This window comes from Mesorhizobium sp. WSM4809 (assembly GCF_055811655.1).
Map to the genome: position 1 here is coordinate 57672 of NZ_JBVVQW010000001.1, position 457588 is coordinate 515259.

Annotated in this window: 410 protein-coding genes, 4 pseudogenes and 2 riboswitches (2 of these 416 only partly in view); of the genes and pseudogenes, 221 read left to right on the forward strand and 193 right to left on the reverse strand. The window is 63.0% G+C overall.

Going from position 1 to position 457588, the window contains the following annotated elements:
• From AC0L24_RS00220 to AC0L24_RS00295, 16 genes are all read left to right on the forward strand, one after another.
• Positions 1 to 758 carry the 3' portion of a LysR family transcriptional regulator gene (locus AC0L24_RS00220; protein ID WP_127811219.1) on the forward strand. Its footprint begins 211 nt before the window's first position, so only the last 758 of its 969 coding nucleotides appear in the window; the start codon falls outside the window, past its left edge; its stop codon occupies positions 756 to 758.
• A 497-nt stretch (positions 759 to 1255) separates the two neighbouring features.
• Positions 1256 to 2233 carry a cytochrome c oxidase subunit II gene (gene coxB / locus AC0L24_RS00225; protein WP_281040143.1) on the forward strand — a complete coding sequence of 326 codons (978 nt, stop codon included), beginning with the start codon at positions 1256 to 1258 and terminating at the stop codon, positions 2231 to 2233.
• On the forward strand, positions 2230 to 4758 hold the full coding sequence (gene ctaD, locus AC0L24_RS00230) for a cytochrome c oxidase subunit I (protein WP_127811218.1): 2529 nt from the start codon (positions 2230 to 2232) through the stop codon (positions 4756 to 4758). Before coxB (AC0L24_RS00225) ends, ctaD (AC0L24_RS00230) begins: the two co-directional genes overlap by 4 nt.
• A 7-nt stretch (positions 4759 to 4765) precedes the next feature.
• On the forward strand, positions 4766 to 5140 hold the full coding sequence (locus AC0L24_RS00235) for a hypothetical protein (RefSeq protein ID WP_127397622.1): 375 nt from the start codon (positions 4766 to 4768) through the stop codon (positions 5138 to 5140).
• Positions 5137 to 5757, forward strand: coding sequence for a cytochrome c oxidase assembly protein (locus tag AC0L24_RS00240; protein WP_473563306.1), 621 nt, complete (start codon positions 5137 to 5139; stop codon positions 5755 to 5757). The genes AC0L24_RS00235 and AC0L24_RS00240 overlap by 4 nt, the downstream gene beginning before the upstream one ends.
• A gap of 32 nt (positions 5758 to 5789) precedes the next feature.
• Positions 5790 to 6839 carry a c-type cytochrome gene (locus tag AC0L24_RS00245; RefSeq protein ID WP_473563307.1) on the forward strand — a complete coding sequence of 350 codons (1050 nt, stop codon included), beginning with the start codon at positions 5790 to 5792 and terminating at the stop codon, positions 6837 to 6839.
• Positions 6840 to 6877: 38 nt separating this feature from the next.
• Complete coding sequence (locus AC0L24_RS00250; RefSeq protein WP_292678536.1) at positions 6878 to 8212, forward strand: PQQ-dependent sugar dehydrogenase; 1335 nt, start codon at positions 6878 to 6880, stop codon at positions 8210 to 8212.
• Positions 8213 to 8438: 226 nt separating this feature from the next.
• Entirely contained in the window at positions 8439 to 9635 is a 1197-nt protein-coding gene (locus AC0L24_RS00255; protein ID WP_473563309.1) for an AraC-like ligand-binding domain-containing protein, read from the forward strand.
• A 103-nt stretch (positions 9636 to 9738) separates the two neighbouring features.
• Complete coding sequence (locus AC0L24_RS00260; RefSeq protein WP_127398407.1) at positions 9739 to 11766, forward strand: hydantoinase/oxoprolinase family protein; 2028 nt, start codon at positions 9739 to 9741, stop codon at positions 11764 to 11766.
• A gap of 3 nt (positions 11767 to 11769) precedes the next feature.
• Entirely contained in the window at positions 11770 to 13737 is a 1968-nt protein-coding gene (locus AC0L24_RS00265; RefSeq protein ID WP_127380462.1) for a hydantoinase B/oxoprolinase family protein, read from the forward strand.
• 162 nt (positions 13738 to 13899) lie between these two features.
• Positions 13900 to 14751 carry an FAD binding domain-containing protein gene (locus AC0L24_RS00270; protein WP_127811214.1) on the forward strand — a complete coding sequence of 284 codons (852 nt, stop codon included), beginning with the start codon at positions 13900 to 13902 and terminating at the stop codon, positions 14749 to 14751.
• Positions 14748 to 15245, forward strand: a complete 498-nt coding sequence (locus AC0L24_RS00275) for a (2Fe-2S)-binding protein (RefSeq protein WP_127811213.1) — start codon at positions 14748 to 14750, stop codon at positions 15243 to 15245. Before AC0L24_RS00270 ends, AC0L24_RS00275 begins: the two co-directional genes overlap by 4 nt.
• Positions 15238 to 17586 carry a xanthine dehydrogenase family protein molybdopterin-binding subunit gene (locus AC0L24_RS00280; RefSeq protein WP_127811212.1) on the forward strand — a complete coding sequence of 783 codons (2349 nt, stop codon included), beginning with the start codon at positions 15238 to 15240 and terminating at the stop codon, positions 17584 to 17586. The genes AC0L24_RS00275 and AC0L24_RS00280 overlap by 8 nt, the downstream gene beginning before the upstream one ends.
• Before the next feature lie 12 nt (positions 17587 to 17598).
• Entirely contained in the window at positions 17599 to 18330 is a 732-nt protein-coding gene (locus tag AC0L24_RS00285) for a LamB/YcsF family protein (protein ID WP_127317797.1), read from the forward strand.
• Positions 18331 to 18424: 94 nt separating this feature from the next.
• Complete coding sequence (locus AC0L24_RS00290; RefSeq protein ID WP_127396158.1) at positions 18425 to 19807, forward strand: aspartate aminotransferase family protein; 1383 nt, start codon at positions 18425 to 18427, stop codon at positions 19805 to 19807.
• Complete coding sequence (locus AC0L24_RS00295; RefSeq protein WP_127396157.1) at positions 19804 to 20472, forward strand: nuclear transport factor 2 family protein; 669 nt, start codon at positions 19804 to 19806, stop codon at positions 20470 to 20472. Before AC0L24_RS00290 ends, AC0L24_RS00295 begins: the two co-directional genes overlap by 4 nt.
• Before the next feature lie 156 nt (positions 20473 to 20628).
• Here AC0L24_RS00295 and AC0L24_RS00300 read toward each other — a convergent pair whose 3' ends face one another.
• From AC0L24_RS00300 to pxpA, 10 genes are all read right to left on the reverse strand, one after another.
• Positions 20629 to 21822 (reverse strand): ABC transporter substrate-binding protein, encoded by a 1194-nt coding sequence (locus AC0L24_RS00300; RefSeq protein ID WP_127317803.1) that lies wholly within the window; start codon positions 21820 to 21822, stop codon positions 20629 to 20631.
• 43 nt (positions 21823 to 21865) lie between these two features.
• Positions 21866 to 22957: a branched-chain amino acid ABC transporter permease gene (locus AC0L24_RS00305; RefSeq protein ID WP_127326909.1), complete on the reverse strand. Its 1092-nt coding sequence runs from the start codon at positions 22955 to 22957 to the stop codon at positions 21866 to 21868.
• Positions 22958 to 22961: 4 nt separating this feature from the next.
• Positions 22962 to 23867: a branched-chain amino acid ABC transporter permease gene (locus tag AC0L24_RS00310; protein WP_027036291.1), complete on the reverse strand. Its 906-nt coding sequence runs from the start codon at positions 23865 to 23867 to the stop codon at positions 22962 to 22964.
• 1 nt (position 23868) lies between these two features.
• A complete protein-coding gene (locus AC0L24_RS00315; RefSeq protein ID WP_027036290.1) occupies positions 23869 to 24603 on the reverse strand; it encodes an ABC transporter ATP-binding protein in 735 nt (244 codons plus the stop codon).
• The gene (locus AC0L24_RS00320) at positions 24600 to 25352 is read right to left on the reverse strand and encodes an ABC transporter ATP-binding protein (protein WP_027163992.1); all 753 of its coding nucleotides are present in this window, start codon (positions 25350 to 25352) and stop codon (positions 24600 to 24602) included. Before AC0L24_RS00320 ends, AC0L24_RS00315 begins: the two co-directional genes overlap by 4 nt.
• A 249-nt stretch (positions 25353 to 25601) precedes the next feature.
• Entirely contained in the window at positions 25602 to 26573 is a 972-nt protein-coding gene (locus tag AC0L24_RS00325; protein WP_127319973.1) for a 5-oxoprolinase subunit C family protein, read from the reverse strand.
• On the reverse strand, positions 26563 to 27438 hold the full coding sequence (locus AC0L24_RS00330; RefSeq protein WP_127811209.1) for a 5-oxoprolinase subunit B family protein: 876 nt from the start codon (positions 27436 to 27438) through the stop codon (positions 26563 to 26565). The genes AC0L24_RS00325 and AC0L24_RS00330 overlap by 11 nt, the downstream gene beginning before the upstream one ends.
• A 9-nt stretch (positions 27439 to 27447) precedes the next feature.
• A complete protein-coding gene (locus AC0L24_RS00335; RefSeq protein WP_127811208.1) occupies positions 27448 to 28812 on the reverse strand; it encodes an acetyl-CoA carboxylase biotin carboxylase subunit in 1365 nt (454 codons plus the stop codon).
• Entirely contained in the window at positions 28812 to 29045 is a 234-nt protein-coding gene (locus AC0L24_RS00340; protein WP_292699536.1) for an acetyl-CoA carboxylase, read from the reverse strand. The genes AC0L24_RS00335 and AC0L24_RS00340 overlap by 1 nt, the downstream gene beginning before the upstream one ends.
• Positions 29046 to 29110: 65 nt before the next feature.
• On the reverse strand, positions 29111 to 29833 hold the full coding sequence (gene pxpA / locus AC0L24_RS00345) for a 5-oxoprolinase subunit PxpA (RefSeq protein ID WP_128287401.1): 723 nt from the start codon (positions 29831 to 29833) through the stop codon (positions 29111 to 29113).
• 135 nt (positions 29834 to 29968) lie between these two features.
• On the opposite strand from pxpA, the gene AC0L24_RS00350 reads away from it, so the two are divergent.
• Positions 29969 to 30874, forward strand: a complete 906-nt coding sequence (locus tag AC0L24_RS00350; RefSeq protein WP_013533150.1) for a LysR family transcriptional regulator — start codon at positions 29969 to 29971, stop codon at positions 30872 to 30874.
• A 249-nt stretch (positions 30875 to 31123) separates the two neighbouring features.
• Here the strand turns inward: AC0L24_RS00350 and AC0L24_RS00355 are convergent, their stop codons facing one another.
• Positions 31124 to 31855: an NADPH-dependent F420 reductase gene (locus tag AC0L24_RS00355; protein ID WP_128362542.1), complete on the reverse strand. Its 732-nt coding sequence runs from the start codon at positions 31853 to 31855 to the stop codon at positions 31124 to 31126.
• 363 nt (positions 31856 to 32218) lie between these two features.
• Here AC0L24_RS00355 and AC0L24_RS00360 point away from each other — a divergent pair, with 363 nt between their 5' ends.
• The gene (locus tag AC0L24_RS00360) at positions 32219 to 32818 is read left to right on the forward strand and encodes a TetR/AcrR family transcriptional regulator (protein WP_128287400.1); all 600 of its coding nucleotides are present in this window, start codon (positions 32219 to 32221) and stop codon (positions 32816 to 32818) included.
• 192 nt (positions 32819 to 33010) lie between these two features.
• Here the strand turns inward: AC0L24_RS00360 and AC0L24_RS00365 are convergent, their stop codons facing one another.
• The 3 genes and pseudogenes from AC0L24_RS00365 to AC0L24_RS00375 all read right to left on the reverse strand — a co-directional run bounded on the left by AC0L24_RS00365 (position 33011) and on the right by AC0L24_RS00375 (position 36121).
• Positions 33011 to 34150 (reverse strand): alpha-hydroxy acid oxidase, encoded by a 1140-nt coding sequence (locus tag AC0L24_RS00365; RefSeq protein WP_473563310.1) that lies wholly within the window; start codon positions 34148 to 34150, stop codon positions 33011 to 33013.
• Positions 34151 to 34253: 103 nt separating this feature from the next.
• A pseudogene (locus AC0L24_RS00370) lies at positions 34254 to 35352 on the reverse strand (isocitrate/isopropylmalate dehydrogenase family protein).
• 25 nt (positions 35353 to 35377) lie between these two features.
• Positions 35378 to 36121, reverse strand: coding sequence for a glucose 1-dehydrogenase (locus AC0L24_RS00375; protein WP_128287398.1), 744 nt, complete (start codon positions 36119 to 36121; stop codon positions 35378 to 35380).
• Positions 36122 to 36262: 141 nt separating this feature from the next.
• Between AC0L24_RS00375 and AC0L24_RS00380 the strand changes: the two genes are divergently transcribed.
• A complete protein-coding gene (locus tag AC0L24_RS00380; protein ID WP_128287397.1) occupies positions 36263 to 37759 on the forward strand; it encodes an aldehyde dehydrogenase family protein in 1497 nt (498 codons plus the stop codon).
• 97 nt (positions 37760 to 37856) lie between these two features.
• On the opposite strand, the gene AC0L24_RS00385 is transcribed toward AC0L24_RS00380, so the two are convergent.
• The 9 genes from AC0L24_RS00385 to AC0L24_RS00425 form a co-directional block, all read right to left on the reverse strand.
• Entirely contained in the window at positions 37857 to 38753 is an 897-nt protein-coding gene (locus AC0L24_RS00385; protein WP_027036279.1) for a LysR family transcriptional regulator, read from the reverse strand.
• A gap of 125 nt (positions 38754 to 38878) precedes the next feature.
• On the reverse strand, positions 38879 to 40378 hold the full coding sequence (locus tag AC0L24_RS00390; RefSeq protein ID WP_127811201.1) for a sugar ABC transporter ATP-binding protein: 1500 nt from the start codon (positions 40376 to 40378) through the stop codon (positions 38879 to 38881).
• Positions 40379 to 40381: 3 nt separating this feature from the next.
• Positions 40382 to 41476: an NHL repeat-containing protein gene (locus AC0L24_RS00395; protein ID WP_127811200.1), complete on the reverse strand. Its 1095-nt coding sequence runs from the start codon at positions 41474 to 41476 to the stop codon at positions 40382 to 40384.
• Positions 41473 to 43590 (reverse strand): ABC transporter permease, encoded by a 2118-nt coding sequence (locus tag AC0L24_RS00400; protein ID WP_127811199.1) that lies wholly within the window; start codon positions 43588 to 43590, stop codon positions 41473 to 41475. Before AC0L24_RS00400 ends, AC0L24_RS00395 begins: the two co-directional genes overlap by 4 nt.
• Before the next feature lie 12 nt (positions 43591 to 43602).
• Positions 43603 to 44619, reverse strand: a complete 1017-nt coding sequence (locus AC0L24_RS00405; protein ID WP_127320431.1) for a sugar ABC transporter substrate-binding protein — start codon at positions 44617 to 44619, stop codon at positions 43603 to 43605.
• A 35-nt stretch (positions 44620 to 44654) separates the two neighbouring features.
• Positions 44655 to 45608 carry an ABC transporter permease gene (locus AC0L24_RS00410; protein WP_236383139.1) on the reverse strand — a complete coding sequence of 318 codons (954 nt, stop codon included), beginning with the start codon at positions 45606 to 45608 and terminating at the stop codon, positions 44655 to 44657.
• Positions 45609 to 46001: 393 nt separating this feature from the next.
• Positions 46002 to 46826 (reverse strand): alpha/beta hydrolase, encoded by an 825-nt coding sequence (locus AC0L24_RS00415; RefSeq protein WP_164874025.1) that lies wholly within the window; start codon positions 46824 to 46826, stop codon positions 46002 to 46004.
• Between the two features lie 10 nt (positions 46827 to 46836).
• On the reverse strand, positions 46837 to 48318 hold the full coding sequence (locus tag AC0L24_RS00420; protein WP_127811198.1) for an NAD-dependent succinate-semialdehyde dehydrogenase: 1482 nt from the start codon (positions 48316 to 48318) through the stop codon (positions 46837 to 46839).
• Positions 48319 to 48334: 16 nt separating this feature from the next.
• Positions 48335 to 49561, reverse strand: a complete 1227-nt coding sequence (locus AC0L24_RS00425) for an iron-containing alcohol dehydrogenase (RefSeq protein WP_127811197.1) — start codon at positions 49559 to 49561, stop codon at positions 48335 to 48337.
• Between the two features lie 176 nt (positions 49562 to 49737).
• Between AC0L24_RS00425 and AC0L24_RS00430 the strand changes: the two genes are divergently transcribed.
• The 10 genes from AC0L24_RS00430 (at position 49738) to AC0L24_RS00475 (ending at position 63581) form a co-directional block, all read left to right on the forward strand.
• Positions 49738 to 50439 (forward strand): GntR family transcriptional regulator, encoded by a 702-nt coding sequence (locus AC0L24_RS00430; protein ID WP_127267874.1) that lies wholly within the window; start codon positions 49738 to 49740, stop codon positions 50437 to 50439.
• Between the two features lie 11 nt (positions 50440 to 50450).
• Entirely contained in the window at positions 50451 to 52043 is a 1593-nt protein-coding gene (locus tag AC0L24_RS00435; RefSeq protein ID WP_127395958.1) for a sugar ABC transporter ATP-binding protein, read from the forward strand.
• A complete protein-coding gene (locus AC0L24_RS00440; protein ID WP_127395959.1) occupies positions 52031 to 53029 on the forward strand; it encodes an ABC transporter permease in 999 nt (332 codons plus the stop codon). The genes AC0L24_RS00435 and AC0L24_RS00440 overlap by 13 nt, the downstream gene beginning before the upstream one ends.
• A gap of 54 nt (positions 53030 to 53083) precedes the next feature.
• Positions 53084 to 54034, forward strand: a complete 951-nt coding sequence (locus tag AC0L24_RS00445; protein ID WP_023808960.1) for a substrate-binding domain-containing protein — start codon at positions 53084 to 53086, stop codon at positions 54032 to 54034.
• Positions 54035 to 54106: 72 nt separating this feature from the next.
• Positions 54107 to 54700 (forward strand): DJ-1/PfpI family protein, encoded by a 594-nt coding sequence (locus AC0L24_RS00450; RefSeq protein WP_013533129.1) that lies wholly within the window; start codon positions 54107 to 54109, stop codon positions 54698 to 54700.
• A gap of 1283 nt (positions 54701 to 55983) precedes the next feature.
• On the forward strand, positions 55984 to 58719 hold the full coding sequence (locus tag AC0L24_RS00455; protein WP_473563312.1) for an AMP-binding protein: 2736 nt from the start codon (positions 55984 to 55986) through the stop codon (positions 58717 to 58719).
• A complete protein-coding gene (gene nadE, locus AC0L24_RS00460) occupies positions 58716 to 59699 on the forward strand; it encodes an NAD(+) synthase (protein ID WP_281040166.1) in 984 nt (327 codons plus the stop codon). Before AC0L24_RS00455 ends, nadE begins: the two co-directional genes overlap by 4 nt.
• 3 nt (positions 59700 to 59702) lie before the next feature.
• On the forward strand, positions 59703 to 61724 hold the full coding sequence (gene asnB / locus AC0L24_RS00465; protein WP_127811195.1) for an asparagine synthase (glutamine-hydrolyzing): 2022 nt from the start codon (positions 59703 to 59705) through the stop codon (positions 61722 to 61724).
• Positions 61721 to 63274: a class I adenylate-forming enzyme family protein gene (locus AC0L24_RS00470; RefSeq protein WP_164873901.1), complete on the forward strand. Its 1554-nt coding sequence runs from the start codon at positions 61721 to 61723 to the stop codon at positions 63272 to 63274. The genes asnB (AC0L24_RS00465) and AC0L24_RS00470 overlap by 4 nt, the downstream gene beginning before the upstream one ends.
• A 40-nt stretch (positions 63275 to 63314) precedes the next feature.
• On the forward strand, positions 63315 to 63581 hold the full coding sequence (locus tag AC0L24_RS00475) for an acyl carrier protein (protein WP_127398978.1): 267 nt from the start codon (positions 63315 to 63317) through the stop codon (positions 63579 to 63581).
• Between the two features lie 58 nt (positions 63582 to 63639).
• On the opposite strand, the gene AC0L24_RS00480 is transcribed toward AC0L24_RS00475, so the two are convergent.
• From AC0L24_RS00480 to AC0L24_RS00510, 7 genes are all read right to left on the reverse strand, one after another.
• Positions 63640 to 64320, reverse strand: coding sequence for a N5-glutamine methyltransferase family protein (locus AC0L24_RS00480; protein ID WP_473563467.1), 681 nt, complete (start codon positions 64318 to 64320; stop codon positions 63640 to 63642).
• A gap of 126 nt (positions 64321 to 64446) precedes the next feature.
• Positions 64447 to 65658 carry a polysaccharide biosynthesis/export family protein gene (locus AC0L24_RS00485; protein WP_473563313.1) on the reverse strand — a complete coding sequence of 404 codons (1212 nt, stop codon included), beginning with the start codon at positions 65656 to 65658 and terminating at the stop codon, positions 64447 to 64449.
• A gap of 37 nt (positions 65659 to 65695) precedes the next feature.
• Positions 65696 to 66955 carry a hypothetical protein gene (locus AC0L24_RS00490; RefSeq protein WP_127811194.1) on the reverse strand — a complete coding sequence of 420 codons (1260 nt, stop codon included), beginning with the start codon at positions 66953 to 66955 and terminating at the stop codon, positions 65696 to 65698.
• The gene (locus tag AC0L24_RS00495) at positions 66952 to 67956 is read right to left on the reverse strand and encodes an SDR family NAD(P)-dependent oxidoreductase (RefSeq protein ID WP_127398900.1); all 1005 of its coding nucleotides are present in this window, start codon (positions 67954 to 67956) and stop codon (positions 66952 to 66954) included. The genes AC0L24_RS00490 and AC0L24_RS00495 overlap by 4 nt, the downstream gene beginning before the upstream one ends.
• Positions 67957 to 68042: 86 nt before the next feature.
• Entirely contained in the window at positions 68043 to 68717 is a 675-nt protein-coding gene (locus AC0L24_RS00500) for a sugar transferase (protein WP_127811193.1), read from the reverse strand.
• Positions 68714 to 69850 carry a DegT/DnrJ/EryC1/StrS family aminotransferase gene (locus AC0L24_RS00505; protein ID WP_127811192.1) on the reverse strand — a complete coding sequence of 379 codons (1137 nt, stop codon included), beginning with the start codon at positions 69848 to 69850 and terminating at the stop codon, positions 68714 to 68716. Before AC0L24_RS00505 ends, AC0L24_RS00500 begins: the two co-directional genes overlap by 4 nt.
• A gap of 39 nt (positions 69851 to 69889) precedes the next feature.
• A complete protein-coding gene (locus AC0L24_RS00510; protein ID WP_127396530.1) occupies positions 69890 to 70612 on the reverse strand; it encodes a nucleotidyltransferase family protein in 723 nt (240 codons plus the stop codon).
• A gap of 510 nt (positions 70613 to 71122) precedes the next feature.
• Between AC0L24_RS00510 and AC0L24_RS00515 the strand changes: the two genes are divergently transcribed.
• Positions 71123 to 71797, forward strand: coding sequence for a LuxR C-terminal-related transcriptional regulator (locus tag AC0L24_RS00515; protein WP_127811191.1), 675 nt, complete (start codon positions 71123 to 71125; stop codon positions 71795 to 71797).
• Here the strand turns inward: AC0L24_RS00515 and AC0L24_RS00520 are convergent.
• Entirely contained in the window at positions 71790 to 73532 is a 1743-nt protein-coding gene (locus tag AC0L24_RS00520) for a PAS domain-containing protein (RefSeq protein ID WP_127396529.1), read from the reverse strand. The genes AC0L24_RS00515 and AC0L24_RS00520 overlap by 8 nt on opposite strands.
• A 213-nt stretch (positions 73533 to 73745) precedes the next feature.
• Between AC0L24_RS00520 and AC0L24_RS00525 the strand changes: the two genes are divergently transcribed.
• Positions 73746 to 74453 (forward strand): helix-turn-helix transcriptional regulator, encoded by a 708-nt coding sequence (locus AC0L24_RS00525; RefSeq protein ID WP_127267495.1) that lies wholly within the window; start codon positions 73746 to 73748, stop codon positions 74451 to 74453.
• Positions 74454 to 74535: 82 nt separating this feature from the next.
• On the opposite strand, the gene AC0L24_RS00530 is transcribed toward AC0L24_RS00525, so the two are convergent.
• The 7 genes from AC0L24_RS00530 to AC0L24_RS00560 form a co-directional block, all read right to left on the reverse strand.
• Positions 74536 to 75576: a glycosyltransferase family 2 protein gene (locus tag AC0L24_RS00530; protein ID WP_127267494.1), complete on the reverse strand. Its 1041-nt coding sequence runs from the start codon at positions 75574 to 75576 to the stop codon at positions 74536 to 74538.
• Positions 75573 to 76940: an oligosaccharide flippase family protein gene (locus tag AC0L24_RS00535; protein ID WP_127811190.1), complete on the reverse strand. Its 1368-nt coding sequence runs from the start codon at positions 76938 to 76940 to the stop codon at positions 75573 to 75575. Before AC0L24_RS00535 ends, AC0L24_RS00530 begins: the two co-directional genes overlap by 4 nt.
• Positions 76941 to 77122: 182 nt before the next feature.
• Positions 77123 to 79354, reverse strand: coding sequence for a GumC family protein (locus AC0L24_RS00540; RefSeq protein ID WP_127396545.1), 2232 nt, complete (start codon positions 79352 to 79354; stop codon positions 77123 to 77125).
• A gap of 1 nt (position 79355) precedes the next feature.
• The gene (gene asnB, locus AC0L24_RS00545; protein ID WP_127396546.1) at positions 79356 to 81353 is read right to left on the reverse strand and encodes an asparagine synthase (glutamine-hydrolyzing); all 1998 of its coding nucleotides are present in this window, start codon (positions 81351 to 81353) and stop codon (positions 79356 to 79358) included.
• Positions 81353 to 82612 carry an O-antigen ligase family protein gene (locus AC0L24_RS00550; RefSeq protein ID WP_473563316.1) on the reverse strand — a complete coding sequence of 420 codons (1260 nt, stop codon included), beginning with the start codon at positions 82610 to 82612 and terminating at the stop codon, positions 81353 to 81355. The genes asnB (AC0L24_RS00545) and AC0L24_RS00550 overlap by 1 nt, the downstream gene beginning before the upstream one ends.
• Positions 82609 to 83817, reverse strand: a complete 1209-nt coding sequence (locus AC0L24_RS00555; RefSeq protein ID WP_127811188.1) for a glycosyltransferase family 4 protein — start codon at positions 83815 to 83817, stop codon at positions 82609 to 82611. Before AC0L24_RS00555 ends, AC0L24_RS00550 begins: the two co-directional genes overlap by 4 nt.
• A gap of 701 nt (positions 83818 to 84518) precedes the next feature.
• The gene (locus tag AC0L24_RS00560) at positions 84519 to 86282 is read right to left on the reverse strand and encodes a calcium-binding protein (protein WP_127397553.1); all 1764 of its coding nucleotides are present in this window, start codon (positions 86280 to 86282) and stop codon (positions 84519 to 84521) included.
• A gap of 455 nt (positions 86283 to 86737) precedes the next feature.
• Here AC0L24_RS00560 and AC0L24_RS00565 point away from each other — a divergent pair, with 455 nt between their 5' ends.
• A complete protein-coding gene (locus AC0L24_RS00565) occupies positions 86738 to 88489 on the forward strand; it encodes a type I secretion system permease/ATPase (RefSeq protein WP_164873899.1) in 1752 nt (583 codons plus the stop codon).
• Entirely contained in the window at positions 88482 to 89858 is a 1377-nt protein-coding gene (locus tag AC0L24_RS00570) for an HlyD family type I secretion periplasmic adaptor subunit (protein WP_127811186.1), read from the forward strand. Before AC0L24_RS00565 ends, AC0L24_RS00570 begins: the two co-directional genes overlap by 8 nt.
• Positions 89859 to 90032: 174 nt before the next feature.
• On the opposite strand, the gene AC0L24_RS00575 is transcribed toward AC0L24_RS00570, so the two are convergent.
• A complete protein-coding gene (locus AC0L24_RS00575; protein ID WP_023808937.1) occupies positions 90033 to 90983 on the reverse strand; it encodes a LysR family transcriptional regulator in 951 nt (316 codons plus the stop codon).
• Positions 90984 to 91076: 93 nt separating this feature from the next.
• Here AC0L24_RS00575 and AC0L24_RS00580 point away from each other — a divergent pair, with 93 nt between their 5' ends.
• From AC0L24_RS00580 to derI, 34 genes are all read left to right on the forward strand, one after another.
• A complete protein-coding gene (locus AC0L24_RS00580) occupies positions 91077 to 91982 on the forward strand; it encodes a dioxygenase family protein (RefSeq protein WP_127811185.1) in 906 nt (301 codons plus the stop codon).
• Between the two features lie 3 nt (positions 91983 to 91985).
• Positions 91986 to 92945 carry a VOC family protein gene (locus AC0L24_RS00585; RefSeq protein ID WP_127318892.1) on the forward strand — a complete coding sequence of 320 codons (960 nt, stop codon included), beginning with the start codon at positions 91986 to 91988 and terminating at the stop codon, positions 92943 to 92945.
• The gene (locus tag AC0L24_RS00590; protein WP_127811184.1) at positions 92942 to 93601 is read left to right on the forward strand and encodes an alpha/beta hydrolase; all 660 of its coding nucleotides are present in this window, start codon (positions 92942 to 92944) and stop codon (positions 93599 to 93601) included. Before AC0L24_RS00585 ends, AC0L24_RS00590 begins: the two co-directional genes overlap by 4 nt.
• Complete coding sequence (locus AC0L24_RS00595; protein WP_127811183.1) at positions 93598 to 94662, forward strand: maleylacetate reductase; 1065 nt, start codon at positions 93598 to 93600, stop codon at positions 94660 to 94662. Before AC0L24_RS00590 ends, AC0L24_RS00595 begins: the two co-directional genes overlap by 4 nt.
• 26 nt (positions 94663 to 94688) lie before the next feature.
• Complete coding sequence (locus tag AC0L24_RS00600) at positions 94689 to 95963, forward strand: ABC transporter substrate-binding protein (RefSeq protein ID WP_127266438.1); 1275 nt, start codon at positions 94689 to 94691, stop codon at positions 95961 to 95963.
• Between the two features lie 59 nt (positions 95964 to 96022).
• Positions 96023 to 96739: an ABC transporter ATP-binding protein gene (locus AC0L24_RS00605; RefSeq protein WP_127811182.1), complete on the forward strand. Its 717-nt coding sequence runs from the start codon at positions 96023 to 96025 to the stop codon at positions 96737 to 96739.
• Positions 96739 to 97440: an ABC transporter ATP-binding protein gene (locus tag AC0L24_RS00610; protein WP_127399096.1), complete on the forward strand. Its 702-nt coding sequence runs from the start codon at positions 96739 to 96741 to the stop codon at positions 97438 to 97440. The genes AC0L24_RS00605 and AC0L24_RS00610 overlap by 1 nt, the downstream gene beginning before the upstream one ends.
• Before the next feature lie 67 nt (positions 97441 to 97507).
• Positions 97508 to 98371 carry a branched-chain amino acid ABC transporter permease gene (locus AC0L24_RS00615; protein ID WP_127811181.1) on the forward strand — a complete coding sequence of 288 codons (864 nt, stop codon included), beginning with the start codon at positions 97508 to 97510 and terminating at the stop codon, positions 98369 to 98371.
• 8 nt (positions 98372 to 98379) lie between these two features.
• Positions 98380 to 99429, forward strand: coding sequence for a branched-chain amino acid ABC transporter permease (locus AC0L24_RS00620; RefSeq protein WP_127318880.1), 1050 nt, complete (start codon positions 98380 to 98382; stop codon positions 99427 to 99429).
• Positions 99429 to 101183 (forward strand): FAD-dependent oxidoreductase, encoded by a 1755-nt coding sequence (locus tag AC0L24_RS00625; protein WP_127811180.1) that lies wholly within the window; start codon positions 99429 to 99431, stop codon positions 101181 to 101183. The genes AC0L24_RS00620 and AC0L24_RS00625 overlap by 1 nt, the downstream gene beginning before the upstream one ends.
• A 10-nt stretch (positions 101184 to 101193) precedes the next feature.
• Positions 101194 to 102084, forward strand: coding sequence for an intradiol ring-cleavage dioxygenase (locus AC0L24_RS00630; RefSeq protein ID WP_127811179.1), 891 nt, complete (start codon positions 101194 to 101196; stop codon positions 102082 to 102084).
• On the forward strand, positions 102084 to 102902 hold the full coding sequence (locus AC0L24_RS00635) for an SDR family NAD(P)-dependent oxidoreductase (RefSeq protein ID WP_127396231.1): 819 nt from the start codon (positions 102084 to 102086) through the stop codon (positions 102900 to 102902). The genes AC0L24_RS00630 and AC0L24_RS00635 overlap by 1 nt, the downstream gene beginning before the upstream one ends.
• Positions 102903 to 102965: 63 nt before the next feature.
• On the forward strand, positions 102966 to 104273 hold the full coding sequence (locus AC0L24_RS00640) for an ABC transporter substrate-binding protein (RefSeq protein ID WP_127811178.1): 1308 nt from the start codon (positions 102966 to 102968) through the stop codon (positions 104271 to 104273).
• Positions 104274 to 104298: 25 nt separating this feature from the next.
• On the forward strand, positions 104299 to 105027 hold the full coding sequence (locus AC0L24_RS00645; protein WP_127396229.1) for an ABC transporter ATP-binding protein: 729 nt from the start codon (positions 104299 to 104301) through the stop codon (positions 105025 to 105027).
• Positions 105024 to 105752 (forward strand): ABC transporter ATP-binding protein, encoded by a 729-nt coding sequence (locus tag AC0L24_RS00650; RefSeq protein WP_127396228.1) that lies wholly within the window; start codon positions 105024 to 105026, stop codon positions 105750 to 105752. Before AC0L24_RS00645 ends, AC0L24_RS00650 begins: the two co-directional genes overlap by 4 nt.
• The gene (locus tag AC0L24_RS00655; RefSeq protein ID WP_127811177.1) at positions 105739 to 106602 is read left to right on the forward strand and encodes a branched-chain amino acid ABC transporter permease; all 864 of its coding nucleotides are present in this window, start codon (positions 105739 to 105741) and stop codon (positions 106600 to 106602) included. The genes AC0L24_RS00650 and AC0L24_RS00655 overlap by 14 nt, the downstream gene beginning before the upstream one ends.
• Positions 106599 to 107624, forward strand: a complete 1026-nt coding sequence (locus AC0L24_RS00660; RefSeq protein WP_127811176.1) for a branched-chain amino acid ABC transporter permease — start codon at positions 106599 to 106601, stop codon at positions 107622 to 107624. Before AC0L24_RS00655 ends, AC0L24_RS00660 begins: the two co-directional genes overlap by 4 nt.
• Positions 107625 to 107636: 12 nt before the next feature.
• On the forward strand, positions 107637 to 108653 hold the full coding sequence (locus tag AC0L24_RS00665) for a zinc-dependent alcohol dehydrogenase (protein WP_127811175.1): 1017 nt from the start codon (positions 107637 to 107639) through the stop codon (positions 108651 to 108653).
• 27 nt (positions 108654 to 108680) lie between these two features.
• Positions 108681 to 109469 (forward strand): alpha/beta fold hydrolase, encoded by a 789-nt coding sequence (locus AC0L24_RS00670; RefSeq protein ID WP_127811174.1) that lies wholly within the window; start codon positions 108681 to 108683, stop codon positions 109467 to 109469.
• A gap of 25 nt (positions 109470 to 109494) precedes the next feature.
• The gene (locus tag AC0L24_RS00675; RefSeq protein WP_127382048.1) at positions 109495 to 110715 is read left to right on the forward strand and encodes an acyl-CoA dehydrogenase family protein; all 1221 of its coding nucleotides are present in this window, start codon (positions 109495 to 109497) and stop codon (positions 110713 to 110715) included.
• 63 nt (positions 110716 to 110778) lie between these two features.
• A complete protein-coding gene (locus AC0L24_RS00680; RefSeq protein ID WP_127811173.1) occupies positions 110779 to 111327 on the forward strand; it encodes a flavin reductase family protein in 549 nt (182 codons plus the stop codon).
• 391 nt (positions 111328 to 111718) lie between these two features.
• A complete protein-coding gene (locus AC0L24_RS00685; RefSeq protein WP_127811172.1) occupies positions 111719 to 113254 on the forward strand; it encodes an FGGY-family carbohydrate kinase in 1536 nt (511 codons plus the stop codon).
• Complete coding sequence (locus AC0L24_RS00690) at positions 113251 to 114027, forward strand: DeoR/GlpR family DNA-binding transcription regulator (RefSeq protein WP_127269804.1); 777 nt, start codon at positions 113251 to 113253, stop codon at positions 114025 to 114027. Before AC0L24_RS00685 ends, AC0L24_RS00690 begins: the two co-directional genes overlap by 4 nt.
• Positions 114024 to 115736, forward strand: a complete 1713-nt coding sequence (locus tag AC0L24_RS00695) for a glycerol-3-phosphate dehydrogenase/oxidase (protein WP_473563319.1) — start codon at positions 114024 to 114026, stop codon at positions 115734 to 115736. Before AC0L24_RS00690 ends, AC0L24_RS00695 begins: the two co-directional genes overlap by 4 nt.
• 423 nt (positions 115737 to 116159) lie before the next feature.
• Entirely contained in the window at positions 116160 to 117170 is a 1011-nt protein-coding gene (locus AC0L24_RS00700) for a sugar-binding transcriptional regulator (RefSeq protein ID WP_127326964.1), read from the forward strand.
• A gap of 33 nt (positions 117171 to 117203) precedes the next feature.
• The gene (locus AC0L24_RS00705; protein WP_127269798.1) at positions 117204 to 117860 is read left to right on the forward strand and encodes a DUF2291 domain-containing protein; all 657 of its coding nucleotides are present in this window, start codon (positions 117204 to 117206) and stop codon (positions 117858 to 117860) included.
• Positions 117857 to 119398: a sugar ABC transporter ATP-binding protein gene (locus tag AC0L24_RS00710; RefSeq protein WP_127811169.1), complete on the forward strand. Its 1542-nt coding sequence runs from the start codon at positions 117857 to 117859 to the stop codon at positions 119396 to 119398. Before AC0L24_RS00705 ends, AC0L24_RS00710 begins: the two co-directional genes overlap by 4 nt.
• A gap of 26 nt (positions 119399 to 119424) precedes the next feature.
• Positions 119425 to 120555: an ABC transporter permease gene (locus AC0L24_RS00715; protein ID WP_127811168.1), complete on the forward strand. Its 1131-nt coding sequence runs from the start codon at positions 119425 to 119427 to the stop codon at positions 120553 to 120555.
• A gap of 38 nt (positions 120556 to 120593) precedes the next feature.
• The gene (locus tag AC0L24_RS00720) at positions 120594 to 121535 is read left to right on the forward strand and encodes a D-ribose ABC transporter substrate-binding protein (protein WP_013533072.1); all 942 of its coding nucleotides are present in this window, start codon (positions 120594 to 120596) and stop codon (positions 121533 to 121535) included.
• Between the two features lie 96 nt (positions 121536 to 121631).
• Positions 121632 to 123191 carry an FGGY-family carbohydrate kinase gene (locus AC0L24_RS00725; protein WP_127811167.1) on the forward strand — a complete coding sequence of 520 codons (1560 nt, stop codon included), beginning with the start codon at positions 121632 to 121634 and terminating at the stop codon, positions 123189 to 123191.
• Positions 123188 to 124705, forward strand: a complete 1518-nt coding sequence (locus AC0L24_RS00730) for a glycerol-3-phosphate dehydrogenase (RefSeq protein WP_127811166.1) — start codon at positions 123188 to 123190, stop codon at positions 124703 to 124705. The genes AC0L24_RS00725 and AC0L24_RS00730 overlap by 4 nt, the downstream gene beginning before the upstream one ends.
• Entirely contained in the window at positions 124705 to 125643 is a 939-nt protein-coding gene (locus tag AC0L24_RS00735; protein ID WP_127811165.1) for a sugar phosphate isomerase/epimerase family protein, read from the forward strand. Before AC0L24_RS00730 ends, AC0L24_RS00735 begins: the two co-directional genes overlap by 1 nt.
• A gap of 57 nt (positions 125644 to 125700) precedes the next feature.
• A complete protein-coding gene (locus AC0L24_RS00740; protein ID WP_127811164.1) occupies positions 125701 to 126468 on the forward strand; it encodes a triose-phosphate isomerase in 768 nt (255 codons plus the stop codon).
• 33 nt (positions 126469 to 126501) lie between these two features.
• Positions 126502 to 126939 carry a D-erythrulose-4-phosphate isomerase gene (derI, locus tag AC0L24_RS00745; RefSeq protein WP_013533067.1) on the forward strand — a complete coding sequence of 146 codons (438 nt, stop codon included), beginning with the start codon at positions 126502 to 126504 and terminating at the stop codon, positions 126937 to 126939.
• A gap of 25 nt (positions 126940 to 126964) precedes the next feature.
• Here derI and dhaL read toward each other — a convergent pair whose 3' ends face one another.
• The 4 genes from dhaL to oiaX form a co-directional block, all read right to left on the reverse strand.
• The gene (gene dhaL, locus AC0L24_RS00750) at positions 126965 to 127606 is read right to left on the reverse strand and encodes a dihydroxyacetone kinase subunit DhaL (RefSeq protein ID WP_127811163.1); all 642 of its coding nucleotides are present in this window, start codon (positions 127604 to 127606) and stop codon (positions 126965 to 126967) included.
• A gap of 27 nt (positions 127607 to 127633) precedes the next feature.
• On the reverse strand, positions 127634 to 128641 hold the full coding sequence (locus tag AC0L24_RS00755) for a dihydroxyacetone kinase subunit DhaK (protein WP_127395895.1): 1008 nt from the start codon (positions 128639 to 128641) through the stop codon (positions 127634 to 127636).
• A gap of 130 nt (positions 128642 to 128771) precedes the next feature.
• The gene (locus tag AC0L24_RS00760; RefSeq protein ID WP_473563320.1) at positions 128772 to 130106 is read right to left on the reverse strand and encodes a four-carbon acid sugar kinase family protein; all 1335 of its coding nucleotides are present in this window, start codon (positions 130104 to 130106) and stop codon (positions 128772 to 128774) included.
• 4 nt (positions 130107 to 130110) lie between these two features.
• Positions 130111 to 131361: a 3-oxo-isoapionate-4-phosphate decarboxylase OiaX gene (oiaX, locus tag AC0L24_RS00765; protein WP_292138341.1), complete on the reverse strand. Its 1251-nt coding sequence runs from the start codon at positions 131359 to 131361 to the stop codon at positions 130111 to 130113.
• A 174-nt stretch (positions 131362 to 131535) separates the two neighbouring features.
• Here oiaX and AC0L24_RS00770 point away from each other — a divergent pair, with 174 nt between their 5' ends.
• On the forward strand, positions 131536 to 132249 hold the full coding sequence (locus AC0L24_RS00770; RefSeq protein WP_023808899.1) for a transcriptional regulator NanR: 714 nt from the start codon (positions 131536 to 131538) through the stop codon (positions 132247 to 132249).
• 10 nt (positions 132250 to 132259) lie between these two features.
• On the opposite strand, the gene apnL is transcribed toward AC0L24_RS00770, so the two are convergent.
• From apnL to AC0L24_RS00810, 8 genes are all read right to left on the reverse strand, one after another.
• Complete coding sequence (gene apnL, locus AC0L24_RS00775) at positions 132260 to 134098, reverse strand: D-apionate lactonase (RefSeq protein WP_292138340.1); 1839 nt, start codon at positions 134096 to 134098, stop codon at positions 132260 to 132262.
• On the reverse strand, positions 134095 to 135129 hold the full coding sequence (locus AC0L24_RS00780; RefSeq protein ID WP_128362582.1) for a Gfo/Idh/MocA family protein: 1035 nt from the start codon (positions 135127 to 135129) through the stop codon (positions 134095 to 134097). The genes apnL and AC0L24_RS00780 overlap by 4 nt, the downstream gene beginning before the upstream one ends.
• A 2-nt stretch (positions 135130 to 135131) precedes the next feature.
• Positions 135132 to 136196 (reverse strand): ABC transporter permease, encoded by a 1065-nt coding sequence (locus tag AC0L24_RS00785; RefSeq protein WP_127811158.1) that lies wholly within the window; start codon positions 136194 to 136196, stop codon positions 135132 to 135134.
• Positions 136189 to 137745 carry a sugar ABC transporter ATP-binding protein gene (locus AC0L24_RS00790; RefSeq protein WP_127811157.1) on the reverse strand — a complete coding sequence of 519 codons (1557 nt, stop codon included), beginning with the start codon at positions 137743 to 137745 and terminating at the stop codon, positions 136189 to 136191. The genes AC0L24_RS00785 and AC0L24_RS00790 overlap by 8 nt, the downstream gene beginning before the upstream one ends.
• Entirely contained in the window at positions 137742 to 138386 is a 645-nt protein-coding gene (locus AC0L24_RS00795; RefSeq protein WP_127398397.1) for a DUF2291 family protein, read from the reverse strand. Before AC0L24_RS00795 ends, AC0L24_RS00790 begins: the two co-directional genes overlap by 4 nt.
• Positions 138387 to 138481: 95 nt before the next feature.
• Positions 138482 to 139423 (reverse strand): D-ribose ABC transporter substrate-binding protein, encoded by a 942-nt coding sequence (locus tag AC0L24_RS00800; RefSeq protein ID WP_127269049.1) that lies wholly within the window; start codon positions 139421 to 139423, stop codon positions 138482 to 138484.
• Positions 139424 to 139751: 328 nt separating this feature from the next.
• Positions 139752 to 140579, reverse strand: a complete 828-nt coding sequence (locus tag AC0L24_RS00805; protein WP_127269048.1) for a phosphogluconate dehydrogenase C-terminal domain-containing protein — start codon at positions 140577 to 140579, stop codon at positions 139752 to 139754.
• Between the two features lie 232 nt (positions 140580 to 140811).
• Complete coding sequence (locus tag AC0L24_RS00810; RefSeq protein WP_013533053.1) at positions 140812 to 141486, reverse strand: GntR family transcriptional regulator; 675 nt, start codon at positions 141484 to 141486, stop codon at positions 140812 to 140814.
• Between the two features lie 219 nt (positions 141487 to 141705).
• On the opposite strand from AC0L24_RS00810, the gene AC0L24_RS00815 reads away from it, so the two are divergent.
• The 7 genes from AC0L24_RS00815 to AC0L24_RS00845 all read left to right on the forward strand — a co-directional run bounded on the left by AC0L24_RS00815 (position 141706) and on the right by AC0L24_RS00845 (position 150189).
• The gene (locus AC0L24_RS00815) at positions 141706 to 142833 is read left to right on the forward strand and encodes a sugar ABC transporter substrate-binding protein (protein ID WP_473563321.1); all 1128 of its coding nucleotides are present in this window, start codon (positions 141706 to 141708) and stop codon (positions 142831 to 142833) included.
• Between the two features lie 79 nt (positions 142834 to 142912).
• A complete protein-coding gene (locus AC0L24_RS00820; protein WP_127811155.1) occupies positions 142913 to 144445 on the forward strand; it encodes a sugar ABC transporter ATP-binding protein in 1533 nt (510 codons plus the stop codon).
• On the forward strand, positions 144442 to 146526 hold the full coding sequence (locus AC0L24_RS00825) for an ABC transporter permease subunit (protein ID WP_127811154.1): 2085 nt from the start codon (positions 144442 to 144444) through the stop codon (positions 146524 to 146526). The genes AC0L24_RS00820 and AC0L24_RS00825 overlap by 4 nt, the downstream gene beginning before the upstream one ends.
• A gap of 13 nt (positions 146527 to 146539) precedes the next feature.
• Entirely contained in the window at positions 146540 to 147346 is an 807-nt protein-coding gene (locus tag AC0L24_RS00830; protein ID WP_127382824.1) for an SDR family oxidoreductase, read from the forward strand.
• 10 nt (positions 147347 to 147356) lie between these two features.
• Entirely contained in the window at positions 147357 to 148304 is a 948-nt protein-coding gene (locus AC0L24_RS00835; protein ID WP_127811153.1) for a 3-hydroxyacyl-CoA dehydrogenase, read from the forward strand.
• On the forward strand, positions 148301 to 149263 hold the full coding sequence (gene kce / locus AC0L24_RS00840; protein WP_128287365.1) for a 3,5-dioxohexanoate:acetyl-CoA acetone transferase: 963 nt from the start codon (positions 148301 to 148303) through the stop codon (positions 149261 to 149263). The genes AC0L24_RS00835 and kce overlap by 4 nt, the downstream gene beginning before the upstream one ends.
• Positions 149264 to 149310: 47 nt before the next feature.
• Entirely contained in the window at positions 149311 to 150189 is an 879-nt protein-coding gene (locus AC0L24_RS00845; RefSeq protein ID WP_128287364.1) for an SMP-30/gluconolactonase/LRE family protein, read from the forward strand.
• A 130-nt stretch (positions 150190 to 150319) separates the two neighbouring features.
• Here the strand turns inward: AC0L24_RS00845 and AC0L24_RS00850 are convergent, their stop codons facing one another.
• Positions 150320 to 151081, reverse strand: coding sequence for a GntR family transcriptional regulator (locus AC0L24_RS00850; protein ID WP_081738640.1), 762 nt, complete (start codon positions 151079 to 151081; stop codon positions 150320 to 150322).
• Positions 151082 to 151231: 150 nt separating this feature from the next.
• Here AC0L24_RS00850 and AC0L24_RS00855 point away from each other — a divergent pair, with 150 nt between their 5' ends.
• The 6 genes from AC0L24_RS00855 to AC0L24_RS00880 all read left to right on the forward strand — a co-directional run bounded on the left by AC0L24_RS00855 (position 151232) and on the right by AC0L24_RS00880 (position 157725).
• Complete coding sequence (locus AC0L24_RS00855) at positions 151232 to 152479, forward strand: enolase C-terminal domain-like protein (RefSeq protein WP_127811151.1); 1248 nt, start codon at positions 151232 to 151234, stop codon at positions 152477 to 152479.
• Between the two features lie 62 nt (positions 152480 to 152541).
• Positions 152542 to 153618 carry an ABC transporter substrate-binding protein gene (locus AC0L24_RS00860; RefSeq protein ID WP_128287363.1) on the forward strand — a complete coding sequence of 359 codons (1077 nt, stop codon included), beginning with the start codon at positions 152542 to 152544 and terminating at the stop codon, positions 153616 to 153618.
• 13 nt (positions 153619 to 153631) lie between these two features.
• A complete protein-coding gene (locus tag AC0L24_RS00865; protein WP_245481771.1) occupies positions 153632 to 155122 on the forward strand; it encodes a sugar ABC transporter ATP-binding protein in 1491 nt (496 codons plus the stop codon).
• 97 nt (positions 155123 to 155219) lie between these two features.
• On the forward strand, positions 155220 to 156089 hold the full coding sequence (locus AC0L24_RS00870; protein WP_473563468.1) for an ABC transporter permease: 870 nt from the start codon (positions 155220 to 155222) through the stop codon (positions 156087 to 156089).
• Positions 156086 to 157024 carry an ABC transporter permease gene (locus AC0L24_RS00875; RefSeq protein ID WP_127811148.1) on the forward strand — a complete coding sequence of 313 codons (939 nt, stop codon included), beginning with the start codon at positions 156086 to 156088 and terminating at the stop codon, positions 157022 to 157024. Before AC0L24_RS00870 ends, AC0L24_RS00875 begins: the two co-directional genes overlap by 4 nt.
• On the forward strand, positions 157021 to 157725 hold the full coding sequence (locus AC0L24_RS00880; protein ID WP_164873898.1) for a cyclase family protein: 705 nt from the start codon (positions 157021 to 157023) through the stop codon (positions 157723 to 157725). Before AC0L24_RS00875 ends, AC0L24_RS00880 begins: the two co-directional genes overlap by 4 nt.
• Positions 157726 to 157732: 7 nt before the next feature.
• Here AC0L24_RS00880 and AC0L24_RS00885 read toward each other — a convergent pair whose 3' ends face one another.
• Positions 157733 to 158749, reverse strand: coding sequence for a Zn-dependent oxidoreductase (locus AC0L24_RS00885; protein WP_127326990.1), 1017 nt, complete (start codon positions 158747 to 158749; stop codon positions 157733 to 157735).
• A 371-nt stretch (positions 158750 to 159120) separates the two neighbouring features.
• On the opposite strand from AC0L24_RS00885, the gene AC0L24_RS00890 reads away from it, so the two are divergent.
• The 4 genes from AC0L24_RS00890 (at position 159121) to AC0L24_RS00905 (ending at position 164751) form a co-directional block, all read left to right on the forward strand.
• Positions 159121 to 160563, forward strand: coding sequence for a DHA2 family efflux MFS transporter permease subunit (locus tag AC0L24_RS00890; protein ID WP_127811146.1), 1443 nt, complete (start codon positions 159121 to 159123; stop codon positions 160561 to 160563).
• A gap of 105 nt (positions 160564 to 160668) precedes the next feature.
• The gene (locus AC0L24_RS00895) at positions 160669 to 161325 is read left to right on the forward strand and encodes a GntR family transcriptional regulator (protein WP_127811145.1); all 657 of its coding nucleotides are present in this window, start codon (positions 160669 to 160671) and stop codon (positions 161323 to 161325) included.
• 80 nt (positions 161326 to 161405) lie between these two features.
• Entirely contained in the window at positions 161406 to 162194 is a 789-nt protein-coding gene (locus tag AC0L24_RS00900) for a DeoR/GlpR family DNA-binding transcription regulator (protein ID WP_127811144.1), read from the forward strand.
• 82 nt (positions 162195 to 162276) lie between these two features.
• On the forward strand, positions 162277 to 164751 hold the full coding sequence (locus AC0L24_RS00905) for a GcvT family protein (protein ID WP_127811143.1): 2475 nt from the start codon (positions 162277 to 162279) through the stop codon (positions 164749 to 164751).
• Here AC0L24_RS00905 and AC0L24_RS00910 read toward each other — a convergent pair.
• Positions 164748 to 165617: a LysR substrate-binding domain-containing protein gene (locus AC0L24_RS00910; RefSeq protein WP_013533042.1), complete on the reverse strand. Its 870-nt coding sequence runs from the start codon at positions 165615 to 165617 to the stop codon at positions 164748 to 164750. The genes AC0L24_RS00905 and AC0L24_RS00910 overlap by 4 nt on opposite strands.
• A 154-nt stretch (positions 165618 to 165771) precedes the next feature.
• Here AC0L24_RS00910 and AC0L24_RS00915 point away from each other — a divergent pair, with 154 nt between their 5' ends.
• The 8 genes from AC0L24_RS00915 (at position 165772) to AC0L24_RS00950 (ending at position 177885) form a co-directional block, all read left to right on the forward strand.
• Complete coding sequence (locus tag AC0L24_RS00915) at positions 165772 to 167472, forward strand: Na/Pi cotransporter family protein (RefSeq protein ID WP_127397263.1); 1701 nt, start codon at positions 165772 to 165774, stop codon at positions 167470 to 167472.
• Between the two features lie 139 nt (positions 167473 to 167611).
• A complete protein-coding gene (locus AC0L24_RS00920; RefSeq protein WP_127811142.1) occupies positions 167612 to 168811 on the forward strand; it encodes a 2-aminoethylphosphonate--pyruvate transaminase in 1200 nt (399 codons plus the stop codon).
• Positions 168812 to 168835: 24 nt separating this feature from the next.
• Positions 168836 to 170095: a phosphonoacetate hydrolase gene (gene phnA / locus AC0L24_RS00925; protein WP_127266988.1), complete on the forward strand. Its 1260-nt coding sequence runs from the start codon at positions 168836 to 168838 to the stop codon at positions 170093 to 170095.
• A gap of 224 nt (positions 170096 to 170319) precedes the next feature.
• Positions 170320 to 171777: a phosphonoacetaldehyde dehydrogenase gene (phnY, locus tag AC0L24_RS00930; protein WP_127811141.1), complete on the forward strand. Its 1458-nt coding sequence runs from the start codon at positions 170320 to 170322 to the stop codon at positions 171775 to 171777.
• A gap of 71 nt (positions 171778 to 171848) precedes the next feature.
• The gene (pbfA, locus tag AC0L24_RS00935; protein WP_127811140.1) at positions 171849 to 173207 is read left to right on the forward strand and encodes a (R)-1-hydroxy-2-aminoethylphosphonate ammonia-lyase; all 1359 of its coding nucleotides are present in this window, start codon (positions 171849 to 171851) and stop codon (positions 173205 to 173207) included.
• 400 nt (positions 173208 to 173607) lie between these two features.
• The gene (locus AC0L24_RS00940) at positions 173608 to 174633 is read left to right on the forward strand and encodes a putative 2-aminoethylphosphonate ABC transporter substrate-binding protein (RefSeq protein ID WP_127381958.1); all 1026 of its coding nucleotides are present in this window, start codon (positions 173608 to 173610) and stop codon (positions 174631 to 174633) included.
• 122 nt (positions 174634 to 174755) lie between these two features.
• The gene (locus AC0L24_RS00945) at positions 174756 to 175889 is read left to right on the forward strand and encodes a putative 2-aminoethylphosphonate ABC transporter ATP-binding protein (protein WP_127270136.1); all 1134 of its coding nucleotides are present in this window, start codon (positions 174756 to 174758) and stop codon (positions 175887 to 175889) included.
• A complete protein-coding gene (locus AC0L24_RS00950) occupies positions 175873 to 177885 on the forward strand; it encodes a putative 2-aminoethylphosphonate ABC transporter permease subunit (RefSeq protein ID WP_127811139.1) in 2013 nt (670 codons plus the stop codon). The genes AC0L24_RS00945 and AC0L24_RS00950 overlap by 17 nt, the downstream gene beginning before the upstream one ends.
• A 27-nt stretch (positions 177886 to 177912) precedes the next feature.
• Here the strand turns inward: AC0L24_RS00950 and AC0L24_RS00955 are convergent, their stop codons facing one another.
• The 8 genes from AC0L24_RS00955 to AC0L24_RS00990 all read right to left on the reverse strand — a co-directional run bounded on the left by AC0L24_RS00955 (position 177913) and on the right by AC0L24_RS00990 (position 185205).
• Positions 177913 to 178368, reverse strand: coding sequence for a MaoC/PaaZ C-terminal domain-containing protein (locus AC0L24_RS00955; protein ID WP_164781743.1), 456 nt, complete (start codon positions 178366 to 178368; stop codon positions 177913 to 177915).
• Complete coding sequence (locus AC0L24_RS00960; RefSeq protein WP_174800367.1) at positions 178365 to 179438, reverse strand: Gfo/Idh/MocA family protein; 1074 nt, start codon at positions 179436 to 179438, stop codon at positions 178365 to 178367. Before AC0L24_RS00960 ends, AC0L24_RS00955 begins: the two co-directional genes overlap by 4 nt.
• Complete coding sequence (locus AC0L24_RS00965; RefSeq protein ID WP_127811431.1) at positions 179434 to 179754, reverse strand: L-rhamnose mutarotase; 321 nt, start codon at positions 179752 to 179754, stop codon at positions 179434 to 179436. The genes AC0L24_RS00960 and AC0L24_RS00965 overlap by 5 nt, the downstream gene beginning before the upstream one ends.
• Before the next feature lie 12 nt (positions 179755 to 179766).
• Positions 179767 to 180879, reverse strand: a complete 1113-nt coding sequence (locus AC0L24_RS00970; RefSeq protein WP_128363008.1) for a mandelate racemase/muconate lactonizing enzyme family protein — start codon at positions 180877 to 180879, stop codon at positions 179767 to 179769.
• 5 nt (positions 180880 to 180884) lie between these two features.
• A complete protein-coding gene (locus AC0L24_RS00975; protein WP_127811136.1) occupies positions 180885 to 181982 on the reverse strand; it encodes an ABC transporter ATP-binding protein in 1098 nt (365 codons plus the stop codon).
• A 4-nt stretch (positions 181983 to 181986) separates the two neighbouring features.
• Positions 181987 to 182853 (reverse strand): carbohydrate ABC transporter permease, encoded by an 867-nt coding sequence (locus AC0L24_RS00980; protein ID WP_127267476.1) that lies wholly within the window; start codon positions 182851 to 182853, stop codon positions 181987 to 181989.
• 2 nt (positions 182854 to 182855) lie between these two features.
• Positions 182856 to 183752, reverse strand: coding sequence for a carbohydrate ABC transporter permease (locus AC0L24_RS00985; protein ID WP_023808865.1), 897 nt, complete (start codon positions 183750 to 183752; stop codon positions 182856 to 182858).
• A 133-nt stretch (positions 183753 to 183885) separates the two neighbouring features.
• The gene (locus AC0L24_RS00990; RefSeq protein WP_127811135.1) at positions 183886 to 185205 is read right to left on the reverse strand and encodes an ABC transporter substrate-binding protein; all 1320 of its coding nucleotides are present in this window, start codon (positions 185203 to 185205) and stop codon (positions 183886 to 183888) included.
• Between the two features lie 169 nt (positions 185206 to 185374).
• Here AC0L24_RS00990 and AC0L24_RS00995 point away from each other — a divergent pair, with 169 nt between their 5' ends.
• Together AC0L24_RS00995 and AC0L24_RS01000 are read left to right on the forward strand one after the other, a co-directional pair.
• Positions 185375 to 186160 (forward strand): IclR family transcriptional regulator, encoded by a 786-nt coding sequence (locus tag AC0L24_RS00995; protein ID WP_127267478.1) that lies wholly within the window; start codon positions 185375 to 185377, stop codon positions 186158 to 186160.
• 65 nt (positions 186161 to 186225) lie between these two features.
• A complete protein-coding gene (locus AC0L24_RS01000; protein WP_127811134.1) occupies positions 186226 to 187065 on the forward strand; it encodes an amidohydrolase family protein in 840 nt (279 codons plus the stop codon).
• A gap of 9 nt (positions 187066 to 187074) precedes the next feature.
• On the opposite strand, the gene AC0L24_RS01005 is transcribed toward AC0L24_RS01000, so the two are convergent.
• The 8 genes from AC0L24_RS01005 to AC0L24_RS01040 form a co-directional block, all read right to left on the reverse strand.
• Positions 187075 to 188043, reverse strand: coding sequence for an ABC transporter permease (locus tag AC0L24_RS01005; RefSeq protein ID WP_127811133.1), 969 nt, complete (start codon positions 188041 to 188043; stop codon positions 187075 to 187077).
• Position 188044: 1 nt separating this feature from the next.
• Positions 188045 to 188995, reverse strand: a complete 951-nt coding sequence (locus AC0L24_RS01010) for an ABC transporter permease (protein WP_127811132.1) — start codon at positions 188993 to 188995, stop codon at positions 188045 to 188047.
• Complete coding sequence (locus tag AC0L24_RS01015) at positions 188992 to 189750, reverse strand: ATP-binding cassette domain-containing protein (protein WP_127811131.1); 759 nt, start codon at positions 189748 to 189750, stop codon at positions 188992 to 188994. Before AC0L24_RS01015 ends, AC0L24_RS01010 begins: the two co-directional genes overlap by 4 nt.
• A complete protein-coding gene (locus AC0L24_RS01020) occupies positions 189743 to 190480 on the reverse strand; it encodes an ATP-binding cassette domain-containing protein (protein WP_127267483.1) in 738 nt (245 codons plus the stop codon). The genes AC0L24_RS01015 and AC0L24_RS01020 overlap by 8 nt, the downstream gene beginning before the upstream one ends.
• 71 nt (positions 190481 to 190551) lie before the next feature.
• Entirely contained in the window at positions 190552 to 191739 is a 1188-nt protein-coding gene (locus tag AC0L24_RS01025; protein WP_127811130.1) for an ABC transporter substrate-binding protein, read from the reverse strand.
• Positions 191740 to 191765: 26 nt separating this feature from the next.
• Positions 191766 to 192935: an extracellular solute-binding protein gene (locus tag AC0L24_RS01030; RefSeq protein ID WP_473563323.1), complete on the reverse strand. Its 1170-nt coding sequence runs from the start codon at positions 192933 to 192935 to the stop codon at positions 191766 to 191768.
• The gene (locus AC0L24_RS01035) at positions 192932 to 194092 is read right to left on the reverse strand and encodes a CaiB/BaiF CoA transferase family protein (protein ID WP_473563325.1); all 1161 of its coding nucleotides are present in this window, start codon (positions 194090 to 194092) and stop codon (positions 192932 to 192934) included. The genes AC0L24_RS01030 and AC0L24_RS01035 overlap by 4 nt, the downstream gene beginning before the upstream one ends.
• 2 nt (positions 194093 to 194094) lie before the next feature.
• The gene (locus AC0L24_RS01040; RefSeq protein ID WP_127270127.1) at positions 194095 to 194646 is read right to left on the reverse strand and encodes a MaoC family dehydratase; all 552 of its coding nucleotides are present in this window, start codon (positions 194644 to 194646) and stop codon (positions 194095 to 194097) included.
• A gap of 199 nt (positions 194647 to 194845) precedes the next feature.
• On the opposite strand from AC0L24_RS01040, the gene AC0L24_RS01045 reads away from it, so the two are divergent.
• Positions 194846 to 195943 carry a lactonase family protein gene (locus AC0L24_RS01045; protein WP_473563326.1) on the forward strand — a complete coding sequence of 366 codons (1098 nt, stop codon included), beginning with the start codon at positions 194846 to 194848 and terminating at the stop codon, positions 195941 to 195943.
• A gap of 43 nt (positions 195944 to 195986) precedes the next feature.
• Here AC0L24_RS01045 and AC0L24_RS01050 read toward each other — a convergent pair whose 3' ends face one another.
• The 3 genes from AC0L24_RS01050 to AC0L24_RS01060 form a co-directional block, all read right to left on the reverse strand.
• Positions 195987 to 196973, reverse strand: coding sequence for a Tim44 domain-containing protein (locus AC0L24_RS01050; RefSeq protein ID WP_473563327.1), 987 nt, complete (start codon positions 196971 to 196973; stop codon positions 195987 to 195989).
• 68 nt (positions 196974 to 197041) lie between these two features.
• Complete coding sequence (locus AC0L24_RS01055; protein WP_127397117.1) at positions 197042 to 197344, reverse strand: TFIIB-type zinc ribbon-containing protein; 303 nt, start codon at positions 197342 to 197344, stop codon at positions 197042 to 197044.
• 233 nt (positions 197345 to 197577) lie between these two features.
• Positions 197578 to 198567, reverse strand: coding sequence for a zinc-dependent alcohol dehydrogenase family protein (locus AC0L24_RS01060; protein ID WP_473563328.1), 990 nt, complete (start codon positions 198565 to 198567; stop codon positions 197578 to 197580).
• Positions 198568 to 198669: 102 nt separating this feature from the next.
• Between AC0L24_RS01060 and AC0L24_RS01065 the strand changes: the two genes are divergently transcribed.
• A complete protein-coding gene (locus AC0L24_RS01065) occupies positions 198670 to 199572 on the forward strand; it encodes a LysR family transcriptional regulator (protein WP_473563329.1) in 903 nt (300 codons plus the stop codon).
• Between the two features lie 20 nt (positions 199573 to 199592).
• On the opposite strand, the gene AC0L24_RS01070 is transcribed toward AC0L24_RS01065, so the two are convergent.
• From AC0L24_RS01070 to AC0L24_RS01105, 8 genes and pseudogenes are all read right to left on the reverse strand, one after another.
• Positions 199593 to 201620: a CocE/NonD family hydrolase gene (locus AC0L24_RS01070; RefSeq protein ID WP_473563330.1), complete on the reverse strand. Its 2028-nt coding sequence runs from the start codon at positions 201618 to 201620 to the stop codon at positions 199593 to 199595.
• Between the two features lie 47 nt (positions 201621 to 201667).
• Positions 201668 to 202645 carry an ABC transporter ATP-binding protein gene (locus AC0L24_RS01075; RefSeq protein ID WP_127811122.1) on the reverse strand — a complete coding sequence of 326 codons (978 nt, stop codon included), beginning with the start codon at positions 202643 to 202645 and terminating at the stop codon, positions 201668 to 201670.
• Positions 202642 to 203343 (reverse strand): ABC transporter ATP-binding protein, encoded by a 702-nt coding sequence (locus AC0L24_RS01080; protein ID WP_473563331.1) that lies wholly within the window; start codon positions 203341 to 203343, stop codon positions 202642 to 202644. Before AC0L24_RS01080 ends, AC0L24_RS01075 begins: the two co-directional genes overlap by 4 nt.
• A gap of 119 nt (positions 203344 to 203462) precedes the next feature.
• Positions 203463 to 203624, reverse strand: a pseudogene (locus tag AC0L24_RS01085) (ATP-binding cassette domain-containing protein); the annotation flags it as partial.
• Positions 203621 to 204460, reverse strand: coding sequence for an ABC transporter permease (locus AC0L24_RS01090; protein WP_127811120.1), 840 nt, complete (start codon positions 204458 to 204460; stop codon positions 203621 to 203623). The pseudogene AC0L24_RS01085 and the gene AC0L24_RS01090, both read right to left, overlap by 4 nt.
• A 28-nt stretch (positions 204461 to 204488) precedes the next feature.
• Complete coding sequence (locus AC0L24_RS01095; RefSeq protein WP_127265323.1) at positions 204489 to 205436, reverse strand: ABC transporter permease; 948 nt, start codon at positions 205434 to 205436, stop codon at positions 204489 to 204491.
• Between the two features lie 52 nt (positions 205437 to 205488).
• Positions 205489 to 207048, reverse strand: coding sequence for an ABC transporter substrate-binding protein (locus AC0L24_RS01100; RefSeq protein ID WP_127811118.1), 1560 nt, complete (start codon positions 207046 to 207048; stop codon positions 205489 to 205491).
• Positions 207049 to 207361: 313 nt separating this feature from the next.
• The gene (locus AC0L24_RS01105; protein ID WP_127811117.1) at positions 207362 to 208354 is read right to left on the reverse strand and encodes a dipeptidase; all 993 of its coding nucleotides are present in this window, start codon (positions 208352 to 208354) and stop codon (positions 207362 to 207364) included.
• 196 nt (positions 208355 to 208550) lie between these two features.
• Here AC0L24_RS01105 and AC0L24_RS01110 point away from each other — a divergent pair, with 196 nt between their 5' ends.
• The gene (locus AC0L24_RS01110) at positions 208551 to 209822 is read left to right on the forward strand and encodes an NAD(P)/FAD-dependent oxidoreductase (protein ID WP_127811116.1); all 1272 of its coding nucleotides are present in this window, start codon (positions 208551 to 208553) and stop codon (positions 209820 to 209822) included.
• Between the two features lie 4 nt (positions 209823 to 209826).
• On the opposite strand, the gene AC0L24_RS01115 is transcribed toward AC0L24_RS01110, so the two are convergent.
• Positions 209827 to 210735, reverse strand: coding sequence for a LysR family transcriptional regulator (locus AC0L24_RS01115; protein ID WP_164873897.1), 909 nt, complete (start codon positions 210733 to 210735; stop codon positions 209827 to 209829).
• Between the two features lie 113 nt (positions 210736 to 210848).
• Between AC0L24_RS01115 and AC0L24_RS01120 the strand changes: the two genes are divergently transcribed.
• Both AC0L24_RS01120 and AC0L24_RS01125 read left to right on the forward strand, forming a co-directional pair.
• On the forward strand, positions 210849 to 212186 hold the full coding sequence (locus tag AC0L24_RS01120; RefSeq protein ID WP_164873896.1) for an aromatic ring-hydroxylating oxygenase subunit alpha: 1338 nt from the start codon (positions 210849 to 210851) through the stop codon (positions 212184 to 212186).
• Positions 212187 to 212271: 85 nt separating this feature from the next.
• Positions 212272 to 213918 carry an acetolactate synthase large subunit gene (locus AC0L24_RS01125; RefSeq protein ID WP_473563332.1) on the forward strand — a complete coding sequence of 549 codons (1647 nt, stop codon included), beginning with the start codon at positions 212272 to 212274 and terminating at the stop codon, positions 213916 to 213918.
• Positions 213919 to 213961: 43 nt separating this feature from the next.
• On the opposite strand, the gene AC0L24_RS01130 is transcribed toward AC0L24_RS01125, so the two are convergent.
• From AC0L24_RS01130 to AC0L24_RS01165, 8 genes are all read right to left on the reverse strand, one after another.
• Complete coding sequence (locus tag AC0L24_RS01130; protein ID WP_127327020.1) at positions 213962 to 215131, reverse strand: substrate-binding protein; 1170 nt, start codon at positions 215129 to 215131, stop codon at positions 213962 to 213964.
• Positions 215132 to 215212: 81 nt separating this feature from the next.
• Positions 215213 to 215914, reverse strand: coding sequence for an ABC transporter ATP-binding protein (locus AC0L24_RS01135; RefSeq protein ID WP_127811113.1), 702 nt, complete (start codon positions 215912 to 215914; stop codon positions 215213 to 215215).
• Between the two features lie 2 nt (positions 215915 to 215916).
• Positions 215917 to 216621 carry an ATP-binding cassette domain-containing protein gene (locus AC0L24_RS01140; RefSeq protein ID WP_127327022.1) on the reverse strand — a complete coding sequence of 235 codons (705 nt, stop codon included), beginning with the start codon at positions 216619 to 216621 and terminating at the stop codon, positions 215917 to 215919.
• Positions 216618 to 217604, reverse strand: a complete 987-nt coding sequence (locus AC0L24_RS01145) for a branched-chain amino acid ABC transporter permease (protein WP_127811111.1) — start codon at positions 217602 to 217604, stop codon at positions 216618 to 216620. The genes AC0L24_RS01140 and AC0L24_RS01145 overlap by 4 nt, the downstream gene beginning before the upstream one ends.
• Positions 217601 to 218458 (reverse strand): urea ABC transporter permease subunit UrtB, encoded by an 858-nt coding sequence (urtB, locus tag AC0L24_RS01150; protein ID WP_127270111.1) that lies wholly within the window; start codon positions 218456 to 218458, stop codon positions 217601 to 217603. The genes AC0L24_RS01145 and urtB overlap by 4 nt, the downstream gene beginning before the upstream one ends.
• Positions 218459 to 218462: 4 nt before the next feature.
• The gene (locus tag AC0L24_RS01155; protein ID WP_127267844.1) at positions 218463 to 219584 is read right to left on the reverse strand and encodes a class II histone deacetylase; all 1122 of its coding nucleotides are present in this window, start codon (positions 219582 to 219584) and stop codon (positions 218463 to 218465) included.
• Between the two features lie 84 nt (positions 219585 to 219668).
• Positions 219669 to 222395, reverse strand: coding sequence for a winged helix-turn-helix domain-containing protein (locus AC0L24_RS01160; RefSeq protein ID WP_127811110.1), 2727 nt, complete (start codon positions 222393 to 222395; stop codon positions 219669 to 219671).
• Positions 222396 to 223094, reverse strand: a complete 699-nt coding sequence (locus tag AC0L24_RS01165; RefSeq protein WP_127811109.1) for a GNAT family N-acetyltransferase — start codon at positions 223092 to 223094, stop codon at positions 222396 to 222398.
• A gap of 169 nt (positions 223095 to 223263) precedes the next feature.
• Between AC0L24_RS01165 and AC0L24_RS01170 the strand changes: the two genes are divergently transcribed.
• Genes AC0L24_RS01170 through AC0L24_RS01185 form a run of 4 tightly spaced genes read left to right on the forward strand, consistent with a single transcriptional unit; the run spans position 223264 to position 227598 of the window.
• The gene (locus AC0L24_RS01170; RefSeq protein ID WP_164873894.1) at positions 223264 to 224559 is read left to right on the forward strand and encodes an ArgE/DapE family deacylase; all 1296 of its coding nucleotides are present in this window, start codon (positions 223264 to 223266) and stop codon (positions 224557 to 224559) included.
• Positions 224556 to 225614 carry a phosphotransferase gene (locus tag AC0L24_RS01175; protein ID WP_127811107.1) on the forward strand — a complete coding sequence of 353 codons (1059 nt, stop codon included), beginning with the start codon at positions 224556 to 224558 and terminating at the stop codon, positions 225612 to 225614. The genes AC0L24_RS01170 and AC0L24_RS01175 overlap by 4 nt, the downstream gene beginning before the upstream one ends.
• The gene (locus AC0L24_RS01180; RefSeq protein WP_164873893.1) at positions 225615 to 226922 is read left to right on the forward strand and encodes an aspartate aminotransferase family protein; all 1308 of its coding nucleotides are present in this window, start codon (positions 225615 to 225617) and stop codon (positions 226920 to 226922) included.
• 19 nt (positions 226923 to 226941) lie between these two features.
• The gene (locus tag AC0L24_RS01185) at positions 226942 to 227598 is read left to right on the forward strand and encodes a GntR family transcriptional regulator (RefSeq protein ID WP_127327028.1); all 657 of its coding nucleotides are present in this window, start codon (positions 226942 to 226944) and stop codon (positions 227596 to 227598) included.
• Between the two features lie 8 nt (positions 227599 to 227606).
• Here AC0L24_RS01185 and AC0L24_RS01190 read toward each other — a convergent pair whose 3' ends face one another.
• Genes AC0L24_RS01190 through AC0L24_RS01210 form a run of 5 tightly spaced genes read right to left on the reverse strand, consistent with a single transcriptional unit; the run spans position 227607 to position 232336 of the window.
• Positions 227607 to 228911 carry an NAD(P)/FAD-dependent oxidoreductase gene (locus AC0L24_RS01190; protein WP_127398651.1) on the reverse strand — a complete coding sequence of 435 codons (1305 nt, stop codon included), beginning with the start codon at positions 228909 to 228911 and terminating at the stop codon, positions 227607 to 227609.
• Positions 228908 to 229891, reverse strand: a complete 984-nt coding sequence (locus AC0L24_RS01195) for a branched-chain amino acid ABC transporter permease (protein WP_164874023.1) — start codon at positions 229889 to 229891, stop codon at positions 228908 to 228910. Before AC0L24_RS01195 ends, AC0L24_RS01190 begins: the two co-directional genes overlap by 4 nt.
• Positions 229888 to 230796 carry a branched-chain amino acid ABC transporter permease gene (locus AC0L24_RS01200; RefSeq protein ID WP_127327031.1) on the reverse strand — a complete coding sequence of 303 codons (909 nt, stop codon included), beginning with the start codon at positions 230794 to 230796 and terminating at the stop codon, positions 229888 to 229890. Before AC0L24_RS01200 ends, AC0L24_RS01195 begins: the two co-directional genes overlap by 4 nt.
• Positions 230793 to 231542, reverse strand: coding sequence for a branched-chain amino acid ABC transporter ATP-binding protein (locus AC0L24_RS01205; RefSeq protein ID WP_127381440.1), 750 nt, complete (start codon positions 231540 to 231542; stop codon positions 230793 to 230795). Before AC0L24_RS01205 ends, AC0L24_RS01200 begins: the two co-directional genes overlap by 4 nt.
• On the reverse strand, positions 231539 to 232336 hold the full coding sequence (locus AC0L24_RS01210; protein WP_127398307.1) for an ABC transporter ATP-binding protein: 798 nt from the start codon (positions 232334 to 232336) through the stop codon (positions 231539 to 231541). The genes AC0L24_RS01205 and AC0L24_RS01210 overlap by 4 nt, the downstream gene beginning before the upstream one ends.
• A gap of 126 nt (positions 232337 to 232462) precedes the next feature.
• On the opposite strand from AC0L24_RS01210, the gene AC0L24_RS01215 reads away from it, so the two are divergent.
• The 7 genes and pseudogenes from AC0L24_RS01215 to AC0L24_RS01245 all read left to right on the forward strand — a co-directional run.
• Entirely contained in the window at positions 232463 to 233197 is a 735-nt protein-coding gene (locus AC0L24_RS01215) for a GntR family transcriptional regulator (RefSeq protein ID WP_127811105.1), read from the forward strand.
• Positions 233194 to 233676 (forward strand): DUF3830 family protein, encoded by a 483-nt coding sequence (locus AC0L24_RS01220; protein ID WP_127270673.1) that lies wholly within the window; start codon positions 233194 to 233196, stop codon positions 233674 to 233676. Before AC0L24_RS01215 ends, AC0L24_RS01220 begins: the two co-directional genes overlap by 4 nt.
• Positions 233677 to 234030, forward strand: a complete 354-nt coding sequence (locus AC0L24_RS01225; RefSeq protein ID WP_127270671.1) for a TIGR04076 family protein — start codon at positions 233677 to 233679, stop codon at positions 234028 to 234030.
• Positions 234027 to 235082, forward strand: coding sequence for an aldo/keto reductase (locus tag AC0L24_RS01230; protein ID WP_127811104.1), 1056 nt, complete (start codon positions 234027 to 234029; stop codon positions 235080 to 235082). The genes AC0L24_RS01225 and AC0L24_RS01230 overlap by 4 nt, the downstream gene beginning before the upstream one ends.
• Positions 235079 to 235507, forward strand: coding sequence for a DUF4440 domain-containing protein (locus AC0L24_RS01235; RefSeq protein ID WP_127266587.1), 429 nt, complete (start codon positions 235079 to 235081; stop codon positions 235505 to 235507). Before AC0L24_RS01230 ends, AC0L24_RS01235 begins: the two co-directional genes overlap by 4 nt.
• Positions 235508 to 235555: 48 nt before the next feature.
• The gene (locus tag AC0L24_RS01240) at positions 235556 to 236815 is read left to right on the forward strand and encodes an ABC transporter substrate-binding protein (RefSeq protein ID WP_127396357.1); all 1260 of its coding nucleotides are present in this window, start codon (positions 235556 to 235558) and stop codon (positions 236813 to 236815) included.
• 117 nt (positions 236816 to 236932) lie between these two features.
• A pseudogene (locus AC0L24_RS01245) lies at positions 236933 to 237106 on the forward strand (FAD-linked oxidase C-terminal domain-containing protein); the annotation flags it as partial.
• Positions 237107 to 237128: 22 nt separating this feature from the next.
• Here AC0L24_RS01245 and pcaQ read toward each other — a convergent pair.
• On the reverse strand, positions 237129 to 238046 hold the full coding sequence (pcaQ, locus tag AC0L24_RS01250) for a pca operon transcription factor PcaQ (protein WP_127396356.1): 918 nt from the start codon (positions 238044 to 238046) through the stop codon (positions 237129 to 237131).
• A gap of 92 nt (positions 238047 to 238138) precedes the next feature.
• On the opposite strand from pcaQ, the gene pcaD reads away from it, so the two are divergent.
• The 6 genes from pcaD to pobA are packed head-to-tail and all read left to right on the forward strand — an operon-like array spanning position 238139 to position 242951.
• Positions 238139 to 238948 (forward strand): 3-oxoadipate enol-lactonase, encoded by an 810-nt coding sequence (gene pcaD, locus AC0L24_RS01255; protein ID WP_127811103.1) that lies wholly within the window; start codon positions 238139 to 238141, stop codon positions 238946 to 238948.
• Complete coding sequence (pcaC, locus tag AC0L24_RS01260; protein ID WP_127318459.1) at positions 238941 to 239348, forward strand: 4-carboxymuconolactone decarboxylase; 408 nt, start codon at positions 238941 to 238943, stop codon at positions 239346 to 239348. The genes pcaD and pcaC overlap by 8 nt, the downstream gene beginning before the upstream one ends.
• Positions 239338 to 240093: a protocatechuate 3,4-dioxygenase subunit beta gene (pcaH, locus tag AC0L24_RS01265; RefSeq protein WP_127318461.1), complete on the forward strand. Its 756-nt coding sequence runs from the start codon at positions 239338 to 239340 to the stop codon at positions 240091 to 240093. The genes pcaC and pcaH overlap by 11 nt, the downstream gene beginning before the upstream one ends.
• Complete coding sequence (gene pcaG, locus AC0L24_RS01270) at positions 240093 to 240707, forward strand: protocatechuate 3,4-dioxygenase subunit alpha (protein WP_127396354.1); 615 nt, start codon at positions 240093 to 240095, stop codon at positions 240705 to 240707. Before pcaH ends, pcaG begins: the two co-directional genes overlap by 1 nt.
• 19 nt (positions 240708 to 240726) lie before the next feature.
• Positions 240727 to 241779 (forward strand): 3-carboxy-cis,cis-muconate cycloisomerase, encoded by a 1053-nt coding sequence (locus AC0L24_RS01275; RefSeq protein WP_127811102.1) that lies wholly within the window; start codon positions 240727 to 240729, stop codon positions 241777 to 241779.
• Positions 241779 to 242951, forward strand: coding sequence for a 4-hydroxybenzoate 3-monooxygenase (pobA, locus tag AC0L24_RS01280; RefSeq protein WP_127811101.1), 1173 nt, complete (start codon positions 241779 to 241781; stop codon positions 242949 to 242951). The genes AC0L24_RS01275 and pobA overlap by 1 nt, the downstream gene beginning before the upstream one ends.
• 10 nt (positions 242952 to 242961) lie before the next feature.
• On the opposite strand, the gene AC0L24_RS01285 is transcribed toward pobA, so the two are convergent.
• Entirely contained in the window at positions 242962 to 243432 is a 471-nt protein-coding gene (locus AC0L24_RS01285) for an NUDIX hydrolase (protein WP_127397441.1), read from the reverse strand.
• A gap of 173 nt (positions 243433 to 243605) precedes the next feature.
• On the opposite strand from AC0L24_RS01285, the gene AC0L24_RS01290 reads away from it, so the two are divergent.
• Positions 243606 to 244139, forward strand: coding sequence for a sterol desaturase family protein (locus AC0L24_RS01290; protein WP_127811100.1), 534 nt, complete (start codon positions 243606 to 243608; stop codon positions 244137 to 244139).
• Between the two features lie 26 nt (positions 244140 to 244165).
• Here AC0L24_RS01290 and rsgA read toward each other — a convergent pair whose 3' ends face one another.
• Positions 244166 to 245176 (reverse strand): ribosome small subunit-dependent GTPase A, encoded by a 1011-nt coding sequence (gene rsgA / locus AC0L24_RS01295; RefSeq protein WP_473563336.1) that lies wholly within the window; start codon positions 245174 to 245176, stop codon positions 244166 to 244168.
• Positions 245177 to 245589: 413 nt separating this feature from the next.
• Here rsgA and AC0L24_RS01300 point away from each other — a divergent pair, with 413 nt between their 5' ends.
• Complete coding sequence (locus AC0L24_RS01300) at positions 245590 to 246624, forward strand: LacI family DNA-binding transcriptional regulator (RefSeq protein WP_127811099.1); 1035 nt, start codon at positions 245590 to 245592, stop codon at positions 246622 to 246624.
• A gap of 10 nt (positions 246625 to 246634) precedes the next feature.
• On the opposite strand, the gene AC0L24_RS01305 is transcribed toward AC0L24_RS01300, so the two are convergent.
• The 3 genes from AC0L24_RS01305 to AC0L24_RS01315 form a co-directional block, all read right to left on the reverse strand.
• A complete protein-coding gene (locus AC0L24_RS01305) occupies positions 246635 to 247576 on the reverse strand; it encodes an alpha/beta hydrolase (RefSeq protein WP_127811098.1) in 942 nt (313 codons plus the stop codon).
• A gap of 10 nt (positions 247577 to 247586) precedes the next feature.
• Positions 247587 to 248735, reverse strand: coding sequence for a Gfo/Idh/MocA family protein (locus AC0L24_RS01310; RefSeq protein WP_127811097.1), 1149 nt, complete (start codon positions 248733 to 248735; stop codon positions 247587 to 247589).
• Positions 248736 to 248995: 260 nt separating this feature from the next.
• The gene (locus AC0L24_RS01315; protein ID WP_473563337.1) at positions 248996 to 249757 is read right to left on the reverse strand and encodes a DeoR/GlpR family DNA-binding transcription regulator; all 762 of its coding nucleotides are present in this window, start codon (positions 249755 to 249757) and stop codon (positions 248996 to 248998) included.
• A gap of 162 nt (positions 249758 to 249919) precedes the next feature.
• On the opposite strand from AC0L24_RS01315, the gene AC0L24_RS01320 reads away from it, so the two are divergent.
• From AC0L24_RS01320 to AC0L24_RS01375, 12 genes are all read left to right on the forward strand, one after another.
• Positions 249920 to 250720: a beta/alpha barrel domain-containing protein gene (locus AC0L24_RS01320; RefSeq protein ID WP_127255183.1), complete on the forward strand. Its 801-nt coding sequence runs from the start codon at positions 249920 to 249922 to the stop codon at positions 250718 to 250720.
• Between the two features lie 3 nt (positions 250721 to 250723).
• A complete protein-coding gene (locus tag AC0L24_RS01325) occupies positions 250724 to 251674 on the forward strand; it encodes a PfkB family carbohydrate kinase (RefSeq protein WP_473563338.1) in 951 nt (316 codons plus the stop codon).
• 88 nt (positions 251675 to 251762) lie between these two features.
• Complete coding sequence (locus AC0L24_RS01330; RefSeq protein ID WP_473563339.1) at positions 251763 to 252908, forward strand: ABC transporter ATP-binding protein; 1146 nt, start codon at positions 251763 to 251765, stop codon at positions 252906 to 252908.
• Between the two features lie 108 nt (positions 252909 to 253016).
• Entirely contained in the window at positions 253017 to 254264 is a 1248-nt protein-coding gene (locus AC0L24_RS01335; protein ID WP_127266568.1) for an ABC transporter substrate-binding protein, read from the forward strand.
• A 137-nt stretch (positions 254265 to 254401) separates the two neighbouring features.
• Positions 254402 to 255298 carry a carbohydrate ABC transporter permease gene (locus AC0L24_RS01340; protein WP_473563341.1) on the forward strand — a complete coding sequence of 299 codons (897 nt, stop codon included), beginning with the start codon at positions 254402 to 254404 and terminating at the stop codon, positions 255296 to 255298.
• Positions 255299 to 255303: 5 nt separating this feature from the next.
• On the forward strand, positions 255304 to 256146 hold the full coding sequence (locus AC0L24_RS01345) for a carbohydrate ABC transporter permease (protein ID WP_473563342.1): 843 nt from the start codon (positions 255304 to 255306) through the stop codon (positions 256144 to 256146).
• Between the two features lie 63 nt (positions 256147 to 256209).
• On the forward strand, positions 256210 to 257031 hold the full coding sequence (locus AC0L24_RS01350) for a sugar phosphate isomerase/epimerase family protein (protein ID WP_473563344.1): 822 nt from the start codon (positions 256210 to 256212) through the stop codon (positions 257029 to 257031).
• A gap of 11 nt (positions 257032 to 257042) precedes the next feature.
• Positions 257043 to 258119 carry a Gfo/Idh/MocA family protein gene (locus tag AC0L24_RS01355; RefSeq protein WP_473563345.1) on the forward strand — a complete coding sequence of 359 codons (1077 nt, stop codon included), beginning with the start codon at positions 257043 to 257045 and terminating at the stop codon, positions 258117 to 258119.
• Positions 258119 to 258937 carry a sugar phosphate isomerase/epimerase family protein gene (locus tag AC0L24_RS01360; protein ID WP_473563347.1) on the forward strand — a complete coding sequence of 273 codons (819 nt, stop codon included), beginning with the start codon at positions 258119 to 258121 and terminating at the stop codon, positions 258935 to 258937. Before AC0L24_RS01355 ends, AC0L24_RS01360 begins: the two co-directional genes overlap by 1 nt.
• Positions 258937 to 259770 carry an alpha/beta fold hydrolase gene (locus tag AC0L24_RS01365; RefSeq protein WP_127811091.1) on the forward strand — a complete coding sequence of 278 codons (834 nt, stop codon included), beginning with the start codon at positions 258937 to 258939 and terminating at the stop codon, positions 259768 to 259770. The genes AC0L24_RS01360 and AC0L24_RS01365 overlap by 1 nt, the downstream gene beginning before the upstream one ends.
• Positions 259767 to 260489, forward strand: a complete 723-nt coding sequence (locus tag AC0L24_RS01370) for a ribulose-phosphate 3-epimerase (protein WP_292335774.1) — start codon at positions 259767 to 259769, stop codon at positions 260487 to 260489. Before AC0L24_RS01365 ends, AC0L24_RS01370 begins: the two co-directional genes overlap by 4 nt.
• Positions 260486 to 261514, forward strand: coding sequence for an ROK family protein (locus AC0L24_RS01375; RefSeq protein WP_127811089.1), 1029 nt, complete (start codon positions 260486 to 260488; stop codon positions 261512 to 261514). Before AC0L24_RS01370 ends, AC0L24_RS01375 begins: the two co-directional genes overlap by 4 nt.
• Positions 261515 to 261583: 69 nt before the next feature.
• Here AC0L24_RS01375 and AC0L24_RS01380 read toward each other — a convergent pair whose 3' ends face one another.
• Positions 261584 to 262912, reverse strand: a complete 1329-nt coding sequence (locus AC0L24_RS01380) for a dicarboxylate/amino acid:cation symporter (protein WP_127327056.1) — start codon at positions 262910 to 262912, stop codon at positions 261584 to 261586.
• 167 nt (positions 262913 to 263079) lie between these two features.
• Here AC0L24_RS01380 and AC0L24_RS01385 point away from each other — a divergent pair, with 167 nt between their 5' ends.
• Genes AC0L24_RS01385 through AC0L24_RS01395 form a run of 3 tightly spaced genes read left to right on the forward strand, consistent with a single transcriptional unit; the run spans position 263080 to position 266871 of the window.
• Positions 263080 to 265059: a sensor histidine kinase gene (locus AC0L24_RS01385; RefSeq protein WP_473563469.1), complete on the forward strand. Its 1980-nt coding sequence runs from the start codon at positions 263080 to 263082 to the stop codon at positions 265057 to 265059.
• A complete protein-coding gene (locus AC0L24_RS01390; RefSeq protein WP_127811087.1) occupies positions 265056 to 266459 on the forward strand; it encodes a sigma-54-dependent transcriptional regulator in 1404 nt (467 codons plus the stop codon). The genes AC0L24_RS01385 and AC0L24_RS01390 overlap by 4 nt, the downstream gene beginning before the upstream one ends.
• Positions 266443 to 266871, forward strand: coding sequence for a GNAT family N-acetyltransferase (locus tag AC0L24_RS01395; RefSeq protein ID WP_127811086.1), 429 nt, complete (start codon positions 266443 to 266445; stop codon positions 266869 to 266871). Before AC0L24_RS01390 ends, AC0L24_RS01395 begins: the two co-directional genes overlap by 17 nt.
• Positions 266872 to 266952: 81 nt before the next feature.
• Here the strand turns inward: AC0L24_RS01395 and AC0L24_RS01400 are convergent, their stop codons facing one another.
• The 3 genes from AC0L24_RS01400 to AC0L24_RS01410 form a co-directional block, all read right to left on the reverse strand.
• A complete protein-coding gene (locus AC0L24_RS01400) occupies positions 266953 to 268677 on the reverse strand; it encodes a Na/Pi cotransporter family protein (protein WP_127811085.1) in 1725 nt (574 codons plus the stop codon).
• 76 nt (positions 268678 to 268753) lie between these two features.
• Positions 268754 to 269758, reverse strand: coding sequence for a phosphate ABC transporter substrate-binding protein PstS (gene pstS, locus AC0L24_RS01405; RefSeq protein WP_473563348.1), 1005 nt, complete (start codon positions 269756 to 269758; stop codon positions 268754 to 268756).
• Between the two features lie 356 nt (positions 269759 to 270114).
• On the reverse strand, positions 270115 to 271230 hold the full coding sequence (locus tag AC0L24_RS01410) for an anhydro-N-acetylmuramic acid kinase (RefSeq protein WP_127811084.1): 1116 nt from the start codon (positions 271228 to 271230) through the stop codon (positions 270115 to 270117).
• A 369-nt stretch (positions 271231 to 271599) separates the two neighbouring features.
• Between AC0L24_RS01410 and AC0L24_RS01415 the strand changes: the two genes are divergently transcribed.
• From AC0L24_RS01415 to cuyB, 4 genes are all read left to right on the forward strand, one after another.
• On the forward strand, positions 271600 to 272292 hold the full coding sequence (locus AC0L24_RS01415; protein ID WP_127811083.1) for an SDR family NAD(P)-dependent oxidoreductase: 693 nt from the start codon (positions 271600 to 271602) through the stop codon (positions 272290 to 272292).
• 185 nt (positions 272293 to 272477) lie between these two features.
• The gene (locus tag AC0L24_RS01420; protein ID WP_164873890.1) at positions 272478 to 273317 is read left to right on the forward strand and encodes a substrate-binding periplasmic protein; all 840 of its coding nucleotides are present in this window, start codon (positions 272478 to 272480) and stop codon (positions 273315 to 273317) included.
• A gap of 1 nt (position 273318) precedes the next feature.
• Complete coding sequence (locus AC0L24_RS01425; RefSeq protein WP_127268227.1) at positions 273319 to 274680, forward strand: dicarboxylate/amino acid:cation symporter; 1362 nt, start codon at positions 273319 to 273321, stop codon at positions 274678 to 274680.
• Complete coding sequence (gene cuyB, locus AC0L24_RS01430) at positions 274677 to 275474, forward strand: cysteate racemase (protein WP_127811082.1); 798 nt, start codon at positions 274677 to 274679, stop codon at positions 275472 to 275474. The genes AC0L24_RS01425 and cuyB overlap by 4 nt, the downstream gene beginning before the upstream one ends.
• Before the next feature lie 36 nt (positions 275475 to 275510).
• On the opposite strand, the gene fhuB is transcribed toward cuyB, so the two are convergent.
• From fhuB to AC0L24_RS01455, 5 genes are all read right to left on the reverse strand, one after another.
• Positions 275511 to 277517 (reverse strand): Fe(3+)-hydroxamate ABC transporter permease FhuB, encoded by a 2007-nt coding sequence (fhuB, locus tag AC0L24_RS01435; protein WP_127811081.1) that lies wholly within the window; start codon positions 277515 to 277517, stop codon positions 275511 to 275513.
• Entirely contained in the window at positions 277510 to 278388 is an 879-nt protein-coding gene (locus tag AC0L24_RS01440) for an ABC transporter substrate-binding protein (protein ID WP_127811424.1), read from the reverse strand. The genes fhuB and AC0L24_RS01440 overlap by 8 nt, the downstream gene beginning before the upstream one ends.
• A gap of 34 nt (positions 278389 to 278422) precedes the next feature.
• The gene (locus AC0L24_RS01445; RefSeq protein WP_473563350.1) at positions 278423 to 280651 is read right to left on the reverse strand and encodes a TonB-dependent siderophore receptor; all 2229 of its coding nucleotides are present in this window, start codon (positions 280649 to 280651) and stop codon (positions 278423 to 278425) included.
• Positions 280652 to 280787: 136 nt separating this feature from the next.
• On the reverse strand, positions 280788 to 281672 hold the full coding sequence (locus tag AC0L24_RS01450) for a helix-turn-helix domain-containing protein (protein WP_164873889.1): 885 nt from the start codon (positions 281670 to 281672) through the stop codon (positions 280788 to 280790).
• 126 nt (positions 281673 to 281798) lie between these two features.
• Positions 281799 to 283154 (reverse strand): glutamine synthetase family protein, encoded by a 1356-nt coding sequence (locus tag AC0L24_RS01455; protein WP_127268594.1) that lies wholly within the window; start codon positions 283152 to 283154, stop codon positions 281799 to 281801.
• A gap of 211 nt (positions 283155 to 283365) precedes the next feature.
• Between AC0L24_RS01455 and AC0L24_RS01460 the strand changes: the two genes are divergently transcribed.
• Positions 283366 to 283872, forward strand: coding sequence for a hypothetical protein (locus tag AC0L24_RS01460; protein ID WP_127811080.1), 507 nt, complete (start codon positions 283366 to 283368; stop codon positions 283870 to 283872).
• 84 nt (positions 283873 to 283956) lie between these two features.
• On the opposite strand, the gene AC0L24_RS01465 is transcribed toward AC0L24_RS01460, so the two are convergent.
• A complete protein-coding gene (locus AC0L24_RS01465; protein WP_127811079.1) occupies positions 283957 to 284655 on the reverse strand; it encodes a GntR family transcriptional regulator in 699 nt (232 codons plus the stop codon).
• A gap of 385 nt (positions 284656 to 285040) precedes the next feature.
• On the opposite strand from AC0L24_RS01465, the gene ftsZ reads away from it, so the two are divergent.
• From ftsZ to AC0L24_RS01495, 6 genes are all read left to right on the forward strand, one after another.
• A complete protein-coding gene (ftsZ, locus tag AC0L24_RS01470) occupies positions 285041 to 286075 on the forward strand; it encodes a cell division protein FtsZ (protein WP_127270104.1) in 1035 nt (344 codons plus the stop codon).
• A 218-nt stretch (positions 286076 to 286293) separates the two neighbouring features.
• On the forward strand, positions 286294 to 287679 hold the full coding sequence (locus AC0L24_RS01475) for an SWIM zinc finger family protein (RefSeq protein ID WP_245482764.1): 1386 nt from the start codon (positions 286294 to 286296) through the stop codon (positions 287677 to 287679).
• Complete coding sequence (locus AC0L24_RS01480; RefSeq protein ID WP_127811077.1) at positions 287676 to 289115, forward strand: DUF5691 domain-containing protein; 1440 nt, start codon at positions 287676 to 287678, stop codon at positions 289113 to 289115. The genes AC0L24_RS01475 and AC0L24_RS01480 overlap by 4 nt, the downstream gene beginning before the upstream one ends.
• Before the next feature lie 19 nt (positions 289116 to 289134).
• Positions 289135 to 290214 carry an ATP-binding protein gene (locus tag AC0L24_RS01485; RefSeq protein WP_473563351.1) on the forward strand — a complete coding sequence of 360 codons (1080 nt, stop codon included), beginning with the start codon at positions 289135 to 289137 and terminating at the stop codon, positions 290212 to 290214.
• Positions 290215 to 290218: 4 nt separating this feature from the next.
• On the forward strand, positions 290219 to 292468 hold the full coding sequence (locus AC0L24_RS01490; RefSeq protein WP_127811076.1) for a DUF5682 family protein: 2250 nt from the start codon (positions 290219 to 290221) through the stop codon (positions 292466 to 292468).
• Positions 292461 to 293687, forward strand: a complete 1227-nt coding sequence (locus AC0L24_RS01495) for a VWA domain-containing protein (protein ID WP_473563352.1) — start codon at positions 292461 to 292463, stop codon at positions 293685 to 293687. The genes AC0L24_RS01490 and AC0L24_RS01495 overlap by 8 nt, the downstream gene beginning before the upstream one ends.
• A 60-nt stretch (positions 293688 to 293747) precedes the next feature.
• Here AC0L24_RS01495 and fba read toward each other — a convergent pair whose 3' ends face one another.
• The 3 genes from fba to AC0L24_RS01510 form a co-directional block, all read right to left on the reverse strand.
• Positions 293748 to 294812 carry a class II fructose-bisphosphate aldolase gene (gene fba / locus AC0L24_RS01500; protein WP_473563353.1) on the reverse strand — a complete coding sequence of 355 codons (1065 nt, stop codon included), beginning with the start codon at positions 294810 to 294812 and terminating at the stop codon, positions 293748 to 293750.
• A 162-nt stretch (positions 294813 to 294974) separates the two neighbouring features.
• Positions 294975 to 295448 carry a 6,7-dimethyl-8-ribityllumazine synthase gene (locus tag AC0L24_RS01505; RefSeq protein ID WP_127397370.1) on the reverse strand — a complete coding sequence of 158 codons (474 nt, stop codon included), beginning with the start codon at positions 295446 to 295448 and terminating at the stop codon, positions 294975 to 294977.
• 76 nt (positions 295449 to 295524) lie between these two features.
• A riboswitch (FMN riboswitch) is annotated at positions 295525 to 295672 on the reverse strand.
• Positions 295673 to 295738: 66 nt separating this feature from the next.
• The gene (locus AC0L24_RS01510; RefSeq protein ID WP_128288125.1) at positions 295739 to 296908 is read right to left on the reverse strand and encodes an MFS transporter; all 1170 of its coding nucleotides are present in this window, start codon (positions 296906 to 296908) and stop codon (positions 295739 to 295741) included.
• 49 nt (positions 296909 to 296957) lie between these two features.
• Between AC0L24_RS01510 and AC0L24_RS01515 the strand changes: the two genes are divergently transcribed.
• Positions 296958 to 297497, forward strand: a complete 540-nt coding sequence (locus tag AC0L24_RS01515; protein WP_127320961.1) for an Lrp/AsnC family transcriptional regulator — start codon at positions 296958 to 296960, stop codon at positions 297495 to 297497.
• 9 nt (positions 297498 to 297506) lie between these two features.
• Here the strand turns inward: AC0L24_RS01515 and mtnA are convergent, their stop codons facing one another.
• Together mtnA and mtnK are read right to left on the reverse strand one after the other, a co-directional pair.
• A complete protein-coding gene (mtnA, locus tag AC0L24_RS01520; protein ID WP_128362925.1) occupies positions 297507 to 298601 on the reverse strand; it encodes an S-methyl-5-thioribose-1-phosphate isomerase in 1095 nt (364 codons plus the stop codon).
• The gene (mtnK, locus tag AC0L24_RS01525; RefSeq protein ID WP_127398701.1) at positions 298598 to 299872 is read right to left on the reverse strand and encodes an S-methyl-5-thioribose kinase; all 1275 of its coding nucleotides are present in this window, start codon (positions 299870 to 299872) and stop codon (positions 298598 to 298600) included. The genes mtnA and mtnK overlap by 4 nt, the downstream gene beginning before the upstream one ends.
• Positions 299873 to 300007: 135 nt before the next feature.
• Between mtnK and AC0L24_RS01530 the strand changes: the two genes are divergently transcribed.
• From AC0L24_RS01530 to AC0L24_RS01545, 4 genes are all read left to right on the forward strand, one after another.
• Positions 300008 to 301519 (forward strand): sugar ABC transporter ATP-binding protein, encoded by a 1512-nt coding sequence (locus tag AC0L24_RS01530; RefSeq protein ID WP_292139405.1) that lies wholly within the window; start codon positions 300008 to 300010, stop codon positions 301517 to 301519.
• 79 nt (positions 301520 to 301598) lie between these two features.
• Positions 301599 to 302594 carry an ABC transporter permease gene (locus tag AC0L24_RS01535; protein WP_023808756.1) on the forward strand — a complete coding sequence of 332 codons (996 nt, stop codon included), beginning with the start codon at positions 301599 to 301601 and terminating at the stop codon, positions 302592 to 302594.
• Between the two features lie 49 nt (positions 302595 to 302643).
• On the forward strand, positions 302644 to 303696 hold the full coding sequence (locus AC0L24_RS01540; RefSeq protein WP_473563354.1) for a substrate-binding domain-containing protein: 1053 nt from the start codon (positions 302644 to 302646) through the stop codon (positions 303694 to 303696).
• A gap of 101 nt (positions 303697 to 303797) precedes the next feature.
• Positions 303798 to 304643: an acyl-CoA thioester hydrolase/BAAT C-terminal domain-containing protein gene (locus AC0L24_RS01545; protein ID WP_127811068.1), complete on the forward strand. Its 846-nt coding sequence runs from the start codon at positions 303798 to 303800 to the stop codon at positions 304641 to 304643.
• Here AC0L24_RS01545 and AC0L24_RS01550 read toward each other — a convergent pair.
• The 3 genes from AC0L24_RS01550 to AC0L24_RS01560 all read right to left on the reverse strand — a co-directional run bounded on the left by AC0L24_RS01550 (position 304629) and on the right by AC0L24_RS01560 (position 308743).
• Positions 304629 to 305495 (reverse strand): alpha/beta fold hydrolase, encoded by an 867-nt coding sequence (locus tag AC0L24_RS01550; RefSeq protein ID WP_127811067.1) that lies wholly within the window; start codon positions 305493 to 305495, stop codon positions 304629 to 304631. The two genes, AC0L24_RS01545 and AC0L24_RS01550, sit on opposite strands and share 15 nt — an antisense overlap.
• A gap of 137 nt (positions 305496 to 305632) precedes the next feature.
• Positions 305633 to 307687: a bifunctional aldolase/short-chain dehydrogenase gene (locus AC0L24_RS01555; RefSeq protein WP_127811066.1), complete on the reverse strand. Its 2055-nt coding sequence runs from the start codon at positions 307685 to 307687 to the stop codon at positions 305633 to 305635.
• A 90-nt stretch (positions 307688 to 307777) separates the two neighbouring features.
• Entirely contained in the window at positions 307778 to 308743 is a 966-nt protein-coding gene (locus AC0L24_RS01560) for a sugar-binding transcriptional regulator (RefSeq protein WP_127396099.1), read from the reverse strand.
• A 191-nt stretch (positions 308744 to 308934) separates the two neighbouring features.
• Between AC0L24_RS01560 and AC0L24_RS01565 the strand changes: the two genes are divergently transcribed.
• The 4 genes from AC0L24_RS01565 to AC0L24_RS01580 all read left to right on the forward strand — a co-directional run bounded on the left by AC0L24_RS01565 (position 308935) and on the right by AC0L24_RS01580 (position 315908).
• Positions 308935 to 310575 (forward strand): acyl-CoA synthetase, encoded by a 1641-nt coding sequence (locus tag AC0L24_RS01565; RefSeq protein WP_127811065.1) that lies wholly within the window; start codon positions 308935 to 308937, stop codon positions 310573 to 310575.
• A 187-nt stretch (positions 310576 to 310762) separates the two neighbouring features.
• The gene (locus AC0L24_RS01570; RefSeq protein ID WP_027036073.1) at positions 310763 to 311368 is read left to right on the forward strand and encodes a TetR/AcrR family transcriptional regulator; all 606 of its coding nucleotides are present in this window, start codon (positions 310763 to 310765) and stop codon (positions 311366 to 311368) included.
• A 51-nt stretch (positions 311369 to 311419) separates the two neighbouring features.
• Positions 311420 to 312562 (forward strand): efflux RND transporter periplasmic adaptor subunit, encoded by a 1143-nt coding sequence (locus tag AC0L24_RS01575; RefSeq protein WP_473563355.1) that lies wholly within the window; start codon positions 311420 to 311422, stop codon positions 312560 to 312562.
• A gap of 199 nt (positions 312563 to 312761) precedes the next feature.
• Positions 312762 to 315908, forward strand: a complete 3147-nt coding sequence (locus AC0L24_RS01580) for an efflux RND transporter permease subunit (protein WP_127328496.1) — start codon at positions 312762 to 312764, stop codon at positions 315906 to 315908.
• Between the two features lie 68 nt (positions 315909 to 315976).
• On the opposite strand, the gene AC0L24_RS01585 is transcribed toward AC0L24_RS01580, so the two are convergent.
• The 16 genes from AC0L24_RS01585 to AC0L24_RS01660 form a co-directional block, all read right to left on the reverse strand.
• On the reverse strand, positions 315977 to 317686 hold the full coding sequence (locus AC0L24_RS01585) for an APC family permease (protein ID WP_127811064.1): 1710 nt from the start codon (positions 317684 to 317686) through the stop codon (positions 315977 to 315979).
• Between the two features lie 385 nt (positions 317687 to 318071).
• Complete coding sequence (locus AC0L24_RS01590; protein WP_127811063.1) at positions 318072 to 320441, reverse strand: DUF1989 domain-containing protein; 2370 nt, start codon at positions 320439 to 320441, stop codon at positions 318072 to 318074.
• A 349-nt stretch (positions 320442 to 320790) separates the two neighbouring features.
• Positions 320791 to 321432 carry a sarcosine oxidase subunit gamma gene (locus tag AC0L24_RS01595; RefSeq protein ID WP_164874020.1) on the reverse strand — a complete coding sequence of 214 codons (642 nt, stop codon included), beginning with the start codon at positions 321430 to 321432 and terminating at the stop codon, positions 320791 to 320793.
• Positions 321410 to 324391, reverse strand: coding sequence for a sarcosine oxidase subunit alpha (locus AC0L24_RS01600; RefSeq protein WP_473563356.1), 2982 nt, complete (start codon positions 324389 to 324391; stop codon positions 321410 to 321412). Before AC0L24_RS01600 ends, AC0L24_RS01595 begins: the two co-directional genes overlap by 23 nt.
• A gap of 241 nt (positions 324392 to 324632) precedes the next feature.
• A complete protein-coding gene (locus tag AC0L24_RS01605; protein WP_127811059.1) occupies positions 324633 to 324908 on the reverse strand; it encodes a sarcosine oxidase subunit delta family protein in 276 nt (91 codons plus the stop codon).
• Between the two features lie 17 nt (positions 324909 to 324925).
• Positions 324926 to 326179, reverse strand: a complete 1254-nt coding sequence (locus AC0L24_RS01610; RefSeq protein WP_127811058.1) for a sarcosine oxidase subunit beta family protein — start codon at positions 326177 to 326179, stop codon at positions 324926 to 324928.
• Positions 326180 to 326215: 36 nt separating this feature from the next.
• Complete coding sequence (gene glnT, locus AC0L24_RS01615) at positions 326216 to 327523, reverse strand: type III glutamate--ammonia ligase (RefSeq protein WP_127811057.1); 1308 nt, start codon at positions 327521 to 327523, stop codon at positions 326216 to 326218.
• 61 nt (positions 327524 to 327584) lie between these two features.
• Complete coding sequence (locus AC0L24_RS01620; RefSeq protein WP_127255237.1) at positions 327585 to 328913, reverse strand: FMN-binding glutamate synthase family protein; 1329 nt, start codon at positions 328911 to 328913, stop codon at positions 327585 to 327587.
• A gap of 6 nt (positions 328914 to 328919) precedes the next feature.
• On the reverse strand, positions 328920 to 329645 hold the full coding sequence (locus tag AC0L24_RS01625) for a GltB/FmdC/FwdC-like GXGXG domain-containing protein (protein WP_127811056.1): 726 nt from the start codon (positions 329643 to 329645) through the stop codon (positions 328920 to 328922).
• A gap of 4 nt (positions 329646 to 329649) precedes the next feature.
• A complete protein-coding gene (locus AC0L24_RS01630; protein WP_127397720.1) occupies positions 329650 to 330546 on the reverse strand; it encodes a class II glutamine amidotransferase in 897 nt (298 codons plus the stop codon).
• A gap of 103 nt (positions 330547 to 330649) precedes the next feature.
• A complete protein-coding gene (locus AC0L24_RS01635) occupies positions 330650 to 330973 on the reverse strand; it encodes a hypothetical protein (RefSeq protein ID WP_127397719.1) in 324 nt (107 codons plus the stop codon).
• A complete protein-coding gene (locus AC0L24_RS01640) occupies positions 330970 to 331659 on the reverse strand; it encodes a hypothetical protein (protein ID WP_164873888.1) in 690 nt (229 codons plus the stop codon). The genes AC0L24_RS01635 and AC0L24_RS01640 overlap by 4 nt, the downstream gene beginning before the upstream one ends.
• Before the next feature lie 45 nt (positions 331660 to 331704).
• Positions 331705 to 333108, reverse strand: a complete 1404-nt coding sequence (locus AC0L24_RS01645; protein ID WP_023808735.1) for an APC family permease — start codon at positions 333106 to 333108, stop codon at positions 331705 to 331707.
• Positions 333109 to 333122: 14 nt separating this feature from the next.
• Positions 333123 to 333284 carry a hypothetical protein gene (locus AC0L24_RS01650; RefSeq protein ID WP_013532900.1) on the reverse strand — a complete coding sequence of 54 codons (162 nt, stop codon included), beginning with the start codon at positions 333282 to 333284 and terminating at the stop codon, positions 333123 to 333125.
• Positions 333285 to 333319: 35 nt separating this feature from the next.
• Complete coding sequence (locus AC0L24_RS01655) at positions 333320 to 333697, reverse strand: hypothetical protein (protein WP_013532899.1); 378 nt, start codon at positions 333695 to 333697, stop codon at positions 333320 to 333322.
• Positions 333698 to 333709: 12 nt separating this feature from the next.
• Positions 333710 to 333997 (reverse strand): hypothetical protein, encoded by a 288-nt coding sequence (locus AC0L24_RS01660; RefSeq protein ID WP_027036059.1) that lies wholly within the window; start codon positions 333995 to 333997, stop codon positions 333710 to 333712.
• Between the two features lie 285 nt (positions 333998 to 334282).
• Between AC0L24_RS01660 and AC0L24_RS01665 the strand changes: the two genes are divergently transcribed.
• From AC0L24_RS01665 to AC0L24_RS01680, 4 genes are all read left to right on the forward strand, one after another.
• Positions 334283 to 335416 (forward strand): aminomethyl transferase family protein, encoded by a 1134-nt coding sequence (locus tag AC0L24_RS01665; RefSeq protein WP_127320064.1) that lies wholly within the window; start codon positions 334283 to 334285, stop codon positions 335414 to 335416.
• Between the two features lie 41 nt (positions 335417 to 335457).
• Positions 335458 to 336054, forward strand: a complete 597-nt coding sequence (locus AC0L24_RS01670; RefSeq protein ID WP_127811055.1) for a dimethylamine monooxygenase subunit DmmA family protein — start codon at positions 335458 to 335460, stop codon at positions 336052 to 336054.
• Positions 336051 to 337016, forward strand: coding sequence for a PDR/VanB family oxidoreductase (locus tag AC0L24_RS01675; protein ID WP_127397043.1), 966 nt, complete (start codon positions 336051 to 336053; stop codon positions 337014 to 337016). Before AC0L24_RS01670 ends, AC0L24_RS01675 begins: the two co-directional genes overlap by 4 nt.
• A gap of 91 nt (positions 337017 to 337107) precedes the next feature.
• A complete protein-coding gene (locus AC0L24_RS01680; RefSeq protein ID WP_127811054.1) occupies positions 337108 to 338148 on the forward strand; it encodes a heme-dependent oxidative N-demethylase family protein in 1041 nt (346 codons plus the stop codon).
• 119 nt (positions 338149 to 338267) lie between these two features.
• On the opposite strand, the gene AC0L24_RS01685 is transcribed toward AC0L24_RS01680, so the two are convergent.
• Positions 338268 to 338639 (reverse strand): endonuclease domain-containing protein, encoded by a 372-nt coding sequence (locus AC0L24_RS01685; RefSeq protein ID WP_127320072.1) that lies wholly within the window; start codon positions 338637 to 338639, stop codon positions 338268 to 338270.
• Positions 338640 to 338789: 150 nt separating this feature from the next.
• Entirely contained in the window at positions 338790 to 339506 is a 717-nt protein-coding gene (locus AC0L24_RS01690; protein ID WP_127811053.1) for a helix-turn-helix domain-containing protein, read from the reverse strand.
• 318 nt (positions 339507 to 339824) lie between these two features.
• Here AC0L24_RS01690 and AC0L24_RS01695 point away from each other — a divergent pair, with 318 nt between their 5' ends.
• Positions 339825 to 341183: an NAD(P)-binding domain-containing protein gene (locus tag AC0L24_RS01695; RefSeq protein ID WP_127811052.1), complete on the forward strand. Its 1359-nt coding sequence runs from the start codon at positions 339825 to 339827 to the stop codon at positions 341181 to 341183.
• A gap of 11 nt (positions 341184 to 341194) precedes the next feature.
• Here AC0L24_RS01695 and AC0L24_RS01700 read toward each other — a convergent pair whose 3' ends face one another.
• The 6 genes from AC0L24_RS01700 to AC0L24_RS01725 form a co-directional block, all read right to left on the reverse strand.
• Positions 341195 to 343177, reverse strand: coding sequence for an ABC transporter permease (locus AC0L24_RS01700; protein WP_127811051.1), 1983 nt, complete (start codon positions 343175 to 343177; stop codon positions 341195 to 341197).
• Positions 343174 to 344259: a quaternary amine ABC transporter ATP-binding protein gene (locus AC0L24_RS01705; protein WP_127396302.1), complete on the reverse strand. Its 1086-nt coding sequence runs from the start codon at positions 344257 to 344259 to the stop codon at positions 343174 to 343176. Before AC0L24_RS01705 ends, AC0L24_RS01700 begins: the two co-directional genes overlap by 4 nt.
• Positions 344260 to 344334: 75 nt before the next feature.
• Complete coding sequence (locus tag AC0L24_RS01710; RefSeq protein WP_127328478.1) at positions 344335 to 345309, reverse strand: ABC transporter substrate-binding protein; 975 nt, start codon at positions 345307 to 345309, stop codon at positions 344335 to 344337.
• Positions 345310 to 345728: 419 nt separating this feature from the next.
• Positions 345729 to 346493 carry an SDR family oxidoreductase gene (locus AC0L24_RS01715; protein ID WP_127270269.1) on the reverse strand — a complete coding sequence of 255 codons (765 nt, stop codon included), beginning with the start codon at positions 346491 to 346493 and terminating at the stop codon, positions 345729 to 345731.
• 89 nt (positions 346494 to 346582) lie between these two features.
• Positions 346583 to 347452 carry a DUF427 domain-containing protein gene (locus tag AC0L24_RS01720; RefSeq protein ID WP_127397595.1) on the reverse strand — a complete coding sequence of 290 codons (870 nt, stop codon included), beginning with the start codon at positions 347450 to 347452 and terminating at the stop codon, positions 346583 to 346585.
• Between the two features lie 17 nt (positions 347453 to 347469).
• Positions 347470 to 349125, reverse strand: a complete 1656-nt coding sequence (locus AC0L24_RS01725) for an ABC transporter substrate-binding protein (protein WP_127811050.1) — start codon at positions 349123 to 349125, stop codon at positions 347470 to 347472.
• 114 nt (positions 349126 to 349239) lie between these two features.
• On the opposite strand from AC0L24_RS01725, the gene AC0L24_RS01730 reads away from it, so the two are divergent.
• Positions 349240 to 350142 (forward strand): LysR family transcriptional regulator, encoded by a 903-nt coding sequence (locus tag AC0L24_RS01730; protein ID WP_127811049.1) that lies wholly within the window; start codon positions 349240 to 349242, stop codon positions 350140 to 350142.
• A gap of 26 nt (positions 350143 to 350168) precedes the next feature.
• On the opposite strand, the gene AC0L24_RS01735 is transcribed toward AC0L24_RS01730, so the two are convergent.
• The 8 genes from AC0L24_RS01735 to AC0L24_RS01770 all read right to left on the reverse strand — a co-directional run bounded on the left by AC0L24_RS01735 (position 350169) and on the right by AC0L24_RS01770 (position 359841).
• Positions 350169 to 352199: a dipeptide ABC transporter ATP-binding protein gene (locus tag AC0L24_RS01735; protein WP_127811048.1), complete on the reverse strand. Its 2031-nt coding sequence runs from the start codon at positions 352197 to 352199 to the stop codon at positions 350169 to 350171.
• Complete coding sequence (locus tag AC0L24_RS01740; protein ID WP_127398729.1) at positions 352192 to 353070, reverse strand: ABC transporter permease; 879 nt, start codon at positions 353068 to 353070, stop codon at positions 352192 to 352194. The genes AC0L24_RS01735 and AC0L24_RS01740 overlap by 8 nt, the downstream gene beginning before the upstream one ends.
• Complete coding sequence (locus AC0L24_RS01745; protein WP_127811047.1) at positions 353067 to 354020, reverse strand: ABC transporter permease; 954 nt, start codon at positions 354018 to 354020, stop codon at positions 353067 to 353069. Before AC0L24_RS01745 ends, AC0L24_RS01740 begins: the two co-directional genes overlap by 4 nt.
• A gap of 70 nt (positions 354021 to 354090) precedes the next feature.
• Positions 354091 to 355755: an ABC transporter substrate-binding protein gene (locus tag AC0L24_RS01750; RefSeq protein ID WP_127811046.1), complete on the reverse strand. Its 1665-nt coding sequence runs from the start codon at positions 355753 to 355755 to the stop codon at positions 354091 to 354093.
• A gap of 169 nt (positions 355756 to 355924) precedes the next feature.
• The gene (locus AC0L24_RS01755) at positions 355925 to 357109 is read right to left on the reverse strand and encodes a mandelate racemase/muconate lactonizing enzyme family protein (RefSeq protein ID WP_473563359.1); all 1185 of its coding nucleotides are present in this window, start codon (positions 357107 to 357109) and stop codon (positions 355925 to 355927) included.
• 1 nt (position 357110) lies between these two features.
• Positions 357111 to 358217, reverse strand: a complete 1107-nt coding sequence (locus tag AC0L24_RS01760) for a mandelate racemase/muconate lactonizing enzyme family protein (protein ID WP_127811044.1) — start codon at positions 358215 to 358217, stop codon at positions 357111 to 357113.
• 36 nt (positions 358218 to 358253) lie between these two features.
• Positions 358254 to 358946: a GntR family transcriptional regulator gene (locus tag AC0L24_RS01765; RefSeq protein ID WP_023808713.1), complete on the reverse strand. Its 693-nt coding sequence runs from the start codon at positions 358944 to 358946 to the stop codon at positions 358254 to 358256.
• Between the two features lie 106 nt (positions 358947 to 359052).
• Positions 359053 to 359841, reverse strand: coding sequence for a HalD/BesD family halogenase (locus AC0L24_RS01770; protein WP_127811043.1), 789 nt, complete (start codon positions 359839 to 359841; stop codon positions 359053 to 359055).
• Between the two features lie 102 nt (positions 359842 to 359943).
• Here AC0L24_RS01770 and AC0L24_RS01775 point away from each other — a divergent pair, with 102 nt between their 5' ends.
• The gene (locus tag AC0L24_RS01775; protein ID WP_473563360.1) at positions 359944 to 360876 is read left to right on the forward strand and encodes a LysR substrate-binding domain-containing protein; all 933 of its coding nucleotides are present in this window, start codon (positions 359944 to 359946) and stop codon (positions 360874 to 360876) included.
• A 22-nt stretch (positions 360877 to 360898) separates the two neighbouring features.
• On the opposite strand, the gene AC0L24_RS01780 is transcribed toward AC0L24_RS01775, so the two are convergent.
• Genes AC0L24_RS01780 through AC0L24_RS01790 form a run of 3 tightly spaced genes read right to left on the reverse strand, consistent with a single transcriptional unit; the run spans position 360899 to position 365490 of the window.
• Positions 360899 to 362050, reverse strand: coding sequence for an efflux RND transporter periplasmic adaptor subunit (locus tag AC0L24_RS01780; protein WP_127320305.1), 1152 nt, complete (start codon positions 362048 to 362050; stop codon positions 360899 to 360901).
• A gap of 15 nt (positions 362051 to 362065) precedes the next feature.
• On the reverse strand, positions 362066 to 365242 hold the full coding sequence (locus AC0L24_RS01785; protein ID WP_127270244.1) for an efflux RND transporter permease subunit: 3177 nt from the start codon (positions 365240 to 365242) through the stop codon (positions 362066 to 362068).
• A complete protein-coding gene (locus AC0L24_RS01790; RefSeq protein WP_127270242.1) occupies positions 365236 to 365490 on the reverse strand; it encodes a hypothetical protein in 255 nt (84 codons plus the stop codon). The genes AC0L24_RS01785 and AC0L24_RS01790 overlap by 7 nt, the downstream gene beginning before the upstream one ends.
• Positions 365491 to 365732: 242 nt before the next feature.
• Between AC0L24_RS01790 and AC0L24_RS01795 the strand changes: the two genes are divergently transcribed.
• Positions 365733 to 366323, forward strand: coding sequence for a TetR/AcrR family transcriptional regulator (locus tag AC0L24_RS01795; protein WP_127270239.1), 591 nt, complete (start codon positions 365733 to 365735; stop codon positions 366321 to 366323).
• Between the two features lie 329 nt (positions 366324 to 366652).
• Here AC0L24_RS01795 and AC0L24_RS01800 read toward each other — a convergent pair whose 3' ends face one another.
• The 5 genes from AC0L24_RS01800 to AC0L24_RS01820 form a co-directional block, all read right to left on the reverse strand.
• Positions 366653 to 367675, reverse strand: coding sequence for a LacI family DNA-binding transcriptional regulator (locus AC0L24_RS01800; protein WP_473563362.1), 1023 nt, complete (start codon positions 367673 to 367675; stop codon positions 366653 to 366655).
• 136 nt (positions 367676 to 367811) lie between these two features.
• Complete coding sequence (locus tag AC0L24_RS01805) at positions 367812 to 368603, reverse strand: ATP-binding cassette domain-containing protein (protein WP_128363934.1); 792 nt, start codon at positions 368601 to 368603, stop codon at positions 367812 to 367814.
• Positions 368604 to 368606: 3 nt separating this feature from the next.
• Positions 368607 to 369593 carry an ABC transporter permease gene (locus tag AC0L24_RS01810; RefSeq protein ID WP_127269325.1) on the reverse strand — a complete coding sequence of 329 codons (987 nt, stop codon included), beginning with the start codon at positions 369591 to 369593 and terminating at the stop codon, positions 368607 to 368609.
• A 114-nt stretch (positions 369594 to 369707) separates the two neighbouring features.
• Entirely contained in the window at positions 369708 to 370643 is a 936-nt protein-coding gene (locus tag AC0L24_RS01815) for a substrate-binding domain-containing protein (protein WP_013532868.1), read from the reverse strand.
• Between the two features lie 344 nt (positions 370644 to 370987).
• Positions 370988 to 372145, reverse strand: a complete 1158-nt coding sequence (locus tag AC0L24_RS01820; protein ID WP_127396915.1) for a fumarylacetoacetate hydrolase family protein — start codon at positions 372143 to 372145, stop codon at positions 370988 to 370990.
• Positions 372146 to 372383: 238 nt separating this feature from the next.
• On the opposite strand from AC0L24_RS01820, the gene AC0L24_RS01825 reads away from it, so the two are divergent.
• The 7 genes from AC0L24_RS01825 (at position 372384) to AC0L24_RS01855 (ending at position 378995) form a co-directional block, all read left to right on the forward strand.
• Entirely contained in the window at positions 372384 to 373664 is a 1281-nt protein-coding gene (locus tag AC0L24_RS01825; RefSeq protein WP_127396841.1) for an NAD(P)/FAD-dependent oxidoreductase, read from the forward strand.
• Positions 373665 to 373767: 103 nt separating this feature from the next.
• On the forward strand, positions 373768 to 374652 hold the full coding sequence (locus AC0L24_RS01830; RefSeq protein ID WP_127396840.1) for an ABC transporter permease: 885 nt from the start codon (positions 373768 to 373770) through the stop codon (positions 374650 to 374652).
• Complete coding sequence (locus tag AC0L24_RS01835) at positions 374649 to 375518, forward strand: ABC transporter permease (protein WP_127396839.1); 870 nt, start codon at positions 374649 to 374651, stop codon at positions 375516 to 375518. The genes AC0L24_RS01830 and AC0L24_RS01835 overlap by 4 nt, the downstream gene beginning before the upstream one ends.
• Complete coding sequence (locus tag AC0L24_RS01840; protein WP_127396838.1) at positions 375503 to 376573, forward strand: ABC transporter substrate-binding protein; 1071 nt, start codon at positions 375503 to 375505, stop codon at positions 376571 to 376573. Before AC0L24_RS01835 ends, AC0L24_RS01840 begins: the two co-directional genes overlap by 16 nt.
• A 212-nt stretch (positions 376574 to 376785) precedes the next feature.
• Positions 376786 to 377394, forward strand: a complete 609-nt coding sequence (locus AC0L24_RS01845; RefSeq protein WP_127328457.1) for a cupin domain-containing protein — start codon at positions 376786 to 376788, stop codon at positions 377392 to 377394.
• A complete protein-coding gene (locus tag AC0L24_RS01850; RefSeq protein WP_127811038.1) occupies positions 377384 to 378469 on the forward strand; it encodes an ABC transporter ATP-binding protein in 1086 nt (361 codons plus the stop codon). The genes AC0L24_RS01845 and AC0L24_RS01850 overlap by 11 nt, the downstream gene beginning before the upstream one ends.
• Positions 378470 to 378680: 211 nt before the next feature.
• Entirely contained in the window at positions 378681 to 378995 is a 315-nt protein-coding gene (locus tag AC0L24_RS01855; protein ID WP_027036017.1) for a hypothetical protein, read from the forward strand.
• 29 nt (positions 378996 to 379024) lie between these two features.
• Here AC0L24_RS01855 and AC0L24_RS01860 read toward each other — a convergent pair whose 3' ends face one another.
• Positions 379025 to 379729 (reverse strand): SOS response-associated peptidase, encoded by a 705-nt coding sequence (locus AC0L24_RS01860; RefSeq protein ID WP_473563364.1) that lies wholly within the window; start codon positions 379727 to 379729, stop codon positions 379025 to 379027.
• Between the two features lie 166 nt (positions 379730 to 379895).
• On the opposite strand from AC0L24_RS01860, the gene AC0L24_RS01865 reads away from it, so the two are divergent.
• Positions 379896 to 380249: a nuclear transport factor 2 family protein gene (locus tag AC0L24_RS01865; RefSeq protein ID WP_127261632.1), complete on the forward strand. Its 354-nt coding sequence runs from the start codon at positions 379896 to 379898 to the stop codon at positions 380247 to 380249.
• 93 nt (positions 380250 to 380342) lie between these two features.
• On the opposite strand, the gene AC0L24_RS01870 is transcribed toward AC0L24_RS01865, so the two are convergent.
• Together AC0L24_RS01870 and AC0L24_RS01875 are read right to left on the reverse strand one after the other, a co-directional pair.
• Complete coding sequence (locus AC0L24_RS01870; protein ID WP_127397643.1) at positions 380343 to 380822, reverse strand: SRPBCC family protein; 480 nt, start codon at positions 380820 to 380822, stop codon at positions 380343 to 380345.
• Positions 380819 to 381175, reverse strand: a complete 357-nt coding sequence (locus tag AC0L24_RS01875) for an ArsR/SmtB family transcription factor (RefSeq protein ID WP_127397642.1) — start codon at positions 381173 to 381175, stop codon at positions 380819 to 380821. Before AC0L24_RS01875 ends, AC0L24_RS01870 begins: the two co-directional genes overlap by 4 nt.
• Positions 381176 to 381335: 160 nt before the next feature.
• Here AC0L24_RS01875 and AC0L24_RS01880 point away from each other — a divergent pair, with 160 nt between their 5' ends.
• A complete protein-coding gene (locus AC0L24_RS01880; protein WP_245481766.1) occupies positions 381336 to 381671 on the forward strand; it encodes an ArsC family reductase in 336 nt (111 codons plus the stop codon).
• 196 nt (positions 381672 to 381867) lie between these two features.
• Here the strand turns inward: AC0L24_RS01880 and AC0L24_RS01885 are convergent, their stop codons facing one another.
• From AC0L24_RS01885 to AC0L24_RS01895, 3 genes are read right to left on the reverse strand one after another with little or no spacing between them, the layout of a single operon-like run.
• The gene (locus AC0L24_RS01885; protein ID WP_127270292.1) at positions 381868 to 382230 is read right to left on the reverse strand and encodes a DUF488 domain-containing protein; all 363 of its coding nucleotides are present in this window, start codon (positions 382228 to 382230) and stop codon (positions 381868 to 381870) included.
• A 16-nt stretch (positions 382231 to 382246) separates the two neighbouring features.
• Positions 382247 to 383503, reverse strand: coding sequence for an aminopeptidase (locus AC0L24_RS01890; RefSeq protein ID WP_473563365.1), 1257 nt, complete (start codon positions 383501 to 383503; stop codon positions 382247 to 382249).
• A complete protein-coding gene (locus tag AC0L24_RS01895) occupies positions 383500 to 384492 on the reverse strand; it encodes a LysR substrate-binding domain-containing protein (protein WP_127398657.1) in 993 nt (330 codons plus the stop codon). Before AC0L24_RS01895 ends, AC0L24_RS01890 begins: the two co-directional genes overlap by 4 nt.
• A 94-nt stretch (positions 384493 to 384586) precedes the next feature.
• Here AC0L24_RS01895 and AC0L24_RS01900 point away from each other — a divergent pair, with 94 nt between their 5' ends.
• From AC0L24_RS01900 to sbmA, 3 genes are all read left to right on the forward strand, one after another.
• Positions 384587 to 384808, forward strand: a complete 222-nt coding sequence (locus AC0L24_RS01900; protein WP_473563366.1) for a hypothetical protein — start codon at positions 384587 to 384589, stop codon at positions 384806 to 384808.
• Between the two features lie 115 nt (positions 384809 to 384923).
• The gene (locus AC0L24_RS01905) at positions 384924 to 386084 is read left to right on the forward strand and encodes a YbfB/YjiJ family MFS transporter (protein ID WP_127811034.1); all 1161 of its coding nucleotides are present in this window, start codon (positions 384924 to 384926) and stop codon (positions 386082 to 386084) included.
• Between the two features lie 113 nt (positions 386085 to 386197).
• Positions 386198 to 387457, forward strand: a complete 1260-nt coding sequence (sbmA, locus tag AC0L24_RS01910; protein ID WP_127328446.1) for a peptide antibiotic transporter SbmA — start codon at positions 386198 to 386200, stop codon at positions 387455 to 387457.
• A 29-nt stretch (positions 387458 to 387486) separates the two neighbouring features.
• Here sbmA and AC0L24_RS01915 read toward each other — a convergent pair whose 3' ends face one another.
• Positions 387487 to 388485, reverse strand: coding sequence for a polysaccharide deacetylase family protein (locus AC0L24_RS01915; RefSeq protein WP_292140912.1), 999 nt, complete (start codon positions 388483 to 388485; stop codon positions 387487 to 387489).
• Between the two features lie 213 nt (positions 388486 to 388698).
• Here AC0L24_RS01915 and AC0L24_RS01920 point away from each other — a divergent pair, with 213 nt between their 5' ends.
• Both AC0L24_RS01920 and der read left to right on the forward strand, forming a co-directional pair.
• Positions 388699 to 389364, forward strand: coding sequence for a tetratricopeptide repeat protein (locus AC0L24_RS01920; protein ID WP_127811033.1), 666 nt, complete (start codon positions 388699 to 388701; stop codon positions 389362 to 389364).
• The gene (der, locus tag AC0L24_RS01925) at positions 389361 to 390794 is read left to right on the forward strand and encodes a ribosome biogenesis GTPase Der (RefSeq protein ID WP_473563367.1); all 1434 of its coding nucleotides are present in this window, start codon (positions 389361 to 389363) and stop codon (positions 390792 to 390794) included. The genes AC0L24_RS01920 and der overlap by 4 nt, the downstream gene beginning before the upstream one ends.
• A 249-nt stretch (positions 390795 to 391043) precedes the next feature.
• Here der and AC0L24_RS01930 read toward each other — a convergent pair whose 3' ends face one another.
• Positions 391044 to 391952 carry a LysR substrate-binding domain-containing protein gene (locus tag AC0L24_RS01930; RefSeq protein ID WP_027036003.1) on the reverse strand — a complete coding sequence of 303 codons (909 nt, stop codon included), beginning with the start codon at positions 391950 to 391952 and terminating at the stop codon, positions 391044 to 391046.
• Positions 391953 to 392071: 119 nt separating this feature from the next.
• Between AC0L24_RS01930 and AC0L24_RS01935 the strand changes: the two genes are divergently transcribed.
• The 7 genes from AC0L24_RS01935 (at position 392072) to AC0L24_RS01965 (ending at position 397641) form a co-directional block, all read left to right on the forward strand.
• Entirely contained in the window at positions 392072 to 393361 is a 1290-nt protein-coding gene (locus tag AC0L24_RS01935; protein WP_127811032.1) for an MFS transporter, read from the forward strand.
• Positions 393362 to 393504: 143 nt separating this feature from the next.
• Complete coding sequence (locus AC0L24_RS01940; RefSeq protein WP_127328440.1) at positions 393505 to 394686, forward strand: cell wall hydrolase; 1182 nt, start codon at positions 393505 to 393507, stop codon at positions 394684 to 394686.
• A gap of 254 nt (positions 394687 to 394940) precedes the next feature.
• Complete coding sequence (locus AC0L24_RS01945) at positions 394941 to 395348, forward strand: AtpZ/AtpI family protein (protein WP_127397544.1); 408 nt, start codon at positions 394941 to 394943, stop codon at positions 395346 to 395348.
• A gap of 59 nt (positions 395349 to 395407) precedes the next feature.
• The gene (locus AC0L24_RS01950) at positions 395408 to 396166 is read left to right on the forward strand and encodes a F0F1 ATP synthase subunit A (RefSeq protein WP_023808677.1); all 759 of its coding nucleotides are present in this window, start codon (positions 395408 to 395410) and stop codon (positions 396164 to 396166) included.
• Between the two features lie 85 nt (positions 396167 to 396251).
• On the forward strand, positions 396252 to 396476 hold the full coding sequence (locus tag AC0L24_RS01955; protein WP_006206606.1) for a F0F1 ATP synthase subunit C: 225 nt from the start codon (positions 396252 to 396254) through the stop codon (positions 396474 to 396476).
• A 63-nt stretch (positions 396477 to 396539) separates the two neighbouring features.
• On the forward strand, positions 396540 to 397139 hold the full coding sequence (locus AC0L24_RS01960; RefSeq protein WP_127272329.1) for a F0F1 ATP synthase subunit B: 600 nt from the start codon (positions 396540 to 396542) through the stop codon (positions 397137 to 397139).
• A gap of 10 nt (positions 397140 to 397149) precedes the next feature.
• On the forward strand, positions 397150 to 397641 hold the full coding sequence (locus AC0L24_RS01965) for a F0F1 ATP synthase subunit B (RefSeq protein ID WP_127270951.1): 492 nt from the start codon (positions 397150 to 397152) through the stop codon (positions 397639 to 397641).
• Positions 397642 to 397862: 221 nt separating this feature from the next.
• On the opposite strand, the gene AC0L24_RS01970 is transcribed toward AC0L24_RS01965, so the two are convergent.
• Together AC0L24_RS01970 and AC0L24_RS01975 are read right to left on the reverse strand one after the other, a co-directional pair.
• Entirely contained in the window at positions 397863 to 398561 is a 699-nt protein-coding gene (locus AC0L24_RS01970) for a ribonuclease HII (RefSeq protein ID WP_127811029.1), read from the reverse strand.
• Positions 398562 to 398712: 151 nt separating this feature from the next.
• Positions 398713 to 399867: a PA0069 family radical SAM protein gene (locus AC0L24_RS01975; protein ID WP_473563471.1), complete on the reverse strand. Its 1155-nt coding sequence runs from the start codon at positions 399865 to 399867 to the stop codon at positions 398713 to 398715.
• A gap of 150 nt (positions 399868 to 400017) precedes the next feature.
• On the opposite strand from AC0L24_RS01975, the gene AC0L24_RS01980 reads away from it, so the two are divergent.
• Complete coding sequence (locus AC0L24_RS01980) at positions 400018 to 400542, forward strand: glycosyltransferase (RefSeq protein WP_128289311.1); 525 nt, start codon at positions 400018 to 400020, stop codon at positions 400540 to 400542.
• A gap of 143 nt (positions 400543 to 400685) precedes the next feature.
• Positions 400686 to 401660: a hypothetical protein gene (locus AC0L24_RS01985; RefSeq protein WP_128309759.1), complete on the forward strand. Its 975-nt coding sequence runs from the start codon at positions 400686 to 400688 to the stop codon at positions 401658 to 401660.
• Positions 401661 to 401667: 7 nt separating this feature from the next.
• Here AC0L24_RS01985 and AC0L24_RS01990 read toward each other — a convergent pair whose 3' ends face one another.
• From AC0L24_RS01990 to AC0L24_RS02020, 7 genes are all read right to left on the reverse strand, one after another.
• Positions 401668 to 402090 carry a GFA family protein gene (locus tag AC0L24_RS01990; protein ID WP_127269627.1) on the reverse strand — a complete coding sequence of 141 codons (423 nt, stop codon included), beginning with the start codon at positions 402088 to 402090 and terminating at the stop codon, positions 401668 to 401670.
• Between the two features lie 141 nt (positions 402091 to 402231).
• Positions 402232 to 402786 carry a molybdenum cofactor biosynthesis protein B gene (gene moaB, locus AC0L24_RS01995; protein WP_127811027.1) on the reverse strand — a complete coding sequence of 185 codons (555 nt, stop codon included), beginning with the start codon at positions 402784 to 402786 and terminating at the stop codon, positions 402232 to 402234.
• The gene (locus AC0L24_RS02000; protein WP_127811026.1) at positions 402773 to 403672 is read right to left on the reverse strand and encodes a 4-(cytidine 5'-diphospho)-2-C-methyl-D-erythritol kinase; all 900 of its coding nucleotides are present in this window, start codon (positions 403670 to 403672) and stop codon (positions 402773 to 402775) included. The genes moaB and AC0L24_RS02000 overlap by 14 nt, the downstream gene beginning before the upstream one ends.
• A 20-nt stretch (positions 403673 to 403692) precedes the next feature.
• Positions 403693 to 403878 carry a hypothetical protein gene (locus AC0L24_RS02005; protein ID WP_127811025.1) on the reverse strand — a complete coding sequence of 62 codons (186 nt, stop codon included), beginning with the start codon at positions 403876 to 403878 and terminating at the stop codon, positions 403693 to 403695.
• A 127-nt stretch (positions 403879 to 404005) separates the two neighbouring features.
• A complete protein-coding gene (locus AC0L24_RS02010; protein ID WP_127811024.1) occupies positions 404006 to 404869 on the reverse strand; it encodes a S49 family peptidase in 864 nt (287 codons plus the stop codon).
• Positions 404870 to 404948: 79 nt separating this feature from the next.
• Entirely contained in the window at positions 404949 to 405749 is an 801-nt protein-coding gene (locus tag AC0L24_RS02015) for a tRNA1(Val) (adenine(37)-N6)-methyltransferase (RefSeq protein WP_127811023.1), read from the reverse strand.
• A complete protein-coding gene (locus tag AC0L24_RS02020; protein WP_063167652.1) occupies positions 405749 to 405973 on the reverse strand; it encodes a putative signal transducing protein in 225 nt (74 codons plus the stop codon). The genes AC0L24_RS02015 and AC0L24_RS02020 overlap by 1 nt, the downstream gene beginning before the upstream one ends.
• Positions 405974 to 406176: 203 nt before the next feature.
• Here AC0L24_RS02020 and AC0L24_RS02025 point away from each other — a divergent pair, with 203 nt between their 5' ends.
• Positions 406177 to 407193 (forward strand): polyprenyl synthetase family protein, encoded by a 1017-nt coding sequence (locus AC0L24_RS02025; RefSeq protein ID WP_127272280.1) that lies wholly within the window; start codon positions 406177 to 406179, stop codon positions 407191 to 407193.
• 6 nt (positions 407194 to 407199) lie between these two features.
• On the opposite strand, the gene AC0L24_RS02030 is transcribed toward AC0L24_RS02025, so the two are convergent.
• Positions 407200 to 408651 carry an MFS transporter gene (locus AC0L24_RS02030; protein WP_127811022.1) on the reverse strand — a complete coding sequence of 484 codons (1452 nt, stop codon included), beginning with the start codon at positions 408649 to 408651 and terminating at the stop codon, positions 407200 to 407202.
• A 100-nt stretch (positions 408652 to 408751) separates the two neighbouring features.
• On the opposite strand from AC0L24_RS02030, the gene AC0L24_RS02035 reads away from it, so the two are divergent.
• The 5 genes from AC0L24_RS02035 (at position 408752) to AC0L24_RS02055 (ending at position 413273) form a co-directional block, all read left to right on the forward strand.
• Positions 408752 to 409354, forward strand: a complete 603-nt coding sequence (locus AC0L24_RS02035; RefSeq protein ID WP_127268976.1) for a TetR/AcrR family transcriptional regulator — start codon at positions 408752 to 408754, stop codon at positions 409352 to 409354.
• A gap of 76 nt (positions 409355 to 409430) precedes the next feature.
• On the forward strand, positions 409431 to 410099 hold the full coding sequence (locus AC0L24_RS02040) for a GntR family transcriptional regulator (protein WP_127811021.1): 669 nt from the start codon (positions 409431 to 409433) through the stop codon (positions 410097 to 410099).
• Positions 410100 to 410206: 107 nt separating this feature from the next.
• Positions 410207 to 410800: a biotin transporter BioY gene (locus AC0L24_RS02045; RefSeq protein ID WP_127328424.1), complete on the forward strand. Its 594-nt coding sequence runs from the start codon at positions 410207 to 410209 to the stop codon at positions 410798 to 410800.
• Complete coding sequence (locus AC0L24_RS02050) at positions 410797 to 411240, forward strand: DUF1284 domain-containing protein (protein WP_127398920.1); 444 nt, start codon at positions 410797 to 410799, stop codon at positions 411238 to 411240. Before AC0L24_RS02045 ends, AC0L24_RS02050 begins: the two co-directional genes overlap by 4 nt.
• 257 nt (positions 411241 to 411497) lie before the next feature.
• Positions 411498 to 413273, forward strand: a complete 1776-nt coding sequence (locus tag AC0L24_RS02055) for a tetratricopeptide repeat protein (RefSeq protein WP_127328420.1) — start codon at positions 411498 to 411500, stop codon at positions 413271 to 413273.
• 79 nt (positions 413274 to 413352) lie between these two features.
• Here AC0L24_RS02055 and AC0L24_RS02060 read toward each other — a convergent pair whose 3' ends face one another.
• Complete coding sequence (locus AC0L24_RS02060; protein ID WP_023808656.1) at positions 413353 to 413814, reverse strand: GNAT family N-acetyltransferase; 462 nt, start codon at positions 413812 to 413814, stop codon at positions 413353 to 413355.
• Positions 413815 to 414031: 217 nt separating this feature from the next.
• On the opposite strand from AC0L24_RS02060, the gene AC0L24_RS02065 reads away from it, so the two are divergent.
• A complete protein-coding gene (locus tag AC0L24_RS02065; RefSeq protein WP_174800366.1) occupies positions 414032 to 414952 on the forward strand; it encodes a glycine--tRNA ligase subunit alpha in 921 nt (306 codons plus the stop codon).
• 3 nt (positions 414953 to 414955) lie between these two features.
• Here AC0L24_RS02065 and AC0L24_RS02070 read toward each other — a convergent pair whose 3' ends face one another.
• Positions 414956 to 415270: a hypothetical protein gene (locus AC0L24_RS02070; RefSeq protein WP_292679049.1), complete on the reverse strand. Its 315-nt coding sequence runs from the start codon at positions 415268 to 415270 to the stop codon at positions 414956 to 414958.
• Between the two features lie 88 nt (positions 415271 to 415358).
• Here AC0L24_RS02070 and glyS point away from each other — a divergent pair, with 88 nt between their 5' ends.
• Both glyS and AC0L24_RS02080 read left to right on the forward strand, forming a co-directional pair.
• On the forward strand, positions 415359 to 417887 hold the full coding sequence (glyS, locus tag AC0L24_RS02075; protein ID WP_292679046.1) for a glycine--tRNA ligase subunit beta: 2529 nt from the start codon (positions 415359 to 415361) through the stop codon (positions 417885 to 417887).
• 109 nt (positions 417888 to 417996) lie between these two features.
• A complete protein-coding gene (locus AC0L24_RS02080) occupies positions 417997 to 418230 on the forward strand; it encodes an ATPase (protein ID WP_292679043.1) in 234 nt (77 codons plus the stop codon).
• Between the two features lie 103 nt (positions 418231 to 418333).
• Here the strand turns inward: AC0L24_RS02080 and AC0L24_RS02085 are convergent, their stop codons facing one another.
• On the reverse strand, positions 418334 to 418723 hold the full coding sequence (locus AC0L24_RS02085; protein WP_127271781.1) for a hypothetical protein: 390 nt from the start codon (positions 418721 to 418723) through the stop codon (positions 418334 to 418336).
• 137 nt (positions 418724 to 418860) lie between these two features.
• The gene (locus tag AC0L24_RS02090; protein WP_127398982.1) at positions 418861 to 419346 is read right to left on the reverse strand and encodes a hypothetical protein; all 486 of its coding nucleotides are present in this window, start codon (positions 419344 to 419346) and stop codon (positions 418861 to 418863) included.
• Positions 419347 to 419537: 191 nt separating this feature from the next.
• Here AC0L24_RS02090 and AC0L24_RS02095 point away from each other — a divergent pair, with 191 nt between their 5' ends.
• The 3 genes from AC0L24_RS02095 to AC0L24_RS02105 all read left to right on the forward strand — a co-directional run bounded on the left by AC0L24_RS02095 (position 419538) and on the right by AC0L24_RS02105 (position 422705).
• On the forward strand, positions 419538 to 420512 hold the full coding sequence (locus tag AC0L24_RS02095) for an L-threonylcarbamoyladenylate synthase (protein ID WP_127811016.1): 975 nt from the start codon (positions 419538 to 419540) through the stop codon (positions 420510 to 420512).
• A gap of 9 nt (positions 420513 to 420521) precedes the next feature.
• Positions 420522 to 421952, forward strand: coding sequence for an FAD-binding oxidoreductase (locus tag AC0L24_RS02100; RefSeq protein ID WP_127811015.1), 1431 nt, complete (start codon positions 420522 to 420524; stop codon positions 421950 to 421952).
• Between the two features lie 186 nt (positions 421953 to 422138).
• Positions 422139 to 422705, forward strand: a complete 567-nt coding sequence (locus tag AC0L24_RS02105) for a DUF6101 family protein (protein WP_127328402.1) — start codon at positions 422139 to 422141, stop codon at positions 422703 to 422705.
• A 207-nt stretch (positions 422706 to 422912) separates the two neighbouring features.
• On the opposite strand, the gene ubiA is transcribed toward AC0L24_RS02105, so the two are convergent.
• Together ubiA and AC0L24_RS02115 are read right to left on the reverse strand one after the other, a co-directional pair.
• A complete protein-coding gene (ubiA, locus tag AC0L24_RS02110) occupies positions 422913 to 423896 on the reverse strand; it encodes a 4-hydroxybenzoate octaprenyltransferase (RefSeq protein ID WP_292679118.1) in 984 nt (327 codons plus the stop codon).
• 68 nt (positions 423897 to 423964) lie between these two features.
• Positions 423965 to 424876: a LysR family transcriptional regulator gene (locus tag AC0L24_RS02115; protein ID WP_292335856.1), complete on the reverse strand. Its 912-nt coding sequence runs from the start codon at positions 424874 to 424876 to the stop codon at positions 423965 to 423967.
• Positions 424877 to 424964: 88 nt separating this feature from the next.
• Here AC0L24_RS02115 and AC0L24_RS02120 point away from each other — a divergent pair, with 88 nt between their 5' ends.
• Both AC0L24_RS02120 and purD read left to right on the forward strand, forming a co-directional pair.
• Complete coding sequence (locus tag AC0L24_RS02120; RefSeq protein WP_292679028.1) at positions 424965 to 425780, forward strand: phytanoyl-CoA dioxygenase family protein; 816 nt, start codon at positions 424965 to 424967, stop codon at positions 425778 to 425780.
• Positions 425781 to 425937: 157 nt separating this feature from the next.
• On the forward strand, positions 425938 to 427215 hold the full coding sequence (purD, locus tag AC0L24_RS02125) for a phosphoribosylamine--glycine ligase (RefSeq protein ID WP_292679025.1): 1278 nt from the start codon (positions 425938 to 425940) through the stop codon (positions 427213 to 427215).
• A gap of 14 nt (positions 427216 to 427229) precedes the next feature.
• Here purD and AC0L24_RS02130 read toward each other — a convergent pair whose 3' ends face one another.
• Positions 427230 to 428339: a glycoside hydrolase family 25 protein gene (locus tag AC0L24_RS02130; RefSeq protein ID WP_164761764.1), complete on the reverse strand. Its 1110-nt coding sequence runs from the start codon at positions 428337 to 428339 to the stop codon at positions 427230 to 427232.
• A 247-nt stretch (positions 428340 to 428586) separates the two neighbouring features.
• A complete protein-coding gene (locus AC0L24_RS02135) occupies positions 428587 to 428805 on the reverse strand; it encodes a hypothetical protein (protein WP_013532811.1) in 219 nt (72 codons plus the stop codon).
• A gap of 215 nt (positions 428806 to 429020) precedes the next feature.
• Between AC0L24_RS02135 and AC0L24_RS02140 the strand changes: the two genes are divergently transcribed.
• Together AC0L24_RS02140 and AC0L24_RS02145 are read left to right on the forward strand one after the other, a co-directional pair.
• Complete coding sequence (locus tag AC0L24_RS02140) at positions 429021 to 430790, forward strand: acyl-CoA dehydrogenase (RefSeq protein WP_127397667.1); 1770 nt, start codon at positions 429021 to 429023, stop codon at positions 430788 to 430790.
• Positions 430791 to 430810: 20 nt separating this feature from the next.
• Positions 430811 to 431563 carry a crotonase/enoyl-CoA hydratase family protein gene (locus tag AC0L24_RS02145; RefSeq protein WP_127397666.1) on the forward strand — a complete coding sequence of 251 codons (753 nt, stop codon included), beginning with the start codon at positions 430811 to 430813 and terminating at the stop codon, positions 431561 to 431563.
• Between the two features lie 43 nt (positions 431564 to 431606).
• Here the strand turns inward: AC0L24_RS02145 and pdxH are convergent, their stop codons facing one another.
• A complete protein-coding gene (gene pdxH / locus AC0L24_RS02150) occupies positions 431607 to 432224 on the reverse strand; it encodes a pyridoxamine 5'-phosphate oxidase (RefSeq protein WP_127270335.1) in 618 nt (205 codons plus the stop codon).
• A 77-nt stretch (positions 432225 to 432301) separates the two neighbouring features.
• On the opposite strand from pdxH, the gene AC0L24_RS02155 reads away from it, so the two are divergent.
• The 4 genes from AC0L24_RS02155 (at position 432302) to AC0L24_RS02170 (ending at position 435352) form a co-directional block, all read left to right on the forward strand.
• Positions 432302 to 432763, forward strand: coding sequence for an RT0821/Lpp0805 family surface protein (locus tag AC0L24_RS02155; protein ID WP_473563370.1), 462 nt, complete (start codon positions 432302 to 432304; stop codon positions 432761 to 432763).
• Positions 432764 to 432863: 100 nt separating this feature from the next.
• Complete coding sequence (locus AC0L24_RS02160; RefSeq protein ID WP_473563371.1) at positions 432864 to 433793, forward strand: DnaJ C-terminal domain-containing protein; 930 nt, start codon at positions 432864 to 432866, stop codon at positions 433791 to 433793.
• A gap of 106 nt (positions 433794 to 433899) precedes the next feature.
• Positions 433900 to 434718, forward strand: a complete 819-nt coding sequence (fabI, locus tag AC0L24_RS02165) for an enoyl-ACP reductase FabI (RefSeq protein WP_023808634.1) — start codon at positions 433900 to 433902, stop codon at positions 434716 to 434718.
• A 46-nt stretch (positions 434719 to 434764) separates the two neighbouring features.
• A complete protein-coding gene (locus tag AC0L24_RS02170) occupies positions 434765 to 435352 on the forward strand; it encodes a histidine phosphatase family protein (protein ID WP_127328382.1) in 588 nt (195 codons plus the stop codon).
• A 167-nt stretch (positions 435353 to 435519) separates the two neighbouring features.
• On the opposite strand, the gene AC0L24_RS02175 is transcribed toward AC0L24_RS02170, so the two are convergent.
• Positions 435520 to 435780: a DUF1344 domain-containing protein gene (locus AC0L24_RS02175; RefSeq protein ID WP_027035965.1), complete on the reverse strand. Its 261-nt coding sequence runs from the start codon at positions 435778 to 435780 to the stop codon at positions 435520 to 435522.
• A 280-nt stretch (positions 435781 to 436060) separates the two neighbouring features.
• On the opposite strand from AC0L24_RS02175, the gene aroC reads away from it, so the two are divergent.
• Together aroC and ribB are read left to right on the forward strand one after the other, a co-directional pair.
• On the forward strand, positions 436061 to 437161 hold the full coding sequence (gene aroC / locus AC0L24_RS02180; protein ID WP_473563372.1) for a chorismate synthase: 1101 nt from the start codon (positions 436061 to 436063) through the stop codon (positions 437159 to 437161).
• Positions 437162 to 437287: 126 nt separating this feature from the next.
• Positions 437288 to 438388: a 3,4-dihydroxy-2-butanone-4-phosphate synthase gene (gene ribB, locus AC0L24_RS02185; protein ID WP_127811011.1), complete on the forward strand. Its 1101-nt coding sequence runs from the start codon at positions 437288 to 437290 to the stop codon at positions 438386 to 438388.
• A gap of 149 nt (positions 438389 to 438537) precedes the next feature.
• Here the strand turns inward: ribB and AC0L24_RS02190 are convergent, their stop codons facing one another.
• Positions 438538 to 439761 carry an MFS transporter gene (locus AC0L24_RS02190; RefSeq protein ID WP_128288841.1) on the reverse strand — a complete coding sequence of 408 codons (1224 nt, stop codon included), beginning with the start codon at positions 439759 to 439761 and terminating at the stop codon, positions 438538 to 438540.
• Between the two features lie 121 nt (positions 439762 to 439882).
• Between AC0L24_RS02190 and AC0L24_RS02195 the strand changes: the two genes are divergently transcribed.
• A complete protein-coding gene (locus AC0L24_RS02195; protein ID WP_128288842.1) occupies positions 439883 to 440491 on the forward strand; it encodes a TetR/AcrR family transcriptional regulator in 609 nt (202 codons plus the stop codon).
• A gap of 287 nt (positions 440492 to 440778) precedes the next feature.
• Positions 440779 to 441762, forward strand: a complete 984-nt coding sequence (locus tag AC0L24_RS02200; protein WP_245486666.1) for a hypothetical protein — start codon at positions 440779 to 440781, stop codon at positions 441760 to 441762.
• 122 nt (positions 441763 to 441884) lie between these two features.
• Here AC0L24_RS02200 and bluB read toward each other — a convergent pair.
• A pseudogene (gene bluB / locus AC0L24_RS02205) lies at positions 441885 to 442610 on the reverse strand (5,6-dimethylbenzimidazole synthase); the annotation flags it as partial.
• A gap of 3 nt (positions 442611 to 442613) precedes the next feature.
• A riboswitch (cobalamin riboswitch) is annotated at positions 442614 to 442793 on the reverse strand.
• A gap of 119 nt (positions 442794 to 442912) precedes the next feature.
• Between bluB and AC0L24_RS02210 the strand changes: the two are divergent.
• From AC0L24_RS02210 to AC0L24_RS02235, 6 genes are all read left to right on the forward strand, one after another.
• On the forward strand, positions 442913 to 443839 hold the full coding sequence (locus AC0L24_RS02210) for a histone deacetylase family protein (protein ID WP_127398621.1): 927 nt from the start codon (positions 442913 to 442915) through the stop codon (positions 443837 to 443839).
• Between the two features lie 3 nt (positions 443840 to 443842).
• Positions 443843 to 444094, forward strand: a complete 252-nt coding sequence (locus tag AC0L24_RS02215; RefSeq protein ID WP_023808624.1) for an exodeoxyribonuclease VII small subunit — start codon at positions 443843 to 443845, stop codon at positions 444092 to 444094.
• Positions 444095 to 444204: 110 nt separating this feature from the next.
• Complete coding sequence (locus AC0L24_RS02220; protein ID WP_027035955.1) at positions 444205 to 444471, forward strand: DUF2277 domain-containing protein; 267 nt, start codon at positions 444205 to 444207, stop codon at positions 444469 to 444471.
• A 39-nt stretch (positions 444472 to 444510) separates the two neighbouring features.
• Entirely contained in the window at positions 444511 to 445431 is a 921-nt protein-coding gene (locus AC0L24_RS02225) for a pirin family protein (protein WP_128288844.1), read from the forward strand.
• A gap of 128 nt (positions 445432 to 445559) precedes the next feature.
• Positions 445560 to 447473, forward strand: a complete 1914-nt coding sequence (gene dxs, locus AC0L24_RS02230; RefSeq protein WP_128288845.1) for a 1-deoxy-D-xylulose-5-phosphate synthase — start codon at positions 445560 to 445562, stop codon at positions 447471 to 447473.
• Positions 447474 to 447635: 162 nt separating this feature from the next.
• Positions 447636 to 447929 (forward strand): hypothetical protein, encoded by a 294-nt coding sequence (locus AC0L24_RS02235; RefSeq protein ID WP_473563374.1) that lies wholly within the window; start codon positions 447636 to 447638, stop codon positions 447927 to 447929.
• An 83-nt stretch (positions 447930 to 448012) separates the two neighbouring features.
• Here AC0L24_RS02235 and AC0L24_RS02240 read toward each other — a convergent pair whose 3' ends face one another.
• Together AC0L24_RS02240 and AC0L24_RS02245 are read right to left on the reverse strand one after the other, a co-directional pair.
• On the reverse strand, positions 448013 to 448894 hold the full coding sequence (locus tag AC0L24_RS02240) for a GNAT family N-acetyltransferase (RefSeq protein ID WP_245481764.1): 882 nt from the start codon (positions 448892 to 448894) through the stop codon (positions 448013 to 448015).
• 266 nt (positions 448895 to 449160) lie between these two features.
• Positions 449161 to 450156 (reverse strand): sterol desaturase family protein, encoded by a 996-nt coding sequence (locus tag AC0L24_RS02245; protein ID WP_473563473.1) that lies wholly within the window; start codon positions 450154 to 450156, stop codon positions 449161 to 449163.
• 326 nt (positions 450157 to 450482) lie between these two features.
• Between AC0L24_RS02245 and AC0L24_RS02250 the strand changes: the two genes are divergently transcribed.
• From AC0L24_RS02250 to AC0L24_RS02265, 4 genes are all read left to right on the forward strand, one after another.
• Positions 450483 to 451247 (forward strand): TlyA family RNA methyltransferase, encoded by a 765-nt coding sequence (locus tag AC0L24_RS02250; protein WP_473563375.1) that lies wholly within the window; start codon positions 450483 to 450485, stop codon positions 451245 to 451247.
• The gene (locus AC0L24_RS02255) at positions 451244 to 452485 is read left to right on the forward strand and encodes a class I SAM-dependent RNA methyltransferase (RefSeq protein WP_127811003.1); all 1242 of its coding nucleotides are present in this window, start codon (positions 451244 to 451246) and stop codon (positions 452483 to 452485) included. Before AC0L24_RS02250 ends, AC0L24_RS02255 begins: the two co-directional genes overlap by 4 nt.
• 76 nt (positions 452486 to 452561) lie before the next feature.
• Positions 452562 to 452933, forward strand: a complete 372-nt coding sequence (locus tag AC0L24_RS02260; protein WP_127270326.1) for an antitoxin Xre/MbcA/ParS toxin-binding domain-containing protein — start codon at positions 452562 to 452564, stop codon at positions 452931 to 452933.
• The gene (locus AC0L24_RS02265) at positions 452926 to 453432 is read left to right on the forward strand and encodes an RES family NAD+ phosphorylase (RefSeq protein WP_127270325.1); all 507 of its coding nucleotides are present in this window, start codon (positions 452926 to 452928) and stop codon (positions 453430 to 453432) included. Before AC0L24_RS02260 ends, AC0L24_RS02265 begins: the two co-directional genes overlap by 8 nt.
• 40 nt (positions 453433 to 453472) lie before the next feature.
• Here the strand turns inward: AC0L24_RS02265 and tldD are convergent, their stop codons facing one another.
• Both tldD and AC0L24_RS02275 read right to left on the reverse strand, forming a co-directional pair.
• Positions 453473 to 454885 carry a metalloprotease TldD gene (tldD, locus tag AC0L24_RS02270; RefSeq protein ID WP_128288850.1) on the reverse strand — a complete coding sequence of 471 codons (1413 nt, stop codon included), beginning with the start codon at positions 454883 to 454885 and terminating at the stop codon, positions 453473 to 453475.
• Between the two features lie 154 nt (positions 454886 to 455039).
• The gene (locus AC0L24_RS02275; RefSeq protein ID WP_127380620.1) at positions 455040 to 455597 is read right to left on the reverse strand and encodes an invasion associated locus B family protein; all 558 of its coding nucleotides are present in this window, start codon (positions 455595 to 455597) and stop codon (positions 455040 to 455042) included.
• A 376-nt stretch (positions 455598 to 455973) separates the two neighbouring features.
• Here AC0L24_RS02275 and coxB (AC0L24_RS02280) point away from each other — a divergent pair, with 376 nt between their 5' ends.
• Both coxB (AC0L24_RS02280) and ctaD (AC0L24_RS02285) read left to right on the forward strand, forming a co-directional pair.
• Positions 455974 to 456873 (forward strand): cytochrome c oxidase subunit II, encoded by a 900-nt coding sequence (gene coxB, locus AC0L24_RS02280; protein ID WP_473563376.1) that lies wholly within the window; start codon positions 455974 to 455976, stop codon positions 456871 to 456873.
• Positions 456874 to 456911: 38 nt separating this feature from the next.
• On the forward strand, positions 456912 to 457588 hold the start of the coding sequence (gene ctaD, locus AC0L24_RS02285; protein ID WP_023808611.1) for a cytochrome c oxidase subunit I. The gene runs 976 nt beyond the window's last position; 677 of the gene's 1653 nt are visible here — the first part of the coding sequence; it begins with the start codon at positions 456912 to 456914; its stop codon lies beyond the right edge, outside the window.

Below are 457588 nucleotides of genomic sequence, written 5' to 3' on the forward strand. Positions count from 1 at the left end.
CCCGCATCATGCTGGCGGCGGAGACGGAGTTCAACCGGTCGATCGGAGACCTCAACGGGCGCGTGCCGAAGGTCCTGCGCATCGGCTGCTTCGAGCCGTTCGGCGCGCTGTTCATGCCGGAGATGCTGCGCAGCTACCTCGACAGCGTCGGCGATGTCGAGATCGACCTTGTCGAGGCCGACCAGGTCCAGTTGCAGGAACGGCTTGTCGCTGGCCAGATCGATCTGGCCATTCTCTACGACATCGGTCCAATCGGTATCGACAGCGTCACCCGCATCTGCAAGGTACCGGCGCATGCCGTGCTCAATGCAGACGATCCCCTTGCCGCGCGCGACGGCATCTGGCTGGCGGAACTGGCGGCACGGCCGCTGGTGCTGCTCGACCTGCCGCACACGGCGACCTATCTCCTGACCCTGTTCGACGTGCTGGCGAAACGACCGGAGGTGCGCTTTCGCACGCGCTCTTACGAAACGGTGCGCTCGGCCGTCGCATCCGGCTTCGGCATGGCCGTCCTCAACATGCGGCCGATCGGTCGCGCCACCGCCGATGGCGAGGAGATCGTTCGAAGACCAATCCTCGATGAACTGCCGCCACCCACGCTGATCGTCGCCGACATGTACGGTTCGGCAAAGCCACTCTTCGTGCGTGTCTTCATCGACATGTTCCATCGCTTTTTCAGCGCGGTGGGCCCTTCGGGCTTTTCGGTGACGACGCCGGAGCGCGAACCTTTTCTACTGGTCGCCAGGGACGATGGCTGAGCCGCCCCCCTGGCGTTGCGGACATTTACAGGACCGGCATTGCAACCGCGCCGGAGGCGCGGGTTCCTGATCGAGATGTTCGAGATCGGCGGGCGGCTCGGCGACAACTCTTCGGTGCGCGCCCACGTTTCACCAACACCAATGCTCGGTCGCCTGCTCGCAGGTTGGAACGGAGGGTACTTTTCGAGACGGCTTGGGCACGCCGTCGAACGCCGCAAAGTGCAAGAAATCGCCCGATTGGTCCCGATAGTTGGTGAAACCTTAAAATCGATGGCTGCCTGCTGAGACGTACAAAGGATCGCCGGAATCGAAGCCTACCGGCGCGACAAATGACGAAACCGGCGCATAGATTGCATGAGCACTGGCCATTGCCGCTAAACTGAAATTTCGGCGCAACCACTCGGTTGCGGGCGCGTTTGTGAGCAAGGGCATCGATCGGAGGGATAGATTCGTCAACAGTTCCAAGCACAAGCGCCCGGATTACGAAACTCGCTGCGGTGCGCTGGCTCGCGCTGTGGTTATGCTTGGGAACCTGTTCCAGCTGCTCGGGAGCCCAGTCGGCGCTTGATCCGGCCGGAGAGGAAGCGCGCCAGATCGCTGACCTTTTCTGGCTCATGGCCATTGCTGGCGGTTTTATCTGGCTGACGGTCATCGGTCTTCTGGTCCACGCGACACGTCATGAGCGCACTCCCATAGACGAGCGTATTGCAAGCCGGCTGATTTTCTGGGGCGGGGCAGCCATTCCTTCGCTACTCCTCTTTCTCTTGCTAGGCTATGCGCTTTGGTTGATGCCTGGACTGAGACCTTTCGCACGAGCCGGCGAAGCCAATGGTCTCAGGATCGAAGTGACTGGTGAGCAATTCTGGTGGCGGGTCGCCTACCACCCGGCTGACGGCGGAGTTCCTATTCTTTCCGCCAACGAGATCAGGCTGCCGGTTGGCGAGCGCGTCGAGTTCTTGCTGAAAAGCACCGACGTCATCCATTCCTTCTGGATTCCCGCGCTCGGTGGCAAGATGGACATGATCCCGGGTCGCGTGAATCGGCTCTCGTTGCTGGCGACCAAACCTGGCACCTACCGCGGCCCTTGCGCGGAATATTGCGGGACCTCGCACGCGCTGATGACCTTCACGGCCGTCGCCATGCAGCCCGCTGCCTTCCGGGAATGGCTGGCTGTGCGGGCGAACCCTTCGCCCGGCGCATCCTTGCCCGGACGCGACATATTCCTTCGCAACGGCTGCGGCGCGTGCCACCGCGTTGCGGGCACACAAGCTGAGGGTGGTGTCGGCCCGGATCTCTCGCATATGAGTTCGCGGGGAACGATTGGTGCCGGCGTTTTGCCCACCGACGATGAGGCCGTTCGTAGCTTCATCGCCCATCCGCATTTGATCAAGCCGGGTTCGAAGATGCCCGACTTCAACATGCTGCCCCAACAGGACATCGCCGAAATCGCCTCCTGGCTGAAGGGGCTCGAATGACAACCCTCAAAGCCCGCATCAAGCGAAACGCCTTGCCCTCCGCAGAGAAGATCGAGGAAGAACAGCTGCGCCTCGTCTGGAAGACGCCGATCGGCTGGCGTTACTGGACTTCGGTCAACAATACGCAGGTTGGCCTCTGGTACGGGGGTGCGGCCTTTGCCTTCATGCTGTTTGGCGGCGTTCTGGCGCTTCTTGTGCGTACGCAACTCGCGGTTCCGGGAAACAATTTCCTCTCTGCCGACTTCTATAACCAGGCCTTTACGCTGCATGGCACCGTGATGATGTTCCTGTTTGCCGTGCCTATCTTCGAGGCCGTCGCGATCTTTCTGCTGCCGCCAATGCTCGGTGCGCGTGAACTGCCATTTCCCCGTCTCGGCGCCTTCGGCTTCTGGAGCTTTCTGATCGGCGGTGTCTTCGTTTGCGGTTCGATCTTCTTCGACGCCGCTCCCTCTTCAGGCTGGTTCATGTATCCGCCTCTTGCCACTGACAAGGCATATTCCGGCATTGGTGCCGACATCTGGCTGCTGGGCCTCTCCTTTATCGAAGTCGCCTCCATTGCTGCGGCGGTCGAACTGATCGTCGGCATCATGAAGTGCCGTGCGCCGGGCATGCGCATCAACCTAATGCCACTGTTCGCCTGGTACCTGCTGATCGTCGCGGGCATGATCCTCTTCGCTTTTCCGCCGCTGATCGCCGGCGACATCCTGTTTGAGATGCAACGCATGTTCGACTGGCCGTTCTTCGACCCGACGCGGGGCGGCGACCCACTGCTGTGGCAACACCTGTTCTGGATCTTCGGGCACCCCGAGGTCTACATCATCTTCTTGCCCGCCATCGCGCTGATGGCGATGATCGTGCCAACCTTTTCGCAACGTCCGATCGTCGGCTACTCCTGGATCGTGCTTGCCGCTGTCGGCACCGGCTTCCTATCGTTCGGCCTCTGGGTCCACCACATGTTCGCTACCGGCCTGCCGCAGATCTCGCTGGCATTCTTCTCGGCCGCCTCGGAAGCGGTCGCGATTCCAACCGGCGTGCAGATCTTCGTCTTCATCGCCACCATGCTGGCCGGACGTGTCATCTTCTCGGTGCCGATGCTGTTCGGCGCCGGCGGGCTCGCTATCTTCGTCATCGGCGGGCTGACCGGCGTGATGGTCGCGCTCGTGCCGTTCGACTGGCAGGCGCACGATACCTATTTTATCGTCGCACATCTGCATTACGTGCTGATCGGTGGAATGCTGTTCCCGCTGGTCGCCGGCGTTTACTATTATTACCCGCTGATCAATGCGCGGATGCTCTCGCCCCGTCTCGGGCGCACCGCCTTCTGGCTGATGTTTGCCGGCTTCAACGTCGCGTTCTTTCCGATGCATCTCAGCGGCCTGCGCGGGATGCCGCGCCGCGTCTTCACCTACCCCGAGGGGATCGGTTGGGACTGGCTGAATCTCATCTCCACGATCGGCGCCTATGTTTTCGCGGCAGGGGTGCTGGTGGTTGTCTTCGATGTTGTACGGCCGAAGCATCGCGAACCCCGCAGCGAGCAGAATCCGTGGAAGGCGGGCACGCTCGAATGGCTGAACGAGCCCGAGGAGAACTGGGGCGTTCGATCCATTCCGATCATCGAGAGCCGGTATCCGCTTTGGGACCAGGCGGATCTGATGCAAAAGGTCAATGAGGGCGCCTATTATCTTCGCAGTGCCAAGGAGAATCGCCGCGAGACGCTCATCACCTCGGTGCTCGACGCCCATCCGCTACAGTGCCAGCGCGTGGCGACATCAACCACGATCACAATAATCTCGGCCGCATTGCTCGGCGGGGTCTTCGTCGCGCTCACCTTCGAACTCTGGATCCTCGCCCTATTGTCGGGCATCGGCACGCTCTCTGCCGTTCTGTGGTGGCTCTGGACCGGCACCGGCGAAACCCCGGAAAGGAAGACCAAGGATGTCGGCCTTGGATTGCGCTTGCCGCTCTATGCCTCCGGTCCGGATTCTGTTGGCTGGTGGGCGATGTTCATTACAATGGTTGGCGACGGAACTGCCTTCGCCAGCCTCATCTTCGGCTATTTTTTCTACTGGACCATCCATCCCGACTTCACTCTGGGGCAGCCGGGTCCCGGTATGCGGTGGCCGATGATCGCGCTGTCTCTCTTCGTCGCCGCATGGGTCGCGATGCTTGGTGCGCGCCGACTGAACGCAAGCGGGTGGATCGACGGCGCACGCGTTGCCCTTGTTGCTGCGTTTCTGCTGACGCTTGCTGCCTCTGCAGCCGGTTTTGCCGGACCCTGGCAGCATGACATGCAGCCGACCGCGCATGTCTATCCGGCGATCGTCTGGATTCTCGTCATCTGGGCGCTTGCTCATGCCGCGGTCGGATCCGTCATGCAGCTCTATTGCCTTGCGCGCAGCCTCGCCGGTCGCCTGACGCGGGAGCACGACATGGAACTGCACAACGTCGCGCTCTACTGGCATTTTATGGCGATCACCGCTGTCATCACCTTCGCCGTCATCGGTCTTTTCCCGGAAGCGATGTGAGACGGTGATGCGCATCATTCCCAAAGAGGTCGAAACGCTCTGGACGCTCTTCACCGCGCCCGTGATCTGGGCCGGACATTTCCTCGCCTGTTACGCACTGGCCGCAATCTGGTGTGCCAAGCGCGGTGACCTCGGTTTCGCTGTCGTCCAGGCTGGCATCGTGGCTATGACGCTGGCGGCACTCGCGATGATCGTCTTGTCCGGCTGGCTCGCCTGGAGGCAGTGGGGCTTCGGCACGAACGACCCGCCGCACGACGATCCCACAGCGACGGACCGCAACCTCTTCCAGGGGTTTGCCACGCTACTGCTTTGCGGCCTGAGCTTCGTCGCCGTGCTCTACGTGGGGCTGCCGCTGCTCTTCATCGACGGATGCTCTTCATGAGGACGGCAAGCCTGTTGCTGGGCTTCGTCACCCTCACGCTGGTCTGGGCGGGACCGCTGCTCGATGCGTGGCGTGGCTCGTTCGCGGCTCACATGCTTGCCCACATGGGCGTCGTCGCGATTGCGGCGCCGCTGATAGCAATCGGTATTGCCAGAACGATACGCTCCGTGGCCACCGCCGCTCCCCTTATCGCCTCTCTCGTCGAACTGATTGTCGTCTGGGGCTGGCATGCGCCGGCTGCGCGCCAGTGGGCCGAGACATCGACCATCGCCACCATGATCGAGCAGGTGTCCTTCCTTGGCGCCGGGCTGTTCCTGTGGCTGACGTGCATGGCGCCGCGCAATGCCGATGCGCCGGCTAGGGACGCTGCCGGCGCCTTCGCGTTGCTCCTGACCTCCATCCACATGACGTTGCTTGGCGCGCTGCTCTCGCTCGCCTCGCGACCGCTCTATGGCCTCGGCGAAGTGACGTGCTTCGGCCTCGTGCTCGGGGCGGGGCAGGACCAGGCGCTCGGCGGCATCATCATGTTGATGATCGGCGCTGCCGTTTACCTCGCCGGAGGCGTCTTCCTGCTTGCCAGGCTCCTGAGCGGCAAAACCGAGAGGCTGGCCGGCTGATGCACGTCAACTGGAAACACTTGGCGATAGGCTTGGCGATCTTGCCGGCCGCGGTGCTTTTCGCGACCTGGATCGGCTTCTTCAACGTTGGTGCCTCGACCGGCCACTGGAAGGTGACCGAATGGTTCCTGCACTTCGCGATGCGCTCGGCCGTGCGGACATACGCACTCACGGTCAAGGTGCCGGACGAGCTGCCGCGCTACGCTATTCAGCCGGCTGCCGGCCATTTCGCGCGCGGCTGCGCCATCTGCCACGGTGCGCCCGGCGAACCGCGGTCGCCCTCCGTCCTTGCGATGCTGCCGCAGCCGCCGGACCTTGCCGGCAAGGTCGGCGAATGGACGGACGCCGAACTCTTCCGCATCGTCCAGCACGGCGTGCGCTTCACCGGCATGCCGGCCTGGCCGACGCAGCAGCGCGACGATGAAGTCTGGGCGATGGTCGCCTTCCTGCGCGAACTGCCGATGATGGACGAGGCGCGGTGGCGCGACCTTGCTTATGGCAGTAGCGAACCGTCGACTGGCCAAACACAAGGCCTCGAACGCGCACTCGCCGACTGTACCCGCTGCCACGGCACGGACGGGCTCGGCCGGAGCCCCGCAACGCCCGTCTTGGCCTCTCAGCGCGAAACCTATCTTCTTGAGAGTTTGAGAGCCTACGCTACCGGCCACCGCCAGAGCGGTGTCATGGGAATTTCTGTCACCGCTGTCGACCCTGCACTCCTCGCCGATCTCGCGCGGCATTTTTCCGCGCTGCCTGCGCCTGCAACGTCGACGCAACCGGACCGTGCCCGGATCGCGCGTGCCGATGAGATCGCGCGACGCGGCATCCCGGAGCGCGACGTTCCGGCATGCCTGGGTTGCCACGGTCGTCCGGACCGCAACCCCATCTATCCGGAACTGTCCGGACAGCCCGCCAAATACATTGCGACCCAGCTCGAGCTTTTCCGCGAGGAAAAGCGCGGCGGCACGCGCTTCGCCCATCTGATGCGCAACGCTGCTAAAAACCTCTCGGACGAAGATATTGCCGCATTGGCCGCCTATTTCGCGCAAATGTCGCGTGCCGCCGCAACCGGAACGCCCTGATGGCGTTACGTCACTGTCCCAATCTTCGGGAATATCCAATGCGAAAAATTCTGGGCGTCTTACTCGTCATTGTCGCCTTCGTCATAATCGCGGGGGCGGGCTTGTTCTTCTTCTCGCGCGAACAGGCCACCGTTCCGATCGAGCAGACCTACGGTCCAAACCCGACGCTTGCCGAACCCAATCCGACCTGGATACCCACGGTCCACGTTGCCGAGGCGACCCCTTGGCCCCAAGGCAAGATGCCGGTCGCCGCCAAAGGCTTCGCCGTCAACGAATTCGCTGGCGGCCTCGACCATCCGCGCTGGCTGCACGTGCTGCCCAATGGCGACGTGCTGGTCGCCGAAAGCAATGCGCCACCAAAACCTGACGAAGGTTTTTCCATACGTGGCTGGTTCATGAAACTGTTCCAGAGCCGGGCTGGCGCCGAGGTGCGGAGCGCCAACCGTATCTCGTTGTTACGCGACGAGAACGGCGATGGCGTGGCTGAGACCAGGACAGTCCTCCTCAGCAGCCTCTTCTCGCCCTTCGGCATGACGCTGCTCGACGGCAAGCTCTATGTCGCCAATGCCGACGCGGTCGTCGCTTTCCCCTATCGCGATGGCGACGCCGAGATCACTGCTCCGTCCGAGAAGATCGTCGACCTTCCGGCCGGCCGCAATCACCATTGGACCAAGGACGTCATTGCCAGTCCGGACGGAACGAAGCTCTATGCCACCGTGGGCTCCAACTCCAATGTCGGCGAAAACGGCATGGAGGAGGAAGAAGGCCGCGCCGCCGTGCACGAAATCGACCTCGCGACGCGGCAGACGCGGCTCTTTGCGTCGGGTCTGCGCAACCCGAACGGCCTCTCCTGGAACCCTGAAAGCGGGGAACTCTGGGCGGTCGTCAACGAGCGGGACGAGATCGGCAGCGACCTCGTTCCCGACTACATGACATCGGTCAGGGATGGCGCCTTCTACGGCTGGCCCTACAGCTATTTCGGCCAACACATCGATGTCAGGGCGGAGCCACCGCGTCCGGACCTCGTCGGCAAGGCGATCGTGCCCGACTACGCACTCGGGGCGCACACCGGGTCGCTTGGGCTCACCTTCAACACCGCCGACCTGTTCGGGTTGCACATGAAGAATGGCGCCTTTGTCGGCCAGCATGGTTCATGGAATCGCATGCCGCGAAGCGGCTACAAGGTGATCTTCGTGCCGTTTGCCGACGGCAAGCCGTCGGGGCCGCCGCAGGACGTGCTTACCGGATTTCTGAGCAACGATGACAAGGCATTCGGCCGTCCGGTTGGCGTTGCCATCGACCGAACTGGCGCATTGCTGATCGCGGATGATGTGGGCAACAAGATTTGGCGGGTTATCCCGGCGGCCGACTAGGCCGGCGCATCGCTTCGGCGCGTGGAAGGGTTGGGCTCATGCCAAAACGACCGAGGAGCCGAGCGGATCGGCGCCATTTTTGGCGGAACAGGGTTTCTCGGCCGCGGGCTCGCGCAAAGTTGCCTGGCGAAGAAGTTTCGGGTGCGCGCTGTGTCCCGCCATCCTCATCGCGCGAAACCAAACACGGCGACGACCGTGCCCAAGGTGCACGAGCCGGTCGAGGCCGATGCATGGTTCCAATTTGGCTTGCGGTTTGCGCGCCCAAGGCTGGTTTGATCAACTGCACACCAGGACCGTGACGATAACTGAAACCATCGCGAGCTCCGGCCCTTGGGCCAACGGCCACATAAGTTTATTCGTTTTTGACCAATACGCGCCGGCGGATTCCTGTAATCTTCAGAAAAACACCGGGCTAACCGGGGCCAACCAGAAAGGTCCGGGAATGAAATACGTCGTCGATACGATCGGCGGTCCCACAGGCGGTGATGCCTGGCAAGCCGCTGTTACCGAAGCCTATTTTCCGCTCGACACCGAGTATCGGAACCGTCGTGAATTTTCGGGCACGCTGGAAACCTTCTCGCTTGGGCTCGTCAGCGTGTCTAAAATGCGCTGCGATGCCGTAAGCTATCGCCGCCATCGCCGCCACTTCCTCAACGAACGTGACGCCAGCCTGCTCATCACCATCCCGGAGATGTCGGAGGTGAATTTCTCGCAAGGGTCGAGGACCGTCAATTGCGGTCCGGGGGGCTTCCTCGTTGAGAGGGGAGACGCGCCTTACGAATTCTGGCACGGCAAGCCAAACGCGCTGTGGGTCCTGAAGGTGCCATCGTCGAGCGTTCGGGCGCGGATCGGGTCTGCCGAACGGCTCAGTGCGCTCAGTTTCGACGCGACCCAGGGCGTCGCCGCGCTCTTCCTCGACACGGTGCGAACCACGATCGGCCATGTCGATGAGATCACTGAAGTCGCTCGTGAGATGATGGGCAGGCACATCCTGGAAATGCTGTGCCTGTCGATCGTGAGCGACGATCGCGTGCTGGACAGCAGCATCTCGTCGATCCGGGCCGGCCATTTGCATCGTGCCGAGCAGTATATTCGCGACAATCTGAAGAATTCCGGCCTCGGCCCGCAGGCGGTGGCCGATGCCTGCGGGATTTCCCTGCGTTACCTGCAGGTTCTTTTTCAGGACAGCAACCAGTCGATCAACGGCTTCATCCGCGACGCCCGGCTTGAACTTTGCGCCGAGGAACTGATGTCGGTGACCAACATCAGCAGCGTTGCCGAGATTGCTTACCGCTGGGGCTTTGCCGACCAGTCTCAATTCTGCAAGCATTACCGGACGCGGTTCGGTTGCGCACCGACCGATACCCGTCGCGAAGCAGCGAACCGGGCAGGCCGCGCTTCGACCTCAAGAGAGCGGCACTAGACCCGGCGAAATCCGGGTCAATTCCATAATCTATTGCGACGCCGCCCCGGCAAGGGCGGCGAAAGCCGGGCCTTGCCCGCAAATATCCCGCGAAGGAACTGTCATGAGCAGAATAAGAGTTGCCGTCGATGTCGGAGGGACTTTCACCGACATCTGCATCATGGACGAAGACAGCGGCGCGATCCGCATCGAGAAGACCGCCTCCACGCCTGACGATCCCATGCAGGCGATCATGAATGGCGTGGAGCAGGGCCGCATCGATCTTTCGGAGGTGACGCTGTTCTCTCATGGTACGACGGTCGCCACCAATGCGCTGATCACCCGCCGCCTGCCACGCACCGCAATGGTCTGCACCGAGGGTTTCCGTGATGTTGTCGAGATCCGCCGCGCCAACAAGGAAGACCTCTGGGACACCTACAAGGATGTCGCCAAGCCGTATATCCCGCGCCGCGACCGGCTGACAGTCCGCGAACGGGTCAGTGCCGAGGGCACGATCCTGGAAGCACTGGACGAAGAGGCCGCTCATCGCGTCGCGGAAATTCTCGTCAAACGGCAGGTCAAGTCCATCGCCGTCTGCTTCATGAACTCCTATGTCAACGGCGCCAATGAGCGCCGCATGCGTGAGATTCTGAAGGAGGCCATGCCGGATCTGCCGGTCTCGATCTCCTCGGAGGTGATGCCGGAAATCTTCGAGCACGAACGTTTTTCCACCACCATGGCCAACGCCGTCTGCGCCCCGGTCGTCGTCGATTACGTGTCGCGTCTCGGAGAAAAGCTTGCCGCCGCCGGATACAAACGAGATCTCCTGTTGCTGCACAGCGGTGGCGGGGTCATGACGCCCGCGAGCGTCAGGGATTTCTCGGCCCGGCTCGCGGGATCCGGCATCGCCGCCGGCGCGATCGCAAGCCGCTTCATCGGAAATCTCTGTGGCTTCCCGAACTCGATCGGCTTCGACATGGGCGGCACCAGCACCGACGTCTCGCTCGCATGGAACGGGGAGTCGCGCATCACAAAAGACTGGTACATCGAATTCGGATATCCGATCCGCTTCCCCTCCATCGAGGTGCTGACCATCGGCGCGGGCGGCGGGTCGTTGGCATGGCAGGACGAGGGCGGCAGCTTGCGCAACGGACCGCAGTCCGCCGGCGCCTTTCCGGGCCCGGCCTGCTACAAGAATGGCAACCGCACCGCCACCAACACCGATGCCAATGTCGTGCTCGGCCGTCTCGGCACCAGCCTTGCGGGCGGCAAGATCACCCTCGACCCCGCCCTGGCCGCCCAGGCGGTGCAGGAGACTGTGGCGACACCCTTCGGTATGGAACTCCACCAAGCGGCCGAGGCGATCATCGCCGTCGCCAACGCCAATATGGGCAATGCCGTGCGGCTTCTCTCCATCAGCCGGGGCTATGACCCACGAGACTTTGCGCTCGTCGCATTCGGCGGTGCAGGCGCTTTGCACGGAGCGGCCGTGGCGAAGGAGCTTTCGATCCCAACCGTGATCGTGCCGCCCAATCCTGGCGTCACCTCCGCGCTCGGTTGCCTTCTCGTCGACGTGCAGCATGATTTCTCCGAAAGCTTCATGGCCGATGCTTCGACGGTCTCGCCCGCCGAGATGCAGACGGCCTTTGTTCTGATGGAAGAACAGGCCGTTGAGCGCCTGACCCATGAGGGCGTGGCGCGCGAAGACATGGCGCTGCAGCGTACGGTCGAGATGATGTACCAGGGCCAGTGGCGATCGCTCGCGGTGTCAGCCCCGGCGCGGATCGAGAGCATCTGCTCGCTGATAGAGGCATTCCACAACGAGCACGAACGCGAGTTCAACTACCGCCGCGAAGAGGCGCCGGTGTCGATCTTCCGCATCGCGGTCAAGGCGATCGGCATCGTACCGAAAGCCGAGATGCCGCGGCATGAAGTCTTGCCTCATGTGCCCGAGCCGCTCGGCCGCCGCGGCGTCTGGTTCGACGGCGTATCTCATGATGCGGCTGTCTATGAACGCGACCAACTCAGGGCCGGCGCTGCCTTTGCGGGACCCGCCATCGTCGAACAGTTCGATTCCACCACCGTGGTTCCGCCGGGAATGAGCGCGACCGTCGACGGCTTCCTGAACATTCTCATCGTGACGAAAGGCTGAGACATGACAAAGCTGATTGAAACGAGCCCTGGCCTCGATCCGGTAACGTTCGAGGTGCTGAAGAACTCCTTCATCACCACCGTCGACCAGATGGCCGAACAGATGCTTCGCACCTGCTATTCCTTCGTCATCTACAACCGAGACTTTTCGAACGCCCTGCACGACGCCGATGGCAACTCCGTCGCCCAGGGCAACTACGACATCGCGGTCCATGTCGGCACACTGCACAACACGTGCAAGGAGGTGATCCGGGTCTTCGAAGGCGACATGGCACCCGGTGACGTCTACGCAATCAACGATCCCTATGCCGGCGGTACGCATTTCAGCGATGTTCGGCTCGTCCGGCCGATCTTCGACGAAGACAAACTGATCGGCTTCTCACAGTCGAACGGCCACTGGTCGGATCTTGGCGGCTCGGTGCCGGGTTCCTTCGACGTCACCGCCCGCGACATGTTTCGCGAAGGCCTGCGGATCACGCCGTTGCGCCTTTTCCAGCGCGGCCGCTTCTGCTCCGACGTCGCCAACATGATCGCGGCCAACACGCGCGATCCCGCATCGATCATTGGCGACATCCATTCCCAGGCGCAGGCGACGCAGGCCGCCGAGCGCGAACTGTTGCGGCTGGTCAAGAAGTACGGACGCGGCCAGGTCATGCGCGGGATGGAGGAGGTTCAGGACTACGTCGAACGTGCGGTGCGAAAGCGTCTCGCGGAGCTGCCCGACGGCACTTGGGAGACGGTCGACTACATCGACCGGGATCTCGGTGCCGGCGAAGGCATGATCCCGATCCGCATCAAGATGACGATCAAGGGCGACACGATCCACTACGATTTTACGGGAAGCCATTCGACCATTGCCTCGATGTACAATTCCGCCCCGGGCGCGACCTTCTCGGCCGTGGTCGCCGGCATGAAGACCTTCTTTCCGGACCTTCCACTCAACAGCGGGTTTTACCGGATGATCGAGGTGACCGCGCCAAAGAACAGCATCGTCAGCGCGGAATGGCCGGTGGCGGTGACCGGGTTCCTGATGCCGTTCGAAAAGATCATGAACGCGATCTTCGAGATGTGGTCGAAGATCATGCCCGAACGCGCTATCGCCTGCGCCTTCAACCTCGAATATCTGCTGGCCGGGGGACGGGACGCGCGCAAACCCGAAAAGCCGATCTTCATGTTCTACGAATGGCTGCCCGGCGGTTGGGGCGGGCGCAACGGCAAGGATGGTGCCGATGTCACCACCGCCTGCTTCGGAACTGGGCTGATGTCGCAGCCGAACGAAGGCAACGAGCGGGTGAATCCCACTCGGACACTCGAGTTCCAGATCAAGCAGGATTCAGCCGGGCCCGGCAAATGGCGGGGCGGCGTCGGCGTGCAGAAGACTTCGTTGCTGCTTGAGGCTGAAAATGCCGTCATGTCCTATATTTGCGACCGCGAGCGCGCTGTCGTCTGGGGTGTCGAAGGAGGCCTGCCGTCGATGCCCCACGGCTTGACCATGAAGCGCGCCGGAGAAGAGACCGAGATTTGGCTCGGCTCCGTATTCTCCGATTACTCCGTCCACACAGGCGATCAGTTCGCTCGTCCGACGGCCGGCGGCGGCGGTTTCGGCGATCCATTGGAGCGCGAGCCCCGCAAGGTGATGGAGGACGTGATCGACGACTACGTTTCCCTGGAGCGCGCCAGGACTGACTACGGCGTGGTGATCCGCGAAATCGACCGCGACCTGTGCCAGTACGAAATCGACGGGACGGCAACCGAAGCCTGCCGTGCCGACATCCGGGCGAAACGGAAGGACTGGGCACGCATGGATCCCGAGGAGGTCGCGCGCAAATACCGCTCCGGCGAGATCGATACGCTCGATGCGGTTCGGCACTATGCCGTGATCCTCGACTGGGAGACTGGCGAACTGCTCCCCAAAACCACCGCCCAGTTCCGGGAAAGTTTTGAGAAACGGACCGTCGCCCACTGGGTCTGAGCACTAACGAGCGCGCCGCAATCTTGCGGGCGCTCGCGGGATGCCCGAGTTATCTGTTTTTTCGATACGATATTCAAAGAATTACTATTTCACAGGAGCCTAAAGCTGGAGCAACAATGCTGCAGCGCCGCGAAAGTTGGCTGCTTCCGAGGGGTATGACAGATGGCACCAAGCGTGGAACGATCGTTCACCGCAGCCAGCACGATTGAAGAGGCAATGGCCGCACGCCGGCAAGGCGCGGCGGTGCTTGCCGGCGGCACCTGGATGATGCGTGATCCACGGCGCGGGGTCGATCTTCCCGAGGCGTTGGTCGCACTCCACCGAATACCCGCCTTGTCCAAGGTCGAAATCGCACCGGACCATGTCGTGATCGGCGCAGCCGTTAGCCATGCAGTCCTTGGCCGCGCGTTGCACGGGGCGGTGGGCTTCGAAGGTCTGGTTGCCGCGGCGGAGAATGCGGCCAATCCCGGCATCCGAAGGGTCGCCACCGTGGGCGGCAACCTTTGTGCCCTGGACTTTGCCGCCGCCGATCTCCCCCCTGCGCTTCTCGTCTGTGAGGCGACGGTGGAACTGGAGACGTTCGAAGGCCCAAAACTCATCGGTATTTCGGATTTCCTCGAAGACAGGCACGCGCTGCTGGCCGAAGCGATTGTGACGAGAATTCATCTGCGCCGCGACCTTGTCGCCAGTGCTCATATCCGCCTGCCGCTTCGGAAAGCCGGCGACTATCCGGTCGCCATCGTCTCGCTTGCGGTAGACAAGGACAAACGATGTCGCATCGCCGTCGGCTCGGTGGAGCCGGTAGCGCGGCGCTGGGCGGCGCTCGAACAGGCCATGGCGGCGGACTCGGCCTCTGCGCTCGATCCGGAACGCACCGCCGGGCTTGCGCTGGAGCACAATGATTTTCAGGGCCGCGACGGCAAGGAAGCGGAGGGTTGGTACCGGCGCCAGGTTCTTGCGCCGCTGGTCAAGCGCGGTGTTGCCGCACTTCTCAAGACCGGGCGCCTGGTATGACCGTGATATTCCAGCTGAATGGCGAGGACTGCCGCTTTGATGGCGATCCGATGACGCCACTCGTCGACATCCTGCGGCAGGAACGATTCCTGACGGGGACCAAAGCCGTGTGCCGCGAAGGCTTCTGCGGCGCGTGCACCGTGCATGTCGACGATGAAGCGGTGCCGTCCTGCCTGAAGCCGATTGGCCTCGTCCAGGGATGCGCGGTGACGACCATCGAGGGATTGAGTTCCGGAAACCAGGCGCTGCACCCGCTCCAGGCCAATTTCGAGGCGGCCGATGCCGTGCAATGCGGCATGTGTTTCCCGGGAATGGTCATGAGCCTTTCGGCGTTCGTGCGCGACAATCCGCATGCGAGCCGTCCCGAAATCAAGGCCGCGATGGTCGGCAACATCTGCCGCTGCACGGGATATGAGCGGATCGTCGACGCCGTGGCCGACTGGCTCGACCAAGCGCGGATGGCTGGCCAGGTGGTAGGAGGCATCCATGTCTGAGCTGTCCGCCACGGTGATGAACCTTCCCCGCCGCGATGCGCAGGACAAGCTGCGCGGGCGCACGAAATACACCAACGACCGGGTTCGCCCCGACATGTTGCATGCCGTGCTGCTGCGGTCGACCGTTGCCGCTGGGCGGATCCGCAAGCTCGACGTTTCGGCAGCACTTCGCTGTCCTGGTGTGCGCGCGGTGGCGACCGGCGCCGATGCGCCAGGGCTGTACGGCATCGGCATTGCCGACCATCCGCTCCTGGCCATCGACACGATCCGCTATCACGGCGAACCAATCGCCGTCATCGCCGCCGAAACGGAGAAGCAGGCGCGGGCGGCGCTTGCAGTCGTCGTGCTTGAGGTCGAACCGCTGGCACCGGTGTCCACCATGGCCGAAGCGCTCCAGCCCGCCGCCCGTCTCGTTCACGAGGGCTGGCGCGGCTATGAGGTGATCACCGAGGGCGGTGCACGTGCCGGCAACATCGCCTGGGAGGCAAAATCCAGTCGCGGCGACGTCGATGCGGCCTTCTCCCGTCCCGACATTCGCATTGTCGAGAGCAGCTTCACCGTCGGCCGGCAGAACCATGTGCCCTTCGAACCGCGCGTTGCCATCGGCTCCTGGGAGGACGGCCGTGCTCACATCCAGACCTCGACGCAGGTGCCTTGGACCGTGCGCAACGTCACCGGAAGGGTCATGCAGCTTCCGCCCGGGCGTGTGCGGGTCACTGTACCCCCTGTCGGCGGCGGGTTCGGCCTGAAATTCGATTCATCCATCGAGCCTATCACGGCACTTCTGGCGCGAATGACCGGGCGCACAGTGGTCCTGGAAAATACCCGGCAGGAAGAGATGGCAACCTGCCTCTGCCGCGAGAATGCGGAAATCCGCATCCGGTCCGCTGTCACTGCCGAAGGATACATTGCCGGGCGCGAGGCGGTCGTGCTGATGGACTGCGGCGCGTATGGAGGCGAACAGGTTTTTCTGACGACGATGACGGCGCACACGCTGGGCGGCAATTACAGGGTTGGCGCAACGCGGCTCGTCAGCCGCGCCGTATACACCAACACACCACCCAACGGTGCTTTCCGAGCTTGCAACGGCGTCTACAACACATTCGCTTTGGAGCGACATACCGACGAAATCTGCGATGCGCTAGGCTTCGACCCTATGGAGTTCCGGAAGAAAAATGTCCTGGGAGATGGCGATCTCGGTGCCACGGGCCAGGTTTTCGAGGCCGATGTGCTAGGTCCGATGCTCGATCGCATGGAGGCGTTACGCGCCAGTACCGGTACATCAGAGGCCAAGGCCGACGGCAGGCTCTATGGAATTGCAACCACGGTCGGCACATGGTTTGTTTTCGTAGGGCCTTCGGCGGCGACGGTGAATTTGAACGCCGACGGTAGCGCAACGCTAGTCACCTCGGGTGTGGAGATCGGATCCGGCACGATGGTGCAATCCCTGCCGCAGATCGTGGCCGGGCAGCTCGGCCTCGCTCCCGACCAGGTGATCGTGCGCGAAGCCGATACGGATGCCGCCGGTCTCGATGTCGGCGTTGGCGGTGGGCGCACCACCGTCTCCATCGGTGCGGCAAGTGTGGCTGCCTGCGCGGAAGTGCGGGAGAAGCTGCTGCGGACCGCCGGTGAGATGCTCCAGACCCGACCGGAAGACTTGGTGGTGCGGGATGGTCGTGTCGAGATCACGGGACGTCCCGGTTCCGGCATGTCGATCCCCGCTGTCGTCGCCCATGCGCAGGCAACCACCGGCCCGGTCACCGGAAGCGGAGCCTTTACCGCCAGGAACACTCCGGCAATGTCCGGCTGCGCGATGGGGCACTTCATCGATGCGCTCGACATCCCCGTCTTCGTCGTTCACGAGGCCGAGGTGGCGGTTGATCCGGACACCGGTCATGTCGAGGTGCTGGCCTATCGCGTGGTGCAGGATGTCGGCCGCGCACTCAACCCGCGCGCGGTCATGGGCCAGATACAGGGTGGTGTCGTGCAGGGTCTCGGCTACGCCCTGCATGAGGAGGTGACGATCACCGCTGACGGACGCATCGCGCAGGACGATTTCGAGACCTATCGCCTGCCGCTGGCGCAGGACGTGGTTCCGGTCGCCGCCGACCTCTACGAGGGCGCACCGTCGATGGGGCCTCTAGGCACCAAGGGCGCGGGCGAGGTCCCGATCCTGGCCGTGGGCGCCGCGATCGGCTGCGCTGTGGCACGCGCTATCGGCAAACCGGTGCGGCAGCTGCCACTGACGCCGCCGCGCGTGCTTCGACTGCTGCATGAGCGCGAACCACCGCCGGAATTCCCGCACATCGCCCCCGGCTGGGCGTCGAACACTCTGGGCTGAGGCAAGCAAACCATGGTCACCCTGAACTGCGACATGGGGGAAAGTTACGGCAACTGGCGTTTCGGCGACGATGCCGGCATCATGCCTCACATCGATTGCGCCAACATCGCATGCGGCTTCCACGCCTCCGATCCATGGACGATGCTGAAGACCGTGCGGCTCGCGCTTTCGCACGGAAAGAAGGTTGGCGCGCATCCGTCCCTTCCCGATCGCGAGGGATTCGGCCGGCGCGAGATGAAACTTCAACCGGAGGAACTGACAGCCGCCTTCCTCTACCAAATCGGTGCTCTGACGGGGATGCTGGCCGCCGAGGGCGGGCAGCTCAGCCATGTCAAGCCGCATGGCATCATCTACGGCATGGCCGCGCACGACATAGACACTGCCCGGGCAATTGCCGCGGCGGTCAAGCCGTTCGGCGTCCCGCTCTTCGGCCTGGCGGGAACCCGTCACGAGACGGCGGCAGCCGAGCTCGGCGTTGCCTTCGTGGGCGAGTTCTTTCCCGATCTTGCCTACGCTCCCGGCGGCAGCCTGATCATCCCGCGCGTCCAGTCGGCCATCGACCTGACACTTGCCGAGCATCGCATGGTGGGGGCGCTTACCCGACGCGAACTCGTCACGACAGACGGTACGATCCGCCCGGTCGACTTCGACACCGTCTGCATCCACTCCGATCCTCCGAATGCGCGCGACGTAGCCGCGCTGATGCGGCGGATCATCGACACCCATTCCAACAGCCTGCCATGATTCGTTTCCCGAATCGTGAAAGCTCCACGCATGGGATCGAGGACTATCTCGAACTCACCGCCCGAACCATTTCCCCAAGCCGCTGAGGACTTCCATGGATGCGCTTTCCAACTCTCTCGCCGCCGCCGACATCGCCACCACCATGCACCCATACACAAACCTGCGTCAGCACGAAGAAACCGGGCCGCTGATCATCAGCCGCGGCGACGGCATCCGCGTGTATGACGAACGCGGCAAGGAATACATCGAAGGGCTCGCCGGGCTCTGGTCGGTGGGCGTCGGCTTTTCGGAAAAGCGGTTGGCCGACGCTGCCTATCAGCAGATGCTGAAGCTGCCCTACTATCACACCTTCTCCTCCAAGGCGCATGAGCCATCCATCCGGCTCGCGGAGAAACTCGTGGAGATGACGCCGGAAAACCTGACGCGTGTCTTCTTCACGTCGTCGGGCTCGGAAGCCAACGACACCATCGTCAAGATGATGTGGTTCATGAACAACGCGCTGGGCCGGCCAAAAAAGAAGAAATTCCTGGCGCGGACCAAGGGCTATCACGGCATCACCGTCGCCTCCGGCAGCCTGACAGGCCTGCCGGTCAACCATCGCGACTTCGATCTGCCAGCGATTCCCGTTCGCCACCTGACCTGCCCGCACTTCTATCGCTTCGGCATGGAAGGCGAAGACGAAGCCGCCTTCACGGCGCGCCTGCTCGCCGAACTGGAAGCGGTGATCGCGGAAGAAGGGGCTGACACCATCGCGGCCTTCATAGGAGAGCCGCTTATGGCAGCCGGCGGCGTTCTGCCACCACCGGTCGGGTACTGGGAAGGCGTGGAGAAAATCTGCCGGGCAAATGATATCATTCTGATAGCAGACGAGGTGATCTGTGGTTTCGGGCGGCTTGGTACGCCCTTCGGCGCTCAGAAATACGGCTTCACGCCTGATATCATGACGGTCTCCAAGCAAATCACGTCGTCATATATGCCGCTTGCCGCCGTCATTTTCTCCGATGCGATCTATCAGGCGATCGCCGACAACACCGCCACGATCGGCAATTTCGGCCACGGCTTCACCGCGTCGGGTCATCCGGTCGCCACGGCGGTGGGTCTCGAGAATCTGGCCATCTTCGAGGAGCGGGACCTGATCGGAAACGCGGCCCGCCTTGAGACGTCGTTCCAGGCCGGCATCCGCTCATTCGCCGATCACCCGCTTGTCGGCGAAGCGAGGGGCACCGGTCTTATCGGCGCCGTTGAACTGGTGGCGGACAAGGCGACGAAACGCCCCTTCGCCAAGGTTGGGCGTGTAGGGGCTATCGCAGCAGGAATCGGCCACGAGGAAGGCCTCATCTTCCGCGCCATCGGCGACCAGCTCGCGCTCTGTCCGCCGATGATCTCGACAGAAGACGATGTGAAGGAAATCATGACGCGCATGGGCCGGACGCTTGAGCGCCTGACCGGTGCGGTCGCCAAGGAGGGACTTGAATGACCCGCATGAAAGCCGAACCGGTCGTCCATATCGACGACGAACGCTTCCGGGTCACCGAATGGCGCTTTGCCACCGGGGCCGAGACCGGCTGGCACATCCATGGCCATGACTACGTCATCGTGCCGCTTACGGGCGGCAAACTCGGTCTCGAAGGCCCGGACGGCGCGCAGTCGCAAGCCGCTCTCACCCAAGGGGTGCCCTATTCGCGGCGGACGGGTGTGGCTCACAACGTCATCAATGCCGGCGATGCACCGCTCGCCTTCCTGGAGGTCGAGGTCGTTGAAGCCGGCGATCTCGCAGCCAGGCGGCTGGCCGTGCTCGACCGGTTCCTCGCGGCCTGGAACGCCCGCGACGTGGGCGCGCTGATGGACTGCATGGCTGAGAATTGCGCTTTCCACGGCTCGGCTGGACCCGATGCCGAAGGGCGCAAGCATATGGGGCGTGACGCCGTGCGCGCCGCCTATGCAGCGCTGTTCGATGCCTTCCCGAAAGCCGAGTGGACCAGGGGACGGCACGTCGTGACGGGCGACACCGGGCTTTCATCATGGCGCTTCGTCGGCACCACGGCAGCGGGGCAGAAAATCGAAGTCGACGGCTGCGATATCTTCGCTTTCTCGGGGGAGCTCATAGCGCTCAAGGATTCCTACCGCAAAGCGCGAGGGTAGCGAAAATCTGAATTCATCGGGCGACAAGGGCGGTCCAAACGGGCCGCCCTCATTTTTTGTCCAAAGGCAAGATCCTCAAAGACGAAAGGCCCGGTCGTCCCAGAGGAACAGGGCCTTTCGTAGATGAAGGGCCGGACTTATCCGGCCCATCTTCTCCTACTTGAGCAAGGCTTCCATCGGTACCGGCTCGGAAATCGTCCAGTTGCCTACAACACCCGGCTTGCCGGCCTTGGTCTCGACGATCAGGTACCGCGTCTGGTTCTGGTGATGCAGTTCCGGCGAGAAGGTACGAGGCCCGAACAGCGTCGGCTCATTCTTCATCTTTTCCAGTTCCGCGACGACCGCGTCGGCATCGGCCGTGCCTGCACGCTCCACCGCCTTGGCCCAGACGTCGACCATGACGTAACCCGGAAAGACATACTGGCTCGAGGGATCGGCGCCTGTCTTCGCCTTGTAGGTGGCATTGAACTTCAGCACGGCCGGATTGGGATCGTCGCCATAGATCGATCCCTGAACGGGGACGTAGAAGTTCGTCAGATCGGGCACAGCCGAAAGCCAATAGCTACCGTCGACGCCCGATCCATTCAGGATCATGGAGTTGATACCCGCGGCGCGAAGCTGCTTGATGGCCGAGACAGCGCCCGGCATCATCGTGCAAAGCATGATCGCATCCGGCTCCTTCGGCAGAGACTTGATGCGGGTGATCTGCGCGGCGATGGAGGCGTCCTCGTTCTTGAAGGTGTCTTCACCGACAAGCTTCGCGCCCTGGGCTTCGAGCTTCGGCATCATCCAGTCGAAGCCGTCGCAGATGCCCTTGTTGTAGGCCGTCCAGGTATCGAGCAGACGGTAGAAGTCCTTTGCGCCCTTTTCCTTGAATGCCCACTCGGCCATGGTTGCGCCCTGCACGGCCGCCAGCACCGACGCGGAGAAGCTGTGCGGGCCGACACCCTGGATACCGGCCTTGACCGATTCCGCGCACAGGAAGAAGGAGATACGGCCCGCGTCCTCGGCCGCGAGCGCAGCCGGCGATCCGAAGTCGTAATCGCAGGACACGACCACGAGATCCGCACCCTGGTCGAGCACGGAGAGGCCCGCCTTGGCGCCTTCGGCCCGGTCGGACTTGGTGTCGGCCTTGACAACCTTGATCTGCTTTCCAAGCAGGCCGCCAGCCGCATTGATCTCGTCGATGCGGATCAAGGCCGCCTCCTGCGCAGGCTTGTCATAAGCTTCCATGAAGCCCGACTCCGCAGTGGCGAAGCCGATGACGATAGTCTTGTCATCGGCCAGCGCCGGATATGCGATGGACATCGAGGCCAGAGCGGTTGCGACAATTCTCATTTTGTATGTCATGCACGTCTCCTTTTTTGTTTTCCGGTCGGGCTTGTGCCGCCGGTCACTTGTTGCGACTGCTGCGAGGTAAGGTGAGCTCGCGGTTGCCCATGAGTCCGGATGGGCGAAGCGCGAGGATCACGATCATGATGACGCCGAGGGCTATTTCCTGGACCCCTTTCGGGAGGGCGAAAGTGGACTCGCCGAGCGATACGCCTGCCTCCAGCCAGCGCAGCGCCTGGATCAGGGCGGACAGCAGGACGACACCCACCACCCCCCCCGACAGGCTGCCCATGCCGCCGACGACGAGCATGGAAAGGGTGATGAAGGTGAGACCGAGATAGAATGTATCGGGTGTGACCACGCCGATGGAATGAGCCATAAGCGCACCGCCCAGCCCCATCACCGCGCCCGATACGACGAACGCCACGAGTCTTTCCCTGGGAATGTCGATACCGGAAGCCGCGGCGGCGGTGGGCTCGTCGCGGGCAGCACGAAGGGCCAGGCCGGACCGGGAGATCGCGTGCGCCCAGGCGATGAAGATTGCGACCACGGCGCCGATGAGATACGGCCAGATCATGCGCACGATCGGAATGCCGACGACCGATGAGGTCGCTCCGGTCACGCTCTCCCAGTTGGAATAAATTGTGTTGATCATGGCGAGCATCGCGAAGGTCGCGATCGAAGCCGCGATGCCCGATAGCCGCATCAGCACCCGCCCGAAGATGAGAGCGGCGAGGGCGGCGAACAATGCCGCCAGCACGGCCGATTGCCAGTACGGCAAACGGGTCGCCAGCAGCCATTCGGGCAATCCCGGCAGCGAACCGCGTTTCATCATCGGATTGATGGTGAGCCATGCGGCCGCGTAGGCGCCAAGGCAGGTGAAGCCGATATGCCCGAAGCTGAGAACGCCCGAATTTCCGATAAAGATGTATAGGCCCACGACGAGGATGACACGGACGAACACGTCGATCACCGTCTGGTTGAAGGGCCGCGATCCGGTCATCACCGTGATCAGCGCGATGGCCAGCAGCAGCAGAGAAAGCAGGACCGGCGTCAGGATTGTGCGGCGGGCAAGCGCGAAGCGGGCGGGCTTTCGCTCGGCAGCCGCGGCACCGGCAGCGGTAGAGTTGGTGAGGGAGGCGGCGACACCCATGAAATCAGACCCTTTCCTTGGTGCCGCGCGCGGCAATAAGCCCTTGCGGGCGGAAGAGGAGAACGAGGATGACCGCTCCATAGACAAAGGCATCGCGGAACGGCCGGGCGTCGATGGGCAGCATGACCTGCATGATCACCGAGGCGGCACCCAGCAAGAAGCCGGCGAGCACGGCTCCCCCGAGGCTGCCGAGGCCGCCAATGACGGTGGCGATGAAGGCCATCAACATGATCGAGGCGCCCATCTGGATGTCCAGCGTGCCTGTCTGGGCGCCAAAGATCAGTGCAATGGCGGCGGCCAACGCGCCGGAGAGCGCGAACGCGCCCATGATAACCCGGTTCGCACGCACACCCAGCATGCGGGCCATCGAGAAGTTCTCGGCCGCCGCCCGCATCTCCAGGCCGAAGCGGGTTTGACGCAGGAACAGTGTCAGGCCGATCAGGATGACCATCGTGGCGACGATTGTTATGAGCTGGAGGAGGGGAAGCCTGGCACCGAGGATCTCCACCGGCTGGGACAGTTCGGGCAGCAGCGAGATCGATTTCGGCCGACTGGAGAAAAGCATGAGCAGGAAGTAGCGAATGACGAAACCGAGCGCGAAGGAGGCGATCATCATGGTTGCCGGATTTGCCTGGCGGAACCGCCTGAAGACAACGATTTCGCACAGCACCGACAGCCCGGCCCCGCAAAGGAGCACGAAGGGCACCAGCAGGTACCACGGCAATTGGCCAGCGAAGACGATGGCCATGGCGTCTGTTGAGGGCCATAGCAGCGCGAAGACGCAGAAGGCGATGACGTCGCCATGCGCGAAGTTCACCAGCCGCATGACGCCGAAGATGAGGGCAATGCCAAGCGCCCCAAGCGCGTAGAGCGAACCAAGCGAGAGTGCGTCGAACAGGATCTGGAGCATCTCAGTGGTCCTCGTAACCGAAATAGGCAGCCTGGATCGCCTCGCCGTTGCCGAGCGTCCGCGCGTCGCCATCGAGCACGATCTGTCCGCCACGCATCAGGATCATCCGCCCGCCCACCATCATCGCCCGGGCCGAGCTCTGCTCAACGATCAGGAGCGTGAGCTGGCGCTGCGCACGCAGCGCGATCAGCCGCTCATAGACCTGGTCGTTGATGTTGGGGGCGAGGCCCAGCGAAGGCTCGTCGATGGCTACAAGCCGCGGATTGGTCATCAACGCGCGTCCGATGACCAGCATTTGCTGCTGCCCGCCGGACAGCAATCCCGCCTGCCCATGCCGCCTCTCTTTCAGCATCGGGAAGGTTGCGTAGACGGCTTCGAGTTCGTCGGCCGCTCGGCTGCGCCAGCCGCGTTCGCGGGCGTGCATGCCGGTTCCGACCAGAAGGTTCTCTTCGGTCGTCAGCGAGCCGAAGACATCGCGCCCCTCCGGCACCATGGAGAATCCGAGCCGGGCGATGTTCTCCGGCGCCTGGCCGGTGATCTCATGACCTGCAAGGTCGATCCGGCCGCCCGCCACTGGCGTAACACCGGCGATCGCGCGCAGCAGCGAAGACTTCCCGGCTCCGTTCGGGCCGGTGATGAACAGGATTTCTCCCTCGTCCATGGAGAAGGAGACATTTCGGACCGCCGTGAGACGGCTGTAGCGGATAGTGATATCGGAAAGGGCGAGCAGGCTCATTCCATCGCCTCCAGCACAGGCAGGTCGGTGTTCGCGGCCGTGCCCATATAGGCGTGGCGCACCTTCTCGCTGTCGCGGATCGCGGCAGGCGGGCCTTCCTCGATGATCGCTCCGGAATCGAGCACGACGATATGCTGGCAAAGGCCGAGCACCAGCCCGACATTGTGCTCGATGAGCAGGACACCACAGCCGAGATCGCTGGCGATATGTCTTATCAGGGCCGAAAGCTCCCGCGCCTCCAGCGCGCTCATGCCAGCCGCGGGCTCGTCGAGCAGGATGTACGCGGGCCGTCCCATCAGGGCGCGGCCAATGGCGACGCGGCGCTCGTCCGTATATGGCAACGTTCCGGCGATGCGGGTGCCCAGCGCACCGATGCCTATCCAGTCGAGCATCGCTTCCGCTTCGGCGATGGCAGCGCGCCGGCTCATTCCCAGACCAACGCCGGTTACCTCCAAATTGTCCAGCACAGGCAGGTCGCGGAAGAGCCGCCCACCCTGGAAGGTGCGGGCAATGCCGCGCCGCCGGACCTGATGCGGCTTGAGACCTGTGAGTGCTGCCCCGTCGAGCTTGATGGTGCCTTCCGTCGGTGCCTGGAAGCCGGTCAGCACGTTGACGAGCGTGGTCTTGCCAGCGCCATTCGGGCCGATGAGGCCACTGATGCGGCCGGGCGTAATTTGGAGGTCTACCGATGACAGGGCCTTCAGCCCCGCAAACGATACCGAGACATTCTCCGCGCTCAGATGACTCATGACCCTTTCCTTCTTTCTACCGACGGAAAGGCGCGAAGCATCCGGCCTTGCGGCCAGTCACGTTGCAAATGTCTTCCCCTGTCGGTTCCGGCGGTCTCTAGCGGACTGCTCGGGTGCCAAATTCACGCCGTTGCCCGGCGTCGTCTTGTCGTTTCGCGCACCGGATTTTGTCTTCCGCCACGCACGGTCGGTTTTGGCCGGCCGATCTCCTCGCCACCGGCTCCTCCGCCGGCATTTTCCCGGCTGACGTCAGCCGGCCAGATGCCCTTCAGCACGCGCCAGCGCGGCGCGCTGTTCGGTTCGCGCGGCAAGCGCGTCTTCCAGCGTCACCGGAACGAAGCGCGCCGGGGTGTGCGGCTGGAGCTGGGCGATAAGGTCCATGTCGGCCGATATCACCACGCCCAGCATCATGTACCCGCCACCCGAAACCGCGTCCCGGTGAAGAACGATCGGCTCCGTGCCACTCGGCACCTGGACGGATCCGTAGGGATAGCAGGCATCGACGATGTTCGAGGGGTCGGAGCCCGCACCGAAAGGCTGCTCGCGCTCGACGAATTCCAGCGGCGTCCCACCCCGGAAGCGATAGCCGATGCGGTCGGCTTCGGGTGCGACCTTCCAGGTTTCCTCAAAGAACCGAGTGCCGGCAGCTTCAGTGATCCGATGCCAGTACATGCCGGGAAGCATTCTGAGTTCCGCCGGACTATTGCCCGCGCGGCGCAGATTTGCAGGCAGTGAAAGACCGGCTTTGCCGGAACCCTCGCCGAGGGGAAGCTCATCACCCGCCTTCAGCGTGCGGCCCTGATGGCCGCCGAGTGCGCCCAGAATGTAAGTCGAGCGCGAACCGAGAACCACGGGTACGTCGATACCGCCGGAGACGGCCAGATAAGCGCGCGCGCCGCCCTTGAGGAAGCCGAAGGAAAGCCGGTCACCGGCCTTCACCGGAAAACTTTCCCAGGTCGGCCGTTCCTCGCCATTGAGTTTGGGGGGGAGTTCTCCTCCCGTGACGGCGACGACCGCGGATTGGGTGAATTCGAGTTCGGGGCCCATGAAGGTGGCTTCGAGCACCGCGGCACCCGGATCGTTGCCGACAAGCAGGTTTGCGATGCGTGTGGCAAAGCGGTCCATGCCGCCACCTTCTGGAATGCCGACATGGTAGTGGCCCGGTCGGCCAAGATCCTGCACGGAAGTGGAGAGGCCGGGTGAGATTACCTTAACGGCCATTGATAAGCTCCATCAGCTTTGCATTGGTGCCGTAAATATCGCCGTTGAAGTCCTTCAGGCTGAAGGTGCACTCGCGAACCGTCGGCTGCCACCGATTGGCTTCGATTTCCTCCAGCGTGGCGTCGTAGTCATCGCGGCCAATGGCCTTGAACTTGACGATGTCGCCTGGCTCGAACAGGCACATATCATCTGAGAGGTAGCGCACCTTCCTGGTCGGGTCGTAGATCGGAGCCGGGGTTATGCCATACATCTGGTAGCCGCCAGCGCCGCGCACCGAATAGATCGCTGCAAAGCAGCCGCCATGGCCAATGGTGAGCTTGGGAGTGTCGGTGCGTGGACGCAAGTATTTCGGCGCCTGAATCTGTTTCTTGCGCTCAACCATCTGGTACAGGAAGGGGAGTCCGGCGACGAAGCCGACCATGGACACGAACCAGGGCTGGCCGGAATATGCCGTGATAAACTCTTCCACCGTGGCGTAGCCGTTGATGCGTGCCGAATATTCAAGATCGGTGGAGGAGGGGTCCTGATGGCGCTCGCGGAAGCGCAGGCAGGTTTCACGCGTCCATGGATCCTGGAAATAAACCGGCAGTTCGATGATCCGGGTCTTCAGCACCGGGTCCGCCTTCGAGGCCGCCTCTTCCATCGACTTCAGTTCGCTGAGCAAATCCTGCGGCTTGACGATGTCGGGGTTGAAGCGAATCTGGAAGCTGGCGTTGGCTGGGCAGATCTCGGTGACACCTCGGATGCCTGCCGTACGCACCGCGTTCGTCATCGAAAGGCCGGTAAAGAAGGAGGTGAGCGACATTTCTTCGGACACCTCGCCGAAGATATGTTCGTCACCGCCGAAGTTGAATCGTATCGACATCGGTCCTCCTTAACCCGCCAATGTTGCGGCGTTTTCGATGAGCCAGCCTTCCAGCCAGCGGGTATGCACGTCTCCCGCCCGTACCGCCGGATCGGCGGCCAGCGCAAGAAACAGCGGCTTGGTGGTCTTGAGCCCGCCGATCTTCAACTCGTTGAGCGCGCGGATCAGGCGCACTATCGCCGCCTCGCGCGTTTCTGCATGCACGATCAGCTTGGCAAGCAGCGAATCATAAAAGGGCGGCACCTGATAGCCTTGGTAGAGCATCGAATCGAAGCGTACGCCCGGACCGCCGGGAATGCGAAGCTCGGCCACCTGCCCAGGGAATGGAGCGAACTCCTTCGCCGGGTCTTCGGCATTGAGTCGGACTTCGATCGCATGCCCCTTGACGGAGACATCGCCTTGCCGAATCCGCAGCTTCTCGCCGCCGGCGATGCGAAGCATCTCCGCAACGAGGTCGATGCCGGTGATCGCTTCGGTGACCGGGTGCTCGACCTGGATACGGGTGTTCATCTCGATGAAGTAAAAGCGATCTGCTTCATCGTCATAAAGATACTCTACCGTGCCGGCACCAGAGTATTTGACCGCCTTGGCCAAAGCGACCGCCGAAGCGCAGAGATCCTCGCGCAGCCTGTCTGAAAGTGCGCGCGACGGCGCCTCCTCCCAAACCTTCTGGCGTCGCCGCTGCAGCGAGCACTCCCGCTCATAGCAGTGAATGGCATCGCTTCCATCTGCCAGCACCTGCACCTCGATATGGCGGGCCTTGCCGATCACTTTTTCCATGTAGAGGCCACCGTCGCCAAAGGCGGCGAGGGCTTCTGCTTCGGCCTGAGGAAAGGCTTGTTCGAACTCGGCGAGCGAGTTGGCGATGCGGATGCCCCGCCCGCCGCCGCCTGCCGCCGCCTTGATCATCACCGGAAAACCGGTTGCGGTCAGCACCTCGTGGCCAGCCTTGAGGCCCTCGACCCGGCCAGCCGAGCCAGGCACCACAGGGACACCTGCAGCGGCGGCGGCCGATCGCGCCGAGACCTTGTCTCCCATCATCCGGATCGCATCTCCCGACGGGCCGACGAAGACCAATCCAGCGCCTGTGACCGCGTCGGAAAACGCGGCATTCTCGGCAAGGAAACCATAGCCAGGATGAACGCTGTCGCAACCGGTGTCGCGGGCAGCCTTCAGAATTGCTTCGACATTGAGATAGGACTTCTTTGCTGCTGGTGGGCCGATGTTGACCGATTCGTCCGCAAGCTGGACGTGGAGCGACTCGGCGTCTGCGGCCGAATACACCGCCACGGTGGCGATCCCCAAATCTTGCGCGGCCCGGATGATCCTGACCGCTATCTCGCCCCGGTTGGCAACCAGAAGCTTTTTCAGCATCAGTCGAGATCCGCGATAGGTGCGCCGGCCATGATCGGGTCTTCATTGTCGGCAACGAAGCGGATGTTCGTACCGGCCGTCTCGGCCCTCACTTCGTGGAACGACTTCATCACTTCGATGAGGCCGATTACGTCTCCGGCGGAAACCGCGTCGCCATCCGCCTTGTAGGGCGGCTGGTCTGGCGAAGCGCTGCGATAGAAAGTGCCGGGAAGAGGCGAAAGAATCTGGGCCATAAAAAGCTCCGGAAAACTGCAGACAGACTAATTTGGAACCGCCTGCGCGGGCGGGTTGGTCGAGTTCAGTGCCAGGGAGCGATTGCGGTGCGCACGGCCCTGGCTATTTCGATGGCGTTCGGCGTATCGGAATGCACGCAGATGGTTTCGCAGCGTACGGGGAAGAAACCGCCGTCCTCTGCCGTGCCCTCGCCCTCCCTGATGGCGCGCACGCACCGCTCGGCCATCTCTGCGGGGTCCTTGGCGTCATGGACGCGCGTCAAGATCAGCTTGCCGGAGGCATCGTAGTCGAGATCGGCATAGAACTCGGCGACGAATGGGATACCGCGCTCTTGATAGATCTTCTCATGCAGGGTGCCCGTCATGCCGAAGAGGGGTACGCCGAAAATCTCTGCCGCGTCGCACACGCCATGGGCGATTGCCTCCTGCTGCATGGCCATGAAGTAGAGGCTGCCATGCGGCTTGATGTGGTGGAGTTCCACACCCTCGGCCCTGAGGAAGCCGGCAAGCGCTCCCACCTGGTAAATGATGGTGTTCCTGACTTCTTCGCGGGTCATCCGCATCTCGCGCCGGCCGAAACCCTGAATGTCGGGCAAGCCTGGATGGGCGCCGATCTTTACGCCACTCGCCTTGGCGCTGCGGACGGCGGCGTGCATGTGATCCGGATCGGAGGCATGAAAACCACAGGCGACATTGGCAACGTCGATGATGGGCATCATGCCCATATCATCGCCAACCTTGTAGAGGCCAAAGCTTTCGCCCATGTCGCAGTTTAGCGTCACCGCCATCGCATTGTTACCCCTCGAAGCTGCCGTCTTTGCGGCGTTGCAGCATTTTTTGCGCATGCGAGGGCGTTTGTGAAATAGTAGTTTATTGATTGTCATATCAAAAAAACAGATAATGGTTCTGGGCCGGAGCGCACCATGACCATCACCTTGAAACAGCTTGATTATTTTATCGCGACCGCCGAGAGCGGACAGGTCAGTCATGCTGCGGTGGAACTCAACATCTCGCAATCGGCCGTCACTGCGGCGATAAAGACGCTTGAGGCTGACCTGGGCGTACGGCTTTTGGAGCGTAACCACGCTGGCGTAAGACTGACTATGGAGGGCGCGCGGTTTCTTGAACATGCGCGTGTTATCACCGGGGCCGTCGCTGCCGCCGTCCGAAGCCCGTTGCGCGATAGGAAAGGCCTGGCGGGCAAGCTGCGGCTTGGCATGACCTACACGGTCGTCGGCTACTACATGTCGCGCCACTACGCGCGGTTTCGAAAGACCTATCCCGAGATCGAGGTCGAGGTGCTGGAACTGCCCCGAGACGCTCTCGAAAGCGGGTTGATGTGCGGGGACATCGACATGGCCGTGATGCTGGTGTCCAACCTGGAGCACACCAAGGAGTTGGCGCAGGAGGTCTTGATGCGGTCGAACCGCCGGCTCTGGCTTTCGGCTGATCATCATCTGCTCGCGCGGCAGGAAATCAGCCTCGCCGATGTGGCGGCGGAAGATTATGTTATGCTGACGGTTGACGAGGCACGTACGACGGCCGCCCGTTACTGGGATGCCGCGGGGCTTTCGCTTCGCGCCGTCCTTACCACCAGTTCGGTCGAGGCCGTGCGGTCGCTCGTGGCTGCCGGCATGGGGGTCACTGTCCTGTCCGACATGGTTTACCGCCCCTGGTCCTTGGAGGGGCAGCGCATCGAAGTGCGCGGGCTTGTCGAGCCCATTCCTACCATGGATGTCGGCCTGGCCTGGTCGCGGGACAGATCAATCGAACCGGCCGCGGCGGCCTTCCGGGCCTTCATGTCCGTGACCATGGGCGGCGGCGGCTAACCGCCTGCCGTCAGGCAGGCGCTATGGCTCAGGCTCGCTGGTTGAGCAGCGGAGCGTGGGAGTTGATGCCTCGCATCATCAAGGGGGATTTCACCTTTGTCGCAAATAACGCCAAGGGCTTCACAAAACTCTAAAGAGCCGGTTCACGCCGGCCTCGTCATCGTCGCTGGCAGGTTGTTCCCGACAAACAGAAGGAACTCTTGGAGAGTCTTCTTGGTCACCACCTCGGGCCGGAATCGGAAAAGTCTCTCATCGGAGGGCGGTGACTTCACGGTTGCGGGCTACGATCTGCTCGTGGCGGAGGGGGGTCGTCGCCTCCATGAAGCCCTTGATCAGTGCGTCGCGAGCTCCGGGTGCGCGCGCCTTTTCCGCCGTGGACAGCGCATGCTGAAGATCAGGCAACGTCAGTTCCGTGCAGTAGGCTGGCGTGCCCGGTTGCTGGCGCCAGGAACTCGCGAGATCGCCGGCATCAAGTGCGTCGAAACCGGTCTCGTTCACCAGTTCGCGTGCGATCGCTTTGGCATGCGCATCATCGCCTGCGACGGGGATCGCGATCCGTTCGGCCGTTCCGCCACCTTCGGCGAGCGTTTGGGCGAGGACCGCATTGAACGTCTTGACCACCGGCCGGCCGAGTTGTTCGCTGGACCAGACGCTTTCCGGCTTGCCATCGTCAACCTCCGCGATGTTCCCGTCGCGCATAGGATAATAATTGGAGGTGTCGATCACGACCACGTCGGCTGGTACATCGGCAAAGATGTTGGCGACATCGGGAATCTTCGCAAACGGGATCGATAGAACGATCGCCTCGACATCCCTGGCTGCTTCGTGCGCGGCAACCGGGAGCGCACCAACCTTCATCGCCTTCTCGCGGATGTCATCAGGCCCCTTCGAGCCCGCCAGCTTCACCGCGTGTCCGGCCGCTGTCAGCTTTCGTGCGAGGGTGGTGCCGATATTTCCCGCGCCGATAATGCCGATGTTCATGTCGATTTCCTTCCAGGTAATTGTGATTGTGAGCTCAGCGCATGATGCGCGGATCGATCCCGTGTTGAGCGGGACATCCAGATGGTCGCGCAGGGTGGTGCCGCCATAACCCCCGATGGAACAGCCCGCCTCGAACTTCGTATAGCTTGCTCGCGGCATCTACTGACCGCGCGCCAGGCCCCAGGCAGGTTGCCGTACCGTTGCCCAGATGCATGCCGGTATCATCTGCCTGATCATCGTCCTCGTTTCGCCGGCTCATGCCGACCTGTTAGAACAGTCGACCACGGGATATATGGAGACTATCTCCGCTTCGACTTTAGATACGGAGAGTGTCTCCGATCTTCAAGGGTTCAAAGGTCAGTCATGTTTCAATCGTCGATCACGTCAGCCCTCCGCAGGGACGCGCAACACAATCGGGCGCACATTCTCGAGGTGGCGCGACAAGCGTTCGGCAACGACAGTGTTGACGTCTCGATGGATGCTATCGCGAAGCTGGCGGGCGTGGGGGCAGGGACGCTCTACCGCCATTTTCCAAACAAAGACGCCCTCCTGGCTGCGCTGCTAATTCTTCACTATGAAAGCCTCGACCATCGTCGCGTTGAAATCGAAGCCGGGGAGAGCGATGCAGGCCGCGCACTCGAACTCTGGGTTGAAGCTCTCGGCGACTGGATGCTGGCTTATGAGGGCTTGCCTGAACCGTTACGGGCCGCTTGCCGAGTAGAATCCCCGCTGACGCCGACCTGCCATGCTGTCATCGCGACGACGGAGCGAATCCTGAAGGCTGCACAGGACGAAGGGCTTGCACGACGGACGATGACCGGGCGCGACATCTTTTTCGGAGCACTGGCGATCGCTTGGGCGAGCGGCGCAACGGCAGCGGGCGAAGACACTCGGAACGTGCTTCGCGATGTCCTGAAGAACGGATGGATGGAACCGAAAACAGCACCGGGCGGCGGAGTTTAGTCCGCCTATCCGACTGCGCAGCCTTTCGAATTTCATAACGCTGTCGCCAGCGCGTGTGCATCAAACAAACGCTTTCTGAATGGCTGCCGTCGTCTGGATGGACGGCGGCTTTTGGGCCTGGGAAGAGCGGCGTGCGAGGGCGGCAATTGGTGGCTGAAACTTTGCGACCAAGCGTGAGCACACGTCTTGGCGCTATGCTATGATTTCTGATCCCGCTTCCTGAAAACGGGGGATTCCGCAGAGCCTGAGGCAAGTCACCACTTCGTCCAGGATGATATCGAGTGCCTTGGCCACACCGGCCTCGCCAGCCACGGCGCCGAACAGGGCGGCCCGGCCGATCGCCGCGACGGTGGCGCCGCGTGCCTTGGCCTTGATGATGTCCGTGCCCGTGCGGATACCGGAATCGATGAGGATCGGGACTTGGGCGCTAAGTGCCTGACGGATGGCGGGCAGGGCATCGATGCTCGATACAGCACCGTCGAGCTGACGGCCTCCATGGTTGGACACCCAGATGCCATCGGCACCAGCCGCGACCAGTCGCGACGCGTCGCCCGGGTGCAGGACGCCCTTGACCAGCAGCCGGCCTTTCCACCAGTCGCGGATCTGGCGGAAATCGTCCCAGTCGAAACCTGCATGGAGGCTGCCGCCAACACGCGCGGCGATCGTCAGGCTGGCGCTGTTGTCACCGAGATAGCCGCGGACGTTCTCGAACTGGGGCAGACCGCCGCTCAGCAGGCGCAGCGACCAGCCAGGATGAAGCATGCCTTCCCAGAGATGCCGGGCCGAAGGCCGCAGTGGGATGGATATGCCGTTCCTAAGATCCTTTTCGCGCTTGCCCCCGGCTTGCAGATCAACGGTCACCACCAGCGTCGAATAGCCAAATTCTTCCGCTCGCCTGACCAGTTGGCGATTGAAGTCGAAATCCTTGAGCACATAAAGCTGGAACCACAGCGGCCCCTGTACGGCTCGCGCCATGCCTTCGATGCTGGCCGTGGCCATGGTGGAGAGTGTGTAGGGGATGCCGCGAGCGGTTGCCGCCCTCGCGATGGCAATGTCGGCTCCGGGCTTGACCAGCGCGCAGGAACCCATCGGGCTGATCACGAGCGGTGTCGGCAAGGTCTCGGACCAGAGCGTCGTGGAAACGTTCGGATGCGAAACATCGGTAAGCACGCGCGGCAAAAGTCTGATCTTTTCGAAATCGCTTCGGTTGGCGTTAAGGGTGAGTTCCTGCCCCGCCCCGCCATCGATGAATTCGAAGATGGATTTCGGCAGGCGACGACGGGCAAGCCTGCGAAAATCCTCGACCGAAACCTGGCGATCGAGAGCGCCCATCTCAAGCCTCGCCCTCGTGCCGGTCGGCAATGAATATCCGGCGCATGAGCGTCTGGCCGACCTTGCGAGGTCCAACAAGATCTATCTTCACCTTGATCATCAGTCACGCCGCTGCCGCGAGCCGGTCGCAGATCGAGCGGGTTATCTCGCTGGTCGACGCCCTGCCTTTCAGGTCGGCGCTCAGAAGCCCGTTGGCCAGGCAGTCCTCGGTCACGCGACGGATGCGCGCCGCGGCCTGGTTGAGCCTCTCGTCGCCATGCTTGTGGCCGAGCCAGTCGAGCATCGAGGCTGCCGACAGGATCGTCCCATACGGATTGGCGATACCTTGGCCGGCAATGTCGGGCGCCGAGCCGTGCGCGGCCTGGAAGAAGCCGTTGGCCGCGCCGATCTCGGCTGAAGGCGCCATGCCCATCCCGCCCACCGTCGCGGCGGCGAGGTCGGACAGGATGTCGCCGAACATGTTCTCGCTGACGATGACGTTGAAATGGCCCGGTTTCAGCACGAGATGCATCGCCATGGCGTCGACCAGCGCGTGCTCGGTCGCGATATCGGGATAGTCCTTCGCCACTTCGTCGAAGACGGAGCGGAAGAAGGCATAGCTGCGCAGCACGTTGGCCTTGTCGCAGCAGGTGACCCGGCGCACGCCGTCACGGGGCGCGCCGCCCGACTGGCGCGCCAGTTCGAAGGCCTTGCGCGCGATGCGCTCGATGCCGGAACGGGTCTGCACCAGGGTGTCGACCGCGACTTCGCCGCGCAACAGCGCGCCCGATCCCCGCGCGGCGTAAAGCCCTTCGCTGTTCTCGCAGCAAGATGATGTAGTCGATATCTCCGGCATTCACGCCGCTCAACGGGCTCGGCACGCCCTCGAAGAGCCTGACGGGGCGGATGTTGGCATAGAGATCGAGTTCGAAGCGCAGCCTCAGCGTGAAATCCAGGCCTGCTTCGGTTCCATCGGGATGGACGACGCCCGGCAAGCCGCCCGCACCATGCAGGATGGCGTCCGCCGCGCGGCAGGCCTGGAAGGTCGGCTCGGGAAAGCTCTGGCCGGTCTTCAGGAAATGCTCGGCTCCGGCCGGGTATTCGCTGAAGTGCAAGGGGTTGCCGGGACCAAGCGCTGCTTTCACCACTTGAACCGCTGCGGCGCAGACTTCCGGGCCGATGCCGTCGCCATGCACCACGGCGATTTCGTAGACAGGCTTCATCGCCAACTCCCAAATGGTCTAACGCTCAGATGCACTTGCCGCCGTCGACATTGAGGTCGACGCCGGTGATCATGCTGGCCTCGTCGGAGCACAGGAATGCCGCGGCGTTGCCCATGTCCGCCGGCGTAGACAGCCTGCCGATCGGAATGGTGGCGACGACGCGGGCGCGGTTTTCCTCGCCGGAGCCGATGAAGGTGGACAGAAGCGGCGTGTCGCCGGCAACCGGGTTGATGGCGTTGACGCGGATGCCGAAGGGGGCGAGTTCCACGGCCATGGCCCGGGTGGCGGCAATCGCCCAGCCTTTGGAAGCATTGTACCAGGTCAAATTCGGGCGCGGCGAGACGCCGCCGGTGGAGGCGACGTTGAGGATGGCGCCCGATTTGATGGATTTGAAATGCGCAACGACCGCACGGGCGCCATTGTAGATGGATCGCATGTTGACGTTGGCGATCCGGTCGAACGTCTCTTCGTCCATCGTCTCGAGCGCCAGGGGCGGCTGGGCCACGCCGGCATTGTTGACCAGTATGTCGAGACCGCCAAAGGCCGAGCGGGCCAGGTCTGCCGCCGCTTCGAAGCTTGCGAGTGTCGAGACGTCGCCAGTGATTGGCCGCACATTTTCGCCGACTTCGGCAGCAACGCGGGCCGCGGCGGCCCCATCACGGTCCATCAACACGACCCGCGCACCTTCGGTGACGAATTTCCTGACGATGCCTTCGCCAAATCCCGAACCGCCGCCAGTGACGATGGCGACCTTGCCAGCAAGTCTCATATCTGTTCCTCCATTGCCGGCACCATCGGGGAAGTCGCGTACATTGCACAGTCCGATTATCTGAACGCCCTTTTAGCTTTCCTTGTTTGAGGTCGACCGGCGTCGGAGGCATAGTCGCCACGGAATTGTGAGGAGGAAGGGATGACGCTGAATTTCGACCCGCGGGCGAAGGCCACGGCGCTCTACCACGGCGAATTCCGGCCGATGTTCGTCGGCGGCAGGTGGGTTCCGGCACAATCCGGCCAGGAGATGCAGGCGCTCAACCCGGCGACTGGCGAAGTGCTGGCCACCGTCCCGCGTGGCTCGGCCGCCGACGTCGATGCGGCGGTGGCGGCTGCGCGCACGGCTTTCGAAGGGCCGTGGTCAAAATTCTCGCCCTATGAGCGGCAGTGCGTGCTTCTGCGCATCGCCGATCTCTTCGAGACTCATTGGGAAGAGCTCAGCGTTTCCGACACTCTCGACATGGGACTGCCGATCACGCGCACGCTCGCCAACCGGCGGCGCGTCATCGGCATGCTGCGCTTCTATGCGGGCATGGCGACCGCGCTGCATGGCGAATCCATAGACAATTCGATCCCCGGCGAGATCGTCAGCTTCACAAGGCGCGAGCCGGTGGGCGTTGTCGGCGCGATCATCCCCTGGAACGCTCCGACCGCCGCGTCGATCTGGAAGATCGCGCCGGCGCTGGCCACCGGCTGCACCATCGTGCTGAAGCCCTCGGAGGACGCCTCGTTGACGCCGCTGCTGATCGCCAGGCTGATGCAGGAAGCCGGCGTTCCCGACGGCGTCGTCAACGTCGTCACCGGCACCGGGGCGGAGGCCGGTGCGCGGCTCGCTGAACATCCCGACGTCAACAAGATCGTCTTCACCGGCTCGACGCTGACCGGGCAGGCCATCGCGCGGGCGGGCGTGACAAACCTCAAGCGCGTTTCCCTGGAACTCGGCGGCAAATCGCCGATCATCGTCTGCCGCGATGCCGACATCGACAAGGCGGTTCCTGTCGCCGCGATGGCGGTGTTCGTGCATTCGGGCCAGATCTGCATCGCCGGATCGCGGCTGTTCGTGGCGCGCGAAATCCATGACGAATTCGTGCGCCGGGTCGCCGAGTTTGCCGGCAGGCTTCGCATCGGCCATGGCATCGAGGCGGAAACCGAAATCGGCCCGCTCATCAATGCCAGGCAGGCCGGCAAGGTGGTGGGCTATATCAAGGCCGGCCGCGACGAAGGCGCGGAACTGATAGCGGGCGGATCTCGACTGACGGGCGAGCCCTACGACGGCGGCAATTTCATCGCGCCGACCGTCTTCGGCGCGGTGTCGGACAAGATGACCATCGCGCGTGAAGAAATCTTCGGTCCGGTGATTTCGGCGATGCCGTTCGACACGCTCGACGAAGCCGTGGCGCGGGCCAATGCGACGCCCTATGGCTTGGCAGCCGGCATTTTCACCACCCATCTGGGCACCGCGCACAAGCTCGCCCGCCGCATCAAGGCCGGCTCGGTGTGGGTCAACATGTACCACGCCATCGACCCGGCGGTGCCGTTCGGCGGCATGAAGATGTCCGGCTACGGCCGCGAGGGCGGCATCGAACATCTGCATGAATATCTGGAGACCAAATCGGTCTGGATCCAGACCGACTGAGGGTGCGCTGATATTCAGGTGAGGCCGGGCTGCGAATGACGGCGTTCCCGCACTATTCTCGGCGCTCGTGCAAGGTGCCTGTCCGAAGGCGCGATGCTCAGTTTGCCAGTTCGCGCAAATTGGTGCGGATGAGGTTCATCAGCTGTTCGGAGAAGGAGTGGTGCACATAGCCCCGCGCCGTGATGATGCCGACGGAGCGGTGGGCGTCGCGATGGTCGATCGGCACCACTCGCATGCGCTCGTCATTGCGCGAAATGGCGATGCCGGGCACCACGCAGACGCCAAGTCCCGAACACACCAGCGCCACCGCCGTCTGTGCGCTTTCGACCTCGTATTGCGGCTTGAGCTCGATGCCTTCCGCCGCCGTCAGCCGATCGACAAGGCCGCGCACGGCGGTTTTGCGGTTGAGCAGGATGAGCGGATAGCGCAGCAGGTCGGAGAGCAGCAGCTTCTTTTCGCCGCCGTATATTTCCGTGGGAATGCAGGCCATCAGCGGATCGTCGAGGATAGACTCGAACTGGAAGTCCGTCAGGTTTGGCAGTTCCGGGCCGATGTAGAACTCGACCTCCTGCTGTTGCAAAAGGCCAAGCGCGGCCTGCGGCGGGCTCTCGATGACCTCGACGATGCTGCGGGGATAGCGCAACTTGAATGTCGCCAGGATATCGCCCAGCCGGCTTGCCGCGAGCGTCGGGGCGCAGGCGATCTGCACCTTGCCCTTGCGCCGAGCGGCGACCTCCGTCAGCCGGTCGAGGCTGGTCTGCACCTGTGACATCACATTGGCGATCTCCTCGAACAGGATCTGGCCTTCCGGCGTCAGGCTTGCACGCTGTGCGGTGCGGATAAACAGCGAGATGCCGATCTGCTCCTCAAGGTCGCGAATCTGCATCGAGACCGCCGATGGCGAACGATTGCTCTCCTCGGCAGCACGACGGAAGCTGCCGTTTTCGGCGGCAAGCAGGAACGTCTGCAGAAGTTTGAGGTTAATGCTGGGCATATCCGCTCGGGCAGGGTGATCTGACCCTTTGACCTATTCAGACGCGGAACCGATTGCAAGGCAATAGGACCGGCCAGACATTGGTCCTGGCTTGACCGGCAAAAGTGTCTTCCTTGTCGAGCCGCTCAATGAACCGCGGCGAACATGACGCGCTCCTCGGTGGCCTCCGACAGCATCATCTCCTCGACCACGCGGCCGCGCTTGACCACCAGAATGCGATCCGAAACGGCGAGAATTTCAGGCAGATAGGACGAGATGACAACGACGGCCATGCCTTGCTCGGCGAGATCGCTGATGAGCTGGTGGATCTCGACGATGGCGCCGACGTCGACACCGCGTGTCGGCTCGTCGAAGATCACCAGCCTAGGCTTCTGGATCAGCGATTTGGCGATCACGACCTTTTGCTGGTTACCGCCGGAGAGCTCGATCATCCGGGCTCGGTCGCTGGTCTGCCGCAGGCTCAGACGTTCGCCCCATTCGCGGGCAAGTTGCCTGGCCCGCGCCAGCGACACCATGGAGACGGGATTGGCGCCCTCGGTCAGTTCACCCACTTGAAGGTTCTCGCCCGCAGTCATGGTTTCGAAGAAGCCGTCGACCTTGCGATCCTCGGTGACATAGACGATGCCGTCGCGCACCGCAGGCCTGGGCACCCGGTAACGCACCGACTTGCCGAGCAGGCGGATCTCGCCGCCGTGGAAGATGTTGCGCTTCAACAGTCCGGCGACGACCTTGGCCATTTCGGTCCGGCCGGCGCCGACAAGGCCGAACATGCCGGTGACCTGGCCCGAAAACACCGAGAAGGAAGAGTTGCGCACCAGGCCGGCGCAGGACAGGTTCTCGACCGAAAGCACCTTGTCGCCATAGGGCCGCGCCGTGCGCTTGACCTCGCCATGCAGCGTTTCGGTCAGCGTACGGCCGACCATGGCCTGCACGATCGAAGCGCGGGTGAAGCCCTTGGCTTCGCCGGACGCGACGATCTCACCATCGCGCATGACCGTGATGCGGTTGGCGACGGCAAGCGCCTCTTCCAGCGCATGGGTGATGAAGATGACGGCGATGCCCTCCTTCACCAGCCGCTGCAAAAGTTTGAAGAAGTGGCTTTTCTCTTCGGGCGTCAGCGTCGCGGTCGGCTCGTCGAAGATGATGACGCGGGCCTTGTGGTGGACGGCGCGCGCGATCTCCACCATCTGCTTGTGCGCCGCGCCCAGCGTGCTGACCTGCGCGGACGGGTCGACCTGGAAGCCCATGCCGGCGAGGAACTGCCGCGCCTGAATGTAGAGGCCGCGCAACCGGTTGAACATCTTCTCTTCGCCGAGATAGAGATTCTGCGCCACCGTCATGGCCGGCACCAGGTTGGTTTCCTGGAACACCATGGCGATGCCGGCGCGCAGCGCTTCGGCGGGCGTGGCGAAGGACACATCCTTGCCGTCGAAGGTCATCTTGCCCTCGGTCAGCTTGAAGACACCGGCCATGACCTTGGTCAGCGTCGACTTGCCGGCGCCGTTTTCCCCGAGCAGCGCATGGATTTCGCCCTTGCGCAGGTCGAAATTGACATTCTTGAAGGCCGGAATGCGCGCGAACGCCTTGGCGGCGTCCCTGAGTTCAATGATGTTGGCGTCCGACATCGCTTAGCCTCGCTTGCCACTGGCGGCGCTCGCCACGCGCACGATCCGCGATCCGCCGCGCGAGGCGACCAGAAGGTCATCGCCCAGCTCGCAGGCGCTCAGCGTCCCGTGCACCTTGCCGTCGGCGCGCGAATGGAAACTCGACAGCGGCTTCATGTTCTGGTCGCAAAGGACCACCAGCCCGTAGGACCTTGTCACCGCGTATGGCTTCAGCACGTTCATCTGCTTCAACTGGCTGCCTTGCATGGGCTCGCGATAGTCGCGCCATGAGCCGAGCGACGGCGCCATCCAGTAGGCCTCGGGGACTTCCGCCAGCATGCGGGTGCGGTAGGTGTCCTCGCGCAGGATGAACTCCACCAACTGGTTGCGCACGGAATAGAAGGTCAGCCAGTAGCCGGCGTTGAAGGCCGGTGCGATGCGGGCGGGGTAGGCCGGCAGATGCTCCAGCACGGGCAGCGTCGCCTTGGTGGCAAGGTCGATCGCCAGCACGCGGTGGCGCCAGGCCTCCGAGACGTAGATGCGGTTGGAGCCGGTGGTGGCGATGCCGGCCGGCCAGGCCAAGCCATCCCTGATCAACTCCAGCCGGCCGTTTTTCAGATCGAGCCGCCAGACCGAACCGGATACGCTCTTCTGCATCAGGTCGCGACGCCAACCGCTCGCCGGCACTGAGGCCGAGCCGTTGGCCACCAGCAAGGTGTTGCTGTCGAGGAAGGTGAGAGCGGTGATGCAGGAGAGGCGGCGAGCCTCCTCGCCCGTCGCCTCGCGCCCGTCATGCAGGCCGCCGCGGATGACGACGCCCTTGCCGTCGATGGCCATCGCGGTCATGCCGCGGGCATGGGCGAGTGCGGTGATCTCGCCCGGAAATTCCTGCAAGGTTTCGGCATGGCCGTCGGCGCTAAAGCGCATCAGCCGGTTCGCGCTGCTTGCCAGGAGGCCCTTTTCGGTGCGCACGAGATTGTCGGCCTCGGCGAGGCCGGCGAATTGGCCGGCTTCCTCCAGTCCTTGGTTGGGCAGCAACGGCCCGTCGAGCGTCGGCACGGTCACGGCCCACTCGCCACGGCCGAGAAAGCGGTCAAGAAGCTGGTTCAAACCGCTCATGACTTTTTGCCCCAGTAGGAATCCGAGCTGAACCAGTCGGGATAGACGCCTTTCAGGGGCAAAGTGCCCATGCGGTTGTTGAAGATGCCGCAAAGATAGAGGATGCCCTTGTGCTCGCGCATCGAGGTGATCATCGGATGCTTTTCGCCTGCCTGGTCCCACAGGCTTTCGAGGATCTGGCCGTTCTCGTCGAAGCGCAGCACGCAGCCGGTGTTGAGATTGGGCATCAGCCACGCATCTTCCGATACGCGCCGCGCCATGCGGCGGCGGAAGCCCGGCATTTCAAGCGAGAGATCCAATGCCGGCGTGCGCATGCCCATCAGGGCCAGCCAGTAGGTGCCGTCGGAGGCGCGGTTGATGTTGTCGGGATAGCCGGGCAAGCCCTCGATGACGCGCTCGACCTGGCCCTTCTTCGGGCCATCGAAATAGTAGCGGCTGATGCGGCAGGCCCAGCTTTCGGCGAACAGCACCGACTGGCCGTCGAAGGCCGTGCAGATGCCATTGGGGAAGACGAGGTTCGACAGCAGTGTGCGTGTCGAACCGGATTTGGGATCATGGACGATGATGCGTCCGTTGCCGCGGCTTTCCAGCGCGTCGGCATACCAGTCATGCATCTCGAAGCGCACTGTCGCTTCCGAGAAGACGATGCGGCCGTCCGGCAGGATGTCGCAGTCGTCGGCGAGCTTCATGGTGGAGTCGTCGACCACCGAGGTCAGCGAGCGGTTGGTCTCGGCGGTCAGCAGTTTTACATCCCCGGCCGGCGAGACCTGGTAGAGGCCCATGCCGGCGACGCAGATGACGAGGTTGTCGTCGCGGTCGAAAGCCATGCCGAGCGGCGAGCCGCCAATATGTGCGAACACTTCGCTGTCGGTGTAGTGTGGCGGCTGGAAGCGCAGGATATCGCCTTGGCGGCTGCCGGTGTAGAGGCGGTCCTGCCGGTCGAAGATCACATCTTCCGCGCCGTCGAGAAAGCCGAGGCCGATGACGCCGACGTCCTTCAACCGGTCGTTCACCGCCATCGGCGCGCCGGACGCGGTCGAGATCGCCTGCGGCATCTTGGCGAAGGTCGGCGAGATGTAGACACTGCGCAGGATCTTGTGGCGGTTCTTCACCCAGCGCACGTCGAGAAGCACCGACAAAAGCAGCACGATGCCGAGAATCAGGAAATTGACCGGGCCGGGCACGGCCAGCGCAAGCAGGCTGTTCGACAGGACAAGCACGAAGACGGTGCCCATCAGCGCCTTGGCGACCGAGCCGCGCCCACCGCCGAGCGAGATGCCGCCGAGCACGGTTGCGGTCAACACCTGCAGTTCGAGCCCGGTGCCGATGTCGGAAGCAGCACTGCCGATGCGAGCCGAGAAGAAGAAGCCGGAGAGCGCCACCAGCACCGAGCACAAGACATAGGCGCTGAACAAGATGAAGCGCACATTGATGCCGGCATTGTAGGCAGAGCGGCGCGCGCCGCCGACCGCGAACAACCGCCAGCCATAGCGGGCGCGCGACAGCACGAGATGGATGATCAGCGCGATGACGACGAAGACCACAAAGGATGTCGGCACGCCCCAGATCGTGCCGAAACCAAGGAAATCATAGGCCGGCGAATCCGAACCGCTGGTGACGATCCGCGTCGAGACCTGCGGGAAGACGATGTCGAAGGTCGAGCGGTAGATGATGAGCGTCACCAGCGTGGTGAGAAAGGCCCGCATGCGCAGGAAGCCAACCAGGAAGCCGTTGATGGCGCCGCAGACGACGCCGAGGCCCAAGCACGCCAGAAGGCCGGTACCAAAGCTCCACTGCTCGACATTCATGCCATACAGCGTGACCAACACGGCGAGCGCGAAGGTCGACCCGACCGACAGATCGATGCCGCCCGACACCATGACGATGGTCATGCCGAGCACCACCAGGCCAAGCTCGGCGGTCTGGCCGCTGAGATTGGTCAGCGTCGCCAGATCGAAGAAGCCCGGCACGATCGAGCCGAAGATCGCGCACAAAATGACCAGCGCCGTGAAGGGGATGACGCTGTCGATCCACTTCTTGGTCAGGATCTCCCCGACCACGTGGTCGGGGAGCAGGCGGTAGCGCCAGCGCACAAGGCTTTCGGCCATGCTCATCAAGGAAGTCCGTTACTTGAGCTCGTCCAGCTTCCAGCAATTCCTGCCGGTCGCATTGGCCTTGTCGACGCGGGTGATCGGACCGAAGAAGATGGTCTTCTCGCTGCCCGCTTGCCGCTCGGGCTGCTGCAGCAGCTCGGAAATCTGCTGTGCGGCGATCTCGGCCTGGATCGGGGCATTAAAGTTGAAGATCACGTCGAGCAGTCCGTTCTTGATGCTCTCGCAGCCCGTGGCGCTGCCGGCGCCATTGGTAACGATCGTCACCTGGTCCTGTTTGCCGGCGGCCGCGACGGCGGCGCCTGCGCCGACCTCGGCATTGTCCCAGATGCCCATGATGCCGCACAGGTCCGGATGCTGCTGGAGGACCGTCTCGGTGATCTGGCGGGCCTTTTCGCTCATGTAATCGGCCGGCTGGTCGGAGACGAGCTGCAGCTCGGGATTGGCCTTCAGCACCTCGTCGATGCCGGTGCGCATGTAGATGTTGGCGGCGCCCGTCTGGACACCGGCGAGCCAGACCACCTTGTGCGAGACGGCATTGGGGCCGGTGCAGTGTTTGGCCAGTTCGCCCATTTCGAGACGGCCCATTTCGATCCAGTCATTGCCTACATAACTGTCGGTCTGGGTGGCCGACTGCATGTTGACTTGCAGCACCTTGATGCCGGCCGCCTGCGCCTGTTTCAATAGGCGTGCGTAGGTCTGGACATCGGGGTTCTGCACGATGATCAGGTCCGGCTTCTCGGCGATGGCGCCCTGCATGGCGCGGATGCCGGCATTGGTGTCGCCGGAGGGATCGCGCACTTCGAGGCTGAAGCCGTAGCGTGCCGCGTGACGCTGCCACACCACCACCCATGCCTGGTTGAGGTCCATGCCCTGTGAGATCGGCACGAAGATGACCTTCTTGCCCTTGAGCGCCTCGAGATAAGTGGAGCGGCCGACCTGATCGGTTTCCTGCGCCGTGGTGATTTTCGCCGCGCCCAGCAGCGCGAGCGCTGTCATGCCCGCGAACAGGCAGTTCTTGAACAATTTCATGTTTCTCCTCCCAGATTTATGTCTCGGTTCTTGTTTCAGATGTCGCCGCTTTGCGAGGTCTGCTCGTCGCGCGGATTGATGATGGCGTCGATCGCCAGCGCGCCCAGCAGGATCACGCTCTTGATCAGATTCTGGCTGGTGTAGCTGAAGTTCAGGATCGTCATGCCGTTGGTCAGGATGCCGACCAGAATGGTGCCGACGATGACGTTGCGTACGCCGCCCTGGCCACCGGAGAGGCCGATGCCGCCCAACACGACCACCAGCAGCACGTCGTAGATCAGGCTGGAATTGTAGAGGCGGGTGTCGATGCCGGTGACCAGCCCCAGCATGATGATGCCGGCGGTATAGGCAATGAGGGCGCTGATGACATATTGCGTCACGATGATCGGGCGCGTCGGCAGCCCTGTGGTGCGGGCCGCGTTCGGGTTGTCGCCAGTGGCATAGACCAGCCGGCCGAAGCGGGTCTTCCTCAGGAAGAAGCCCATGAGCGCGGCCACCGCCGCGAAGATGATCACCGACATCGGGATGCCGAGGATGGTTCCGTTGCCGACGAATTTCAGCCAGCCAATATCGGAGGGGGCATAGAGCACGTCGGACGCAAAGACGATGCGGCCAGAGCCGTAGACCGAGGATGCGATGGCAAGGGTGGCGAAGATCGGCGGAATTTCGGCCACTGCCACCATGACGCCGGTGAACAGGCCGATGACCGCGACCAGGATGGCGCCGCACATGATGGCCAGCGTGAAGTCGACGCCCCAGGTGGAGATCCAAATGCTGAAGGCGACGCCGACCACCATCACCGCCACCATGGTCAGGTCGATGCCGCGCCCGACGACGATGAACCCCATGCCGACGGCCAGCGTGCCGAGGATCGAGACATTCTTGAGAATGGCAAGGATGTTGCCCTGGCTCAGGAAATTGTTGAGCGTCGCCGAGAACACCAGGAACAGGACGGCCGAGATCGCGCCGACGACGAGTTCCTGGGACATTTTGATGCCCAAGCGCGCGGTGTCGGATTTGCCCGAACCAGCCAAGTCAGTTCCTCCCTCGCTGCCGGTTTGAACCAGCGGCGTGCCAAAGCGGCCTTGCCCCAGGGGCTTTGCCGCGACGACGTTTCCTCCACAGCCCTAAGCCGGCTGCTTGCGTTAAGACCATCGCGACTCAGGGCGCCAGGGGCAATTTCGATTTTCTGATGCGCTGTGCAGTTCGTCAGTGTGGAGAAAGAGGATGAGGAATCGTCGGTTGTGTCCTCTGCCGGATTTCACCTGCCGCAAAGCTCAGCCCGATGCCGGTAGCGTGCCGCGATCCCGTGACGGTACTTTCTTGAGTGACGGGAGTGTCTGGCCCGGCAGTCAAGCGGCTCTGCTTCCCCAGGTTCCGTCCTATAGGCAGTTTCCCTCGATCATCGCCATCAGGCAATCGCCAGATTGTGTGCCGCTGATGCCCAGATCACGCACGCTGTTCATGTGGTTTCGGTCATTCAGGCGGAGGTCGCAGACAAGGTGCCCCTGCGCGCGCAAGCGCTTTCCGAAGTCGGCGGCCTGCTGGTGAAAAGGTGACGTTTCCTGATCTCCCACGAGAATGGTCGCTGCCGTCTCCGGGTCATGCCACCGCGTCATTGGGGTGAAGGCAGCTGCCTCCTCATCGGTGATTCCGATTAGCGGCTGGACGAAGGACGTCTGAAGGGGCTTGAGGTCGTAAAGGCCGCCTAGCAGCAGCGCCGCACGTATGCGCGATGGCATTGGCGTCTTTTCGAACAGGAATGAGGCCAGGTGTGCGCCCGCCGAATGACCACTTACGCTTAGCCGGGCAGGGTCACCGCCATGAGCGGCTATATTGTCCAGCACCCATTGTTTGGCGCGCCGGACCTGGGCGACGATTGCCGCCATCCTGAATTCGGGCATCAGCGCATAGTCGACGATGACCGCGATCGCCCCAGCTTTGGTGACTGTGTTCGCTACATAAGAATAGTCGCTCCTGGAGAACATGCGCCAGTAGCCGCCATGGATGAAGATGTGCACGGGAAGATCCCTGCGCGCGCCGGGCGGAAAGAACAGGTCCAACCTTTCGGCCTTGCCCTCGCCATAGGCGATATCAGCCGACATTGGCAGGGTCGCCCGGGTTTCGGCGCTGCGGCTTACTATGTCGGCCACGATATCGTCAAAGTCGGCCACATGGTCGCGCGTGCGGAAAGGGTCCTTTGACATGACTGCCGGTTCAGAAGGTGACGGCAATATATTTAGCCTCCATGAACTCGGCGATGCCGTGGTGCTGGCCGCCTTCGCGGCCAAGGCCACTCTGCTTGACGCCTCCGAATGGTGCGGCCGGATCCGACATCAGTCCTCGGTTGAGACCGATCATGCCGGCCTCGATCCCCGACGCCACCCGCATGCCGCGTCCAATATCGCGTGTGTATATATAAGCGGCCAGGCCATATTCCGTGTTGTTAGCATGTGCGATCGCCTCGGCCTCGGTGTCGAAGCGTGTGATGGGTGCCACCGGGCCGAAAATCTCCTCGTGCGCCATCTCCGCATCGGGCGGCACATCGGACAGCACTGTGGGCGGATAGAAGAATCCTTCTTCCTCCGAAATTGACCCGCCGCAAAGCACCTTGGCCCCCCGGCCCACGGCGTCCTTGACCAGGCGGTCGATCTTGTCGACAGCCTTTCTGGTGATCATCGGCCCGCATTCTGTGTCTGCATTCGGTCCCGCTCCCACCTTAAGTGCCGCCATGCGCTTGCGGAGCCCGTCGGCAAAAGCATCACAAATTCCCGATTGTACATAGAGGCGATTGGCGGCGGTGCAGGCTTCGCCGGCGTTGCGCATCTTGGCGATCATCGCGCCGTCGAGGGCGGCGTCGAGTTCGGCATCGTCGAAGACGACAAACGGGGCATTGCCGCCGAGTTCCATCGAACAGGAAATGACATGCTTTGAAGCCTCGCCGAGCAAGGTTCGGCCGACACCCGTCGACCCCGTGAAGGACAGCTTCCTGACGCGCGGATCGGCGAGCATGGCCGAAGTCAGCGGCCCGGGACTGGTCGTGGTCAGCACGTTGACGACACCGGCAGGCACGCCGGCTTCGCTGTAGAGTGCCGCCAGCGCATAGGCCGTCAGCGGTGTTTCACTTGCCGGCTTCAGGACGACAGTGCAGCCTGCCGCCAGCGCCGGCGCGATCTTGCGGGTCGCCATAGCGGCCGGAAAATTCCACGGTGTGATCAGCACGCAAATTCCGATCGGCTCATAATCCACCACGATGCGATTGCTGCCGGAGGGCGCGGTGCCGAACTCGCCGGTGATACGGACCGCTTCCTCAGCATTCCAACGGAAGAACTCGGCGGCGTACGCCACTTCGCCGCGCGCGTCGCGCAGCGCCTTGCCGTTCTCCAGGGAGATCAGCATGGCAAGCGTTTCGGAGCGTTCGACCATGAGTTCAAAACAGCGCCGAAGGATTTCCGAGCGTTTGCGCGGCGCCGTCTCCCGCCATCCTTTGGCCGCCTTGGCCGCGGCTTCGACGGCGGCGGTCGCGTCCTCGACTGTCGCATCGGGAACCGCCGCGATCACCGCCCCGGAGGAGGGATCGACGACATCGATGAGCCGACCGTCGGAGGACGGTCGCCAAGTGCCGTCAATGTAGAGCCCGTGCGAAAAACCGCGCACGTCATAGCCGTCCTGGTCGAGTTGCTGAGCGTTCAAGTTCATCGCTTTGTTCCGTTTTTCACATAACGCAGGCGGCGAGGTCGCCGTCATGGGCAGCCTGGACGAGGCGTCGCATCGTGCCGAGATCGAAGGCACGCGGATTGTTCTTGATCAGGCGGTCGATGCCGAGCGCTTGCTCGGCTGTCCAGTCAAGCTTATCGGCGGGGAGGCCTAAATCCGCCAGTGTCGGCGTAATACCGATCGCCGCGAACAATCGCCTGATCTCCTCGATTGTGGCGGCTGCCATCTCGGCGGCGGTTCTGGCCTTGGTCTCCAAGCCAAGTGCCGCGCCGATCTCTGCCATCTCGTGAGCGGCGACGCGGCTGTTATAGGTCATCACGTAAGGCATCATTGTCGCCACGCCCAAACCATGGGCGGTGTGGGTGAGGGCGCCTGCCGGATATTGCACGGCATGTGCCGCCGCCGTGCCGGCGGTGCCGAACGCGCAGCCCGCCGCCAGAGCGCCCATCATGACATCGGCGCGCGCGTCGGCATCGGTGCCGTCGCTGCAGGCTTTCTCCAGGCTCCTGCCAAGCAGTTTTATCGCGAGCAACGCGAAATGGTCGGTCAGCGCAGTCTTGCCGATGAAGACATGCTGTTGCGGCAGATTGGGGTCTTCACCGCGCCGCATGGCGGTGAAGGCCTCGATCGCATGGGTCAGCGCGTCAGCGCCGGCGATCGCGGTCAGGCCGGGGGGGCAGGTCATAGTCAGTTCGGGATCGCACAGAGCTACTGCGGCGATAAGGTGAGGGCTCGATATGCCGACCTTGAGCGTCCGGTCCGGGTCGGAAATCACCGCGACCGGCGTCACCTCGGAGCCGGTGCCGGCCGTGGTAGGCACGGCGATCAGCGGCAGTGTCGGACCCGGCACCTTGAACTCCCCGTAATAGTCCTGGAGCTTGCCGCCATGGCTGAGAAGCAGCGTGGTGCATTTGGCGAAATCGAGACAGCTGCCGCCGCCGATTCCGATCACCATGTCCGGCCTGAACCCCTTCGCTTCCTCGACACAGATGCCGACCGTGTCGCGAGGCACGTCGGGCAGAACGCGGTCATGCACAAGGACTTCGATCGAGGCTGACTGAAGGGACTTGATGATGTCGGCGAATACCGCTGTGCCCGCGAAACGCTCATCGGTGCAGACCAGCGCGCGTCGGCCGAACCGGGCGGCGACCGTCGGCAACACATGGCGCTGCCCCTTCCCGAACAGGATTTCACGCGGCAACCGCAGGGCGGCGAAGAGGGTCATGATCGGTCCTTTGACGGCGGCTGACTGGAAACGGAGGCATTGAACTGGGCTTGGATCGGACGGTCTAAGAGCGTGTCTCTCGCCCCTAAAAAATATCCGCTTTAAAATCGTATAGGATATAGGATTGCATCGACGGAACCATCGTGTTAGCAGTCCTCACTGTCAAGAGGCAAAATATGCAGACCGCAAACTTACCCGACCCAAGCGACGCCACCATTGGAGCTGGTCGCATCCAGCGCGCCAACAGTCTCGTCGAAGATGTCTATGAAGCCATCTTCGCGCAGTTGATGGCGCTGAAGATCCCACCAGGCTCACGCATTACAGTCGACAGCCTGGTCAAGGAATTCAACGTCTCGCACACGCCGATCCGCGAAGCCCTTGGCCGGCTCGAAGGCGAAGGCCTCGTGCTCAAGACGCATTTGATCGGTTATCGTGCCGCACCCCAGATCACCCGGCGCCGTTTCGACGAATTGTACGAAATGCGTCTGCTGCTCGAACCGCATGGCGCCGCGAAGGCCGCCGCAATGATGGACGAGGCCAAGTTCAATGTGTTGCTCGAAGCCGCCGGCGTGATGTCACGCCGCGAAGGCAAGGATGATCGCGTACGCTATTCGAACTTCGCCAGGCAGGATGCGATCTTCCACGACAAGATCTTGGAGTTTTCTCAAAACGAACTCATCCGCGAGACGTTGAGCCACCAGCACACGCACTTCCACATCTTCCGCCTGATGTTTCATGCACGTGTGACCGAAGAGGCACTTGACGAACACGAGGCGATTCTTGCCGCGTTCGGCTCTGCCGATCCCGATGCCGCCGCAAAGGCGATGCGCATCCATATAGAGCACTCGCGCGATCGCCTGCTCCCGGCATTCGATTGAGGTCGGAACGGATGTCCATTGCCGCGAATATCGCCGGGGAGGGCGGGAGCACGTTGTCCAGCAATGCGCATGGTTCGCTCGAACCGGTGCTGCGCGCCCAGCAATTGTCCAAGCAATACGGCCCGGTGACGGTGTTGTCGGACGTCACCCTAGACGTCCTCCCTGGTGAGATCCACGCCATCATTGGCGAGAACGGTGCCGGCAAGTCGACGTTGATGCGGCTGTTGTCCGGCTATGTCGAGCCAAGCCACGGCACATTGTCGATGAACGGACACGCGGTGAAATTTGCCAAGCCCAGCCAGGCACAGGATGCCGGTATCGCTTTGGTTCACCAGGAGATCCTGCTCGCCGAGGGGCTCACGGTCACCGACAATCTGTTTCTCGGGCGAGAGCTTTCGCGTGGCCTGGTCGTGGATGACCGCACCATGCGCCGGCTGGCAGCCGAGAAACTGGAGCAGATCGGTTGCGTGGTCTCGCCGAGGGCACTGGTGCGCGACGTCTCGCTGGCAGACCGGCAGATGGTGCAGATCGCTCGTGCTCTGCTTGACGACTATAAATTGGTTATCTTCGACGAGCCGACCGCCGTTCTGACCGGTGGCGAGGTCGAGCGCCTGCTGGAGATCGTCCTGCGACTGAAGGCTCACGGCACCGCCGTGCTGTATATCAGCCACCGGTTGGACGAGGTGCAACGGGTGGCCGACAAGGTGACCGTTCTGCGCGACGGCAAGATGGTCGGCACCTATCCCGGCAAGACGCTGAGCCAGATGGATATGGCGCGGCTGATGGTCGGTCGCGAACTGACCGCACTCTATCCTGAAAGGACCGCAGCGCCTTCGGATGTACCGATGCTGAGCGTGAGGAACGCCTCCGTTCCCGGCTATGCGGAGGACGTGTCGTTCACGGTCCACAAAGGCGAGATCCTCGGGTTCGCCGGCATGGTCGGCGCAGGCCGAACCGAACTCTTCGAAGGCATTATCGGCCTGCGCCCGTCGGCCGCCAAGGTCGAACTTGAGGGCAAGTCGATCCATTTCCAATCGCCGCGCGCGGCGATCGACGCCGGCGTCGGTTACCTGACCGAGGATCGCAAGGGCAAGGGACTGCTGCTGCAGGAGCACCTGGCGCCTAACCTGACGCTGTCGGCGCTCGGTGTGTTCCATCCCGGCCTCTCGATGGGTCGGCGCAGTGAAGCGAAGGCCCTGGAACAGGCCGTGGAGGCATATGACATCAGGCTGAAGAGCCTCGGCGCCAAAGCGGGCCAGCTTTCCGGGGGCAATCAGCAGAAGCTGCTGCTGGCGAAGGTGCTGCTGACCGATCCTTCGGTGGTCATTATCGACGAGCCCACGCGTGGCATCGACATCGCCAACAAGGCGCAGATCTATGCCTTCATCCAGGAGCTTGTGGCGAAGGGCAAGGCCTGCATCGTCATCTCTTCGGAGATGCAGGAATTGATCGGCATCTGCGACCGCATCCTGGTGATGCGCGAAGGCCGCATCACCGGCGAGGTCAGCGGCGCCGAAATGACCGAAAGCAACGTGGCGGTACTGGCGACCAGTGGCCCCAAGCCAGGGCCAAAAGCCAAGGGAGGCACAGAATGGCTGTCATGACCGAATCCGCACCCAGGCGTCGCGCCCTGGATCTCAATGTCAGTTGGACCGACATCGGACCCTTCCTTGCGCTGGCGGCCCTCCTGGTCGTGGGTTACCTCATCAACCACGATTTCCTGTCCGCCACCAACCTCGCCAACGTCATCACTCGCAGCGCCTTCATCGCCATTATCGCGGTCGGCGCGACATTTGTGATCTCGTCCGGCGGGCTCGATCTTTCCGTCGGCTCGATGGCCGCCTTCATCACCGGCATCACCATCATGTTCATGAACACGGTGGCGCCGCATGCCGGTATCTGGGCTATTCCCGCCGGCATGGCGGTGGCGATCCTGGTCGGCCTGCTGTGCGGGCTTGCCAACGGCCTCATCGTCACGGTCGGCAGGATCGAACCGTTTATCGCCACGCTGGGCACGATGGGGATTTTCCGGGCGCTGATAACCTATCTGACCGACGGCGGCACGATACCGATCGACCGATCGCTGCGCGAGGCCTACCGGCCTGTCTATTTCGGCACGGTTGCCGGCATCCCGGTTCCAATCCTCATATCCATCGCCGTCGCCGCGGTCGCATCCTTCATCCTGTACAAGATGAAATACGGCCGCAAATGCGCGGCGGTCGGCGCCAATGAGGATGTCGCCCGTTATTCCGGCATCTCGGTGATCAGGACACGGACCGTCGCCTATATCGTCCAGGGTGTCTGCGTGGCCATTGCCGCGATCTGCTACGTGCCGCGCCTGGGCGCCGCAACGCCGACGACCGGACAGCTTTGGGAACTGCAGGTCATCACCGCAGTGGTGATTGGCGGCACCGCGCTGCGCGGCGGCAAGGGCCATGTGTGGGGAACAGTCGCCGGCGCCGTCATCCTGGAGCTCATCGCCAACCTCATGGTGCTGTCGGACTTCGTCTCCGAATACCTCGTCGCCGCTGTTCAGGGCGTCATCATCATCATCGCCATGCTCATCCAGCGGTTTTCGAATTCGAAATAGCGCCGCGTCCGGACCACGCGGATCAACGTTCTTGTAGGTCCAAGGGAGAAGACAATGTTCAGTAGAAAATGGATTGCGGCGGCGACACTTGGCGCGCTGCTGCTGGCCGGCCAGGCCATGGCGCAAGACAAGAAGGTCATCGCGGTGTCGATACCGGCAGCCGACCACGGTTGGACGGCGGGCATCGTCTATCACGCACAAGCGGCGGCCAAGGAAATCAATGCTGCGTTCCCGAACGTCGAGGTGGTCGTGAAGACGTCGCCGTCCGCGGCGGAGCAGGTCAGCGCGCTTGAGGACCTGTCGGCCAGCCGCAAGCTGGACGCTTTGGTGATCCTGCCTTACAGCTCGGAAGAGCTGACTCAGCCGGTCAAGGCTATCAAGGACATGGGCACGTTCATCACCGTCGTCGATCGCGGTCTGACTGACGCCTCCGTCCAGGATCTTTACCTCGCCGGCGACAATATCGCGGTTGGCACCAACACAGCCAAGTTCATGATCGACAAGCTCGGCGGCAAGGGCGACGTCGTTGTGCTGCGCGGCATTCCGACCGTCATCGACGACGAGCGCATCAAGGGCTTCCAGGACACGATCAAGGGTACGAACCTGAAAGTCCTCGACATCCAATACGCGCATTGGAACAGCGACGAGGCCTTCAAGCTGATGCAGGACTATTTGGCCAAGTACCCGCATATCGATGCGGTCTGGGCCAATGACGACGACATGCTGCTTGGCGTGCTCGAAGCGGTCAAGCAATCGGGCCGGACCGATATCAAGCTGGCGCTCGGTGGCAACGGCATGAAGGACATCGTCAAGAAGGTGATCGACGGCGACGCCATGACGCCGGTCGAGACGCCATATCCGCCGTCGATGATCAAGACCGCGATCTACATGACCGTCGCCAACCTGATCGGCCAGGCACCCGTCCGTGGCACCGTCAAGCTCGACGCGCCGTTGATCACCCAAGCCAACGCCAAGGAATACTATTTCCCTGACTCGCCATTCTAACCCTATCCGATTTCACCGAAAGGCAGGGCGCGGTCTGCGCCTCGCCTAGCTCAAACACTGAGAGGAAGAGCCATGCCAGGCAAAAAGATACTGATGCTGACCGGTGAGTTCACCGAAGAATACGAAATCTTTGTCTATCAGCAAGCCATGGAAGCCGTCGGCCACACCATCCACGTGGTATGCCCGGACAAGAACGCCGGAGATCTGATCAAGACCTCGCTGCACGACTTCGAGGGCGACCAGACCTACACCGAAAAGCTCGGCCACTATGCGCTGATCAACAAGACTTTCTCGGAAGCTGAGAGGCAGCTCGATCAATATCATGCCGTCTACTGCGCGGGCGGCCGCGGCCCGGAATACATCCGCACCGACAAGCGCGTGCAGGCGATCGTGCGCCATTTCCACGAGGCCAAGAAGCCGATCTTCACCATCTGCCACGGTGTGCAGATCCTGATCGCTGTCGACGGCGTGGTGCGTGGCAAGAAGGTCGCAGCACTCGGCGCCTGCGAGCCTGAAGTGACACTGGCGGGTGGCACCTATATCGACCTGTCGCCGACCGAGGCCTATGTGGACGGGACAATGGTTTCTGCCAAAGGCTGGACGGCGCTTGCTGCGTTCATCCGCGAATGTTTGAAGGTGCTGGGAACGGAAATCCGCCACGCGTAAGCTTCTGGAACCGACGCATTCCCCAAGGGATGCGTCGGTTCTCTTCAATAGCGCCTCCATATCCATATCAATTCGGTCGGGATCGCGGCTGTCGAGCGCACCGGTATAGGCGAGATGCTCAAGGAGTGCCGCCTGGTTGCGCTGCTTTCGTCCTTCTTGTGCTGGCGCGCGGCGCTGTTTCGGCGTCCGGATTAGAGGTCGTGTCGTCGACCGTGCGGCCCGTCGTCGCCCCAAGCGATCACGCTCGGTGCCGAGGTCCGGTGAACAAGTTCCCACAAAACCTTCTGACAACCGTTCGATCGGCGCTCAGGCGCGACGTCACCATGAAAGCGGGATGCGCCTGAGTTCAGGCCTGCGTCAGTCAAGCTGGCATCGCGGGCAAATGGTCTCCCGGCGTCCGGGTTGGTCATCGGCCTGACGAAAAGAACGGCGTCTAGGAACGATTCCGGCCGGCTGCCGTTGCCTAACATTAGATATCTCTTATGGAAGTTGCGAAATGCCGCTGTGTCAGAATCTATGCCCTCTTGAAATGACGTTCAAATGCCCGCGTTGCGGATTGGCTTTGCTGAAACCCGGGCGCTGGTTTCAGGTTGCATCCAAATATCGCTGCGAGGGGTGTCACAGCGAAATCCGGATTACTTATCCCGACAAGATTGCACTGTTCCAGAAGCATGCGGCGCAGCGCGAGGCTCCACCTTCGCCAAAGCATAGCTCAGTCCTGACCAAGTCATTCAGCGGCTAGGCCATGGTCCTGCCCGGGGGCGGCGGGGCGACTGAACGCTGACTGCCGGCGGCAGGGTTGCCTGTTGCATGGAACGAAATCCGTTCCCTGCGGTTGGAAGGTCATGCCTCCAGCTACACGCAATTGCACCGGCCATGCCCTGCAGTCAGGAGCAGTGATGCAAACATACCTGGTAGAGCAAATGGAAGGGGACGACGTGGTTGCGGCGAGTAATGTCAATGCGTCCAGCCCGTTCACGGCGGCGACTATATCAACAGGACGCCAGGTTACCCTGAGGACATGGGAAAACAACTGGGTTCGTGTCACGGATGAGCTTGGAGGGGAAGTATTCGCATACTGCTTCGTTTCAGGCACTGGCGAAGCGGACCGCAGCGCACAGCCCGACACTTCGGTAAGGTAGCACAGCCGAGCGAGCGCAGGCTGGCATGCTCAACTTCGAACGATTTAAGCGATCAAGACCGCCTCGCGCATCATCCGAATGATTGATGAAAAGATCATGCCGCGGGGCGATAAGCGGCAACAATCCTAGCGTGGGGCCCTTATGTCTCTGGCGCATTTAGAATCTTCGAGGGCGATTCAAACGGTGCAGGCTGACTACCAAGCGGTGGTCTCTTGTCGATGGTCAAAAGTTCCCGATCATGCTCTTGACGAGGGCGGGCCCGTTCTACGCCTGCATCAACGGATGGGAACTGGCTTCGTCGATATTCCGGTCTTTGATCACCTGAGGGAAATCGCCGGGCGTTATTCCGAGAAATTAGCCGCCAGCGACGGCACCAACCGACTGACCTATTCCGAGCTTTTTCGGGCGGTCGAGGCCTTGGCCAGCCGGATTGAAGCCGTCGTTCCCGACGGAAATGCGGTTGGAATACTTCAGGCCAACTCGGTCTGGTACACCGTTGCCATGCTGGCCAGCATGGCATCCGGTCGACCGTCGGTGCCGCTTAACGTGCGAGATCCGGACTCGCGCATCAACGAAATCGTCGCCGACGCGAGGCTCTCCGCCATAATTGGCGACAAAGGCCTCCACGGCCTTGATCTGCCCCAGCACGTTGCCCGGATCGAGATAGCGCAATCGTTGCAGGCAACGCTTCGTCCAGCTGGACACCGTACCGTTTCTGTCGATGCACCGGCAATCGTGCTTTATACCTCCGGCAGCACGGGCCGCCCCAAGGGAATTGTCAACAGCCAGCGGAACTTGCTGTGCCGGGTGCAGCAATATGTCGACGCGTGCCACATCAATGCGCAGGATGTTTTCCTGCCCCTGACCGGCCCGGCAACCATCGCCGGTTGTCGGGAAATCCTTGCCGCTCTTCTTACGGGTGCTACGTTGCAGCTTGTGGAGGTCGAAGCCGTGGGCCTGCGCGCGGTTCGCGGCCGCATGCAATCGGAAGGCGTGACGATCACCTATCTGGTGCCGGCATTGCTTCGCGCTCTCCTGGCGGATGAGCCCGCGGACGCCTTTGGTTCACTCAGGGTTGCCCGAATTGGAGGCGAGAAGGTGTCCTCGGCCGACATCCGCCTGGTGCGCAAGGCTGTCCCGCCAACTTGCCTGGTGCAGATCGGCTATTCATCGACGGAAACGACTGGATCGCAGTGGTTCTTGCCGCACGATTGGCCGGAATTCGATTCCTCAGCTCCCGTCGGTTGGCTGCTTCCGGGAATCGGCTTCGCGATTGTCGATGAAGAGGGTTACCCGGTTCAGCCCGGCAAGATCGGAGAACTGTTGATCAGAAGCCCGTATGTCGCACTCGGATATTGGGAAAATGGGGCAGTCGTTCCGTTTGAAATAGATCCCGACGACCAGACGCTTCGTATCTTTGCGACGGGCGATCTTGTGCAAATTGGGAGTGATGGCCTGTTGCGGATCATCGGTCGCAAAGGGCGCCAGATAAAGGTCAATGGGCGGCGCGTTGAGCCGGCCGAACTCGAACGGGTTCTGCGTGGCGCGCCGTCGGTGAAGGATGCCGTGGTTATCGTCACCCCGGCGAATGAACTGGTTGCGTTCGCCGTCCCGCACGGCGGGGCGGGAGCCAGTTTTTGCGACGAGCTGCGCCAACTTGCCAGGACAAAATTGCCGCCGGCGCTTTGCCCGCTGCGGCTCCATGCAAGCGCCGAGATACCGCGACTGGCCAGCGGAAAGATCGATATGGCAACGCTGGCTGCAATCGACCTTTCGGTTCGGGAAACAACGCCCCCACCGCAAATCGCCCATGCGGGAAATGAAGTTCCTGCTCATCAGATAGTACGGCGTGCCTGGACCAAGGTCCTTAAGACGCGGGTCGCCCTGGGGTGCTGGGATGAAGCGGGGGGAGATTCGCTTAAGCTGCTCCATTGCGTGATGGAAATCGAAAGCGCGATCGGGCAGGAGCTCGGATTGGAAGCCTTCACGGTTGGAATGAGCTTCGATGAGATGGTTGCAGCGGTCATTTCCGCTCAAGGAGGCGGAGAGCACGCGCCCGCCTGGAAACACGAGCCTCCGCTGCTTTTCCTTTTCCCCGGTTCGGTCGGCTATGGTCCGAGCCTTGCTTCGTTCGCATCGGCAATAAGCAAGGTCGCCAGGGTGTCTCCCATCAGATATCCGGCCCTGGGCATGATCCTGCAAGGTCAGAACACTGTCGCCGCAATGGTCGAAGCTGCAATCGATCATATCAACCGCGTGCAGCCTACCGGCTGTGTTCGCCTGCTTGGCCACTCGCTCGGAGGAGCGGTCGCTTTTGAGGTTGCCGCGCGTCTGCTTGATCAAGGGCGAGCGGTAGCGTTCACGGGCATTCTGGATACCAGTCTGGTCGGCGAGCGCAGCAAGCGTTGGGAGACCATTACCCGGACATTTCACCGGATCCGAACCAATCGTATATCGGCTAGTCGGGTGGCGTGCCGCGCGCTTGCCAAGGTCGCGGTCAAAATGCACTGCGAATCCCGGCTTGCCAGCTTCCTCGACCGCTATGCCGAGGGTCAGTTCAACCCGACGAGCTTCAGAACCAAACTGGAACTGCAGGAGGTTCTGCGGGCGCGCGCCTTCTTCCAATGGCTGGCAGAACCCAGGCCGATACTGCCGATCACCGGCACCTTGTTCCGTTGCGCGCGGCCCGGAATGCCGCTTGCACTCGGGTGGGACCGGGCATTCGTCCATCTGGACGTCATTCCGATCGCCGGCACTCACATCGACATGGTCGTGGAGCCCCATCTGACCATCAATCGCCCGCTCATCGAAAACGCTGTGACCGAGACCTACTCTTCAGTCGAGTCACGCCAACAGGAGGCAGTGTCATCGACCTGATCGGGGAATTCAGCAGCGATGTGCTGGCGCTCGATGCCCGGCTGGAGATCGATCGCATCGTCGAGACTTTGCGCGAACAGGTTCTCGGCACACAACGGCGTCGCGGAGTGGTCGTCGGGCTCTCCGGAGGCATCGACAGTTCGGTCGTCGCAACGCTGTGCGCACGGGCGTTCGGGAAGGACAAGGTGCTCGGCCTGTTCATGCCGGAGCGCCATTCGTCAGGCGACTCGTTGAGGCTTGGCCGCAGCGTCGCCGGGCAGCTTGGCATCGACACAATCCTTGAAGATATCGAGCCGGCGCTTGAAGGCATCGGCGCCTACGCCCGACAGATCGAGGCCATCCGAACTGCCGTCCCTGGATATGGCGAAGGCTGGAAATGCAAGCTGGTCATGGCATCGGTGCTGGAGAGCAGCGGCCTCAATATCACGCGCCTTACGGTCGAGGATCCGCACGGAAAGATCGACACCGTGCGTCTGTCGCCGGCGGCTTACCTGCAGATCGTCGCTGCCACCAACTACAAGCAGCGGGTTCGCAAGATGACTGAATATTATCACGCGGACCGCCTCAACTATGCAGTGGCAGGCACGCCGAACCGGCTCGAATACGACCAAGGCTTCTTCGTCAAGCAGGGCGACGGCGTCGCCGACGTGATGCCTATCGTCCATCTCTACAAGACGCAGGTTTACTATCTGGCGGAATATCTTGGTATTGACCAGGAGGTGCGAACAAGGCCGCCGACCACGGACACGTTTTCCATGGCGCAAACCCAGGAGGAGTTCTACTTCGCCTTGCCCTATCAGCTGATGGATTTGTGCCTCTACGGCATGAATCACGGAATTTCGGCCGGCGTGGTTGCCGCTGCCGCCGGCCTCACTGCCGCGCAAGTCGAGAAGGTCTATAAGGATATCGTCAGCAAACGCCGCGCTGCACGCTATCTTCACGCACGGCCACAGCTGCCCGCTGCGATGGACAGGGACTGACCCATGTGCGGCATCGCCGGAATTGTGGCGCTGAACGCGGCTGCGGAGCCTCCTTCACGAGCCGCGCTTCTACGAATGGCAGCCGCGCTCTCCCATCGAGGCCCGGACGAGAGCGGCCTTTACCGCGACAGGCGAGCGGGGCTGGCGCATACCCGCCTGTCGGTCATCGATCTCTCGACCGGACAGCAGCCTCTTGCCGACACAGGCAATACCACCTGGATCGTCTTCAACGGCGAGATCTTCAATTACGTCGAGCTGCGTGACCAGCTCATAGCCCTGGGACATCGTTTCCGCACCCGCAGCGATACGGAGGTCGTCGTGCATGCCTACCGCGCCTGGGGTGTGGGCGCGTTCGAGCGGCTGAACGGGCAATGGGCACTCGCCATCTGGGACTCGCTGACAGGCCGCCTCGTCCTGTCGCGCGATCGGTTCGGCATCTGCCCGCTGCATTTGTGCGAACACGCTGGCCGCCTGCATTTCGCCAGCGAAGTTAAGGCCATCTTCGCAGCCGACCCGGCGATACCGCGGGCCTTCGATCCGGCGGGGGTCGACCAGACTTTCACGCTGTGGACGGTCGTACCGCCGCAAGGCGTATTTCAGGGGATACAGGAACTTACCCCCGGCCACGTCCGCATCTACGACAATGGCAGCGTTCGTGAGCACGCTTTCTGGAAACCTTGCTATCCCGAGAGCGAGGACCTGGCCCATGGCACCTTCAGGGGCTCGCTGGAGGATGCGGTGGACGAAGTGCGCGGCGCCTTGCAGGCCGCGACGGCGCTTAGAATGGTCAAGGCGGATGTGCCGGTCGGCTGCTACCTTTCCGGCGGGCTCGACAGCTCACTTGTCGCCATGCTCGGGAGGCGCTTCGCCGGCGCGCCGCTCCAGACTTTCTCGTTGCGTTTTGCTGACGCCGAGTATGATGAAACCCGTTACCAGCGGCTGGTTGCCGGTGCGAGCGGCGGCGAGCACCACGAGGTGGTGGTTTCGCGCGGTGACATCGCCGACATCTTCCCGGATGTGATCCGTCACGCCGAGCGTCCGATTCTCAGGACGGCGCCGGCGCCGTTGTTCCTTCTCTCTAGGCTGGTGCGCGAACATGGTATCAAGGTCGTGCTGACCGGCGAGGGGGCCGACGAGATGTTCGCCGGCTACGACCTGTTCCGGGAAGGCAAGGTCCGCCGCTTCTGGGGGCGGCAGCCCGCATCCGCCCGCCGCGCGCGACTGCTGGAACGCCTCTACCCCTATCTGAGCCGCTCGCCGGTCAAGCAGCAGGCGATGGCGCGCCAGTTCTTCGGACACGGTCTTCATGCATTTGGCGCGCCCGGCTTCGCGCATGACACCCGCTGGCGCACCACCAGCGCCATCAAACGGCTGTTCTCGGCCGACATGCATGCCGAAGCGGCGCGCCACGACGCAGTGGCGGACCTGCTCTGCCGTCTGCCCGAAGAGTTTCCACGATGGGGTCCTCTCGCGCAGGACCAGTATCTTGAGATCAGGACGCTGATGTCGGGCTACCTGCTCTCCTCTCAGGGTGACAGGATGCTGATGGCCCACTCCGTCGAGGGGCGCTTCCCGTTCCTGGACGACAGGCTCGTGGCCTTGGCGAATTCGCTACCGGCCGACTACAAGCTGCGCATTCTGGATGAGAAACACGTGCTGAAGCGTGTGGCGAAATCGATCGTCCCCGCGGAAGTCGTGGCCCGCAAGAAGCAGCCCTACCGGGCGCCCAACGCACTTTGCTTCATGGGCGATAGCGCACCCGCCTATGTCCGCGAAGCACTCTCGGAGACTGCCCTGCGCGCGGCGAATGTCTTTGATCCGAACTCGGTCGCGCGCCTGCTGGACAAATGCGCTGCCAAGACCGGCGATGGCGATCTGTCCAACTCGGACAACATGGCGCTGGTCGGCGTGCTGTCGACGCAGCTCCTCCATCAGCAGTTTGTCGCAAGCCGTCCATCAAGCGGGCGTGCGGTCGACCTCAGGATAGATATCGATCGCCTGCACAGGGAAGAGGTGCTGGTATGATGCATGGCGCCGTCCCTCTGCTGCACGACTACCTCAGCCATTCGGCCGGCCGGCTCGGCGACAAGGTGGCGCTGGTGTGCGGCGGGCACCGGCTCGCCTATGATGAGCTTGAGACACGTTCCAACGCGGTCGCCCATCATCTCGTCACGTCCGGGGTCGCCCCCGGTGACCGCGTCATGATCTTCGCCGACAACACCGTCGAGACCGTGGTCAGCTTCTGGGCGGTTCTCAAGGCGAGCGCCGTTGTGTGCATCGTCAATCCGCTCACCAAGAGCGACAAGCTGGGGTATTTGCTCAACGATTGCCTGCCGGCAGCATTGATCACCGACAAACATTTGCAGGCAATCTTTACTGAACCGGCGCGTAACTGTCCGTCGCTGCGGCGGCTCATTGTCTCCGGTCCGGTGGACGTCGCCGAGCTCCGGGGATTGCCGCATGCCGTGCGCTGGGATGAGGCGGCTGCCGGCCACGGCAAAGCGCCGGCCCGCCGCCGCATCGATATCGATCTCGCAGCCATCATCTACACGTCGGGCTCGACCGGCGAACCCAAAGGCGTGATGCTGACGCACAGGAACATGATGGCAGCCTGCACGTCGATTGCCTCGTACCTCGAACTTGGCGAAGACGATGTGATCCTCAATGTCTTGCCCCTGGCCTTCGACTACGGCCTCTATCAGATGATAATGGCATTCCGTACCGGGGCGCGCTTGGTCCTCGAGCGCTCGTTTGCCTTCCCCGCACAGATACTTGCGATCATCGAAAGGGAGAGAGTTACAGGCTTTCCCGGCGTGCCAACCATCTTTGCCGCGCTGTCGGATCTCAAGACGCTGAAGGCAGATGATTTTGCAAGCATAAGGTATGTCACGAACACTGCCGCGGCACTGCCGCTCAAGCACATTCGCCTGCTCCAGGAACTGTTTGCCGATGCTCGCATCTATTCGATGTACGGCCTGACCGAATGCAAACGCTGCACCTATCTTCCGCCGGAAGATCTTGCTCGAAAACCGTTGAGCGTGGGGATCGCCATCCCGAACACCGAAATGTGGATTGTCGATGAGGATGACCGAAGGGTCGGTCCCAATGTCGTCGGCCAGCTGGTCATTCGCGGGGCAACGGTCATGAAGGGCTACTGGGGTAAGCCGGAGGCTACCGCGAGGAAGCTCAAGCCTGGCCCTTCGCCCGGCGAGCAGGTTCTGTACACCGGCGACTACTGCCGAATGGACGAGGAAGGCTACCTCTATTTTGTCGGCCGCAGCGATGAGATCATAAAATCGCGGGGAGAAAAGGTGGCGCCCAGGGAAGTCGAAAACGTGCTGATGGAAATCCCGGGAGTACGGGAAGCCGCGGTCGTTGGAGTTCCCGACGACCTGCTAGGGCAAGCAGTGAAAGCGTTTGTCGTCATGGAGCAAGGAACGATCATGGGCGAAAAGCAGCTGCGGATGGAATGTCAGAAGCGGCTGGAAAACTTCATGATTCCGAAGTCCATCCAGATTGTGTCCAGTCTACCGATGACGGACACGGGCAAGCTCAAGAAAATAGCGCTTTCATAAAGCGAACACCTGGAAATCATTTGGATCGGAGGCCAATTCAATGCTGAGCACGAACAACAGAATTGACACCTACAGCGATCAGATACGCGCCTTTCTGGCGTCAAACTTCTACGTGGCCGACCCGCGTGCGCTGGAGGTTGAAACGTCGTTGCTCGACCAGGGCATCATAGACTCGACTGGAGTGCTTGAAGTTATCGGCTTCGTCGAGGAGACATTCGGCATCACTGTCGAGGACAATGAACTTCTGCCTGAGAATTTCGATTCCATCCAGGGAATTGCACGTTACGTCCTCAGCAAGGAAAACTGATCGCCGGGCTACGGTTTAAGGGCGTCTTCCCAACCGAGCGCGCAACCCATGGCGCGGCTCATACTGGCGCTTTGGCCCGTGCACAAACCACCCTGGCCTCACCAGCTTTGTTCGCAACCGTGCGAATGCTCTCGTAGGCTTTGGAACGCTCAACCAAATTCATGACTTGCCGGTCCTGGCCAAGCCCAACCTCGAAAAGCAGCATACCACCTTGCCGCAGATAGCGCCGCGCCTCCTTGATCACCCGCATATGAATGCTCAGGCCGTAAGGCCCGGCAGCGAACGCCTCACGTGGTTCAAGTTCCATCAGATGCGCGCGGTCGTTTTCGAGCCGCTTCTCGGAGATGTAAGGCGGGTTGCAAACGACCAGATCGATCGTGCCTTCGAGCTCCAGACCCGAGAAGGAATTGAACAGGTCGCCCTGCAGCACCGAAATGCGTCCGGCCAGGCCAAGATGGGCGACATTCCGGCAGGTGGTTTCGACACAGCTGTCAGTGAGATCGCTCGCCCAGACGCGCGCGGTGGGGACCTTGTATCCAATGGCGCAGGCGAGATTGCCCGCTCCGCAGCACATGTCCACGACACGCGGGACCGGCCGATTAAGTTCACGAAGCACATTGAGGGCGGTGCTGCCGAGCAATTCCGTCTCCGGGCGAGGGACGAGCACGCCGGGCGCGACAACCAACTTCAGCCCCATGAAGCCGATGCGGCCGGTGATGTAGGCGCTGGCGACATCTATTTCACCAATCACGACAACCCCGCTTTCTTGATTTGCCCATGCCCGATTTCTCAGGTCGCCCGGGTCTTCATGCCGTGAGGCGAGGCATCAGCCACCGTCGTTCCCGGGTCGGTTCACGTCGCGTAACTACTGGATCGCCGCGCTCTGCAGGTCGCTGCTGAACCTCACCTCGATGGTGTCTCCAGGCGCGACCTCAGTGTCCTGGTCGACCGGTCGACTTCTCGACGCGTCGCCGGCTCCACCGGTTATTGTGATCCGCGCCTGGAAGGTTTCGCCGGCGACCGGCAGTGGAAGAGCGGACGCCCCTGATGGCTGAAGCTTCTGGCTGGCTGCGTGGAGCCTTGCAGTGGTCTCGGCGAGGCGAAGGTCGGTGTCCCTCAACTCGTTCAGAAGGCCGATCCTTCGTTGATTTTCATTGCGTTCCTGCTGCCTGACGAAGTCTTCCTGCTGGCGCCGCGTTCTCATGAGTTCGACCGAGGTCTCGAGCGCCCGGCTCGACGACATCAGCACCGCACGTCTGACATCGGCGAGCCTGCTGTTGGTCAGGTTGCCCGATTCGAACGATTTGGTGACCCGCGCCAGATCGTCCTCATCCTGTTTCACCGCTGCCGCTTCCGTCTGCTCGCGCTTGAGCAGAACCTCGACCTCAGCCTCGGCATCCTTGGCGGTCTTGTCGAGATAGCTTTGCTCCTGTTGAAAATTGTTCAGCGAAATTCTGAGACCCTCCGCTTCCGCCTGCGCGACCGCCGATATCAATACATTCGACAGGGGCGAGCCCTGCGGCGGCTGCATGTCAAATTCTGCCTGGTTCTGAAGTTCGGCGCGGATGCGGGCGCCATGAAAGTAGTCCCTGATGTAATCCCCCCAGATCGACTCGTAGTCGCGTCGCAGATCAACGGGATCAGGTCCGCTTTGGCTTGCCCGCGACCGCAGAAGGCTGAAACCGCCGGCGACCGCAATCGCCTGCCGGACTGTCATGAGTGGCCGGTAAGCCTGCTGCCCTGGCGTCAGCACATCGCCAGTCACGTAGATCGGCCGGTACTCCGCGATCACGGCCGTGACGTCGCTCGGCTTGATGACGATCATTTGCTCCCGTCCATCAGGCAGACGCTGGTGGACGATCTTGGTTGGCAGCACCGCTTCCATGCGCGTCTGCAATTCGGCCGGCGTCAACCCGCCAACCGGGATCATCCCGAACTGGGGCAGCGCGATCGAGCCATCCATCTGGACAACCGCGCGTTGCGTTCGTTCCGCTATGGAGGCAATTCCTATCTCCACCGTGTCGCCGGGGGAGAGCTTGTAGGCGGCCGGCGCTTCGGCCGCGGTTGCGCTGCTCAAGGCCAGGCATCCGACAAGTGCTGCAAAGGAAATTCGGCTAACGAAGGCCATTGGTGGCAATCTCCTTTTGATTCAGAACCGGCTGCGGCGGCCAATCGAGATGGGCGACGAATTCGTAGACCGGTCCGCCCGGTACCCCCCAATTGCTAGACCAGATCACTTGCGACCCATCAGGGGACGGGGACGCGTGTGTCTCGCTCCAATAATCGAACGGAGCGTTCCGCGTCTGCACGATCCGTCGGACCTCTCGACTGCCGTCGACACGCAGCGCGATCACCTCGCGCGAGTATGGAGCCCAGTCCGGCTGGCTTCGAACCTCCTCGGGATTGCCCCCGTAACTCATGAATGCCCATTCGGGCCGGTCCAAAGCGCGCAGCGACGCATGCTCGGCCTCGCCGAACTTCATGAGCGACGTGACCTTTCCATCGGACAGCCGACGTTTGATCACCTGATATTTGTCCGGGCTGGATTTGCTGATTCCGACGTAAATTTCGCTGCCGTCCGCGTCGAGAGTCATATCGCCATGGCCGGGCCGATGATGGTCCTTCCACGTCTGGCGCAAGGTGCCGTCGATTGCGAAAATGGCTCGCTGCTCGGTGCCGTCGGCCAGGTTTTGGAAACACAGGATGTTTTCTCCAAGCGGAGAAATGGTGCAGGAACTGGTCGTTCCGGCAACCTGGGCGAGATTGATGTCCGGGTATTTCAGACGCCGGTCGAGATCATATGCGAAGGCGACGGCAGCACCATCATCGCGGGTCGCGCGTACGGCAATGCGGCTGCCGTCACGACTTGGATTTCCCTTGGACGGGCCGAATTTGAGATCCCGATATTTCGCAGCGGCAAAAACTATGTCCTCACGATTGCTGCGGGGCGCCCAGGTCGAGATCTTCTGATCATCGACACAAATCATCAGATCCGCGTTTCGAGGGTGCCATTCGCACTCACCCGGCTTGTTGCGATGGAACAAAGGAACGTAGTTTTTCCCGTCGAGGAAGCACATGCCGTTGCAGCCGTTCATGAGGACAAGGAGGCTCTGATCGGCATTCCACGCTTGCGCGCTCGAGTACCGATGACTGCAATATATTTTGCCGCAGACAATTCCGCCGCCAAGAGCTCCGGGCTTGGTGATCCGAGTGAAGCTGATCCCTGTCGCCGGATCGGTTGCAGGTTTCAGGTAAGCGGGCAGATCCATTGCCGGCTCCGTGCCTGCCGCACCGCTCGGCCGGTTTCCGGCTGTGTGCAGCGCCAGCAGAGCGGCCATCAGCAGCACAGCCGGTATGAGCCGCGGAAAGGTCATGTCATATAGCTCATTTCGCGACGGACGCGGCCCTCGCTGAGGCGCGAACGCCACCACTCGATGGTTCTTTCCAGACCGTCACGCAGGCTTGTATGCGCCCGCCATCCGACTTTACTTTCAAGGTTCGAGGAATCGGCGAGCAACGCGCGAACCTCGGAGTTCTGCGGCCGCATCCGGCTTTCGTCGCGACGGACCGGTTTCCTGGTGCCACTCAACTCGAGCACCAACTCCAAAACGTCCGAGACACTGATGGCGCGCTGGCTGCCGGCATTGTAGGCATGGCCAAATTCAAGCTCGGCGGCCCCTGCCGCCACAAATGCCGCCGCAGTGTCTTCCACAAAGGTAAGGTCGCGGATAGGGCTGGTGTCGCCGACCATGATCGCCGGACAGTTCTCGTCCAGAGCCTGCCTTATGATGGTCGGCACGATGGCCCGCTCGCTCTGGCGCGGCCCGTATGTATTGAACGGCCGCAGGATTACCACCGGCACATCGAAGGACCTGGCATAAGACGCCGCCATCATGTCCGCGCCGATCTTGGATGCGGAGTAGGGGGACTGTCCCTGCAACGGGTGGGATTCGTGGATCGGCATGGTCAGAGCGGTGCCATAAACCTCGCTCGTGGACGTATGCACAATGCGCTCGGTTTCCCAGTGGCGTGCCGCTTCAAGGACATTCACGGTACCCAGCACATTGGTTTCCACATAGGATTGGGCAGCCGCATAGGAATAGGGAATCGCAATCAGCGCAGCCAGATGAAACACCACCGCCTGGCCGCGCACGATCCGGTTGATGAACGCGCTGTCACGAACGTCGCCACGAATGCATTGCAACTGGCTTCGAACGTGGTCGGGCAAATCATCCAGCCAGCCATGGCTGTCGAACGAGTTGTAGAGGGCCAGTGCCGTGACATCGGCCCCTTCGCGCACCAGCGCTTCCGTGAGGTGGGATCCGATAAATCCATCCGCACCGGTGACCAGGACTTTCCTGCCGCGATAGCTCACGACCGTGCACTCCTTCGATCGTGTGAGCCGTCAAACTGGCGAACGAACAACAATCCATTCATGCCAACTCTCCTCACTTGCCAACTCTACCCACTTGCCGCGGGAGGCAGGGACACGCCGAAAACCGCCCTAAAGCCCCGCATTATCCAGACGAGGTCCGATGCAATCGTGCGCCGCGGATAGTAGGCGAGGTCGATCGTTGCCTTGGCCGGGAACAGGACCTCTCGATAAAACAGGAGCGGATCAAGGGAGGGCGGGTAAAAACAGGCTTCGTGACGGAAGAGAACCTGGGTCGGGCCGAGCAGGCCAGGCTTCCACTGTAGGACAGCTTCATTGCCGCCGCGGAAACAATCGGCGAAGGCAAGGCTTTCCGGCCGCGGCCCGACAATTGCCATGTCCCCCGTGAAAACGTTCCACAGTTGGGGCAGCTCATCAAGTTTCGTTGCCGCGAGAAAACGGCCTACCTGCGTCATGCGGCTGTCATCGTTCATGGTCAGCGCAAGGCCGAAAGGATCGGCTGTCGTCTTGAATTTGCGGAACTTGTACATGCGAAACGGTTTTGCGCCGGCACCCAGGCGCGTCTGTACGAAAAACACCGGCCAACCACCTTCGACAAAGAGTGCAACGGCAATCAGGAGCATTAGTGGAGCGAGTACCATTCCCGCTGCTGCAGCGAGGATGATGTCCATCGCGCGTCTGGCAATTCCGTGGCTGGTGCCAGCGACGGCGGGCCGATGCATCGTCACGTCGAGTGCGTTCATGCCGCGGCTCCCGCACGCCCGCTGCTTTCAATCGCGGTGGCTAATGCAACAACCACCGACTCGATCGCACTTGCCGTAATTTGCGGGTGTAGTGGAATCGTCAATTCCCGCTGCGCGAAGTCCTCGGTCTTCGGCAGATGGATTTCAGTGAACATTTGGCGATAAAGTGTCATCTGGTGCACGGGCGTGTAGTGGATTGTAGTCTGTATCCCCTTCGTTCGCAGATGGTCGATCACCGTTTGCCGGTCGACGTCATGTGGCAGGAGGACAGGCATGATGTGGTACGCCGAGGTCCGCGGTTTGCCGAACGGGACTGTCACAGCGGAGCAATAATCTGCGATCAGACGCCGATAGAGGACGACCAATATGCGCCGGATTTCATTCCATTCCTGCAGATTCTGAAGTTGGACCAAGCCAATAGCGGCGCGCAACTCGTCCATGCGATAATTGAAACCGAGCATCGTCACGTCGTATTGCGGCGTGCGGCTGTTCAACCGCTGATGTGTGCCACTGGTCATTCCATGTCCGCGAGCCTGGCGGATCGTTTCACGGAGCTGTGCATCCCGGGCAATAACGGCCCCACCTTCCGCGGTGGTCATGTTCTTGTTGCCGTAGAAGCTGAAGGCCGCGGCCGCACCGTAAGTCCCCACCTCCTTAAGGCCGGGAGCATGCGCGGCATCCTCGACGATATGCAGTCCTCGCACACGGGCAAATCTCTGCCATTCTTCCCGGTCGGCAAGATAGCCGGCAAAGTGGACGAGAATGACAGCCTTGGTACGTCCGGTGCATTTGGCCTCCGCGTCACTTAGGGACATCAGTGGCACTTCGGCCGACTCTATGTCGACGAATACCGGTGTTGCTCCTACGTAGAGCACTGCATTCGCGGTCGCCACGAAGGTCAGCGAGGGAACCAGCACTTCGTCTCCGGGGCCGATCCCAAGTCCATGGAGAATGAGATGCAGGGCGGCGGTGCAAGAGCTGACGGCGACGCAATCGACCGCACCATGCACGGCTGCGAAGGCCTCTTCAAAGGCTCTTACCTGGTCCCCCATCGTCAGCCACCCACTGTCGACAACTTTGGCCAGGGCTGCCTTTTCCGGAAAGCCAAGAATAGGAGCGCTGACCAAGAGCATTACGACCTCCTCATATTGGCGCGGCAGGGCGTTCAGCCCTCAAGCGGCCGCTGCCGAGACCTCGATCGATGCGGACTGCTCTTCCCAGGCGATGGTTTGTGCGTTTTGAAAATCTTCAACGCGTCCGATATCCAGCCAAAGCCCGTCATGTTTGTAGACGTGCACATTCGTGCCGTTTTGCATCATCTGCAGCATGAGGTCGTCGAATCCAAAGGCGATGCCGTCAGGTATAAAACGAAAAACATCTGGATTCATGCAATATATACCCATACTTACCAGATGAGACAGCGTCGGTTTTTCGCGAAATACCTGGACAGTATTGCCGACCTCGTCGATGACGCCGAAGTCCATCTTGATGATGCGGGAAGCTGTGGCTATGGTGACTGGATCCGTATGAGTGCGGTGTGACGCCACAAACCGGCTGAGACTGAGATCGGTAAGTACGTCCCCATTGAGAACAATGAACGGCTCGTCCAGTTCCTCCCTGATCAGGGAGAGCGGGCCAATAGTGCCGAGAGGTTCCAACTCCTGGGTATAGCGTATCCTTAGATTCCACTGTGATCCGTCTCCGCATACGGTGCGGATCAAGTGCCCCAGATAGCCGGTCGTGACGTAGACATCCTGAATGCCGTTCCGTCGCAGCCACTTCAAAAGCAATTCAAGAACCGGTCGAGCACCGATCGGCATGAGAGGCTTGGGCAAGATGGATGTGAAAGGCCGAAGGCGTGTTCCCATTCCACCGCACTGAATGACCGCTTTCATCTCGTCCTCCTGTTGATACGACTGTCGCGGTGTGATGGGTCCAGCCCACCCGGCCGGAAGGTACGCCAGTGTTGGCTTCGCCTCTCCGGAGTGCAGCGATGGTAAGTGGCGCCCGAGAAGGCGTCGTCGTGCATTTGAATGGCACTTTCCCGGCCTTTTGATTTCAATATTCCAGCCGGCAGGGCATGGCGCGGCAGGGCAATCAATCAGCGCTGGGGAGCTGTAGCCGCTCGACTGGCAACTGCTGTGCGCATGTCCGGCGCCGGTAACGACCTTCTCGGAAGGGCATCGCTACCATTCGTACGAAAAAAACACTTCAATATCTGGCCCTGAAATGCGTGCGAGTGTAAGCTATATTAGAAAGTTGAAATATGCGGATGGGCGGCGGCGAGCGTCGACATACGGGGGATCAGCGGGCGGCTGATCTGTGTTGGGTCACCGTACGGTCCATCCAGACGGAGGTTTCGGCAGCTAGGGACACATGCGGGGCTGCCAAAAGGTGGGTGGTTCATGTATCGTATTATCATCGCCGACGATCACGGCCTGTATCGTCGTGGGCTGCGACTGGCATTGATGGCCGGCATGCCAGACTTGGAAATATTCGAAGCGGCGTGTTTTGATACCGTCTTAAGCCTGCTTGAAGATCGGGCGCCCGTCGATCTCGCCATCCTCGACCTGAACATGCCGGGACTGTCGGGTCAGGATGATCTTCGCGACGTCTTACCGGCTCATCCCGACACACGGTTTGCAATTGTTTCGGGGACCGATTCACGCGCCGAGATTCTGACTGCCCTTTCGATTGGGCTTCATGGCTATATCGTAAAGTCCCAAACGGACGAGGAGGTGGTCCTGGCGGTGAACGAAATCCTGGCCGGCCGTATTTACGTTCCGGCACTTCTTTCACAAAGGCCCAAGGAGTCGGTACGCCTTCCATCCGTGGCTCCCACGCAAATGCCCCACAGGACCACCAGCGTCAACAATCTGGGCAGGCTTACGTCCAGACAGAAGGAAGTCCTCAGGTTGATGGCCGAGGGTTACTCGAACAAAGAGATTGCCCGCTCTCTTGAAATTGCAGAAGCGACGACGAAGATTCATGCCGCCGCCGTCCTGCGCGAACTTGGGGCACGAAATCGGACAGAGGCCGCGGTTCTGCTGAAGACATGGGCCGCCAGAGACGTCAACTAGCGCCGATTGCTTTTGGCGGCAGCCGGACCGAATATTTCAGTCCGTGATCCAGCATCTCAAGCTTGGAAGAGTGGCCCACGATAGGTTCACCGTCAGCTCCAATAATCAACGACCCAAAGCCACGCCGAGCCGAGGTGGAGACCCGGCGCTCTCCCGATTCCGACCATTCAAACACTATGTCGGCGCCGGGCTCTTGGGCTGCGAATTGCCACACGACCTCGATCCGGCCTGCCGGAGTGCCGAGAGCCCCATGCTTCACGGAATTGGTCGTAAGTTCGTGAACGATCATTGCGAAGCTCTCAGCCGAACCCTCTGCCATTTTTACTTCGGGTCCACTGATCGAAATGTTGTGCGTCCCCATATAGGGCTGCAATTCCTGAGCAATGAGGTCACGGAGGGAAGCCGACAGGCTGCCATCGCGTGAAAGAAGCAGATGCGTCGCCTGGAGTGCGCCGATTTTTTCGATCAGTGTCTGCTTGTAACGGGCAATATCGTTGTCGGGGGCACCGACCATATTTACAAGCGCCGTGATCACCGGAAACAGATTGTTGAGCCTATGGCGCTGTTCAAGCATGGCCCGCTCTCGCTTCTTCGCCGCAGCCCGCAGCAGAATGGTTATGCGTCGATCGGTGAGATCCGCGGCGACTCCTATTCGCTGTGCACGACCGTCGCGCAATTCGTCCCGGCCCCGAAGAGCAATCCAGCGGATATGCCCGCCAGCTCGCCTGATGCGGATCTCCGCATCATAGTTGGCGCCTGATGCAAGCTCTCCCGGGGCCGCCAGATTAGGCAAGTCGGCCGGGTGAACGACCGCGGCCAATTCCTGCAATGGACGGCTCGGCGCGGGTGCCAGTCCCATCATTTCCCAGAACGCGGCTGAGCCATTCACGGACCCGCTCTCGAAATCTATACGCCACGTTCCCAATCGGCTGGACGACAGTGCCAGGTCCAACCATTCCTTTTGAGCCTGGAGTGCCTCGCGGGCGGTTCGCTCTCCAGATATATCGTCCACCATTACAAAGATGCTTTGAGGGAGAGCATCGGCTGGCACGGCCAAAGACAGCGCCAATCTTGTCCACAAAACCGTGCCATCCTTTCTCAGGAGACGGATCTCCGAGCCGAAAGAAGTCGTGTCTTTGAGGCTAGTCAACGCTTCCGCCAAAGTGTGGTTGTCGTCAGGATGGACGAGTGCCCTGAGCGGCAGACTCGAAAGCTCCTCCTCGACATACCCTGTCATCTCACAAAGACGTTTGTTGGACCGTTGCAACTCTCCGTTCTCGCTCATGTTGGCAAAGCCAATGGCGGCACGTTCGAATGCCCAGCGATAGCTGTTTTCGGTTGCCTCCAAGGCCACGAGTCTGGCCTCTGCAACCTGCAAAAGGGTGCGGTAGTCCTGCCTCTGCCGGTGGAAAGTCAGGGCGATCATCCCGCCTGCAACCAGCAGCAGAATGGCCCTAATCCAAACCTCGACGTCAATTGGATTGTTCAGGATATCCCGCGCCAACAAGCCGACAGCCGCCATCACAAACGTTGCCGCAAGGGCGACCAGGCGATCTTCGAGATATGAGATGGCAATAATGGTGGGAACAAACTCAAAAAAGCCGATGTCGTATGCCAGAGACGCCGGCAGCGCTGTCTCCACTGCAAGTGTCGCGATCAGGAGCGACATCGAGGCAAGGTGGGTTAGCAACTTGCTTGAGCTGTTCGGGTGCAAACTGAGCGAATGCAAACGCATGTGCCAGATTAGAACCTTCTGACTAGTCCGTCGAGATTAGACCGAAAAGCGTACAGACTAGTCCGACCGCAGGATTGTTCCCCGGGATTGTAGCGCGCATTTTGTCCGATGTCGGGGGCGGATCTGACCGCAACTCTCCAAGCGACCTGACTGACATGTTTAAGGCACCTCCTTTTGACTAGGGGGCGTTGCCGTTTTGCGGGAGGTAAGAAAATGGCATTGGTTGGTAGGCAAGATGATGGAGTTCTTGGTCGCCAATATGGAGGTTTCGGGGGAAAGCCCGTCTCGGCCTTGAGAACGCAGGGTGGCCATGGTTCCGCCTGGCACCAAGCACCACAAAGGTTCGACGGCGTGGCCGTCGAGCCAAAGCAGAGCAGCCTTGCATCTGTTGTGGGAATGCTTGATCGCATCGGGTGTGGCTATCTGATCCTGAACAGCGACAGGAAGGTCATGGAGTGGAATTCAGCCGCTCAAAACACCTTGGAGCGCGAGGGCGAGGCAGCTGATACGGCCGGCAAGGTGTCGGTTGCTCTGAGGCGGCTGATCGCAAACGTGCCGGGGAATTTTCTTCCCGGCACGCTTTCATGGGTGGTGATCCGCGGCATGGGCGACAGGCCCTTGGTTTTGAACGAGAAGGGCATAGCAACGCCTGACGCGACGAGTATCGTGGCGCTGCTGGATCGTGAAAACAGGTCCGGGCCAAATCCCCAGACGCTGCAAAGAATGTTTGGTCTGACGAGTGCCGAAACGCAACTCGCGCTGCGCTTGGCGCAGGGCGATGCCCCTTTGGAGATAGCCCGCAAGCGGCGCTTGAGCCGGACCACGATAAGGTCACAGCTGGCGTCGCTGTTCGCCAAGACCGAAACTCGGCGCCAGGCGGAACTGGTAGCTCTTCTTGGGCGCATATGCGTCCTGCCGTGAGGTAACGGCCGTACCATGCGCGCGCGCAACAGGCTTGTGCGCGCGCAATCTGTTGCTGGCGTGCTTGTCCGCCAGACTCACCCTACCGCCGTCGTGTGCGCACCCGGCCCAATCTTGGGCGGATTGCAAACACGTGGTTAAGCACGTGCCAGCCCGCCACCTTCATGACGGAAGGCCGGAAGATCTGAATCCCGTCCAGGAACGTGGTCAACCAGGACTGCTGGTGGAACCTCATGGGAATACGAGCAACCCGCAATGCCCGCAGCAATGTCTCGGGAGGCGGGAGATGGTTGCGGTCCTTGATGAGATTCCAGTTAAGCTGCTTGACGGCGAGGGTCACTTCGTCGACCTCGCGGAAACTCTTTGACGTTGTAATGCTTGGATGGTTCGTCGCATCGTAAAAGGTAAGCGGATCGCTTATCGCCACCATGTCCCCATGGCTGGCTAGATCGACGAAGAACAGTTGATCCACTCCGGCCGGAATCTCTTTGTGCGTGCGCATCAAGCAGCCGGCACGAATGACGTCGCTGTTGATCAACAATGTGGATGGAATAATCCCCAGGCAGCGTGTCGCACGCACCAGATAGAGGTCCATCAGGCACTGCTGGCTGGAATAAAGCGAGATCGGTTCCTGCTCCTTGGGGACTTGGCGAAATCGCACTCGCTTGTCCTCGATTATGTTTGCGGCTGACGTCATGAAGGCGACTGAGGGATACTGTTTGGCAACTTCGGCGAATGTCCTGAGTGCACCTGGCGCAAGCCAGTCATCGTCATGCAGCAACTTGATCCATCGTCCGGAGCAAGCCAGCATAGCGTTGTTGGTGTTCTCCACCTGACCGCGACCTCGACTGTTTTCGATAATGCGGATGCGAGGTTCGCTCCGTGCGTAGTCGGTCACGATAGCCCAAGTCTCGCCCTCCGGTCCCTCGTCGTCGCTCACGACCAACTCCCAATCGGAGTAATCCTGGCCCAAGACGCTGTCGATCGCCCTGCGGATCGTATCCGGTCGACGAAAGGTTGGTATCCCGACCGAGATGAAAGGGCGTGACCATGAGACATCGGCCCGGTCATGCTGGGTGACCGCAACTGCCGCTTGAAGGTTGTCAATCGACGACGAATTCATGGTGTTTTTTCCTCGAGACATTCATGTTGGACGCACGTTGCAGCGCCTGCTGGTTGAGGGTCGTGGGTCAACAGGTAGAGTGATGCTGCCATTTTCAGAGCGAAACCCGACGCGCCGCCGGCGGCCATGAAATAGATGACGGTGACTGGCTGCCAGCCCGCCTGGGCGCCGGCGAGCAGCGGGCCAAACACGAGAACCGCCCGTGCGAGGTCGATGACCAGTCTTGTTCCTTGCCGCCGTAACAGAGCGGGAACGTCGCTGAGCGGAGTCGACAACGCCTGTGCCGCGCCCATCAGCGCCAGTGCGGTCATGATTTCCGCAGTGGGCATCCAAGGCTCGCCCAGAAGCGGAACGACCACATAAGGCGCGGCGAGGCCGAGCAGCAAGATCGGCACCGCGGTAAAGGCGGCGGCCAGCAGGAGAAGCCCGCGCGCCACACCAAGCAGGTGTCCACGATTGCTGTTCCGGTTTGCTTCGGCGACAAAAACATTGCTGAGCGGTGTGGCGATCAGCGTCACCGGACCGGTGACCAGCCGCGCGGCCACGCCCAAATATCCGGCAAATGCGGTGCCGAACAGCCCGCCGACAAGGACTGCTGGAAGATTGTTGATTGCTATGCTCGCGAGCGTTGCGGGAATATCGAACAGAGGAAATTTGTATTCCCGCCGAGCCTTTTCCAATACCGCACGCCAAGGTGCCCAGGCGATGCCACGCAAATCCTCCCAACTCATCACCCGATAGCCGATCACCCCGATGAAGACGAACTGGCTCAGAATATGCGCATGGATCATGGCTTCGCCGCCGAGGTGGGCGATGCCGAAAACCAATTGCAGTGCAGCCATGCTCGCCGGCAGGATCAGGCGCCCGAGAGCAAAATCGCGCAAAAGCCCGGCACGCAGACTCCAGCAGTTCATGGCTTCGACCAGACCTGCGCCTCCCATTCCGATCGGAATGAGCCAGGCGAGCGAGCCGAGGCGATCGGGAGCAAGGTTCGACAGCATCTGTCCGGCCGAAAAGGCCAGGACGGTCGTCACGAACACAGCCAAGAGAACAAGCTTGACCGTCACATAGGCCTGCGCGCTCCCCTTGACCCCATAGAGCGAAGCCTCGAAGCGCAATGCCGCGACCCCGGCGAGTATATTCACGATCGACAGGTAAATCGTAAAGACGCCGAAATCAGCCGGCGAATAGAGCCGCGCCAAAACCGGGATTGCAGCAAGAAGGGTGAGCTGGCCGACAATCGCCATTGCCGACACTCCGCTTGCCGCACGAATGATCGAGCCGATCGGGCTCGGCCGAACAACGATGATGGCTGTGCCGGCCGCAGGAACCGTCTTGGGTCTCAGAAGGTCGCTTGGTGCCATCGGTTCGCGCTTCCGAGGGAGGCAAATATCGGGGATTGCCGGAGCCTACGATGCACACCGGACCTTGCCATCATTCACCTGAATGACGCGCTCTGCTGACAGGCTGCACCGTGATCGTCCTGGCCGCTCCCTGGATGAACCGCCCCCGGATCGTACGTAGCCCAAGGACGAGCCTGTGGCCGTCATGCTATTTGCTCGCGCAAGAGGTCAGCGCTGTCCTCGAGCCGATATCCGGCATGTTTCTTCAGATTCACTCGCGTGAGGACACTGCCGACAGGTATTGCAAGAGAACCGTTGCCCTGAAGGAGTTCCAGCACCCCGCGAGCGAGGGTGCGTGGCGTTTTCCTCCACCGGATGGCGAAAAGAACCACGTCCGCCCATCCTGGCAGAAATTTGGCTTCCGGCCGCCCCAGCGCCGACGGCAGGTTTATGATCACGATGCGATAGGTCGCGTGCAGATCCGCCATCACTTTGCCTCCGTCCTCGCATGATAGCAGCGCCAGCAGGTCGTCCGACGGAGCGGCGGTCATCACGTCGATCCCGATTTCATGCAGCCTGGCAACGGCACCTTCCAGGTCGCAGCGATTGCAAACATAGTCAGCGAAGGAATGGCGGTTCTTGCGCTCGCTGAACTGGTGCAGGAACTCGAGCGTGAGCTGAACGCCCTTGCGTTCAAGATCGACCAACAGGACTCGACCGCCCAGTCGCGTGCCGGCGAGCGCCAGGCTCCACGCGAGCTCGGTCCCGCCATCCTGCGGCACGCTGGAGGTGACAAGCGCCGTGTACGACGAACGAGCCCTTAGCGCATTTGGTGCCGCCGCGATCAGCAACGACGTCACGGCGCGGCTATATGCGGACCTGCGCTCCCCCAGCACGAGGTTTCGCAGTTGTTTGGCATGCATTCCGCATGCTTCGGGGATCTGCCCCATACATGGAACCTTGAGCACCGCTTCCGCCTCGGCCTCGCCACGGAAAGTCCGGTCAAAATGATTGCGCATCGTGACGTACATCGCCCCAAGGATAGCGAATAGGATCATCCCGGGGGGAACCAGGAAGATGGCTGGCAATGTCTGCGGGATAGTCGGCGGCCAAGCCGCAGACAGGATCGAAATTCCAGCCGAGGGAACTCCGATACGCCGCGTCAAATCCTGTTGTCGACCCAGGAGTTCGTTATATCGCTGGGTCAGCAGGCTGACCTGCGGCTCGAGAGCCCGCAAACCGGAAAGCCGGCTGGCGGTGTCGGCCATGACCGCATCCAGGATGTTCTTTCGGCTTTCGAGAGCGGCGATCTGTGCACGGAAAATGTTTGCATCGGCAGCAATCTTGTCGACGCCTTGTTCGATCTTGCTTTGCGTCGTGGCTCTGAGTTCCTGGTCTGCCGGCGCGAGAGCCTGTCGAGCCGCAAGGTCGGCAAGTTCAGGCGCGCCAATAGCTTCGGCCAGGGTGATGAGAGTGGCCCCTTGCTCTCGAAGCTGCTGGACGTACCGTAGCCGAGATTCCACGGCGGCGAGATCCGCCTTTGACATCGACAATTGCTGGCTGAGGTCGGCCCGTTCCCTGGCTGCATTGTCCGCCGAGCCTTGGTCGACGGCTCCGTGGCTCAGCCGATATTTCTCAAGGCGGTCAGCCGCTGCCTGCAGATCATTTTGCAGCCCGGGCAGACTGGCGGTGATTGCATCGAGCTCTTGCTGGTCGGATGCCTGCCTTTTCTTCGTTAGGGTGTCGACATAAACCTGAGCGAATGTGTTGGCCACGAGCGCCGCCCGCGCGGGGCTGTCATCGGCGAAAGCGACGGAGATTACTCTCGATCGCAGCTCCTGCCCGACCCGCATGCCTCGCCGCAAAGCTCTCAACTCGGAGGCATCCTCGGCTTGTGGACCGTTGGCTGCCTGGTCCGCCCCTGGCCACAGCCGGTCCAGTAGACCGCCGGCAAGCGAGCGTGTCCTCGGGGGAGGGGTGGCAGACGGTTCAAGCCGGGAATTCCTGCTAGCGGAATTGTCCTGTCCGGTTTCCGCCGCACCTGTCTTGCGCAGTGCCGCCATGACGCGGCGCAGGTGATCTTGCGACGATAGCATCGTGATGTGGTCATCTATGCTTGAATCAACGAGGTCCTGCGAAGACGGGGCGCCGACGGGCAGTGAACCGCGCGAGGGGGCGTCGACGATAAGCTGGGTTGTTGACTCGTAGAGAACTGGTCGAAGGCTTCCCAGCAACCCCGCCAACAAGCCGCCCAACACAGCGAAAGCAACAATAGACCATTTTCTCCTTGCCAAAATCACGAAGAGTTGGCGCGACGCGGTGGGCGGCTCGACATATTCACGCAATGACCGCACGTGCACTCTGCCTTCAAGAACCGGTGCTGGTAGTTGATTGACCCGTGGCAGCTGGATCGGGCTGATTGCGGAACCTACCATCTTACACTCCTGCCAGGTCGAGTTCATGAGTTGGGCCGGTTTGCTGTGCTTGCCGATTGGCCTTGCTCCGCCAGGCCTGGAACATCAACGCGGACCACAATTCGCGCGAGCGGTTCTGGCCATCAATGTGATCGCGCCAGCAGGCGTCGATCTTCGCGGTGTCCAATACGTCACTGCTTTCGGTTCGCATGTCGGCGAGAAGATCGGTGGCCCAGTTGCGCAGCGGACCCCGCAGCCATGCAGCGATAGGGACATCGAAGCCTTGTTTCGGACGCTCGATCAGGTGCTGCGGGAGATAGCGGCGTAGCAATTGGCGAAGGATCCATTTGCCGGCGCCATCACGAACTTTCATGTTGGATGGCAGCCGCCAGGAGAATTCGACAACGCGGTGGTCAAGCAGCGGACACCGACCCTCAAGGCTGTTGGCCATGGTGGCACGGTCCAGCTTCACCAAGATATCGCCAGGCAAGTAGCCCGCCATGTCATCGTAGAGAAGACGGGAGAGCAGGTCGTCAAGCGGCGGACCACCGTAGCCGTGGGTTGGTTCGGTCGGCCGCTGATATCCCAGGTTTTCAGCCTGTGGCCGCGCCAGCCGCTGAAACAATTCGTCTTCGTTCGATGCCGTGAGCAGCCGGGCGAGGCGTTCCATTCGGTCGCTCCGGATAAAATGCCTCGCGCTGGCAGAGAGCGGCAGCTTGCCAACGGCATCGTCACGTCCGGCGCGTGCGAAAAAACCTGCCCCTGCCGCCAAGGTTCGGCGCAGTTGTCGGGGCAGGCGCAGGTGTCGTTTCAGCCGCTCCGCCATAAAGTGGCGGCCGTACCCTGCGAAGCACTCGTCACCACCGTCGCCCGACAGCGCTACGGTGACGTGCTGACGAGCGAGCCTGGCAACGAGTAGGGTCGGTATTTGTGATTCATCGGCGAAGGGTTCATCCCAGACCTGGGGCAACTCGGGAATGACGTCACGTGCGGCGCTTGGCGAGAGGTGAAGTTCGGAGTGGTCGGTACCCAGATGACGGGCAACGGCCGCTGCGTATGGAGCTTCATCAAAGCCGCCCTCCGCGAACGAGATCGTGAAACTGCGAACCGGCTTGCAGGATTGGGCCTGCATCAAGGCGATCACGGCTGAGCTGTCGATCCCGCCCGACAGGAAGCCGCCCAGAGGCACGTCGGCGATCATACGTTCCCGCACAGCCAGCCGAAGCCGGTTGTCCAGTTCGTCAACCAGATCTTCGTCGGTGCCGATGGCGGGATTCCGTCGCCCATCGGCAGCGACGGCAGCCAGCGACCACCAGCGGTGAACGCATCGGGAAAGTCGGTCCGCGCTGCGGTCTTCGGCAAAATTCGCCGCCGTGACGGAAAGGACAGAACCAGGCGGCAGTTTGAACACGCTTCGCCAGATACAGCGATGGTCCGGCACCCATCCCGTCGAAAGCATTGCCGCGGCGGCATCAAGATCAAGGTCGGGAGAAAAGCCCGGAAAGCAATTGATCGCCTTCAGCTCAGAGGCGAAAACCAGCGCATCTCGGGTCGAGGCGACATAGAGGGGCTTTTTGCCCATTCTGTCGCGGGCCAGATGCAGGGTTCTTGTCTTGAGATCCCACAATGCGAACACGAACATTCCGGCAAAACGATTGAGGGCGGCCTCAAGCCCCCAATGCTCGATTGCGCACAGCATCACTTCGGTGTCACTGGCGCCTTGAAAGGTTTGGCCCGCACTCTCGAGTTCACAACGCAAATCGCGAAAGTTGTATATCTCACCATTGAAGGTGATCACGTACCGACCGCTGGCGGAATGCATCGGCTGGTGCCCGGCGGCTGACAGGTCGACAATTGCCAACCGCCTGTGGCCCAGTGCGATTCCAGCTTCGCGGTCGATCCAGAGCCCCTCGCCATCCGGCCCTCGGTGACGCAGCGATGCAGTCATCCGCCCGATCGCTCCAAGCGGCTTTGTGTCCAGAGCGTCGGAAGCCAACAGAATTCCCGCGATCCCACACATTAGGCCACCCTCGGTTCAGCAAGCTGCCGCCGAAGTGCGGTCGGATTTCCGGCAACGAGGCAGAAAGCCAGCGAAAACCACACGATCGGGTGGCGGATGATCAGGTGAGGCATACTGAAGATTATCGTCGACCCCCCGAGCACCAGCAGCGCGTCGAATCCCGCTCGCCAGGCGAAGGACATGGCGGCGCCCACGATCCAGACCAACGCCATCACGGCAAGCAATCCGCCCTGCAGGTAAAGGTCGAGAACGGTGTTGTGCGCTTCGAAAGGTCGCTGCAGAAATTGACGGTCGGCGACGGGAGGCCGCTCGAGATGAGGGCCAGGACCAAGTCCCAGTGAGCCGGATTTCAATCCTTTTTCCACGGCCTCCTGCCACAAATAGAGCCGGAGTTCGAACGTTTCGATGGTCCCTTCCCCGCCATCGTCTTTGGTAAGGCTCTTGGCAAAAGTGGCGACGCTGGTCTCTTCGGTGAGCGCGTACGGCGTCATTGCAAGCGCTAGAGGCAAGGAACCCGCCAACAGCAGAATTGCCGCCATGCGGGGCATGCTGGCGCGGCCACTCGTTGCTATCCATGCACGAAGCCGCAATCCGATAAAGATGAGGCAGCTCAGGATGCTGGTGTAGAGATAGGTGTCGCTCTTCGTCAGCCGGCCGACATAGAAGGTCAGGAGCAGGCATGAGAATGCAAGCCAACGAGCCCATGGATTGCGGGTGGTCGTAGCAAGATGCAAAGCCAGCGGGCCAAAAAGCGCGCAATAGAGCGCAAGTTGGTTCGGGTTCTCGGACCAGCCACGGAACCGGTCCCAGAACCAGGGATCGACGCCGGACTGGTGGATCGCACCATAAGCCAAACCAAGCTGTATCACAAAGGCCCCATTGGCAAACGCGACCACGCACCATGCGCTGCGGCGCAGATGCCGATCGGCGTCCGGCTCCGCCGCGGCCAGGCACGTAAAGCTTGCCAGCAACACATAGGCCATAACGTCATGTACCAGCCCGGTCAGATAAAGAACGGTGGTCAGGTAACCGACGATCGTGCCGATCCCCAAAGCGAGCGACAGGAGCAGCCAGAAGCTCGCCAGTTGGACAAAAGCGGGTGTGATCTGGAGACGGCCGCCGGCGAGTATTCGTCCAATCGCCAGCATGATCCAGATCGCGATGAACAATTCGCCATAGCCGAGCGGCAATCCCGGAACGCCTAGTTGCGTCGCATAGGACATAGCAACGCCCAGGGCGAGCAAGGCGTCCCGGATCATTGATGTGCCCCGCCTCGGTGATTTGCGAGGCCGCCTCCAAGCCCGACCGCAGGGAGCGGTCGCATGTGCCCCGCGCGGAGTGTGTTTTCGTAAAGGTCGCAGTACTGGTCGACCACCAGTGGCAGGGCAAACCGCCTCCGGACAAGTTCAACAGAACGGGCGCCCATCGCCTTGGCCGCCGCGCGGTCGGACAGCAAGTCTATCGTTCGCGAGGCGAGGGCTTCGGCATCATGCGGCGCAACCAGGTAGCCATTCCATCCGTCTTCGACGACGTCGCTGCAGCCTGGCATCCTTGAGGCCACGATGGGCAGTCCCGCCAGCCCCGCCTCGAGCAATACACGGGGAACCCCCTCGCGATACTGAGTGGGAAAGGCGAATACATCGGACATGCCAAGGAGATCGGCGACATCGCGTCGCGGACCCAAGGCCAGCACATGAGGTGCATGCCGATCGAGCTCCGATTTGTCGATTGCGAATGAGCCCTCGGATTCTCGTGGGCCGACGAGCACAAACCGCGCCGCGGGCCTTGCGGACAGGATGCGAGGGATCGCATTGAGAAGGGTCGCCACGCCTTTCTGGCGCGTCAAACGGCCGACGAAGATCACCACTTCGGCGGACTGAAGGCCGAGGTCCTTTCGCATCTTCGTTGCTGAGGACCCGAGATGGCGCACCGTTGCGAACGCATCGACATCGATTCCGGAACTGCGTATCAGTCGCGAAGTTCCGCGGCCGATCAGCTGAAAGCGCTCGAAGAACAGTTGGTCGTCGCGATTTTGGAATACGGTCGCTGCCGTCCAGGAAGACGCAAGCCATTGCAGTGCGCAATAGACCGGACGCAAGGCCAGGGCTCGAGGCTCCAGCGATGAGAACGTCCACCCCAGTCCGTTGATGGTACGAATGACCGGAACAGTTCCCCGTACCGAAAGGGGCGTCAACAGATTTGGCTTGGTGTCGAAGCTCTGGATGAGGTCAGGCTGAAGCTCCTGCATCAAGCGGCGCATCGTTCGGAGAGTGCGCCATTCCCCGCCTCCGCTTGCAAAGCGGTCGAAGGAGAACCTGTGATGCGAAATGTCATGCCGAAGAAACGGTACGGGAGAACCGCTCGAGACCGCCGTAACGCGAAAGCCTTTCTCTCGCAGCGCGATGAGGAAGGGAACTCTCAAGGCGTGATCCTCGCCTCCTACGCAGACCAGGTGCGGGTTCATCTGCCTCTCCCAAGCGCACATGGCCGATTGGCTCTCGATGCTGCCATGGCCCGGTTTTCATCACCTCTGAGCGCATGCCGCCCGAGTGCACGCTAGGGGGACACCAGGTGCCTGTCCTCGTCCGTTTGAATGACACAAGGGATGTTTGGAAGGGTGGCGACCAGCGAGGCGAGATTCCCTCGCGATTGCCGGAGCGTTCATGTGACTCGTGTCTTGCGGGATGAGCGCGGTGCTTGCCTGAGCCGGTACGGGTGGCTGGTCTGCGCACCTTGGTTGTCAAAGGTTTTCGAGTGTCCAATTGCGGCGGCGCGGTGCCTGAGCTCCGCGGTTCGCTGATGGCAAAAAATCTTTGACGCGTGGTTGCGCTGGGCCGTCAAGTCGGCCCTCGGCCCGCGTCGCCCGGTCTTCAGGACGGAACCGGCACGTCAGCTGTTGGTCCACTCATCCGGAACATCTGTCGGGGGGGGGCCCGGGGGCCGCGCCCGGCCGAAAAGAAAGTTTATGTGGGGCGGGTGGCGTTGAGCGGGCAACACCAAGGGGGAAGCGCCAGAAGGGGGCCGTCCGGGGGCCCGCGGGGCCGGGGGCGGGGTTTCTGCGGGCGGACCGGGCCCGTCTTCTGTGGCGCACTATCCCCCCCCCCCGCGGGCGGCCCCCCGGGGGCCCCCCCCCGACTTCTTAAAGCATTTCTTCGCTGGGCTGGTTCAGGTGACCAGGAAAGACGATGCGGTAATCGACAGATGCGGAGAGAGGCTCGCGAAATGGATCTGGTTTGCGCCTCCGACGCCGTCGCTGTCGAAAGAAAGAGCTCCCGTCGAACTGTTGTAGATAATGTGATCGGAACTGTCATGCGCGGTTTTGCCGGCAAAGAAAGCGTCCGACGAGAGGCCCCCCTGATCGAGACCGGCAAAGATGGAATGATCGAGGTGGATTTTGTCCTGGGCTTTGTTGAAATCAGTGATCCTGTCGACATTTCCGTCGCCAAGAGCGGTACTGAAAACGAAGACATCACTGCCGCGGCCGCCGGTCAAAGTATCGGCTCCACCGCCGCCGTCGATCTTGTTGGCGCCGGCGTTGCCTTTGACGGTCTGAGCGAACTCATTGCCCGTCAGGTCGATCGCGGCCTTGCTGGACGCCTTGCTGGTCGCGAGTTGTTCGATGTGCGAGCCAGCCGATAGGGCGAAACTCACAGAGGCGAGGACTTTATCGATGCCGCTGCCCTTCTGCTCCACCACCTTGTCGTGAGCATTGTCGACGGAGTAGGTGTCATTGCCACCATATCCGGTCATCTTGTCGGCGCCACCGCCACCATTAATCTTGTTGGCGCCGCCATTCCCATAGATAGCTTGATCGAATTCGTTGCCGGTCAAGTTGATGGACCCCCTGCCACCCGAACTGGCGGTGGAGAGCTGCTCGATATGTGAGCCCGCCGTAAGAGCGTAACTCACCGAGGCCGCGACCTTGTCGAACCCCCCGCTTGGCGCTTCCATCGCCTTGTCATGGGCATTGTTGACGAGATATTTGTCATTGCCCGTGGTCGCGTGAAAAACGTCTGCGCCGCGCGTGCCATGGAAGACATGATCGCTGTCCGACGGGGCCGGCGCGGCCGGAACTGGAGCGGCGGCATCTGTCGGAGGCGTGGCCGGAGCAGGGGCGGCGACGTCGGTTGGAGGCGGGGTCGTGGTATCGATCGGATCGGTTACTGGGGGGGCGGCAGAGCCACCGGTGCTTTGGAGGTTGTGCTGCTGGAAGAAGGCCTGCAGCGCCGGCGAATTCTCCAGCGCTGTGTCTCCGTTCTGCGAACCCCAAGCATAGGCATAATCGAAAGCAGGCGACGGAACCAGTGCTGCCCAATGATCTATCATCGTTTGCATCTGTTCCGTCGTCGGCATCTGATGCTTCCCGCCCGTGTCGGTCGTCCAGTTGCCACCGCCAAAAGTCTGGTAGACCGGAATGATCTTGTCGATCGGGATGCCGGACTTCACTGCCGCGCCCACGGCCCTGTCGATCATGTTGTAGTCGACCGTGCTCACGTCATCGCGCACCGGGTACGGGTCCAACCCGTAATAGTCGATGCCTGTATTGGCCGGATTATAGGTATTGGAAAAATCCGGATTTGTAGGAGACCCCATATTCATCATGGTGACGAAGGTCTTGGCGCCCGGAAAATGGGAATGGATCCAATCCGATTCCGCTTTCAGGTTTTCGGCAGTTGCATATGTGCCCCACCTGCCGGTGGGATCCGGCTCGTCCATCAGGAAAAATCCGAACACCTTCGGATTGTTCAGAAATGGTGTAACTTTTTCAATGAAGGAGGAGGTGACGCCGTCGTGCTCGCCGAGATAGACGAGGCCTTTCATGCCGTCCGGCAAAGCATTGACCTGCGAGAGATATTGAACATCGACAAGGTTGAACCCGGCGGTTGCGACTTCGGTGGCTGATCCACCGGACGCATAATGGAGTGTCATCCAATGATCCTTTGGTTGATTCGATTCTTGCCCCGCGTCTGCTTAGGTGATTGCTACATTAGGATGAAATCAAATACGAAACACAGGGGGATAGAATGTTTGATTGATCTAAGTTGTTGCTCAGTAGCAGGTATTTTGCTCAGCCGACCGTGGCACCTTTGAAAGTGTTTGGGAGCAAGGACATACGCCTCTTTTGCCGGCTCCGTTCTGACCAGTTCCTTTAGCGAAAATCGTCATCTTTCGGGAAGTTATCCCCAGACAGGGAGACGTCGGCGGTCGCGTTTCGCTGGTTCAGGCCAAGAATCCGCTGCATTTTCCTCAAAGTCGACGTATGTAAGCAGAGCGTAATAAGGGGGGGCGACGGATAGCGGCTGCTATGCGCACTAAGAAAGGTTTGAGCCATTACAACTTACGGAAGTAACGGCGCGGCAGTGTCGCGCGAACGACCGCTGGTCATGAAAACATCGGGGGCCGGATCTCCCGAGCTACGTTCCGCCATTCTCGCCTGCATGCCTGGGCTGCTTGGCGTGGCGCTGTTCTCGGCAGTGATAAACATTCTCGCTCTGACCGGTTCGGTCTATATGTTGCAGATCTACGATCGCGTTCTGCCGTCGCAGAGCGTTCCCACCCTGGTGGGGTTCACGATCGGAATGCTGGGTCTGTATGCGGTCTATGGGCTTCTGGATTTCGTGCGGCTTCGCGTGTTGGTCCGCATCGGCAGCCGTCTCTATAGGAATTTGCAGCAAAAGGTGTTCTCCATCTCCCTGTCCCTGCCGCTCAAGGCAGGGCGTGATGCGGACCGTCTGCAGCCTTTGCACGATCTCGACCGACTGCGCGGCTTTCTTTCCGGAACGGGACCGACGGTTATCTTCGACGCCCCGTGGATCCCCTTTTATCTGCTGATCATTTATTTGCTCCATCCTTCGCTCGGCCTGCTGGCGACGGTCGGTGCGATCGCCGTGGTCCTCCTGACAGCGATTGCGGAAGTGTTTAGCCGAGGCCCCGCCGCGCGTGCCTCGGAGGAGCTGCTGTCGCAGCGGGCGCTTGCCGATTCCGGCCGCCGCAACGCCGAAGTCGTTCACGCAATGGGGCTTTCTGGTCGACTGGCTCGACGCTGGAGCGACGTCAGCAGAACCTATCTCGCCCAGCAGGAACGTCTCTCGGACGTCGTTGGTGGCGCCAGTTCGCTGTCGAAGGCCCTGCGGATGGCGTTGCAGTCCTGTGTTCTCGGTCTCGGCGCTTACCTGGTGATCGGCGGCGAGGCTTCACCTGGGGTGATCATCGCATCTTCCATTTTGCTTGGCCGCGCCTTGGCCCCGGTCGATGCTGCGATCGCAAACTGGAGAGGCTTTCTGTCGGCCCGGCGCAGCTATTCCGAGCTGGCAGCGGTCATGGCGGCATTCGGCCGCCAGGACGAGCCAATGGAGTTGCCTCGGCCGCAGGCGCGGTTTGCGGTCGAGCAATTGACCATTGCGCCGCCCGGCTTGCCAAAGCCAACCGTGGTCAATGTGAGCTTCCATCTGTCGAGAGGCGCTGGGATGGCCGTAATCGGCCCAAGCGGTTCCGGCAAGACAACTTTGGTGCGTTCGTTGGTCGGGGTGTGGAAGCCGCTCCATGGCTCGGTGAGATTGGACGGCGCCTCTCTCGATCAATGGAACTCGGAACAGCTCGGCGCCCATATCGGCTACATGCCGCAGGATGTGGAGTTGTTTGACGGCACGGTAGCGGACAACATTTCGAGGTTCCGAGGCAAGACGGATCCAAAAGGCGTCCTTGCGGCGGCAAGAGCAGCCGGCGTCGAGAAAATGATAATGCAACTCCCCCAGGGATTTCAGACCCGCATCGGCGAGGGCGGAGCGGCCCTGTCGGCAGGGCAGAGGCAACTCGTGGGTCTCGCCCGAGCACTTTATGGCGAGCCGTTTCTTGTCGTGCTCGACGAGCCGAACTCGAACCTCGACGTGGACGGGGACACTGCCCTGGCCGGCGCCATACGGGCAGTGCGTCAGCGCGGAGGCATCGTCATTGTCGTTGCGCATCGTCCTTCGGCACTCGCCAACATCGATCAGGTACTGGTTATGTCGAATGGAACGGTTCATGCCTTTGGCTCGCGCGAGCAGGTCTTGGCGAACGTGCTCCGACCTTCACCGCCTGTTTCACCTCGGCCATCTTCTTTGGCGCCGATACCGGGGGTTGCCGGGCATGCATGAGGCTCTGCTCGAAACATTCGTCACCTTCTCGTCGTATGCTCGGACCCTTCGTGGCAGCAAACCGCCTGCCGTGAGCGCGCCAGATCTGTCGGACGGTATACGGGCCAACCTGATATTCGGCTTGGCGATTACCGGTCTGCTGGTTCTTGGCGGCGGTCTATGGCTGGGATTGACCAAGATCGCCGGCGCTGTGGTTGCACCAGCCACCGTGGTGGTGGAAACCAACGTCAAGAAGGTCCAGCATCAAACCGGAGGCACAGTGGGCGGGATCTTCGCGCAGGACGGAGATCATGTGCGAGCCGGCGACGTGCTGGTCAGGCTGGATGACACGCTGACTCGCGCGAACCTGCAAATCATCAGCGAGGATCTCGATCGCGCGACCGTCCGCCTCGCCCGGTTGGAGGCCGAGCGCACGGGCCTGGCGGAAATGCAACTGCCGGTCGACCTGAAGGCGCGAATGAACCAACCGGAGCTGGCTGCGCTCGTCAATGGCGAGCGCGCCCTCTTTGAAACGCGCGCTTCGGCTTTGGCTGGACAGAAGGCACAGTTGAGAAGCCAATCCCAGCAACTTGAACGTCAGATCGACGGCCTTAAGGCGCAACAGAGCGCGGTGGATGAATCGGTTGCTCTGCTGAACAAGGATTTCGCGGACGTTGATTCCCTCTACGCCAAAAAACTCGTCTCCAAGGAGAGGCTAAGCAACATCAAGCTGGATGCCACCCGGGCCAGGGGAGAATCGGGGCGCCTCGCTGCAGCAGTAGCTGAAGCGCAGGCGCGCATCAGCGAAACGGGGTTGCAGATGCTGCAACTGGATGACCAAAGGCGCACTGACGTGACGACCGAACTCCGCGAGACGGAAGCCAAGCAGACCGAACTCAACGAACGGAGGATTGTGGCCCAGGATGAATTGACCAAGACAACGATCCGCGCGCCGCAGTCCGGAACGATACAGGAATCGGCTGTCCATACCGTCGGCGGCGTTATCGCGCCTGGCGAGATGCTCATGACCATTGTACCTGATGCCGATGATCTTGTGGTGGACGCGCTGATCCCGCCGTCGCGGGTCGACGACGTCCGCCCGGGGCAGCCGGTATCGATCCGTTTTCCGGCGTTCGACGTGGGAACCACTCCGGTCTGCCAAGGGTCAGTGAAACACATCTCGGCAGATCTGATTAAAGATCCGCAACGTCAGCTTTCCTATTTCTCGGCGCGTATCAAGGTTGAAAGCAAATCGAACTGCCTGACGGAAGCGAAGGTGCTGAGGCCAGGCATGCCCGCCGAGGTTCATATCCGCACCGATGAACGCAATGTCTGGTCTTATCTGTTGAAACCCTTTGTGGATCAGATGTCCAAGGCGTTTACGCAGTGATGGCGAGGTGGAGGAGGGTGAGCCAATAGGATATCGGGATTTCTGGCGGCCCGACGGCTTTTGGGGGCGGGCGGCCGTCGAGCCTAACCGGCGACGCGGGGATGAAGCGCCTCCGGCTGGAGGAAACATGCGCGTTATGTGACGCCACCGCATCATTCGAATAGCGAGGCTGGATTACCGCCCCCAGACGACGGCATTCTCGTGCCGTTTGATGATGTGCTTCAGATTCTCGAAGGCGGTCGTGACGTGGCCGGCGAAGCGCTCTGCCGCGGGCGAGCGTGGCCCGCTGACCCGGCGCAGGATTCCAAGCGAGCGGCTGGGCTGCGGAATTTCATAGGGTAGCACCGTCACCCGGTTTTCCTTGCGCTGCGCGAAGACCACGGAGAACGGCAGCACCGCCAGCGCATCGGTTTCGGCAAGGAAGTTGATCACGCTCATCAGCGAGCCTCCCGAATAGCGGACGTTGAGGTCCGACATGCCGATGCTCATCAGGATCATCTGCAGGTCCGACATCAGCGGAGAACCGGGTAGCGGGGCAACCCAGGGAAAGCTGGTCAGGTCATGCGCCCTGAGGCGGCGATTTCGCAGCAGGGGATGGTCGGGCCGGCAAGCCACGACGTTGCGTCCGGGCAGGATTTCCGTGAATTCGAAGCCGGGTCCCAGGTCGAGCACGCCGATCGGCACGATCCCGAGATCGATCTGGTTGCTCTCCAGCGCCGCGACCATCTCGGGCAGGTTCATGTAGCTTTGCTGGACGGTGACCTCGGGCTCGAGCTTCTGGAATTCTCCGATCATCCGGCTGATCATCGCATCCATGAAGAAAGGCACACCGCCGACACGGACGACGCCCTTGGTGCCTTTCATGAAGCCCTGCACCGCATCCGACGCCTTGCGCGACGCGGTGATGATCGTGCGGCCCTGCGCCGCCAGCTGGAAGCCGAGCGGTGTCGCCTGCAGCGGCCGGCGGCCCTTGAGGAAAAGCGGCTCGCCCACCCGTGCCTCCAGCATGGCCAGCGATCGGCTGACTGCCGGCTGGGTCAGGCCCAGCATAGCGGCTCCTTCCGACACGCCGCCTGCATCCAGCACCGCGGCGAGCTGCATGAGGTGGCGCTCGTTCAGCTTCATAGCAAAACGCTATACAAGGGACGCCACATCTCATCAAGCATCGCGTCAGGCCGTGCTATCCCGCTTGGCAAGGGGAAGGGAGGCCCCGGCGGGATGCACGGCCAGCACGACCCGAAGCGAGATGAATTCCCCAAGGCGATCTCGACACAGGCCGAGGAATTCTCACGGCGCCTGACGGCAATGGGCCAGTCCCGCCTGGCGGCGGCGGCACAGGCAGCCGTCGACGGTTTGCACGCGCTGATCGTCGAGTTGCGGCCCTCCGGCGAGGAATTCCGGCAGGCGATCGATTTTCTGACCGAGGTTGGCCACTACGCCGATGCGCGGCGCCAGGAATGGGTGCTGTTCGCCGATGTCCTGGGCGTGTCTTCGCTGATCGAGGATCAGAACAGCCCGCGCCCTGTTGGGGCGACCCCAAACACCCTGGCCGGCCCCTTCTACCGGGCCGACGTGCCGGAGATGCCGCTCGGCGCGAACATTTCGCGCGATCACAAGGGTGAGCCGCTGGAAGTTGCCGGCCGGATCGTCGCGCTCGACGGCGCGGGGATCGGCGATTCGATGGTCGAGATCTGGCAGGCCAATGCCGAGGGTCTCTACGAGAACCAGGAACCTGATAGGCAGCCTGAATTCAATCTGCGCGGACGCTTCCGTACCGATCCGCAGGGGCGGTTCCGCTTCACGACGGTGAAGCCGAAGGGCTACACGCTGCCGTCGGACGGCCCAGTCGGCCAATTGATGTCGGCACTTGGCCTTGGCCTCGAGCGGCCGGCCCACATCCATTTTCGCGTCTCGGCGGAGGGCTTCGAAACGCTGACGACCCACATCTTCGACCGGTCGGACCCCGCGATCGGCCGGGATGCCATCTTCGGGGTCAAACCCGAACTCATGGCCGAGTTCCGCGCGCTGCCGCCCAACGGAGGAAAACGGAAGCACGCGCTCGACCTCAACCTCGTGCTCTGCCCGCAGCGGCGGGGCGAAACCGAAACCTCTGGGAGGAGATGACCGATGGCACGTGTCAGCGGCTACCACCATTTGACGCTCTCGACGGACAGCGCTCAGGAAGATTTTGATTTCTATACCAAGGCACTGGGCCTGCATTCGGTCAAGCGCACCGTCTTGTTCGATGGCGTCATCCCGGTCTATCACCTCTATTACGGCTCGCCCAACGGCGATGCCTCGACGATCATCACCACCTTCCCGTTCCGCAAGCCAGGCGTCTATGGCCGACGCGGATCCAACCAGTCGCGTACCATCATGCAGTCGATCCCCAAGGGGGCCGCGGATTTCTGGGTCGACCGGTTGAATGCGCGTGGCATCGAGGCCATCAAGATCACCCGTTTTGGCGCCGACCGTGCGGCTTTCGCACATCCCTGCGGTATCCCGCATGAGCTGGTGGAAAGCGACAGGGATCCACGCGCGCCCATCGCCAACGAAACGCAGGGCATCGGCAAGGCCCACGGCATCAAGGGAATCTACGGCGCCGTGGTGGCGGTGATGGACCGCACCGCCATGGACGACTTCCTGACCATCGCATTGCCGATGGAGAAAGAGGCCGACGACCACGAAGGGCTGGTGTTCCGCGTGCCCGACGCGGCCGGCGTCGCTCAGCGCGTGGAGGTCATTGTCGACCGCGACAGCCCGCAGGGCACCTGGACGCTGGCGGGCGGCACGATCCACCACCTCGCCCTCAACACCGGCGACGAAGAGAACCAGTTGAAACTGCGCGCCCATATAGAGGGCCTCGGCTTCACCGATATCTCGGAGCAGAAGGACCGCAACTACTTCAAGTCCTGCTATGTCCGCTCCCCCGGAGGCGCGCTGTTCGAAATTGCCTGGACCACGCCCGAAGGCTGGGCCAAGGACGAGCCCCCGGGCCAGATAGGCAAGACGCTGGTCTTCCCGCCATGGTTCAAGGACCGCGAGAGTGAATTGCAGGCCGGCCTGGAAGAGGCGGATTTCGCGTGAGTTCAGGCAGCGGTCCGCTCCGGCTTGGGCCAAGAGGTCCGGAGGCGAAGGCGATTTGCGTCTTCGTCCACGGCCGCGGCCAATCGCCCGAAGAGATGCAGTCGCATGTGCTGTCGCGGCTTTCCGCGACTGCCGTGGCCTTCATCCTGCCGCGTGCACCGCACGGCATCTGGTGGGAGGCGCGTGCCGTCGATCCGTTGACGCCGGTCGCCCGCGCGCAGCTTTCGGATGCGCTCGACCACCTTGCGGCCGCAATGGTCGCGGCGCGGGCCGAACTGCCCGGACTGCCGCTTCTTCTCGCGGGCTTCTCGCAAGGGGCGTGTCTCTCGATCGAGTATCTCTGCGCGGGGCTGCCGCCGCCGGACGCTTTGGCGGCCTTCACGGGCTGCCGTGTCGGCGTTCCGGCGGACGAAAGATCCGAGGCGGCGCCGGCCGGAATGCCGATCTATCTTTCCGGTGGCGATGCTGATCCCTGGATTCCGGTCTCGGCGTTTGCCGATGCCGCGCAATCGCTGGGCCGGTTTGGCGCGAGCCTGCGGGCCGATCTGTTCCCGGGCCGCGGCCATGAGGTCTCGGACGCCGAGATCGCCATGCTGGGCACGATCCTCGACGACCTCGCGGCCGGGCGTGGCCCGCGCATGGAGGCGGCGCGATGATGGACAGCTTCACCTTTCCTGGCCTGACGACACGGGTGGTCTTCGGTGCCGGCAGCATGGCTCGCGTCGAGGAGGAAGTCCGGCGGCTCGGCCATGACAAGGTGATGGTGCTGTCGACATCGCATCAGAAGGGCGATGCGGAGAGACTGGCCGCAAGCCTTGGTGGCCTCGCGGCCGGGATCTTTGTCGGCGCGGTCATGCATACCCCTGTCGAGGTCACGGAAAAGGCCGTCGATGCCTTCCGCAGCAGCGGCGCTTCGGCGGTCGTCAGCCTTGGCGGCGGCTCGACCACCGGGCTCGGCAAGGCCATTGCCGTGCGCACCGGCGCCGACCAGGTGGTCATTCCCACCACCTATGCCGGCTCGGAAATGACTGACATCCTCGGCGAGACGGCGGCCGGTGAGAAGACCACCCGCCGCTCGCCGGACATCCGCCCGGAGACGGTAATCTACGACGTTGATCTGACATTGAGCCTGCCGGTAGGTCTCACCGTGACCTCGGCGATGAACGCGATCGCTCATGCGATGGAGGCCTTCTATGCCCCCGATCGCAATCCGGTGATCGTGCTGATGTGCAGGGATGCCATGATTGCCTTCAAGGACGGCATTCCAAGGCTGATCGGCGACCCGCAGGATCGCGCGGCGCGGACGCAGGCGCTCTATGCGGCGTGGTGCTGCTCGACCGCACTCGGCTATGTCTCGATGGCGCTGCATCACAAGCTGGCGCATGTCTTCGGCGGCTCGTTCGATACGCCGCATGCCGAAACCCACGCCATCCTGCTGCCCTACACGACCGCCTTCAACGAAGCGGCAGTGCCCGATCTGCTGCGCCCCATCGCCGAGGCATTCGGCGGCGGCTCGGCGGGCGGCGGGCTCTGGGATTTCGCACAGTCGGTCGGCTCTCCGCTGAGCTTGAAGGCGATCGGCATCGAGGAGACCGATCTCGACCGCGCGGCGGCGATCGCGGTCAAGAATGCCTATGCCAATCCGAGGCCAATCGATCTGGGATCGATAAGGGAACTCCTTCAGGTGGCGTGGGAGGGACGCCGTCCGGGGGCTTGAGAATAAAACAAGAGGGAGGAACTACAGTGATCACAAGACGCAGCCTACTGAAAGCCTCGGCGGCGACAGGCCTGGCGCTGGCCGGTTCGCGCCTGGCGACGCCGGCCATCGCGCAAGGCGCCAAGATCCGCCTGGGCTATGTTTCGCCGCAGACCGGGCCGCTTGCCGGCTTCGCGGAGAGCGATGCCTACAACATCAAGGCCTTCCTCGCTTCCGAGGCGGGCAAGAACTTCGAGGTCATCGTCAAGGACAGCCAGTCGAATCCCAATCGCGCGGCCGAGGTGGCGAAGAGCTTGATCGTCGATGACGAGATCAACCTGATGCTCGTCGGCTCGACACCCGAGAACACCAACCCTGTGGCCACCACCTGCGAGGCGGAGGGCGTGCCGGTCATCTCGACGATGGCGCCGTGGCAGCCCTGGTTTATCGGCCAGCAGGGCAATCCGGCCGATCCGGCCTCGTGGAAGCCTTTCAACTTCGCCTATCATTATTTCTGGGGTCTCGAAGACATCATCGCCGTCTACACCGGCATGTGGAAACAGCTTTCCACCAACGGCAAGGTGGGCGGGCTGTTCCCCAACGATGCCGACGGCAATGCCTGGGGCGACCCGAAGAATGGGTTGAAGCCCGGCCTCGACGCCGCCGGCTTCAGCCTTGCCGATCCTGGCCGCTACCAGAACCTTTCGGACGATTTCACCGCGCAGGTCAACGCCTTCAAAGCCGCCAATGCCGAGATCGTCACCGGTGTGGTCATTCCGCCCGACTTCACCACCTTCTGGAACCAGGCCCGCCAGCAGGGCTTCAACCCCAAGGCGGTGACGGTCGCCAAGGCGATCCTTTTCCCGCAATCGGTCGAGACGCTCGGCGATGCCGGCCACAACCTCTCGTCCGAGGTCTGGTGGTCGGCCTCGCATCCGTTCAAATCGTCGCTGACGGGCGAGAGTTCGGCCGAACTCGCTGCGGATTTCACCGCCAAGACCGGCCGTCCCTGGACCCAGCCGATCGGTTTTGTCCATTCGCTGTTCGAGGTGGCGGCCAATGTCATGGGCCGCGTGTCGGATCCAACCAATGCCGAGGCGATCGCGGCGGCGATAGCGGCCACCGACATGACGACGGTGGTGGGCAAGGTGGCCTGGAGCGGCGCGGGATTGCCACCTTTCGCCGCGAAGAACGTCTGCAAGACGCCGCTCGTCGGCGGGCAGTGGCGGAAGAAGGCCGGTGGCGGCTTCGATCTGGTGATCGTCGAAAACGCCGGCGCCTCCGAGATACCCACCGCCGGCAAGATGGAAGCCCTGGCCTGACGCTGCCGAGGGCGGCTGATACCGCCGCCCTCGTTCGGCGCGACCCAAGGATGACAGTGATGATACTCAGGCTGGAAAACGTTTCGAAGTCCTTTGGCGCCCTGAAGGTTGCGGATTCCGTGACCGTCAGCGTGCCGCGCGGCGAAGCGCTGGGCATTATCGGCCCGAACGGCGCGGGAAAATCGACGCTCTTCAACCTGATCACCGGAAACTTGTTTGCAAATGAGGGGCGCATCGAATTGCTCGGCCGCGACGTGACCCGTGCTCCGGCCATGGAGCGGGTGCACATGGGCGTCGGCCGCAGCTTCCAGATTCCGCAGCCTTTCGAGGGGCTGACCGTGTTCGAAAATCTCTTGACCGCTGCCGCCTTCGGCCGGGGCGGACGCGAAGCCGAAATGGTCGACGATTGCGCTGGTATCCTCGAGGAGACGGAGCTTCTCAGGAAGGCCAATTTCGTGGCCGGCTCGCTGAGCCTTCTCGACCGCAAGCGCCTCGAACTCGCCCGCGCCGTGGCGACAGGCCCTGAGCTTCTGCTTCTGGACGAGATCGCCGGCGGTCTGACGGAGGGCGAATGCAAGGCCCTGGTCGCGACGATCAAGGCGATCCACGCCAGGGGCACGACAATCATCTGGATCGAGCATGTGCTGCACGCCCTGAATTCGGTGGTAGAGCGGCTTCTCGTGCTGGATTTCGGGCGTGTGATCGGGATCGGTGCGCCTGATGAGATCATGGCCTCGAAGGCGGTTCGCGAAATCTATCTGGGGCTCGAGGTCTGATGCTGGAAACGCGTGGCCTCACCGCGAATTACGGCCAGTTCCGGGCGCTGTTCGGTGTGGATATCAGCGTGGCCGCGGGCGAATGCGTGGCGATCATCGGCGCCAATGGCGCCGGGAAATCCACGCTGATGCGCTCGATCACGGGCGTGATCGGCAACGAGCCCGGCATGGTGCTGCACAGGGGCGAGCCGATCGGCGCGCTGTCTTCGGCCCAGATCATGAAACGCGGCATCGCCATGGTGCCGGAGGGGCGCCGACTGTTCCCTTCGCTCACCGTCGAGGAAAACCTGCTGGTCGGCGGGCAGGCGCGCAAGGTGCCGGGGCCGTGGAACCTCGACGCCGTCTATGACCTTTTTCCGATCCTGCGCGAGCGGCGCAAGAGCCCCGGCACAGCGCTCTCGGGCGGCCAGCAGCAGATAGTGGCGATCGGCCGGGCGCTGATGTCGAACCCCGAATTGCTGCTCTGCGACGAGATCAGCCTCGGCCTCGCGCCCGTCGTCATCCGCGACATCTACGCAGCCCTTCCCAGGATCCGCGAAGGCGGCGCCGCGATCGTGCTGGTGGAGCAGGATATCGGCAAGGCGCTGGCGGTCGCCGACCGTGTCTACTGCATGATGGAGGGCCGCGTCACGCTGGCCGCCAGGGCGGCCGAGGTCAAGCGCGAAGACATCCATTCTGCCTATTTCGGAGTGGCGGCATGATCCGGAAACCGAGGCTCCGTCATCTGCTCGCGCAGCGCTCTTGTGGCCTGATCGAGGTGGCGCGGCGATGATCTGGCTGGACACCCTCGTGCAGGGGATTCTGCTGGGCGGGCTCTATGCCCTGTTTGCAGCGGGATTGAGCCTCGTCTTCGGCATCATGCGGCTGGTGAATCTCGCCCATGGCGACCTCATCATTCTTGCCGCCTATCTGGTTTTGATGGGCGTCACGCTGCTCGGCCTGTCGCCCTGGATCGCTGCCCTGGTCGCCATGCCGGCGATGTTCGCGCTCGGCTGGCTGCTGCAGACCGTCGTGCTGAACCGCGTGCTGGGCAAGGACATCCTGCCGCCGCTTTTGGTCACCTTCGGCCTGTCGGTCGCCCTGCAGAACGGCCTGCTCGAGGCCTTCTCCGCCGACAGCCGCCGCATTCCGGTGGGCGTGTTGGAAGGGGCATCGCTCGATCTCGGGCTGGTCACGGTGGGGATCATGCCGCTGATGACCTTTGCCTCGGCGATCGTGATGATCATTGCCCTGAACGGGCTCTTTTACCACACCGCGCTCGGCCGTGCCTTCCGCGCCACCTCGGACGACGCCGTGACGGCGGGGCTGATGGGGATAGAGCCGAAGCGGATTTTCGCGATCGCCACCGGGATCGCCATGGTCGTGGTGACGCTGGCGGCCCTCTATCTCGGCATGCGGGCAAACTTCGATCCTTCGATCGGGCCGGCGCGGCTGATCTATGCCTTCGAGGCGGTGATCATCGGCGGCCTCGGCAGCCTATGGGGAACGCTCGCGGGCGGGATCATCATCGGCGTGGCGCAGACGTTTGGTGCCGCGCTCAATCCGGAATGGCAGATCCTGGCCGGCCACATCGCCTTCCTGGCCGTGATGCTGCTCAAACCGCGCGGGCTTTTTCCGCGCGCAGTGGATTGAGGGGCGGCATGTATCGACTGACAACCCGCACCCGCGCCGGAACCGTAACCGCGATCACGGTGCCGATCGTCATCGTCGCCGCGCTCGCGCTGCCTGCCGTGGCCTCGCGGGGCGTCATACAGGATCTGTTCTTCATCCTCACCATGCTGACGCTGGCGCAGATATGGAACCTTCTGGCGGGCTATGGCGGCCTGGTCTCGGTGGGTCAGCAGGCCTTCGTCGGCATCGGCGCCTACGCGATGTTCGCCGGCGTGATCCTGCTTGGCTGGAATCCGGTCCTGGCGATCCCACTGGGGGGGCTTGCGGCGCTGGTGCTGGCGGTTCCGACGGCCTTCTTCGCATTCCGTTTGCAGGGCGCCTATTTCGCCATCGGCACCTGGGTGATCGCTGAAGTGACGCGCCTGCTGGTCGCGCAGTGGAAGGCGCTCGGCGGCGGCACCGGCACTTCGCTGCCGCGCGAGGCGACGAGCAGCATCCTGGGCACCGATGCGATCAGGGCGCTGTTCGGCGTCCGCGAGGCCGCGGCACGCGACGTCCTGGCCTACTGGCTGGCTTTGGCGTTGGTCGTAGCTGTGACCGGCGGCATCTATTGGCTGCTGCGCAATCGCCTCGGGCTGGCGCTGGCGGCGGTGCGCGACAATGTCGACGCGGCGCAATCGGTCGGCGTCGATACCGGCCGGCTCAGATGGGCGGTCTTTCTGATCGCCGCGGCCGCCACCGGGCTGACCGGCGCGCTGATCTTTCTGCAGACGGCCCGCATCTCGCCGGGAGCGGCCTTTGCCGTCACCGACTGGACCGCCAACGTCATCTTCATAGTCGTCATCGGCGGCATCGGCACCATCGAGGGGCCGATCCTCGGTGTGCTGGTCTTCTTTGCGCTGCGCTCGGCGCTGGCCGACTACGGCAGCTGGTACTTGATGACGCTCGGCCTCATCGCCGTCGTCGTAATGCTTTTTGCACCAAAGGGGCTGTGGGGCCTGATCGCGTCCCGCAAGGGCCTGCACCTGTTTCCGGTTCGCCGCAGGCTGACCGGTCCGAAGATCGAGGGAGGAATTTGATGGCGGATATCGAAACCGACGTGCTGATCGTCGGCACTGGCCCGGCCGGCTCGGCCACCGCCGCGCTGCTGTCCAGCTACGGCGTCGCCAACATGATCGTCAATCGCTATCGCTGGTTGTCGAACACGCCGCGTGCCCACATCACCAACCAGCGCACGATGGAAGTGCTGCGAGACCTTGGGCCGGAGGTAGAGGCCGAGGCCATGATGCACGCCTCCCCGCAGGAGCTGATGGGCGAGAACGTGTTCTGCGAAAGCCTGGCCGGCGAGGAGATCGGCCGCATGAAGAGCTGGGGCGTCCATCCGCTCTCCAAGGCCGAACATCTCCTGTCGTCTCCCTGCTTCATGAACGATCTGCCGCAGACCTTCATGGAGCCGATCCTGTTCAAGTCGGCCTGCGCCCGCGGCACGCAGGCCCGCATGAGCACGGAATATGTCAGCCATGTCCAGGATGCGGACGGCGTGACGACGACCTGCCACGATCGACTGTCGGGCAAGGATTTCACCGTGCGGTCGAAGTTCCTCGTCGGCGCCGACGGCGGCAACTCGCTGGTGGCCGAGCATCTGGGCCTGCCGCTCGAGGGCAAGATGGGCGTCGGCGGCTCGATGAACATCCTGTTCAGGGCCGATCTTTCGAAATATGTCGCCCACCGGCCGAGCGTCCTCTACTGGGTCATGCAGCCCGGCGCCGACGTCGGCGGCATCGGCATGGGTCTCGTGCGCATGGTGCGGCCGTGGGACGAATGGCTGATCGTCTGGGGTTACGACATCAACCAGCCGCCGCCTGAAGTGACGCCGGAACTGGCCACCAGCGTCGCGCGTCAACTGGTCGGAGATCCCGCGCTCGAGATCGAGCTCCTGGGCGCCAACACCTGGACCGTGAACAACTGCTTCGCCACGCACATGCAGAAGGGGCGGGTGTTCATCATGGGCGATGCCGCGCACCGGCATCCGCCCTCGAACGGGCTCGGCTCGAACACATCGATCCAGGACGGGTTCAACCTCGCCTGGAAGCTTGCCAAGGTCGTCAAGGGGCAGGCGGGGGTCGGGCTTCTGGACAGCTTCTCGGCCGAGCGCGCACCGATCGCGCGCCAGATCGTGACACGGGCGAACCAGTCCATCGCCGAATTCGGACCGATCTTCGAGGCGCTCGGCATGGACGGCGGCGTGGATCACGACAAGATCCACAGGAACATGGAGGCTCGCGCCGATGCGACGCCCGTCGCCGAAGCGCAGCGCGAGGCGCTCCGCAAGGCCATCGCCTTCAAGAAGTACGAGTTCGACGCCCATGGCGTCGAGATGAACCAGCGCTATGCCTCCGGCGCGGTGGTGACCGACGGCCAGGGCGAGCCGCCTTTCGAGAAGGATCGCGAGCTGCATTATGCGCCGACAACGTGGCCCGGTGCGCGCTTGCCGCATGTCTGGGTCTTCGAGCGCTCCGGCAGGAAAGTCTCGACGCTCGATCTTTGCGGGCATGGCGAGTTCACGCTGTTGACCGGCATTGGCGGCGAGGCGTGGGTCGCAGCGGCGGAGACGGTGGGCGCGGAGCTCGGTCTGCCGATCCGCAGCCATGTGATCGGCCCGCGCCGCGCGATCGAGGATCATACCGGCGACTGGGCCGGCGCACGGGAGATCCGCGACACCGGCTGCCTGATCGTTCGTCCCGACCATCATGTCTCCTGGCGTTCCGAAACGCTGGCGGCCGATCCGGCGGCCGAACTGCGCCGGGTCTTGAAATCCGTTCTGGCGCGCTGAGGAGGATCGCATGATCGACGAACACGAATCCGGCTATTTCACCGAAGCGAACTCGGCCGAGGTCGTGGTGGCGCGCAACAGGAACGCCAAGGACGAGCGGCTCAAAGAGGTGATGGAGGTCATCACCCGCAAGCTGCACGAGGCGGTGAAGGAGATCGAGCCGACACAGGAGGAATGGTTCGGCGCGATCATGTTCCTGACGCAGACAGGCCAGATCTGCAACGAGTGGCGGCAGGAATACATCCTGCTGTCGGATGTTCTCGGTGTCTCGATGCTGGTCGATGCGATCAACAACCGCAAGCCGTCGGGCGCCTCGGAATCGACGGTGCTGGGACCCTTCCACGTCGCCGACGCCCCCGAACTGCCGATGGGCTCCAACATCTGCCTCGACCAGAAGGGCGAGCCCATGTTCGTGCATGGCCGCATCCTCGATACCGAGGGCAACCCGATCGCAGGCGCCAAGATCGACGTCTGGCAGGCCAATGACGAGGGCTTCTACGACGTGCAGCAGAAGGGCATCCAACCCGACTTCAACTTGCGCGGCGTCTTTCGCACCGGCATGGACGGGCGCTACTGGTTTCGCGGAGTGAAGCCCAAATACTACCCGATCCCGGATGATGGCCCGGTCGGCAAGCTGCTGGGCGCGCTGGGGCGTCACCCCAATCGTCCGGCGCATCTCCACTACATCGTCGAGGCCGCGGGCTTCGAAGCGCTGACCACGCACATCTTCGACCCGGACGACCCGTACATCGATTCAGATGCCGTCTTCGGCGTGAAGAAGAGCCTGCTCGCCGAATTCCGCAAGGTCGAAGACGCCGAAGCTGCCGCCAGGGTCGAGGTTGCGGCCCCGTTCTACGACGTGGAGTTCGATTTCGTGCTGTCGCACAAGGGAGGAAACTGATGGCCGCACTTGAAAAGATGTTCGATGTCAAAGGCAAGTCGGTGATCGTCACCGGGGGCGCCAGCGGCATCGGGCAGGCCTATGCCGAGATCATGGCCGAGCACGGGGCGAAGGTCTGTATCTTCGACCTGAACCCTGCCGGGCTTGACACGACCGTGGCCGCGATCAGGGCGGTGGGTGGCGATGTCTGGGGCCAGGTTGTCGATGTCGGCGACCGCGCGGCCATGGCCGCAGCCTTCGACAAGGTCGCCGGGGAGGCGGGCTCGATCGATATCGTGTTCGCCAATGCCGGGATCGATGCCGGGCCGGGCTTCAACACCCCGACGGGCGAAAGGAACCCCGACGGCGCCATCGAGAACCTGCCCGACGAGCACTGGGACAAGGTGATCGAGATAAACCTGACCTCGGTCTACACCACGATCAAGCATGCCGTGCGGCACATGAAGCCGAATGGCGGCGGCCAGATCATCGTCACGTCGTCCATCGCCTCTCTGATCAACGAGAGCATCGTGGGTACACCCTACATGCCCGCCAAGGCCGCGGTGAACCATCTCGTTCGCCACATGGCGATGGAGCTTGGCGCCTACAACATCCGCATCAATGCCATCCTGCCCGGACCGTTCATCACCAACATCGCCGGCGGCCGGCTGCGCAATCCGGCGGACCGCAAGGCCTTCGAGGCCCAGTCGCTGCTCGGTCGGATCGGCGACCCGGAAGAGATCAAGGGCCTGGCGCTTTATCTGGCGTCGCCGGCCGCGTCCTACGTCACGGGCTCGCTGATCGTCATTGATGGCGGCTCACTGCTGAGGATGACCTGAAGCCGCTTTGAACTGAGACCGGTCCCGTGGGCCGGAGAAACTTAACCCAGGGAGGAACCGACGATGAGCTACTACAACAGACTGGTGAAATCGGGCTTGCGGCCCAGCCGCCGAAGCGTCCTGAAGGGGATTGGAGCCGGCCTTGCCGCCAGCACGCTGGGCATGCCGGCCTATGTGCGCGCCGCGACGGCGGGAAAGATCAAGCTCGGCTATCTCAGCCCGACGACCGGACCGCTCGCCCTGTTTGGTGAAACGGATGGCTACACCTTGCAGAAGATCCGCGCCCTGCTCGGCGGCCAGCTGCAATGCGCCGACGGCAATACTTACGAAATCGAGATTCTTGACCGCGACAGCCAGTCCAATCCGAACAAGGCATCGGAAATCGCCGGCAATCTGATCCTGAACGACGAGGTGCATCTGCTCGTGCCGGCCTCGACCACCGACACGATCCTGCCCGCGGCCGAGCAGGCCGAGCTTTATGAAACGCCCTGCATTTCCTCGGGCGCTCCCTGGCAAGCGGTGATCATGCCGCGCGGCGGCGGCAAGCAGACCTTCGACTGGACCTATCATTTCTTCTGGGGCCTCGACGAGGCGTTGAACACCTTCGTCGGGCTCTGGAACCATCTGGAGACCAACAAGAAGGTCGGGATGCTGTTCCCCCAGAACATCGACGGCGAGACCTGGGGCAACGACGAATATGGCTTGCCAGCGCCGACCCGCAATGCCGGCTACGAGGTCGTGGTGCCCGGCTATTTCCAGCCCCGCACCAATGATTTTTCCGCACAGATAGCCGAGTTCAAGAAGCAGGGCTGCGAGATCATCGGCGGGATTACCTATCCCGACGATCTGAAGACCTTCGTCACCCAGTGCAACCAGCAGGGCTTCAAGCCGAAGGCGGTCACGGTGGCGGCGGCGCTCTTGTTCCCGGGTGGCGTCGAGGCCATGGGTCCTCTAGGCAACGGCATGTCCTCGGAGGTCTGGTGGACCCCGGCCTTCCCGTTCAAGTCGTCGCTGACCGGCCAGGTCAGCAGCGACATCGCCAGCGAATGGGAAGCCGATACGAAGCGCCAGTGGACGCAGCCGCTGGGCTATTCGCATGCCTTGCTCGAGGTCGCCCTCGACATACTGAAGCGCTCTTCCAATCCGCTCGACCGTGCGGCCAATCGTGACGCTCTGGTCGCTACCGATCTGCAGACGCTGGTCGGTCATATCAAGTTCGACGGCTCGCCCCACAAGAACATCTGCAAGACGCCGATCTTCGGCGGCCAGTGGGTGAAGGGCGAGAAATGGCCTTATGACCTGAAGATCGTCGACAACACTGTCAATCAGCTCTTCGCGCCGCAGCAGGCTATCCAGCCGATCGCCTGGTGACATGAGCGGGAACGCGGGCAGAGTTATGGGTAGGGAAATCCTGCTGAAAGCGCACGGCGTGTCGAAGTCCTTCGGCGCTGTCCGCGTCCTGCATGAGGTGAGCTTCGACGTGCATCGGGGCGAGGTGCTGGGCATCCTCGGCCCGAATGGGGCGGGCAAAACGACGCTGTTCAACATGATCAGCGGCGATTTGAAGACGTCCGGCGGCGAGATCCAGCTCGGCGACACCGCGCTTCGCGGCGAGCCGCCCTTCCGGCGCTGCCAGATGGGGATCGGGCGGACCTATCAGATCCCGCGTCCCTATTCCGGCATGACCACCTTCGAAAACCTGCTGGTCGCCGCCGCTTTCGGCGGCGGCCGATCCGAGAAGCAGAGCTATGCTTTCTGCGCCCAGGTCCTGCGCGATTGCGAGCTCTCCGACAAGGCCAATGTCTCGGCCGGCGCGCTCACTCTGCTCGATCGCAAGCGGCTGGAGCTGGCGCGCGCGCTGGCGTCGGATCCGAAGCTGCTGCTGTTGGACGAGATCGCGGGTGGGCTGACCGACGATGAATCGAAGGCGCTGGTGGCGCTGGTGCGCCGCATACGCGACCGCGGCATCACCATTGTGTGGATCGAGCATGTGTTGCACGCGCTCTTGGCGGTGGCCGACCGGCTGTTGGTGCTGAACTTCGGCGAGAAGATCGCCGAAGGCGTGCCCGCCGAAGTGATTGCGCTGCCCGAGGTCCAGCGCGTCTACATGGGGATCGAGGGATGACGCCCGTTCTTTCCACCCACGGGCTGTTGGCCCGCTATGGCGATTTCCAGGCGCTCTACGGCGTCGACATAGAGCTGCACCAGGGTGAGGCCGTGGCCTTGATCGGCGCCAATGGGGCCGGAAAATCCACGCTCCTGCGTTCGATCATGGGCCTGCTCCCGGTCGGGCGCGAGATGGTGCTGCTGCACGGCGAGGCTGTTGGCGGCACCGCCACCGACCGCATGGTGCAGAAGGGCGTCGCCATTGTGCCGGAGGGCCGCCGGCTCTTCACCGGCATGTCGGTCGAGGACAATCTGCGCGTCGCCATCGACCAGGCTGCGCGCATGGGCGCCAAGGGCGGATGGACGCTGCCGCGTCTGCATCAGCTGTTCCCGATCCTCAAGGAGAAGGCTCGCACGCAGGTGCAAAGCCTCTCGGGCGGGCAGCAGCAGATGGTGGCGATCGGCCGCGCGCTGCTCTGCCAGCCGCGCGTGCTGCTCTGCGACGAGATCAGCCTTGGTCTTGCGCCGAAGGTGATCCGCGAGATCTATGCCGCCTTGCCCGAAATCCGCGCCACCGGAACGGCGATGATCGTGGTCGAGCAGGATGTCGGCCTCGCTCGAACCGCTACGGACCGCCTCTACTGCATGCTGGAGGGGCGCGTGACCCTGACCGGCAGGTCCGCCGAAATCACGCGCGAGCAGATCGGCAAAGCCTATTTTGGAGCGGGCCATGGAGTGGTTTGACGCCTTGGTGCAGGGGGTCCTGCTGGGCGGCATGTATGCCCAGTATGCGCTCGGCATGGCGCTGATGTTCGGCGTCATGCGGATCGTCAACATCAGCCATGGCGATCTGGTGATCCTTTTGTCGCTGATAGGCATTTCGATAGCCACGGCCTGGGGTCTGGGACCGCTGCCTGTGCTGATCTTACTGGTGCCGCTCGCGGTGCTGATGGGCTGGGTGCTGCAGAAGGCCGTGCTGAACCGCGTGGTGGGCAGCGATCCGCTGCCCTCGCTGATCGCCACCTTCGGACTGTCGATCGCGCTGCAGAACCTGATGCTGCAGATATGGTCCGCGAACAGCCGATCGTTGCCCGGCCATGGAATAGAGAGTCAATCCATCGAGATCGGCGGTATCTATGTCGGCCTCCTGCCGCTGATCGTGCTGGCCGTCGCCACGGGGTTGACAGGAGGCCTCGACCTGACTCTGAAGCGCACGCGCTTCGGCCGGGCGCTCCGCGCCGCGTCGGCCGATGTCGAGGCAGCGGCGATGACCGGCATCAATCCGCGCGCCGTCTATGCGATGGCGACAGCGGCAGCGGTCGGCATCCTCGGCTTTGCAGCCGTCTTCCAGGCGTTGCGGTCGACCGTCGCGCCGGCCGACGGACCTGCCCAGCTGATCTACGCCTTCGAAGCGGTGATCATCGGCGGCATGGGGACGGTATGGGGCGCCTTCGCCGGCTCGATGGTGCTCGGCATCTCGCAGGCCATCGGCTTCCGCATGGATCCGGGCTTCGGCGTGCTCGCCGGACATATCGTCTTCCTGATCGTGCTGGCGACCCGCCCGCAGGGCTTGTTCGGAAAGGCATTGTCATGAGTGCGATCCCCTATGTGGCAACCGAGGTGCCTCAGGTCCTGGTCCAACGCCAGACCCGGTCCGGTCGCATCGCGATGACGCTGGCTGTGCTGGCGCTGATCGGTGTCGCCGCCATGCCATGGTGGGCCACGACCGGCACGATCCGGTCGATTCTGGTGCTGTGCTGCTACATCGCCGTCGCTCAGCTGTGGAACCTGCTCGCCGGCTATGCCGGCCTCGTCTCGGTGGGTCAGCATGCCTTCATGGGAGCGGCCGGCTATGCGCTCTTCGTGTTGGCCCAGACTTACGGCATCAATCCGTTTGTGGCGGTCTTCCTTTCGCTGCTGGTGCCGGCCGCGCTGGCCGTGCCGATCTACCTGCTGCTGCATCGCCTGGATGGCCCCTATTTTTCGATCGGCACATGGGTGGTGGCCGAGGTCTTCCGGCTGACCGCCTCGAACCTGCCGCTCGTCAATTCCGGCGCGGGCATGTCGCTTCGCGTGATGAAGGACTATTCGGCCTTCGAGCGGAATGTCGCCATGTCGCTGCTCTGCGCGGGGATGCTGCTCGTCACGCTGGGCGGCAGCTATTGGCTGCTTCGCTCGCGCTTCGGCCTTGCGCTGATCGCCATGCGCGACAATCCGGTCGCGGCCGCGAGCCAGGGCGTGAATGTCGTCAAGCTGCGCTTCCTGATCTACGTCGCGTCGGCGGTCGGCTGCGGTCTTGCCGGGGCGATCTATTTCATGGCGCAGCTCCGCATCACCCCGGGATCGGCCTTTGATCCGATGTGGGCGAACGTCGCGATCTTCATCGTCATGGTCGGCGGAATCGGCTCCATCGAGGGCGTTCTGATCGGATCCCTGATTTTCTTCATCGCGGACCGCTGGTTCGGCGAATACGGCGCGACTTATTTCGTTGTCCTCGGCCTGATGACGCTTCTGGTCGCGCTCTACGCCCGGACGGGCATCTGGGGCCTGATCTCGAAACGGTGGGATGCACCATGGTTCCCGATCCGACGCAAGCTCGTCGACCCGAACCGCTGACGAGGAGGATTCATGAAAGCCGCCATCTTCGATAGGGTCGGCGTCCCGCTGCGGATCGGCACGGTGCCGGACCCGACGCCGGCACCGGGCGAGGTCGTCTTGCGTGTCGCCGCCTGCGGCATCTGCGGCAGCGATCTGCATATCACCGAGGACCCCGTGCCTTTCGGCATCGAGGCAGGCTTCGTGCTCGGCCATGAATTCTCTGGGGACATCGTCGCGGTCGGATCGGAGGCAACAGGCCTTCGGATCGGTGACCGTGTCGCCGTCGCGCCTATGCGCGGTTGCGGACACTGCGAAGCCTGCGAGCGCGGCGATCCGGCGCGCTGTCGCGAGATGGAGCTGATCGGCGGCGGCTATGCGCAATACGCGACCGTGGCCGCACGCCAGTGTCATATCCTGCCCGGCGATGTGGCGCTCGAGGATGGTGCGTTGGCCGAGCCACTGTCGGTCGCTCTGCATTGCATCGTCCGCTCGGGCATGAAGCCGGGGGATCGGGTCGCCATCCTGGGCGCTGGGCCGATCGGACTGCTCGTCGCCTTCTGGGCGCGGCGGATGGGGGCGTCGCGTGTCGTGGTGGCCGACATCCACGGCCATCAGCGCGAGCGTGCGCTTGCTCTCGGCGCGACCGGCTTCGCGCTTTCGGGCGAAAAGCTGAGCGAGAACCTCGCCGATCTCTGTGGCGGAGCGCCAGACATTGTCTTCGAATGCGTCGGCAAGCGCGGCCTCATCGGCGCGGCGGTCGAAGCGGTGCGGCTGCAGGGCACGGTGGTTGGCGTCGGCTTGTGTATCGGCGGCGACGAATGGGATCCGTTCATTGCGCTGACCAAGGAAGTGAACCTGCTGTTCTCGGTCTTCTTCCATCAGCGCAACGAATTCGGCGTCGCCCTCGATGCGCTGCGCGGCGGACCTTTCGCACCCCAAGCTCTGGTCACCGACCGGATCGATCTCTCGCCAGTTCCGCAGATATTCGAGAGCCTTCGCCGCCGCACCACGCAATGCAAAGTGCTGATTCAGCCGGACCTTGTTTGAGGCCGCACCTGTTTGAGGAGAGTGAAAATGGCCGTTCAATTCGAAACGCTCGAATACGATATCGGCGGCACGGAAACGGTGGTGAAGGCCATCGGTAGAGGCAAGCCCGTGCTGTTCCTGCACGGCGCCTCGACGCTTGAAGGCTTCGGCTTCGCGGAGGGCCTCGCCGACCGCTTCCGCGTGCTCTGCCCGAGCCATCCGGGCTTCGGCTTTTCTGGCCCGGCGCCGCATGTCGCTGCGATGTCCGACCTGGTTCTGCACTACCTGAACCTGCTCGATGTTCTGAACCTGCCGGAGAAGCCTCATCTCATCGGCTTTTCCATGGGCGGCTGGATGGCGACCGAGCTCGCCGGCCTTGCGCGCGAGCGTTTCGACAGGGTGGTGCTGATCGCTCCCGCCGGGCTCAACGACCCCGCGCATCCGGCCACCGATCTGGGCGCGGTCGCGCCGCAGGAGCTGCCGGCCTATCTGGCGCATGACGTCTCGGTGGCGCTGCGCTATTTCCCGGACGGCTCAGACCCCGCCTTTGCCGAGGCCTTCGGCGCCGACCGCGTCCGCGAAGGCGACACGCTCGGCCGGCTGCTGGCGCCGTTCGGCATGGGCCATCCCAACCTGCGGCGCTTTCTGGCGCGTATCGCCAATCCGACGCTGGTCGTCTGGGGCACCAGGGACCGTCTGCTGCCGGCTGGCCAGGCGCCGCTCTTCGTCGAAGCCCTGCCCGACGCACGCCTGATCCTGGTCGAGGATGCCGGCCATTTCGTCATGCAGGAGAAACCCGAAACACTCAGGAAGATCGGCGATTTCCTCGCCGGCTGACCGCATTGAAAAGGAGGAGAAGACAATGAACAAACCCATCAAGCACGGCTCGTGGGGGACGACCACCGACTATCGCGACTTGCTCAGCAAGATCACGGAGATCGGGCCGGCCCTGGAAGCCAACACCACCGCCGATGAGGAGAATGGCGAACTGACTGCGGCCACGTTCGAGCTGCTGAAGCCGCTGCGCATGTCGCATATCTTCGCCGCGGAGAGCCTCGGCGGTGCGCAGCTGCGACCCACCCAGGGTCTCGAACTGCTGGCGGCGATCACCTGGCACTCTGGGGCGGCTGGTTGGGTTTCCATGGTGCATTGCTGCATCGGTGCGATGTCGGCAGCCTTTCTGCCGGACAGCGCGGTCGAGCGGTTGTTCGCGCCGGGCACCGAAAACCGGTTCTCGGGGCAGGGCGCGCCGCTCGGTATGCTGAAGAAAGTCGATGGCGGCTACCGGCTGAATGGCAAGTGGAGCTATGGCAGCGGCTTCAGCCACGCCACCTACAGCCACAGTGCCGCCTTCGTCGACGACGGCACCGGCAAGCCCGCCAAGGACGAGAAGGGCAACTTGATCATCATGTGCGCCCATGCCCCGATCTCTCAGCACAAGCAGCTCGGCAATTGGGACGTTCTGGGCCTCGGTGGTACCGGCAGCATCGACTATGCGGCCGAGGACGTCTTCATCGCCGACGATCTCGTTTTCCCGATCCTGACCGCACCGCCGCTGCGTCAGAAGGAGTTCTTCAGTCTCGGTGTCGTCGGCCTCGCCGCAATCGGGCATACCGGTTGGGCTCTCGGCACTGGGCGGCGGATGCTGGACGAGATCGCCAAGTTCGCCCGCAGCAAATCGGGTCGCGCCGGCCTGATCGGCGAGAGCGAGAAGTTCTGGCACGACTATGGCCGCGCCGAAGCCCGCTATCGCGCTGCCCGCGCCTTCGTCTTCGAAGTCTGGCGCGACATTGAGGCGACGGTCGAGGCCGGCAACAGCGTATCGACGCGACAGATCAGCCTTGTCCATCTGGCCAAATCCGAGATTCACGAGGTTGGCGTGGATATCTGCAATTTCGCCTACCGCGCCGGCGGCGGCGCGTCGCTGCGCGCCGGCGTGATCCAGCGCACCTTCCGCGAGATGATGGTGGCGGCCAACCATTTCACGATCGCGCCGTCGATCGTCACCTCGGCCGGTCGCGACATCGGCGGCCTGTGGAGCGATCGCACCTGGCAGTTCTACGACCTGATCGAGAAGAAGTAGTCCGCAAGGGCCGTCCGGCAGACGCCGTCCGGCCCTTATTCACGCTGCAGAAGAGAGACGTCGATGAGCTTCCCGCATCCGATGACCAACGCCTTCCGCGAAGCCTTTCGCCACCATCCGGCCGGTGTTGCCGTGATCACGGCCGATCCCGGCGGCAGGCCGGTGGCGATGACCGTATCCTCGCTGATCTCGGTAAGTGCCGCGCCGCCGGTCGTCGCCTTCTCGCTCTCGATGAAATCGACTTCGTCCGAGCCTTTGCTGCGGGCCGAGACCATGGTGATCCACCTGCTGCGCTTCACTGATATCGACCTGGCGCAGCTCTGCGCGTCGAGCGGCGCGGAACGCTTCCCTCCGGGAGGCGCCTGGGCGCGGCTGCCCACCGGCGAACCGCGCTATACCGGCGTTTCGACCTGGTTCCGCGCCCGTCGGCTCGGCGTCCTGCCGATCGAGGGCGCGACACTGGTCGCGGCCGAACTCCTTGACGGCGAGGTACAGCCGGACGAGGTCCCCCCGGAGGCGCATTCGCTTGTTTATCTCGACCGTCGCTGGCATCGCCTGCACAAGGAACTGGACGGGGTGGCTGAGCTTCTTGAGTCGTCGCGTTTTCTTTGAACGGCGCCGAAGCGGCGCGGGTTATCAGGTCGTTGCGCAGGAACTCGCAAAGCCAGTCGAAGCGCGTTCGGCGTCAATCGTACCGTGCTCTCTGGCTCCCAGCGCGGGGTTGAAGCCTATCCGGCCAGTTGGGCACTAGCCGGAACTTCGTCCGCATCGGATGCGGTACGAGGGGATGGCAATTTTCGTCGCAGATGACGTCAGACATATCCGCAAAATATCTCACGTATTGACGTTAACTTAACATGCTACTATGGTCTTTTTACCGCGTCGGATGCGTCGCTTTTGTATCACCGTTGCTCGTTGATTGTCGTCATGCCTGTCATCCCTATCCCAACCTGCAGGTTTGCCTTGCAGCGCCCTTCACCAGTTGCTGAAAGCGGCGGCGCCCATGCCCAGTCTGCTCGGAATCGATAACGGTCTCACGGTCACCAAGGCGGTGATCTTCGATGCCGATGGCACGCAGTTGTCGGTGGCGCGTCGGCGGGTTCCACAATCGATACCCCATCCGCATTGGGTGGAGCGCGACATGGCCGGCCTCTGGCAAGCGACCGGCGATGCAATCAAGGAGGCGATTGCCCTTTGTGGCCGCCCGGCGGACGACATCAGGGCGGTGGCGGCGACCGCGCATGGCGACGGCCTCTATTTGCTCGACAAGGATCGTCGGCCGCTAGGGCCTGGAATCCTGTCGCTCGACAGCCGCGCTGGCAAGATTGTCGAGCGATGGTCGGCGGACCGGGTCTTCGAAGATGCGCTAGGTCGAACAGGCCAGGCGCCGCACGTTTCGGCTCCGTCGGCGCTGCTGGCCTGGATCAGGAAGAACCAACCCGACCGCTATGGCCGCATCGGGCATATACTGGCCTGCAAGGACTGGCTGCGCTTTTGCCTGACCGGCACGATCGGCACCGACCGTACCGAGGCCAGCACCTCATTCACGGATTTCCGCACGCAGGATTACGCGCTGGAAGCGATGCGCATCTTCGAACTGGACGATCTTTTCGACGCGCTGCCGCCGATGGCGCATTCGGCCGAGATCGCCGGCCACGTTACCGCCGAGGCCGCCGACATGACCGGCCTTGCCAAGGGGACACCGGTGGCGAGCGGCCTGCATGACGTAACTGCCTCCGCACTTGGCATGGGCGGCCATGAGGAGGGTGTGCTTGCCATTGTCGCCGGGACCTATTCCATCAACGAAGTGGTCTCTTCGCAACCGCGCGTCGACCCGCGTTGGCTCTGTCGCAACGCCATCGACGCCGGCCGCTGGAACAACATGGCGATCTCGCCGGCCTCGACCGCGAACTACGATTGGTTTCTCGACACGTTCTGCCGCTCGGAACAGGAGAGGGCATCGGTCGGTGGTGGCTCGATCCACGAGGTTTTGGCGGCAGAGATCGACGAGGCGCTTAAAAAGCGGTCGACCATCCTGTTTCATCCTTATCTGTTCGGCTCCCCCTTTGGCGATGTCGCCAGCGGCAGCTTTGTCGGCCTTCATGGCTGGCACAATCGCGGCGATATGCTCAAGGCGGTTCTGGAGGGCATTGCTTTCAATCATCGTACCCATGTCGAAGCCTTGCGCGACGGCTTTGCCATCAGCGAAATCCGCCTGACGGGCGGCGGCTCGCGCAATCCGGCCTTCGTCCAGATGTTTGCCGATGTGCTGAACGCCCCGGTCACCGTCACCTCGACCGACGAGGCTGCGGCGTTTGGCGCTGCGCTTTGCGCTGGTGCGGCGGTTGGCATCTTCGCGACGCCGCAAGAAGGCGCCCGGCAGGTCGGCATGACGGCGCGCCAATACGAGCCAGTGCTGGCCTCGAGTGCTGTGTTCAACGAGCGCTTTTCCCTCTATGGCCGCATAGCCGGTGCGCTCGTGCCGCATTGGCCCGACATCGAGAAGCTGGCGCGGCCAGACACCGAGGGGACCGCATGATCAAGGCCGACGAACGACGCGAAGAGATCGCCGACTATGTGATCAAGCTCGGCCAGGTACGCATCGACGATCTGGTCGAGCATTTCGGCGTGTCGCGCATGACCATCCACCGGCACATCGACCGGCTGGCGCAGCAGGGCGTGTTGCGCAAGCTGCATGGTGCGGTCACGGTTCAGCCTTCCGGTCTCTACGAAAGCGCCTTCCGCTACCGGGTGACGGTCAACCGGGCCGAAAAGGATGCGCTGGCGCGGACAGCACTCGATTATATCGAAGCTGGCCAGGTGGTGATGCTGGACGATTCGTCAACGGCAAATGCGGTCGCTACGCTCCTGCTCGACGTCAAGCCGCTGACCGTCATCACCAACTCAGTGGCGACGGCTGCACTGCTGACCCATGTCGACGAACTCGACTTCATCTGTCTCGGCGGCCAGTACCACAACACCTACAACGCCTATATCGGCATCGTCTGCGAGAACGCGGTGGCACAGCTTCGCGCCAATGTGCTGATCTGTTCGGCTTCGGCCATCACCGGAACCACCGCCTTCATCCAGGATCCCAATGTCGTGCGGGTCAAGCAGGCGATGATGGCCGCATCGGTCAAGCGTATCCTTCTGATCGACCATGCCAAGTTCGACAGGATCGCGCTGCATGTCTTCGATGATCTGACCAGCTTCGATGTCGTGCTGGCGACCGAAGGCCTGGGCGATGCGCGGGCGCAAGCCCTCGAACGGGCCGGCGTGAAGCTGCGCATCGTCAAGACGAAAGCGCCATGAGCTCGAGCGAAGCAATACGTACGGAAAATCCAGCCGGGCGTCTGGCCGCCATGGCCGGAGCCGGGGAGGTCGACGTCGTCATTCTTGGCGCCGGCATCAACGGGGCAGGGCTGTTTCGCGATCTGTGCGCGCAAGGCGTCAGCTGCCTGATCGTCGACAAGGCGGATTTCGGCTCCGGCACCAGTGCTGCGCCGTCACGGCTCATTCATGGTGGCTTGAAATATCTCGAAACCGGCGAGTTCGGGCTGGTGGCGCAGTCGACGCTCGAACGCAATCTGCTTTTGAAAAACGCGCCGCACTATGTCAGCCCGCTGCCGACCGTCATCCCGATCTTTTCCTGGAGCAAAGGCATGCTGGCGGCGCTGCGGACGCTGTTCGGCTCGACCAGCGCGCCGCGCAGCCGTGGCGCCGTCCTGATCAAGATCGGCCTGATGATCTATGATTTCTATGGCTCGCGAAATCAGGTCATGCCGCGTCACCGCATGGTCGGGCGGCGCCAAGCGCTCAGTGAGATGCCGGCGCTCAACCCTTCGATCGTCGCCACCGGCACCTACTACGACGCCAAGATAAGCCATCCCGAAAGGCTGGTGCTCGAACTGATCCTCGATGGGCTGCAGGCAAACGCGGCCTCCGCCAGCGCGAACTACACGGCGCTGGCGAAGTCTGTCGATGGCGTGCTGACCTTCCAGCCGGAAAACGGCGCGGCCTTTTCGGTGCGGCCGAAGCTGGTGGTCAATGCCGCCGGTCCATGGATCGACGATGTCAACGATTCGCTAGGCGCGCCGTCGAAGATGATCGGCGGCACCAAGGGCTCGCACATCCTGTTGAAGCACGACGAGCTGGTCAAAAGCCTGGCCGGACGCATGCTGTATTTCGAAGCCGATGACGGCCGCATCTGCCTTGTCTACGACTATCTCGGCCTGGCGCTGGTCGGCTCCACCGACATCAAGGCCGACAACCCCGACGCGGTGCGCTGCGAACCTGACGAAGTCGAGTACCTGCTCGACAGCGTACGGACGCTGCTGCCGGGGATGGCGTTCGAGCGCGACCAGATCGTCTATGCCTATAGCGGCATCCGGCCGCTGCCGGCCTCGGATGCATCGGTGCCCGGCTTGATCAGCCGTGACCACTCGGCGCCCGTCGCCGAGCCGGATCGGAACAGACCTTTCGCAGTCATCTCGCTGATCGGCGGCAAGTGGACGACCTTTCGCGGCTTCGCCGAGGAAGTCGCCGACACCGTGCTCGGCCGCCTGCAGCGCAGCCGCAAGGTGACGACGCAGACCATGCCGATCGGCGGCGGCAGGGATTTCCCGGCTGATGCTGCAGCGCGAGCAAGTTGGCTGGCTCTGGCTCACTCGGAGACGGGCGCTGGAGAACGGCGTCTCGAGGCGCTGCTGTCGCGATATGGCACCAGAGCCACGCAGATCGCCACACATGAGCCGGATGATGAGGGCCGACTGCCGGATTCAGAAAGCTACAGCCGATCGGAAATTGACTACATCGTCCGCACCGAGTTCGTCGAACATCTGGCCGATATCGTCATGCGCCGCAGCACCCTGGCGATATCAGGGTCACTGACGGGCCGGGATCTGCAGGAGATTGCGACGATTGCCGGACGGGCGCTGGGCTGGAGCGCCGGGCGCCTCGCAGAGGAAGTCGAGGCCGCCGCCCTGGAACTCGAGGACCGGAACCTGATGCGGCTGGGCTGATCATTCCGTCGCCGATGCTCTTTCCCAAGGCAATCCGGTCGGTTTGCCTAAGGATGCGTCGCATCCCCAATCGCTCAACTCACAGGTGGATTGGGATTTTGCCGATGTCAGATATTATTATGGAGAAACAGCTAGTTAGAAAAAAATTAGATAGCCGATGGCTGTCCAATTCTACTGGCTCAGGCACGAAATAACACAGATTGACGTTAAATTAACATAGCCGTATGATCGAGTAACATGCTCACCTCCTAATAGGTCGATGTTGCCCGCCGAAATGCCGGCAGACCGGCGTTTCGGGAAGGGCGAGACCTGTGAATTCCCCATATGTGCATGCGCCAAATCCGGCGAGGGATTGACAGCGATGCAGGGATGTGAAAATTTTTGCACACAAAGATAATAATATCATCTCAGGGAGGAGATGTCTTGAAATCCGGCGGAGCCACTAACCGCGATCATGAGTCCAGCCTCGCCACCCGCGCGGCCTGGCTTCACTATGCCGGGGGTCTGACGCAGGCCCAGGTGGCCAAGCGGCTCGGCCTGACCAGCCTCAAGGCGCATCGGCTCATCACCCGGGCCACCCAGGATGGCCTTGTCAGGGTGATCATCGACGGCGATGTCGGCGAATGCATCGACCTCGAGCAGCAGCTGATCAATGCTTACGGGCTCGATTACTGCGAGGTCGTTCCCGATCTCGATCAGGACGAGCTGCCGCTGAAGGCGCTTGGCATCGCCGGCGCTCAGTTTCTGAAGCGGGAGATCGATCGCGGCGAGGACATGCTGATCGGCGTCGGCCATGGCCGTACCCTTGCCGCAAGCGTCGAGTATCTGACGCGCACCGCCGCTGCCCATATCCGTTTCGTCTCGCTGCTTGGCGGCGTGACGCGCAAATTCGCGGCCAACCCGCACGATGTCATGCATCGGCTGGCCGAGCGGACCGGCGCGCAGGCTTATGTGATGCCGGTGCCTTTCGTCGCCAACACCGCCGAGGACCGTGAAGTGCTGCTTGGTCAGCGCGGCATTAGCGATGTCTTCGACCTCGCAAGCCGGTCCGACCTGATGTTCGTCGGCATAGGGACCGCCGAGCGGGAAGCTTCGTTGGTCGCTACCGGCATGATCGAACATTCCGAAATCGATGAGGTGAAACGCGATGGCGGCGTCGGCGAGCTGCTCGCCCACTTCTTCGACGACAAGGGGCGCCCGGTGGAAACGGCGCTGTCGGACAGAATTCTCGCGCTTCCGCGGGACCAGTTGAAGGGCCGCCGGATCGTCGCCGTCGCCGGCGGCAAGATCAAAGTGCGTGCCATCAAAGCGGTGCTCGAAAGCCGCTATCTGAGTGGCCTGATCACCGACGAGTCCACCGCTCGTGCCCTTGTCGAACAGAACAAACCCAATGGCGCGAAGCGCCATGTGAACGGAGGATCGTCAAATGCGTGACAAGCGCGGATCAGCCTTGCTGGCGGTTGCGTCATGAGCGCGAAAGCCGCCACCGCATCGACCAGGCCGGCTTCGCCCGCCCTGCGTCGGGCACTTGCCGGCGCCGCGGTTGTCGTCCTGCTCGGCGCCATGGCGCTCGACACCAAGGTGGTCAGGATCGGCTCTGCCGGCGATGTCCGCAGCGCCGTGTTTTCCGCCGCTGACTACGGCAAGTCGGAGTTTCCCAAGGTGCAGGCCGATGTCGAGGCACGTGCCGCCGACGCGGTGACGGTGGCTGCTGCTATCGCCAAGGACAGGGCGACGGCGGAAAAGGAATATGGAGTGCCGGCGGGCGTCGGACCGGTCATCTCGGTCAAGTTCACCGGTGTCGTCGGCGAAGGAAAATCCGGCATCTACAAGGTCGCCGTCGAAGGCGTGCCGGACACGCTGATGATCCGGGTGCAAACGGGACCGGCGATCAACGGCACCGAGCTTCGCGACGCCACCGGCAAGATCACATTCGGCCAGTTCACCAACCAGATCGAATACCAGGACGCCGGTTCGGCGCTGAACAACGAGATGAAGAAGGAAGTCCTGGCCAAGGTCGACACCAGCACCTTGACCGGCAAGACCGTATCGGTGGTCGGCGCATTCAAGCTGGTCAACCCGAAGAGCTGGCTGGTCACTCCGGTGAGGCTGGAGGTCAAATGAGCGCGGCTGCAGGCACCGGACCCGCGACCGGCGACGCCGTGCTTTCGGCGCGCAACATCGTCATGTCGTATGGCGGCGTTCATGCGCTCAAGGGCGTCAATTTCGACATCCATCGCGGCAAGGTCACGACGCTGTTCGGCGAGAACGGCGCCGGCAAGTCGACGCTGATGAAGATCCTGTCCGGCGTCGTCACGCCGACATCCGGCGACATCGTGCTCGACGGCAATCTCGTCAGCTTTTCCTCATCCTCGGACGCGCGCGATCGCGGCATCTCGATCATCCACCAGGAACTCAGCCTGGCGCCGAACCTCAGCGTTCGCGACAACATCTTCATGGGCCGCGAACTGCGCACCAGAACCGGCCTCGACTTCGCCGAAGAATCGCGCCAGGCGCGCGCGCTGATGGCCGATCTCGAAGAGGACATCGACCCGATGACTCTCGTCGAGGATCTGCGCCTGGGTCAACAGCAGATCGTCGAGATCGCGCGGGCGCTGTCGGTCGATTCACGCATCCTCATCATGGACGAGCCGACCTCCGCGCTCAGTGCAACCGAGGTCGAGGTGCTGTTCAAGGTGATCCGCGATCTGACCAGCCGCGGCGTCTCCATCGTCTACATTTCACATCACCTCGAAGAGGCGCTGCAGATCACCGACTACGCCGTTGTCCTGCGCGACGGCGCCATAACGGCGACGGCCGAGGCCAGGGACATCGACCTCGAGTGGATCGTGCGCAACATGGTCGGCGAGAATTTCGATCTCGGCTCGCCGCCGACCGGTCATGCGTTCGGCGAGGTCGCCCTTTCGATCGAGGACGTCAGCGTCGTTGACACTTCGGGCTCGGGCTATTCCGTCGTCGATCACCTGTCGCTGGACGTCAGGGCCGGCGAGATCGTCTGCATCTATGGGCTAATGGGCGCCGGGCGCACGGAATTGCTGGAGGCCGTCGCCGGACGAGTGCCGATGGCGGGCGGTCGCGCGCTTCTGGAAGGCGAGGACGTCTCGGGGTTGAGCATTGCCCAGCGCATCTCCAGAGGGCTTGTGCTGGTCCCCGAGGACCGCCAGCGCGACGGGCTGGTGCAAACGATGACCGTCGGCCGCAATCTCTCGCTTGCCAGCATCGAGGCGTTCGCCAAGGGGCTGTTTCTGTCCCGTTCCAGGGAGCGAGAGCTGGTCGAAGACTCGATCCGCAAGGTGACTGTCAAGACCGCAGGTGGCAACGCCATGATCGGATCGCTGTCGGGTGGCAATCAGCAGAAGGTCGTCATCGGCAAGATGCTGACGACCAACCCCAAGGTCATCCTCCTCGACGAGCCGAGCCGCGGCATCGATGTTGGCGCCAAGGCCGAGGTCTTCCGCTTGTTGAGCGAACGCGCCGCTCAAGGGCTTGCGGTAATCTTCTCGACCTCTGAGGTCAACGAATGCCTCAGCATTGCCCACCGCATCGTCGTCATGCGGCGTGGCAGGATTTCAGCTGAATTCGGCGCCAACGCCACCAAAGAGCAGATCATGGCCGCCTCCGGCGAAGCCGTGGTCGCCTGATCACCAGAATTTCGGAGCCCAGACCCATGACCGACGTCAGCCAGGCCAGAAAACAGTCCAGTCCAAGCGCGAGCGAAGGCTTCGATCTCGCCAAGTTGCTGCTCGAGGGCCGTGCCTTCTTTGCCCTGATCGTCATCATCGTCGTCTTCTCGATCCTGTCGCCCTACTACCTCTCGGTGGCGAACTTCCTGACCATGGCTTCGCATGTCGCCATCTTCGGAATCCTCGCGATCGGCATGCTGCTCGTCATCCTCAATGGCGGCATCGATCTGTCGGTGGGGTCGACGCTAGGCTTGGCCGGCGTCGTTGCCGGATTCCTGATGCAAGGGGTGACGCTGACCTGGCTGGGCGTCGTTCTCTATCCGCCGGTCTGGGTGGTCGCGGTGCTGGCCTGCATGCTGGGCGCGGTCGTCGGGCTGATCAACGGCGTGCTCATTGCGCGCTTCAAGGTTCCGGCGTTCGTCGCCACGCTCGGCGTCATGTACATGGCACGCGGCCTGGCGCTGCTGATGACCAGCGGCCTGACCTATAACAATCTCGGCGGCAAGCCGGAGCTCGGAAACACCGGCTTCGATGCGCTTGGCTTCAACCGTCTGTTCGGCGTGCCGACGGGCGTCGTGGTTCTCGCGATTATCGCGCTCATCGGCAGCATCGTCCTGAACCGCACCGCTTTCGGGCGCTGGCTCTACGCCTCGGGCGGCAATGAACGCGCGGCCGAACTCTCCGGCGTTCCGGTCAAGACGGTCCAGATTTCCGTCTATGTGCTGTCGGGCATCTGTGCCGCCATCGCGGGCCTGATCCTGTCCTCGCAGTTGACGTCGGCTGGACCGACCGCCGGCACCACCTACGAACTGACGGCCATCGCGGCCGTCGTCATCGGCGGCGCGGCACTGACCGGCGGCCGCGGCAACATCCGCGGAACCCTGCTCGGGGCCTTCGTCATCGGCTTCCTGTCCGACGGTCTGGTGATCATCGGCATCTCATCCTACTGGCAGACAGTGTTCACGGGCGCGGTCATCGTGCTCGCCGTGCTCCTCAATGCCGTTCAGTATCGCCGCCGCAGCAAGCTCCCAAGCGCGACAGGTGGCCACCCGACTTCTCAGAAACGGGGGAAGGCCGAACCGGCCAATCCTGCCCAAGGGAAGACTGCCAGGTGAACTGGCAGCAACACCGCGTAATCATTGGAGGAATGTACATGAAAACCATGCTGAAAAGTCTGCTCGCCGCCGCGATGGTCGTCGGATTCACGGCCGCCGCGTCAGCCGCGGGCCTGATCTCGATCATCGTCAACGATCCGGCCAACCCCTACTGGCTGACCGAGGGCAACGTCGCCAAGGCCGAGGCCGAGAAGCTTGGCTACACGGCCAATGTCGGCGCCCACAAGGGCGATACCAATACCGAAAGCAATTTGATCGACACCGCCATCACCAACAAGTCGGTGGCGATCATCCTCGATCCGGCCAACGCTGACGGCTCTGTCGGTGCGGTGAAGAAGGCGATTGCAGCCAACATCCCGGTGTTCCTCGTCAATGCCGAGATCAATCAGGAAGGCCTCGCCAAGGGTCAGCTCGTTTCCAACAACGCGCAAGGTGCTGCTCTCGGTGCCCAGCAGTGGGTGCAGGCCGTCGGCGAAAAGGGCAAATATGTCGAACTGCTCGGCGCTCCGTCGGACAACAACGCCGCCACGCGCTCGAACGGGTACGCGACTGTGCTGAGCCAGTACCCGGATCTCGAAAAGGCTGCTTCGCAGGTCGCCAACTGGGATCGTACCCAGGGCCACGACAAGATGCAGAGCATGCTGCAGGCCAATCCCGACATCATCGCCGTGATCAGCGGCAATGATGAGATGGCGCTTGGCGCGGTTGCGGCGCTGAAGGAAGCCGGCAAGCTCGCTGGCATCAAGGTCGGCGGCTTCGACGGCTCCCCGGATGCGGTTGCGGCGATCAAGTCCGGCGAACTGCAGTACACCGTGCTTCAGCCGGTCGCCATCTTCTCGGCCAAGGCCGTGCAGCAGGCGGACTCGTTCATCAAGACCGGAGCCACCGGCGCGGCGACCGAGAAGCAGCTGTTCGATTGCCTTCTCATCACCAAGGACAATGTCGATAAGTACACCGCTCCCTTCGTCCTGTCGGAATGAAACCTGCACAGGGGGTGTCCTTGCGGACACTCCCTGCCTCTTCTACGAAATGACTACCCTCGTGAACTGCCTTCGCAACCAACCGGAATTTGCGGCATGAAAGACCTGCTGATCGGCATCGACGCGGGAACGTCGGTGATCAAATCGATCGCTTTCGACCTGTCCGGGCAGCAGCTCGCCATGACGTCGGTGCCCAACAGCTTCGTCACGCTGGAAGGCGGCGGCGCCGAGCAGGACCTCGACCAGACCTGGCGCGACATGGCGCGGACCGTTCGCGATCTCGCGGCCAAGGTTCCCGACCTCGCGCAACGAACCGCAGCGGTTGCTATCACCGGGCAGGGCGACGGAACCTGGCTGATCGATGGCGAGGGCTTGCCTGTCTCGCGCGCCTGGCTGTGGCTCGATGCCCGCGCCGGACATTTGGTGGACGAGATGCGCGCCGATCCCCGGGATCGCAGGCGGTTCGAGCTGACCGGCACGGGCCTGAATTCCTGCCAGCAAGGCGCCCAGCTTGCCTTCATGAAAAAAAACCATTCCGACATGCTGGAGCGGGCGGCGACCGCACTGCATTGCAAGGATTGGCTCTACTTCAAAATGACGGGCGAACGCGCCACGGATCCCTCCGAGGGAACCTTCACCTTCGGCGATTTTCGGTCGCGCACCTATTCCGACGAAGCCCTCGACATCCTGGATCTGACGACGCATCGCCGCCTGTTGCCTTCCATGCTCGAAGGCACCGCCGACCATCATCCGTTGTCGCGATCGGCGGCGGCAGAGACTGGCCTGCTCGAAGGCACCCCGGTGGTGCTGGGTTACGTCGATATGGTCATGACGGCGCTCGGAGCCGGCCTCTATGATCCGTCGGGCAATGTCGGCTGCACGGTCATCGGCTCGACCGGCATACACACGCGCTTCGCCGCCACGCCCGACGATGTCGTGCTGAACGACGATGGCTCCGGCTACACGATTGCCATGCCTATTCCGGGTGCCTTTGCACAATTGCAATCCAACATGGCGGCGACGCTCAACATAGACTGGCTGCTTGGCCTTGCGCGCGACGTGCTCGCCACGGCTGGCGGCAAGTCTTCTCATGACGAGTTGCTGAAGGCCCTCGACGCTTGGGTGGAAGCATCGGAGCCTGGTTCGCTGATCTACCAGCCCTACATATCGCTGGCCGGTGAAAGAGGACCGTTCGTCGATCCTGACGCACGCGCTGGCTTCATCGGCCTTTCGGTCAAGCACGGCTTTGGCGATCTGGCACGCGGCGTCCTCGAGGGACTGGCCTTCGCCGCACGCGATTGCTACCAGGCGATGGGCGCCGTGCCGGGCGAAATCCGCCTGTCGGGCGGCGCCGCGCGCAGCCCGTCCCTACGCCGCATCATCGCAGCGGCGACAAGGGCACAGGTGCGCACCAGCAGTCGCCAGGAAGCCGGCGCGGCAGGCGCCGCGATGATGGCCGCGGTCGGCCTCGGCGTCTATGGCTCGATGGAAGACTGCGCCGCCGAATGGGTGACGCCGCTTCTCGGCGACTGCGATGCCTATGACGAGGCGCTTTCGCAAACCTACGATGCCCTCTTCCCTTCCTTCGTTGCAGCGCGTCAGGCGCTTCGGCCGGTGTGGAAGGGCATGGCGCACCGCACAGGAGCAGGATCTTGAGCAATACAACAGATGTCGTCGATCTTTTCGTGATCGGCGGCGGCGTCAATGGAGCCGGCATAGCGCGTGATGCGGCAGGTCGCGGGCTGTCCGTCATCCTGTGCGAAAAGGACGATCTCGCGCAAGGCACGAGCTCGCGCTCCGGCAAGCTGGTGCATGGCGGCCTGCGCTACCTCGAATATTATGAATTCCGGCTGGTTCGCGAAGCGCTGATCGAACGCGAGGTGCTGCTTGAGGCGGCGCCGCACATCATCTGGCCGATGCGCTTCGTTCTTCCGCACAGCCCGCAAGACAGGCCGGCATGGCTGGTCCGGCTCGGGCTGTTTCTCTACGACCACCTTGGCGGCCGTAAACGCCTGCCGGGGACAAGAACGCTGAACCTCAAGACTGCGCCGGAAGGCGCGCCAATCAAGGACGAGTTCAAGCGCGGTTTCGAATATTCCGACTGCTGGGTCGACGATGCGCGCCTGGTGCTGCTCAACGCCCTGGATGCCAGGCAGCGCGGTGCCAGAGTGCTTACGCGCACCGCCTGTGTCGCGGCCCGCCGCGAAAACGGACTGTGGTCGATCGACATGCAGGATGGTCGCACGGGTGCGGTGACGAAGGTCCGGGCGCGGGCGCTGGTCAACGCGGCAGGTCCCTGGGTCAACGACATTGTCAGCCGCGTCGCCGGGCAGAATTCAACGCGCAATGTTCGGCTCGTTAAAGGCAGCCATATCGTCGTGCCCAAATTCTGGGAGGGGCGGCAAGCCTATCTCATTCAGAACAACGACAAGCGGGTGATCTTCGTCAATCCGTATGAGAACGATCTGGCGCTGATTGGCACCACCGACATTCCCTACGAAGGCAGGCCCGAGGAAGTGGTCGCCGAGGCCAGCGAAGTCGACTATCTGATCAAGGTGGTCAATCGCTATTTCAAGCGGCAACTGACGCCACAGGACGTGGTCTACAGTTTCTCGGGCGTGCGTCCGCTCTATGACGACAATGCCGACAATCCAAGCGCGGTGACGCGCGACTATATTTTCGAACTCGACGCCTCCAATGGCAACGCACCGCTGCTTTCGGTGTTCGGCGGCAAGATCACCACCTTCCGCAAGCTGTCCGAACATGCGCTGGAAAAGATCCAGCCGTTCTTTCCGACGATGAAGAAAGCCTGGACGGCCAAATTTCCCTTGCCGGGGGGCGACCTGCCCAATGCGGACTTCGAGCAATTCCTGAGCGATCTGCATTCCGAGTTATCGTGGCTCAGCCCGTCGCTGGTGAAGCACTACGCTCGAAGCTACGGCACCCGCGCCCGGCAATTGCTCGCCGGCGCGCAAAGCGAGGCTGATCTCGGCCGACGCTTCGGTCCCGATTTATATGAACGGGAGGCAAAGTTCCTGGTCGAGACCGAATGGGCCGGCACATCAGCCGATATCCTGGAACGCCGCACCAAACATGGCCTGCATCTCAATGCGGCCGAGCGGAAAGGATTCGAAGACTGGTTCGATAACATCATGGCGGCGGCAGACTGATGGCCTTCACGCTTTCCCTCAACACCAATCCGCTGGTCAATCGTTTCGCCGATCCAGACGATCTGATCGACGCGATCGCCTATGGCATCGGCATCCGCGACGTGCAGCTGACGCATGAATTCGTCAATCCGGGCTGGCCGGCGGCGACGATTGCCAAATTCCTGCGCCTGTTCAACAGCGCACTTTCGCGGACCGGCGTGCGGATCACCTCCGGCATGACGGGGCCTTATGGCCGGCTCAACCATTTCGGCCACCCGGATGCGGATGTGCGGCGCTATTATGTCGACTGGTTCAAGACCTTCGCCGACATTTCCGCCGATCTCGGCGCGTCCGGCATGGGCACGCAGTTCGCCATCTTCACCCACAAGGACTTTGACGATCCGCAACGGCGGGCAGCACTTCTCGATATCGCGCTCGAATGCTGGCGCGAGGTGGCCGAACACGCCAGGGCGGCGGGTCTGACATACCTGTTCTGGGAGCCGATGTCGGTCGGCCGCGAGTTCGGCCACACGATCGAAAGCTGCGCCACGCTGCAAGGCGCCATCGATGCGGCGAAGCTGCCCATACCGATGAAGATGATGGTGGATATCGACCATGGCGACGTGACCTCGGCCGATCCTGCCGATACCGATCCCTATGCTTGGGCGAAAGCGTTTCCATTGCAATCGCCGATCATCCACATCAAGCAGTCTTCCATGAACAAGGGCGGGCACTGGCCGTTCACGGCCGCCTACAACAAGGACGGCCGCATAGTGCCGCAGAAGTTGCTGGACGCGGTTCGGCAGGGCGGTGGAACCGACAATGAAATTTGCCTTGAACTTTCCTTCAGGGAGAGGGAACCAGTCGACCATCAGGTTATCGAGATGATCCGCGAGTCGGTGGATTTCTGGGCGCCTTACGTCGACAGTGGCCGCGACAGCCTCAAGCCTCGGACTTGAGCGAATACGTCGCCCGAAAGCCGGCTTCGGCCGCAAAAGTATCGAAGGAGAAGAAGAATGGCCCCATATTGGGTCGGCACGAGCTGGAAGATGAACAAGACGCTGTCGGAGGCGTTGCAGTTCGCCGATGCGCTGGCGGCCTTTGTGCCCGATTTCGATCCGGCAATACAGCCTTTCGTCATTCCGCCGTTCACCGCAGCGCGCCAGGTCAAGGCGGCGCTGGCCGACACCCGCGTCAAAGTTGGGGCCCAGAACATGCATTGGGCCGACGCGGGCGCCTGGACGGGAGAGATTTCGCCGGTGATGTTGAAAGACTGCGGGCTGGATGTGATCGAACTCGGCCATAGCGAGCGCCGCGAGCATTTCGGCGAGACGGATGCGACTGTGGGACTGAAAACGGCGGCCGCAGTCAGGCACGGTTTCGTGCCGCTGATCTGCGTCGGCGAGACGCTGGCTGAGCGTGAATCAGGCCGCGCCGAGGCGGTGCTGACGGCACAGGTTCTCGGCGCGCTGCAAGAGCTGAGCGGCTATCAACTGAAGGCGGAAATCCTCTTTGCCTACGAGCCCGTCTGGGCAATCGGCGAGAAGGGCATTCCCGCAAGCGCCGACTATGCCGACAAACAGCAACAGCTGATCAAGAAGGTTGCCGCCGACCGGCTGCCGATTGCTCCACCTGTGCTTTATGGTGGCAGCGTCAATCCAGGCAACGCGGCCGAACTCATCGGCCAGCCGCATATCGATGGCCTGTTCATCGGCCGCTCGGCGTGGCAAGCGGAAGGCTATATCGACATTCTGAAAAAGGCGTCGGCCGCCATCGCGCGCTGACTGCCAAAAGACCTAGCAAAGGAGTTCATCATCATGAAGATCGCACTCGGAGCCGACAGTGCCGGAAAGCCGCTGCTCGACGTCATCGCCAAGCATCTCGCCACCAAACCCGAACTGCAGGTCGTCGACCTCAGCCAGGCCGGATTCTACGCCGACATCGCCGCCTCGGTAGGCCACGAAATCCTGGACGGCAATTACGACCGGGCCATCCTGTTTTGCGGCACCGGCATCGGCGTCAGCATCTCAGCCAACAAGGTGCCGGGCATTCGCGCCGCATTGACCCACGACACCTATTCCGCTGAGCGCGCCGCCAAGTCCAACAACGCCCAGATCATCACCATGGGCGCCCGCGTCATCGGCCCCGAACTGGCGAAATCGATCGCCGACGCATGGTTGGCCTCGGAGTTCGATCCGAATGGCCCCTCCGCCACAAACGTGCAGGCCATCGACAAGCTCGACGCCAAGCGCTGAAAGACGCGGGAAACCCGTTACTGAGTTAACTGGTCAAGGCGACCCGCATCGCCTCGATCACGGTTACGGCGGAGGCGGCGCCCGGGTCCATGTGGCCAAGCGAGCGTTCGCCGAGACGCGATGCCCGGCCTTTCGTGGCGACCATCGACTTAGTAGCCTCCGCGCCTGCGTTTGCCGCTTGTGCAGCAGCTTCGAGACTGCCCGCCAGATCCTTGCCGGAGGTCAGCGCTTCGCCCGCTGCCTGCGCAGCCGGCGCCCATGCATCGATCATCGTCTTTTCGCCAGGCTCGGCCTTGCCGCGATCCTGAATGCCCTTGGCCATAGCCTGGAACAGGGCGACCACGTCCGAATCGTCGAGCGTCGTCTTGCCCTTGACGGCTGCCGCGCCCCGCATGAACGCGGTCGCATAGAGCGGCCCGGAGGAGGCGCCGACGGCATTCAGGAACGATTTGGCAGCGGTGTTCAGCAAGGTGGTCGGGTCGGTTGCCTCTGCATCCAGTGCGGCGACGGCATCGCGTGCAGCGGAAAATCCAAGCTCCATCGCGATGCCGTGGTCGGCGTCGCCGATAACCCCGTCAAGCGCGCACAGTCGGTCCAGGTCGGCAGACATGGCGGTTGCGATCGCCGCGAACATCGCGACAAGGTGGGCGGTGTCGATTGTCGTCATGTCTTAGTCCTTGCCACAGAAGTGGGTTTAGCCGGCGCGAAACATGGCGCAGTCGCAGGGGTGGTCCAGCATCGTCTGCAACTCGCCGTCCAGCCGATGCAGAGTGATCGAGGCCCCTGCCATTTCGAGCGAGGTGCAGTAATTGCCGACCCAGCTTGCGTGTATGGACACACCGATCTCGTCGAGCCTCTGCTTCACGCGCCGGTTCATGATGTAGAGTTCCATCAGCGGCGTTGAGCCCAGCGAATTGACGAGCACCGCGACCTTGTCGCCGCGCGTAGGCGCCATCTCGTCGAGGATCCTGTCCAGCATCTCGTCGGTGATCTCGTCGGCTGTTTTCAACTTTTCGCGCGCGATGCCCGGCTCGCCATGGATGCCCATGCCGATCTCCATCTCGTCCGGCCCGATCTCGAAATTCGGCCGGCGGGTCTGCGGCAGCGAACAGGGCGACAGCGCCACGCCCATGGTGAAGGTGTGGTCGTTGGCCTTGCCGGCGATGCGCTCGCATTCGTCGAAGGACAGCATCCGGTCGCAGGCGGCACCGGCCGCCTTGAAGATGAAGAAATTGCCGGCGACGCCGCGCCTCTTGTGCCGCTGGTCGCGCGGTGCCGAGGCGACGTCGTCGGTGCTCAGCACCGTGCGCACCTCGATGTCGTCCATGGCGGCCATCTCGGCCGCCATGTCGAAATTCATCACGTCGCCGGCATAGTTGCCGTACATGAACAGCACGCCGGCGCCGCCGCTGACTGCCTTTGCGCATTCGAGGATCGGGTCCGGCGGTGGCGAGGCGAAGACATTGCCGATGGCCGCCGCATCGGCCAATCCCTTGCCGACGAAGCCAAGAAAGCTCGGCTCGTGGCCCGAGCCGCCGCCAATGACGAGGCCCACCTTGCCCTGGCGCGGTCCGTCGCAGGCGATGATGGAGCGAGGACTGCCGTCCACGCTTTTGAGATGGCGGGGATGCGCTGCCAGGATGCCTTCCAGCATCTCGTCGACGGCGCGGTTGCCGGCATTGATGATCTTCTTGGTCTGCACCCGGCATCCTCCCGATTTCGGCATTTTCGCAGATAATACCGGGTGTTACCGGGATTTCCACCCGGCAAGGAGCATTTCGTGCGCAGAGGTGTTCCCGCAGGCTATCACCTGGACGTAGGCGTTAGTTGTTTCAACCGCCGAGGCCGTCGCGGATGGCTGAGAAATAGCGATCAGTTCCGACCTGGCCGCCCTTGAGCGCGACCTCCAGTCCGTCGATCGCCTTGACGCGCGCGTGAGCAACGCAGAGCGGCGAGCCCGGCGAAGCGGGCAGCGGCATGCGGATTGTCAGGGCATCGACACCCATTTCGCCGAGTGCATGGCTCGACGTGTCGCCGCCGGCAATGACCACGCGCCGCAGGCTCTGTTCGATCGTCAGGCCGCGAAGGATTTCTCCGAGTCCGCGGCCAAGCCTGTGGCGGGCGCCTTCCTGCCGGTCGATTTCGGCGCCCCTGTCGGCATCGGGGCCAAGCGCGGTGTAGAGGATGACGCTGCGCCCGGCTTGCAGACTGGCACGGCCGCTTGCCGTTGCGCGCGCGATCGCCTGCTGCGAAGCCTCCGAAACCAGTTCGACTGGATCGACCTCGATGCCGTCGAAACCGTCGGTCAGGGCATGCTGGATCTGCCGTTCGGTGGTCGGCGAGCAACTTCCCGACACGACGGCTATCCGCTCGGCTGCGCCCGGTGGCGTGAAGCCATGTCCGGCGCTGACGATGCCATTCGACGCCCATTCGGCCAGCAACGCATACTCGACTCCGGATGAGCCGACGACAAAGGAACCGCCTGGCTTGCGAACGCGCCAGATCTCCTTGCCGGCCAGAGCCTGCGTTTCCAGATTGTCGACATCGACAAGCACGATGGGGGTGCCGTTTCCGGTCAGCCGATCGAACGCCACCGACCGCGACGCGGACTGCAGCGTCGCAAGGTCGACCAGCCCCGAGCTCAGGGCTGTCTGCCGCGACAGATGGATCAGCAGATCGGACTCATCCATCGGCGTCGTCGGGTGGCGGCTCATCACAGGGTGACGATCGATGCGGAAATATTGGTCGCGATAGGCGGCGAACAGGTGGCCGAAGGCGGTGTAGCGCTTGAGCTGCGGCGCGCCGACCAGCAGTGGCACGCTATCCTGCGCGAACACCGAGCGACCGATCTCGATGGCTCGGCCGATGCTGCCGATCGTCGGGCTGGAATCGAATGTCGAGCAGACCTTGTAGTGGCAAATCGCGGCGTTGAGCGTCTTCAACCAGGCGAAGGCATCGCGCAGATGCGTGTCCATCCACTGCGGCGCCTCGCTGCGGCTGGTGCCGGCCAGACCGATCGCCCGGCACTGGCCAAACCGGGACAGCAGGGCCGGGTCCGGCTGGCGCATGAACAGCACGGTCGGCACGCCACCGAGCTCAAGCGCCTCCATGACGTCGGTCGAGCCGGTCAGGTCGTCGCCATAATAGCTGAGAAGCAGGTCCTGCATGGCTTCAGGCTGCCTTGCCGTCGCCGAATTTTTCGATCGACCGCGCCAGTTCGGGATGGTTCAGGGCGAAGTCCGCCAGCGGAATGCCGTCGACCGCCGCTTGCCAGGCTTGCTGCACGGCACGCACGCCGGCGCCCGGTCCGTCCGGATGGCTGACGATGCCGCCGCCGCAGAGATAGAGAAGATCGACGGTCCGGCCGGTCCGCGCATATGTCTCGGGCGCCTGACCGCCCCACTGGCCGGAGCCGGCGACCGGCAAGGCGCAGTCCTCAGGCGAAAAGATCGGCGACGTCACCGCCTTGAAGGATTCGACGAAAGAGTCATCCGGTTCCCAGTATTTCGAGGCGATGCCGTTGATCTGGAACTGATCGACGCCGAGCAGCCGCCAGAACTGCTGCCAGACCTTGAAGTCCATGCCAAGGCCCGGGTGACGGGTGAGGATGTCCCAGCCGTTGCGGTGAGCATGCAGCACCAGACTGGAGCGCTTCCTCAGGAACGCCATGCCACCGAAGCCGATCGAATTGATGTTGATAACAGCGCAATTGCCGCCAGCCTCCACCACCAGATCGTGGTTGCGCATCATCTCGTCCGGGTCGGCATGCGAGATGCCGAAGGCATACATCACCTTCTTGCCGGTCTTCTGCTCGTGGTCGAGGATCAGCGGCATGATCGCCTTCACCCGCTCGGCAAGCGGCGAATAGGCCGGGCTCATCAGCTTCTCGTCGTCCTTGATGAAGTCGACACCGGCGGCGATCAGTTCCGCCACCATTGCCGCCGTCTCATGTGGCCGCAAGCCCAGCGCCGGCTTGACGATGGTGCCGATGATCGGACGATCCGTCACATTGGTCAGCCGACGGCTGCCGGCGACACCGAACTGGGGGCCGGGATGCGCGCCGCGATACTCCTCCGGCAATTTCATGTCGACGATGCGAATCCCGGTGAGGCCCTTGATCGAATAGGTGCCGCCGATGGCAATGGTCATCAGTGCCGAAAGGTCGGTGCCGATGGCATCGAATGGAAAGGCGATATCGACATCGGCGCGCCTGAACGGCCCGTTGCCGCTGTCGGGAAGCGACGGCCGCTCGGCATCGGCCAGAGGCCGTATCGCCAGCACGCGCGCCGCCACCCGGGCTTTCAGTTCCTCGGTCTCGCCGGGCAGCGCGACGAAGGTGCCGGTCGACTGATCGCTGGCGATCTTGGCCGCCAGGACTTCGATGCTTCCAGGCGTTTCGATGCGGTAGGTGAGCGTGATCATGGTCCGCTGTCTCAAGCCGAGGCGTTCGAAAAAGGTTCACCGGTGTTTCAAATCTGGTATAATGAGTACATAAGTATTGCAAGTCATATCCGGCAGCGGGATCGACAGACGGCAATTCCGGGAATTGTGGCGGCAGTGTTAGATAAGGCCGGGTCAAGGGAGTGATTCGCGACGATGAACCGTTCGGAACCGATTGTCCGGCGCAAGCTTTCCGATGAGGTCTTCTTGCGGCTGAAACGCCTGATCACCAGCGGCGAGCTGATGCCGGGCGACGACATGCCGTCGGAGCGTGAACTGATGGAGCGCTTCGAGGTCGGCAGGCCGGCGATTCGCGAGGCGATGCAGGCGCTGAGCAATATGGGCTTGGTGGCGATCTCGCATGGCGAACGCGCCAAGGTGCTGCAACTCACCGCCAAGTCGATCATCAAGCAGGTCGACGGCGCCGCCAAGATCATCCTGTCGTCGTCGAAGGACACGCTTGAGCACCTGAAGACCGCGCGCATCTTCTTCGAGCGCGGCATGGTTCGGGAAGCCGCCGAGAAGGCCACCGCTGAGGATGTGCAGCGGCTGCGGGCCACTGTTGCCGAACAGCGCGGCTTTCGCGGTGATTCCGAAGCCTTCATCTCCGCCGACATGAAATTCCATACGCAGATCGCCGCGATCTCCGGTAACCCGATCTATGTTGCCGTCAGCGAGGCGATGCTGGGCTGGCTGAAGGAATACCACACTGAAATGCTGATCTGGACCGGCAAGGAAAAGTTCACGCTGACCGAGCACGAAGAGATCATCGGCCGCATCGAGAAGAAGGATGCCGATGGCGCCGAGAAGGCGATGATCAAGCATCTCGAACGCTCGCGCGCGCTCTATGTGATGAATTCTGAAAAATGATCTCGGCGGTTCAGCCGATCCGAACGATCGCGTAAGGCGTCATTGCGACCTGGCCTCGGCCAAAAGCTGAAATGTCGACCTGCACGTCTTCCGCCGTCAGGTTCGCCAGCCACGCGATTGTCTTGCCCGAGGCGGAGCGCCCGGCCAGCGCCAGCACCTTGGTTTCATCGCTCGTCCTTGCCGACACATGCGCAAGGCCGGCCAGCTCGCAAAGCCCCTTGATGGGCTGGAAGATTGGCCGGTGTGATCCTTCCGCGACAGGTTCCCCTGATGAAGCGAGCACGCCGAAAGGTCCAGTGAAGCTGGAAAGTGTCAACATCTCCAGTCCGACCGGTGCGACACGCGCGGCATAGCCGATCGTCCATGCAGCAGCGAACTGACCGGTGTGGCGAGGATCGCTGTCGGCCATGGCAACGCGCTGTCCCCCGGGATTGGGCTTGGTCGCGCTGCCATAGGGGTTCTGGCGCATGGCAATCGTCGACGGGCCGATCCGATAGGGCTTTGCCCCGAAGATCGCCCGCGCCGATCGGGTGATGAAAGGCAGCGCCTCCAGCGATTGCATGATGCTGAGATCGTCGGCGGCATGCACGATCGGGCAAGTACAATGGGTGATGAAATCGAGCTGGTCCGCCGGCACGCGCTTGCGGTTGAGTTCGGTGAAGTAGCTGAACATGCCGCCGCCGAGGCGGATATCCGGAAAGGCGCGCCGCGCGGCCGCGTAAACGTCCTCGAGCGGCGGACAGTCCGGCCACGTGCTGCCCGGCGGAGTCGACTGCCGGTCGACCGACGGCGACACGGCAATGGCCGAGAGTTTCAGCCCGGCCTGGCGCACCAGGTCGGCGACACCTGACATCTCGGCGTCGAGATCGCCAGCGCAGGCAACGACGCATTCGAGGGTCGTTTCGGCTGCGTAGGCAGTTGCCAGTCGGGCGAAAGCGCGCAAGGCGTCGAGCCCGTGGCCACGCGTCGGATCGTAGTGAAACAGCAGCTGTTGTGGGCCGAGTGCCGCCAGCGTGGAGAGGTTCGCCAGCGCCGTCTCGACATCCTCGGGATAGATGACCACGCCGACATCGGGCAGCCTTGGCCCGACCTCGCCGAGTCCAACGCGGACCGGTTCGCTGGTCACGGTGACAGCCGGTGCTTTGCCTTCACCTGCGATGCGCAGGCTGATCGTCTGGCGCAGGGTTTGGCCGGCAGGCAGCACATAGGGCCAGGGCAGCGCCAGCGGTCGCACATAGGTCTTGTAGGAGGCGTCCGACCAGTTGCGCTGGTCCTCCATTTCGAAAGTATCGCCTTCCATCCGGCATTCGGCGGTGACGCCAGGCCGAACCTGATGGGTGATGGCGCGGATATCCTTGAAAGGCTGCCAGGGGTCTATCAGTTCGGGAAGCTTTGTCGCCTCCACGCTGCCGTCCGTATGCTCGACCTTGACCGGGCTGCCGGCGAGGTCGGCGATCGGGTGCAGGATGCAGAAGCCGCAGCGGTTGGTTTCGAAATCGCTCTCGGGAAGGGCGCTGACCTCGAAGACCAGACGGCCATCGGCGGAGCCTTTGATGGTGGCGCGGAAGCCGAGCCGGGTTCCATCGGGGGCCAGGCAGCTTGCCGAATAGCTGACCGAAAAAGCGTCGGCAGCCTGGTCGATGATCAGGTCCGTCAAATTTGGCTCATAGGTGCCCCAGTCGCGGTCACGCACGATATAGGCGACGGCGCGCAGCACTTCGGTGCCGCCATGGCTGATGGTGCGTAGATTGCCGTTGACGAAGTCGGCGCTAAGCGCGCCCGCGCGCAGCCTGACCGGCTCGGCTTCGACCGTACGTGTGCCGTAGAGCAGGAAGGCATCGTCGGTCATTTCAGCAAGGCGTCGAGTTGCACCGTTTGCCGGCTCGCGGCACCGGCGTAAGCCGCCTCGACCAGCGCGAACGTCTCGAGATTGTCCGCTCCCGAGGTCGCCGGTTCGATCCCCTTTGCCAGGCAGTCTACCCAGTGCTGCTGGATGGCGACAACGCTTTCCTGGATGTTGTGCCAGGGACGCGACGCCCATGGCAGCAGCGGCGGCGAGACGTCGGTGACGACCGTGCCGTTCCTGCCGGTGACGGTGAGCCGGTATTCCTGCGCCAGCCGGATCGTTCCGTCGCTGCCGTCGATCTCGATCAGCGTCTCGGGAAACGGCTCGGTCGCAAGCTTCGTCGCGTAGCTGCAGTCGACCACGGAGGTCGCGCCGCTCTTGTGGTCCATCAGCATGGTCGCCACATCCTCGCCCGCGATACTAGGATTGATGCGGGCGGTTCGCGTCGTGATGGTCGAGACGTCGCCGAGCAGGAAACGGGCGATGTCGAGGACATGGATGCCGAGGTCCTCGATGATGAAACGCTTTCCCGTCGCCAGATAGGGTTGGCCGGAAAACACGTCATAGGCGGAGCGGAAGGAGATGCGCCCGAAGAAAGACGTGCCGATCTCGCCGCTGTCGAGCACGGCGCGCACCGCCTGGATCGGCGACTGCCAGCGAAAATTCTCATGCACCATCAGCGGCACGCCTGCTTGTGCGCATGCCCGGACCATGGCCTTGGCGTCGGCCAGCGTCGGCGCGAATGGCTTTTGGCAGATCACCGGAACGCGATGAGCGGCCGCCATTTCGACAAGCGGACGATGGCTGGGCGCGGTGGTGGCGATATCGACGAAGTCGAGGCTTTCGCCGGCAAAAAGTTCCGCCGCATCGGTATAGCGCTTCGCAATGCCGAATTGGTCGCCGACGATCTTGAGCCGTTCCGGATCACGGTCGCAGATGGCGACGATCGAGGCGCCCGCAATGCCGCGCCAGGCGTGCATCTGGTTGACGGCAAAGAAGCCGCAGCCGATCAGCGCTCCACGCAACTCCGCCATGCTCAACCCGCCTTCGCCATCTGCATCAAGGTGACGCGCTGTTGAAGCCGGCGTTGTGCCTGGTCGACGACAACGGCGACGATGATGACGAGACCCTTGATCACCATCTGCCAAAACGAACTCACGCCCATCATCACCAACCCGTCCGAAAGAATGCCGATGACGAAGGCGCCGACGATGGTGCCGCCGATCGTGCCGCGCCCGCCCGACATCGAGGTACCGCCAAGCACCGCCGCCGCAATGGCGTTGAGCTCGAAACTTTCGCCTGTCGCCGGATGCGAAGCCATCAGCTCGGACGAGATGATCAGGCCGACGATCGCGGCGCAGAAACCGGAGAACATATAGACGAACATCTTCACCATGTTGACACGGACGCCCGAAATCCGCGACGCCCGTTCATTGCCGCCGACCGCGAAGATGTGGCGGCCGAGTGGCGTGTATTTGGCGAGATAGGCGGCTCCCAGCGCAACGACGATCAGGATCCAGATCGCCACCGGCAGGCCGAGCAGCCGGCCGGCGCCGAGGAAACCGAAGCCGGTGGTTCCCAGTTCCGGCTTGCCGACGAGGTTGGGGAAGGTGCGGCCGTCCGACGACAGCAGCGCCAGCCCGCGCGCGACATAGAGCACGCCGAGCGTGGCGATGAACGGTGCAACGTTCAGCCTGGTGATCAGCAATCCGTTGACGGCGCCGATCAATATGCCGACGGCCAGTGTGATCAGCGCGATCTCGAAGACGTTGAAATAGATGGTGTAGCCGATCTGCAGGTCGATGCCGTTGAGCACGAGATAGCCGGCCACCATACCGCACAGGCCGACGATCGAGCCGACCGAAAGGTCGATGCCGCCAGTGATGATGACGAAGGTCATGCCCATCGCCAGGAATGCGTTCAGCGCCACGTGCTTCGACATCAGGATCAGATTGGCGGTCGACAGGAAATTCGGCGCCGCGATCGAGAAGAAGATCAGCACGGCGATCAGCGCGATGAACGTCCGAAGCTTCATCACGGTCAGCAGCACCGAGCCGCTGGAAGTGGAGGGAGCGGCCGCCTTGGCTGGGATGTCAGTCATGGGCGGTGCTCTCCGTGCGTGGGGCCGGTCCGTGGCCAAGCGCGGATGCAGCCACGAGTGCCGCCTCCGTCGCTTCGGCGCGGTCGAACATGCCGGTCAGTTTTCCGTTGCTCATCACCGCGATGCGGTCGGACAGCGCCATGACCTCGTCGAGATCCGAGGTCGCGAACAAAATCCCCAAACCGTCGCGGGACAGTTTGCGCATGGTGCGGAAGACGTCGGCCTTGGCGCCGACATCGATGCCTCGGCTGGGCTCGTCCATCAGCAGCACCTTGGGTTCGGTGAGCAGCGCCTTGCCGATCACCACTTTCTGCTGGTTGCCACCCGACAGCGACGACACCTCCTGCGCCGGGTCGGCGACCTTGATCGCCAGCTCCCGCACCATCTGCGTCACCGCCTGCCTTTCGTCGGCGCCACGGATATGAAACAGGCGGGCAAATCGCAACAGGCTGGCCAGCGTCAAATTGCTGGCGACCGAGAGGATCGAGACCAGCCCTTCGCGCTGACGGTCTTCGGGGATCAATGCCAGGCCACGCCGGATGCGCCGCGTCGTATCGCGCTCCTTGACCTTTATACCGCCAATGAAGATCTCGCCCGTCGAATGGCCGTGACGGCCCATGATGCAGTCGAACAGCTCGCTGCGCCCGGCGCCCATCAGGCCGTAAATGCCGAGGATCTCGCCGGCACGCAGCGACAGTGAGACATGGTCGACGGCAAGTCCGCCGGTGGCGCGGGGCAGGCAGATCTCCTCGGCACGAAAAATCTCTTCTCCCGGAAGATGGCCGTCGGCCTTGGCGAAGTCCTTGGCGTCGGAGCCGATCATCTGGCGAACGATCCATTGCGTGTCGACGTTCTTCATCTCTTCCTGGCCGGTGATGCGGCCGTCACGCAGCACGGTGATGTAGTCGCCGATGCGGATCAGCTCTTCGAGCCGGTGCGAGATATAAACGATCGCCACGCCGCGTGCCTTGAGGTCGGCGATCACCTTGAACAGGATCTCGACTTCCGCAGCGCTCAGCGCCGAGGTCGGCTCGTCCATGATCAGGATGCGCGCGTCGAGCGAGACCGCCTTGGCGATCTCGACCAGCTGCTGCTGACCGATGCGCAGATCCTCAACCAGCATGTCTGGCCGTATGCCGGCTTGCAGGCGTTCCAGAAATTCCGCAGCGCGGTTTTCCTGTTGCTCGCGGTCGATCTTGCCGAAGCGGTTGGTGATCTCCCGGGTGGCGAAAATATTCTCGGCGACGCTCATATTGCCGAACAGGTTCAGCTCCTGGAACACCATGCCGATGCCGCGGTTCACCGCGTCCGCGGACGAGGAGAAGGAAACCTCTTTACCTTCCAGCAGGATGCGGCCGGCGGTCGGCCGTTCGACACCGGCGATGATCTTCATCAGCGTCGACTTGCCGGCGCCGTTTTCACCGACCAGCACGTTGACCGCGCCCTTGCGCACCTCGAAATTGGCGCGCTTGACCGCAACGGTGCCGGAATAGACCTTGGAGACGTCCTCGAGCTTCAGGATGATTTCGCGCTCAGTTGTCGCGCTCATGGCTTCGGCCCGATCTCTGCCTCCGCCGGCGTCACCAGCGGCAGGTCCTGGCCGCTCCCCAGCGTATAGGCGCCGAGCACCTTGGCGCTGCGGCCTTGCAGCGCATCGCGTGGCAGCTTGGAGAGCACCGTCTTGTCGGCATAAGCGTTGAACGCCTTGCCGAACTGGGCGAAGTCGATCTGGTTGGTGAAGTCGTTGAACTGGATGAAGTCCAGGCTGTCGCGCAGCGCGGTACCGCGCACCGCCGGTCCGATCTGCACTCGTGCATCGGCTTTGCCGTCGCCGTCGACATCGACGTCGACGGTTGCGGCCCGCGACTGCGTGTTGGCCGCGACGATCTTGCCTTCCAGGCGAACCGCGAAAGTCCAAGGCGAATTCGCCTGCTTGTTCGGATTGCCGTATTTGGCGCCGGCAGCCGATGGATCGGTTGTCGCCAGGGTGTGAACCTGCGCAAACGGTCCGGCTTTCTGCTGGAGATAGGGCACGACCTTTGCCGCCCATGTCTCTTCGACCATCTTGTCTGGATTGAAGGCGGGAGCGTTGTCTCCGGCTTCCGATTTCGTAGGCAGGATCTTGCAGGCGGTCAGGCTGATGCCGACCATTACGGTAAGGGTCGGCCAGTTCGGCTTGGTGTTCAGCATGGCGGCCTGTCGTTCAGCATCGTGGGCGGCCCACGGAAAATGGCGGCGAGGGGCGAAAACCGATGTTCGCCCCTCGCTATTGAAATCACGCTGGCTCAGTTCGTCAGCGCGAAGGTCTCCAGCTTGGCGGCATTGTCGCCATTGATCAGAACGCAGTCCATCAACTGCTTTTCCTTGGCCGGCGACTTCTTGTTCTTGATGAAGTCGTTGGCCTGCTCGACCGCCATCTGCGCCTGCGCGAAGGCCGGCTGCAGCACGGTTGCCTTGATACCGCCCGACGCGATGGAGTCCCGTACGTCGTTCGATCCGTCGAAGCCGACGACGATGACGTCCTTGCGGTTCGCCGCGGCAAGTGCCGCATAGGCGCCCATCGCCATCGTATCGTTGCCGGAGATCACGCCCTTGATGTCGGGGTTGGCCTGCAGGATCGATTCCATCTTGGAATAGGCTTCCGTCTGGCTCCAGTTGGCCGACTGCTGGGCAACCATCTTCAGGTCCGGATAGTCATCGATGACGTCGTGATAACCCTTGGAACGAATGCCGGCATTGGTGTCGGATTCCTTGCCGACCAGTTCGACGAAATTGCCCTTCTCGCCCATCAGCTTGACGAATTCCTGCGCGCCGAGCTGGGCGCCCTGGTAGTTGTTGGAGACGATCTGCGCCACGGCCACGCCGGTGGCGTTGATCTCGCGGTCGATCAGGAAGGACGGAATGCCCGCATCCTTGGCCTTCTGCACGGCGGCGACGGTGGCGTCCGCGCCGGCATTGTCGAGGATGATCGCCTTGGCACCGCGGCCGATCGCGGTGTCGATCAGCTCGGACTGCTTGTTGGCGTCGTCGTCATGGACCAGCACCAGCGCCTCATAGCCGAGTTCCTTGGCCTTGGCTTCCGCGCCGACGGCTTCCGCCTTGAAGAACGGATTGTCGTGTGAGGGCGTGATAATGGCGATGAGATCCGCCGCATAGGCGGGCACTGCCGTGCCAAGCGCCAGCATGCCGGCGAAAGCCGCAAGCGTCATTCTGCGTGTGAGTTTCATGAAGTCCTCCCGTTTGAAAAATTGCCTTGATCGGCCAATGGCTTTGTCTGCATCCGAATTCGTCAGGCAGCCCGGGCCGCGGATCGCTTGGGTCGAAAACCGTTGCCGGCTTACCCAGGACGGATCGTTGCTCCCCAGCCATCCTCCACTTGCCCAGGCATCGTGCTCCCTGCGAAACCTTGTCGATCCGAGCCATGAACAGCTAAGCCAACTGGTATGATGAGTCAACCACAAATTCAGGTGACATGTACCTGATGAGCTACCAAAACCGAGGATCGGCAATGGCATGCCGGGCCTTCGAGGTGCTGCGTCAAGCACCTGTCTTCTCTCAGGTGATCCGCTGAATGCTGGCGGCGATCTCTTCCGGTTCGAACACGCGCTTCCAGTCGTCACGCATCAGCACCGGCTTGCCGAACTCGATCGCCTTGTTGCAGGCGTCCGAGAAAACGCCCTTGGTCTCGCCGAAAATGACGGCGCCGAGCACGTTCATATGGCCGAGCAGGAAGTCGAGTGCCGCCTGCTGGTCGACGCCGCGCGCCACGACCTCGTCGACGGCTTCTTTCATGACCACCAGCAACGAGGCGCACACCGTCTCCGAAAGGCCAGGCTCGAGCAGCGCCATCTGTTCGACGCTGACGCGGTGCGAACGCATCACCGGCGCCCAGATGATCTTCGCGATCGCCTCGCCCTTGGCGTAGTCTTCTTCCGGCCCCTGCATCAGGGCGCTGACCATATGCTGCTTGGCCTTCACGCCGCCGAAATAATCCTTCTTGGCTGCCATGTCGGTCTCGTCATTGAAGATCGGCGGATGGCAGGGGTGAGTGACGAAATAGGTGAGGTCAGGCCGCTTCGGCAGATGGCCGGCGAAAGGTGCCGCCGCGTCGAGCACCACCACCATCGTGCCTGGCGCCAGCTTGCTCTCGATGCTGGCCGCGACCTTGCCGATATGCGTGTCGGGGACGGCCAGGATCACCACATCGGCGTCCTTGAGCGCCTCGTCGGCACTGACCGTATCGAAACCCAGTCCGGTCTTCAGCCGTTCGCGGCCGGCATCGCTGACCTCGACATGGCGTATCGTGTAGGGCGACCCGCGAAAATTGGTCGACAGGCGGTAGCCCATTTTCCCGCCAGCCCCGAACAGCGCAATCGTTGTCATCTGGTCACCACTCCTGTTCTTCGCCGACGGCATCGCCCGTCGTCAACTGATCAACTGGTATAATCACGCTACCAGATTTTGGCAATCCGATAATGACCATGCGTGCGTTCGCCGCGTCATCGGCTGCCGCCGGCAAGCTCCAGCGCGCTTGCCCGCTGAGTGCGCATGAGTGCTGCTCTGCCATCCCCAGAAATAGGAGGCATGTGATAGGGGTCGGAGGCCGGGCCGGGCGCTACTTCAAAAGATCGACCAGCATGTCGAAAGCCGCATCGATATCGCCGCGAACCGCCGCCTGAACTGCCTGCTCGTCCCGGTCGCGCAGGGCCGCAAACATCTGTTGATGGTATGTGTTCGCGGTCGAGTAGGACCCATGCAGCATATTGAAATAGGGGCTGATCTGCAGCCATAGATCCTTGATGATCTTGAGCAGGGTTTCGGATCCCGCTGCTCGGTAGATTGCGAAGTGGAAGGTGTAATTCGCTCTGAGATAGGCCTTTACGTCGTCCGCGCCATTCGCGCGTTCCAGCGAGTCCAGATCGCGCGCGAAAATCGCAAGATCCGCATCACTCCGGTTCTGTGAGGCCCAGCCGGCGGCGATGGCCTCTATCTCAAAACGTACATTGCGCAAATCGGTGAGCCGCTCGCGGCTGAGCGCCGGAATACCAATGGAGCGTCCGGATACCACAGTGAGCGCGTTGGCTGCCGTCAGGCGCCGCAGCGCTTCCCTGACCGGCATCGGGCTGACGCCAAAGGCGTCGGCGAGGCTCTGAACCGTGACCATCTCGCCCGGTACGATGCTGCCGTCGAGGATCAGTTCGGTGACCTGATTGTAGACCCGGTCCTGCAGAGTTTCCTTGGACAGTGGAATGATCTCGACACCAGGCTTCCTGAACGCCGATCCAGCCATCTCCGGTCAACCTTCCCGCCCAAGGGCGACACTATTGCTTGTCTGGGAATGCAAGGTTCGTGGTGCCACGTCAAGCGGCCGACATAGCCCGTTTTGATATAAACGATTTCATCATTGATATTTGATCAAACCATGTTACGGTCGCTGGCATCGAATGGCAAGGGTTACGTTTTGTGCCCTTGGGAGGCATTCGGTCGTTCTGTTTGGGAGGAGTTTCACATGGGTATCGGATCGAAAGTCCGGCGGCTCGCGCTGCTGGCTGGGATGGCTGCATGCGCCTTCGGCCTGTCCGCCGCGCAGGCAGCCGAGAAGCACAAGATCTTTCTCAGCATGAGCTACATCGGCAATGATTGGCAGGCGGAGGCGGCCAACATGGTCAAGGCCATGGCCGCCCACAAGAGCCTGGCCGACAAGGTCGACCTGCAGGTCCAGGTCGCTGGCCCCAACGCGCAACGCCAGATTCAGCAGATCAACGCAATGGTGCAAAGCGGCGCCGAGGCCATCGTCGTATATCCGATCTCGCCGACCGCGCTCAACCAGGTCGTCAAGAATGCCTGCGACAAGGGCGTGAAGGTCTTTGCCTACGACGCCGAGATCGCCGAGCCTTGCGCCTACAACGTCCACATCGACCAGCTGGAAGCCGGCAGGGTGACCGCCGAATGGCTGGTCAAGAAGCTCAACGGCAAGGGCAACATCATCGCCATCACGGGTGTCCCGGGAACATCCGTTGACGATCAGCGGACAAAAGCCGCCAAGGAAGTCTTCGCCAAATATCCTGATATCAAGATCGTCGGTGAGGCTGTCGGCATGTGGAGCCAGGCGGTCGCCCGCACCGAGCTTTCGAAAATCCTGGCCACCCGCAATTGGGACGACATCAACGGGCTGTGGATGCAGGTCGGCTGCTTCACCGCCAACTCGATGCAGCTCGAGGCCGGCAAGAAGACCAGCGAACTCCTGCCTTGTGCCGGTGAGGGCTCCAATGGCGGCCGCATCCAGATGCTGCCGGAGGGCACCGCAGTCGAAGGTGCGGCCCCGCCCTACGCGCCGGCCGGCGCACAACGCATTTCCTATGCCTCGCCGCCTTATTCGGGTGCGCTGGCGCTGAAGCTTGCCGTCGAGGCGATCGAAGGCAAGGACGTGCCGAAAACCACCATCCTGCCGCTGCCGGTCGTCACCAATGAGACGATCAAGCTGTGCGACGAAGGCACATGGGCGGAGATGAAGGCCGGCTGCAACGCCTTCAAGCCGTCGCTGGTCTCCAATCCGGGCTGGTTTGCCTCGATCTTCTCGGACCAGACACCCGAGGTCGGCCTTAATGCTGCCCTCGTCGGACAACCGGAGAACTAAGCCTCCCAAGGCGCGTGTGACGATGCACGGACAGTTGTCCGTGCATCGTCAATCCATGCCAAGCCGGCGATCGAGGACAATGACAGAACATTCCGAGCTCCCCGCCATCGAGATCGACGGCATCAGCAAGGCGTTCGGCCCGACCGTCGCGCTGGACGGCGTGTCGTTTGCGATCGCGCCCGGCAGCGTCCATGCCCTGCTCGGTGAAAACGGAGCCGGCAAGTCGACACTTGTGAAGCTGCTGTCCGGGCTGGTCCGGCCGAGCCAAGGCCATGTCCGTGTCTTCGGCAAGGAGATCGCTTACGGCGCACCGCGCGCAGCACATGCACTCGGCATGCAGACTGCATTCCAGGAGATGACCCTGGTGCGCGACCTCTCCGTCCTCGACAACATGATGCTGCCTTACGCCCCCGTGGGCGTCTCCGGCCTGATCCGCCGCGGTGCTGCCCGCAAGGCCGTCCGTCGCCATATCGAAGATCTCGGTTTTTCCGTCGATCTCGATGCCGAGGTGGGTGAACTTGAGCTTTCGGTGCGCCAGAAGATCGAAATCGCCCGTGCCGTCTACCGTAAGCCGCGCATCCTTTTGCTTGACGAACCGACCTCGACGCTCGCCGGCCGCGACGTCGACTGGCTGGGCGCGATCATCGCCAGGCTGAAGACGGCGGGCACCACCATCGTCTTCATCACCCATCGCATGCGCGAAGTCCGCGCCTTTTGCGACACGCTGACGATCCTGAGAAACGGCCGCCACATCGTCACCGCGCCGGTCGCCGATGTCTCGGATGCCGACGTCATCGAAAAGATCATCGGCCGCAGCATCGAACAGACCTTCCCGCCTAAGCCGGACAGCGCCCAGGCTTTCGGGCCGCCGGTTCTGGGCGTGCGCGACCTCAAGGTCGGGCGCAAGCTCGACGGCGCCGACTTCGATCTGCGCAAAGGCGAGATCCTCGGCGTCGCCGGGTTGCAAGGCATGGGCCAGCAGGACCTGTTCCTGGCCTGTTTTGGCATGGCCGAGATCGAGCGCGGCCACATACTCGTCGACGGCCGCAAGGTCTGGCTCGGTTCGCCGGCCGATGCTTTGCGCCCCAACATGGCCATCGGCCTGGTGCCGGAAGACCGTAAATCCGAAGGCCTGTTCCTGAAACTGTCGGGCAGCCAGAATGCCACTCTGCCGGTGATATCGCGCTTCACTCGGCTAGGCCTTGTCGACGCGCAAGCCGAGACCCGCTCCGTCGAGGCGGCATTCGACACTGTCGAGGTCGACCGCCGCGCGCTTTGGACGCGGGCCGGTGCGTTTTCCGGCGGCAACCAGCAAAAAATCGCCATTGCAAAATGGCTGGTGGCGCAGAGCCGCATCCTTCTGTTGTTCGATCCCACCCGAGGCATCGACGTCGGCACCAAGCACGAGCTTTATGTGATGATGCGAAACTATGTGGGTTCGGGCGGTTCGATCCTGCTGCACTCGACGGAGATCCCCGAACTCGTTCACCAATGCGACAGGGTCCTGGTCCTCTATGACGGGCGCATCGCGGCCGAACTCGAAGGCGACGCCATCACCGAACCGGCCATCATGCGCCCGGCGCTCGGGCAAGCCGGGGAAGCCGCCGCATGAGCAGCGCAGCATCCTCATCCCCTGTTCCCGGCCGCTTCGGACTGCGCCGTGCGCTGGTGCGCAATCGCGGCGCGCTGATCGCCGCGGCCGTCCTGGCGATCCTGCTCTTCGTCGTCGACTGGATCAGCGCCGGGCCGCTGACCTATTTCGACGTGTCGTTCCTGTCGAGCGGCGGCGCCACCTCGGCGCTCGCGGCGATCGGTCAGACCATCGTCATCCTGTCGGGCGGCTTCGACCTGTCCGCCGGGGCGGTGATATCGCTAGTCAATGCCGTGCTGGCATCGAGCATGGACCCGATGGCGCCAGGCGCCAGCATCATCCTGTGGACCGCCGTCGGCATCGGCGTCGGCATGGCGGTGGGCGCCTTCAACGGCTTCTTCATCGCCGTGCTGCGCATGCAGCCCATCGTGGTGACGCTGTCGACCATGTTCATCCTGCAAGGCGTGACGCTGCTGGTGATGGACAAGCCCGGCGGCTTCGTGTCGCCCGATCTTGGCACGTTTTATCTCGGCGACGCGATCACCGGCTGGCTGCCGATGCCGCTGGTGGTGATCGGCGTCGTCCTGCTCGCCTGGTTCTGGCTGAAGGGAACCCGCTTCGGCACAGCACTTTATGCGGTCGGCAGCGATCCGGACTCGGCCGCTTCCGTCGGCATCAATGTCGTGCTGGTGCGCTTTGCCGTCTATGTCATCGCCGGCGGTTGCTATGGCCTTGCCGGCGTGTTCATCAGCGCCCAGACCGGCAGCGGCGATCCGCTGGTCGGCAATCCGCTGCTCTTGTCAATGTTCGCGGCGGTCGTCGTCGGCGGCACGCGCCTCGGTGGCGGGCAGGGCGGCCCGGTGGGCTCTGTCTTCGGCGCCTACATCCTGATGATCGTGGTGAACATCCTGCTGGTGCTCAACGTATCGGCCTATTATTCGACCATTGCCGAAGGCACGATTCTGGTGCTGGCGGCACTTGCCGGCTCGATCTCGCATGCATCGGTGCTTGCCGTGCAATTGCGCGCCGCGCGCGCCCGGCTTGCCGCCTGGCGCGCCGGCATATTGCCCTCGCAACTCGAGCGCGTGGACCGGCGTCTCAAGATCGCCGAGCCAGCCCATGCCCAGCGCAGTCCGGCATCGCCGCGCCCTGCCTTCCATCTGCGCAATGCGGAAACGCTGCGCTATGCGCTGCCCGCCTATGTCTGCCTGCTGCTCATCGTGGTCGTCACGCAGGTCTGGCTCGGCCGCGCCATCCTCAATCCGGGGTACTGGAATTCGCTGCTGGTGCTGTCGTCCTTCCTAGCCGTCCTGGCGCTCGGGCAGGGAACCGTCATTCTGACCGGAGGCCTCGACCTCTCCGTGCCGTGGACGATCGGCATCTCCGGCATCATCCTGGCAGGCATGGTCAACGGCTCCGACGCCGCCCTTGTCTACGCCTTGCCGGTCGTCCTGGTGATGGCCTGCGCCATTGGCTTCGCCAATGGTTTCGGCATCGTCTATCTCGGCATCTCGCCGATCGTCATGACGCTCGCCACCAACGGTATTCTGCAAGGCTGTGCGCTGCTCTATTCGCAGGGAACGCCGGCCGGGTTTTCCTCGCCGATGCTGCGCTGGGTCATGACGGCCAAGCTTGCCGGCCTGCTGACCCCAATCGTCCTGCTGATGGTCGTCTTTGTCGTCACGGCGGTACTGCTGCTTGGCCGCACCCCATTCGGACGACGCGTCTACGGCATCGGCAATGGGCTGCGCGCGGCGCGCTTGTCGGGCATCGGCGTCGAGCGCACGCTGATCCTGGTCTATATGCTTTCGGCCGTCTGCGCGGCTGTTGTCGGCATCATGCTGACCGGCTTTTCGGGTCAGGCAAGCCTTGGCATGGGCGACGACTATCTGTTGCCGTCGATCGCCGTGGTGGTGGTCGGCGGCGCGCTAATCACCGGCGGACGCGGCCACTATCTCGGCATGCTCGGCGGCGTGTTGTTGCTGACCGCACTGCAGATGCTGCTCGCCGGCACCACGCTTCCCTATGCCACGAGGGCAATTCTTTACGGACTGGTCGTTCTGGGCGCCGTCATGGCGTTGCGCGAACGGCGGCTGCAATGAAAAGGACAGGACCATGAGCACAAGGGCGCCGGAATCGGCGGACGAATTTCTGACCGGGCTGAAAGGCCAGCGCGTGCTGGTCACGGCGGGCGCCGGCGGCATCGGGTTTGCCATAGCCGACACGCTGTCACGCCTCGGCGCTCGCATCGTCGTCTGCGATGTTTCCGACGAGGCGTTGGCCGCTGCTCCCGGCAAGATCGACCTTGTCGCTGCGGTCAAGGCCGATGTCTCGCGCGACGAGGATGTCGACCGCCTGTTCGAGGCGGTCGAGAAAAAACTCGGCGGGCTCGATGCGTTGATCAACAATGCCGGCATTGCTGGGCCGACCGGCGGTGTCGACGAGATCGACCCTTCCGACTGGCGGCGCTGCATCGACATCTGCCTGACCGGCCAGTTCCTGTGCGCTCGGCGCGCCGTGCCGCTGATCAAGGCGGCGGGCGGTGGTTCGATCGTCTCGATGTCGTCTGCCGCCGGCCGCCATGGCTACGCCTTCCGCACACCCTATTCGGCGGCCAAGTTCGGTGTCATCGGTTTCACGCAGAGTCTCGCCAAGGAGCTCGGACCGCACGCCATCAGGGTCAACGCCATCCTGCCCGGCATCATCGAGGGGCCCCGCATCGAAGGTGTTATCTCGGCGCGCGCCAAGCAGGTCGGTATCAGCCACGAGGAGATGACCGGACGCTATCTGCAGAACATCTCGCTGCGCCGCATGACCAGCCCCTATGATGTGGCGTCGATGGTCGCCTTCCTGCTCTCCGATGCGGGGATCAACATTTCCGGCCAGTCGCTCGGCGTCGACGGCAACGTCGAAACACTTTGAGGAACAAGCCATGGCCAATGTCGCGATCGTCGGAAGCGGGTTTATCGGGCGGGCCTGGGCAATCAGCTTTGCCCGCGCCGGCCATGATGTGCGGATGTGGGACCAGTTGCCCACTGCCACGGGTGGCGCCCGCGACTACATTGCCGGCGTGCTCGGTGATCTCGCCGCGAACGATCTTCTGCGGGGACAGCAAGCCGGTGACGTGCTTGACCGTATTTCCGTTGTCGCCGAGCTTGAAGAGGCCTTGGCGGGTGCCGTTCATATCCAGGAGAACACACCCGAAGACCTCGAGGTGAAGCGGGAGGTGTTTGCCCTGATCGACAGGCTTGCCGATCCGCGGACAGTCATCGCCAGTTCCACCTCGGCGCTGTTGCCGTCGAAATTCACCGACCATCTGCAAGGGCGGCATCGCTGTCTGGTCGTGCATCCGATCAATCCGCCCTATCTCATTCCGGCGGCCGAAATCGTGCCGGCGCCATGGACCTCCGCCGAGACGGTCGAGACAACCCGCGCCTTCCTCATCGACGCCGGCCATGCGCCCCTGGTGATGAAGCGCGAACTCGACGGCTTCATCATGAACCGCCTGCAAGGCGCATTGCTTGAGGAGGCTTTCCGGCTTGTCGCCGACGGCTACGCCAGTGTCGAGGATGTCGACATCGGCATCCGCGACGGGCTGGCGCTGCGCTGGTCGTTCATGGGTCCATTCGAGACCATCGATCTCAATGCGCCTGGCGGCGTGCGCGACTATGTCGAGCGTTATCAGGGCATCTATTCCAACATCTTTCCCCAGATGCAGCGACGCGTCGACTGGGCCGGCAAGGTCATCGACACGGTCGAGGCTGATCGCCGCAAGCGACTGCCACAGCAAAGCCTAGGCGACCGGCAGGTGTGGCGTGACCGCCGGCTCATGGCGCTCGCCGCCCACAAGAGAAAATCGGATCAGGAGTTCGGAGAATGACGCAAACCAGCCGCAAGCCGGGGCCTGCACAGACCAAGGGCAAGGTCATCATCACCTGCGCGGTGACAGGTGCCATCCACACGCCGACGATGTCGCCTTATCTGCCGATCACGCCAGACCAGATCGCTTCGGAGGCGATCGCGGCTGCCGAAGCCGGTGCCGCAATCCTGCATCTGCATGCGCGCGATCCGGAAACCGGCAAGCCCGACCAGACGCCGGAGGCCTTCGCTCGCTTCCTGCCGCGCGTCAAGCAAGGCACCAACGCCGCCATCAACATCACCACCGGTGGCAGCCCGTACATGAAGATCGAGGAGCGCGTGCGCCCGGCCGCCCAGTTCAAACCGGAAGTCGCCTCGCTCAACATGGGCTCGATCAATTTCGGGCTCTATCACCTCGCCGACAAATACGAGACTTTCAAGTTCGACTGGGAAAAGCCGCATCTGGAAGCGACCCGCGACCTCGTCTTTCGCAACTCGTTCAAGGACATCGAGTACATCCTGGCGACCTGCTACGACAACGGCACGCGTTTCGAGTTCGAGTGCTACGACATCGCCCATCTCTACAACCTTTCCCACTTCGCCGACCGCGGGTTGGTGAAGCCGCCTTTCTTCGTGCAGTCGGTGTTCGGACTGCTCGGTGGTATCGGCACCCATCCCGAAGACGTCGCCCACATGAAGCGCACTGCCGACCGGCTGTTCGGCGACCAGTTCCGCTGGTCGGTTCTCGGCGCTGGCGCCAGCCAGCTCCGCATCGCCGCGCAATCGGCAGCGCTTGGCGGCAACATCCGCGTCGGGCTGGAGGACAGTCTGTGGGCTGGCAAAGGCAAGCTTGCCAAATCGAACGCTGAGCAGGTCTTGCTGGCCCGCAAGATCATCGAAGGGCTCGGCATGGAGGTCGCGACGCCCGACGAGGCACGCGAGATCCTGTCATTGAAAGGCGGCGACAAGGTCGCTTTCTGAGGCGGCCCGAGCAATCGCCGCGAGACGCAAAAACGGAGGGGGACGGCATGAAGATCGAAGTCGTGGTGGACGTGAAGACCACACTGGGCGAGGGGCCGCTGTGGGACGTCGAACAGGAACGACTCTACTGGATCGACAGCTTCGACGGGCGCGTGTTTCGGGCGACCGCCGACGGACGCGAGATCCGGTCATGGGACGTGCCGATGAAGATCGGCTCGATGGCGCTGCGTAAGGATGGCAGCGGCGCCGTGGTGTCGCTGCAGCGCGGCTTCCATCTGCTCGATTTCGCCTCCGGCGATGTGACGCTGATCCACGATCCCGAGCCGGACAAGCCGATGAACCGGCTCAACGACGGCAAGGTCGACCGGTACGGCCGTTTCTTCGCCGGCTCCATGGATACGATGGAAGAGGGGCCGTCCGGCGGGCTCTACAGGCTCGATCCGGACTTCTCCGTCACCCGGATCGATTCCGGCATCATCTGTTCCAATGGTCCATGCTGGAGCCCCGACGACCGCACCTTCTATTTCGCCGACACCTGGACCGGCGAGATATGGGCCTACGACTACGACAGCGCGACCGGTGCCGCCACCAACAGGCGCACCTTCGTGCGCGTCGACACCAGCCGGGGCGGTGCGGCGGACGGCTCGACCGTCGATGCCGAGGGCTATCTGTGGAATGCGCTGGTCTATGACGGAAGACTGGTGCGCTATGCGCCCGATGGCAGCATCGACCGTGTCATCGACATGCCGGTCAAGAAGATCACCAGCGTCATGTTCGGCGGGCCGAAGCTGGACACCCTTTACGTCACCTCGATGGCCAAGCCGCCGCTGCCGCGTTTTCCCGGCGACGGCGTTTTGCGCGGCAGCCTGTTCGCCATCACGGGCCTTGGCATCAAAGGCGTTGCGGAACCGCGCTTCGGCGGCTGACGCCAAGCAAGCGAAGCGCCCGTAGCATACGCGGATCAGGCCTTGGCGCGCAGGAATCCCTCATTAAAAATGTGGCAGCACGTCCGTGGCGTCTGCTCTTCACCCAATGGCACAATGAGCGGTCAACGGATCATTGGCCAAAGAGGTCCGGGCGGGCCACGTTGAGCCGTTGAACCGTGCGAAGCACTTCGCGCAAATGCGCCGCCATACGCGCGCCTGCCTGCTTTGCCTCGCCGGTCTCCACGGCCTCGAAGATCGCCACATGCTGAGCGAGCAGCGTTTCGAGGTGGCCGGGCTCTGGCAGGCTCAGATAGCGCACACGGTCCATCTGCAGCTTGACCACCTGGATCACCCGCCAGCTCTTGGGCAGGCCGGCCTCTTCGCAAAGGCTGCGATGGAAGCCCTCGTCAAGCTCGAGAAACAGTTCGCGGTCGCCCTCGGCCACTGCCTTGGCCTGTTGGGCAAGGTTCACCCTGCCTGCCGCGATGAAGGCGCTCGAACCGTGTCCGGCCAGCTTCTGCACGACGGAGACTTCGAGCGCCTCGCGAATGAACTGCGCTTCCTCAACGTCACTTAGCCGGATCGGCGCGACGAAGCTGCCGCGTTGCGGCAGGATGTCGATCAGCCCTTCATCGGCAAGCCGGATCAGCGCCTCGCGCACGGGTGTACGGCTGACACCGAGCTGCTGGGCAAGGTCCTGTTCGCTGAGCGCTTCCGACGGCAACATCGCCAGCGTCGTGATGGCGCGGCGCAGGCGCTCGTAGATCTGCGGAGAGATCGGCATGCGATTGTTGACCGGCTCCAGAACCCGCGAGGGTTCGCGCTGACCGGCGTTTTTCAGCCTGGCAGCATTGCCTGAAAACCTGGTCGCCCCCGAAAGCTTGGTCCCCATGACGAATCCGTTGCTGTGAATGGCGCTGCACTGCTCCGGTCATGACACTGCGCACGCCCCAACTCAAGCGGCAAGCAGGAATGACGCTGTATTGACATACTACCATGGTAGTGTGTATGACGCCAGCAGGCTAGGGGGAGAGGAGCCGGCATGAAGATCACGGACATCAAGGCGACCACCATCACCGTTCCGCTGGAAGCAGCATTGCGGCACAGCAACGGTACGCATTGGGGACGCTTTGTCCGCACCGTGGTCGAGGTCGAGACCGACGAAGGCATTGTTGGGCTCGGCGAGATGGGCGGTGGCGGCGCCGGCGCCGAACTCGCTTTCGCCGGGCTGAAATCCTACCTGGTCGGCCATGACCCTTTTGATCTCAACCGGATGCGCTATGCCATCTGCAATCCGACGGCGTCGCTCTACAACAATCGCACGCAGCTCCACGCAGCGCTGGAATTCGCCTGTCTCGACATCATCGGCAAGAAGCTCGGCGTGCCGGTCTACCAATTGCTTGGCGGGCGCGTGCGCGACCGGATCGGCTTCGCCTCCTATCTGTTCTTCCGTTATGCCGACCGCCGCAGCGGCAAGGGCGAGGTCCGCACCATCGATCAATTGCTCGAGCATGCCCGCGCGCTCAAGGCCGAACATGGTTTTCACGCCCACAAGCTCAAGGCCGGCGTGTTTCACCCCGACTATGAGCTGGAGTGTTTCAGGGCGCTCGCCGCCGAATTTCCTGCCGACACGCTGCGCTATGATCCGAACGCCGCCCTGTCGGTCGAAGAGGCGCTGCGTTTCGGCCAAGCCATTTCCGATCTCAGGAACGACTATTTCGAGGATCCGACCTGGGGCCTTGCCGGCATGCGCCGCTTGCGCGAGAAGCTCTCCATCCCGCTGGCCACCAACACCATCGTCATCGATTTCGAACAGCTCGCCACCAATGTGCGCGACCCTGCGGTTGACGTGATCCTGCTCGACACCACCTTCTGGGGCGGCATCCGCGCCTGCGTGCGCGCGGCGCAGATCTGCGACACGTTCGGTCTCGGTATTGCGGTGCATTCCTCTGGCGAACTCGGCATCCAGCTCGCCACCATGCTGCATCTTGGCGCTGTGCTGCCCAACCTCGTCTTCACCGCCGACGCGCATTACCACCACCTTGCCGACGACATCATCATCGGCGGCAAGATGCGCTACGAGAATGGTGCGATCGCGGTGCCGGAGGCACCGGGTCTCGGCGTCGAGCTCGATCGCGACAAACTCGCCACCTATGCCGAACTCTACCGCTCGCTGGGCGGCTATGCCTACGACCGCGATCCCGGCCGTCCGGGTTGGTATCCGCTGCTGCCCAACACGAATTTCGCCGACCACTTGAACGATGCCGTGCCTGATCTCGGGCTGGGCTGACTTTTTTCGTTCGAAAGGATCGTCGGGAGGACGCTATGACTTTCAACCGGAGGAGAACAACAATGAACAGGACCACAGCTTTATTCGTTGCAGCCATGCTCGGCTGCACCAGCTTTGCAGCGCTGCATGCGCGCGCCGATGACGGCGTCGCCAAGGGCGACACTTCGGCCAAGAAGATCGCCTTCAGCAATTCCTACGCCGGCAATTCCTTCCGCCAGGTGATGATCAAGAGCTTCGAGGAAATGGGCGCCAAGGCCGTGGCCGACAAGCAGGTCGCCGCAACAGCCGTCGTCAGCTCGAACAATTCGGTGACCGAACAGGCGAGCCAGATCGAGAACCTGATCCTGCAGGGCTACGATGCGATCATCGTCCTTGCCGGCTCCGACACCGCACTCAACGGCGCCATCAAGGATGCCTGCAATGCCGGTATCACGGTCGTCGCCTTCGCCAGCGGCGTCACCGAGCCTTGCGCCTATGTCGTCGACTACAACCTCGATTCCTATGCCAAGGCCGAACTGGATTTCATCTCCAGCAAGCTCGGCGACAAGCCGGCCAACATCCTCGAGATCCGCGGTATGGCCGGCGACGGTTTCGACAAGCGCTTGCATGAGGGCGTCGAGAAGGCGATGAAGGCGCACGCCAGCTACAAGGCTGTCGGCGAGGTCTATGGTCAGTGGACGGCCACCGTGGCACAAAAGGAAGTGTCGGGCATCCTGCCGTCGCTGCCTCAGGTCGATGCGGTGCTGACGCAGGGCGGCGACGGCTATGGCGCGGCGCAGGCATTCAAGGCCGCCAACCGGCCGCTGCCGATCATCATCATGGGCAACCGCCAGGACGAATTGGCGCTGTGGAAGCAGGAGCATGATGCCGGCGGCTACGAAACTTTCTCGCTGGGCGCCACGCCCAGCGTCTCGCAGGTCGCGTTCTGGGTCGCGCAGCAGATCCTGGCCGGCAAGCAGGTGCCGAAATTCGTCGAGGTGCCGCTCCTGCAGATCAATCAGCCAGACCTCGACGCCTGGCTGAAGACGGTTCCCGCAGGCGGCGTTGTCAATGCCGAATATCCGCAGGAGCTGGTGGCCAAGATCATCGACGCCAACGTAAAGAAAGAACCTCTGCCCGGCGTACCCGCGCCGAAATGAGCAGCATGGCCGAATGATGAACGATCCCACGTCGCCCAAAAAGGACGCAGCAGAGAGAGGCGATGCTGACAGCCCTCTTGTCGAGGTAGGCAATGTCCGCAAGAGCTATGATGCCGTGCATGCCTTGGGCGGCGTGGATTTTCATCTGAACCCCGGCGAGGTCGTTGGCCTGGTCGGTCACAACGGCGCCGGCAAGTCGACGCTGATGAACGTGCTGGCCGGCACCATCGAGCGCAGCAGCGGCAGCTTTCGCGTCGGCGGACGTGAGATCGGTGCCTGGAGTGCGGCCAGTGCCCAGCAGGCCGGTCTGCGCTGTATCTTTCAGGAACTGTCGCTCTGCGCCAATTTGACGTCGGCGGAAAACACCCGCATCGTGCACAGGTCCTTGCGTGGGTTGGGCTGGCGGCGGCGCGCGCGCCAGGTAATCGGTCCGGTGCTGGACGAGATCTTCCCTGGCCACGGAATCGACCTCGACAGGAAGGTCGCCGACCTGTCGATCGGCGAGCGACAGATGGTCGAGATCGCCCGCGCCTTCACGCAGACCAGCGTCAAATTGCGCGCCGTCATTCTCGACGAGCCAACATCGGCGCTCGGCCATGAGGCGACGGAGCAACTGCTCACCTACATTCGTCGTGCCGCCGGACGTGGTATCGCCTGCATCCTGATCACCCATCGACTGAACGAGATCCTCGCCGTCTGCGACCGCACCGTCGTCATGGTCGACGGCAAGGTCGTCGCCGAGCGGGCGACCGCCGACCTGTCGCGCGCCGCGCTTGTCGAATTGATGGGCAGCATCGAGCGGCCCCGCGATCGCTCCGTAGGCAAGGCGTCGTCGGTGCAAGCTCCGGTTATCCGGCATGCCGGCCGCGACACCGCTGATCTGACCATCGAAGTCGGCAAGGGCGAGATCATCGGTTTCGCCGGGCTCGACGGCCACGGCCAGCGCGAGCGGCTGCGCGCGATGTTCTATGCCGCGCGCCGGCAGCGCGAGGCCTTGCCGGGTGCCTATGTTGCCGGCGACCGCGGCTCTGAAGGCGTGTTCTCACTGTGGTCTATCGCCGACAATCTGACCATCCGCAGCCTGAATGCGCTGACGCGGGGCGGCATGATTTCAGGCGCCGCCGCTCGCAAGCTGGCCGAGACCTGGTCGGAGCGGCTCAAGGTAAAGGCGCCTTCGATCGACACGCCGATCATGTCGCTGTCCGGCGGCAACCAGCAGAAGGTGCTGTTCGCTCGTGCGCTGGCGTCGGACGCCGAGGTGATCTTCCTCGACGATCCGATGCGCGGCGTCGATGTCGGCACCAAGCAGGAGGTCTACCGGCTGATCCGCGCGGAGGCCGAGAACGGACGCGCCTTCGTCTGGTACACAACCGAGCTCGAAGAGCTGACCAATTGCGAGCGCATCTATGTCTTCCGCGAGGGCCGCGCCGTGACCAGGCTGGAAGATGAGGCCATCGAGACCGGCCGTATCCTGCAGGCGTCGTTCGGAGGCGAGCATGTCTGACGCCGTAGCCCGTCCTCCCGCCCGATCGTCCTCCAAGGCGCGCCCGGCCTTGCTCAATGCGCTGCAGGTCGGCCTGCCGGCGATCGCGCTGCTGGTTATGCTGGCCATCATCTTCAGCATCCGCCCGGCGGCGATGAGCTATTTCGGCTTCCATCTGCTGTTCAAGCTCTCGGTGCCGCTGGTCTTTGCCGCGCTGGCGCAGATGATGGTGATCATGCTGGGCGACATCGACCTGTCGAACGGCGCCTTTGTCGGGCTGATCACCTGCGTCACGGCGCTCTATCTCGGGGACGCGCCGGCAATCGCGGCGCTGTGCTACATCGTCCTGATCGCCGCCTATGCCGGTTTCGGCCTGCTTATTCATGCCCGGCAATTGCCCTCGATCATCGTGACGCTGGGCATGTCCTTCATCTGGCTCGGCATCGCCGTCATCCTGTTGCCGGCACCGGGTGGCTCGGCACCTGCATGGCTTGCCGCCTTCATGAGTTGGCAGCCGCCTTTGCTGCCGCTGTCGATCTGGCTGGCGGCACTGGCGGCACTCGCCGGCCATCTCGTCATCTCACGCTCCTCCTACGGGGTGGTGCTGCGCGGCGCAGGCGGCAATCCGCGCGCCGTCGAGCGCGCCGGCTGGTCCGTTATCGGCATCCGGGTCGCGGTCTATGCGGTCGCCGGCCTGCTCGCCTGTCTGGCCGGGCTGACGCTGACCGGCCTCACCACATCGGGCGACGCCAATGTCGCGCCGGCCTATACGCTGCTCGGCGTCGGCGCGGTGATCCTCGGCGGCGGCGCTTTCACCGGTGGCGTCGTCTCGCCGGTCGGCACGGTGATCGGCGCTCTGACGCTGTCGCTCGCGGGCTCGCTTCTGTCTTTCCTGCAGGTGCCGCCGACATGGCAGATCGGCGCCCAGGGCGTCATCCTGTTTCTCGTGCTGGCCGGGCGCGTGCTTTTGTCGGAGCGGACGCGATGACCCGAAGATTGAGCCTCGCCCCGTGGACCTACGGCTTCATCGTGGCGCTCGCAATGTGGCTGGCGACGACAGCCTATTCGGGCATCGGCAGTGCCGGCGCCACGCTGTCGGGCGCGCTCGCCTTCGGTGCCTTCAGCGTGGTGGTGGGAACCGGGCAGATGTTCGTGGTCGCCTCCGGGCCGGGCAATATCGACCTGTCCGTGCCATCCGTGCTGACGCTGGCCGCCTATGTGTCGATGACGGTCATGCAAGGGTCCGACGGCATGCTGCTGCCTGGCCTGCTTGCAGCACTTGCCGTCGGCGCTGTCGCGGGTGCCGCGAACTTCCTTGCCATCGTCGCGCTCAGGCTGCCGCCGATCATCGCGACGCTCGCCTGGAGCTTCGTCTTTCAGTCGCTTGCCTTCAATTTCGGCGGCCAGGCGACGCTGAAGCCGCCGGCAGGCCTTTCCCGGTTCACCTCGATGAACCTTGGCGGCGTGCAATTCATGCCGATCGCGGTGATGCTGCTGACGCTGGCCGCCATGATCGCTCTCAAACGCACGGTCTGGGGCCGGCAAGTGCTGGCCACCGGCCAGAGCGAACCGGCGGCGCGGCTTTCCGGCATCAACGTCGCACGGGTGCGGTTGATTGCCTATATGCTGTGCGGCACGGCGGCGGCGCTCGCCGGCTTCCTGCTTGCCGGCTTCAGCGGCGGGGCAGCACTCAACATGGGTGACGCCTATCTGATGGAATCGATCGCCGTGGTGGTGCTTGGCGGCACCAGCGTCGCTGGTGGGCAGGCCAACGCGGTAGGCATATGGGGGGCTGCGTTGTTCTTCAACCTGATGTCTACCATGCTCAACACCTTTGGCATCCAGGCAGGCGTGCGCTTCCTTTTGACCGGCGTGCTGATCATCCTGATCGTCGCTCTCGTGCCGAGGCCTCGCGTCAGATGAAACCCGCCACCGATACGCTCGCCGGGCTGTTCGAAACAAAGGCAGTTTCTTTCGTCGATCTGACGCATCCGATGAAGCCCGGCATGCCGGTGTGGCCGACGCACCCGCATTACTGCCAGGAGATGGTGGAATCCTATGACCGCGGCGATGTCGCCTGCAATCATGCGTTGGCTATGAGCGAGCACACCGGCACGCATTTCGACGCGCCGGTCCATTTCATCCGCGGCGGTGCTGCCATCTCCGGCATTCCGGTCGAGCGTTTCTTCGGCCGCATGGTGACGATCGATGCGCGTGGCTGTCGTCCCCGGCAGGCGGTCGAGCCGGATGCTATCTTCGCTTTCGAGGCCGAACATGGCTGCGTACGGCAGGGCGACGCCGTGTTCTTCCATTTCGGCTGGGACCGGTTCTGGGACGATCCGGCCGCGTTTCTCGCCGACTGGCCCGGCCTATCGCGGCAAGCAAGCGAATTGCTGGTCGAGCGCGGTGCGCGCATCGTTGGCTCGGACTGCCTGTCGATCGATTGTTTCGGCAGCGAGGATTTCCCGGCGCACAGTACGTTGCTTTCAGCCGGCATCCTGATCGGCGAGAATTTCGCACGGCTTGGTGACTTGCCGCCTCGGTGCTTCCTGATCAGCTTGCCGCTGGCGATCGAAGGCGGTACCGGATCACCACTGCGCGCCGTCGCGCTGGTCGAGGGCTAATTCCGGCTTACGAGAAGTCCAGCTGAACCTTGAGCGTTCGCTCCGGTTCCTTCTCGATCAAGTCGAAGGCTGCGCGTGCATCCGCCGCCGCGAACACCTGCGTGATCATGCCTTGCGGATCGAGCCGCTTGTCGGCCAGCCATTCGACGACGCGCGGCAACAGCCGGCGGTTCAGGCGCGAGCCGACGATGGTCAGTTCCTTGCGCACCACTTCCTGCTGGCTGAGGTTGGATGGGGCGTCCGAAAAGCCGAGCAGGCCGATGCGGCCCGCCGGGCTGGCCAGCCGGCAAGCCTCGTCAAGAAGTGCGGGAATGCCGGCGCCGTCAATGACCAGCGTCGGGCCAAGACCGTCATTTTCACCGCGCACCGCGGCCGGCACGGGATCGCGCACGGAGTGGATCACCCTGTCGGCACCGAAGCGGAGCGCTCGCTCCAGGCGGGCTTCGTCGATATCGGCAACGATGCAGCGTGCGCCCTTGAGCTTGGCGACCTGCAGGACAGTGACGCCGACCGTGCCGGCGCCATAGATCAGCACCGTGTCCTCGGGTCCGCAACCGGTACGATCAAGCACATTGGCGGCGATGGAAAACGGCTCGGCCAGTGCCGCCAGCCCAAACGGCATATCCCTTGGAACCGGTATGGCATTTGCCGCCGGCACCGCGACGAAGGCGCGAAAACCGCCGTCGCGGTGAACGCCCATCACTTCGAGGTTGGCGCAGACGTTGGAGCGGCCGACCCGGCAGGGATAGCAGTGGCCGCACGACACCACGGGATCGACCACCACACGGTCTCCCGTCGCAATGCCGGTCACATTGCGTCCGAGCGCTGTTACGGTGCCGGCGAATTCATGGCCGATGATACGTGGATAGACGGCGAACGGATTGGAGCCATGCAGGATGTGAATGTCGGAGCCGCAGATGCCGGCACGGCTGACATGAACGACAACTTCGCCGGCGCCGGGCTGGGGTATCGTGCCCTGCCGGACTTCCAGCGACTGCGGCGCGCGAACGAGAACTTCAAGCATGGCCTCACCACTTGTATACTAGTCGACAAGTGGCTCAATCTCGCTGTTTCGTCAAGCGCTCATGGCGGCTGTTAGACAGCCTCTTACCCGACACGTTGCGACACGAAATCGGAACTGGCGTTCACTGAAACGCAAATGCCCTGGCGTCCGCAGTTTGGACGCTCAAAGCGCTGTCCTTGCCGGTTTCCTCTCGAAGGGGCGGGCAGTCAAAATTTGTTGACTTCCATCAAGGAGGAAATGACTACCGCTTGCCTATCCGTCGGACCATAAGCTGTGTGATCGGGGCCTCGGCCGGCTTGCCGCACGGAAGGCGACCTTGCCTTTGAACGCGGACGCGCCATCTGGAATGGGGCAGCCGCCTGCATGACGGAATGGCAACAGCATTGGAACAGCCTCAATTTGCCACCGAGCGCGATCCGAGGCTGAGACTGATTATTCCAATCATCGTCGCCATCGCCTTTCTGATGGAGCAGCTCGATTCCACCATCATCACCACCGCGATCCCTGCCATCGCGCGCAGCCTCGACACGACGCCGGTCAGGCTGAACCTGGCGATCACCACCTACATCCTGACGCTGGCCGTATTCATTCCCGTCAGCGGCTGGTTCGCCGACAGGTTCGGCGCACGAAAAGTGTTCGCGCTGGCGCTTTTCACCTTCACCCTCGGCTCGGCGCTGTGCGGCATGGCCAACAGTTTCGGCATGCTTTTGGCGATGCGCGCCCTGCAGGGGCTGGGCGGCGCCATGATGACGCCGGTCGGGCGGCTGATCCTGCTGCGCAGCTTTCCGCGCAGCGGGTTGATCACCGCCATGACCTACATGACCTTGCCCGCCATCATGGGGCCTGTGATCGGGCCGCTGCTCGGCGGCCTGTTGACCACCTATGCATCGTGGCGCTGGATATTCTATGTCAACGTGCCTTTCGGTTGTCTCGGCATTCTGGCGGCGCTGCGCTTCGTCGACGATTTCCGCGAGGAAGCGATGCAACGCTTCGACTTCGCCGGGTTCCTGATGGTCGGATGCGGAGTCGCGCTGCTGCAGTTCGGACTGGAAAGCATCGGTAGGCCGATCATCTCCGTTTCGGCGACAGCGTTGGTGTTGGCCGCGGCGATCCTACTGCTGCTCGCCTTCGGGCGCTATGCGCGCCGCGTCGTTGCACCGGCAGTCGATCTGACACTGTTTCGATTTCGCTCGTTCTGGGTCGGTACGCTCGCAGGCGGCCTGTGCCGCGTTGGCCTCAATGGCGTGCCTTTCCTGTTGCCGCTGATGCTGCAGGTCGGCTTTGGCATGAGCCCGGTCACCTCGGGCTCGCTGACATTCGTCGGCAGCTTCGGCACCTTGCTCATTCGGCCGCTGCTGTCGCCGCTGTTGCGGCGCTTTGGCTTCAATGTCGTGCTCATCGGCAGCGCGGTGGTCGGCTCCGCCGCTGTCGGGGGCTTCGCCTTGATCGAAGCCGATACGCCGCACTGGATGATCGGCCTTTACGTCTTTGTCTTCGGGGTCATCCGGTCGGCGCAGTTCATGACCTCCAACACGCTGTCCTATGCCGACCTGCCGGACGACAAGCTCAGCCGCGCCACCAGTCTCGGCGGCGTCCTGCAGCAACTCAGCGTTTCCCTGGGCGTTTCGATCGCCGCCATGGTGCTGGGCCTTGTCGCAGGAGAAACCCACAACGTGACAGCGGAACGCTTCCACCAGGTGTTCCTGCTGACCGCGGTCATCCCGCTGCTGTCCGTCCCCGGCTTCCTGTACCTGCGTGCCGAGGACGGCGTGCAGGTCAGCGGCCATGTTCGACCGGGCAATTCGCGCAAATGATGCCGAATATGTATACGGGCATACATATATCCACATGGGGAGTCTTCAGTTAGGCTGGCACCATGTGAGCGGGAGCATCGATTGCGAGGATTTGCGGAAAGCGTGATGCAGGGGCCGCGGACCGTGGCCGCACAGGTCGCCAATGTCCTGCGCGAAGCGATCGCCAGTGGAACCATCAAGGCGGGCACTTCGCTGCGCCAGGATGAATTGGCCGAGCAGTTTGGCTTCAGCCGCATGCCAATTCGTGACGCCCTTCGCCAATTGGAAGCCGAAGGTATTGTTTCCATTCATCCGACAAAAGGCGCGCAGGTCGCCCGGATGGACGGCGCCGAGATCGGTGAAATCTACGCACTGCGCGAACTGCTTGAATGCGAGGCGGTGCGGCTTTCGCTTCCCAACCTCGCCGGCGCGAAGCTCGACGAGGCGGAACAGGTGCTCGACCAGATCGACGCGGAGCGCAATGTCGGCCGATGGGGTGCGCTGAACCGTGCCTTTCATCTGGCTCTCTACGACGCCTGCGGTAACCGTCGATTGCTCGGCCTGATCGAGGCGCACCACAATGCCGCAGATCGCTACGTCCGCATCCTCCTGTCGAACCTGGATTATCGCAGCCGCTCGCAGACGGAGCACCGCGACCTGCTGGCCGCCTGCAGGGCGCGCAAGGAGGACAAGGCCATAAGCATTCTGAGGCAGCATCTTCGCGAGGGAAGCGAGACGCTGGTCAGCGCGATCAGGGAAGATGGTCTGTCGCGAAAATCCTGACGGCGTGGCTTGAGCTCCGGTTGCCTCTGCGCGCGATCACTGCCACATATTGCAACATCGATACTCGATCCAGGATCATCATGTCCCCCGACAGCAGCCTGCCGGCGCGCGCCCTTGCTCCACGTCGCCACGAAGAGATCCTGCGGCGGCTGGGCGCTCACGGGTCTGTCAGTGTCGCCGAACTGGCCGGGTTCTTCGATGTCTCACGCGAAACCATCCGCCGCGACCTGAAACTGCTGTCGGATAAAGGGCAGCTCGGCATCGTCCATGGCGGCGCTGCCCGTTTCGAGCCGAGCGAACCGGCAATGAGCCTGCGCAGCCAGGAGAATGCCCGGGGCAAGGCTGCGATCGGCAGGATAGCTGCCGGTCTTGTGAAGGACGGCATGGTGGTGTTCCTCGATTCCGGCACCACCACGCTGGCCGTCGCACAAGCCATGACCGACCTGCGCGATCTCACCATCTGCACGGCGAACCTCCCGATCGCGCTTCTGCTGTGCCACGTCTCAGGCATGCGCGTGCATATGCTGGGTGGCGAAGTCGATCCCGGCGAAGAAGCAGCCTCCGGCATCGACATGCTCGAAGCCATGGCGCGCTTTCGCGTCGACATCGCCTTCCTCGGTGGTGGCGCGCTGTCGCCCGACGGCGAGGTGACCGATTTCACCCGCGCCGGCGCCGAACAGCGCAGCCGCATGATCGCGCTTGCCGCCAAAACCTACTTCGTTCTCGACAGCAGCAAGTTCGCAAAGCTGACGCCGCTCAGGATCCCGAATTTTCAGCACGCCGCCGGCGTGATCGTCGATGCGAAGCCGCAGGCCGACATCGCCGAAGCGCTTGCGCGCAAGGGGCCTGAGTTGATGGTTGCATCTTGATGTGATATTTTGTGGTATTTTGTGTTGATATTTGGAATTCGACTGCTATGATCCGGCTCGTGTCAAAACGGCAGGATCTCCCATGGCAAACCAATTTCCCACCCAGGCGCGCGTCGTCATCGTCGGCGGCGGTATCATCGGCTGCTCGGTCGCATATCACCTGACGAAGCTCGGCTGGACCGATGTTGTGCTGCTCGAACAGGGGCAACTCAGCGGTGGCACCACCTGGCACGCCGCAGGGCTTGTCGGCCAGTTGCGCAGTCATTCCAACATGACCAGCCTGATCAAATACTCTACGCAGCTCTATGGCGAGCTGGAAGCGGAGACCGGACTCGCCACCGGTTGGAAGAATTGCGGCTCGCTGTCGGTGGCGCGCACCGCCGACCGCATGACGGTGCTGAAGCGCACGGCCGCATCGGCACGCGCCCAGGGGGTCGACATCGATGTGATTTCGCCGAAGGAGGCGGCGGATCTCTGGCCGGTCATGGCGACCGACGATCTGGTCGGCGCCGTCTGGCTGCCGGGCGACGGCAAGGCCAATCCGACCGATCTCACGCAATCGCTCGCCAAGGGTGCGCGCAATCGCGGCGCGAAAATTATCGAGCGGGTCAAGGTCACTGGTATCAGCCAGAGGAATGGTGTCGCCTGCGGTGTCGAGACGGATCGCGGCAACATTGCCGCCGAGATCGTCGTCAATTGCGCCGGCCAGTGGGCGCGCAAGGTCGGGCTGATGTGCGGTGTCTCGGTGCCGCTGCATTCGGCCGAGCACATGTACATCGTTACCGGCAGGATCGAGGGCGTGCACCCGGACCTGCCCGTGATGCGCGACCCCGACGGTTTCATCTATTTCAAGGAAGAGGTCGGCGGCCTGGTCATGGGCGGCTTTGAGCCGCACGCCAAGCCGTGGGGCATGAATGGCATTCCCGAAAATTTCGAGTTCGCGCTGTTGCCGGACGATTGGGATCAGTTCGAAATCCTGATGGAAAACGCGCTGGTCCGCGTGCCGCAATTGGCCGAGGCCGAGGTCAAGAAATTCTACAACGGTCCCGAGAGCTTCACGCCGGACAACAATTTTCTCCTTGGCGAGGCGCCGGAGTTGAAGAATTTCTATGTCGGCGCCGGCTTCAATTCGATGGGCATCGCCAGCGCCGGCGGTGCGGGTAGGGCGCTGGCGGAATGGATCGTCAACGCCGCGCCGACCATGGATCTATGGCCGGTCGATATCAGGCGTTTCGCCCCCTTCAACAACAATCCGCGCTGGCTGCATGACCGTGTCAAGGAAACGCTCGGCCTGCACTACGCCATGCCGTGGCCGAACCGCGAACTGGATACCGCACGGCCGTTCCGCCGGTCGCCGCTCTACGACCGGCTCGCCGCCAGGGGCGCCTGCTTCGGTTCCAAAATGGGCTGGGAGCGCGCCAACTGGTTCGCGGCACCGGGAGAAAAAGCCGAAAACGACTATGCCTTCGGCCGTCAGAACTGGCACGAGGCGGTCAAGCGCGAGATGACGGCGACACGCGAAGCCGTCGCCGTCTTCGACCAGACCTCTTTCGCCAAGCTCCTCGTGCAAGGCCACGATGCCTGCGCCGCGCTCAACTGGATCTGCGCCGGAAATATCGACGTACCGGTCGGTACATCTGTTTATACGGGCGTGCTCAATGCACGTGGCGGCTATGAAAGCGATTTCACCGTGATGCGGCTTGGCGTGGAGAAATTCCTTATCGTCACCGGTTCGGCGCAAGCCATCCACGATGCCGACTGGATCGTCAAAAACATCCCGTCCGACGCGCATGCAATCTTGACCGATGTCACCTCGTCCTACGCGGTACTGGCATTGATGGGGCCGCGCTCGCGCGATCTGCTGGGCAAACTCTCCTCGGCCGATCTCTCCAACGCCGGCTTTCCCTTCGCCACCATCCGCGAGATCGATATCGGCTATGCCACCGCCTATGCCAACCGCATGACCTATGTCGGCGAACTGGGCTGGGAACTGATCGTGCCGACCGAATTCGCCGTCGGTGTCTATGAGGCACTGCATGAGGCTGGCAGCGAGTTTGGCCTGATCGATGCCGGTTACTACGCGCTCGACGCCTTGCGTATCGAAAAGGGTTTTCGCGCCTGGGGTCGTGAACTGACGCCAGATATCAGCCCTTGGCAGGCTGGGCTTGGCTTTGCTGTGGCGATGGACAAGCCGGGTGGCTTTATCGGCCGCGACGCGCTGGTTGAGACGAAGCCATCAGCACCGGCAAGACGCGTCGTGCTGTGCACGCTCGATGATGCCGAGCCGATGCTGTGGGGCGGCGAACTGATCCTGCGCGACGGCAAGCCGGTCGGCGAAGTCCGCTCGGCCGCCTACGGCCACACGCTTGGCCGCTCGGTGGCGCTCGGGCTGATCGAGAACGAGGCGGGCGTCGATGCTGCGTTTCTCACCGGTGGTCGTTTCGAGATCGACCTTGCCGGCGTTCGCCATGCCGCGACAGCACATCTGCGCAGCCCCTACGATCCGAAGTCGGAGCGGGTGAAGGCTGATGTGGTGGAGGTTCGCGCTGCCGCCTAATCCGCCGACATGGACCTTGCCATATCCAGGAACGCCCGCACCAGTTTGCCGCCGCTGCGTTCACGCAGGCAGATCAGCGCTTCGTCCATCAGGGTCTCGGGAGCATCGATGGTGATCGGCACCAGCCGCGAATCCTGGCCGAATTCGGCCGCCGAGACAAAGCCGATGCCGGCGCCCGATGCGACGATCTCGCGGACCGCTTCGCGGCCCTCGGCTTCGATCGCCGGCCTGAGTTCGATTTTCGAGGCGGCTGCGAGATCTTCGAGTTTCTGACGCGTCTTCGAACCGCGCTCGCGCATGACCAGCGATTCCTGCGCGAGTTGCTTGAGGGTGAGCGACTTTTTCGCGGCCAGCGGGTGGTCGACGGATGCAAACGCGATGATCGGCGTCGAGTTGAGTTTCAGCACCTCGAAATCGCGCCCTGTCGGCACCTCGCCCAGCACGCCGATGTCGGCATCGTAGCTGTAGAGGCTGCTGATCACCGTCTCGGTGTTGCCGGCGCGCACCGAAACCTGGACGCCGGGGTAGCGAGCCCGGAAGCTGCCGAGAATGTGAAGCAGATGATGTGCGGCATCGGCGACGATGCGCAGCGTGCCGGAACGCAGGGCGCGGGACTCCGTCAGCAACTCCAGCGCCTGTTGCTCGGTATCGAACATGCGGTGGGTTATTTCGAGCAATTTCTGGCCCGAATGGGTCAGCGTGACCTGCTTCTTGTTGCGGTTGAACAGCAGCACGTCATACTCTTCCTCGAGCTTGCGCACCTGGTCCGAGATCGCCGGCTGGGTCAGGAAGAGCGCCTCGGCGGCACGTGAAAAGCCACCGCAGATGGCCACCTGGTGAAAGGCTCGCAACTGGACGTAGCGCATCTGCCGTGCCTCCGACACTTCTGAAATCGCCGACATCCTATCATAAGGATGGCTTAGGAAAAGATCGAAAGGAACGATTTGACTTATGTTTTGCCGACCCTCAGCCTGAGCATGGTCGACATCCCTGCCGGCCGTTGGCACCGGAGGCGTCGCCATGCAATTTTCCATCATCCTGCTGCATCTGGCGGGTGCGGTCATGCTGCTGCTCTGGGCCGTGCATATGGTGCGTACGGGTGTCGAGCGGGCCTGCGGCCCCGCTTTGCGTGATGCCCTGAGGCAAGCCCGGGGTGCACGGATCAGGTCGGCGGGCGTCGGCACCGTGCTTGCCGTGCTGCTGCAAAGCTCGACCGCAGTCGCGATCCTGGCGGCCGGGTTTGCCGCCAGCGGCATGGTTTCGGTGTCATCAGGGCTGGCGATCCTGCTGGGCGCCGATCTCGGTTCCGCCCTGGTCGTGCAGGTGCTGTCGTTCGATCTCAGCTGGCTGGTGCCGGCGCTGATCCTGGTCGGCGGCGCGATGGTCCTGAAGTTCGAGGTGGCTGGCATCAGGCAGAGCGGGCGAATCCTGATGGGGGTCGCCTTCGTCCTGTTGTCGCTGCATATGATCGGCGAGGCGACCGCTCCGATGCGGCAGAGCAATTTGCTGCCACTGGTGATTTCCTATCTGCGCACGGACTATTTCACCGCCTTTGCCGCAGCTGCCCTGTTCACATGGCTGATCCACTCCAGCGTCGCGGCGATCCTGCTGTTCGTCACGCTTGCCGCGCAAGGCGTCTTGCCGGTCGAGGTCGGCCTGCTCTTCATCCTCGGCGCCAATTGCGGTGGTGCGCTGATTGCGGTGTGGCTGACACGCGGCGATGCCGTCGAGGCGCGCCGTGTCCCGCTTGGCAATCTGATCTTTCGCGGCACGACGGCGCTCGCCGCCTTGTTTGCGCTTCAGGCCGTGACCTTCCCGGCGCATCTGTTCGGCGCAACCGAAGGCCGCCAACTGGTCAACCTGCACCTTGCCTTCAATATGGTGCTGGTCATCTGCTGCTTGCCGTTCACCGGCACGATGGAAAAGCTCGCCACCTTGCTGATCCCCGACAGGCCAGCGGCAAAGGCAGGGGAGGCTGGGGACCTGATGTCACGCCGCACCAGCGCGCTCGACCGCACCGTCATGCGCACACCCGGTCTCGCTCTGGCCAGTGCGACCCGCGAGTTGCTGCGCGTGGGCGAAGTCGTCGAGGTGATGCTGCGCCCGGTGATGGATTTCTTCGACGCCGGCACCGCCGACCAGATACGCCAAGCCCAAAAACTTGATGAGGAGGTCAACCGCGCCCACACCGAGATCAAGCTCTACATTGCCGAAGTCAATCGCGGCAGCATGAGCGCGGCCGAGGCGCAGCGCGGCATAGAACTCACCGACTTCGCCATCAATCTCGAACGCGCCGGCGATATCGTCGCCAAGAACCTGCTCGTGCTCACCCAGGAGCTGCGTGACAAGAACCTGCGCTTTTCACGCGACGGCTGGAGCGAACTGGCCGGGCTTCACAACCGTGTCATGGCCAACATGCAGCTTGCACTCAATGTGCTGGTGTCGAGCGATCTCGAGTCGGCGCGGCAACTCGTCGTCGAGAAGGAGCGGATGCGCAGACTGGAACGCATGAGCCATGACCGTCACCTCAAGCGCCTGCAATCAGGAATGCCGCAGAGCATCGACACCAGCGACATCCACCTGGAGGCGGTGCGGGCGCTGAAGGAGATCAACTCGCTGATGGCCTCGGTCGCCTATCCCTTGCTGACGCAGAGCGGTGATCTGCTCGAAAGCCGGCTGGCGAGAGGGGCAGCGGAAGCGATGGCTCCGGCGCTCGCCTGACGGGCGATATTCTCCGCTGGCGAGTGGCAATCCTTGCCATCGTTAGAATCGATACATCGATACAAAATAACGATTTTACAAATAGATCATTCAGGCCAAGAATAAGGCCACATCGAACGCAGATCGAGCGGAGGACAACATGCTCGCCGAGACGAAATTTGCCGCGGAGCCGCTGGCCAGTCCGGCGCTGGGCGAGCCGTATCTTCTGACCCCAGGGCCGCTTACCACGGCCTATTCGGTCAAGGAGGCGATGTTGCGCGACTGGGGATCGTGGGACGGCGACTTCCGCGCCATGACATCGGATATGCGTCGCCGCCTGCTGGCGCTGACCGGGGACAGGAACGATGAGTTCGACTGCGTGCCGATGCAAGGCAGCGGTTCCTTCTGCGTTGAAGCGATGCTGGGTTCGTTTGTGCCCAGAGATGGCAAGGTTCTGGTGCTGGCCAACGGCGCCTACGGCCTGCGCGCCGCGCAGACCATGCAGTATCTCGGCCGCGCCTACACGCTGATCGACAAGGGCGACTATCTGCCGCCGCGCGGCGACGAGGTGGCGGCGGCCCTCGCGGCCGACCCTGATATCACCCATGTCATCGCCATCCATTGCGAGACCAGCTCCGGCATCCTCAATCCGGTCGCCGAGATTGCGCAAGCCGTCCATGCCAAGGGTCGCAAGCTGCTGGTCGATTCCATGAGCGCGTTCGGCGCCGTAGCGCTCGACGTCAACGATATCCGCTATGAGGCGATGGTCTCGTCCGCCAACAAGTGCATTGAGGGCGTTCCGGGCTTCGGCTTCATCATCGCCCGCAAGAGCGAGCTGGAGGCTGCCAAAGGCAGGAGCCATTCGCTGTCGCTCGATGTCCACGCCCAGTGGGCGCACCTCAACAAAACCGGCCAGTGGCGCTACACGCCGCCGACGCACGTCGTCGCTGCCTTCCTCGAAGCACTGCGCCAGCACGAGGCCGAAGGCGGCGTCGCCGGCCGTGGCGCTCGCTATACGAGGAACCGCGACGTCATGGTGGCCGGCATGCGCGACCTCGGTTTCGAGACACTGCTCGGGGATCGCTGGCTGTCGCCGATCATCGTCACCTTCTTCAACCCGGCCCATGCCAGTTTCGCCTTCGACCGCTTCTACGATCTGATGAAGGACAAGGGCTTCATCATCTATCCGGGCAAGCTGACCGCCGTCGATAGCTTCCGCGTCGGCTGCATCGGCCAGATGGACGAACATGTCATGCGCCGCGTCGTCGAGGCGGCGGCCTTCTCGCTTCATGAAATGGGCGTCGACACCGCCGCCCCACCCGCCGCGGCACTCGCCGAACGCGCCAAACTCCCCGCCTGAAGCGGCCGATCTCGAGGATATCAGATGAACCAGATGTCTCCCATCAACGTCGCGGTCAACGGCCGCACCTACGCCTGGCCGCGTGTGCCGGCCATCGCCATCTGCCTTGACGGCTGCGAGCCTGCCTATCTCGACGAGGCGATCGAGGCCGGGCTGATGCCGGCTCTGGTCAGGATCAAGCAGAAGGGCACGGTGCGTTTTGCGCACTCGGTCATTCCGAGCTTCACCAATCCCAACAATCTGTCGATCGCCACCGGCCGGCCGCCGTCGGTGCACGGCATCTGTGGCAACTATCTCTATGAGCGCGAGACCGGCAAGGAAGTGATGATGAACGACCCGCGCTTCCTGCGCGCGCCGACCATCTTCCAGGCCTTCTATGATGCCGGCGCCAAGGTCGCCGTGGTCACCGCCAAGGACAAGCTGCGTGCTTTGCTTGGCAAGGGCCTTGCCTTCGATGAAGGCCGCGCGCTGTGCTTCTCGGCGGAAAAATCCGACACCACCACCAGGGCCGAGCACGGCATCGACAATGCCTCGAAACATTTTGGGCTGCCCGTGCCGGAGGTCTATTCGGCCGAACTTTCGGAATTCGTCTTTGCCGCCGGTGTGCAGCTGCTGAAGGAGTTCCGTCCCGACATCATGTACCTGACGACCACAGACTATGTGCAGCACAAATACGCGCCGGGCGTGCCGCAGGCCAACGCCTTCTACGAGATGTTCGACAAATACCTGACCGAGCTTGATGCGCTGGGCGCGGCGATCGTCGTCACCGCCGACCATGGCATGAAGCCCAAGCACAAGGCGGACGGTTCGCCCGACGTCGTCTATGTCCAGGACCTTCTCGACGAGTGGCTGGGCAAGGACGCCGCCCGCGTCATCCTGCCGATCACCGACCCCTATGTCGTGCATCACGGCGCGCTCGGCTCGTTTGCCACCGCCTATCTGCCTGATGGCGCAGATCAGGCCGGCATCATGGCCCGGCTGGCGAAGATCGACGGCATCATGCTGGTCGTCGACAGCCCGACGGCGTGCGAGCGCTTTGAGCTGCCGGCAGATCGCATCGGCGACATCGTGCTGATCTCGACCGAGAACAAGACGATCGGCACCTCAGAACATCGCCATGACCTGGCGGCTCTGAACGAACCGCTACGGTCGCATGGTGGGCTGACCGAGCAGGAGGTGCCGTTCATCGTCAATCGTGTGCTGCCGGAATTGCCTGATGAACCTGTGTTGAGAAACTTCGACGCCTTTTACTACGCCACAATGGCGGCGGCACTGGCGGGCTGAGCGCTAGTGTGGACCCCCCACTCCGCCTCGCTACGCTCGGCACCTCTCCCCCGATCGACGGGGGAGAGAAAGGCGCCAGGGTTAGCCGCGGCTTAGCCGGGAAACGTGGGGGCGCCGACTTCGCCTGATTTCCTCTCCCCCGTCGATCGGGGGAGAGGTGGCCCGGAGGGCCGGAGTGGGGGTCGACCCCGCGACGTACCCAAGAATCTGCTGGAGCAGAACCCATGACCAAGCTCGACCCAGCCATCACAGTCCGCCACGAGCCGATGCGCATTGCCGGCAAGAAAGTTGATGCCGACGGCGTCGTCGAGGTGCGCTACCCCTGGAACGACACCGTCATCGGCACCGTGCCGGCCGGGCGTGCCGAGCACGCGCGAAAAGCATTCGAGATCGCCGCCAGCTACAAATCGAAGCTGACGCGCTACGAGCGTCAGCAGATCCTGTTCCGCGCCGCCGAGGCATTGGCGTCGCGCCGCGAAGAAATCTCCGATCTCATCACGCTCGAGCTCGGCATCTCCAAGACGGACTCGCTCTATGAGGTCGGCCGTGCCTATGACGTGTTCACGCTGTCGGCGCAGATGTGCATCCAGGACGACGGCCAGATCTTCTCCTGCGACCTCACCCCGCACGGCAAGGCGCGCAAGATCTTCACCACCCGCGAGCCGTTGAAGGCGATCTCGGCGATCACGCCGTTCAACCACCCGCTCAACATGGTCTCGCACAAGGTGGCGCCGGCGATCGCCACCAACAATTGCGTGGTGGTCAAGCCGACCGAATTGACGCCGATGACGGCGCTTCTCCTGGCCGACATTCTCTATGAAGCCGGTCTGCCGCCCGAAATGCTGTCGGTGGTGACCGGCTGGCCCGCAGACATCGGCAACGAGATGATCACCAACGACAATATCGACCTGATCACTTTCACCGGCGGCGTGCCGGTCGGCAAGATGATCGCCCGCACCGCCGGCTACAAGCGCCAGGTGCTGGAACTCGGCGGCAACGACCCGCTGATCATCCTCAACGATCTCTCCGACGAGGATCTGGCCAGAGCCGCGGATCTGGCCGTCGCCGGCGCGACAAAGAACTCCGGCCAGCGCTGCACCGCGGTCAAGCGCATCCTGGTTCAGGAAAGCGTCGCCGACCGCTTCGTGCCGCTGGTGCTGGAGCGGGCGAAAAAAATCCGCTTCGGCGATCCGATGGACCGCTCGACCGACCTTGGCACCGTCGTGCACGAGAAGGCGGCGGCGCTGTTCGAAGCCCGCGTCCACATGGCCGCCGAGCAGGGCGCCGAAATCCTCTACAATCCGGGTCGTCAGGGCGCGTTGCTGCCGCCGATCGTCGTCGATCGCGTTCCTCACACATCCGAATTGGTGATGGAGGAGACGTTCGGCCCGATCATCCCGATCGTTCGCGCGCCGGACGACGATGATGCGCTGATCGCACTGTCCAACTCGACCGCCTTCGGCCTGTCGTCGGGCGTCTGCACCAACTCTTTTCCGCGCATGCAGAAATACATCGCCGGCCTTCAGGTCGGCACCGTCAACATCTGGGAAGTGCCGGGCTACCGCATCGAGATGTCGCCCTTCGGCGGCATCAAGGATTCGGGCAATGGCTACAAGGAAGGCGTCATCGAGGCGATGAAGAGCTACACCAATGTGAAGACATTTTCGCTGCCCTGGTCCTGACCGGGCGGCATTGACGGATAAACAATGGAGGGAGCGTTCGCCGCTCCCTCATTCGCGTTTCGGAGACCATGATGGCCGCGATCAAAGAGCTTGTGCACACCGAAGGCGATTCCAACACCACAGCGGCTCGCGGCCGATGGGATGCCGGGCATGACGATCCGCGGATCCGCGGCTTGCTCGATCGCGACGCGGCTGCCTTCATGCACCAGAGTCTGTCCAGCCCCTGCCTTTCGACCATCGCGAAGGCGCAAGGCATCTGGATCGAGGACACCGCTGGCCGCCGCTTCATGGATTTCCACGGCAACAGCGTGCATCACCTCGGCTACGGCCATCCAAGGCTGGTCACGGCGATCAAAAAGCAGCTCGATGAGCTCTGCTTTGCGCCGCGCCGCTTTACCTGCGAGCCCGCTGTCGAGCTGGCGGAGAAGCTGGCGGCATTGGCGCCCGGCGATCTCGGCAAGGTGCTGTTCACCACCGGTGGTTCGGATGCCATCGAGGTCGCGCTGAAGATCGCCCGCGCCGCGACCGGCCGCTTCAAGACGGTGTCGTTCTGGGATGCGTTCCACGGGGCCGGCTTCGGCGCTGCAAGCGTCGGCGGCGAGGCGACCTTCCGCTCGCACATATCAGGCCCGATGATGACCGGCACCGAGCACGTCGCACCCTGGGACGGCTATCGCTGTCCCTATGGCCACGATTCCCTCGAAACCTCGGGGCTCGCTTGCGCCAACATGATCGCCTATGTGCTCGGCCGCGAACAGGACGTGGCGGCGGTCGTCGCAGAACCGATGCGGGCGACGCCCAACCCGCCGCCGCCCGGTTTCTGGAAGCGGGTTCGCGAAGCCTGCGACCGGCACGGCACGCTGCTGATCTTCGACGAGATCCCGACCGGGCTGGGCAAGACGGGAAAATTCTTCGCCCACGAGCATGATGATGTGACGCCCGACATCGTCGTCCTCGGCAAGTCGCTCGGCGGCGGCATCCTGCCGATCGCCGCCGTCATCGCGCGCCGCGACCTCGACGTCACCGGTGGCTTCGCGATCGGCCACTACACCCACGAGAAGAACCCGGTGACGACCCGCGCCGCACTGACGACGATCGACATCATCCTGGAGGAAGGATTGGTCGAACGCGCGGCCGAACTTGGCCGGCACATGCTGGAGCGTATGCAGCACCTGATGGCGCGCTCGCCCCATGTCGGCGACGTCAGGGGCAGGGGACTGATGGTCGGCGTCGAGCTCGTCGAGGATCGCGATACGCGCGAGCCGGCGCGCGATCTCGCCGAACGCGTCTTCTATGCTTGCCTGGGGCAGGGGCTGAGCTTCAAGGTCAGCCAGGGCAATGTGCTGACGCTGTCGCCGCCGCTGGTCATTTCGAAAGCTGATCTCGATCGTGCGTTCGACATCCTCGAGACCGCCGTGCTGGCGGCCTGACCATGAAGGCCGTGCGCACCGACCGCGAGCTCGAATGCCCTGAAATCGACGCGGGCTTGCGGGCGAGGGGGGGCGATCTGGTGGTGACTGTCCGCTCGTCCGACCCGCGTTTGCGGGCACAGACAACGGGCGTTTCGTTCGGCTGACCATAACCGTCTCCGTTGCCAATCGTGGGCTTTCGCAAGCGCGGAATCGCGGCCGCAACAGGCATGCGACAGTTCCATGACAACTATCAGGAGAAGTTTGTCTGTCATAAAATAAATAGATTTTACTTATCGATCACCAATCCCCAGAGTTGACCCAACGACGAAATCCACAAGCGCTACAGGGCCGCAATGTCCACCGGCGCGATCGTCACAGTGCATCGCAGAATGTGCCAACAATCAAAGGGGAACTGAGCATGAAATCGCGCAACGCAACTATCGCAATGGCCTTCGCCGCGGCATTGATGTCATCCGCCGCCTTTGCCGAAACCTCCGAACTGACAGTCTATACCGCCATTGAAGCCGAAGATCTCGCCCGCTACGCCGAGACTTTCACAAAGAGCCATCCCGACATCAAACTGAACTTTGTCCGCGACTCCACGGGTGTCGTTACCGCCAAGCTGTTGGCCGAAAAGGACAATCCGCAGGCCGACGTTGTCTGGGGCCTTGCCGCTACATCGCTTCTGGTGCTGAAGACCGAAGGCATGCTTGAGCCCTATGCGCCAAAAGGCGTCGAATTGCTCAAGCCGAAGTTTGTCGACAAGGACACGCCACCGGCCTGGGTTGGCATGGACGCCTGGGCGGCTTCGATCTGCTTCAACACCGTGGAGGGCAAAAAGCTTGGCCTCACCGAGCCGACCAGCTGGAAAGATCTTACCAAGCCGGAATACAAGGGTCACATCGTGATGCCGAACCCGGCCTCGTCCGGCACCGGCTTCCTCGATGTATCGAGCTGGCTGCAGTTGTTCGGCGAGAAGGATGGTTGGGCCTATATGGACGCCCTGCATCAGAATATTGATGCCTACACGCATTCAGGTTCGAAGCCGTGCAAAATGGCCGCCGCCGGTGAAACCGTAATCGGCATCTCGTTCGAGTTCCGCGCCGCGAAATCGAAGAAGGAGGGCGCCCCCCTCGATATCGTCATCCCGTCCGAAGGCATCGGCTGGGACATGGAGGCATCCGCGATCGTTGCGGGAACGAAAAATCTCGAAGCCGCCAAAACGCTGCTCGACTGGTCGATCAGCAAGGAGGCCAACGAGATGTACAATGTAGGTTATGCGGTTCTGGCTATGCCGAATGTCGCCAAGCCGGTCGAATTCCTGCCCGCAGATATCGAGTCCAAGATGATCGATAATGACTTCGAGTGGGCGGCCAACCACCGCAAGGCCATTCTCGACGAGTGGACGAAGCGCTACGACGCCAAGTCTGAGCCCAAGAGCTAGACGCAGAGCATTTCGACAGGGCGCCGTCAGAGCGGCGCCCTTCTCGTAACTCTTCCCGGATGGTCAAAATGAGACACGAACCCGTCGCTGATCTATCGGCAACGCTGGCCGAGGTGCATCCCATGACCGCTGCCGGCAACACGGCTTACCTGCGGATCGAACATCTCTGGAAGGCCTTCGGCGAGTTCCATGCGCTGAAGGACATCTCGCTCGACATCAACGAAGGCGAATTCATCTGCTTTCTCGGCCCTTCGGGTTGCGGCAAGACCACGCTGCTGCGCGCCGTCGCCGGCCTCGACCTGCAGACCAGAGGCGTCGTCCGCCAGGGGGGCAGGGATATCTCAACGCTGCCGCCGTCAAAACGCGACTACGGCATCGTGTTTCAGTCCTACGCGCTGTTTCCCAATCTGACGATCGAAAGGAACATCGCCTTTGGCCTGGAAAACACCAAACGGCCGCGCGCCGAGATCGATGCCCGCGTCAAGGAATTGCTCATGCTGGTCGGCTTGCCCGATCAGGCGAAGAAATACCCAGCGCAGCTTTCCGGCGGGCAGCAGCAGCGCATCGCGCTCGCCCGGGCCATCGCCACCTCGCCCGGCCTGCTTCTGCTCGACGAGCCGCTGTCGGCGCTCGACGCCAAGGTGCGCGTGCACTTGCGCCACGAGATCAAGGGGCTGCAGCGCAAGCTCGGCGTCACCACGATCATGGTTACGCACGACCAGGAAGAAGCATTGTCGTTGGCCGACCGCATTGTCGTTATGAACCATGGCGTCATCGAGCAGGTCGGCAGCCCAACTGAAATCTATCGCCATCCCAGGACGCTGTTCGTCGCCGATTTCATCGGCGAGACCAACAAGTTTGATGCGACGGTAGGAGCAGATTCGGTAGGCTTCGGGACGAAGGCTTTCAGATGCGCGCCGCACAGCTTTGCGAACGGCGAAGCAGTCGTCGCCGCCATTCGGCCGGAAGACGTGATTCCACACGGGCCGGGCTCGCGCTCGCCTGGAGCACCCGATGTGGTGAAGACTTCGGAAAACCTGATCGAAGTGACCGTCGGTGAAATGGAATTCCTGGGTTCGTTCTGGCGCACCCGGCTGCGCGGCGGAGAGCTTGGAGACGAGATTCTGATCGCCGATTTCTCGGTCAACGCCACGCGGCGTCTCGGCCTCGCCGAAGGCGGAGCGCTAACGGTGGAACTGCCCGCCGACCGACTGCTTGTCTTCCCGCAAGGAGAGCGCCATGGCGGCGGCAACTGATATCCTGATGCCGTCCGGTCGGGCGCTCCGACAGTCGCTCGACAAGGACGAGTTGATCAAGCGCGGCCTGCTGGTCGTCATCTCGTTCTATCTGGTCCTGTCGCTGGCAGCCCCGCTCTACGTGATGCTGTCGAAATCGTTCTCGACCTACAGCTTCGATCTTGGCGCGTTCGAATTCCAGGTCAGCGACAAGCTCGGCAATTTCGGCGAGCCAGTGACGGCCGCCGCTCTGAACGAGAAACTCGCCGCGGTCCCGCCAGAAAAGCTTGCGACCAGTTCCGATGGTCGGCTGCCGGCCACCAGCTTCTTTCCGGATTTCAGTTTCCGCAGCCCGGTCAAATACAAGGTCCGCGGCACGACCGATGACGCTTATTTCCTGATCGGCACGCAACTCCACCGCGGCACCGAATGGCAGGAAGTCGACTCGAACACCTTTCGGCGCATTATGCTGAGGCCCGCGCGCGAGCTTGGGTTGGACAACTACACAACCTACTTCTCGACGCCAACGCTGTTCCGCTCGATCCAGAACTCCTTCCTGATCGCGCTGATCAGCACCATCATCACGGTCGGCATAGCCTTCGGCTTCGCCTACGCTTTGAACCGAAGCAAGATGCGCTTCAAGGGCCTATTCAGGCTCATCGCCATGGCTCCCATCCTGGTGCCGTCGCTACTGCCCGGCATCGCCCTCATCTATCTGTTCGGCAACCAGGGCCTGTTGAAAAGCCTGCTTGGCGGCATATCGATCTACGGTCCGTTGGGGATTGTCGTCGGCTCGATATTCTTCACCTTTCCCCATGCTCTGATCATTATCTCGACGGCACTGGCGATCTCCGACCAGCGCCAATATGAAGCCGCCGCTTCGCTGCGCGCCAGCAAGTGGCGGACGTTCTGGGTCGTTACCATTCCGGGCGCGCGCTACGGTTTGATCTCCGCGGCGTTTGTCGTGTTTACGCTCGTCATCACCGATTTCGGCTTGCCGAAGGTCATCGGCGGCCAGTTCAACGTGCTCGCCGTCGATATCTACAAGCAAGTGATTGGTCAGCAGAATTTCGAGATGGGGGCGGTGGTCTCGGTCATCTTGCTGATCCCGGCCATCGCCGCCTTCGTCGTCGACCGCCTGGTCCAGCGCAGGCAGGTTTCGCTCCTGTCGGCCCGCTCGGTGCCTTACGAGGCAAAACCCAATCGCCGCTTCGACCTGGTCTGTCTGGCTTATTGCAGCCTGGTCGCGTTGTTCATCGCCGGCATCATCGGCATTTGCCAGTACGCCGCGCTGGTCAAGTTTTGGCCCTACGACCTCAGTCTCAGCCTGAAGAATTTCGCGTTCGGTCGCATGGATGGCGGGGGCTGGGCTTCTTACTACAACTCGATCACGCTCTCGTTGCTGACCGCTGTGTTTGGAACCGTCATCGTCTTCGTCGGCGCTTACATTGTCGAAAAGACCGAAGGCTTCAGGACCGGACGGGCAGCCTTCCACTTCCTCGCCATGCTGCCGATGGCGGTGCCGGGGCTTGTGCTTGGCCTGGCCTATATTTTCTTCTTCAACAATCCGGCCAATCCGCTGCACGCGATCTACGGCACAATGGCGATCCTGGTCGTCTGCACCGTGACGCACTTTTACACGGTCGGTCATTTGACGGCCCTGACGGCGCTGAAGCAGATCGATCGTGAGTTCGAGCCGGTCGCGGCCTCGCTGAAGCAGCCTTTCTATCGCCTGTTCACGCGGGTGACAGTGCCGATCTGTCTGCCGGCAATCCTTGACATCTCGATCTATCTTTTCGTCAACGCCATGACGACGGTTTCCGCGGTGGTCTTCATCTATACAACACACACGGCGCTCGCCTCGGTTGCAGTGCTCAACATGGACGACGCTGGCGACACCGCGCCTGCTGCTGCCATGGGCATGATGATCTTCTACACCAACGCATTCGCGCGGATCATTCACGTGGCTGTTTCGAAAGGTATCCTTAAAAGAACTCAGGGTTGGCGGGTACGATAATGAAATGCTCTAGGACTTTCCCAAGTCTCAGCCCTGCGTCGGCCTGCGTTCGACGATGTAGATGTGGTCGGCCGCCAGCACCACTTCGCCGCGCTGGTTGATCACCTCGCAGCGTTCGATCACCCGTCCCGACCCCGGCCTCTTCGGGTCGTCTTCCCTGGCCGTAATTGTGGTGCGCGTCCGGATCGTGTCGCCGATGAACACCGGCTTGATGAAGCGCAACCGGTCGTAGCCGTAGGAAAAGGCGACAGGGTTGATGACGGTTGCCGTCAGCCCGATGCCGACCGAGAACACCAGCGTGCCGTGCGCGATGCGCTGGCCGAATGGCGTCGTCTTCATGAACTCGGCGTCCATGTGGTGCGGGAAGAAATCGCCGGTGTGGCCGGCATGGACGATGAAGTCGGTCTCGGTGATGGTGCGGCCGCTGGTCAGGCGCGACGCGCCAATCTCATAGTCTTCGAAATACTGTATCTGTTCCATCAGGGTCTTTCCGCGATCGGCGTCGCCGGTGCCGCACTCGACTGATACGCCGCCTCGACCAGCGCCATCGTGCTCCAGGCATCCTCGACCGGACTGATCAGCATGGCATCTTCTCCGGTGGCAAAACGCTGGACATTGGCCATGCGGCCGACGAAGGCGTCTGGAAACCACTCGCCGGCCAAGGGCACCGCGACCCAGTCCGTTCCACCCTTGGGGTAAATCTCCAGCACATCCGGTTCACCTGTGGGATAATCGAGGTTGAGACCCAGCTTGAGATAGGCGGCACCTTCTGTGCCGCAGATGCGGAACTCGCAGGCCTGGTGCCGGCGGCCGAACTTATGGTCGTGGTTGATCGACAGCGCGCAGCGCACGGTGTCGCCATAGTCGAGAATGGCGCTGGTGCGCGTCTGCGCCACGGCATGGTTGGGATGGCCGAGCGTCTTGGCGTGCACACCCTTGGGGTCGCCGAGCAATTGCCTGATCAGGTCGAGATAGTGGATCGAATGCATGGCGATCTCGACGCGCGGCGCCTTGAGCAGGAATTCCCAAAGCTGCCACGGTGTCGCCAGCGCCAGCCAGGCATCGAAGTCGACGATCTCGCCGAGCCAGCCCTTGCCGACGGCATCCTTGAGCGCCAGCATCATCGGCGCGAAGCGCAATTGGAAGTTCACCGCTGCGTGCAGCTTCCGGGCACGGCAGATCTCGAGGATCGCGGTCGCCTCGGCAAGATTGCTGCCCATCGGCTTCTGGATCAGCGCCACTGCGCCATCAGGCAAGGACTTCAGCACATCGGCATGACGCGACGGCGGCGTGGCAAGGTCGAAGATCGCGCCCTCGACGGCGGCAGCTTCTTCGACCGAGCCAAAGGCCGTCACGCCCCATTGGCTGGCCAGCTTTTCAGCCCTGGCATGATCAGGATCATAAAGCCCAGCTACTGGAAAGCCGGCCTTCCTGTAGGCCGGGAAATGCGCGTCGCCGACGATCGATCCGGCGCCGAAAGTGACGATCGGCCGGGGTTTTGAGGGTTTTGGCCAAGATTGAACGAGCAAGGCAGGGTCGAAACCGCCTTCAATCATGATGGAAGACCTCGTCCATCTCGGCCCACCACTCGCCCTCTTTGCGCGTCGCCAGCGGCTCCTGGCATGGCATGCAGACCGCCCACCATTCCTGCGTCTTCGGATCGGCCGCCATCTTCGCCATGTCGGCCTCGTAGTCGCTGCCGTGGTATTCGAAGGTGCTGAACAGCAGGTTCTCCGGCCGCTTCAGGTAGATCGAGTAGTTCTTGATGTTGCAGGCGGAGATCATGGCCAGCACGTCGGGCCAGACGGCGGCATGGAGGCGGACATACTCCTCGACCTTTTCCGGCTTCAGCCCCAGAACCATCCCCATCATATCAGTCTCCTATTTCGTGATCGCCGTGGTGAATTCGGCGATGCTCATGGCCTTGACCGCGTCCCAGTCCCAATCGATGCCGATGCCCGGCTCGTCGGGCGCCAGCGCCTGGCCATCCTCGATGCGGAGGCGCTTGCCGGTCAACTGGTCGAGCTGCGGAATGTACTCGACATATCGGCCGTTCTGAACAGCGCAGGTCAGGCTGACATGAAGTTCCATCAGGAAATGCGGGCAGACCGGAATGTCGAAGGCCTCCGCCGCGTGCGCGATCTTGAGCCAGGGCGTGATGCCGCCGATGCGGCCGACATCGACCTGCACGATCGAGCAGGCGCCTTTCTGCATGTATTCGCGGAAATGGCGAATGGAGTAGAGCGACTCGCCGATCGCGATCGGCGTCGGCGTCGAGTTCGACAACCTGATATGCCCATCGATATCGTCGGCCGGCAGCGGTTCTTCGATCCAGGCGAGATCGAGCTCACGCAGCCTTGCCGCGCGCCGGATCGCCTCGTCGACCGAGAATCCCTGATTGGCGTCGGTCATGATCTCATAGCCGTCGCCGACCGCGTTGCGCACCGCCGACAGACGGGCAAGATCTTCCGAGCCGTGTGGCCTGCCGATCTTAACCTTCGAGCCGCGAAAGCCCTTGGCCTTGGCGGCCAGTGCGTCATCGACAAGTGCTGCCGTCTCGATGTGCAGCCAGCCGCCTTCGGTCGTGTAAAGCGGGCACCGGTCCTTGGCGCCGCCAGCCAGTTTCCACAACGGCAGGTTCTGCTTCTTTGCCCGTAGGTCCCACAGTGCTGTATCGATGGCCGCGATGGCGATGGCGGTGATGGCGCCGATGGTTGTGGCATGCGTGGCGAATTCGAGATCGTGCCAGATCGCCTCGATCATGTCGGGGTCGCGGCCGATCAGGCGCGGCACCAGATGGTCGGACAACAGCCGCATCACCGACGAGCCGCCGGTGCCGATCGTGTAGCTGTAGCCGGTGCCGACCGCGCCGTCGGAATCGGTGATGGTGACGATCGGCGTTTCCTGGCTGACGAAGCTCTGGATCGCGTCGGTGCGCTTGACCTTGGGCACAAGGTCCACCATCCGAAGGTCGACTTTCTCAATTTTGGTCATGCCGATCAGCTCCGCAATGTCTTTCCGGTCTCGGTGGCAAACAGATGGGCCTGCGACATGTCGAGGCTCATGGCGACGCGCTCGCTCGGCCGCAGTGGCCTCGGGTTCAGCATGCGCGACACCCAGTCCGTACCGTTGAATTCGACGAACACCAGCGTCTCGTTCCCGAGCGGTTCGGTAACGGTGATCGGCAGTTCGATCTGGTGGACGTCTGCCGCGCCACCGGAACTGATGCCATGGCCGGTCGGATAGATGTCGTCCGGCCGTAGCCCGAACACAACCTTGTCGCCGGTCGTGACATTGGCCTTGAACTGAGCGGGCAGCGGCAGCTTTTCGCCGTTGGCGAAAACCATCTGGCCGTCATCGATCGTGGCCTCGTGCAAATTCATCGGCGGCGAGCCGATGAAGCCGGCAACGAAGCGGGTTGCCGGCCGCCGAAAGACCTCGTCGGGCGTGCCGACCTGTTCGATATGGCCGTCGCGCATAATGACGATGCGGTCGGCCAGCGTCATCGCCTCGACCTGGTCGTGGGTGACGTAGATCACCGTCGACTGCACCTTGGCATGCAGCTTCTTGATCTCGGTGCGCATCTGCGTTCGCAATTTGGCGTCGAGATTGGAAAGCGGCTCGTCGAACAGGAAGACGTCTGGATCGCGCACGATGGCGCGGCCCATGGCGACGCGCTGGCGCTGGCCGCCGGACAGTTGTGAGGGGCGGCGATCCAGCAGCGTGTCGAGGCCGAGGATGGCCGAGGCCTCGGCGACGCGGCGCTCCATGTCTTCCTTGGCGGCACCGGCGATCTTCAGAGAGAAGCCGAGATTTTCGCGCACCGTCATGTGCGGATAGAGCGCGTAGGATTGGAACACCATCGAAATGTTGCGCGAGCGTGGCGGCAAATCGTTGACGATGCGCCCGCCGATCTCGATCGAGCCGGCGCTGATCTCTTCCAGCCCGGCGATCATCCGCAGCGTCGTCGACTTGCCGCAGCCGGAGGGGCCGACCAGCGCGATGAACTCGCGGTCGGCGATGTCGAGATCGATGCCGTGCACGATCCCGACAGTGCCGTAGCGCTTGGTCAGCTTGGTGAGGGTAACGGTTGCCATGGTATCAGCCTTTCACCGCGCCGGAGGTCAGGCCGCCGACAAGGTGTTTCTGGACGACGTAGGTGAGGGTGAGCGCCGGGATGATCATCACCACGGCCAGCGCGCACATGCCGCGCCAGTCGATGGTGAACTCGGCCGTGTAATCGAGTAGGCCGACCGGCAGCGTCTTGGCGCTCACCGAACGGGTCAGCTGCGAGGCCAGAGCGAACTCATTCCAGCAGGTCAGGAAGGCGAAGATCGCGGCCGACGCGATGCCCGGCCCGGCAAGCGGGAACTCGACCTGCCAGAACGCCTGCCAGCGCGTGCAGCCATCGATCTGCGCGGCCTCCGCGAGGTCCTTGGGCACTTGACGGAAGAAGCCGTCGATCAGCCAGATCGTGAACGGCACGTTGAGCGCGACATAGGCAAGGATAAGCCCGAAATGGGTGTCGATGATGCCAAGCCGCACATAGAGGAAAAACAGCGGCAGCGAGAGCGCAATGCCCGGCACGGTGCGCGTCAGCATCAGCCCGAGGAAGACGCTCGATTTGCCGCGGAAGCGGTAGCGCGCGAACGCATAGCCGCCGGCCATGCCGATGGCCACTGCAATGACCGTCGAGGTCACCGAGATGATCAACGAGTTGCGGAAATATTCGATCACTGGAATGCCGCCTTTGCCGATACCGCTGAACATGGCGACATAGGCGTCGAACGAAATCTCCTGCGGGATCCAGACCGGCGGCTTGGCCATGATCTCGACCGCCGGCCGCAGCGACGAGAGGACGATCCACAGGCCCGGCAGGCAGATCGTCAGCATCGCCAGGAACAGGCCAATGCGATAGACGATGCCCAGCAGCCGGCGCTTCAGGCGGGCGGAAGAATTCTCGTCCATCTTCACCACTCCGCACCAATCTGCGTGCGCGCCGCGGCGAGCTTGTTGAAGAAGTAGACGGTGAAGGCGATCGACAGCAGGATCGAGAAATAGGCCATGGCGTTGGCCATGCCCATGCGCCCGTCGCTGTAGGCGGTGCGGGCCACCAGGGTCCATAGCAGTTCGGTGCGGCCCGCCGGTCCGCCATCGGTCATGATCTTGACGATGTCGTAGGCGCGCGCCACGTCGAGCGAACGGATAGTCATGGCTATGTAGGCGAAAGGCATGACGAACGGCCACGTCACATAGCGGAATGTCTGCCACGGCGTGCAGCCGTCGACACGCGCCGCCTCGATCGGCTCCTTGGGCATGGCGAGCAGGCCGGCGAGGATCAGGATGGCGAAGATCGCCGTCGACGACCAGATCTCGGCGATCGAAATCGCGATGAAGGCGAGATGGCCCTCGATCAACCACGGTATGGCGTCCTGCGTAATGCCGAGCGACTGCAGCGCATTGTTCACCAGGCCGATATTGTCGTTGAACATGAACTTGAACTGGAAGCCGACGAGGATTGGCGAGAACATCATCGGGAACATCATCAGCGTGCGCAGGATGCGCTGGCCGCGTGTCGCTTTCTCGACCAGCATGGCAAGCCCAAGGCCGAGCAGCATTTCGAGATTGAGCGCGATGGTCAGTAGCAGCACCGTGCGGCCGAACGCCCACCAGAAATCGGTGTTGGACAGGATCGAAAGATAGTTCCGGATGCCGATGAAGACGTAGAACGTTTCGGGCCGCGTCAGGCGGAACGGCGTGAAGCTGGAGTAAAGGGACAACAGCAACGGCACAACGACAACTGCCGCCAGCACGATCATGGCCGGAAGCAGCAGCAGGAATGGCGCGGATGGCTTGAAGCCCTTCATCAGAATCCTTGAGGTGTTTGCATTTGGACGGCGGTGGGTGGGCCGGGTGCGATGGGTTAGCGCAAACCGCTGGCCGCGAAACGCGATCGCCTCCCCCATTACCAATGGGGGAGGCAGCCCTGGGAGCCCGTTTCTAGAGCTTGCCGGCGTCCTGGAGGATTTGCGTCGCCTTGGCGGCCGCATCGTCCAGTGCCTGCTTGGAGGTCTTGTCGCCGAGGATCGCCGCCTGCAACTCGGGATAGACGGCGTTCGAGATCTCGATCCATTCAGGCGTCTGCGGCACGGCAAAGGCGTGCTTGGCCTCTTCCTGGAAGGCGGTAAGAACCTCCTTCTTGTAAGGATCGTTTTCGGCCTGCTTCAAAACCCAGTCCCACACTGCGGTACGGGTCGGCAGCGGCCCGGCGGCGGCCTCGAGCTTCTGGCTGTCTTCGTTGGTCAGCCACCACACCAGGGAAGCCGCGGCCTCCTTGTTGGGGCAGTTCTCGGTCACCGAGAAGCCATGGAAACCGGACCAGCCGGTGCGCTTGCCGGACGAGCCCTTCGGCGCGACCTTGACGCCGACATTGCCGGCGACCTTCGACGACTTCGGGTCGTTGAAGAAACCGGCCCAGCCCGGCCAGTCGAGGTTGATAGCGACGGTGCCGGACGCAAAGCCCTGGCCGAGATCGTCCCAGAGGTAGTTGGTCGTGCCGGCCGGTACGGCCTTGGCCTTGTAGAGGTTAACGAACCAGTCGAGCGCCCGGATGCCGGCGTCGGAATTGAAGACCGGCTTGCCATCCTTGTCGAGATACTCGCCGCCTTCAGCGACAACCATCTCGTAGAAGCGGCCGTTGATCGCCTCTTCTTTGCCGGCGAACTGCGTGCCGTAGAAATTGGGTGGGTTGGCGAAGAACTGGGCTTGGTCGGTCACTTCCTTCCAGGTGTCCGGCGGCACCAGATCATAGCCGTATTTCGCCTTGAACTTGGTCTTGTTGTCGGCGTTCTCGTACAGGCTCTTCTGGTAGTAGAGCGCCGAAACGTCGAACTGCGCACGCGGCAGCATCTCCAGCTTGCCGTCGATGGTTGCGGACGTGATCGTCGACGGCACGAAAGCGTCGATCTCTTCCTTGGGCAGCAATTTGCTGAGGTCGGTGTAAAGGCCCGTATATTGCGGCGCGAAGGACGAATGGTTCCAGCCGACGCACCAGTTGGTGCTGCCGGAGGCGATGTCGGACTTGAGCTCCTTGTCGATGTCGAAGCCGTTCTTCTTGGTCAGGATGTTGGCCTTGGCGCCGGTCGCCTTCTCCCATTCGGGAATGCGCTCGTAGAGCTTTTCATATTGCTGGCCGCCGATCAGCTTCACGTCGACGGTCACGCCTTCGAACTTGCCGGGCAGGTCGCCGGCAAGGGCAGCGCCCGCACCTGACGCGAGCAACAATGCACCGGCGCACACGCCGGACAGCAGTCTGTTCATTGGTATCCTCCCTTGGTGCCGCCTCCGCGGCGACCGCAACTCGTCTGATGACAAGAAGTGCTACATTCATATACAAACAAAACATTCATAGACACGTCAAGGCGAAATTTGTTTCCGCCGCGCACGTTCCTGCGTATATGAAGGGTGAAATTCACTGGAGGATGAGCCCATGGACGACAGCGAAGACGAGCGCTATCGCGCGCCGGCGCTCGACAAGGGGCTCGATATCCTTGAACTGCTGGCGGGCGTCGACGGCGGCCTGACCCAGGCCGAAATCGCCAAGAAACTCGACCGCAGTCCCAACGAATTCTATCGCATGCTCGACCGGCTGGTGCGGCGCGGCTACGTCACGCGCCTCGACGGCGACCGCTATTCGCTAACGCTCAAACTGTTCGGTCTGGCACAGTTGCACGCGCCGGTACGGCGGCTGGTCTCCTATGCGACGCCGCTGATGCGTGAACTTGCCGAGACATCGCAGCAGGCCAACCAACTCGTTGTTTTTGATCGAGGTTCTGCCGTCGTCATCGGCCAGCAAGAAGCACCGAACTACTGGGGCATATCGATCCGGGTCGGCTCCCATATCAGTTTGTTCGACACCGGATCGGGACATGTGCTGCTCGCCTTCCGCTCACCGGAAGAGCGCCAGATGATGATTTCCGAACACGTCCGCAGCACCGACAAGACGGCGCAATCGACCGAGTTCTTCACCCGTCTCGACCAGATACGCGACCGTGGCTACGAGATGATGGCCTCGATGCAGACAGCCGGCGTCTTCAACCTGTCCGCCCCGGTGCGCAGTTCCGACGGCAAGGCAATCGCCGCACTGTCGATTCCCTACATCACGGTGGTCAACGCGCCTTCCGCGCCCGACATCACCAGGACGATCGAACTGTTGCTGGCGACGTGTGAAAAGCTGTCGCACCTCGCTGGATCAGCAGTCGGCTCATCGGCATGAATTCTTATTTGAATGAAGAATTCCCCCGTGAGATGATTTAAAAAGCCAGAGGGAGGAGCCTCACCATGATCATCGATACCCATCTTCACCTGATCGATCGCTCGGCCCTGCGCTATCCCTGGCTCGCCGGCGTGCCGGCGCTCAACCGCGATTTCTCTTATGAAGACTACGCGACGGAGGCGCAGCGTGTCGGCGTCGGGCGTGTGCTGCATATGGAGGTCGATGTCGATGCGGCCGACATCGAAGCCGAGACCGCTCGTGTGGAAGGACTGTCACGGCAGTCCGGCAGCATGCTGGCCGGGGTGATCGCGTCCTGCCGCCCTGAGGAAGGGGACTTCGCGGCCTATGTCGAACGGCAGCGGGCAAACCCGTTCGTAAAAGGCTTTCGCCGCGTCCTCCATGTCGTGCCCGACGATCTCTCGGAAGGTGCGGTGTTTCGCGACAGCATAAAGCGGCTTGGCGGCACCGGCCTGACCTTCGATCTCGTCGTGCTGCCGCACCAGATCCCCAAGGCGATCGCGCTGGCCGATCTGGCACCCGATGTGACGTTCATCCTCGACCATTGCGGCGTCCCCGACATCAAAGGCAAGAGCGAACATCCATGGCGCGAGCATATGAGCGACATCGCCCGGCGCCCGAATGTCATGGCCAAGATTTCCGGTGTCGTCGCCTATGCCGATGCCGGCAGCTGGACGGTTGAGACGTTGCGGCCGTACGTCGAGCATACCATCAATTCATTCGGCTGGGACCGCGTCGTCTGGGGCAGCGACTGGCCGGTCTGCACGCTAGGCGGCGGCCTGTCGACCTGGGTGGCGGCGACCCATGCATTGCTCTCGGGCTGCAGCATTGCCGAGCGCGACAGGCTGTTGTCCGGCAATGCCCGCAAGCTGTGGCGGCTCGACTGACTGGTCCTTTCAGATGGTTGTCGAGACGTGCCGTTCGCGGCCATAGAGCGAAACCAGCAGCACGATGACGAAGCCGAGCGCGGCCTGCACCGCTGCGGGCTGGAAGCCGAGGCCGATCAGCAGCGTGTTGATCTCGGTCAGCACCAGCACGCCGGCGATCGTGCCGAGATAGCTTCCCCGGCCGCCGACAAGTGCTGCGCCTCCTACGACGACCGCCGCGATGGTCTGGAACAGATAGGGCTGGCCGACATCGCCATAGGCCGAACCGGTGAAGCCGAGCAGCAGCACCCCTGCCACAGCGGCGAAGAAGGCGCTTGCGGCATAGGTGATGACCCACATGCGAACCGGGTCAATCAGCGCCAGTGGCGCCGCGCCCGGATTGCTGCCCAGCGCGTAGAGCCGGCGGCCATAGGGCGTTCGCTCCAGCACCAGCACGACGAGTGCGGCCAGCACGACCAGGCTCGGCACCAGCCACGGCACCGGCAGCGGTCCGGCCGATCCGCCGATCGACACGAAGCTGGAAACCGCTTGCGGCGCGGAGCCCGACGGGAAGCCGGCTGTCCACAGCAGCACCAGCCCTTGCACGACCATGCCGATGCCGAGCGTGACGATCAGCGGCTGGATGTCGAGGCTGCGCGAGATCAGCCCGTTCAGCCCGCCGATGACGAGCGCCAGCACGCCGACAAGGCCGCAGACCAGGACAAAATTCCAGCCATCGCCATAGAGCTGCGCCGCCACGACATTGGCAAAGCCGATGACGAAGGGGATTGAAAGGTCGATGCCGCCCATGATGACGACCAGCGTCTGGCCGATCGAGGCGACGGCAAGCAGCGAGGCGAGCACCAGCATGGCGCGTATGGCAAACGGCGCGGAGTAGCCAGGAATGAGGACCGTGCCGGCGAGATGCAGAAGGGCGGCGACGCAGAAGGCGCCAACGACGCGGGCGTTGGTTGTCGCGAACAGGTTTCGCCCGGTCATGTTAGCGCCCCCTCGTGGCAAGACGTTCCTGCAGCGCTGTCAGCATCACGGCCAGCACCAGGATCGCGCCGTAGGCGATCTGCAGCACGAAGGTCGAGACGTTGAACGTCGTCAGCACGCTTTGCAGCAGGAAGATGTCGATGGCGCCAATGGCTGCACCGGCGACGCCGCCACGCCCACCGGCCAGGCTGACGCCGCCGAGCGCTACGGCGGCGATGGCGATCAGCGTGTAGGTCGGCCCGATGTTAGGGTCGGCGGAGCCGATCAGCGCGGTCAGCATCAGCCCGGCGCATCCGCCCAGGATGCCGGTCATGACATAGGCGATGAAGCGCACGCGCGTGACATCGACGCCGGCGGTGTAGGCCGCGCGGTCGTCGCTGCCGACCGCCATCAGCTGGTCGTAGTAGGGGGTGCGCCGCACCAGCCACCAAGCGATGAACATCAGTGCCAGCGGAAGCATCGAGAGCGGGCCGGACAAGGCCTTGAGCCAAGCCGGCGCCGGGCCGATCGGCGCCGGCAGGATCGTCAGCGTCACGCCGGTCAGGATCAGATAGGTGCCGAGCGTGGCGACGATCGGCTGGATGCGCACGATTGTCGCGAGAAAGCCGTTCGCAGCACCCACCAGCGCGCCGACGAGCAACGCCGCCAGAACGAGCACCAGGGGTGATGAGATGCCGGCGCCGAGGAACAGCACCTGGATCGCCAAAGCGTTGACGAAGCCCATCAATGGCCCGACCGAGATGTCGATTCCGCCACGCCCGGCGAGGATGACAGGCGTGGACGCAATGGCCGCACCGATCAAGGGCGCCGCCAATCCGACCAGCGCGCCCCAGGAACCCGGCTGGAACCGCCCGGGGCTGAGGATAAGATTGATCGCAAGCAGCACGACCAGCAGCACCACCGCGAAGCCGAAATTTCGCCCAAGGGACAGGAGGCGCGCAACAGGGTTCATGCCGCACGTCCGAACATGGCTGATATCACGCTTTCGGTGGTGAGCGCGTCGCCAGAGATCTCGGCCGCGACTTCATTCTCACGGAACACCAGCACGCGCTGGCACAGGAGAAGAATCTCCTCGATTTCGCTGGATAGGATGACGAGGCCCATGCCGTCGGACGCCAGCCCGCGAAACACGTCGTAGAGCACATGCCGCGTCGCCACGTCGACGCCACGCGTGGGATCGTTGAGGAGCAGGATCGCGGGCTCCAGCGCCAAGGCACGCGCCAACAGCACCTTCTGCTGGTTGCCGCCCGAAAGAGTGGTGATCGGCGCATCGGGCCGGGGTGCGGCGATCGACAGTTTTTCGCGGTAGATGTCGTACCGCGCCTTGCGCGCCGCGGGGCTGATCAGCCCGAGCCGAGTGTCGCGCGACAGAGTCGAAACGGCGAAATTGTCGAGCACCGACTGTGTCGGGAAAATGCCGTTGGCGCGTCGGTCGCGCGGCAAATAGGCGATGCCGCTGGCGACAGCCTTGCGAAACCCGGTGATCTTGCGGGAGGCACCCGATGAACCGAGTTCGATCGAGCCGCCATGGGGCGGTTCCAGGCCGGCAAGCATCTTGAGAAACAGCTCCTGGCCATGACCATCGAGACCGGCAAGCCCGACGATCTCACCCGGAGCGATGGCCTGCGTGATCGGGCTGGCGCCGGGCGCGATGACGAGTTCGCGAACGGCAAGACCACCAAAATCGAGAGCAGTGCGATCAGCCATGCGCCAATTCCGCAGCGGTACGTGGCGCCATCGCCTTGAGAAGTTCCGCCGGCGTGGAAGCGCCGCGCTCTTCGGTGCGCACGACGCTGCCGCCCCGCAGGATCGAGATGCGGTCCGAAAGCGACATCACCTCATCCATGCGGTGGGTGATGAACAGGATCAGGCAGCCTTCGCCGGCAAGCGCACGCATCAACGAAAAAACCGATTCGCGGTCGGCGAAGTCGAGCGCGGCGGTGACCTCGTCGAGGATCAGGATCTTTGGGTTGCGCACGATCGCGCGGGCGAGAACGACCAATTGCTGCGCGGCAAGCGGCAGCAGGCCGGCTGGCTTGTCGAGGGGGACGTCGGTGACCGCGAAGCGCTTCAGCGCAGCTTCCGCCCGGTCACGGCGCTCATGACGGGGAACGGCACGCCGGACCAGTCCGTCGAGGCCGAGCAGGATGTTGTCGGTCACGCTGCGATCCGGCGCGATCAGCACCTCCTGGAACACCGTGGCGAAGCCTTGCGCCTGGAAGGCCGATGGATTGGCGCCAGGGAATGGCTTGCCGTGCAGCAGGATCACACCGCTGTCCGGCTGGACGATGCCGGACAACAGCTTGACCATGGTGCTCTTGCCCGAACCGTTCTCGCCCAGAATGGTGTGGATGGTCCCCGCCCGGAACGCGATCGATGCGTCCGCGAGCGCGATCGTCTCGCCATAGCGTTTGGATATGGTTTTGATTTCAAGCATGTCACAATTCGATGCTGGCAGGCCCGCGCCGCGCAAGGAGCCGGCCTGCTGAGAGGCTAGTTCGCGCAGCGTTATTTTGCGCAGGCGTCGGGGACCTTCGAATAATCCCAGCCCTTGGTCGGCGCCGGGTTCGAGAAATAGGCGTCGAGCCATTCCTCCGGCATCGGATCTTTCGGCGGGATCGGGAAGATCGACACGGCATCGGTCGTCATGCAGTCCTTGTACCAGGCACCGAGATCGGCGGTGTGGACAGGCGGGATCGGGATCAGCAGCGTGTTCAGCTTCGGCTTCTGTCCGTCGAGCATGCGCTCACCGACGCGGAACAGCGTTTGCGCGGTCCAGTGCGGCAGCACCGCATGGCCTTCGAAGCGGTACTTGTCGGGGTTGGCCTTCCAGTAGCCCAGCGCATCGCCGGTGATCGAGCCGGTGATCAATGGCGCCGGCCGGCCGGCTTCGGCGAAGGCCTCGGCAACGACGCGGCTCTCGCTGCCTGTCGTCCACACCGCATCGATCGGCGCCGGGTTGGTGGCGATCGCCTGCAGCACCACTGTCTTGGTGACGTTGGCCGTCCAGTTGCCGTTGACGTTGCGCGAGATCTTCAGCTTCGGATTTTCGGCCAGCGCCCTGTCCGCGCCCTGGCGTTCCTGGACCACGATCGGGTGACCGGCAATGCCTTCGACCAGCAGGATGCTGGCGCCGTCCGGCTGCGCCTTGCCAATCGCCGTCATCATGTCATAGCCCCAGCGCGCATAGTTGGAATCGACATTGATCGCGTTCGGGCTGGTCACCGAACCGGCCGCGGTGATGAACGGGATGCCGGCCTTGGCGGCAGCGTCGATCGCATCGTCAAGCGCCGTCGCCGAACCCGGGATCGAGGTGATGATCGAGCACTTCTTGTCGATGAAGGCGCGGATCTGATTGATCTGCTGGCTGGCGTCGTTGTTGGAGTCCGACACCTCGAAGCTGGAGACGGTGCCGTCGGCGATCAGTCCGTCGACAAGCCGCTTCAACTCCTTGGTCACTGTGACCCGCCACGGGTTGCCCTGATAGGATTCCGAGTGACACCATTTCCATGGCTTCGGCGGCGCGGTGAAATTGTCCCAGGCCGAGGGCAGCACCTTCTGGGGCGCGCCGTCATACTGCGCCTTGAGTTCGGTCGGCAGTCCACCGATGACGCCTTGCACATCCTGTGCAAAGGCGGTCGTTGCAAGCGAGGCAAGCGCCGTTGCGGCCAGCAGGCCGCGGATCATTCCTGTCATTCTTGTTCTCCTCCGTTCGGTTTGGTTCAGGCTTCTCCACCGGCAGCGCCGGACACCTGCGCCGGGGAACTCTCCCGAAACAGGCGATTGAGATCGGCAACGACCTGTCGGGCTTGATGCCGGGAGGTCATGCCGGAAAGGATGCGTTCGGAAGCGGCCTGCTGGAACGCCATGTAGCCGTCATGGCGTGGCCGCACCCATGCGCCCTCCAGCGTCGCGCGCGTATCCCGATAGAAGTCGCCGGTCGCTTCATTGACGGCTTGATCTTCCCAGGCCGCTGCATGGCCGGGCTGGCCGCCGGCGGCGGCATAGGGGCCGCGCTGAACATTGCCGCTCGCGACCCAATAGGCGAAGTCGATCGCGGCATCCCTGGCTTTGGAAAAGGCTGAAACCGCTATGCCGGTGCCGCCAAGCGCCGAACCGACCGGGCCGCCGGAACCGATGACCGGAACATCGGCAAAGGCCAGCCGGTTCGCCCGAAAGCCAGCCGTCGCATAGGACACGTAGCCATAGATCAGTGGCGCGCAGACGAACCTGGAACTGGCCTCCGCCATACGTTCGGAGACGGCAATCGGGTCCATCTCGAAACACGCGGGATCGACCAGCGCTGTGATCTCGCGCATTGCCTCGAAGACTTGGCTACCGATCTCCACATCGATCAGATCGTCGGATGAATCGGTCGTGCAGGCATGCCCGAGATTGCCGGCAAGCGTGTAGAAAACCATCAAGACGTGAGGCGGCCGCAACGGCAGCAGCACGCGGTCTTGACGGGCGAGATCGAGCACCTCGCTCCAGCGCGCCGGTGGCGCACTGATCGCATCCGGCCGCCATGCCTGGACTTGGGTTGCCGCATCGATCGGGAAAGCCCATTGCCGTCCTTGCCAGTTGTAGCTCGGATAGGACTGGCCGACGCTGCCCGAGGCAAGGGCCGTGCGTTCCGCCTCGCGTCCGGCGACATCCAGCGGCTCCAGGCAGCCTTCGGCCGTGATCTGGCCGACATGCGGATGGTCGATGACGATGAGATCATAGGCGCGCGCCAGTTCCTCGACCGGAAAGGATTCGAAGTCCTGAAGTGAGCGCTTGTCCCATTCGATCACGACGCCGGTCTTCTGCTGCCATAGCGACGAGCAGGCGACCATCGGATCGTAGCCACGCGGATGGCTCCAGGTCATGCCCTTGAGGATGGGCACGCTCACAGGCCGAACTCCGCGCGGATGGCGGCACTGTGCTCGCCGATGCGGGGCGCCGCCCGATCGACCTTGGCCCTTATGCCATCGACCCGGAGCGGCGAACTGGTGGTGAGGATCGAGACATCGTCCTCGCGCGCCACAGTCTGCAGCATATCGAGCGACTGGAACCCCTCGCTTGCCAGCATCTCCGGCCAGGTCAGCACTTTGGCGCACCAGATGTCGGCCGGCTCGAGGATATCAAGCCACTCATCGATGGTCTTGGTCGCGATCCGCTGCGCGATGATCGCCTTGATGTCGTCGCGCGCGGTGAACCAGGATGCCGGCTTGTCGCGATAGGGTGCGAGTTCGCTGAGCGACAGGAGATCGGCCAGCTTGGGGATCGGCGTCATGGCGATGGCGAGATAGCCGTCCTTGGCCGGATAGACACCGTAAGGCGCCGACAGATAGGCATGCGCACTGCGGAAACTGGAGCGCCTGGGCAGCCGGCGGCCGTCATTGAGATGCGTGGTCAGCACCTCGAACTGGAAATCGACAAGCGCTTCCAGCAGGCTGGTTTCGATGTGGCTGCCCTGACCGGTGATACCGCGCCGCACCAGTGCGGCCAGAATGCCCTGCGCACAGGCCGCACCGGCCAGCATGTCGCCGATGGCAAGGCCGAATGGCACCGGCCCCTGGTCCTCGTCGCCGTTCAACCACATCACGCCGGAACGCGCCTGCGCCAGGAGATCCTGGCCCGGGCGTTTGACCCACGGACCGCCCTCGCCGTAGCCGCTGATCGAGGCATAGACCAGCCGTGGGTTGACTTTGCGGACCGCCTCGTAGTCCAGGCCGAGCCGTTCGATGACGCCCGGCCGGAAATTCTGGATCAGCACGTCGGCCTTGGCCAGAAGGCCGCGCAGCGCCTCGAGGTCGGCCTCGTTCTTGAGGTCGATGGCAAGACTTTCCTTGGCCCGGTTGATGGCATGGAAGATGGTGGAATCGCCGCCGATCTCGGTGTCGCTGAGATAGAGCCGGCGCGACAGGTCGCCGCCATCCGGGCGCTCGATCTTGATGACGCGCGCGCCGAGATCGAGCAGCCTGAGCGAGCAATAAGGCCCGGACAGGAACTGGCTCATGTCGACGACGACGAGACCGGCGAGCGGCAATTCGGCTGCTGCCGGCATTCCTATTTCTCCGTCTTGCCGACGAAGTCGGCCGGGTTGCGGTACTTCACCGTCTGCAGATGCTCGCAGTAGAGAACCAGCTCGCCTTCGCCCTTGAACACCTCGTAGCTGGCGCGGATTAGCCCCATCTCCTGGTAGCGGGGCTTCTTGTCGAGATTGGAGCGGATCGAATAGATCGTGTCGCCAATGAAGACGGGTTTTATGAAGCGGAGCTTGTCGTAGCCATAGGAAAAGGCGTTGACGCAGTTGGTGGCGACCAGTCCCAGGCCAGCCGAGAAGACGAAGGCGCCGGCGATCAGCCGCTTGCCGAAAATGCCTTCGCTCTCGGCAAACATCTGGTCCTGCACATAGGGGTGGATGTCGAGCACCAGCGTGTTGAACAAATGGCTGTCGCCTTCGGCCATGGTCCGTCGCAACGAGCGGATCTTCTGCCCGACCGGCCAATCCTCATAGAACCAGTTTTCGGCGTTCCATACCGGCAGCGCGGCATGATCCGCCGGCATGTTCTTGGGATGCGTCGAGGCGACACCGACGGTGGATGCGAAATCGTTCATGACCGAATCCGCCAGTCCTGCCGAAGGGACCGCGCAACCATTTGAACACGCATCAAGGCGCCTGAATGCAAGACGTCTCCTCCCGTCAATCTTCTTTTGTAAATAGTATTTTCACATATGGGGTTGCGTTGCAAGCGTGAACAGGCGAAATTTTGGCTGCTCCCGCGCGCCGAAGCGCAGGCGGGCAGGGAGGAAAATCATGCACAAGGATTGTCTGGTCTTTGTCGGCAGCCTGAACCGGGAGGCGCCGTATTTTCAGGGCGCTCGGGGCGTCGGCCTCAGCGTCTACAGCTTTGACGAGACGACGCTGGAAACCCGAAAGCTGGCTGAAGCCCATGACGTCGACAATCCAACCTTCCTCTCGGTGACGCCTGACGGTTCACACGTCTACGCCAATTCGGAAGTCTTCACCTGGCGCGAGGGAACTGTCTCCGCCTACAGCTTTGATCGTGCCTCGGGCGCGCTCACCTATCTGAACAAGCAGCCGTCGCTGGGCAGCATCACGGCCCATAACTCCATCACCCGCGACGGGACAAAACTGCTGGTCGCCAATTACGGCATGGGCGAGGGCGGTCCGGATCGCGCGGTGGCGGTCTATGGCTTAGAGGAGAACGGCGCCTTGTCGGCGCCGCTCGCCAGCGTTTCGCATGAGGGCAGCGGCCCGAATGCGGCACGACAGAAACGCTCGCACGCCCACAGCATTACCGAAACCATTGCCGGCGGGACAGCCATCGTCGCCGATCTCGGCATCGACCGGCTGGTGTCCTACCGGATCGAGCGCGACGGCAATCTGGCCAAGCTAGCCGAATCTGCTTTGCCGCCCGGCGCCGGCCCGCGCCATCTGGCGCTGCATCCGAACGAACGTTTCGTCTTTGTCATGAACGAATTGGATTCGACCATCGTGTCGATGGCACTGGACGAAGCCACGGGCAAGCTCTCGTTCATCGATGCCAAGCCGGCGGTGCCGGCCGAGGCACGCGACAGCAACCACTGCGCCGACATACAGATTTCCCCGGATGGCCGTTTTGTCTACGGCTCCAACCGTGGCCACGACAGCGTCGTCATCATGGCGGTCGACCAGCAGACAGGATCGCTGAGCCTCGTCGGCTACGTCCCTTGCGGCGGTGCGACGCCACGCAACCTCGCGCTGACGCCGTCAGGCGGCCATCTGTTTTCCGCCAACCAGAATGGCGACCGCATCTCGATCTTCGCTCGCGACGCCGAGACCGGCATGCTCAGCGACACCGGGCCCGCCATCGAGATAGGCACGCCGATGTGCGTCAAGATCGTGCGCTGAACGCCCACAACTCGCATCGAGCCTCGGGCAAACCGCCCGGGGCTCAAGCCTGTTGTATTGCCGAGAGCTTCCAGTTCGAGCCATTCTCACGCACGAATGTCCACAGCTCGGTCGTCTCTGTCGGATGATCATCGTCGCCCGCGACGACCTTGCCGCTGGCCCGTTCGCGCGTCACGTCACGAGACTCGTAGCGCAATGCGGCCGTGGCGTAGTCGCGGTCATCCTCACGCCAGCTTTCAGCGACGTCGGCCTGCAGCAACGTGATGTCCGTTACCTCGTTCCTGAGACCTTTCTGGGCATTGTCGGCCAGCTCTTCCGACAGATAGGATACCATTTCGGGGGTAACAGCCCGGCGCAGAGCGGCATGGTCTTCGCGCCCGAATGCTTCCTGGACATCGGTCAACAGCTGCTGGAATGCGTCGAGGTCGGTCTGAGCCAGCGTGATCTCTTCAGAACCGATGGCCGGAGAGCTTCCGCCCGAACCACCGCCAAAGCCGGGAATTGTGAAGGAGCCTGCAGTCTGCTGCCCTGCCGTTGCGCGGTTCTCAAATCTCGAAGCCTGGGCATTGCCGACACCGGCGAGCGCTGGCGCAGGACCACGCGCCGATTGCGAGCGGAAGAAGCGGATAGCCAGCATGATCGCGCCACCGATGAGCAGGGCCTGAAGCAGGAAACCGAACATGCCGGCCAAGCCGCCGAAGCCTTGGCCGACGAGCAGGCCGATCAGGCCGCCGAGCAGCAGGCCCCGCATCATCGTTCCACCGAAACCGCTCATGAAGCCGGGCCTCTGCGGGCCTGCCTGCGGCTGCCGGGCCGCGTTGTTCACACCGGTGTTGGGCGTCATCGAACGCTCGACTGGAGCGGTCGGGGCCGGTGCGGTCCTGGTCGGCGGTGCCGATTGGAACGTGCGCATGCCACGACTGCCGAAACTGCCGCCGCGGCGCGCCTCGGCATGGTCTATCGCGACCATCGAAAACGCCAGGAACAGTCCTGCAAAGAGGGCTGCAAATCGGCTTGTACGGGAAGTCATCGGAGATGAACCTTTGTCTATGCGGTTTCGGAAATTTTCAGCCGTCGCCGGGTGCCGGCGTTATACGGTCAATCGAACAACTCTTCGAAAAATGATTTCTTCCGCTTCGGATAGCGGTGGCCGTGGGAACGGGAATAATCGTCGTCGCGGCCCTGGCCGTGTTGCGGCTGGGAGAATGCTGCCGGCTGTGGCTGCGGCGCCGGCGCCGCTTCCCTGCCGGAACGCTCGATGATCTTGTCGAGTTCTCCCCGATCAAGCCAGACGCCGCGGCACTGCGGACAGTAGTCGATTTCGATACCCTGGCGTTCGCTCATCACGAGCGCAACGCGGCAGGAGGGGCAAGTCATGCCAAGGAGAGAAGTAGATGTCATACGGCGCTCCAAACCAAAAAAGAAGGAACCCGCTCGACCGAAAAGGATGAAAACGGGCCCGTTACAGCGGTCCGACATCACAATCGCCAAAAGCGACAGTCAGAGGGGCCCGGCCCGCAGGGGACAATTAGGAATGCAGCGCCGCGCCTTCAAGGGGCGATATTGCCCGCAAGAGTGATTTGTTCGCCATCTCGCTCAGACCGTGACCACGATTTCAAATCGTCACCACGATTTCAGATCGTCACCACGATCTTGCCGAACTGCTCGTTCGACTCCAGGTGGCGATGTGCCTCGACGATTTGGTCGAACGCGAAGGTCCTATCGATGATCGGCTTTAGAGTCCCGGTCTCGAGTCCTGCGAGGATGAAAGCCTTGGCGGCCTCCAGTTTCGCCGGGTTGCCGGTGATCTCGTGGACGAGGTAGCCGCGCAGCGTCAGTGTCTTGGCCAGCACGGCGAATAGCGGAAACGGTGTCGGCGCGTGGCTCAGTCCGCCATATTCGATGAGGATGCCGCTATGCGACATGGCCGCCGTCAGCGGCTCGAAGCTCGGGCCGCCGACCGCATCGAACACGACGCGCACGCCTCGCGGCCCGGCGATCTGGTTCAACCGCGCCGCCAGATCTTCCTCCGTCGAGGCCACGACTTCGGCCGCACCGGCGTCGAGCAGCGCCCGCATCTTCGCCGATGTTCGCGTCACCGCAATCGTCGTCGCGCCCACACTGTTGGCGATCTGGATCGCGGCAAGCCCGACACTGCTCGACGCCGCGGTGATCACCACGTGGTCTCCGCTGTGCAGCCCGGCGATATCGATCAGCGCGCCATAGGCGGTGAGGTATTGCATCCAGACCGCCGCTGCCGTTTGCCAGTCGAGCGACGGCGGGTGCTTGACGATAAGTTCCGCGGGATAAGTGGCAAGCTCGCCATAGGCCGGCCAGCGGATCATCGATTGCGGCGGGATGACACTGACGCCGTCGCCCGGCGCGAATTCCTTCACGCCGTCGCCTATAGCCTCGATGACACCCGCCGCTTCGAGACCAAGCCCAGAGGGCAGCTTCGGCGTCTCGATATAGGAACCCGCGCGCAGCAGCGCGTCGGCGCGGTTGAGGCCGAGCGCCTTGACGCGGATTTGAACTTCGCCCGGACCCGGTCGGGCAAGCCTAACATCCTCGATGCGCAGAACCTCAGGGCCGCCATGCTGGTGAAAGCGAACCACACGTGTCATTCGGCATACTCCAAATCAACTGGACCGAATGAGCTATGCAGCTAGGCTGCCCGGGGATAAATGGCTGCACGAGAAGAACAGTAGAAACCAGGAGTTCCGAATATGGATCGGCTCGAAAGCATGGCTGTGTTCGTCAAGGCCGTCGATCTCGGCTCGTTCGCGGCAGCAGCGGTCGCCCTCGACATCTCGGGACCGATGGTTGGCAAGCATGTCCGGTCTCTCGAAGAACGGCTTGGCGTTCGCCTGCTCAACCGGACCACACGCCGGCAGAGCCTGACCGATTTCGGCCGCGCTTACTATGAACGCTGTCGGGTGGTGCTGGCCGAGGCCGACGCCGCAGATGCGCTCGCCGCCGACCAGTTTTCGGAGCCACGCGGAAAACTGCGCGTCACCATGCCGGCGCATTTCGGTCGCCACTGCGTGACGCCCGTGCTGCTGAAACTCGCCCGGCAATATCCGATGCTGGAACTCGATCTATCTCTCAGCGATCGCTTCGCCGATCTTGCCGAGGATGGCTACGATCTCGCCATTCGGACCGGTGCTCTGGGCGACAAGGCGGGGGTGATCGCACGCCGCGTCGCGCGCCAGGACATGGTCGTCTGCGCCGCACCTTCCTATCTTAGAATTCATGGCGAACCGCGACAGATCGAGGATCTCGCCGACCATCAGGCAATTGTCTACCGCCGGCTCGGCCAGATCATTCAGCCCTGGCTATTTGCGCGAGAGGGGCAACCGGTGCAGGAGATCATACCGACCGGCCGGCTGCGGCTCGACGATCTCGATGCCATCGCTGACGCGGCTGCCGACGGCATGGGCCTTGCCTGGTTGCCCTGGTGGCTGGTGCGCGAGCGCATTGAAGCCGGCGCGCTGGTCGCACTGTTGCCGGACCAGCCTCGATATCTCTACGACTGCCATGCGCTTTGGCTGCAGACGCCGCATCTGCCGCTGAAGGTGCGGTTGGCCGTCGATGCGCTGGCCGCCGCCTTGCCGAAGTCGATGGCCTAACCGCAGCGTCGCAGTCGCTCTCAGTTGAGATCGCGCGGATACTCCTTGACCTCGTTGCGGTCGACGATCAGCTCATCACCATCATGGGCGGTGATGTGGGTCTCGATCCGCCAGACCTTTCGCAGCGCCCTTACCGTCGCCTTCACTGAAAGCCGCACCTGCCAGTCGCCGCGCCCATAGGACTTGTCCCATGTGCAGGTGCCGACCGCCGAGTTCGGATCGTCGGGGTGGATGGTGAACCGGTCGACATGCCTCGCCGCAACGGTCATCTGCGTATGTGGATGCCGCACCGTGCCGCCATCATTGACGACCTGATAGACGGTCTCGCCGGTGACCTGGTCCGTCGACACCGAGCGCTGGAAGCCGCCGCCCTTGGCCAGCACCTCCTGCTCCATCGGCGCGGCGCTTTCCGCGCCCAAGAAAGCCCCCAGCGTGTCGTCCAGCTTCTGCGGTGGGCGCACTGGCAGGATCAGCCGGCTGTCGCCGCAATGGATCGACAGCGTCGCCTGCTCAGCCGTCGGGAAGACAATCGGCCAATGCGATGTCGCAAGCGCCAGCCGGATACGCTCGCCGACCTCGAAACGCTGCCCGCAGCAGCGCAGCTTGACGCGGACGGTCTCCGCCTGGCCCGGCACCATGGGTGCGATGTCCAGATCATCGTTGCGATGGCTCAGATTGAGAATACCGTAGCTGATACGCGAGGCGGCACCTTCAGGAAATACCTGCGACAGCGTGGCGGACAGAAGGGCGACGGGCTTGTCGGAGGAGAGCTTGACCTCGAATTCGGGGAAGCCAAGGATCTCGACCGCATCGGTCAACGGCGCCGTCTCGAAGATCAGGGCATTGCCTTCTTCCATGCGCTGGTCGACCGGCAAGGTCGGCATCACGCCATAGCCGCACCAGGCGCCGGACGACAGGCCGGCCGTCTGTGGCGATGAAACCTCCAGGATCGCGTTTGCGCCCTTGGCTTCGCTCAGCACATGCGGCGCAAGGTTCAGCACCTTTTCGCCGACGCCGGGTCCCGGCCACGCCGGTTCCGCCACCCAGCGGCCGGGCCGCTCGTCATAGATCGCCGCCGGCCGTGCGGGATCCTGGATCCAGGCGCGCAGCATCGGCTCGTCGGCAATGCCGGTGTCGATGCCCTTGAGATATTGATCCCACCAGCGCAGGCACTCCTGCAGGAAGCCGATACGCGGGCCGGGCATGGCGAAGTGCGGATATTTGTGGCCCCAGGGTCCGATCAGGCCCTTGCGAGGACCGCTCAGCTTTTCCAGCATCCGGAAGATCGGATTGGGATAGCCGTCGGCCCAGCCGCCGACGGCATAGACCGGGATTTCGACATCGGAATAGTCCTCGCAGATCGAGCCGTGCTTGTAGAAATCATCGCGGCGCTGGTGTTCGAACCAGTCCTGCATCCAGATGCCGTTGCCGTTCAGCCGCTGCTCCCAAAGATCGCGCCAGCGGTCGCCGACAACAAGCGGATCCGGCGGGGTCATGGCGATGGCCCAGGCGGTGGTGCCCCACATCAGATTGTCGCACATCATCGCGCCGCCGAGATAATGCACGTCGTCGTTGTAGCGGTCGTCGGTCGAGCACAGCGAGACGACGGCTTTCAGCGCCGGCGGCCGGCGGGCCGCGACCTGCAGCCCGTTGAAGCCGCCCCAGGAGATGCCGATCATGCCGACGCTTCCCGAACACCAAGGCTGCCGGGCCAGCCATTCGATGACCGCCAGGCAGTCATCCTGTTCCTGCTCCAGGTATTCGCCCTTGCATAGCCCCTCGCTGTCGCCCGAGCCGCGCATGTCGACCCGCACGCCGGCATAGCCGTGACCGGCGAAATAGGGATGCGTCAGCGCATCGCGCTCCACCGTTCCGTCACGCTTGCGATAGGGCAGATATTCGAGGATCGCCGGCACCGGATCGGCCTCGGCGTCTTCCGGCAGCCAGATTCTAGCCGCCAGCTTGACGCCGTCGGGCATCGGAATCCAAAGATTCTCGATCTCGCGGATTTTTCGCGGGAAATCGGTGACGACGCGGATATCTTGCATGGCGGCTCCTCTCAACGCCCCGGCCGACACTTGCGCCGGTGGCGGTCCTATGTGTTCAGCGGGAAATGGCAGGTCAGGCGGCTGTTTCCGACCGTGACCGGGACGGGGACATCGACCGCGCAACGGCCCTGGGCCTGCGGACAGCGTGTGTGAAATTCGCAGCCTGAAGGGCGCGCCAGCAGGGACGGAACGTCAGCCGGCAGCGTGATGCGCTGATGCACCCTGTCGGGATCGGGCTCCGGATTGGCGGACAGAAGTGCCGCCGTATAGGGATGATGCGGCGCGCGGAAGATCGCTTCGGTTTCACCCTGCTCGACGAAGCGTCCGAGATACATCACCGCCATGCGGTCGGCGATCTGGCGCACGACATGCAGATTGTGGGTGATGATCAGCATCGACAGGCCCATGCGGTCGCGCAGATCGTTGAGCAGGTTCAGCACCTCTCCCTGCACCGAGACGTCGAGGCCGGCGGTCGGTTCGTCGGCGACGACCAGCACCGGGTCCAGCGCGATCGCCCGCGCCACACCGACGCGGCGTGCCTGGCCGCCGGAAAGCTGGTGCGGGTAGCGGTCGGCGAAATCGCGCGGCAGTCCGACCAGCGCAAGAAGCCGTGTGACTTCGGCGTTGAGATCGCGATCCGATAGTCCGTGGATGACGAAAGGCTCCGACAGCAGCGAGCGCACGCTGAGCCGTGGTGACAGCGACCCGACCGGATCCTGGAACATCATCGGCATGCGCCGCCGCACCGGTTTCATGGCGGTGTTGGACAGGCCTTGCAGTTCCTGCCCTTCAAACAGGATCGTGCCCGCTTTCACCGGCTGAAGACCGTTGAGGGTGCGCGCCAGCGTCGTCTTGCCCGAGCCGGATTCGCCGACCAGCGCGAAGGTGCTGCCTCGTTGAAGAGTGAAGCTGACACCGGACACCGCTTCGATCTCGGTGGCTCGCCCGGCGAGCCTGGCGGACAGGCCGCCAACCCGGAACGAGACTCGCAAATCGCTGACGCGGAGCAGGTCGTCGGAGCTCATGCGTTCATCGCTCCCAAGGGAATGTCCGCATGCCAGCAGTGGGCGATGTGAGACCCACCGAGGATTGCGCTGGGAGGCGTCGTCAGGCATTGGGCGTCGGCGCGATCGCAGCGCGGCTGGAAGACGCAGCCGCTTGGTCGGCGGCGCAGGTCCGGCAAGGTCCCGGCGATGGTCGGCAGGCGGGCAACCCGCTGCGACAGCCGCGCGGGATCACAGGCCAAAAGCTTCTGCGTGTAGGGATGGCGCGCATCGTGGAAGATCTCGCGAGTCGTGCCGCTCTCCACCACCTCACCGGCATACATCACGATCATCTCGTCGCAGAGTTCGGCAATCACGCCCAGATGATGCGAGATGAACAGCACCGAGCAGCCGATGTCGCGCTGCAGATCCTTGAGCAGTTCGATGGTGGCCACCTCCAGCGTGGCATCGAGCGCAGTTGTCGGCTCGTCGGCGATCAGCAGCGCCGGTTCCATCATCAGCGCCATGGCGATGGCGATGCGCTGCTTCATGCCGCCGGAGAACTCGTGCGGAAACTGTGTCAGCCGGCTTTCCGGATCGGGAATCCGCACCTTGCGCAGCATGGCGACCGAACGCGCATCCTTGTCCCGCTTCGACAGACCGGAGCGATACTGGATGTCGCGCATCTGCCGCCCCACCGAAAGCACCGGGTTGAGCGCACCCATCGGATCCTGGAACACGGTGGCGATCCTTTGCCCGCGCAGGCCGCGCATCGCGGTCGGGTCGAGCCGGCAAGGTCCTTGTCGCCCTCGAAGATGATCTCGCCCGATGTGATTTCACCATTGTCGGCGAGCAGGCCGAGAATGGCGTTGATGAGCGTCGATTTCCCGCAGCCGGATTCGCCGACCACGCCGACGCTGCGGTTGGCTGGTACGGAAAAGCTCACCTGCTTCAGCGCTTCCAGCCACCCGTTCTCGGTGTGGAAGGCGACGCTCAAATCTCTGACCTCGAGAACCGTCATGAGCGTCCCTTCAGCCGGGGATCGAAGAGGTCGCGCAGCGTCTCGCCGAAGAAGGTGAAGCCGAGCGTGGTCAGCACGATCGGCAGGCCGCCGGCAATCACGATCCAGTAGGAATCGCGGATGTTGGCGAAGCCGTCATTGAGGATTGCGCCCCAGCTCGGCGTCGGCGGCCGCACGCCGAGCCCGAGGAAACTCATTCCGGCCTCGATCGCCACCACCACGGGAATGTCCATCGATATCAGGATCAGGATCGGGCCGATGATGTTGGGCAGGATATGGACACGCAGGATGCGGCCCGCACTGGCGCCCATCGAGCGTGCCGCCATGACATGTTCGGCTGACTTCAGCACCAGCGTCTGGGTTCTGATGATGCGGGCATAACCCGGCACATTGACCAGCATCACCACCAGCACCACCGCGTAGAGCGAGGGGCCGAACAGGGTGACCAGCGTCAGCGCCAGCATGACGGTGGGAAAGCTCTTCACTGCATCGAAGATCAGCAGCAGCACATTGTCGAGCCAGCGCGGCCCATAGCCGGCGATCAGCCCCAGCACGACGCCGACAACCAGCGACACCGCTGTCGCGCCGAGCGCAATCAGCAATGCAACGCGTCCGCCGTATAGGACGCGAGTGAGAAGATCGCGGCCGAGATGGTCGGTGCCGAGCAGGTGAATGAGGCTGGGCGAAGCGAAGCGTTCGGCCGGCGATATCTTGCTCGGCGCATAGCTGGTCAGGGCGCTGGCGAACACCGCCGACAGCACCACCACCGTCACCAGCGTCAGGCCGACGGCGCCGAGCGGCTCGCGCATGATGCGGCGCACGGTGCGCCAGATCATGCCGAGACGGCTGCTGCGGGAGGGCAGCTCAGTTGAAACTTGATCTGACACGGGGATCCAATAGGCCGACCAGGATGTCGGCCGCTACGTTGACGAGGACGAAGAAGACCGTGGTGACCAGCACGGCTCCGGAAACGATGGGGTAGTTGCGCACCGAAATCGCCTCATAGACCAGCTTGCCTATGCCGGGGCGGGCGAAGACGATTTCGGCGAAGACGGAAGATGACAGCATGTGGCCGATGCCGACGCCGAGCAGGGTGATCGTCGGCAGCACGGCGATGCGCAGCGCGTAGGTGTAGACGATCCGGTGCTCGGTCAGACCGAAGGCGCGCGCCGTGCGGATATGGCTGGCCTCCAGCGTTTCCAGCATCGAGGCGCGCACCATGCGTGAGATGTAGCCGATCCAGCCAAGCCCGACCGCCAGCGACGGCAGGATGAGGTGCTGGAGCCGGCTGGCGAGGTCGCCCGGTTCGCCGGCGCCGATCGCCGGCAGCCATTGCAGCGCGACCGCAAACACCAGCAGCGAATAGATGGCGACGACGAAGGACGGCACGGCGATCATCGCCACCGACAGCACGCCGATCACCTGATCGACAAAGCCCCCGCGCCGCACTGCCGCGATGCAGCCAAGCGGGATGCCGAGCGCCACCGACCAGGTGATGCCGCCGACCACCAGCGCCAGCGTGAACGGAAGCTGTTCCATCACCACATCCAGCACCGGCCGGTTCGACAGAACCTCGGTGCCGAGGTCGCCGCGCAGGACCGATCCGTAGAAGTGCAGGAACTGCCGCCACACCGGCTGGTCGAGGCCCATGCGTACGCGCAGCGCCTCCATCATCTCCGGCGTCGCGCGCGGCCCCAGCGCGACGGAGGCCGGGTCGCCCGGAATGAGGTAAACCATGGCGAACATCATCATCATGGCGACGCTGATGATGATGGCGCCAAGCCACAGACGCTTGAGGGCGTAGCGGATCATTTTCGGTACCTGTCGGATGGTCTTTGGCGGGGACGAGTCCCGCCCGCCGATATCATGCCGGTTTGAAATCGGTGAACACGGGTTCGCCATTCGGCTTCAGGCCGGCCACAAGCGTGTCTCGATTCATGATGCCAGTGACCTCATGCGTGAGGAAAACATAATTGCCGTTCTCCTCCATCAGGTCCTGCAGCTTCTTGTAGATGACATCGCGCTTTGCCGGGTCGAGCTCGACCATGCCTTCGGCATTGAGCTTGTCGAACTCCTCGCTGGAAAAACGCTCCCAGTTCCAGACGCCGATCTGGTCGCGCGTGAACCAGGCTGTCGCCCAGCTCGGGTCCGGCTGCATGGAGAAGCGGCTGATGATCATCTGCAGCTTCTTGTAGTAGTCGCCTTCCTTGGCGCCCAGCGTCCAGAAGGTGCCGCTGTCGTTCTGCTTGATCTCCACGGTGAGGCCCACATCCTGCAGGTTCGACTGCACGACCTGCGCCGCGGTCAGGCGCTCCGTCTTGTTGAGAATGTCGAGCGTGATCGTCGCGCCGGCCAGTCCTTCCTTGGCGATCATGTCGCGGGCACGGTCCGGATCGAAATCGAACAGGTTCTTCTCGCGATGGCCGGGCAGGCCGGGCGCGATGATGCCGGTGGCCGTTGCGGCGGCGCCGAAATAGGCGGCGTCGACCACCGCCTTGCGATCCACGGCGTACTGAACCGCGCGGCGCATGTTGGGATTGTTGAAGGGAGCGACATCCTGGTTCATGCCGAGCCAGACAAAGGCCAGCGAAGGCTTCTCGACCACGGTCGTCTTTGGCGGCGGTGTCTGCTTTAGCCGCGAGATGGAGGAGACCGCGGTCCAGGTGTAATCGAGGTCGCCGGCTTCGTAGCCGAGTTCGGCGGTCTTCTCATCCTCGATCGGATGGATGTGGATTTCTGCGAAGGCGCCTTGCTCGTACTTCCAGTCGGGATTGCGCACCAGCACGGTGCGCTGCTTGGGCAGCCATTCCTTCAGGATGTAGGGGCCCGACTGGGCCACCGGCTTGACGCCCATCTTGCCACCGAGTTCGGTGATGGCGCGCTTCGACAGGATGGTGCCGGACGGCGTCGGCAAGGTCGACGTCCACAGCGGCGCGAAGGCCTGCTTCAGGTGGATCAGCCCCGACAGCTTGTCCTTGACCTCGACTTCCTTGAGCGTTGCCCAGTCGCCGGAATAGGGGCTTTTGTTGGCGGGGTCGGCGATGCGTTCGATCGAAAACTTGACGTCTTCGGCCGTCATCTGGCCGTAGCCGTCGGTGAAGCCGATATTGTCACGCAACTGGAAGGCGACGGTCAGCGGATCGAGCTGCTTGATCGTCTCTGCCGCCATCGGCCGCCAGCCCCAGCTGTCGCCCGGCGTGGTGACGACGAGGCCGGCGAAGATGACGCTGGTGATGTCGCCTTCGGGTGCCGCCAACCGGAAACAAGGGTCGAGCGTCTGGATGTCGGCGTAGGATCGCACCTTAAGGATCGGCCCGTCGCTCGACCAGGAAACTCGTGGATTGACCATTGAGGCGAGGCCGAAAGCGCCGGCTCCGGCAAGCAGGCTGCGGCGCGAAACCTTGGCGTTGGCTAGGATGGACATGCTCTACCCCTCTGCTGTTTTCGTTGTCTTGTTTTCAGGCCGCTGGCCATTCTCCAAGCCGGGCCGAATGTGTCGGTCAGCTAAAACTGCTAATAATAGACACGTATGTCTAGCGAAAATTTTGCCGGCATGTCCGAATCTTGGATACGAGCGATCTTGCGGAAAATCTCCACATCTGTTCCGACCCCGCCGGCGCGTCGACTTTGGCAAGCGGGCGGGCGAAATGTGATCGCCCACACGGCGCGGCCTGGCCTCGCCATTCGGTGGGACCTGGATCAAGTGCTTGAGCGGAGATGCGCCTCTCTGCTTCCCTTTACTTCCAGATTTCAGCCGCCAGGCGCATGAAATTGCCGCCCAGGACGTCGCGCACGGTCTGCTCGGACTGGCCGCGGCGCAGAAGAACCTCGGTCAGTTCGCGCATCTGACCTGGAGCCGCGTAGGTCGTCGCCCCTTCCGGATATTCGCTCTTGGGCCAGAATTGCGGATTGTCGGAAATGATACGGTCGATGCCTTTGACGTCGACGGGGAAGGCGTAGTCCAGCCCGATGCCGACATGATTTGGGCCAGCCATGTCAACGAGATATTCGATGTGGTCAGCCAGCCTGTCCGAGTCCGTGCGTCCCTCTCCCAGGAAACGATTGAGCCCTACGATCGCGACTATGCCGCCGGTGCGCGCGCAGGCCTTGATCTGCTCGTCGGTGATGTTGCGGCCATGGCCGCACAGGGCCTTGGCGTTGGAGTGCGAGAAAATAACAGGGCGGTTGGAGTACTCCATCACCTCCATCGAGGTGCGATAGCCGGTGTGGGTGACGTCGACGAACATGCCGAGTCGGTTCATCTCGTCGATGACCTGGCGGCCGAACGCCGTCAGGCTGGTCTCGACATCGTGGCAACCGCCGCCGGCGAGGTTGTTCCTGTTATAGGCGAACAGGATCTGGCGCACGCCCAGATGGTGATAGAACTCCACCATCTCGATGCGGCCGTCGAGTGCGTTCATGCCCTCGATGTCGAAGGTGATCGCCAGTTTGCCCTCGAGCTTGGCCTTGCGGATTTCCGCGACCGAGGAGACCAGCGTGTAGTGCTCGGGATTGGCAAGGATCCAGTGACGGAAATTTGCGAGCGTCCGCACTGTCTGCTCCCAGGGCAACAGGTCGAAGCCGACATCGATGGACAGATAGTCGATGCCGGCGTCGCGCCAGATCTGCAGATTGTTCAGGTCCGCAGCTGGGTCCGGCATGAAGCCGGAATGTGCGTCCCATATGATTTCAGTGTCGAAAATGGCCTTGGCGGCAGTCGAAACGCTCACTTTTTCCTCACTCTCTTGGCAACGCCGACACGACGGAAGGCCGGATCAAGCGGCGTTCCGGACGTGCGATCCAGATGCAGTGCGCCTCAAGTATCAGGCCACAGACACATGTGTCTAGACAGCTCCGAACGGGCCTATATGGTCGCCGTCGCTGCATGTCGCTCCGACCGGACCATCGGCAAAAGGGAGAACAAAGATGAGCTCAAACGGAAGCCATGGCGGGAGCGATAGCAGGCATATCGCCGTGATCGGCGGCGGCATTATCGGCTGCAGCGCGGCTTTCCATTTGCTGCGGTCCGGCGTGCGCCAAGTGACGGTCATCGATGCCGGCCAGCCGGGTGCCGCAACCACAAGCGCTGGTGCTGGCTTCGTCTCCCATTGGTCCGCCGGCATGATCCCGCTTGGCGAAGAGGGCCTTCAGCTGCAGCAATATGGCCTCGATTTCTATCGCAGGCTGCACGAGGTCGGCGTCGAGATCGGCTATCGGCCGAACGGCACCTTGGTCATGGCGCTGACCGAGGACGGGCGCGAGCGTTTCGTCCGACCGGTGCTGGACTCTCCTTATGCACCGCCGGAAATGCAGGATTTGAACGCCGCGCAGATCGGCCAGAAGATGCAGGGCCTCATCGATCCGGCGCGGGTCCATTCGGCCGCCTACAATCCGCATGGCATCCAGCTCGACACCAAGCTGGCGATGGGGGTACTGACCGGCCAGATCAGCGAGCTCGGCGGTGTTTTTCGCAGCGGCACACGCGTAACGGCCGTCCATGATGCCGGCGATCGGGTGACCATCGAGACCGATCAGGGCAGCCTTGAGGCTGACGGCGTGATCGTTGCCGCCGGCGCCTGGAACAACCAGGTCATGTCAGGCCTCGGCTGGAAGTTGCCGCTGCTGCGCGTCGTCGCAACGCGCATCGTCACCGACGATCGCGGGCTGCCGTCGACCATTCCCACGGTCCAGTGCCGCGAATTGCGGCTGTGGCTGCGCGAAACATTCGGCGCCGTCATGTGGGGAACCGGCCGGCATTACAAACCTCTCTACAAGACCGACGACAACGAGATCGAACCTGGCCAGCCGCACAATATCGAGCTGATGCGGGAGACCTCCGAGCAGGAGCTTGCCGAGTTGCAGACTGTGTTCCCGCCGCTGCGCGGTTCGACGATCGCGAGCTGGGCGCAAGGCGTGCCGTGCTACACGCCCGACAACGGCCTTGTCGTCGGCAAGGTGCCCGGCAGCGACAATGTCGTGGTCGTCGGCGGCGACAATGAGAGCGGCGTCACCCATGGACCGGGTCTTGGCCGGCTATCCTGCGAACTGGTCCTCGGGCACACCCCGTTCGTTTCCGCCGAGCGGTTCCGTGTCGATCGCTACGCCTCCGATGCCTTCAAGTCGGAGGCCGAGATCGAGGCCGCCATGCCGGCCTGGGGCGCGCGTCATGAAGCGTCGCGGTTTGGTCGCGAGGCCTGATCTGTTAGCTGTCGCCGACGCTGGCCAGCAGCGCCTGCGCCACCGCCCTGACCACCGGGCCGGCATTCTTCCTCATGACGATGTGGAAGGAGCCGGCGTGGCGACGCGAGGTTTTCGTCAGCCGGACGAGCTGGCCGCGACGCAGATGCTCGTCGGCAAACCCCGCCCAGGCGAGCGCAGCTCCGCGCCCGGCGATGGTTTCATGGATCATCGACATGTAGCTGGTGAACCGAGGCCCATCGAGTTTCCGCTCGGTTCCGATCCATGACTGCCAACTGTCGATCGCGCCGGGCGGCGTCACTTGGTGCAGCAGCGGCACCGCCAGGAAAGCCTCGGGGTCCTCCGAGGCGAGCCCCGGGTAACGCGCCAGGAACGCCGGTGCGCAAACCGGGAACCATTCGCCGTCGAGCAGTTTGTCGGCCACGAATTCGGGCCATTGCCCGGCTTCGCCGAAACGGATCGACAGCGCCACTTCGGGCTGGTCGAAATCCCTGTAATCGGTGGATGTCTGCAAAAGCACCCGGTCGCCGGCCACCCGCGATGTGATGAGGTCGAAGCGTGGCATCAGCCATGCCTGCGCGAAATCGTGGCTGCAGCCGACCACGAATGTATCGCTGTCGTGCGCGGTCAAATCCTCGACCGCTTGCCTGATGGTGCCGAGACCCTCGCGGATCGCTTCGGCCAGCGTGTTGCCGGCCCCGGTGACGGCGACGCGGTTGCCTTTGCGCGTGAACAGCTCGACCGACAACTGGCGCTCGAGGTTGGCGACATGCCTGCTGACCGCCGATTGTGCGATGTTGAGCTCCTGCGCGGCCAGCGTCAGCCCGCCATGCCTGGCGGCAGCCTCGAAGACGACCATGGCGTTCAGCAGGGGAAGCGATGTCTTGAGGGTTTTCACGATCCGAACCTGCATTCATGCCTTTTCGATATGGAGGTCTATTATTTCTGTATTTGCCGCAAGCCTTTCCGCATCGCACACTCTATCGAAAAATCATCCTAACGCCAGCGAGCAGAAAGGTGTTTGCCGTGCAGGCCTACACACCGAACAGCCAGCCTATCGACAGAAGCGAGACCGTCAGGCTGATCGACCGGCAACGTCCGGACTGGTCGCTGGAACAGGCCTTCTATGCCGACCCTGCGATCTTCGCGCTGGAGCGTGACTTGTGGTTCCCACGCCAATGGATGCTTGTCGCCCATGCCAGCGAGGTGCCTGAAAAGGGCCGCTACATCGTGCGCCAGCTGTTCGACGAGGAGATCATCGTCGTGCGCTTCGGCGATGGCGAGGACGACATCGCGGCCTATTACAATGTCTGCACCCATCGCGGCTCGCGGCTCTGCGCCAAAGATGGTCGCGGCAAGCTTCTGGTCTGCCCCTATCATGCCTGGTCGTTCAGGCTGACCGGTGAATTGCAGTCGCGGCAGGATCTGCCGGCAAGCGTCGATCCGGAAGCGCTGGGACTGCACCGCGTGCCCTGCAAGGGTTTCGGCGGCCTCGTCTTCTGCGGCCTCGATGCTAGTTCGCTGCCCGACATCCAGCCTGTCGCGGACGGGCTGACGGGCGGCTTGCGCGAAAACGGCCTCGACCGTGCACGCATCGTCGCCCGCAAGAATTATCTGACCAAGGCGAACTGGAAGCTGGTGCTCGAGAATTTTCTCGAATGCTATCACTGCCGGCCGGCTCATCCCGAATATTACCGCGTCAACGGCCATGTCAAAGTGACCGCGACCCGCGATGCCGACAAGGCGGTCGAGTGGCAGAACGAAATCGAGGCCTGGCACAGCGTCATCGGCGATGCCGAGTTCCACAAGGGCGCATGGCAAGCAGGCGACCTCGACACGATGCCGTTTGCCATGCACCGCAAGCCGATCGGCTCCGGCCGTAACACGCTGTCCAATACGGGCGAGGGGCTCTCGTGCCTGATGGGTGGTCGTCACGCCTATGATGGCGGCGAAAGCGGCTTTCGCCTCGGACGCCTGTCGTTTGCAAGTGCTGCCAATGATTATGTCACGCTGTTCCAGATGATACCGCGCAACGCCATGGAAACAGACGTCATCCTGACCTGGCTCGTCGACAAGGATGCCGATAACGACATCGACGCCGATGCGATCAGCTGGATGTGGGACGTCACCACGGTGCAGGACAAGAAGATCACCGAGGACAATGCCGACGGCATTATGTCCCGTGCCTACCGGCCAGGCCCCTACACGCCGCTGGAAAGCCAGACCTCGTTCTTCGTGCAGACCTATCTGTCGGAACTGCGCTCGCTGATCACCGGCACGCGCGGCGCGACCGTCAGCCAGTGGTCCGCGCCGAAGGAACTTTTCGCATCGCCGAAGGCGGCGAGCTGCAACACGCGGCTCTGACCCGCGGCCGAAGATGCCTCTTTGAGGCGTCGCATTCCGATGCCATATGAAGGTGGCCGACGGAATGTTGCGGGAGAGACAGTTTATGACCAAAGGTTCGGACTTGTTCGTCGCGGCCCTCGAGAACGAAGGGGTCGAACGGATTTTCGGCATTCCCGGCGAAGAAAATCTCGATATCGTCGAATCCATCCGCCGCTCCTCGATCCAGCTGATCCTGACCCGCCACGAGCAGGCAGCCGCTTTCATGGCCGCCACCTATGGCAGGCTCACCGGCAAGGCAGGTGTGTGCATCACCACGCTTGGCCCAGGCGCGCTCAATCTTTCGACCGGTTCGGCCTATGCGCTGCTCGGCGCGATGCCGATGATCATGATCACCGGCCAGAAGGGCATCCTGTCATCCCGGCAAGCGCGCTTCCAGATCGTCGATATCGTCGCGGCGATGAAGCCGCTGACCAAGCTGTCGCGCCAGATCGTCTCGCCGAAGATGATCCCCTCGCTGGTGCGCGAAGCTTTCCGTGTCGCCCAGGAAGAGCGTCCCGGCCCCGTACATCTTGAACTGCCGGAAGACATTGCGGCGGCCGAGTGTGAACCGATCGCGCTGGTGCCGACGCACCCCGTCGAACTGCCGCTGGCCAGCCCGGGCGCGCTTGATCGCGCCGCCCGTATGATCATGGAAGCCAGGCGTCCGCTGTTGATGTTCGGCGCGGCGGCGTCGCGACCGCGCGTGACCCCCGATGTCGCGCAGTTCGTGCTGCGCACGCAAATTCCCTATTTCACCACGCAGATGGGCAAGGGAACCGTGCCCGGCGGCACGGAGCTCTATATGGGAACGGCAGCCCTTTCGGAGCGCGACTATGTGCACGAGGCCATCGAGCAGGCCGATCTGATCATCACCATCGGTCACGACACCGTGGAGAAGCCGCCCTTCATCATGGGAGCGAAGGGGCCGAAGGTCATTCATGTTGGCTACCAATCAGCCGATGTCGAGCAGGTCTATTTCCCGCAAGCCGAAATCGTCGGCGACCTCGGCCCTTCGCTGGCGCTGCTGGCCGACCGCATCGAGGGCAAGATCCCCAACGCGCAGGCCCTGCTGCCGCTGCGCGAAGGCATTCTGAGCCGGATCGCCGCGCGCGCCACCGAAGATCGCTTCACGCCGCAGCGCATCGTGCACGACGTGCGCGCCGTGATGCCGGCCGACGGGATTCTCGCCCTCGACAACGGCATGTACAAGATCTGGTTTGCGCGCAACTACCGGACGCGCATGGCAAACACGATCCTGCTCGACAATGCGCTGGCCACCATGGGCGCGGGCTTGCCGTCGGCGATGATGGCGGCACTACTCTATCCGCAGCGCCGTGTCATGGCCATCTGTGGCGATGGCGGGTTCATGATGAACAGCCAGGAACTGGAAACCGCCGTCAGGCTCAAGCTCAACCTCGTCGTCCTGCTGCTCGAAGACCATGCCTACGGCATGATCCGCTGGAAGCAGGCGGTTGGCGAATTTCCGGATTTCGGCATGACCTTCGGCAATCCCGATTTCGTCAAGTATGCCGAGGCCTATGGCGCCAAGGGGACCAGGGTTGCGGAGATCGCCGACTTGCGGCCGGCGCTTGAAAAGGCCTTCACCGGCGGCGGCGTGCATCTCGTCGTCGTGCCCATCGACTATTCCGAAAACACCAGGGTGCTCGTCGACGAATTGCGCGAGCGGCTGCCAGCGCCGCAGACGCCCTGACGGCAGCGACAAGCCGCCGTCAGGATTGCTTGGGCGGAAGACCCTACACCTTGCAGTAAGGCGTCACCGGCTCGATGGTGCCGAAGTCCTTAGCGATCTCGTAGCCGATGCCGTCGGCCGCCGCCTTGCCTACATAGGAATGGCACAGCGTGTGGTTGTTGGTGGCGTCGACACGAATCTTGCCTTGCGGTGCGTCGAACTCGATCGACGGCAGCGCGGCCAGCACATCATCGTCCTTCAACGATCCAGCCTTCTCGGCGGCCAGCGCATAGAGATGCAGGCCGTTGTAGCCGGCCTCGCCGATGCCGTTGACCATCTTCTCCTGACCGAACTTCTCGCGGAAGCTCGAGATGAACTTCTTGTTGACCGGGTTGTCGAGCGCCATCCAGTAGGGTTGCGGCGCATAGGTGCCGGCCGCCACGCCGGGCGGCAGCGCGTCCTTGTTGAAGACCTCGTCGAGCGGGGCGATCAGCGGCTGCTTGATGTCGAAGCTGCGATACTGCTTGAGCTGGGTGACGGCGTCGTTGCCGACCACCATCGACCAGACGACATCGGGCTTCAGTGACTTGATCTTCTGGAAGGCCGGGCCGAAATCGGTGGTGCCGAACGGATAGTAGTCGGCGCCGATGATCTTGCCGCCGGCCTTCTCATAGGCCGCCGTGATCGCCTCGGTCATCTTCTGCGGCCAGGCATAGTCCGAAGCCATGACATAGATCGTCTTGCCGAGGTTCTCGGCCACCCACGGCATCATCGGGTCGACCTGCTGCATCGGGATCGGGCCGGTGGCGACGAAGTAGCGGTTGCATTCGCCGCCTTCGAAATTGGTCGGGTAGAAGAACAGCTTCTTGGCCTTCGAGGTGACCGACAGCGTGGCGCTGCGTTCGGGCGAAATGATCGTGCCCATGATCACGTCGACCTTGTCTTCGTTGATGAGCTTGCGCGCCTTGTCGATGGAGCCCTTGGTCGTGGTCTGGTTGTCCTCGATGATGAGCTCGACCTGGCGTCCGCCAATGCCGTTGGCGGCGTTGAGCTCGGCGGCGGCCAGCTTGTAGCAATTGAGCAGCGTCTCGCCGAGGATCGCCTGCAGCCCGGTGATCGGGATCGACAGGCCGACCTTGACGGTGTCGGCGGCGCGCAGGATCGACGGCGCGCCGACGATGGCGAAGGCGGCCGCGGCGCCGCCGGATTTCAAGACAGTTCTTCTGCTTATCATTGTTGTGTTCCCTTCCAGTCCCAGGCGCGCCCCATGCACGCCTTACAAAGCCAACAGGTCCAGGCGCGCTTCGGGCGGGCCCTATAAAGCCAACAAATCCTTGAGCAGGGTCTCGTCGGCGAACGCCTCCGGCGCGCCTTCATGGACGATCCTGCCCTTCTCCATCACCAGACAACGGTCCGATGCCTTGAGAACGAGATCGAGATTCTGTTCGACCAGAACGATCGCGATGCCGCGCTCGCGGGCTATGCGCGGCACCAGTTCGGCGATCGACTGCACGATGTTCGGCTGGATGCCTTCCGAGGGCTCGTCGAGCAGCAGCACCGACGGCAGACCGCAGAGTGCGCGGCCGATCGCCAGCATCTGCTGCTGGCCGCCCGAAAGCGTGCCGGCGACCTGCGCTTCGCGTTCGCGCAGGATTGGAAAATAGCCGAAGATGTCGGCCGGAATGCCGCCGTCGCCACGGTCCTTGGCGGCGCGGGTGCCGACTTCCAGGTTTTGCCGCACCGTCAGCTGGTTAAAGATCCCGCGCCCCTGGGGCACATGCGCGATGCCTGCGCGCGCGCGGCGGAAAGCCGGAGCGTTGGTGAGGTCCTGGTCGCGGAGGATTATGGCGCCGCCGCTTGCCCGCAAGCCGCCGGCGATGACGCGCAACAGCGTCGTCTTGCCGGCGCCGTTGCGGCCGAGCAAGCCGATCACTTCGCCCGGCGCGACGCTGAGGTCGATGCCGTTCAGCACGGGGAGCAGACCGTAGCCGGCCGACACCGCCATTGTTCGCAGCATGATCAGCGCCTCCCCAGATAGACATCGCGGACCATCTCGTCGGTCTCGATGTCATGGAAAGGACCGCTGCGCAGCCGGCGTCCCTGATGCAGCACCAACGTCTCGCAGTTCAGCGCCCGCACGAAGCGGATGTCGTGCTCGACGGCAACAATCGAGAACTCGCCCTTGAGGCGCAGCAGCATCTGCGCCGTCGCCAGCGTCTCCTGCGGCGTCATGCCGGCAGTGGGTTCATCGAGCAACAGCAGGCGCGGCTCTATCGCCAACGCCATCCCGATCTCCAGCCATTGCTTCTGGCCGTGCGCGAGCTCGCCGGCCAGCGTGGCGGCACGGTTACCGAGCGCGACCAGTTCCAAGAGTTCACCAACCGGGCGCACAGGCGAAGGCGCGCCCCAGCGCGCGACCTTCAGATTGTCCTCCACCGAGAGGTTCGGGAAGACCGAGGGTATCTGGAATTTGCGGGCGATGCCGAGCCGGGCGATGCGATGCAGCGGCAGTCCGGCGATGTCATGGCCGAGGAAGCGCACGCTGCCGCTGGTCGGACGCAGCGTGCCCGTCAGCACGTTGAGGAAAGTGCTCTTGCCAGCGCCGTTCGGCCCGATGATGCAGCAAAGCTCCTTGTCTCGTACGGTGAGGTTCAGAGCCTCCAGCGCCTGCAGTCCGCCAAAGCGGATACCGACATTTTCAGCCTGCAGCAGGATGTCGCTCATTGCGCGCGCCTCCTGCCCTTGAACAGGCCTTTCAGCCGCGCGTAGATCGACAGGATGCCATCCGGCAGGACGAAGACGATGATGACGAAGACACAGCCGAGCAGAAGGGGCCATAGGCTCGGGTTGAAGCTGCTGATCGTCTGCTGCGCGCGCTGAATGAAGATGGCGCCCAGTACTGGCCCAAGCAGCGTGCCGCGTCCGCCGACCGCCACCCAGACGACAACTTCCGTCGACAGAAGCAGCCCGGACAGATCGGGTGCCACCAGCCCGGCCATGCAGACATAGAGGGCGCCGGCAAGGCCGGCGATCGCCGCCGACAGGACGAAAGTGACAAGCAGCCGCAACGGCGCATTGTGGCCGAGCGCGGCCGCCCGGATTTCATTGTCTTGAATGGCGGTCAGCACCGTGCCCCAGCGGCCACGGCTGATCAACCAGAGCGCCAGCACCGTCATGGCGACGATGGCCGAGACGAAGATGTAGCTGGGCAGATCCTGGCTGAGATCGACGTGCAGCCCGCCAAGATCGAACTCGATCGGCGGGATGCCGATCAGGCCGCTGTCGCCGCCGGTAACCGAGCTCCAGGAGACCGCGGCCTGCTGGCAGATGACGCCCATGGCCAGCGTGACGATGGTGAAATAGCTGCCACGGATGCCGCCGAAGAACAGGAAGTAGCCGATGATGGCGGCGACGAAGGCCGCACCCGCCACCGCACCCATGATGCCGAGTAAGCTTCCAAAGGGGATGGCATCATTGAGTGTGACCAGCGCCATGATGTAGCCGCCGATGCCGAAAAAGGCGGCGTGGCCGAAACACAGGATTCCGGTGCGGCCCCAGAAGAAGTCGAGGCTCGCCGCGAAAAGGCCGAAGATCAGCGCGTCGCGGATCACCGTCAGCTGATAGCCGCCGGCAAAGAACGGATAGATGATCGCGAGCGCCACGCAGGTGGCGAAGATCAGCAGCCAGTTGCGATCACGGGCGATCATCGCGACGCTCCGTTGAACAGACCGTTGGGCCGCAGACGGACAGCGACGATAGCAGCCAGCAGCACGATCGCCTGCGCCAGCGACGGCGAGATCTGATAATTGAGGATGCTGGTCAGCCCGCCGACGAAGACGCTGCCGGCGACAAGGCCGCCAATCGAGCCGACGCCACCGACGATGACGACGAAGAAGGCGTTGGCGAGATAGTTCACCCCCATCTGCGGCAGCACGATCGCCAGTGGCGCGACCAGTCCGCCGGCAAGCCCGGCGATGGCCGCGCCGAAGGTGAAGGCAATGGCGTAGGTACGCCGCGTGTTGATGCCGACGCCCTCGGCCATCTCGCGGTTCTGGATGACGGTTCGGATATCGAGGCCGAAGGGCGTCCGGCTGATCAGCAGGATGACGCCGAGCAAGGTCAGCATGGCGATGCCGATCAGGATCAGCCGGTAGGCCGGATAGACGGTGAAGACGAGATCGAGCGTGCCCTCGATCGGCGGCGTCACCGGCTTGGCGCCGAGGCCGAAGGTCAGTTCCAGCCCTTGCTGCAGGATCAGGCTGACGCCCCAGGTGGCGAGCACGGTCGAGACAGGCCTGGAATAGAGATGGCGGATGATGGCGAATTCGAGGATACAGCCGACCACCGCGCCGGCGATGGGCGCCGCAGCCAATCCCAGCCAGAACGAGCCGCCCATGCTCTGGACGAAATAGACCGCGAAAGCACCGACGGTGACGAACTCGCCATGCGCCAAATTGGTGACGTTCATCAGGCCGAAGCTGATCGCCAGCCCGAGCCCGACCAGCATCAGGATGCTGATCAGCGTCAGAGCATTGAGCAGCGTGGTGATGAGAAAATCCATCGCGTCAGGCCGCGCTTGCGAGACGTTGGCGCAGGCCGGCGAGCAGCCCCTCTGCGGCATCGATCGCAGCAGCCTGGTGTGGCTGCAGATCCTGCCCAGCCCACTCGTCGATATGGTCCGACAGCGGATCGACCACTTCGGTACGGTGATTGGCCAGCGTCTCGATGACGGCATGGCCGCAGAACGGCACATAACCTTCGGAGTAGCCGCCCTCATGGGTCATGATCAGGCGTCCTTGCGATGTTTCCGCGGCCAACGCCACCATGCGCGCGGCGAGCCGCCTGAAGCATTCGCTGTTGAGCATCATGCGGCCGAGCGGATCAAAGCCTGACGCATCGAAGCCGGAAGCGACGATGACGAGGTCCGGTCTGTAGGCGCGCAGCGCAGGTGCGATGACGCGGTCGAAAGCCGCTTCATAGGCGCCGGTGCCGCTGCCCCCCGGCAGAGGTATGTTCATGTTGTAGCCTTTGCCGGCATCTTTCCCGTTGTCGGCCAGCGCACCGCGCCCGGTCGGGTAGAGATTGTCCTGATGCACGGAAATGGTCAGCACCGACGGGTCGGAATAGAACACCGTCTCGGTACCGTTGCCGTGGTGCACATCCCAGTCGACTATCGCCGCGCGCCCGAGCAAACCTTCATGCTGCAGCCGGCGGACAGCAACGCCGATGTTGGAGAACAGGCAGTTGCCCATCGCCTGGTCGGGTTCGGCATGATGCCCCGGCGGCCGCGCCAACGCATAGGCATTGTCGACGCGGCCGGTCAGCACCGCGCGCATGGCGGCATAGGTGGTGCCGGCAGACAGCAGCGCGATGTCGAAGCTGTTGAGACCGATCGGCGCCTGTGGTCCGGCGAAACCGGAGCCACGCTCGCTCAGCATGCGGATATCGTCGACATGGCGTTGCGTGTGCACGCGCAGCAGGTCCTCGATCGAGACTGGCTCTGGGATGATCGGCACCAGATGACGCGACAGGCCACTGACCTGGATGAGGTTGTTCAGCCGGCGCTTCGAGCCGGGCGATTCCAGATGGCGGCCGGGTTCCACGAAACGGCCGGGCGGCATCATGTCGGCGCTGGGGCCGGTGTCGTGCCACATCAGCTGTTCGTGAAAAACGTAGCCTGTCGCCATCCGCAGCGTCCTCCGAAAACCAGGTGACGCTAGCAGGCTGACGATCATGTGGCCCGACCCGAAAGAGGGGTTGTGCCCGTTATTCTATACCCCTCCTTTCGGAGGGGGATGGGCGCCTGCTGACCCTTGCGCGGCGCGCACCGCCTGCACCCGGTTGGATACCGCAAGCTTGCCGAAAATGTTCTTCAGGTGCCATTTCACCGTGGTTTCGCTCACCGACAGCGCCAAGGCGATATCGCGATTGGACATGCCCTCAGTGAGATAGCGCAGCAGTTCGGCCTCGCGCTGGGTGAGCTGTTCCTTCTCAGCGGTTGGTGCGGTCAGTTTGCTTGTCGCGACAGGCATCGCCTGCGCGGCATCGATGATGCGCGTCGCATAGGCTGACAGCGCGGGATCGGTCTTCGCCTGAGCCGCACGCAGCCGCCTCAACCCTTCGACGACAGGCCTTCCCTCGTCGACGAAGGAACGGATGAAGCCTGACGGCTGGGCAAGACGCAGTGCTTCGAGGAGATTGCGGTCTGCCTCGCGTTGGTCGTGGGCAGCGCTGGCAGCCTTGGCGTCCAGGATCAGCGCGAGGATATGGCGGCGCATGCGCCCGCTGCTTTTCGTTCGCACCAACAATTCGTCGAAAATTCGGGCGGCCGCGGCATAGGATTTCTCGGCCGTCAGCAGGCGGCCTTCGGCGAAGAACTCGAACTCGTTGGCTGTGGTGATGGCCATCGAAGCCTCGGTCCCTTCGCCGCGATGCTCGGTCAGCAGCGCGCGCGCCTCGACATTGCGGTTCTGGTCGAGCAGCACACGTATGCGGTCATGCACGATCATCGATGCCAGGCGGCGATAGACGGTGCCGCGCACGCGTTGATAGATGCGCTCAAGCATATCCAGTGCCGCTTCGGTGCGGCCGGTCAGCTGCAGCACGCGGGCATAGGTCGGCACGCTGGCCAAGGGATAGACGATCACCGCAGCGCCTTCGATCTGCGGTCCGAGATTCTCGACCAGCGTCAACGCCTCGCCCGACGCATTGGTCTCGTAGGCGAGTTCGGCAAGCAGCGTTCCGGCTAGGGCTTCGGCATAGGAGTTTGCACCGATCCGCGCCCTGGCCTCGATGATGGCGTTGCGCAGCAGCCGCTCTGCGGCGGGCAGGCGGCCCGCCGAACGCTCGATCACGGCCATGTAGCAATTGGCGATGGTGACGCCGAGCAGGCTGCCGCTTCGCTCGTGCGCCCGTCGTGCCGCGTCGATCGCGGCGCGGGCACCTTCGAGGTCGCCCAGCGCATAGAGGTTGTAGCCTATGACGTTGGCGGTCGCGCCCTCCATGAACCAGGCATCGGGCGCAATGACGCGCAGGGCCGCAAGGGCTGTGTCGCGCGCCTGATCGAACTGCTCCAGCGTGCTGTGCACGGCAGCGGCGAGGACCACGAGCTCGGCCTTTATCGTCGTGCCGGTCATGGTGCCCGGGTCACTGCCGTCGGCCGGTCCGGCCTCGACCAGCTTGCGCGCGTTGCTAAGCGTCTGCTGCGCAATCTCGGGTTGGCTGCTGTGCACCGCCAGCCACAGCACGACGAGTTGCAGCCGGATGCGCTGGTCAATCAGCGTCCTCGGCAGCAGCGCAAGCAACTGACGCACATAGAGGAGCTGGCACTGGGCGATGAGGTCGAGCGCATTGTTCTCGACGAACACCGCCGCGCGGGCATGGTCGCCGGCGGCCAACGCGTGCCCGATCGCCTCTGTCAGCATCTTGCGCTCGCCGAACCATTCGGCGGCCGCCAGATGCAGCGGCGCGATCATCTCCGGTTCGCGCCGCTCCATTTCGCGGCTGAGGAAATCGCGGAACAGATGATGGTAGCGGAACCAGCGCCGTTCTTCGTCGAGCGGCACCAGGAACAGGTTGCGCGTCTCGATCTCGGTAATCGCCGCCTCGGCATCGGCCGCCCGCATCACCGCTCGGCAGGCCTCGGCACTGAAGCGTTCGAAGATCGAACTGTAGAGCAGGAATTTTGCGATTGCCGGCGGCAGTTCCAGGAACACTTCGCCCATCAGGAAGTCGGCGACGTTTCGGTTGGCGCCGGTGAAGTTGCCGATGACGGTTTCGGGTGCATGTGCGGCACTCAGCGACAGCGAGGCCAGTTGCAGGCCGGCGGCCCATCCTTCGGTGCGCGAGCACAGGGTTTCCACCGCACCGCTGCTGACGCTCAAGCCCAGCTTGTCGTTGAAGAAGGCTTCCGCTTCTGACGAGGCGAAGCGCAGATCGTCCGGGCCGATTTCGAAGACGTCGCCAAGCACCCGGAGCTTGCCGAGCTGCAGGTCGGGCAGGCTGCGCGAGCCGATGACGAAGGCGACGTTTGCCGGCGCCTGCCGGGTCAGACGCTCCATGAACCGCTTCACCGCCGGCGCCTCGACGGCGTGGTAATCGTCGAAGAACAGGGTGATGTCGGCCTGGCGCGCCGCCAGACCCGCCACAAGTGCCGAGAGCACGACATCGAGCTGGGGGATCGGGCTCGACTGGAAGGCGAGGTCGAGTTCCGCTGGGCTCTGGACGAGATGGCGGAGCGCGCCAACCAGATGCGACAGGAAGGCGCCCTCGTCATTGTCGGTTGCCTCGCAGGACAGCCATGCGGTCAGCCGGCCGTGGCGCGCGACTTCCGCGGCCCATTGCGACATCGTCGTCGATTTGCCGAAGCCGGCCGGCGCGGCGAACAGCACGATGCGCGTGTCGATATGGCGCTCCAGCGTCGACAGGATGGTCTCGCGGCGCACCCATCGGCGATGGTGCGGCGACGCTTGGCTGACGGATTGCGGGGCTGTTCTCATCTAGGTCCGCGCAACTTGTCGCTTTTCCGGGGAAAGCGCGGCTCCCTTGCCATTGCTCCACTCCGTTTCGATCAGCGGAATCTGCGGTGCGGCATCGCGCGGCAAGGTTCCCTTGATCCGGGGATCGTCGACGATCTCAAATCCGGTCGCGAACGGCACGAACCCGCAGGCACTGTAGAACCCGATGACACTGTGATGATCGAAGCTGCTTGTATGCAGCCAGATGCGGCTCGGGTTGAGACACCATGCGAGGTCCAGTGCCCCGGCCATCAGCCGTTTGCCGAAACCCCTGCCGGTCAGGGACGGGAACAGGCCAAAATAGATGATCTCGATCTCGCTGCTGTCGGCGACGAAGAATTCGACCATACCGAGATGGGCGCCGGTCTCGTCATGGCCGTAGTAGAGATGCTGGCGCGGGTCGGCGAAATGCTCGGTGATTTCGGCATCGGACATTTCGGAAACACGGTCCCAAAGCCAGGGCGCGCCGATCTCGAGGAAGATCGCCCGATAGGAAGCGCAGTCGGGCGTCGTGATCCGTGTCATGGCCAAGGGGTGCGCGAGATCGGGCTGCGGCGAGCGCGCCTCCATCCACGTCACGGCATTGGCAAGCTTGCCCGCCGGCAGGCGATGGTAGCCAATGGCGAGATCGGTGATTTCGGCCGGCATCATGTCTTCGGTGATCAACGCATTCCCCGTCATGTCTTCCAGAGATAGCAGTATCGGCTTGCTGCATCCGATGCCAACTCCCCAAGACCATGGCAGCATCGAACGGCAAACCTTGGACTGAAAGTTTGGCGCGTATGCCTCTTGCATTTCACAGGAATGGCATATGAGATATGATACACCATTCAGAAGAAAGTGAAATATGATGCCTGAGCGGATTGCGGACGAGGCCATTCTGAGCGCGGTCGATGACGGCTTCGCGCGGCAGGTAGCGTTTCTGCAAGAGCTCGTGCGTTTTCCTTCGCAGCGTGGCGAGGAACATGCCGCACAATCGTTCATGGCGGCTGCCTTTGAGGCTGACGGCTATGCCGTCGACATGTGGCGCGTCGATGTCGATGCGATTCGCGACCTGCCGGGTTTTTCACCCGTGGCAGTTTCTTATGACGACGCCTTCAATGTCGTTGCCACGCATACGCCGCGAAACGCGACCGGCCGCTCGCTGATCCTCAACGGCCATATCGATGTCGTTCCGACCGGACCGCTCGACCGCTGGGTGCGCGATCCCTACGACCCGGTGATCGAGGACGGCTGGATGCATGGCCGCGGCGCCGGCGACATGAAGGCCGGCCTGTCCGCCTGTCTCTATGCGCTGGCCGCCTTGCGCAGCCTTGGCTATCAGCCGGCCGCGAACGTTTACCTGCAGTCGGTGGTCGAGGAAGAATGCACCGGCAATGGCGCGCTTGCCTGCCTGCAGCGCGGCTACCGCGCCGACGCCGCCTTCATTCCCGAACCGCTGGAGCCGAGGCTGATGCGGGCGCAGGTCGGGCCGATCTGGTTCCGGGTCGAGGTCGACGGCGACCCGCAGCATGCGTCGGGTGCATTTTCGGCCGGGGCCAATGCCATCGAAAAGGCATTTGTCATCATCCAGGCGCTGAAGCAACTCGAAATCGTCTGGAACGCGCGCAAGGTCGACGACAAGCATTTCCATGATCACCCGCACCCGATCCGCTTCAATCTCGGCAAGATCGAAGGGGGCGAATGGACATCGAGCGTTCCGGCGCGATGTGTCTTCGAGATGCGCGTCGCCACCTATCCCGGCCAGAGGCTCGAAGACGCGAGAGCCGAGCTCGAGGCCTGTATCGCCGAAGCGGCGCGTGCCGATCCGTTCCTGGCCAATCGTCCGCCGAGCCTCACCTACAACGGCTTCATGGCCGAAGGCTATGTGCTGGAGGATGCCGACGAGATGGAATCCGTGCTGCGCCGCAGCCATACCGCCGTCTGGGGCGAGCCGCTGACGGAACACGTCACCTCGGCGACGACGGATGCACGCTTCTTCGGCCTCTATGCCGACACGCCGGCGATCGTCTATGGCCCGATCTGCCGCATGCCGCATGGTTATGACGAGGCGGTCGATCTCGACTCGGTGCGCAAGGTCACCCAGACCATCGCGCTGTTCATCGCCGACTGGTGCGGGCTTGAACCTATCGAGGCTAAGCCATGAATGCGGCCGTCCCCGATGCGTTCGGCGAAACACTCGCCGAGGACGCGCCTGATGTTTCGGCGGCCGAAGCGCTCGCCATCCTGCGCCGGTACTATGGGCTGACCGGCACCGCGCGTCCGCTGCCTGGCGAACGCGACCACAATTTCCACATCCAGGCCGACGGCGAGCGTGAGTTCGTTCTAAAGATCTCCCATCCGGCGGAAGAGGCCGGCTTCACCGATTTCCAGAACAAGGCGCTCGACCACATCCTTGCAGTCGACTCCACCTTGCCGGTTCCCTCGGTGCGCAAAAGCCTTGAAGGCGAGCCGCAATTTGCAGCCAGTGTTGGTGGATCGGCGCCGCGCATCATCCGGCTGGTGGCTTATCTGCCCGGTCAGCTGCTGTCGCGCTCGCCGACTTCCGATGCGCAGGATCGCAATCTCGGCATCTTCCTCGCCCGCCTTGGCCGGGCGCTGCGCGGCTTCTTCCACCCGGCCGCCGGCAGCGACCTGCTCTGGGACATCCGCAAGGTCGCCAAGACACGGCCGATGATGGCGCATATCAGTGATCCGAGCCGGCGGGCGATGGTCGAGCGCGCGATCGACTCCTTCGAGCAGCATGCGGCGCCGGTCATCCCCACCCTGCGCGCGCAGATCGTCCACAACGACATGAACTCCTACAATGTGGTGATGGACGCGTCGCGGCCGGAAATCGTCAGCGGCATCCTCGATTTCGGCGACATGATCCATTCGCCGCTGATCTGCGACCTCGCCGTCGGCGCCGTCTATCGCTGGCCGGCGGAAGGCCATCCGCTGGCGCCGGCCGCGCGCTTCGTCGCCGGCTATCAGTCCGTGCAGCCGCTCGAGGAGGAAGAGATCAGCATTCTCTTCAATCTGATCCGTGCCCGCCTTGCGCTCATCGTCAATATCGCCAGTTGGCAGGCCGAGCGCTTCCCGGCCAAGCGCGACTATGTGCTGCGCCTCGCCACCGAGGTCTGGGCCTCGCTTGAAAAGCTGGATGGTCTGTCATCCACCGATGCCCGCCGCTATTTTCTCGACAATTCCAATCCGGAGTAAATGCTCGTGTCCCAGTCCTCGCCATATCCTTCAAATGCCGACGCGGCAGCATCGGAGCGCGCGCTGCTCGAGCGCCGCGCCAGGCTGCTCGGGCCGACTTATCGCGCCTTCTACCGCAACCCGATCCATCTGGTGCGTGGCAGCGGTGTGTGGCTCTACGATGCCCAGGGTCGCAGATTCCTCGACGCCTATAACAACGTCGCCTCGGTCGGACACTGCCATCCGCGTGTCGTCGAGGCGCTGTCGGCGCAGGCCGCCACGCTCAACACCCACACACGCTATCTCAGCGAGATCATCCTCGACTACGCGGAGAAACTTCTCGGCACCGTGCCGGCCCATCTCGGCCATGCCATGTTCACCTGCACCGGCAGCGAGGCCAACGACCTCGCCATCCGCATCGCCCAGCATTCCAGCGGCGGCACCGGGGTGATCATCACCGACTTTGCCTATCACGGCGCCACCATCGCGACGGCGCAGCTGTCGCCGGCGGCGGTCGGGGCAAAGGGCGTGCCCGCGCAGCACCGCACCGTGACAGCGCCGGACACGTTCCGCGACCATGGCCGGGCCGCACATGATTTCGCCAGAAATGTCGCTGCCGCCATCGAAGATATGCGCGCAAAGAATATCCGGCCGGCCGCATTGCTTCTCGACTCGGCCTTTTCCAGCGATGGCATCTTCTTTCCGGATGCGGCGGTAATGCGCGAGGCGGCCGACCATGTAAAAAAGGCCGGCGGCATCGTCATTGCCGATGAGGTCCAGTCTGGCTTCGGCCGGCTCGGCCAGGGCATGTGGGGCTTCGCGAATTACGGCGTCGAGCCCGACATCGTCACGATGGGCAAGCCGATCGGCGATGGGCACCCGATGGGTGCCGTGCTGGTGCGGCCGCAACTTGTCGCCTCCTTCGGCTCGAACACCGGTTACTTCAACACTTTTGGCGGCAATCCGGTCGCTGCCGCCGTCGGCCTCGCCGTTCTGGAGGTGATCGAAGGCGAAGGACTGATCGAGAATGCGCGCAATGTCGGCGCCTATACGGCTGAGCTGCTGCGCGCCCTGCAGAGCCGGCATGGCGCGGTCGCCGATATCAGGCACAACGGCCTCTATTTCGGTGTCGAGCTGACGGCGGACGGTGACGAGGCGCTGGCCGCCACCAAGACATCGGCGGTCGTCGAAGCCATGCGCGAGGACGGCGTGCTGATCTCGTCCTGCGGTCCGCGCGGCAATGTGCTGAAGATCAGGCCGCCACTGCCGTTTGCCAGGGACAATGCCGAGCAACTGGCCGAGACGCTCGATCGCGCTTTGTCGAACTAGTGATCGGAGCGGGCCGCGCATGCTGAAGCTCGAACATCAGACCCTGAATGACCGCGCCTATGGTGCGCTCAAGCAGGAATTGATTTCGGGTGGTTTCAGCCCGGGGCAGACGCTGGTTATACGCAAGCTCGCCGAGACGTTCGGCATCTCGACCACGCCAATCCGCGAGGCGCTGCAGCGGCTTGTCGCCGAGCGACTGCTCGAGATGCAGAACAACCGCTCGGTCATCGTGCCGTTGCTGTCCGCGCCTGCCTTCGAGGAACTGACGCGCATCCGTATCGCCGTCGAGGGACTGGCGGGCGAGATGGCGGCGACCAGGATGAGCGAAAGCGGGCTGGCTGACATACAGGCGACGCTCGCCGGCATGCAGCGTGCCATCGAGGCCGGCGACGCCAGGGCCTATCTCTCGTTGAACGAGGCGTTCCACTTCGCCATCTACCAGCATGCCGGCGCGCCGATCCTTTTGAACATGATCCGCGACCTCTGGGGGCGGGTTGGGCCTTATCTCAAGCTGCTGATGCAGGCCGATCGCTACATCCCGCACTCCAACGACGCGCATCGCAAGATCGTCGCCGCACTGGAGCAGCGCAGCGGCCCCACTGTGCGGGTCTTCATAGAAGAGGACATCGCGATGGCGGCCGCCGTGCTGTCGGCAAACCTTGACGCTGCCAGGTAGCCGTCGGCCTAGCTCGTCCCGTCCAGCCGGTCGCGCAGCATGCTCCAGCCGAGCAGCATGTTGGGCGCGTGCCGCAGCAAGGCATGGAACGGGATTGGCGCCGGCGACGCATAGGGCAGCGGCAGGTCGCGGGCCTCGGTTCCAGAGGCCCAGTCCGCCAGCACCTTGCCCATCGCCGTTGTCATCGCGATGCCGCGGCCGTTGCAGGCGCGTCCGGCGATCAGGCCCGGACCGAGGTCGATCAGGTGCGGCAGGAAATCCGGTTCAACCGCTGCCATTCCCGACCAGCTGTAGGCAAGCGGCGGCAGGTCGGGCAGACCGAGATGCCGACCAAGCCTTCGCCAAATCGTCTGCGGTACGCGCGTGTCGGCACCAGCGCCAAGGATGTTCATGCCGCCGCTGATCAGCCGGTTTTCGGCGTCGAAGCGGAAGGTGAACAGATTGCGTCTGGTGTCACCGACGCCTTGCCCGCCGGGAAGCAACCGGCTGCGTACTTCACGAGGCAATGGCGCTGTCGCGGTCTGGAAGACTTTCAGCGGGAAATAGGTTCGCTGCAATGACGGATTGAGGGACCAGCCATAGGCGTTGGTGGCGATCAGCACCTTGCCGGCGCGTACTGAGCCAGATGGGGTTTTTAGCATCCAGCCATCGGCTATGCGATCAACCGAGGCGACGCGCGTCTGCTCGAAGACCTTCGCGCCGGCTTTCTCCGCCGCATCGGCAAGCCCGCGCGCATAGGCGACCGGATTGAGCACGCCGCCGCAACGATCCATCCAGCCGCCGGCATAGCCCGGCACGCCCGTCAGGGCTTCGATTTCCTGCCGGTCCAATGTGACTGCCGGCCGGCCAAGCTGTGCCCATTGCCCGGCACGTGACTTGACCTTCTCGAAGGCGGCAGGCGAATGCGCAGGCTGGATCCATCCGTTCTGCACGGCGTCGCAGTCGATGCCGTGCTGCCGGATCAGGCGGAAGACCAGGTCGGCGCTGCCGGCGGCGAAATCGATCAGCCTTTCGCCGCGCGACGGTCCGAGATGGGCCAGTATGTCGACTGGATCCATTTTGGCGAAGTTCGGCACGACAAAGCCCGCATTCCTGCCGGTCGCACCCCAGGCGATGAATTCGGCTTCGAGAACGGCGACGGAAAGGCCTTTCCCCGCCGCGTGCAGCGCGGTGGAAAGACCGGAAAAGCCACCGCCGACGATGGCCAGGTCGACAGCGAGCCCGCTCTGCAGCGCCGGCCGCTCGCGGCGGTTGCGGCTGACGGCATGCCACAGCGAAGCGCCATGCGTTTCCCGCCGAACCGTGGCATTCATGACGGCGAAATGCTCCTGGCCGTCGCCGCCTTCGCCCGCTTACCTAACCAGGACCGCCGCGGTCTGTCGCCGAATAGGCCGTTCGGCCGGATCAGCAGTATGACGCAGAGCATGACGCCGATGGCGGCGATCTGCAGCGCGGCGGCGCGAGCCTGCTGTTCCGGCGGGAAGAGGATGCTGGTCAGCGTGCCCGATCCGGCCCATATCGCCCACACCAGGATGCTGCCGATGACGGCGCCGAGATTGCTGCCGGAACCGCCGACGATCAGCATCACCCAGACCTGGAAGGTCAGGATCGGCAGATAATTGTCCGGCGCGATGAAGCCGGTGAAATGCGCCTGCAGCGCGCCGGCCAGCGCCATGATGGCGCCGCCGACGGCAAAGGCCTGGACGCGGTAGAAACGCGCGCTCTTGCCAAGCGAGATCGCCGCCCGCTCATCCTCGCGCAACGCCTTCAAGACCCGCCCCCACGGGCTGCGCGACAAATGTTCCAAGGCGAGATAGGCGATCAGCGTCACCACCGAGACCACGCCAAGGTTGGACAGGTTGAACAGCAGCGGCGTCTCGGCAAGGCTGCCGAAGGGGCGCGGAATAAAACCGATGCCGAACGGGCCGCCGGTCAGTTTCTGCGCGTTGAGCGCGACCAGTTGCACGACGACGGCGACGCCGAAGGTGGTGATCGCCAGATAGTCGGATTTCAGCCGCAGCGTTGCCATGCCGGTAAGCGCTGCAGCGATGCCGCCGACGACCATGGCGCCCGCCCAGCCGACAAGGATCGGCAGGCCGAAGCCGCCCAGCCGCGCGGCATCGTCCGGTGTGGTCAGCAGCGCCGATGTGTAGGCGCCGATGGCGACGAAGCCGGCGAGGCCGACATTGAACAGCCCGGTCAGGCCCCACTGCAAATTGAGCCCTAGCGTGACCAGCGAGAAGATCAGCGCTGTGGTCAGGAAGAAGGCGCCGTAGCCGAGCAGGTCCATCAGCGTTCCCTCACACCAAACAGGCCGATCGGCCGCACGAACAGCACCGCCATCAGGATGATGAAGGAAACGGCGGCGCGCCACTCGGCGCCGATCAACTGCACCGCACCAGCCTCGGCGAGCCCGATGATCAGGCCGCCGAGCACCGCACCGGGAATGCTGCCGATGCCGCCGAGAATGGCGGCGGCGAACATCGGCAGCAGCATGTCGAAGCCCATGAACGGGCGGATCTGCACCAGAATGCCGATCATCACGCCGGCGACGCAGGCGAGAGCGCCGCCGATGACCCAGGTGACGCGCACCACGCTGGCGACATCGATGCCGACGATGCGGGCCAGCGCCGCGTTCTGGCTCAAGGCCTGCATCGAGCGGCCGGTCTGCGTGCGCGTTATCAACAGATGCACGCCGAGCACCAGCACCGCGGTCAGCAGCAAAAGCGCGATCTGGTCGGGTGTGATGCGGATGCCGAAGCCGACCGGCATGGCGATCTGGATCGCGCGGCTGAAATAGGTCGGCCGCGAGGTGAAGGTGAATTCGAGCAGGCTTCTCAGCGCCATCGAGGCGCCGAAGCTCGCCATCACCACGATGATCGCCTGGCCTTGCGAGCGAAGCCGCGAAAACAGCACCTTGTCGAGCAGCAGCGCCAAGAGCGCGGTGAAGGCCATGCCGATAACGAGCGCAACAATGAGCGGCCAGCCGAAGGACAGCGGTGCGATCGGCGCCACCTTGCCTACTGTCGCACCGATGGCGCTGACGACGGCCAGCGTCGCATAGGTGCCCCATGCCATGAAGTCGCCATGGGCGAAGTTCGAGAAGCGCAGGATCGAATAGGTAAGCGTCACGCCGATGGCGCCGAGGCCGATCATCGAACCCGTCAGCAATCCGTCGACGACAAATTGCAGGCTCATGCCTCACCTCCTTTCCCTGCCTTAGATGGGCGCTGGCCGAGATAGAGTTCGGCGACCACCGGATCGTTCCACAATTCGGAGGCGATGCCCTCGTGCCGGTCCTTGCCTTCGACCAGGACATAGGCGCGGTCGCCGATGGCGAGCGCCGCCTTGGCATTCTGTTCGACCAGCAGGATGGTGACGCCGGACTTGCGGATGCCGGCCAGCATCTCGAACACCATCGAGACGAATTTCGGCGACAGGCCGGCCGACGGCTCGTCCAGCACCAGCACTCTGGGGTGGACGATCAGCGCCCGTGCGACAGCGAGCATCTGCCGCTGTCCGCCCGACAAATTGCCGGCGGCGGTGCGGCGCTGGCGGACGAGGTCTGGGAAGGCGGCATACATCTCCTCGATGCGGGCAGGGATTTCGCGCCGCTCGAGGACGCCGCAGGCGACCCTGAGATTGTCCTCGACCGACATCAGCGGGAAGATGTTTTCGGTCTGCGGCACGAAGGCCAGTCCAAGCCGCACCATGGTGTGGGCAGGCGCAGCGGTAATGTCCTTGCCGTCCAGAAACACCGTGCCACCGGTGATCGGGACGAGGCCGGCGATGGCCTTGATGAAGCTCGACTTGCCGGCGCCGTTGGGGCCCAGCACGACGACGATCTCGCCTTTTTTGACAGTGATCGAGGCGCCGCGCACGATCGGCACGCCGGGCTCGTAACCGGCTTCGAGGTCGCGGACATCGAGGACGATCTCGCTCATGCCGCGCCTCCGAGATAGGCCTCGATGACACGTGGGTCGCGAGCGACTTCTTCGGCCGTGCCTTCGCTGAGCAGCTGGCCGCTCGCCATGACGAGGACGCGATGGCAAAGCCGCGTCACCATATCGATATTGTGCTCGATCAGCAGGAAGGTGATGCCACGCGCGTTGATGTCCCGGATGCGGTCGATGATGACCTCCAGCAGCGTCGCGTTGACGCCGGCCGCCGGTTCGTCGAGCAGTATGATCGCCGGGTCGGCCATCATCACGCGGGCGAGTTCGAGCAGCTTGCGCTGGCCGCCGGAAAGCACCCGCGCCGGCTCATGCGCGAGATGGGTGAGGGTGACCAGTTCCAGCAGTTCGAGCGCCTTTGTCCTGGCGGCTCTTTCCTGCGCGGCGACGCGCCATGGCGTGATGAAATTGGCGAGCAGCTTTTCGCCGGCCTGGCCCTGTGCGGCCAGCATAATGTTTTCGATCAGCGTCAGATTGGGCAGCGGGCGCGGGATCTGAAAAGTTCGGCCAAGGCCATGACCGATGCGCAGATGCGCGGCTTCGCCCGAGACAGGCGTGCCGTTGAGTAGGATCTCGCCGCTGGTCGGCAGGATGCTGCCGGCGAGCAGGTCGAACATCGTCGTTTTGCCTGCACCATTGGGGCCGATCAAGCCGAGGATTTCTCCCGCTTTGACGTCAAACGAGACATCGTTGACCGCGACAAGGCCGCCGAACCGCCTGACGACATTCCTTGCCGTCAGAACCGGCGCGCGGGTTTCCCCTTGCCGTTTGGTTGCCTCGCTCATCAAACCCTCTGGCCGAAGACGATCGTTGCCGTCTCCTGATTATGATTTGTGATCACACTTGCTTTGATCACGCTATTCGGCTTTAATTTCATCCGCAAGCCGAAAACCGGCCAAGAACGGAATTCCATGCAAAAGGCTGCCATCGAAAAGAACAACGAGGCGATCGCGGCCCAGCTTGCGCCAGTCGGCCGCGAAACTGTGCAGGACCGCGTCTACTCGGAATTGCGCCGCGCCTTGATCGGCGGCCTGTTCGAGCCGAGCCAGGTGCTGACCATCCGTGGCCTAGCTGACGCCTTGGTCACCTCGACCATGCCGGTGCGCGAGGCGCTCGGCAGGCTGATCACGGAAAAGGCGCTGGAGGCGCTGCCCAACCGTTCGGTGCGTGTGCCGCCGATCACATTGGAACGGCTGGATGATCTCTTGCGTGCCCGCATCCTGATCGAGGGCGAAGCGATCGCGCTGGCCGCCGCCCGCATGGGCCCGCGCCAGATCGCCACCATCGAAACCATTCTCGGCGAATGGGACGAGATGCGGGCGCTGAAACACAAGAAGGACGTCGATCGCGAAGTGACGCTCAATCAGAGCTTTCATTTCAAGATCTACCGCTCCTGCGGCTCGGCCGTGCTGATCCCGATGATCGAGAGCCTGTGGCTGCAATCGGGGCCCTGCATCCGCGTCGCTATCTATGCCTTCTCGGAGGCCGGCGAAGTCGACACCGCCCAGTATCACCGCCGCATCGTCATGGCGCTGTCCACGCAGGATGCGCAGGCGGCGCGCGAATCGCTTGTCGCCGACATCAGCCGCCCCTTCACCTTCCTGCGCAGCAAGCTGCAGGCCGCCGCCGCGAAAGACCAGACATGACCGCCATCAGGATCACCGAGCCGCGCTCGCAGCTTTCCGTCACGGCGCTGCTGCTGCCCGAGAAGGCACCGGAAAACGCTGCCTTCCTCTCGGCCTATCTCGGCACGCCACGTGTCGTCCCTGGCATCCATGCGATGTGGACGGGGCCGGAAATCTCCTGTCCGGTTCCCGCGGCCGATCTCGAGGGCCAGGCCTATGCGAAACCGTTGCCGGCCGAGAACGCGACGCTGACGCCGCAGCCGGGCGACATCGTGCTTTCCTACGTGCCGCCACGCATGTGGGGCGGCAATCCCAATGCGATCTTCGACATCGGCCTCTACTACGGGCAGGGCGCGCGGCTCTTGTTCCCGATCGGCTGGCTGGCCGGCAGCGTGGTGGCGCAAGTGCGCGTCGAAGAGCGTGACCGGTTCGCCGCCGCTTGCGGTGTCATCCGCCGCAACGGCGCCTGCGATGTTACCTTCAGCCTGATGGAGGCTTGAATGGCCGACGACAGTTTCGAGCTGTTCGATCTTCGCGTCGAGGCGGTCATCCCGGAGGGCAAGCCGATCTATTGCGGCGCCAAGGAAGGCGACTATTTCGAACTTAAGGGCGAGATGCTGTCGATGCCGGCAGGGCAGGGTTTTTCGATCTATTCGCTCGCCGCCGTCTTGCCTCTGCTGGCGGCCAAGCAGCGCCCAACCCACCCGAACGACTGGATGACCTCGGACGCGGAGATCGCTTGTCCCGATCCCAATTGCGCCAGCCGGCTGAGGATCGTCAGGATGGCCAAGCGGCGGTTCAGCCACGCCGAGACCACGGCGGTGCCGCTGCCTAAAGAGGATGACCTGAGATGAGTGCCAAGACCTTCGAACTCGGCTCTGGCTACACCATCTCGCGCGTCATCCGCGGCGGTTGGCAGCTGGCCGGCGGCCACGGCGCCATCGACCGCAGCCAGGCGGTGGCCGATCTGATCGCCACCTTCGATGCCGGCATCTGGACCTATGATTGCGCCGACATCTACACCGGCGTCGAGGAATTGATCGGCGCCGCGCGCCTGCGACTGGCCAGTGAGCGCGGCCTCGATGTCGCCGCCCGGATGAAGGTGCACACCAAGCTGGTGCCCGACCTCGAACGGCTGGCCAGCATCAGCCGCGACTACATCAGGAGCATCGTCGACCAGTCATTGCGGCGGCTGAAGACCGAGCGGCTCGATCTCGTTCAGTTCCACTGGTGGGATTATGACCAGCCTCGCTATGTCGAGGCGATGGGCTGGCTCGACGAGCTTCGGCTTGAAGGCAAGGTGCGCAATCTCGGCACCACCAATTTCGACACGCCGCGCCTGGCTGAAATCCTTGCCGCCGGCATACCGCTGGTCAGCCAGCAGCTGCAATATTCGGTGCTCGACCAGCGGCCTGGCAACAGCTTGGCGAACCTCGCCGCCAAACACGGCGTCAGCTTCCTCTGCTATGGCTCGGTGGCCGGCGGCTTTCTCAGCGACAAATGGCTCGGCGTGGCCGAACCGGCCACGCCGCTCGAAAACCGCTCGCTGGTGAAATACAAGCTGATCATCGACGATTTCGGCGGCTGGGGCCTTTTCCAGCACCTGCTTCAGGCGCTGAAGGCCGTTGGCGACCGCCACGGCGTCGACATCGCCACCATCGCCAGCGCCTGGGTGCTGGAGCAGCCGCAAGTGGCGGCCGTCATCGTCGGCGCCCGCAACCAGGCGCATGCGCTGGCCAATGCAAAGATCATGGACGTTGCGCTCGACGCCGAAGACCGGGCGCGGATTGCCGCCGTCATCGCGCAAGGCACCGGTCTCGAGGGCGACGTCTACACGCTGGAGCGCGACCGTCACGGCCGTCACGGCTCAATCATGCACTACAACCTCAATGCGGGGAAGAAATGAGCGACGAGCCCTCCCTGTTTTCACGCGCCAGCGCCGAAATCATCGACCTGCACCGCTTCTTCGTCGACTGGTTCGTCGCTGCGCGCGCCAACACGGTGGACTTCGGCCGCTTCGAACGCGCCATGGGCAAAGACCTCAGCATGGTGGCGCCGGACGGGCAGATCCTCGACCGCGAAGCGGTCATCGATCATGTCCGCGCAAGCCGCGCTTCCTGCGACGATGGTTTTGCCATTTCGATCGAGGACATCCGGCCCGGCTGGCAGGACGCCGATACCATCGTCGTCCTCTATGTCGAAGCGCAGCTGCGCGCAGGCAAGCACAGCCGCCGCCAGTCCAGTGCCGTCTTCACCACCAGTTCATCGGCGCCCAACGGCGTTGAATGGCGACATCTGCATGAGACCTGGCTGCAGGTGCCGGAACGCTGAACAGGCTCCAGAATTCAAATACAGTCGAGTAACGAAAGGGGAACAACAATGACAAAGACGATACTCCAACTCACCACCGCGCTCGCCCTCGTCACGATGGCGGGTGCTGCGCAAGCCGCCGATTGCAAGATCACCGTCGGCCTCGTCATGGAGCTGACCGGCCCGGCCGGCGAATACGGCCAGGCCGGCGCCAAGTCGGTCGAGATGGCCTTCCGCGACATCAACGGAGCCGGCGGTGTGCGCGGCTGCGATCTCGTCACCGACACGCGCGACAGCCAGAGCCAGGGCAACGTCGCCGTTGACGCCGCCACCCAGCTGGTTCAGGTCAAGAAGGTGCCGGTCATCATCGGCGGCATCATCTCCTCGGTGTCGATCCCGATCCTGACTTCGGTCACCGCACCAGCCAAGATCGTCCAGGTCTCGCCGGCTTCGTCCTCGCCGACGCTGACCGCGCTCGGCCGCGACGGCAAGACCAACGGCATCTTCTTCCGCACCATCACCTCGGATGCGCTGCAGGGCGTCGCCGCCGCCAAATACGCCGTCGACAAGGGTTTCAAGAAGCTGTCGATCATCCATGTCAACAACGATTTCGGCGTCAACATGGTGGCCGAATTCTCACGTGCCTACAAAGCGCTCGGCGGCACCATCGTCTCCGACACGCCCTACAATGAGAAGCAGTCGAGCTATGCCTCGGAAGTCACGGCGGCAATGGCCGGCGAACCGGACGGTCTTTACCTCGTCAGCACGCCGGTCGACGGCGCTACGGTCGCCCGTACCTGGATCTCGCAGGGCGGCGTGCAGAAATTCCTGCTCAATGACGGCATGAACAGCCCGGACTTCATCGAATCCGTCGGCGCCGATTATCTGAAGGAAGCCTACGGCACGTCCTCCGGCACCAGCCCGACGGCCTCGACGGAGTATTTCACCAAGAACTACAAGGAATTCTCCGGCATCGAACCGACCAATCCGGCGGCCGACCGCTCCTATGACGCCGGCGCGATTGTTGGTCTGGCCATCGCCATCGCCGGTTCGGAGGATCCGGCCAAGATCAAGGACGCGATGTACAAGGCCGTCGATCCTACCGGCACGCCGATCTTTGCCGGCAAGGAAGAATTCGCCAAGGCGCTCGGCCTGATCAAGGACGGCAAGCCGATCCGCTATGAAGGTGTCATCGGCCCTGTCGCCTTCGATAAATATGGCGACATCACCGGCCCGTTCCGCCTGTGGAAGATCGTCGACGGCAAGGTGGCAACGGACGGTGAAATGACCACCGACGATGTCAACGCGCTGCAAGCCAAGCTTCAGTAAGACAACTCTCCGGTATCGATCACGATCCATCGTGATCGATACCGGACGATTGTCCTGTTTTACATTGCCGACGGACACGGACGACGTCGCTTTGCGTGGACGAGCGTTTGCCCGGCAGGCGGCGTTTCGGCCGAACATGGCATCGGTCTCGACAAGAAGAAGTGGCTGCATCTGGTCCGCAGCGACGCCGAGATCGCCACGATGCGGCGGCTGAACGCAGCGCTTGACCCGAGAAACATCCTCAATCCGGGACGGGTCTTCGACCTCGACCCGACTGCCTTCTGCCGATGACGATCCCGCACAGCCTGACGCATCAGCCGCTTTGCCTTGCCGCTTCGCGGATGGTCTGCAGCAGGATGGAAAAGGCCGGCGAGGGCGCGGTGTCGGTCCGCATGGTCAGGCCGACCGGTCCCTTGGTTTCCTCGGTGTTGACCGGCAGGGCGACGAAGGCGCCGCTGCCGAGTTCATTGGCAACGACGCCAGCCGAAATGATCCAGACGGCATTGCTTTGCCGCAGGAAGGCGCGGCCGAAGGAGTCCGAGACGGTTTCGATCTCGGTTGCCGGCGCCGTCATGCCGTTGGTGATGAACAGGCGGTCGACGAAGGGGCGGATGACCGATTCCCGCGTCGGCATCAGCATCGGGAATTCGTCGAGCCGTGCGAACACATCCTGTCCCGGATCGAGCAGCGGATGTCCGGCTCGCACCACGAACAGCACCGGTTCAGAATAGAGGTGCTCGAAGAAGAAGCCGGTCATGTTTTCCGGCGCCGCCAGCCGTCCGACGACAAGATCGAGCGCGCCGGTGCGCAACTGTTCGAGCAGCACGGCGTTCTCGCCGGTGACGATCTTGATCGCCGCACCTGTGTCCTCCTCGAGGAACAGACCCATGGCGAGCGGTATCACCCGCGCCGACACTGTCGGCAGCGCGCCGATGCGGATCGGGTGCCGGCTGACCGCTCCGTCCTGGCGGACGGAATCGATGCCTTGCTTGAGTGCCGTGATCGCCGTTCCGGCATGGCGAAGAAAGATCTCGCCGATGCGCGTCAGTCGGATGCCGCGGCCGTCGCGCTCGACCACCGCAACCCCCAGCGCCCCTTCCAGCTCGCGCAATGTCTTGGTCACTGCCGGCGGGCTGACATGCAGCAAGTCAGCCGCTCGTGCCACGCTTCCCTGCCGCGCGACCTCCAGGAATGCCTGCAAATGGCGGAACCGGATCCGGCTCTCAGACATGAATTAATAACCCATGAGTTAATGAAACGACGCAAAATATCATTTTACTGAACCAAACGCCTTGTGCAATGTGGGGGCAAAGGACCGAAACCGTGCCATTCCTCACCATCGGCGGCATCACGCTGCACCATCGCCACATCAAGGCGAGCGGCAATGCGCGCCCTATCATATTCATCAATTCACTGGGCACCGACTTCCGGATCTGGGACGAAATTGTCTCGGCGCTCGATGGTGAAATGCCGCTGCTGGTCTATGACAAGCGCGGTCACGGGCTGTCCGACATCGGCGACATCAGGTCGATCGACGATCATGTCGATGATCTCTCGGGCCTCATCGATCATTTCGAATTGAGCAAAGTCGTGCTGTGCGGCCTGTCGGTCGGCGGCATGATCGCGCAGGGGCTCTATGCCAGGCGACCTGAAATCGTCGAAGGCCTGATCCTTTGCGACACGGCGCACAAGATCGGCACGACGGACAGCTGGAACACACGCATCGCAACGGTCGAAAGCAAGGGCATCCAGGCGATTGCCGATGGCGTGCTCAAAATGTGGTTCACCCCCGCCTTCCACGCGGCGCGTCCAGCCGAGCTCGACGGCTATAGGAACATGATGACCAGGCAAGCGCTCGCCGGTTACATCGGGACCTGCGTTGCCGTTCGCGATGCCGATTTCACCGATGCCGCACGCCGCATCGCGGTGCCGACACTCTGTGTCGCGGGCGACCAGGATGGCTCGACGCCGCCCGATCTCGTCCGCTCGCTGGCCGAGCTGATCCCCGCCGCGCGCTTCGAGATCATCCGCGACGCCGGACACATTCCTTGCGTCGAACAACCCGAAGCGCTGGTCGCCCTAATCCGCAGTTTTATCGCGTCGCTTGCCCCTGGAGCAGAAACTCATGGATGAAGTCCCCGGCGACGCAGCCAGATATCGCAAGGGGCTCGCGGTGCGGCGCTCGGTACTCGGCGACCGGCATGTCGACCGGGCCGAAATCGCCGCCACCGATTTCGACCAGCCTTTCCAGGAGCTGATCACCGAGGCTGCCTGGGGAACCGTGTGGGCGCGGCCGGGCTTCACCAAGCGTGAGCGTTCGATCGTCACGCTGGCGCTGCTGGCCGCACTCGGCCATGATGAGGAGATCGCCATGCATGTGCGCGCCACCGCCAACACCGGTGCGTCGCGCGACGACATCTGCGAGGCGTTCCTGCATGTCGCCATCTATGCCGGCGTGCCGGCCGCCAACCGTGCCTTCAAGATCGCCAAGGAGGTGTTTTCGGAAATGGACGGGAGCCAGAATGCCCGCTGAGTCCGGCTCGACCCGGAGGCCCGAGACCGGCGCCTTCTTCCAGCGCGACCGGACATGGCATCCGCCGGCTCTGACGCCGAACTATAAAACCTCGGTGCTGCGCTCACCGCAAAAGGCGCCGCTGTCGTTCGACAACACGCTATCGGAGATTGCAGGCCCGGTCTTCGGTCACGCCATGCTCGGCGAACTCGACGCCGACCTGATCCACAATTTCGCCAGGCCCGGCGAGAGCGCGCTCGGTGAGCGCATCCTCGTCTATGGGCGGGTGCTCGACGAACGCGGCGTTGGCGTGCCCGGCGCGCTGCTTGAGTTCTGGCAGGCCAATGCCGGTGGCCGCTATCGCCATAAGAGGGATGGCTATCTGGCGCCACTCGATCCGAATTTTGGCGGTTGTGGCCGAACTATTACAGGCGAGGATGGCTTCTATGCGTTTCGTACCGTCAAGCCCGGTCCCTATCCCTGGCCGAACGGGCCGAACGACTGGCGGCCTTCGCACATCCATTTCTCTGTCTTTGGTCACGGCTTTGCGCAGCGGCTGATCACGCAGATGTATTTCGAGGGCGATCCGCTGATCTGGCACTGCCCGATCGTGCGCGGCATCCCCGACAAGGCGGCCATTGAGACGCTGATCGCAACGCTCGACATGCAAGCGACGATCCCCTTCGACGCGCGCGCCTACAAGTTCGACATCGTTCTGCGCGGGCGCCGCGCGTCGCGGTTCGAAAACAGGCTGGAGGGCAATTGATGGCTCAGTCGCTCGACCGGCTCAGGGAGAGCCCCTCGCAGACCGCCGGACCGTACGTCCATATCGGGCTGACACCCAATTTCTGCGGCATCGGCGGTGTCTATCCGACCGACCTTGGCGCCACCATGGTCAACGACAAGACCAGGGGCGAGCGCATCGGCCTGCGCATCCGGGTGCTCGACGGCACCGGCACGCCGCTCAAGGATGCGCTGATCGAGATCTGGCAGGCGGATGCCGACGGGCTCTACAATTCGCCGGCAGAACCGCGCGGCACGGCCGATCCCAACTTCTTCGGCTGGGGCCGTTGCCCGACCGACATGGACACCGGCCTGTGTGCGTTCGAGACGATCAAGCCTGGCCGCGTCCCGTTCAACGATGGTCGCCTGATGGCGCCGCATATCACGCTCTGGATCGTCGCCCGCGGCATCAATCTCGGCCTGCACACAAGACTGTATTTTTCCGATGAGGAAAAGGCCAATGCTGAAGATCCGATCCTTGCGCGGGTCGAGCACCGCCTTCGCGTGCCGACGCTGATCGCCGAGCGCCAAGGCGATATGTATGTCTTCGACGTCCATCTCCAGGGGGAGAAGGAAACGGTCTTCTTCGATAGCTGATGCTCAGGAGGCCTGTGACATGACTGTATCGCCTTTCGACCATCCGCTGCTCTCCGCTCTTCTCGGCGACGAAGAAGCGGCGAGGCATTTTTCCGTCGAGGCGGAAATCGAGGCCATGTTGGCCTTTGAACAGGCGCTGTCGCAAGCGGAGGCCGATAACGGGATAATCTCCAAAGATGCCGAGGCAGCTATCGTGGCGGCGCTTGGCACGTTCCGGCCGAACACGGCTCTGCTGCGAGCCGGGGTCGCCAAAGACGGCGTCATGGTGCCGGAGTTGGTGCGCCAGATCAGGGCGGCGGTCGGCGAACCGCATGGCCAGAAAGTGCATTTCGGCGCGACCAGTCAGGACGTCGTCGACACGGGCCTGATGCTTCGGCTGAAACCCGTCGTCGAGCATCTCGATCTGCTGTTGACCGAAACCGTCATGCGCCTCGCCTCGCTCGAAGAGCGTTTTGGCGGCAGGGCGCTGACCGGCATGACGCGTATGCAGAAGGCGATTCAGATCAAAGTGCAGGATCGTGTGGCAGCGTGGCAGGGGCCGCTGCAACGGCATCAGGAAAGGCTGCCGGAACAGTCGAGACGCTTGCTGGTGGTGCAGTTCGGCGGTGCCGCCGGCACACTGGAAAAACTAGGCGACAAAGGAAAGGCAGTGCGCGCAGCCCTGGCCGTCAGGCTTGGTCTTGGCGACGCACCGCAATGGCAGAACCAGCGCGACGCTCTCGCCGATTTTGCCGGTTGGTTATCGCTGCTGACCGGCAGCCTCGGCAAATTCGGCCAGGACATCGCTCTGCTGGCGCAAGGTGGAACCGAAATCAAACTTTCCGGCGGTGGCGGCTCGTCTACCATGCCTCACAAGCAGAACCCGGTGAAGGCCGAAGCGCTGGTGGCGCTTGCCCGCTTCAACGCCACGCAGCTTGCCGGCCTGCATCACGCGCTCGTGCATGAGCAGGAGCGGTCGGGTGCTGCATGGACGCTGGAGTGGCTATTGCTGCCGCAGATGGTCGTCGCAACGGCAGCGTCGCTGCGCCTTGCCGCCGAACTGGCCGCACAGGTCGAAAGTCTCGGCCACTGATGCGCACGCAAATCGTCGTCATCGGGTCCGGGCCGTCCGGGCTGCTGCTTGGGCAATTGCTGGCCGGCATCGGCGTCGAGACGGTCATTCTGGAACGCGCAAGCCGCGAGCACGTGCTTGGCCGCGTGCGGGCAGGGGTGCTCGAACAGGGCACCGTCGAATTGCTGGAACAGGCCGGCGCGGCGGCAAGGCTGCATGCCGAAGGGCTGCCGCATACTGGCATCTCGCTCGCCTTCGACGGACGCTTGCATCGCATCGACCTCAAGGCGCTGACCGACGGCAGGCATGTCACCGTCTATGGCCAGACCGAGGTGACGCATGATTTGATGGACAAGCGCGACGCGGCTGGGCTGACCACGATCTACGAGGCGGCAAATGTCGCTCTGCACGATTTCGACGGCACCGCGCCTTTCGCCACCTATGACAAGGATGGCGTCACGCATCGCATCGACTGCGACTTCGTTGCCGGCTGCGACGGTTATCATGGCGTCAGCCGCAAATCGGTGCCCGAGCGTACCCTAAAAATCTTCGAGCGGCAGTATCCGTTCGGCTGGCTCGGCGTGCTGGCCGAGGTGCCGCCAGCCGACCGCGAACTGGTCTACGCCAATCACGAGCGGGGTTTTGCGCTGTGCTCGATGCGCTCGACGCATCGCAGCCGCTACTATGTGCAATGCCCCCAGGACGATCGCGTGGAGGCGTGGTCGGATGAGCGCTTCTGGGACGAGTTGCGCCGCCGCTTGCCGGAGCAGACCGCGGCAAATGTCGTCACCGGCCCATCTTTCGAGAAATCGATCGCGCCGCTGCGCTCCTTCGTTGCCGAGCCAATGCGCTTCGGCAGGATGTTCCTGGTTGGCGACGCCGCCCATATCGTACCGCCGACCGGGGCGAAAGGCCTCAACCTCGCCGCCAGCGACGTGCGCTATCTCTTCGCAGGTTTGCGCGACTTCTACGTCGAGAAGTCACATGATGGCATCGACGCCTATTCCGGCAAGGCGCTGGCACGGGTCTGGAAGGCGGTGCGCTTTTCCTGGTGGATGACGACGATGCTGCACCGTTTTCCCGACACCGGCGATTTCGGGCAACGCATCCAGGAGGCCGAACTCGACTACCTCGTGCACTCGCGCGCCGCATCGACCGCGCTCGCCGAGAACTATGTCGGCCTGCCTTATTGAGGGCTGCGGATCATCCAGCGCCTTGCTGCCTGGCAAAATCCAAAAGCATCGGGCGCTGCCCCTTGAGGATTTTCACCTCGGCCTCGGGCAAGGTGAACCAGCCCGCTCTGTCGACCTCCGGGAACTCCTTCAGGGATCCCGACCTTGGCGGCCATTCCATGGTGAAGCTGTTGCTCTTGATGGAGGTCACATCGATGTCGATGGTCGCCTCGACGGACCAGGCCGAGACGATCTTGCCGCCCGGTTGCCTGTAGTCGCCGAGACGAGTGAAGTATCCATCGACCTTGACGCCAAGCTCTTCCTCGGTCTCGCGTTGCGCTGCCGTCAACTCGTCCTCGTTTTCGTCGACAAGACCCTTCGGTATCGACCACGCACCATCGTCCTTCTTCGCCCAGAAGGGGCCGCCCGGGTGAACCAGCAACACTTTGAGACCACCGTCTTCGCGGCGATGGATCAGCAATCCCGCACTCCGTTTTGCCATTTTATATGTCCGTCTGCGAAGCCGGCAGCCTGCCACTGGTTCCTTGAATCGTTGACGCGAACCTTGCACCAAGGGATTGCGACGCTATGTCAGGCGCGGCTGCATTGCACCTCACCCGCGAGTCCGGCAATCTGATACCATCGCCTATTTGGCGGCTCGAAGGCTAGGTGACGATGCAACTCGGTCTTATTGGCTACTACAGCGACTTCGTCGTGTATCCGCTGGTAATCGCCGTGCTGGCAGTGGCCGGGCTGCTCGAAGCCGGCGAAGAGGGTGCGCCGGGCTGGATAGGCACGGTCCTCGCCTGTCTCGGCCTCTGGACGCTGATCGAGTATGTGCTGCACAGGTTCGTTCTTCACCACATTCCCTACATCAAGGACCTGCACGACCGTCACCATGTCGAGGAGCGCAGTTCGGTGGGCACGCCGACCTGGCTCAGCCTCGGGGTGCATGCGCTGGTCGCGTTCCTGCCGCTATGGATGATCTCGGATTTCGCCACCGCTAGCGCGGTAAGCTGCGGGTTGATGCTGGGGTACCTCTGGTACATCAGCATCCACCACATGATCCATCACTGGCATCCCGCGCATCCGAGCTATCTCTACACGCTCAAGCGTCGCCACGCGGTCCATCACCACATCGAGGAAACGGCCAATTTCGGTGTGACGTCGGCGTTCTGGGATCGCGTTTTCGGGACGGCGCGGCTCTAGTCCGAGGCCAGATCAACCCCAATCGTTCAACGCCTCTTCCCGCGACCTCCGGGAGACTTGGCTCCGCGGGGTCCGCTCTGAGCCGGCGTGTTGTTCTGGTTTTCGTCGGACAGCTTGCGCCAGCGGGCAAGGCGCTCGGGATCGAGCGTCCCGGCCTTCAAGGCAGCCTGCACAGCACAGCCCGGCTCATGCACATGCGTGCAGTCGCGGAACTTGCAGAGCGGCGCGAGCTCGGTGATTTCGGCAAACAGCGTGTCGATGCCATAGCCGACGTCGCTGACTTGCAGCGTCCGCATTCCCGGCGTGTCGATCACCCAGCCGCCGCCGGCAATGGCGTGCAGCGATCGCGACGTGGTGGTGTGGCGTCCCTTGGCATCGTGCTCGCGTATGCCTCCGGTCTGCTGCGGCGATTGCTGCCCCGATCCGGCCAGCGTGTTGACCAGCGTCGATTTGCCGACGCCGGAGGAGCCGATCAGCGCCACCGTCTGGCCGACACCGCACCAGGCAGCCAGGATGGTTGCCGCATCCGATGTCCGGGGGTTCAGCGTCACGACCGGCAATCCACGCTGCAACGCGGCAGCCTGCCTTGCATATGTCTCGGCGTCTTCAGCGGTATCGGCCTTGGTCAGCAGGATCACTGGCGTCGTTCCGGCCTCATTGGCGAGTGCCAGATAACGCTCGAGCCGGGCGGGATTGAAGTCGGCATTGCAAGAGGTGACGATGAACAGCGTGTCGACATTGGCCGCGGCAAGCTGCGGCACCCTGCCGCCCTGGGTGCGGCGCTCCAGCACCGTCTTGCGGACCAGGCGGCGCTGCACAAGGTGTTCATGCCCATCGACCAGTACCCAGTCGCCGACCGCATAGTCGCCGGTGTTCGCCTGCGCCGGCAGCGTCAGATCGACCGGCCCTGCCTGGGACAGGCCGGTCAGGCGATCGCGGTGGACGGTGGCGATCCGCGTCGGGACAAGATCGGCGTCGTCGGGTTCGAGCTGGTCGCCAAAAAAATCCGTCCAGCCCAGGCCGGCAAGCGATGGCATGGAGTGGTCCGTCACGGCTTTGACCACGGCGTCGCGGACATCGGAGAGTATCCCTGGCAGGTGAGGCGCGGACGGGGTGGGCAATTGCCCAGCTGTATGGGCGGCATGGCGGCATTTGGCAAGCAGGCCCGGAGCCGAGAGCGAGCGGCAAGCTTCTGCAGCCCATCCCTCGATCGTCGAACTGACGATCAAGTCGATGAAACAGCGCTATCCGAAAGCGTTTGGCGGGAAAAAACGGCGGCGAGCCGCCTCAATTTTGAAACGTTAACGAATAATTTGACGCATGCAATGTTTTTGGGTTCTATTGGTAACTGTGAAAATTGACTGAATAAGTTCCATCCAGCATTGTCGCATCCGGTCAACGGCCGCATGACTGGGGCGGGCCGATCATGACAGGGATCAGGAATATATCGATGGCGGAGAAGACGCACCGCACGATGGATGACTTCGCCCAGGCATGCGGGGTGTCCCGGCCGACGTTGTCCAAATATTTCGACGATCCGGCGAGCGTGAAGCCGGCGACGCGGGCGCGCATCGAAGCCGCCCTGCGCTCCTCGGACTATCAGCCCAACCTTTTCGCCCGAAATCTCAACCGCAAGCGCACCCGCAACATCGGCATCGTCGTGCCGACGATCACCGATCCGTTCTACGCCGAGATGGTCAGCCGCATCGAATTTCGCTGCCGCGACGAAGGCTACTGGCCGATCGTCATCTCCTCGCATGGTTCGCCGAAGCTGGAGGCGGAGTCGGTCAGGACGCTGCTGTCCCTGAAGGTCGCCGGCGCGATCATCGCCCCACTGGGTCTGGCTTCCGACCGCGGCGTCTTCGACAAGCTCGGGCAGGATATTCCGATTGTCTATTTCGACACCTATATCGAGGGCGATACGCCGTTCGTCGGCAACGACAACCGGCAGAGCGTCTCGACCATCGTCGACTATCTCTGCCGTTCGGGTGAGCCGCCGGTCTATCTCGACATCCCACACGTCAACCACAACTCCGGCGAACGCCAGGAAAGCTACATCGTCGCGATGGAGACCGCCGGGTTCAAGCCGGTCGTCATCGAAGGCACCCGCGATTACACCTGGGACTTCGAACGCATCGGCTACGAGCAGACGGAAAAAATGCTGGAGGCCGGCGCCTTGCCCGGCCGCACCATCCTGTGCGCCAATGATCGTCTCGCCTTTGGCGTGATGGCGGCTGCGTACTCGCGCGGCCTGAAGGTCGGCCGCAGGCCCGATTGCGATCTGCGGGTTGCAGCACACGACGATCATCCGCTGAGCCGCTACACCTGCCCGGCGCTGACCACCATGGCGCAGGATTTCGCCGCCATGGCCGGCCGCAGTGTCGAGATCCTGCTGGCCTTGCTGGACGAGGCCGATCCGCCGAAGCAGGACATGGCGCGCACCGTCAAGCTCGGCGCCACCCTGGTGATGCGTCAGTCAGCCTGAGCGACCGGCGTCAGCTTTTCTCGAACTGGCGCCAGGCAGCCACCGCCTCGGCCACCGCTTGCCGGGCAGCGGGGATATGGCGTCCCATTGAGACGAAGCCGTGGATCTGGCCCGGCCATTGCCGCAGGATGAGCGGAACGCCCGCGGCTTGCAGGCGCGCCGCATAGGCTGCCCCTTCGTCGGCGAGGATGTCGCAGCCGGCAAGCGCTACAAAGGTCGGCGCAACGCGGGCGAGGTCAGGCGCCAGCAAGGGCGAGACGCGCCAGTCCATGATGTCCTCGGGCGTTCGCACATAGTGGTCGCGGAACCATGCCATGGTGGTTGCGGTGAGCCCGAAGCCGTCGCCGAAACGCTGGTAGCTATTCGATGCCTGCCGAGCGTCGGTGTTGGGATAGATCAGGAGTTGCGCCGCAAGCGGAGGCGCAAGCCCATCGCGGGCAAGCAGCGCCAGCACCGTGGCGAGATTGCCGCCGGCGCTGTCGCCGGCAACGCCGATGCGTCTGATGTCGATGCCGAGACCTGCGGCATTCTCCGCTATGAAGCGCAGTGTTGCCAGGCAATCCTCGAGCCCGGCGGGAAATTTGTGCTCTGGCGCCAGGCGATAATCGGGACAGACAATGACGGCGCCGCCGAGATTGGCCATCAGGCGACAGATCTCGTCATGCGAATCGAGGTTGCCGACGACCCAGCCGCCGCCATGCAGATAGAGCAGCGTCGGCGCCCCGCTTTGCGGTGCGCCAATGCCGCGATGGATGCGGAGCGCAATGGGCCCGTTCGGCGCTTGGATTTGCTGTTCCAAAGTCGTTGCAACCGGCTCGTGCTCGCCCTGCAGCGTTGGGAACGAGGCATTGTAAGCGGCGCGTGCCGCCACCACGCTGCCGGTCTCGAACGGCTCGCCGCCGGCCGCGCGACCGATTTCGAGGACGCGCAGCGCATCCGGATCGAGCGTCATCGTCATATCCTCAGGCCAGCAGGCTGCTCGCCTCTTCCTCGGTCAGCAGGGCCGGCTGCACGACATCGCCCGCGATGGCGATTGATCCCTGTGTTTCACCGGAGCGCAGGATAGCCTCCATGATCTCCAGTACATGCAGCGCGAGGCTGCCGGAGGCCCGTGGGGTGTTGCCGGTTTGAAGCGAGCGCACCAGATCGGCGACGCCGAGCATGCGGTAATTGGCGCGATCGGGTGCCGCATAAGGCCAGTTGCGGGCGCCGTAGAGATCGCCCTCGCTGGCGAAATCCTGCCAGTCGGTGCCGCGTTCCGACAGCGACACCGTGCCGCCGAACGTGTCGGGGTCGGGCAGGCGCAGCGAGCCCTCCGTGCCGTGCAGTTCGATCGGATGGTTGGAGTGGCGAAAGACGTCCCACGAGGCGCCGAAGGTGACGGTCGCGCCGGAGCGGAACTCGAGCAGCGACAGCACATTGGTCGGCGTGCCGACCTTGAATGTGGTGTTCTTGAATGGCCCTTCGGCGGTGATCAGCCTTTCTTCCTGGCCGCGTGTCGCCATTGCCATGACGCGCTCGACCGGGCCGAGCAGATTGACCAGCATGGTCAGATAGTACGGACCCATGTCGAACACGGGGCCACCGCCTGGCTGGTAGTAGAATTGCGGGTTGGGGTGCCAGTGCTCCATGCCGCGGCCCATCATGAAGGCGGTGCCGGTGACCGGACGGCCGATGGCGCCGTCATTCATCAACCGGCGCGCACGGCGCCCGGCAGCACCGAGGAACGTGTCGGGCGCCGAGCCGAGCAGCAGGCCGCGCGACCGCGCCTCGTTGACCAGGCGTTGTCCGTCGGCGGCCGAGGTGGCGAGCGGCTTTTCGGTGAAGACGTGCTTGCCGGCCGAAAGCGCGGCAAACGAAATATCGAAATGCGCCGCCGGAATAGTCAGGTTGAGGACAAGATCGATCTCCGGGTCGGCCAGCAACGCATCGACGCCGAGTGCCCGTATGCCATATTCCTTCGCCCGCACCGCCGCCATGTCGGCCGAAATATCGGCACAGGCGCGCAATTCGATCCCGCCAAAAAGCCCGGCGTTGCGCAGGTAAGTCATCGAGATGTTGCCGCATCCGATGACGCCGATCCCGAGTTTGGTCTTTGATGTTCCGTGCATTTCGATCCTGCCTCCCAAAGCGCTCATGGCCCGCCGGATCCGCCCAGCCGTTAGACGGATCGCATTCGCAAAAGGCTATACAACATTTTAAATATTGACGCGCGTAAAATTTTTATACAACATGCGAAAATGCTGGTGCGATATCGGGGAGGCCGCCAGCCCTGGGAGGAGAAAATGACCGAAAGAACGGCCGCCTATGCGGATCCCGTGGCTCATGCGCGCATCGGATATTTCCGCCGCGGCCAGGGACCGCGACTGGGTCAGGCATAGATCACCTTGGCCCCGGTCCTATCAAGCTGGCTGCGTATCGGACCCGACAGGCTATCGTCGGTGATCACGACATCGACGCTCGACAGCGAAAAGGCCTTGGACGTCCCGCTGACGCCCCATTTGCTCGAATCCGCAAGGAGGACAACGCGCCGGGCCATGCGCACGAGGTTTCGCTTCGTTCGCGCCATGTCTTCGTTCACGTCGACCACATCCAGTGACGAGTCAATCGCATGCGCTCCAACAAAGACTTGATGCGCCACCAAGCCGCCGAGAGCCGTGTCGGCATCGGTGATCAGTGTGCTCACCGTGTCTGGATAGACCCGGCCGCCGATCATGTGAACGTCGAGCCCGGGCCGATGCATCAGATGCTGCACGATATTCATCGCCGTGGCCGCGACCACGACATTGCTGAGCGGCGGTAACAGCATGGCAACCTGCATCAATGTCGAGCCGCCGTCGAAGATGACCGACTGGTTGTCCTCGAACAGTTCTACCGCTGCCCGGGCGATGCGTTTCTTTGCATCGAGGTTCGTTTGCATCCGCCGGGCGAACGCGGCCGTGGTCGAATCCGTGGTCCGGGTCACCGCGCCTCCGCGGGTCTTGGTCAGCAGTCCCTTACGGTCCAGTATCTCGAGGTCGGAGCGCACCGTGACTTCCGATACGCCAAAGTTGTCTGACAGGTCCTTGATGCGGACCTGTCCGCTGCGTTGCACTTCACCCAGGATCGATTGGCGTCTCTGCTCTGACAACATTGCCCTGTCCTTGCCTCCATCCGCCAAGCAATCACCCTGGCCTCGGTTCACTCTACCAAAAATATGCGAATTCGAAAGCTTTCGAAAGATTGCATTTGTCTTTTCTTTCGCAAACACTGGGTGCAGGATTTTGAAATCAATCGATTGGAGAATTTTGAACTCATGAGCCTCGGAACCAAGGTGCGCCTGGCGCGCCTCTTCTCACATCCATCGGGGAATCTTTTTGGCGGCGCGGTCGACCACTTTGTCGGCTATGGCGACGTGCGCAAAGGAGGTCTTGCCGATCTGCCGGGCGCCCTTGCACGCGTCATGGTAGGCAAACCCGACTACGTCAGCATCCAGCCCGGCACCGCGCGCCATCTGTGGCCGCAATACGCGGGCAAGGCTTGCCTGGTGATCCAGGCCGGCTGCTTCACCCCGGACGATCGCATCAGTGAACTGATTGCAACGCCTGAGGATGCGGTGCGCGCTGGCGCCGATGCGTTGGCCGTGGCCATTCCGGTGCGCGGCGCGACCGAGGGCAAATACATACGCTGGCTGACCGATTCGGTGAACGCGGCGGCCCGTTACGGCATGCCGGTGGTGGCGCATATCTACCCTCGCGATTTCACCGACGGGGCAAAAATCGTCTTCACCCCCGACGAGATCGCCTATGCGGCACGCATCGGCTACGAGTCCGGCGTCGATGTGATCAAGATCGGTTACACGGGCGATTTCGAGTCGTTCCGAGAGACCGTTCGGACCTGCCCGGTGCCGGTTGTGATCGCCGGCGGTCCGAAGACCGACACGCTGCTCGGCGCCCTTCAGCAGACGGCGGACGCCATCCGTGCCGGCGCGCGCGGTGCCGTGGTGGGCCGCAATCTCTGGGGGCACGGCGATCCGGAAAAGGCAGCGATCGCCTTTCGGGGCGTCATCCATGACGGCCTTTCGGCGCAAGACGCCCTGGCGAAGGCGGGTGCCTGAACCATGCCCGCCGTCCCTTCAATCCTCGGCTTCGGAGCTATTGCGATCGACGACATCGTCTATGTCGATCAGCCGTTGTCGGCGGGCAAGGGGAAGGTTCTGCAAAGTGCCCGAGCTTTCGGGGGAAATGTCGCGACGGCACTTGCCGCCGTGGCGCGGCTCGGCGGAACCGCCGGGTTCGTCGGATGGCTGGGCAGTGCCGCCGACGACGCCGTGTTGTGCGATCTCGTTGCGAGCGGCGTTGAAACCGCGTTCGCGCCGCGCCACCCGCACGCGCGCCCGGTGCGCTCGCGGATCACCGTCGGTTCGGATGGGGAGCGATTCATCGCGTATGACGACGAAGCGATGCTGGGCACCGCGCCGGACTTTCCGGACGAGGTTCTCAGCCGCGCGACCGTCCTGATCGTCGACAGTTACGGGGTCGGGTCGCTGGATGTCGTGGCTCGGGCTCGCGATCTCGGCCTTGCGATCCTCGGCGATGTCGAATGGAGCCACGGCCCGGCCACCGAGAGACTGATCGGGCTCTGCGACCATCTCATTCTTCCGCTCGGCTTTGCGCGGACCGCCACCGGCCGCCGGTCGCCGGCCGAGATACTCGACGCATTGTGGTTGCCGTCGCGGTCCGCCGTGGTTCTGACGGATGGCGGCAGGGGCGTCTTCTATCGCGGACGCGACGAGACAGGGCTCTGGCACCTGCCTCCGCACCGGGTTGCCGTCGTCGACTCGACCGGCGCCGGTGACTGCTTTCATGGCGCCTATGCCCTTGCATTGACGCGCGGGATCGACACCGCAGGCCGGGTCGCATTCGCGGCCGCGGCGGCGGCCCTTTCGATAACGGGGCGGGGCGGGCGCGAGGCGCTTCCGACCCACGACCAGGTCAAGCAACTCCTGGCATCGACAAACGCGCCGTCGGCAGCCGAACTGAAATATGCGCGGCTCGATACCGGAACATAGCCTAGCTATCCGAGGAAAAATTTCGCAGGTGAACGTAAGCCGAGGAAAATCATAAAAATCAGCGGCTTAGACTTGTGGAGGGAGGAATATGGCAGAAGTCGTTCTTGAGAATATCTGCAAGACATACGGGAACAATTTTCACGCAATCGACCAATTGAACCTGTCGGTTAAGGACGGTGAGTTCTTGATTCTCGTCGGGCCGTCCGGCTGTGGCAAATCCACCGCGTTGCGGATGATCGCGGGATTGGAGGACGTCACCAGCGGCAGCCTTCGGATCGGCGGTGTCGACGTCGTCGACATGCCGCCCAAGGACCGCGACATCGCGATGGTCTTCCAGAGCTACGCCCTCTACCCGCATATGACGGTGTTCGAAAACATCGGCTTTTCGATGCGGCTGGCAGGCAAGCCGAAGGCCGAGCGCAAAAAGCGCGTGGACGAGATCGCCAAAACCCTTCAACTGACGTCTCTGCTGGGCAGCAAACCCGCGAACCTTTCAGGCGGGCAGCGTCAAAGGGTTGCCATGGGCCGCGCCATGGTGCGCGAGCCGGCAGCCTTTCTCATGGACGAACCGCTTTCCAATCTGGATGCGAAACTGCGTGTTCAAATGCGCGCCGAAATCACCAGTCTGCAAAAGCAGCTCGGCGTAACGACCATATATGTGACCCACGACCAAACCGAAGCCATGACGATGGGCGACAGGGTCGCGGTGTTGAAAGGCGGCGTGCTGCAGCAGGTCGACACACCCAAGAGACTCTATGAATCGCCGGTGAACGCCTTCGTTGCCGGCTTCATCGGGTCTCCTTCGATGAACCTTTTCGAGGCGACCCTGACGGGCGACGAACTGATGTCCGGCGCCCTGGCCATCCGGCTGCAGGATGCAGCCTTCGTGCGCAGGCCGGGCTTGAAGTCGTATGCGGGGCGCAAGGTCGTGTTCGGCATACGACCGGAGGATCTCTATGACAGCAGCCTCGAATCCGGCCGCAAGTATCAGACGATACCGGCAAAGGTGACCTCGATCGAAGAACTTGGATCCGAACAAATCGTCCATCTCGACATCGACGCGGTCCGGGTGGACTCCGGCGACCCTGACGCGGTGCAGGATTTCGGCCTGGCGTCGAATGCGGTGGCGAAATTCGAACCGACCAGCACAGTCCGTTCCGGCTCGGAAATCAGGTTGGCCCTGGATGATACCAAGCTCCATTACTTCGACCCGGAGACGCATCTGGCAATCTGAGTATCAGCGAAGACCCGCGGGTGAGGGTGAGGCGCCTGCGTAAGAAGACTTCTGAATAACCAGACGATCGGCCGCATTGTGCGGGCGAATATAAAGAAGGAGGAGAGAATGACGTTTCGTATTAAACCCGCGATGCTGAAAATAGCCGCGGCCGCATGGTTGCTCGGCGCAACCGGCGCCATGGCGGATACGACGCTGGAATTCACCCAATGGTGGGAGCCCGAATTGCCGGCCGGCTCGCTCAGGGCAATCATGGATGACTTCGAGGCCGCAAATCCCGGAATCAAAGTGACGCTGGTCAGCGGCCCCTACGCGACCACGCGAGACCAGATCTCGGTTGGTGCTGCAACCGGAACGCTCAGCGACGTCGTCGGTCTCGACGGTGCCTGGGTGAACAATCTGAATGCGCAGAGCGCACTCGCCGACATGAATCCGATGATGGATGCGAGCGGTTTCGACAAGAGCCAGGTCGCGGACATCGTCAAGGTGGACGGCAAGGCGGTGATGTTTCCCGTGGCTTCTTTCGTCTATCCGGTCTTCGTGAATTTGGACCTCGCCGCCCAGGCAGGCGTGACCAAGCTGCCGTCGACCCGTGCGGAGTTTCTCGAAGCCGCCAAGAAGATGACGATCGCCGACAAGAACCAGTATGGCTGGGTGCTGCCCCTGTCGCTGCAAACGCCATCCGGCGTCCAGAACGACATGATGTCGTGGGTTTGGGCTTCGGGTCAGTCGATGATGGCGAACGGCAAGCCGGACCTTGAGGGCAAACCGGTGGTGGATATGCTCACCTTCGTCAAATCTCTCAACGACGCCGGAACCATCTCGCCCGGCATCGCCACCAAGACCGAGCAGGAAAAGGTCGAGGAGTTCGTCAACAACCGCGTCGGGATGATGATCGACTCGCTCGCGCATGTGAACCTCATCCGCAAGCGCAATCCCAAGCTGAACTTCGACCTCATCCCGGTCCCGGTCGTGGAAAACTATACCGGCAAGCGCGGCCTTCCCTATGCCTCCTGGGGCATCGGCATCTCTGCTGCCTCGAAACATCAGGAAGAGGCCTGGAAACTCGTCCAGTATGTGATGAGTGAAAAGGTGAACGCCAAGCTCGTGTCGCTCGCAAACGCCTTCCCGGGCAACGTCAACGCCAAGCCCGATTTCGTGACCTCGGACAAGGCTTTCGGCAAGGCTTTTGAAATCTTCAAGACCGGTTACCTCGCCAATGAGTTCACGGGCCTGCCGGTGGCGGAAGACCTGATGACCCAGTTCGACGTGCAGGCCCAGAAGATGCTCGCCGGCGAGCAGTCTCCGGAACAAGCAGCCGCCGCCGCTCAGAAGGGCTGGATGGCGAAATTCTGATCGGCCTGTTCCCGTTTGCTGACTTCGACCGGGTGGCCTGACTTCGGGCAGGCCACCCGGCAACAACGGATCGGCAATTTGAGTGGACCTGTTTTTGAAGCTTACCTTCTCTTGAAGGCGTATCCCAAGGTTGGCACATGACCCGGCAAAAGCGCTCCCACCACAAGCTCAAACGAGCGGTCGCACCCTACCTCTATCTGTCGCCCTCGCTGCTCATAATCGGGCTTCTGATGCTGCTGCCGATGGTGACGGTGATTGGCTACTCGTTCCAGAACAGCGCGGTGCTGCGTCGTGACCCATCCTTTGCCGGACTGAGACACTACCAGGCGATCTTCGACGACCCCGTGTTCTGGGCTTCGCTGTGGCACACGCTCTACTTCACATGCATGAGTGTCATTTTCCACATGACCATCGGCATGGCCTTCGCGCTCATGCTGAACAGCGACCGCATCAATCCGACGCTGCGCAATATCCTGCGCGTGCTCTATATACTGCCTTGGCTGTTCACCGCGGTGATTATCGCCGTGATCTGGCGCCTGCTGCTTGAGCCGAACGGTGTCGTGAATAGCATTCTCATGCAGATCGGCATCATCGGTTCCAAGGTCGAATGGTTTTCCTCGCCTGAGACCGCGCTGCACGCGGTCACCTTTGCCAACATCTGGGCGGGCTATCCGCTCTTCATGGTCAGCCTGCTCGCGGGTTTGCAGGGCATTCCCAAGGATTTCTACGAGGCTGCCGATATCGACGGGGCGAAAGCCTACCAGAAGCTGATCTTCATCACCATTCCGCAGCTGATGCCGATCATCATCAGCATCTCGCTGCTTGACTTCATCTGGACCATGCAGGTCTTCCCGTTAATCTGGATAACGACGGGCGGTGGCCCGATCTACTCGACCGAGGTCCTCAGCACCTACACGTACAAGCTGGCGTTTTCGAGCTACAACCTGTCGCAGGCTTCAGCCAGCGCTGTGGTCATCTTGTTGATCTCTCTCGGCCTGACGCTGTTCTATATTCGCTATCAAAAGGCTCGGTAGTCACCATGAGGAAAAGGCATACGCCGAAAGACAGGCTGATCACCGTCGCGCTCCATGTAGCGCTTGCAGCGGGGCTCTTTTTCGCGGCATTCCCGATCTACTGGATGCTGAGCAGCTCGTTCAAATCGAATACCGAAATCTTTGCCTTGCCACCAACCATCCTGCCAAAGGCGCTTACGCTGGAAGCGTATGCAGCCATCCTTGGCGACCCGGTAAAGCTGCGCTTCTTCTTCAACAGCTATTTCGTGGCGGGAGCGGTGACCGTGCTGACGGTGCTGATCGCCTTGCTGGCGGCCTACGGGTTCAGCCGCTTCAACTTCCGCGGCAAGGGCATCCTGAACACAATCATCATCAGCACGCAGACGATTCCGCCGATCACACTTTTGATCCCCTTCTTCGGACTTGTCGTCTCATACGGCATCTTCGATACCTACGTCGCACTGATCCTGACTTACCTGGTGTTTACGCTGCCCTACGCGATCCTGCTGATGACGGGATATCTGAACACCTTGCCCCGCGATCTCGATGAAGCCGTGGCTGTCGATGGCGGCTCCAGTTGGACAGCGCTTTGGCGGGTGATTGTCCCGATTTCACTGCCTGGTATCGTGGCGACGTCGGTCTACACCTTCCTGTTGTGCTGGAACGAATTTCTCTTTGCGCTGACGCTGACGAAATCGACGTCCATGCGCACCGTCCCGATCGGCATCCAGCTGTTGATGGGGCAGCATGCCTTCGAATGGAACCAGATGATGGCGATGAGCGTGCTCGGCTCGCTACCGCTCTTGCTCATCTACCTCGTTGCCCAGAGGTACTTCCTCGCCGGCATGACCGCGGGCTCGGTCAAGTAGGATGTCCATCCCACGGCGACTCAGGGTGGCATCAAGCAATAGGCGATATCAAGGAATGAAAGGATGAACGTGAAAGACCTCAAAGTCGGCTGCCAGACCTTCACCTGGGAAATGCTGGGAGACCGGTTCACCGGCGGCCCCGACGATCTGCTGAAGGCGATCTCTGACGGTGGCTATGCCGGCATCGAGATCACCGACACCATGATCGGACATTATGGCGACAAGCCGGAGGAGTTCGCCGCCGCGCTGAAGGCGTCGGGGCTGACGCTGGTTTCCTTCGCCTTTGGCTCGAACAGTGGTTTTACGCTGAAGGAGGAGATCGGCGCCGACCTCGAAACCGCCAAGCGCTGGATCGATTTCGCCGCCACCTTCCCGAATGCGCTGGTGTCGATGGGCTCTGCAACGGCGGTGTCCGACGGCCCGCGCGAGGACAAGTTCGCCATCGCGGCCGAGGTCTACAACAAGGCCGGCGAGATCGGACGCAAGGCCGGCGTCCAGGTTGCGGTGCATCCAAGCTCGCACCACAACACGCTGCTATTCGACCGCGCCGATTACGACACGATCTTTGCCTTGCTCGACCCCGACCTGGTCGGCTGGGTGCCGGATACCGGCCATATCCTGCGCGGCCACAAGGACATGTCCGATACGCTGCGCACCTACCGTGATCGCATCCGCTACATCCACCTCAAGGACGTCGATGCCAACGGTACCTGGGCCATGCTCGGCAAGGGCATCTGCGACACCCCGGCGGTCATCGAGATCGCCAACACCGCACCGCGCTTCAACGGCTGGCTGGTGCTGGAGGAAGAATCCGAAACGGCCGCCGCCGATCCTGCCGGCGCGGTCAAGACCAACCGCCAGACTATGCGCAGCTACGGCGCCTGAAGAACGAGACGATGATCAAGAAACAGGACAGACGCCTCAGGGTCGGCGTGCTCGGCTGCGGCCCCATCGCGCAGTTCGCGCATCTGGAATCCTGCGTGAAAGCTGGCAATGCCGACCTTTACGCCATCTGCGATGCGGCACCCGATCTGCTTGCCCGCATGGGCGCGACCTATGAGCCGCAGAAGATGTATTCCGACTATGAGGCAATGCTCGCTGATCCTGAGCTGGAAGCGGTGATCGTCGCCACGTCGGACGCCTATCACGTGCCGATGTCGATCAGGGCGCTCAACGCCGGCAAGCATGTTCTCTGTGAAAAGCCGATCGGCACCTCGGTCGAGGAGGGCGAGGCGCTGGCCGAAGCGGTCAGGCGCTCGGGCAAGATCCTGCAGGTCGGCCACATGAAGCGCTTCGATCCGGCACTGGAGACCGCGCGCGACTTCGTTCGCGACGAGATCGGCGAAGTGCTGGCGCTGAAGGCCTGGTACTGCGATTCCACCCATCGCTACACCAACACCGATGCCGTGCAGCCGCTGCCCGTCACCAGCAGGCTAGCCAGGAAGCCAGCCGGAAATCCCAAGGCCGATCTCAGGCAATACTTCATGCTGGCCCATGGCTCGCATCTCGTCGACACGGCGCGTTTCCTGTGCGGCGACATCGTCGCCGTGCGCGCCCGCCTCAATGAGAAATTCGGCGCCTATTGCTGGTTCGTCGAAACCGAGTTCGCCAGCGGCGCGCTCGGCCATCTCGACCTGACGGTTGCCGTGCGCTTGGACTGGCACGAAGGTTTTCAGCTCTATGGCGAGAACGGCTCCGTTATCGCCAGGACATTCAACCCTTGGTACTTCCGCGCCAGCGAGGTGGAGATATTTCACGAGAAGACCGCCACGGCCCACAAGCCGCTCGGCGCCGATGGCCATTTCTTCCGCCGCCAGTTGGAAGGTCTTGCCGACACGGTGCTGAACGGCACGCCGATGCGTGGCGCCAATGTCGAGGACGGCATCGCCTCGATCCGCGCCATGGTCGCTATCGCGCGTTCGGTGGTATCAGGCGAGCGTGTCGAACTCGCCTCGGTGTCGGGGGCGGTGTGATGCGTCTCGGCATTTTCGCCAAGACCTTTGCCGGCACCGATCCGGCCGCCGTGCTGGCTGCGGTGAAGCAGTCGGGATACGAGACGACGCAGTTCAATCTGGCCTGTGCCGGCCTGCCGTCGATGCCGGATGCTGTGCCGGCAGACGCCATCGCCTCCGTCCGTGCCGCCGCGCAGTCGAACGGCGTTTCACTCGTGGCACTGTCGGGCACCTACAACATGGCGCATCCCGACAAAGCCGTGCGCGACGACGGCCTCAGGCGTCTCGCCGTTGTCATCGAGGCTGCTGCTGCTCTCGGCATCCCGCTGGTCACGCTCTGCACCGGCTCGCGCAACGCCGCCGATCAGTGGGCCTATCATCCCGACAATGCCGATCCGGCCGCCTGGTCCGACATGGCCGCCGAGATGGCGAAGGCGCTGGCGCTGGCCGAAGGTGCCGGTGTCGATCTCGGCATCGAGCCTGAGCAGGCCAACATCGTCACCTCGGCCAGGGATGCGACCCGGCTGATCGCCGAGATGGGATCGAAGCATCTGAAGATCGTGCTCGATCCGGCAAACCTGTTCGAACACGCCACGCCCGACGAGGCGCGTGCCATCGTTGCCGCCGCGATCGACGAGGCCGCCGGCCACATCGCCATGGCGCACGCCAAGGACCGTCATGGTGACGGCCGCTTTGCCACATCAGGGCATGGCATCGTCGATTTCCCGGATTTCGGCGCGCGGCTGAAGGCAGCGGGCTTCGACGGACCGCTTGTCACCCACGGCCTGTCCGCCGACGAAGCCCCCGATGTCGCCGCCTTTCTGCGAAGGCTCCTCTGATGGGCGCCGCCCCGACGATCCTGCTTCGCGACGATGCAGCGCTTCGTGTCTTCGACACGGGGCAGGGCAGGCTTCCCGTCGTCTTCCAGCATGGCCTCGGCGGTGACGCAGCGCAGGTCGCGCAGAACTTTCCCGATGGTCCTTCATACCGTCGGCTGACCGTCGAATGCCGAGCGCAGGGCGGTTCCGGCGCCGGTAGCAAGCGCCCGTTTTCGATCGCGATGTTCGCCGATGATGTGCTGGCCGCCGCGGATGCGGCCGGCCTCGACCGTTTCGTCGCCGGCGGCATCTCGATGGGTGCGGCCATTGCCTTGCAGCTTGCCGCCCGGCACCCGGACCGGGTCGCCGGTCTCGTGCTTGTGCGCCCTGCCTGGGCTTTCGATGCGGCGCCGCAAAACATGCGCCCTTACGTGGAAGTGGCGGAGCTCATCCTCAGCCGTCCTTTATCGGAGGCGCGAGATATCTTCGCGGCGTCCGCGACGGCCGCCCGCTTTCACACCGAAGCGCCGGACAATCTTGCTTCCCTGCTCGGCTTCTTCGCGCGCGAAAACGCGCCCGTCTTCGCCGAGGTGATGCAGGCGATCGCAGAGGATGGACCTGGCGTGACGCGGGCAGCCGCCGCTGGCCTTGCGTTCCCTACGCTCGTCATCGGCAGCGGCATCGATCTCGTCCATCCGCTGGCCGCCGCCCGCAGCCTCGCCGACGCCATCCCCAATGCGACCTTTGCCGAGGTGATGCCGAAGGCCACCGACAAGGAGTGCCATTTCGCCGAAATTCGCGCCGCCATCGCGGACTTTCTCGACATGAATTTCAACAACCAGGACCAGTCATGACCTCGAAACCTCTCTCAGGCCCGGCCGCCATCGCCGCATTGCCGCGCGACCGGATGATCGCCGAATTCTCGCTCTGGTCGGCCAATCTCGCCAATTTCGAAAACGACTTGAAGCGCATCGAGCCCTATGTCGATCTTCATCATATCGATGTGGCGGACGGTCATTTCGCACCGTCCTTCCTGTTCTTCCCCGATCTCGTCGCCCGCATTGCGGGGCTGACGGCGAAACCCATCCATGTCCACCTGATGGTCGATGAAGCAATCGTCGAGGCGCAGACGCGCCAGTTCATCGAAGCCGGCGCCGACATGATCAGCGTCCATGCCGAGAATGGCGAAGCCGGATTGCGCGCCGTGCGGCTGGCGCGGGAGCTCGGCGCCGAGGCCGGCGTCGTACTCAGGCTGGAGACGCCTGTGGAAGCAGTGACGGCCTTCGTCCCGGAAGTCGCCTTCGTGACGCTTCTTGGAACCGCAATCGGCGTCAAGGGACAGAGCCTGTCGGACAAGGCCTGCGACAGGCTGGGCGCTGCCCGCGCCATCCTGAGAGAGGCCGGCCGCGAGGCGCAAGTGGTTCTGGCGGCCGATGGCGGCATCCGCCACGAGACCGTGCCGTTGCTGCGTGCCGCCGGGGCCGAAACCGTGGTTCTCGGTTCGCTCGCCTTCGGTGACAAGGACCTCGCCGGCCGCATCGGCTGGCTGCACGGCTTGAAGGTCACGGCATGACATCAGAAGCCGCCCTTGCGATCGATCTTGGCGGGACGGAGCTTCGCGCCGCCCTGGTCGACCGCGACGGCAAGATCCTGGCATTCGCGGCGGTGCCGACGCAGGCGCAGGCCGGTCCCGATGTGGTGATCGGCCAGATCGAGGCGTTGGCGGCGACAGTCCATGCCGAGGCCCCGGCACTTTCGATCGTCGGCGTCGGCGTCGGTGCACCGGGGCCGCTCGATCCGCTGGCCGGCATCGCCGTCGGCCCGCCGACGCTCGCCGGCTGGCTGGACGTGCCGCTTGCCGACATCCTGGAACGGCGGCTCGGCCTGCCGGTGCGGCTGGAGAACGACGCCAATGCCGCGGCGCTCGGCGAATGGCGCTTCGGCGCCGGCCATGGCGCTCGCTCGCTGGTCTTTGTCACGGTTTCGACCGGCATCGGCGGTGGTGTCGTCGTCGACGGGCGCATCCTGCATGGCCGCCGTGGCCTTGCAGCCGAGATCGGTCACATGACCATCACCAATGAAGGCGAGCGCTGCGTATGCGGTGTCGTTGGCTGCTTCGAGGCCATCGCGTCGGGAACGGCACTTGGCCGCCGCGCCAGCGCCGCCACGGCAGCCGGAGACGGCTCTACCTTGCGACGCTTGTCAGCGGACGCGGAGGTGACCGGCCGCCATGTCGTCGAGGCGGCACGGCTGCAGGACGCTCTTGCCTCGGCCTTGCTGGAGGAGGAAGCGCGCTGGCTGGGCATTGGCTTCACCAATCTCCTGCATCTCTATTCGCCCGATGTGCTGGTCGTCGGCGGTGGCATCGCCAATGGGCTCGATCTGATGCTGCCGACCATCGAGGCGACCATCAGGCAACGGGCTATGCGCGCCTATCGCGACGTGCCGGTCGTTCAGGCCCAGCTCGGCCGCCATGCCGGGCTCGTCGGCGCCGCCAGCCTTGTGCTGTTCGACGAGGGGGGCACTTTGGCAGCCCGCATGCCTGTCGGCCCAAGCACGTTTCCGGACACGCCGCTGAGCAAGACCGGCACGGTCTGACGTTGCGACCTGCATGACAAAGGCCAGAGGCAGCACGCCTCCGGCCTTTTACGCATTGACCGCGCGTCATTACTCGGCGGGAACAACGTCCGCCGGCAGGCTATCGTCGGCCGTGCCCGCCAGCGCTCTGGCCAGCTTGGCCTCGTCGAGTTCGCCTTCCCAGCGCGCCACCACCAGCGTGGCGACAGCATTGCCGACGAAGTTGGTCAACGCTCGGCACTCCGACATGAAGCGGTCGACGCCGAGGATCAGCGCCATGCCGGCGACCGGCACCGCCGGAACCACCGAAAGCGTCGCCGCAAGGGTGATGAAGCCTGCCCCGGTGATGCCGGCGGCACCCTTGGAGGAAAGCATGGCCACCAGCAGCAGCAGGATCTGGTCACCCATAGACAGGTGGATGTTGGTCGCCTGTGCGATGAACAGCGCCGCCAGCGTCATGTAGATGTTGGTGCCGTCGAGGTTGAAGGAATAGCCGGTTGGGATGACCAGGCCGACGACCGAGCGCTTGGCGCCGGCCTTCTCCATCTTTTCCATCAGCGAGGGCAGGGCGGCTTCCGATGAGGAGGTGCCCAGCACCAAAAGCAGCTCTTCCTTGATATAGCGGATCAGCGACAGGATGGAGAACCCGTTGTAGCGGCAGACCGCGCCAAGCACGACGAACACGAACAGGAACGACGTCACGTAGAAGGTGCCGACCAGCATAGCGAGATTGATCACCGCGCCGATGCCGTATTTGCCGATGGTGAAGGCCATCGCGCCGAAGGCACCGATGGGGGCCGCCTTCATCAGCACGCTGACCAGCTTGAAGATCGGCGTCGTCAGCGCCTGCAGGAAATTGAGCACGGGCGTGCCCTTGTCGCCGACCAACGCCAGCGCGATGCCGAACAGCACCGAGAAGAACAGCACCTGCAGGATGTCGCCGTCGGCGAAGGCGCCGACGATGGTCGACGGGATGATGTTCATCAGGAAGCCGGTGACCGACTGGTCGTGCGCCTTGGCGGCGTAATTGCTGATGGTCGAGGCGTCGAGCGTCGCCGGGTCGATGTTGAAGCCGGCGCCCGGCTGCACGACATTGGCGACGACAAGGCCGATGATCAGAGCCAGCGTCGAAAAGGTGAGAAAATAGAGCATCGCCTTGCCGGCGACACGTCCGACCTTCTGCAGGTCGCTCATGCCGGCAATGCCCGTAGTCACGGTCAGGAAAATGACCGGGGCGATGATCATCTTGACCAGCTTGATAAAGGCGTCGCCGAGCGGCTTCATGCTCTCGCCGACCGACGGATAGAAATGGCCGAGCAGGATGCCGACGGTGATCGCGACGAGCACCTGCACGTAGAGTTGGGCATAGAAAGGCTTGCGCTGCGCGGCAAGCGCGCCTGATTGGTCTGCGATGTGCATCGAACTCTCCCTGGCCGGATGGGGCGGAGCGCCCTGCGTGACTTCTCCCATCGCGGCGCTCCGGTCGCACGCCGCTGCCAGGGAGTTTTGCAAGCGCTGTGCCAGTTCGCGGAAAGGCCGGAACCACGGGATTTCCGCCTTTGTCTGACGTCATGCGGGCAAAGCCTGTGCGGATTTTCGCACAGGCAGTGTTTGCCTGGGCGGATTTTCGCATTACACTGGCCGAAAGGCCGCGAGCAAAGGGGAAAAGGCCGCGAGCAAAGGGGAGAGGGCAAACGCCGCAAGCAGGCACCAATAGCGGATCCCCCGGATTTGCCGGCCTTGAATTGCTGCGCGAGGCGGTAGCGCGGCTGCGCGATGGCCGCTGGGTTGCCGTGGTCGTCGCTCTTGCCTTCCTGGCAGGCGCGATCGCCATTGCCGGGCGCATCGCCTCCGGCCAGGCGGCCGATAATCTGCGCGAGACGGCACTCGCCGCACTGCCGCTGGCGGCGGGAACCCTGACCGGCGAAATCGAAAAGCAGCGCCTGGTTCCACTGGTGTTGGCCAGAGACGATGCGGTGCGCGGCGCTCTGCGCCGGGCCGGAAAAATGAAAGAAAAGGCCCTCAACGACAAGCTCAAGTCGATTGCCGGCGATGCCTCGGCATCCGCCGTCTACATCATCGATACGGCAGGCATCGCCATATCAGCCAGCAATGCCGACGAACCGGCGAGCTTTGTCGGCATCGATTACAATTTTCGGCACTATTTCCAGGAAGCGATGAGCAAGGGTGCTGCCAGCCAATATGGCCTCGGCACAATCAGCGGCAGACCGGGGCTGTACCTTGCCAGCCGCGTCGACGATGGCGGCAAGCCGCTTGGCGTTGCGGTGCTGAAGGTCGAACTCGACGGCGTCGAAGCCAGTTGGCGTTCCAGCGGTTTCCTTGTGTTCATCACTGATGAACGCGGCGTGGTGCTGGCTACCAGCCAGCCCGACTGGCGGTTCCGTGCGCTGGCGCCGCTGTCGGCCGAGGACACCGCCGCAGCCCACGAGCAGCTCCAATTGGCCGATGCAGGCTTCGAGCCGCTGCCGATCCGGCGCGGTGCTGGTGACGGCCTGGCGACGATCGACAAAGCGGGAAAACCGCGCCAGTTCGTCGAGGTGGTACAGGATTTGCCCGCTGCTGTTCCTGGCTGGCGTCTCTGGCTGCTCACTCCCGCCGACGCTGCTCTTTCATCGGCCGCCAACACGGCGCGGCTCACCACGCTGCTCGGTCTGCTGCTGATGGGGCTGCTTGCCTACGTGCTGACCCGGCGCCGGCGAACGCGCAGGCTGAGGCAGGAGGCGCTGGCGCGGATGAATGCCGAACTGGAGAGCCGAGTCAGCACGCGAACGGCCGAGCTGACCCGCTCCAACACCGCACTTGCCGGTGAAATCGCCGAGCGCGAGAATGCTGAAGCCAAGGTGCGCCGGCTGCGCGACGACCTCGCCCAGGCCAACCGGCTTTCCATCCTCGGCCAAATCGCCGCCGGCGTGGCGCACGAGATCAACCAGCCGGTCGCCGCTATCCGCACCTATGCTGAGAATGCGGGCCGCTTTCTCGAAGCCGGCAAAACCGAACCGGCCAGCGGCAATCTGACGTCGATCGTGTCGATGACCGAACGCATCGGCGCGATCACCGGCACCTTGCGCACTTTCGCCCGTCGACCCGGGGTTGCCGCTTCGCCGCTGCCGGTGCGCGAGGCAATTGACGGCGCGCTGTCGCTGCTGTCGGGCCGCATCCGTGATTCCGGCGTGACCATCGTCAAGCCGCGCGGTAATGCCTCGCCGGTGGTCCTGGCCAGCCGCATCCGGCTGGAGCAGATCCTGGTCAACCTTTTGCAGAATGCGCTCGACGCGATGAAGGACCAGTCCGATCCCCGCATCGAGATCCAACTTGCCGAGCACGACGACAGGGTGCTGATTTCGGTGCGCGACAACGGCCCAGGTCTCGGCCCGGAAGCAGCCGGCAATCTGTTCATGCCGTTCCAGACCACCAAGGAGAAGGGGCTTGGTCTCGGGCTGGTGATCTCGCAGGAGATCGCCCAGGAATTGGGCGGCACGCTGCGGCTCGATCCCGGCAATGGCATCGGCGCATCCTTCACCATCGATTTGAGGCGAATTGAATGATTGAGGGATCAGGGCTGGTGGCGCTCGTCGACGACGATGCGGACCTGCTGCACGCCACAACGCAATTGCTCGAGCTTGCCGGCTTCGCTGTGGTCGCGCGCGACGCCGCCGAGGCAGCGCTTGCCGTTGTCGACAGGACCTTTGAAGGCGTGGTGGTCAGCGACATCCGCATGCCGGGCATGAACGGGCTGCAGCTGTTCGATCGCATCAAGGCGATCGACCCGGACATACCCGTGATCCTGGTCACCGGCCATGGCGACGTCGATCTCGCAGTGGCCGCGCTCAAGGACGGTGTCTACGATTTCATCTCGAAACCCTATGCCGGCGACCGCCTTGTCGAGGCGCTGAAACGGGCGAGTGAGAAGCGACGGCTGGTGATGGAGAACCGGCGGCTGCGCGAAGCCGCGGCCCTCGCCACTGACGGCCTGCCGCTGATCGGCGAGGCTCCTGCCATCAAGCGGCTGCGCGAGACCTTGCGCCAGATTGCCGACATGAACGTCGATGTGCTGGTCGAGGGAGAAACGGGAACCGGCAAGGAAGTGGTGGCGGACCTCCTGCACAGATGGGGGCGACGGCGCGCAAAACCCTTCGTGGCACTGAATTGCGGTGCGCTGCCGGAGACGGTCATCGAGAGCGAGTTGTTTGGCCATGAGGCGGGCGCGTTCACCGGCGCGCAGCGGCGGCGGATCGGCAGCATCGAGCATTCCAGCGGCGGCACGCTGTTTCTCGACGAGATCGAATCCATGCCGCCGGCGCTCCAGGTCAAGCTGCTGCGCGTGCTCGAAACGCGCAGCCTCACTCCACTTGGCTCGAACGACATCAGGCGCATCGATCTCAGGGTCGTCGCCGCGACCAAGGTCGATCTGGGGCGGTCGGACCAGCGCGGTGATTTTCGCGAGGATCTGTATTTTCGCCTTAACGTGGTGACGCTGCGCATCCCGCCGCTGCGCGAGCGTCGCGGCGATATCCCGATGCTGTTTGGGCATTTCCTCGGCAAGGCGGCAGAACGGTTCGGCCGGCCCGTCGCCAAGGTGAACGCTGCGGTCAGCGATCATCTCCAGTCGCATGACTGGCCAGGCAATGTCCGCGAGCTTGCCCATTTTGCCGACCGTGTTGCGCTCGGCCTCGGTCCGGAAGATGGGAGGAGGGCGGTCTCCGCGCATTCGCCGGAGCCTACGGCAGCATTGCCCGAACGGGTCGGCCAATACGAAGCACAGCTCATCCGCGACGCGCTGCGCGACCATGGTGGCGAGGTGCGCAGCGCCATCGATGCGCTCGGCGTACCGCGCAAGACCTTTTATGACAAGCTCAAGCGCTACGGCATTGCCGCATCAGAGTTTCGCAATGGCGGCGACGCCGACACGCAACCATCTCGGAAAAGCGATGAACACGACGCTTGAAACGACGGCAAATCCCTTGCCGGAAGAACTCGCCTTTCTCGGTGAACGGCTGACGGCGTTCAACGACGGCGATGTCGGCGCATCCGAAAGGAAGGCGCTTGCCGTGTTTGTGCGCGACGAGGATGGCGCGGTCGTCGCCGGCATTTCCGGTTACACCGCCTGGGGCTGGCTCTACGTGCAATGGCTCTGGGTCGATGAGCGGCTGCGCGGCCAGCACATGGCCGGCAAGATGCTGGATGCGGCCGAACAGGAAGCCATGGCACGCGGTTGCCGGAATGCCTGGATCGACACCTTCAATCCGAATGCCGCCAAGGTCTACCAGCGTCAGGGTTACGAACCCTTTGGAACGCTCGCCGATTTCCCTATCGGCCGCAGCCGCATCTTTTTACAGAAGAGGCTGGCGTTGGCCTGATCCGTCCCGGCGGAACCGGGATGGACTGTCTTCCTGCCTGACCCGCAATCCGAACGAAGGTGGTTATGGTCCGGCGGACCGCTACTCGGCCGGAACCAGGCCTGGGTCTCCCATCGGGCTTGCTCTGGTTTCCTTGCGTGCCGACGCACGGGCAAGCACGCTTTGGCGGTTTACGGATCTGCGCTCGGCATCGATGCGATGGATCAGGATTTCCGCACGCTCGATCGACCCGAGCAGGGCCAGGATCGTGCCGCGTTCGGCGGCACCGGCATTCGGTCCGAGCGCCAGCGTGCGGGCACGCAGTTCCTCGACCCCGGGCAGATTTACATGGCCGGCCGGCATCTGCGGATGGGAGATGCCATAAGTCGGCAAGATCTCGCGCAGTGAGATATCGAGCTTGTTCAGCGCGACGTCGACGATGGCTTGCGCCGGGTTGCTGAACTTCTCGCGCCTGACGCGGCGCGCCACCTGATGCATCGATTCCGTCAGGGCGGCCGTGAAGTCGGCTTCCTCGATCAGGCTGGCGATCAGATCGAGCTGTTCGTAAGGCAGATCCTCCTTCATCAGCGCGGCGGTGTAGGCGCGGATATCGCGGCTGAGGATGTCGGTCGCCAGATAGTGCTCGCCCGGATCCGACGGCGCCTTCTTGGAAGAGCGTGCGATGTCGAGGAACATGGCGCCGGCCTCCAGATGGCGGGCCGTCTCTTGCTGCACGGCAGGAATGGCCTTGGCAAAATCGCTGGCCAGTTTGCGGTCGAGGAATTTCGGCGTCGAGAAATCCTCCGCGTCGTCGGCATCCGTGTGGCCGACACGCGATAGCACCCGCTCGAACACGCCGATGAACGGGAACAGCAGCACTGTGTTGAAGACGTTGAAGAAGGTCGAGTAGAGGCCGACCGCGACCGGCACCAAGGGGAAGGTCTCCTTGCCGTCGACAATCACCGGAACGGCCGGATCGCCGCCGAAGAACTGCATGGCCCATTCCAGCACCTGGATGGAGACGAAGAACAGAGGGATGGTGATGCACACCCCGATGATGTTGAACGAGATGTGCGCATAGGCGGTCCGCTTGGCGTTCTTCGAAAGGTTGAGGGAAGCCATCCAGGATGTGATCGTGGTGCCGAGATCGGCGCCGAGCGAGAAGGCGACGGCGGTTGTCCAGTCGAGAATGCCCGCCGCGCCAAGGCCCATGACGATGCCGATCGTCGCCGAGGACGAGTGGATCATCGCGGTCACGCCGGCGGCGATGAACACGCATTTGAAAAGGTTGAGGTAGGAGTCGGCCGTCAGCGTCTGCAGCAGCGCCATGACTTCCGGCAGGTTGCGAAGCGGACGCAGGCCGCCGGTCATCAAATTGAGGCCGTAGAAGATCAGAGCGAAACCCATGCAGGCGAGCGCTATGTTCTTCACCTTTTCGCTTTTGGCGAAGCAGTAGACCAGCGAGAACACGCCGGCCAGGATCAATCCGAGCGGACCGAGCGGCAGGGCGATGAGCCCGTTGCCGAGCGTGGTGCCGATGTTGGCGCCCATGATCACGCTGATCGCCGGCCGCAGGGCGATGACACCGGCATTGACCAGCCCGACGACCATGACGCTCATCGCCGTCGACGACTGGATGACGCCCGTGATCAGCGTTCCCGCCAGCACGCCTTTGACCGGCGTACCGGCTGCCTTGGCGAGAAAGTCGCGCATCCGGTTGACCGACAGCGCCTGGATGCCGTTTGCCATGAAATCCAGACCGAGCATGAAGATGCCCAAGCCGCCGATCACCGGCACGAGGATGTCCTTGAAGATATCTATGTCCATTTCAGGCAGTCCCCAACAAGTCGCCACGACGACGCGGTATGAAGTTCAGTTGCTGCGCAAGGCAGCTTCGTTCGGGTCAGTTTGCGACCGGCAATTGCCTTGCCCAATACTGTTCGATCTGGCCAATGAGCGCTTTCGGCAGCGGCACATAGCCGAGTGCGGTGGCGTCGCCGGCACCTTGCGCGAAGGCGAGCCGGAAAAGATCATGCACGCGGCGATAGCGATGTTCCGAACGCCCCGCGACCTGGACAACGGCGAACACCGCCGTGCTGATCGGGTACGCACCATCTCCGCTGCGATTGGTGAGGGAGGCGAAGAAGTCGGTCGTTTCCCCCCAGGCGACGGAGGTGGCCGCTGCTTGCACGCCCTGCGGGTCCGGTTTGACGAACTTGCCGGATTTGTTCTGGACCGCTGCGAAGGGAAGGCCGGCGCGAAGAACCTGGCCGTATTCGGCGTAGGCAATCGCCCCCTTGCTCGCAGCCACGGCACGAAGAAGCGCTTGCGTACCTTCCGCGCCTGTCCCGAGCGGCCAGTCGATCAGAGTGTCGGCTCCAAGCTTCGTCTTCCAGTCTTCGCTTGTCGATGACAGAAACTCGGTGAAGACATAGGTTGAGCCCGAACCGTCCTGCCGGTGGATGACGCTGATGGCGAGATCGGGAAGGGCTATGTCGGGATTGAGCACCCTTATCGCAGGATCGGACCAGGACTTTATCTTGCCCAGATAGATGTCGGCGATCACCGGGCCGGAGAGGTGCAGACCTTGCTCCGGCAGGCCATCGAGATTGGCGACCACCGCGATCCCGCCCATGACGATCGGAAATTGCTGCTGGCCGTTCCTGGCGAGATCATCAGCCTGCACGGGAACATCCGTGGCGGCGAAATCCAGTTCGGGCTGCGCAAGCCGCATCAGGCCGGCAAGGGATCCGACCGGTTCATAATCGACGGTCCAGTCCAGCGTGAAGAAGTCGCCGCCGTCGGCGCGTGCAGCCTTGTATGTCGTTGCCCACTTGCCGATGATCGGCGCGGCCAGTGTCGACCCCGCACCGCGAATGGGCTCAGCCCGCGCAGCGGATCCGATCATGGCCCCGATGATTGCAAGGGCGAGCGCAGCTGCCGCCCCCGAAACCGTCGGCCGTGCACCGCGCAATAAGGCTAAACCTGCTGACAACATAAATTGAATCCCAACTATACTGCCGCCGCTATGCAGGCGCGCATCGATGGCCATACGCCTGCGAAATGAGGCGTCAGCTGAAAACAAGATCGCTGTTGTCTTGTATTAATTCTTCTTAACGGTTGGATGACAGTGGGTCCCGGCGGAAAAGCTTTTCGACTATTCCGAAGACCTTTCGACTGCAAAACCTGAGCAAAAAGCCGCATCGCCTGAAAGTCGGCCGGGCGGGAAAGGTCATCCCATCCCGTTCCGGGATGGAAGAGGCTCTAACCGGCGAGTTTTCCGCCCTGCATCGGCCGCGGTGCGCCGGTCGTGCTCGGAAAGCTGATCGGCAGGCCGCGCAGCACGCGCACCGCGAGGAACGCAAAACACTCCGCCTCGACCGCGTCGCCGCTCCAGCCGAGGCTCTCGGCCTGCACCACTTCGACGCCGGCACGGCTGGTCAGCATCGCCATCATGGTCGGGTTGTGGCGGCCGCCGCCGCTGACCACCAGTTTTTTCGGACGGCTTGGTAAGAGGTCGAGTGCCTTGCCGACGGCTCCAGCGGTAAAGGCGGTCAGCAGTGCCGCGCCATCCTCCGCATCCAGCCCGTCCGCCATGGCGGCGCCGAAGTCGAAACGGTCCAGCGATTTGGGATAGGGCTTGGTGAGATAGGGGTGCTGCAGCAGCTTGGCCAGCCGCGCCTCGTCCACCTTGCCCGCACCGCCGAGCGCGCCGTCGCGGTCCATCTCGCCGAGCCCCTTCGACTTGATGAAATCGTTCAGCGGCGCGTTGGCGGGGCCGGTGTCGAAGGCAACGACATTGTCGGCGCCATCCCACCAGGTGATGTTGGCGACGCCGCCGAGATTGAGTACGGCCACCTCGCCATTGGCGCCGGCGCCGCGCATCAACGCCGTGTGATAGACCGCGGCCAGCGGCGCGCCTTGCCCCCCGGCGCGCATGTCGGCCGAGCGGAAATCGTAAGCGACCTTGGTACCCAATATGGCATGCATCAGCTCACCATCGCCGAGTTGCCTTGTCTGGCCCAGCCGTCCAACCTGCGGCGCGCGATGCAGAACGGTCTGGCCGTGAAAACCGACGACGCCGATATCGGCCATCGTCATGCCATAGCCTTCGACCAATTCCTTGACGGCTGCTGACTGGGCACGCGTCAGGGCTTCCTCCGCGGTGCGGAAGATCGCCGGCTCCGGCCCGTCAAAGTTCCACGCCCGCGCCTCCGTCAGCGTCTCTTCCAGCAGGGAGCGGATCGACGGAGGATAGGGCATCAGCCGATAGGTGCCGAAATCCTCGATACGTTCGCCGTCGGTCTTGATCAGCGCGACGTCGATGTTGCCGTCCAGCACCGTGCCGGTCATCAGGCCGACGGCCCAGATTGGTTCCATAATCGTTTCCTTGTTGAGCATAATCTTTCCGAAACCGTTTCCCACTTTTCGGGACCACGCTCCAGTCCCATTGATGAGATCGCCGACAGCTTTGCGAAACCTGACGATTCTACCGCCAAAATGTTGGTCTAATGAATCCGGGCGGCGGGCAAGGTCCAAGCCTTGTCCCTTTCGAAGTGGCGGTCTCGGTGCTGAAGGCCGAGCGGCTTTCGTAGCTCCACAGGCGATGTTGGACCGCGCAACGTCGTTTCTGCAGCCCGTCTGGTTCAACAGCCACCGAGATGCCACCTCTTGCCTGTCAGCCCCGAAGGCGCGACCTTGTCTGATCTGGCGAACGCTTCCGCCGAAATCCGCAAGGGAGAGAAAATCATGACCTCATCCGATGTGGCCGTTATTGCAGGCGCGGGCGCTGGTCTGAGCGCCTCGCTTGCGCGCCTTCTCACCCGCGAAGGCATTCGCGTGGTTCTGGCCGCTCGCAACGTCGAGAAGCTCAGCGCTCTGATCGACGAAACCGGTGCTCTGGCCGTTGAGACGGATGTCGCCGACGCTGCGTCCGTCGCCAGGCTGTTCGACACCGCCGACAAGGCCGGCACGCTGGCGCTCGTGGTGTTCAACGCCAGCGCACGCACCCGCGGCCCGATCGCCGAGCTCGATGCGGAAGCGGTCAAACAGGCATTGCTGGTCGGCGCCTATGGCGGCTTCCTGGTCGGCCAGCAGGCGGCGCGCCGGCTGCTTGTCCGGGGATCCGGTTCGATCCTGTTCACCGGCGCCACCGCCAGTGTGAAGGGCTTTCCCGGCTCGGCCGGCTTTGCCCTGCCGAAATTCGGCCTGCGCGGCCTGGCGCAGTCCATGGCCCGCGAACTCGCCCCGCAGAACATCCACGTCGCCCATTTCATTCTCGACGGCCAGATCGCGCCGCCCGGACAGGCAGCCGATCCCGACCTACAGGACCGCCGCCTGTCGCCGGATGCCATCGCCGAGGCCTATCTCGCGGTCCATCGCCAGCATCGCAGCGCCTGGAGCTCGGAGCTTGAGTTACGGCCTTGGGTCGAGACGTTTTGACAATCCAGACGATCGCCCGGCGGGAAGCAACGCGATCCTTCCGCTTTTCCTATATATTAGGCAATGCTGATATTTTGTGGCGCTAAGCTGCTTGTCCAATACATAAAAAGGCACAGTGTAATATATACGTTTGTTTAACGCGGGTTGTGCATGTTGCAGCTTTCCCGGGTTAATTGAGAACGCGCATGTCGGTTACACGTCGTACACTGCTTGCGGCCGGGAGCGGCGGGTTGCTGATCTCGCAAGCCCGCGCAGCCAGCACTCCGGGACAGCAGGCGGAGAACGCCCCTCAACCTATCGCGAGCGGCGATGCATTGCGCATCGCAATGCCGGCCTTCGCTTCCAATCCGTTCTTTCCGTCCGACGGATCGGGGGACGATGGCATAGACATGGAGTTGGCCCACGGCATCGCCGCGGCCCTTGGCGTCGAGCCGGTATTCGACCGATCCGCCGCAACGTTCGACGATATCGTCAGACAGGTCAGTTCCGGACAGGCCGACATGGCGATTGGCAAGCTTAGCCGGACGCTTCAGCGCGGCCGGTCGATCATATATTCCCGCCCCTACGCCATGCTGCGACAAGGGCTGATCGCCAACCGCCTCAACCTGGCGCGTATCGCGCAAGGCAAACCGGCCGAACAGATCGTCCGTGATTTCTCAGGCGATCTTGGCGTGATCGAGGGCTCTTCATTCGCCACCTATGCGGCCACGACCTTCCCGCATGCGCAAATCCACCGCCTGGCAAGCTGGGATCTGATCATCGATGCGATCCGAAACGGGACGATCGACATGGCCTATCGCGATGATTTCGAGATCAAGAAGCTGATGGTCGACGATCCGTCGATGACGGTCGTCGCGCGCTCGATCACGCTGACCGACAAGGTCGATACGATCGCAGTCGGCGTGCGGCCCGACAATCCGCACCTCGCGGCCTTTGTCGATCTCTATCTCGATCTCGCGCGGGGTCAGCAGATTCTCAACACGGATGAGATCATCGCCCGCTATCGCCTGGGGAGCAAAGCCTGACATGGCCATCTCCGAGGTAGCCGGACCCCTGCCTTTCGACTGGCGCCTCGCGGCAAGGCGTATCCTGCGATCTCCGGTGACGACGATTGTGATGATTGCTGCAGGGATATTGTGCGGCCTCTACTATCCAGACTTTGCCCATGCGATCAGCCCTGTCGCACAGCTCTACCTGAATTTCCTCAAGATGGTCGTCCTGCCCTATTTGGTCTCGTCGGTCATCTTCTCCATCACGGCAATGGTCCAGGATCCCAAATCGGTCCGCTACCTCGGCAAGGTAGGTATGGCCGTGCTGGTCGTGTCGTTCCTGAGCGTGCTGGTGAGCGGCACCTTGTCGTTGATCCTGCAGCCGGGCCAGATCGAGAATCCGCAGTCGCGCATCGAGCTTGGCGAGTTCATCAATTCGCAAGGCAGCGTGTCCACCGATCTCGCCTTCCCGTTCCAGCCGCCGCCCTCCAATGGCGACCCCAATGGCGGGCACTCGATCCTGCTCGACCTGGTGCCGAACAACGTCTTCAACGCGCTGGCCTCGGGCCAGACCATCCAGGTTTTGCTGTTCTGCCTGCTTTTCGGGCTCGCGATGGGAAAGATTCCCCAGCCTTCGTCCATGAGCCTGACCCAGGCGCTCAACGCGGTCTACCGGGCCTGCACGGTGCTCACCAACTGGTTCATCTGGGGGTTGCCCTTTGCAACCTTCATCCTGATCGCGGACCAGACCGCGTCGACCGGAACCAAGCCGCTCACGCTGATGGGCGGTTACCTGCTGGTGATGGGCCTTTCCTGCCTCATATTCGTCGCCGGGGCTTTTGCCATTATCGCCATCCGGTCGCGACGAAGCTACTGGACCACGATCAAGACCTGCCAGCCCCTTCTCATGGTGGCCATCACGACACGCTCTACGGTCGCCTCGCTGCCGTGGGTCATCAACCTTTTGAGCGAGCGCCTGCGGTTCAGCCTGGTGGTGGTCGAACTGCTCGTGCCGCTGCAGGCGGCATTGCTGCGTACAGGCCCAGCGCTGCTCTACACCTCGGGTGCGCTGTTCATCGCCCAGCTTTACGGCCACCAGCTTGCAGTCTCGGACCTCGTGCTCGTCGGCATCATCTCAGCGCTTCTCGCGCTCACCACCGGCGGCATGGGCAGCCTGCTCATCCTGTCCCAGATGTCCATCGTCTGCGGCTACCTGAAGCTTCCCTTCGAGGCGGCGTTCGTCCTGTTCGTCGCGGTGGATGCAGCCGTCGACACGTTCATGACGCTGGCCAGCGTCTGCACCGTCGCGGCGAGCACGGCAATGATCGCTCCCAGCCACAGGGAGACGACGCAGCCTGACGCCGCCTCGGACCAGCTCGAAGCCGAGCCTGTCAGATGATCGACGACAGCATCCGTCCCCAGCTCGGCATTATCGGCGGTCTTGGGCCGCTTGCTTCGGCTGATTTCTACTTCAAGCTGACCCGGATGACCCAGGCGCTCAGAGACAACGAACATGTGCCTGCGGTGATCCTCAGTGTCCCGCAGCTGCCCGACAGGACCGAAGCGATCCTTGCCGGCCATGACGGGCCGCTGGCGCCTTTGAAAGCCGCGGTCGCGACGCTCAATGCGCTCGGCGTCGCCCGCATCGCGATGCCGTGCAACACCGCCCACCATTGGTACGGCCAACTGGCGGCGAATTCGCACGCGGAAATCATCCATATCGGAGACGCTGTGGTGACGGAGACGCGTCGCAGCCTGGATCAGGGCCGGGTTGCTGTTCTCGCCACTCAAGGCACGCTGGTCTCCGGCTTCTATCAGGACAGGATGTCGGCAGCGGGATTTGAGCTCTGCCTTCCCGCGAACACCGAGTTTCAGGCCTGCGTCGACAGCGCGATCAGCCTCGTCAAGGCGGGTTCGATCGCGGATGCGGCGGTTGAAACCGAGCGCGCGCTCGACATCGCGCAAGCGGCCGGCGCCGATGCAGCCCTGCTCGGCTGCACCGAACTGTCGGTGGTGGCCGCCAGCCTCAACGGTCTCAATGGATTGGTCGTCATCGACAGCAATGCGGCCTTGGCGCGAGCCTGTCTGACACGGTTGGGCTTTGGTGCCCAGGAAGCCCGCGGCCTGCCGACCGTATCACGGCTGCCGGAACATGACCGATCGATGCGCGCCAGCTTGGCCGCACTGGCCTAGCCCTATGGATAGAACCTCATAGCATTTCGGAACCCGTCAGCCCTGGCGCGGCACGCCCTTGGCAAGCAGGTAGACGAGATACGGCCCGCCAAGCAGCGAAGCGAACAGGCCGGCGGGCAGTTCGTAGGGAAAGGCCGCCATGCGCGACAGCCAGTCCGATACGATCATCAGCAAGGCGCCCAGAAGCATCGCTCCGGCGAGATGGACGCGGGCGCGGGAAAAGCCGACCAGACGGGCAAGGTGTGGCGCGATCAGGCCGACGAAGCTCAATGGCCCGACGACCATGGCGGCCAGCGCGGTCAGCAGCGCGGCAACGATGATCAGCATCAGCCGTCCGCCGGCGACCGGCACGCCCAGCCCGCGTGCGCTGTCGGACCCGAGCGGCAGGATGTCCAGCCAGCGGGCGGCAAGAAACAGCGGCAATGTCAGCGGCAACAGACAGGCGAGTGCCAGCCCTGCATCGAGCGTCGACGCCTGGCCGGTCGAGCCGCTCAGCCAGCGCAACAGGATGTAGGACTGCGCGTTGCCCATGGCGATCGTCGCGGTGATCGCAGCGCTGCAGAGCGCGCTCATGGCGATCCCGGCAAGCAGCAGCCGCTCGGCACCGAACTTTGCTCGTGCGGCAAGGGCCAGCATGGCAATCAAGGCCACCAGTGAGCCCAGGGCTGAGCCGGCGAGCTGCCAGCCGAGATCGGCCGTGGCGCTGACCATCAGCACGGCTGTCAGGCCGGCACCGGCGCCGGTGCCGACGCCAAGCACTTCGGGGCTCGCCAGCGGGTTGCCGGTGACCCGCTGGATGACGACGCCGGCGGCCGAGAGCATGGCGCCGGCGGCGGCCGCCACGCCGATCCGCGGCGCACGCCACGCGGCGAGATCGGTTAACAGGTCTCCCCCAGCAATAGTCCAGCCGTCCGGACCGCGCCCGACGACAAGCGCCACGGTGGCAGCGACAAGCGCCAGCGCAAACAGAAGCAGGATGATCAGCCAGGGCCGGCTGGCCTTGCGCGGTGCGGTACCATTCGAACCGAGATGCGGCCACTCGAAAAGGCGCAGCCGCGGCAACAGCCACAGCAGCAGCGGGCCGCCTAACAGGGCGGTGCCGGCGCCGGTCGGAATGCGTTCGCCACCGGAACCGGCGGCCAGCTGTACCAGCCCGTCCGTCAGCCACAGCAGCACGGCGCCGATCAGCGGCGCGGCGATCAGTTTTTGGCGCAGTGTGCGGGCGCCCGAAAGCGTGGCCAGCGCCGGCGCTGCAAGACCGACGAACCCGATGACGCCAACCTCTGCCGCGACTGACGTCGCCATCCACACGGCAAGCGCGATGATGAGAAAGCGGCTTGAGTGACGGGCGACGCCCAGGCCGCGTGCCGAGGCATCGTCGAGACCAAGAATGGTCAGCGGCCGCAGCAGCATCAATGCGGCAACCGCGCCGGCCACCAGCCTGACCGTCAGCGCGATGGTCGGCTCCCAGTCCTGCTGGACCAGCGATCCGCCGCCCCAGATGAACAGCGAAAACAGGTAATCGCCATTGGCGAGGATCAGTGCTGCGCTGACGGAACTGGCGGTCAGCGCCACCATCATCCCGGCGAGCATGACCGACACCGGCTCCAGCCCGCGCCGCCAGGTCAATGCCAGCACCAGCAGCACCGCGGCGATGCCACCGGCGAAGGCGACCAGGCCCTGCGACCGCTCCATCAGCAGCGGTGCGTAAAGCGAGGCGATCGTCATCGCCAGTTGCGCACCAGCCGAAATACCGAGCGTCGACGGTTCGGCCAGCGGGTTGCGCAGCACATGCTGCAACAGCAGGCCGGACAGGCCGAGCACGGCGCCGGCCAGCACCGCCACGGCGGCGCGCGGCAACGTGCTGTAGAGCAGGATGACACGATCGAGATCAATGCCGTCGCCCGGCGGCGCGGCCGGCCACTGCATGCCGACCCGCCATGCGAACAGGAGCGCTGCCAGCGCCGCCAGGAAGCTCCACAGGGCGATTGGCGACAGCGCGGCACTCGTCGTGGCGCGGTGGCCGACTGCGCGCTCAGCCATGGCTTTGCCCGGCAATAGCTGCCGTCGCCAGGCGCGCGAAGCGGCGTGCCGATGGCAGGCAGCCAAAGTGGTTGACCGGCTCCAGGACGGCAACGCGGTTCTGGCGCACCGCCGGCAGAGCGTTCCACAAGGCATTTGTCGGAAGCGAACGCCCGACATCCGCCGGCAGTGGCGAAACGATCAGGATCGACGCCTCGGGCACGCGCGCCAGCGCCTCCAGTCCGACGGGTGCCGCCGCGCTGTAGCTCGTCTCGTCGGTCCATGCATTGACCAGGCCGAGAAGCGTCAGCACATCGCCGAACATGGAGTCGCGGCCAAAGGCGCGAAAATGCCTGCTATCGCCTAGGCTGATGACGAAGACCGGACGCCCGGAAGCGCGCGGCAAGGTGCCGCGCAGCCGCGCGATTTCATCAGCGGTCTCGTCGGTATAGCGCTCCGCCTCGGCCTGCCGCCCCAGCTTTTCGCCAAGCGCCAGTGTCGCTGCCTCGGCGAGCACATAAGGCGGCACGCCGGCCTCGTAGACCGTTTGCGCAAACACCGGCGCGATGCGTTCGAGCATCGGGCGCTGGTATTCGTAGAAATTGGAGATCACGATGACATCAGGCGCGACGATGCGCAGCAGCTCGTAATTGGGCGCGCCGCGCAGCCCGAGATCGGTCACCGATTGGGGCACTGCCGGCTCGACCGCGATCTTGCGAAACTGGATCAGTTCGGTCGCCGCCACCGGCTCGATGCCGAGTGCCAGCAACGTCTCCAGCATGCCCCAGTCGATCGCTGCAACGCGTGGTGTAGCAGCCCTGGCGGCGACCGGTGGCAGCAATGCCGCGGCCGCCAGCGCAAGCACCTGCCTTCTGTTGGGCAGATGGATCATCACTGGCTTGTTTGGCAAGCTGTAACCAAGTCGACTACCAAGTCGTATGCGCCTTCAGCTTGAACGAGCGGCCTTCGCCATAGGAACAGGTCAGCGTCGTCTGGCAGCTCGACACATAGGTCTTGTCGAAGAGGTTGGTGATGTTGAGATCGATCCCCCAATTCTCCTTCTCGTAGCCGAGTTTCAGATCGGCCAGCGTGACCGCCGGCACTTTGGCCGTGTTCTCATTGTCGGCCCACGAAGGGCCAACATAACGCAGGCCGCCGCCGATCGAGATGCCGTCATACCAGTCGCCGCGGAACGTATAGTCGACCGAGGCGGAAGCCATGACTTCGGGCACGATGAAGGGCGTTTTGCCGATCACCGAGATACCGGTATCGTCCTTGAATGCGTCCACGTCCTTGAGGATCTTGATGTCGTAGGCAGTGAATGCGCCCGTCACCCGGAAGTCCTCGGTGACATTTACCTTGCCTTCGAGTTCGATGCCCCGCGAGCGTACTTCGCCGGTCTGGATCTGCGCGAATGCGTCAACGTTCGAAGCCACATTTTGACGGGTGAGGTCGAAGAGCGACACGGTGAACAGGCCGTCGATGAAGGTCGGCACATATTTGACCCCAACCTCGTATTGCTGGCCTGTCTCCGGCTTGAACAAGTCGCCGGTCGCAGTCGTTCCGATGATTGGGTTGAAGAAGGTGGCAAAACTGACATAGGGGGTGACGCCGTTGTCGAATTCATAGGCCAGCCCAGCTCGCCCGGAGATGTCGCCGACGGTCTGGCTCAAATCAATGACCGGGAGATTGAATTTCTCCGTGTAATAGGTCGGGCGATTGTCGGCATCGAGCCAGCCGCGATCATATCGCCCATTCAGCGTCACCAGCCAGCCATCGCCGAAACGCAATTGGTCTTGCGCATAGAAACCGAGCTGCTTCTGCGTCAGGTCCTGGTTAAGATAGCTGACGCGGGGCGTCAGCGGCGAACCGTAGACGGGGTCGAACGCGTCGATTGGCGGAGTAAGCCCAAATTCCGCCGACGACTGCACTTGGTCGATGTTGTAAAATTTGTAGTCGATGCCGGCCAGCAGCGTGTGTTCGACTGGCCCGGTCTCCACCTTGCCCTCGATCTGCAGGTCCGACAGGAATGTCATCGCGTCGGTGTCATGGTCGAAATTGATGCGATCCAGCGCACTGGGGCTCGCTGCAGGATTCGTATCTCGGGACCAGCCATTGGGGTAGACGCTGACTTCGTTGATGGAAGCGGCACTAAATCGAGTGTTGGAGCGCACCGTCCAGTCATTGTCGAATGTGTGTTCGAACTCGTAGCCTATCGAGCCCTGTTCCCGCTTGTAGAGATCGACGCTCGGCTCGGTGAAATTCGCATCCGGGTCGATGCGGCCATAATTCACGCCGTCCACAATGTGGTCCGTCACCGTCCCGCTATAGGGCAGGAAGCTGCCGCCATTGTGGTTTTCGTCGATGTGGCTGTAATTGGCCAGGATGGTCAGCGTGGTTGCTTCGTCCGGCTTCCACGTAATACTTGGCGAGATGAAGCCGCGCCAGCCATTTTGCAGGTCGCTGTAGGTATCGCCGCCGGCGACCTTGCCCGTCATCCGGTAGCTGACCGCGCCATCCTTGGCCACGTCGCCGATGTCGAAGCCGAGATAGACATTGCCTGCGTCGTTGACGCCGGTCTCGACATAGCGCGTGCGTTCGAAGTCCGGCCGCTTGCTGACATAGTTGACCAGGCCACCGGGATTACTGCCGCCGTAGAGTACGGAGGCCGGTCCCTTCAGCACCTCGATGCGCTCCAACCCGAAGCTGTCGACATAAAAGCCGCCGAAGCCGTAGCTGAACAGCTGCAGCCCATCCATGTAGGTGCCGGTGGCCGTCGCCTGGAAACCACGGATGTACAGCCAGTTGGTGTCGCTGTCGGGGCCGAAGGGCTGCGCGAAGACGCCGGCCGTGTAGCGCAAGGCTTCGTCGGCCTTCTGTGCGCCCTGGTCGTCGATCTCTTGACGGCCGACCACCGACACGGATTGCGGGATATCCTTGATGTCGGTCGCCGTCTTGGAGCCGGTCCTGCTTTTTTTGGCGACGACGCCTTTAACCGGTCCGGTCGCGCCGTCGCCGGCCTCGCCCTCGACCACCACCGGTTCAAGCTGGGTGCTGGTTTGCACCGACTGCGCGAACGCGGCCATTGGCGGGATCATCGCGGCTGCGGCGACGCTGGCCGCCAGAAGCGCCTTCATCCGGTAAGTTCTGCTCATCAGGAAAGTCCCCGCCTGTCGGCATTGAGATACTTGATCATTTACCTCAACTTAACTGCGGGTCATTGGACGGAATTGGGCGGTTTGTCCATTCTTGTCCAAACGAGGGACATCACGGTATGATGTTGCGGAAATGTCACTGGCGACTGGTGCTCCTCATCCAGGCGCCGGGTGTCACGCCGACAATCGACTTGAACACACGCGTCAGGTGCGCCTGGTCGAAAAAACCCGTTGCCTCGGCGATGTCGCCAAGTGAAGCGACGTCGCGCGCCATCATCGCCTTGGCCCTGTCGACCCGCGCCTGCATTTGCCAGCGATGCGGCGGCACGCCCGTCGCCGCCTTGAAGGCATGGCTCATCGCGGTTTCGGACAGGCCGGTCAGCGCGGCGAGATCGGCAAGCCGGATCCTGTCCAGGCAATGCGCGTCGATGTAGTCGGTGACGAGGCGCAGCTTGCGGCGCGAGAGCGGCGACCGTCGCCTGGCGGTATCAGGCTGGTCTATCTGGAACAGGCTTGCGAACAAGGCATTGAGCAAGCCCTCGCCATAGAGATCATGCAGAGGCCGGTCGTTGCCGCATTCGGCGGCAATCATGCCGGCAAGCATGGCGATCCGGTCGTCGCGAAACTGGAAGCGCGACATCCGCAAGGCCTCGTGGTCAAGGCTGCGGCCGAAGCGGCGCGTCAGCGCTGGGGCGTCGAAATGCAGGTCGAGATGCCGGATCCGCCGCAGCCCCTCGACCCGGCCGCGGATCGGCACGCCGGCCGGTATGTAGGCCATGGAAAAAGCCTGGTCGTGGCGGCGCAATTCGCCCTTGGCGCCTTCGACGAAGAAAGCGCCGTCGCCATCCACATCGAGCGCGACGAACAGCCGGGGGTCGGGAGAGACGTAATAGCCTTCGGCCTTGTCACCGCATGAGACATCCCAGAGGTCGGCGACCACGCCGTCCCAGACATGCCATTTCAGATCGCCAATGACTGAAAAGCCCTGAATACTGCTCTCCATGCGCGGAACGAAGTTCAAACCCTGTGATCCCAACCATAACATGATAAAAACCATCATGTTTATGCCCGGTTAGCGACCCCACCGCAAGTGCTTTGCGGCTGCTCGAAAATCGGCCGGAACCAATACCGCTGGGGCCGTCAGGCCTCAAACACTTTCGAGGTATGTCTCGATTTCGAAATCGCTGACATTGAGCGCGAACGTGTTCAATTCCTGGCGTTTGCAGGCAACGAAGGAGTCGCGCAGGATGGCTGGAAAAATCTCCGCCACATGCGTCCCGCTCTCGAAGGCGGCGATCGCGGATGCCCAGTCCGGCGGCAGCTTTGCCGGCGGGAGTCCCTGGCCGTCGGTGCCGATCGGATCGCCTGGCGATATTTGTCTTTCAATGCCCGTCAGTGCGGCGCCCAATATGGCCGCTAGCACCAGATAGGGATTGGCGTCGGCTCCCGAAACGCGATGCTCGATGCGGCGCGCACCGGTTGGCCCGCCGGGAATGCGGATCGCCACCATACGGTTCTCATAACCCCAGGCGACTGCGGTCGGCGCATAGGATCTCGGGCGCAGCCTGCGGTAGGAGTTGAAGTGCGGCGCGAACACCAGCGTGCTTTCGGCCATTGCCGCAAGCAGGCCGCCGACCGCATGGCGCATGGTCTCAGAACCCTGGTCGGTGCCGTCATCGAAGACGTTGCGCCCTTCGCCGTCGATCAGGCTGAAATGAACGTGAAAGCCGTTGCCTGCGCGGTCGCCATAGGGCTTGGCCATGAAGCAGGCGGCAAAGCCGTGCTTGCGGGCAATGCCCTTCACCGTGCGCTTGAACAGCACCGCATCGTCAGCCGCCCGCAAGGCGTCCGCGACATGGTTCAGATTGATTTCGAACTGACCGACGCCGTTTTCGGCGATGGCCGTGTCGACGGGAATGCCTTGCGTCCGGCAGGCCTCGTAGACGTCATGGATGAAGGATTCGAAGTCGTCGATCTCGTCGATCGACAGCGCCGCGTCGGAATCGAGACGGCGTCCGGTCACCGGGGAGACCGGTCCGACCGGCCGTTGCGATTGCGGATCGACGAGGTAGAATTCGAGTTCCGTTGCCGCGACCGGGGTCAGGCCCAAGGCCTTGTAGCGATCGAGGATGCGGGCCAGCGCCCGTCGCGGGTCGCCGAGATAGGGCGCGCCGCTTTCGTCGGCCAGCCAGAGCGGGACAAGCGCTGTCGGATGCGCCGTCCAGGCCACCGGCAGAATGCCGCGGCCCGTCCACTGGCACAGTCCGTCGGCATCGCCGGTCGAGAATACCAGCGTGTTGCCTTCGATGTCCTCGCCCCACACATCGAGCCCGATCAGCGAAAAAGGCATGCGCAGCTTGCCTTCCAGCGCCTTTCTTGCCTGCTCGACGGGAATGCGCTTGCCGCGCATGATGCCGTTGAGGTCGCACACCGCGGCTCTCAGGCTCTGGATGTCGGTCCTGCTGTCAAGCCAGTTCAAAACGTCCGCAATTGCATCGCTCAATTTATGACCTCTGGTTTTCGAAGGTGCCGCAACCTGACCGGCTGCACTGTCCCTGATAAAAATAGCTTGTGAGTTTTAGGAAAACAAACTTGGCTGTCGCCAAGCGCTTTTCCTTATTTTTTCAAGTCACTAGCTGGGATGTCGGGAGGCATTTCAAAACCAATTGCGCGATCTGCGATCGCAACATAGAGGCAAGAGGTCGGAAAGCCAAGTGGCATTCAAACTGTGGGTTAGTTTGAAATTCAACCTTCAAACAATCCCCTCGGAGTGTCATATTGTTGGCATGGGGCCGCTGACAGGCTGGGGTCAGAGCGGGCGAGGTGTGGCGATTGTGACTGATAACCACCCGAAGCGCCCGCGCCGCCAAGGCGAAAGCAGGAAAGATGAAGAACGGCGTTCTATTATCCGCTCACTGGTTGAGCTAGATCGGCCGGTTGCAGAGCTTGAAAAGCTTTTGGCGCCGCTTCCCTGGGACTATCCAACTGCGCTGGTCACGCTGACCTACGATCACATTCGAAGCGTTCTCTTGCGCTTTCTAGCCGGGAACCTCGAGGCGAAGGACGTCGAGGAATGGGCCGATCTTGTTGAAATGCGAGATGATATCGAGTTCGCAGAAGACCGGACGAAAGAGGTAGTCCATATGCTGTCCACGCCGCAAATCCACTTTCCTATCGACGGCCAGCTTGCGCGGCTTCTGCTATCGCCAATTTCGCACTGACCGACTACCGGCATTCGACGTTCTGGGTTCGCCACCGAGACAACATGGCTGGGCCTTCGATCGAACAATTGTCGCCCGGCGATTCTAGCTTCTCATCTTCGAAAATCTCGCCTGCTGCAGGATGTGCGAGGCGCCTTCGTCGATGTCGCGCACGATGGCGGCGCGGGCGCGCTCGCCATCCTGAGCCTCGATCGCCGCTACGACTTCCTCGTGAAAGTCAATGTCGAGAATGGAGGCGAGGTCATCCTCGAACCCCGTGGCGAGATTCCTGAGAAACGGGCCGACCTGCATCCATACGGTCTCGATCAGGAAGATCATCTGCTCGTTGCCGCAATGGCGATAGATCGAGAATTTGAAGTCGTGGTTCTTGCGCAGATAATCGTCGATATCGCCCTTGCGAGCCGCCAATGTCAGTTCGGTGGCGTGGCGTCGGATCGTGCGCAGATTGTTGCCGTTGATGCGTGTTGTCGCCAGCTCGGTCGCCGAGCCTTCGAGGATAGTCCGCACCGCGGTCAATTGCGAAAACCGGTCGGCCGATATTGCCGGCACTTCGACGCTGCCGTTCGGCATTGGGCTGAGCGCCCGCAGCGCTTGCAGCCGCATGAAGGCGCTGCGCACCGGCATGTCGCTGGTGCCGAGTTCCCTTGCGAGTTTTCGCGATGTCAGCTTCTGGCCCGGCGTGAACTGGCCGGACATCAGTGCCCGCACAAGCTCAAGATAGACTTTTTCATGCAAGGGAACGGTGTCGACGGCGGTCAACCCGAATTGTGTTTTGTCGGCCATCGGCGGGGCGCTGCTTCATCGGTTCAGAAATCTGTGCGGCCGGCTGGTTTCGCCGCTGGGGATTCTGCGTGGCCGAGCCCGGCGAGAACGCCGAAGTCAGCGACTTATCAAGCACATGATAGACGCTTCGATCGTTGCGCGGCAAGCGACGCGTCGCGCCAAGGCTCACGGCTTGATTGTCAGGCACACGGCGTCTCTGCCACGCTGTGCAAAACGGTCATCACAAATCTTGACCTCGCATGCACTTGCACCTCTGGCCGCTGTCTGGCTTTTTGGGCTACCCATCGCAACGGAGTGATTCGCATCATGCCACTCGATTGCAAGGTTTCAAGGCAGTCTGCGGGTGGGTCGTGAAGCGCGCGCAATTGGCGAAGGAGACACAGGCATGGCCGAGTTCAAGAAGCCCGAAATCTCCGAGATGAGACCCAAGATCACCGTGATCGGCGTTGGCGGCGGCGGTGGCAATGCCGTCAACAACATGATCGCGGAGCAGCTTCAGGGCACTGAATTCATCGCCGCCAACACCGACGCCCAGGCGCTGACCATGTCGAAGGCGACGCGGCTGATCCAGCTTGGCGCCCACGTCACCGAAGGATTGGGCGCCGGATCGCTTCCCGAGATCGGCCGCGCCGCGGCCGAGGAATCGCTCGACGAGATCATGGACCATCTGGCCGGCACGCATATGTGTTTCGTCACCGCCGGCATGGGCGGCGGCACGGGAACCGGTGCGGCTCCGATCATCGCCCAGGCGGCGCGCAAGGCCGGCATCCTGACGGTGGGCGTCGTCACCAAGCCTTTCGCCTTCGAGGGCAGGCGCCGAATGCAGATGGCCGAAGAGGGCATCGAGCGGCTGCGCGAGAGCGCCGACACGGTGATCGTCATCCCGAACCAGAACCTGTTTCGGATCGCCGATGCCAAGACCACCTTCGCCGATGCGTTCGTCATTGCCGACCGGGTGCTCTATGCCGGCGTCAGCTGCATCACCGATCTCATCGTCAAGGAAGGCTTGATCAATCTCGACTTCGCCGATGTCAAATCGGTGATGCGCGATATGGGCCGCGCCATGATGGGCACCGGTGAGGCCTCCGGCGAGGGTCGGGCAATGAAGGCGGCCGAAGCCGCGATCGCCAACCCGCTGCTCGACGAAGTGTCGATGAAAGGCGCCAAGGGCGTTCTGGTCTCGATATCGGGCGGCAGGGACATGACCCTGTTCGAGGTCGACGAGGCCGCCACCCGCATTCGCGAAGAGGTCTACGAGGATGCCGACATCATCGTTGGCGCCATCTTCGACAAGGGCATGGAAGGCCGCTTCAGGGTCTCGGTGGTGGCGACGGGTCTCGACCGTGCGTTTGGGGTGGAGGATGCCGAAGCCGGCATCGCCCGCGACCACGCCGGTCAGCCGGCACGCACGCTTCAATAGGTCGTATCGCGCGTTTGTTCTCGCCAGGAGATAATTTCTCGGGGAGACATCGCTGAATAGCAATTGCATTGCCGACGGATCAGATTGACTGGCGCAACTATTGTGTTCAGCTGTATCGATCTCGGTGCCGCTGCTGCTACAAGAATCCGTCATAGACGGCCATCTATACTGGCTACCCGTATCGTTCGAGCGACGAGAGGCGCGGCTTGGAATTCGACTTGAAAACCATCGAAGCGCTTGCGCCCGATCAGGCGTCGTTGAGCGCCGCGTCCAGGTTGACCAGGCAATCGAACTGGCCACGGCTCGAAAAGAGCGATCAACTGGGGCTCCTCTGGGGGGAATGCCAGGGTTCCGGCTCCAATCCCTACCGTGTGGTCGTCGACACCGGCGACCATGGCTACAAATGCACCTGTCCGTCGCGGAAATTTCCCTGCAAGCACACTTTGGCGCTGATGTGGATTGCAGCCACCACGCCGGCCAGTTTTACCGCCGCAGGCTCGACCCCGGAATGGGTGAATGATTGGCTCGGCCGCCGCAGGAAGGTCTCGCCGCAGCCGGCGGCGCAAGCGCCCGGTGCGGGAGGCAAGAGCATTGGCGAGGCCTCGCGCGACGACGAAAGCGCTGATGTCGAGGACGCCGCTGCGGTCGAGCGCCGCGAGGCAGCGCAGCGCAAGCGGACGCTGGATACGCAATCCGCGGTGTCGGCGGCGTTGGATGAGCTGGATCAATGGATCGCTGACCAGTTGCGGCTTGGCCTGGCCGGTTTTGTCGACAACAGCAGTGATCGTTGCCGCCGGATTGCGGCACGGCTGGTCGACATGAAGGCGACAGCGCTTGCCGGCCGCATCGACGAGATTCCGTCACGGCTGATGGGGCTGCGCAGCGAGGAGCGCCCGGACGCGGCGATCCGCGAACTCGGCAAGCTCGTGCTGGTGGCCAAGGCCTGGCGATCGACACCAGGCGACGCCGAACTGAGGCGGCTCGTATCGACGTCCGAAAGCCGTGAGCAGGTTCTGGCCAATCCCGATGCCAAACAGGTCGAAAGCGTCTGGGAGGTGCTTGGCGAGAAGATCGAGTCGCGCCGTGACGGTCTCGTCAGCCATTCGACCTGGCTCCTCGACCTGAAGAGCGCGAGCCCGCAATTTGCTCTCTTGCTCGACTATTTTCCGGCCTCGGCCGGTCGCCGGTCGAACGCCTTCACACCGGGCGACCGGTTCGATGCCAGGCTGGTCTTTTACCCGGCACGCCAGCCGCTGCGGGCCTTGGTGGCGGACCGCAAGGGCGACGTCTCGACAGGTGAGTGGCCCGATTTCGGCTTTCGCACAGCCGATCCGCTCGCGGCGCATGCTGCTCACCAGAACACAGCCCCTTGGCTCACCGATTGTCCTGTCATGCTGCCGCCCGGCGCGATCCTGCTGGACGATCGGGGCGCTGCCTGGTGGCAAGCCGCCGACGATCCGCATGGTATCGCCTTGCCGATTGCCGACACCGTCAATCCAACGCTGCTTGGGCTGGACCTTATGGCAACGGCAGCACTTTGGAATGGCAGCCGGCTTGACCTGCTGGCAGCGCAAAGCGGTTTCGGGAGGCTTGACTTGTCGTGAACGAGATCGAGCAGACCGGCCTGGCGGCCATGCGCGACTGCTGGATCACCGGCGGGACCACCTTCGACCTGGCTCCGGGCGCGTGGAAGGAGATCGCCGGCGGTGCCAGCCCCGACGAGCGCGAACGCCGGCTGCTGGCGATCGCCGCACAAGCTCTCGACATTGCCTTGCGGCCAGCCGCGCCGAAGACGCTGAAACGCCGCCCGCAATTGCCCGAACTCGCCTTGCCGATGCTGCCGGAACGGCTGCGGCCGCTCTTGCGAGCCGCGCTCAAGCATGCCGCCGACACAAGAAGCAAGTCGCGTGTGGTCACGCTCGTCGCCAGCCGCGGCTTCGTGCTGCATCCGATGGACTGGATGCCAGCCGCGTCGGATCAGAGCAGTCCGGACGTTTATGCACCCTGGGTCGACTGGCAGGCAGGCGCGGACGGCGAAAAACCTGCAAGCCAGGAGCATCTGACGGTGGAAAACTGGGATGACTTCTATCCCGCCGCACGCCGCACCGCGCTCGCCGATATGCGCCGCACCGCACCGGCTTCGGCTCGGCAACTGATCGAAACCAAGGCCTCCGGAGAGCCGGCGGAGATCAGGATTGCACTCGTCGACCTGTTGCGCTTCGGCCTGGGCGCCGATGACGTGCCATTCCTGAAGAGCCTCTCCGCCGATCGTTCCGGGAAGCTGCGCGAACTCGCTGGCCGGTTGCTGGCAAGATTGGGAGAGCACGGCTCGCCAGGCGATGGCGGGCCGGAAGCTCCGACGGCCGAACTCGCTGCCTTCATCGCTGAAGGCAAATCCGGCTTCATCCGCCGCCGCACCACCTACACGCCGGCAAAACTCAAATCGCCGGCGCAGGAAAGACGTCGCGCCGAACTGTTCGAGACCTGTAACCTGGTCGACCTCGCCACGCGCTTCGGCACCACCGAATCCGAGTTTATCGGGGCGTGGCAATTCGGCGCCGAGAGCAATGCCGATATCCTTGTTGCCCGAATGGTCGCCGCGTCGGGCAGCGACGCCGCGGTGACGCACATGGCGGATACGCTTGTCGCCGAAGGTGGCAAGCCCACACTCTTCGTCCTCCACCTCATGGCGCGTCTGGACAGCCGCAGGAAGCGTGTCCTGGTCAGGTCGATCCTGAAAGACACGCAACATCTCGGCGCGCTCAATCTGGCCGAGGGCCTCGAAGCAAGCTGGCTGGAATGGGCCGACCTGACAAACGGCCAGATGCTCCCGGCGCTTCGCTCCGCTGTTGCAGGAAACGATGACGCTGTGAAGCGAGGCGTCGACCAGCTTCTGGAAACTATGGGCTTTCTCGCCACGGCGGCGACGGCGGAGAAATTGATCGGAGACGTTGTTGCGGCCGGTATGGCGCCGGCGGCGCCGTCTCTCGGTCTTCTGCGGCTCAACGCGTCACTGGCCGAGCATCGAACCAACATATGATCAATCCGGAGAACAGCAAATGAACGCAGCCATCCGTCTTCCGGTCGAGCAGGCCTATGCCGCCGAATTGCAGGCGCTCTCGCGCAACGATGACCGGCAAAGGCCCGCCGGCTGGAGCCTGTCGCCCAAGGCCGTGTTGACCTACCTGCTCGGCGGAAAGGCTGACAACGGGACAGTGATAACGCCCAAATATGTCGGCCGGCACCGGCTGATGGAAACCGCGGTCGCGACGCTCGCCACCGATCGCGCGCTGTTGCTGCTGGGTGTCCCCGGCACGGCCAAATCCTGGGTGTCGGAACATCTCGCCGCCGCCATCATGGGCGATTCGACCCTGATCGTGCAGTGCACGGCCGGCACCGACGAGAACCAGATCCGCTATGGCTGGAACTACGCGCAGCTTCTGGCAAAGGGCCCGAGCCAGGACGCGCTGGTGCCGACGCCGCTCTACCGCGCCATGCAGGACGGCAAGCTTTGCCGCCTCGAGGAGCTGACGCGCATGGGCTCCGATGTGCAGGACACGCTGATCACCGTGCTGTCCGAAAAGATGATGCCGATCCCGGAACTGAACACCTCGATCTACGCGCAGCGCGGCTTCAACATCATCGCCACCGCCAACAACCGCGACAAGGGCGTCAACGAGCTGTCCTCGGCGTTGAAGCGCCGCTTCAATGTCGTCGTACTGCCCTTGCCCGAAGACATGGCGGAGGAAGTGGCAATCGTCTCCAAGCGGGTCGGAGAGATGGCCGGCGGTCTCGACCTGCCGGTGCCGAAGAATGTCGGCGAGGAGATCGCGCGCGTGCTGACCATTTTTCGCGAGTTGCGCTCCGGCGCTACAGCCGACGGCAAGGTGACGTTGAAGACGCCGTCCGGTTCGCTGTCCACGGCCGAAGCCATTGCCACCATGGTCGGCGGCCTCAGCCAGGCGGCCTGGTTCGACAGCGGCAAGCTCGGCGCCGAAGGCCTTGCCGCCAGCCTCGTCGGCGCGATCGTCAAGGATCCGGTGCAGGACAAACTGGTGCTGGAAGAATATCTGGAAACCGTGCTCAAGAAGCGGCCAGACTATGCCGGCTACTACGCGGCCTTGAACGCGGCAATCTGACGCCATGGCGCTCAGCGACGTTTCCTATTTCGGCATACGCCATCACGGGCCCGGCTCCGCCGACAGCCTGGTGCAGGCGTTGCAGGAGTTGAAACCGGTCGCCGTGCTGATCGAAGGACCGGCCGACGCCAGCCCGCTGTTGCCGTTGCTCGCCCGCCCTGAAATGCAGCCGCCGGTGGCGCTGCTCTGCTATCCCGAAGACGATCCGGCCTCGACAAGCTTCTGGCCCTTCGCCGAATTCTCGCCGGAGTACCAGGCGACGCTCTGGGCCGTCGCCAACAACGCAGCAGTGCGCTTCATCGATTTGCCGTCGTCAGCCCGCACTGCGCCGATTGAGGCCGTGGGGGAAACCGAGAGCGATGGAACGGAAGCCAACGTCGAGGCTGACTTGGCGCCGCATCTGCGGGACCCGATCGGAACGCTGGCACAAGCTGCCGGCTATGAAGATGGCGAAAGCTGGTGGTCTGATATCATCGAGCAGAACCCGCAGCCGGGTCCAATCTTCGCGGCAATAGCCGACGCGATGACGACGCTGCGGGACGGCGAAGGTCCGCTTGCGGCGTTTGAGGCGAAACGCGAAGCGCATATGCGGCTTGAGATCGCCGCCGCGCGAAAGGAATTCGATGGGCCGATCGCTATCGTTTGCGGTGCTTTCCATGTGCCGGCACTGCAGGCGACGCGACCGCTGAAGGAAGACCAGGCGCTACTCAAGGGGCTCGCCCGCCGCAAAAGCATGATGACCTGGGCGCCATGGACGGGGCCGCGCCTGGCGCTGGGCTTCGGTTATGGCGCCGGCGTTGTCGCGCCCGGCTGGTGCAAGCATCTGTGGCAGACGCGCGGGCAAGGCGACTCCTCGGTCCTGTGGCTGGCGAAGATCGCGGCGGTCCTGAGGGCGAAGGGGCACATGGTCTCGACCGCCTCGCTGATCGAAGCCGAACGGCTGGCCCGCACGCTGGCTGTGATCCGTGAGCGGCCAAAGCCCGGTTTCGAGGAATTGCGTGACGCCGCGATCGCCGCCCTGTTCAACGGGGAAGCGCTGCTGTGGGCGCTGGTCGAAGCCGAATTGCTGCTGGGCGCCGATGTCGGTGAAATTCCGCCAGACACGCCGCTGGCGCCGCTGATCGAGGACCTGCAACGCAACCAGAAAGCAGCGCGGCTGAAGCCCGAGGCGCTGGAGCGCGAATTATCGGTCGATCTGCGCAGCGAGAGCGGGCTGTTTCGGTCGACCTTGCTGCACCGGCTGTCCGTGCTTGGCGTGCATTGGGGCAAACTCACCGACAGCGGCCGTAGCCGCGGCACCTTTCGCGAGCGTTGGACGCTGTCGTGGGAACCTGAATATGCCGTTCGACTGGTGGAGAACCTGGTCTACGGACCAACCATCGAAAAGGCGGCCAATGGCCGGCTGATCCAGATGATCGGCGCGGCAACGTCTCTTGATGCGATGGCCGCACTGGTCCAGGGCGCCATCACGGCAAACCTGTCGGAAGCGTCGATCGCCGGTCTCGCGGCCTTGGAGGACCGGGCAGCCCGCAGCAGCGAATGCCTGGAAATCCTGACATCGGTGCCGCCGCTCGCCGACATCATCCGCTATGGCGAGGCTCGCAAGACGGAAACCGCCCGTCTGTCCGGTCTGCTGGAGCGGCTGATCGTCGAAGGCGGGATCGCGCTCGCCTATGCCGCCCGCGACCTCGATGCCCAGGCATCCACGACGCTGGTCGGCGCCATGCGCAAGGCCGACGAAGCGATCAGTCTGGTCGAGCCTGAACAGGACGTGCTGGACGCCTGGCGCAATGGGCTGGCTGCGGTCCTCGATGGATCGCGCTCGACGGCGCTGGTGGCAGGCTGTGCCGCGCATCTGCTCTACGAAGCCGGCCATCTGTCAGCCGACGCGGCAACCGGTCTGATCGCACGACGTCTGTCTCCAGGAACGCCGGTCACCGAGGCTGCAGGGTTCTTCGAGGGTTTCTTCAGCACTGCCGGCCAACGGCTGATCTACGACGAGGGCCTGCGCGGTGCGGTGGATGCCTGGCTCGCATCCCTCGACGAAGACGCCTTCATTGCGCATCTGCCGTTGCTGCGCCGGGTCTTTTCGCATCTGGACTCGATGGAGCGGCGGCGGTTGATCGAAGCGGTGCTCGGCCGCGCCGCACGCCTGCCTGCCGGACTGACGCCGACTCCGGATGGCGGCGAAGCGTGGCGCCGCCATCTTGAACGGCTCGGACCCTTGCTGACGGGCGGGAGCGGCAATGGATGACGAGGCTGAAATGAGCGAGCCAATCCAGGCCGGCGACGGACGGGAGCGCCGCTGGCGCCTGGCGATCGGTGCCGATGAGGAAACCTCGTCAGCGCTGTCCGACACCGACAAGCGGCTTTCCGCGGCGCTCGATGCGCTTTACGGCGATGGTGCCGGCGATGCGGCTGCCGATCCGCGCAAGCGGCGCGGCGGCCTCGGCCGCTCGGCGCCAAGGGTGGCACAGTGGATGGGCGATATCAGATCGTTCTTTCCCGCACAGGTCGTCCAGATCGTCCAGAAGGATGCCTTCGAACGGCTCAACCTGAAGCAGATGCTGATGGAGCCGGAATTCCTCAAGGCGATCGAGGCCGACGTCAATCTCGTCGCCGACCTGATTTCGCTGCGCTCGGTCATGCCGGCCAAGACCAAGGACATTGCGCGTACGATCATCGCCGATATCGTCGCCAAGCTGATGCAGCGGCTGGAGCAGAAGACAGCCGAGGCGATCCGCGGCGCGGTCGACCGGTCGCAGCGCACCAACCGCCCACGTCAGCGCGACATCGACTGGCCGCGTACGATCTCAGCCAACCTTCGCCATTACCAGCCCGAGCACAAAACCATCGTGCCGGAGAAGCTGGTCGGCTTCATGCGCAAACAGCGAAGGCTGGTCGACCTGGATGAGGTGGTGCTGTGCGTCGACCAGTCGGGCTCGATGGCAAGCTCGGTGATCTACGCCTCCATCTTCGCCGCGGTGATGGCTTCCCTGCCGGTCGTGCGGACCAAGCTTGTCTGCTTCGACACGGCCATCGTCGATCTGACCGAGGAGCTCAGCGATCCTGTCGAAGTCCTGTTCGGCGTGCAACTGGGCGGCGGCACCGACATCAACCAGGCCGTGGCCTATTGCGCGGACCGCATCGAACGGCCGACCAAGTCGCATATGGTGCTGATCACCGACCTTTATGAGGGCGGCAACGGGCAGGAATTGCTGCAGCGGCTTGCTGCACTCGTTCGCTCCGGCGTCAACGTCGTGGTGCTCCTGGCGCTGACCGACGAGGGCAGGCCAGGTTATGACCCGAAGATGGCAGGCTCGGTGGCCGCCCTCGGTATTCCGGTCTTTGCCTGCACGCCGGATTTGTTTCCAGACATGATGGCGGCGGCATTGCGTCGGGAAGATATCGGCGCATGGGCGGCTGGCGCCGATATCAAGCTGGTTCGTGCCGAGGCCGAGACTCCGGAGTAAAACAGCCGTCGCCAGAGCTGCCAGGATGCTTCTGGCAGCTCTGGGAAAAATGGCTGGAGCTCAGCCGAACTTCGGGTCGAGGCTGCCCGACTTATAGCGCTTGGCCATTTCGGCGACCGGCAGCGGCTTGATCTTCTGCGCGTTGCCGGCGGTGCCGAACTGTTCGAAGCGCTCCTTGCAGAGCTTGCGCATGGCGGCCATGGCTGGTGTCAAATATTTGCGTGGATCGAACTCGCTCGGGTTCTCGGTCAGCACCTTGCGGATCGCGCCGGTCAACGCCATGCGGTTGTCGGTGTCGATGTTGATCTTGCGCACGCCGTGCTTGATGCCGCGCTGGATTTCCTCGACCGGCACGCCCCAGGTCGGCTTCATCTGGCCGCCATATTTGTTGATGATCTCCTGCAGGTCCTCGGGCACCGAGGACGAGCCGTGCATGACCAGATGCATGTTCGGCAGCCGGCGGTGGATCTCCTCAATGACGTTCATGGCCAGCACCGCGCCGTCGGGCTTGCGCGAGAATTTGTAGGCGCCATGGCTGGTGCCCATGGCAACCGCCAGCGCATCGACATGGGTGTCCTTGACGAACTCGACCGCCTGTTCCGGATCGGTCAAAAGCTGGTCGTGGCTGATGGCGCCTTCGACGCCGTGGCCGTCTTCCTGCTCGCCGCCGCCGCTCTCCAGCGAGCCGAGCACGCCGATCTCGCCTTCGACGGACACGCCGCCCCAATGCGCCATGTCGACGACGCGCTTGGTGAGGCCGGAATTGTAGGCGTAGTCGGCCGGCGTCTTGCCGTCTTCCTTCAGCGACCCGTCCATCATGACCGAGGTGAAGCCGTACTGGATAGCGGTGACGCAGGTGGCTTCGTTGTTGCCATGGTCGAGATGCATGCAGACCGGAATGTCGGGATGGATTTCGACCAGCGCGTCGATCAGCTTGGCCAGCACCACGTCATTGGCATAGGCGCGGGCGCCGCGGCTGGCCTGCAGGATGACCGGCGACTTGGTCTCCTCGGCGGCCTCCATGATGGCGAGGCCCTGTTCCATATTGTTCATGTTGAAAGCGGGCACGCCGTAGCCGTATTCGGCGGCGTGGTCGAGCAATTGTCTCAGTGTTATGCGAGCCACCCAATAGTCTCCCGTATCTGGTTTCAAGCGCAACGTCGCGGGCCGGCCGGTTGCCGGTCGGCCCTTGATGCTTCTGGCGGGATTTCAACGGAACCGCAACCTTCAGAGCTCTTCTCGATCGCAATTCTTGTTGCAGGGCTGAAATCCGGCCGTTTTGGTGACTTAAGCCGCGATCAACTCCCGCGCCGCCAGGAGTTGCACGCAGGCGTTCGCCGCTTCCTTGCCCTTGACCGTGAAGTGCTCAAAGAAGAAGCGGTGGTGCTCGGCGCTGTCGTGGTAGTTGTGCGGGGTGAGCACCGCCGACAGCACCGGCACGCCGGTCGACAGCTGCACGTTCATCATGCCGTCGATGACAGCACTTGCGACGAATTCATGCCGGTAGATGCCGCCATTGACGACAAAAGCGGTGCCGAGGATCGCGGCATAGCGGCCGGTCTGGGCCAGGGTCTTGGCATGCAGGGGAATTTCATAGGCGCCCGGCACGTCGAAGATGTCGACAGTGAAGTGCTCGCCTCCGATGTCGGCCAGTTCCGTCTCGAAGGCCTGTACGCATTGGTCGACGATAGCGGCATGCCAGCGCGCGCGGATAACGGCGATGCGAGTCTTTTCGTAGTCTTTATGGGAATGCTGATTCATGGGTCCATCCTTCCGTTTCGAACCAGAATCAGGACGCACGATACGGATTAAGCCCGCGAAAAGCGGGCCGGCTTCCGTTCGTTCTCTTCCATCCGGACTGTAACCGTCGGCTCCGGAATCACACCGGATCTGCTGACCTTTCCGATTTTGCCGGAAAGCGCTCGCGGGCTCAGGCCGAAACCTTTACCGCCGGTGGGGACTTTCACCCCGCCCTGAGAACATTAACAGCTTTGTATGAAAGGGCAGGGCGCTGCTGTCAACCGTGAGAAGGTTGGGCCAAGTTCGTTCGATTATCGCGTGCGCCACGCCGCCGCCGATGCGGCGATCAGCATCAGCAATGCTGCGACCATTGCGCAGGTGGCAAAACCAAAGCTGGTGTAGAGCGGCCCGAAGCTGGTGGTGCCGACAAAGACCGCTAGGTAAGTCACCGCGCTGTTCAGGCCCATGATCGTGCCGCGCCGCGACGGATCGAGTGCAGACAGGCGCATCACCAGGACATTCAGGCCGAAATGATTGGCCAGTCCCCAGATGGCCACCATGGTCAAGGTCAGCCCGAAACTGCCGCTCGTCGCGGCCATCGCGACGTAGACCACCGCAACCAGAAGATAGGCAAACGGCATGACGCGCCGCGCACCCAGTCTGTCGATGACGCCGTCGAGCAGAGCAGCGGTGCCGAAGCCTATACCGTAGGCAAGCGCCGCCAGGCCATTGGCGCTCACCGGCTGTCCAAGCCCGACATGAAGATGGTCGCCGAGATAGCCATAGACGCCGTAGAAAGAAGTCATGAAGGCGGCGCACGCGACCAGCAGCGGCAGGATTCCGGGAATGCCGAGCGCTTCCAGCGGGGCGGGCGCCGGTCCGGCCTTCCTGGTGTCGCTGAGCGACGTCGCCGTCAGCCCCATCCATGCAAGGGCCGCAAGCACCGCGACCGCTGCGAAAACGGCGCGCCAATGCACAAGATCGGCAAGCACGGCCGAAAGCGAAACGCCGGCCACCATGCTGAGCGTCCATCCGGTCAGCACGACGCCGATCGTGCCGCTCTCCCTGCCCGGTGGGGCGATGGCCGCGGCGCTGGCATAGATCGCGGGCATGGCGATGCCGGCAGCGATGCCGGCGAGTAACTGTGCCGCGACCAGCATGATCACCGTGGGTGCGACGGCACTCGCAACCAGCGCCAGTGCCAGCAGCAACAAAGCCCCCTGCAGCATCCGGCGGGCGCCGAGCCGGTCGATGTAGCGGGCCAGGAACAGGGCGCTTGCGGAGGTGCCAAGGCCGAACGCTGCCGCCGCAATCATCACGGCCGGCACGCTGGTGCCGAACGACGAGGCGACAGCCGGTGCAATCGGACCCAGCACTAGCGAGTTCGAGCCGATGACGGCGATGCAGCCCGTCAGCAGATAGGCAAGCGCCGGGATCGGGGCTCGGGCAGTCAATGGCGCAACTTGATCAATGTTCGACATATCAGCATAATGGCCGTATTCTATTCAGCGGAGAACCAGGAATTTCGCCATGGATGAAGAAACAGATGGCATTCTGCAGAACAGGCCCGCGGCCCGCGATCTCGACGCGATAGACCGAAGAATATTAGGTGTCCTGGTCGATGACGCCACGATCAGCTACGCCGAACTCGGCGATCGCGTCGGCTTGTCGCCACCCGCAGCGCATGAGCGGGTCAAACGGCTCCGTCGCAGCGGCGCCATCCGCAACACAGTCGCCATAATCGATCCCCGGGCGGTGAAAAAGCCTTTGCTTGCCTTTGTCCATATCGACACCAGGGGCTGGGGAAAGACGCCGGAACTGATGGCGGTCTCCCAATATCCCGAAGTCGAGGAGATCCATACGGTCGCCGGTGATACCTGCATGCTGCTGAAGGTCCGCACGGAAGACACCAGAGCACTCGAAGGCCTTTTGGCGCGCCTGTACGAAACGCCGGGGGTCACCTCGACGCGCAGCTATGTGGTGTTATCGACCTATCTGGAGCGGCCGGTGCAGCCGGGCATTACCGAGACATGGCCGACACCGAAGCATATGGCCGAGCCTCTGTACTAGGGACGTGGGCTACGCCCGCTCGGGGAACATCGCCTTCAATCCCTCGCGCGATGCCTTGGCAACGCCGCGCTCGGTGATCAAGCCGGTGACCAGCCGCGCCGGCGTCACATCGAAGGCCGGGTTGGCCGCAGGCGTCGTCTCCGGCGAAATGCGCACCTGGGCAATCTCGCCGGCGGCGGTCTTGCCCCAGACCAGCGAGACCTCGTCGGCCGAGCGCTGCTCGATCGGGATCTCGGCCAGTCCGTCATGCACGGTCCAGTCGATGGTCGGCGACGGCAGTGCGACATAGAACGGCACATCATTGTCGGCGGCGGCGAGCGCCTTGAGATAGGTGCCGATCTTGTTGCAGACATCGCCGTCGGCCGTTGTGCGGTCGGTGCCGACGATGACCATGTCGATTGCGCCGCGCTGCATCAGATGGCCGCCGGCATTGTCGACGATCAGTGTGTGCGGCACGCCGTGCCCGGCCATCTCCCAGGCGGTGAGCTGTGCGCCCTGGTTACGCGGCCGCGTTTCATCGACATAGACATGGACCGGAATGCCGGCTTCTGTGGCCAGGTAGATCGGCGCCGTGGCGGTGCCGTAGTCGACCGTGGCCAGCCAGCCGGCATTGCAGTGGGTCAGGATGTTGACCGGTTCGCCCTTCTGCTTGCGCGCCGCGATCGCCTTGATGATGGCAAGACCGTTCTCGCCGATGGCGCGGTTGAGACCGACATCTTCGTCGGCGATCTCACTGGCCCGCCGATAGGCAGCTTCGGCGCGCTGTTCCGATGGCACGGGGCGCAGGAAGCGCCGCATCTCGTCGAGCGCCCAGCGCAGATTGATCGCCGTCGGCCGCGTCTCGTGCAGGGTCTCCCACACGGCATCGAGCGCTGCATCCGACGGATCGTCAGCCATCTGCATGGCGACGCCGTAGGCAGCGGTGACGCCGATCAGCGGCGCGCCGCGTACCCACATGTCGCGGATGGCGGTGGCGATGCCGTCGACCGTGCCGATCGTCTCGATGCGGAAATCGTGCGGCAGCCAGCGCTGGTCGATGATATCGACCGAACGGCCGTCGTCGCTCAGCCAGATGGTGCGATAGTGGCGGTCGCCGACGTTCAAATGCTGCTCTCCTGTTCGATCAGCGCGGCCAGTTGGTTGACCTCGTCGATGCTGTGGATCTGGCGCCGGTTGACGGCGAGGTGACGGCCGAATTTCAGCGCCTTTGCCTCACAACTGGCGCGCAAATCCTCATCGGCAATGGTCTCGAAATCGGCATTGTGGGCGAGGCCGAGGATGCGCCTGTGCACCTCGATGCCGGCAAAGCCGAGCAGATCGGTCCACATCTGGTGCAGAACATGGTCGAGCGCCTGCTCGGCACCGAGCTTGTCGCCCTGATCCTCGAACAGGCTCTTTTGGTAGAGCATGCCGGAGCGCTCGGTGCGCCATAGATGCGAGAATTCGGCGCGGAACACTGACCATGTCTCGACCGTCACACCGAGCATATAGGCGCGCATGGCGTCGCGCTTTCCCTCCTCCTCGTGGCCGCGTTGCGAGAAGAACGACATCCAGAAATTAGCAAGCAGCATGCCGACGTCGAAAGCCATCGGGCCGTAGAAGGCGAACTCCGGATCGATCATCCGGGTTTCGCTGTCGGTGACCATGATCGAGCCGGAATGCAGATCGCCATGCAGCAGCGTTTCGGCATTGGCGGCGAAGATGTGCTTCAGCCGCTGCGCCTCGACCTTGAGGTCGCGGTCGGCGCGCAGATCGGCGACCAGGCCGTCGAGCTGCGGCGAGGTGTGCCGGTTCATCTTGGCGTCGAAATAGGGGTCGGAAAACACCAGGCTCTCGGTGATGTCGCAGAGCTCGACATTGTCGGCGAACAGCGCCAGATCGGCCTTGCGGTCCTTGGCGGCCATATGGAGGTCGGAGCCGCGAAACAGCGTCCGGGCCATGAACAGGCCGATATCCCGGGCAATGTTCGGCAGCTGGCGGCCGTCGATCAGGGCGCGGCGCAGGATGATGTGCGGCGGCGCAAGATATTCCATGATGATCAGCGCCTGGCCTTCATCGAAATAATGGATCGCCGGCACCGAGCCTGGCGCGCGCGCCTCTTGCCTGGTCAGCGCGTGATATTCGAAGAAGGAGCGCTTCAACGGCAGCGGCCAGCTGTCGCCGACCAGGCGAACATAGGGCAGGGCCTGCTTGACCACGGCTGCACCGCTGGCGCCCTCGACAATGAACACCAGGTTGAGATTGCCGTCGCCGACCTCGCGAACCTTCCAGGCGCCAGTGTCCTTGCCGATCTTCGCGCATAGCGCCTCGTTGCCGCCAAGGCGTGCAGCCAGGGTTTCGACCGATAGTGCTTCGAACGGCAATTTTTCAGTCATCGTCATCCTCCCGCTTATGCGCTCCGAACATAACGGAGGCGTGGCGGCTGGGCCAAGCTAGGAAGCGATCTGGCAATTGTCAATCGTGTTGACAATTGCCGATGCAGCCCATAGCGTCATGTCAGGGAGGAACGCATGGTCGGCAATGCCGTGTTCCGCGTAGAGGGACTGAGGAAATCCTTTGGCCATAACGAGGTGCTAGGCGGCGTCTCGGTCGAATTGCATGCCGGCGAAGTCACCGTGCTGATGGGCGCCAACGGCGCCGGCAAATCCACCCTCGTCAAGATCATCTCCGGTGTCTACGAACGCGGCGGCGGCACGATGGCGCTCGCCGACCAGGATTTCGCACCGAAAACCCCGGCCGAAGCGATCCGCGCCGGCGTCGTCACCGTGCACCAGAATATCAACGACGGTGTCGTCGCCGACCTCGACGTCGCCACCAACCTGACCCTCGACCGGCTGAGCGGCAGCGGCGCGCCGACCCTATTCAACCCAATGCGCGTGCGGCGGGAGGCCAAGGCGGTTGCCGACCGCATGGGGCTGGCCATCGATTTGAAGGCGCGGGTGAGCGATCTGTCGCTGGCCGATCGCCAGATGGTGGCGATTGCCCGCGCGCTGGCGCACAAGCCGAAAGTGCTGATCCTCGACGAGCCGACCTCATCGCTGTCCAGCGCCGAGGCCGACCGGCTGTTCGCGCTGATCGACAGGCTGCGCGAGCAGGGCGTGGCGATCCTCTACATCTCGCATCGTATGTCGGACATCAGGCGGCTGGCCGATCGCATCGTCTCGATGCGTGACGGGATCATCTCAGGCATTTTCGACAAGAAACCGCTCGACTATGAAGGCGCGGTCAACGCCATGCTCGGCCGCAAGATCCATCTCGACCAGATCGTCGTCAGGAATTCGGCCAAGGGAGTCCTGACGATCGAGGGTCTGCGCATTGCGCCGGGCGCCCGGCCGATCTCGCTGACGCTCGGCGACGGCGAGGTCGTTGCCATCACCGGCCTCGTCGGCGTCGGCAAGACGGCGCTTGCCGAGACTCTCTTTGGCGTGCGCCAGCCGCTCGCCGGCACAATGACGCTGAACGGCAGGCCTTATGCACCTGAAACAGCCGGCGAAGCGATCGCCGCCGGCGTGTTCCTCGTCGCCAAGGACCGCGGCGAGAATGGCATCGTCCAAGGCTTCAACATCCAGGAAAATATCAGCCTGCCGTTTCACAAGCGCATGTCGCGCTTCGGCATCCTGAGGCGCCGCCTCGAACGCACCACGGCACGCCGGCAGATCGAGGAACTGAGCATCGTCTGCCGTTCCGAGAAGGACGAGATGTCGGAGCTGTCCGGCGGCAACCAGCAGAAGGTGATGGTCGCCCGCTGGATGGCGCAGGAGGCAAGGCTGTTCATTCTGGATGAGCCGTTTCAGGGCGTCGATATCTCGGCCCGGCGCGACATTGCCGCCAAGCTCAGGGCCAGTGCAAACGGACGCGCCACGCTGCTGTTCGTCACAGAACTCGACGAGGCCCTGGAGACCGCCGATCGCATCCTGGTCATGTCGGAACAGACCATCGTCGGCGAACACCGCAATGCCGATGTCGATCTCGACCGCCTGCTGGCCGAGGTCGCCGGCGGGCCGCTGCACAGTGCGGCCTGAGCGCGGGCGATAGGAATTGGAATGGAGAGAGCATGGGTTCGGGTTGGGTAAAGACGGCAGCAGCGCGCGGGAGCGCCGAATGACATTGCGCGACCACGCCATCCGCTACGGGTTCATCGTGCTCTTGTTCGGGCTCGTCGCCTATTTCTCGATCGCCGCCGACGGTTTCGTTTCGCCGCAAAGTGCCGTCTTCATCTTCCAGTCGGTCGCCATCACCGGCGTGCTGGCGCTCGGCGTCACCGCCACGCTGGTTGTCGGCGGCTTCGATCTGTCGATCGGCTCGGTCGCTACATCAGCCATGATGGCGGCCGCCTATGTGATGGTGGTGCTGGAGCAGAACGCCCTTGTCGCGGTCGTCGTCTGCCTGCTCATCGGCGCCATTGTCGGCCTGATCAATGGCTGGCTGATCGTCTACATGCGTGTGCCCGATCTGCTGGCGACGCTCGGCATGATGTTCCTGCTCGTCGGCCTGCAGCGCATTCCAACCGAAGGCCGCTCGATCGCCACCGGCATGACCATGCCGGACGGTTCGGTCGCCAATGGCAAATTCTCCGACGCCTTCCTGGCGCTCGGCCGCCACCGCTTCGACTTCTTCATCCCGAACCTGATTCCGGTGTCGGTAGTCGTGCTGCTCGTGCTCGCCGTGCTGATCTGGTTCTTCCTCGAATACACCCGCTTCGGTCGCATGATGTATGCCGTCGGCAGCAATGAGCGCGCCGCCGAACTCGCCGGTGCGCCTGTCAAGGCATACAAGATCTGGGCCTACGTTATTTCAGGAGTTTTTGCCTCGATCGGCGGTATTTTGCTCGCTGCCCGGCTTGGACGCGGCGACATCGCCTCGGGTAATAATCTGCTGCTCGATGCGGTCGCCGCGGCACTGATCGGCTACGCGGTGCTAGGTGCCGCCAAGCCGAACGCCTTCGGCACTGCCATCGGTGCGCTGTTCGTCGGCATCTTGCTGCAAGGTCTGACGATGATGAACGCGCCTTACTATACGCAGGATTTCGTCAAGGGCGTGGTTCTGGTCGTCGCCCTTGTCTTCACCTTTGCGCTTTCGGGCAGGGGCAGGAGGTAGCTTTCGACCGGAACAGGATTTGGGTTCAACAAGAGTGGAGGAAAACAAAGTGAGCATTACAAGAAGACTTCTGGGGAAGGTGGCGCTCGGATTGGCCGGCGCAACCATGCTGATGCAGGTCCCGGCTTTTGCCGCGGACAAGCCGGCGCCTTTCGACAAGCCTGGCGTGAAGATCGCGCTGGTGCGCTATCTCTCGACCGGTGACTTCTTCCAGGCCTATCTCTCGGGCGTCGAGGCGCAGTCGAAGCCGCTCGGCATCGACCTGCGTGTCCTCGACAGCCGCCAGGATGCCGCCCTTCAGTCCGACATGATCGATCAGGCCATCGCGCTTGGCGTGCAGGGCATCATCATCCAGCACGGCCTGACGGAATCGATGAAGGACGCCGCCCAGCGCGCGGTCGACGCCGGCATCAAGGTGGTGGCGTTCGACGTCAATGTCGAAAATCCCAAGATCCCGCAGATCGAACAGTCCGACCGCGACCTGGCGCGCCTCGCGCTCGAGCAGGCTGTCAAGGACAATGGCGAGAGTTGGAATGCCGGCTATGTCTATGTCGCCGGCATCGCGCCGCTCGATCGTCGCAACGAGACCTGGGTCGACGTCAAGAAGAAGTATGCCGGCATCAAGGAAGTCGCGATGTTCGGCACGCTCGACAATCCGATTGCCAACTCCGTCGCCAACCAGGCGCGTTCGGTGCTGACGGCGCATCCCGACATCAAGGTGATGTTCGCTCCCTATGACGAATTCGCCAAGGGCGTGAAGATCGCTGTCGACGAAGCGGGCTTGAACAAGGGCATCAAGATCTATTCGGCCGATATCTCGACGTCCGATATCGCTGCGATGCGTGAGCCCGACAGCGCCTGGGCCGCGACCGCCGCGACCAATCCGGCTGTCGTCGGCCAGGTCTCGGTGCGTGCGCTGGCGCAGTTGCTGGCCGGTGAAGATCCCGGCCACAACGTCGTCGTGCCGCCGACGCTGATCACCCAAAAGGACCTCATCGACAAGGACATCAAGAACATGGAGGACCTGTCGGCCAAGCTGCCGCAGTTCGCCCATGCCGATGTCGCGATGCCGGCCTGGATGCCGAACCCGAACGCCAAGTAGGTTTCGCTATCGAAGGCCGCCTGCAGCCGCTTGCTGCAGGCGGCCTTTTTGCTGAATATCTGCAGCCGGCGCCAGGCTCCGGCCCAAGGTACGGTGCTTATATGGAAGTCCAGGCGGCAATCGAGGAAGACCTGTCCGGCGCCGTCGCCGGAACCTTGTTTCGATGCCCGCAGGCCACCACCGGTGTCGTGGTGTTGGGTGGGTCGAGTGGCCGCATCGATGTCGGGCGCGCACGGCTCTTTGCAAACCAGGGTTCGTCGGCCCTTGCCCTGCGATGGTTTGGCGGTGAGGGACAGCCTCCTGGAATATGCGAAATTCCCCTCGAAACCTTCTTTGCGGCGACCGACTATCTCATTGGAACGGGATGCCACCGCATCGTCTATGTCGGCACATCCAAGGGTGCCGAGGCCGCATTGTGCGCAGCGGTCCATGATCAGCGTGTCAACGCTGTGGTCGCGATCAGCCCGTCATCGGTGGTTTGGGGAAATATCGGCGCGGGCCGGGATGGCTTCAGCTGGCCTGAACGATCCTCATGGTCGCTCGACGGTATTCCCCTGCCATTCGTGCCGACAGATCCGGATTGGGCACCCAAGCAGGTGGATGGTCTGGTGTCTTACAGCGGGTTATTCGAACGCAGCATGAAAACCTTCAAGCGGGAGGCGAATGCCGCGACCATTCCCGTGGAAAAGATATCGGCCGAGATTGTGCTTGTCGCGGGTGGCGACGATGCGCTGTGGCCCTCCCTATGGTTCGCGGAAGAGATTGTCCGGCGGCGCGGCAAAGCCGGCAAGGTCACCCACCTCGTTTCATTGCCGGATGCGGGGCACCGTATTCTCTTGCCGGGGGAAACCACGCCGCGCTCGGTGTCGCATGAGCATGGCGGCAGTGACGAGGCTGATTCGAGGCTGGGAACCAGGGCCTGGAAACACATTCTAGAGTTGCTGTAGCAGGGGTTTCGCGGCGGCCGAAGGATGCTGGTCGTTCCAGAAGTCGAGCACAGTCGAGATTATTGCCTCCGGCGCGTCTTCCTGAACGAGATGTTTGGCATTTGGAACTGTGATGAACGGCGCACCGGGGATGCGGCGCGCCAGTTCTCGCCCGTCGTCGAGCGGAATCCACTCGTCGTCTTCACCCCACAGGATCGTCACAGGGCAACGTATCTCGTCGTACCGCCACTCGACCTCTCGACTGTACTTGTCGTCCATCTGTGCGATCTGACGCCAAAAAGCCTTCTGTCCCTCGTCTCCAAGCCATGGCTGCAGATAGAGCTGCATTTCGTCCGCGCGCAACGCGTTCGCGACAGAGCCGCCGATATAGGCGCGAAGCATGGCTTCATGGATATAGGCCGGCAGACCGGCAAACGCTTTCTCGTGTTCTTTTGCCGCTTGAACCAAGGGCGATCCCTGAGGGCTGATCGCGACCGGATCAATCAGCACCAGAGAGCGATAATCGAGCCCGTTGAGCAGGTGGCCGCGCAACGCGACGGAGCCGCCGAAGTCATGCGCCACGATGTCGGGCCACTCCAGCTCCCAGTGAGCGTAGAGCGCCGCGAACAACTCGTTTTGAAAGCCGCGCGACACGTCCGCGTCGGGCTTGGCGGATTGCCCGTAGCCGAGCATGTCGAAATAGTAGATCCGGCGCCGTTGCCCGAGCCAAGCTGCAATCCGCCGCCATTCCACCGACGAGAACGGGGTACCATGAAGCAAGACCGCCGGCGGCCCGTCGCCGATCGTTCCCCATGCGATCGGGTGACCCGAAAAAATAAAGCGTTCGGGCAGGGACCAGTCATCGGTTGGCATGAGGGAACTCCCGGCAACAATTTAGCTGCTTGACCTTGCTCGATCTCAATGGCCGGTCGGGTCGAAAGTTCCCAACCGCCCCTTCTCGAGCAAGCTTCGGAGTTGCACCGCACCTTTCGTCTGGACGGATCTCTACGTCAGCGCAACGCTGCCGCGATATTACCGCCGTCGACGGTCGTCACATCGGCGGTGGTGCGGTCGGCCAGCGCGTGATGCAGGAAGGCCTGCGCCACGTCCTGCGCCGTCACTTCCTGGCCGAGCAGATTGCCGGACATGTAGTCCTTCTCCGACACGCCGCGCGCGCCTGAGCGGCTGGCGATCATGGCGTCGGTCAGAAGCCCCGAGCGGATGCGGTCGGCGTTGACGGCGTTGGAGCGGATGCCATGCGCGCCATAGTCAAGCGCGTATTGCCTGGACAGGAACAGTGTCGCCGCCTTCGGCACGCCATAGGCGCCGAACTTCGGGCCGGGGTTCACCGCCTGTTTGGAGGTGTTGAACAAAAGCACGCCGCCTGTGCCCTGCTCGAGCATGATGCGCACGGCATTCTGCGCCACCGATTGGTGGGCGAAGAAATTGAGCTCGAAACTCTTGCGCAGGAGTGCGTCGTCGAGCTCGCCGATGCGGCCTTCCCAGGCGGCGCCGGCATTGGAAACCAGGATGTCGACACCGCCGAACACGGCGACCGCCCTGTCGAAGGCGGCACGCACCTGCGCCGGGTCGGTGATGTCGGCGGCGACGCCGATCGAATTGTTGCCGGCTTTCTTCGCCGCATCGGCAGCCTTTTCGGCGTCGAGATCGACGACGACGGCATGGGCGCCATTGTCGGCGAACAATTTGGCTGTCGCTGCACCGATCGCGCCGGCGCCGCCGGTGATCAGCACCACCTGGCCAGTCAGTGGCTTCGGCTTGTTGGAGGCGAGCTTGGCCTGTTCCAGCGACCAGTATTCCAGCGGGAACAGATCGGCCTTGGAGAGCGGGTGGAAACGGCCGACCGCCTCGGCGCCGCGCACCGCCTCGATCCACATCTCGCCGATGTCCGAGGCGATCTTCGCGTCCTTCAGCGTGCGGCCATGGCCGAACATGCCGAGGCCCGGCACCAGCGTCAGCCGCGGCATCTGGTCGAGCATGGTGCGCTTGACGTCGTCGAGCGCATCATTGGTTTCGAAATAGGCGCGATAATCCTTGGCGAACGCGTCGACATGGCTCTTGATCACCGCCTTGTAGTCGCCGGCCTTGTCAGCATCGGGCGCCGGCAGCGCCATCGGGCCGGTCTTGATGCGGATCGACAGATCCGGTGTCGACACGCCGCGTCCGGCATAGTCGGCGATCTCGGCCGAATTGATGAAATCGACAATTGCCGGCGAAGTGCGGAAATCGCTGACCATGCGGTCGAAGCGGCCTTCGCCGCGCGCCACCGCCACCGCACCACGCAGCATCGGCGCGATGGACGCCGGTGTCGCGAGGCTTGCCGGCAAGGCCGCCTTTGCCGCCTTCGGCTTGCCGCTTGCGGCAATGAAGTCCTCGGCGACATTCACATAGTGGATCATCCGGTCGTAGGCCTGTTTGGCGTCGTCGCCGAAGGTGAAAATGCCGTGCTTGTCCAGGATCAGGCCTTCGACATCAGGGTCGGCGTCGAAGATGTCGGCCGCCGCCTTGGCGAGGTCGAAGCCGGGCATGATGTAAGGCACATAGCCCATCCTGCTGCCGAAAACCGTCTTCACCAGAGGTTTGGAGTCCTCCTGGTCGACGATGGCGAGGATGGCGGTCGAGTGCGTGTGGTCGACGAATTTGTGCGGCAGGAAGGCATGCAGCAGCGTCTCGACCGACGGGTTGGGCGAGGACGGATCGATGAGGTTGACGCGTTGCAGGGCAACCATGTCCTCGTCGGCCAGCCTGTTCAGCGCGCGCGCCTTGAGCAACGGCTTGAGCTTGACCGCCGGCAGGCCCTGCGGCTCGATGACGCCCATATCCCAGCCGCTGCCCTTGACGCACAGCACGTCCCACTGGTCGCCGACGAGGTCGGTTGCCGTCGTCTTGCAAGAGGTGTTGCCGCCGCCATGCAGGACCAGCCGTGGTTCGCCGCCGAGCAGCCGGGTCGTGTAGACGCGCAGCGCCAGGTCGCGGCCGACACCCTTTTTCGCGTAGTCTGCGACGAGATTTTCGGCTGCTTCGTCATTCCACAAATTCTTCATGTTCGCTTCGTCCGGTTGCTGTCTTTGTTGGTGAAACAGGATTGCCGCGACGCTTTGATGACAATGCGCCGGCAGCGGAGAGGAGGATTTCTAGGAGGCCTTTTCTATGGTGGCAGCCGCATGGTCCAGGAGCCGCTGCGCCATGTGCGCGCCGACCACCAGATGCGTGCAAAGGCCGCCGGCGATCGCCGCGAGCAGCGGTTCGAACTTGCTGTCCTCCTGCACCACCACCAACCGCCTGGTGATGGCGCGCAGCGAGGCAAGTTCGGCGGAGATCACCCGGCGGTTATAACCGCAGCCGAGCACCTTGCCTTCGGCGTCTATGATCTGCCCGGCAATCACGCCGGCAGCGCCTTGGCTACGCAAATCCGCCATTTCGTTTGGCGTCAGCGCGCCGCATTTGACCAGATGGCTGTCGGCGTCGACCGCGCCGACCGAGTATAACGCCAGGTCGCATTCGCTGACACCCGACAATTGTTCCCGGATCACCGGCTCGGCACGCAGCGCCCGCGCGAGTTCTTCCGTCGACAGCACCAGCGGCGCGTAGAAATTGAGCCCCTTGGCGTTGAGCCGCCGCGCGATTTCCATGGTGCATTGGTCGGGGCGATAGGAATAGGGCGCGCCGAGATTGCCGCAGAGCTGCACCACCGTGACATCCTGTAGATCGGCATAGGACATCACGTCGGCGATCATATAGACGGTGCGGCCCCAGGCGACGCCGATGCGGTCGCCCTTCTTGACCAGTTCGAGAAAGACGCTCGCCGCCAGCACGGCGATTTCCGTCGATGGGTCGGCAATATGATCATTCTCCGGCGCGATCCAGACGGCGTCGAGGCTCAACGCATCCTCGAGCTTGCGCGCCAGCACGTCGTCGGTGAAAAGCTGGGTCGAGGTCGAGATGTTGACGATGCCGGTCTCGCGCGCCTTGCGCAGATACATGGCGACCGAGGCACGGGAAATGTTAAGCTGGCTCGCCACCTGGTCCTGCCGCAGGCCATGGGCATAGTAGAGCCAGGCGGCCTTGTGGATGAGTTGTTCTGCCGGTCGGATCGCCATGCCGTCTCCTCGGCTGACATTATTCACGGCTCTCGACAAAAGTCAAACTGGGCAGAGGTATGCGATACTCCCGCTTACGCCGAATCTGGTTCATCATTGTGCCAAATGCGCTCTCTCGTGGCATCGTTTGTGGTGACGCGGCCCGAGCCTGTGATTAGAACGTCTGAAAGAAACCGCGGGGGGAGCATGGGATGGGCAGTCCTTACGAACAGGATCTCGACAAGAACGCGGCCAACCATCAACCGCTGACACCGCTCACCTATCTTGAGCGCGCGGCCAAGACCTATCCCGACCATGTCGCCATCATTCACGGCCGCCAGCGCATCGACTATCGCACTTTCTGGCATCGGTCGCTGAAGCTTGCCTCCGCGCTCGACAGGCGCGGCATCGGCAAGGGCGACACCGTCACCGTCATGCTGTCCAACACGCCGCCGATGCTGGAGGCGCATTTCGGCGTGCCGATGACCAAGGCGGTGCTGCATTCGCTCAACACCCGCCTCGATGCCGCGGTCATCGCCTTCCAACTCGATCATGCCGAGACCAAGGTGCTGATCGTGGACCGCGAATTCTCCGGCGTTGTCAGGCAGGCCCTAGAACTGACCGAGGTCAAGCCGCTGGTCATCGACTATGACGATCCCGAATACGCCGACGACGCGCCGTATCCGAAGGGCGAGCGGGTTGGCACGCTGGACTATGAGGCGTTTGTCGCAGGCGGCGCCGAGGATTTCGCCTGGTCGATGCCCGACGACGAGTGGGACGCCATCTCGCTCAACTACACTTCCGGAACGACAGGCAATCCGAAGGGCGTCGTCTACCACCATCGCGGTGCCGCGCTGATGGCCTACACCAACACCATTCATGCGGGCATGGCCAAGCACGCGGTCTATCTCTGGACGCTGCCGATGTTCCACTGCAATGGCTGGTGCTTTCCCTGGACGCTCGCTGTCCAGGCCGGCACCCATGTCTGCCTGCGCTGGGTGCGGCCGAAGCCGATCTACGATGCGATTGCCGATCACGGCGTCACCCATCTGTGCGGCGCCCCGGTCGTCATGTCGGTGCTGATCAATGCCAGGGAGGAGGACAAGCGCGAATTCCCGCAGACTGTCACCTTCAACACCGCGGCAGCTCCGCCACCGGAAGCGGTGCTGTCGGGGATGGCCGATGCCGGCTTTGCCGTCACCCACCTCTACGGCCTGACCGAGACCTATGGTCCGGCGGTCGTCAACGAATGGCATGGCGCCTGGGATGATCTCGAAAAGGGCGAGCGCAGTGCCAGGAAGGCGCGGCAGGGCGTGCGCTATGCGGCGCTCGAAGGCCTGACCGTCATGGACCCCGAGACGATGCGGACCACACCGGCCGATGGTGAGACCATCGGCGAGGTCATGTTCCGCGGCAACATCGTCATGAAAGGCTATTTGAAGAACCGCAAGGCGAGCGACGAGGCCTTCGCCGGCGGCTGGTTCCACTCCGGCGATCTCGGCGTCATGCACCCCGACGGCTACATCCAGCTCAAGGACCGCTCCAAGGACATCATCATCTCCGGTGGCGAGAACATCTCCTCTATCGAGGTCGAGGACGCGCTCTACAAGCACCCGTCGGTTGGCTCTTGCGGCGTCGTCGCCAGGCCCGACGACAAATGGGGCGAAGTGCCTGTTGCCTATGTCGAGCTGAAGCCCGGCAAGGTCGCGACCGAAGCCGAGATCATCGATCACTGCCGCGCGCTGCTTGCCCGGTTCAAGGTGCCGAAGGCGGTCATCTTCGCCGAAATCCCGAAGACCTCGACCGGCAAGATCCAGAAATTCCGGTTGCGCGAGATGGCGAGGGGGACTTAAGCCTCGTCGCTGCTCTCCTCCAGTTACGACCTTTGCGATTGGGCAAAGCCTCCGCGACTTTCGTCGGTTCCCTGTCACCATCTGTCACCATTCGTACGTGTACACCGAATCCGCATTGACAGGTCGCTCTTTTCAATTTACGAGTGACGAAAATCGAAATTCATCACTCGTAAATCGATAGAGGATCATGTCCGAAGCCGCCACCATAGTCGCCGAAGCCGCCCGACAGGAAAATGTAACGCGCATTCTCGATTGCGCCGAGCGCCTGTTCCGGCACTATGGCTACGGCAAGACCAATGTCGCCGACATCGCGCGTGAGCTCGGCATGTCGCCCGCCAACATCTACCGTTTCTTCGCCTCCAAGGTCGAAATCCACCAGGCCGTCTGCGGCCGTATGCTCGGCGCCAGCTACAAGATGGCCTACGAGATTTCGCGCCTGCCGATCAGCGCCGAGGAGCGGCTTAGGCGTTACGTGCATGCGCAATACAAGATGACGATGGAGGTCATGCTCGACGACCAGAAGGTCCACGAGATGGTCATCGTCGCCCTCGAACGGGACTGGGGTGTGATCGACAAGCATGTCGACAGCATCCACGACCTGTTTGCGGAGGTGATCCGCGACGGCATCGAGGCCGGTGAGTTCAGACAACAGGACCCGGTGACCGCGTCGCGCTGCTTCGGTGCCGCAACGGTCATCCTGTGCCATCCGCAAATGGTGGCGCAGTGCCTTGCCAAGACCAACCGGGCGATGCCCGACGATCTGATCGACTATGCGATCAGAGCTCTGAAGTAATAGCCCCCGCCAGCCGGTTGTCGACCATTCATCTCCAGTCGGAGTACCAAGATGTCTTTGTCCAATTCCATCCTTCGCAAGCTGCCAGTTGCCGGCCTGATCGTCGCCACTCTCGGGCTTGCCGGCTGCAGCCAGGAAAAAGCCGAAGTCAAGGATATCATCCGTCCCGTCAAGGTTGTCGAGATCGCGAAGGTGCACGACACCCGCACGCTCTCCTATTCCGGCTCGGTGCGAGCCCGCACCGAGAGCGCTCTGGCGTTCCGCGTCAATGGCAAGATCACCGAGCGCCTCGTCGATATCGGCCAGCATGTGGCCGCGGGCGATGTGCTCGCCCGCATCGATCCCATTGACTACGACCTCTCGGTCAAGAGCGCGCAGGCAGCGCTCGATGCCGCCGAGCGGCAGGTCGAGACCGTGGAGCTTGCCCGCAAGCGAGCCGAGCAGCTTTTTGCCAAGAATTTTGCCCCGAAATCACAGCTCGAACAGGCGACCTTGACCTATGACCAAGCGGTCGCCACCCGTGATTCCGCCCTTTCGACACTTGCTCAGGCGAAGAACCAGGTCGGCTATACCGATCTCAAGGCCGACAGGGATGGCATCGTCACCACGGTCAGTGCCGACGTCGGTCAGGTCGTCGGTTCCGGTACGCCGGTTGTCACTGTCGCCGTCGACGGCGAGAAGGAAGTGCTGATCGCCGTCCCCGAAATGGAAATCGCCGAATTCAGGCCGGGCAAGGCAGTCAAGGCGGGCTTCTGGTCCGACGATGCGCTGGCGCTCGATGGCAAGGTCCGCGAAGTCGCCGGTAGCGCCGATCCGCAGTCACGCACCTTTGCCGTCCGCGTCAGCCTGCCAAACGATCCGCGTGTGCTGCTCGGCATGACCGCCAGCATCGAAGCCTCGGCGGCCAATGAGCGGCAGCTGGTCTCGATCCCGCTGAGCGCATTGGCCGAGCAAGGCACCCAATCGATCGTCTGGACCGTCGATCGTGGCGCCGACACCGTTCATGCCCGTCCGATCAAGGTTGCCGAGTTCGCCGCCGATGGCGTGCGTGTTGCAGAGGGTTTGAAACCCGGCGATGTCGTGGTCGCCGCCGGCACGCAATTCATGACCGAAAACCTGAAGGTGAAGCTCGCTGGTGATGCGGCGCTGCAACCGGCATCCGCGGCAGACGGCGACGCCAAGCAGGTGCGCTGACGACAGACAACCGGCTGCGCGTTCCCGCAGTCGTTGGTTTCCGGGCGGCAGGCGCCCGACCGAGACGCTCGATTGATGTAACCCCCACATCGATCTCGCGTCCCACCGCGATGAGTGCTTCTCCGCTCGGAGAGCCTTGCCGCCCGGAAGCCACTATGAAACCTCGATTTTGATGCGCTAGATAGATGGACCAGCGTCGATGACCAATTCCACGGAAGAGAAGCGGCCCTTCAACCTGTCGCGCTGGGCAATCGGCCATCCCGCCATTGCGCGGTTCCTGTTCGGCCTGATCATCATTTCCGGCGCGCTCGGCCTGATGCGTATGGGCCAGAAGGAAGATCCCGATTTCACCTTCCGGATCATGGTCGTCCAGGCGATCTGGCCGGGCTCCTCGATCAAGGAGATGGAAGACCAGGTCGTCAACAAGATCGAACGCAAGCTGCAGGAAACGCCGCATCTCGATTTCGTGCGCTCCTTCACCCGCGCCGGCAGCGCCATCATCACCGTGCAGATCAAGGGCGACACCAACACCGCCGAGGTGACCGACGCCTTCTACCAGGTGCGCAAGAAGGTGGGCGATATCCAGGGCGACCTGCCGCAGGGCCTGCTCGGCCCGTATTTCAACGACGAGTTCGGCGACACCTTCATCACCTTGCATTCGATCAGCGGCGACGGCTTCAGCTATCCCGAACTGAAGAAGTTCGCCATCCAGGCGCGCGACATGCTTTTGACGACGCCCGGCGTCGAGAAGGCCGTCATCATCGGCGACCAGCCGGAAAAGCTCTATATCGACGTCTCGTCCAAGGCCCTGGCCGAACGCGGCCTGACGCTGACCGATCTGCAGAATGCGATCAAGGGACAGAACAATGTCGACCCGGCCGGCTCCGTCGATACCGGCACCAACTCGGTACGCATCTCCGTCGAGGGCGATGTCGGCAAGGTCGAGGATATCCGGAACCTGCGCCTGCGCGCCGGCGGCCAGGTCACAAGGCTGGGCGACATCGCCACGGTGACCTCGGGGCTGGAAGATCCGTTCCAGCGCAAATACCGCTTCAACGGTCACGACAGCGTGCAGTTGGGCGTCGTCATGGCCAAGGGCTTCAAGGTTACCGACGTCGGCAAGGATGTCGAGGCCACCTACAAGCGCTTCGAAGAGGCGCTGCCCTACGGCGTTGCGGTCGACCAGATCTCCGACCAGCCGGGCGTCGTCACCGATGCGGTGGCCGAGTTCATGCATGCGCTCGGCGAAGCGCTGCTGATCGTGCTCGTCGTCTCGTTCCTGTCGATAGGCTGGCGTTCTGGCCTGGTCATCGCCATCGCCATCCCGCTGGTGCTGGCTGCGACCTTCGCCATCATGTACGAACTCGGCATCGACCTGCAGCGCATCTCGCTCGGCGCGCTGATCATCGCGCTCGGTCTTCTGGTCGACGACGCGATGATCGTCGTCGAGATGATGGAGCGCAAGCTGGAGGAGGGGATGGTCAAGGTCGAGGCGGCGAGTTTCGCCTATTCCTCGACCGCCTTCCCGATGCTGACCGGCACGCTGATCACCACAGCCGGCTTCATTCCGGTCGGCTTCGCGGCCTCGACCGCCGGCGAATATGTCCGCACCCTGTTCTATGTCGTCGGCATCGCGCTGATCGTCTCCTGGTTCGTCGCGGTCTATTTCACGCCATGGCTCGGCAATATGATCCTCAAGCAGCGCAAGCATGCCGGCAGCCATCACGATGTCTTCGACACGCGTTTCTATCGCCGGCTTCGTGCTACCGTCAGCTGGGCCGTGCGCCATCGCATCATCGTCCTGGTGATGACGCTGGTCACCTTCGGCACCAGCCTGTGGGCTTTCCAGTTCATTCCGCAGAACTTCTTCCCGCAATCGTCGCGGCCGGAAATCCTCGTCGACCTTTGGCTGCCGGAAGGCACCAGCATCAAGGAAGTCGAGGCGCAGGCCAAGGCGCTCGAAACCAAGATGATGGACGACAAGGACAAGCGTTTCATCGCCACCTATATCGGCGAAGGCGCGCCGCGCTTCTTCCTGCCGCTCGACCAGCAGCTGAGCAACCCCAACTTCGCCCAGCTGCTCGTCATGGCCAATGACGAACCGGCCCGCGAACGGCTGATCGTCAAGTTGCGCACCGTTCTGGCTGAAGACTTCCCATCCATCCGTGCCAAGGTCGATCGTCTGTTCCTCGGCCCGCCGACCGGCTGGCCGGTGCAGATGCGCGTCATGGGGCCGGATCGCCAGGAGGTGCGCCGCATCGCCGACCAGGTGAAGGCGAAGTTCCGTGAGGATCCGCTGCTTGGCGCCGTGCATGATGACTGGCTGGAGCCGGTTCCGGCGATGAAGCTGGTCATCGACCAGGATCGTGCCCGCGCACTCGGCGTCACCTCGCAGCGCATCCGCCAGATGCTGCAGGCGGCAATGTCCGGCGCGCCGCTCGACGACTTCCGCGACGGCGAGGAGACGGTGTCCATCGTCGCCCGCGAGCCGGATGCCAGCCGCAGCCTGCTGTCCTCGGTCGACTCGGTCTATATCCCGACCGACTTCGGTGGCTTCGTGCCGCTGTCGCAGGTTGCCAAGGTGGTGCCGGTGCTGGAGCAAGGCATCGAGTGGCGCCGCGACCGTCTGCCGACCATCAGTGTGCGGGCAACGCTGCCCGACGGCGTGCAGTCCAATGACGTCGTCACCAAACTGTACAAGGATATGCAGGGCCTGCGTGACGGATTGGCGCCCGGCTACAAGGTCGAGATCCAGGGCGGTGCGGAGGATTCGGCGGAAAGCCAGGCTTCGATCGCCGCCAAGGCGCCGATCATGCTGGCCGTCATCGTCGTGCTTTTGATGATCCAGCTGCAGAACTTCGGCAAGGCGATGCTGGTGCTGGCGACCGGTCCGCTTGGCATTATCGGTGCTGCCGCGGCACTCTTGATCAGCGGCGCGCCGTTCGGCTTTGTCGCCATTCTCGGCGTCATCGCGCTGCTCGGCATCATCATGCGCAACTCGATCATCCTGGTCGACCAGATCGACCAGGACATCGCCGCGGGCATGGACCGCTACGAGGCGATCATCGGTTCGGCCGTGCGCCGTTTCCGGCCGATCACGCTGACGGCGCTGACGGCGGTGCTGGCGCTGATCCCGATCTCGCGCGGCGTCTTCTGGGGTCCGCTCGCCTACGCCATGATGGGCGGCATCCTCGTTGCCACGGTGCTGACCATCCTGGTCCTGCCTGCCGGCTACGCCCTGTTCTTCGGCCGGGAGCCGAAGAAGCGCGGGGCGGAGGGGCGGACCGACGATCTGGAACTGAGCCAGGAAGCCGAAAAGCCGCAACTGGCGCTGGCCGCCGAATAGACCGATCACGCCAGTCGAAAAGGATCGGGCGCGCCGAAGCGCGCCCGATCCTTTTCACTTTTACGAGGTCAGATGACGAAGAACCAGTTGGCGAGCAGCATCACCACCACGCCGGCTACCAGGGTCAGGTAGGGCAGTATGCCCGCCTTTTTGACCGAGAGGTCGGCCCCCGTCATGCCGAGATCGGCCAGCATGTGGTCGGGGAACTTGCCCTTGTCCTGGATGTAATGGCGGAAGCAGAACACCGGGATAATCAGGGCTGCCGTGATCAGGCCGGCCCACAGCGCCATCGGGTTCCAAACTTTGGCTCCCGCGCCCATGAAGATCATGTTGACATAGGCGAAGATCGCGCCGACGCCGAGCAACCAGCTCGGTGCTTTCCAAGGCCGGGCGATATGGCCGTTGTCGATGCGGTGGATCCAGCCGGCATTGAGGTTGAGGAAGTTGAAGATGATATAGCCGCAGTTCGACACGGCGAGGATGAAGAAGAAGCTCGTCGCGTCGGCAGAGGCGATGGCCAGCACGATCAGGTTGAAGACGAGATCGGTCCACATTGCCCGCGTCGGCGCGCCATGTTCGTTGACATGGCTGAGATAGCGCGGCAGCCAGCCATCGACCGAGCCCTGGTAGAGCGTGCGTGAAGAGCCGGCCATGGCCGTCATGATGCACAGAACCAGAGCCAGGATCATCAGCATCACCAAAAGGCTGTGGATCAGTGCGCCGCCGCCGACCATGCCGGCCAGCGCGTCGGCGACACCGGAGCCGTCGACGATCGGTGTCGCCAGCATGCCGTTGAGGCCAAGCACGCCCTGGAAGGTGAACGGCACCAGGATGAACAGCAGCATGCACAAAAGGCCGGAATAGAAGATGGCCTTGAACGTGTCGGTGCCCGGGTTCTTGAACTCCGAGGTGTAGCAGACGGCGGTCTCGAAGCCGTAGGTCGACCAGGCGGCGATGAACATGCCGCCAAGCACCAGCGTCCAGCCGGCAATGTTCCAGGCGCCGGGCTCGGGCGCATAGGCGGCCGCCAGCGGCACCAGCGGCGAAAAATTCGCCCAGTTGATCTGGCCGGTGACGATCGGCACCACGCCGACGATCAGCATCGGGATGATGACCAGCAGGCCGATATATTTCTGCACATTGGCAGTGCCGAGGATGCCGCGATGCTGGATGGCGAAGATGATCAGCATCAGCACCGCGCCGATGAAGAAAGTCGCGTTGAGGGTGAACGAGACCGGCCCCAGCGTGTGGCTGTAGAGCGTCCAGTTGCGGATCACCGGCGTTGCCGCGGCGGTCACCGCCGTGATGGCGTCGGCGGCACTCGTCCCGGCATGCGCGGCGATATAGGCGACGACGTCGGGCGAGGCATCGGTGAACAGCGGCACCGGCGCCAACGCGTTGAGGATATAGGCGGCGGCGATCGAGCAGCCGAGCGACAGCACCGGCGACCAGGCGAACCAGTTGCACCAGACCGACAGCGGCGCGATGAACTTGGAATAGCGCAGCCATGCGGTGGCGCCATAGATCGACGCGCCGCCCGACTTGTTCGGAAACAGGCCGGCGATTTCGGCATAGGTGAAGGATTGCAGGAAGCCCATGATCATGGAGAAGATCCAGATCGCGAAGGCCAGCGTGCCGGTCGTGCCGGCAATGCCGCCGATCGAGAACAGGACGAGGGCAGGCACGCCGCTCGCCACCCAGAAGGCGCCGCGCCAGTCGATATTTCGGTGCAACTTGCCTTCGGCAAGCGGCTCCAGGACAGTCGTTATCGTGCTCATATGTCTCTGTTCCCCATTTTGATGTTCCCCGTTCGTGACCGCCGCGGCTTCGCTAGGCTCACCATCGACGCATGCATTGATCGACTGCTGGTGTTTCCACTCAGTCGTATTTTTTTCTTAGGAGTGAAGATTGATCCGGCGCGCTTTCACGTCAAGCGAATTGTCGCGCCGTGCACATCACGCTTGCGAAACATGTCAGCTTCACACTGGCGGGCAGGATTGTTCGGAAAAGGACCAGGGGTCTGGAAACGAAAAAACCGCCGGAGGCGGGTTCCGGCGCAAATCAGCACCATGGACGAATATGTAGCATAGCTGCCCTCAGCAGGTCAAGAAAAAATTCCTATCAGGCTGCCAGCACGGCCTCACTGTCTTGGGAGGAAGGCCGTCAGGAGCGTGGTTTGGTCTTTTGCGGATCGTAGTGAGCGAAGGCGACGACGCGCGCCGGCAGCCGCTTGGCATGGCCGTCGAGCTTGCCGATCTCGACCTCGGTACCGACAGCCGAATGGGTGACATCGAGCCTGGCCAGCGCGATGGTCTTGTTCAGCACCGGAGAACGCATGCCCGACGTGACCACGCCGATCTGGGCGCGGCCGACATGCACGCAGTCGCCATGGCCGACGTCGACATTGGCCTCGATGTCGAGGCCGACCAGCTTCGTCTGCGGGTGCTCCTTGCGGCGGATCAGCGCCTCGCGGCCGATGAAATCGTCGGTCTTGCTCTTCAGCGGCACGGTGAAGCCGATGCCGGCCTCGAACGGATCGGTCTGGTCGGAGAATTCGTAGCCGGCGAAGATCAGCCCGGCCTCGATGCGCACCATGTCCAGCGCCTGCAGCCCCATCGGCTTCAGCCCATGCGGCTGGCCGGCTTCCCAGATGGCGTCGAACACCTTTTCGGCGTCGCGCGGATGGCACCAGATCTCGTAGCCGAGTTCGCCGGTATAGCCGGTGCGCGAGACGACGACCGGAATGCCGTTGCCGCCACCAATGCGGGCGACGGCGAAGCGGAACCATTCGAGCTCGTCGATCGACGGCTGCAATGGCGAAGTCCAGATCACTTCTCGCAGGATGTCGCGGCTCTTCGGACCCTGGACGGCGACGTTGTGCATCTGGTCGGTTGACGAGCGCACCAGCACGTTGAGGCCGAGCTTCGTCGCCGTCTCGCGCAGCCATTCGCCGGACAGATCGTCACCGCCGACCCAGCGGAAATTGTCCTTGCCGAGCCGCAGCAGCGTGCCGTCATCGATCATGCCGCCATGCTCGTAGCACATGGCGGAGTAGACGACCTGGCCGACGCCAAGCTTCTTGACGTCGCGGGTCAGCGTGTATTGCAGCAGCGCCTCGGAATCCGGGCCGGTAACCTCGAACTTGCGCAGCGGCGACAGGTCCATGATCACCGCGTCCTGGCGGCACGCCCAGTATTCCGCGATCGGCCCGTCCTTGGCGAAGGAATTGGCGAGCCAATAGCCCCTGTACTCGCCGAAGTTGCGGGTGTGCTTGGCAAAGCTCGAATGAAAAGCTGTCTCGCGGGTCATTTTCTGTTCCGAATCGGGCGTCATGCGTCTGGCGATCGCTCGCGAGAATTTGTGCTGGCCGGAATAGGTCCGCACATGGATGTCGGTCGGGTTCCAGCCATTGGCCGGCGTCGTGTCGTCGGGGCAGGCGGAGGACACGCAGACGATGTCGGTGAGCGCCCTGAGCAGCACATAGTCACCCGCCCGCGACCACGGCTCGTCGGACACCATGACGCCATGCGCGTCGATCGCCGTGTTGAAGAAGAAGTTGATCGCCATCCAGCCCGCGCGGGGATTGACGCCCTTGCCGGCCAGAGCGCCGTTGAAATTCTCCGAGCAGTTGGTGTGGCCGGGATAGCCGATGTCGTCGTAATATTTGGCGGCGCAGGCGAGCGCGAAGGCGTCGTGCCGGCCGCATGTGTCCTGCACCACCTCGACCAGTGGCTCCATGTCCTGGTCAAAGTATTTGGAATGCAGGCCGGGCATCGGGTAGCTCGCACCCATCAGCGTGCGAGTCGTCGTCACGTCGAGCGGATGATCCAATCCCCTGTCCAGCTTGTGCGCCGAAAAGCACTGGAAATCGGTGCACTGGCGCCCGTCGACATCGATGATCTGGAGATAGTCGCCAGCCTTGACGAAATAGGATTCCGCCGTCGCCGAATGGACGCGCAAATCGAGAACCGGGTCGGCCAGCGGATCGGCCAGTAGCGATTTCGCCGCCGGGCGGATCGTGGCACGGCGAACGATGGCAATCAGCGGCGTCGCCGTGTCGTGGCCATCGACCAGCATCGGCCCGCCGGGGGCCGCAATCAGCATCGCGCCATCGCGCGCGACGGTGAAAGCCTGTTCGGTGCCGGCGGGCGTCGCGCCGCCGAACACGCGAACCGCCTTGGCATGGTCAAGCTGCACCTGCCGGCGCGCGAGCCCGCTCCGTAGCGATGCGAGGCTGTCGTCGTCCTCGGCCAACAGCGCCTTGATGCCGGCAGCGTTGCTGTTCGATGTTTCACCGAAAATGCCGGGATCGGTCGCGCCGGTCCTGTCCCAGGCCAGCAACTCGCAGGCCTGGCCACCCTCGACATTGCGCACGGTGATCGTGTCGCCGGCCTCGATATCGATGAGCACCGCGCCATTGCCATGGATCGTATAACGCTCCATGCCCGGCGGCAGCGTGATCTGGCCGGGCCTCAGGATGAGGCTCGGCCGCGGCGGTCCGGCAGCAATTGCGGGGTAGGGCGACTGGCTCATTTCAGCCTTGCGGTTCGAGAAACAAGTTTGCCTGTGTGTGAAATTATTTTAGCGGTAAGAATAGCAGTGCGCGTGCGTTTGGCAAGGCGAAGGTGGCGTTTCGGACGTAGTCGGCTCAGGTTGAATTTCGCCAATCAGCCTTGTCTCCGAACGTCGGCGCCGCCCCTCATCTGGCTGCCGCCATCTTCTCCCCGTAAACGGGGCGAAGGGCGCTGTCGTCATCGGTTTCGCCAAGTGCCGACGCTAAGGAGATGGCGCGGCATTGCAGCCAGCGTCTTTTCGCCCCGTTTACGGGGAGAAATGCCCGGCAGGGCAATGAGGGGCAGCGCCGAGATCTACAATTAGCGACCTAAACTCCGTCAGAGTGGCTGATAGCAACTCCGTACTCCGCACCCGAATCCAGCACCGTATGCCAAAGGCTTTCGGCGAAGGTCGCAAACACCAGAAGGTTGAACACCGCCTGCCCATCCGGCCGATCGCCGCCGCGCCAGAGCGTGACGCTGGTGTGATCCATCGATGTCGCGGCGGCGGCGCCGACCGGGAACGTCGTTGGGTGCAAGTCGATCGAAGACAGTTTCGCCAGCATGGTGCGTGCCTTGACGCCCGAAATGCTGATCAAGACCCGTGCATGCGACTGATCCGACAGCGAGGCGGAGCCGGAGAATGCCGGCGTCAACGTCTGCGTCGTGTGCTTGCCGCCGTTTGACAGAACGAAGAACTGATCCGGCCCCGACCAGATCAGCGTGGCATCCGGAGTCTGTACCGCCTTCGGCGCATCCGGTGGCACCGCGCCGAAACGGGCCTTGGCCGCTTTCGCCAGATCAGCCCCTTGGCCGCGCCGCGCCATCACCTGGACGAGATCAAAATTGCGAATCTCGGTCAGCGAGACGCCGGCCTCGATACCGCGTGCACCATGCACGCCGGCAACAAGCGCCTTTTCAAGGGGACTGTGGGGAGCCCAGGAAGAATCAACCACGCTGGCGCCCTCCATCCGGATCGTAGAAGACGGGATTGCAGAGTTCGACATCGTAGTCTTCGCCGCGCAACGGGTCATGCGCATGCACGATCTCGCCGATGCGTTCGCGGCCGCGTTCGACAAGCGCGAGCCCGATCCACTGATCCAACGTCGGCGAGAAGCAGACCGAGGTGACATAGCCCTGGTCGTTGCCGGGGCCGGGTGTCTGTCCCTTCGGGATGATGTGTGCGCCGGAGCGCAGCCGGCGTGCCTTGTCCGTCGGCTTGATGCCGACGACGACCTGCCGGTCCGGGGCTACCAGCGCCTCGCGTCCGGCCATGACGCGGCCGATATAGTCTTTCTTGGTCGACATCATCTTGCCCAGGCCAAGATCGGCCGCCGTCGTCGTGCCGCTCAGTTCCGGTCCGGCAATGTGGCCCTTTTCGACGCGCATGACGCCGAGCGCCTCGGTGCCGTAAGGCGTCACGCCGAACGGCGCGCCGGCCAGCATCAAATTGCGCGCCATGGCATCGCCAAAGCGCGCCGGCACCGAAATCTCGAAAGCCATCTCGCCTGAGAACGAGATACGGAACAGCCGTGCCCTCAGGCCGCCGCGGAGTGCTACTTCGCGCGCGCCCATGAATGGAAAGCCTTCGTTGGAAAGGTCTTCGACCGGGTCGACGATTTCCCTGAGCAGATCGCGTGTCTTCGGCCCGGCGATCGAGAATTGCGCCCACTGGTCCGAGACGGAAGTGAGCTGCACGTCGAGCTCCGGGAACAGCACCTGGCGGCAGAATTCGAGATGCTGCATCACCAGCCCGGCCTTGGCCGTGGTGGTGGTCAGGAAGTAATGATCCTCGGCCAGCCGCGATGTCGTGCCATCGTCATAGACGATGCCGTCCTCGCGCAGCATGAGCCCGTAACGCGCTTTTCCCACCGCAAGATTGGAGAAGGTGTTGATGTAGACGCGATCCAGGAAAGCGCCGGCATCCGGGCCGTGCACGTCGATCTTGCCGAGCGTCGAGACATCGCAGAAGCCGACGCCGCCGCGCACCGCCTTGACCTCGCGGGTCACCGATTCCAGCCAGTCCTTCTCGCCGGCGCGAGGGTACCATTGCGCACGCTTCCACAGGCCGGTGTCGACGAAGACGGCGCCCTGTTCGGCCGCCCAGTGATGCGACGGCGTCAGCCGTGTCGCATGGAACGTCTCGTCGCGGTGATGGCCGGCGACGGCGCCGATGGCGACCGGCACGTAAGGCGGCCGGTAGATTGTCGTGCCGGTCTCGGGGATCGAACGGCCGCTGACCGCGGCCATGATGGCAAGGCCGGCGACATTCGAGGTCTTGCCCTGGTCGGTCGCCATGCCGAGCGTCGTGTAGCGCTTCAGGTGCTCGACCGATTCAAAGCCTTCGCGCTGCGCCAGTTCGATGTCGGAGGCGGGGACGTCGTGCTGGTAATCGACAAAAGCCTTGCCCTTGCCGGCGACGTGCCATAGCGGCGTCAGCGAGAATGCCTCGTCGTCGGCGGCAGGCGCGATACCCACTGTGTCGCTATGTCCCGTGTCACGCGCCGCTGCCGCGCCGGCGGCAAATCCCTGGCTCAGGCAGGCGCCGAGGCCGAAATCGCCATTGGCGGCACCCGCGGCGACCATGCCGGGAGGCGCGCCGTCCGGCACGAAGGCAGATATGTCGTTCTGCCATTTCGGCCGGCCACGATGGTAGGAAGTCAGCCCGACCGCCGGGTTCCAGCCGCCGGAGACTGCGAGGCCGTCCGCTTCGACCTCGGCGCGCGCGCCACCGGTCAGCGAGACCGCGATTTTCCTGACGCCATCCTTGCCGCCATCGACCCCGCTGACGGAACCATGCAGCACCGGGAAGCCACCCTTGGAGGCCAGCGAACGATGCGCCGGCGACACTTCGGACCGTGCATCGATGACCGCCGCGATCTGCAGGCCGGCACCGAGTGCAGTCTCGACCGTGCGCCAGCCATCCTCATTGTTGGTGAACAGCGCGAGGCGCTTTGCCGGTGTCGCCGCATAGCGCGCGACATAGGTGCGCATGGCGGACGCCATCATAACACCGGGCGTGTCGTTGCCGGCAAAGACGATCGGCCGTTCGATGGCGCCGGCCGCGACAACGCAGCGCTTCGCCACGATCCGCCACAGCCGCTGGCGCACCTGATGCTGAGGCGGCGAGGGCAGGTGGTCGTTGACCCGCTCGATCGCGCCATAGGTACCGCCATCATAGACCCCGAACAATGTCGTGCGGGTCATGATGCGGACATCGGGCATATCGGCCAATTCAGCCAGCGTCCGCGACAGCCATTCGGCTGCCGGCACACCATCGATCGTGCCGCCATCCGACAGCAGGCGGCCGCCGGGGACAAAATCCTCTTCGCACAGGATGACGCGGGCACCAGCGCGGCCGGCTGCCAATGCCGCGGCCAGACCGGCCGGACCTGAACCGGCGATCAGCACATCGCAATGCGCCCATGCCTTGTCGTAGTGATCGGGATCGGCGATGCCTGAGGCACGGCCGAGGCCGGCGGCGCGGCGGATCGCCGGCTCGTAGATCGCTTCCCAGAACTTCGCCGGCCACATGAAGGTCTTGTAGTAGAAGCCGGCGACGAAGATCGGCGCGAACAGCTGGTTCACCGACATCACATCGTGGCGCAGCGACGGCCATCGGTTCTGGCTGGCGGCCTCGAGCCCGTCATAGAGTTCGGCTGTCGTCGCCTTGGTGTTCGGCTCGCGCCGTGCGCCGGTGCGCAGCTCGACCAGCGCGTTGGGTTCTTCCGAACCAGCGGTGAGAATACCGCGCGGGCGATGGTATTTGAACGAGCGGCCGACCAGCTTGACGCCGTTGGCGATCAGCGCGGAGGCGAGCGTATCGCCCTGGAAGCCGAGGAAAGCCTTGCCGTCGAAACGGAAGTTCAGTGGCACCGAGCGGTCGATGAGACCGCCGGAGGTGAGACGGTGGGATTGGCTGGAAGTCACGATTGCCGACCCTTCGTCGCTTCGATGTCATGCGGCAGCGTCGAGCCGCCCCTCATCGCCCTGCCGGGCACTTCTCCCCGTATAGTGACGGGGAGAAGGACGCTCTCGTCCGCGATTTCGCCAATCATCAACGCTGCAGGAATAGCGGCCAGGTTGCGGCCAGCGTCCCTCTCCCAGTCTCTATACGGGGAGAGGATGCCGGCAGGCAGGTGAGGGGCGGCGCTGACTTGCACAAGAAAATTCATTTCGCGACCTGCCTCGCACCCACGCCAGCCGCCGGCTCAACGGCGGAAATCTCGTGCGTCAGCGTGTTGCGGGTGACCTTCAGCCAGGCCCGGCAGCCGCCGCCATGGTACCAGTATTCGCTGGTCTGCCCGGCGACATTGTCGCGCAGATAGACATAGTCGAAGACCTCGTCTTCCGAGGCGCCGGCTTCGGGGCGCACCGGCTTGGCGTCGCCGAGATAGGTGAACTCGCCGAGTTCGCGTTCGCCGCAGAAGGGACAGACAATGCGCATGCTGTTCTAGACCGCCTTCAATGCAGGTTCGGTTGGGCGCCCTGGCCCTTTTCGTCGATCGTGGCGCCAGTTCGGAACCGATCGAGGCGGAACCGCGCGGCTTCTTCGTGCGATTCATCGCGGGCCAGAAGATGGGCAAAGACAAAGCCGGAGCCTGGTGTCGCCTTGAAGCCGCCATAGCACCAGCCAGCGTTGATATAGAGCCCGTCGACCGGGCTCTTGTCGATGATCGGCGAGCCGTCCATCGACATGTCCATGATGCCGCCCCACTGGCGCAGCAGGCGCACGCGGCCGATCATCGGCATAAGCGCCATGCCGCCCTCGCAGACGTCCTCCATCACAGGCATGTTGCCGCGCTGGGCGTAGGAATTGTAGCCGTCTATATCGCCGCCGAAGACCAGCCCGCCCTTGTCCGACTGGCTGACATAGAAATGGCCGGCGCCGAAGGTCATGACACCAGGGATAAGCGGTTTGATCGCCTCGGAGACGAAGGCCTGCAGCACATGGCTTTCGATCGGCAGGCGCAGGCCGGCCATTGCCGCGACGCGCGACGAACTTCCGGCAACAGCCATGCCGACCTTGCCGGCGCCGATCTTGCCGCGCGATGTCTCGACGCCGGTCACCTTGCCATTGGCGTCCCTGACGAAGCCGGTGACTTCGCAATTCTGGATGATGTCGACGCCGAGTTCGCTCGCCGCATGGGCATAGCCCCAGATAACAGCATCGTGCCGCGCCGTGCCGCCGCGCCGCTGCAACAGCCCGCCTTGCACGGGAAAGCGCGCATTGTCGAAGTTCAGGAACGGTATCATCTTCTTGACCGCGGCGAGGTCGAGCAGTTCGGCGTCGATGCCGTTGATGCGCATGGTGTTGCCGCGCCGCGCATAAGCGTCGCGCTGCGCGTCGGAGTGGTAGAGGTTGATGACGCCGCGCTGGCTGACCATCGTGTTGTAGTTGAGGTCCTGCTCCATCCGCTCCCACAGCTTCATCGACAATTCGTAGAAGCCGGTATTGCCGGGCAGGCCGTAATTGGAGCGGATGATGGTGGTGTTGCGGCCGGCATTGCCGGAGCCGATCCAGCCTTTTTCGAGTACGGCGACATTCTTGATGCCGTACTCGCTGGCGAGAAACCAGGCGGTGGCAAGTCCGTGGCCGCCGCCGCCGATGATCACCACGTCGTAGCGATCCTTCGGCGTGGCGTCGCGCCAGGTGCGCTGCCAGTTCTTGTGGCCGGACAGGGCGGCGCGGGCGAGCGAGAAGATCGAATATTTCATCAGTTCATTCCGAGGTCGCTCGCACCGCGCTGGTGGTCAGATATCCAGCGTGTGGTCGCGCTCCCATTGCGTGAAGTGCGAAGCATAGGAATTCCATTCCTGGTGCTTCAGCTTTAGGTAGGCCGACGAGAATTCCTCACCCAGCGCCGCCTTGAGCGATTTGTCCTTGTCGAACTCGCGCAAGGCGTCGAGCAGGTTGAGCGGCAGTTTTGGCGCGCCCTTCACCGTGTGCCCATGCTGGTACATGTCGATGTCATAGCGCTTGCCGGGATCGGCCTTCGAGCGGATGCCGTCGAGGCCGGCGGCGATGATAACCGCCTGCAGCAGATAAGGGTTGGCAGCACCATCCGGCAGCCGCAGCTCGAAGCGGCCGGGGCCGGGCACGCGCACCATGTGGGTGCGGTTGTTGCCGGTCCAGGTCACCGTGTTCGGCGCCCAGGTGGCGCCCGAAATCGTGCGTGGCGCGTTGATGCGCTTGTAGGAATTCACCGTCGGGTTGGTGATCGCGGCAAGCGCGGAAGCATGCTTCATGATGCCGCCGAGGAAATTCCGGCCCTTGGCCGACAGGCCGAGCTCCATCGCTTTGTCGGCGAAAACGTTGGTCTTGCCCGATTTGTCCCAGACCGAGATATGGGCATGGCAGCCATTGCCGGTCAGGCCCTGGAAGGGTTTGGGCATGAAAGTCGCGCGCAGGCCGTGCTTCTCGGCGATCGACTTGACCATGAACTTGAAGAACGAGTGCTTGTCGGCGGTCGCCAGCGCGTCGTCGAAGGCCCAGTTCATCTCGAATTGGCCGTTGGCATCCTCGTGGTCGTTCTGGTAGGCGCCCCAGCCGAGCGCCAGCATGTGGTCGCAGATCTCGGCGATGACGTCATAGCGGCGCATCACCGCTTGCTGGTCGTAGCAGGGCTTTGAGGCCGTGTCGTATTCGTCGGAAATCGTCTTGCCATCCGGCGAGATCAGGAAGAACTCGGCCTCGACGCCGGTCTTGACGTGCATGCCGTCGCTGGCGGCCTCTGCGATCAGCCGCTTCAGCGTGTTGCGCGGCGCCTGGTCGACCTCCTTGTCGTCCATGATGCAGTTGGCCGCGACCCAGGCGACCTCAGGCTTCCACGGCAGCTGGATCACCGAATCCGGATCCGGCACCGCCAGCATGTCGGGATGTGCCGGCGTCAGGTCCAGCCAGGTGGCGAACCCGGCAAAGCCGGCGCCGTCCTTCTGCATGTCGGCGATTGCCTGCGCCGGCACCAGCTTGGCACGCTGGCCACTGAACAGGTCAGTGTAGGAAATCATGAAATATTTGACGTTTTTCGCCCTTGCGAATTCTGCAAGATCAGTTGCCACGCTAGTTCCCCATTTTTATCGATTGTTGTTCCCGAGTATGCGGGAGTCGGCCCTTCGTTGATCAGAAGCCGTTCTTCCCCGGTATCCAGTTGGTGCCGGCCAGCGGCACGCCGGCCATGGCGGCTGCCTCGATCGTCAGCGCGACGAGGTCCTCGGGTTCAAGATTGTGCAGGCTGTTCTTGCCGCACGCACGCGCGATGGTCTGCGCTTCCAGCGTCATCACCTTGAGGTAGTTCGCCAGCCGGCGCCCGGCAGCCACCGGGTCGACCCGCTTCATCAATTCCGGGTCCTGCGTGGTGATGCCGGCGGGGTCGCGCCCCTCGTGCCAGTCGTCATAGGCGCCGGCCGTGGTGCCGAGCTCGTTATACTCGGCCTCCCAGCGGGGATCGTTGTCGCCGAGCGCGACGAGGGCAGCCGTGCCGATCGAGACCGCGTCGACGCCGAGCGCCAGCGCCTTGGCGACATCGGCGCCGTTGCGGATGCCGCCGGAGACGATCAGCTGCACCTTGCGGTGCATGCCCAGATCCTGCAGCGCCTGTACCGCCGGCCTGATGCAGGCAAGCGTCGGCATACCGACATTTTCGATGAACACTTCCTGGGTGGCGGCGGTGCCGCCCTGCATGCCGTCGACGACAACGACATCGGCGCCGGCCTTCACGGCAAGCGCGGTGTCGTAGTAGGGCCGGGCGCCGCCGACCTTGACGTAGATCGGCTTTTCCCAGTCGGTGATCTCGCGCAGCTCGAGGATCTTGATCTCGAGATCGTCGGGGCCGGTCCAGTCGGGGTGGCGGGAGGCCGAGCGCTGGTCGATGCCTTTCGGCAGCGTGCGCATTTCGGCGACGCGATCCGAAATCTTCTGGCCAAGCAGCATGCCGCCACCACCCGGTTTGGCACCCTGGCCGACGACGACTTCGATCGCATCGGCGCGGCGCAAATCGCGCGGGTTCATGCCGTAGCGCGACGGCAGATATTGATAGACCAGCTGCTTTGAATGGCCGCGCTCTTCCTCGGTCATGCCGCCGTCGCCCGTCGTGGTCGAGGTGCCCGACAGGGTCGCGCCGCGCCCGAGTGCCTCCTTGGCGGGGCCTGACAGTGAGCCGAAGCTCATGCCGGCGATGGTGATCGGGATCTTCAGCTCGATCGGCTTCTTGGCATGGCGAGAGCCGAGCACGACTGATGTGTCGCAGCGCTCGCGATAGCCTTCGAGCGGATAGCGCGAGATCGATGCGCCGAGGAACAGAAGGTCGTCGAAATGCGGCAGCTTGCGCTTGGCGCCGGCGCCGCGGATGTCATAGATGCCGGTCGCCGCGGCACGGCGGATTTCGGAAAGCGTATAGTCGTCGAAGGTCGCGGATTTGCGCGGCGTCGTCGGAGGGTTGCGATAGGTCATGCTGCCTCAATACGCGTCGGCGTTGTCGATATTGAAATTGTAGAGCGTGCGCGCCGAGCCGTAGCGCTTGAACTCCGACGGCTTGACGCCGGTGACACCGGCGCGGTCGAGCAGGCCTTGCAGCAATTCCAGATGCTCAGCCCGCATCTCCTTGGCGATGCAGTCGGCACCCAGGCTGTCGACCTTGCCGCGCACGAAGAGCCGCGCCTCGTAGATGGAATCGCCCAGCGCGTCGCCGGCATCGCCCAGCACCACCAGATTGCCCGACTGCGCCATGAAGGCCGACATGTGGCCGATATTGCCGTGCACGACGATGTCGATGCCCTTCATCGAGATGCCGCAGCGCGACGAGGCATTGCCTTCGATGACCAGCAGGCCGCCCTTGCCGGTGGCGCCGGCATACTGGCTGGCGTCGCCTTTGATGGTGATCGAGCCCGACATCATGTTCTCGCCGACGCCGGGACCCGCCGAGCCATGCACGGTGATGGTGCTGCCGGAATTCATGCCGCCGCAATAATAGCCGACGCTGCCACGCACATCGATGGCAACAGGCTGGTCGACGCCAACGGCGACCGAATGGCTGCCTTTCGGGTTCAGCACTTCCCAGGCCGTTTCATTCGAGCCGGGCGACAGATTGTGCAGCGCCTGGTTGAGTTCGCGCAGCGACGATTGGTCAAGATCGAAGACCCGAGGGTCATGTGCTGCGGTCTTTGAAAGCGTGGTTGCCGACATGAATTCAATGCTCCCAGAAATAGACGGTTGCGGGCTCGGGTTCCCAGACCCTCGCATTGTCTATGCCGGGTAGTTTGGTCAGCGCGCGATATTCCGAGCCGAAGGCGACATACTGGTCGGTTTCGGCCATCACGGCAGGCTTGCAGGCGATCGGATCGCGCACCACGCCAAAACCGTTCTTGGTGCCGACGACGAAGGTGAAGAAGCCGTCGAGGTCGGAGAGCGTGCCTTCCAGCGCCTCGCCGAGATTCTTGCCATGCGCCATCTGCGACGAAAGATAGGCGGCGGCCACTTCAGTGTCGTTCTCGGTCTCGAAGGTCATGCCTTCACGGATCAACTCGCGGCGGACGTTGTTGTGGTTCGACAGCGAGCCATTGTGCACCAGGCACTGGTCGGCGCCGGTCGAGAACGGGTGCGCGCCCATCGTCGTCACCGCCGATTCCGTTGCCATGCGGGTATGGCCGATGCCATGCGTGCCGGTCATCTTGCGGACATCGAAGCGCTCGACGACGGCCTCCGGCAGGCCGACTTCCTTGTAGATCTCGACAACGTCGCCGGCGCCCATGATGCGGATGTCGGGGCGCAGCGCCTGGATGGTTTCGCGCGCTTCATCGATCTTGGCCGGCGTGGTCCTGACGACGGCATGGGTGGATTTCACCGCGATCGTCACCGGCGTGCCGATGGCCTTGGCGAGCTCCGCCTCGAGGCCGCGGAAATCGCGGTCGGGCCTGGCTGACTGGATGGTGATCTTGGCCTCATTCTTGGAAGGCGCGCCATAGATGGCGATACCGGCGCTATCGGGACCGCGGTCGCTGAGGGAGATCAGCATCTGCGACAGCATCGCACCAAGCTGGGGTTCCAGCGACTTGTCCTTCAAAAACAGTCCGACAATTCCACACATGTCAGCCTCCCGATGTTTGTAGCTAAGAGATCGTTTGTAGCTAAGAGAGGATGTATCGAATGAGCCGCACAAATTCAATCGTATGAAAAAAATATTCCTCCAGTTACCTATGCGGCTCAATGCCGCTCTGCGCACTGTCGCCGTCTCGCCGGGCATTGTGAACCCATTTGGCGGTGCGGATGCGGGCGAGCTTGTAGGCGTCGAGAATCGACAAGGCATAGATCAGGAAGCCGCCGGCGTGACGGCCGACAAAGCTGGCATCCGACGGTGCGATCTTGGCCGTCACCCATGCCAGGATCACCATGAAGAAAAGGAACTGAAGGCCGCGCACCGGCACGCCGAGAATGACGTGCCCGCTTCCCGGCAGCACGATTGCGGCGCCGAGAACCAGATAAGGATTGGTGGGTGCCGTGGTGGGAATGGTCATGCGGCTTGGCGTTCGCTTTTGTTGATGGCGTCGCGAAGCGCCGACACCGACACCAGCAGTCTTTCGATCAGCGCGGGATCGAGTGTGGCGTCGCCAAATTCGGCCTGCCTGAACACACCGTAGCGCGCCCGTTCGGCTTCGGCCAGCAGCCACACGATGCGTACCCCTTTCGGGGTGATCAGCAGTTCCTTGGCGCGCCCTTCGGAAAAAATCCCGAGGTGGCCGGCGATGGTCTCCAGTGGGAAGTGGACGCCCCTGCGATCCGTCCGCAACACGGCCTCGGCCGGAAATGCCGAACTCTTCGGCAGCGTGTGGTCGAGATGATCGAAATTGGAGAAGGTCGTCGGCGACCCCGGCCGCATCATCATATCGAAGGTGCCGGGCACGGCCACCGGCTCGGTGATCGAAACACTGAGCCAGCGCGCCGGCAGTTTCCGCGTCGCCAGTGTGTCGACGATGGTGCGCACCTGGACACGTTTGCTGTTCCAGGACCCTTCCCAGGTGATGACACCGGCGGTGCCGTCCGAGACATTGGCTGCGTCGGCGATGGCTGTGCGGATGCGGTCCTGCTCGACGGCAAGCGCCATCGATGCCCTGTTGCGGCTGGCACGCGCCTGCCAGGCAAGGTGGAGAACGATAGCCAGGACAATGGCTCCGGCCAGCAGTGCTGATGTCAGCTCGGACATTTTCTCATGCCACGCCCATCCAGGATACGGACCGGCCTACTCCCATCAATAACCCTGCGGCTTCGGCCACGGCATGGTGAACTGATCGCCGCGCCGCACGAATTTGTAGCGATAGAAATGGAACCACAGTGAGATCAGGAAATAGAAGGCGACCATGGCGATCAGTTGCGAGCCGAAGCCGAGGAAGATGGCGAAGAAGGTCACCACGCACAGGCAAAACAGCACGATGGCCGGGATCGGGTGGAAGGGGTGCGTGTAGCCGCGGCGGATCGAGCCGAGCGGCCACTTCTTGCGGAACATGATGATGTTGATGCTCATGAACGTGTATTGCAGCACGCCCGACAGGATCGAGAAGGTGATCGCCTGGTTGAGGTCGGCGATGAAGGCGAAGGCCAGCGCGATCGGCAGCAGGAACAGGATCGAACGATAGGGCGTGCGATATCTCGGATGCACGGCCGAGAACCATGTCGGCAGATAGCGGTCGCGGCCGAGCGAGAACCAGGCGCGCGCCGCATCGTTGATGCAGCCATTGGCGGAGGCCATTGCAGCAAGCAGCGTGGCGACGAACAACAGGTTCTCGAGCAGCGGGCTGCCAGTCAGCTTGCCGGCGTCCCACAGCGGATAATAGGTGATGCCGAGATATTCCCATGGCATCATCGAGGCGCAGACATACCAGGTCATGGCGGCGGCGATCAAAAGCGTGATCATGCCGGCCATGGTGCCGTAAGGCAGCGAGCGGGCCGGCGAGCGCACTTCCTCGGCGGCCTGTGTGGTGCCTTCGATGCCGAGATAGTACCAGATGCCGAACTGGAAGGCGGCGATGACGCCGATCCAGCCATAGGGGAGCGCATTGCCTGGCGTGACCAGCTCGTTCAGCTTCAGCACGGCGCCTTGCGTCCACGGGCTGACCGAAAAGAACAGGATGACGATCGAGATATAGGCGACCGCTGTGATGACGAAGTTGACATTGAGCGTCATCAGCACGCCGCGATAGTTCAGCCACGCCAGCACGACGATGGTCGCGGCGATGAAGGAATTGTGGGTGAGCCCTTCGACGCCGGCCTTGGCGACGATGGTGTCGCCGAGCAGGATGGCGTCGGATACTTCGAGCATGGTGTAGGCAAAGACCAGGAACAGCGCGACGTTGAACGCCATCAGCGGTCCGACGATGTGCTTTGCCTGCGCATACTGGCCGCCGGCGGCGGCCACGGTCGATGTCACCTCGGAATCGATCATGGCGACCGAGGTGTAGAGCAATCCCACGACCCAGCAGACGATCAGCGCGGCCAGTGCGCCACCCTTGTCCGCCGAGAAATTCCAGCCGGTGAATTCGCCGACCAGGACGATGCCGACGCCGAGCGCCCAGACATGGGCCGGTCCGAGCACGCGCAGGAGTGAAACTCTGTCCCCTTGGGCAGCCGGGGCAGCCGGTTCAAGTGCGATCGTCATTGTTCAATCCTCACTCAGATCCGGTGTTTTTCGGAAGTGGCTTCCAGTTCGCCCTCGCGAGACGAGGTCAGCACCTCTTCGGAGAAGGTCGTGTCAACCTTGAACCAGTCGTAGAGCATCCACAAAGCGAGCACGATCGAGATGCCCCAGCATGCGTAAGAGAGTGCTACCCACATGATCGTGTCCCCCGATTAAATCGTCCTCAGAACTCTTACTTGTCGTCGAATTTTTCGTTGATGACGTCGCGATATTCGCGGTCTGATGCACGAAACAGGAAGACGAAATAACCGATCAGCACCGCCGCCATGATGATCAGCGTCGGCCAGTCGATGACATAGTGGAAGCGGTTCTGGATGATGTCGTGCGCGGTCTCGGGCGTATAGCCGAGCTTTTCCCAGATAGACGCCATGGTCGGGTTCTGGCCTAGCGCTTCCCAGGTCTTGGCGTCGAGCGCGTCGATGGATTTCGCCGCGCCGGCGAGGCCCAGCTTGAGCGGTAGCCACAGTGCCACGAAAATGGCAACGACGACGACGGCGATGTCGAAAACCTGCCCGGCCTTGCTTTGTTCCGGCGGCGTGTAGCGGGACATCTCTTTTACCCCTCAGGACTTGCGGTTGCGGAACGCGTCGGCGTTCTTGATATCGAGCCCGTAGATGAATTCCTTGTCTTCCTTGTAGTGCTTGACCATCGCCAGGATGGCGGCCGTGTTGAAGATCAGCACGGCGGCGGCGGCGATCGCGACCACGGCCTTGATGCCGCTGTGCGGGATGTAGGGCCATGTCATGAGGAGGACGAAGAGGATCGTCGCCCACAGGCAGACGATCAGGAGCGCGGCTCCGCGCACGTCGGAACGATACAGCGCTTCGATGCGCTGTTGCATGTCTGACATCGGTTTCTCCCCTTTTCCGCCGTCCGGTTCCGAATCCCCGTCCGTCGTCCTCTTTCAACAGAGTGAAATTTTTTTCATAAATTCTGTCTGAATCTCGCAATTGTCAAGCGCGATTTACGTGGGGTTAACCGTTTGGTTTGCGCGGCGGATTTTGCCTGACAATGAAATTAATTGCTTATGGGTATTGCGGCGCCCGGAGGTTTGCGATCAATATTCGGCCAAAGCTCCCGCCGCTGCGCAGGGGGCAGGGAACAGCAGAGCATTATCGAAACGGAGGACGAGCGGATGACGGCATCCTGGAGATTTTCGACCCTGGCGGATCGGCACCGAGCGCTCGGTTCGAAGCTCGAAGACTGGAGCGGCATGGGAACCGCCTGGACCTACGACAAGGATGCCGACGAGGAGTACATCGCCATCCGCACCAAGGCTGGTCTGATGGATGTCTCCGGCCTCAAGAAGGTCCACATATCAGGGCCGCACGCCTCGCATCTCATCGACCTCGCCACCACACGCGATGTCGAAAAGATCTATCCCGGCAAGTCGGCCTATGCCTGCATGCTGAACGAGGCGGGAAAATTCACCGACGATTGCATCCTCTACCGCACCGGCCCCAATGCATGGATGGTCGTGCATGGTTCGGGCACCGGCCATGAGGAGTTGCAGCGTGCTTCGGTAGGGCGCGACGTCTCGCTGCGCTTCGATGACAATCTGCACGATCTGTCGCTGCAGGGTCCGACAGCAGTCGACTATCTGGCCAAGCATGTGCCGGGCATTCGCGACCTCAACTATTTCCATCACATGCAGACGCAACTGTTCGGCTTGCCCGTCATGATTTCGCGCACCGGCTATACCGGCGAGCGCGGCTACGAGATCTTCTGCCGCGGCCAGGATGCCGGCACGATCTGGGACAGGATCCTCGACGAGGGCAAGAGCGCCGGCATCATTCCGTGCCGCTTCACCACGCTCGACATGCTGCGCGTCGAAAGTTATCTGCTCTTCTACCCCTACGACAATTCGCAGAAATATCCGTTTGAGAACGAAGGTCCGGGCGACACGCTGTGGGAACTCGGCCTCGACTTCACCGTCAGCCCCGGCAAGACCGGCTTTCGCGGCGCCGAGGAGCATTACCGCCTGAAAGGCAAGGAACGCTTCAAGATCTATGGCGTGCTGCTCGACGGCAAGGAGCCGGCCGATGAAGGCGCGCCGGTCTACCGCGACGGCAAAAAGGTGGGCGTGGTGACCTGCGCCATGTATTCGCCGCTGGTCGAGAAATCGATGGGCATCGCCCGCCTCGACGTCGACTGCGCGGTCAAGGACACCAAGCTCGAAATCCGCAACAAGAGCGGTGCCATCAAGGCGACGGCGCAGCCATTGCCATTCGACGATCCCAAGAAGACCAAGCGCACGGCGAAAGGTTGAGGCATAGTCAACGGCGAGGGGTTCGAGGCACGAAGACTTAAATGGCAGCCAAAAGTATCATCAGCCGGCCCGTCTACGGAACCTTGTCTCCGCAACCCGGCAAGCATCATCTTTTCATCGCGGACGCGGAAGGGGCGCTGGCGATAGCGGAGATGGCCGGGAGGGCGCCGCCCGGGTTTTTCGACGACGCCGAAATCGTCTTCATTCCCGGGCTTGACGGCAAACATGCCGTCGCGCTCGAAGCGTTGAAGCCGGCCCAGCTCCATCTGGCGCCGTCCTTCGCCAGCCTGCTGCCCCGGCTCAGGCAGACACTGGCCAACGCGCATATGGGCTTGCGCCTCTACCTCGCTGGCACCGAGGGTCTGATCGGCCAGGCCATGCAGGTGGCGCTTGAAGCCGGCATCGACCACACTTCGATCCAGACCGAGCACCGCGGCTCGCTGGCGCGGCGCATGCAATGTGTCCATTGCAAGGGCATCACCGAGAATGTGACGACGCAGCCGGCGACCTGCGCGCATTGCGGCCTGCTGCTTCTGGTGCGCGATCATTATTCCAGGCGCATCGCAGCCTTCCAGGGCGTCTGCATCAATGCGGAAGATCGCTCGGAGATTGCTCCGATGGAGGAGATTTTTCGATGAGCACCGGCACCACAAAACTCGATGTCGTCGTCAGCGACGTCGTCCCGGTCAACGACCTCGTCACCCGCTTCCATTTTCGCCGGCGCGACGGCGAGCTTTTGCCGACTTTTTCCGGCGGCGCCCATGTCGTGGTCGAGATGCGCGACGGCGAACGCACCAGGCTCAATCCCTATTCGCTGATGGGCTCGCCGCTCGATACGCGCGAATACACGATCTCGGTGCGGCGCGACGATGTCGGCCGTGGCGGCTCGCTGTTCATGCACCGGAGCGTCAAGCCGGGCATGGAGATGGTGGTCAGCTACCCCGTCAACCTGTTCTCGCTCGACCTGCGCGCCAAAAAGCATCTGATGCTGGCCGGCGGCATCGGCATCACGCCGTTCATGGCACAGACCGCTCAGCTTGCGGCGGAAGGCGGCAATTTCGAACTGCACTACACCTGCCGCACCGCATCGCTCGGCACCTATGCCGATGTGCTGCGCGAGCGCTACGACCGCCGGGTCAGGCTCTATCATGACGACCTTGAGGAGCGCATCGAACTCGACCGGTTGCTGTCGACACAGCCGCTCGGCACGCATCTCTATGTCTGCGGCCCGGCCGGCATGATCAACTGGGTGCGCGATCGCGCGGCAAGCCTCGGCTGGCCGGCGGAAACCGTGCATTTCGAGCATTTCGCGGCACCCCAGCCCGGACTGCCGTTCGACGTGAGGCTTGCCGTCAGCGGCAAGTCGATCAGGGTCGATGAGCAGCAGAGCCTCTTGGAAGCGATCGAGGCGGCCGGCGTCGATCCGCCCTATCTCTGCCGCGGCGGCGTCTGCGGCCAGTGCGAAACCAACGTCATCTCTTGCGACGGCAGGTTCATCCACAACGACCACTGGCTGAGCGAGGAAGAGCACCGTTCGGGCAAGAAGATCATGCCGTGCGTGTCGCGCTTCGAAGGCCGGTCGCTGGTCCTGGAACGGTAGAGCATTTTGCAGCCAAGTGGATACACTTGGCGTCGCAGAAATGCGGCTAAAACAAAGAGATAGAGCGGGCAGCCCGCTCTAGGAGAAAATCATGGGCATCACCTTTCGCAAGGAAACGTTCCGCGACGACTTCACCTTCAAGAACAGCCCTGAGCACATCAGGCGCTTCCCGTTCCCGTTCCACGAAGACGCCTACATGTATGCGGTCAACATCGAGCCGCATGTCGTCGGGCCCAGGGGCAGCGTGCTGGAAAACCTGATCGACGTCGACGAGCACTATGTCGCCGAGATGCAGGACCGCGCGCTGGTCCTGGCCGAGGATCCGCTGCGCTGCCAGTCGCTGCCGCACATGACGCTGGCCGGCTGGGACCTGCTCGAGCTTTTGATGGAGCAGCAGGCGCTGGGCTATCCCGAGCATTTCACGCTGATCCGCGACGGCGATCGCTGGCGCTGGATCAACCGGCCGCTCGGTATCGACGACACCTTCACTTTCGGCGACACCTCGACGCTGCCTTACGGCCCGATGGAATACATCACCCGGCAAAGCCAGGGCGATTTCTGCATCCTCGACCAGCGCGACGGCAATCTGTGGATGGATGCCGGCATGGTCACCACCCAGGCCGACTGGTCGCTCGATTTCGACATCGGCATGAACTTCTTCGAATGGCATGCGCCGGTGCCGCTGGCGCATGAGAAGGGGATTTTCGTCAGGGCGCTGAAATTCCTCACCAACATCCAGCAGGGCAAGCCGGCGCGGCGCCTGAACTGGACGATGACCATCAATCCGCGCCTCGACACCAGCCCCGAGAACTACCACAAATGGGGGCCGGACCGGGCGACGGTGACGCCGGAGAATGTCGGCGACAAGGTGCATCTTCGCGTCGAACTGCAGAGCTTCTGGCGCCTGCCGCGCTCCAACGGCATCGTCTTCCCGATCCGCTGCTATCTGATCAAGATGGACGAGCTGGCGACGCAGCCAAAATGGGCACGGCGCCTGCACCGCGTCATCCGCGACCTGCCTGACGAACTCGCCAACTACAAGGGCCTGACACGCTATCGCCCGGCGTTGGTCGAGTGGCTGTCGAAGCTGGACGATGGGAGCGCGACGAGCCCAGGGTTTGGGCCGGATTGAATAGCTGATGTTGGCGCTGCCCCCAAAGCAGCCAATCTCCCCCCAAGAGGGGGAGATGCCCGGCAGGGCAGAGGGGGGCGCCGTGGAGCGCCTGCCTTGCCCAATCTCCACCTCCGCGCTTACGACGCGTCGCCCAGCCCAGCCACAATCACGACATGCTGGCAGACATTGTCGATATCGCGAATGACATCGTCGTTCCAGAAGCGCAGGACCGTCCAGCCCAGCGCTTCGAATTTGGCGGTTCTTGCAGCGTCCGATTCCGACGTTTCGGCCCGGCCATGCTGGGAACCATCAAGCTCGACGATCAGCTTTTTGTCCGGGCATGCAAAATCGACGATATGGCCGGCGATAGGCATCTGGCGCCGAAACCCCAGTCCCATCAGCCTGTGTGCCCTGATCTCATTCCAAAGCTTGAGTTCGGCATCGGTCATCACCTTGCGCATCGTGCGCGCATTGCGGCGGCTGTTGGCGGATACCAGATTGTGCGTCATCGCGGTTCGCCCCCCTCTGTCCTGCCGGACATCTCCCCCTCCAGGGGGGAGATCGAATGTCACTTCAGCTTTCGCCAATCACCAGTGCAAAAGAGGAGCCGTCGCGAAGCCGATCTCCTCACGAGAGACCAAGGGGAGATCGAGTCCCGCTTAACCCGCGCTCTGCGGATAGCAAATAATCGACAGATAGCGCATCGGCAGTTTCGTCAGTTGCTCCGGCCCGTGCGGCGCGTCGGCGTCGAAGAACAGGCTGTCGCCGGGCTTCATCGGGTAGAGATTGCTGCCGTGCCGGTAAACGACCTCGCCTTCGAGCATGTAGAGGAACTCCATGCCCTCATGCTGGAAGGTCGGGAACACATCGGAATCCTCGGTCAGCGTGATCAGATAGGGCTCGACGACGACGCCGCTGGTGTTGGAGCCGATATGGCCGAGCAGGTTGTACTGGTGGCCGGCGCGGGTGCCGCGGCGCTCGACATCGAGGCCTTGGCCGGCCTTGACGAAGACGGCGCTGCGCTCTTCCTCGAAGCGGCGGAAGAAGGCGGTGACCGGAACGCCGAGCGCCCGCGACAGCGCCTGCAAGGTGGTCAGCGACGGCGAGGTGATACCGTTCTCGATCTTCGACAGCATGCCGAGCGAAATGTCGGTGGCGACCGCGAGATCAGCGACAGTGATGCCGAGCTTCTTGCGGAAGGCGCGCACCTCGCGGCCGATCGCCACCTCCAGCACTTTTTCGCGGGTGTCGCGAATGGCATGCGGGTTCTGCGTCAGCGGCGCGCGGATGGTCTTGCCATCGGCCGAAACCTTTGGCGCCGGCTTGGCCTTTGCATCGCCGGGACCAGCCTTGGAATCGGAAACCTTCTTCGCCATGTCGCCCCCGGCACTCCTGCGGATTTATTTCACTCTAGGTGAACATGTCAGGTGCCGATACAGCAGCGCAACTGCGACGGCAAGTCGCGTGAACGCGCATGCGCATGATAATGATGTTCGGCCGCGTCCGGTTTTTCGCGGGAAATCCACATCGGCGAAACCTTGTTTCAGCATCGGGCTGTTGACAGCACGAAAGGGCCAATTACTGTCCTGTGAGTGAAATTTGTTTCGTAAGAGCAATTCCGGGAAAAGCGCATAGCGCTTTCCCCTTGGGAATTGCGTCAAGACAAAAGTCGAAACCAGATCGGGAGGCCTGCCATGAAAAGTCGCGTTGCCGTCATCGGAGCCGGCCCGTCCGGCCTGGCACAGCTCAGGGCCTTCAAGTCGGCGGCCGACAAGGGCGCCGACATTCCCGAGATCGTCTGCTTCGAAAAGCAGTCGGACTGGGGCGGCCTGTGGAACTACACCTGGCGCACGGGCCTCGACGAGCATGGCGATCCGGTGCACGGCTCGATGTACCGCTATCTCTGGTCGAACGGACCGAAGGAGTGCCTGGAATTCGCCGACTACACTTTCGAGGAGCATTTCGGCCGGCCGATCGGCTCCTACCCGCCGCGCGCCGTGCTGTGGGACTACATCAAGGGCCGCGTCGAGAAATCCGGCCTGCGCAAATGGGTGCGCTTCAACAGCCCGGTGCGCATGGTGACGTTTTCGGACGAGACGAAGAAATTCACCGTCACCGCGCATGACCGCACCAACGACGTCACCTATTCCGAAGAGTTCGACAATGTCGTCGTCGCTTCCGGGCATTTCTCGGTGCCCAACGTGCCCTATTTCGAGGGCTTTTCGACCTTCAACGGCCGCATCCTGCATAGCCACGATTTCCGCGACGCGATGGAATTCAAGGGCAAGGATATATTGATCATCGGCCGCTCTTATTCGGCCGAGGACATTGGCTCGCAATGCTACAAATATGGCGCCAAATCCATCACCTCCAGCTACCGCTCGAAGCCGATGGGTTTCAAATGGCCGGAGAATTGGAAAGAGGTGCCGCTCTTACAGAAGGTCGTCGGCAAAACCGCGCACTTCAAGGATGGCACCACGAAAGACGTTGATGCCATCATCCTGTGCACCGGCTATCTCCATTCCTTCCCCTTCCTCACCGACGATCTGAAGCTCAAGACCGCCAACCGCATGTGGCCTCTCGATCTCTATGAAGGCGTCGTCTGGGAGAAGAACCCGCAGCTTTCCTATATCGGCATGCAGGATCAGTTCTACACCTTCAACATGTTCGACGCGCAGGCCTGGTTCGCCCGCGACGTCATCATGGGCCGCATCAAGCTGCCGTCGGCCAAGGCAATGGCCGAGCACGGCGCGAAATGGAGGGCGCGTGAGGAAACGCTCGAAGACGCCGAGCAGATGATCTGGTTCCAGGGCGACTACACCAAGGAATTGATGGACCAGACCGACTATCCGGGCTTCGACGTCGAGGCGGTCAATCAGACCTTCATGGAATGGGAACACCACAAGGGCGAAGACATTATGAGCTTCCGCGACCACGCCTACCGCTCGCTGATGACCGGGACCATGGCGCCGCTGCATCATACGCCGTGGCTGCAGGCGCTGGACGATTCGATGGAGAGCTATCTCGAGGTGAAGGGCGTCGCGGCGGAGTAGGGCGGCGCCTGCTACCCCAGCCTTGCCCTGGCTTTCGCCGTCCAGGCGCCGAACAGCCGGTCGGCGACAATGCCGATGAAGGCGATGGCCAGGCCCGCGACGATGCCGCGGCCGGAATCGGCCTTGGACAGCGCGATGAACACTTCCTGGCCGAGATCGCGGGTGCCGACCATGGCGCAGATGATGATCATCGCCAGCGCCATCAGGATCGTCTGGTTGACGCCAAGCATGATCTCCGGCAGCGCCAGCGGCAGTTGCACGCGAAAGAAGGTCTGGCGCGGCGTGCAGCCCGACACCTTTGCCGCCTCGATCAGCGCCGGCGGCACCTGCCTGATGCCGTGATTGGTGTAGCGGATGGCCGGCACCACGGCGAAGGCAATGGTGGCGATCATCGCCGTGACATCGCCGACCCGAAACAGCATCACCACCGGAATGATGAAGCAGAAGGATGGCAGCACCTGCAGCGTGTCGATGACCGGCGTGACGATCTTCTCGAAGCGGTCGCTGCGCGAAGCCATCAGCCCGATCGGGATGCCGACCAGGCAGGCGATGAAGGCCGAGATACCGCAGAGATAGACGGTTGCCATGGTCTTTTCCCACAGGCCGGTGATGGCGCAGAAGGCAGTCAGCGCTGCCACCAGCACGGCCAGCCGCAGGCCGGAGAGCTGATAGCCGGCAAGGCCGAGCAGGAACACCGCGCCCAGCCAGGGAAACCCTTCGCAAAAGGCACGCAGCGGGTTCAGCAAATTAAGGATCAGCGCCACGCGGAACGCTTCGATCGTGTCGAAGAAATTGATCGTCACCCAGTTTACGGCCGCTTTCCACAGCGGCGCGGTGGTGAAGGTGATCGCCTTCGGCACCGCTGCGAAGGCCGGCACGAACAGGCCGAGAAGTGTCGTCACCACAAGGATGGCGATGGCCAGCGTCAGATTGGGGTAACGCTGCCAGAGGCTCGGGCTCATCTCCTGATGGGCATGGCCTTTGGCCTGCTTGTGCGCGATGGCCTGGCTCAGCCGGTCGAGCGCTATGGCCAGTGCCACGATGGCAAGGCCGGCTTCCATCGCCTCGCCAACCTTCAGTGCGCGCAGCGCCAGGAGCACGTCGTAGCCGAGGCCGCCGGCGCCGATCATCGAGGCGATGATGACCATGTTCAGCGCCAGCATGATCACCTGGTTGACGCCGACCATCAGTGTCGGCCGTGCCGAGGGCAGCAGCACTCGCCACAGTTTCTGCCGCGCCGTGCAGCCTGCCATCTCGCTGAAATCGTCGATCTCCGACGGCACCCGCGACAGGCCGAGCATCGTCGCTCGCACCATCGGCGGGGTGGCGAAAATGGCGGTCGCGATCATCGCCGAGACCGGGCTGTTGCCGAACAGCAGCAGCATCGGGATGAGATAGGCGAAGGTCGGAATCGTCTGCATCAGGTCGAGGGCAGGGGAGACGATAAGCCTTTCGGCCCATGGCTTGCGCCACGCCCAGATGCCGGCGAACAGCCCGGTGACGATACAGAACGGCACGGCGATGGAGATCAGCGCCAGCGTCAGCATGGCGCTGGTCCATTGGCCGAACAGGGCGATGTAGAGGAAGCAGCCGCCGACCAGCAGGCTGAGTTTTCTGCCGCCAGCGGCATGACCGGCGAGGAAGGCGGCGGCGCAGACGCCGACCCAGGACAGGCGCGGCAGGACAGAGGCGTCAGCGCCGTGGCCGATCTTGAAATTCTTGGCCAGCAGATTGAGCGCGAAATCGAGGGGAACGCCGAGTACCGCGGTGATCGAGCGGGTCAGCCAGGACAGGTTCGACTTGATCCAGCGCATCATCGCGCTGACCCAATCGGCGACCGGCACGACGGCGCTTGCCGGATAGTTGACGGCCCAGGGCAGGCGGTCCTGCAGCAAGAACACGACAAGCACGGCGGCAAGCGCGAACGCCCAGATCAGCAGCCAGACCTGGATCGGCCGCGACCTTGCCTCGCTGGCGCTTGCCGTCACCGTCATGCGCCAACCCTTGAGCGATCGATGCCGGCCAGCAAATCGATCACCGCCTGCGGCGTCACCTCGCCGATCGGCTTGCCGGTGCCGTTGACCACCGCGAACGGCTTGTTGGCGGCAACGATACCGGCAGAGAAGCTGGCGACCTTGGCCTCCGGCGCCACCGTTCCGCCATGCTCCGAGCCGTCGCAGGCGCGCATCAGGCTGCGTGCCGAGATCACCTTGGCGCGGTCGACGTCGCGGGTGAACTCGGCGACATAGTCGGTCGCCGGATTGACCACCAACTCCTCCGGCGTGCCGATCTGGATGACCTCGCCATCCTTCATGATGGCGATGCGGTCGGCCAATCGGATCGCCTCGTCGAAATCATGGGTGATGAAGACGATGGTCTTGTGCAGCATGGTCTGCAGCCGCATCAGCTCATCCTGCATTTCGCGGCGGATCAGCGGGTCGAGCGCCGAGAACGGCTCGTCGAGGAACCAGATTTCCGGTTTTGTCGCGAGGCTGCGGGCGATGCCCACACGCTGCTGCTGGCCGCCGGACAATTCGCGCGGATAGAAATGCTCGCGGCCGCGCAGGCCGACAAGTTCGATGACCTCGCGCGCCCGTGCCTCGCGTGTCGGCCGGTCCTGCCCCTGAATGCTGAGCGGGAAGGCGATGTTCTCCAGCACGTTGAGATGCGGCAACAGGGCAAAATTCTGGAACACCATGCCCATGCGATGGCGTCGCAACTCGATCAGCGCTGCATCCGAAATCTTCAGCAGATCCTTGCCTTCGAATTCGACCTTGCCGTGGGTCGGCTCGATCAGCCTCGACATGCAGCGCACCAGCGTTGACTTGCCGGAGCCCGACAGGCCCATGATGATGAAAATCTCGCCCTGGCGGATTTCGAGGTCGACGGCGCGCACCGCGCCGACAAGTCCGGCAGCTGTGACGTCGGCCATGCTGGCCTTGCCGTCGCGTTCGCGGATGAAACTGGCCGCGTTCGATCCGAACAGCTTCCAGACATTGCGGCAGGCAAGCTTTATCGGGCGGGCATCTTCTGGCGTGCCCGCCCCCTTGGCGCCCTGTTCAGTCTTGTCCGTCATTCAAACGTCCTTCTGGAACACAAGAACCGAGGCCCGGCTGATCAGCAGCCGGGTCTCATCTTCCAGTCGGAACGATCACTGCGCCCAGGCTTTCCAGTCGGCTTCGTGGGCGGCGATCCAGGCGGCGGCGACGTCTTCCGGCGTCTTGCCGCCGAGATCGATCTCGCCGCTCATCTTGTTGAGCTCGTCGGTGTCGACCGTGTAGGCCTTCGCCACCTTGTAGGCGACCGGCCATTTGTCCTTCATGCCGGCCCAGGAGTACTTCCAGATCTCGCCATGCGGCTTGCCGCAATCATATTTGGCGTCGGGGTTGGTGCCCCATTTCGGGTCGTTGTAGCACTCGGGCGTGTATTCGGGGAATTCAACCCATTCGCCCTTGTATTTGGCCGGCGCCCAATGCGGCGAATAGATCCACAGCATGATCGGCGCTTTGCGCTGATAGGCCGAGTCCAACTCGGCGAACATCGCCGCGTCGGTGCCGGCATGGATGACGGTGAAGGGCAGTTTCAGCGCTTCGACGCGCTCGTCGTCAAAGCCTTCCCATGTTACCGGGCCGCCGAGATAGCGCCCCTTCGGTGCGGTCTCCGCCGTCGAGAAGGCTTCGGCGCATTTCGGATCCTTCAGCGCTTCCCAATTGGGCAGGCCGGGGCACTTCTCCTTCATGTATTCGGGAAACCACCATTCTTCCTTGGCCTTGGGGCCGAGCTTGCCCAGCCGTTCGGTCTGGCCTGTCGCATCGGAGGCCTTCATGGCCTCGCCGGCGGTCGTGTCCCAGAATTCCATGCCGACATCGAGATCGCCATTGGTGAGGCCTGTGGTCAGGCTGGAAAGATAGTCGGCGGTCGGATACTCGACTGTGTAGCCGAGCTTTTCCAGGATGCCGCCGAGGATCTTGGCGTTGAGGTTGACGCTGGTCCAGTCGAACAGCGCGATCTTGATCGGATCGTTGGATTCCGGTGCGGCGGCTTGGGCGGAAGGTGTCAGCAGGCTTAATGTCGCGAGCGCGACGGCGCTCATCGAGAGTTTCGAGATCTGGCTGCGAAATGACATGCTTGTTCTCCTTCAAGCTGTGAAAATTATCGTTCGTTCCCTTCTTGCGGCTTTTCTTGATTGTGTTGGAAAGACTGGTCTTTGCGCAAGGCCGTCGGCGCCAAATTGTTGCCCCGGCTTTGGCCAGTGCAGGCAAGATGGTGCTCAATTCTGGTGATGATGGAACAGGATCGGAGTGTCGGCGTCATGACTGCCGACGGATCGCTGAGGGAGCGGTCATCTGCGGATCGAATGCCAGTCCTGCGGCGCCCTGCAAGGTGCGAGCCATCAAGGTCGTATGATCTCGGCTACCCGCCTGGTAAGCCCCATCTCGCCAAGGCCGTTTCATAGGATGAAATTATATATACCAAGGTTCATGTCGCGCAACGACTAACGCTTCGCGAGACGTACAAATTCAGACTGCAGGCGAAGCTGAGCTCTTACCAGCAGACGTAGCCGCCATCGACAATCAGGTCGAGGCCGGTGACGAAGCTCGCTGCGCGGCTGGCGAGGAACACCGTCGGCCCGACCATTTCCTCCGGCGCCGCCATGCGCCCCATCGGCGTGTCGCGCTTGAAGATCTTCACCTCTTCCGCCACCTCTGGCCGCTTGTTCATCGGCGTCAGCGTGTAACCGGGACTAACCACATTGACGCGCAGGCCGCGATCGGCCCACTCCATGGCGAGGCTCCTGGACATGTGGATGACGGCAGCCTTCGAAGAGTTGTAGTGCGCCTGCGTCAGGCCGCGGTTGACGATGGTGCCCGACATCGAGGCGATGTTGATGATCGAGCCCTTGCCTCGCGCCAGCATCTTGCGCGCTTCGGCCTGACAGGACAGGAACACGCCGGCGACATTGACGTCGTGAACCTTCTGCCACGTCTCCAGCGGCATCGTCTCGGCGGGCTCGGAGCCGGCAATGCCGGCATTGTTGACGGCGACGGTGAGCGCACCGAGTTCGCTCTCGACGCGATCGATCGCCGTCGCGAGATCGCTCTGCGATGTCACTGTACCGGTCAGCACCAGCGCTTTGCGGCCGAGCGCCGTGATCCGGTGCGCGGTTTCGTCCAGCCCACCCTTCGATGCATGGCCGAAACAGGCGACGTCGGCGCCTGCCTCGGCGAGCCCGATCGCGATTGCCTGGCCGATGCCGCTGCCGGCGCCGGTGACCAGCGCGACATCGCCGTTCAGTTTGAAAAGATCCATCGAGTGCCCTCCCTGGCCCAGGGAGGGTATGCGCTGAGCCGTGCTTCGATCAAGCGCCCGTGCGCAAATGGCTCAAGCGGCGTCGATACTCAGAAATAACCGCTCGACGCGGCCGTGGCTTCCTTCGGGATTTCGACGCCATCGACCAGGATCTTGTCGACCAGTTCGTGGTGGAAGCAGACCAGCCCCTTGATGCGCTCCGCCTCGTGCACCGGCTCGGGATAATACCAGACCAGGTTCTCGTGACGCTTGGCCTTGGTCGTCACGTGATAATAGTTGGAGATGCCCTTGTAAGGACAGCGCGAAATGTAGCGGCTGGGCGCGAACATATCGAGCCGCGTGTCGGCGATCGGCAGATAGTGGCGCACCGGATGGCCGGTCTCGAACAGGAACACGCCGCGGCGTGAATCGGCGACCTGTTCGCCGTCGAGAATGACCTGCACGCGCCGCGACGACGGGAGGCAGTCGACCCGGCGGAACGGATCGCGGGCGTGGACGAAGATCTCCTCGTCCTCCTCGAACCAGTGTCCCATCTTGCTCCAGGTGAACGACATGTAGTCGGATATTGGCGGACAGCCCTTGACCGGATCGAGATAGCGCCAGGCCGCGTCCTCGACCAGCGTGATGCCGGTGTTGAGTGAATAGTGGGTGGCTGTGCCCTTGAACGGGTCCTCTGTCGTCGTCTTGCTCGGCAGCAGGAATTCCTCGCGAACGTCGCCGATCGGGAAGTAGTAGACCGGCAGGTGATCGGATTCGTAGAACACCAAGGCATTGGTCGTATCGGCCACGGTCATCGATCCCACCTGCACACGCAGGCGCTTCTGCGTCGGCATGGTGAAGGCTATGTAGCCCGGCTCGAATTCATACTGCACGATGGTGTCGAGCAGCGGAAAATGCGGCCCACGGCCGCGCAGATGGGGCTTGCGAATGGTAGTCTCCCGTTTTGTTTCTTTTGTCATCGGGCGCTGGCGCACGATCAGCTCAACGACACGCGGTCGAGCAGCAGGCCGGCCGCGATCGGCGGAAGGCCGCTGACATTCTTGCGCACCGGCACCAGCAGATCGGGGAAATAGCTGAAGATGACAGGCGTCTCGTCGAGCAGCAATTTCTGGATGTCAGAGGCGGCAGCGCGCTGCGCGCCGGCATCGAGCGCCTTGAGATAGCTGGTGACCATGCCATCATAGGCCGGGCTCTTGAAATGCGCCGCGTTCCAAGGGCCGTCGCTGACCAACGGGCTCTTGAGGAAGACGTTTGGCACGCTGCGATGCGCGTAGTCGGTGATGCCGAGCGGGCTGTCCAGCCAGTCCGACTGGCCGAACACCGCTTTGCCGTAATATTTGTCCTGGTCCTCGATGTTGAGCGAGATGCGCGCACCGATCTCCTTGGCGAAATTCTGGAACAATTGCGCATAGCCCGGAATGTCGGAATAGCGCAGCGTGGTCAGCGTGATGTCGAAGCCTTCGGCGAGACCCGCCGCCTCGAGCAACTGCTTGGCCTTGGCGATGTCCTGGACGCGTTGCGGCACCGACTTGTCGGTCGCCGGGAAGGCCGGCGCGAACGGGCTGTCATTGCCAGTCGCCGCCATGCCGCGGCACAAGCCGTCGACCAGCTTGGCGCGGTCGATGCACAGCGCCAGCGCCTGGCGCACGCGCTTGTCGGTGAAGGGGCCGGTGTCGCAGCGCATGTGCAACTGGCGGTGCGCGGTCGAAGCGACACGCAAGACGGTGATATCAGGACTGTTCAGCACGACCTGGCTGACATCGAGCGGGACGGCATCGAGAATGTCGACCTCGCCGGCCTGCAGCGCCAGGATGCGCGGCTGCACATCGCCGTAGAACTTGAATTCGAGCCGGTCGGGCAGCGCCTTCTCACCCCAATAGTCGGGGTTGCGGATGAAGGTCGCGCCGACCTTTGGCGTGTAGCTTTCCAACCGGAACGGTCCGGTGCCTTCGAACGTCTTTTCGTAATCGCCCTTGTAGCTCGCCGGCAGGATGACGGCGTTGTAATTGTCGATCGACACTGAATAGGGAAAGCTGCCATTCGGCGCATCGAGATGGAAGGCGACGGTGTGGTCGTCGACCTTCCGGGTGCCGCCCTTCGAAAGAAGGCCTTTGAACACCGAAAGCGCGTTGGAAGCGCCGTTGGGATCGGCCAGCCGGTCGAAGGTCGCGACGACGTCGTCGGCCTTGAAATCCTCGCCATTGTGGAATTTCACGCCCTTGCGCAGCTTGAAGGTCCACACGCTGCCATCCTCGTTCGGCGCCCAGCTCTCTGCCAGCACAGGCTTCAAAGTGAGGTCCGGCTGCGTGATGCAGAGAAACTCGGCGGTTTGGAAAACCAGCTGGTAGCTGCCGCTGTCATAGTAGGTGACGGGATCGATGGCGCCGCCCGGCGTCGCCACGCCGGCGCGCACCGTGCCGCCCGGCTTGCCCTCGGCGCGGGCCTGCTGTGTGCCGAGGCCGGCCGCCGCGACGAGACTGCCCAGGAACGGCAAGGAAAGCCCAAGCACGCTGCCATGGCGCAGGAAGTCACGGCGGTCCATCCTGCCGGCCAGCAATTCGTCGACAGCGGAATTTTCGATTGCAGTGAGTGTTCTGCGAGCGTTGTCGATCATCCGGAAATGCTTGGGCATGGCTGGATTCCTCGCTTGTCTTGGGGTTCAGCCATCTAGTTCATTGTTGACTGCCGCCGGAAAGCGATATTTTTTTGATAGGAGTCATCGAAATTTTCGATGCAGGAGGTGGGCATGGACACTGAGAATCTGCGCAGCTTTCTCGAAGTCGCCACCCATGGCAGCTTCACCGTCGCGGCCAGCCGGCTCAACCTCGCCCAGTCCACGGTCAGTGCGCGGATCAGGGGACTGGAGGATCAGCTGGGACGCCGGCTTTTCGTGCGTGACCGCGATGGCGTCACGCTGACGCCGGCCGGCCGGCAGTTCCTGCCGCACGCATCGTCTATCACCCGCACATGGGAGCAATCACGGCAGGATATCGCCGTTCCCGATGGTTATGAGACCTTGCTGCGGCTGACCGCGCCTGCCTATCTCTGGGACCGCATCACCTCGCCATGGGTCGAGTGGATGCGCGCCAGGCGGCCGAACGTGGCGCTGCGGCTTGAAGGCAGTTTCCCGGATCTGGCGATCGACCAGCTGGCGGAAGGCCTGCTCGACATCTGCATCCTCTATCTGCCGCGACCGCATCCCGGCATTGTCTACGAGACGCTGGCCGTCGATCAGGTCGTGCTCGTCCAGCACGCCGCACAGACCAAGCCATGGACCGAAAACTATATCCTGATGGACTGGGGACTGGAGTTCCGCATCGAGCACGACCGCGCCTTTGCCGGCATGGTCAAGCCGGCGATTTCGGCCGGGCTGGTCTTCATCGGGCTGCAGCACGTGCAGTCGCAGCAGGCCGCCGCCTATCTGCCGCTCAGTGCCGTCAGCGGTCATATCGAGCGCGGCGAGATGCGGCGCATCGACAACACACCGGTATTCCAGCGGCCGATCTACCTCGCCTATCCCTCGAACCCCGTGTCCTCGGATGTTCTGGATGTCGCGCTCACAGGTCTGCGCACGCTGGCCAGGGACTGGGCCGGAGGGCAGGGCTTTTCAGAAGGTGACCGTGCTCTCAGCATGGCCGACCAGATCTGACCGGCCAAGCCACGCGAGCGAGAGCGCTATGCCGGCTCGGTCACGACCGCTCTCTGCAGCCTGGCCAGTTCGGAGTAAGGAATGTGGCAGCGGATGGAATGGCCGGGCTGGGCCTCGCCGAGTGGCGGCTCCTGCTGCTCGCAGATCGGGCCGATCTTGCGCGGGCAGCGCGTGTGGAACACGCAGCCTGACGGCGGGCTGGTGGCGCTGGGGATCTCGCCGTCGAGACGAATGCGTGCCGTATCGGTCTGGTCGAGTTTGGGCACGGCCGACAAAAGCGCCTCGGTATAGGGGTGATGCGGGCCGGAAAAGACATCTTCCGACGGTCCGAGTTCCATGATGCGGCCGAGATAGAGCACGGCGATCTTGTCGGAGAGGTAACGCACCACGGCAAGGTCGTGCGAGATGAAGATGTAGCTGACGTCTTCCTTCGACTGAAGGTCGGCGAGCAGATTGAGGATCGCAGCCTGCACCGAGACGTCGAGCGCCGAGGTCGGCTCGTCGCACACCACGATGCGCGGATTGCCGGCGAAGGCGCGCGCAATGGCGACGCGCTGCTTCAGGCCGCCGGAGAGCTGGCGCGGCTTGACGGCCAGATGCCGGTCGGTGAGCCGCACAGAGCGGACGAGGTCGTTGAGGCGCGCCTCCAGCGCCTTGCCGGAGAGGCCGGCCAGCCGCTTCAGCGCCCGGCCGATCAGATGGCGAATCGAATGCGAGCGGTTGAGTGCGGAGTCCGGGTTCTGGAAGACGATCTGCATCGCCTTGATCTGGTCGTCGCTGCGGTTCTCCAGCCTGGGCGCCAGCGCCTTGCCCTCAAGTTCGATGGTGCCGCCTTCGTCCGGCGGCACCAGGCCGAGCAGCAGCCTGGCGAAGGTCGTCTTGCCGCTGCCGGATTCGCCGACCAGCCCGAGCGTCTCGCCGGGCCGCAAATCGACCGAAACATCCTTGACGGCGCGCAGTGCATGACCGTGGCTGGAATAGGTCTTGTTCAACCCGGCGACGCGCAGCACCGGTGCTGCCGCCGGCTTTGGGGCGGGCGCCACATCGCTCGGTGTGGCACGCGGCAGCGCTTGCGCCTTGTCGTGATGGAAGCAGCGCGACAGCCGGCCGCCCAGATCATAGAGCGGCGGCAATTCGCTGCGGCAGGGATCGTCGGCGAGCGCGCAGCGATCGGCGAAGGCGCAGCCCTTGATGTCGGCCCCGATGCCGGGCAGGAAACCCGGAATGGTGTCGAGCCGGCCCTGATCCTTGCGTTGGCCGCCGCGCGGCAGGCAACGCAGCAGGGCGACCGTGTAGGGATGGCGCGGATCGTTAAACACGACCTCCGTCGGCCCTTCCTCGACCAGCATGCCGGCATAGAGCACGCCGACCCGGTCGCACATGTTGGAAACGACGGCGAGGTTGTGGCTGATGAACAGGATCGAGGCCGACAGTTCCTGCCTGAGCTGTGCGATCAGGTCGAGCACTTCGGCCTCCACCGTCGCATCGAGGCCGGTGGTCGGCTCGTCGAGGATCAGCATCGACGGATCGTTGGCCAGCGCCATGGCAATCGCCACGCGTTGCTGCATGCCGCCGGAAAGCTGGTGCGGGTAGCGCTGCATGACGCTGACGGGGTCGGAGATGCGCACTCGGTTCAGCATCGCAATCGCCCGGTCAGTGGCCGCTCGTCCCGAAACGCCGCCGAGTTCAAAAATCTCGGTCAGCTGACGGCCGACGCGGATCGATGGGTTCAGCGCCTTGCCCGGGTCCTGATAGACCATGGAGACGCTTTCCGCGCGCGCCCGCCTGAGCGCTTCGGCGTCAAGTTTCATCACATTCTGGCCGTCGAGCGAGATCGCGCCGCCGGTGATCGAGCCATTTCTCGGCAGATAGCGCACGACGGTGAGCGCCACTGTCGACTTGCCGCAACCGGACTCGCCGACCAGCCCATAGGCTTCGCCCTGGCCGATGGTGAGGCTGAGGTTGCGCAGCACGGCGCGATTGCGGCCGGCGACGCGGTAGGCAACCGAAAGATCGATGAGTTCGAGCGCGTTTTCGGCCTTGGCGGAGTTAGTCATTGAGCGCTCCGTGAACGCCGTCGGCCGCCAGATTGACGCCGATCACCAGCGAAGCGATGGCGAGCGCATCGAACAGCACCGTCCACCAGAAGCCGCCGCCGATCATGCCGTAATTGTTGGAGATCGAGAGCCCCCAGTCGGGTGAGGGCGGCTGGATGCCGAAACCCATGAAGGAGAGCGTGGCGACCGCGAAAATGGCGTAGCCGAGCCGCACGGTGGTTTCGACCAGGATCGGCGGGATGACATTGGGCAGGATCTCGACGAACATCGTATGCAGCGCACTTTCATGCCGAAGCTGTGCGGCGGCGACATAGTCGAGCTCGCGCTCGGCCAGCACCGCCGAGCGCACGGTGCGCGCGATGATCGGCGCGAAGCTGAGACCGATGACGACGATGACCGTCGTCTTGGAGGTGCCGAGCGCAACGATGGCCAACAGCGCAACGATGACCACCGGGATCGCCATGAAGGCTTCGAGGATGCGGCTGACGACATCGTCGACGAGACCGCGAAAATAGCCGGTAAGGAGGCCAAGCGCCGTGCCGGCTACCGTCGCCAGCAAGGTTGCCAGCGGTGCGACGGTCAGGATGTCGCGCGAACCGACGATGACGCGCGAGAAGACGTCGCGGCCGATCTGGTCGGTGCCGAACCAGTGTTCGGAAGAGGGCGGCGCCAGCGCGTTGATGATGTCGTCGGCGAGCGGATCGTAAGGTGCGAAATGCTCGCCCAACAGCGCACAGGCAACCCAGAACAGCACGATGGCGAAACCGACAAGGAATGTGCGCGAGCGCAGCAGCGAGAAAAAGACCTCCGCCAGCGGGCCGCGCCGGCGCGTGTCGTCTGGTGTCGGAGAGCTGGTTTGGACGGCGCTCATTGATCTGACCCCAGACGGATACGCGGATTGAGCACGGAATAGAGGAAGTCGGCGACAAGGGTGGCCAAGGCATAGACAATGCCGATGGTGAGGATGCCCGACTCCAGCATCGGGAAATCCTTGCCGCGCGCGGCGGTGAAGATCAGCGACCCGATGCCCTGGTAGCGAAACAGCGTTTCGATGACGACAAGGCCGCCGATGAGGTAGCCGGTCTGCGTCGCGATGACGGTGATGGTCGGCAGCAGCGCATTGCGCAGCACATGCCGCCAGATCACCGTGCGCCAGGGCAGGCCCTTCAGCACGGCCGTTCGCGTGTAGTCGGAATCGAGCGCCTCGATCATGCCGGAGCGTGCCATGCGGGCGATGTAGCCGAACAGCACCAGGAACAGCGGCAGCGAGGGCAGGATCAGGTAATAGAGCTGCGTGAAGAAGCCGGCGTCGCGCGGCCATGCGGCCGATATCGGCAGCCAGCGCAGCCAGACACCAAAGATCAGGATCAGGATGATGCCGGTGACGAATTCCGGCAGCACCGTCACCGACAGGCCGCCGAGACTGATGATGCGGTCGAGCGGGCGGTTGAGGTTGAATGCGGCGACGACGCCGCCGAGGATGCCGATCGGCACCACCAGCACGAAGGCGACCGCCGCCAGCTTCATCGAATTGCCGAGCGCATCGATGACGAAAGGCGCGACCGGCGAGCGGAAGATGTAGGACGTACCCATGTCGCCCTGGACGAAGTTGGAGATCCAGCTCCAGTATTGCGTTAGCAGCGGGCGATCGACGCCGAGCGTGTGATTGAGCGCGTCGACCGCGCGCTGGTCGGCGAACGGGCCCAATATGGCGCGCCCGACATTGCCGGGCAGCACCTGGCCGCCCAGGAACACCATGATGCTGAGCAGGAACAGCGTGACGAGCGACAGCGAGACACGCCGGACAAGGAAGGAGAGAATGGCTAGGACTCCTTGTGGAGCCAGCCCCCATGCGGGAGCTGGCTGTTAGAGGATTGGCTTTCCCTTCCGTTCAGGCCTTCGATGCCTTGTCGAGGAACAGCTGCGACATGGCGGTCGGCTGCACGCCGGCCACACCCTTCGCCGTCGCCGTGAGATAGTCGTAGAAATAGCCGAAGATGACAGGCGTTTCCTCGAGCAGCAGCTTCTGGATCTTGCCGGCGTCGGCCTTCTGTGCCTCGAGGTCGAGGGCTGCGATGTAGCTGGTCGCCAGCGCGTCATAGTCCTTGTTCTTGAAGTGTGCCGCGTTCCAGGTGCCTTCACTCTTCAGCGGTGCCGCGAGATAGACGTTCGGCACGCCGCGGTGACCATAGTCGGTGATGCCCATCACCGAATCCAGCCAGTTCGACTTGCCGAACACCGCGTCTCCGTAATAGCCGCTTTGGTCGAGGATGTTGAGGTCGAGTTGGACACCGATCTCCTTGACCCAGTTTTGGATTAGCTGGGCGTATTCGGGGATTTCCAGGTAGCGTTCGGTGGTCAGGGTTATCTTGAAGCCCTGGCCAAGGCCGGCTGCTTCCATAAGCTGCTTGGCCTGGGCGATATCCTGCTTGCGTTGCGGCACGCTCGTATCGGTCGAAGGATAGACGGCGGCGAACGGGCTGTCATTGCCTAGAGCGGAGCGTCCCTTCATCAGGCCGGCGGCCAGCTTGTCGCGATCGAGGCAGAGCGCAATGGCACGGCGCACGCGCGCATCCTTCAACGGACCCTCGTCGCAGCGCATGTGCAGTTGCTGATGGGCCGACGACTTCAGGCTGATGATGTCGACGTTGGGATCGTTGAGCAGAGCGACGCCGGCCAGCACGGGCATCTGGTTGATGATGTCGACCTGTCCGCCCTGCAGCGCCAGGATCTGCGGCTGCATATCGGTGAAGAAGGTGAATTCGGTGCGTTCCGGCAGTGCCTTCGGACCCCAATAGTCTTCGTTGCGGACGAAGGAGGCGCCGACCTTTGCCGTGTATTTCTCTATTCTGAACGGCCCGGTGCCGTCGAAGCTCTTCTCGTAGTCGCCCTTGTAACTCGCCGGGATGATGACGGCGTTGTAGTTGTCGGACGACAGCATGTAGGGGAAGTTGCCGTTCGGCGCATCGAGGTGGAATTCCACCGTGTAGTCGTCGACCTTCTTGGAGGCGCCCTTCTGCAGGATGCCGTTGAACACCGACAGCGCGTTGGACGAGTTTGCCGGATCGGCAAGGCGGTCGATGCTGGCCACGACGTCCTCGGCCTTCATCTCGCCGCCGCTGTGGAATTTTACGCCCTTGCGCAGCTTGAAGGTCCAAACCGTGCCGTTGTCGTTCGGCTTCCAGCTCTCGGCCAGCGCCGGCTGCAGCACCAGATCGGGACCGTCGACGCAGAGAAACTCGGCAACCTGCTGCATGACAAGCAAGCCGCCGGCGTCGGCAATGGTGACCGGGTCGATCGTCGCTGCCGGCACGCTGCTGGCGACACGGATGGTGGCGCCGGGCGCGCCCTGGGCGCGCGCCAGCGACGGCATGCCGCCGAGGCCGGCTGCCATGCCGATACGGCCCAGCAGCGGCAGCGACAGGCCGAGCAGGCTGCCGTGACGGACGAAGTCGCGGCGGCTGACACGACCGTCGACAAGGCCGTCGATCAGGTGATTTTCAAGCGGCGTGCGATTGCGCCGGATCAGGTCGAGAATGCTGTAGTTCTTGCTCATGGGTTTTTACCCTTTCCCCTATTTCTTATGGTTGACGAAATTTCGTGGATTGCTCCATTTTCCCGCCGCCAGAGAGGCCTGTCGACAGGAACCTTAGCATGCGGTTTTGTCCGGTCCATCCAGTCGTGGCGTGGACGCGCCGGCTTCCTGGCTGCACTGCTTCCGCCGTCTAGTTCAGCGGCAAACGGCGATAGGTTCCGGGTTTTGCCGGGTCATGATACTTGTTGCACGGTCCTTTCTCGGTAAAGTCTCTGTGACAGGCAGCGAGGTTCTTGCGCGACAAGGTGACGCCGAGACCGGGACCTTCCGGAACGCGCACGAAATTGTTTCTCGGCGAAAACGGCCCTTCCTCGGTGACATCCATCGGCAGCATGCGAAACAGCGACTGGTTCGGCTCCCTGATCCAACCAAGTGCCGCGCACAGGTGCAGATAGGCGGCACTGCCGATGCCGCTGTCGCCGCTGTAGCACCAGAAATCGATGCCGGCGTGCTCGCAGGCGCCAACGAAGCGCAGTAGCCGGCCGATGCCGCCATGCGTCGTCGGGTTGCCGACGAACGCGTCCGGAACCTTGGTTTCCATGGCGCGCGCAATGTCGATGTTGTGGGTCGAGAACGGGATCGAGCAATGGCGCCGCAATTCGCGCATCTCCTCGATCGTCGCCACCGGATCCTCCCAGTTGCGCACGCCCAACTCTTCCAGCGGGCGCGCCAGCCGCCGCGCGGTGCTGAGTGAATAAGCCTGGTTGGAATCGATACGGATCATCGCATCGTCGCCGAGTTTCTTGCGGATCAGCTCGACCATCCTGAGCGAGACTTTCGGATCTTCGGTCGAGAACTTGCCTTCGAAGAAGGTCGTTCCATGCGTCTCGTGCAATTCGACGCAATAGTCGGCGACTTCCTCGGGCGTCGTCTCGCCCTTCACCTTCGGCCCGTCACCGCGCAGCGAAAAATAGTCGGTGAACGGGATGTCCTTGCGCACGGCGCCGCCAAGCAACTGGTAGAGCGGCTGGTTCCACGCCTTCCCGCGCAGGTCCCACAACGCCATCTCGATGGCGCCGAAGGCCATGATGCGGGTGCGGTCGTTGATCGACTGCACGCCGGTCCAAAAGGGCAGGCAGACATGCTCGGCGCCGGCGATGTCGAAGGCATCGCGGCCGACCAGCCGTGGCGCCAGGACATCGTTGATAATCGCGGCCGCCGCTGGCATCGGCGCTTCGCCAAGGCCAATCAAGCCATCCTCGGTCTCGACCTCGACAATCGTCGGCGAAAATCCGTCGAGCTCGCCGAACACCCAGGCATAGGGCGCTTCGAGGCGCAAATTGATCGGCGTGGCTTTGATGCTGCGGATCTTCATCTCAGCGGCCGACCTCGAAGAAGGGCTTCCCGAGCAAATCGGGAACGACATCGATGCCAAGGCCGGGGCCATCTGGAACGCCCATGCGGCTGCCGGTGACCGGGGGCATGTTCGACGCCGTGCGCACCGTCACCCATTCATGGAAGGCGATGGCATGCAGCCGGCGCTCTTCCGGCGTCGACAGCGACAGATGCGCCATCGCCGCGGTGTCGATCTCGGCGCCGCCCGTGTCCTCGACCGTGATCATGAAGCCGAGGTCGACGGCAACGTCGCGGATCTGGCGCGTCTTCGTCACCCCGCCAAGGCGCGAGATCTTCAGGGTCAGCCCGTCGGCCGCACCCAGGCGATGAATTTCCAGCATCGCCTCGAGCGAGGTGACGGATTCGTCGAGCACCATCGGTTTGTCAAGCATGCGGCGAACCGACATGTTCTCGTCGATCGTCGTGCAGGGCTGCTCGAACGTGTAGTCGATGGCGCGCGTCGCGTCGGCGAACTGGCGCGCCTGATAGGGCGTCCAGCCGGCATTGGCGTCGCAGAAGATGACCGTACCTTTCGGCACCGAGGCGGCGACCGCGGTGACACGCTCGATGTCGTCATGCACATTGCCGCCGACCTTGACCTGTAGCCGGTGGAAGCCGTCCTTGACGATGCGCTTGGCCAGCGCGGCCATGGCGTCGACGCTGCCGTGCGTGACGACCTTATAGAGTTCTGCGGTGTCGCTTTCCTTGCCGCCGAGCAGCGTGACCAGCGGCACGTCGGCGGCGCGCCCCGCCAGATCCCAGCAGGCCATGTCGAGCGCCGACTTGATGTAGGGATGACCCTTGAACACCGTGTCCATCAGCCGGCCGATGCTGGCTAGTCCGCGCGGATCATGGCCGATCAGATGCGGCGCGATCTCGACCACGCCGGCGCGAACGCCGGCCGGGAAGGCTGCCGAGTAAAAATTGCCGAGCGGCGCCATCTCGCCCCAGCCGGTGATACCGCTGTCTGATGCAATGGACACGATCACCGCGTCGAAAGCGTCGGCCTCGCGCCCCTTCGACATGCGGTATGGCCCGTCCACGAAGGGCTGCACGACATGGTAGGCCTTGATGGTTTCGATCTGCACGTGTCTTGTCCGCTGTCTGTGATGGTGGGGAACGGGTCAGGCGCCCCTCGACGGGCGTTGTTCGAGGCCGCGCGCATAGGCAAGCAACTCCTCGAAATCGAGATCGATGTGCTCCCTGGCATGGCGCTGGGCTGCACGCATGTCCTTGCCCTTCAGCAACCGCACATAGGTTTCGTGAACGTCTTCGGCCGGCACCGGCTCATTGCGGGCATGCTGGTGGAGCGCAAAATACATCTGCAGCCGGCTGGTCAGCCGCTGCCAGGTTTCCAGCAGCACCGAATTGTCGGCCCATTCGTAGATCAGGCCATGCAGTTGCAGCGCGGTTTCGATTTGGCGTGTCGTGTCCAACGCACGGGTCGCCTGCTTCACGGCTTCGTGACGCCGGTCGAGCTCGTCGAAGAAGCGCTGGTCGCGCAGCGGCCACGCCCGCTCGATGGCCAGTTCGTCCATCACCTTGTTGAACGAATAGGCATCGTCGATGTCCTTGGCTGTGACCTCGATGACGAAGGTGCCGGCATAGGGGATGCTGGTCAGGATGCCTTCCTGGACCAGTTCGCGCATTGCCTCGCGCAACGGCGCGCGGCTGACCCGCATCTGTTCGGAAATCCGCAGCTCGTTGAGCTTCTGGCCGGGTGCGAGCTGCCCGGTCAGGATCGCGCGCCGCAACAGCGCGACGATCTCGGCGCGTCGCGTCGTGTCCGCAATCGGACTGAAATCCGCTTTCGCCATTCGGCCACTCCCAGGGAAATCGAAAGCAAGACAAGCAGATTGTCGACAATCTAACAAGAGGTCATCTTCGGATTCTTGGGGCCGTTGGCATGTCGGCCTTTCGGTCTCAGGCGGCACGGCCGTAGAAGCCGACCCGCTCCTCGGGGCTGAACATCACGCCGGGCTTTTCATAGTAGGAAAACACCGCGATCATGCGCTCGCGCTCGCCTTCGACCGTGGTGACGCGATGCGCGGTGTTTTTGCCGCGGAAGACATTCAGCGTGCCGGGCTTCATGCGCAGGATCTTTGCATCGGGGTCGCGCCCGTCCAGCAGCCTTGCGACGCCGTCATAGTTGGGATTGCTGTCAGATCGCAGATCGGTGCGGTATTCGAGGTCGCCGCCGTATTCCGCTGCCTGCAGCAGCAGCGTCGTCGTGAATTCGGAACGATCGAAATGCCAGTTCAAAGCTTCGCCGGCGCGATAGGCCATGACATTGGTTCGCGCCAGCGGATCCTGCATGACATGCAGCCTGGTCTTGCCCATCGTGGCCGCCAGGAAGCGCAGCAGCGGTTCGTATTCGTAGATGGCGAGCACGACGCTGGCCGGAATCTGGTCGGCACAGACGGTGTGGCTGATGGTCTCCACCTTGCGCAGCGCCGGATGGTCGGGTGCAAGCTCGGGGATGTCAGGCTTGAAGTAGATGTTGTGCATCCGCTTGTGCACATGCGAGCGCGCGGCCATCACCGGCTGGATTTCGCGCACGGCTTGTTCCGCCACGCCGGGGCGCAAAAACCCTTCCAGATTGAACATGCCGTCGGCTTCGAGCGCGGCGACGGATTGTTCGACAAGGCGCTGCCATTCGGCGCTGCCTTCGCGGTCGAGCGGATAGCGGTCGAGATCGAGGATGTCTTTCATCGTCATGGCTCCGGAGGTTTCGAGCCTATGAGACGGCAAAAAAATCTTTCTCTCAACGTCGAAAATAATTAGGATTGAGCAAGAAAAACTTATGGATCTGTTGTGGAACGGTTGCCGCCGCTGAATGCGATCAAGGCTTTTGAAGTTGCCGCCCGTGCCGGCAGCTTCACCTTGGCCGCTTCTGAACTCGGCGTGTCCTCTGCAGCGGTCAGCCAGCAGATACGCAATCTTGAGAACTGGTTCGGCAAGCAATTGTTCGTGCGCACCGGCAACCGCATTGCGCTCACCGATGCCGGCCACGCCATCTATCCACAGACCGCGAAGGCTTTGGGAGACATCGCCGCTATAGGCCAGCGCATGCTGGAGGGCGGGATGCGGACGCGCCTGGTCGTCAGCGTGCCGTTCTCGCTGGCCGAACTGTGGCTGGCGCCGAGGCTGGCGGTACTTCTCGATGCCTTTCCGCAGATGGCGATCGACGTTCGGGTCGAGGACGATCCGGTCGACCTGATGCGCCAGAACATCGACCTGCGCATCAGCTATGGCGATTATCACTATCCCGGATTGAAACTCGTCCGTCTCGTCCATGACGACGTCCTGCCTGTCTGCGCACCGGAATTCTGGCACCGGCACGGCAATGGCGATACCAGTCTGGCGGATTTGCACGAGAGCCAGTTCATCCACACCAATTGGGGGCCGAACTATGCCTCGCACCCCACCTGGGCTGACTGGTTTGCGGCCTCCGGCGGCAGCCGCTCACCCAACCCGTCGCACGGGCGGCGCGTCGGCCTGTCCAGCCTTGCGATCGCCTCGGCAAGGCTGGGCCTGGGCATCGCGCTTGGCCAGCGGGTCATGGCGCGCGCCGATCTGGCGGCCGGTCGGCTGATTGCGCTCTCCTCCGTCTCGGTGCGCCTCGGGCATCCCTACTGTGCATTCATGCCGCCGGCCAAGGCCGACCGCGCCGATGTTGCCGGTCTGGTGGAACTGCTCAGTCGAGCGGCGCCCCCCCCCGGGGGGGGGGGGGGGGCGCCGCGCTGAAGCCGGGTCCTGACGGGGGTGTTCAGGTGGCCGGCTTTTCCGGTATCGGCGATACAGGCGCTCCGGGTCCGATCTTCTGCAGATTGCCCGTGATCACCTGGTCGCCCTCGGCGACGCCGCTGAGGATGGCGACCTGACCGCCGCTCGTCGGTCCGAGCGAAACCAGCCGCTGGTCGACCGTGTTGTCCTTGCCGACGACATAGAGATATTTGCCGAGCTGGCTCGAGCCCAGCGCCGTCTGCGGCACCATCAGCGCGTCGGCCTGCTCTCTCACATGCAGCCGGACACGAACATATTGGCCGGGCAGCAGCGTGAACTTGCCGTTACCGATCGTTGCGCGCGCCGTGATCGTGCCGGTCGAGCGGTCGACCGAATTGTCGATGAAGGTAAGCTCGCCCTTCTGGCTGGCCTCGGTCTGGCCGGGGAGCAGCACCTCCACTTCGATCGGGCCGTTCGCACGGGCTTGCTCGATCTCGGCCAGATCCGTCTCGCTCGGGTTGAAGGTGACGTAGATCGGATCGAGTTGCACCAGCGTGTTGAGCACGGTGCCGGCAACGCTGACCAGCGTTCCGACCGAAGCCTGGTTGCGGCCGAGACGCCCGGCAAACGGCGCCCGGATTTCGGCGTAGCTCAGATTGAGCTCTGCCGTGCGGACCGCCGCTTGGTTGACCGCCAGCGACGCCTGTGCCTCGCGCAAGGTGCTGGTGCGCTGGTCGAAGCCGTCCTTGGCGAGGTAGCCGCTCTTGGCGAGCTCGGTGCCGCGACCGAGGTTGGAGCGGGCATAGTCGAGCGTCGCCGTATCGCGCTGCACTTGCGCCTTGGCCTGGTCGAGAGCCGCCTGGAAGTCGTCAGGCGAGATTTTGTAGAGAAGGTCGCCTTGCCGGACGTCGACGCCGTCGGCTGCGGTCTGCTCCTGCAGATAGCCCGGAATCCTGGCCTGCAAGGTGATGCTGCGGATCGGTTCCGTCCGCGCGGCATAGTCCAGGTAGATCGGGATCGTCTTCTTGACGACACTAACCACCGGCACCGGCATGACGAATGCCGCCGGAGCAGGCGTCGCCGCGGCCGTGCCGGCATTGAGGCTGAGGTTGCCCATGTCGAGCAGGTGGACGCTGGCCACCGAGATCGCTCCCAGCGCGACGGCCGTTCCCAACGCGATTTTCCATTTACGCATGATCAGTCTCCAATCTTATTCGGCCGCTTCCGCCAGGGGGCGCAAGGCGGGCTCAGTCGTTGGTTCATTGTCTTGAGAGGCGGGCTCGTCATTGCCGCGGCGTTCGCGCAGCTGTTCGATGACCGCGTAGAACACCGGCACGAACACCAGCGACAGGATGGTCGCCGCGACCATGCCGCCGAACACGGTGGTGCCGATCGACTGCCGGCTTGCCGCACCGGCGCCGGTCGCAAACATCAGCGGCAGCACGCCGAGGATGAAGGCGAAGGCCGTCATCAGGATCGGCCGCAGCCTGAGCCGTGCCGCCTCCATCGCCGCGTCGACGATGCTGAGGCCTTCTTCGCGCCGTCGCCTTGCGAACTCGACGATCAGGATCGCGTTCTTGGCCGCCAGGCCGATCAGCATGACGAAGCCTATCTGCGAGTAGACGTCGATCTGCATGCCACGCAGCAACAGGGCCACGAAGGCGCCGAACAGGGCCAGTGGCACCGCCAACAGCACCATGAACGGCATCGCCCAGCTCTCATACTGCATCGCCAGGATCAGGAAGACGAAGACGATGGCGAGGCCGAAGACGACGGACGCGATCGATCCTGCCTTGAGCTCCTGGAAGGTGATGCCGGTCCATTCGAAACCGAAATCCCTTGGCAGCGCAATGGCGGCGGCCCGTTCCATCGCGGCAACCGCCTGGCCCGAGGAAAAGCCGGGTGCGGCACCGCCATTGATCGAGGCCGAGGCATTGTTGTTGTAATGCGGCACGGTCTCCGGGCCGACGAAGGGCACGAGTTTGCCCAGCGTCGAGAGCGGCACCATGCCGCCGGAGGCATTGCGCACATAGAGCCGCGAAATGTCGGCGGCACCCGCACGTGCATCCTTGTCGGCCTGGATGGTCACCCGGAAGGTGCGGCCGAACAGGTTGAAGTCGTTGACGTAGAGCGAGCCGAGATAGATCTGCAGCGTGTTGAAGACATCGGGCAGATTGAGGCCGAGCAGCTTGGCCTTGCTGCGGTCGAGGTCGTAGTTGAACTGCGGCGTCGAGGTCGAGAATGGCGAGAACAGCTGCTGCGGGTTGATTTCCGGCTGCTTGCGCGCCTCGGCGATCACGGCTTGCGTCGCATCGTTGAGGGCTGAACTGCCGCGGCCGGTCAAATCCTCGACGACGAATTCGAAGCCGCCTGTGGTGCCGATACCCGGGATAGAGGGCGGATCGAAGCTCAGCGCGAAAGCTTCAGGGATCTGCATCAGCTTGCCGCGCACATCGGCGACGAGCTTCGACGCGCTCTGGTCGGGGCCGCGCTCCTCCCACGGCTTCAGGATGGCGAATTCGACCGCCGAATTCGACTGCGCCGCACTGGTCAGGAAATTCAGGCCGCTGATCGAGCCGACAATCTCGACGCCGGGCGTCGCCTGCAGGATGTCGCGCGCCTTCTGCGCCACCGCGTCGGTGCGTTCCAGCGACGCGCCGTCGGGCAACTGGATGACGACGAAGAAATAGCCCTGGTCCTCGACCGGAAGGAAGGTCGAGGGCAGGCGCTGCCAGACGAAGTAGGTGGCGACCAGGCCGGCCGCGAACAGGCCGAGCATGATCCAGCGCAAGCGGATGAGAATGCGTACGCCATTGGCGTAGGCGTGCGACAGCCTGTCGAAGCCGGTGTTGAACCAGCGGAACGGAGCGAACTGCGTCTCGCCGCGATGCCGCAGGAAGGCCGCGCTGAGCGCGGGACTGAGCGTCAGCGAGTTGAAGGCCGAGATGCCGACGGAAATCGCCACCGTCAGCGCGAACTGGTTGTAGAGCTTGCCGGAGACGCCGGGAATGAAGGCGACCGGCACGAACACCGCCATCAGCACCGCGGTGGTGGCGATGATCGGTCCGGTGACCTCGCGCATTGCGGCCTTGGTCGCCGCAAGCGGCTTGAGCCCGGCCTCCAGCTGTCGTTCGACATTCTCAACCACGACGATGGCGTCGTCGACGACGAGGCCGATCGCCAGCACCATGCCGAGCAGGGAGAGCATGTTGAGCGAGAAGCCGAGCATCTCCATGACGACCAGCGTCGCCACCAGCGACACCGGAATGGCGATGGTCGGGATGATCGTCGTGCGCCAGCTTTGCAGGAAGAGGAACACCACGGCGACGACCAGCACCAGCGCTTCGCCGAGCGTGATCAGCACGTCATGCATCGACGCCGAGACGAAGCGCGTCGTGTCGTAGTGCATTGCATAGGACACGCCCTTCGGGAAGCGGCCCGACAGCTCCTGCATCTTGTCTTTGACGCGCTGCTGCAGATCGAGCGCGTTGGAGCCGGGCATCTGGTAGACGGCGAGCACCACGGTCGGGTCCTTGCCGAAGAAGGCCGACGACGAATATTGCAGTGCGCCGAGCTCGATGCGGGCGACGTCGCGCAGCCTGACCAGCGAGCCGGTGTCGGTGTTGGCGCGCACGACGATGTCGCCGAATTCCTTTGGATCGCTCAACCGGCCGACGGCGTTGACCTGCATCTCGAAGGCGGTGCCGGCGGGTGCCGGCGATTGGCCGATCTTGCCGGCCGCCACCTGGACATTCTGCTCGGCGATGGCGTTCTGCACATCGACCGCGGTGATGCCGAGATTGGCGAGCTTGTCGGGATCGAGCCAGACGCGCATCGAATAGCGCCGCTCGCCGAAGATCTGCACATCGCCGACGCCGGGCAGGCGCTTCAGCGGATCGACCACCTGCAGATAGGCAAGGTTGCTCAGCGCCACCGGATCGACCGAACTGTCGGGCGAAGTCAGGTTGACGATGAGGACGAAGTTCGGGTTCTGCTTCTTGATCGTCACGCCGCCCTGGTTGACGATCGCCGGCAGCGACGAGGCGGCCTGCGAGACGCGGTTCTGCACGTCGACGGCGGCGGTGCTCAGCGAATAGCCGACATCGAAGGTGATGGTGATGGTCGAGGAGCCGTCATTGGAGCTCGTCGACGACATGTAGGTCATCCCCTGCACGCCGTTGATCTGCTGCTCCAGCGGCGTTGTCACCGTATCGGCCACCACTTGCGCGCTGGCGCCTGGATAGTGGGCGCTGACCACGACCTGCGGCGGCGTGATGTCGGGAAACTGCGAGACGGGCAGCAGGAAATAACAAATCGACCCGGCGAGCACCATGATGATGGCGATCGCCGAGGCGAAGATCGGACGGTGGATGAAAAAGTTTACCACGAGACGCAAGCCTCCCCGGCTGCTCTTGCCCGCCCGAAGGCGCTGGCGACGCTGGACAGTCTTTGACCGCGCTTGTCACCGAGGTCGTCCCGCGAATGCAGCAACGGCACCTCGTTGCGCTGCGCATCGGCAAGCGAGCGCAGCATCGTCTCGAAGGCGCGCGGGTCGACGCCATCGGCTCTCATGACCAGCCGGATCATCGGATCCCGGACGGCTTCATCTATGGTAAGATCGCGGCGCTGTGGCATTGGCCGGCTCCTTGTCTGTCGACTCGCAGCACGTGCTCGCGAACCGTTTTCATCTTTTCACCGGCCGAGGCCGCATGATTGGCAGTTTCTTGTCCCTCTCGTCGGCAGGGCCAGTTCACGGCCTTGTTATTGACGGTGGACGATATAGGTGTTACCAGTAAGTAACATTCTGGAAGTTACAGACCGGTAACACCCTAGTCAAGAGGTGGCCGAGGGTTTTTTGGAAACGAAAGGAGATCATGATGGCAGACGGCATCGTGGAGCGCTCTCGTCCCCGGGATCGGATCCTGGAGACGGCACGCGACATGTTCCACAAGCATGGCATCAAGGGTGTCGGCGTCGACGCCATCACCGAAGCTGCCGGCACGAACAAGATGACGCTCTATCGTCACTTCGAATCCAAGGACGAACTGATCGTCGAATGCCTGCGCGCCAATGCGGCCAAGGCCGGCGCTATGTGGGATGCGTTCGAGGCCGAATTTCCTGGTGACAAGCTTGCCCAGCTGCATGCCTGGGTTCGCAAGGCGGCTGCCATGCTCAATGCGGACGGGCGCGGCTGCGACATGGCCAACGCCGCCGCTGAGCTGACCGAGCCGGACCATCCGGCCAGGCTGGTGATCAAGGAGCTCAAGGAAGCCCAGCGCGAGCGCCTTGTGACGCTATGTCGGGATGCGGGCATCGGCCAGGCTGAACTGCTCGCCGATACGCTGTCGCTTCTGCTCGAGGGCGCGCGGGTTAGCGTGCAGACCGTAGGGTCGGAAGGTCCGAGCACGCAGTTCGTGCGCATGGCTGAAGGATTGATCGTTTCTTTCCGGGGCGCCGCCGCAGGTTGAGGTGACCTGTCGCCTGTCCATGTGCGCCATTCATCGCGTGATGACTGGGCGCGCTTTGGTGTCGCTGTGCCGCCATCCCTGTCGGCCAAACGAAAAAAGCCCGCTGCCGGGAGGAGGTGGCAGCGGGCTCGATTTTCGAATGTGGCGCGGGAGGAGGTGCACCCCATTCAGCGTCGGCATCGCATCTGGGAGGAGTAGATGGCCGACAACCAGAACCTACGAGTTGCCCAACGATTCGGCAACAAAGAAACTTGCATAGCTGCTGTGCAGATTTGCCGTGCCAATTATCGTACAAATCCGGAAACCCGGTTTAGCCAAGCCATTTCGCATTACTGCACCGGGACGTTTTCCCTGAAAATCAGCCGCGGTTCGATGAACTTCTTGGTCAGATAGGGCGCTGCCGACGCGATCGAGCCGAGCAGGCGAATAACCGACTGTTCCGCGATCAGCCGCGCATTCTGGTCGATGACGACATCGAGCAGGTCGTCGACGAGATGACCGCGCGTGTCCTTGGTCAGATCGTGGCAGATGAACACCGGCTTGCGGTTCGGCCTGGCCTCGCGGATCGCCTTTGCAACGCCCGAATGTCCAGCTCCAACGCAATAGATGCCAAGCAGTTCCGGCTCGTCGTGCAGCGCCTTCATGGTCTCGGTGTAGCTGGCATCGGGCTCGTCGTTGACCTCGACGGCGCTGCTGACGGTCAGATTCGGAAACTCCTCACTGAGCACCGAGCGGAAACCCATCTCGCGTTCCTCGTGGCCGCGATAGGAACGTGAGCCGACGACCATCGCCAGATGACCGGTGCGGCCGCCAAGGAAGCGTCCCATCAGCAGCGCCGCCGTTCGTCCCGCCACCCGGTTGTCGATGCCGACATAGGCCGCGCGCGGTGCCGCCGGAACATCGGACACCAGCGTCACCAGGCGCATGCCGGCATCGACGATGTCGCGCAGGATGTTGCGCGTACGCGGATGATCGACGGCGATCACGCCGACGCCATTGGCCCTGAGCGACAGGTTTTCGACAGCGCTCTGCAGCGCGTTCGGCGAGACACCGGCGAGGTTGTGGATCCGGCACGAGGCGACAAGCGGCAGGCGCGCGGCGTAGTCCTCGATATGCCCGGCGAGATCGCGCATGAAGGCATTGCTGCCGATCGGCAGCAGGAATTCAAGGTGGGCGGGCCGCGAGGGTAGCGTTACCTGATCGGCGACCGGCAGATAGCCGAGCTGCTTGGCCGCCTCCATGACGCGCTGGCGATTGGCCGCACTCGCACCCGGCCGGTTGTTGAGCACCCGGTCGACCGTTGCGGTCGATAGCCCGCAGCTACGAGCGATATCGGAGACAGTGGCTTTCATGCCGTAACCCACAGCCCGCAGTTGCGTGCGGTATCCGAAACTGTGGCTTTCATGCTGCAATCCTGTTCGCCATGCGATGGCGCGTCAGACAAGCGATGCGATAGAGGTGACGGGTGATTGACGCCCATCACTATTTTCAGTGCGATGGCTTGCCATCGGCGATGGCATCGCGGATCTCCTTGTCCGACATGCCGGTGATGATCCGTTCGACCTCCGCCACGCTGGTCTTCTTGGGGTCTATGTCGTCAGCAACCACCTTGCCGCGGCGCATGACGACGATGCGGTCGACCACCTGGAAGACATGGTGGATGTTGTGGGCGATGAAAATGCAGGAATGGCCGGAATCGCGGGCGTTGCGCACGAAGCTCAGCACACCCTGTGTTTCGGCGACGCCGAGATTGTTGGTCGGCTCGTCGAGGATGATCAGGTCGCTGTCGAAATGCATGGCGCGCGCGATCGCCACCGCCTGGCGCTCGCCGCCGGAGAGCGAGCCGATCGGCGTCGTCGGCGGGATGTTCTTCGAGATGCCGACCTGCTTGAGCAAGTCGCGAGCAACCGTGTTCATCGCATCCTGGTCCATCCGGTTGAGGAAGCGCGGCGGCTTGATCGGCTCGCGCCCGAGGAACAGATTGCGGGCGATCGACAGTTGCGTCACCAGCGCCGAGTCCTGGTAGATCGTCTCGATGCCGTGGGCGATGGCGTCGCTGGTGCTGCGCAGGCTCACCTTCTTGCCGCGAATGAAGATATCGCCGCTGGTGAGCGGAACGGCACCCGAGAGCACCTTGATCAGCGTCGACTTGCCGGCGCCATTGTCGCCGAGCAAGCCGACGATCTCCCGTTCATTGACATGGAAATTGGCATCCTCCAGCGCCTGCACGCGGCCATAGGACTTGCGGATGCTCGTCATGCGGATCAGTGGCTCGGCCATGGTTCAAGTCCCCGCCTGGTGCCGGCGTTCCAGCCATGAATGCAGCGCCATCATGCCGAGGATGATGGCGCCGATGAAGATGTTGTAGGCAAGACCGGGCACGCCGATCAGCACGATGCCGTTGCGCATCACGCGCAGGATCAGGATGCCGAGCACGGTGCCGATGATCGTGCCGCGCCCGCCGGTCAGCGCGGTTCCGCCGATCACCACCATGGCGATGACTTCCAACTCATAGCCGGTACCGCTGTTGGGGTTGGCGGCGGAAGTGCGCAGCGAAGAGATGACGCCGGCAAGCGAGGCCATGACCGACGACAGCACGAACAGGCCGATCTTGACGCCGCTGACATTGACGCCGCGCGCCCTTGCAGCACTCGGGTTGCCGCCGGCCGCCTGGATCCAGTTGCCGGTGCGGCTTTGCGTCAGCACATAGCCGAGCCCGATCGCCGCGGCGATGAACCAGAACAGCGACATGTAGATGCGGAACGGGCCGATGAAGAAATCGCCGACCAGCACTTCCGCCAGCCAGCTGCCTTCCGCGGTCCAGGTGCGCTGCGGAAAACCATCGGTGACGAAAAGAGCGGTGCCGCGCACCACCAGCAGCATGCCGAGCGTCACCAGGAAGGACGGGATCTTGAGCTGCGTCACGAACCAGCCATTGACCAGCCCGATGAAGGCGGCGACCAGCAGCGCGGCGACAAAGCCGACCTCAAGGGAGGTCAGGCCGCTGTTGAACAGGGTCCACATCAAGACCGGCGAGAAGCCGAATAGGGAACCGACCGAGAGGTCGAACTCGCCCGACGTCATCAACAGCGTCATCGCCAGCGCGATCAGGCCGAGCTCGACTGTGAAGGCCAGCGTGTTGGAGATGTTCTGCGGCGACAGGAAGTCGTGGTTGAAACTCCAGAAAACGGCGATCTCGACGACGAGCAGCACGAAAGGGCCGAATTCCGGCCGTGCGATCAGGCGTTGGACGAGCGAATGATTTTCCACAGGCAATCCGCGACATGAGTGGAAGGCTGAGCGTTGCACATCGCGTGCGAAGGGCTCGGCGAAATGGAGAGCCAGTCGCGACCGTTGGGCGGCCGCGACTGCTAGGATTGGATATTACTTGCCGGACAGGATGTCATCGTAGATTTGCGCGGTGTCTTTTTCGTAGAGCGCGCCGGTGATGACGTTGAAGCCCGGAGGAATGCCGCCGGCGGCCATATTGGCCAGCGAAAGCGCGACATAGCTGGTCGCCTGCGGGTCCTGCCACTGGCCGGCATTGACATAGCCGTTCAGCACTTCCTGGGTGGTGTCGAGCGAATTGCCCCAGCCGACGACCGGGATTTCGCCCGGCTTGATGCCGACCTGGTCGAACACCCGCTTGATCGAGCCGGTGACGAGATCGCCCAGGCCGATGATCGCCTTGACCTTGGCCTTGTTGGCCGTGAGGTAGTCGACCATGCGGTTGATCACTTCAGCCTGATCAAGCGTGGCTTCCGTGATTTCATAGGTGATGCCGAGCGGCTCGAAGACGCTCTTGATGCCTTCTTCTTCCTGCACGCCATAGGTGGCGCCGGGGATTTCGACCGGCATCCAGACGAAGTCGCCTTTCTTCACCAGGCCTTTGTCGACCAGATACTGCGCCCAATGCTTGCCGAAGGTGACATTGTCGCCGCCGACATAGGCGTTGAAGTCGGCTTTCGGATCAGGCGTGTTGAAATTGATGATCGGCACTTTCGCCGCACGCGCTTCCTTGACGATCTCGATCAGGCTGCCCGGATCGGGGCTCGTCGTGACGATACCATCGGCCTTGGCGGAGAGGGCGGCGCGAACCGCTTCCTGCTGCGAGGCGACATCGCCATTGTGGAACGAGGTGTTGACGGTGTTGCCGGTGTCCTTGGCCCATTGCTTGGCGCCGGCCAGGAAATAGGTCCAGACCGGATCGGCCGGACCGCCGTGCGAAATCCAGTAGAACGTCTTGGCCTGTGCCGCTGCTGGTACCACCATCAGCGCCACCAACAGGCCGTATAGAACGAGTCTTAGCCGTGTCAGCATTTGATTTCCTCCCGTTTGTAGATCGTCAGTTCAAAATCCGTCCCTTGTTCCGCGTCTTTTTGCCAGCGCCGGTTGAATGCGTCAGAGCATCCCCTTTTTCGACGGATGGCAAGCCTCCATCTGCCAAGCCTCCATCTGCAGGTGTAGTGGGCGTCTGACGGGGCGTCATCAGCGGTCCCATCAGATTGCATCAGTTGAGGTGATTTTCCGACTGTCTGATAATTGGCGTGATTGCTTCGGGTCGCGCGAACGCGGCCTGCGCCGACAAGGGTCACGCCGGCGACCATCCTACGCCCACGGGGCCAGGTCCGCAGCGCTTGGCAGGGCGTCGACGACACCAGTTGCTAGATCAGATCGGCTCTGGCCAGCTCCCGCATCAGATGGCTGGCGCCATAGGTCCAGTGCGGGCAGTCCGGCGACAGCTGCACGCGGTTGACCAGCGCGCCGAATTTTTCCGACGAGATGGTGACGATGTCGCCGACCTTGTGGGTAAATCCCTTGCCCTTCTCGCCGCGATCCTTGGACGGAACGAACATGGTGCCGAGATAGAGCGCCAGCCCGTCCGGATACTGGTGGTGCGGCCCCATGGCCGCGGCGACCAGTTCCTCCGGCGAGCGGCTGATCTCCGCCATCGAGCTTGCGCCCTCCAGCGAGAACCCGTCCTCGCCCTCGACTTTCAGGCGCACGACGGCGCGCTTGACGTCATCGATGGAGAATTTGTCGTCGAATAGGCGGATGAAGGGGCCGAGTGAGGCCGAGGCATTGTTGTCCTTGGCCTTGCCGAGCAGCAGCGCCGAACGCCCTTCGACGTCGCGCAGATTGACGTCGTTGCCGATGGTCGCGCCGACGATCCGGCCGCTGGAGGCGGCGATCATGGCGATCTCGGGTTCCGGATTATTCCAGGTCGACACCGGGTGCAGCCCGACATCGGCGCCGAAGCCCACCGAGGCCATCGGCTGGCACTTGGTGAAGATCTCGGCATCGGGGCCGATGCCCACTTCCAGATATTGCGACCAGGCGCCGCGCGAAATCAGCTTGGCCTTGATCTCCATCGCTTCGGGCGAACCGGGCTTCAGCTTCGACAGATCGTGGCCGATCAGTCCTGCGATGTCGGCGCGGATGGCATCGGCTTTTTCAGCCGAACCGCGCGCCTGTTCCTCGATCACCCGTTCCAGCAGGCTGACGACGAAGGTGACGCCCGATGCCTTGACCGCCTGCAGGTCGACCGGTGAGAGCAGGTAGGGTTTTGCTGGATCGCGCCCGGTCTCAAAACTGTTGGCGGCGATGTCATCGAGCGATCCGATCGGTCTGCCCTCGGCCGAGCGGACATGCGCAGCCGGGTCAGCCATCTCGCAAAGGTCGCGCATGGTTGGTGCCGCACGCAAGGTGATGTCGAAGACCGTGCCATCGCGCACCGCGACGACCAGCGGGTATGCGGCATCGCTGCTTCTGGCGCGTCCGACAAAAAGGCCCTCGGTGGGCAGGTGGGTCGGGTTCGTCATAGCGCTCTGTCCTCTGCGTGATCGACAATGTGGCGAAGTGATGGTCAATGTGGGCTGGCCGGATCGGCGCGGCACTTTCACCGGATTCCCGTCAAAGGTCTATCCCGTCGCAGACGATCGGAAACTCTGGGTCTCCGATCGTCTCGGCGGCAGTCCACAGACGAAAGCCAAGGCGCTCTTTCAAAATTGTGAAATTCTGACTAGGATTTTCACCAATCGCAGCGCATTCAGGTGACCTTTGGCGACAGCATTCTCCGATCCGATCTGGCGCAAGCCACAGACAGCTTCCACGTTTCAATCGCTTCCCAATGGCGAACGTGTCGATCTCGCCATCGTTGGCGGTGGCATCATGGGCTTGTCGACCGCCTTGCATGCCGCCCGGCTTGGCCTGTCGGTGCAGGTGCTGGACGCTGGCGAGATCGGCCAGGGCGCATCAGGCTTGAATGGCGGTCAGGTCATTCCCGGCCTGAAATACGATCCGGAATGGCTGCTGGAGCATTTTGGCCCGGAGCACGGCGAGGCGCTTGTCAATTTCGCGGCGTCGACCGCCGATGCGGTGTTCGAGCTGATCCGCGACGAGAAACTGGCGGTGCCGTTCGTTCGCAATGGCTGGATCCAGGCTGCGCACACCGAGGCCGCACTGAAGGCGGCGGTAAACCGTGATCGGCAATGGCGGGCGCGTGGTGCCGACGTCCGGTTGCTCGATGCGGCGGAGATCGCGGCCAAGACCGGTGCACAGGGTTATCTCGGCGGCTGGCTCGACCGCCGCGCCGGTGTGATCGATCCGCTCGCCTACACGTGGGAACTTGCTCGGGTCGCGACCGCGGCTGGAGTGAGGATAGCCGGACATCAGAAGGTGGTGCGGCTAGACAAAAGCGACGGCGTTTGGCGTGTTTCAACTGAAAACGGGGTGCAATTGCAGGCAAAGGCGGTCGTGCTGGCGACGAACGCCTACACGGACGGTCTGATCCCCGGTCTCGCCCAGACGATCGTGCCGCTGCATTCTTTCCAGATCGCTACAGCGCCGTTGCCGCCCAACCTGGCGGCCACGATCCTGCCGGAAGGACAGGCGGTGTCGGACTCCAGGCGCATCCTCGTCTACTACCGCAAGAGCGCCGACGGCCGGCTGGTGCTTGGCGGCCGGGGTCGCATGGCGCTGCCGACGAGCGCCGGCGACTGGGCGCATCTCGAGCGGGCGCTGCGGCGGCTCTATCCCGTGCTGTCCGGTGTCGCCATCGAGAAGCGCTGGTTCGGCCGCGTGGCGATGACGCCGGACCATCTGCCGCACATCCATGAGCCGGAGCAGGGCCTGCTGGCCGTGGCCGGCTGCCAGGGTCGTGGTGTCGGCCTGATGACCGCGCTTGGCGAGCGCATCGCCGGCTATCTCCAGAGTGGCGATGTCAGGCAATTGCCCTTCCCGGTCTCGCCGATCCGACCGATCCCGTTTCACGCCTTCCGCCAGGTTGGCGTCGCCGCGACCATCGCCTGGTACCGGCTGCTCGATGCGTTGGAGCGCTGACCAAAGCAATTCCTGTCAATGGGGTTCCGTTTGGGATTCCGCTTGACAGTTTCATGAATATGAAAAACTCTAAGATAATTTCAAATTTCCGATAGGCAGGTCGATGTCGGCCTTAGTTGCAACATCAGCGCCAGAGGCCCGGTCTTCTCAGGGCTTCCGGGTCGCCATGCTGCTGCCGGGCGCGCTGGTCACCTTCCTGCTGATCCTGTTTGCCCTCGGCCTCGTGCTTTTTCTCGCCTTCCGCGGCAATGACGGTTCGCTGCTCGGCGCCGGCTTCACCGTGGCGAATTTTGTCACCGTGGTGTCCGATCCGCTGTACTGGACGGTGACGCTGCGCTCGCTGATCATTGCCGCTCTGGTCACGCTGGCGACGGTCGTCACCGCTTATCCCGTCGCCTACTACCTCGCCTTCCACGCCGGCCGGCGGCGCGGCCTGCTGCTGTTTCTGGTGACGCTGCCATTCTGGACCAGCTATCTCCTGCGCGTCTTCGCCTGGAAGATCGTGCTCGCCTATAATGGCGTTTTGAACTCGGCGCTGATCGAAAGCGGTATCTGGTCCGAACCGACATTGGCCTTTCTCAACACGCCGGCGGCCGTCGTCGTCACGTTAGCGCACGCCTATGCGCCTTTCGCCATCCTGCCGATCTACGTGGCGCTGGACACCATCCCGAAATCGCTGATCGAGGCCGCTTCCGATCTCGGCGCGCGGCCCTTCACTTCCTTCCGCCGGGTCGTGCTGCCCAATTCGATGCCGGGCGTGCTGGCGGCAGCCCTTGTCGTCTTCGTGCCGACGGTCGGTGACTATGTCACGCCGGCGCTCGTCGGCGGCCCGGCCAGCACCATGATCGGCACGCTGATCCAGGCGCAGTTCGGCAAGGCCAATGACTGGCCGTTTGGCGCCGCACTCTCCGTCGCCGTCATGCTGGTCATCCTTGCCGTGGTGCTGGTCGCGCGTTTCGCCGACCGCAGATTTGGCAGCCGCACATGAGCGCTGCACGCACGCAGGGAGGCGGCCGCTGGCTCGGCGTCTACGTCATCGCCTATCTGGTCTTTCTCTATCTGCCGGTGCTGCTGATCCCGCTGTTTTCCTTCAACAACTCGATCCAGGCAGCGTTTCCGCTGCAAGGCTTCACCTTACAATGGTACGCGACACTGTTCGGCAATTCGGCGCTGACCGGTGCACTCTTGAACAGCCTCGTCATCGGCGCCATTGCCGCCACGGGCGCGACGCTGTGCGGCATCACCGTATCCTACATGGACCTCTACGGCCGCTCGCCGCTGGCCGCCACCATCAGCGCCATCGCAAGGCTCCCGATCCTGATCCCCGGCGTCATTGTCGGCATATCGCTGCTGATCCTCATCAACCTCATTGGTCTGGGGCCATCGCGCATTGCCATCGTTCTCGGCCACATATTGGTCGCGCTGCCGACGACCGTGGTGATCATGCGCAGCCGCTTCGCCGCCATCCCGAAAACCATTCGCGAGGCGGCGCTCGATCTCGGCGCCTCCGACTGGACGACGTTCCGGCGGGTCATGCTGCCGCTCAGCCTGCCGGCCATCATTTCGGCCTTCATGCTGGCCTTCCTGATCTCCTTCGACGAATTCATCGTTGTCTTCTTCCTCGCCGGCACCGAGCCGACGCTGCCGCTCTACATCTGGAGCCAGCTGCGTTTTCCAAAGTCGCTGCCGACGGTGATGGCGCTGGGCACTTCGATCCTGGCTGTGTCCTTCATCATCGCTGCAGCAGCTGAAATCCTGCGCCATCGCGGCTTGTCCGCCACGGCGCCAAAGCCCGCGGATCCATCACAACCAAAACAAACCAAGAGAGGAGAACTGCAATGGCATTCGACCTGAAATCGATCTCTGCAAAGACTGTTTGCGCTGGATTGACGGCGTTCGCGCTGGCGCTGTCGTCGACCGTCGCTTTCGCCGGCGACAAGCTGCAATATTTCACCTGGTCGGGCTACGAACTGCCCGATTTCAACAAGAGCTTCCTCGCCGCGCATCCCGATGGCGTCGAGGCCTCCATCTTCGGTGACGACGATGACGCCTTCACCAAGGTCAAGGCCGGCTTCCGCCCCGACATCGCGCATCCCTGTTATGACAAGGTGGCGCGCTGGAACAAGGAAGGCCTGCTGCAGCCGATCGACACCAAGCGCATCAAGAACTGGGATTCGATCTTCCCGGTGTTCAAGAACCTGCCCGACCTGCAGGCCGGCGACGGCAAGGTCTGGATGGTGCCATGGGACTGGGGCAACACCTCGATCCTCTACCGCACCGATCTGGTGAAGAACCCGGAAGCGAGCTGGAACCTTTTGTGGGACAAGCAGTATGCCGGCCGCATGGCGACGATCGACGCGGTGCATGACACGCCTGTGGTGGCCGCGCTGCTCGCCGGCGTCAATCCGTTCGACATGACGCCGGAGCAAATGGACAAGGTGGCCGAGAAGCTGCGCGAGCAGCGCCCGCTGCTCTCCAACTACACCACCGACATGACCTCCGTCGAACAGGCGTTGGCCAGCGGCCAATTGGTCGCCGCCATGACCTGGAACGCGTCCGCCACGTCGCTGAAGAAGCAGGGCGTGCCGGTCGAGTTCATGAAGCCGAAGGAGGGCATGCTGACCTGGGCCTGCGGCTTCGTCATGCTCAAGGACGCCAAGAATGTCGATCTTGCCTATGACTTCATCAACAGCCGGCTGGATGCCGACTCCGGCAAATACCTGATCCAGGCCTATGGTTACGGCAGCTCGCTGAGCTCCGCCTTCGCCACCGTGCCGAAGGCGGAATTGGAGAAATTGCAGCTGCCATCCGATCCCGAGGTGTTGCTGAAGACCACCATCTTCACCGGGCCGATGAAACAGAATGACGACCTCGCCAAGATGTTCGAAAAGGTCAAGGCAGGCGGGTGAGTTGAGGCCTGCCTTCTCCCCTTGTGGGAGAAGGTGGATCGGCGCGCAGCGCCGAGACGGATGAGGGGTGCGTGGCGGATCGCCGTCGTCGCCAAGCTGGAGCACCCCTCATCCGTCGCCTGCGGCGACACCTTCTCCCACAAGGGGAGAAGGGGGAGCTTATCGACGCTTCGCCGCGCTCCGATGGATAGACTGCAAACGAGGACGAATTGATGGACATGCTGGACGAACCGGCTGAGAAGCCGAAGGACGATGCCGATGTGCGGGTCGGCCGGCGCGTGCGGGCGCTGCGGCTGGAGCGCAATCTGTCGCTGGCCGATCTTGCTGCAAAAGCCGGGGTGTCGATCGGTGCGTTGAGCCAGATCGAGCGCGGCATGTCCTCGCTGCGCGTCAAGGTGATCTGGCCGCTCGCCGCTGCTCTCGACATAGAGCCGTCTGCGCTGATCGCAGACGGCAACGATGCCGTCAGCGATCTCTATTGTGTGCGTGCCGACAAGCGGCGGCAGATCCCGGTGAAATCGGAAGGCATTGCCAAGGCGCTGCTGTCGCCGCCGGGCGCGACGCTGACCGGCATGTTGGTGACGGTGGAAGCCAGTGGCGGCACGGCCGAAGCCTATGCCCATGCCGGCCATGAATTCGGCTTCGTGCTGGCCGGCGAGGTCGAACTGGTGGTGGATTCGACAAATTACGTGCTGAAGGCCGGCGACAGCTTTGCGTTCAAGAGCACGCTTTTGCATGCCTTCCGCAATCCCGGCGCCGAGCGTTGCCAGATCCTCTGGGTCAACACCACGAAGCCGTCCGAGGTTCGCGATGGCGCCTGATCCACTCGTGCGACTGCAGGCGGTCTCGAAGATTTTCCCTGGCGGCATCGTCGGGCTCGACGCCGTCGATCTCGACATTATCAGCGGCGAGTTTGTCACGCTGCTCGGGCCGTCGGGTTGCGGCAAGACCACCAGCCTGCGCGTCATCGCCGGTTTCGAAAGCCCGTCGAGCGGCAAGGTGTTGCTCGATGGTCGCGATATCACGGCCCTTCGGCCCTTCGACCGGCCGGTCAACACCGTGTTCCAGGATTATGCGCTGTTCCCGCACATGAATGTCGCCGAAAATGTCGGCTTCGGTCTGTCACTGCGCAAACTGTCTGGAGCCGAACAGGCAAAGCGCACCGGCGAAGCCCTCGACATGGTCGGTCTCGCCGACAAGCTTGGCGCCCGCGTCTCCGAACTGTCGGGCGGCCAGCGCCAGCGTGTCGCGCTGGCGCGTGCCATCGTCTGCGAACCACGCGTGCTCCTGCTCGACGAGCCGCTGTCGGCGCTCGATGCGCATCTGCGCGAGCAGATGCAGGTTGAACTGAAGCGGCTGCAGTCGCGGCTCGGCACCACCTTCGTCATGGTCACCCACGACCAGACCGAAGCGCTGTCGATCTCCGACCGCATCGTCGTCATGAACAAGGGCCGCATCGAGCAGATCGCGCCGCCGGCCACCCTTTACGACCGGCCCGCCACGAAGTTTGTGGCGAGCTTCATCGGCACCATGAATCTCCTGCAATCACGGTTTGTCGGCCGCGATGGCGGTCGCTTGCGTTTCACCGCTGGCACCTTGCCGCTGGAGGCCATCGCTGAAACGGGCCAGTCACCCGGGCAAGGCGAGATGCGCACCATTGGCGTGCGCCCGGAGGATCTGCTGGCGGCCACCGAAGCTGCGCCCGGCACCGCACCGGCGCGCGTCAACAGCATCGTCTTTCACGGCCGCACGCTGCGCCTGCATGCCGAACTCGGGCAGGGCGCCCCTGTTGTCATCGATGCACCGCGCCAGGCCGAGGGTTCCCAATTCAGCGTCGGAGACGTGGCGCATATCAGCCTGCGCCGTGGTGCCAACTGCCCGGTGCTACCAGGTTAGTTTCAGCTACGTTAAAAACCGAAGCATCCGTTCGCGCCGCTCCGTGGCTACAAGCACTACGCCGATTGGGCGACCAACTTCGAGGTCAAGGGCATCATCGGCTACGGGCCGTCGTCGCCCTGACTATGTGGACCTGTCAGCCGGCTGTGAACAAAAGACCATGGAACTAAGTAGGATTGACTCGCCGGGGAATATATTCCTAGTTTGGCCGATGCCGGAATTGAGCAGCCGACCGCGCCGAAATGTGCAGACCCTGTGCCTTGCGCACGAAGTCGGGCAACTCATTCGTGTTCGATGCCGGCACTGCAACATCACTCGGCACTATCTGCCCGGCGATCTCGCAAAGCTTGTGGGGGATATTCCCTTTTGGGACGTCGAACGGCATATGCGGTGCGAGCGCTGCAAGCTTCGCGAGCTTGATGCCAGCATTATTTTGCCGAGCGCCGCTGAACGCTTGAAAATTCGGGTCAGGCGCCTTGTCGAAATCCGCATGGTTCGCCGGGTGATCTGGCGAGACGACGATTAAGAAAGCGGCTGATTAGTCGATCCTGCGGCCTAGAACAGAGACCCTTGAGTTGGCACCTGCTGCGGAAACTTGATCTGCGTGGCGGGCTTCTCAACAATCACCAATGCATCGTCCGGCGCTGTCTGCTGCAAATGCCTCGCTTCTGCCCACGGCGCTATAAGCCAGGCCTGGGCATCTTCCGGCGTGGTCAGGATCACGGGCATAGCCTTCTCATGGATCGGCGCGATGACGGCGTTAGGCTTGGTTGTCATGAAGGCAAATAGCTCGAAGTCGCCAGGACCATCCTTGACCTTTCTAACGCCTTGCCAACGGGTCCAGAAACCAGCGAAGAAGAACAGCGGCCGGCTCTCGTCACGCGCAAACCAATAATTGCGCTGGATGCCTGTGTCTGGGTCTTTGTCGTTCGGGGTAGGGCTGGGTTCGGCAAAGCTGGTCACCGGCACGACGCATCTGTGCTCGACGCCGACATAGTGCTGCCAGTGCGAATATTGCGGATTGCGCACGTTGGTAGTGCCGTAGTCCGCCTTGCCTTTTATGCGTTCAGGTGGCGTTGGCAAACCCCAAAGCAGTTTCGCCAGCTCACGCTCCCCATCCGCCGTGTTGCGAACGACTAGGCCAGGCTGATTGGGATAGACGTCAAGCGAAGGCTCAAGGTTGCCGCTGACGTCGCGCATTGTGTGTGTCCATTGGCGGACCGCCTCTTGCGTCGTGGTAATATTGTAGAGGTTGCACATTCACCTAGAATTGCGGAATTGGCTTGTGTCCGCAACCGGATGTGCGGGAGCGCGATCTGCACGACATTATCATCCTGACATGGCTTGTCAGCTACGACGCGGCCCGACGATGGCAGGGCAGTAAGCTGTTCCCTACTTGCAGTGCGTCTGAACAGGAGGAACACAAATGACCATCGCGGAAATTGCCAAGGATTTCACCGAGCTGCTCAAGCAGGGCGATAACGAAGCTGCTGCCGAGAAGTACAATGCCGATGATATCGTCAGTCTCGAAGCCATGGCGGGGCCAATGGCCATCTCCCATGGCAAGGAGGCTCTCAGGCAGAAGGGCCAGTGGTGGCAGGAGAACAACGAAGTGCATGGCGGCTCGGTCGAGGGCCCCTATGTCAACGGAGACCAGTTCGCGGTGCGCTTCAAGTTCGACATCACGCCCAAGGCCACCGGCGAGCGCGTCACCATGGATGAAGTTGGCCTCTACACGGTCAAGAACGGCAAGATCACCGAAGAGCGCTTCTATTATTGAGGCGGAAATGCCACCGGGAGACTGCTCTCTTCGCTGCCGGGTTGAAAACAAGCATGACGGCCAAGACAACGTCCTGGCCGTCATGTGGGAAGATCAGATCGTCTTCACATACTGCGCAAGCTGATCGGCCACCGTGCCCCAGCCGTCGAAGAAACCCATCTCTTCATGGTTGTTGCGGGTCGCCTCGTCGCGATGGATGGCGGTGGCGGTGTAGCGCGTGCCCTTGCCGTCCGGCTGCAAGGAAATGACAGCGGTGATGAAGGGTTCTCCTGACGGCCGGTAACCCGGCAACAATGCATCCGTCCACACCAGCCGCTCGTTCGGCACGATTTCGAGATAGCAGCAATGGCGGTCGTTGACCTCGGTTCCGTCGGGCGACTGCATGCGCGTGCGGAACAGCCCGCCCGGCCTGAGGTCGATCTCGCAGTCGGTGATCATCCAAGGCTTCGGCGTGAACCATTGCTTGACGTGCTCCGGCGTCGTCAAGGCGCGCCACAGCAATTCGCGCGGCGCATCGATGACGCGCTCCAGCACGAGGTCCAGCCTGGGATCCGGCTTGAGGGGATAGATCATTTTTCTGTCTCCTTGAGGGTCATCACATAGGCGTCGAACTGGTCGAGGCGGCGCTCCCAAAGCGTGCGCTGTTCGGCCAGCCAGTTTTCGGCGAGTTTCAGCGGCTCAGGTGCCAGCTGATAGGTCCTGACCCGGCCGGTCTTTTGCGAGTGCACCAGCCCGCAGCCTTCCAAAATCTTGAGATGTTCGATGAAGGACGGCAGCGCCATCTTGAAAGGCTGCGCGAGTTCGCTGACCGAGGCGGGACTGCGGTTCAGCCGCTCGACAACGCGGCGTCGCGTCGGGTCGGCAAGAGCGCGAAAGATGCCGTCGATCGGTGGAGGGCTCGGAGTTGGGGTCTGGAGGCTTGTCATTGATTGGTCCTGAGGCGCTGTCAAAACACTTAGGAAAATTCCTTAGTGTTGGCAAGGGCAAAACCGAAGGCCTGCCGGGGCAGCGCTGGCAAAGCGCGCAGAGCGTCCTTAATCTGCGGTCAGATTCGAAATCCGAAGGGCCACTGTTTTGACGATCACCATGTACGGCATCACCACCTGCGACACGGTCAGGAAGGCACGGGTTTGGCTGGATGGCCATGACGTGGCCTACCGGTTTCACGATTTCAGGGCAGAGGGACTGGACGCGAAGCGGCTCGATGGCTGGGTTGGCAAGGTCGGCTGGGAAAAGTTGCTCAACAGGGGTAGCACCACGTTTCGCGAGCTGCCGGACAACGACAAGCAGAGCCTCGACGAAAAGAAGGCCAAGGCGCTGATGCTGGCCAAGCCGACCGTGATCAAGCGACCGGTGCTGGAGGTTGGGGATCGGATTCTGGTGGGGTTCAAGGCTGATGTTTATGAGGCGGTGGTGAAGTAGGGCAGCGCATACACCTCACTTCGTCATCCTATGGCGAAGCAAGGAGCGGAGCGACGCAGCGCAGACCATAGGATCCATGCCGTGATCTATCCGTGTTGCAACGGTGCAGATTCTGCTCCGCTGCGCCTTTCGACTGAGGTCGCGGCATGGATCCTCGGGTCAAGCCCGAAGATGACGAAGGTCTGGCTAACGATGGCTAATTGTGAGCGCTTGCGCTGAGATACCCCGCCAGCGCCACCGCATTGTTATGCGCTTCATCATGCGCGCCATAGAGCAGCGTCACCTTGCCGTGGCTGATCAAGCCTCGCAATTCACTCACCGCCTCGCCGTTCCCGTCCAGCTCAGCACGATACCGCTCCTGAAACTCCGGCCAGCGCGCCGGCGCATGGCCGAACCACTTTCGCAGGTCGTCGCTCGGTGCGATGTCCTTCAACCACAGCGTCAGCGCAGCGTCTTCCTTGCTGACACCGCGCGGCCAGATGCGGTCGACCAGAACCCGCTGCCCGTCATCGGGCGCGGGTGGCTCGTAGATACGCTTGACCGCCAGGTCGAAGGCCATCGCACCCTCCGTACGGTCAAGCCCATTCACCCTTGCGCATGACGGGCACGCGGGCGCCGTCCTTGTGGACACCATCGATGTCGATCTTGTCCGAACCGATCATCCAGTCGATGTGGATGAAGCTCTTGTTGCCGCCGCGCGCCGCGATCTCGTCCTGGCTGAGCGAGGCGCCGTCGACGAAGCACTTCGAATAGCACTGGCCGAGCGCGATATGGCAGGCGGCGTTCTCGTCGAACAGCGTGTTGAAGAACAACAGCCCGCTTGCCGAGATCGGCGAGGAATGCGGCACCAGCGCCACTTCGCCGAGGCGGCGCGCGCCCTCATCTGTATCGAGCACCTTCTTCAGCACATCCTCGCCCTTCGATCCCTTGGCCTCGACGATCCTGCCTTCTTCGAAACGCACCGAAATGTCGTCGATCAGCGTGCCCTGGTAGGACAGCGGCTTGGTCGAGGAGACATGACCCTCGACCCGCCTTGCATGCGGCGTGGTGAAGACCTCCTCGGTCGGGATGTTGGGATTGCAGGTGATGCCGTTCTTGGCGGTCGAGGCGCCGCCCATCCATTCATGGCCGTCCGCCAGCCCAACGGTCAGGTCGGTGCCCGGTCCGGTGAAATGCAGCGCGTGGAAATTATGGCCATTGAGCCATTCGGTGCGGCTGCGAAGCGCCGCGTTGTGCGCCTTCCAATTGCCGATCGGGTCCTCAACATCGACCCGCGAAGCGGCGAAGATGGCATCGGCGAGCTTCACCACCGCAACATCGTCGGCATCGCCGGGGAAGACCTGTTTGGCCCAGGCGAGGTCCGGATAGGCGACGATGTTCCAGTTGATGTCGAAGCCGGTGATCTTTTCCAGCGCCGGCTGGTAGGCCATCGAATTCGCCTTGTTGGCGCGCGCCACTTTCGCCGGATCCTGTGCGGAGAGCAGCGACGGATCCTCGCCGCGCACGGCAAGCCTGGCCGCATTGTTGGAAAAGGCCTTCGCCATGCCTTCATAGAGCCAGCCGGCGGCGCGGTCGAAGCTCGCATCGGCACCGAAGCGGTAGCGGGCCAGCGTCATCTCATCATCGTTGAAGATCGGCGTCACCAGCCCGGCGCCGGCCTTGTAGGCATGCTCGACGATCCGCCTGGTCAGCGGCAGTGCCGCGATGGACGACGTCAGCACCAGATCCTGCCCCGGCTGCAATTGCAGTCCGACCTTGATGGCGACTTCCGCCAGCCTGTCGAGCTTCACCGGGTCGATCGATGCGGAAACGCCGCGCGAATGTGTGGTCATGATCCTGCCTGTCGTAGTTTGATGTCCGACCCTACATAGCTCGGTGCCTCCGTCCTTTCCACCGCGATCGCGCCGGCGGGTTCTGGGTTTACGGACCCGAACCGCGCCATGGTTGCCTCGATCTCTTCCCTGATCCAGAGCTTGAAATCACGGACCTTACGGCTTTCCGCCTTGGTGCTGGAGGTCACCAGCCAATAGCCGAGCCCGCTCTGGGCGCGGATTCCGAAAGGCGCCACCAGCCGCCCGTCGGCCAGCGCGTCGGCGGCGAGCAATTGCCAGCCCAGCATCACGCCATGACCGGCAATCGCCGATTCCAGGCACAGCATCGGGTCGGTGAAACGCGCACCCTTGAGGAAGGCAACAGGCGGAACGCCTGCTGTCTCGAACCAGCTTTCCCAGTTGATCATTGCCCGCTCGTCGGTGATCGCGCAGGTCTGGGCAAGGTCCTCGATCGACTTCAGTTTTTGGGCGATCGCCGGCGCGCAGACCGGGAAGACTTCCTGCGCCAAGAGCAGTTCCGCCCGCCCGCCAGGCCATTTGCCGTCGCCAAGCCGGATGGCGATGTCGATGTCCGAGTGATCGAGATTGGCCAGCCGCACCGAAGCGTCGATGCGCAGCAGCACGTTGGGATGTCGGTCGAAGTGGCGAGATAGCCTGGGCAACAGCCACTTCGAGGCAAAGGCCGGCGCCACCGAAACCACCAATGTGCATTGCGTAGCCTCGTCGGCCAGCGCCACGGCCTGGGCAAGCTCACGAAATCCAGCACCGAGGCGGGTCGCGAAAACGGCGCCGAATTCGGTCAGCACCAGACCGCTCGCCGTTCGCTCGAACAGCGCCTGGCCGAGCTGTTTTTCGGTACGGCTGATCTGCTGGCTGACGGCGCTGACGGAAACGTTGAGTTCACCGGCCGCCGCCGCCAGTGATCCGAGACGGGCAACGGTTTCGACGGCGCGGAGGCCGTTGAGATGGACGCGGTTGAGCATGGCCATTGAGTTTTTCTAAACTGATCCGGCTGAAATCTCAATTGAAAGGCATATCGAAACGGCAGATTTTGTCGGGAGAGACAGACCTGTGGAGCCGGAAATGTTAGGGATTTTGTCGTCGTCGCTGAAGGTCTTTTTCACTGCGAGCAGGCCGTATGAGCCGCGCCCGGACGGCGAGGCGCAGAGATGGCTGATCGATCCGCTTTCGCATCCGGTGCTGAACACCATGTTGGAGCGCGAACTGGGCGATGTGCCGTTCAGGCTGACGGCACGGCGGACAGTGCACGAAACGGCTCCGCTACGCGCCGGCGGTCGCTGCTGAGCAGGCGCGAAGCGTTCGGCTTGGGGAAAGTCGAGGCGAGCACCGCGTCCCGCGCACGCACTGGCCCAACAGATGGCGATTGTTTCAGCGATCCCTGCACTTATTGTGCAGTGCAATGACATCAGCCACCTCGACAGCGCTGCGTTTCGCCTTCGCTGGCATGATTGCCATGGCGATTGCCATGGGCATCGGCCGTTTCGTCTACACGCCGATCCTGCCCGGCATGATGCAGGAACTGCATCTGTCGCCTGCCGATGCCGGCTGGATCGCCTCTGCCAATTATCTCGGCTACCTCGTCGGCGCGTTGGCGGCGGCGGGCGGCTGGGCGCATGGGCGCGAGCGCCTGCTGATGCTGGCGGGGCTTGGCGCCAGTGCGGTCCTTGCCGCGCTGATGGGGCTGACCGAAGCGATGGCGGCCTTTCTCGCCATCCGCTTTCTGGCCGGTCTGGCCAGCGCCTTCGTCATGGTGTTCATGGCCAGCATCGTGTTCAGCCATATCGCGGCTGCCGGTCGCAACGACCTGCAGGCCTGGCATTTCGGCGGCGTCGGGCTCGGCATAGCGGCATCGGCGGCGATGATGGCGGTGCTGGTCGCCGAGCATTCGGGCTGGGCGGCAGGCTGGCTATGGTCGGCGGCGATTTCGGCCTGCGGTTTCGTCCTCGTGGCCCTGTTGGTCAATGAGGGTCCGCTCGGCAGCGGCGAAGTCGCCCGCGAGCCGGCACTGCGGATGGACCGGTCGTTGGTCAAGGTCATCATCGCCTACGGCCTGTTCGGCTTTGGCTATGTGGTGACGGCGACATTCCTGGTCGCCATCGTCCGGCAAGGCGGCGGCAGCCGCGTCTTCGAGGCCATGGTGTGGATGGTCGCCGGTCTTGCTGGCTTTCCCTCGGTCTGGCTCTGGCAGAAGATCGCGGCCCGGACCGGCCTCTATGCCGCCTATGCGCTGGCGTGCTTCATCGAAGTTGCCGGCGTCACCGCCAGCGTCGCCATCGGCGGCGCCACCGGGCCGCTGCTTGCCGGCGTGCTGCTCGGCGGCACCTTCATTGCCATCACCGCCTTTGGCCTGCAGGCCGCCCGGCAGCAGGCGCCAAGCGCGCCGCGCCGGATCTTTGCCCTGATGACGGCTGCGTTCGGCCTTGGCCAGATCATCGGGCCGGTCGCGGCCGGATTTCTGGCGCAAATGTCCGGCGATTTCTTCCTCGCCTCGATCACCGCGGCGGTCGCGCTGGTCGTCTCCGGGGCCATCACATGGTCGGCTGCGCCAAAATCGCCATGATTGTGGGCTTGCTGTGCCGGGCATCGGGCACAGGCATTTTCTTTCCCACTAATGTGTGACTTTATGCCCGCTGCCGTCAGCTGATTTGCGCCTAGATCGAGGAATTCGCCACAGTGTTCGTATCCTTTTTCCCGCAGCCGAAGCTCTTCTTCTCTTCGGCCGCCGTCTGGAGCCTTGCGGCGATCCTGTTCTGGTTTTTCGGTGGTGAACAATTGGGCGCGGTTTTGGGATTGCCGCCGGCTGCGGCCGGCGCGCCGCCCATCATCGGCATCGCGATCCTCATGTCGCCGCCGTTTCTATGGTTTTATCTCTATTTCGTGTTCTGCGTGGCCGTCTTCTACGCATTCTGGAGCTGGTATTCGCCGCATCCGTGGCAGCGCTGGTCGATCCTGATGACCGCGGTCATCCTGTTCTTCATCTATTTCAATGTGCAGGTCAGTGTCGCCGTCAACGCCTGGTACGGACCATTCTTCGACTATGTGCAGGGACTGATGTCGGGGACTGGAAAGTCGACCAACAGCGAATTTTATATCGGATTGGCGGATTTTTCGTGGCTCGCGCTGGTCGGCATGAATGTGCAGGTGGTCAATGCCTTCATCGTCAGCCACTGGATTTTCCGCTGGCGCACGGCGATGAACAATTATTTCGTCGAGAATTGGAGCAGGCTACGCCATATCGAGGGTGCCTCGCAGCGTATCCAGGAAGACACGATGCGGTTCTCGCAGATCATGGAAGACCTCGGCTCCAGCTTCGTCCAGTCGATCATGACATTGATCGCATTCCTGCCGGTCATGATCCAGTTGCAGGCCCATATCACTGAGTTGCCGATTATCGGCGCGATCCCGCAGCCATTGGTTGTCGCGGCCCTTGCCTGGTGTCTGTTCGGGACGATCTCGGTCATGGTTGCCGGTCTGAAACTTCCAGGGCTGCAGTTCCGCAACCAGCGTGTCGAAGCCGCCTACCGCAAGGAACTCGTCTACGGCGAGGATCATGCGGACCGCGCCCAGCCGGCCACCACCGCCGAGCTGTTCGAGAATGTTCGTCACAATTATTTCAGGCTGTATTTCCACTACATCTATTTCAACGTCGTCCGTTACACCTACCTGCAGGCCGACAACATTTTCTCGCTGCTGATCCTTGGTCCCTCACTGGTGGCGCACAAGATAACGTTCGGCGCGCTGAACCAGATTTCGAACGCATTCGGCAAGGTGACGGGGTCGCTGCAGTTTCTGCTCACGTCCTGGTCGACCATCGTCGAGCTGCAATCGGTCCACAAGCGCCTGCGTGCCTTCGAAGCGACGCTGCAAGGCGAGCCGTTGCCTGAAATCGACCAGCGCTATCTGGCAAGACAGAGCGCCGAGGACCCAGCCTAAGGTTTTGGAAATCGAACCGGGTCGGCGGCTCAGCCGCCGACTGAGACCTGCCTTTGGCCAGCGTCCTGTCGCGAAACATAATCGCGAAAACTGATGCATTCGACATCGGCTTTGACGCAGACGTCGCCGGCAAAGCGCTCCAGCGCGTTCCAGTAGGCGCCGTCATTCATCAGCGCGAAGTGGAAGCCGAGTTCCAGTGGAATGCGTTTTCCCGCATACTGCTTGTCGAAGGCGGCGCGGAAGGCAGCATAGGTCCGGTTGGCGAACTCGCCCGCTTGGCTTGGCCGCTCGAAGCCGCCGGAATGCCTGACATACAGATTGTAGTCCATGGCGATAACCGGCCGCGACTTCGGTCCTTCCGGAATCTGCGGCAGGGAAAAGTGCATGATGCCGTTGCTGGCCGTCGGTCGGGCAGGGCCCTGCGAGACGCCGCTGGCATCGAATTGATATCCGGCCGCCGGCAGCGCCTCGTAAAGCGCCTTGCCGGTCGACAGATACGGCGCGCGAAAGCCGACCACCGCATGCCGCGCGAAATCGCGCCAGCCCTGTGGTTCGGGTGCAATGCCGTTGATCGCATAGGCGTTCTCGAGAATGTGCTCGAACGAACTGAACTCTTTCAGCCAGTCGGCCTTGCTCCAGTCCTTGCCGTCGAAATGGCCACAGCCATGGCTGGCGATATCGTGGCCTTCATGCGCGGCAAGGCCGATCTGTTCGAGCCGCTCGGTGACTTCCTGCTTCGAGGCGGCAAAGCCGATGTTGGATTTGCCGGCGCCTTTGCCGGGTGCGGTGTATTCCTTGCGTGTCTCCGTCGACAGCAGGAAGACGCAGGAGAGAAAATAGGTGAAGTGCGCGCCGGTGCGCTCAGCCAGTGCCCGGCTGCGTTTCCACTGCGAAATGTCGCGGGCACTGTCGAATGAGATGATGACGACCTGTTTCGGCTTTGCCGGCGCCGGTGGATCGGCCAAAGCCCCACCGGCGGCGGCGAGTGCCGCAAGCGAAAACGCAACAACGCGGAACGGACGAAGCATAGGCAATCTGATCTTCACTCGGGGAACGTCTGCAAGCCGGCTATCGCCTAAATGTGGCGTGGGTGCGATTGGCCTTTTCGGCTGCTTGTCCGGGGCAAACATCCGTTTGCCCCGGACAATAGGCGATTTTCCGGTTGAACCCCTTCCATGCCGGCAAAATTTCGCTAAAACGCGGGCTGACAAAGGCCCGACGGGGCAGGAATGGTTTGATTGATGTCCGACGACAGTTTTATCCGTGAAGTCAACGACGAGATCCGTCGCGAGCAGGCGCAGGCGCTGTGGGACCGTTTTGGCCCGGCCTTGATTGTCATTGCGGTCCTCGTGGTGCTCGGCACCGCCGCCTTCGTCGGCTATCGCTATTGGGACGAGACGCGCGCCAACCGCTCGGGCGATGCGTTCTCGCAGGCGCTGAAGCTTGCCAATGACGGCAAGAACGATGAGGCGCTGACTGCGCTCGATCAGTTGGAGAAGGATGGCTACGGCGCCTATCCGCTGCTCGCCCGTATGCGCGGCGCGACCGTCAAGGCGAACAAGGGCGATGTTCCCGCCGCCGTCAAGGATTTCGACGAAGTCGCCGCCGACACAGCCATTCCCCAGGGAATTCGCGACATGGCGCGCCTGCGGGCAGCGCTGCTGCTCGTCGACCATGGCTCCTTCGCCGACGTCTCCAGCCGTGTCGAGGCGCTGACATCCGACACCAACACGCTACGCCACACGGCGCGCGAGGCACTCGGCCTTTCCGCCTGGAAGGAAGGCAAGACGCAGGATGCGCTGAAACTGTTCGACCAGATCGCCGCCGATGACGGCGCGCCGCGCAACACCCGCGAGCGCGCAACATTGATGTCCGAGCTGATCCGCGGGTCGGGCAGTGCGTCGTGACTTTCAAAGTCGCCATCATCGGCAGGCCTAACGTCGGCAAATCGACTCTTTTCAATCGGCTGGTGGGAAGGAAGCTGGCGCTCGTCGATGACACGCCAGGCGTCACCCGCGACCGTCGCGTCCATGCCGCCAAGCTTTACGACCTGCATTTCGACGTCATCGACACCGCCGGCTTCGAGGACGCGGGCGCCTCGACCTTGCCCGGCCGCATGCGTGCGCAGACCGAGATCGCCATCCGCGAGGCCGACCTGATCTTCTTCACCATCGACGCCAAGTCTGGGCTTTTGCCTGACGACAGGACCTTTGCCGAGATCGTGCGCAAGTCCGGCAAGCCGGTCGTGCTGGTCGCCAACAAGGCCGAGGCGAAGGGCGCCCAGGGCGGCATGCTGGAAGCCTGGGAACTCGGCCTTGGCGAGCCGATCCCTGTTTCGGCCGAGCATGGCCAGGGCATGCCCGATTTGCGCGACGCCGTGATCGGCGCGCTCGGCGAAGCGCGCGCCTTCGGCGAAGAAGAAGATGGCGAAGACGAAGACGTCGCTGCCGGCGAGGTGCTGATCGGCGAGGATATCGCCGATCCGGATGCCGAGCACACCTATGACGACACCAAGCCAATGCGCATCGCTGTCGTCGGCCGTCCCAATGCCGGCAAGTCGACGCTGATCAACGCGCTGATCGGCGAAGAGCGGCTGCTCACCGGACCGGAAGCCGGCATTACCCGTGATTCCATCTCCGTCGATTGGGAATGGCATGGCCGCCGGCTGAAACTGTTCGACACGGCCGGCATGCGCCGCAAGGCCAGGATTCATGAAAAGCTGGAAGTGATGTCGGTGCAGGATGGCCTGCGCGCCATCCGGTTTGCCGAGATCGTCATCATCGTGCTCGACGCCACCATCCCCTTCGAGAAGCAGGATCTGCAGATCGCCGACCTGATCATCAGGGAAGGCCGGGCGCCGGTGATCGCCTTCAACAAATGGGATCTGATCGACCATCCCCAGGAGCTTCTAGCCGAACTGCGAGAGAAGACGGAACGGCTTCTTCCCCAGGCGCGCGGCCTCCAGGCCGTACCTGTCTCCGGCGAGACCGGGCGCGGCCTCGACAAGCTGATGGATGCCGTCATCAGGACGCACAAGGTGTGGAACAGCCGCGTCTCGACCGGCAAGCTCAACCGCTGGTTGGAAGGCATCCTGGCGCACCACCCGCCGCCTGCCGTGGCCGGACGCCGGCTGAAGGTCAAGTACGTCACCCAGGCCAAGACCCGGCCGCCGGGTTTCGTTGTCCAGTGCTCGCGGCCCGATGCGATGCCGCAATCCTATGTCCGCTATCTCTCCAACAGCCTGCGCGAAGCCTTCGACATGCCCGGCGTGCCGATCCGCATTGCGCTGCGCACGTCGGACAATCCGTTCGCCGGTAGGTCGAACAAGCGCAAATAAGCGGTCGGGCTCGAATGAGCCCCTTTGCTCGCGGGAATTCTCCGCAAAATTGGCGGGACAGCACCCCCCTCTGGCCTGCCGGCCATCTCCCCCGCAAGGAGGGAGATCAGCAGTTCGTTCTGACGGCGCCTTTCTTGCAACGTTGAAGATTCGCGAGAGCACTCGCGACATCCAATCTCCCCCCTTGCGGGGGAGATGTCCGCAGGACAGAGGGGACGGAACGCGACACTGGATACCTGTTCCGGCTGTCTAAGCGACCTCCTTCAACCGCTCGTCCCGTGGCAGCGCCTGCAACGCCGCCTGCAACAATATGTCGGCCAGCCGCGCTGCCACCGGATCCAGTTCAGCATCCTTCTGGTGCAGCACCAACGCCATTTTGGGCAATGCCGGCAGCCCGGCGATCTCCGGCGTCATCGCGCTGACGCTGGCCGGCAGGCCGATGTCGGTGCGGATCGTCAGCCCCAGCCCCGCCGCCACGGCTGCCCAGATGCCGCCAAGGCTCGGGCTGGAAAAGGCCATCCGCCACGACAGCCCGGCGCGGTCGAGCGTTTCGGTTGCCACCGTGCGCAGAAGGCATGGCGCTTCGAGCGCCACCAGCGGCAGCGGCTCACCGTCGCGCAGGCTGGTCTCGATGCGCTTTGCCGGCCCGATCCAGCGCATCGGCACATCGGCGACATGCTGGCTGTAGGGCAGCGTTTCGCCGCAGTGCCAAGCGAGCGCGATGTCGAGGCTGCCTGACATGACCCTTTCAGCAAGGTCGTGGCTGCGTGCGATCCTGGCTTCGATCTTCACCTTGGGGTGCGCCCGGGCAAATCGGCCGAGCACGTCCGGCAGCACCGCCTCGCCGAAATCTTCCTGCAAGCCGAGCCGTACCCAGCCTTCCAGCTCGACATCATGGATGGCGGATGCCGCCTCGTCATTCAATTCGATCAGCCGGCGCGCATAGCCGAGCATGGTCTCGCCGGCCTCGGTCAAAGCGAGGCCGCGTCCTGATTTGCGGAAGATCGGCGTCGCCGCCTGTTCTTCCAGTTTCTTCAATTGCGCGCTGACCGCCGACGTCGACCGGCCAAGCCGGTCAGCGGCCTTGGCAAAGCTGCCCAGCTCCATACCGGTGACGAAACTGCGCAGGACGTCGAGGTCGAAAGTTACGCGTCGCATGTCTGAAGTCCCGATTTTCAGGATTGTAAGTTCAAAACTTCCTGATTTTCAGGATGAAATTATGGCGGTAGGGACAGATCGTCAAGGCCGGACCACTGGCCAGCACGGGAAATGAAATCATGTCCGCCATCGTCAATTGCACCGATCGGCAGTCGCCGAAGCTCCTGGAAGATACCGGTTCCGCCGGGAGGGTTTTCAAGCCGGGCCATCGCTGGAAGGTTCTGGGCATCGGCGTTGCCGCCAATGCTGCCTTCTCGGCTACGTTCTCCGGCATCCCGGCGACGGCGGTCGTTCTTCGCCAGGGCTATCATTTGGGCAATGCCGAGCTCGGCCTGGCGCTCGGCCTTCTCGGGCTGGGGGTCGCGCTCAGCGAGCTGCCCTGGGGCCTGCTTACCGATCGCTGGGGCGATCGCCGCGTGCTCCTGATCGGGCTCGGCGCGACGGCGGTGTGGCTCCTGGCCATGGCGATGCTGGTTGTGCCGACAAAGGCCGGTATTCCCGGCGTCACGCTGCTCTCCGCGAGCCTGCTCATCACCGGACTGCTCGGCGGCAGCGTCAACGGTTCGAGCGGCCGCGCCATCATGGGCTGGTTTCGGGAAAACGAGCGCGGCTTTGCCATGAGCATCAGGCAGACGGCGGTGCCGCTTGGCGGTGGCCTTGGCGCGCTCGTGCTGCCCTCGCTTGCGCTGGCTTTCGGCTTTGGCGCGGTGTTCGGGGTGCTGGCGGGCGCATCCGCTCTGTCTGCCCTGTTCGCCTGGCGCTGGCTGCACGAGCCGCCGACGGCGGGCGAGGGCCATCTCGCTTCGGCTGCGGTCGGACCGGCGCCGCTGCGCAATCGCGATGTCTGGCGTATCGCGACCGCCATCGGCCTGCTCTGCTTTCCGCAGGTGGCCGTGCTCACCTTCGCCTCCGTATTCCTGCACGATTTCGTTGGGTTGGGAACGGCGGCAATCAGCGCGAGCCTCGCCGCCGTTCAGATCGGCGCCATGGTCATGCGCATCTGGAGCGGCCGCTTCACCGACCGTCACGGCAACCGCCGCCAATTTCTTCGCTTGTGCAGCGCGTTCAGCGCCCTTGCCTTCGCCATGCTTTGGCTGCTGGTCCTGTTCGGCCCAACCGTTCCGGGCGGCCAGCTCATCTGGTTGGCTGTCCTTCCAGTCGTGCTTATTGTCGCAGGCATCTCGGTCTCCGCCTGGCACGGTGTCGCCTACACCGAGCTTGCCACCCTTGCCGGGGCCAGCCATGTCGGGACCGCGCTCAGCCTTGCCAACACCTTTGTTTTCGTAGGCTTCTTCCTGGTGCCGGTGGCCATTCCGGGGCTCTTGCACCTTTGGTCTTGGTCCGGCGTCTGGCTGGCGGCCGCCATCTGCGCGCTGATCGCCCGGCCGATCTTCCTGCGTCCGGCCTGAGTTCGGCCGCAAAACCGCCCGACTTCGGAACCTCGACCTGAAGCCGGCTGAGAACAGTCCGATCGAAGCCGTTAACGTCCCATCAAGGTTAATGCATCATTTTGCTCTCCAGTGGGGTCTGTCGCGTTCCTGGAGAGTGTTCCGTGCATCGACGTGTGTTGAAGCGGCTGGTTGCCGCCGCCGGTGAGAGAAGACGTGGCTTTCTGCCCCCGTTCGTCATCGGTCTCGGCATCTGGATCGGCTTTCCGACCATCGTCGCCTATCAGGACATGACGAGCCTTGTCTCCGGCCTCGAAGCGAACACCCGCTGGAATTCCTATGTCGAGAAATCCGTCGCCGGCTCGACCCATGCTGCCGAGATGCCCTTTGTCGATTCTGATGTTACCGGCTCCATCTCCGGATCGGGTGTCCACCTGGCCGGTGTCGGCAACGTGTCGTTTCGCGGAAAGGGCGGCAAGGTCAGCGGCACGCCCGATGAGGACCGCGTCGTGCGCGCCGAGAAGAAAGGGCGCATCGTCCAGATGTCTCCCGTCGCACCGCCGAAGAACTTCAACGCCGGCTCGATCTTCGAGCGCACCTCCTCCTTGCTGCGGCCCAGCATGGACAGCGGCCTGAAAATGGCTTTCGCCAAGCCGCAGATCAAAGGCAAGGAAATCCAGATCGCCGCGGCATTCCATGCGCGCGAGGACAAGAAGCCGGATCCCGGCGTGCCGGCCATGCTGGCAGCGCTGGTCAACAACGACCATCCGGACGTGCTGGCCACCGCCTACGCGCAGTCCGAGCCTGACTATGCCAAGGCATCGCCCTTCGAAGCCCTGCTTCAGGACGAGCAGCCCAATGAGGGCCGCTTCATTCCGCCGATGGCCAAGGGCGATCATTCGTGGATCCAGAACCCGCTGCCCGCCAGTGTCTTCTCCCAGAAGGAGCAGGCATGCCTTGCCAACGGCATCTATTTCGAGGCGAGGAGCGAATCCGTGCGCGGCCAGGCCGCCGTCGCCCAGGTCATCCTCAACCGCGTCCGCAATCCGACCTATCCGAATTCGATCTGCGGCGTCGTCTACCAGAACGACAGCTGGTTCAACCGTTGCCAGTTCTCCTTCGCCTGCGACGGCAGGAAGAAGCGCATCGATAGCCCAGCCGCCTACAAGACCGCCCAGGAGATCGCCATGGCCGTCACTGCCGGCAAGATCTTTATCCCGGAGGTCGGATCGTCGACCCACTACTATGCCCAATATGTCCATCCCGGCTGGGCGCGCACGATGCAGAAGATGACCAAGATCGGCCTGCATATCTTCTATCGGACCTATGGCGGCGGCTGGAGCTGAGTGCGGAGCAGCCGCTGATCTTTGATGTGGCGCGCAGCCGATCAAAGGGCCATTGCGCGGGGGATTCGCGCCATGCATCCTTATCATCATGGCGGGCACGATGTCGCACCTTTGTAATCCATTGATTTTATTGCCTAAAATACATGGCAATGAACTTCCGCCCGTGGCTTGACGGGCGCAAACCCTCTAACTATGTTGCCGGCGACTTTAGAAGCGGACGGACGGTGATGGTCTGACCGGGCAGGGGGGTTGCGATGGCCGACAAGAATGGGCCAGACGGAACCGGAGAAACCGGCCGCGGCAATCAGCATGAACCCGATATCCGCGACGACGATCTTGAGCGGCGCCGCCGTGACCTGGAAGCTTCGCTTGCGACAAGGCGGCCGGGCCGGCTCGAGGGGAAAGACGACGCGAAAGCGGGCAGTGTGGCCGGTTACGGTCAGGCGCTCAAACTCTCCAGCGAGTTTATCGCCGGGGTGGTGGTGGGTGCCGGCATCGGCTGGATCATCGACCGTCTGGCGGGAACATCGCCATGGGGTCTGATCGTGTTTCTGCTGCTTGGTTTTGGCGCCGGAGTGCTCAATGTGATGCGTTCCGCCGGCGTTGTGGCAGAATTTGGACAGGGCGATAAATCGCGCCGTGGCCAAGACGACAAGAAATGACCGCGCACCATGTGCGGTAATGGTAACGAGGCCGTACGCGGCATTGACGGGGTTTGAACGTGGCAGCTGACAAGGTCGATCCGATCCACCAGTTCCATATCAACAAGCTGATTCCGATCGACATCGGCGGCTATGACCTGTCTTTCACCAATTCGGCACTGTTCATGGTCGCAACCGTTATCGTCGCGGCTGGATTCCTGTTTCTCACGACGTCAAGCCGCAGCCTGGTTCCCGGGCGGCTTCAGTCGGTCTCCGAGATGGCCTACGAGTTCGTCGGCAACATGTTGCGCGATGCCGCCGGCACGCAAGGCATGAAGTTCTTCCCTCTCGTGTTCTCGCTGTTCATGTTCGTGCTCGTCGCCAATCTGCTTGGCCTGTTCCCGTATTTCTTCACCGTCACCAGCCACATCATCGTCACCTTCGGCCTTGCCGTGCTGGTGATCGCAACCGTGGTCGTCTACGGCTTCATGAAGCATGGTTTTGGCTTCCTGAAACTGTTCGTGCCGCATGGCGTGCCGGTCTTCCTGCTGCCACTGGTGGTGCTGATCGAAGTGATCTCCTTCGTGTCGCGCCCGGTCAGCCTCTCGGTTCGTCTGTTCGCCAACATGCTCGCCGGCCACATCACGCTGAAAGTGTTTTCCGGCTTCGTGGTCAGCCTGAGCGCGCTCGGCGCGGTCGGCGTCGCCGGCTCGATCCTGCCTCTGGCGATGGCGGTGGCGCTGACGGCACTGGAACTGCTGGTCGCCTTCCTGCAGGCCTACGTCTTTGCCGTGTTGACCTGCATGTATCTCAACGACGCCCTGCACCCCGGGCACTAGGTCCAAAAGTTTCCGGCCCAAGAATTTCCAACATTGGCGCCGGATGGAATCGCAACGGAATTTTAGATCCAAAGGAGTTGAACAAATGGACGCAGAAGCAGCAAAGTACATCGGCGCCGGCATCGCTTGCCTGGGCATGGGTGGTGCGGGCATTGGCCTCGGCAACATCTTCGGCAGCTACCTCGCGGGCGCACTGCGCAACCCGTCGGCTGCCGATGGCCAGTTCGGCCGCCTGATCTTCGGTTTCGCCGTGACCGAAGCTCTGGGCATCTTCTCGCTTCTCATCGCGCTTCTGGCCCTGTTCGGCTGAGCACTCGGGAAGATTGGACAGGCCGGCCGCGCGAGCGGCGGGCCTGAATTTCGGGGATAGTCCATGTTCGTGACATCTGCCTTTGCGCAAGAGTCCGCGCCATCAGCCGATACCAGCCACGCTGCTACGGAAGGCGACACGCATTCCAGCACCGGTGTGCCTGCTGAAGCGCATGGCACGTTTCCGCCATTCGATCCGGCGACGTTCCCGTCGCAGCTTCTGTGGCTGGCGATCACCTTCGGGCTGTTCTATCTCTTCCTGAAGCGGGTTGTGATGCCGCGCGTCGGCGGCATCATCGATGTCCGCAACGATCGCATCACGCAGGATCTCGATCAGGCGGCCAAGTTGAAGGGCGAGGCCGACGCTGCCGTTGCTGCCTACGAGCAGGAACTGGCGGAAGCCAAGACCAAGGCCAACGCGATCGGCCAGCAGGCCAACGACGCGGCTAAGGCCGAGGCCGACACCGCTCGCAAGAAGGTCGAGGCCGCGCTCGACGCCAAGCTTGGCGAAGCCGAGGCCCGCATTTCTTCCATCAAGGCCAATGCCATGAAGGAAGTCGGCAGCATCGCCGAGGACACCGCTTCGGCGATTGTCGAAGCCCTGGTTGGCGGCAAGGCCAGCAAGGCAGAGATCGCGGCCGCGGTCAAATCCGTGGCCCGGTGAGGAGCGCATCATGGACGCCACATCTCTCGCGACGCTCTGGGCCACGGTTGCCCTGGTCATCTTCCTGGGCATTGCCGTCTACATCAAGGTGCCTCGCCTGATCGCCAAGGCGCTCGACGCCCGCGCCGAAAGGATCAGCAACGAGCTCGACGAAGCGCGCCGGCTGCGCGAGGAAGCCCAGCAACTGCTTGGCCAGTATCAGCGCAAGCGCAAGGAAGCCGAGCAGGAGGCCGCCGACATCGTCGCCGCCGCCAAGCGCGAAGCCGACTTGCTTGCCGCCGAAGCGCACAAGAAGACCGAGGACTATGTTGTCAGGCGCACCGCGCTTGCCGAGCAGAAGATCGGCCAGGCCGAGCGTGACGCCATCAGCGAAGTCCGCGCCAGCGCCGTCGACATCGCCGTAGAGGCAGCGCGCGCGCTGCTTGCCGGCAAGATCGACGCCAAGGCCGGTGCCGATCTGTTCAAGGCATCGCTTGCGGACGTGAAGTCGAAGCTGAATTAGAGGGTCCCTCTAGCCAATCATCGAAAGCCGCCCGGGCAACCTGGCGGCTTTTTTGTTGTGGGCGGGGATAATCTCCCCCCTCGAGGGGGAGATGTCGCCAAAGGCGACAGAGGGGGGCGGCTCGACCGGGCGCGACGTCATTTTGCAGCGCAGATAAGGTCGGCGTTTCACGCGCGGCGACCCCCTCTGGCCTGCCGGCCATCTCCCCTCGAGGGGGGAGATCAGCTGTCCATTCCGACGAAGCTCTCTTCCTCAACCACTTCAGCGCCACCCAGCCTGAACGGCGAAAACGATACGCGATGCAGCCGCGCCACCGGGCCATGCGCCTCGATTGCCGTGCGATGGCGAAGCGTGGCGTAGCCCATATGGACTTCGAAGCCGTAGCGATCGTGATGGTTGCCGCAGCCGCACATCATGCGATCGCGCATCACCTTGGCGACGATCGAGGCGGCGGCGATGGACTGCGAACGCTGGTCGCCCTTGATCAGCGCGCGCCCTTCACAAGGAAGGCCAGGCGGCACGTCGCGTCCATCGGCAAGGGCGAGCTTCGGTCTGACCGACAGCCCTACCAGGGCGCGGCGCATGGCTTCCAGGCTTGCCTTGAGGATGTTGCTGCCGTCGATACCCTCGGCACTGATGGAGGCCATTGAGATCGCCTGCGCAGAGCCGAGAATTCGCAGGAACAAGGCTTCACGCTGCAGATGGCTGAGGCGCTTGGAATCGTCGAGGCCGTCGGGAATGTTGGCGGGATCGAGCACCACGGCCGCGGCGACCACCGGCCCGGCCAGGGGGCCACGGCCGGCCTCGTCCATCCCGGCAACCGGCCACAGGCCCTCCGCCATCGCCTTCGTCTCGAAGGAGAAGTCGGGCTTCTCGATGATCTCAAAGAGAGGCGGAGAATCAGAACGCGCGCGAGCCATGTTGCGGCGAGGTTCGCATCGGCTCTGATTCTCCGCAAGTCCCTCCGGGTCGGGTGGGGCGCCGGACCGGGAGGGCACCGTCTGCAGGCCGGGGCAGGCCGGACGGGATTCTGGTGCCGCGACGGATCAAACCACCGCGACGAATTGTCTCTCAAAGCAGCGTCAGCTGCACCTGGTCTCTCCCGGCGGCAACGAACTGGTCGGTCCGCAGCGTGCCCCGTTCGGCATTGAGGCCGAGCCGCTTGGCTGTGATCTCGAAGCGCCGGCCGATCTGCCAGGCATAGGGACCGGCGCCCTTCATGCGTTTGCCCCATTCCGAATCGTAGTCCTTGCCGTCACGCATCGACCGGACCAGCGACATCACATGGCGGTAGCGGTCGGGATAATGACGCAGCAGCCAATCCTTGAAGATCGGGCTGACCTCCAACGGCAGGCGCAGGATCACGTAGCCGGCTTCGCGCGCGCCGGCCGCACGTGCCGAATCGAGGATGCGTTCCATCTCCTGGTCGGTCAGGCCCGGAATGATCGGCGCCACCATGACCGAGGCCGGAATGCCGGCATCCGAAAGCTGCCGGATCGCTTCCAGCCGCTTGGTCGGTGTCGACGCGCGCGGCTCCATGGTGCGCGCCAGCATACGGTCGAGCGTCGTCACCGACAGCGCCACCTTGGCCAGCCCGCGTTCGGCCATTCGCGACAGGATATCGATATCGCGCGTCACCAGAGCGGACTTTGTCACGATGCCGACTGGATGGCCGCGCGCTTCCAGCACTTCGAGGATTTCGCGCATGATCCGGTATTGCTTCTCGATCGGCTGGTAGGGGTCGGTGTTGGTGCCGATGGCGATGGTGCGCGGCTGATAGCTGTCTTTCGAAAGCTCCTTGTCAAGCAAGCGCGCCGCATCAGGCTTGGCGAACAACTTCGATTCGAAATCCAGACCCGGCGACAGGCCCATGAACGCGTGCGTCGGGCGGGCAAAGCAATAGACGCAGCCGTGCTCGCAGCCGCGATAGGGATTGATCGAACGATCGAAGGAAATGTCGGGCGATTCGTTGCGGGTGATGATTGTGCGCGGCTTCTCGACCTGCACTTCGGTTTTGAAGGGCGGCAGTTCCTCCAGCGAATTCCAGCCATCGTCGAACACGTGCCGGCTGACCGGCTCGAACCGGCCGGACGGATTGATGCCCGCTGACCTGCCGCGGTTGCGGTCCGGGCGGACACGCATGCCACTCTGCTCGACCATCGCATTGGCCATCTCGGCTCTTCCTGCTCCGAAAGCTGCAATGTCGGCGCGCACGATCTGTTCCATCTTCGCCCGCTCCCAAGGACTGTCCGTGTTGTGTCGAATCGCTCTGTTCATGAAATTATTCCTATTTGGTTGATGAGAACAAAGCAAGAACTTTCTATGGTGCGATGCAAAAACTGGCGCTGTCCGGCGCTTTCCGCTATTCGGCTGAGGATGCTCAGTGTTCTCATCGAAACCCGCAATGACGAGGAGGGCCTCGCCCGCACGCTCGCCTCGCTGATTGGCGGAGCGGTCGAGGGCGTGGTGCGTGAAGTCATCGTCTGCGACATAGGCTCCACCGACCAGACGCATCGTGTGGCCGAGCATGCCGGCTGTCAGTACGTGACGGGCGGTGTCGCTGCCGGCATCCGCCAGGCCAAGGGGGATTGGCTGCTGCTCCTGGAACCGGGCGCGCGGCTGGTGGAGGGCTGGATCGATGAGGTTGTCGCCCATACGGCAAGGCAGACCATGGCGGCACGGTTTTCGCGCACGCGAGCCAGCCGCACGCCGTTCCTGGCCCGGGTCTTTTCGGGAAACCGCGCCTTGGCCGACGGCTTGCTGATCAGCAAGCGTCAGGCGGCGGCTGCGGCCAAGAGTGCCGGCAGCGCCGAGGCCATCGCCCGTGGCCTCGCGACGAAGCGGCTCGACGCCGAGATTTGGATGGCGCCGGCCAAGCAGGAACGCCGCTCCTCGACATGATTTTTTGCAGCTGCTCAGGTCATTGTGCATTGCACAAAATCTGACGCGGGGTTAGCTTCCGTTCAAGCGGGAATTGGGTTTGGGACATGCCGAGTGGCGAGCACCGATGCGGCATCGGTGGTGCTCTCATAGCCGAGGACTCAATGAAGCTTTCAACCCCCGACACATCCGGCGCGCCCAGTCTCGAGGCCATTGCGCGCAACGGCAGCCTGCTGCGGCGCATCGCCGTGCGTATTCCAACCTATCTGACGGACCTGCGTGAGAACCCTGCCTGGCTGCCGATGTTCGTGCTGGCGCGCACCATGCCCGGACGCCGCATGCATTGGCTCGGCGCAAAGCGCGCCCGACCGGTCGCCAATGCCGGGGATACGATGTTTGCCGGTGTCGAACGGGGAGCGGTCGTCGATGCGCTGCGCTCCGACGGGCTGTTCTCAGGCCTGGTCCTGCCGCCTGATATCCATGAAGAGGTCGCCGACTTCGCCGGGCGCACGCCTTGCTTCGGCAATTTCGACCGCCGTCTCGAATTCATGCCGGGGGAACATGCCGAGGCCGAGAAACGCCTTGGCCGCTCGCTGCTCAGCGGGCATTTTTTCGAGCGCATCCTCGACTGCCCGGCGGCGCTTGCCATCCAGCGCGATCCGCTGCTTCTGGATATTGCCGCGCACTATCTCGGCGGCCAGGCAAAACTGATCACGACGCGCGTCTGGTGGAGTTTTCCAACCGGTGCGGCTTCGGACGCCGACAAGAACCTCGCCTCGCTCGGCAAGTATCATTTCGACCTCGATGATTGGCGCATGCTGAAATTCTTCTTCTACCTCAAGCCGGTCGACGCCGACACCGGTCCGCATGTCTATGTCAGGGGCAGCCACAAGCGCCGCAGCCTCAAGCATCAGCTCACGCTTCTGGTTGGCCATCCCGCGCAACAGGTGCTGGATGTCTATGGCGAGCAGAGCCCGGTGACGCTCACCGGCGAGGCCGGTCTGGGCTTCGTCGAGGACCCCTTTGGCTTTCATATGGGCACCGTGCCGGCACGCACGCCGCGACTGATGATGGAAGTCGGCTTCGGCGTATCGCCGCCGTCGCGCCGACGGTTTCATGGCGAGCCGGTCATCCGCTGAGAGCTGCCTATCCGAAGCTCATCTCGACAGGTGTCCAGTGTGTGCGGCGTCTGGCTTGGCGCTGCGCCCTGTTTTCCGTATCGAAGTCAACGCGGACCGGCTCCTGGTTGAACCGTTCGCGGTCGTCCAGGGCGTTGATGATGACGATCGCCCTTGCATCGTCATCTCTGGCGATTGCGGCGACGTAGACACCGCACCGCCGGCAGATCAGATAGTCGGCCGTCCTCAGCCCGAACTGATATCTCCGCAATTGCGTCTCGTCCTTGACCGAGATGACCAGTCTGCCATTCGGATCGGCAACGGCGCGCGAACCATGTCTGACACAGAACGAGCATTGGCAAGCGCGAACTTCGGTTTGCGGTGGCTCGAGCTCGGTTGAAAATTCAAGGCGTATGTTGCCGCAATGGCATCCACCGGTGTGCACGGTCATCGTAGCTGCCTTGTCGTGAACGGCGATGATCGCCTTCAGACAAGGTACTTTTCCGAGGTCCGGTTTGGAATGGGGTTTCAAAGGCGCCGGTGCTGTTTTGCCTGGCGAACGCGGCGTGGAACCGGCGCTTTGCCTCGGCTTTTACGGAGCCGATTTGCCGCGCCGCAAGTGCTCGTCCAGGCGCGGCATGATCTCGACGAAGTTGCAGGGCATGTGCCGGTAATCGAGCTGCGCCTTCAGGATGCTGTCCCAGGCGTCCTTGCAGGCGCCGGGTGAGCCCGGCAGCACGAAGACGAAGGTGGCGTTGACGACGCCGCCGGTCGCCCGGCTCTGGATCGTCGAGGTGCCGATCTTGTCGTAGGAAATGCGGTGGAACACTTCCGAAAAGCCATCCATGCGCTTTTCGAAGATCGGCTCCAGCGCGTCCGGCGTCACGTCACGGCCGGTGAAGCCGGTGCCGCCGGTGGTGATGACGACATCGATGTTCTTATCCCGCGACCACGCCAGAACTGTGTCGCGGATTTTCTCACGGTCGTCGGTGACGATATTGCGGGCCGCCAGCAGATGGCCGGCCTCGGCGATGCGGTCGGCCAGCGTCTGGCCGGATTTGTCGTCGGCGAGGCTGCGCGTGTCCGAAACGGTCAGCACCGCGATGCGCACGGGAATGAAGGAGCGGCTCTCGTCAATTCTGGCCATCTGCGCCCTCCGATGCGATGGTGCGCGTCGCCGCGACGAACCAGTCGGGCTGGCGGCCGCGGATCTCGGCAGCGGCACGCTTGGCGACATTGCCGGTCTCGAACAGGCCGAAGCAGGTGGCGCCGGACCCGGACATCCGTGAAAAACCCGATCCGGCCTTGTTCAGCCAGGAAAGCGCCCTGCCGATGGCGGGCTGCATCGCCAGCGCCGCGGGCTCGAGATCGTTGCGAGTAATCTCCAGCCAGTTGCGCAGGCTGTGAAAATCGATGCCGCGCGGCAGCGGCGGCAAGGCCTCATTGTCGCGCCGGGAAAGCGCTGCAAAGACATCCGCCGTCGACACCGGGGTGCCTGGATTGACCAGCACCAGGCCAAGCGCCGGAAAATCCGGCACCATCGACAGTTCATCCCCGATGCCGCGCGCTACCAGCGGCTTTGCCGCCAGGCACATCGGCACATCGGCGCCAAGCGAAAGGCCGATCCGCGCCAGCTCTGCGCCGTCGATGTCCAGCGCCCATGTCTCCACCAGCCCGCGCAGCACGGTCGCCGCGTCGCTCGAACCGCCGCCGACGCCGGAGGCAACCGGCAGGTTCTTTTCGAGCCGGATGGCAACCGGCGGTGTGCGCTCTTGCCCGACCGCCTGTCGCAGGGCGTCGCGCGCCCTAAGCACAAGATTGCTTGCGTCGACTGGAACGGCCGGTGCGTAGCGGCCGGACACGGCAAACTCATCGCTGTTGGCGAGCGCGATTTCGACCCTGTCGCCAAAACGCGTGAACACCGCCAGGCTTTCGATCAGATGATAGCCGTCATGGCGCCTGCCGGTGACATGCAGCGCAAGATTGATTTTGGCGTGTGCGTGCCAGCTACGCGACCCGATGTCGGTGTCCACAATCGTCTGCGGGATGATGCTCAGTCCTTGGCCAGCCGGTATTCGCCGGTCTTCGGATCCTTGATCAAAGTGCCGATCGCGCCGTTGGCCGTCTGCTTTTCTGTGCGCCGCACCTTGGCGGTCACGCGCTCGGCTTCCCTAATGAAGGTGCGGTAGCCGAAATAAGCGGCAACGCCAACGACGGCGAAGAAAATGATCTGCGGCATGCCAAAACTCCTCCCACGCTGGGCCGGCGAAGGCGGCCGGTCGGGTCGGTTGATGCATGCCGACCCGCTTTTGGGACACGACATGCATGAAACTCAAGCTCTCATGCTAGACGGTTTTGCCGGGTTTTCAAAGCCCGAAGCGGGACCACAATGCGCGCTCTTCCGCCGCATCGATCACGCCGCTGGCGGCAGCCGCGGCAATATCGGGCGCTGAAAAGCCCTTGCTTGAGCCGAACAGGCCGAAGCGGCTAAGGAAACCGCGCGGCGTCGTGATCAGCCTGAGCTGCGTTTTCGCCCCGAAACGGGTCTTGAGCACCGTTCGCATGTCGCCGAGCGCATCGACCAGACCGAGTTCGAGGCCCTTGATGCCGGTCCAGAACAGGCCGGTGAACAGGTCCGGGTCGTCCTTCAGTTTCGTGCCGCGCCGCTCCTTGACGAGGTCGATGAAGGTTGCGTGCACCTCGAGCTGCAGCGCCTTCAGCCGTTCGACATCTTCCTTCTTCTCGGGCTTGAACGGATCGAGCACCGCCTTGTTCTGGCCGGCGGTGTGGACACGGCGCTCGACACCGATCTTTTTCATCAGTTCAGGGAAGCCGAACGAGGCCGATACCACGCCGATCGAACCGACGATGGACGACGGATCGGCGAAGATCTCGTCACCGGCGACCGCGATCATGTAGCCGCCCGACGCCGCGACATCCTCGACGAAGACCAGTACCTTTTTGTTCTTTTCCGTGGCCAGGTCACGGATGCGCTTGAAGATCAGCCGAGACTGCACCGGCGAGCCGCCCGGCGAATTGATCGAGATGGCGACCGCCGGCGCGTCGTAGGAGAACGCCTTCTCGATGAGGCCGGCGGTGGAAGCCAGCGACAGGCTCGGCCGAAACTGGCCACCGCCTGCCATGATGGTGCCGTGCAGCCGGATGACCGGAATGGTGACGACGGTGGAGCGCCAGGATTTCGGCAGCAGGCGGTTGATAAGGCGTTTCACGAGGGCGCGGTCTCCGGTCGGTGGGTTGCAGGCATGTAGGGATTTCCCGGCCAACGGCAATGTCGCCGGGCAGAATAGCTCAATCTCCGAACAGCGAGGCGAGGCCGTTGGTGATCATTTCGCTGCGCTCGTCGGGGCCGTTGCCTGACTGCGTGTGGAGCATTAGGGGCGGGCGTATGGCAAGCTTTCCCCGCGCCCCGAGCGCTGCCCGCACGACGATGCGGATCGCCGCCGCATCGGGACGAGGGTGGACGGCGAGCATCTCGGCATCGCCGAAGCGGCCGGCGATCGCATCGAGAATGGCGCCGAGCTGTTCGGGCCGGGCGATTACGGCGAGCCCGCCGCGCGGCCTCACCACCGCCGCCGCACTTCTGATCCAGCTCTCGAACAGCCCGTCCTCCATGACATGGGCTTCCTTTCGCAGGCGATCCGATGTGGCGCGGTCCCGGGGGGCATTGAAAGGCGGGTTCATGATGACGAAGTCGAAGTCGTTGTCGGCGAGGCCGGCGGCCGCCCGCGCCCGGCCCGATACGGTGACATTGGCGACCAGCACGGATGCGCGATCGCTGAGATGGGCATTGCCGGGATGGGCAAGCGTCGCCGCCGCGAAGGCCGCCATTTCCGGCGCTCGTTCGACAAGCACCGCCTGTGCCGCCGGGCAGCGTGACAGCACCGCCAGTCCGGCAGCTCCGGCTCCCGCGCCGAAATCGGCCAGGCGCCCGCCAAAGGTCGATGGCACGGATGCCGCCAGCATCATCGCATCCATGCCGGCGCGATGGCCGCCCTGCTTGGGCTGGACGAGCCAGAACCGGCCGCGATGGAAAGCGTCGACCGTATGGGCCGGCGTGTCCGGAACAAGGGCGGCGGGCGCGGCGGACATTATTTTCCGCGGATCTCGTTGGCGATACCGGCATCCCTGAGGATGCGCCGTGCCGCGTCGGCCTGGTCGGCGTCGACCATGACGCGTTTCTGCAAAAGACCGATCGATCCTTCGAGAATGCTCATATTCTGATCGGCGACAAAGCAGGCGATGCCGGCGTCGCGCATCAGCGATTCCACAAAGGAGATGATCACGGCATCGTTGGTGCGGACAAGTTCTATCATCGTATGAAACTCGCAGTTTGCGCTATTGATGTAAACGGGCAGGGGATTCCGAGGCAGAGCCCCGTTCCCCCTGTGGTCGTTGACATTCCGTCATCGACGCCGCGCCAATTCGCCACTTGCCGTGGCCATGTCCGCCGCCCTAGAGTCCATGCAGGGACTAAGGGTGCCGTCGCACGCTCTATACCAAGACGGGAGTGATTGTCGTGGGTGTCGTTCTCAACATCGAAAACGGGAAGCGGGAGCCCGCCTCCATCAAGGATCTGATCGATCTGACAGCGGCCGATATGGGGCGCGTCAATGAATTGATCCTGTCCAAGGCCGGCTCCGACGTCGAGATGATCCCGGAGGTCGCCAATCATCTGATCTCGTCCGGCGGCAAACGGCTGCGGCCGATGCTGACGCTGGCCGCCGCGCAGATGTTCGGCTATGCCGGCGAAGGCCACGTCAAGCTCGCCACCTCCGTCGAATTCATGCACACGGCGACGCTGCTGCACGACGATGTCGTCGACGAAAGCGGCATGCGGCGCGGCAAGAAGACCGCCCGCATGATCTGGGGCAACCAGGCAAGCGTGCTGGTCGGCGACTTCCTGCTCGGCCAGGCTTTCCGCATGATGGTCGATGTCGGCTCGCTCGAAGCGCTCGATATCCTGTCGAGTGCTGCCTCGATCATCGCCGAGGGCGAGGTTATGCAGCTTGCCGCCGCCAAGAACCTCGAAACCACCGAGGACGAGCATTTCGCCGTCATCAAGGCCAAGACCGCCGCACTTTTTTCGGCTGCTGCCGAGGTCGGGCCCGTCATTGCCCAGGCGACCCGCAACGATCGTGCGGCGCTGCGCTCCTACGGCATGAATCTCGGCCTTGCCTTCCAGCTGATCGATGACGCGCTGGACTATGGCGGCACCAGCAAGGATCTCGGCAAGAATGTCGGCGACGATTTCCGCGAAGGCAAGGTGACCTTGCCGGTCATTCTCGCCTATCGGCGGGGCACGAAGGCCGAGCGCACTTTCTGGAAGCGTGCCATCGAGGACAATGTCACCGATGACGCCGGCCTGGAAAAGGCGATCGGCCTGATGACCCGCCATGGCGCCATCGCCGACACGATCGGACGAGCCCGCCATTTCGGCGAGATCGCCCGCGACGCGCTGGCGCCGCTGGAAGCGACGCCGCAGAAATCGGCGCTGATCGACGTCATCGATTTCTGCATCAGCCGGGTGAACTGAGCGGCGTCACCCGGTTGCCGGCTGCTTCGCCTTTCCCGGCAAAGCGAACGCGGCCAGCAGGCTGACAAAGATGCCCGCCGCCGCCAGCCAGAAGGCGATCTGTATGCCGTCGGCGATCGCGGCCTTCAGTGCATCGCCAGTCAATCCGCCGACATGGCTGTTGGCGATCGCGATCAATGTCGCCATGCCGATCGCGTTGCCGATGTTGAGCGTCGTGCAGGCCATTCCCGAGGCAACGCCCTGTTCGTCGTGTGCCACGCCCGACGCGGCCGCGATCCACATGGCGGTCCAGACGATGCCCTGTCCGACACCGGAGATGATCAGGCCGGGAACGATGGCGGCATAGCTGCTGTCGGCTGATGCTCCAAGGACCATCAGCGCTGTGCCGGCTGCGCCGACTATCATGCCGCCGACCAGGGTCGAGCGTGTAGAAAAGCGCGTCGCCAGGCGTTCACCAAGCTGCGTGCCGGCGGCGATGGCGATCGACGGCACCAGGAACGCCAGGCCTGTTTGCAGGGCGGTGAAGCCATGTACGGTCTGCAACAGCACGGTCAGGAAATAGGGCAGGGCTCCGAACGTTCCCATGAACAGGAAGGTGATCGTCATGCCGGCGACGAGGCTGCGATTGCGGAACAGCCGCAGCGGCATCAGCGGGTCAGCGCTCTTCGCCTCAATCAGCGCGAAGGCGATAACGAAGATCGCTGCCAGTGCGGCGCTGGCGATGATCGCTGGCGAACCCCAGCCATATTCAGGTCCCTGGACCAGCGTGAAGACCAGCAATGTGGCGCCTGCGGTGACGGTCAGCGCGCCCGGCAGATCGAAGTTGCGGTGCTGGTGCCGCTTGGGATCGCGCGGAATGATGGCAAATGCGGCGATGATGGCGATGCCAGCCAGCAGCACATTGACGTAGAAGACCGACGACCAGCCGAAGGCGCCTGTCAGGATTCCACCGGCCAGTGAGCCAAGGGTAAGGCCGCTCGCGCCGGCACCGCCCCACACCGCCAGCGCCCTGTTGCGTTCCGGTCCTTCGGCAAACAGGCGGTTGATCAGCGAGAGCGTCGCCGGGAACAGGAAAGCGCCGCCGATGCCTTGCACGGCACGCGCAGCGATGATGATTTCCGGCGACCAGGCGAGGCCGCCGACCAGCGACGAAAGCGCATAGAGCCAGAGCGCGAAGATGAAGATGCGGCGCTGACCGATAAGGTCGGCGGCGCGGCCGCCGAACAGTAGAAAACCGCCGGTAAACACGGTGTAGGCGCTCACCACCCATTGCAAGGTCTGGCCGGAAAAGCCCAGCCCAGCCCCGATTTCGGGCAGCGCCACGAAGACGATGTTGATGTCGAGAGCGATGATAAGCTGGGCGAAGGCGAGCAATGCCAGCGTGGCGCCGCGCTTCGCGCCAATCCCTCCCTGTGTCGTAGTGGCGCCGAATGGCAGCCCTTGATCGAGTGAACTCATGCCAGTCTCCTTTCGATTCTTTATCGATCGACAAAGAATTGAATTTGCAATCTTGAGTCAAGCGGATTATTTGTGGATCGATAAAGAAATGGAGGTTGCGATGGCGGGACGGCCAAGGGAGTTCGACAGAGCCCAGGCTCTGCAGAAAGCGCGCGATGCCTTCTGGATGCGCGGCTACGAGGGCACCTCGATGGCCGACCTCGTCTCCATGCTTGGCCTGGCCTCGGCGCGCATCTATGCCGCCTTTGGCTCGAAGGAGGATCTGTTTCGCGAAGCCGTTGTTCTCTACGAAACCAGCGAAGGAAGCTTCGCCACCGGTGCCCTTGCCGAAGAACCAACCGCTCGGCGGTTTGTCGAGCGGCTGCTGCGCGATGCGATCGATATCTACACAAGGCCGGATCTGCCGAAGGGCTGCATGGTTGTCTCGGCCGCCACCAACTGCGCTACCGAAAATGACGGCGTGCTGCATTGGCTGGCCGAGCGCCGACTGGCGCGCAATGCATTGATTGTGGAGCGCCTGAGAAAGGGTGTTCGCGACGGCGACCTCAAGCCGGATACCGATCCGGAAGCGCTTGGCGACTACTACACCACGCTGTTGTTTGGCCTCTCAGTGCAGGCGCGCGACGGGGTGCCGAAGAAGCGGCTGCATGACCTGGTCACCGTGGCGATGCCTGCGCTCGACGGTTTCGTCTCACAGCCTTGAGTCTTGCTTCTGGCGCCTCGCGATTTCGACTGCAATTGGCTCGACAAGCTGCCCTGCCGCAAATTATCTATAAAACATGGCAAAGGGCACGGACGAGACCATCGCGGTGCGCATCAGCAAGGTTCTGGCGGACCGCATCATCTCGGGCGCGATCGAGCCGGGGGCCAGGCTTCGGCAGGATCATATCGCCGAGGAATTCCAAACCAGCCATGTTCCCGTGCGCGAGGCCTTCCGGCGTCTGGAGGCGCAAGGGCTGGCCATCGGCGAGCCGCGGCGCGGCGTGCGCGTCGCGTCTTTCGATCTGGGCGAGGTCAAGGAGGTCGCCGAAATGCGCGCCGCCCTTGAGGTGCTGGCGCTGCGCCACGCCGCGCCGCACCTGACATCGGCCATTCTCGATCTCGCCGAGGAGGCGACCAAGGCCGGCGACAAGTCCCGCGATGTCAGGTCGTGGGAAGAGGCCAACCGCGCCTTCCACCGCTTGATCCTGTCGCCATGCGGCATGCCGCGCCTGCTCGCGACCATCGACGACCTGCACGCGGCAAGCGCCCGTTTCCTGTTCGCGGCATGGCGGTCGGAGTGGGAGACGCGCACCGATCAGGACCATCGCGCGATCCTCGCCGCCTTGCGGCAGGGAAACACCGAATCCGCGGCCGTCACACTGGGGCGGCACGTCCAATGGATTGGCCGCAAGCCGGTCAGGACGGCCTCCGGGACGACGCGCGAAGCTTTTGCCATCGTGGGTTGAACGACTTCTGCAAAAGCCAAGGCTTGCTATCCCGCAGAATTTGTGGATTCGATAATAGATCGAAAACAGAAATTATCTATAATTTGCAATCGATCGAAGGAATCCCAATGACAGACGTCGCATTCTCCCCCGGCAAGCCGTCGTTCAGTCCGCTCCGGCTCCAGGATCGTTCTCTTGCCTGGCAGGTTGGAGCCGTCGTGCTTGGCACCCTGTTCCTGGCGCTGGCGTCCTATATCGAGGTGCCGATGGTGCCGGTCCCGGTAAACATGCAGACCTTTGCCGTGACCCTGATCGGCGCGCTCTATGGCTGGCGGCTTGGCGCGCTCACCATCGTCGCCTGGCTGGTCGAGGGTGCGGTCGGCTTTCCGGTTCTGTCCGGAGGGGCAGCGGGTGCCGCGCATTTCGTCGGGCCGACGGGTGGCTATCTCTTCGCCTTCCCGCTTGTCGGCGCCTTGGTCGGCTGGCTGGCAGAACGCGGCTGGAACGGCAAAAGGGTGATGCTTGCCTTTGTCGCCATGCTGCTTGGCAACCTTGCCTGCCTTGTGCTGGGCACAGCATGGCTTGCCGTCATGATTGGAGCCGAACAGGCCGTTACCTTCGGCTTCCTGCCGTTCATCGTCGGCGGCTTGCTCAAGTCAGCGCTGGGTGCCGCGACCCTCATGGCCCTTCCCGGCGGCAAGGCCAAGCCGGCCAATCCGTGACGATCAAGCTGCGCGCCCATCATCTCCTTTGCCTGCTCACCTATGTGGGCAAGGGATACAGCCCCGCCTTCACCGCCAATTATGATCGCGTCGCGGAGCGCCTGAGCCGGGGCGAGGACATCCTCCTCGTTTCCGGCCCCGATGATGTCTGCGCTCCATTGCTCGACGAGACGGAACCTCACTGCCTCAACGAGAGCGTCGTCGAGCGGGACCGGCTCGCCGGGCTGGATGTAGAGGAATTGCTGGCGCGGCCAATCCGGGTCGGCACCCACCTCGATCTCGACACGGGGACCTTAGCCCGGATGCGGCAGGCGTTTTCGGCTGGCCTTGTACGCAAGGCCTGCGGCGGCTGCGAATGGAACGAACTGTGCAGCACGATAGCGGCCGGTGGATATAGCGACACGCTGGTGCAGCGGTCCGCCGCGCCAGCCGAGGGTTGATATTGGCCCCGAGCCTTAGCGGTCGAAGCCGAGCTCAGGGGTCGAATCTGCGATATCTTCGGCGCCGTGCAGGGCCAACACCGAAATTCAAGACCGGAAAACTGGTGCCTGTCGCCATGATTTGTTAATCGGGTGCCCGGATTGTGAATTCGAGGCGGATTGAAGCGCGACCCCAAAAAGGCCATGCTTTGCCTGGAAAGATCGAGTCTACGCCGATCCCGCTGATGCGGAGATGGCGCCTGGCTGAAAGGGATATGATGCGGCAAGGACGTGCGCGCTGGCTGACAAGGCTGGCAATTGTGACCGGCATGGCGATCTCGGCTTTGCCGGCCTATGCCAAGCAAACCACCGAACCGGTCAAGATCACGTCGTTTTCGGGCGCTTATCTGGCGGCCCGGATCGCCGAGGGCGACAACGACCTCGACAGCGCCATCGCCTACTACAAGCAAGCATTGGCCTTCGACCCGAGCGACACCGGCCTGCAGCAGAGCCTGATGCTGTCGCTGATCGCGCAAGGGCGCTTCGACGAATCCCTGGTCTATGCCGACAAGCTCAAGGAAGTGCCTGACGTCGAGCGTTTCTCGCGCTTGGCGCTCGCCGTCGATTCCTTCCACAAGAAGGATTTCACCAAGGCGCAGTACTGGCTCAAGCTGTCGCTGGAATCCGATCTCGACCGGTTGATCTCCGGCGTGATGTCCGGCTGGGCGCAGCAAGGCGCCGGAGAGCCTGCCGATGCGATGGCGTCCATCGACAAGCTGCAGGGGCCGGATTGGTTCGGCCTGTTCAAGTCGTTCCACCGCGCCCTGATCGCTGATGCATCCGGCATGCCCGAAAAGGCCGAGGCGATCTATGCCGCGACCATGCAGGATACCGCCGCCGGCGGTGCCGCTCCCGAAACCTGGATGCGCAATGCCCAGGCCTACGCCTCGTTCCTGGTCCGCAAGGGCGACAAGACCAAGGCGCTGTCGGTGCTCGACCAGGCCGAGGCGTTTTCGCCGGGCAAGCTGGAAATCGTCGCCTTGCGCGACCGAATTGCAAAAGGCGACAAGATTGCGCCGCTGGTTGCCGGCCCATCCGATGGCGCCTCCGAAATCCTGCTCGACCTCGCCACCGCGCTCAACCGTGGCGGCGGCGAGCCGTTCGTGCGCCTCTATCTGCAATATGCGCTTGCTTTGAAGCCTGACAGCGACGCTGCCCTTGTGCAACTCGCCGCCGTGTCCGAGCAATTGAAGGACGGCGAAGGTGCCATCGCGCTCTATCGCCGGATTCCTGCCGCTTCGCCGCTGAAGGAGCTTTCGGACCTGCAACTCGGCCTCAATCTTGCCGATCTCGACCGTCACGAAGAAGCGATCACCCATCTGAAAGCCTTGGTCGACGCCCATCCCAATGACATGCGCGCCTATCTGGCGCTCGGCGGCGTCTATTCCTCGAAGGACGATTTCCGTTCGGCCGCCACTCTCTACGATAAGGCCGTCGAGGTGCTGAAGGCGCCGACCGCGGCCAACTGGAACATCTTCTACCAGCGCGGCATCGCTTATGAGCGTCTGAAGGAATGGCCCAAGGCCGAGCCGAACTTCCGCAAGGCGCTGGAACTGTTCCCCGACCAGCCGCAGGTGCTGAACTATCTCGGCTATTCCTGGGTCGACATGAACATGAACCTCAAGGAAGGCCTGGCGATGATTCAAAAGGCCGTCGACCTCAGGCCGAGCGACGGTTACATCGTCGATTCGCTGGGTTGGGCCTATTTCCGCCTCGGCAGGTTCGATGACGCGGTGCGCGAAATGGAACGCGCCGTGTCGCTGAAGCCGGAAGATCCGGTTCTCAACGATCACCTCGGCGACGCCTACTGGCGCGTCGGCCGCAAGCTGGAAGCCACTTTCCAGTGGAACCAGGCTCGCGACCTGAAGCCGGATCCCGATGTGCTGGCCAAATTGCAGCAGAAGCTGATGAAGGGCCTGCCGCCGATCGAGTCCAACACGGCGCAGGAAACCCCGAAGGTCAAGCCAGAGCCGGTGCCCGCCCCGAAGGGGTGACGTCAGCCATTTGAATTCAAGGCGAACGGGGCTCTTTTCGGAGTCCCGTTTTCGTTTGAACCGGATTCGGCCGGCTGCCTCAGAAGAGCTTGCGATAGACGACGAAGCCGGAGTGTTCGGCGACCTTGTCGTAAAGCTTCATCGCCGTGTGATTGGTCTCATGCGTCAGCCAGTATACCCGGCCTGAGCCGGCCGCCTGCGCGCGCTCGTAGACGCCCTCGATCAGCGCCCGTCCGATGCCTTTGCCACGCGAGGCCTGCGTGGTGAAAAGGTCCTGCAGATAGCAATTCGGCGCGATCGCCGTGGTGCTGCGATGGAAGAGATAGTGCACGAGGCCGAGAAGCTGTCCCTCGCCTTCGGCCACCAGCGCGTGGACCGGCTCATAGGCATCGAAGAAACGAGACCATGTCATCTGGGTGATCTCTCCCGGCAGGGCCGTTTCGCCCGAGCGGCCATAAAATGCATTGTAGCCGTCCCACAGCGGCAGCCATTGCTCGAAATCCTGTCGCGCGACAGGGCGGATGACGATCGGGCTGGGCATGGCTGAAACCTGTTGTCGTTGCTGCACAGGCGAACAGAGCGCAGGCCCGAGAGATGGGCAATGGGCCAGCCCTGCAAAGCTTTCAACATTGTCCATAATGTCGGGGTGACCGCATCGGCGTGCTTTGCTTGACGCTTTGCTGCCGGGTCTCTAGGACGTGCCGGCAAGCTAGCCTGTGCTGTCGAGGCCATCCGTGACAATTGAAATCCCCGCCCATATGCATCCCAGCCGCTCGTTCCAGGGGCTGATCCTGACCTTGCACAACTATTGGGCGGCCTATGGCTGCGTCATCCTGCAACCCTACGACATGGAAGTCGGCGCCGGCACCTTTCATCCGGCAACGACGCTGCGCGCGCTCGGCCCAAAACGCTGGAACGCTGCCTATGTCCAGCCCTCGCGCCGCCCCAAGGACGGGCGTTATGGCGAGAACCCGAACCGGCTGCAGCATTATTACCAGTATCAGGTGATCCTGAAGCCGAACCCGCCCAATTTGCAGGAACTCTATCTCGGCTCGCTGGCGGCGATCGGCGTCGATCCGCTGCTGCACGACATCCGCTTCGTAGAGGACGATTGGGAAAGCCCGACGCTGGGCGCCTGGGGTCTCGGCTGGGAATGCTGGTGCGACGGCATGGAAGTCTCGCAGTTCACCTATTTCCAGCAGGTCTGTGGCATCGAATGCGCGCCGGTGGCCGGCGAACTGACCTACGGGCTGGAGCGGCTGGCCATGTATGTGCAGGGCGTCGACAATGTCTACGACCTCAATTTCAACGGCCGAGAAGGCGCCGACAAGGTCACCTATGGCGATGTCTTCCTGCAGGCCGAGCAGGAATATTCGCGCCACAACTTCGAACACGCCAACACGGCGATGCTTCTGCGCCACTTCGAGGACGCCGAGGCCGAGTGCAAGGCGCTGCTCGATGCCGGCGCGCCGGCATCGAACGACAATCTGCCGATGCACCGCATGGTTTTCCCGGCCTACGACCAGTGCATCAAGGCCAGCCATGTCTTCAACCTGCTCGACGCACGCGGCGTGATTTCGGTCACCGAGCGGCAGAGCTATATCCTGCGGGTGCGCAATCTGGCCAAGGCTTGCGGCGAAGCGTTTCTGAAGACGCAGGCGGGTGGCTTGGCGGCCTGAGCTTCAGGCCCGCTTCATCATCTCGAGGGAAACGTTGATCGGCGGTACGGCCTGACCGCTGGCACCGTCGATCGTGCGCAATGCCTGCCGCACACCCGGCATCGAGAAGGCGCCGTGAGCCTGCGCCGTGAAGCAGGCGCCGAGCGCGAGGATCTGCAGAAGTCTGGATGCCGTTTTCATGGTCGTTGAGCCAATAGTTTCCTGCCTGAGCGTGGGTCGCTTCAGCGCTGCGTTCGGTTCATGGAAATCTTTGATCCAAGGACGGGTGGCGCGGTCTTGTCCCGACAGTGCGGCCAAAATTTCTGGAAACGGGCGCAAATCGGCGATCCCCGCGCGGAAAGGGTGACAGCGGCCAGCCGAGTTGCTATGCCCCCGCCCGGACCATTTTGCCGCGTGAGCCCCATCCATGCCTGACCTGCTTCTAGAACTCCGCTCGGAAGAGATTCCTGCCCGCATGCAGCGCAAGGCGGCGGGTGATCTCAGGAAGATGCTGACCGACGGCCTGGTCGAGGCGGGGCTGACCTATGAAGCGGCGCGCGAGTACTGGACGCCACGCCGGCTGACGCTCGATATCAGGGGCCTCACCGCGCGCTCGAAAGATATAAGCGAAGAGATCAAGGGGCCTTCGACATCGGCGCCTGAACAGGCGGTCCAGGGGTTCCTGCGCAAGGCCGGACTTTCCTCGATCGCCGAGGCCCATGTCCATTCCGATCCGAAGAAGGGCGATTTTTATGTCGCCCACATTTCGAGGCCGGGCAGGGCGGCGGAAGAGATCATCGCCGAACTGGTGCCGGGGATCATCCGCAATTTCCCGTGGCCGAAATCGATGCGCTGGGGGCCGGCCTCGGCCAAGCCCGGCTCGCTGCGCTGGGTACGGCCCCTGCAATCGATCCTGTGCACGTTCGGCCCGGAGACCGAGGAGCCTGTCGTGGTCGATTTCGAGATCGACGGTATCCGCTCCGGCAACACCACCTATGGCCACCGTTTTCATGCGCCTGACGCCATCACGGTACGCCGCTTCGACGACTATGTTTCCAAGCTGGAAGCGGCCAAGGTCGTGCTCGATGCTGATCGGCGCAAGGAGATCATCCTTGCCGATGCCCGCAATCTCGCCTTCGCCAACGGGCTTGACCTTGTCGAGGACGACGGGCTGCTGGAGGAGGTGTCCGGGCTGGTCGAATGGCCTGTCGTGCTGATGGGCGAGTTCGAGGAGGCATTCCTGGCCATTCCAGCCGAAGTGATCCGACTGACCATTCGCGCCAACCAGAAGTGCTTTGTGACGCGGCCGCAGGGTGTCGACGACGCGCTTTCCAACCGCTTCATCCTCACCGCCAATATCGAAGCCAGGGATGGCGGCAAGGAGATCGCCCACGGCAACGGCAAGGTGGTGCGCGCCCGCCTGTCCGACGCGCTTTATTTCTGGACGACCGACCAGGGCGATTTGCCTGACCTGGCTGAGCTCGAGGCATCGGCGGAAAAATTCGGGCTTGATCTCAAGAAGCCGCTCGACCAGCGCATGGCCCGCCTCGACCATCTCGGCGTGACTTTCCACGCCAAGCTCGGCACGCAGGGCGAACGGGTGGAGCGGATCAAGCGATTGGCGGAAGAACTGGCGCCGATCGTGGCGCAGTCAATCTCCCCCCTTGAGGGGGAGATGGCCGGCAGGCCAGAGGGGGTCGCCGCGCGTGAAGCGCCGGCGTCCTCTGACCGCGATGGGGCGTCGCATCCGGTCGTGCCGACCCCCTCTGTCGCCTTCGGCGACATCTCCCCCTCGAGGGGGGAGATTACCGCGCTTGCCGCTCGCGCCGCGGTTCTCGCCAAGGCCGATCTCACCACCGAAGTCGTTGGCGAGTTCCCCGAACTGCAGGGTGCCATGGGCCGCAAATATGCGCTGCTGCAGGGCGAGCATCCATCTGTGGCCGCAGCCATCGAGGAACACTACAAGCCGCAAGGCCCGTCCGATCGCGTGCCGACCGATCCGGTGTCGGTCGCTGTCGCGCTCGCCGACAAGCTCGATACGCTGGTCGGATTCTGGGCGATCGACGAAAAGCCGACGGGATCGAAGGACCCGTATGCACTGCGCAGAGCTGCTCTTGGGGTGGTGAGGCTGGTGCTGGATAATGAGACGCCAGTAAGCCTTCTTTCGATCGTAGCTGAACATCGAAAAATCATTGAAGATCAGATCGACCGACGGCATGCTGAAGAGCAGGCCAAGTTGGGCGGCGACTATGTGAGTGCACGGGCGCACCCCGGCGACGAAAAGTCTGGGGATCGCGACCTCCTGGCCTTCTTCCACGATCGCCTGAAGGTCTATCTCCGTGACCAAGGTGCGCGGCATGATCTCATCGATGCGGTGTTGGCGACAGGTTCGCGCCCAATCTCCCCCCTAGAGGGGGAGATGTCGGCAAAGCCGACAGAGGGGGGCGCTGTCCCGCCGACCTCTCAGCGCGAAGCGCCCCCCTCTGCCCTGCCGGGCATCTCCCCCTCTAGGGGGGAGATTGGCCAATCGCAGTCCGACGATCTCCTGCAGATCGTGCGCAGGGTCGAGGCGCTGGGCTCCTTCCTCGACACGGAGGACGGCAAGAATCTGCTCGCCGGCACCAAGCGTGCGGCCAACATTCTGGCCGCCGAGGAGAAGAAGAAAACGGCGGTGGCCGAAACCGTTGAGTCGGCACTTTTGCGCGAGGATGCCGAGAAATCGCTGTTTGTGGCGGTGAATCAGGCTGAGAAGCAAGCCGGCGAAGCGATTCAAAACGATGACTTTTCCGGCGCCCTGCTGGCGCTTAGCGTATTGCGCGAGCCGGTTGATTCATTCTTTGAGCATGTTCTTGTAAACGATGAGGATCAGGCGGTGCGTGCCAACCGCCTGGCGCTGCTCGCTCGCATCCGCGCGGCCACCGGCCAGGTCGCGGATTTCTCCAGGATCGCAGGTTAAGGCGAAGAAAATATTCTCTGCCGCCGGCCGTTCGAGCCGGCTTACAGTCATATGGCGATGATCTCTCCGTGGCAAAAGGGACATGTTCCCCAACCCCACGGAGGCTTCCATGAATTCCGATCACGAAATCGAAGTGACAGAAGAAACCCCGGCTCCCGCCGAGGCGCTTGAATCCGCTTCCGAAACCATTCTCGATCATGCCGCCGCCGCAGCGGTCGAAGCCGCTGACCTGTCTGATGACGACGAAGATGAAGACGAAGAAGACGAAGACGACGCCGAGGACAGCGTGAAGGCTGAAGGCGACGAGTCCGAAGAAGATGACGACAAGGAAGAAGCGGCCTGATTTTTTTCGGCCGCCGAGTCTATCGATGGCAAGGCGGCGCTGAGGCGCCGCCTTTTCCTATCAGCCGTCCCCGAAGCCGACGGTCAGCCGTCCCCGGCGATAGTCAGTTCTCGAGAATGCTGACGCGCACGCTGTTTTCGTAGACATCGACCTGGATCAGCGGTTCGCCATTGACGATGGCGCGCTTGGTCGAGGAACTCATCGCGCCGCCGCGTTCCAGCATGCGCTGCAGGTCGGCGCGCTGGCCGTTGGTCCTGAACCAGCCATCAGCCTCGTCGTCGCTGTCACGGCGGTGGAATTTGTGCCAGTTGGCGCGGTCCTGCCGCACCATCTGCGCGGCATTGTCCAGCGCATAGCCGTCACTCGCCTGATGGTCGCGATCGGAAATGCGCGCGACATAGGATCCCAGCATATCGTCGGCATGAGCCGCGACGACGCCAAGCAATGACGCCAGCAGAAGGCCTGCCCCGGTTACGATTCCAGATTTTCTCATGATCACCCCCCTTTACCCCTAGCGATGAAATCCCGTCTGCCAGAAATGCCTAGAACGGGGTTTGCCTGGCAATGGTGCGCCGGGCGCCAGACCACCGTCAAGTCACGCCATCGATGTCGGCTGTCTTTGAGCCGGGGCTATTTGGTGTAGCCGTTGGGAGGCATGTGCTGCCCTGCTGCCGGCGCCGGAGCGCTCGGCGGCGTGGGTTGGTTCTCGGCGTTCCCTGAGGGGGCTGCGGAGGCGGTGGCCGTTGCCGGCGCCGTGCCAGCGGCCGGCTCGGCACCTGTCGCTGGTGCAGCGGTTGGCGCCGGTGCAGGGAAATCGGGACCGGTAACGCCGCCACGAATGACCATCGGGCCTGGCTGGAAGCCGTGCCCGGTCGCGGGCTTGTCCGGGATCGCCGCCACCTTTTCATCGGTGACGTCGGGCTGCGCTTCCCCTTTTGCCACCACCGACAGCGCATCGCTGGCGTTGACCGCATCGGCGGTTCCAGGCTGGTTGGGGGCGCCGATCCTGACGATCGATGGTGTGGAGGATGGCGTGCCTGGAAAAACCAGGGATGACGCCTGGGCTTCGCCGGCCGCAACAGCAAGAATGATACCCAGCAGGATACGCGCAGACACTGATGTCGCTCCCCTTTGCCCAGAAGCTCTTCGATAGCAGGCCGGAATTGATGCCGGCTTTCGTGGAAACATAGCATTTTAGGGATTGATAAATCGCCAATGCTCCTGCTCGCCAACAATCGGTTACCCAACAGCGGCTTGCCCAACGGCCGCCATCGTACTACGCACCCCGCATCTGTGAGGTGACGAGAGTGGCTGAAATACTTGGCTCGGGCGAGGCGCTGGAGCGGGCGCTGGCGCTGCTCATGGAAGGCGATGTCGTCGCCATCCCGACGGAAACCGTCTACGGGCTGGCCGGCGACGCCACCAACGGCATCGGCGTGGCGCGCATCTTCGAAGCCAAGGGGCGCCCGCGCTTCAATCCGCTGATCGCCCATGTCGCGGATATGGCGATGGCAGAGCGCCTCGCGTTGTTCGATCCGCTGTCCAGGAAACTGGCGCTGGCATTCTGGCCAGGTCCGCTGACGCTGGTGCTGCCGCAACGGCCCGGCAACGGCATCCATCCGCTGGTCACCGCCGGGCTCGATACGATTGCCTTGCGCATGCCGAGGGGCTTTGGCGGCGAGCTGATCGCCAGGCTCGGCCGCCCGCTTGCAGCGCCCAGCGCCAATTCATCCGGCAAAATCAGCGCAACGACCGCGCAAGCGGTAGCGGCGGATCTCGGCACGCGCATAAAGCTGGTGGTCGATGGCGGCGCGACGCCGATCGGGCTGGAATCGACCATTGTCAAGGCCGAAGGGGACAGAATGCGGCTGCTGAGGCCCGGCGGCATCGCCGCCGAGGAGATCGAGGCGGCCATCGGCATGGAATTGTTGCGCGGCGGTGCCGCCGGCGTCGAGGCGCCGGGCATGCTCGCCTCGCACTACGCGCCGGGTGCCGCGATGCGGCTCAATGCCGGCGCGGTCGGCGAGGGCGAGGCTTTGCTCGGCTTCGGCGGTCAGAGGGCACAAGGCTGGCGCCGCGCCGAAGCCTTCCTCAATTTGTCCGAAACCGGGGACCTGCGCGAAGCGGCGAGCAATCTGTTCGCCTATATGCAGGAACTCGACCGCAGCGGCGCGCGGACCATCGCCGTCGAGCGTATTCCCTTCGACGGGCTCGGTGAAGCCATCAACGATCGGCTGTCGCGTGCCGCCGCCCCTCGTGACATCACGCAGCCCACACCATAGTTTTCCCCCATGACCGAAATCACAGAGACACTCGATCCCGCTCTCATCGATCGCTTCGCGGCGATCGTCGGCGACAAATATGCACTGCGCGACGAGCGTGATATCGCGCCTTACCTCATTGAGCGGCGCGGGCTCTGGCACGGCGCGACATCGCTGGTGCTGCGGCCGGGCAGCGTCGACGAAGTCAGCCGGATCATGCGGCTGGCGACGGAGACGGGAACGCCGATCGTGCCGCAAAGCGGCAACACCGGGCTGGTCGGCGCGCAGGTGCCGGACAGGTCCGGGCGCGAAATCGTCCTGTCGCTGTCGCGGCTCAACCGCATCCGCGAGATCGACGTCCTGTCCAACACCGTGACGGTCGAGGCCGGCGTCATCCTGCAGACGCTGCAGGAGGCAGCCGACGCCGCCGACCGGCTGTTCCCGCTGTCGCTGGCCGCGCAGGGCTCCTGCCAGATCGGCGGCAATCTTTCCTCCAATGCCGGCGGCACCGGCGTGCTTGCCTATGGCAATGCGCGCGAACTCTGTCTCGGTGTCGAGGTGGTGCTGCCGACCGGCGAGGTGTTCGACGATCTGCGCAAGCTGAAGAAGGACAACACCGGCTACGATCTGAAAAACCTGTTCGTCGGTGCCGAAGGCACGCTCGGCGTCATCACCGCCGCCGTGCTCAAGCTGTTCCCGAAGCCGAAGGGGCGCGAAGTCGCCTTCGCCGGCCTGTCGTCGCCCGAGGCCGCACTTTCGCTGTTCAGCCTGGCCATGGACCGTGCCGGGGCAGCACTCACCGCTTTCGAACTGATCGGCAGACGGCCATATGATTTCACGCTGGCGCATGCCCAGGGCGTGGTGCGGCCGCTGATCGAGGACTGGCCGTGGTATGTGCTGATGCAGATTTCATCAGGCCGTTCGTCGGAGGATTCGCGGGCGTTGATCGAGGACGTGCTCTCGGCCGGCCTTGAACAGGAATTCGTCGGCGACGCCGTCATTGCGGCGAGCCTCGGGCAGGGGGATGCCTTCTGGAATTTCCGCGAGCTGCTGCCCGAGGCGCAGAAGCCGGAAGGCGCCTCGATTAAGCACGACATTTCGGTGCCTATTGCATCGATCCCGCGCTTCATCGAAGAAGCCGCCGGCGCCGTGGCGTCGGTAAGTGCAGGCGCCCGCGTGGTCTGCTTCGGTCATATGGGCGACGGCAATCTCCACTACAACATTTCGCGGCCAGTCGACGGCGACGATGAGGCGTTCCTCGCTCTCTATCACCCCATGAACAAGGCGGTGCACGGTGTGGTGCGCAGCCTGCACGGTTCGATCTCGGCCGAGCATGGCATCGGCCAGTTGAAGCGCGACGAACTGATCGCCACCGCGCCGCCAATGGCGATCGATCTGATGCGAAGGGTGAAGGCCGCTTTCGACCCGGCCGGCATCATGAATCCGGGTAAGGTTATCTGAACCTTTCGACAAGTTGCGGCTGGTGGGATTCCGATAACCATCCCTGAGATCAGCAAAATTTAACCGACTTTCTTAAGCGGGGCGGTAAGGAGCCCGCGCTACTGTCTCAATACAAACGAGGCTGGAAAAACCGGCCCGGAGAGAACCGGACACCGGCTCTCAGGAGACAGACAGGAAGGCCACTCTATGAACACCGGACTGAAGCCAGTCTGGGCGGGACGCAACATGCGTCTCGACCCATTTCGCCTGCCGCAAGTGGTGAGCTACGCGACTCGCGACGACTACGGCGATGTAACCTTCACCATCGACCAGCGCGGCGCCGTGATCCGCCGCTTGCTCGAGATGAGCGGCCTGCCCGCGATCATCGTTCTGCCCTCCAATGCGTTCCGCGGCGTTGCCGCCCGCGCCATGGAAGACCCGGACGGCAATGTCACGGTGACCCTGGAACTCCTGCACAACGACCCGATGCTGTCGGTGCCGCTGCTGGTGGCCGACGATCTCGACGATGTCGCCGCCGACTGGCGCGCCTGGGCCGACGCTTACCGTCTGCCGATGCTGCTGATCGAATCGGACGGCGTTGCCCGCACCCTGGAAGAATCGCTCGGTGCCGCCATCAAGACGCTGCCGCCGCAGGACCGGCGCAAGGGGCGGATTTCGAACACGCGCCGCCCGCGTTTCCTCGCTCGCCGCAGGGCCGGCGCCCTCGGTCTCAGGCTGGTCATCGACGGCCAGGAGATCATTTCGAGGGATTAGCCTTCTTCTCCCCGTCCCTATACGGGGAGAAGTGCCCGGCAGGGCGATGAGGGGCAGCGCTGACCTAAGTGTTTGGCCACGACTTTAAGACTTAGTTGGGTATGCGTTGTGTCGCCGATGAATCTCTTGCCTCCCCTCCAAGGTCGGCGCTGCCCCTCATCCGGCTGCCGCCACCTTCTCCCCGTATAGTGACGGGGAGAAGGAAGACTAAACCAGCGGCTTCAGCGCCACCCACACAGCGCCGCCGATCAGACCAAGGAAGATCAGCCAGCCGACCTGGTTGTTCGACCTGAACAGCCGCAGGCATTGGTCCGGATTGTCGATATCCAACACGGCGATCTGCCGGGCCAAATGGGCGCCGGCGGCGATCAGTCCGGCCAGCGCCACCACCGGCGCCTGCGCCGACGCGAAGGCGATGGCGAAGCAGATCAGCGCGCCGCCATAAAGCCCGGCCAGCCACGCCTTGGTGTTGTCGCCAAACAGGCGTGCCGTCGAGCGCACGCCGACAATGGCGTCATCTTCCTTGTCCTGATGTGCGTAGATCGTGTCGTAGCCGATCACCCACAGGATCGAGCCGATATAAAGCATGATGGCAGGCCCATCGAGATCGCCGAACTCGACCGCCCATCCCATCAGCGCCCCCCAGGAAAAGGCAAGGCCGAGCACAAGTTGAGGCCAGTTGGTTATCCGCTTCATGAATGGATAGATGGCGATGACCGCCAGCGAACAGATGCCGAGCAGGACGGCGAAGCTGTTGAACTGGATGAGCACGACGAGGCCGACCAGGGCCTGCAGAACGAGAAACAGCCATGCCCGCCGGCGGGTCGCCTTGCCCGACGGCAGCGGTCGCGAGCGGGTGCGCTCCACCTGGCTGTCGATGTCCTCGTCGACGAGGTCGTTGTAGGTGCAGCCGGCGCCGCGCATGGCGATGGCCCCGACCAGGAAAAGCACGAGATACACTGGTGCCGGCAGCAGCGAGAGCAGCGGGTCGCCGGGACGCGGATAGGCGCTTGCCGCCAAGGCTGCCGACCACCAGCACGGCCACAGCAGCAACTGCCAGCCGATCGGCCTGTCCCATCGAGCAAGCTGCGCATAGGGCCATATCGAGCGCGGCAGCACGCGGTAGACCCAATGGCCGTTCGGCGCATCGGCGACACGGCCCTGGGCCGCTTTCGACTGGATATTTTCCATGTCCATGGAGTGGCAGCAGCGGCAGAAACCGTCAAGCGGCAAGCGGGAGAGTGGTGCCCGTCAGCCTTTCACGAGGCAAAGATGTCGCGGGTAGCGAACCAGTCCTTGGCCACCTCGACGAAGGCCAGCGCCGCATTCGACACACGCTGATGCGTGTCGTAGGTCAGCAGGATCCGCTGCATGGGCAGCGGATCGGACAGCGGCTTGCAGATGAGCGGCAGGCCGTCATAGCTGCGGTCGCCGTGCGGGCGGGTGTAACTGACCGCGACTCCGAAGCCGTTGGCGACCATGCTCCGCTGCAGTTCGAACGAGCTTGTCGTCGTATCGGCCACCGGCGAAAGGCCGCGGCTGCGAAACAGGTCGAGCATGTGCTGCCAGCTGTGCGGCTGATCCGTCGTGATCAGCGGATAGGCGGCCAGATCGGCAAGGCTGACCGTTGGGCGGTCCGCCAGGGCATGGCCTGCCGGCAACAGCGCGTGTGGACGAAGTTCGCGCAGCAGGATGCGGGCGAAATGCGTCGGCAGGCTGAGATCATAAGTCAGGCCGAGATCGATGGCCGCATCCCCCAGCCGTCGTCCCAGCGTCTCGAACGTCTCGTCGCGAACGACGATTTTGACGGCCGGATAGCGTTCGGAGAAGGCGCGGATCAAAGCCGGCGCGAAGAAAGGCGCCAAATCCTCGAAACATCCCAGCACCAACTCACCGCTGACAGCCGATTTGCTTGAACCCAGGCCGACGAGTTCTTCCGTTTCGGTGAGAACCTGCCTTGCCTTGGCCACGACGGCGCGGCCGAACGATGTCGGCGACACGCCGCTTCCGCGCTGGCGGACGAACAGCTTCTGGCCGAAATTCTTTTCGACCGCGTCAATGGCCACCGAGATCGACGGCTGCGAAACGTTCAGCATCTTTGCCGCGCCGGTGACGCTGCCGTGACGCGCCACGGCAACCAGGTAGCGCAGCTGCGTGAGGGTCACACTCATAGGGGCGCTCTATATGTCAGATCGAAAGTTATTATTTTAGCGAATGAAGAGGTGTTGCGATAGTGGCTTCATTCCAGAGGAGAACGCCATGGCTTCCCAGACTGCCACCATCGACGCCACCATGATCGGCGCGTCCACGATTGCCGACTATCAGCGTGACGGCGCTGTCTGCATTCGCGGCGCCTTCAAGGGCTGGGTCGACACGATTGCCGCCGGCATCGAACGCAACATGCAGAACCGCAGCGTCACCGCATCCGACATCGCCAACGGCCGCGGCAGTTTCTTCGATGACTACTGCAACTGGGAGCGCATCCCCGAATTCGTCAACCTTGTGCGGGGTTCGCCAGCCGCCGAACTGGCGGCGGCGGTGATGCAGTCGCGGACCGCGCAGTTCTTCCACGATCACGTGCTGGTCAAGGAACCCGGCACGCAGAAGCCGACGCCCTGGCATCAGGACATCCCCTACTATTTCGTCGATGGCCAACAGACGGTGAGCTTCTGGATCCCCATCGACCCGGTGAAGGAAGCGACGCTGCGCCTGATCGCCGGCTCGCACAAATGGGACAAGATGATCCTGCCGGTGCGCTGGCTCGACGACAGCAATTTCTATGCCGGCGAGGGCGACTATCTGCCGGTGCCAGATCCCGACAAGGATCCGTCGATGAAGGTGCTCGAATGGGAAATGGAGCCGGGCGACGCCATCCTGTTCGACTTCAGGACCGCGCATGGCGCGCGCGGCAACCTGACCGCGGCGCGGCGCCGGGCGCTGTCGCTGCGCTGGGTGGGTGACGATGCGCGCTATGTCGAGCGGCCGGGCCGCACCTCGCCGCCCTATCATGGCCACGGCATGCAGCCGGGCGAGAGGCTGCGCGAGGACTGGTTTCCGGTGGTCTACCAGGGCTGAAGCGAGGCCAGAAAATCGACGCCGATGTGCGCCGCCGATTTTCGGCTGGGGTAACGTTCCCGTGCGCAATTCCCATCAATGCGCCCGGATGCCTTGACCCGTCGCCCAGAGAGCAATAGCGGGTGCTCTAACGGATAGTCGGCATCAAGAGGTGGCCATGAACGTTCTTCTTCTCGGCTCCGGCGGCCGCGAACATGCGCTCGCCTGGAAGATCGCCGCATCACCGCTGCTGACAAAGCTCTATGCGGCTCCCGGCAATCCGGGCATCGGCAGCGAGGCTGAGTTGGTGAAGCTGGATTTAGCCGACCATGCCGCCGTGGCCGCGTTCTGCCGGGAGAAAAAAATCGACCTCGTCGTGGTCGGCCCGGAGGGGCCGCTGGTCGTCGGCATTGCCGACGATCTGCGCGCGCAAGGCATTCGCGTCTTCGGACCCTCCAAGGCTGCCGCACAGCTGGAAGGATCGAAAGGTTTCACCAAGGATCTCTGCGCCCGCTACAACATCCCGACCGCCGCCTATGGCCGTTTCAGTGACCTGGCCTCGGCCAAGGCCTATGTCGAAAAGACCGGAGCACCGATCGTCATCAAGGCCGACGGGCTCGCTGCCGGCAAGGGCGTCACCGTCGCCATGACGCCCAGTGAAGCACAGGCAGCACTCGATGCCTGCTTCGACGGTTCCTTCGGCGCCGCCGGCGCGGAAGTTGTGGTCGAGGAGTTCATGACCGGCGAGGAGGCGAGTTTCTTCTGCCTTTGCGACGGCACCACCGCACTGCCCTTCGGTACCGCGCAGGACCACAAGCGCGTCGGCGACGGCGACACCGGTCCCAACACCGGTGGCATGGGCGCCTATTCGCCGGCACCGGTGATGACGCCGGAACTGGTCGAGTGCACCATGCGCGAGATCATCGAGCCGACCATGCGCGGCATGGCCGAACTGGGGGCGCCGTTCTCCGGCGTGCTGTTTGCCGGGCTGATGATCACCGACAAGGGACCGAAGCTGATCGAATACAACACCCGTTTCGGCGATCCGGAATGCCAGGTGCTGATGATGCGGCTGAAGGATGATCTGCTGGTCCTGCTCAATGCGGCGACCGACGGCCAGCTTGCGCATACTTCGGTGCGCTGGCGCGACGAGGCCGCGCTCACCGTAGTAATGGCGGCGAGAGGCTATCCCGGCACGCCGGAAAAAGGCTCGGTCATCCGCGGCGTCGAAGACGCGGCGAGCGACGGCGTCCAGATCTTCCACGCCGGTACCGCCATCAATGGCGGCGCGCTGGTTGCCAATGGCGGCCGCGTCCTCAACGTGACGGCATCAGGCGCCACGGTCGGCGAGGCACAGAAACGAGCCTATGCCGCGCTTGACCGCATCGATTGGCCGGACGGGTTCTGCCGCCGCGATATCGGCTGGCAGGCCGTAGCGCGCGAACAGGGAACCTGAAGTTCCGCATTGGCTCACCGCTGGCCGCGATCGAGTTCGGTGGAAGCGGTGCTGAGTGGATCGGACACGGCAAAGGCAGCGTCGAGTTGTGCGGGTGAACGCCGTTCGGTCCGCTTCCAGGCGACATATTGGACAATGCCGAAGCTTGGCCGTCGCGGCACCGTCTTCACGACTGGCATGCGGAAGCCGTCGCGGAAACGGGACCAGCGTGTGCCCAACGCTGTAACCATGTCCTCGAGAGTCGGCGGCGCGGCCACAGACGCATAGGTGATGGTGACATTGCCGGCGAGGCCGGCCTCGCGTGAAACCGGTAGCGGTATCGAGGCGAGATAGTCCGGCGGCACGTCGATAAGCCCACCGAACGGCCATTGCGTGCGCAGCGTGGCGGCGTCTGTCGGCGCGACATTCACGTCTATGTCGATAGGCGTGCCGGCAACCCTGTAAGGGCAGCGGAAACGGCCGCAATTGGCTTGCGCCGAAAACTGCCACAGCGCGTAGCCTTGCCAGTTGCCCATCGGAAAATGCACGTCGATGTCGTTGGTGTAGCGCGCATACCAAAGCGGCAGCCGCGACAGGAGCCGGTATCGGTAGCTGTTGTCGGCAATGTAGCGGGCGGTCTTGCCGTTGGTGTACAGCACCGGGAAACGGCCGATGCGCCGATGCACCTGGCGTACGAACTCCTCGGCATCGTCGAGCGACATCCATTGCGAGGGGTCATTGCCCTCGATGTCGAGAGCCATGAGATCGTCCGGCGCAGGCTCGGCGAAATCGAGGAAATTGTTCGCCTGCTCGACCGGATTGCCGGGACGGGCAAGGTGATAGGCGCCCCATTTCAGGCCGAGTGCCTTGGCCACCACCCGGCGCGTCTGGAACAGTTCGCGCGTCACCGCATGACGTTTCCACAGCGCCTTGCAAAGCTTTACCTCAATGTCGTTGCCCAGGCAGAAATAGGCCGGCGGCATGCCGTCGGAGGCCTTGTTGATGAAGCCGACGACCCGCTTGTCGGTGGCGAGCTGGGCCCAGTCGATGGAATTATATTCGTAGGCATCGACGACCAGAGCGCGGTCGGCGTTCTTCCACGGCTCGGAAAAATCCGAGGCCGTTGCCGCCGTCGAAAGCGCCATCGTCGCCGCAAGAGCGAGGATCGCCAGCGCATGCCGGCCAAAAGTATGCAGCGGTTTTGGGGCAACGACATGCGCAGGAAACAGAGGCTTGAAGGGTGTCGGTACGACACTCTTCAAGCGGCGAAGGAGGCGCGCCGTCCTTTTCAAAACAGGGAATCCCCGTTGATCAAAAACAAATCCTGAACGGCTATGGTTAAGGAAGTGCTTTCGGGGGCTGGCCTCAGAAAAGCTGGCGACGCATCAGCTGCTAGAATTCAAACGGGTCAGGCGCCGGCTCTTGCCGCAGCGTGCCTTCGGCGGCGCGTTTGCGGTGGTGGGCGAGCGAGCATTGCGGCGAGCACAAAATGCCGCGATCCGACCAGTAGGCGGCACCGTGGTCCAGTCTGCCCCCATGGTAGCAGAACCCCTCCGCTCGATAGGGCAGGCCGCATTCGATGCAGCGGTAGGCGTCGGGTCTGGCAAGCATGGGCGGTTCCGGTTGGCTGGTTCTGATTGCATCGCCGGTCGACTTGATCCGGCACGGGTTGAACTTAATACGCGCCGCCGCGATTGCAAAATCCGCGTGACAAAATTTGACGTTTACGTAAAAAGAAGATGGGAGACCGCTGATACGGCGGGTGGTTTTGCAGCGGCACCGGTTCTAGGGTTGGGCAGGCCGAGGCATCAGGAGGAGTGGGCGGCATGTATAGGGCACCGGTCGAGGATATCGCCTTCACGCTCAAGCACGTGGCCGGCATGAAGTCGGCGCTCGATGCCGGCACCTTCGGCGATCTCGGCGAGGATCTGGTCGATGCCGTTCTTGGGGAGGCCGGCCGCTTCGCCACCGAAGAAGTCGCACCGCTCTACAAGATCGGCGATCGGCAAGGTGCCGTGCTGAAAGACGCTGCCGTCACCACACCGCCCGGCTGGAAGGAACTCTATCGCCGCTGGATCGATGGCGGCTGGAATGCGCTCTCGGGGCCTGAGGAATATGGCGGCGAGGCGCTGCCGACCATGCTCGGCGTCGCCGCGCTCGAAATGTGGAACTCCGCCGCCATGGCCTTCGGCATCGGCCCGACGCTGACCATGGGCGCGGTCGAGGCGCTCGACAAACACGCCTCCGAAGACCTCAAGGCCAAATATCTCGAAAAGCTCGTCTCCGGCGAGTGGATGGGCACGATGAACCTGACCGAGCCGCAAGCCGGCTCGGATCTCGCCGCCTTGCGCGCCCGCGCCGAGCCGGCGGGTGACGGCAGCTATCGCATCTTCGGCCAAAAAATCTTCATCACCTATGGCGAGCACGATTTCACCGACAACATCATCCATCTCGTGCTGGCAAGGCTGCCCGATGCACCGGCCGGCACGCGCGGCATATCGTTGTTCCTGGTGCCGAAATTCCTGGTTGGCGACGATGGCGCGCTCGGTGCCCGCAACGACGTCTTCTGTTCCGGACTTGAGCATAAACTCGGAATCCATGCCTCGCCGACCTGCACCATGATCTATGGCGACGGCTTCGAAGGGGCCGAACCCGGCGCCGTCGGCTGGCTGATCGGCGAGGAGAACAAGGGGCTCGCCTGCATGTTCACCATGATGAACAATGCGCGGCTTTGTGTCGGCATGCAGGGGGTGGCGGTCGCGGAAGCCGCAACGCAGAAGGCGATCGCCTATGCCAATGAGCGCCGGCAGGGCAAGGCCGCGAGCTACACTGGCACGGGTATGGCGCCTATCGTCCATCACCCCGATGTCCAGCGTAACCTGTTGACCATGAAGGCGCTGACCCAGACCGCACGCGCCATCAGCTATTCCTGTGCCCACGCCATCGACATGGCCCGTGTCTCCGCCGGTGACGAGGCGGCATACTGGCGCGATCGCGCCAATCTGCTGACGCCGCTGGCCAAGGCGTTCTCGACCGATATCGGCGTCGAGGTTGCCTCGCTCGGCCTCCAGGTTCATGGCGGCATGGGCTTCATCGAGGAGACGGGAGCGGCCGCCTTCTATCGCGATGCGCGCATCGCCCCGATTTACGAGGGCACCAACGGTATCCAGGCGATCGATCTGGTGATGCGCAAGCTGCCGCTCGGCGGTGGCGACCATGTGCATGGTTACATCGCCGAACTGGCTGATATGGCCGCAGCGGTGCGGACCTCGAACATGCAGGGTTTCGGCCGCACCGCCGACGCTCTCGACGCGGCACTTGGCGATCTCAGCGAAGCGACCCGCTTCCTGCAAAAACTGACGGCCGATGGCCGATCGGAAGAGGCGCTGGCAGGCGCCACGCCCTATCTCAGGCTGATCTCGCTTGCCGCCGGCGGCGCCTATCTGGCGCGCGGTGCTCTTGCCGATCACAACCGCATAGCGCTTTGCCGTTTCTTTGCCGAAAACCTGCTCGGCGAGGTCAGCGCCTTGAGGGCGCGCGTCATCGATGGCGCCGAAAGCCTCGCCGCTGCCGGCAAGACGCTCGTCTCTGCCTGACGTTTCACAAGGAAAACACCGTGACAGACCATATCCTCGTCGAGCGCCAGGGCGCCATCCAGATCATCCGCATGAATCGGCCGGACAAGAAGAACGCGCTGACGCGCGCCATGTATGCGAAAATGTCAAAAACCCTGGCCGAGGGCGACGCCGACCCGGCCATCCGCGTCCATGTCTTTCTCGGCGTGCCCGGCGCCTTCTCCTCCGGCAACGACCTTGCCGACTTCATGGTCGTCGCCACCGGCGGCGACGGCGGCACCGAAGTCTGGGATTTCCTGATGGCGCTGGCCAAGGTCGAAAAACCCATGGTCTCCGGCGTCGACGGCATCGCGGTCGGCATCGGCACGACGCTCAACCTGCATTGCGACCTGACTTTCGCCACGCCACGCACCGTGTTCAGGACGCCTTTCGTCGACCTGGGCCTTGTGCCTGAAGCGGGATCGAGCCTGCTGGCACCGCGCATTCTGGGCCAGCAAGCCGCTTTCGCGCTGCTCGGTCTTGGCGAGGGTTTTTCGGCCGAGCGCGCCAAGGCCGCCGGCCTGATCTACGAGGTGGTCGAGGAAGCAGCGCTGGAGGCTTCGGTATTGGCGGCAGCCGGCCAGATCGCCGCCAAGCCACCACAGGCGTTGAAGATCGCGCGCAACCTGATGCGTGGCTCGCGCGACGATCTCGTCGCCCGCATCGGCGAGGAAAGCGAGCATTTTCGCGAGCGGCTGAAGTCCGATGAGGCGCGCGCCGCACTCACCGCGTTCATGACGAGAAAGAAATCGTAAGTGGAAGCAGCCGATCTCCCCCACGAGGGGGGAGATTGGCGCTTCAGGGATAAAGCCTGGTCTTGTCCCAGCCGTCCTTCGCACTGCGCGTAAAAACGAGCCGGTCGTGCAGCCGGAACGGCCTGTCGTGCCAGAACTCGATGGTGCTGGGCACGATGCGGAAGCCGGACCAGTGCTTTGGCCGCGGGATTTCGCCGATCGGATAGCGTGCCGTGTATTCCGCCACCGCTTTCTCCAGCGCAAAGCGGCTTTCCAGCGGCCGCGATTGTTTCGAGGCCCAGGCGCCGATGCGGCTGCCGCGCGGCCGTGTCGCATAGTAGGCGTCGGCTTCGGCGTCGCTGACGATCTCCACCGGTCCGCGAATGCGCACCTGGCGGCGCAGCGACTTCCAATGGAAACACATCGCCGCCTTCATGCTGCCAAGAATCTCCTGGCCCTTGGCGCTCTCGAAATTCGTGTAGAAGACAAACCCGCTTTCATCGAACCCCTTGAGCAACACCATACGCACATCCGGCATGCCGTCGGCATCGACGGTCGCCAGAGCCACGCCGTTGGGGTCGTTCGGCTCGCTTTTCGTGGCGTCGTCCAGCCATGCGGCAAAGAGGCGAAACGGCTCGGCAGCCTCGGTAAAGTCACCGCTTGTTAACTCAGTGTCACTCATAGTTTTTCTCAAATTGTCACGAAGCCAAGATTCTTACAAAACCAAGATTCTTTACGAAGCAAGGGGGAGGCTGCCGATTGTCGCGTATCGCGCAAGCTTTTGACAGCAGGCAATTGAGCGTTATCGCTTCGGCCAGCGCGAAAGCCGCGATTGTGGCGGTCGCCTTGCCGCTTGCCGCGTGTGGCGCCGGCGGCTTCAGCCTGGAAAAAGCCGAAGTCGACCGCTCGATCCTGACCAGCAGCACGTCTGCTTCGGGCGCGCCGGCCAATCTGGATCGCGACTCCGACCAGACGACGATCGGCAATGCGGTTTCCTCGGCCGATATCGAGCAGCTCGGCGGGCAGGCCGTGCCGTGGGCCAATGCCGGCACCGGCTCGCGCGGTTCCATCACCGACCTGGCGGAGTTGAAGGACAACGGCCAGACCTGCCGCCGCTTCAAGGCCTCGCGCGAAAGTTTTGACGGCGTTGCCATGTTCGAAGGCGAACTGTGCCTGGCCAGCGCCGGCGGCTGGCGCATGCAGGACTTCAACGCGCTCTGATTTTCCGCGTCCGATATGATGCTCCAGCACTGGAATTTCTTCCTATGCGAGCGCATATAGGAGGCAATCAGAGACTCAACTCTTCTCCAGGGCAGTAAGCATGCGCGACCCCTATGAGGTGCTGGGCGTTGCCAGGAACGCACCGGCCAAGGACATAAAGTCGGCGTACCGGAAACTCGCCAAGAAGCATCATCCGGACCAGAATCCGAATGATCCCAAGGCGAAGGACCGTTTTGCCGCGGCCAACCAGGCCTACGAGATCGTCGGCGACGAAAAGAATCGCGCCGCTTTCGATCGCGGCGAGATCGACGCCGACGGCAAGGCGCGATTCCAGGGCTTTGAGGGCGCTGCCGGTGGCGGCGATCCCTTCGGCGGCTTCCGTCGGCAGCAGGGTCCGGGCGGTTCGCGGTTCGAATTCCGCTCCGGCCGACCGGGTGGCGATCCGTTCGACGGCAACAGCGACATCTTCAGCCAGATTTTTGGCGACACTTTTTCGGGCGCGCGCGGTCCCGGCACGGGCGATCGCCGCCAGCAGGCGACAGCAGCCGATCTGAACGTGACGCTCGACGTCACCATCGAGGAAGCGGCGACCGCCGAAAAGGTGACGGCGATGTTCCCCGACGGCCGCAAGGTGGCGGTCAAGCTGCCGGCCTATGTCGAGGATGGCCAGACCATCCGCCTCAAGGGCCAAGGCGAGCAGGGGCCGGGCCAGCCAGGCGACGCGCTGGTCAAGATCCATCTGCGCCGACATCCACGCTACCGCATCGAGGGCCGCGACCTGCACGCCGATCTGCCGGTGGCCCTGGCGGATGCGGTGCTCGGCGCCAAGGTGCCGGTCGAGACGCCGACCGGCAGGCTTGCGGTCAACATTCCTGCCTGGTCGAGCTCCGACAAGGTCCTGCGGCTGAAGGGCAGAGGCCTGCCGGAAAAGGCCGGCGGCCACGGGGATCTCTACGCTCATGTGCGTATCATGCTGCCGGAAGGCGGCGACAGCGCGCTCGAAGAGCTGTTGCGCGGCCAAAAAGGCTGATCGGCGGCTTTTGTCCCCCGAACTGTCCGGTTTGGACGCTTGAAGGGGCTCTGTGCCTGTGCGATAGGGCAACCCACAAAGCTGAAATCTTGCGGAGAGCGCTCACATGGCGGGTGGACAGGGCCTAATGGCCGGCAAGCGCGGCCTCATTCTTGGCGTCGCCAACAATAGGTCGATCGCCTATGGCATCGCCAAGTCGTGCGTCGACCATGGCGCCGAGATCGCGCTGACCTATCAGGGCGAGGCGTTCAAGAAGCGCGTCGAGCCGCTGGCGGCGGAACTGGGCGCCTTTGTCGCCGGCCATTGCGACGTCACCGACCCGGCGAGCCTGGACGAGGTTTTCGCCAATGTCGCCAAACATTGGGGCAAGCTTGATTTCCTCGTCCACGCCATCGCCTTCTCCGACAAGGACGAGCTGACCGGCCGCTATGTCGAGACGACGCGCGACAATTTCCTGCGCACCATGGACATTTCGGTCTATTCCTTCACCACCATAGCCAAGCGCGCCGAGGCGCTGATGACCAATGGCGGCTCGTTGCTGACGCTGACCTACTACGGCGCCGAAAAGGTCATGCCGCACTACAACGTCATGGGTGTCGCCAAGGCGGCGCTCGAGGCCAGCGTGCGCTACCTGGCGGTCGACCTAGGCGCCAAGAAGATCCGCGTCAACGCCATCTCGGCCGGCCCGATCAAGACGTTGGCCGCCTCCGGCATCGGCGACTTCCGCTACATCCTGAAGTGGAACGAGTACAATTCGCCGCTGAAGCAGACGGTCACGCAGGAGGAAGTCGGCGATTCCGGCGTCTATTTCCTGTCCGACCTGTCGCGCGGCGTCACCGGTGAAGTGCACCACGTCGATTCGGGCTACCACGTCGTCGGCATGAAGGCGGTCGACGCGCCTGATATTTCGACGGTCAAGGACTAACGCCCGGCCAACCGTCGTCCGTCCCGATCCCGCACCGGAAGACCTGATGTACCCGCTGGTTTATATCGCGCGCCACGGCCAGACCGCGTGGAACGCCGAAATGCGACTTCAGGGGCAGGCCGATACCGATCTCAACGCTCTTGGCCGCGAACAGGCGACCGGCAACGGGCTTCGGCTAGCCGCGTTGGTCCCAAATCCCTGGGAATTCGATTTCCTCGCCAGTCCGATGAAACGGACGCGCGAAACGATGCAGCGTATTCGCGCCGCGATGAAGCTCGATCCGGATGCCTATCGAACCGATCCGCGCCTCGTCGAAGTCAATTTCGGCGATTGGCAGGGATTTACCTTTCCCGAGCTCGAGACAGGATATCCCGGAGCAAGCAGGACGCGCGCTCTGGACAAATGGAACTTTCAGCCGCCCGGCGAAGGTGCGGAGAGCTATCAGATGCTGCTCGAACGGGTGAGGCCATGCTTCGACGCGATCGAACGCCAGACGATATGCGTGACCCATGGCGGCGTCATGCGCACCTTGTTTCGCTTCGTTCTGGGGCTGGCCGAGGACGAGGCCGCGAACCTGGAAATACCGCAGGATCGCCTGCTCAAGCTCGAAGGCAAGAGTCTGGAGTGGCTTTAATGCATGTCGCCCAAAAGTGACCCCGGTTTTGGGAGAACGACATGCATAAAACAAAGACCTAAAGCGGGTCGCCTGAATCCGTTCAGACGCGACACGCTTTAGGCCATTGGCAGGCGGCTCGGCGAAAGCTGAACCGCAAACACAGCATTCAATTGAGGTTGGAAGCTCTAGTTGGCAGAGCTGTCCGGCAGTTCCATGTCGGTGACGATGTTTTCGCCATTGGTCACATCGTAGGCGATGACGATGTCCATGCCCGGCTTCAGCGCGTCGAGATCGGTCTCGGCGTTCAGCTTGTAGGACTTGCCGTCATCCAGCGTCAGCGTCGCCGTATCCTTGTCGATCTTCTTGATCAGGCCTTCGGTCTGGCCGGCGAAAGCGGCGGTGGAAAGCAGCAGCGTGGCGGCAATGGCGCCAATCAGGGTACGCATGATCGTTCCTCTTTATCATTGCGCCGGCATGGCGGCGGGCGTTCAACGGCGGATGGAGCAGAGCAGAAACCAACCGAATGTGTCAAAACTAAATCCGCCAGATCACAGTTTGACCCCTGTGAAAAACGCCAATAGAAGGCAACCTACAGCGCCGCGCGTCCTCTTGGACGTGCAAAGGACGCTGTAGCATTGTTGATTTTGCGCATGATCCTTTCCGAAAATCGCTCCGATTTTCGGGGTCATGCGCCAAGCCGGCTCCGCTGCCGGGCAGGGTCATTTCATGTCTCACAACACGTTCGGCCACCTTTTCCGCGTCACCACCTGGGGGGAAAGCCATGGTCCGTCGCTCGGCTGCGTGGTCGACGGCTGTCCGCCCGGCATCCGCTTCACTCGAGCCGACATCCAGGCCGAACTCGACAAGCGCCGGCCGGGGCAATCACGTTTCGTCACGCAGCGTCGCGAACCGGATGAAGTGAAGGTGCTGTCCGGCTTCATCTTCGACGAGGACGGCGAGACGATGATCACCACCGGCACGCCGGTGTCGATGCTGATCGAGAATGTCGACCAGCGTTCAAAGGATTATGGCGAGATCGCCCGCCAATACCGGCCGGGCCATGCCGATTACACCTATGACGTCAAATACGGCGTGCGCGATTATCGCGGCGGCGGCCGCTCCTCGGCCCGCGAGACGGCAGCCAGGGTGGCGGCCGGTGCCTTGGCGCGCAAGGTGGTTCCGGGCGTTGTGGTGCGCGGCGCGCTGGTGTCGATGGGCGAAAAATCCATAGACCGCGCCAACTGGAACTGGAATTTCATCGGCGATGCCGAAAATCCGTTCTTCACCCCCGATCCGGCCTCCGTACCCGTCTTCACCCAGTATCTCGACGGCATCCGCAAGGCGGGCTCCTCGGTCGGGGCGGTGATCGAGATCGTCGCCGACGGCGTTCCGCCAGGCCTCGGCGCGCCGATCTATGCCAAGCTCGATCAGGACATCGCCTCCGGCCTGATGTCGATCAACGCGGTCAAGGGCGTCGAGATCGGCAACGGCTTCGAGGCCGCCCGCATCACCGGCGAGCAGAATGCCGACGAGATGCGCATCGGCAATGACGGCAAGCCGGTGTTCCTGTCCAACAATGCCGGCGGCATCCTCGGCGGCATCTCGACCGGCCAGGCGATCGTCGCTCGTTTCGCCGTGAAGCCGACCTCCTCGATCCTGACGCCGCGAAAGTCGATCGACAAGGACGGCAAGGACGTCGAGATCATGACCAAGGGTCGCCACGACCCATGCGTCGGCATCCGCGCCGTGCCGATCGGCGAAGCAATGGTTGCCTGTGCTATCGCCGATCATTATCTGCGGCATCGGGGACAGACGGGAAGGGAATAGGGGAATAGGGGAATAAGGGAATAGGGGAATATGTTGCGCTCTTAGCCCGGCCGGCCAATCTTTTTGCTTTTCCCTATTCCCGTACTGCCCTACTCCCTTATTCCCCTGCGAGCGAAGCGAGTACCCATGCCTTACGACCAGAAGAAAATCGTCGAAGCCCTGCGTGCTTTCGAACGCGGCGAGATCGTCGTCGTCATGGATGATGACGGGCGCGAAAACGAGGGCGATCTGATCGTCGCCGCTGTCCACTGCACGCCCGAAAAGATGGCGTTCATCGTTCGCCACACCTCCGGCATCGTCTGTACGCCGATGCCGCGCGAAGAAGCCAAGCGGCTGAACCTTGCGCCCATGGTCGCCGACAACGATTCCGCCCACACCACCGCTTTCACCGTCAGCGTCGATTTCAAGCATGGCACCACGACCGGCATCTCGGCCGAAGATCGCACTTTGACCGTTCGCAATCTTGCCAACGGCAATGTCGGTGGCTCGGATTTCGTCCGCCCCGGCCACATCTTCCCGCTGATCGCGCGCGAAGGCGGCGTGCTGATGCGCTCCGGCCATACCGAAGCAGCGGTCGATCTGTGCAAGCTCGCCGGCCTGCCGCCGGTCGGCGTCATTTCCGAGCTGGTCAATGATGACGGCACCGTCAAGCGCGGCCCGCAGGTGCAGGCTTTCGCCGAGGAGCATGGGCTGAAGCAGGTTTCGGTCGCCGACCTCATCGCCTACCGGCAACGTAAGGAAACTCTGGTCGAACGCGTCGCTTGCTCGGAAATCGACACGCTCGGCGGCAAGGCACAGGTCTTCACCTACACGCTGCCGTGGGACTCCATGCACCACGTCGCCATCGTCTTCGGCGACATTCGTGACGGCGAGGAGGTCCCGGTGCGCCTGCATTCGGAGGATGTGGTGACCGATGTGTTCGGCACCAGCCACCGGCTCGACGCCATCATGAAGGAAATGGGCGAGCGCAGGCGCGGTGTCATCGTCTATCTCAGAGAAGGTTCCGTCGGCGTTGCGCATCAGGAGCGCAAACGACCGGCAAGCGGCGACCGCGAGGATCACGAAGAGGCCCGCCGCCGCGAAAACGAGTGGCGCGAGATCGGGCTTGGCGCGCAGATCCTCAAGGATCTCGGCATCTCCTCGATCAACCTGATCGCCTCGCGCGAACGCCACTATGTCGGCCTCGAAGGTTTTGGCATCCACATCGCCAAGACCGAGATCCTTTAGGATATATCGATATTCAGGTGAGGCCGGCCTGCAAATGGCGGCTTTCTGCGCTTTCCGGTGCTCACGGACCGGAAAGTCCGCTGCGCTCCGGTTCTCGAAATCCATCATTTTCGACTCGGCCTGACCTGAATCTCAACATATCCTGGCGGTCACTCGGCCGGAACGGCGGCAGCCTCGCACCCATCCAGGTCGCATTCGCGGGTGGCAAGGCTGCGTTGGCCAAGCAGCACCGTGGCCAGTGCGATCGTGCCTGAAGCCACCGACACCCAGAACCCGCTCTGGGCGCCGAACGCATCCACCATCGCGCCGGCGGCGAACGAGCCCAGCGCCATGCCGATGCCGATGCCGGTCATGACCCAGGTGATGCCTTCGGTCAGCATCGCTTCCGGCACATGCCGCTCGATCAGGCCGAACGCGGTGATGAAGGTCGGCGAGATCGCCACACCGCTGATGAACACGGTCAGCGCCAGCAGCGGCACGGTGTCGGCGGCGAGCGGCAACAGCGTGCCGAGCGCGACGAGGGCGACTGCGATGGCGAGCTGGCGTTGCAGCGGCGCCTTCAGGCTGAGCGCGCCGACGATGATGCCGAGCACGAACGATCCCAGCGCATAAACTCCGATGACAAGGCTGGCGGCGCCGGGTTGGCCAAGCTCCTTGGTGATCGCCACGGTGGTCACTTCCGTCGTCGCGAAGGTTGCGCCGATGAAGATCAGGGCGAGGGTGATGATCTGAACCGGCCGCAGGCGGATCGCCGAGCCGCTTGAGTTATGGTCGACCGGCCGCACCTGGGGCTCGGTCGAGCGTTGCAGGATGAAGGCCGCTGATCCGAATGCGAGAAATAATGTGCTCACCAGAACGCCGGCTTCCGGGAATAGGGCGGCACTCAGGCCGACCGATAGCGATGCCCCGGCGATATAGACCAGTTCATCGGCCACCGACTCGAAGGCGAATGCGGTGTTCATCTGCGGCCGCCCCCGGAAAATCTCCGTCCAGCGCGCGCGCACCATCGCAGGTATGCTTGGCATGGCGGCGGCCAGCAGTGCCGATACGAACAGCGTCCAAACCGGCCAGTCCTGGTTGGCCGCCGCTATGAGGACGGCGAAAGCCAGCACCGCGATGATGGTGGTGGGCACCACGATCCGTGTCTGGCCCAGGCGGTCCACCAGTCTCGATACCTGCGGCGCGACGAAGGCGTTGGCCAGCGCGTATGTCGCCGAGACGGCTCCGGCCAGCCAGTATTCGCCACGCGTCTGCGACAGCATCGCCACGATGCCGATGGGCGCCATGGCGATCGGCAGGCGCGCCATGAAGCCGGCGGCCGCAAAGCCCTTGGCGCCGGGGGCACGAAAGATTTCCGCGTAGGGATTTTGCATCGGTTGGTTCCTCGACAAAGGACGATTGGGCAATTACATACGGAGCGTATGATTATTAAATAGAGCATACGCCGCGTATGTCAATTGGCATACGTTGCGTATGTGAATAGGGCCAGAAGCCATGCACAGACCCCGCAAGGAGATGATCGCCGAGACGCGCGCAAAGCTTATCGCGGCGGCCCGTCATGCCTTCGGCACAACAGGCTATGCAGAAGCCTCGATGGATGATTTCACCGCTTCGGCCGGGCTGACGCGCGGCGCGCTCTATCATCATTTCGGCGACAAGAAGGGGCTGCTGCAGGCGGTCATAGCCCAGATTGACGGCGAGATGGCGGCGCGCATCAATGAGGTCGCGTCGAGAGCACCGACCCGCTGGCAACATTTCGTGGACGAGTGCTCGACCTATATCGAGATGGCGCTGGAGCCGGAAATCCAGCGCATCATGTTCCGCGATGGCCCGGCCGTGCTGGGGGATCCAGCGCAATGGCCGAATGCCAGTGCGTGCATCGCTTCAATGACCGACCATCTGACCGCGCTGCAGGAGGAGGAGGTCGTTGTCTCCAGCCTCGACCCCGAGACCGCCTCGCGACTGATCATCGGAGCGAGCAGCCAGGCGGCGCAACGGATCGCCAATTCGAACGACCCCGAAGCGACGTCGAAGAAGGTGGTGACGGCGTTCAAGCAACTGCTCGAAGGCCTGCTCAGGAAGCCGGATCCGGAGTCGAATTGAAGTTCCCACCGGAGCTTTCGTGCCGGCATCTGTTCCCGATAGGAATTTTTTCTTGACTTCGTGCCCTCAGCTAAGGTACATATTCGTCCATGGTGCCGATTCGCGCCAGTGACCCGCCGCACAGGCGGGTTTTTCGTTTGATGCTCCGTCAGCCAACGCGCCGGCGAAAGGCTACGAAAGAAAACCGTCAGCCCGAATTCGTCGCCCTTCGTCAGGGGCCGGCAATTGACAATCGCCGGGTTGAGTCCATCCTCTTCCACCATCTCTGAGGCGGAGATTCGGGGCACATGTGGGATTTTGAGATCGGCCGGTCGGTGTCCATCATGATGCGGACCTGGCCGTTCATCGTCTTTCGCATGATCGTCTATTTCGGCATCACGCTGGCCTACATCATGGCGACCGGCACCGGTGCCTCGGTCGGCTATGGCGTCGGCCATATCTCCACCGATCCCGACGGGCCCATGTCCTTTGCCCTGTGGGGCGGCGTGGTCGGGTTTGGCATCGTCTCGATCGCGGTCTACTGGATCCGCGAATACATCCTCTATGTCGTCAAGGCCGGCCACATCGCCGTCATGGTTCATCTGATCGACGGCCGCGACATTCCCGGCGGTCAGGACCAGATCGCCTATGCCAGGGATATCGTGACCCAGCGTTTCGCCGAGGCCAACATCCTTTTCGTCGTCGACCAACTCGTCAAGGGCGCCATCCGCGCCATCACCGGACTGCTCGGCGGCATCGCCGCCTTCCTGCCGATACCGGGCCTGAGCGGCCTGGTCTCCTTCATCAACACGGTGATCCGCCTGTCGCTGACCTATGTCGACGAGATCATCCTCGGCTACAACATCCGCATCAATTCAGCCTCGCCCTTCGAGACGGCGCGCCAGGGCGTCGTGCTCTATGCCCAGAACGGCAAGGTCATGGTCAAGAACGCCGTCTGGCTGGCGGTCATCATGTGGGGCGTGTCGTTCATCATCTTTCTGATGATGCTGGCGCCTGCCGGCGCGATTCTGTTCCTGATGCCTGGCCAGCTCGCCGGCTGGGCTTTTGTGCTCGCCATCGTCTTCGCCTGGGCATTCAAGGCGGCGTTCATTGAACCCTTCGCCATCGCCTGCCTGATGCAGGTCTATTTCAAGACCATCGCGGGCCAGGTGCCGGATCCGGCCTGGGACGCCCGGCTGGCCGAGGCGTCGTCGAAGTTCAGGGAGCTCAAGGACAAGGCGCTCGCCTCCTTCGGCGGTTCGCGCTGGGCTACGGCCGGCGCCACACCCTGATCGGCCGGGCGGGTGATGTCTGGTGAGGCAGAAACGGTGTTGAGGCGCGCCACGGCGGATTTGAGCTGTGTCTCGCCTTGCCCGGAAAAGGTCTCGCTCATGATCAACTCCGGCAGCGGCAGCCGCCGTCCCCAGCCATGCGTTTCAAGGTCCGGTTTGGGAGCGAACTCGGAAACACGGCCGACGCAGAGATAGGCGATCGGCGTTACGTGGTCCGGAATGGCCAACAGCCGCTTTAGCGCCTGCGCTTCGATGATGCTGACCCAGCCTACACCGACGCCCTCGGCACGCGCGGCCAGCCAGAAATTCTGCACCGCGCAGACGGTGCTGTAGAGATCCATCTCCGGATTGTGCCAGCGTCCCAGCGGCGAACCCTTCGAGCGCTGCCTATCGCAGGTGATGCAGATGTTGAGCGCGCTTTCGCAGATGCCTTCCAGCTTGAGCTTGCGGTACAGCGCCTGTTTTTCCGCCTCGATCGCCGGCAGCTCCTGTTCGCGCGCGGCCAGGAACAGGTCGCGCACCTCCGCCCGTCGCTCGATGTCACGAATGACGATGAAATTCCATGGCTGCATGAAGCCGACCGATGGCGCGTGATGGGCAGCAAGCAGCAGCCGCGCCAGCACGTCGTCATCGATCGCGGTGGGCAGGAAATGGCTGCGCACGTCGCGCCGCGTGAACATGGCGCGATAGACCGCATCGCGCGCATCCTGGTCAAATCCATCGTCAATGGCAGCGGTCATGTGTTCCGGCATCGCTTGTCCCCTTGCGATTGCAGATTCAAAACTGTCAGAGCGTAGTTTGTGCGTCCAAGTAGACGCACGTCGCTCTGATGTCGTCCGCCTGACCATGCGGATGACAATGCCTGCCAGGCCGGTCTTCTGGCTTGGGATCAACCCGCGTCCGGTGCCTTCCCGTCATCGACAGTGGCATTTACCGGCGCGGTCCCCCTCACAGCGTTGGGCACGCCACGGAATTCAACCGTGTTCCCGATTCTCCCGCTTCCGGCGGGCACCAGGCAGTACCAGGGACCTTACGCCGAAGCGCCGGCGAGGCCAATGCCTGCGGCGACGCGAATGGACGCAGTCGATTTTCCCCAGCGATCAAGCAGCAATGCATGGCCATAGCGGCGCCGGGGCACTAGATAGGGAGCATGACCACCCGTCTCTACACCCATCCGATCTTCCTCGAGCATCTCACGCCGCCCGGACATCCCGAGCGGCCCGACCGCTTGCGTGCCATCGAGCGCGTGCTCGATGAGGAAGCCTTTGCCGGGCTCGATCGTATCCAGGCGCCGGAAGGCGACGAGGCCACCATCCTCTACGCGCATCCCGCCGATTTCGTCGCCCGCGTGCGCGCCGCCATTCCCGACGAGGGGATTGCCCGCATCGATGCCGACACCACTGCCAGTCCGAAGAGCTGGCAAGCGGCGATCACCGCGATCGGCGCCGCCAACGCCGCCGTCGATGACGTCTTTTCGGGCCGCGCCGACAACGTCTTCGTCGCCGCCCGGCCGCCCGGCCATCATGCCGAAAAGAGCACCGCCATGGGCTTCTGCCTGTTCAACACGGCGGCGATCGCGGCGCGCTATGCGCAGAAGAAACACGGTGTCGAGCGCGTTGCCATCGTCGACTGGGACGTGCATCACGGCAATGGCACGCAGGACATTTTCTGGGACGATCCGTCGGTGCTCTATTGCTCGACACACCAGATGCCGCTTTATCCCGGCACCGGAGCGAAGAACGAAACGGGCGCCGGCAACATCGTCAACGCGCCGCTGGCGCCGCAGACTGGCAGCGAGGTGTTTCGCGATGCCTTCCTGTCGCGCGTCCTGCCCGCGCTCGACAATTTCGCGCCCGACCTGATTATCATTTCGGCGGGGTTCGACGCGCACCACCGCGATCCGCTGGCCGAGATCAATCTGACCGAGGATGATTTCGACTGGGCGACCGGCCAGCTGATGCAGCGCGCGGCACGCCACAGCGGCAACCGGCTCGTCAGCCTGCTCGAGGGCGGCTACGATCTGCAGGGATTGGCATTTTCGGTCGCCGCCCATGTCGGGCGACTGATGAAAGGATGAATGATGGCCGATGAGACCAACGAAGACGTCAAGGCGATGAGCTTCGAGCAGGCACTCGATGCGCTGGAGAAGATCGTCGATGATCTGGAGCGTGGCGACGTGCCGCTCGACCAGTCGATCAGGATCTATGAACGTGGCGAGGCGCTGAAGGCGCATTGCGACCGGCTGCTGAAGGCCGCCGAGGACAAGGTCGAGAAGATCAGGCTGTCGCGCGACGGCAAGCCGGTCGGAACGGAGCCGCTCGACGCGGATTGAGGCCCGGTCCGAACATAGGCTCGCCTCACCGGTTTTTGGACATGATCATGATCGAGGATATAACTCGTCCCGATTGAAACAGCTCAAGGACAAGAGGAGATACGGAAGCGATGTGCAGAAACATCAAGACCCTGTTCAATTTTGATCCGCCGGCAACCAATGACGAGGTGCGCGACGCGGCCCTTCAGTTCGTCCGCAAGCTGAGCGGAACGACGCGACCCTCGAAGCAGAACCAGCACGCCTTCGACCATGCCGTCGAAGCCATCGCGGCCTCGGCGCGCGAACTGCTCGATTCCCTGGAAACCCATCAGCATCCGCGTAATCGCGAAGAGGTGGCGGCCAAGCTGCGGGCAAAGGCGGCGATCCGCTTTGCCTGATGCGGCCAGGCGGCCTTCGACCACCGACAAGGAGAGTCCATGAGCTTCTTCCCCGGGAAAGACCCTGAGGTGGGCGATGCCTTAGCCAGCGACCAGATCGAATTGATGGTCATCCCGAACGCCAAGGACATCGGCGGTTTTCAGGTGCGCCGTGCTCTGCCGACGGCAAAAAGGCGGCTGGTCGGGCCGTTCATCTTCTTCGACCGCATGGGTCCCGCGATCCTGCGCGCCGGCCAGGCGCTGGACGTCCGTCCGCATCCGCATATCGGCCTGTCGACGGTCACCTATCTGTTCGACGGCAAGATCCGGCACCGCGATTCACTCGGCACCGAAATGGTCATTCAGCCCGGCGACGTGAATTTGATGACCGCCGGCCGCGGCATCGTCCATTCGGAGCGTACGCCGGAGGAACTGCGTGGCGCGCCGATGTCGGTATCCGGCCTGCAGACATGGCTGGCGCTGCCGGACGACAAGGAAGAGGTGGCACCGGTTTTCGAGAACACAGGAGCGCTCAGGCTTCCCGAGATCGATGCCGAAGGCGTCAACGGGCGCCTCATCATCGGCGATTTCCAGGGGTTGCGGTCGCCGGTCAGGGCTGACTCGGAGACGCTCTACGCCGACCTGCGCCTGGCGCCCGGCGCCAGCGTGAACATCCCGGCCGATGCGGAAGAACGAGCTATCTACACGCTGGAAGGCGAGGTCTCGATATCAGGTGACGTCTTTCCGGCGGAACGGCTGCTGGTGTTCCGTCCCGGTGACGAGATCGTCGTATCGTCGCAGACCGGTGCACATTTCATGCTGTTTGGCGGCGCCTCGCTCGGTTCGAAGCGTTACATCTGGTGGAATTTCGTCTCATCGTCGAAGGAACGCATCGAACAGGCCAAGCAAGAATGGAAGACGGGCCGCTTCGACATCGTTCCAGGAGACGAGGAAGAATTCATCCCGCTGCCGGAAAGCTGATGCCTGTCACCCAAAGTGGCAGAACGAAATGCATAGACAAAAGACTAGGGCCTGATCCGCGTCACTGACACGCATTTACTTTCGCCGGCCGGCGGCCTATTCGCCCATCAACCGAAAGCCCGAGCACCGTGAACGCAACGCCGCATACGCCGCTTCTCGACAAGGTCCGCATCCCGGCCGACCTGCGCACGCTTGCCGAAAGCGAACTGCCACAATTGGCGTCCGAGCTTCGCGCCGAGCTGGTCGACGCCGTGTCCCGCACGGGTGGTCATCTGGGCGCCGGGCTTGGCGTGGTCGAGCTGACAGTGGCGCTGCACTATGTCTTCAACACCCCGGACGACCGGCTGATCTGGGATGTCGGCCACCAGGCCTATCCGCACAAGATCCTGACCGGCCGCCGCGACCGTATCCGCACGCTGCGCCAGGAAGGCGGCCTGTCCGGCTTCACCCGCCGCGCCGAGAGCGAGTACGATCCCTTCGGCGCCGCCCACTCCTCGACATCGATATCGGCCGGCCTCGGAATGGCCGCCGCCCGCGATCTCTCCGGCGGCCGCAACAACGTCATTGCCGTCATCGGCGACGGCGCCATGTCTGCCGGCATGGCCTATGAGGCGATGAACAATGCCGGTGCGCTCGATGCACGGCTGATCGTCATTCTCAACGACAACGACATGTCGATCGCGCCGCCGACCGGCGCGATGAGCGCCTATCTGGCGCGGCTGGCCTCCGGCAAGGCCTATATCGGCCTGCGCGATTTCGGCAAGAAACTGACGTCCTATCTCGGCAAGCGCGCGGATCGTGCGATCACAAGGGCGGTCGAGCATGCACGCGGGTACGTCACCGGCGGCACGCTGTTCGAGGAACTCGGCTTCTATCACATCGGCCCGATAGACGGCCACAATCTGGAGCATCTGATCCCGGTCCTGAAAAATGTCCGCGACAATGGCGAAGGCCCGGTGCTCATCCATGTCGTCACCCAGAAGGGCAAGGGCTATGCGCCGGCCGAAGCCGCCGCCGACAAATATCACGGCGTCAACAAGTTCGACGTCATTACCGGCGCGCAGGCCAAGGCGCCGGCCAACGCGCCTGCCTACACCAAGGTGTTCGCCGAAAGCCTGGTTCAGGAGGGCCGTGAGGACGACCGCATCGTCGCCATCACCGCCGCCATGCCGAGCGGCACCGGCCTCGATTTGTTCGGCGAAGCGTTTCCATCGCGGATCTTCGATGTCGGCATTGCCGAACAGCACGCGGTGACCTTTGCCGCCGGCCTTGCCACCGAAGGTTACAAGCCATTCGCGGCGATCTATTCGACCTTCCTGCAGCGCGCATACGACCAGGTCGTCCACGACGTCGCCATTCAGAAATTGCCGGTGCGGTTTCCCATCGACCGCGCCGGCTTCGTCGGCGCCGATGGCGCGACCCATTGCGGCGCTTTCGACACCACCTTCCTGGCGACACTGCCGGGTTTCGTCGTCATGGCGGCGGCCGACGAGGCGGAGCTGCGCCACATGGTGCGCACCGCGGCGAGCTATGATGAGGGTCCGATCGCCTTCCGCTATCCGCGCGGCAATGGCGTCGGCGTCGACATGCCGGAGCGCGGCTCGGTTCTCGAAATCGGCAAGGGCCGCATCGTCAAGGAGGGCACCAAGGTTGCATTGCTGTCCTTCGGCACGCGGCTGCAGGATTGCCTGATCGCCGCGGAGGAGCTAGGGGCTGCCGGCCTGTCCACCACGGTCGCCGACGCCCGTTTCGCCAAGCCGCTCGACCAGGATCTGGTCCGACGGCTGGCCCGTTCGCATGAGGTTCTGGTGACGGTGGAGGAGGGCGCCGTTGGCGGCTTCGCCAGCCACGTGCTGCAGTTCCTCGCCCATGAAGGGCTGCTGGAAAGCGGCCTGAAGGTGCGCCCGCTGGTGCTGCCCGACGCGTTCACCGACCACGCCAAGCCGGAAAAGATGTATGCCGATGCCGGGCTCGATGCCGCCGGCATCGTGCGCACCGTATTCGTGGCACTCGGGCACACAGTCCACGCCCAGCGCGCCTGATCCAGCGCGCCTGAATCAAAGTCTCAAAGACTTGAATCAGTTTGCCGGCAAGCGATCTTAAGGCATTGTTTACGCTGCCATTTGGCGCTTTGCTTACCGTGTCTCTTGGCCGTTTTTCAATGGCGCCCTGCTAAATCGTGATCAGGCAGGGAGACAACAACAATGAAAACGCTTCTGTGCGGCGCAGCACTTTGCGCCGTTATCATCGCGCCGGCCACACCCGAAACGCGCTATGACCGCAGCCTCGAAAAGGCGGCGATGGGCATCATCGCCGGCAAGATGGGCGGCATCCGCGGCGGCTTTTCCTTCAAGCAGGTGCCGCAAATGGTGGTTCTGCCGGCCCCTGTTCCCGCGCCTGCGGGTGCCATCGAGCCTGCACGCGAGCAAGCTTCGGGCGGCCGTGAGGATGGCTTGTCTCCAGCCGTCGAGCGCCCGGTTTCGCGAACCGTATTCTGAGCTGAAGACCAACAAGCCTATCGGGATTGCCCGATCGTTTCGCGCTTGCCGCTGTGCAGGCGATCTAAAAAGCGTCGGCAATGCTACTCTGCCGCAACCAGCTCCGCTTGCTGCGCCGATTTCTCGGGGCGCCAGGATTGCGCCGCGTGGCGGGCGCGGTCTGCCAGGGCGGCTAGGCGTCCGCGCAGGTTTCGTCCACCCACCACCGACGACAAGGTCACCGAATGCGTCGCAAAGCGGCGCTTGAAATCCTCGCCGCCGCAGAGAAAATCGATCGTGGTCAAGCCTCGGTCAAACGACCACTGGATGTAATCCATCATCAAGGCCATCCCCGGCGAGGCCCGTTCGAAGGCCGGATCATAGGTGGTGACGAAAGCCATCATCGTTCCATGCTGCTCGAAATTGATCGAGATGGCGATGATCTCGTCTTCGCGTTCGAGCACGAAGATGCGCAGCAATCCAAGCTTGGCCAGAACGGATATGAGTGCCGCCAGCGCGGGGGAGCCTTCGTCGAAGAGGTCCGAAACGCGGCCGTGTTTTGCAAGCCACAACCGCTTCAGCGCGGCGACGCGCTCCAGCACCGGCTCGCGGGCTTCGTGCGCATCCATCAGGCGGAAACGCAGCGCGCCGCCTTCCTCCATGAATTTGTAGCCACGGCGATAGTTTTGCCGAGTTTTCTTCGACTGGCTTTCAAACCATTGTGCGCCGCGTTGCCCGGCGCCGGAAACTCGATAGCTGACCTCGCTGCGGTGGCTTGGCTGCAAGATATTGCTCTGGCCTGGGGCGGCGGGACCAAGCAGGGTCCGGAATCGGGCATCAGGCAACAGACGATTGAGGTAGGCAAGATCGAAGCCGCCATCGTCGAGGATATGTTGCCAGAGTTGCGGCAGGATCTGTGGCTCGGCATCGGGAGCAACCAGGACATCGCCATAGTCGCAGTGATCTTTCGCCGCCCATTCCAGCATACGGATGCCTGAGCGCCAGAAGGTCGCGAGCGCAATGACGGCCTCGAGACGCTCGCCGCTCCAGACCAGGCCGATCCTGAGACCGCGACGGTCCTGATGCGGTGTGGTGTGCCACCAGGCCGAGATCCAGTCGGGATGCTGGAAAACGAGGCCGCCGGCGCGTTGCCAGAGCGTTGCCCAGGCGGGCGCGATTTCTGCCAGTCGCGCTGGCGAGGTCGCAATTTCGATCCGGTGCGTTCGCGGCATCCGGAACACGGCGGGTCCGTTCATGGCTTCCCCCTTTGCGGCGATTGCTGTGGCTCGGGCTTGTCGGTGCGGAAATGTCTGGCGATCTGCCGCCACATCCGCTTCAGCGGCAGGACATAGAGGCCTGCGAGCGACTGGTAGTCGCGCACGTTGCGTTCGATCAAACCGAACTTGAAGTCCTCGTCGGGTCTCGGAATGCACAGGGTTCCGAAGAGCCGATCCCAGAACGAGAAGAGCAGCCCGAAGTTCTTGTCGTAGTGGCGCGGGTCGGTGCTGTGGTGCAGCTGATGCCAGTGCGGGCACAGGATCAGATTGTTCAACGGTCCAAACGAGATCTTGAAATGCGTGTGCCTGACGAAATCCATCATCAGGATGTTGCGTATGATGTAGACGTTGACGCCGAAGACCGTCAGCTCGACGAGGTTCAGCGACACCAGCGACCAGATGCCGAAGCAGATGCCGGGAATGACGCCGTCCCAGGCCCGGTTCATCAATTCGTCGAGCGGGTGGACGCGATCCTTGGTGATGCCGACCATCACCTCGGCCGAATGGTGAACCTTGTGCAGTTCCCACAGCACCGGGTAGCGGTGCTGTGCGACGTGATAGAGATAGTACGAAATGTCGTAGGCAAGCAGCATGGTGATGGTGAAGATCGTCACCGTCACCGGCCCTGCCGGTCCTTCGATCAGGGGCGGCTGGATCGCCAGCAGCGTGGAGAGCAACCAGTTCGTCGCATAGCCGACGGCGCTGACGAAGACGACGCCGGCGGGCAGCATGAGGAATGGCATCAGCGCCTTCCGCGTCACCCAGAACAAAAGGTCGGCTTTCGCCGAAGGGTGCGTGATGACCTCATGCGGGACTGCGAACTCGAAAAACTCTTTCCAGCTCTTTTTCTCGACCGTGCGCCAGTAGGCGACCAGGGCGCTGACCAAAGCAGTCAGCAACAGAAGTCCGGTCGCCAGCAGGCCGGCGCCGGAAATCCGGTCAAGAACCTTGTAGACGATATCGCTGGCCATTTCCAAGGTTGCCGCCTCTTCATCCGGCTTTTCCGGTCGTCGCGGTCATAACATTGAAGTCCTCAAGCAAATGCGATGAAAATTGGTTAAGAAATCATGAGGCTTTCTAGATTTTAGGCACTTATCGGCAGGCGACGAGACCTCATGCTTCGGCGGTCATCCGTCTCAACCGGCGCAACGGATAGATATTCATAGGGATGGTCGGCGTGACGGAACGCCTCACTATCGCCGCGGTCCAATGTGCTGGGCGTGATGATGGGAACGTGAGACGAGATGCTTCCGGCCGGTGCTCTTGCCATCGTCATCGGCTTTCGCCATGAAGGCCAATGAATTCCCCTCTGCCAGCCAGCGCACGCCAGCGGCTCGACGACCTGCTCATCCAGCGCGGGCTGTTTGCCAGCCGCTCACGTGCCCGCGACGCGGTCGAGCGTGGCACGGTGACCGTCGACGGCGTCATTGCGCGCAAGCCCGGCCAGAGCGTTTTGCCGCAATGCCTTGTTGCCATCGATGATCCGGCGCAAGGCTATGTGTCGCGCGCGGCACTCAAGCTGATCGGTGGGCTCGATCATTTCGGCCTCGACCCTGCCGGCTCTGAAGCGCTCGACATCGGCGCCTCGACCGGCGGCTTCACCCAGGTGTTGCTCGAGCGCGGCGTGGCCCATGTCACCGCGGTCGATGTCGGTCATGGCCAGATGCATCCTGATATCGGCGGCGACCCGCGTGTGACGGTGATCGAAGGACTGAACGCCCGCGATCTCGCCGTTGCCGATCTCAGCGGGCGTATTCCGGATTTCATCGTGTCCGACGTCAGCTTCATCTCGCTGAAACTGGCGCTGCCGCCGGCGCTTGATCTGGCGAAGGCTGGCGCCAAGGCCATGTTTCTGGTCAAGCCGCAATTCGAGGCGGGCCGTGATGCGATCGGCAAGGGTGGTCTGTTGAAAGATCCCTACGACGCCTCCCGTGTCGCCGGCCTGCTGCAGGATTGGCTGGACTCCGTGCCAGGCTGGCGCTCGCTGGGGCTGCATTTGTCGCCGATCGAGGGCGGCGACGGCAATCGCGAATTCCTGCTCGGTGGGATCAAGGACCGATGAGCGCGCGCTTCAGCATCAGGAAACTTGGCGCTCAGGGCGACGGTGTCGCCGAGACCGAGACAGGCGATCTGTTCATTCCCTTCACACTGCCCGGTGAAACGGTCACCGCCGCGCGCGAAAGGGATCGCGCCATGCTGATGGCGGTGCTGGAAGCATCGCCGCTGCGCATCGACCCCGCCTGCCGCCATTTCACCGAATGCGGTGGTTGCGCGCTCCAGCATTTCGAAGCCGGAGCCTATCGCCAGTGGAAACGCGAAAAAGTGGCGCACATCCTGAAGGGCAAAGGCATCGATTGCGAGATCGGCGAACTGGTCGCCTGCGCGCCGCAGACGCGCCGCCGTGTCGTGCTGGCCGCCCGGCGCACCGATACAGGCATGCTGCTCGGCTTCCATCGCCATCTGTCGCCGGAGATCATCGCCATATCGGAATGCCCGATCTCGCTGCCGGAGATCGTCGCTTCGCTCGATCGGTTGAAGGCGCTCGCCGAATTGGTCTGCGCAACCACCAAATCGTTCCGGCTGGCGGTCACCGTGACCGGTTCGGGGCTCGATGTCGCGGTTCACGAATCCGGCAAGCTCGGGGAGCACCAGCGCCGTATCGCGGCCAATTTCGTCATGGCGCAGGGCTTTGCCAGGCTGTCCATCGATGACGAAATCATCATCGAGCCGAAAAAGCCGGTTGTCATGTTCGGTAGCGTCGCTGTCGCCTTGCCCCCGGGCGCGTTCCTGCAGGCAACCGAGGCCGCCGAACAGGCGATGGCCGATATCGTCGGTGGGCATCTGAAGCGTGCCAAGAAGGTGGCGGATCTTTTCGCCGGCTGCGGCAGCTTTGCTCTGCGTCTGGCCGCGAAGTCGGAAGTCCATGCGGTGGAGGGCGATGCGGCAGCCCTTTCGGCCCTCGACCGTGGATCGCGTTTCGCCACTGGCTTGAAGCGGGTGACGGGTGAACGCCGCGACCTGTTCCGGCGGCCGTTGACGTTCAAGGAATTGAATGCCTTCGATGGTGTGGTGTTCGACCCGCCGCGCGCTGGCGCCGAGGATCAGTCGAAGCAGATCGCCCGTTCGGATGTGCCGTACGTCGCCGCGGTGTCCTGCAATCCGGTGACGCTCGCGCGAGATTTGCGCATCCTCATCGACGGCGGCTACATCCTGAAAAGCGTGACGCCGATCGACCAGTTCCTGTGGTCGCCGCATGTTGAGGCCGTGGCGTTGCTGGAGAAGCCGAAGCGGAGGCGGTAGGTCGCTTGTGCTTGAGTTGCGCGTGAATTGGGCCTATTTTGATACCGTACGCATCAAACTATGCTAGGTAATCGTCATGAACTCCGCAGCCCTCGAAGTTCCGGCGTCACGCTTTGGCGAGGAACGGTCGCCTTACCTTTCGGCAAGGCGTGTCGCGGAACAGCTTGGTGTCAACCTGACCGAATTGGCCGGCCTGATCGGGGTCGCGCGCAACACACTTGCCGCCAAGGCCGGCGCGCGCAAGGTCGACGCCGCCCTCAGCCCGATCGTCCGCATCCTGTCGATGGCCGGTGAAATGGCCGGCGGCGAGCAACGTGCGGCGATCTGGTTTAAGCACCAGCCGATCCCCGGCTGGGCGGGAAAGACCGCCTACGACCTGGTTCGCGAGGGCAAGACGGACAAGGTGCTGGCCTACCTGGAGGCCGTCCGCTCCGGCGTGTATGCCTGAGATCAGCCTGACCTTGTGGCGGGCCTTCGTACCGCGTTGGGCGCATCTGCCGCTTTCGGGCGAGGGCGCTGCCCACTTCGGCGGTCGCTGGAATCCGATTGGCGCTTCAACGATCTATGCGGCGCGCGAATTGTCCACCGCCTGGGCGGAGTACAATCAGGGCTTCGTCCAGCATCCGGCGTTAATTGCCCAACTAGAGCTCTCGGGCGCGCGCTTGGCCGATCTGACCGATGCCGCAATGCTGAGCGAATTGGCCATGACGGCGGGTATTCACCAATGCGAATGGCGAGACATGCTGGATCAGGGCCTTGTGCCCGAGACCCACAAGCTGCGGGATCGCCTGCTTGCCGATGGGGTGAACGGCGTGATCTATCCGTCCTTCATGTCGCCCGGCGGCACCTGCGTTGCGCTCTGGCGCTGGAACGAGGATGGCGCGCCGCGCCTAGAGGTCGTCGACCCCGACCGTCGTCTGCCGAAATCGCCGGCATCCTGGCTTTAGGGCAATTCAGATGGGCGAGTAAGCTCGTCGACTGTTCTTATCAAACCCGCGTGCCGCCCACCGTCATCTGGTTCATGCGCAGATGCGGCTGGCCGACGCCGACGGGCACGCCCTGTCCGGCCTTGCCGCACATGCCGATGCCGGTGTCGAGCTTCATGTCGTTGCCGATCATCGAGACGCGGTGCATGGCGTCCGGACCGTTGCCGATCAGCATCGCGCCCTTGATCGGCTGCGTCACCTTGCCGTTCTCGATCATGTAGGCCTCGGTGCAGCCGAACACGAATTTGCCCGAGGTGATATCGACCTGACCGCCGCCGAAGGAGACGGCATAGATGCCGTTCTTGACCGAGGCGATGATTTCGTCCGGCTCCATGTCGCCAGATGTCATATAGGTGTTGGTCATGCGCGGCATCGGCTGGTGGGCATAGCCTTCGCGGCGGCCGTTGCCGGTCGCCTTCATGCCCATCAGCCGGGCATTCTGGCGATCCTGCATGTAGCCGACCAGCTTGCCATCCTCGATCAGCACATTGCGGGCCGAAGGTGTGCCTTCATCGTCGACGGTCAGCGAGCCGCGCCGTTCGGGCATCGTGCCGTCGTCGACGACGGTGACCCCCTTGGCGGCGACCTGCTGGCCAAGCAGGCCGGCGAAGGCCGAGGTCTTCTTGCGGTTGAAATCGCCTTCCAACCCATGGCCGACGGCCTCGTGCAACATGACGCCCGGCCAGCCGCTGGACAAGACGATGTCGAAAGTGCCGGCCGGGGCCGGTATGGCCTCGAGATTGACCAGAGCTTGCCTGAGCGCCTCCTTGGCGGCGTGCTTCCAGCTGTCCTCGACCAGGAATTCGCCAAACGCCTTGCGGCCACCCATGCCGTAGGAGCCGCTCTCCTGGCGGTCGCCATCGCCGACCACAACGGAGACGTTGATGCGGACCAGCGGGCGGATATCGCGCACCATTTGGCCATCGGCGCGCACGATCTCGACATGCTGCCAGGATGCGGCGAGCGATGCCGAAACCTGCCGCACGCGCGGATCCTCGGCGCGCAGCCAGGCGTCGATTTCCTGCAAGAGCTTTGCCTTGGCCTCGAAGGAGGGCGAGGGGATCGGGTTCTCTTCGCCATAGAGATGGCGGTTGGTGCGGGCCGGTGCGGCGGCAAGCGTGCCGGAATAACCGCCCTTGACGGTTGAAACGGCATCGGCCGCGCGCAGCAGCGAGGCTTCGGAGAGGTCGCTGGAATGCGCATAGCCGCTGGCTTCGCCGGCAACCGCACGCAGGCCAAACCCCTGGTCGGTGTTGAAGTTGGCGGTCTTCAGGCGGCCATTGTCGAACATCAGCGCTTCGCTCTCGCTGTATTCGAGGAACAACTCACCGTCATCGGCGCCGTTGATGGTCTCGGCGACGATCTGATTGATGCGATCGTCTGAAATGTCGAATTGGCCGATCAGGCTGTTCATGGCGCATCCGTTCACAGGAGGAATGGGTCTTTGCCACGATGTAGGCGCGAAGGCGCGCCGAGACAATCGCTCTGCCGCATTGTAACGACAAAAGCGGTTTGCCAGCAGCCCGTCGAAGTCACTTCTGGTTGAAGCCGGTGATGTCGCCGGGCTTTCAGGGGAGGGCGGCGAAGCCGTCGGCAAAGCCCTTGAGGTCGACCGGGATGCCGATACCTTCTTCCGGGGTCTGGAAAACGATGAAGGTGGCCGACGTGCCGGTCTTCAGCGTGTCGAGAAGCGGCTTTTCGAGGATCACCTCGGCATAGCAGCCGTCTTGGAAGCAGCGCACGAAATAGGCGCGGCCGATATCCTTGCCGTCGACATTGAGGCCGAGCCCGTTGGGCAAAAGCACGCCGAGCGGCGCCAGCACGCGCAGGATCTCCGCCTTGTTGTCGGCGGTGCGCAGCACGACGACCGACAGTCCCATCTCGGGACGGTCCTCGGCGACGACGTTCTGCATCATCACGCATTGTTCCGAGGTGGCGCCGGCCGGTGTGTCGCAGATGATCGACCATGCGCCATGCGTCGAACGCACGGTGCCGCTCGGCTGCGCGGCGTTGGCGGTGCCGGACAGCACGATCGCGGACAAGCCAATGCCAGACAGGGCGGCGAGAAAGATGACCTTCGCCCAGTTTCTCGAAAACCGAGAGTTTCTCGAAAGCCAGTAATTCATGACGGCTCCATTGCGAATCACGGCACTTTAAGCCGCGCCAAAGCCAAGTAAAGGACGAGACCGCACCAGGTCTGCCCCGAAAAAGCCAATTGGGCGCTTTTCCCTGCCAATTTCGCCCGAATTGCGACGTTCGGCACCTGCGGCCCGCGGGAATGCTGCTGCGGGCTCACTGTAGGCGATTCGGTGCTGCCGCGGCTGCCTCCAAAGGCATATCCGGGCTTGCGCGCAAAAATGCCGCACGGTTTCGTCCGCTCCTTTCTTGCGGAGGGAAAAAGAGTATGGTTTGAACCACCTTGAAACTGTCGGGATTCCCGTCCCGGCATTGTTCGTTATTCTCGTGGGTACCGCAGCGAGGAACTGGGAGACGATGAGGGCGATGAGAAATTTCCTGGCAAACGCCAAGGTTCCAGCAAGTGCCAAGTTTCTAAGTGCTTGTGCCGCTGTCACGTTTTTCGCCGGCGCATCCGCCCATGCCGACCAGCCCAAGAACTGGGAGACAACCTTCCAGGCGCCGGCGACCGACATGATGCGGCAGATCGAGTGGTTCGGGCACTACACGATGTGGTTCATCGTTCCGATCACCATCCTGGTGCTGCTTCTCCTCGCTTATTGCATCGTCAGATTCCGTGCGAGCGCGAACCCGGTTCCGTCCAAGACCAGCCACAATACGCTGATCGAGGTGATCTGGACTGTCGGTCCGGTCGTCATCCTGCTTTGCTTGGCAATTCCCTCGTTCCAGCTGCTGACCGCGCAATACACGCCGCCGGAAGAAGCGAAGCTGACCGTCAAGGCGACCGGTAACCAGTGGAACTGGGACTACGAGTACCAGACCGAAAACACGCTCTCCTTCAATTCCGCGATCCTTCAGGACGCCGAACGCGCCGCCGCCGGCAAGGAGGACCGCAAGGTTTATCCGCGCCTGCTCGCGGTCGACAATGAACTGGTGGTGCCGGTCAACACCATGACCCGCGTGCTCGTCACCGCGACCGACGTGATCCACTCCTTTGCCATGCCGTCGTTCGGCATCAAGATCGATGCCATTCCGGGCCGCACCAACGAGACCTGGTTCAAGGCGGAGAAGGAAGGTATTTTTTACGGCCAGTGCTCGCAGCTCTGCGGCAAGGACCATGCCTTCATGCCGATCGCCATCCGCGTCGTCTCCGATGCGCAGTTCAAGACCTGGCTGGCGGCAGCCAAGACCGATCTGCCCGGCGCCAACAAGACGCTGATGGCCGAGGTCGACGGCCAGAACAAGGTAGCGGCCGCCGGCAACTGATGCCGCGGGTTAGCAAGATTTAGGGAACGGAGCGGAACATGGCAGACGCTGCAGCTCACGACGGGCACGACCACAAGCCTTATCACGGCTGGGTCCGCTGGGTTTATTCGACCAACCACAAGGACATCGGCACGCTCTACCTGATCTTCGCGATCATGGCCGGCATCATCGGCGGTGCCTTGTCGGTCGCCATCCGCATGGAGCTGCAGGAGCCTGGCATCCAGATATTCAGCGGCCTGGCGCAGATGGTCTATGGCATGAACGGTGACGCCGCGATCGACGGCGGCAAGAGCATGTATAATGCCTTCGCCACCGCGCACGCCCTGATCATGATCTTCTTCATGGTCATGCCGGCGCTGATCGGCGGTTTCGCCAACTGGATGGTTCCGATCATGATCGGCGCGCCCGACATGGCGTTCCCGCGCATGAACAACATCTCTTTCTGGCTGCTGCCGCCGGCCTTCATCCTGCTGCTCACCTCGATGTTCGTGCCGAGCGCGCCGGGCGCCTTTGGCGTCGGTGGCGGCTGGACGCTCTATCCGCCGCTTTCGACCTCGGGCCAGCCCGGGCCGGCCATGGATCTGGCGATCCTGTCGATCCACATTGCCGGCGCGTCGTCGATCCTCGGCGCCATCAACTTCATCACCACCATCTTCAACATGCGCGCGCCTGGCATGACGCTGCACAAGATGCCGCTGTTTGCCTGGTCGGTGCT

Bases quoted from the DNA above. Each gene is read 5' to 3' on its own strand.
- ctaD (WP_127811218.1), top strand. From the start codon at position 2,230: ATGACAACCCTCAAAGCCCGCATCAAGCGAAACGCCTTGCCCTCCGCA.
- AC0L24_RS00235 (WP_127397622.1), top strand. From the start codon at position 4,766: ATGCGCATCATTCCCAAAGAGGTCGAAACGCTCTGGACGCTCTTCACC.
- AC0L24_RS00240 (WP_473563306.1), top strand. From the start codon at position 5,137: ATGAGGACGGCAAGCCTGTTGCTGGGCTTCGTCACCCTCACGCTGGTC.
- AC0L24_RS00250 (WP_292678536.1), top strand. From the start codon at position 6,878: ATGCGAAAAATTCTGGGCGTCTTACTCGTCATTGTCGCCTTCGTCATA.
- AC0L24_RS00255 (WP_473563309.1), top strand. From the start codon at position 8,439: ATGCATGGTTCCAATTTGGCTTGCGGTTTGCGCGCCCAAGGCTGGTTT.
- AC0L24_RS00260 (WP_127398407.1), top strand. From the start codon at position 9,739: ATGAGCAGAATAAGAGTTGCCGTCGATGTCGGAGGGACTTTCACCGAC.
- AC0L24_RS00265 (WP_127380462.1), top strand. From the start codon at position 11,770: ATGACAAAGCTGATTGAAACGAGCCCTGGCCTCGATCCGGTAACGTTC.
- AC0L24_RS00270 (WP_127811214.1), top strand. From the start codon at position 13,900: ATGGCACCAAGCGTGGAACGATCGTTCACCGCAGCCAGCACGATTGAA.
- AC0L24_RS00275 (WP_127811213.1), top strand. From the start codon at position 14,748: ATGACCGTGATATTCCAGCTGAATGGCGAGGACTGCCGCTTTGATGGC.
- AC0L24_RS00280 (WP_127811212.1), top strand. From the start codon at position 15,238: ATGTCTGAGCTGTCCGCCACGGTGATGAACCTTCCCCGCCGCGATGCG.
- AC0L24_RS00285 (WP_127317797.1), top strand. From the start codon at position 17,599: ATGGTCACCCTGAACTGCGACATGGGGGAAAGTTACGGCAACTGGCGT.
- AC0L24_RS00290 (WP_127396158.1), top strand. From the start codon at position 18,425: ATGGATGCGCTTTCCAACTCTCTCGCCGCCGCCGACATCGCCACCACC.
- AC0L24_RS00295 (WP_127396157.1), top strand. From the start codon at position 19,804: ATGACCCGCATGAAAGCCGAACCGGTCGTCCATATCGACGACGAACGC.
- AC0L24_RS00300 (WP_127317803.1), bottom strand. From the start codon at position 21,822: ATGACATACAAAATGAGAATTGTCGCAACCGCTCTGGCCTCGATGTCC.
- AC0L24_RS00305 (WP_127326909.1), bottom strand. From the start codon at position 22,957: ATGGGTGTCGCCGCCTCCCTCACCAACTCTACCGCTGCCGGTGCCGCG.
- AC0L24_RS00310 (WP_027036291.1), bottom strand. From the start codon at position 23,867: ATGCTCCAGATCCTGTTCGACGCACTCTCGCTTGGTTCGCTCTACGCG.
- AC0L24_RS00315 (WP_027036290.1), bottom strand. From the start codon at position 24,603: ATGAGCCTGCTCGCCCTTTCCGATATCACTATCCGCTACAGCCGTCTC.
- AC0L24_RS00320 (WP_027163992.1), bottom strand. From the start codon at position 25,352: ATGAGTCATCTGAGCGCGGAGAATGTCTCGGTATCGTTTGCGGGGCTG.
- AC0L24_RS00325 (WP_127319973.1), bottom strand. From the start codon at position 26,573: ATGGCCGTTAAGGTAATCTCACCCGGCCTCTCCACTTCCGTGCAGGAT.
- AC0L24_RS00330 (WP_127811209.1), bottom strand. From the start codon at position 27,438: ATGTCGATACGATTCAACTTCGGCGGTGACGAACATATCTTCGGCGAG.
- AC0L24_RS00335 (WP_127811208.1), bottom strand. From the start codon at position 28,812: ATGCTGAAAAAGCTTCTGGTTGCCAACCGGGGCGAGATAGCGGTCAGG.
- AC0L24_RS00340 (WP_292699536.1), bottom strand. From the start codon at position 29,045: ATGGCCCAGATTCTTTCGCCTCTTCCCGGCACTTTCTATCGCAGCGCT.
- pxpA (WP_128287401.1), bottom strand. From the start codon at position 29,833: ATGGCGGTGACGCTAAACTGCGACATGGGCGAAAGCTTTGGCCTCTAC.
- AC0L24_RS00350 (WP_013533150.1), top strand. From the start codon at position 29,969: ATGACCATCACCTTGAAACAGCTTGATTATTTTATCGCGACCGCCGAG.
- AC0L24_RS00355 (WP_128362542.1), bottom strand. From the start codon at position 31,855: ATGAACATCGGCATTATCGGCGCGGGAAATATCGGCACCACCCTCGCA.
- AC0L24_RS00360 (WP_128287400.1), top strand. From the start codon at position 32,219: ATGTTTCAATCGTCGATCACGTCAGCCCTCCGCAGGGACGCGCAACAC.
- AC0L24_RS00365 (WP_473563310.1), bottom strand. From the start codon at position 34,150: ATGGGCGCTCTCGATCGCCAGGTTTCGGTCGAGGATTTTCGCAGGCTT.
- AC0L24_RS00375 (WP_128287398.1), bottom strand. From the start codon at position 36,121: ATGAGACTTGCTGGCAAGGTCGCCATCGTCACTGGCGGCGGTTCGGGA.
- AC0L24_RS00380 (WP_128287397.1), top strand. From the start codon at position 36,263: ATGACGCTGAATTTCGACCCGCGGGCGAAGGCCACGGCGCTCTACCAC.
- AC0L24_RS00385 (WP_027036279.1), bottom strand. From the start codon at position 38,753: ATGCCCAGCATTAACCTCAAACTTCTGCAGACGTTCCTGCTTGCCGCC.
- AC0L24_RS00390 (WP_127811201.1), bottom strand. From the start codon at position 40,378: ATGTCGGACGCCAACATCATTGAACTCAGGGACGCCGCCAAGGCGTTC.
- AC0L24_RS00395 (WP_127811200.1), bottom strand. From the start codon at position 41,476: ATGAGCGGTTTGAACCAGCTTCTTGACCGCTTTCTCGGCCGTGGCGAG.
- AC0L24_RS00400 (WP_127811199.1), bottom strand. From the start codon at position 43,590: ATGAGCATGGCCGAAAGCCTTGTGCGCTGGCGCTACCGCCTGCTCCCC.
- AC0L24_RS00405 (WP_127320431.1), bottom strand. From the start codon at position 44,619: ATGAAATTGTTCAAGAACTGCCTGTTCGCGGGCATGACAGCGCTCGCG.
- AC0L24_RS00410 (WP_236383139.1), bottom strand. From the start codon at position 45,608: ATGTCCCAGGAACTCGTCGTCGGCGCGATCTCGGCCGTCCTGTTCCTG.
- AC0L24_RS00415 (WP_164874025.1), bottom strand. From the start codon at position 46,826: ATGTCAAAGGACCCTTTCCGCACGCGCGACCATGTGGCCGACTTTGAC.
- AC0L24_RS00420 (WP_127811198.1), bottom strand. From the start codon at position 48,318: ATGAACTTGAACGCTCAGCAACTCGACCAGGACGGCTATGACGTGCGC.
- AC0L24_RS00425 (WP_127811197.1), bottom strand. From the start codon at position 49,561: ATGACCCTCTTCGCCGCCCTGCGGTTGCCGCGTGAAATCCTGTTCGGG.
- AC0L24_RS00430 (WP_127267874.1), top strand. From the start codon at position 49,738: ATGCAGACCGCAAACTTACCCGACCCAAGCGACGCCACCATTGGAGCT.
- AC0L24_RS00435 (WP_127395958.1), top strand. From the start codon at position 50,451: ATGTCCATTGCCGCGAATATCGCCGGGGAGGGCGGGAGCACGTTGTCC.
- AC0L24_RS00440 (WP_127395959.1), top strand. From the start codon at position 52,031: ATGGCTGTCATGACCGAATCCGCACCCAGGCGTCGCGCCCTGGATCTC.
- AC0L24_RS00445 (WP_023808960.1), top strand. From the start codon at position 53,084: ATGTTCAGTAGAAAATGGATTGCGGCGGCGACACTTGGCGCGCTGCTG.
- AC0L24_RS00450 (WP_013533129.1), top strand. From the start codon at position 54,107: ATGCCAGGCAAAAAGATACTGATGCTGACCGGTGAGTTCACCGAAGAA.
- AC0L24_RS00455 (WP_473563312.1), top strand. From the start codon at position 55,984: ATGTCTCTGGCGCATTTAGAATCTTCGAGGGCGATTCAAACGGTGCAG.
- asnB (WP_127811195.1), top strand. From the start codon at position 59,703: ATGTGCGGCATCGCCGGAATTGTGGCGCTGAACGCGGCTGCGGAGCCT.
- AC0L24_RS00470 (WP_164873901.1), top strand. From the start codon at position 61,721: ATGATGCATGGCGCCGTCCCTCTGCTGCACGACTACCTCAGCCATTCG.
- AC0L24_RS00475 (WP_127398978.1), top strand. From the start codon at position 63,315: ATGCTGAGCACGAACAACAGAATTGACACCTACAGCGATCAGATACGC.
- AC0L24_RS00490 (WP_127811194.1), bottom strand. From the start codon at position 66,955: ATGACCTTTCCGCGGCTCATACCGGCTGTGCTGCTGATGGCCGCTCTG.
- AC0L24_RS00500 (WP_127811193.1), bottom strand. From the start codon at position 68,717: ATGAACGCACTCGACGTGACGATGCATCGGCCCGCCGTCGCTGGCACC.
- AC0L24_RS00505 (WP_127811192.1), bottom strand. From the start codon at position 69,850: ATGCTCTTGGTCAGCGCTCCTATTCTTGGCTTTCCGGAAAAGGCAGCC.
- AC0L24_RS00510 (WP_127396530.1), bottom strand. From the start codon at position 70,612: ATGAAAGCGGTCATTCAGTGCGGTGGAATGGGAACACGCCTTCGGCCT.
- AC0L24_RS00515 (WP_127811191.1), top strand. From the start codon at position 71,123: ATGTATCGTATTATCATCGCCGACGATCACGGCCTGTATCGTCGTGGG.
- AC0L24_RS00520 (WP_127396529.1), bottom strand. From the start codon at position 73,532: ATGCGTTTGCATTCGCTCAGTTTGCACCCGAACAGCTCAAGCAAGTTG.
- AC0L24_RS00525 (WP_127267495.1), top strand. From the start codon at position 73,746: ATGGCATTGGTTGGTAGGCAAGATGATGGAGTTCTTGGTCGCCAATAT.
- AC0L24_RS00530 (WP_127267494.1), bottom strand. From the start codon at position 75,576: ATGAATTCGTCGTCGATTGACAACCTTCAAGCGGCAGTTGCGGTCACC.
- AC0L24_RS00535 (WP_127811190.1), bottom strand. From the start codon at position 76,940: ATGGCACCAAGCGACCTTCTGAGACCCAAGACGGTTCCTGCGGCCGGC.
- AC0L24_RS00540 (WP_127396545.1), bottom strand. From the start codon at position 79,354: ATGGTAGGTTCCGCAATCAGCCCGATCCAGCTGCCACGGGTCAATCAA.
- asnB (WP_127396546.1), bottom strand. From the start codon at position 81,353: ATGTGTGGGATCGCGGGAATTCTGTTGGCTTCCGACGCTCTGGACACA.
- AC0L24_RS00550 (WP_473563316.1), bottom strand. From the start codon at position 82,612: ATGATCCGGGACGCCTTGCTCGCCCTGGGCGTTGCTATGTCCTATGCG.
- AC0L24_RS00555 (WP_127811188.1), bottom strand. From the start codon at position 83,817: ATGAACCCGCACCTGGTCTGCGTAGGAGGCGAGGATCACGCCTTGAGA.
- AC0L24_RS00560 (WP_127397553.1), bottom strand. From the start codon at position 86,282: ATGACACTCCATTATGCGTCCGGTGGATCAGCCACCGAAGTCGCAACC.
- AC0L24_RS00565 (WP_164873899.1), top strand. From the start codon at position 86,738: ATGAAAACATCGGGGGCCGGATCTCCCGAGCTACGTTCCGCCATTCTC.
- AC0L24_RS00570 (WP_127811186.1), top strand. From the start codon at position 88,482: ATGCATGAGGCTCTGCTCGAAACATTCGTCACCTTCTCGTCGTATGCT.
- AC0L24_RS00575 (WP_023808937.1), bottom strand. From the start codon at position 90,983: ATGAAGCTGAACGAGCGCCACCTCATGCAGCTCGCCGCGGTGCTGGAT.
- AC0L24_RS00580 (WP_127811185.1), top strand. From the start codon at position 91,077: ATGCACGGCCAGCACGACCCGAAGCGAGATGAATTCCCCAAGGCGATC.
- AC0L24_RS00585 (WP_127318892.1), top strand. From the start codon at position 91,986: ATGGCACGTGTCAGCGGCTACCACCATTTGACGCTCTCGACGGACAGC.
- AC0L24_RS00595 (WP_127811183.1), top strand. From the start codon at position 93,598: ATGATGGACAGCTTCACCTTTCCTGGCCTGACGACACGGGTGGTCTTC.
- AC0L24_RS00605 (WP_127811182.1), top strand. From the start codon at position 96,023: ATGATACTCAGGCTGGAAAACGTTTCGAAGTCCTTTGGCGCCCTGAAG.
- AC0L24_RS00610 (WP_127399096.1), top strand. From the start codon at position 96,739: ATGCTGGAAACGCGTGGCCTCACCGCGAATTACGGCCAGTTCCGGGCG.
- AC0L24_RS00615 (WP_127811181.1), top strand. From the start codon at position 97,508: ATGATCTGGCTGGACACCCTCGTGCAGGGGATTCTGCTGGGCGGGCTC.
- AC0L24_RS00620 (WP_127318880.1), top strand. From the start codon at position 98,380: ATGTATCGACTGACAACCCGCACCCGCGCCGGAACCGTAACCGCGATC.
- AC0L24_RS00625 (WP_127811180.1), top strand. From the start codon at position 99,429: ATGGCGGATATCGAAACCGACGTGCTGATCGTCGGCACTGGCCCGGCC.
- AC0L24_RS00630 (WP_127811179.1), top strand. From the start codon at position 101,194: ATGATCGACGAACACGAATCCGGCTATTTCACCGAAGCGAACTCGGCC.
- AC0L24_RS00635 (WP_127396231.1), top strand. From the start codon at position 102,084: ATGGCCGCACTTGAAAAGATGTTCGATGTCAAAGGCAAGTCGGTGATC.
- AC0L24_RS00640 (WP_127811178.1), top strand. From the start codon at position 102,966: ATGAGCTACTACAACAGACTGGTGAAATCGGGCTTGCGGCCCAGCCGC.
- AC0L24_RS00645 (WP_127396229.1), top strand. From the start codon at position 104,299: ATGGGTAGGGAAATCCTGCTGAAAGCGCACGGCGTGTCGAAGTCCTTC.
- AC0L24_RS00650 (WP_127396228.1), top strand. From the start codon at position 105,024: ATGACGCCCGTTCTTTCCACCCACGGGCTGTTGGCCCGCTATGGCGAT.
- AC0L24_RS00655 (WP_127811177.1), top strand. From the start codon at position 105,739: ATGGAGTGGTTTGACGCCTTGGTGCAGGGGGTCCTGCTGGGCGGCATG.
- AC0L24_RS00660 (WP_127811176.1), top strand. From the start codon at position 106,599: ATGAGTGCGATCCCCTATGTGGCAACCGAGGTGCCTCAGGTCCTGGTC.
- AC0L24_RS00665 (WP_127811175.1), top strand. From the start codon at position 107,637: ATGAAAGCCGCCATCTTCGATAGGGTCGGCGTCCCGCTGCGGATCGGC.
- AC0L24_RS00670 (WP_127811174.1), top strand. From the start codon at position 108,681: ATGGCCGTTCAATTCGAAACGCTCGAATACGATATCGGCGGCACGGAA.
- AC0L24_RS00675 (WP_127382048.1), top strand. From the start codon at position 109,495: ATGAACAAACCCATCAAGCACGGCTCGTGGGGGACGACCACCGACTAT.
- AC0L24_RS00680 (WP_127811173.1), top strand. From the start codon at position 110,779: ATGAGCTTCCCGCATCCGATGACCAACGCCTTCCGCGAAGCCTTTCGC.
- AC0L24_RS00685 (WP_127811172.1), top strand. From the start codon at position 111,719: ATGCCCAGTCTGCTCGGAATCGATAACGGTCTCACGGTCACCAAGGCG.
- AC0L24_RS00690 (WP_127269804.1), top strand. From the start codon at position 113,251: ATGATCAAGGCCGACGAACGACGCGAAGAGATCGCCGACTATGTGATC.
- AC0L24_RS00695 (WP_473563319.1), top strand. From the start codon at position 114,024: ATGAGCTCGAGCGAAGCAATACGTACGGAAAATCCAGCCGGGCGTCTG.
- AC0L24_RS00705 (WP_127269798.1), top strand. From the start codon at position 117,204: ATGAGCGCGAAAGCCGCCACCGCATCGACCAGGCCGGCTTCGCCCGCC.
- AC0L24_RS00710 (WP_127811169.1), top strand. From the start codon at position 117,857: ATGAGCGCGGCTGCAGGCACCGGACCCGCGACCGGCGACGCCGTGCTT.
- AC0L24_RS00715 (WP_127811168.1), top strand. From the start codon at position 119,425: ATGACCGACGTCAGCCAGGCCAGAAAACAGTCCAGTCCAAGCGCGAGC.
- AC0L24_RS00720 (WP_013533072.1), top strand. From the start codon at position 120,594: ATGAAAACCATGCTGAAAAGTCTGCTCGCCGCCGCGATGGTCGTCGGA.
- AC0L24_RS00725 (WP_127811167.1), top strand. From the start codon at position 121,632: ATGAAAGACCTGCTGATCGGCATCGACGCGGGAACGTCGGTGATCAAA.
- AC0L24_RS00735 (WP_127811165.1), top strand. From the start codon at position 124,705: ATGGCCTTCACGCTTTCCCTCAACACCAATCCGCTGGTCAATCGTTTC.
- AC0L24_RS00740 (WP_127811164.1), top strand. From the start codon at position 125,701: ATGGCCCCATATTGGGTCGGCACGAGCTGGAAGATGAACAAGACGCTG.
- derI (WP_013533067.1), top strand. From the start codon at position 126,502: ATGAAGATCGCACTCGGAGCCGACAGTGCCGGAAAGCCGCTGCTCGAC.
- dhaL (WP_127811163.1), bottom strand. From the start codon at position 127,606: ATGACGACAATCGACACCGCCCACCTTGTCGCGATGTTCGCGGCGATC.
- AC0L24_RS00760 (WP_473563320.1), bottom strand. From the start codon at position 130,106: ATGCAGGACCTGCTTCTCAGCTATTATGGCGACGACCTGACCGGCTCG.
- oiaX (WP_292138341.1), bottom strand. From the start codon at position 131,361: ATGATCACGCTCACCTACCGCATCGAAACGCCTGGAAGCATCGAAGTC.
- AC0L24_RS00770 (WP_023808899.1), top strand. From the start codon at position 131,536: ATGAACCGTTCGGAACCGATTGTCCGGCGCAAGCTTTCCGATGAGGTC.
- apnL (WP_292138340.1), bottom strand. From the start codon at position 134,098: ATGACCGACGATGCCTTCCTGCTCTACGGCACACGTACGGTCGAAGCC.
- AC0L24_RS00780 (WP_128362582.1), bottom strand. From the start codon at position 135,129: ATGGCGGAGTTGCGTGGAGCGCTGATCGGCTGCGGCTTCTTTGCCGTC.
- AC0L24_RS00785 (WP_127811158.1), bottom strand. From the start codon at position 136,196: ATGACTGACATCCCAGCCAAGGCGGCCGCTCCCTCCACTTCCAGCGGC.
- AC0L24_RS00790 (WP_127811157.1), bottom strand. From the start codon at position 137,745: ATGAGCGCGACAACTGAGCGCGAAATCATCCTGAAGCTCGAGGACGTC.
- AC0L24_RS00795 (WP_127398397.1), bottom strand. From the start codon at position 138,386: ATGCTGAACACCAAGCCGAACTGGCCGACCCTTACCGTAATGGTCGGC.
- AC0L24_RS00800 (WP_127269049.1), bottom strand. From the start codon at position 139,423: ATGAAACTCACACGCAGAATGACGCTTGCGGCTTTCGCCGGCATGCTG.
- AC0L24_RS00805 (WP_127269048.1), bottom strand. From the start codon at position 140,579: ATGACAACGATTGCGCTGTTCGGGGCTGGCGGGAAAATGGGCTACCGC.
- AC0L24_RS00810 (WP_013533053.1), bottom strand. From the start codon at position 141,486: ATGGCTGGATCGGCGTTCAGGAAGCCTGGTGTCGAGATCATTCCACTG.
- AC0L24_RS00815 (WP_473563321.1), top strand. From the start codon at position 141,706: ATGGGTATCGGATCGAAAGTCCGGCGGCTCGCGCTGCTGGCTGGGATG.
- AC0L24_RS00820 (WP_127811155.1), top strand. From the start codon at position 142,913: ATGACAGAACATTCCGAGCTCCCCGCCATCGAGATCGACGGCATCAGC.
- AC0L24_RS00825 (WP_127811154.1), top strand. From the start codon at position 144,442: ATGAGCAGCGCAGCATCCTCATCCCCTGTTCCCGGCCGCTTCGGACTG.
- AC0L24_RS00830 (WP_127382824.1), top strand. From the start codon at position 146,540: ATGAGCACAAGGGCGCCGGAATCGGCGGACGAATTTCTGACCGGGCTG.
- AC0L24_RS00835 (WP_127811153.1), top strand. From the start codon at position 147,357: ATGGCCAATGTCGCGATCGTCGGAAGCGGGTTTATCGGGCGGGCCTGG.
- kce (WP_128287365.1), top strand. From the start codon at position 148,301: ATGACGCAAACCAGCCGCAAGCCGGGGCCTGCACAGACCAAGGGCAAG.
- AC0L24_RS00845 (WP_128287364.1), top strand. From the start codon at position 149,311: ATGAAGATCGAAGTCGTGGTGGACGTGAAGACCACACTGGGCGAGGGG.
- AC0L24_RS00850 (WP_081738640.1), bottom strand. From the start codon at position 151,081: ATGGGGACCAAGCTTTCGGGGGCGACCAGGTTTTCAGGCAATGCTGCC.
- AC0L24_RS00855 (WP_127811151.1), top strand. From the start codon at position 151,232: ATGAAGATCACGGACATCAAGGCGACCACCATCACCGTTCCGCTGGAA.
- AC0L24_RS00860 (WP_128287363.1), top strand. From the start codon at position 152,542: ATGAACAGGACCACAGCTTTATTCGTTGCAGCCATGCTCGGCTGCACC.
- AC0L24_RS00865 (WP_245481771.1), top strand. From the start codon at position 153,632: ATGATGAACGATCCCACGTCGCCCAAAAAGGACGCAGCAGAGAGAGGC.
- AC0L24_RS00870 (WP_473563468.1), top strand. From the start codon at position 155,220: ATGCTGGCCATCATCTTCAGCATCCGCCCGGCGGCGATGAGCTATTTC.
- AC0L24_RS00875 (WP_127811148.1), top strand. From the start codon at position 156,086: ATGACCCGAAGATTGAGCCTCGCCCCGTGGACCTACGGCTTCATCGTG.
- AC0L24_RS00880 (WP_164873898.1), top strand. From the start codon at position 157,021: ATGAAACCCGCCACCGATACGCTCGCCGGGCTGTTCGAAACAAAGGCA.
- AC0L24_RS00885 (WP_127326990.1), bottom strand. From the start codon at position 158,749: ATGCTTGAAGTTCTCGTTCGCGCGCCGCAGTCGCTGGAAGTCCGGCAG.
- AC0L24_RS00890 (WP_127811146.1), top strand. From the start codon at position 159,121: ATGGCAACAGCATTGGAACAGCCTCAATTTGCCACCGAGCGCGATCCG.
- AC0L24_RS00895 (WP_127811145.1), top strand. From the start codon at position 160,669: ATGCAGGGGCCGCGGACCGTGGCCGCACAGGTCGCCAATGTCCTGCGC.
- AC0L24_RS00900 (WP_127811144.1), top strand. From the start codon at position 161,406: ATGTCCCCCGACAGCAGCCTGCCGGCGCGCGCCCTTGCTCCACGTCGC.
- AC0L24_RS00905 (WP_127811143.1), top strand. From the start codon at position 162,277: ATGGCAAACCAATTTCCCACCCAGGCGCGCGTCGTCATCGTCGGCGGC.
- AC0L24_RS00910 (WP_013533042.1), bottom strand. From the start codon at position 165,617: ATGCGCTACGTCCAGTTGCGAGCCTTTCACCAGGTGGCCATCTGCGGT.
- AC0L24_RS00915 (WP_127397263.1), top strand. From the start codon at position 165,772: ATGCAATTTTCCATCATCCTGCTGCATCTGGCGGGTGCGGTCATGCTG.
- AC0L24_RS00920 (WP_127811142.1), top strand. From the start codon at position 167,612: ATGCTCGCCGAGACGAAATTTGCCGCGGAGCCGCTGGCCAGTCCGGCG.
- phnA (WP_127266988.1), top strand. From the start codon at position 168,836: ATGAACCAGATGTCTCCCATCAACGTCGCGGTCAACGGCCGCACCTAC.
- phnY (WP_127811141.1), top strand. From the start codon at position 170,320: ATGACCAAGCTCGACCCAGCCATCACAGTCCGCCACGAGCCGATGCGC.
- pbfA (WP_127811140.1), top strand. From the start codon at position 171,849: ATGGCCGCGATCAAAGAGCTTGTGCACACCGAAGGCGATTCCAACACC.
- AC0L24_RS00940 (WP_127381958.1), top strand. From the start codon at position 173,608: ATGAAATCGCGCAACGCAACTATCGCAATGGCCTTCGCCGCGGCATTG.
- AC0L24_RS00945 (WP_127270136.1), top strand. From the start codon at position 174,756: ATGACCGCTGCCGGCAACACGGCTTACCTGCGGATCGAACATCTCTGG.
- AC0L24_RS00950 (WP_127811139.1), top strand. From the start codon at position 175,873: ATGGCGGCGGCAACTGATATCCTGATGCCGTCCGGTCGGGCGCTCCGA.
- AC0L24_RS00965 (WP_127811431.1), bottom strand. From the start codon at position 179,754: ATGGGGATGGTTCTGGGGCTGAAGCCGGAAAAGGTCGAGGAGTATGTC.
- AC0L24_RS00970 (WP_128363008.1), bottom strand. From the start codon at position 180,879: ATGACCAAAATTGAGAAAGTCGACCTTCGGATGGTGGACCTTGTGCCC.
- AC0L24_RS00975 (WP_127811136.1), bottom strand. From the start codon at position 181,982: ATGGCAACCGTTACCCTCACCAAGCTGACCAAGCGCTACGGCACTGTC.
- AC0L24_RS00980 (WP_127267476.1), bottom strand. From the start codon at position 182,853: ATGGACGAGAATTCTTCCGCCCGCCTGAAGCGCCGGCTGCTGGGCATC.
- AC0L24_RS00985 (WP_023808865.1), bottom strand. From the start codon at position 183,752: ATGAAGGGCTTCAAGCCATCCGCGCCATTCCTGCTGCTGCTTCCGGCC.
- AC0L24_RS00990 (WP_127811135.1), bottom strand. From the start codon at position 185,205: ATGAACAGACTGCTGTCCGGCGTGTGCGCCGGTGCATTGTTGCTCGCG.
- AC0L24_RS00995 (WP_127267478.1), top strand. From the start codon at position 185,375: ATGGACGACAGCGAAGACGAGCGCTATCGCGCGCCGGCGCTCGACAAG.
- AC0L24_RS01000 (WP_127811134.1), top strand. From the start codon at position 186,226: ATGATCATCGATACCCATCTTCACCTGATCGATCGCTCGGCCCTGCGC.
- AC0L24_RS01005 (WP_127811133.1), bottom strand. From the start codon at position 188,043: ATGACCGGGCGAAACCTGTTCGCGACAACCAACGCCCGCGTCGTTGGC.
- AC0L24_RS01010 (WP_127811132.1), bottom strand. From the start codon at position 188,995: ATGAACCCTGTTGCGCGCCTCCTGTCCCTTGGGCGAAATTTCGGCTTC.
- AC0L24_RS01015 (WP_127811131.1), bottom strand. From the start codon at position 189,750: ATGGCTGATCGCACTGCTCTCGATTTTGGTGGTCTTGCCGTTCGCGAA.
- AC0L24_RS01020 (WP_127267483.1), bottom strand. From the start codon at position 190,480: ATGCTTGAAATCAAAACCATATCCAAACGCTATGGCGAGACGATCGCG.
- AC0L24_RS01025 (WP_127811130.1), bottom strand. From the start codon at position 191,739: ATGACAGGAATGATCCGCGGCCTGCTGGCCGCAACGGCGCTTGCCTCG.
- AC0L24_RS01035 (WP_473563325.1), bottom strand. From the start codon at position 194,092: ATGCCGGCAGCAGCCGAATTGCCGCTCGCCGGTCTCGTCGTCGTCGAC.
- AC0L24_RS01040 (WP_127270127.1), bottom strand. From the start codon at position 194,646: ATGAACGATTTCGCATCCACCGTCGGTGTCGCCTCGACGCATCCCAAG.
- AC0L24_RS01045 (WP_473563326.1), top strand. From the start codon at position 194,846: ATGCACAAGGATTGTCTGGTCTTTGTCGGCAGCCTGAACCGGGAGGCG.
- AC0L24_RS01050 (WP_473563327.1), bottom strand. From the start codon at position 196,973: ATGACTTCCCGTACAAGCCGATTTGCAGCCCTCTTTGCAGGACTGTTC.
- AC0L24_RS01055 (WP_127397117.1), bottom strand. From the start codon at position 197,344: ATGACATCTACTTCTCTCCTTGGCATGACTTGCCCCTCCTGCCGCGTT.
- AC0L24_RS01060 (WP_473563328.1), bottom strand. From the start codon at position 198,567: ATGACACGTGTGGTTCGCTTTCACCAGCATGGCGGCCCTGAGGTTCTG.
- AC0L24_RS01065 (WP_473563329.1), top strand. From the start codon at position 198,670: ATGGATCGGCTCGAAAGCATGGCTGTGTTCGTCAAGGCCGTCGATCTC.
- AC0L24_RS01070 (WP_473563330.1), bottom strand. From the start codon at position 201,620: ATGCAAGATATCCGCGTCGTCACCGATTTCCCGCGAAAAATCCGCGAG.
- AC0L24_RS01075 (WP_127811122.1), bottom strand. From the start codon at position 202,645: ATGAGCTCCGACGACCTGCTCCGCGTCAGCGATTTGCGAGTCTCGTTC.
- AC0L24_RS01090 (WP_127811120.1), bottom strand. From the start codon at position 204,460: ATGATCTGGCGCACCGTGCGCCGCATCATGCGCGAGCCGCTCGGCGCC.
- AC0L24_RS01095 (WP_127265323.1), bottom strand. From the start codon at position 205,436: ATGATCCGCTACGCCCTCAAGCGTCTGTGGCTTGGCGCCATCATCATC.
- AC0L24_RS01100 (WP_127811118.1), bottom strand. From the start codon at position 207,048: ATGTCCATCCTAGCCAACGCCAAGGTTTCGCGCCGCAGCCTGCTTGCC.
- AC0L24_RS01110 (WP_127811116.1), top strand. From the start codon at position 208,551: ATGAGCTCAAACGGAAGCCATGGCGGGAGCGATAGCAGGCATATCGCC.
- AC0L24_RS01115 (WP_164873897.1), bottom strand. From the start codon at position 210,735: ATGCAGGTTCGGATCGTGAAAACCCTCAAGACATCGCTTCCCCTGCTG.
- AC0L24_RS01125 (WP_473563332.1), top strand. From the start codon at position 212,272: ATGACCAAAGGTTCGGACTTGTTCGTCGCGGCCCTCGAGAACGAAGGG.
- AC0L24_RS01130 (WP_127327020.1), bottom strand. From the start codon at position 215,131: ATGATAAGCAGAAGAACTGTCTTGAAATCCGGCGGCGCCGCGGCCGCC.
- AC0L24_RS01135 (WP_127811113.1), bottom strand. From the start codon at position 215,914: ATGCTGCGAACAATGGCGGTGTCGGCCGGCTACGGTCTGCTCCCCGTG.
- AC0L24_RS01140 (WP_127327022.1), bottom strand. From the start codon at position 216,621: ATGAGCGACATCCTGCTGCAGGCTGAAAATGTCGGTATCCGCTTTGGC.
- AC0L24_RS01145 (WP_127811111.1), bottom strand. From the start codon at position 217,604: ATGATCGCCCGTGATCGCAACTGGCTGCTGATCTTCGCCACCTGCGTG.
- urtB (WP_127270111.1), bottom strand. From the start codon at position 218,458: ATGGATTTTCTCATCACCACGCTGCTCAATGCTCTGACGCTGATCAGC.
- AC0L24_RS01155 (WP_127267844.1), bottom strand. From the start codon at position 219,584: ATGGCGACAGGCTACGTTTTTCACGAACAGCTGATGTGGCACGACACC.
- AC0L24_RS01160 (WP_127811110.1), bottom strand. From the start codon at position 222,395: ATGAGAACAGCCCCGCAATCCGTCAGCCAAGCGTCGCCGCACCATCGC.
- AC0L24_RS01165 (WP_127811109.1), bottom strand. From the start codon at position 223,094: ATGACGGGGAATGCGTTGATCACCGAAGACATGATGCCGGCCGAAATC.
- AC0L24_RS01170 (WP_164873894.1), top strand. From the start codon at position 223,264: ATGCCTGAGCGGATTGCGGACGAGGCCATTCTGAGCGCGGTCGATGAC.
- AC0L24_RS01175 (WP_127811107.1), top strand. From the start codon at position 224,556: ATGAATGCGGCCGTCCCCGATGCGTTCGGCGAAACACTCGCCGAGGAC.
- AC0L24_RS01180 (WP_164873893.1), top strand. From the start codon at position 225,615: ATGCTCGTGTCCCAGTCCTCGCCATATCCTTCAAATGCCGACGCGGCA.
- AC0L24_RS01185 (WP_127327028.1), top strand. From the start codon at position 226,942: ATGCTGAAGCTCGAACATCAGACCCTGAATGACCGCGCCTATGGTGCG.
- AC0L24_RS01190 (WP_127398651.1), bottom strand. From the start codon at position 228,911: ATGAATGCCACGGTTCGGCGGGAAACGCATGGCGCTTCGCTGTGGCAT.
- AC0L24_RS01200 (WP_127327031.1), bottom strand. From the start codon at position 230,796: ATGAGCCTGCAATTTGTCGTCGACGGATTGCTGACGGGTTCGATGATC.
- AC0L24_RS01205 (WP_127381440.1), bottom strand. From the start codon at position 231,542: ATGAGCGAGATCGTCCTCGATGTCCGCGACCTCGAAGCCGGTTACGAG.
- AC0L24_RS01210 (WP_127398307.1), bottom strand. From the start codon at position 232,336: ATGAGCGAGGCAACCAAACGGCAAGGGGAAACCCGCGCGCCGGTTCTG.
- AC0L24_RS01215 (WP_127811105.1), top strand. From the start codon at position 232,463: ATGCAAAAGGCTGCCATCGAAAAGAACAACGAGGCGATCGCGGCCCAG.
- AC0L24_RS01220 (WP_127270673.1), top strand. From the start codon at position 233,194: ATGACCGCCATCAGGATCACCGAGCCGCGCTCGCAGCTTTCCGTCACG.
- AC0L24_RS01225 (WP_127270671.1), top strand. From the start codon at position 233,677: ATGGCCGACGACAGTTTCGAGCTGTTCGATCTTCGCGTCGAGGCGGTC.
- AC0L24_RS01230 (WP_127811104.1), top strand. From the start codon at position 234,027: ATGAGTGCCAAGACCTTCGAACTCGGCTCTGGCTACACCATCTCGCGC.
- AC0L24_RS01235 (WP_127266587.1), top strand. From the start codon at position 235,079: ATGAGCGACGAGCCCTCCCTGTTTTCACGCGCCAGCGCCGAAATCATC.
- AC0L24_RS01240 (WP_127396357.1), top strand. From the start codon at position 235,556: ATGACAAAGACGATACTCCAACTCACCACCGCGCTCGCCCTCGTCACG.
- pcaQ (WP_127396356.1), bottom strand. From the start codon at position 238,046: ATGTCTGAGAGCCGGATCCGGTTCCGCCATTTGCAGGCATTCCTGGAG.
- pcaC (WP_127318459.1), top strand. From the start codon at position 238,941: ATGGATGAAGTCCCCGGCGACGCAGCCAGATATCGCAAGGGGCTCGCG.
- pcaH (WP_127318461.1), top strand. From the start codon at position 239,338: ATGCCCGCTGAGTCCGGCTCGACCCGGAGGCCCGAGACCGGCGCCTTC.
- pcaG (WP_127396354.1), top strand. From the start codon at position 240,093: ATGGCTCAGTCGCTCGACCGGCTCAGGGAGAGCCCCTCGCAGACCGCC.
- AC0L24_RS01275 (WP_127811102.1), top strand. From the start codon at position 240,727: ATGACTGTATCGCCTTTCGACCATCCGCTGCTCTCCGCTCTTCTCGGC.
- pobA (WP_127811101.1), top strand. From the start codon at position 241,779: ATGCGCACGCAAATCGTCGTCATCGGGTCCGGGCCGTCCGGGCTGCTG.
- AC0L24_RS01285 (WP_127397441.1), bottom strand. From the start codon at position 243,432: ATGGCAAAACGGAGTGCGGGATTGCTGATCCATCGCCGCGAAGACGGT.
- AC0L24_RS01290 (WP_127811100.1), top strand. From the start codon at position 243,606: ATGCAACTCGGTCTTATTGGCTACTACAGCGACTTCGTCGTGTATCCG.
- rsgA (WP_473563336.1), bottom strand. From the start codon at position 245,176: ATGCCATCGCTTGCCGGCCTGGGCTGGACGGATTTTTTTGGCGACCAG.
- AC0L24_RS01300 (WP_127811099.1), top strand. From the start codon at position 245,590: ATGGCGGAGAAGACGCACCGCACGATGGATGACTTCGCCCAGGCATGC.
- AC0L24_RS01305 (WP_127811098.1), bottom strand. From the start codon at position 247,576: ATGACGCTCGATCCGGATGCGCTGCGCGTCCTCGAAATCGGTCGCGCG.
- AC0L24_RS01310 (WP_127811097.1), bottom strand. From the start codon at position 248,735: ATGCACGGAACATCAAAGACCAAACTCGGGATCGGCGTCATCGGATGC.
- AC0L24_RS01315 (WP_473563337.1), bottom strand. From the start codon at position 249,757: ATGTTGTCAGAGCAGAGACGCCAATCGATCCTGGGTGAAGTGCAACGC.
- AC0L24_RS01320 (WP_127255183.1), top strand. From the start codon at position 249,920: ATGAGCCTCGGAACCAAGGTGCGCCTGGCGCGCCTCTTCTCACATCCA.
- AC0L24_RS01325 (WP_473563338.1), top strand. From the start codon at position 250,724: ATGCCCGCCGTCCCTTCAATCCTCGGCTTCGGAGCTATTGCGATCGAC.
- AC0L24_RS01330 (WP_473563339.1), top strand. From the start codon at position 251,763: ATGGCAGAAGTCGTTCTTGAGAATATCTGCAAGACATACGGGAACAAT.
- AC0L24_RS01335 (WP_127266568.1), top strand. From the start codon at position 253,017: ATGACGTTTCGTATTAAACCCGCGATGCTGAAAATAGCCGCGGCCGCA.
- AC0L24_RS01340 (WP_473563341.1), top strand. From the start codon at position 254,402: ATGACCCGGCAAAAGCGCTCCCACCACAAGCTCAAACGAGCGGTCGCA.
- AC0L24_RS01345 (WP_473563342.1), top strand. From the start codon at position 255,304: ATGAGGAAAAGGCATACGCCGAAAGACAGGCTGATCACCGTCGCGCTC.
- AC0L24_RS01350 (WP_473563344.1), top strand. From the start codon at position 256,210: ATGAACGTGAAAGACCTCAAAGTCGGCTGCCAGACCTTCACCTGGGAA.
- AC0L24_RS01355 (WP_473563345.1), top strand. From the start codon at position 257,043: ATGATCAAGAAACAGGACAGACGCCTCAGGGTCGGCGTGCTCGGCTGC.
- AC0L24_RS01360 (WP_473563347.1), top strand. From the start codon at position 258,119: ATGCGTCTCGGCATTTTCGCCAAGACCTTTGCCGGCACCGATCCGGCC.
- AC0L24_RS01365 (WP_127811091.1), top strand. From the start codon at position 258,937: ATGGGCGCCGCCCCGACGATCCTGCTTCGCGACGATGCAGCGCTTCGT.
- AC0L24_RS01370 (WP_292335774.1), top strand. From the start codon at position 259,767: ATGACCTCGAAACCTCTCTCAGGCCCGGCCGCCATCGCCGCATTGCCG.
- AC0L24_RS01375 (WP_127811089.1), top strand. From the start codon at position 260,486: ATGACATCAGAAGCCGCCCTTGCGATCGATCTTGGCGGGACGGAGCTT.
- AC0L24_RS01380 (WP_127327056.1), bottom strand. From the start codon at position 262,912: ATGCACATCGCAGACCAATCAGGCGCGCTTGCCGCGCAGCGCAAGCCT.
- AC0L24_RS01390 (WP_127811087.1), top strand. From the start codon at position 265,056: ATGATTGAGGGATCAGGGCTGGTGGCGCTCGTCGACGACGATGCGGAC.
- AC0L24_RS01395 (WP_127811086.1), top strand. From the start codon at position 266,443: ATGAACACGACGCTTGAAACGACGGCAAATCCCTTGCCGGAAGAACTC.
- AC0L24_RS01400 (WP_127811085.1), bottom strand. From the start codon at position 268,677: ATGGACATAGATATCTTCAAGGACATCCTCGTGCCGGTGATCGGCGGC.
- pstS (WP_473563348.1), bottom strand. From the start codon at position 269,758: ATGATCGGATCCGCTGCGCGGGCTGAGCCCATTCGCGGTGCGGGGTCG.
- AC0L24_RS01410 (WP_127811084.1), bottom strand. From the start codon at position 271,230: ATGGAACCAATCTGGGCCGTCGGCCTGATGACCGGCACGGTGCTGGAC.
- AC0L24_RS01415 (WP_127811083.1), top strand. From the start codon at position 271,600: ATGACCTCATCCGATGTGGCCGTTATTGCAGGCGCGGGCGCTGGTCTG.
- AC0L24_RS01420 (WP_164873890.1), top strand. From the start codon at position 272,478: ATGTCGGTTACACGTCGTACACTGCTTGCGGCCGGGAGCGGCGGGTTG.
- AC0L24_RS01425 (WP_127268227.1), top strand. From the start codon at position 273,319: ATGGCCATCTCCGAGGTAGCCGGACCCCTGCCTTTCGACTGGCGCCTC.
- cuyB (WP_127811082.1), top strand. From the start codon at position 274,677: ATGATCGACGACAGCATCCGTCCCCAGCTCGGCATTATCGGCGGTCTT.
- fhuB (WP_127811081.1), bottom strand. From the start codon at position 277,517: ATGGCTGAGCGCGCAGTCGGCCACCGCGCCACGACGAGTGCCGCGCTG.
- AC0L24_RS01440 (WP_127811424.1), bottom strand. From the start codon at position 278,388: ATGATCCATCTGCCCAACAGAAGGCAGGTGCTTGCGCTGGCGGCCGCG.
- AC0L24_RS01445 (WP_473563350.1), bottom strand. From the start codon at position 280,651: ATGAGCAGAACTTACCGGATGAAGGCGCTTCTGGCGGCCAGCGTCGCC.
- AC0L24_RS01465 (WP_127811079.1), bottom strand. From the start codon at position 284,655: ATGGCCGACAAAACACAATTCGGGTTGACCGCCGTCGACACCGTTCCC.
- ftsZ (WP_127270104.1), top strand. From the start codon at position 285,041: ATGGCCGAGTTCAAGAAGCCCGAAATCTCCGAGATGAGACCCAAGATC.
- AC0L24_RS01485 (WP_473563351.1), top strand. From the start codon at position 289,135: ATGAACGCAGCCATCCGTCTTCCGGTCGAGCAGGCCTATGCCGCCGAA.
- AC0L24_RS01490 (WP_127811076.1), top strand. From the start codon at position 290,219: ATGGCGCTCAGCGACGTTTCCTATTTCGGCATACGCCATCACGGGCCC.
- AC0L24_RS01495 (WP_473563352.1), top strand. From the start codon at position 292,461: ATGGATGACGAGGCTGAAATGAGCGAGCCAATCCAGGCCGGCGACGGA.
- AC0L24_RS01505 (WP_127397370.1), bottom strand. From the start codon at position 295,448: ATGAATCAGCATTCCCATAAAGACTACGAAAAGACTCGCATCGCCGTT.
- AC0L24_RS01510 (WP_128288125.1), bottom strand. From the start codon at position 296,908: ATGTCGAACATTGATCAAGTTGCGCCATTGACTGCCCGAGCCCCGATC.
- AC0L24_RS01515 (WP_127320961.1), top strand. From the start codon at position 296,958: ATGGATGAAGAAACAGATGGCATTCTGCAGAACAGGCCCGCGGCCCGC.
- mtnK (WP_127398701.1), bottom strand. From the start codon at position 299,872: ATGACTGAAAAATTGCCGTTCGAAGCACTATCGGTCGAAACCCTGGCT.
- AC0L24_RS01530 (WP_292139405.1), top strand. From the start codon at position 300,008: ATGGTCGGCAATGCCGTGTTCCGCGTAGAGGGACTGAGGAAATCCTTT.
- AC0L24_RS01535 (WP_023808756.1), top strand. From the start codon at position 301,599: ATGACATTGCGCGACCACGCCATCCGCTACGGGTTCATCGTGCTCTTG.
- AC0L24_RS01545 (WP_127811068.1), top strand. From the start codon at position 303,798: ATGGAAGTCCAGGCGGCAATCGAGGAAGACCTGTCCGGCGCCGTCGCC.
- AC0L24_RS01550 (WP_127811067.1), bottom strand. From the start codon at position 305,495: ATGCCAACCGATGACTGGTCCCTGCCCGAACGCTTTATTTTTTCGGGT.
- AC0L24_RS01555 (WP_127811066.1), bottom strand. From the start codon at position 307,687: ATGAAGAATTTGTGGAATGACGAAGCAGCCGAAAATCTCGTCGCAGAC.
- AC0L24_RS01560 (WP_127396099.1), bottom strand. From the start codon at position 308,743: ATGGCGATCCGACCGGCAGAACAACTCATCCACAAGGCCGCCTGGCTC.
- AC0L24_RS01565 (WP_127811065.1), top strand. From the start codon at position 308,935: ATGGGCAGTCCTTACGAACAGGATCTCGACAAGAACGCGGCCAACCAT.
- AC0L24_RS01570 (WP_027036073.1), top strand. From the start codon at position 310,763: ATGTCCGAAGCCGCCACCATAGTCGCCGAAGCCGCCCGACAGGAAAAT.
- AC0L24_RS01575 (WP_473563355.1), top strand. From the start codon at position 311,420: ATGTCTTTGTCCAATTCCATCCTTCGCAAGCTGCCAGTTGCCGGCCTG.
- AC0L24_RS01580 (WP_127328496.1), top strand. From the start codon at position 312,762: ATGACCAATTCCACGGAAGAGAAGCGGCCCTTCAACCTGTCGCGCTGG.
- AC0L24_RS01585 (WP_127811064.1), bottom strand. From the start codon at position 317,686: ATGAGCACGATAACGACTGTCCTGGAGCCGCTTGCCGAAGGCAAGTTG.
- AC0L24_RS01590 (WP_127811063.1), bottom strand. From the start codon at position 320,441: ATGAGCCAGTCGCCCTACCCCGCAATTGCTGCCGGACCGCCGCGGCCG.
- AC0L24_RS01595 (WP_164874020.1), bottom strand. From the start codon at position 321,432: ATGGAGGGCGCCAGCGTGGTTGATTCTTCCTGGGCTCCCCACAGTCCC.
- AC0L24_RS01605 (WP_127811059.1), bottom strand. From the start codon at position 324,908: ATGCGCATTGTCTGTCCCTTCTGCGGCGAACGCGAACTCGGCGAGTTC.
- AC0L24_RS01610 (WP_127811058.1), bottom strand. From the start codon at position 326,179: ATGAAATATTCGATCTTCTCGCTCGCCCGCGCCGCCCTGTCCGGCCAC.
- AC0L24_RS01620 (WP_127255237.1), bottom strand. From the start codon at position 328,913: ATGACCTATCGCAACCCTCCGACGACGCCGCGCAAATCCGCGACCTTC.
- AC0L24_RS01625 (WP_127811056.1), bottom strand. From the start codon at position 329,645: ATGTCGGCAACCACGCTTTCAAAGACCGCAGCACATGACCCTCGGGTC.
- AC0L24_RS01630 (WP_127397720.1), bottom strand. From the start codon at position 330,546: ATGTGTGGAATTGTCGGACTGTTTTTGAAGGACAAGTCGCTGGAACCC.
- AC0L24_RS01635 (WP_127397719.1), bottom strand. From the start codon at position 330,973: ATGACCATTCCCACCACGGCACCCACCAATCCTTATCTGGTTCTCGGC.
- AC0L24_RS01640 (WP_164873888.1), bottom strand. From the start codon at position 331,659: ATGTCCGAGCTGACATCAGCACTGCTGGCCGGAGCCATTGTCCTGGCT.
- AC0L24_RS01645 (WP_023808735.1), bottom strand. From the start codon at position 333,108: ATGACGATCGCACTTGAACCGGCTGCCCCGGCTGCCCAAGGGGACAGA.
- AC0L24_RS01650 (WP_013532900.1), bottom strand. From the start codon at position 333,284: ATGTGGGTAGCACTCTCTTACGCATGCTGGGGCATCTCGATCGTGCTC.
- AC0L24_RS01655 (WP_013532899.1), bottom strand. From the start codon at position 333,697: ATGTCCCGCTACACGCCGCCGGAACAAAGCAAGGCCGGGCAGGTTTTC.
- AC0L24_RS01660 (WP_027036059.1), bottom strand. From the start codon at position 333,997: ATGTCAGACATGCAACAGCGCATCGAAGCGCTGTATCGTTCCGACGTG.
- AC0L24_RS01665 (WP_127320064.1), top strand. From the start codon at position 334,283: ATGACGGCATCCTGGAGATTTTCGACCCTGGCGGATCGGCACCGAGCG.
- AC0L24_RS01670 (WP_127811055.1), top strand. From the start codon at position 335,458: ATGGCAGCCAAAAGTATCATCAGCCGGCCCGTCTACGGAACCTTGTCT.
- AC0L24_RS01675 (WP_127397043.1), top strand. From the start codon at position 336,051: ATGAGCACCGGCACCACAAAACTCGATGTCGTCGTCAGCGACGTCGTC.
- AC0L24_RS01680 (WP_127811054.1), top strand. From the start codon at position 337,108: ATGGGCATCACCTTTCGCAAGGAAACGTTCCGCGACGACTTCACCTTC.
- AC0L24_RS01685 (WP_127320072.1), bottom strand. From the start codon at position 338,639: ATGACGCACAATCTGGTATCCGCCAACAGCCGCCGCAATGCGCGCACG.
- AC0L24_RS01690 (WP_127811053.1), bottom strand. From the start codon at position 339,506: ATGGCGAAGAAGGTTTCCGATTCCAAGGCTGGTCCCGGCGATGCAAAG.
- AC0L24_RS01695 (WP_127811052.1), top strand. From the start codon at position 339,825: ATGAAAAGTCGCGTTGCCGTCATCGGAGCCGGCCCGTCCGGCCTGGCA.
- AC0L24_RS01700 (WP_127811051.1), bottom strand. From the start codon at position 343,177: ATGACGGTGACGGCAAGCGCCAGCGAGGCAAGGTCGCGGCCGATCCAG.
- AC0L24_RS01705 (WP_127396302.1), bottom strand. From the start codon at position 344,259: ATGACGGACAAGACTGAACAGGGCGCCAAGGGGGCGGGCACGCCAGAA.
- AC0L24_RS01710 (WP_127328478.1), bottom strand. From the start codon at position 345,309: ATGTCATTTCGCAGCCAGATCTCGAAACTCTCGATGAGCGCCGTCGCG.
- AC0L24_RS01715 (WP_127270269.1), bottom strand. From the start codon at position 346,493: ATGGATCTTTTCAAACTGAACGGCGATGTCGCGCTGGTCACCGGCGCC.
- AC0L24_RS01720 (WP_127397595.1), bottom strand. From the start codon at position 347,452: ATGACAAAAGAAACAAAACGGGAGACTACCATTCGCAAGCCCCATCTG.
- AC0L24_RS01725 (WP_127811050.1), bottom strand. From the start codon at position 349,125: ATGCCCAAGCATTTCCGGATGATCGACAACGCTCGCAGAACACTCACT.
- AC0L24_RS01730 (WP_127811049.1), top strand. From the start codon at position 349,240: ATGGACACTGAGAATCTGCGCAGCTTTCTCGAAGTCGCCACCCATGGC.
- AC0L24_RS01735 (WP_127811048.1), bottom strand. From the start codon at position 352,199: ATGACTAACTCCGCCAAGGCCGAAAACGCGCTCGAACTCATCGATCTT.
- AC0L24_RS01740 (WP_127398729.1), bottom strand. From the start codon at position 353,070: ATGAGCGCCGTCCAAACCAGCTCTCCGACACCAGACGACACGCGCCGG.
- AC0L24_RS01750 (WP_127811046.1), bottom strand. From the start codon at position 355,755: ATGAGCAAGAACTACAGCATTCTCGACCTGATCCGGCGCAATCGCACG.
- AC0L24_RS01755 (WP_473563359.1), bottom strand. From the start codon at position 357,109: ATGAAGATCCGCAGCATCAAAGCCACGCCGATCAATTTGCGCCTCGAA.
- AC0L24_RS01765 (WP_023808713.1), bottom strand. From the start codon at position 358,946: ATGGCGAAAGCGGATTTCAGTCCGATTGCGGACACGACGCGACGCGCC.
- AC0L24_RS01770 (WP_127811043.1), bottom strand. From the start codon at position 359,841: ATGAAAGACATCCTCGATCTCGACCGCTATCCGCTCGACCGCGAAGGC.
- AC0L24_RS01780 (WP_127320305.1), bottom strand. From the start codon at position 362,050: ATGCGTAAATGGAAAATCGCGTTGGGAACGGCCGTCGCGCTGGGAGCG.
- AC0L24_RS01790 (WP_127270242.1), bottom strand. From the start codon at position 365,490: ATGCCACAGCGCCGCGATCTTACCATAGATGAAGCCGTCCGGGATCCG.
- AC0L24_RS01795 (WP_127270239.1), top strand. From the start codon at position 365,733: ATGGCAGACGGCATCGTGGAGCGCTCTCGTCCCCGGGATCGGATCCTG.
- AC0L24_RS01800 (WP_473563362.1), bottom strand. From the start codon at position 367,675: ATGAAAGCCACTGTCTCCGATATCGCTCGTAGCTGCGGGCTATCGACC.
- AC0L24_RS01805 (WP_128363934.1), bottom strand. From the start codon at position 368,603: ATGGCCGAGCCACTGATCCGCATGACGAGCATCCGCAAGTCCTATGGC.
- AC0L24_RS01815 (WP_013532868.1), bottom strand. From the start codon at position 370,643: ATGCTGACACGGCTAAGACTCGTTCTATACGGCCTGTTGGTGGCGCTG.
- AC0L24_RS01820 (WP_127396915.1), bottom strand. From the start codon at position 372,145: ATGACGAACCCGACCCACCTGCCCACCGAGGGCCTTTTTGTCGGACGC.
- AC0L24_RS01830 (WP_127396840.1), top strand. From the start codon at position 373,768: ATGTCGGCCTTAGTTGCAACATCAGCGCCAGAGGCCCGGTCTTCTCAG.
- AC0L24_RS01835 (WP_127396839.1), top strand. From the start codon at position 374,649: ATGAGCGCTGCACGCACGCAGGGAGGCGGCCGCTGGCTCGGCGTCTAC.
- AC0L24_RS01840 (WP_127396838.1), top strand. From the start codon at position 375,503: ATGGCATTCGACCTGAAATCGATCTCTGCAAAGACTGTTTGCGCTGGA.
- AC0L24_RS01845 (WP_127328457.1), top strand. From the start codon at position 376,786: ATGGACATGCTGGACGAACCGGCTGAGAAGCCGAAGGACGATGCCGAT.
- AC0L24_RS01850 (WP_127811038.1), top strand. From the start codon at position 377,384: ATGGCGCCTGATCCACTCGTGCGACTGCAGGCGGTCTCGAAGATTTTC.
- AC0L24_RS01855 (WP_027036017.1), top strand. From the start codon at position 378,681: ATGCCGGAATTGAGCAGCCGACCGCGCCGAAATGTGCAGACCCTGTGC.
- AC0L24_RS01860 (WP_473563364.1), bottom strand. From the start codon at position 379,729: ATGTGCAACCTCTACAATATTACCACGACGCAAGAGGCGGTCCGCCAA.
- AC0L24_RS01865 (WP_127261632.1), top strand. From the start codon at position 379,896: ATGACCATCGCGGAAATTGCCAAGGATTTCACCGAGCTGCTCAAGCAG.
- AC0L24_RS01870 (WP_127397643.1), bottom strand. From the start codon at position 380,822: ATGATCTATCCCCTCAAGCCGGATCCCAGGCTGGACCTCGTGCTGGAG.
- AC0L24_RS01875 (WP_127397642.1), bottom strand. From the start codon at position 381,175: ATGACAAGCCTCCAGACCCCAACTCCGAGCCCTCCACCGATCGACGGC.
- AC0L24_RS01880 (WP_245481766.1), top strand. From the start codon at position 381,336: ATGTACGGCATCACCACCTGCGACACGGTCAGGAAGGCACGGGTTTGG.
- AC0L24_RS01885 (WP_127270292.1), bottom strand. From the start codon at position 382,230: ATGGCCTTCGACCTGGCGGTCAAGCGTATCTACGAGCCACCCGCGCCC.
- AC0L24_RS01890 (WP_473563365.1), bottom strand. From the start codon at position 383,503: ATGACCACACATTCGCGCGGCGTTTCCGCATCGATCGACCCGGTGAAG.
- AC0L24_RS01895 (WP_127398657.1), bottom strand. From the start codon at position 384,492: ATGGCCATGCTCAACCGCGTCCATCTCAACGGCCTCCGCGCCGTCGAA.
- AC0L24_RS01900 (WP_473563366.1), top strand. From the start codon at position 384,587: ATGTTAGGGATTTTGTCGTCGTCGCTGAAGGTCTTTTTCACTGCGAGC.
- AC0L24_RS01905 (WP_127811034.1), top strand. From the start codon at position 384,924: ATGACATCAGCCACCTCGACAGCGCTGCGTTTCGCCTTCGCTGGCATG.
- AC0L24_RS01915 (WP_292140912.1), bottom strand. From the start codon at position 388,485: ATGCTTCGTCCGTTCCGCGTTGTTGCGTTTTCGCTTGCGGCACTCGCC.
- AC0L24_RS01920 (WP_127811033.1), top strand. From the start codon at position 388,699: ATGTCCGACGACAGTTTTATCCGTGAAGTCAACGACGAGATCCGTCGC.
- AC0L24_RS01930 (WP_027036003.1), bottom strand. From the start codon at position 391,952: ATGCGACGCGTAACTTTCGACCTCGACGTCCTGCGCAGTTTCGTCACC.
- AC0L24_RS01935 (WP_127811032.1), top strand. From the start codon at position 392,072: ATGTCCGCCATCGTCAATTGCACCGATCGGCAGTCGCCGAAGCTCCTG.
- AC0L24_RS01945 (WP_127397544.1), top strand. From the start codon at position 394,941: ATGGCCGACAAGAATGGGCCAGACGGAACCGGAGAAACCGGCCGCGGC.
- AC0L24_RS01955 (WP_006206606.1), top strand. From the start codon at position 396,252: ATGGACGCAGAAGCAGCAAAGTACATCGGCGCCGGCATCGCTTGCCTG.
- AC0L24_RS01960 (WP_127272329.1), top strand. From the start codon at position 396,540: ATGTTCGTGACATCTGCCTTTGCGCAAGAGTCCGCGCCATCAGCCGAT.
- AC0L24_RS01965 (WP_127270951.1), top strand. From the start codon at position 397,150: ATGGACGCCACATCTCTCGCGACGCTCTGGGCCACGGTTGCCCTGGTC.
- AC0L24_RS01970 (WP_127811029.1), bottom strand. From the start codon at position 398,561: ATGGCTCGCGCGCGTTCTGATTCTCCGCCTCTCTTTGAGATCATCGAG.
- AC0L24_RS01975 (WP_473563471.1), bottom strand. From the start codon at position 399,867: ATGGAACAGATCGTGCGCGCCGACATTGCAGCTTTCGGAGCAGGAAGA.
- AC0L24_RS01980 (WP_128289311.1), top strand. From the start codon at position 400,018: ATGCTCAGTGTTCTCATCGAAACCCGCAATGACGAGGAGGGCCTCGCC.
- AC0L24_RS01985 (WP_128309759.1), top strand. From the start codon at position 400,686: ATGAAGCTTTCAACCCCCGACACATCCGGCGCGCCCAGTCTCGAGGCC.
- AC0L24_RS01990 (WP_127269627.1), bottom strand. From the start codon at position 402,090: ATGACCGTGCACACCGGTGGATGCCATTGCGGCAACATACGCCTTGAA.
- moaB (WP_127811027.1), bottom strand. From the start codon at position 402,786: ATGGCCAGAATTGACGAGAGCCGCTCCTTCATTCCCGTGCGCATCGCG.
- AC0L24_RS02005 (WP_127811025.1), bottom strand. From the start codon at position 403,878: ATGCCGCAGATCATTTTCTTCGCCGTCGTTGGCGTTGCCGCTTATTTC.
- AC0L24_RS02015 (WP_127811023.1), bottom strand. From the start codon at position 405,749: ATGTCCGCCGCGCCCGCCGCCCTTGTTCCGGACACGCCGGCCCATACG.
- AC0L24_RS02020 (WP_063167652.1), bottom strand. From the start codon at position 405,973: ATGATAGAACTTGTCCGCACCAACGATGCCGTGATCATCTCCTTTGTG.
- AC0L24_RS02030 (WP_127811022.1), bottom strand. From the start codon at position 408,651: ATGAGTTCACTCGATCAAGGGCTGCCATTCGGCGCCACTACGACACAG.
- AC0L24_RS02035 (WP_127268976.1), top strand. From the start codon at position 408,752: ATGGCGGGACGGCCAAGGGAGTTCGACAGAGCCCAGGCTCTGCAGAAA.
- AC0L24_RS02040 (WP_127811021.1), top strand. From the start codon at position 409,431: ATGGCAAAGGGCACGGACGAGACCATCGCGGTGCGCATCAGCAAGGTT.
- AC0L24_RS02045 (WP_127328424.1), top strand. From the start codon at position 410,207: ATGACAGACGTCGCATTCTCCCCCGGCAAGCCGTCGTTCAGTCCGCTC.
- AC0L24_RS02055 (WP_127328420.1), top strand. From the start codon at position 411,498: ATGCGGCAAGGACGTGCGCGCTGGCTGACAAGGCTGGCAATTGTGACC.
- AC0L24_RS02060 (WP_023808656.1), bottom strand. From the start codon at position 413,814: ATGCCCAGCCCGATCGTCATCCGCCCTGTCGCGCGACAGGATTTCGAG.
- AC0L24_RS02065 (WP_174800366.1), top strand. From the start codon at position 414,032: ATGCATCCCAGCCGCTCGTTCCAGGGGCTGATCCTGACCTTGCACAAC.
- glyS (WP_292679046.1), top strand. From the start codon at position 415,359: ATGCCTGACCTGCTTCTAGAACTCCGCTCGGAAGAGATTCCTGCCCGC.
- AC0L24_RS02080 (WP_292679043.1), top strand. From the start codon at position 417,997: ATGAATTCCGATCACGAAATCGAAGTGACAGAAGAAACCCCGGCTCCC.
- AC0L24_RS02085 (WP_127271781.1), bottom strand. From the start codon at position 418,723: ATGAGAAAATCTGGAATCGTAACCGGGGCAGGCCTTCTGCTGGCGTCA.
- AC0L24_RS02100 (WP_127811015.1), top strand. From the start codon at position 420,522: ATGACCGAAATCACAGAGACACTCGATCCCGCTCTCATCGATCGCTTC.
- AC0L24_RS02105 (WP_127328402.1), top strand. From the start codon at position 422,139: ATGAACACCGGACTGAAGCCAGTCTGGGCGGGACGCAACATGCGTCTC.
- ubiA (WP_292679118.1), bottom strand. From the start codon at position 423,896: ATGGAAAATATCCAGTCGAAAGCGGCCCAGGGCCGTGTCGCCGATGCG.
- AC0L24_RS02115 (WP_292335856.1), bottom strand. From the start codon at position 424,876: ATGAGTGTGACCCTCACGCAGCTGCGCTACCTGGTTGCCGTGGCGCGT.
- AC0L24_RS02120 (WP_292679028.1), top strand. From the start codon at position 424,965: ATGGCTTCCCAGACTGCCACCATCGACGCCACCATGATCGGCGCGTCC.
- purD (WP_292679025.1), top strand. From the start codon at position 425,938: ATGAACGTTCTTCTTCTCGGCTCCGGCGGCCGCGAACATGCGCTCGCC.
- AC0L24_RS02130 (WP_164761764.1), bottom strand. From the start codon at position 428,339: ATGGCGCTTTCGACGGCGGCAACGGCCTCGGATTTTTCCGAGCCGTGG.
- AC0L24_RS02135 (WP_013532811.1), bottom strand. From the start codon at position 428,805: ATGCTTGCCAGACCCGACGCCTACCGCTGCATCGAATGCGGCCTGCCC.
- AC0L24_RS02140 (WP_127397667.1), top strand. From the start codon at position 429,021: ATGTATAGGGCACCGGTCGAGGATATCGCCTTCACGCTCAAGCACGTG.
- pdxH (WP_127270335.1), bottom strand. From the start codon at position 432,224: ATGAGTGACACTGAGTTAACAAGCGGTGACTTTACCGAGGCTGCCGAG.
- AC0L24_RS02160 (WP_473563371.1), top strand. From the start codon at position 432,864: ATGCGCGACCCCTATGAGGTGCTGGGCGTTGCCAGGAACGCACCGGCC.
- fabI (WP_023808634.1), top strand. From the start codon at position 433,900: ATGGCGGGTGGACAGGGCCTAATGGCCGGCAAGCGCGGCCTCATTCTT.
- AC0L24_RS02170 (WP_127328382.1), top strand. From the start codon at position 434,765: ATGTACCCGCTGGTTTATATCGCGCGCCACGGCCAGACCGCGTGGAAC.
- AC0L24_RS02175 (WP_027035965.1), bottom strand. From the start codon at position 435,780: ATGCGTACCCTGATTGGCGCCATTGCCGCCACGCTGCTGCTTTCCACC.
- aroC (WP_473563372.1), top strand. From the start codon at position 436,061: ATGTCTCACAACACGTTCGGCCACCTTTTCCGCGTCACCACCTGGGGG.
- ribB (WP_127811011.1), top strand. From the start codon at position 437,288: ATGCCTTACGACCAGAAGAAAATCGTCGAAGCCCTGCGTGCTTTCGAA.
- AC0L24_RS02190 (WP_128288841.1), bottom strand. From the start codon at position 439,761: ATGCAAAATCCCTACGCGGAAATCTTTCGTGCCCCCGGCGCCAAGGGC.
- AC0L24_RS02195 (WP_128288842.1), top strand. From the start codon at position 439,883: ATGCACAGACCCCGCAAGGAGATGATCGCCGAGACGCGCGCAAAGCTT.
- AC0L24_RS02200 (WP_245486666.1), top strand. From the start codon at position 440,779: ATGTGGGATTTTGAGATCGGCCGGTCGGTGTCCATCATGATGCGGACC.
- AC0L24_RS02210 (WP_127398621.1), top strand. From the start codon at position 442,913: ATGACCACCCGTCTCTACACCCATCCGATCTTCCTCGAGCATCTCACG.
- AC0L24_RS02215 (WP_023808624.1), top strand. From the start codon at position 443,843: ATGGCCGATGAGACCAACGAAGACGTCAAGGCGATGAGCTTCGAGCAG.
- AC0L24_RS02220 (WP_027035955.1), top strand. From the start codon at position 444,205: ATGTGCAGAAACATCAAGACCCTGTTCAATTTTGATCCGCCGGCAACC.
- AC0L24_RS02225 (WP_128288844.1), top strand. From the start codon at position 444,511: ATGAGCTTCTTCCCCGGGAAAGACCCTGAGGTGGGCGATGCCTTAGCC.
- AC0L24_RS02235 (WP_473563374.1), top strand. From the start codon at position 447,636: ATGAAAACGCTTCTGTGCGGCGCAGCACTTTGCGCCGTTATCATCGCG.
- AC0L24_RS02240 (WP_245481764.1), bottom strand. From the start codon at position 448,894: ATGCTGGAATGGGCGGCGAAAGATCACTGCGACTATGGCGATGTCCTG.
- AC0L24_RS02245 (WP_473563473.1), bottom strand. From the start codon at position 450,156: ATGGCCAGCGATATCGTCTACAAGGTTCTTGACCGGATTTCCGGCGCC.
- AC0L24_RS02250 (WP_473563375.1), top strand. From the start codon at position 450,483: ATGAATTCCCCTCTGCCAGCCAGCGCACGCCAGCGGCTCGACGACCTG.
- AC0L24_RS02255 (WP_127811003.1), top strand. From the start codon at position 451,244: ATGAGCGCGCGCTTCAGCATCAGGAAACTTGGCGCTCAGGGCGACGGT.
- AC0L24_RS02260 (WP_127270326.1), top strand. From the start codon at position 452,562: ATGAACTCCGCAGCCCTCGAAGTTCCGGCGTCACGCTTTGGCGAGGAA.
- AC0L24_RS02265 (WP_127270325.1), top strand. From the start codon at position 452,926: ATGCCTGAGATCAGCCTGACCTTGTGGCGGGCCTTCGTACCGCGTTGG.
- tldD (WP_128288850.1), bottom strand. From the start codon at position 454,885: ATGAACAGCCTGATCGGCCAATTCGACATTTCAGACGATCGCATCAAT.
- AC0L24_RS02275 (WP_127380620.1), bottom strand. From the start codon at position 455,597: ATGAATTACTGGCTTTCGAGAAACTCTCGGTTTTCGAGAAACTGGGCG.
- coxB (WP_473563376.1), top strand. From the start codon at position 455,974: ATGAGAAATTTCCTGGCAAACGCCAAGGTTCCAGCAAGTGCCAAGTTT.